This window comes from Nocardioides sp. YIM B13467 (genome assembly GCF_042788075.1).
GTDB lineage: Bacteria > Actinomycetota > Actinomycetes > Propionibacteriales > Nocardioidaceae > Nocardioides.
Genome location: NZ_JBHZPJ010000046.1, coordinates 2,040,218 through 2,492,580 on the forward strand (window position 1 = coordinate 2,040,218; position 452,363 = coordinate 2,492,580).

The 452,363-nt window shown below is 69.7% G+C and carries 419 protein-coding genes, 7 tRNA genes, 10 pseudogenes and 1 riboswitch (2 of these 437 running past the window's edge); of the genes and pseudogenes, 226 read left to right on the forward strand and 210 right to left on the reverse strand.

What is annotated here, in order from left to right; genetic code table 11:
* On the reverse strand, positions 1–932 hold the 5' portion of the coding sequence (hrpB, locus tag ACFX43_RS16840; protein ID WP_378830078.1) for an ATP-dependent helicase HrpB. Its footprint begins 1,618 nt before the window's first position; the window shows 932 of its 2,550 coding nt (coding positions 1–932); the start codon lies at positions 930–932; its stop codon lies beyond the left edge, outside the window.
* Positions 933–1,747: 815 nt separating this feature from the next.
* Positions 1,748–1,930, reverse strand: a complete 183-nt coding sequence (locus tag ACFX43_RS16845; RefSeq protein WP_378830080.1) for a hypothetical protein — start codon at positions 1,928–1,930, stop codon at positions 1,748–1,750.
* Between the two features lie 125 nt (positions 1,931–2,055).
* Here ACFX43_RS16845 and ACFX43_RS16850 point away from each other — a divergent pair, with 125 nt between their 5' ends.
* The 4 genes from ACFX43_RS16850 to ACFX43_RS16865 all read left to right on the forward strand — a co-directional run bounded on the left by ACFX43_RS16850 (position 2,056) and on the right by ACFX43_RS16865 (position 5,376).
* Entirely contained in the window at positions 2,056–2,328 is a 273-nt protein-coding gene (locus ACFX43_RS16850) for a MafI family immunity protein (protein ID WP_378830084.1), read from the forward strand.
* A 232-nt stretch (positions 2,329–2,560) separates the two neighbouring features.
* A complete protein-coding gene (locus tag ACFX43_RS16855) occupies positions 2,561–3,202 on the forward strand; it encodes a hypothetical protein (RefSeq protein ID WP_378830085.1) in 642 nt (213 codons plus the stop codon).
* Positions 3,203–3,304: 102 nt separating this feature from the next.
* Positions 3,305–4,327: a hypothetical protein gene (locus ACFX43_RS16860; RefSeq protein ID WP_378830086.1), complete on the forward strand. Its 1,023-nt coding sequence runs from the start codon at positions 3,305–3,307 to the stop codon at positions 4,325–4,327.
* A gap of 200 nt (positions 4,328–4,527) precedes the next feature.
* Entirely contained in the window at positions 4,528–5,376 is an 849-nt protein-coding gene (locus tag ACFX43_RS16865) for an HNH endonuclease (protein ID WP_378830088.1), read from the forward strand.
* 96 nt (positions 5,377–5,472) lie between these two features.
* Here the strand turns inward: ACFX43_RS16865 and ACFX43_RS16870 are convergent, their stop codons facing one another.
* The 8 genes and pseudogenes from ACFX43_RS16870 to ACFX43_RS16905 form a co-directional block, all read right to left on the reverse strand.
* Positions 5,473–6,255: a DUF6602 domain-containing protein gene (locus ACFX43_RS16870; protein WP_378830092.1), complete on the reverse strand. Its 783-nt coding sequence runs from the start codon at positions 6,253–6,255 to the stop codon at positions 5,473–5,475.
* Positions 6,252–6,710 (reverse strand): Mov34/MPN/PAD-1 family protein, encoded by a 459-nt coding sequence (locus tag ACFX43_RS16875; protein WP_378830100.1) that lies wholly within the window; start codon positions 6,708–6,710, stop codon positions 6,252–6,254. Before ACFX43_RS16875 ends, ACFX43_RS16870 begins: the two co-directional genes overlap by 4 nt.
* Positions 6,707–7,783, reverse strand: a complete 1,077-nt coding sequence (locus ACFX43_RS16880; protein WP_378830108.1) for a HesA/MoeB/ThiF family protein — start codon at positions 7,781–7,783, stop codon at positions 6,707–6,709. The genes ACFX43_RS16875 and ACFX43_RS16880 overlap by 4 nt, the downstream gene beginning before the upstream one ends.
* 224 nt (positions 7,784–8,007) lie before the next feature.
* Positions 8,008–8,544 (reverse strand): hypothetical protein, encoded by a 537-nt coding sequence (locus ACFX43_RS16885; RefSeq protein ID WP_378830110.1) that lies wholly within the window; start codon positions 8,542–8,544, stop codon positions 8,008–8,010.
* Positions 8,541–9,506 carry a nucleotidyltransferase domain-containing protein gene (locus tag ACFX43_RS16890; RefSeq protein WP_378830113.1) on the reverse strand — a complete coding sequence of 322 codons (966 nt, stop codon included), beginning with the start codon at positions 9,504–9,506 and terminating at the stop codon, positions 8,541–8,543. The genes ACFX43_RS16885 and ACFX43_RS16890 overlap by 4 nt, the downstream gene beginning before the upstream one ends.
* A 433-nt stretch (positions 9,507–9,939) precedes the next feature.
* Entirely contained in the window at positions 9,940–10,854 is a 915-nt protein-coding gene (locus tag ACFX43_RS16895) for a tyrosine-type recombinase/integrase (RefSeq protein WP_378830115.1), read from the reverse strand.
* Between the two features lie 32 nt (positions 10,855–10,886).
* Positions 10,887–11,705: pseudogene (locus ACFX43_RS16900) on the reverse strand (IS481 family transposase); the annotation flags it as partial.
* A 308-nt stretch (positions 11,706–12,013) separates the two neighbouring features.
* Positions 12,014–12,424, reverse strand: a pseudogene (locus ACFX43_RS16905) (class I SAM-dependent methyltransferase); the annotation flags it as partial.
* A gap of 74 nt (positions 12,425–12,498) precedes the next feature.
* Here ACFX43_RS16905 and ACFX43_RS16910 point away from each other — a divergent pair.
* Entirely contained in the window at positions 12,499–13,086 is a 588-nt protein-coding gene (locus tag ACFX43_RS16910; RefSeq protein WP_378830120.1) for a TetR/AcrR family transcriptional regulator, read from the forward strand.
* A 7-nt stretch (positions 13,087–13,093) separates the two neighbouring features.
* On the opposite strand, the gene ACFX43_RS16915 is transcribed toward ACFX43_RS16910, so the two are convergent.
* From ACFX43_RS16915 to ACFX43_RS16930, 4 genes are all read right to left on the reverse strand, one after another.
* Positions 13,094–13,855: an ABC transporter ATP-binding protein gene (locus ACFX43_RS16915; protein WP_378830125.1), complete on the reverse strand. Its 762-nt coding sequence runs from the start codon at positions 13,853–13,855 to the stop codon at positions 13,094–13,096.
* 79 nt (positions 13,856–13,934) lie between these two features.
* Positions 13,935–14,948 (reverse strand): FecCD family ABC transporter permease, encoded by a 1,014-nt coding sequence (locus ACFX43_RS16920; protein WP_378830130.1) that lies wholly within the window; start codon positions 14,946–14,948, stop codon positions 13,935–13,937.
* A complete protein-coding gene (locus tag ACFX43_RS16925) occupies positions 14,948–15,988 on the reverse strand; it encodes an ABC transporter substrate-binding protein (protein ID WP_378830135.1) in 1,041 nt (346 codons plus the stop codon). Before ACFX43_RS16925 ends, ACFX43_RS16920 begins: the two co-directional genes overlap by 1 nt.
* 53 nt (positions 15,989–16,041) lie before the next feature.
* A riboswitch (cobalamin riboswitch) is annotated at positions 16,042–16,229 on the reverse strand.
* Positions 16,230–16,257: 28 nt separating this feature from the next.
* Positions 16,258–16,956, reverse strand: a complete 699-nt coding sequence (locus ACFX43_RS16930; protein ID WP_378830143.1) for an NAD(P)H-dependent oxidoreductase — start codon at positions 16,954–16,956, stop codon at positions 16,258–16,260.
* 178 nt (positions 16,957–17,134) lie between these two features.
* On the opposite strand from ACFX43_RS16930, the gene ACFX43_RS16935 reads away from it, so the two are divergent.
* Genes ACFX43_RS16935 through rhaS form a run of 4 tightly spaced genes read left to right on the forward strand, consistent with a single transcriptional unit; the run spans position 17,135 to position 21,796 of the window.
* Positions 17,135–18,661 (forward strand): sugar ABC transporter ATP-binding protein, encoded by a 1,527-nt coding sequence (locus ACFX43_RS16935; RefSeq protein ID WP_378830154.1) that lies wholly within the window; start codon positions 17,135–17,137, stop codon positions 18,659–18,661.
* A complete protein-coding gene (locus ACFX43_RS16940; RefSeq protein WP_355020514.1) occupies positions 18,658–19,701 on the forward strand; it encodes an ABC transporter permease in 1,044 nt (347 codons plus the stop codon). The genes ACFX43_RS16935 and ACFX43_RS16940 overlap by 4 nt, the downstream gene beginning before the upstream one ends.
* A complete protein-coding gene (locus tag ACFX43_RS16945; RefSeq protein WP_378830162.1) occupies positions 19,698–20,759 on the forward strand; it encodes an ABC transporter permease in 1,062 nt (353 codons plus the stop codon). Before ACFX43_RS16940 ends, ACFX43_RS16945 begins: the two co-directional genes overlap by 4 nt.
* Before the next feature lie 5 nt (positions 20,760–20,764).
* Positions 20,765–21,796 (forward strand): rhamnose ABC transporter substrate-binding protein, encoded by a 1,032-nt coding sequence (gene rhaS, locus ACFX43_RS16950; RefSeq protein WP_378830167.1) that lies wholly within the window; start codon positions 20,765–20,767, stop codon positions 21,794–21,796.
* Between the two features lie 79 nt (positions 21,797–21,875).
* On the opposite strand, the gene ACFX43_RS16955 is transcribed toward rhaS, so the two are convergent.
* The 6 genes from ACFX43_RS16955 to ACFX43_RS16980 form a co-directional block, all read right to left on the reverse strand.
* On the reverse strand, positions 21,876–22,997 hold the full coding sequence (locus ACFX43_RS16955) for a glycerate kinase (RefSeq protein WP_378830171.1): 1,122 nt from the start codon (positions 22,995–22,997) through the stop codon (positions 21,876–21,878).
* Complete coding sequence (locus ACFX43_RS16960; protein ID WP_378830174.1) at positions 22,997–23,848, reverse strand: sugar phosphate isomerase/epimerase family protein; 852 nt, start codon at positions 23,846–23,848, stop codon at positions 22,997–22,999. The genes ACFX43_RS16955 and ACFX43_RS16960 overlap by 1 nt, the downstream gene beginning before the upstream one ends.
* Positions 23,845–25,029 (reverse strand): dihydrodipicolinate synthase family protein, encoded by a 1,185-nt coding sequence (locus ACFX43_RS16965; protein WP_378830176.1) that lies wholly within the window; start codon positions 25,027–25,029, stop codon positions 23,845–23,847. The genes ACFX43_RS16960 and ACFX43_RS16965 overlap by 4 nt, the downstream gene beginning before the upstream one ends.
* Positions 25,026–26,177 carry a Gfo/Idh/MocA family protein gene (locus tag ACFX43_RS16970; RefSeq protein WP_378830182.1) on the reverse strand — a complete coding sequence of 384 codons (1,152 nt, stop codon included), beginning with the start codon at positions 26,175–26,177 and terminating at the stop codon, positions 25,026–25,028. Before ACFX43_RS16970 ends, ACFX43_RS16965 begins: the two co-directional genes overlap by 4 nt.
* Before the next feature lie 113 nt (positions 26,178–26,290).
* Positions 26,291–27,313: a LacI family DNA-binding transcriptional regulator gene (locus ACFX43_RS16975; protein WP_378830184.1), complete on the reverse strand. Its 1,023-nt coding sequence runs from the start codon at positions 27,311–27,313 to the stop codon at positions 26,291–26,293.
* A gap of 61 nt (positions 27,314–27,374) precedes the next feature.
* A complete protein-coding gene (locus ACFX43_RS16980; protein ID WP_378830188.1) occupies positions 27,375–28,421 on the reverse strand; it encodes a LacI family DNA-binding transcriptional regulator in 1,047 nt (348 codons plus the stop codon).
* 137 nt (positions 28,422–28,558) lie between these two features.
* On the opposite strand from ACFX43_RS16980, the gene ACFX43_RS16985 reads away from it, so the two are divergent.
* From ACFX43_RS16985 to ACFX43_RS17005, 5 genes and pseudogenes are all read left to right on the forward strand, one after another.
* A complete protein-coding gene (locus tag ACFX43_RS16985) occupies positions 28,559–28,894 on the forward strand; it encodes an L-rhamnose mutarotase (RefSeq protein ID WP_355020523.1) in 336 nt (111 codons plus the stop codon).
* A 260-nt stretch (positions 28,895–29,154) separates the two neighbouring features.
* Positions 29,155–30,324 carry an L-rhamnose isomerase gene (rhaI, locus tag ACFX43_RS16990; protein WP_378830193.1) on the forward strand — a complete coding sequence of 390 codons (1,170 nt, stop codon included), beginning with the start codon at positions 29,155–29,157 and terminating at the stop codon, positions 30,322–30,324.
* 20 nt (positions 30,325–30,344) lie between these two features.
* Positions 30,345–32,375 (forward strand): bifunctional aldolase/short-chain dehydrogenase, encoded by a 2,031-nt coding sequence (locus tag ACFX43_RS16995; RefSeq protein ID WP_378830194.1) that lies wholly within the window; start codon positions 30,345–30,347, stop codon positions 32,373–32,375.
* 53 nt (positions 32,376–32,428) lie between these two features.
* Positions 32,429–33,673 (forward strand): annotated as a pseudogene (locus tag ACFX43_RS17000) (rhamnulokinase family protein); the annotation flags it as partial.
* Between the two features lie 203 nt (positions 33,674–33,876).
* Positions 33,877–34,902 (forward strand): glycoside hydrolase domain-containing protein, encoded by a 1,026-nt coding sequence (locus tag ACFX43_RS17005; RefSeq protein ID WP_378840954.1) that lies wholly within the window; start codon positions 33,877–33,879, stop codon positions 34,900–34,902.
* Here the strand turns inward: ACFX43_RS17005 and ACFX43_RS17010 are convergent.
* From ACFX43_RS17010 to ACFX43_RS17030, 5 genes are all read right to left on the reverse strand, one after another.
* Positions 34,885–35,496 carry a hypothetical protein gene (locus ACFX43_RS17010; protein ID WP_378830196.1) on the reverse strand — a complete coding sequence of 204 codons (612 nt, stop codon included), beginning with the start codon at positions 35,494–35,496 and terminating at the stop codon, positions 34,885–34,887. The genes ACFX43_RS17005 and ACFX43_RS17010 overlap by 18 nt on opposite strands.
* On the reverse strand, positions 35,483–37,288 hold the full coding sequence (locus tag ACFX43_RS17015) for a M91 family zinc metallopeptidase (RefSeq protein ID WP_378830200.1): 1,806 nt from the start codon (positions 37,286–37,288) through the stop codon (positions 35,483–35,485). The genes ACFX43_RS17010 and ACFX43_RS17015 overlap by 14 nt, the downstream gene beginning before the upstream one ends.
* Before the next feature lie 11 nt (positions 37,289–37,299).
* Positions 37,300–37,719 carry a hypothetical protein gene (locus ACFX43_RS17020; protein WP_355019620.1) on the reverse strand — a complete coding sequence of 140 codons (420 nt, stop codon included), beginning with the start codon at positions 37,717–37,719 and terminating at the stop codon, positions 37,300–37,302.
* A gap of 102 nt (positions 37,720–37,821) precedes the next feature.
* Positions 37,822–38,328, reverse strand: coding sequence for a general stress protein (locus tag ACFX43_RS17025; protein WP_378830204.1), 507 nt, complete (start codon positions 38,326–38,328; stop codon positions 37,822–37,824).
* A 24-nt stretch (positions 38,329–38,352) separates the two neighbouring features.
* A complete protein-coding gene (locus ACFX43_RS17030; protein WP_378830207.1) occupies positions 38,353–38,904 on the reverse strand; it encodes a TetR/AcrR family transcriptional regulator in 552 nt (183 codons plus the stop codon).
* Between the two features lie 174 nt (positions 38,905–39,078).
* Between ACFX43_RS17030 and ACFX43_RS17035 the strand changes: the two genes are divergently transcribed.
* On the forward strand, positions 39,079–40,518 hold the full coding sequence (locus ACFX43_RS17035) for an MFS transporter (protein WP_378830212.1): 1,440 nt from the start codon (positions 39,079–39,081) through the stop codon (positions 40,516–40,518).
* Positions 40,519–40,610: 92 nt separating this feature from the next.
* Complete coding sequence (locus ACFX43_RS17040; protein ID WP_378830217.1) at positions 40,611–41,966, forward strand: glycoside hydrolase domain-containing protein; 1,356 nt, start codon at positions 40,611–40,613, stop codon at positions 41,964–41,966.
* A gap of 4 nt (positions 41,967–41,970) precedes the next feature.
* Here ACFX43_RS17040 and purQ read toward each other — a convergent pair whose 3' ends face one another.
* Both purQ and purS read right to left on the reverse strand, forming a co-directional pair.
* A complete protein-coding gene (purQ, locus tag ACFX43_RS17045; RefSeq protein ID WP_355226567.1) occupies positions 41,971–42,639 on the reverse strand; it encodes a phosphoribosylformylglycinamidine synthase subunit PurQ in 669 nt (222 codons plus the stop codon).
* Positions 42,636–42,887: a phosphoribosylformylglycinamidine synthase subunit PurS gene (purS, locus tag ACFX43_RS17050; RefSeq protein ID WP_160026681.1), complete on the reverse strand. Its 252-nt coding sequence runs from the start codon at positions 42,885–42,887 to the stop codon at positions 42,636–42,638. Before purS ends, purQ begins: the two co-directional genes overlap by 4 nt.
* A gap of 80 nt (positions 42,888–42,967) precedes the next feature.
* Here purS and ACFX43_RS17055 point away from each other — a divergent pair, with 80 nt between their 5' ends.
* Complete coding sequence (locus ACFX43_RS17055) at positions 42,968–44,218, forward strand: MFS transporter (protein ID WP_378830225.1); 1,251 nt, start codon at positions 42,968–42,970, stop codon at positions 44,216–44,218.
* Between the two features lie 18 nt (positions 44,219–44,236).
* Here the strand turns inward: ACFX43_RS17055 and ACFX43_RS17060 are convergent, their stop codons facing one another.
* From ACFX43_RS17060 to ACFX43_RS17070, 3 genes are all read right to left on the reverse strand, one after another.
* Positions 44,237–45,208 (reverse strand): hypothetical protein, encoded by a 972-nt coding sequence (locus tag ACFX43_RS17060; RefSeq protein WP_378830229.1) that lies wholly within the window; start codon positions 45,206–45,208, stop codon positions 44,237–44,239.
* A 103-nt stretch (positions 45,209–45,311) separates the two neighbouring features.
* A complete protein-coding gene (locus ACFX43_RS17065; protein WP_378830232.1) occupies positions 45,312–46,874 on the reverse strand; it encodes a long-chain fatty acid--CoA ligase in 1,563 nt (520 codons plus the stop codon).
* 114 nt (positions 46,875–46,988) lie between these two features.
* The gene (locus ACFX43_RS17070; protein ID WP_378830239.1) at positions 46,989–47,897 is read right to left on the reverse strand and encodes a phosphoribosylaminoimidazolesuccinocarboxamide synthase; all 909 of its coding nucleotides are present in this window, start codon (positions 47,895–47,897) and stop codon (positions 46,989–46,991) included.
* A 134-nt stretch (positions 47,898–48,031) separates the two neighbouring features.
* On the opposite strand from ACFX43_RS17070, the gene ACFX43_RS17075 reads away from it, so the two are divergent.
* Positions 48,032–48,628, forward strand: a complete 597-nt coding sequence (locus tag ACFX43_RS17075) for a hypothetical protein (RefSeq protein WP_378830241.1) — start codon at positions 48,032–48,034, stop codon at positions 48,626–48,628.
* Positions 48,628–49,227 (forward strand): nucleoside deaminase, encoded by a 600-nt coding sequence (locus tag ACFX43_RS17080; RefSeq protein WP_378830243.1) that lies wholly within the window; start codon positions 48,628–48,630, stop codon positions 49,225–49,227. The genes ACFX43_RS17075 and ACFX43_RS17080 overlap by 1 nt, the downstream gene beginning before the upstream one ends.
* 5 nt (positions 49,228–49,232) lie before the next feature.
* Here the strand turns inward: ACFX43_RS17080 and ACFX43_RS17085 are convergent, their stop codons facing one another.
* Complete coding sequence (locus ACFX43_RS17085; RefSeq protein ID WP_378830247.1) at positions 49,233–50,441, reverse strand: MFS transporter; 1,209 nt, start codon at positions 50,439–50,441, stop codon at positions 49,233–49,235.
* Between the two features lie 85 nt (positions 50,442–50,526).
* Between ACFX43_RS17085 and ACFX43_RS17090 the strand changes: the two genes are divergently transcribed.
* The gene (locus ACFX43_RS17090; RefSeq protein WP_378830250.1) at positions 50,527–50,859 is read left to right on the forward strand and encodes an ArsR/SmtB family transcription factor; all 333 of its coding nucleotides are present in this window, start codon (positions 50,527–50,529) and stop codon (positions 50,857–50,859) included.
* Here the strand turns inward: ACFX43_RS17090 and ACFX43_RS17095 are convergent.
* The gene (locus ACFX43_RS17095; RefSeq protein ID WP_350715820.1) at positions 50,856–51,434 is read right to left on the reverse strand and encodes an antibiotic biosynthesis monooxygenase; all 579 of its coding nucleotides are present in this window, start codon (positions 51,432–51,434) and stop codon (positions 50,856–50,858) included. The genes ACFX43_RS17090 and ACFX43_RS17095 overlap by 4 nt on opposite strands.
* A 58-nt stretch (positions 51,435–51,492) precedes the next feature.
* On the opposite strand from ACFX43_RS17095, the gene ACFX43_RS17100 reads away from it, so the two are divergent.
* Positions 51,493–51,810: an antibiotic biosynthesis monooxygenase gene (locus ACFX43_RS17100; protein WP_160026672.1), complete on the forward strand. Its 318-nt coding sequence runs from the start codon at positions 51,493–51,495 to the stop codon at positions 51,808–51,810.
* Here ACFX43_RS17100 and ACFX43_RS17105 read toward each other — a convergent pair.
* Genes ACFX43_RS17105 through purB form a run of 5 tightly spaced genes read right to left on the reverse strand, consistent with a single transcriptional unit; the run spans position 51,797 to position 55,962 of the window.
* On the reverse strand, positions 51,797–52,696 hold the full coding sequence (locus ACFX43_RS17105) for an oxygenase MpaB family protein (protein WP_378830255.1): 900 nt from the start codon (positions 52,694–52,696) through the stop codon (positions 51,797–51,799). The genes ACFX43_RS17100 and ACFX43_RS17105 overlap by 14 nt on opposite strands.
* A 40-nt stretch (positions 52,697–52,736) precedes the next feature.
* Positions 52,737–53,138 carry an NUDIX domain-containing protein gene (locus ACFX43_RS17110; protein ID WP_378830259.1) on the reverse strand — a complete coding sequence of 134 codons (402 nt, stop codon included), beginning with the start codon at positions 53,136–53,138 and terminating at the stop codon, positions 52,737–52,739.
* A gap of 13 nt (positions 53,139–53,151) precedes the next feature.
* Positions 53,152–53,925, reverse strand: a complete 774-nt coding sequence (locus tag ACFX43_RS17115) for a hypothetical protein (RefSeq protein ID WP_378830261.1) — start codon at positions 53,923–53,925, stop codon at positions 53,152–53,154.
* Positions 53,922–54,488, reverse strand: coding sequence for an RNA polymerase sigma factor (locus tag ACFX43_RS17120; RefSeq protein WP_378830264.1), 567 nt, complete (start codon positions 54,486–54,488; stop codon positions 53,922–53,924). The genes ACFX43_RS17115 and ACFX43_RS17120 overlap by 4 nt, the downstream gene beginning before the upstream one ends.
* A gap of 43 nt (positions 54,489–54,531) precedes the next feature.
* Positions 54,532–55,962, reverse strand: a complete 1,431-nt coding sequence (purB, locus tag ACFX43_RS17125) for an adenylosuccinate lyase (RefSeq protein ID WP_378830267.1) — start codon at positions 55,960–55,962, stop codon at positions 54,532–54,534.
* Between the two features lie 39 nt (positions 55,963–56,001).
* Between purB and ACFX43_RS17130 the strand changes: the two genes are divergently transcribed.
* From ACFX43_RS17130 to ACFX43_RS17140, 3 genes are read left to right on the forward strand one after another with little or no spacing between them, the layout of a single operon-like run.
* Positions 56,002–57,216 (forward strand): DUF4032 domain-containing protein, encoded by a 1,215-nt coding sequence (locus tag ACFX43_RS17130; protein WP_378830269.1) that lies wholly within the window; start codon positions 56,002–56,004, stop codon positions 57,214–57,216.
* 25 nt (positions 57,217–57,241) lie between these two features.
* A complete protein-coding gene (gene purD, locus ACFX43_RS17135; RefSeq protein ID WP_378830274.1) occupies positions 57,242–58,528 on the forward strand; it encodes a phosphoribosylamine--glycine ligase in 1,287 nt (428 codons plus the stop codon).
* Between the two features lie 22 nt (positions 58,529–58,550).
* Complete coding sequence (locus ACFX43_RS17140; protein WP_378830278.1) at positions 58,551–58,829, forward strand: hypothetical protein; 279 nt, start codon at positions 58,551–58,553, stop codon at positions 58,827–58,829.
* A gap of 41 nt (positions 58,830–58,870) precedes the next feature.
* Here ACFX43_RS17140 and ACFX43_RS17145 read toward each other — a convergent pair whose 3' ends face one another.
* The 4 genes from ACFX43_RS17145 to ACFX43_RS17160 form a co-directional block, all read right to left on the reverse strand.
* Positions 58,871–60,169 (reverse strand): adenylosuccinate synthase, encoded by a 1,299-nt coding sequence (locus tag ACFX43_RS17145; RefSeq protein WP_378830282.1) that lies wholly within the window; start codon positions 60,167–60,169, stop codon positions 58,871–58,873.
* Between the two features lie 171 nt (positions 60,170–60,340).
* Positions 60,341–61,321, reverse strand: coding sequence for a helix-turn-helix domain-containing protein (locus ACFX43_RS17150; RefSeq protein ID WP_378830285.1), 981 nt, complete (start codon positions 61,319–61,321; stop codon positions 60,341–60,343).
* Positions 61,322–61,348: 27 nt separating this feature from the next.
* A complete protein-coding gene (gene lysS, locus ACFX43_RS17155) occupies positions 61,349–62,851 on the reverse strand; it encodes a lysine--tRNA ligase (RefSeq protein ID WP_378830289.1) in 1,503 nt (500 codons plus the stop codon).
* 45 nt (positions 62,852–62,896) lie between these two features.
* A complete protein-coding gene (locus tag ACFX43_RS17160) occupies positions 62,897–63,310 on the reverse strand; it encodes a DUF3151 domain-containing protein (RefSeq protein WP_350844192.1) in 414 nt (137 codons plus the stop codon).
* An 87-nt stretch (positions 63,311–63,397) separates the two neighbouring features.
* Between ACFX43_RS17160 and ACFX43_RS17165 the strand changes: the two genes are divergently transcribed.
* The gene (locus tag ACFX43_RS17165; RefSeq protein ID WP_378830297.1) at positions 63,398–64,876 is read left to right on the forward strand and encodes a DHA2 family efflux MFS transporter permease subunit; all 1,479 of its coding nucleotides are present in this window, start codon (positions 63,398–63,400) and stop codon (positions 64,874–64,876) included.
* Here ACFX43_RS17165 and ACFX43_RS17170 read toward each other — a convergent pair.
* From ACFX43_RS17170 to fbaA, 4 genes are all read right to left on the reverse strand, one after another.
* Complete coding sequence (locus ACFX43_RS17170; RefSeq protein ID WP_378830300.1) at positions 64,868–65,527, reverse strand: cache domain-containing protein; 660 nt, start codon at positions 65,525–65,527, stop codon at positions 64,868–64,870. The genes ACFX43_RS17165 and ACFX43_RS17170 overlap by 9 nt on opposite strands.
* On the reverse strand, positions 65,524–66,246 hold the full coding sequence (locus tag ACFX43_RS17175; RefSeq protein WP_350661264.1) for a GntR family transcriptional regulator: 723 nt from the start codon (positions 66,244–66,246) through the stop codon (positions 65,524–65,526). Before ACFX43_RS17175 ends, ACFX43_RS17170 begins: the two co-directional genes overlap by 4 nt.
* A gap of 367 nt (positions 66,247–66,613) precedes the next feature.
* Positions 66,614–68,317, reverse strand: a complete 1,704-nt coding sequence (locus ACFX43_RS17180; protein ID WP_378830303.1) for a fibronectin type III domain-containing protein — start codon at positions 68,315–68,317, stop codon at positions 66,614–66,616.
* Positions 68,318–68,581: 264 nt separating this feature from the next.
* Entirely contained in the window at positions 68,582–69,820 is a 1,239-nt protein-coding gene (gene fbaA, locus ACFX43_RS17185; protein WP_378830306.1) for a class II fructose-bisphosphate aldolase, read from the reverse strand.
* On the opposite strand from fbaA, the gene ACFX43_RS17190 reads away from it, so the two are divergent.
* From ACFX43_RS17190 to ACFX43_RS17205, 4 genes are all read left to right on the forward strand, one after another.
* Entirely contained in the window at positions 69,767–70,891 is a 1,125-nt protein-coding gene (locus tag ACFX43_RS17190) for a hypothetical protein (protein ID WP_378830308.1), read from the forward strand. The genes fbaA and ACFX43_RS17190 overlap by 54 nt on opposite strands.
* On the forward strand, positions 70,888–71,379 hold the full coding sequence (locus tag ACFX43_RS17195) for a SigE family RNA polymerase sigma factor (protein ID WP_378830311.1): 492 nt from the start codon (positions 70,888–70,890) through the stop codon (positions 71,377–71,379). The genes ACFX43_RS17190 and ACFX43_RS17195 overlap by 4 nt, the downstream gene beginning before the upstream one ends.
* Positions 71,380–71,447: 68 nt before the next feature.
* A complete protein-coding gene (locus ACFX43_RS17200; protein WP_378830314.1) occupies positions 71,448–72,011 on the forward strand; it encodes a dihydrofolate reductase family protein in 564 nt (187 codons plus the stop codon).
* A gap of 208 nt (positions 72,012–72,219) precedes the next feature.
* Complete coding sequence (locus ACFX43_RS17205) at positions 72,220–72,996, forward strand: septum formation family protein (protein WP_378830318.1); 777 nt, start codon at positions 72,220–72,222, stop codon at positions 72,994–72,996.
* 71 nt (positions 72,997–73,067) lie between these two features.
* Here the strand turns inward: ACFX43_RS17205 and ACFX43_RS17210 are convergent, their stop codons facing one another.
* Positions 73,068–73,757: a TrmH family RNA methyltransferase gene (locus ACFX43_RS17210; protein ID WP_378830321.1), complete on the reverse strand. Its 690-nt coding sequence runs from the start codon at positions 73,755–73,757 to the stop codon at positions 73,068–73,070.
* 104 nt (positions 73,758–73,861) lie between these two features.
* Between ACFX43_RS17210 and ACFX43_RS17215 the strand changes: the two genes are divergently transcribed.
* On the forward strand, positions 73,862–74,617 hold the full coding sequence (locus ACFX43_RS17215; protein ID WP_378830324.1) for a DedA family protein: 756 nt from the start codon (positions 73,862–73,864) through the stop codon (positions 74,615–74,617).
* Here ACFX43_RS17215 and ACFX43_RS17220 read toward each other — a convergent pair.
* On the reverse strand, positions 74,614–75,780 hold the full coding sequence (locus ACFX43_RS17220) for an aminotransferase class I/II-fold pyridoxal phosphate-dependent enzyme (protein WP_378830327.1): 1,167 nt from the start codon (positions 75,778–75,780) through the stop codon (positions 74,614–74,616). The two genes, ACFX43_RS17215 and ACFX43_RS17220, sit on opposite strands and share 4 nt — an antisense overlap.
* Before the next feature lie 99 nt (positions 75,781–75,879).
* Here ACFX43_RS17220 and pyrE point away from each other — a divergent pair, with 99 nt between their 5' ends.
* Together pyrE and ACFX43_RS17230 are read left to right on the forward strand one after the other, a co-directional pair.
* Positions 75,880–76,416, forward strand: coding sequence for an orotate phosphoribosyltransferase (gene pyrE / locus ACFX43_RS17225; protein ID WP_350715851.1), 537 nt, complete (start codon positions 75,880–75,882; stop codon positions 76,414–76,416).
* Positions 76,417–76,484: 68 nt separating this feature from the next.
* The gene (locus ACFX43_RS17230; protein ID WP_378830333.1) at positions 76,485–77,159 is read left to right on the forward strand and encodes a DedA family protein; all 675 of its coding nucleotides are present in this window, start codon (positions 76,485–76,487) and stop codon (positions 77,157–77,159) included.
* Between the two features lie 21 nt (positions 77,160–77,180).
* On the opposite strand, the gene ACFX43_RS17235 is transcribed toward ACFX43_RS17230, so the two are convergent.
* The 5 genes and pseudogenes from ACFX43_RS17235 to polA all read right to left on the reverse strand — a co-directional run.
* Positions 77,181–80,207 (reverse strand): family 16 glycoside hydrolase, encoded by a 3,027-nt coding sequence (locus ACFX43_RS17235; RefSeq protein ID WP_378830335.1) that lies wholly within the window; start codon positions 80,205–80,207, stop codon positions 77,181–77,183.
* A 129-nt stretch (positions 80,208–80,336) separates the two neighbouring features.
* Complete coding sequence (locus ACFX43_RS17240; RefSeq protein WP_378830338.1) at positions 80,337–81,002, reverse strand: hypothetical protein; 666 nt, start codon at positions 81,000–81,002, stop codon at positions 80,337–80,339.
* Positions 81,003–81,029: 27 nt separating this feature from the next.
* Positions 81,030–82,100, reverse strand: coding sequence for a hypothetical protein (locus ACFX43_RS17245; RefSeq protein WP_378830341.1), 1,071 nt, complete (start codon positions 82,098–82,100; stop codon positions 81,030–81,032).
* Between the two features lie 205 nt (positions 82,101–82,305).
* Positions 82,306–82,851 (reverse strand): chloramphenicol phosphotransferase CPT family protein, encoded by a 546-nt coding sequence (locus ACFX43_RS17250; protein ID WP_378840960.1) that lies wholly within the window; start codon positions 82,849–82,851, stop codon positions 82,306–82,308.
* Positions 82,852–82,924: 73 nt separating this feature from the next.
* Positions 82,925–84,970 (reverse strand): annotated as a pseudogene (gene polA, locus ACFX43_RS17255) (DNA polymerase I); the annotation flags it as partial.
* Between the two features lie 102 nt (positions 84,971–85,072).
* Here polA and ACFX43_RS17260 point away from each other — a divergent pair.
* Positions 85,073–85,543, forward strand: coding sequence for a hotdog fold thioesterase (locus ACFX43_RS17260; RefSeq protein WP_160024271.1), 471 nt, complete (start codon positions 85,073–85,075; stop codon positions 85,541–85,543).
* Positions 85,544–85,606: 63 nt separating this feature from the next.
* Here the strand turns inward: ACFX43_RS17260 and ACFX43_RS17265 are convergent, their stop codons facing one another.
* Positions 85,607–86,851 carry an ABC transporter substrate-binding protein gene (locus ACFX43_RS17265; RefSeq protein WP_378830356.1) on the reverse strand — a complete coding sequence of 415 codons (1,245 nt, stop codon included), beginning with the start codon at positions 86,849–86,851 and terminating at the stop codon, positions 85,607–85,609.
* Between the two features lie 327 nt (positions 86,852–87,178).
* On the opposite strand from ACFX43_RS17265, the gene ACFX43_RS17270 reads away from it, so the two are divergent.
* Positions 87,179–87,751, forward strand: a complete 573-nt coding sequence (locus ACFX43_RS17270; protein ID WP_378840964.1) for a GNAT family N-acetyltransferase — start codon at positions 87,179–87,181, stop codon at positions 87,749–87,751.
* A gap of 510 nt (positions 87,752–88,261) precedes the next feature.
* Here ACFX43_RS17270 and ACFX43_RS17275 read toward each other — a convergent pair.
* On the reverse strand, positions 88,262–89,941 hold the full coding sequence (locus ACFX43_RS17275; RefSeq protein WP_378830358.1) for a DUF885 domain-containing protein: 1,680 nt from the start codon (positions 89,939–89,941) through the stop codon (positions 88,262–88,264).
* A 111-nt stretch (positions 89,942–90,052) separates the two neighbouring features.
* Between ACFX43_RS17275 and ACFX43_RS17280 the strand changes: the two genes are divergently transcribed.
* Together ACFX43_RS17280 and ACFX43_RS17285 are read left to right on the forward strand one after the other, a co-directional pair.
* On the forward strand, positions 90,053–90,592 hold the full coding sequence (locus tag ACFX43_RS17280) for a SigE family RNA polymerase sigma factor (RefSeq protein ID WP_350659327.1): 540 nt from the start codon (positions 90,053–90,055) through the stop codon (positions 90,590–90,592).
* Complete coding sequence (locus ACFX43_RS17285) at positions 90,585–91,877, forward strand: hypothetical protein (protein ID WP_378830363.1); 1,293 nt, start codon at positions 90,585–90,587, stop codon at positions 91,875–91,877. Before ACFX43_RS17280 ends, ACFX43_RS17285 begins: the two co-directional genes overlap by 8 nt.
* Here ACFX43_RS17285 and ACFX43_RS17290 read toward each other — a convergent pair.
* The 3 genes and pseudogenes from ACFX43_RS17290 to ACFX43_RS17300 all read right to left on the reverse strand — a co-directional run.
* Positions 91,828–93,189: a glycosyltransferase 87 family protein gene (locus ACFX43_RS17290; protein WP_378830370.1), complete on the reverse strand. Its 1,362-nt coding sequence runs from the start codon at positions 93,187–93,189 to the stop codon at positions 91,828–91,830. The genes ACFX43_RS17285 and ACFX43_RS17290 overlap by 50 nt on opposite strands.
* A gap of 27 nt (positions 93,190–93,216) precedes the next feature.
* On the reverse strand, positions 93,217–93,477 hold the full coding sequence (locus ACFX43_RS17295; protein WP_378830373.1) for an acyl-CoA carboxylase epsilon subunit: 261 nt from the start codon (positions 93,475–93,477) through the stop codon (positions 93,217–93,219).
* Positions 93,474–93,644, reverse strand: a pseudogene (locus ACFX43_RS17300) (carboxyl transferase domain-containing protein); the annotation flags it as partial. The pseudogene ACFX43_RS17300 and the gene ACFX43_RS17295, both read right to left, overlap by 4 nt.
* A 35-nt stretch (positions 93,645–93,679) precedes the next feature.
* On the opposite strand from ACFX43_RS17300, the gene ACFX43_RS17305 reads away from it, so the two are divergent.
* The 4 genes from ACFX43_RS17305 to ACFX43_RS17320 all read left to right on the forward strand — a co-directional run bounded on the left by ACFX43_RS17305 (position 93,680) and on the right by ACFX43_RS17320 (position 96,897).
* Positions 93,680–94,825 (forward strand): DUF222 domain-containing protein, encoded by a 1,146-nt coding sequence (locus tag ACFX43_RS17305; RefSeq protein WP_378830377.1) that lies wholly within the window; start codon positions 93,680–93,682, stop codon positions 94,823–94,825.
* Positions 94,826–94,955: 130 nt separating this feature from the next.
* A complete protein-coding gene (locus ACFX43_RS17310) occupies positions 94,956–95,312 on the forward strand; it encodes an ArsR/SmtB family transcription factor (protein WP_378830383.1) in 357 nt (118 codons plus the stop codon).
* Positions 95,309–96,352, forward strand: coding sequence for a cation diffusion facilitator family transporter (locus ACFX43_RS17315; protein ID WP_378830389.1), 1,044 nt, complete (start codon positions 95,309–95,311; stop codon positions 96,350–96,352). Before ACFX43_RS17310 ends, ACFX43_RS17315 begins: the two co-directional genes overlap by 4 nt.
* 11 nt (positions 96,353–96,363) lie before the next feature.
* Entirely contained in the window at positions 96,364–96,897 is a 534-nt protein-coding gene (locus tag ACFX43_RS17320) for a gamma carbonic anhydrase family protein (RefSeq protein ID WP_378830397.1), read from the forward strand.
* Positions 96,898–96,912: 15 nt separating this feature from the next.
* On the opposite strand, the gene ACFX43_RS17325 is transcribed toward ACFX43_RS17320, so the two are convergent.
* Positions 96,913–97,533 carry a hypothetical protein gene (locus tag ACFX43_RS17325; protein WP_378830400.1) on the reverse strand — a complete coding sequence of 207 codons (621 nt, stop codon included), beginning with the start codon at positions 97,531–97,533 and terminating at the stop codon, positions 96,913–96,915.
* On the reverse strand, positions 97,530–97,784 hold the full coding sequence (locus tag ACFX43_RS17330; RefSeq protein ID WP_355017193.1) for a helix-turn-helix transcriptional regulator: 255 nt from the start codon (positions 97,782–97,784) through the stop codon (positions 97,530–97,532). The genes ACFX43_RS17325 and ACFX43_RS17330 overlap by 4 nt, the downstream gene beginning before the upstream one ends.
* Positions 97,785–97,891: 107 nt before the next feature.
* Here ACFX43_RS17330 and ACFX43_RS17335 point away from each other — a divergent pair, with 107 nt between their 5' ends.
* The 4 genes from ACFX43_RS17335 to ACFX43_RS17350 all read left to right on the forward strand — a co-directional run bounded on the left by ACFX43_RS17335 (position 97,892) and on the right by ACFX43_RS17350 (position 100,798).
* Entirely contained in the window at positions 97,892–98,155 is a 264-nt protein-coding gene (locus tag ACFX43_RS17335; RefSeq protein WP_008359350.1) for a phosphoribosyl-ATP diphosphatase, read from the forward strand.
* Positions 98,156–98,165: 10 nt separating this feature from the next.
* On the forward strand, positions 98,166–99,056 hold the full coding sequence (hisG, locus tag ACFX43_RS17340; RefSeq protein ID WP_378830417.1) for an ATP phosphoribosyltransferase: 891 nt from the start codon (positions 98,166–98,168) through the stop codon (positions 99,054–99,056).
* Positions 99,040–99,492 carry a PH domain-containing protein gene (locus ACFX43_RS17345; protein ID WP_378830422.1) on the forward strand — a complete coding sequence of 151 codons (453 nt, stop codon included), beginning with the start codon at positions 99,040–99,042 and terminating at the stop codon, positions 99,490–99,492. The genes hisG and ACFX43_RS17345 overlap by 17 nt, the downstream gene beginning before the upstream one ends.
* 91 nt (positions 99,493–99,583) lie before the next feature.
* Complete coding sequence (locus ACFX43_RS17350; RefSeq protein ID WP_378830427.1) at positions 99,584–100,798, forward strand: SGNH/GDSL hydrolase family protein; 1,215 nt, start codon at positions 99,584–99,586, stop codon at positions 100,796–100,798.
* Positions 100,799–100,804: 6 nt separating this feature from the next.
* Here ACFX43_RS17350 and ACFX43_RS17355 read toward each other — a convergent pair whose 3' ends face one another.
* From ACFX43_RS17355 to ACFX43_RS17375, 5 genes are all read right to left on the reverse strand, one after another.
* Entirely contained in the window at positions 100,805–102,259 is a 1,455-nt protein-coding gene (locus ACFX43_RS17355) for a DUF6297 family protein (protein WP_378830431.1), read from the reverse strand.
* Complete coding sequence (gene ccmA / locus ACFX43_RS17360; RefSeq protein WP_378830436.1) at positions 102,256–102,894, reverse strand: heme ABC exporter ATP-binding protein CcmA; 639 nt, start codon at positions 102,892–102,894, stop codon at positions 102,256–102,258. The genes ACFX43_RS17355 and ccmA overlap by 4 nt, the downstream gene beginning before the upstream one ends.
* The gene (locus ACFX43_RS17365) at positions 102,891–103,796 is read right to left on the reverse strand and encodes an aldose 1-epimerase family protein (protein WP_378830440.1); all 906 of its coding nucleotides are present in this window, start codon (positions 103,794–103,796) and stop codon (positions 102,891–102,893) included. The genes ccmA and ACFX43_RS17365 overlap by 4 nt, the downstream gene beginning before the upstream one ends.
* A 112-nt stretch (positions 103,797–103,908) precedes the next feature.
* Positions 103,909–104,478 (reverse strand): 4-amino-4-deoxy-L-arabinose transferase, encoded by a 570-nt coding sequence (locus ACFX43_RS17370; RefSeq protein ID WP_378830446.1) that lies wholly within the window; start codon positions 104,476–104,478, stop codon positions 103,909–103,911.
* Position 104,479: 1 nt separating this feature from the next.
* A complete protein-coding gene (locus tag ACFX43_RS17375; RefSeq protein WP_378830450.1) occupies positions 104,480–104,944 on the reverse strand; it encodes a hypothetical protein in 465 nt (154 codons plus the stop codon).
* 90 nt (positions 104,945–105,034) lie between these two features.
* Between ACFX43_RS17375 and ACFX43_RS17380 the strand changes: the two genes are divergently transcribed.
* The 10 genes from ACFX43_RS17380 (at position 105,035) to ACFX43_RS17425 (ending at position 112,877) form a co-directional block, all read left to right on the forward strand.
* Positions 105,035–105,529: an SseB family protein gene (locus ACFX43_RS17380; protein WP_160023843.1), complete on the forward strand. Its 495-nt coding sequence runs from the start codon at positions 105,035–105,037 to the stop codon at positions 105,527–105,529.
* A gap of 279 nt (positions 105,530–105,808) precedes the next feature.
* A complete protein-coding gene (infC, locus tag ACFX43_RS17385) occupies positions 105,809–106,552 on the forward strand; it encodes a translation initiation factor IF-3 (protein WP_378830459.1) in 744 nt (247 codons plus the stop codon).
* A gap of 93 nt (positions 106,553–106,645) precedes the next feature.
* Positions 106,646–106,858 (forward strand): 50S ribosomal protein L35, encoded by a 213-nt coding sequence (locus tag ACFX43_RS17390; protein ID WP_008359371.1) that lies wholly within the window; start codon positions 106,646–106,648, stop codon positions 106,856–106,858.
* Positions 106,859–106,907: 49 nt separating this feature from the next.
* Positions 106,908–107,291, forward strand: a complete 384-nt coding sequence (rplT, locus tag ACFX43_RS17395) for a 50S ribosomal protein L20 (protein WP_160023841.1) — start codon at positions 106,908–106,910, stop codon at positions 107,289–107,291.
* A gap of 84 nt (positions 107,292–107,375) precedes the next feature.
* Positions 107,376–108,173 carry a TrmH family RNA methyltransferase gene (locus ACFX43_RS17400; RefSeq protein WP_378830477.1) on the forward strand — a complete coding sequence of 266 codons (798 nt, stop codon included), beginning with the start codon at positions 107,376–107,378 and terminating at the stop codon, positions 108,171–108,173.
* Positions 108,174–108,225: 52 nt separating this feature from the next.
* Positions 108,226–109,209 (forward strand): MerR family transcriptional regulator, encoded by a 984-nt coding sequence (locus ACFX43_RS17405; RefSeq protein WP_378830484.1) that lies wholly within the window; start codon positions 108,226–108,228, stop codon positions 109,207–109,209.
* A gap of 39 nt (positions 109,210–109,248) precedes the next feature.
* A complete protein-coding gene (locus ACFX43_RS17410) occupies positions 109,249–111,669 on the forward strand; it encodes a beta-N-acetylglucosaminidase domain-containing protein (protein WP_378830493.1) in 2,421 nt (806 codons plus the stop codon).
* Between the two features lie 19 nt (positions 111,670–111,688).
* Positions 111,689–112,174, forward strand: coding sequence for a CinA family protein (locus ACFX43_RS17415; RefSeq protein WP_378830498.1), 486 nt, complete (start codon positions 111,689–111,691; stop codon positions 112,172–112,174).
* 60 nt (positions 112,175–112,234) lie between these two features.
* A complete protein-coding gene (locus ACFX43_RS17420) occupies positions 112,235–112,522 on the forward strand; it encodes a helix-turn-helix transcriptional regulator (protein WP_350659077.1) in 288 nt (95 codons plus the stop codon).
* Between the two features lie 112 nt (positions 112,523–112,634).
* Positions 112,635–112,877: a hypothetical protein gene (locus ACFX43_RS17425; RefSeq protein ID WP_378830508.1), complete on the forward strand. Its 243-nt coding sequence runs from the start codon at positions 112,635–112,637 to the stop codon at positions 112,875–112,877.
* Here the strand turns inward: ACFX43_RS17425 and ACFX43_RS17430 are convergent.
* Positions 112,874–113,626, reverse strand: coding sequence for a DNA-formamidopyrimidine glycosylase family protein (locus ACFX43_RS17430; protein WP_378830516.1), 753 nt, complete (start codon positions 113,624–113,626; stop codon positions 112,874–112,876). The genes ACFX43_RS17425 and ACFX43_RS17430 overlap by 4 nt on opposite strands.
* A 4-nt stretch (positions 113,627–113,630) precedes the next feature.
* Entirely contained in the window at positions 113,631–116,681 is a 3,051-nt protein-coding gene (locus ACFX43_RS17435; RefSeq protein WP_378830525.1) for a DNA glycosylase AlkZ-like family protein, read from the reverse strand.
* A gap of 222 nt (positions 116,682–116,903) precedes the next feature.
* Between ACFX43_RS17435 and ACFX43_RS17440 the strand changes: the two genes are divergently transcribed.
* Positions 116,904–117,551, forward strand: coding sequence for a DUF3159 domain-containing protein (locus ACFX43_RS17440; protein WP_378830531.1), 648 nt, complete (start codon positions 116,904–116,906; stop codon positions 117,549–117,551).
* A 4-nt stretch (positions 117,552–117,555) separates the two neighbouring features.
* Here the strand turns inward: ACFX43_RS17440 and ACFX43_RS17445 are convergent, their stop codons facing one another.
* Positions 117,556–118,425, reverse strand: a complete 870-nt coding sequence (locus ACFX43_RS17445; RefSeq protein ID WP_378830537.1) for a LysR family transcriptional regulator — start codon at positions 118,423–118,425, stop codon at positions 117,556–117,558.
* Between the two features lie 99 nt (positions 118,426–118,524).
* Between ACFX43_RS17445 and ACFX43_RS17450 the strand changes: the two genes are divergently transcribed.
* Positions 118,525–118,878 carry a nuclear transport factor 2 family protein gene (locus ACFX43_RS17450; RefSeq protein ID WP_378830540.1) on the forward strand — a complete coding sequence of 118 codons (354 nt, stop codon included), beginning with the start codon at positions 118,525–118,527 and terminating at the stop codon, positions 118,876–118,878.
* Here the strand turns inward: ACFX43_RS17450 and ACFX43_RS17455 are convergent.
* Positions 118,875–119,684: an alpha/beta fold hydrolase gene (locus tag ACFX43_RS17455; protein WP_378830546.1), complete on the reverse strand. Its 810-nt coding sequence runs from the start codon at positions 119,682–119,684 to the stop codon at positions 118,875–118,877. The two genes, ACFX43_RS17450 and ACFX43_RS17455, sit on opposite strands and share 4 nt — an antisense overlap.
* A gap of 126 nt (positions 119,685–119,810) precedes the next feature.
* Complete coding sequence (locus ACFX43_RS17460; RefSeq protein WP_378830552.1) at positions 119,811–120,458, reverse strand: NAD(P)H oxidoreductase; 648 nt, start codon at positions 120,456–120,458, stop codon at positions 119,811–119,813.
* A gap of 80 nt (positions 120,459–120,538) precedes the next feature.
* On the opposite strand from ACFX43_RS17460, the gene ACFX43_RS17465 reads away from it, so the two are divergent.
* From ACFX43_RS17465 to ACFX43_RS17475, 3 genes are all read left to right on the forward strand, one after another.
* Positions 120,539–121,483: an AraC family transcriptional regulator gene (locus ACFX43_RS17465; RefSeq protein ID WP_378830557.1), complete on the forward strand. Its 945-nt coding sequence runs from the start codon at positions 120,539–120,541 to the stop codon at positions 121,481–121,483.
* Positions 121,484–121,622: 139 nt separating this feature from the next.
* Positions 121,623–121,697, forward strand: a tRNA-Val gene (locus tag ACFX43_RS17470).
* Between the two features lie 302 nt (positions 121,698–121,999).
* On the forward strand, positions 122,000–122,500 hold the full coding sequence (locus tag ACFX43_RS17475; protein WP_378830563.1) for an ArsI/CadI family heavy metal resistance metalloenzyme: 501 nt from the start codon (positions 122,000–122,002) through the stop codon (positions 122,498–122,500).
* A 322-nt stretch (positions 122,501–122,822) separates the two neighbouring features.
* Here the strand turns inward: ACFX43_RS17475 and ACFX43_RS17480 are convergent, their stop codons facing one another.
* Both ACFX43_RS17480 and ACFX43_RS17485 read right to left on the reverse strand, forming a co-directional pair.
* Entirely contained in the window at positions 122,823–123,572 is a 750-nt protein-coding gene (locus tag ACFX43_RS17480; RefSeq protein ID WP_378830570.1) for an SDR family NAD(P)-dependent oxidoreductase, read from the reverse strand.
* Between the two features lie 25 nt (positions 123,573–123,597).
* Entirely contained in the window at positions 123,598–124,740 is a 1,143-nt protein-coding gene (locus ACFX43_RS17485) for an acyl-CoA dehydrogenase family protein (RefSeq protein ID WP_378830577.1), read from the reverse strand.
* 232 nt (positions 124,741–124,972) lie between these two features.
* Between ACFX43_RS17485 and ACFX43_RS17490 the strand changes: the two genes are divergently transcribed.
* Positions 124,973–125,620, forward strand: coding sequence for a TetR/AcrR family transcriptional regulator (locus tag ACFX43_RS17490; protein WP_378830582.1), 648 nt, complete (start codon positions 124,973–124,975; stop codon positions 125,618–125,620).
* A 49-nt stretch (positions 125,621–125,669) separates the two neighbouring features.
* Here the strand turns inward: ACFX43_RS17490 and ACFX43_RS17495 are convergent, their stop codons facing one another.
* The 6 genes from ACFX43_RS17495 to ACFX43_RS17520 form a co-directional block, all read right to left on the reverse strand.
* The gene (locus tag ACFX43_RS17495) at positions 125,670–125,960 is read right to left on the reverse strand and encodes a phosphopantetheine-binding protein (RefSeq protein WP_378830586.1); all 291 of its coding nucleotides are present in this window, start codon (positions 125,958–125,960) and stop codon (positions 125,670–125,672) included.
* On the reverse strand, positions 125,957–127,183 hold the full coding sequence (locus tag ACFX43_RS17500; protein ID WP_378830593.1) for a dihydrolipoamide acetyltransferase family protein: 1,227 nt from the start codon (positions 127,181–127,183) through the stop codon (positions 125,957–125,959). The genes ACFX43_RS17495 and ACFX43_RS17500 overlap by 4 nt, the downstream gene beginning before the upstream one ends.
* Before the next feature lie 3 nt (positions 127,184–127,186).
* Positions 127,187–128,176 carry an alpha-ketoacid dehydrogenase subunit beta gene (locus ACFX43_RS17505; RefSeq protein ID WP_378830601.1) on the reverse strand — a complete coding sequence of 330 codons (990 nt, stop codon included), beginning with the start codon at positions 128,174–128,176 and terminating at the stop codon, positions 127,187–127,189.
* Positions 128,173–129,180, reverse strand: a complete 1,008-nt coding sequence (pdhA, locus tag ACFX43_RS17510) for a pyruvate dehydrogenase (acetyl-transferring) E1 component subunit alpha (protein ID WP_378830609.1) — start codon at positions 129,178–129,180, stop codon at positions 128,173–128,175. Before pdhA ends, ACFX43_RS17505 begins: the two co-directional genes overlap by 4 nt.
* Complete coding sequence (acsA, locus tag ACFX43_RS17515) at positions 129,177–130,925, reverse strand: acetate--CoA ligase (RefSeq protein ID WP_378830614.1); 1,749 nt, start codon at positions 130,923–130,925, stop codon at positions 129,177–129,179. Before acsA ends, pdhA begins: the two co-directional genes overlap by 4 nt.
* A gap of 108 nt (positions 130,926–131,033) precedes the next feature.
* A complete protein-coding gene (locus ACFX43_RS17520; RefSeq protein WP_355018435.1) occupies positions 131,034–131,486 on the reverse strand; it encodes a hypothetical protein in 453 nt (150 codons plus the stop codon).
* Between the two features lie 181 nt (positions 131,487–131,667).
* On the opposite strand from ACFX43_RS17520, the gene putP reads away from it, so the two are divergent.
* Together putP and ACFX43_RS17530 are read left to right on the forward strand one after the other, a co-directional pair.
* Complete coding sequence (putP, locus tag ACFX43_RS17525) at positions 131,668–133,176, forward strand: sodium/proline symporter PutP (protein WP_378830622.1); 1,509 nt, start codon at positions 131,668–131,670, stop codon at positions 133,174–133,176.
* Between the two features lie 216 nt (positions 133,177–133,392).
* Positions 133,393–133,506 (forward strand): annotated as a pseudogene (locus ACFX43_RS17530) (cold-shock protein); the annotation flags it as partial.
* Here the strand turns inward: ACFX43_RS17530 and ACFX43_RS17535 are convergent.
* Complete coding sequence (locus tag ACFX43_RS17535) at positions 133,479–134,228, reverse strand: TatD family hydrolase (RefSeq protein WP_378830632.1); 750 nt, start codon at positions 134,226–134,228, stop codon at positions 133,479–133,481. The pseudogene ACFX43_RS17530 and the gene ACFX43_RS17535 overlap by 28 nt on opposite strands.
* A 207-nt stretch (positions 134,229–134,435) precedes the next feature.
* On the opposite strand from ACFX43_RS17535, the gene ACFX43_RS17540 reads away from it, so the two are divergent.
* Positions 134,436–134,813, forward strand: a complete 378-nt coding sequence (locus tag ACFX43_RS17540; RefSeq protein ID WP_378830642.1) for a hypothetical protein — start codon at positions 134,436–134,438, stop codon at positions 134,811–134,813.
* A gap of 28 nt (positions 134,814–134,841) precedes the next feature.
* Here the strand turns inward: ACFX43_RS17540 and rsmI are convergent, their stop codons facing one another.
* On the reverse strand, positions 134,842–135,693 hold the full coding sequence (gene rsmI, locus ACFX43_RS17545) for a 16S rRNA (cytidine(1402)-2'-O)-methyltransferase (protein WP_378830650.1): 852 nt from the start codon (positions 135,691–135,693) through the stop codon (positions 134,842–134,844).
* 33 nt (positions 135,694–135,726) lie between these two features.
* Here rsmI and ACFX43_RS17550 point away from each other — a divergent pair, with 33 nt between their 5' ends.
* From ACFX43_RS17550 to ACFX43_RS17560, 3 genes are read left to right on the forward strand one after another with little or no spacing between them, the layout of a single operon-like run.
* Positions 135,727–137,508: a dolichyl-phosphate-mannose--protein mannosyltransferase gene (locus ACFX43_RS17550; RefSeq protein WP_378830654.1), complete on the forward strand. Its 1,782-nt coding sequence runs from the start codon at positions 135,727–135,729 to the stop codon at positions 137,506–137,508.
* The gene (locus tag ACFX43_RS17555; protein WP_378830664.1) at positions 137,499–138,635 is read left to right on the forward strand and encodes an N-acetylglucosamine-6-phosphate deacetylase; all 1,137 of its coding nucleotides are present in this window, start codon (positions 137,499–137,501) and stop codon (positions 138,633–138,635) included. Before ACFX43_RS17550 ends, ACFX43_RS17555 begins: the two co-directional genes overlap by 10 nt.
* Before the next feature lie 30 nt (positions 138,636–138,665).
* Entirely contained in the window at positions 138,666–139,091 is a 426-nt protein-coding gene (locus ACFX43_RS17560; RefSeq protein ID WP_378830671.1) for a DUF3054 domain-containing protein, read from the forward strand.
* A gap of 5 nt (positions 139,092–139,096) precedes the next feature.
* Here ACFX43_RS17560 and ACFX43_RS17565 read toward each other — a convergent pair whose 3' ends face one another.
* The 4 genes from ACFX43_RS17565 to ACFX43_RS17580 are packed head-to-tail and all read right to left on the reverse strand — an operon-like array spanning position 139,097 to position 141,483.
* Positions 139,097–139,849: an energy-coupling factor ABC transporter ATP-binding protein gene (locus ACFX43_RS17565; RefSeq protein ID WP_378830674.1), complete on the reverse strand. Its 753-nt coding sequence runs from the start codon at positions 139,847–139,849 to the stop codon at positions 139,097–139,099.
* A complete protein-coding gene (gene cbiQ / locus ACFX43_RS17570; protein ID WP_378830684.1) occupies positions 139,846–140,457 on the reverse strand; it encodes a cobalt ECF transporter T component CbiQ in 612 nt (203 codons plus the stop codon). The genes ACFX43_RS17565 and cbiQ overlap by 4 nt, the downstream gene beginning before the upstream one ends.
* Positions 140,458–140,461: 4 nt before the next feature.
* Positions 140,462–140,794: a PDGLE domain-containing protein gene (locus ACFX43_RS17575; protein WP_378830692.1), complete on the reverse strand. Its 333-nt coding sequence runs from the start codon at positions 140,792–140,794 to the stop codon at positions 140,462–140,464.
* The gene (locus tag ACFX43_RS17580) at positions 140,791–141,483 is read right to left on the reverse strand and encodes an energy-coupling factor ABC transporter permease (RefSeq protein ID WP_160025460.1); all 693 of its coding nucleotides are present in this window, start codon (positions 141,481–141,483) and stop codon (positions 140,791–140,793) included. The genes ACFX43_RS17575 and ACFX43_RS17580 overlap by 4 nt, the downstream gene beginning before the upstream one ends.
* Before the next feature lie 185 nt (positions 141,484–141,668).
* On the opposite strand from ACFX43_RS17580, the gene ACFX43_RS17585 reads away from it, so the two are divergent.
* The 4 genes from ACFX43_RS17585 to ACFX43_RS17600 all read left to right on the forward strand — a co-directional run bounded on the left by ACFX43_RS17585 (position 141,669) and on the right by ACFX43_RS17600 (position 146,332).
* Positions 141,669–142,895: an acetyl-CoA C-acetyltransferase gene (locus tag ACFX43_RS17585; protein WP_378830698.1), complete on the forward strand. Its 1,227-nt coding sequence runs from the start codon at positions 141,669–141,671 to the stop codon at positions 142,893–142,895.
* A gap of 66 nt (positions 142,896–142,961) precedes the next feature.
* Positions 142,962–143,750, forward strand: a complete 789-nt coding sequence (locus ACFX43_RS17590) for a CoA transferase subunit A (RefSeq protein ID WP_160025462.1) — start codon at positions 142,962–142,964, stop codon at positions 143,748–143,750.
* A gap of 3 nt (positions 143,751–143,753) precedes the next feature.
* A complete protein-coding gene (locus tag ACFX43_RS17595) occupies positions 143,754–144,404 on the forward strand; it encodes a CoA transferase subunit B (protein WP_378830710.1) in 651 nt (216 codons plus the stop codon).
* A gap of 92 nt (positions 144,405–144,496) precedes the next feature.
* Positions 144,497–146,332 carry a CocE/NonD family hydrolase gene (locus ACFX43_RS17600; protein WP_378830714.1) on the forward strand — a complete coding sequence of 612 codons (1,836 nt, stop codon included), beginning with the start codon at positions 144,497–144,499 and terminating at the stop codon, positions 146,330–146,332.
* A 31-nt stretch (positions 146,333–146,363) separates the two neighbouring features.
* Here ACFX43_RS17600 and ACFX43_RS17605 read toward each other — a convergent pair whose 3' ends face one another.
* The 4 genes from ACFX43_RS17605 to ACFX43_RS17620 all read right to left on the reverse strand — a co-directional run bounded on the left by ACFX43_RS17605 (position 146,364) and on the right by ACFX43_RS17620 (position 149,067).
* Positions 146,364–147,584, reverse strand: coding sequence for an MFS transporter (locus ACFX43_RS17605; RefSeq protein ID WP_378830722.1), 1,221 nt, complete (start codon positions 147,582–147,584; stop codon positions 146,364–146,366).
* Positions 147,585–147,653: 69 nt separating this feature from the next.
* Entirely contained in the window at positions 147,654–148,127 is a 474-nt protein-coding gene (locus ACFX43_RS17610; protein WP_160025466.1) for a MarR family transcriptional regulator, read from the reverse strand.
* 118 nt (positions 148,128–148,245) lie between these two features.
* Positions 148,246–148,710, reverse strand: coding sequence for a glutathione peroxidase (locus ACFX43_RS17615; protein WP_378830731.1), 465 nt, complete (start codon positions 148,708–148,710; stop codon positions 148,246–148,248).
* Positions 148,711–148,764: 54 nt separating this feature from the next.
* A complete protein-coding gene (locus tag ACFX43_RS17620) occupies positions 148,765–149,067 on the reverse strand; it encodes a hypothetical protein (RefSeq protein ID WP_378830735.1) in 303 nt (100 codons plus the stop codon).
* A 189-nt stretch (positions 149,068–149,256) separates the two neighbouring features.
* Here ACFX43_RS17620 and ACFX43_RS17625 point away from each other — a divergent pair, with 189 nt between their 5' ends.
* Entirely contained in the window at positions 149,257–150,078 is an 822-nt protein-coding gene (locus ACFX43_RS17625; protein ID WP_378830744.1) for a metal-dependent hydrolase, read from the forward strand.
* Between the two features lie 15 nt (positions 150,079–150,093).
* Here ACFX43_RS17625 and ACFX43_RS17630 read toward each other — a convergent pair whose 3' ends face one another.
* The 3 genes from ACFX43_RS17630 to ACFX43_RS17640 all read right to left on the reverse strand — a co-directional run bounded on the left by ACFX43_RS17630 (position 150,094) and on the right by ACFX43_RS17640 (position 155,398).
* A complete protein-coding gene (locus tag ACFX43_RS17630; RefSeq protein ID WP_378830750.1) occupies positions 150,094–152,145 on the reverse strand; it encodes a protein kinase in 2,052 nt (683 codons plus the stop codon).
* Positions 152,146–152,227: 82 nt separating this feature from the next.
* Positions 152,228–153,835 (reverse strand): serine/threonine-protein kinase, encoded by a 1,608-nt coding sequence (locus ACFX43_RS17635; RefSeq protein ID WP_378830762.1) that lies wholly within the window; start codon positions 153,833–153,835, stop codon positions 152,228–152,230.
* A 90-nt stretch (positions 153,836–153,925) separates the two neighbouring features.
* Positions 153,926–155,398: a GAF domain-containing protein gene (locus tag ACFX43_RS17640; protein ID WP_378830771.1), complete on the reverse strand. Its 1,473-nt coding sequence runs from the start codon at positions 155,396–155,398 to the stop codon at positions 153,926–153,928.
* Between the two features lie 153 nt (positions 155,399–155,551).
* Here ACFX43_RS17640 and ACFX43_RS17645 point away from each other — a divergent pair, with 153 nt between their 5' ends.
* Entirely contained in the window at positions 155,552–156,595 is a 1,044-nt protein-coding gene (locus ACFX43_RS17645; protein WP_378830779.1) for an amidohydrolase family protein, read from the forward strand.
* Position 156,596: 1 nt separating this feature from the next.
* A pseudogene (locus ACFX43_RS17650) lies at positions 156,597–156,803 on the forward strand (iron-sulfur cluster assembly protein); the annotation flags it as partial.
* On the opposite strand, the gene ACFX43_RS17655 reads toward ACFX43_RS17650, so the two are convergent.
* A complete protein-coding gene (locus ACFX43_RS17655; RefSeq protein WP_378830783.1) occupies positions 156,789–158,663 on the reverse strand; it encodes a bifunctional sugar phosphate isomerase/epimerase/4-hydroxyphenylpyruvate dioxygenase family protein in 1,875 nt (624 codons plus the stop codon). The pseudogene ACFX43_RS17650 and the gene ACFX43_RS17655 sit on opposite strands and share 15 nt — an antisense overlap.
* An 83-nt stretch (positions 158,664–158,746) precedes the next feature.
* On the opposite strand from ACFX43_RS17655, the gene ACFX43_RS17660 reads away from it, so the two are divergent.
* From ACFX43_RS17660 to ACFX43_RS17670, 3 genes are all read left to right on the forward strand, one after another.
* A complete protein-coding gene (locus tag ACFX43_RS17660) occupies positions 158,747–159,415 on the forward strand; it encodes a TetR/AcrR family transcriptional regulator (RefSeq protein ID WP_378830786.1) in 669 nt (222 codons plus the stop codon).
* Positions 159,416–159,547: 132 nt separating this feature from the next.
* The gene (locus tag ACFX43_RS17665) at positions 159,548–160,408 is read left to right on the forward strand and encodes a shikimate dehydrogenase (protein WP_378830790.1); all 861 of its coding nucleotides are present in this window, start codon (positions 159,548–159,550) and stop codon (positions 160,406–160,408) included.
* 88 nt (positions 160,409–160,496) lie between these two features.
* Positions 160,497–161,828 carry an MFS transporter gene (locus tag ACFX43_RS17670; protein ID WP_378830795.1) on the forward strand — a complete coding sequence of 444 codons (1,332 nt, stop codon included), beginning with the start codon at positions 160,497–160,499 and terminating at the stop codon, positions 161,826–161,828.
* Positions 161,829–162,036: 208 nt separating this feature from the next.
* Here ACFX43_RS17670 and ACFX43_RS17675 read toward each other — a convergent pair.
* The 7 genes and pseudogenes from ACFX43_RS17675 to ACFX43_RS17705 all read right to left on the reverse strand — a co-directional run.
* A pseudogene (locus ACFX43_RS17675) lies at positions 162,037–162,309 on the reverse strand (carboxymuconolactone decarboxylase family protein); the annotation flags it as partial.
* A gap of 87 nt (positions 162,310–162,396) precedes the next feature.
* Positions 162,397–163,278, reverse strand: coding sequence for a sigma-70 family RNA polymerase sigma factor (locus ACFX43_RS17680; protein ID WP_378830814.1), 882 nt, complete (start codon positions 163,276–163,278; stop codon positions 162,397–162,399).
* A gap of 78 nt (positions 163,279–163,356) precedes the next feature.
* Positions 163,357–165,063 (reverse strand): cation:proton antiporter, encoded by a 1,707-nt coding sequence (locus ACFX43_RS17685; protein WP_378830818.1) that lies wholly within the window; start codon positions 165,061–165,063, stop codon positions 163,357–163,359.
* A 149-nt stretch (positions 165,064–165,212) separates the two neighbouring features.
* Positions 165,213–166,127 (reverse strand): hypothetical protein, encoded by a 915-nt coding sequence (locus ACFX43_RS17690; protein WP_378830822.1) that lies wholly within the window; start codon positions 166,125–166,127, stop codon positions 165,213–165,215.
* Between the two features lie 216 nt (positions 166,128–166,343).
* Positions 166,344–168,614, reverse strand: coding sequence for a heavy metal translocating P-type ATPase (locus ACFX43_RS17695; protein WP_378830828.1), 2,271 nt, complete (start codon positions 168,612–168,614; stop codon positions 166,344–166,346).
* Between the two features lie 73 nt (positions 168,615–168,687).
* Complete coding sequence (locus ACFX43_RS17700) at positions 168,688–168,894, reverse strand: heavy-metal-associated domain-containing protein (protein WP_378830835.1); 207 nt, start codon at positions 168,892–168,894, stop codon at positions 168,688–168,690.
* Between the two features lie 43 nt (positions 168,895–168,937).
* Complete coding sequence (locus tag ACFX43_RS17705; protein WP_378830837.1) at positions 168,938–169,840, reverse strand: hypothetical protein; 903 nt, start codon at positions 169,838–169,840, stop codon at positions 168,938–168,940.
* Positions 169,841–169,986: 146 nt separating this feature from the next.
* On the opposite strand from ACFX43_RS17705, the gene ACFX43_RS17710 reads away from it, so the two are divergent.
* From ACFX43_RS17710 to ACFX43_RS17720, 3 genes are all read left to right on the forward strand, one after another.
* Positions 169,987–173,052, forward strand: a complete 3,066-nt coding sequence (locus ACFX43_RS17710) for an ATP-binding protein (protein ID WP_378830840.1) — start codon at positions 169,987–169,989, stop codon at positions 173,050–173,052.
* A gap of 56 nt (positions 173,053–173,108) precedes the next feature.
* Complete coding sequence (locus ACFX43_RS17715; protein WP_378830846.1) at positions 173,109–174,551, forward strand: MFS transporter; 1,443 nt, start codon at positions 173,109–173,111, stop codon at positions 174,549–174,551.
* Positions 174,552–174,613: 62 nt separating this feature from the next.
* A complete protein-coding gene (locus tag ACFX43_RS17720) occupies positions 174,614–174,826 on the forward strand; it encodes a heavy-metal-associated domain-containing protein (RefSeq protein ID WP_378830853.1) in 213 nt (70 codons plus the stop codon).
* A gap of 301 nt (positions 174,827–175,127) precedes the next feature.
* Here the strand turns inward: ACFX43_RS17720 and acs are convergent, their stop codons facing one another.
* Genes acs through ACFX43_RS17735 form a run of 3 tightly spaced genes read right to left on the reverse strand, consistent with a single transcriptional unit; the run spans position 175,128 to position 179,060 of the window.
* A complete protein-coding gene (acs, locus tag ACFX43_RS17725) occupies positions 175,128–177,107 on the reverse strand; it encodes an acetate--CoA ligase (protein WP_378830859.1) in 1,980 nt (659 codons plus the stop codon).
* A 37-nt stretch (positions 177,108–177,144) separates the two neighbouring features.
* On the reverse strand, positions 177,145–177,537 hold the full coding sequence (locus tag ACFX43_RS17730; RefSeq protein WP_141802077.1) for a DUF779 domain-containing protein: 393 nt from the start codon (positions 177,535–177,537) through the stop codon (positions 177,145–177,147).
* Positions 177,537–179,060: an aldehyde dehydrogenase family protein gene (locus ACFX43_RS17735; protein ID WP_378830869.1), complete on the reverse strand. Its 1,524-nt coding sequence runs from the start codon at positions 179,058–179,060 to the stop codon at positions 177,537–177,539. Before ACFX43_RS17735 ends, ACFX43_RS17730 begins: the two co-directional genes overlap by 1 nt.
* A gap of 156 nt (positions 179,061–179,216) precedes the next feature.
* Here ACFX43_RS17735 and ACFX43_RS17740 point away from each other — a divergent pair, with 156 nt between their 5' ends.
* Genes ACFX43_RS17740 through ACFX43_RS17755 form a run of 4 tightly spaced genes read left to right on the forward strand, consistent with a single transcriptional unit; the run spans position 179,217 to position 183,755 of the window.
* Positions 179,217–180,428: a GAF domain-containing protein gene (locus ACFX43_RS17740; RefSeq protein WP_378830876.1), complete on the forward strand. Its 1,212-nt coding sequence runs from the start codon at positions 179,217–179,219 to the stop codon at positions 180,426–180,428.
* A 1-nt stretch (position 180,429) separates the two neighbouring features.
* Complete coding sequence (locus ACFX43_RS17745; RefSeq protein ID WP_378830881.1) at positions 180,430–181,674, forward strand: iron-containing alcohol dehydrogenase; 1,245 nt, start codon at positions 180,430–180,432, stop codon at positions 181,672–181,674.
* Between the two features lie 10 nt (positions 181,675–181,684).
* Positions 181,685–183,052, forward strand: a complete 1,368-nt coding sequence (locus ACFX43_RS17750; protein WP_378830890.1) for a sensor histidine kinase — start codon at positions 181,685–181,687, stop codon at positions 183,050–183,052.
* A gap of 19 nt (positions 183,053–183,071) precedes the next feature.
* Positions 183,072–183,755: a response regulator gene (locus ACFX43_RS17755; RefSeq protein ID WP_378830897.1), complete on the forward strand. Its 684-nt coding sequence runs from the start codon at positions 183,072–183,074 to the stop codon at positions 183,753–183,755.
* Between the two features lie 17 nt (positions 183,756–183,772).
* Here the strand turns inward: ACFX43_RS17755 and ACFX43_RS17760 are convergent, their stop codons facing one another.
* The 8 genes from ACFX43_RS17760 to mftD (ACFX43_RS17795) form a co-directional block, all read right to left on the reverse strand.
* Entirely contained in the window at positions 183,773–184,375 is a 603-nt protein-coding gene (locus tag ACFX43_RS17760; RefSeq protein ID WP_378830904.1) for an acetate uptake transporter, read from the reverse strand.
* 253 nt (positions 184,376–184,628) lie between these two features.
* Positions 184,629–185,549, reverse strand: a complete 921-nt coding sequence (gene mftM, locus ACFX43_RS17765) for a mycofactocin oligosaccharide methyltransferase MftM (RefSeq protein WP_378830910.1) — start codon at positions 185,547–185,549, stop codon at positions 184,629–184,631.
* On the reverse strand, positions 185,546–187,066 hold the full coding sequence (locus ACFX43_RS17770; protein WP_378830915.1) for a VWA domain-containing protein: 1,521 nt from the start codon (positions 187,064–187,066) through the stop codon (positions 185,546–185,548). Before ACFX43_RS17770 ends, mftM begins: the two co-directional genes overlap by 4 nt.
* A 19-nt stretch (positions 187,067–187,085) precedes the next feature.
* Complete coding sequence (locus ACFX43_RS17775) at positions 187,086–188,273, reverse strand: AAA family ATPase (protein WP_378830920.1); 1,188 nt, start codon at positions 188,271–188,273, stop codon at positions 187,086–187,088.
* 94 nt (positions 188,274–188,367) lie between these two features.
* Complete coding sequence (mdo, locus tag ACFX43_RS17780) at positions 188,368–189,660, reverse strand: NDMA-dependent methanol dehydrogenase (RefSeq protein WP_160026054.1); 1,293 nt, start codon at positions 189,658–189,660, stop codon at positions 188,368–188,370.
* Positions 189,661–189,761: 101 nt separating this feature from the next.
* Positions 189,762–191,180, reverse strand: coding sequence for a mycofactocin biosynthesis glycosyltransferase MftF (gene mftF / locus ACFX43_RS17785; protein ID WP_378830934.1), 1,419 nt, complete (start codon positions 191,178–191,180; stop codon positions 189,762–189,764).
* Entirely contained in the window at positions 191,177–191,872 is a 696-nt protein-coding gene (mftE, locus tag ACFX43_RS17790) for a mycofactocin biosynthesis peptidyl-dipeptidase MftE (RefSeq protein WP_378830943.1), read from the reverse strand. The genes mftF (ACFX43_RS17785) and mftE (ACFX43_RS17790) overlap by 4 nt, the downstream gene beginning before the upstream one ends.
* Complete coding sequence (mftD, locus tag ACFX43_RS17795; RefSeq protein WP_378830950.1) at positions 191,856–192,758, reverse strand: pre-mycofactocin synthase MftD; 903 nt, start codon at positions 192,756–192,758, stop codon at positions 191,856–191,858. The genes mftE (ACFX43_RS17790) and mftD (ACFX43_RS17795) overlap by 17 nt, the downstream gene beginning before the upstream one ends.
* Between mftD (ACFX43_RS17795) and ACFX43_RS17800 the strand changes: the two genes are divergently transcribed.
* Together ACFX43_RS17800 and ACFX43_RS17805 are read left to right on the forward strand one after the other, a co-directional pair.
* Positions 192,664–193,446 carry a hypothetical protein gene (locus ACFX43_RS17800; RefSeq protein WP_378830953.1) on the forward strand — a complete coding sequence of 261 codons (783 nt, stop codon included), beginning with the start codon at positions 192,664–192,666 and terminating at the stop codon, positions 193,444–193,446. The genes mftD (ACFX43_RS17795) and ACFX43_RS17800 overlap by 95 nt on opposite strands.
* Positions 193,447–193,460: 14 nt before the next feature.
* Positions 193,461–194,885, forward strand: coding sequence for an aldehyde dehydrogenase (locus ACFX43_RS17805; RefSeq protein ID WP_378830958.1), 1,425 nt, complete (start codon positions 193,461–193,463; stop codon positions 194,883–194,885).
* A 53-nt stretch (positions 194,886–194,938) separates the two neighbouring features.
* Here ACFX43_RS17805 and ACFX43_RS17810 read toward each other — a convergent pair whose 3' ends face one another.
* Both ACFX43_RS17810 and ACFX43_RS17815 read right to left on the reverse strand, forming a co-directional pair.
* Positions 194,939–196,072 carry an acyl-CoA dehydrogenase family protein gene (locus ACFX43_RS17810; protein WP_378830966.1) on the reverse strand — a complete coding sequence of 378 codons (1,134 nt, stop codon included), beginning with the start codon at positions 196,070–196,072 and terminating at the stop codon, positions 194,939–194,941.
* An 83-nt stretch (positions 196,073–196,155) separates the two neighbouring features.
* Positions 196,156–196,836: a TetR family transcriptional regulator gene (locus tag ACFX43_RS17815; RefSeq protein WP_378830972.1), complete on the reverse strand. Its 681-nt coding sequence runs from the start codon at positions 196,834–196,836 to the stop codon at positions 196,156–196,158.
* Positions 196,837–197,008: 172 nt separating this feature from the next.
* Here ACFX43_RS17815 and ACFX43_RS17820 point away from each other — a divergent pair, with 172 nt between their 5' ends.
* Genes ACFX43_RS17820 through ACFX43_RS17845 form a run of 6 tightly spaced genes read left to right on the forward strand, consistent with a single transcriptional unit; the run spans position 197,009 to position 203,940 of the window.
* Positions 197,009–198,184: a thiolase family protein gene (locus tag ACFX43_RS17820; RefSeq protein WP_378830977.1), complete on the forward strand. Its 1,176-nt coding sequence runs from the start codon at positions 197,009–197,011 to the stop codon at positions 198,182–198,184.
* A gap of 26 nt (positions 198,185–198,210) precedes the next feature.
* A complete protein-coding gene (locus ACFX43_RS17825; protein WP_378830981.1) occupies positions 198,211–198,978 on the forward strand; it encodes a 3-hydroxyacyl-CoA dehydrogenase in 768 nt (255 codons plus the stop codon).
* Position 198,979: 1 nt separating this feature from the next.
* Positions 198,980–199,654, forward strand: coding sequence for a PaaI family thioesterase (locus ACFX43_RS17830; RefSeq protein ID WP_378830987.1), 675 nt, complete (start codon positions 198,980–198,982; stop codon positions 199,652–199,654).
* A 43-nt stretch (positions 199,655–199,697) separates the two neighbouring features.
* Positions 199,698–200,876, forward strand: a complete 1,179-nt coding sequence (locus ACFX43_RS17835; protein WP_378830994.1) for an acyl-CoA dehydrogenase family protein — start codon at positions 199,698–199,700, stop codon at positions 200,874–200,876.
* Positions 200,873–201,958: a phosphotransferase family protein gene (locus ACFX43_RS17840; protein ID WP_378830999.1), complete on the forward strand. Its 1,086-nt coding sequence runs from the start codon at positions 200,873–200,875 to the stop codon at positions 201,956–201,958. Before ACFX43_RS17835 ends, ACFX43_RS17840 begins: the two co-directional genes overlap by 4 nt.
* Positions 201,937–203,940: an NADPH-dependent 2,4-dienoyl-CoA reductase gene (locus ACFX43_RS17845; protein WP_378831007.1), complete on the forward strand. Its 2,004-nt coding sequence runs from the start codon at positions 201,937–201,939 to the stop codon at positions 203,938–203,940. Before ACFX43_RS17840 ends, ACFX43_RS17845 begins: the two co-directional genes overlap by 22 nt.
* Positions 203,941–203,948: 8 nt before the next feature.
* On the opposite strand, the gene mftR is transcribed toward ACFX43_RS17845, so the two are convergent.
* Complete coding sequence (mftR, locus tag ACFX43_RS17850; protein WP_378831013.1) at positions 203,949–204,560, reverse strand: mycofactocin system transcriptional regulator; 612 nt, start codon at positions 204,558–204,560, stop codon at positions 203,949–203,951.
* A 141-nt stretch (positions 204,561–204,701) separates the two neighbouring features.
* Here mftR and mftA point away from each other — a divergent pair, with 141 nt between their 5' ends.
* The 9 genes from mftA (at position 204,702) to ACFX43_RS17895 (ending at position 215,206) form a co-directional block, all read left to right on the forward strand.
* Positions 204,702–204,800, forward strand: coding sequence for a mycofactocin precursor MftA (gene mftA, locus ACFX43_RS17855; RefSeq protein ID WP_378831025.1), 99 nt, complete (start codon positions 204,702–204,704; stop codon positions 204,798–204,800).
* Positions 204,800–205,069: a mycofactocin biosynthesis chaperone MftB gene (gene mftB, locus ACFX43_RS17860; protein WP_378831034.1), complete on the forward strand. Its 270-nt coding sequence runs from the start codon at positions 204,800–204,802 to the stop codon at positions 205,067–205,069. The genes mftA and mftB overlap by 1 nt, the downstream gene beginning before the upstream one ends.
* A gap of 10 nt (positions 205,070–205,079) precedes the next feature.
* Positions 205,080–206,291 (forward strand): mycofactocin radical SAM maturase, encoded by a 1,212-nt coding sequence (mftC, locus tag ACFX43_RS17865; RefSeq protein WP_378831048.1) that lies wholly within the window; start codon positions 205,080–205,082, stop codon positions 206,289–206,291.
* A gap of 28 nt (positions 206,292–206,319) precedes the next feature.
* A complete protein-coding gene (mftD, locus tag ACFX43_RS17870; RefSeq protein WP_378831056.1) occupies positions 206,320–207,585 on the forward strand; it encodes a pre-mycofactocin synthase MftD in 1,266 nt (421 codons plus the stop codon).
* Positions 207,582–208,253 carry a mycofactocin biosynthesis peptidyl-dipeptidase MftE gene (mftE, locus tag ACFX43_RS17875; RefSeq protein ID WP_378831062.1) on the forward strand — a complete coding sequence of 224 codons (672 nt, stop codon included), beginning with the start codon at positions 207,582–207,584 and terminating at the stop codon, positions 208,251–208,253. Before mftD (ACFX43_RS17870) ends, mftE (ACFX43_RS17875) begins: the two co-directional genes overlap by 4 nt.
* Positions 208,250–209,041: a mycofactocin-coupled SDR family oxidoreductase gene (locus ACFX43_RS17880; RefSeq protein WP_378831065.1), complete on the forward strand. Its 792-nt coding sequence runs from the start codon at positions 208,250–208,252 to the stop codon at positions 209,039–209,041. Before mftE (ACFX43_RS17875) ends, ACFX43_RS17880 begins: the two co-directional genes overlap by 4 nt.
* A complete protein-coding gene (gene mftF / locus ACFX43_RS17885) occupies positions 209,038–210,435 on the forward strand; it encodes a mycofactocin biosynthesis glycosyltransferase MftF (RefSeq protein ID WP_378831073.1) in 1,398 nt (465 codons plus the stop codon). The genes ACFX43_RS17880 and mftF (ACFX43_RS17885) overlap by 4 nt, the downstream gene beginning before the upstream one ends.
* Before the next feature lie 154 nt (positions 210,436–210,589).
* On the forward strand, positions 210,590–211,714 hold the full coding sequence (locus ACFX43_RS17890; protein ID WP_378831076.1) for a sugar phosphate isomerase/epimerase family protein: 1,125 nt from the start codon (positions 210,590–210,592) through the stop codon (positions 211,712–211,714).
* A 186-nt stretch (positions 211,715–211,900) separates the two neighbouring features.
* Positions 211,901–215,206, forward strand: a complete 3,306-nt coding sequence (locus tag ACFX43_RS17895; RefSeq protein WP_378831083.1) for a PQQ-dependent sugar dehydrogenase — start codon at positions 211,901–211,903, stop codon at positions 215,204–215,206.
* Here the strand turns inward: ACFX43_RS17895 and truB are convergent.
* The 5 genes from truB to ACFX43_RS17920 all read right to left on the reverse strand — a co-directional run bounded on the left by truB (position 215,137) and on the right by ACFX43_RS17920 (position 220,787).
* Positions 215,137–216,168, reverse strand: coding sequence for a tRNA pseudouridine(55) synthase TruB (gene truB, locus ACFX43_RS17900; protein ID WP_378831089.1), 1,032 nt, complete (start codon positions 216,166–216,168; stop codon positions 215,137–215,139). The genes ACFX43_RS17895 and truB overlap by 70 nt on opposite strands.
* Positions 216,165–216,620 carry a 30S ribosome-binding factor RbfA gene (gene rbfA / locus ACFX43_RS17905; RefSeq protein WP_378831094.1) on the reverse strand — a complete coding sequence of 152 codons (456 nt, stop codon included), beginning with the start codon at positions 216,618–216,620 and terminating at the stop codon, positions 216,165–216,167. The genes truB and rbfA overlap by 4 nt, the downstream gene beginning before the upstream one ends.
* A gap of 102 nt (positions 216,621–216,722) precedes the next feature.
* Entirely contained in the window at positions 216,723–219,026 is a 2,304-nt protein-coding gene (gene infB, locus ACFX43_RS17910; RefSeq protein WP_378831101.1) for a translation initiation factor IF-2, read from the reverse strand.
* Between the two features lie 70 nt (positions 219,027–219,096).
* A complete protein-coding gene (locus ACFX43_RS17915) occupies positions 219,097–220,044 on the reverse strand; it encodes an RNA polymerase sigma-70 factor (RefSeq protein WP_378831106.1) in 948 nt (315 codons plus the stop codon).
* Between the two features lie 95 nt (positions 220,045–220,139).
* Positions 220,140–220,787, reverse strand: a complete 648-nt coding sequence (locus tag ACFX43_RS17920) for a hypothetical protein (protein ID WP_378831111.1) — start codon at positions 220,785–220,787, stop codon at positions 220,140–220,142.
* Between the two features lie 269 nt (positions 220,788–221,056).
* Between ACFX43_RS17920 and ACFX43_RS17925 the strand changes: the two genes are divergently transcribed.
* The 4 genes from ACFX43_RS17925 to ACFX43_RS17940 all read left to right on the forward strand — a co-directional run bounded on the left by ACFX43_RS17925 (position 221,057) and on the right by ACFX43_RS17940 (position 225,622).
* Positions 221,057–221,407 (forward strand): S24 family peptidase, encoded by a 351-nt coding sequence (locus tag ACFX43_RS17925; protein ID WP_378831118.1) that lies wholly within the window; start codon positions 221,057–221,059, stop codon positions 221,405–221,407.
* Positions 221,408–221,595: 188 nt separating this feature from the next.
* Positions 221,596–222,789, forward strand: coding sequence for an NADP-dependent malic enzyme (locus tag ACFX43_RS17930; protein ID WP_378831123.1), 1,194 nt, complete (start codon positions 221,596–221,598; stop codon positions 222,787–222,789).
* A gap of 121 nt (positions 222,790–222,910) precedes the next feature.
* Positions 222,911–223,879: a zinc-binding dehydrogenase gene (locus ACFX43_RS17935; RefSeq protein WP_378831126.1), complete on the forward strand. Its 969-nt coding sequence runs from the start codon at positions 222,911–222,913 to the stop codon at positions 223,877–223,879.
* Positions 223,880–224,092: 213 nt separating this feature from the next.
* A complete protein-coding gene (locus tag ACFX43_RS17940) occupies positions 224,093–225,622 on the forward strand; it encodes an MDR family MFS transporter (protein ID WP_378831137.1) in 1,530 nt (509 codons plus the stop codon).
* A gap of 9 nt (positions 225,623–225,631) precedes the next feature.
* On the opposite strand, the gene ACFX43_RS17945 is transcribed toward ACFX43_RS17940, so the two are convergent.
* A complete protein-coding gene (locus tag ACFX43_RS17945; RefSeq protein WP_378831141.1) occupies positions 225,632–226,267 on the reverse strand; it encodes a TetR family transcriptional regulator in 636 nt (211 codons plus the stop codon).
* A gap of 146 nt (positions 226,268–226,413) precedes the next feature.
* Between ACFX43_RS17945 and ACFX43_RS17950 the strand changes: the two genes are divergently transcribed.
* The 3 genes from ACFX43_RS17950 to ACFX43_RS17960 are packed head-to-tail and all read left to right on the forward strand — an operon-like array spanning position 226,414 to position 228,887.
* A complete protein-coding gene (locus ACFX43_RS17950; protein ID WP_378831145.1) occupies positions 226,414–227,508 on the forward strand; it encodes a flavin reductase family protein in 1,095 nt (364 codons plus the stop codon).
* A gap of 24 nt (positions 227,509–227,532) precedes the next feature.
* Complete coding sequence (locus tag ACFX43_RS17955; RefSeq protein WP_378831150.1) at positions 227,533–228,657, forward strand: fatty acid desaturase family protein; 1,125 nt, start codon at positions 227,533–227,535, stop codon at positions 228,655–228,657.
* A gap of 26 nt (positions 228,658–228,683) precedes the next feature.
* Positions 228,684–228,887, forward strand: coding sequence for a hypothetical protein (locus ACFX43_RS17960; RefSeq protein ID WP_350659651.1), 204 nt, complete (start codon positions 228,684–228,686; stop codon positions 228,885–228,887).
* Positions 228,888–229,019: 132 nt separating this feature from the next.
* On the opposite strand, the gene ACFX43_RS17965 is transcribed toward ACFX43_RS17960, so the two are convergent.
* Together ACFX43_RS17965 and ACFX43_RS17970 are read right to left on the reverse strand one after the other, a co-directional pair.
* Entirely contained in the window at positions 229,020–229,196 is a 177-nt protein-coding gene (locus ACFX43_RS17965; protein ID WP_008362094.1) for a DUF6104 family protein, read from the reverse strand.
* Between the two features lie 12 nt (positions 229,197–229,208).
* The gene (locus tag ACFX43_RS17970; protein WP_378831160.1) at positions 229,209–229,895 is read right to left on the reverse strand and encodes a TetR/AcrR family transcriptional regulator; all 687 of its coding nucleotides are present in this window, start codon (positions 229,893–229,895) and stop codon (positions 229,209–229,211) included.
* 86 nt (positions 229,896–229,981) lie between these two features.
* Between ACFX43_RS17970 and ACFX43_RS17975 the strand changes: the two genes are divergently transcribed.
* Positions 229,982–232,153 carry an MMPL family transporter gene (locus ACFX43_RS17975; protein ID WP_378831165.1) on the forward strand — a complete coding sequence of 724 codons (2,172 nt, stop codon included), beginning with the start codon at positions 229,982–229,984 and terminating at the stop codon, positions 232,151–232,153.
* 63 nt (positions 232,154–232,216) lie between these two features.
* Here ACFX43_RS17975 and ACFX43_RS17980 read toward each other — a convergent pair whose 3' ends face one another.
* Positions 232,217–235,963, reverse strand: coding sequence for a multifunctional oxoglutarate decarboxylase/oxoglutarate dehydrogenase thiamine pyrophosphate-binding subunit/dihydrolipoyllysine-residue succinyltransferase subunit (locus ACFX43_RS17980; RefSeq protein ID WP_378831171.1), 3,747 nt, complete (start codon positions 235,961–235,963; stop codon positions 232,217–232,219).
* A 292-nt stretch (positions 235,964–236,255) separates the two neighbouring features.
* Here ACFX43_RS17980 and ACFX43_RS17985 point away from each other — a divergent pair, with 292 nt between their 5' ends.
* Together ACFX43_RS17985 and ACFX43_RS17990 are read left to right on the forward strand one after the other, a co-directional pair.
* Positions 236,256–236,849, forward strand: a complete 594-nt coding sequence (locus ACFX43_RS17985; RefSeq protein ID WP_378831176.1) for a hypothetical protein — start codon at positions 236,256–236,258, stop codon at positions 236,847–236,849.
* Entirely contained in the window at positions 236,846–237,793 is a 948-nt protein-coding gene (locus ACFX43_RS17990) for an LCP family protein (protein WP_378831180.1), read from the forward strand. Before ACFX43_RS17985 ends, ACFX43_RS17990 begins: the two co-directional genes overlap by 4 nt.
* Positions 237,794–237,818: 25 nt before the next feature.
* Here ACFX43_RS17990 and ACFX43_RS17995 read toward each other — a convergent pair whose 3' ends face one another.
* Positions 237,819–238,667 (reverse strand): alpha/beta fold hydrolase, encoded by an 849-nt coding sequence (locus tag ACFX43_RS17995; RefSeq protein ID WP_378831184.1) that lies wholly within the window; start codon positions 238,665–238,667, stop codon positions 237,819–237,821.
* Between the two features lie 51 nt (positions 238,668–238,718).
* Here ACFX43_RS17995 and ACFX43_RS18000 point away from each other — a divergent pair, with 51 nt between their 5' ends.
* Positions 238,719–239,480 carry a lysophospholipid acyltransferase family protein gene (locus tag ACFX43_RS18000; RefSeq protein WP_378831189.1) on the forward strand — a complete coding sequence of 254 codons (762 nt, stop codon included), beginning with the start codon at positions 238,719–238,721 and terminating at the stop codon, positions 239,478–239,480.
* A 7-nt stretch (positions 239,481–239,487) separates the two neighbouring features.
* Here the strand turns inward: ACFX43_RS18000 and ACFX43_RS18005 are convergent, their stop codons facing one another.
* From ACFX43_RS18005 to ACFX43_RS18015, 3 genes are all read right to left on the reverse strand, one after another.
* Positions 239,488–239,790 (reverse strand): MazG-like family protein, encoded by a 303-nt coding sequence (locus tag ACFX43_RS18005; protein WP_378831194.1) that lies wholly within the window; start codon positions 239,788–239,790, stop codon positions 239,488–239,490.
* A gap of 86 nt (positions 239,791–239,876) precedes the next feature.
* Positions 239,877–240,224 carry a VOC family protein gene (locus tag ACFX43_RS18010; protein ID WP_378831200.1) on the reverse strand — a complete coding sequence of 116 codons (348 nt, stop codon included), beginning with the start codon at positions 240,222–240,224 and terminating at the stop codon, positions 239,877–239,879.
* 37 nt (positions 240,225–240,261) lie between these two features.
* Positions 240,262–240,867: an acetoacetate decarboxylase family protein gene (locus tag ACFX43_RS18015; RefSeq protein WP_378831205.1), complete on the reverse strand. Its 606-nt coding sequence runs from the start codon at positions 240,865–240,867 to the stop codon at positions 240,262–240,264.
* Positions 240,868–240,972: 105 nt separating this feature from the next.
* Between ACFX43_RS18015 and ACFX43_RS18020 the strand changes: the two genes are divergently transcribed.
* Genes ACFX43_RS18020 through ACFX43_RS18030 form a run of 3 tightly spaced genes read left to right on the forward strand, consistent with a single transcriptional unit; the run spans position 240,973 to position 242,603 of the window.
* The gene (locus ACFX43_RS18020; RefSeq protein WP_378831208.1) at positions 240,973–241,179 is read left to right on the forward strand and encodes a DUF4287 domain-containing protein; all 207 of its coding nucleotides are present in this window, start codon (positions 240,973–240,975) and stop codon (positions 241,177–241,179) included.
* A 60-nt stretch (positions 241,180–241,239) separates the two neighbouring features.
* A complete protein-coding gene (locus ACFX43_RS18025) occupies positions 241,240–242,082 on the forward strand; it encodes a class I SAM-dependent methyltransferase (protein WP_378831214.1) in 843 nt (280 codons plus the stop codon).
* Positions 242,079–242,603, forward strand: a complete 525-nt coding sequence (locus tag ACFX43_RS18030) for a hypothetical protein (RefSeq protein ID WP_378831217.1) — start codon at positions 242,079–242,081, stop codon at positions 242,601–242,603. The genes ACFX43_RS18025 and ACFX43_RS18030 overlap by 4 nt, the downstream gene beginning before the upstream one ends.
* Here the strand turns inward: ACFX43_RS18030 and ACFX43_RS18035 are convergent.
* Positions 242,566–243,126 (reverse strand): RNA 2'-phosphotransferase, encoded by a 561-nt coding sequence (locus ACFX43_RS18035; RefSeq protein WP_378831220.1) that lies wholly within the window; start codon positions 243,124–243,126, stop codon positions 242,566–242,568. The two genes, ACFX43_RS18030 and ACFX43_RS18035, sit on opposite strands and share 38 nt — an antisense overlap.
* A gap of 93 nt (positions 243,127–243,219) precedes the next feature.
* Positions 243,220–243,292 (reverse strand) — tRNA-Arg (locus tag ACFX43_RS18040).
* An 86-nt stretch (positions 243,293–243,378) separates the two neighbouring features.
* Between ACFX43_RS18040 and argS the strand changes: the two genes are divergently transcribed.
* Together argS and lysA are read left to right on the forward strand one after the other, a co-directional pair.
* Positions 243,379–245,043, forward strand: a complete 1,665-nt coding sequence (gene argS / locus ACFX43_RS18045) for an arginine--tRNA ligase (RefSeq protein ID WP_378831225.1) — start codon at positions 243,379–243,381, stop codon at positions 245,041–245,043.
* Positions 245,043–246,428 (forward strand): diaminopimelate decarboxylase, encoded by a 1,386-nt coding sequence (gene lysA / locus ACFX43_RS18050; RefSeq protein WP_378831245.1) that lies wholly within the window; start codon positions 245,043–245,045, stop codon positions 246,426–246,428. Before argS ends, lysA begins: the two co-directional genes overlap by 1 nt.
* A 100-nt stretch (positions 246,429–246,528) precedes the next feature.
* Here the strand turns inward: lysA and ACFX43_RS18055 are convergent, their stop codons facing one another.
* Complete coding sequence (locus ACFX43_RS18055) at positions 246,529–247,101, reverse strand: hypothetical protein (protein ID WP_378831252.1); 573 nt, start codon at positions 247,099–247,101, stop codon at positions 246,529–246,531.
* A gap of 177 nt (positions 247,102–247,278) precedes the next feature.
* Here ACFX43_RS18055 and ACFX43_RS18060 point away from each other — a divergent pair, with 177 nt between their 5' ends.
* From ACFX43_RS18060 to rpmE, 7 genes are all read left to right on the forward strand, one after another.
* A complete protein-coding gene (locus tag ACFX43_RS18060; protein WP_378831257.1) occupies positions 247,279–247,845 on the forward strand; it encodes a hypothetical protein in 567 nt (188 codons plus the stop codon).
* Between the two features lie 54 nt (positions 247,846–247,899).
* Positions 247,900–248,844, forward strand: a complete 945-nt coding sequence (locus ACFX43_RS18065; protein ID WP_378831264.1) for an alcohol dehydrogenase catalytic domain-containing protein — start codon at positions 247,900–247,902, stop codon at positions 248,842–248,844.
* Positions 248,845–248,920: 76 nt separating this feature from the next.
* Entirely contained in the window at positions 248,921–250,234 is a 1,314-nt protein-coding gene (locus ACFX43_RS18070) for a homoserine dehydrogenase (RefSeq protein ID WP_378831273.1), read from the forward strand.
* A complete protein-coding gene (thrC, locus tag ACFX43_RS18075; protein WP_378831281.1) occupies positions 250,234–251,331 on the forward strand; it encodes a threonine synthase in 1,098 nt (365 codons plus the stop codon). The genes ACFX43_RS18070 and thrC overlap by 1 nt, the downstream gene beginning before the upstream one ends.
* 5 nt (positions 251,332–251,336) lie before the next feature.
* Positions 251,337–252,242 carry a homoserine kinase gene (gene thrB / locus ACFX43_RS18080; protein ID WP_378831284.1) on the forward strand — a complete coding sequence of 302 codons (906 nt, stop codon included), beginning with the start codon at positions 251,337–251,339 and terminating at the stop codon, positions 252,240–252,242.
* Between the two features lie 213 nt (positions 252,243–252,455).
* Positions 252,456–254,246 carry a transcription termination factor Rho gene (rho, locus tag ACFX43_RS18085; protein WP_378831289.1) on the forward strand — a complete coding sequence of 597 codons (1,791 nt, stop codon included), beginning with the start codon at positions 252,456–252,458 and terminating at the stop codon, positions 254,244–254,246.
* 134 nt (positions 254,247–254,380) lie between these two features.
* Entirely contained in the window at positions 254,381–254,593 is a 213-nt protein-coding gene (gene rpmE, locus ACFX43_RS18090; protein ID WP_008362128.1) for a 50S ribosomal protein L31, read from the forward strand.
* Positions 254,594–254,596: 3 nt separating this feature from the next.
* On the opposite strand, the gene ACFX43_RS18095 is transcribed toward rpmE, so the two are convergent.
* From ACFX43_RS18095 to ACFX43_RS18115, 5 genes are read right to left on the reverse strand one after another with little or no spacing between them, the layout of a single operon-like run.
* On the reverse strand, positions 254,597–255,697 hold the full coding sequence (locus ACFX43_RS18095) for an amidohydrolase (protein WP_378831298.1): 1,101 nt from the start codon (positions 255,695–255,697) through the stop codon (positions 254,597–254,599).
* Between the two features lie 12 nt (positions 255,698–255,709).
* Positions 255,710–256,708: a methylmalonyl Co-A mutase-associated GTPase MeaB gene (gene meaB / locus ACFX43_RS18100; RefSeq protein WP_378831302.1), complete on the reverse strand. Its 999-nt coding sequence runs from the start codon at positions 256,706–256,708 to the stop codon at positions 255,710–255,712.
* A gap of 12 nt (positions 256,709–256,720) precedes the next feature.
* The gene (locus ACFX43_RS18105; protein ID WP_378831314.1) at positions 256,721–258,409 is read right to left on the reverse strand and encodes a protein kinase; all 1,689 of its coding nucleotides are present in this window, start codon (positions 258,407–258,409) and stop codon (positions 256,721–256,723) included.
* Between the two features lie 53 nt (positions 258,410–258,462).
* Complete coding sequence (gene scpA / locus ACFX43_RS18110; RefSeq protein WP_378831320.1) at positions 258,463–260,655, reverse strand: methylmalonyl-CoA mutase; 2,193 nt, start codon at positions 260,653–260,655, stop codon at positions 258,463–258,465.
* Positions 260,652–262,457, reverse strand: coding sequence for a methylmalonyl-CoA mutase family protein (locus ACFX43_RS18115; protein WP_378831327.1), 1,806 nt, complete (start codon positions 262,455–262,457; stop codon positions 260,652–260,654). The genes scpA and ACFX43_RS18115 overlap by 4 nt, the downstream gene beginning before the upstream one ends.
* Positions 262,458–262,546: 89 nt before the next feature.
* Here ACFX43_RS18115 and ACFX43_RS18120 point away from each other — a divergent pair, with 89 nt between their 5' ends.
* Positions 262,547–263,002 carry a hypothetical protein gene (locus ACFX43_RS18120; protein ID WP_378831334.1) on the forward strand — a complete coding sequence of 152 codons (456 nt, stop codon included), beginning with the start codon at positions 262,547–262,549 and terminating at the stop codon, positions 263,000–263,002.
* Here ACFX43_RS18120 and ACFX43_RS18125 read toward each other — a convergent pair.
* The 4 genes from ACFX43_RS18125 to ACFX43_RS18140 all read right to left on the reverse strand — a co-directional run bounded on the left by ACFX43_RS18125 (position 262,975) and on the right by ACFX43_RS18140 (position 267,557).
* Positions 262,975–263,943, reverse strand: a complete 969-nt coding sequence (locus tag ACFX43_RS18125) for a hypothetical protein (RefSeq protein WP_378831338.1) — start codon at positions 263,941–263,943, stop codon at positions 262,975–262,977. The genes ACFX43_RS18120 and ACFX43_RS18125 overlap by 28 nt on opposite strands.
* A 125-nt stretch (positions 263,944–264,068) precedes the next feature.
* Positions 264,069–264,434, reverse strand: a complete 366-nt coding sequence (locus tag ACFX43_RS18130) for a DUF1707 domain-containing protein (RefSeq protein ID WP_378831341.1) — start codon at positions 264,432–264,434, stop codon at positions 264,069–264,071.
* Positions 264,431–265,975, reverse strand: a complete 1,545-nt coding sequence (locus tag ACFX43_RS18135; protein WP_378831345.1) for a sulfatase-like hydrolase/transferase — start codon at positions 265,973–265,975, stop codon at positions 264,431–264,433. Before ACFX43_RS18135 ends, ACFX43_RS18130 begins: the two co-directional genes overlap by 4 nt.
* Before the next feature lie 49 nt (positions 265,976–266,024).
* Positions 266,025–267,557, reverse strand: coding sequence for a sulfatase-like hydrolase/transferase (locus ACFX43_RS18140; RefSeq protein ID WP_378831350.1), 1,533 nt, complete (start codon positions 267,555–267,557; stop codon positions 266,025–266,027).
* 164 nt (positions 267,558–267,721) lie between these two features.
* On the opposite strand from ACFX43_RS18140, the gene ACFX43_RS18145 reads away from it, so the two are divergent.
* The 4 genes from ACFX43_RS18145 (at position 267,722) to ACFX43_RS18160 (ending at position 272,460) form a co-directional block, all read left to right on the forward strand.
* On the forward strand, positions 267,722–268,825 hold the full coding sequence (locus ACFX43_RS18145) for a glycosyltransferase (RefSeq protein ID WP_378831352.1): 1,104 nt from the start codon (positions 267,722–267,724) through the stop codon (positions 268,823–268,825).
* A gap of 108 nt (positions 268,826–268,933) precedes the next feature.
* Positions 268,934–269,653, forward strand: a complete 720-nt coding sequence (locus ACFX43_RS18150) for a succinate dehydrogenase cytochrome b subunit (RefSeq protein ID WP_378831355.1) — start codon at positions 268,934–268,936, stop codon at positions 269,651–269,653.
* 15 nt (positions 269,654–269,668) lie between these two features.
* Entirely contained in the window at positions 269,669–271,723 is a 2,055-nt protein-coding gene (locus ACFX43_RS18155; protein ID WP_378831361.1) for a fumarate reductase/succinate dehydrogenase flavoprotein subunit, read from the forward strand.
* Complete coding sequence (locus ACFX43_RS18160; RefSeq protein ID WP_378831365.1) at positions 271,720–272,460, forward strand: succinate dehydrogenase/fumarate reductase iron-sulfur subunit; 741 nt, start codon at positions 271,720–271,722, stop codon at positions 272,458–272,460. Before ACFX43_RS18155 ends, ACFX43_RS18160 begins: the two co-directional genes overlap by 4 nt.
* A gap of 170 nt (positions 272,461–272,630) precedes the next feature.
* Here ACFX43_RS18160 and ACFX43_RS18165 read toward each other — a convergent pair whose 3' ends face one another.
* Positions 272,631–273,047: an organic hydroperoxide resistance protein gene (locus ACFX43_RS18165; protein ID WP_378831372.1), complete on the reverse strand. Its 417-nt coding sequence runs from the start codon at positions 273,045–273,047 to the stop codon at positions 272,631–272,633.
* Positions 273,048–273,095: 48 nt separating this feature from the next.
* Between ACFX43_RS18165 and ACFX43_RS18170 the strand changes: the two genes are divergently transcribed.
* Positions 273,096–273,557 carry a MarR family winged helix-turn-helix transcriptional regulator gene (locus tag ACFX43_RS18170; protein WP_378840971.1) on the forward strand — a complete coding sequence of 154 codons (462 nt, stop codon included), beginning with the start codon at positions 273,096–273,098 and terminating at the stop codon, positions 273,555–273,557.
* A gap of 3 nt (positions 273,558–273,560) precedes the next feature.
* Here the strand turns inward: ACFX43_RS18170 and ACFX43_RS18175 are convergent, their stop codons facing one another.
* The 4 genes from ACFX43_RS18175 to trpS form a co-directional block, all read right to left on the reverse strand.
* Positions 273,561–273,785 carry an SCO4848 family membrane protein gene (locus ACFX43_RS18175; RefSeq protein ID WP_378831378.1) on the reverse strand — a complete coding sequence of 75 codons (225 nt, stop codon included), beginning with the start codon at positions 273,783–273,785 and terminating at the stop codon, positions 273,561–273,563.
* Positions 273,786–273,846: 61 nt separating this feature from the next.
* On the reverse strand, positions 273,847–274,743 hold the full coding sequence (locus ACFX43_RS18180; RefSeq protein ID WP_378831385.1) for a YihY/virulence factor BrkB family protein: 897 nt from the start codon (positions 274,741–274,743) through the stop codon (positions 273,847–273,849).
* Between the two features lie 44 nt (positions 274,744–274,787).
* The gene (locus tag ACFX43_RS18185; RefSeq protein WP_378831391.1) at positions 274,788–275,312 is read right to left on the reverse strand and encodes a 2'-5' RNA ligase family protein; all 525 of its coding nucleotides are present in this window, start codon (positions 275,310–275,312) and stop codon (positions 274,788–274,790) included.
* 12 nt (positions 275,313–275,324) lie between these two features.
* Positions 275,325–276,362 carry a tryptophan--tRNA ligase gene (gene trpS / locus ACFX43_RS18190; protein WP_355226603.1) on the reverse strand — a complete coding sequence of 346 codons (1,038 nt, stop codon included), beginning with the start codon at positions 276,360–276,362 and terminating at the stop codon, positions 275,325–275,327.
* Positions 276,363–276,802: 440 nt separating this feature from the next.
* On the opposite strand from trpS, the gene ggpS reads away from it, so the two are divergent.
* Positions 276,803–279,085 carry a glucosylglycerol-phosphate synthase gene (ggpS, locus tag ACFX43_RS18195; RefSeq protein WP_378831400.1) on the forward strand — a complete coding sequence of 761 codons (2,283 nt, stop codon included), beginning with the start codon at positions 276,803–276,805 and terminating at the stop codon, positions 279,083–279,085.
* On the opposite strand, the gene ACFX43_RS18200 is transcribed toward ggpS, so the two are convergent.
* Positions 279,082–280,284 carry an MFS transporter gene (locus ACFX43_RS18200; RefSeq protein ID WP_378831415.1) on the reverse strand — a complete coding sequence of 401 codons (1,203 nt, stop codon included), beginning with the start codon at positions 280,282–280,284 and terminating at the stop codon, positions 279,082–279,084. The genes ggpS and ACFX43_RS18200 overlap by 4 nt on opposite strands.
* A gap of 120 nt (positions 280,285–280,404) precedes the next feature.
* On the opposite strand from ACFX43_RS18200, the gene ACFX43_RS18205 reads away from it, so the two are divergent.
* Positions 280,405–280,617 carry a helix-turn-helix domain-containing protein gene (locus ACFX43_RS18205; protein WP_141802873.1) on the forward strand — a complete coding sequence of 71 codons (213 nt, stop codon included), beginning with the start codon at positions 280,405–280,407 and terminating at the stop codon, positions 280,615–280,617.
* Positions 280,617–281,156, forward strand: coding sequence for a Clp protease N-terminal domain-containing protein (locus tag ACFX43_RS18210; protein ID WP_378831424.1), 540 nt, complete (start codon positions 280,617–280,619; stop codon positions 281,154–281,156). The genes ACFX43_RS18205 and ACFX43_RS18210 overlap by 1 nt, the downstream gene beginning before the upstream one ends.
* A 32-nt stretch (positions 281,157–281,188) precedes the next feature.
* On the opposite strand, the gene ACFX43_RS18215 is transcribed toward ACFX43_RS18210, so the two are convergent.
* Together ACFX43_RS18215 and ACFX43_RS18220 are read right to left on the reverse strand one after the other, a co-directional pair.
* Entirely contained in the window at positions 281,189–284,722 is a 3,534-nt protein-coding gene (locus ACFX43_RS18215; RefSeq protein ID WP_378831431.1) for an ATP-binding cassette domain-containing protein, read from the reverse strand.
* A 225-nt stretch (positions 284,723–284,947) separates the two neighbouring features.
* Positions 284,948–287,140 carry an NADP-dependent isocitrate dehydrogenase gene (locus ACFX43_RS18220; RefSeq protein WP_378831435.1) on the reverse strand — a complete coding sequence of 731 codons (2,193 nt, stop codon included), beginning with the start codon at positions 287,138–287,140 and terminating at the stop codon, positions 284,948–284,950.
* Between the two features lie 261 nt (positions 287,141–287,401).
* Here ACFX43_RS18220 and ACFX43_RS18225 point away from each other — a divergent pair, with 261 nt between their 5' ends.
* A complete protein-coding gene (locus tag ACFX43_RS18225; protein ID WP_378831440.1) occupies positions 287,402–288,487 on the forward strand; it encodes an MIP/aquaporin family protein in 1,086 nt (361 codons plus the stop codon).
* Positions 288,488–288,541: 54 nt separating this feature from the next.
* On the opposite strand, the gene ACFX43_RS18230 is transcribed toward ACFX43_RS18225, so the two are convergent.
* Both ACFX43_RS18230 and ACFX43_RS18235 read right to left on the reverse strand, forming a co-directional pair.
* On the reverse strand, positions 288,542–288,904 hold the full coding sequence (locus tag ACFX43_RS18230) for a DUF3017 domain-containing protein (protein ID WP_378831446.1): 363 nt from the start codon (positions 288,902–288,904) through the stop codon (positions 288,542–288,544).
* Between the two features lie 4 nt (positions 288,905–288,908).
* Positions 288,909–289,760 carry a bifunctional methylenetetrahydrofolate dehydrogenase/methenyltetrahydrofolate cyclohydrolase gene (locus tag ACFX43_RS18235; RefSeq protein WP_160025248.1) on the reverse strand — a complete coding sequence of 284 codons (852 nt, stop codon included), beginning with the start codon at positions 289,758–289,760 and terminating at the stop codon, positions 288,909–288,911.
* Between the two features lie 145 nt (positions 289,761–289,905).
* Between ACFX43_RS18235 and ACFX43_RS18240 the strand changes: the two genes are divergently transcribed.
* A complete protein-coding gene (locus tag ACFX43_RS18240; RefSeq protein ID WP_378831458.1) occupies positions 289,906–291,165 on the forward strand; it encodes a DUF222 domain-containing protein in 1,260 nt (419 codons plus the stop codon).
* A 17-nt stretch (positions 291,166–291,182) separates the two neighbouring features.
* Here ACFX43_RS18240 and ACFX43_RS18245 read toward each other — a convergent pair.
* Positions 291,183–291,284 (reverse strand): annotated as a pseudogene (locus tag ACFX43_RS18245) (TetR family transcriptional regulator); the annotation flags it as partial.
* Positions 291,285–291,395: 111 nt separating this feature from the next.
* On the opposite strand from ACFX43_RS18245, the gene ACFX43_RS18250 reads away from it, so the two are divergent.
* The 7 genes and pseudogenes from ACFX43_RS18250 (at position 291,396) to ACFX43_RS18280 (ending at position 295,930) form a co-directional block, all read left to right on the forward strand.
* Positions 291,396–292,007, forward strand: coding sequence for a biotin transporter BioY (locus tag ACFX43_RS18250; RefSeq protein WP_350663818.1), 612 nt, complete (start codon positions 291,396–291,398; stop codon positions 292,005–292,007).
* Positions 292,004–292,693, forward strand: coding sequence for an energy-coupling factor ABC transporter ATP-binding protein (locus ACFX43_RS18255; protein ID WP_378831470.1), 690 nt, complete (start codon positions 292,004–292,006; stop codon positions 292,691–292,693). The genes ACFX43_RS18250 and ACFX43_RS18255 overlap by 4 nt, the downstream gene beginning before the upstream one ends.
* Positions 292,694–292,859: 166 nt before the next feature.
* Positions 292,860–293,462, forward strand: a complete 603-nt coding sequence (locus ACFX43_RS18260) for an energy-coupling factor transporter transmembrane component T family protein (RefSeq protein ID WP_378831477.1) — start codon at positions 292,860–292,862, stop codon at positions 293,460–293,462.
* An 82-nt stretch (positions 293,463–293,544) separates the two neighbouring features.
* A pseudogene (locus ACFX43_RS18265) lies at positions 293,545–294,066 on the forward strand (DUF222 domain-containing protein); the annotation flags it as partial.
* Positions 294,067–294,114: 48 nt separating this feature from the next.
* On the forward strand, positions 294,115–294,387 hold the full coding sequence (locus ACFX43_RS18270; RefSeq protein ID WP_378840975.1) for an HNH endonuclease: 273 nt from the start codon (positions 294,115–294,117) through the stop codon (positions 294,385–294,387).
* 134 nt (positions 294,388–294,521) lie between these two features.
* Positions 294,522–294,857 (forward strand): DUF1048 domain-containing protein, encoded by a 336-nt coding sequence (locus ACFX43_RS18275; protein WP_378831482.1) that lies wholly within the window; start codon positions 294,522–294,524, stop codon positions 294,855–294,857.
* A gap of 185 nt (positions 294,858–295,042) precedes the next feature.
* Complete coding sequence (locus ACFX43_RS18280) at positions 295,043–295,930, forward strand: bile acid:sodium symporter family protein (RefSeq protein WP_378831489.1); 888 nt, start codon at positions 295,043–295,045, stop codon at positions 295,928–295,930.
* A gap of 4 nt (positions 295,931–295,934) precedes the next feature.
* On the opposite strand, the gene ACFX43_RS18285 is transcribed toward ACFX43_RS18280, so the two are convergent.
* The gene (locus ACFX43_RS18285; RefSeq protein ID WP_378831494.1) at positions 295,935–296,504 is read right to left on the reverse strand and encodes a TetR/AcrR family transcriptional regulator; all 570 of its coding nucleotides are present in this window, start codon (positions 296,502–296,504) and stop codon (positions 295,935–295,937) included.
* A gap of 62 nt (positions 296,505–296,566) precedes the next feature.
* Here ACFX43_RS18285 and ACFX43_RS18290 point away from each other — a divergent pair, with 62 nt between their 5' ends.
* On the forward strand, positions 296,567–297,718 hold the full coding sequence (locus ACFX43_RS18290; RefSeq protein ID WP_378831504.1) for an alcohol dehydrogenase catalytic domain-containing protein: 1,152 nt from the start codon (positions 296,567–296,569) through the stop codon (positions 297,716–297,718).
* A gap of 266 nt (positions 297,719–297,984) precedes the next feature.
* Positions 297,985–298,506, forward strand: coding sequence for a hypothetical protein (locus ACFX43_RS18295; protein WP_378831509.1), 522 nt, complete (start codon positions 297,985–297,987; stop codon positions 298,504–298,506).
* Here ACFX43_RS18295 and ACFX43_RS18300 read toward each other — a convergent pair.
* The 3 genes from ACFX43_RS18300 to gabT all read right to left on the reverse strand — a co-directional run bounded on the left by ACFX43_RS18300 (position 298,503) and on the right by gabT (position 304,937).
* The gene (locus ACFX43_RS18300) at positions 298,503–301,955 is read right to left on the reverse strand and encodes an indolepyruvate ferredoxin oxidoreductase family protein (RefSeq protein ID WP_378831514.1); all 3,453 of its coding nucleotides are present in this window, start codon (positions 301,953–301,955) and stop codon (positions 298,503–298,505) included. The two genes, ACFX43_RS18295 and ACFX43_RS18300, sit on opposite strands and share 4 nt — an antisense overlap.
* A 163-nt stretch (positions 301,956–302,118) precedes the next feature.
* A complete protein-coding gene (locus tag ACFX43_RS18305; protein WP_378831521.1) occupies positions 302,119–303,603 on the reverse strand; it encodes an NAD-dependent succinate-semialdehyde dehydrogenase in 1,485 nt (494 codons plus the stop codon).
* A complete protein-coding gene (gene gabT / locus ACFX43_RS18310; protein WP_378831526.1) occupies positions 303,600–304,937 on the reverse strand; it encodes a 4-aminobutyrate--2-oxoglutarate transaminase in 1,338 nt (445 codons plus the stop codon). The genes ACFX43_RS18305 and gabT overlap by 4 nt, the downstream gene beginning before the upstream one ends.
* A gap of 65 nt (positions 304,938–305,002) precedes the next feature.
* On the opposite strand from gabT, the gene ACFX43_RS18315 reads away from it, so the two are divergent.
* Positions 305,003–305,899, forward strand: a complete 897-nt coding sequence (locus ACFX43_RS18315) for a LysR family transcriptional regulator (protein ID WP_378831534.1) — start codon at positions 305,003–305,005, stop codon at positions 305,897–305,899.
* On the opposite strand, the gene ACFX43_RS18320 is transcribed toward ACFX43_RS18315, so the two are convergent.
* The 4 genes from ACFX43_RS18320 to ACFX43_RS18335 all read right to left on the reverse strand — a co-directional run bounded on the left by ACFX43_RS18320 (position 305,872) and on the right by ACFX43_RS18335 (position 310,407).
* Positions 305,872–306,468, reverse strand: coding sequence for an adenylate kinase (locus ACFX43_RS18320; protein WP_378831539.1), 597 nt, complete (start codon positions 306,466–306,468; stop codon positions 305,872–305,874). The genes ACFX43_RS18315 and ACFX43_RS18320 overlap by 28 nt on opposite strands.
* An 86-nt stretch (positions 306,469–306,554) precedes the next feature.
* Positions 306,555–307,913, reverse strand: a complete 1,359-nt coding sequence (locus ACFX43_RS18325; protein WP_378831544.1) for a flavin monoamine oxidase family protein — start codon at positions 307,911–307,913, stop codon at positions 306,555–306,557.
* Entirely contained in the window at positions 307,910–308,974 is a 1,065-nt protein-coding gene (gene speB / locus ACFX43_RS18330; protein WP_378831549.1) for an agmatinase, read from the reverse strand. The genes ACFX43_RS18325 and speB overlap by 4 nt, the downstream gene beginning before the upstream one ends.
* Before the next feature lie 44 nt (positions 308,975–309,018).
* The gene (locus ACFX43_RS18335; RefSeq protein WP_378831553.1) at positions 309,019–310,407 is read right to left on the reverse strand and encodes an APC family permease; all 1,389 of its coding nucleotides are present in this window, start codon (positions 310,405–310,407) and stop codon (positions 309,019–309,021) included.
* 145 nt (positions 310,408–310,552) lie between these two features.
* Between ACFX43_RS18335 and ACFX43_RS18340 the strand changes: the two genes are divergently transcribed.
* Together ACFX43_RS18340 and ACFX43_RS18345 are read left to right on the forward strand one after the other, a co-directional pair.
* Positions 310,553–311,149 (forward strand): TetR/AcrR family transcriptional regulator, encoded by a 597-nt coding sequence (locus tag ACFX43_RS18340; RefSeq protein ID WP_378831558.1) that lies wholly within the window; start codon positions 310,553–310,555, stop codon positions 311,147–311,149.
* A gap of 5 nt (positions 311,150–311,154) precedes the next feature.
* Positions 311,155–312,420 carry an alpha-L-fucosidase gene (locus ACFX43_RS18345; protein ID WP_378831563.1) on the forward strand — a complete coding sequence of 422 codons (1,266 nt, stop codon included), beginning with the start codon at positions 311,155–311,157 and terminating at the stop codon, positions 312,418–312,420.
* Between the two features lie 123 nt (positions 312,421–312,543).
* On the opposite strand, the gene ACFX43_RS18350 is transcribed toward ACFX43_RS18345, so the two are convergent.
* A complete protein-coding gene (locus ACFX43_RS18350; RefSeq protein ID WP_378831570.1) occupies positions 312,544–313,785 on the reverse strand; it encodes a DUF222 domain-containing protein in 1,242 nt (413 codons plus the stop codon).
* A 77-nt stretch (positions 313,786–313,862) separates the two neighbouring features.
* Between ACFX43_RS18350 and ACFX43_RS18355 the strand changes: the two genes are divergently transcribed.
* Complete coding sequence (locus tag ACFX43_RS18355) at positions 313,863–314,993, forward strand: tetratricopeptide repeat protein (RefSeq protein ID WP_378831577.1); 1,131 nt, start codon at positions 313,863–313,865, stop codon at positions 314,991–314,993.
* A gap of 242 nt (positions 314,994–315,235) precedes the next feature.
* The gene (locus tag ACFX43_RS18360; protein WP_355019179.1) at positions 315,236–315,727 is read left to right on the forward strand and encodes a DUF3145 domain-containing protein; all 492 of its coding nucleotides are present in this window, start codon (positions 315,236–315,238) and stop codon (positions 315,725–315,727) included.
* A gap of 91 nt (positions 315,728–315,818) precedes the next feature.
* Here the strand turns inward: ACFX43_RS18360 and ACFX43_RS18365 are convergent, their stop codons facing one another.
* From ACFX43_RS18365 to ACFX43_RS18405, 9 genes are all read right to left on the reverse strand, one after another.
* Positions 315,819–317,261, reverse strand: a complete 1,443-nt coding sequence (locus ACFX43_RS18365) for an acyl-CoA carboxylase subunit beta (protein ID WP_378831583.1) — start codon at positions 317,259–317,261, stop codon at positions 315,819–315,821.
* The gene (locus tag ACFX43_RS18370; RefSeq protein ID WP_378831589.1) at positions 317,261–318,529 is read right to left on the reverse strand and encodes a beta-ketoacyl-[acyl-carrier-protein] synthase family protein; all 1,269 of its coding nucleotides are present in this window, start codon (positions 318,527–318,529) and stop codon (positions 317,261–317,263) included. Before ACFX43_RS18370 ends, ACFX43_RS18365 begins: the two co-directional genes overlap by 1 nt.
* A gap of 91 nt (positions 318,530–318,620) precedes the next feature.
* A complete protein-coding gene (locus tag ACFX43_RS18375) occupies positions 318,621–318,872 on the reverse strand; it encodes an acyl carrier protein (RefSeq protein ID WP_091051955.1) in 252 nt (83 codons plus the stop codon).
* A 54-nt stretch (positions 318,873–318,926) separates the two neighbouring features.
* Positions 318,927–319,913, reverse strand: coding sequence for a beta-ketoacyl-ACP synthase III (locus tag ACFX43_RS18380; RefSeq protein ID WP_378831597.1), 987 nt, complete (start codon positions 319,911–319,913; stop codon positions 318,927–318,929).
* Positions 319,910–321,100, reverse strand: coding sequence for an acyltransferase domain-containing protein (locus ACFX43_RS18385; protein WP_378831604.1), 1,191 nt, complete (start codon positions 321,098–321,100; stop codon positions 319,910–319,912). The genes ACFX43_RS18380 and ACFX43_RS18385 overlap by 4 nt, the downstream gene beginning before the upstream one ends.
* A gap of 104 nt (positions 321,101–321,204) precedes the next feature.
* On the reverse strand, positions 321,205–322,062 hold the full coding sequence (locus ACFX43_RS18390) for a PucR family transcriptional regulator (RefSeq protein ID WP_378840979.1): 858 nt from the start codon (positions 322,060–322,062) through the stop codon (positions 321,205–321,207).
* A complete protein-coding gene (locus tag ACFX43_RS18395) occupies positions 321,980–322,696 on the reverse strand; it encodes an OAM dimerization domain-containing protein (protein WP_378831610.1) in 717 nt (238 codons plus the stop codon). The genes ACFX43_RS18390 and ACFX43_RS18395 overlap by 83 nt, the downstream gene beginning before the upstream one ends.
* Positions 322,693–324,246, reverse strand: coding sequence for a lysine 5,6-aminomutase subunit alpha (locus ACFX43_RS18400; RefSeq protein WP_378831613.1), 1,554 nt, complete (start codon positions 324,244–324,246; stop codon positions 322,693–322,695). The genes ACFX43_RS18395 and ACFX43_RS18400 overlap by 4 nt, the downstream gene beginning before the upstream one ends.
* Positions 324,243–325,289 (reverse strand): L-erythro-3,5-diaminohexanoate dehydrogenase, encoded by a 1,047-nt coding sequence (locus ACFX43_RS18405; protein WP_378831619.1) that lies wholly within the window; start codon positions 325,287–325,289, stop codon positions 324,243–324,245. The genes ACFX43_RS18400 and ACFX43_RS18405 overlap by 4 nt, the downstream gene beginning before the upstream one ends.
* Positions 325,290–325,399: 110 nt before the next feature.
* On the opposite strand from ACFX43_RS18405, the gene ACFX43_RS18410 reads away from it, so the two are divergent.
* Positions 325,400–326,794 carry a KamA family radical SAM protein gene (locus ACFX43_RS18410; RefSeq protein WP_378831625.1) on the forward strand — a complete coding sequence of 465 codons (1,395 nt, stop codon included), beginning with the start codon at positions 325,400–325,402 and terminating at the stop codon, positions 326,792–326,794.
* A 38-nt stretch (positions 326,795–326,832) separates the two neighbouring features.
* Here the strand turns inward: ACFX43_RS18410 and ACFX43_RS18415 are convergent, their stop codons facing one another.
* From ACFX43_RS18415 to ACFX43_RS18425, 3 genes are all read right to left on the reverse strand, one after another.
* Positions 326,833–327,276, reverse strand: a complete 444-nt coding sequence (locus ACFX43_RS18415) for an Lrp/AsnC family transcriptional regulator (protein ID WP_355020057.1) — start codon at positions 327,274–327,276, stop codon at positions 326,833–326,835.
* 92 nt (positions 327,277–327,368) lie between these two features.
* A complete protein-coding gene (locus ACFX43_RS18420) occupies positions 327,369–328,070 on the reverse strand; it encodes a cache domain-containing protein (RefSeq protein ID WP_378831628.1) in 702 nt (233 codons plus the stop codon).
* Entirely contained in the window at positions 328,067–328,807 is a 741-nt protein-coding gene (locus ACFX43_RS18425; protein WP_378831635.1) for a FadR/GntR family transcriptional regulator, read from the reverse strand. The genes ACFX43_RS18420 and ACFX43_RS18425 overlap by 4 nt, the downstream gene beginning before the upstream one ends.
* An 87-nt stretch (positions 328,808–328,894) precedes the next feature.
* Between ACFX43_RS18425 and ACFX43_RS18430 the strand changes: the two genes are divergently transcribed.
* The 7 genes from ACFX43_RS18430 to ACFX43_RS18460 all read left to right on the forward strand — a co-directional run bounded on the left by ACFX43_RS18430 (position 328,895) and on the right by ACFX43_RS18460 (position 335,896).
* Positions 328,895–329,965, forward strand: coding sequence for an ABC transporter ATP-binding protein (locus ACFX43_RS18430; protein ID WP_378831642.1), 1,071 nt, complete (start codon positions 328,895–328,897; stop codon positions 329,963–329,965).
* A gap of 26 nt (positions 329,966–329,991) precedes the next feature.
* Complete coding sequence (locus tag ACFX43_RS18435) at positions 329,992–331,167, forward strand: extracellular solute-binding protein (RefSeq protein WP_378831645.1); 1,176 nt, start codon at positions 329,992–329,994, stop codon at positions 331,165–331,167.
* Positions 331,164–332,024, forward strand: a complete 861-nt coding sequence (locus tag ACFX43_RS18440) for an ABC transporter permease (protein WP_378831651.1) — start codon at positions 331,164–331,166, stop codon at positions 332,022–332,024. Before ACFX43_RS18435 ends, ACFX43_RS18440 begins: the two co-directional genes overlap by 4 nt.
* A complete protein-coding gene (locus ACFX43_RS18445) occupies positions 332,021–332,833 on the forward strand; it encodes an ABC transporter permease (RefSeq protein ID WP_378831659.1) in 813 nt (270 codons plus the stop codon). Before ACFX43_RS18440 ends, ACFX43_RS18445 begins: the two co-directional genes overlap by 4 nt.
* 50 nt (positions 332,834–332,883) lie before the next feature.
* Complete coding sequence (locus ACFX43_RS18450) at positions 332,884–333,792, forward strand: 5'-3' exonuclease H3TH domain-containing protein (RefSeq protein ID WP_378840988.1); 909 nt, start codon at positions 332,884–332,886, stop codon at positions 333,790–333,792.
* Between the two features lie 101 nt (positions 333,793–333,893).
* Positions 333,894–334,331, forward strand: coding sequence for an SsgA family sporulation/cell division regulator (locus ACFX43_RS18455; protein WP_378831664.1), 438 nt, complete (start codon positions 333,894–333,896; stop codon positions 334,329–334,331).
* A 161-nt stretch (positions 334,332–334,492) separates the two neighbouring features.
* The gene (locus ACFX43_RS18460) at positions 334,493–335,896 is read left to right on the forward strand and encodes an OFA family MFS transporter (protein ID WP_378831669.1); all 1,404 of its coding nucleotides are present in this window, start codon (positions 334,493–334,495) and stop codon (positions 335,894–335,896) included.
* 115 nt (positions 335,897–336,011) lie between these two features.
* Here the strand turns inward: ACFX43_RS18460 and ACFX43_RS18465 are convergent, their stop codons facing one another.
* Positions 336,012–336,833, reverse strand: a complete 822-nt coding sequence (locus tag ACFX43_RS18465; protein WP_378831676.1) for an aminotransferase class IV — start codon at positions 336,831–336,833, stop codon at positions 336,012–336,014.
* A 168-nt stretch (positions 336,834–337,001) separates the two neighbouring features.
* On the opposite strand from ACFX43_RS18465, the gene ACFX43_RS18470 reads away from it, so the two are divergent.
* The 4 genes from ACFX43_RS18470 to ACFX43_RS18485 all read left to right on the forward strand — a co-directional run bounded on the left by ACFX43_RS18470 (position 337,002) and on the right by ACFX43_RS18485 (position 337,773).
* Positions 337,002–337,074 (forward strand) — tRNA-Gly (locus tag ACFX43_RS18470).
* 35 nt (positions 337,075–337,109) lie between these two features.
* Positions 337,110–337,180 (forward strand) — tRNA-Cys (locus ACFX43_RS18475).
* A 32-nt stretch (positions 337,181–337,212) separates the two neighbouring features.
* A tRNA-Val gene (locus ACFX43_RS18480) sits at positions 337,213–337,284 on the forward strand.
* Positions 337,285–337,425: 141 nt separating this feature from the next.
* A complete protein-coding gene (locus ACFX43_RS18485; protein WP_378831681.1) occupies positions 337,426–337,773 on the forward strand; it encodes a hypothetical protein in 348 nt (115 codons plus the stop codon).
* A gap of 19 nt (positions 337,774–337,792) precedes the next feature.
* On the opposite strand, the gene ACFX43_RS18490 is transcribed toward ACFX43_RS18485, so the two are convergent.
* From ACFX43_RS18490 to ACFX43_RS18515, 6 genes are all read right to left on the reverse strand, one after another.
* Complete coding sequence (locus ACFX43_RS18490) at positions 337,793–338,350, reverse strand: hypothetical protein (RefSeq protein WP_378831684.1); 558 nt, start codon at positions 338,348–338,350, stop codon at positions 337,793–337,795.
* Positions 338,351–338,518: 168 nt separating this feature from the next.
* A complete protein-coding gene (locus ACFX43_RS18495) occupies positions 338,519–339,070 on the reverse strand; it encodes a flavoprotein (RefSeq protein ID WP_378831692.1) in 552 nt (183 codons plus the stop codon).
* A 37-nt stretch (positions 339,071–339,107) separates the two neighbouring features.
* Positions 339,108–339,587 (reverse strand): (2Fe-2S)-binding protein, encoded by a 480-nt coding sequence (locus tag ACFX43_RS18500; RefSeq protein ID WP_378831697.1) that lies wholly within the window; start codon positions 339,585–339,587, stop codon positions 339,108–339,110.
* 28 nt (positions 339,588–339,615) lie between these two features.
* Entirely contained in the window at positions 339,616–342,021 is a 2,406-nt protein-coding gene (locus ACFX43_RS18505) for a molybdopterin cofactor-binding domain-containing protein (protein WP_378831702.1), read from the reverse strand.
* A 53-nt stretch (positions 342,022–342,074) separates the two neighbouring features.
* Entirely contained in the window at positions 342,075–343,040 is a 966-nt protein-coding gene (locus tag ACFX43_RS18510) for a helix-turn-helix domain-containing protein (protein ID WP_378831708.1), read from the reverse strand.
* A 51-nt stretch (positions 343,041–343,091) separates the two neighbouring features.
* Complete coding sequence (locus tag ACFX43_RS18515; protein WP_378831715.1) at positions 343,092–343,979, reverse strand: response regulator transcription factor; 888 nt, start codon at positions 343,977–343,979, stop codon at positions 343,092–343,094.
* Positions 343,980–344,114: 135 nt separating this feature from the next.
* Here ACFX43_RS18515 and ACFX43_RS18520 point away from each other — a divergent pair, with 135 nt between their 5' ends.
* From ACFX43_RS18520 to ACFX43_RS18530, 3 genes are all read left to right on the forward strand, one after another.
* Positions 344,115–345,431 (forward strand): MFS transporter, encoded by a 1,317-nt coding sequence (locus ACFX43_RS18520; protein ID WP_378831723.1) that lies wholly within the window; start codon positions 344,115–344,117, stop codon positions 345,429–345,431.
* 64 nt (positions 345,432–345,495) lie between these two features.
* Positions 345,496–347,124, forward strand: coding sequence for an AMP-binding protein (locus ACFX43_RS18525; RefSeq protein ID WP_378831726.1), 1,629 nt, complete (start codon positions 345,496–345,498; stop codon positions 347,122–347,124).
* Between the two features lie 7 nt (positions 347,125–347,131).
* A complete protein-coding gene (locus ACFX43_RS18530; protein ID WP_378831730.1) occupies positions 347,132–347,932 on the forward strand; it encodes a thioesterase family protein in 801 nt (266 codons plus the stop codon).
* Between the two features lie 4 nt (positions 347,933–347,936).
* Here ACFX43_RS18530 and ACFX43_RS18535 read toward each other — a convergent pair whose 3' ends face one another.
* Complete coding sequence (locus ACFX43_RS18535; RefSeq protein ID WP_378831736.1) at positions 347,937–349,376, reverse strand: MFS transporter; 1,440 nt, start codon at positions 349,374–349,376, stop codon at positions 347,937–347,939.
* Between the two features lie 97 nt (positions 349,377–349,473).
* Between ACFX43_RS18535 and ACFX43_RS18540 the strand changes: the two genes are divergently transcribed.
* Positions 349,474–350,034, forward strand: a complete 561-nt coding sequence (locus ACFX43_RS18540; RefSeq protein ID WP_378831742.1) for a TetR/AcrR family transcriptional regulator — start codon at positions 349,474–349,476, stop codon at positions 350,032–350,034.
* Here ACFX43_RS18540 and ACFX43_RS18545 read toward each other — a convergent pair.
* Positions 350,025–351,743: an AMP-binding protein gene (locus tag ACFX43_RS18545; RefSeq protein WP_378831746.1), complete on the reverse strand. Its 1,719-nt coding sequence runs from the start codon at positions 351,741–351,743 to the stop codon at positions 350,025–350,027. The genes ACFX43_RS18540 and ACFX43_RS18545 overlap by 10 nt on opposite strands.
* A gap of 267 nt (positions 351,744–352,010) precedes the next feature.
* Between ACFX43_RS18545 and ACFX43_RS18550 the strand changes: the two genes are divergently transcribed.
* Positions 352,011–352,529: a potassium channel family protein gene (locus ACFX43_RS18550; protein WP_378831752.1), complete on the forward strand. Its 519-nt coding sequence runs from the start codon at positions 352,011–352,013 to the stop codon at positions 352,527–352,529.
* On the opposite strand, the gene ACFX43_RS18555 is transcribed toward ACFX43_RS18550, so the two are convergent.
* The 5 genes from ACFX43_RS18555 to ACFX43_RS18575 form a co-directional block, all read right to left on the reverse strand.
* Positions 352,526–353,005 (reverse strand): OsmC family protein, encoded by a 480-nt coding sequence (locus ACFX43_RS18555; protein WP_378831758.1) that lies wholly within the window; start codon positions 353,003–353,005, stop codon positions 352,526–352,528. The two genes, ACFX43_RS18550 and ACFX43_RS18555, sit on opposite strands and share 4 nt — an antisense overlap.
* A 37-nt stretch (positions 353,006–353,042) precedes the next feature.
* On the reverse strand, positions 353,043–354,269 hold the full coding sequence (locus tag ACFX43_RS18560) for an MFS transporter (RefSeq protein WP_378831765.1): 1,227 nt from the start codon (positions 354,267–354,269) through the stop codon (positions 353,043–353,045).
* The gene (locus ACFX43_RS18565; RefSeq protein WP_378831769.1) at positions 354,212–354,547 is read right to left on the reverse strand and encodes an MFS transporter; all 336 of its coding nucleotides are present in this window, start codon (positions 354,545–354,547) and stop codon (positions 354,212–354,214) included. Before ACFX43_RS18565 ends, ACFX43_RS18560 begins: the two co-directional genes overlap by 58 nt.
* A gap of 64 nt (positions 354,548–354,611) precedes the next feature.
* Entirely contained in the window at positions 354,612–355,781 is a 1,170-nt protein-coding gene (locus tag ACFX43_RS18570; protein WP_378831780.1) for a CaiB/BaiF CoA transferase family protein, read from the reverse strand.
* A 5-nt stretch (positions 355,782–355,786) separates the two neighbouring features.
* Positions 355,787–357,115, reverse strand: a complete 1,329-nt coding sequence (locus ACFX43_RS18575; protein ID WP_378831783.1) for an SLC13 family permease — start codon at positions 357,113–357,115, stop codon at positions 355,787–355,789.
* A 110-nt stretch (positions 357,116–357,225) separates the two neighbouring features.
* On the opposite strand from ACFX43_RS18575, the gene ACFX43_RS18580 reads away from it, so the two are divergent.
* Positions 357,226–357,927, forward strand: a complete 702-nt coding sequence (locus ACFX43_RS18580; protein ID WP_378831792.1) for a FadR/GntR family transcriptional regulator — start codon at positions 357,226–357,228, stop codon at positions 357,925–357,927.
* The gene (locus tag ACFX43_RS18585; protein ID WP_378831795.1) at positions 357,924–358,685 is read left to right on the forward strand and encodes a sulfite exporter TauE/SafE family protein; all 762 of its coding nucleotides are present in this window, start codon (positions 357,924–357,926) and stop codon (positions 358,683–358,685) included. Before ACFX43_RS18580 ends, ACFX43_RS18585 begins: the two co-directional genes overlap by 4 nt.
* A 14-nt stretch (positions 358,686–358,699) precedes the next feature.
* On the opposite strand, the gene ACFX43_RS18590 is transcribed toward ACFX43_RS18585, so the two are convergent.
* Both ACFX43_RS18590 and ACFX43_RS18595 read right to left on the reverse strand, forming a co-directional pair.
* A complete protein-coding gene (locus tag ACFX43_RS18590; RefSeq protein WP_378831801.1) occupies positions 358,700–358,975 on the reverse strand; it encodes a DUF4873 domain-containing protein in 276 nt (91 codons plus the stop codon).
* Positions 358,972–359,328, reverse strand: coding sequence for a hypothetical protein (locus tag ACFX43_RS18595; RefSeq protein ID WP_378831808.1), 357 nt, complete (start codon positions 359,326–359,328; stop codon positions 358,972–358,974). The genes ACFX43_RS18590 and ACFX43_RS18595 overlap by 4 nt, the downstream gene beginning before the upstream one ends.
* Here ACFX43_RS18595 and ACFX43_RS18600 point away from each other — a divergent pair.
* The 9 genes from ACFX43_RS18600 to ACFX43_RS18640 all read left to right on the forward strand — a co-directional run bounded on the left by ACFX43_RS18600 (position 359,305) and on the right by ACFX43_RS18640 (position 370,571).
* A complete protein-coding gene (locus tag ACFX43_RS18600) occupies positions 359,305–360,108 on the forward strand; it encodes a bifunctional riboflavin kinase/FAD synthetase (RefSeq protein WP_378831813.1) in 804 nt (267 codons plus the stop codon). The two genes, ACFX43_RS18595 and ACFX43_RS18600, sit on opposite strands and share 24 nt — an antisense overlap.
* Before the next feature lie 48 nt (positions 360,109–360,156).
* A complete protein-coding gene (locus ACFX43_RS18605) occupies positions 360,157–361,044 on the forward strand; it encodes a hypothetical protein (RefSeq protein WP_378831816.1) in 888 nt (295 codons plus the stop codon).
* 127 nt (positions 361,045–361,171) lie between these two features.
* Positions 361,172–361,498 carry a PadR family transcriptional regulator gene (locus tag ACFX43_RS18610; protein ID WP_045548854.1) on the forward strand — a complete coding sequence of 109 codons (327 nt, stop codon included), beginning with the start codon at positions 361,172–361,174 and terminating at the stop codon, positions 361,496–361,498.
* A complete protein-coding gene (locus ACFX43_RS18615) occupies positions 361,495–362,646 on the forward strand; it encodes a hypothetical protein (protein WP_378831827.1) in 1,152 nt (383 codons plus the stop codon). The genes ACFX43_RS18610 and ACFX43_RS18615 overlap by 4 nt, the downstream gene beginning before the upstream one ends.
* A 300-nt stretch (positions 362,647–362,946) precedes the next feature.
* On the forward strand, positions 362,947–363,222 hold the full coding sequence (rpsO, locus tag ACFX43_RS18620; protein WP_008363208.1) for a 30S ribosomal protein S15: 276 nt from the start codon (positions 362,947–362,949) through the stop codon (positions 363,220–363,222).
* A 128-nt stretch (positions 363,223–363,350) separates the two neighbouring features.
* Entirely contained in the window at positions 363,351–365,438 is a 2,088-nt protein-coding gene (locus ACFX43_RS18625) for an MMPL family transporter (protein ID WP_378831842.1), read from the forward strand.
* 23 nt (positions 365,439–365,461) lie between these two features.
* The gene (locus ACFX43_RS18630; RefSeq protein WP_378831849.1) at positions 365,462–366,646 is read left to right on the forward strand and encodes a molybdopterin-dependent oxidoreductase; all 1,185 of its coding nucleotides are present in this window, start codon (positions 365,462–365,464) and stop codon (positions 366,644–366,646) included.
* Positions 366,647–366,912: 266 nt separating this feature from the next.
* Positions 366,913–369,174, forward strand: a complete 2,262-nt coding sequence (locus ACFX43_RS18635) for a polyribonucleotide nucleotidyltransferase (protein WP_378831853.1) — start codon at positions 366,913–366,915, stop codon at positions 369,172–369,174.
* A gap of 5 nt (positions 369,175–369,179) precedes the next feature.
* Positions 369,180–370,571: a M16 family metallopeptidase gene (locus ACFX43_RS18640; RefSeq protein WP_378831856.1), complete on the forward strand. Its 1,392-nt coding sequence runs from the start codon at positions 369,180–369,182 to the stop codon at positions 370,569–370,571.
* 401 nt (positions 370,572–370,972) lie between these two features.
* On the opposite strand, the gene ACFX43_RS18645 is transcribed toward ACFX43_RS18640, so the two are convergent.
* Positions 370,973–371,875, reverse strand: a complete 903-nt coding sequence (locus ACFX43_RS18645; RefSeq protein WP_378831863.1) for an aminoglycoside phosphotransferase family protein — start codon at positions 371,873–371,875, stop codon at positions 370,973–370,975.
* Between the two features lie 54 nt (positions 371,876–371,929).
* Positions 371,930–372,226 carry a DUF1905 domain-containing protein gene (locus ACFX43_RS18650; RefSeq protein WP_378831868.1) on the reverse strand — a complete coding sequence of 99 codons (297 nt, stop codon included), beginning with the start codon at positions 372,224–372,226 and terminating at the stop codon, positions 371,930–371,932.
* A gap of 74 nt (positions 372,227–372,300) precedes the next feature.
* Here ACFX43_RS18650 and ACFX43_RS18655 point away from each other — a divergent pair, with 74 nt between their 5' ends.
* The 3 genes from ACFX43_RS18655 to ACFX43_RS18665 are packed head-to-tail and all read left to right on the forward strand — an operon-like array spanning position 372,301 to position 373,708.
* A complete protein-coding gene (locus ACFX43_RS18655; RefSeq protein ID WP_378831873.1) occupies positions 372,301–372,765 on the forward strand; it encodes a pyridoxamine 5'-phosphate oxidase family protein in 465 nt (154 codons plus the stop codon).
* A complete protein-coding gene (locus tag ACFX43_RS18660) occupies positions 372,755–373,408 on the forward strand; it encodes a hypothetical protein (protein ID WP_378831878.1) in 654 nt (217 codons plus the stop codon). Before ACFX43_RS18655 ends, ACFX43_RS18660 begins: the two co-directional genes overlap by 11 nt.
* A 42-nt stretch (positions 373,409–373,450) precedes the next feature.
* The gene (locus ACFX43_RS18665; RefSeq protein WP_355224344.1) at positions 373,451–373,708 is read left to right on the forward strand and encodes a hypothetical protein; all 258 of its coding nucleotides are present in this window, start codon (positions 373,451–373,453) and stop codon (positions 373,706–373,708) included.
* A gap of 3 nt (positions 373,709–373,711) precedes the next feature.
* On the opposite strand, the gene ACFX43_RS18670 is transcribed toward ACFX43_RS18665, so the two are convergent.
* The 3 genes from ACFX43_RS18670 to ACFX43_RS18680 form a co-directional block, all read right to left on the reverse strand.
* A complete protein-coding gene (locus ACFX43_RS18670; RefSeq protein WP_378831884.1) occupies positions 373,712–378,361 on the reverse strand; it encodes a family 78 glycoside hydrolase catalytic domain in 4,650 nt (1,549 codons plus the stop codon).
* A gap of 123 nt (positions 378,362–378,484) precedes the next feature.
* A complete protein-coding gene (locus tag ACFX43_RS18675; protein ID WP_378831898.1) occupies positions 378,485–380,134 on the reverse strand; it encodes a DNA repair helicase XPB in 1,650 nt (549 codons plus the stop codon).
* 9 nt (positions 380,135–380,143) lie between these two features.
* Entirely contained in the window at positions 380,144–382,168 is a 2,025-nt protein-coding gene (locus ACFX43_RS18680; RefSeq protein ID WP_378831903.1) for a helicase-associated domain-containing protein, read from the reverse strand.
* Positions 382,169–382,450: 282 nt separating this feature from the next.
* Here ACFX43_RS18680 and ACFX43_RS18685 point away from each other — a divergent pair, with 282 nt between their 5' ends.
* From ACFX43_RS18685 to ACFX43_RS18695, 3 genes are read left to right on the forward strand one after another with little or no spacing between them, the layout of a single operon-like run.
* Complete coding sequence (locus ACFX43_RS18685) at positions 382,451–383,278, forward strand: protein phosphatase 2C domain-containing protein (RefSeq protein ID WP_141795102.1); 828 nt, start codon at positions 382,451–382,453, stop codon at positions 383,276–383,278.
* Positions 383,275–385,182, forward strand: coding sequence for an FHA domain-containing protein (locus ACFX43_RS18690; RefSeq protein ID WP_378831915.1), 1,908 nt, complete (start codon positions 383,275–383,277; stop codon positions 385,180–385,182). Before ACFX43_RS18685 ends, ACFX43_RS18690 begins: the two co-directional genes overlap by 4 nt.
* A 46-nt stretch (positions 385,183–385,228) precedes the next feature.
* Positions 385,229–386,377, forward strand: coding sequence for an RDD family protein (locus ACFX43_RS18695; protein ID WP_378831919.1), 1,149 nt, complete (start codon positions 385,229–385,231; stop codon positions 386,375–386,377).
* On the opposite strand, the gene ACFX43_RS18700 is transcribed toward ACFX43_RS18695, so the two are convergent.
* Positions 386,334–387,284 carry a SulP family inorganic anion transporter gene (locus tag ACFX43_RS18700; RefSeq protein WP_378831932.1) on the reverse strand — a complete coding sequence of 317 codons (951 nt, stop codon included), beginning with the start codon at positions 387,282–387,284 and terminating at the stop codon, positions 386,334–386,336. The two genes, ACFX43_RS18695 and ACFX43_RS18700, sit on opposite strands and share 44 nt — an antisense overlap.
* 139 nt (positions 387,285–387,423) lie before the next feature.
* Between ACFX43_RS18700 and ACFX43_RS18705 the strand changes: the two genes are divergently transcribed.
* The 20 genes from ACFX43_RS18705 to ACFX43_RS18800 all read left to right on the forward strand — a co-directional run bounded on the left by ACFX43_RS18705 (position 387,424) and on the right by ACFX43_RS18800 (position 406,389).
* Positions 387,424–388,248, forward strand: a complete 825-nt coding sequence (locus ACFX43_RS18705; RefSeq protein WP_378831935.1) for an amidohydrolase family protein — start codon at positions 387,424–387,426, stop codon at positions 388,246–388,248.
* 86 nt (positions 388,249–388,334) lie between these two features.
* Positions 388,335–388,871 carry an MSMEG_0572/Sll0783 family nitrogen starvation response protein gene (locus ACFX43_RS18710; protein WP_378831944.1) on the forward strand — a complete coding sequence of 179 codons (537 nt, stop codon included), beginning with the start codon at positions 388,335–388,337 and terminating at the stop codon, positions 388,869–388,871.
* A 10-nt stretch (positions 388,872–388,881) separates the two neighbouring features.
* The gene (locus ACFX43_RS18715; RefSeq protein ID WP_378831946.1) at positions 388,882–389,961 is read left to right on the forward strand and encodes an MSMEG_0568 family radical SAM protein; all 1,080 of its coding nucleotides are present in this window, start codon (positions 388,882–388,884) and stop codon (positions 389,959–389,961) included.
* A complete protein-coding gene (locus tag ACFX43_RS18720) occupies positions 389,958–391,376 on the forward strand; it encodes an MSMEG_0567/sll0787 family protein (RefSeq protein ID WP_378831952.1) in 1,419 nt (472 codons plus the stop codon). Before ACFX43_RS18715 ends, ACFX43_RS18720 begins: the two co-directional genes overlap by 4 nt.
* Positions 391,373–392,308 carry a carbon-nitrogen hydrolase family protein gene (locus ACFX43_RS18725; RefSeq protein ID WP_378831958.1) on the forward strand — a complete coding sequence of 312 codons (936 nt, stop codon included), beginning with the start codon at positions 391,373–391,375 and terminating at the stop codon, positions 392,306–392,308. The genes ACFX43_RS18720 and ACFX43_RS18725 overlap by 4 nt, the downstream gene beginning before the upstream one ends.
* Complete coding sequence (locus ACFX43_RS18730) at positions 392,301–392,618, forward strand: MSMEG_0570 family nitrogen starvation response protein (RefSeq protein WP_378831963.1); 318 nt, start codon at positions 392,301–392,303, stop codon at positions 392,616–392,618. The genes ACFX43_RS18725 and ACFX43_RS18730 overlap by 8 nt, the downstream gene beginning before the upstream one ends.
* Positions 392,615–393,934 (forward strand): MSMEG_0569 family flavin-dependent oxidoreductase, encoded by a 1,320-nt coding sequence (locus ACFX43_RS18735; RefSeq protein WP_378831969.1) that lies wholly within the window; start codon positions 392,615–392,617, stop codon positions 393,932–393,934. Before ACFX43_RS18730 ends, ACFX43_RS18735 begins: the two co-directional genes overlap by 4 nt.
* A 42-nt stretch (positions 393,935–393,976) precedes the next feature.
* On the forward strand, positions 393,977–394,831 hold the full coding sequence (locus tag ACFX43_RS18740) for a carbon-nitrogen hydrolase family protein (RefSeq protein ID WP_378831974.1): 855 nt from the start codon (positions 393,977–393,979) through the stop codon (positions 394,829–394,831).
* Positions 394,828–395,919, forward strand: coding sequence for an MSMEG_0565 family glycosyltransferase (locus tag ACFX43_RS18745; protein ID WP_378831981.1), 1,092 nt, complete (start codon positions 394,828–394,830; stop codon positions 395,917–395,919). Before ACFX43_RS18740 ends, ACFX43_RS18745 begins: the two co-directional genes overlap by 4 nt.
* A 135-nt stretch (positions 395,920–396,054) precedes the next feature.
* The gene (locus ACFX43_RS18750) at positions 396,055–396,432 is read left to right on the forward strand and encodes an SHOCT domain-containing protein (RefSeq protein WP_378831989.1); all 378 of its coding nucleotides are present in this window, start codon (positions 396,055–396,057) and stop codon (positions 396,430–396,432) included.
* 101 nt (positions 396,433–396,533) lie between these two features.
* Positions 396,534–397,301, forward strand: coding sequence for a hypothetical protein (locus ACFX43_RS18755; protein ID WP_378831994.1), 768 nt, complete (start codon positions 396,534–396,536; stop codon positions 397,299–397,301).
* Positions 397,302–397,443: 142 nt separating this feature from the next.
* Positions 397,444–397,725 (forward strand): hypothetical protein, encoded by a 282-nt coding sequence (locus ACFX43_RS18760; protein ID WP_378831997.1) that lies wholly within the window; start codon positions 397,444–397,446, stop codon positions 397,723–397,725.
* The gene (locus ACFX43_RS18765) at positions 397,722–397,946 is read left to right on the forward strand and encodes a hypothetical protein (protein WP_378832001.1); all 225 of its coding nucleotides are present in this window, start codon (positions 397,722–397,724) and stop codon (positions 397,944–397,946) included. Before ACFX43_RS18760 ends, ACFX43_RS18765 begins: the two co-directional genes overlap by 4 nt.
* Entirely contained in the window at positions 397,943–398,434 is a 492-nt protein-coding gene (locus ACFX43_RS18770) for a hypothetical protein (RefSeq protein WP_378832005.1), read from the forward strand. The genes ACFX43_RS18765 and ACFX43_RS18770 overlap by 4 nt, the downstream gene beginning before the upstream one ends.
* A gap of 146 nt (positions 398,435–398,580) precedes the next feature.
* Positions 398,581–401,220 carry a LuxR C-terminal-related transcriptional regulator gene (locus ACFX43_RS18775; RefSeq protein WP_378832032.1) on the forward strand — a complete coding sequence of 880 codons (2,640 nt, stop codon included), beginning with the start codon at positions 398,581–398,583 and terminating at the stop codon, positions 401,218–401,220.
* 112 nt (positions 401,221–401,332) lie between these two features.
* Positions 401,333–401,881, forward strand: coding sequence for a hypothetical protein (locus ACFX43_RS18780; RefSeq protein WP_378832041.1), 549 nt, complete (start codon positions 401,333–401,335; stop codon positions 401,879–401,881).
* Between the two features lie 26 nt (positions 401,882–401,907).
* Positions 401,908–403,056, forward strand: coding sequence for a DUF4331 family protein (locus tag ACFX43_RS18785; protein WP_378832048.1), 1,149 nt, complete (start codon positions 401,908–401,910; stop codon positions 403,054–403,056).
* 1 nt (position 403,057) lies between these two features.
* Positions 403,058–404,419 carry a Dyp-type peroxidase gene (locus ACFX43_RS18790; protein ID WP_378832062.1) on the forward strand — a complete coding sequence of 454 codons (1,362 nt, stop codon included), beginning with the start codon at positions 403,058–403,060 and terminating at the stop codon, positions 404,417–404,419.
* Positions 404,416–405,276, forward strand: a complete 861-nt coding sequence (locus ACFX43_RS18795; protein ID WP_378832066.1) for an enoyl-CoA hydratase/isomerase family protein — start codon at positions 404,416–404,418, stop codon at positions 405,274–405,276. Before ACFX43_RS18790 ends, ACFX43_RS18795 begins: the two co-directional genes overlap by 4 nt.
* 30 nt (positions 405,277–405,306) lie before the next feature.
* Positions 405,307–406,389, forward strand: a complete 1,083-nt coding sequence (locus tag ACFX43_RS18800; protein WP_378832071.1) for a sulfite oxidase — start codon at positions 405,307–405,309, stop codon at positions 406,387–406,389.
* Here ACFX43_RS18800 and ACFX43_RS18805 read toward each other — a convergent pair.
* From ACFX43_RS18805 to ACFX43_RS18820, 4 genes are all read right to left on the reverse strand, one after another.
* Positions 406,386–408,128 carry an ABC transporter ATP-binding protein gene (locus tag ACFX43_RS18805; RefSeq protein WP_378832082.1) on the reverse strand — a complete coding sequence of 581 codons (1,743 nt, stop codon included), beginning with the start codon at positions 408,126–408,128 and terminating at the stop codon, positions 406,386–406,388. The two genes, ACFX43_RS18800 and ACFX43_RS18805, sit on opposite strands and share 4 nt — an antisense overlap.
* On the reverse strand, positions 408,125–409,816 hold the full coding sequence (locus ACFX43_RS18810) for an ABC transporter ATP-binding protein (RefSeq protein WP_378832093.1): 1,692 nt from the start codon (positions 409,814–409,816) through the stop codon (positions 408,125–408,127). The genes ACFX43_RS18805 and ACFX43_RS18810 overlap by 4 nt, the downstream gene beginning before the upstream one ends.
* Positions 409,817–409,919: 103 nt before the next feature.
* Positions 409,920–410,852, reverse strand: coding sequence for an arginase family protein (locus ACFX43_RS18815; RefSeq protein ID WP_378832097.1), 933 nt, complete (start codon positions 410,850–410,852; stop codon positions 409,920–409,922).
* A 97-nt stretch (positions 410,853–410,949) separates the two neighbouring features.
* Positions 410,950–411,035, reverse strand: a tRNA-Leu gene (locus ACFX43_RS18820).
* A gap of 194 nt (positions 411,036–411,229) precedes the next feature.
* Between ACFX43_RS18820 and ACFX43_RS18825 the strand changes: the two genes are divergently transcribed.
* Positions 411,230–411,514: a hypothetical protein gene (locus tag ACFX43_RS18825; protein ID WP_378832102.1), complete on the forward strand. Its 285-nt coding sequence runs from the start codon at positions 411,230–411,232 to the stop codon at positions 411,512–411,514.
* 27 nt (positions 411,515–411,541) lie between these two features.
* Here the strand turns inward: ACFX43_RS18825 and ACFX43_RS18830 are convergent, their stop codons facing one another.
* Positions 411,542–412,309, reverse strand: coding sequence for a glycerophosphodiester phosphodiesterase (locus ACFX43_RS18830; protein ID WP_378832107.1), 768 nt, complete (start codon positions 412,307–412,309; stop codon positions 411,542–411,544).
* Between the two features lie 103 nt (positions 412,310–412,412).
* On the opposite strand from ACFX43_RS18830, the gene ACFX43_RS18835 reads away from it, so the two are divergent.
* The gene (locus ACFX43_RS18835) at positions 412,413–413,705 is read left to right on the forward strand and encodes a M20/M25/M40 family metallo-hydrolase (protein WP_378832112.1); all 1,293 of its coding nucleotides are present in this window, start codon (positions 412,413–412,415) and stop codon (positions 413,703–413,705) included.
* Between the two features lie 185 nt (positions 413,706–413,890).
* Here the strand turns inward: ACFX43_RS18835 and ACFX43_RS18840 are convergent, their stop codons facing one another.
* From ACFX43_RS18840 to ACFX43_RS18855, 4 genes are all read right to left on the reverse strand, one after another.
* Complete coding sequence (locus ACFX43_RS18840) at positions 413,891–414,733, reverse strand: phosphotransferase family protein (protein WP_378832115.1); 843 nt, start codon at positions 414,731–414,733, stop codon at positions 413,891–413,893.
* A gap of 117 nt (positions 414,734–414,850) precedes the next feature.
* Entirely contained in the window at positions 414,851–415,408 is a 558-nt protein-coding gene (locus ACFX43_RS18845; RefSeq protein WP_378832118.1) for a histidine phosphatase family protein, read from the reverse strand.
* 46 nt (positions 415,409–415,454) lie between these two features.
* A complete protein-coding gene (locus ACFX43_RS18850) occupies positions 415,455–415,634 on the reverse strand; it encodes a DUF5703 family protein (protein WP_160028907.1) in 180 nt (59 codons plus the stop codon).
* Positions 415,635–415,759: 125 nt separating this feature from the next.
* A complete protein-coding gene (locus tag ACFX43_RS18855; RefSeq protein ID WP_378832122.1) occupies positions 415,760–416,710 on the reverse strand; it encodes an aldo/keto reductase in 951 nt (316 codons plus the stop codon).
* 120 nt (positions 416,711–416,830) lie between these two features.
* Here ACFX43_RS18855 and ACFX43_RS18860 point away from each other — a divergent pair, with 120 nt between their 5' ends.
* The 8 genes from ACFX43_RS18860 to ACFX43_RS18895 all read left to right on the forward strand — a co-directional run bounded on the left by ACFX43_RS18860 (position 416,831) and on the right by ACFX43_RS18895 (position 422,448).
* Positions 416,831–417,655, forward strand: coding sequence for an undecaprenyl-diphosphate phosphatase (locus ACFX43_RS18860; protein WP_378832130.1), 825 nt, complete (start codon positions 416,831–416,833; stop codon positions 417,653–417,655).
* A 19-nt stretch (positions 417,656–417,674) separates the two neighbouring features.
* A complete protein-coding gene (locus tag ACFX43_RS18865) occupies positions 417,675–419,036 on the forward strand; it encodes a pyridoxal-phosphate dependent enzyme (RefSeq protein WP_378832134.1) in 1,362 nt (453 codons plus the stop codon).
* 4 nt (positions 419,037–419,040) lie between these two features.
* Positions 419,041–419,550, forward strand: coding sequence for a DUF501 domain-containing protein (locus tag ACFX43_RS18870; protein WP_378832138.1), 510 nt, complete (start codon positions 419,041–419,043; stop codon positions 419,548–419,550).
* Positions 419,547–420,464 carry an exopolyphosphatase gene (locus ACFX43_RS18875; protein ID WP_378832144.1) on the forward strand — a complete coding sequence of 306 codons (918 nt, stop codon included), beginning with the start codon at positions 419,547–419,549 and terminating at the stop codon, positions 420,462–420,464. Before ACFX43_RS18870 ends, ACFX43_RS18875 begins: the two co-directional genes overlap by 4 nt.
* A 97-nt stretch (positions 420,465–420,561) precedes the next feature.
* A complete protein-coding gene (locus ACFX43_RS18880; RefSeq protein WP_378832149.1) occupies positions 420,562–421,209 on the forward strand; it encodes a hypothetical protein in 648 nt (215 codons plus the stop codon).
* 71 nt (positions 421,210–421,280) lie between these two features.
* Positions 421,281–421,799, forward strand: a complete 519-nt coding sequence (locus ACFX43_RS18885; protein WP_355018297.1) for an ACT domain-containing protein — start codon at positions 421,281–421,283, stop codon at positions 421,797–421,799.
* Positions 421,796–422,356, forward strand: a complete 561-nt coding sequence (gene def, locus ACFX43_RS18890; RefSeq protein WP_378832156.1) for a peptide deformylase — start codon at positions 421,796–421,798, stop codon at positions 422,354–422,356. The genes ACFX43_RS18885 and def overlap by 4 nt, the downstream gene beginning before the upstream one ends.
* Positions 422,357–422,374: 18 nt before the next feature.
* Positions 422,375–422,448, forward strand: a tRNA-Leu gene (locus tag ACFX43_RS18895).
* Positions 422,449–422,561: 113 nt separating this feature from the next.
* Here ACFX43_RS18895 and ACFX43_RS18900 read toward each other — a convergent pair.
* From ACFX43_RS18900 to ACFX43_RS18915, 4 genes are read right to left on the reverse strand one after another with little or no spacing between them, the layout of a single operon-like run.
* Positions 422,562–423,203, reverse strand: a complete 642-nt coding sequence (locus tag ACFX43_RS18900) for a TetR-like C-terminal domain-containing protein (protein WP_378832159.1) — start codon at positions 423,201–423,203, stop codon at positions 422,562–422,564.
* A 48-nt stretch (positions 423,204–423,251) separates the two neighbouring features.
* Positions 423,252–423,578, reverse strand: coding sequence for a nuclear transport factor 2 family protein (locus tag ACFX43_RS18905; protein ID WP_378832163.1), 327 nt, complete (start codon positions 423,576–423,578; stop codon positions 423,252–423,254).
* A 26-nt stretch (positions 423,579–423,604) separates the two neighbouring features.
* Positions 423,605–424,501: an SDR family oxidoreductase gene (locus ACFX43_RS18910; RefSeq protein ID WP_378832169.1), complete on the reverse strand. Its 897-nt coding sequence runs from the start codon at positions 424,499–424,501 to the stop codon at positions 423,605–423,607.
* 52 nt (positions 424,502–424,553) lie between these two features.
* Positions 424,554–425,297, reverse strand: a complete 744-nt coding sequence (locus ACFX43_RS18915; protein ID WP_378832173.1) for an SDR family oxidoreductase — start codon at positions 425,295–425,297, stop codon at positions 424,554–424,556.
* Between the two features lie 262 nt (positions 425,298–425,559).
* On the opposite strand from ACFX43_RS18915, the gene ACFX43_RS18920 reads away from it, so the two are divergent.
* The gene (locus ACFX43_RS18920; protein ID WP_378832182.1) at positions 425,560–426,408 is read left to right on the forward strand and encodes a Bax inhibitor-1/YccA family protein; all 849 of its coding nucleotides are present in this window, start codon (positions 425,560–425,562) and stop codon (positions 426,406–426,408) included.
* 58 nt (positions 426,409–426,466) lie between these two features.
* On the opposite strand, the gene ACFX43_RS18925 is transcribed toward ACFX43_RS18920, so the two are convergent.
* Entirely contained in the window at positions 426,467–427,489 is a 1,023-nt protein-coding gene (locus tag ACFX43_RS18925; protein ID WP_378832186.1) for an SGNH/GDSL hydrolase family protein, read from the reverse strand.
* Between the two features lie 87 nt (positions 427,490–427,576).
* Here ACFX43_RS18925 and ACFX43_RS18930 point away from each other — a divergent pair, with 87 nt between their 5' ends.
* Together ACFX43_RS18930 and ACFX43_RS18935 are read left to right on the forward strand one after the other, a co-directional pair.
* The gene (locus ACFX43_RS18930) at positions 427,577–428,977 is read left to right on the forward strand and encodes a cystathionine beta-synthase (RefSeq protein ID WP_378832189.1); all 1,401 of its coding nucleotides are present in this window, start codon (positions 427,577–427,579) and stop codon (positions 428,975–428,977) included.
* Between the two features lie 55 nt (positions 428,978–429,032).
* Positions 429,033–429,422 carry a hypothetical protein gene (locus ACFX43_RS18935; protein WP_378832192.1) on the forward strand — a complete coding sequence of 130 codons (390 nt, stop codon included), beginning with the start codon at positions 429,033–429,035 and terminating at the stop codon, positions 429,420–429,422.
* On the opposite strand, the gene ACFX43_RS18940 is transcribed toward ACFX43_RS18935, so the two are convergent.
* Positions 429,383–431,947, reverse strand: coding sequence for a LuxR C-terminal-related transcriptional regulator (locus tag ACFX43_RS18940; RefSeq protein ID WP_378832202.1), 2,565 nt, complete (start codon positions 431,945–431,947; stop codon positions 429,383–429,385). The two genes, ACFX43_RS18935 and ACFX43_RS18940, sit on opposite strands and share 40 nt — an antisense overlap.
* A 464-nt stretch (positions 431,948–432,411) precedes the next feature.
* On the opposite strand from ACFX43_RS18940, the gene ACFX43_RS18945 reads away from it, so the two are divergent.
* Genes ACFX43_RS18945 through ACFX43_RS18960 form a run of 4 tightly spaced genes read left to right on the forward strand, consistent with a single transcriptional unit; the run spans position 432,412 to position 438,913 of the window.
* Positions 432,412–433,881: a cytochrome ubiquinol oxidase subunit I gene (locus ACFX43_RS18945; RefSeq protein ID WP_378832205.1), complete on the forward strand. Its 1,470-nt coding sequence runs from the start codon at positions 432,412–432,414 to the stop codon at positions 433,879–433,881.
* A gap of 10 nt (positions 433,882–433,891) precedes the next feature.
* Positions 433,892–434,893, forward strand: coding sequence for a cytochrome d ubiquinol oxidase subunit II (gene cydB, locus ACFX43_RS18950; RefSeq protein WP_378832212.1), 1,002 nt, complete (start codon positions 433,892–433,894; stop codon positions 434,891–434,893).
* Position 434,894: 1 nt separating this feature from the next.
* Positions 434,895–438,257: a thiol reductant ABC exporter subunit CydD gene (gene cydD / locus ACFX43_RS18955; RefSeq protein WP_378832219.1), complete on the forward strand. Its 3,363-nt coding sequence runs from the start codon at positions 434,895–434,897 to the stop codon at positions 438,255–438,257.
* Positions 438,251–438,913 (forward strand): response regulator transcription factor, encoded by a 663-nt coding sequence (locus ACFX43_RS18960; protein WP_350662111.1) that lies wholly within the window; start codon positions 438,251–438,253, stop codon positions 438,911–438,913. Before cydD ends, ACFX43_RS18960 begins: the two co-directional genes overlap by 7 nt.
* 6 nt (positions 438,914–438,919) lie before the next feature.
* Here the strand turns inward: ACFX43_RS18960 and ACFX43_RS18965 are convergent, their stop codons facing one another.
* Entirely contained in the window at positions 438,920–440,560 is a 1,641-nt protein-coding gene (locus ACFX43_RS18965) for a GAF domain-containing sensor histidine kinase (protein WP_378832225.1), read from the reverse strand.
* A gap of 96 nt (positions 440,561–440,656) precedes the next feature.
* The gene (locus tag ACFX43_RS18970; protein ID WP_378832228.1) at positions 440,657–441,082 is read right to left on the reverse strand and encodes a YchJ family protein; all 426 of its coding nucleotides are present in this window, start codon (positions 441,080–441,082) and stop codon (positions 440,657–440,659) included.
* Between the two features lie 114 nt (positions 441,083–441,196).
* Between ACFX43_RS18970 and ACFX43_RS18975 the strand changes: the two genes are divergently transcribed.
* The 6 genes from ACFX43_RS18975 to ACFX43_RS19000 all read left to right on the forward strand — a co-directional run bounded on the left by ACFX43_RS18975 (position 441,197) and on the right by ACFX43_RS19000 (position 450,104).
* Positions 441,197–444,049 carry a BTAD domain-containing putative transcriptional regulator gene (locus tag ACFX43_RS18975; RefSeq protein WP_378832234.1) on the forward strand — a complete coding sequence of 951 codons (2,853 nt, stop codon included), beginning with the start codon at positions 441,197–441,199 and terminating at the stop codon, positions 444,047–444,049.
* On the forward strand, positions 444,046–445,449 hold the full coding sequence (locus tag ACFX43_RS18980; protein ID WP_350662119.1) for a magnesium chelatase: 1,404 nt from the start codon (positions 444,046–444,048) through the stop codon (positions 445,447–445,449). The genes ACFX43_RS18975 and ACFX43_RS18980 overlap by 4 nt, the downstream gene beginning before the upstream one ends.
* Before the next feature lie 111 nt (positions 445,450–445,560).
* On the forward strand, positions 445,561–447,579 hold the full coding sequence (locus tag ACFX43_RS18985) for a hypothetical protein (protein WP_378832239.1): 2,019 nt from the start codon (positions 445,561–445,563) through the stop codon (positions 447,577–447,579).
* A gap of 43 nt (positions 447,580–447,622) precedes the next feature.
* A complete protein-coding gene (locus tag ACFX43_RS18990) occupies positions 447,623–448,402 on the forward strand; it encodes a sulfite exporter TauE/SafE family protein (RefSeq protein ID WP_378832246.1) in 780 nt (259 codons plus the stop codon).
* A gap of 18 nt (positions 448,403–448,420) precedes the next feature.
* Positions 448,421–449,044, forward strand: a complete 624-nt coding sequence (locus tag ACFX43_RS18995) for a YigZ family protein (RefSeq protein WP_378832254.1) — start codon at positions 448,421–448,423, stop codon at positions 449,042–449,044.
* Between the two features lie 22 nt (positions 449,045–449,066).
* Entirely contained in the window at positions 449,067–450,104 is a 1,038-nt protein-coding gene (locus tag ACFX43_RS19000; protein ID WP_378832258.1) for a GNAT family N-acetyltransferase, read from the forward strand.
* A gap of 4 nt (positions 450,105–450,108) precedes the next feature.
* Here the strand turns inward: ACFX43_RS19000 and ACFX43_RS19005 are convergent, their stop codons facing one another.
* Positions 450,109–450,912 (reverse strand): SDR family oxidoreductase, encoded by an 804-nt coding sequence (locus ACFX43_RS19005; protein WP_378832265.1) that lies wholly within the window; start codon positions 450,910–450,912, stop codon positions 450,109–450,111.
* Positions 450,913–451,099: 187 nt separating this feature from the next.
* Positions 451,100–452,212, reverse strand: coding sequence for a diacylglycerol kinase (locus ACFX43_RS19010; RefSeq protein WP_378832269.1), 1,113 nt, complete (start codon positions 452,210–452,212; stop codon positions 451,100–451,102).
* A gap of 76 nt (positions 452,213–452,288) precedes the next feature.
* Between ACFX43_RS19010 and ACFX43_RS19015 the strand changes: the two genes are divergently transcribed.
* Positions 452,289–452,363: the start of a DinB family protein gene (locus ACFX43_RS19015; protein WP_378832273.1), read on the forward strand. 465 nt of this gene lie beyond the right edge of the window; the window shows 75 of its 540 coding nt (coding positions 1–75); it begins with the start codon at positions 452,289–452,291; its stop codon lies off the right edge, out of view.

Here is a 452,363-nt window from a genome sequence, read left to right on the forward strand (position 1 = left end):
CGCGAGAATCCGGCATCCACCACGACACGTACCCCAGGTACGGTCAGCGACGACTCGGCGACCGCGGTCGAGACGATCACTCGTCGACGCGCGCCTTCGCTGAGCGCACGATCCTGCTCGGCGCCGGACAGACGTCCATGCAGGGCGTGGACGGACGCGTCCACGTCGGCAAGGCGGCGTACGGTCGCCTCGACCTCCGCGACACCCGGCACGAAGACCAGGACGTCACCCTCGTGCTCGACGAGCGCACGACGTACGGTCGCTGCGACATGGTCGTGGAAGGCCGGGGTGATGCCCCGGTCGTCGGTGCGGCGCACCCCCGCAGGCAGCGGGCACCAGACCGCTTGGACCGGGTGCAGAGCACCCAGGACCCGGATCACCGGAGCGGTGTCGACCCCACCGAGCAGGGCGGCGGTCCGTTCGGCCTCGATGGTGGCCGACATCGCCACCAGGGACAGGTCCTCACGCAGGTGGGCCCGGACGTCGATGAGCAGCGCCAAGGTCAGGTCGGCGTCGAGGTGGCGCTCGTGCACTTCGTCGAGCACGACGGCCCCGACGCCGACCAGCTCGGGATCGTGCTGGATCCGCCGGAGCAGCAGGCCGGTCGTGACGATCTCGACACGTGTACGTCGACTGGTGCGTCGGTCTCCGCGCACGGAGTATCCGACCGTCTCGCCAACCGGTTCGCCCAGCAGGTGCGCCAGCCGACGGGCAGCAGCACGGGCTGCGATGCGGCTGGGCTGCGTGACGACGACCCGTCCGGCGACAACCTCGGCGACCGCGGGCGGGACCAAGGTGGTCTTGCCGGTGCCCGGCGGTGCGTGGACCACCGCGACTCCGCGGGCACGAAGCGCCTGGTCGAGAGCGGCCAAGCCGGCGGTGACCGGGAGATCGGGCGGCGCGGCGAGCAGACTGCGCAGAGGGTCGGACACTCCTGCAGTGTGCCTGACGTGCCTCGGCCGGTGTCGCGTCGGCGCCGAGGGCTGTCACCACGACGACGCCCGAGCAGACGAGTCATCGTCCGACGCATCGCATCGGAGGTGACGATCTGGGACTGGTGGATGTGGGAAGCAGTACTGAAAGGGCCATGTGTCTCAGGCTCGTCGCGTCCGCAGCCTGTCGCTATCCGGTGTCCGCAGCGCTCCAGTCGATCGGTGCAGCGTCGGCCACTCGCACTTCCGTCCACCACCGCCTCAAGCCTCGACACAGTTGGTGCGCCCCACTGGCGGCGGATAGACGCAGGTCCAGAATCGCTCGGATGGCGGGATGTGAGTGCGCTTTGGGTGAGAGGATCACGGGTCGTAACCCGAGAGCCTTCCACCCGACCTCGACGCTCGCCTGAATCGCGTGGCGGTCGCCTTCATCTGTCGCCGCGCTGAGCTGCAACAGCCCGGGCAGCGAGGCTGAGCCGCTCGTGCGGGCGATGCTCACTGAGCATCGCATCGACGTGCCGGTCACCTAGGACGAAGAGTCGGAGTACCGGGTCCTACTGCGGGCGTCCGGCTATTGGGACCTGCCGATCCACTCCTTCGAGGGACCGTTCTACGTGCGGATTCCGGCGTGGGATGACTAAGGTCCGCTAGACCGCGTCCTGGTCACCCTGCTGGATCAGCGCGATCAGCTGCTGACGCCAGCGGAGCGCGATGCCGTCGAGCAGGAGATGCGCGCTGTGGTGCGGGACCACATCGCTGCTACGTAACTCGGCCTACCGCTGATCGGCAGGTCCGTGCGCGATCAGCGGCATAGGTCATGCTGTCATCCGGTCACGAAGTCCGTCGAACGCCTCCGAAAGGCTCACGAAGATCTCTCCAGGGCCACGGAGTTCAAGGGGCAGGTTCTGCGCATGCAGGAGCAGATTGCTCAGCGCAAGCACCTCGGCCCGAGACAACTCAATCGTGGCGCTGGCGTCGGAAACTGACGAAAGGTGCATGACCGGAAGTGTGCGCCGTCTATCCGCACATCGGCATGAGAGGACGTCGGAGTTGTCGCAGACTCGCGGCGGCGTGACGTTGTCTGCTCACTCCTTCGCGACGGCGGATCTGACAGGATGCGCTGGTGGATCGCGCGTACTACGAGGAGATCGCCGGGCGGCTGCGCGGCCTCTTGATCCGGCTGGCTGACCGGCTTTCTAGCGAGGACATCACGCTGATCGCAGAGTTGGTGGACGCGAACGAACTCGGTCTCGCCCTCGAACAGTTGGCCGACGTGCTCTCGGAGGATGAACGGCCACTGACGGAGGACGAGCGCGCCGACATGGTTGCGCTTGCCGACCGCATGCATATGGGTGATCGGGTTCCTCATGCCCTCGCGTTCTGTCCGGAGAGATGACTTCGCCGGCGCGCCGGCCGAACTCGTAGTCCTCGCGCAAACGCGGCGGAAAGACGCAGTACGCGGGCCGGGCGCGCCGACGACCCGGGTGCGCGTTGAAATGGACAGAATGAAGTGCCCAACTGCTTGTTGGGCAAAGGGATCGTGATCCGCCGCGTCAGCCTGACGAGCGGTGCGAATTGCAATGCCGTGTCGCCATCCCTTGTTTCGACGAAGCCGATACCTTGCGGGTGTGCTCAAGCCGACACCGATACCAACGCCGACGCCGTCTGCCACAACTGCGACGTCGCCGGAGCCTGCCCTCGCGACCGCTACGACTGCGCCGTCGCAGCCCGCGGAGGGGGCAACAACAAACAAGGCACATGACGGATCCCTCCTGGCGACCCTGGCGCTTTTCGCAGCGGTGATCGGCGTGGCAGTCGGCTGGGCCCTAAATGAGATCACCTCCTACTTCAAGTCGAAGGCTGACGCTAAACGGCGAACGAAGGATGCAGAGCAGGAACGCGTCCTCGACTTCATTCACAGCGCCGAGGTGCTGTCGACAGCTGGCAACGGAATCGCCGTGTGTTACGCGGCCGCTGCCAGCAGCAAGGCTGTGGATCGGTCGATGCTGCTGGATCTCGCCAGGCAGTACAACGAGGCCTTCCTTCAACTGAACAGGCTGCGGCTGGAGATTTCGATTGTTGGGCCAGCGTGGGTAGGAGATGGCGCTTTGGATGTAGAGAACGCGGCGACCTCCGTGCAAGCCGCCATTCAGGAGGCGGAACGGACAGCAACGTTAGCCAAGTACGAGGAGCTGATTGGGAAGATCGATAAGTTCAAGGAGGTCCGGACGGCCCTCATCGCGAAGGCGACCGAAAATCTAAAGGACTAGCTCCTGCGGTTACATCGGTGGCAAGGATGTCGCCGTCAGTGCTCGTGGCGCCACATCGAAACCCATTAGGCGTCTGTGGAGCCAGGCGTCTACGATCTCGACGTGACGACGCCTTCGAACCTCAGTTGGCTACCCGAAACGTTGTTGCCCGTGGCGCTTCGGCTTGGCCGCGCGGACGCACTTGCCGGCGAACTAGGCGACGTGTGCTTGTCCTGGTCTCGGGGCGAGAACGGCGAGGGTCCACTTGACGTCGTGCAGGTCGAGCGGGAGCCCGGCTTTGTCGCTCTAGAGATTCGGCGGATCAGGACTGTTCCTCCGATCGCTGGGATGCTCTTCAGTGAGATCATCAATCATCTGCGCGCTGTCATCGACAACGTGGTGTATCGGCTTGCCGAGCAGGCGCACGGGCAGCCGTTCACGCCCAAGGAGGCGACGCAGGTCGCGTTCCCCATTCATTACGACGAAGCTTCGTATCTGGGGAAGGCGAGGCGCCTTCAGAAGAAGTATCCGCAGTTGGCCCCGGGCCACCCGCTCGGCGACCGGATCCAGGCGCTGCAGCCGTTCAACGATCCGCGGACCGTGTCGGCAGTTCCCAGCGGTCTTGGTGGGATGTTGCTGGGGGACGGGGCGCCGGACATGCATCCGCTGATCCTGTTGCAGCGTTACTCCAACGACGACAAGCATCGAGCTATTCGGCTTGCGAGCGGACGGACTATCACCCGGCGCGACGACGAGCCGCCGCAGCCGGTCGAAATGAAGCACGTACAAGTTGGCGATGTTGTTGACCGTGGACCTGTCGGGACGTACTTCGAGGTGGTCACGATGCCGGCGCTGTGCGTCCAGCGGCCCGATGGTGGGCCTTGGGTCAGCCCTGGACATGAGCTCAATAAGCTGTTCGGCTATGTCGCTGACGTGGCAGTACCTCGGCTCGTCACAGGCCTCGACCTCCCTGACGGGTTTCCGGCGCAGATCGACCTTTCCGACAACAATGTGACCGACGTGAACCGGCTCGAAGGGGCGTCAAACGTCCGGGCGCACGACCGGATGCGTCTGGCCGCGGCAAGGGAGTACGCGAAGATGATGGCCCAGCCTGCGAAGCTCCCCGAGATCGTGGAACCGAACTGATTCGCACGACGTGAACTCGAATCACACACGCCCAGCCACATCTCAACACCTTTGCGGTTAACGGCCGGTTCGCGGCGGAATGACACGGGTCTGAACTCACATCGGTTCACACTGGGAGATCAGGACTCGAAGACTCGCGGTTGGCCGGAGGTCGGCTAAATGCGTTCGGCCGTGAGCGATCACGACAGTAAATTCGGGGGGTGTCCAGGAAGCGCAAACCGCCGGTACGGACTGAGTTCAGTTTCGATCACCAGGGTGAGGAACTGGCGTACAGCAAGTACGTCTCCAAGGAGACCGGGCGCATCGATGTGCTGATGGTTCCGCGCTATTGCTTTCGGGCGTGTCCGATCTGCTTGGAACCGGACCCGGATGTGGCGGAGCACGTGCCTCCGGAGTCGCTTGGGGGCAGGGTGATGACCTGGACATGCCAGAAGTGCAACAACGACTTCGGCCCTGCGGAGGACAAGCTACGGAGTTTCATCGATCTCGAGACGACAGCTCACGCCGAAGCATCGGATGGGTCAGTTCCGGGCAAGCGCGCAGCCAAGGTTGCTTTCCGGTCTTCCGACGGTCGACCGAATGGGATGTTTATCCGGAGTGCCGCGACCGGGTTCGACGAGATCATGGGCTCCGGGGCGAGCAGAGTAATTGTGCAGCCCCTCGACATGGCGCTCGTCCACGCAACGCTGTTGAAGCACGCGTACCTCGCTGCTTGCCTGACGAACCGGGAGATCCCGAGGACAGCCGAGGCGGACGAGATTCGAGCCGTTCTCTTGGCGGCACGCGATCGGGATACCGATGGACTCAATCGCGCTCAGCTGGCTTTGGGCTTCGAGCCGGCTGTCGGTTGGATCGAGGCACCGGACGCTCCACCGATCCTCTTGACGCAAACCAAAGAATCCGGCGAACTGCACTGGATCTTCATGCTTGGTGGACGGTTCGTTGTGCAGTGGCCATTCCGGGACGGGGCGCCTGCTGTCGGTCGGCCCGTTGCAGACGAGAAGCATCAGTCGCTAGACGCGGGGCATGCGGATGGTGACCGGGAGTAGCCACAGCAGAGGTCATCGACCGTTATTCGCAGCTCATGATCACGGGTAGTACGCGGTGGAGTGGTCCAGCGGTGGCCGGCTCCACTGTTCGGGTGATCAGCCTTCCGGGCTGATGTGCCGTTCGTAGGCGGTCATGTCGACGGCAAGAACGGTGCCGGTCAACTGCAGCATGCGGAAGAGTCGTGCGGCGAAATGGATGAGTTGGTTGCCGTCGTGGCGGTACTCCCGAGGCGGGTTCTCGGCGGTGGACGTTTCTTCGCCTTCGACAGGGTTAGGTGTGTGGTCGAAAGAGATCGTGTCCAAAGCGATCCCAAGATCGAGGAAACCGGGGTCGCCGTAGGCGGGGAGGTAGGCATCGAGGCCCTTAATTGCTCCTTCGTGGGTAGACCAGCCGGTGGTGGTCGCGAGTAGGCCGCCGATGATCGGTCGGTCTTCGGGGTCGAGTGCCCGGAACTTGCCGCCCGCGTGGATGATCGGCGCTGAGGTGCGGTGGAGGGCCCGAACAGACCTGACCTTCTTGGCGGCGTATTCGATGTATTCCTTGTCGATGTGCGGCTTCACCTCGAAGACGCCGTAGACGGCCTCCACGGGAACGAACCGAGTCGCCGCCTGGTGCCCGAACCACAGGGGTGAGTACTGACGGTCAAAGAGTGCGACGTCGATCTGCTCACTCTGTGCGCCGTTCGAATCCACCGCGATGATCGGCCCGACCTCATATCGCTCGGGCAGGAAGTTGCGCAAGATTGCCACCCAGTCCTGCTCGCTCTGGTCACCGACGGTTGTCCCGTGGTTGGTCATCGCGCGGATGGCCTCGTGGTTGCCGAGGATGCGTGCTTGGTGGCCGAGAAGGGATTGTCGGATGTTGAAGGTGCTGGTCATGCGGGGTCGCTTTCGATGGTGAGCGGGGTGAGTGTTGCGGCGTCGCGGGTGACGACCCAGCATGCGGCTACAGGAGGCTCGTGGCCGGGGCTGACGATGATGCTGATGAGTCGGTCGAATCCGAGTTCGTCATCGGTGAGGTGGCGCAGGTAAGAGTCGAGGTCGATTGCGCTGGGCACGGGGTCCGCTCGCGGGTGGGTGTGCCATTCGCCGACCCAGACTGATTGATCGTGTTCCCAGCCTGCGGCTGCGATTCGTTGGGCGTGGTTGAGGTCGCGCAGGAACCGGGTGGGTTCGTGGACGGCGTTGGGGCCCGGATCTCCCGCGACGCCGATTGTCACTCCGTCGCTTGTGTCTTTCCCGAGGAGGATTCCGCCGGTTTCGAGACCGTCCGGTGCTGCCGCGACCTCGCTGCGGATCGCTTCCCATGCCCGACAGCCCACGGTGATCCTCATGTGCCGGGATTGCATGTTGGGCAGACGGGTCGGGGTTGCGGGATGTCATGCCATGCGACGTCGATGGTCCGGGCGAGGTCGAACGGTGCGGCGAGGTCTCCGGTGGGGCGTAGGCCGATGGTTGCAAGTTCGCCGGGGAGCCGGGCGGTGTGGTCACCGAGGTGGGTTTCTAAAAGTGTGGAGATCGCGGCCTTGGCAGCGAGCTGTCCGACGAAGTGGAGGTCGGGTCCCACGGCTGTCATGGCTCGATGGACGGAGCCGGTGCCGTAGTCGAGTTCTTGTGCCGCCTCGACGTCGATGCCTCCACCGGCGGCGAGATGGGCGCGGAGGCACATCAGGCATCCGTGCCGTGGCGCGGGTTGAAGGCGCACGATTTCGCCGACTGCACCGTCGTCGAGGACGCAGGCGAGCACGGCTGGCTTGCCTGCACGGCGAGCGAGGTGGGAGACGACTCGTCGCGGGGCAACGCCGTCTGCGGCGCACACAATGACGTCAACGTTGGAGAACAGGGAGCGCATGAGGTGTGCCTGATCGACGACGTCGTAGGTGTACGGGTGGACGTCGGTGTCCGGCCAGCGTGCGTTGAGGCGCTGTTTCATTGCGTCGACCTTCATGATGCCGACGCTCTCGGGGCCGAGTACATGGCGGATCATGTTGTGCCACAGGAACCGGTCGGGGTCGATGAGATGAAGTTCTCCGACGCCGTACCGGGCCAGTGCGTCGGCCACGACGCCGCCGATGGATCCGACACCAACGACTGCGACCTTGAAGTCGAGCACCTCGTCGACGGGCCAGTGTCCGTCGAGTTGGGCGAGACCCGTCTCGGGTTCTACGGCGACCGGCATCGGGGTTACGAAGTCTCGGGTGGTGAGCCACGCGGAGAACTCGGTGGCTCCTGCTCTGATCCAGTCTTCCGGCATGTCGGGGACGTGGGTAACGAGGAGGCCGTTGTCGGTGCCGCTGGGTTGGCGAACTTCGGGCACGAGTTCCTTGAAGTCGTCGAATCCGAAACCGACGCCGCGTCCGCGAGCGATGGTGGCCCGGTGTTGGATGTTGATGTCGCTGCCGGTCATCCGGACCCACCGCCCGGCGACCGTTCCGCCTTGATGGCGAAGCGCGGCGTACTCGGTGGGGACCGTTACCGGCAGCCAGAGATTCTTGGAGGTCTCGACCTTCTGGGCGACGTACATGTTGTTCCACTCGTTGGCATGGAACAGGAGCCGACCGCTGGACCCTTCAGCGCCCTGGATCTTCTCTACCGCTTCGCCGGGGAGCGCGACCCACGGGTATCCGGCACTCACAGATTCGCTGCCTCCGTGACGAGGTGATCACGGGAAGGGTCGCTGACGATGCCATTGGTTGTCATGGACTCAATGAGCCCGGCTTCCATGAGCGCGAACTCGATGCGCCAGCCGCACGCCTTGAGGAGCAGGGCAACGGGCGTCGTCTCCGGGGTCCAGTCGTTCTCGGTCTGCAGAAGGCAGAGGGACCCGCCAGGCGCGACGTGCCATGCGTGCTGTGTGTACTGCTGGATCGTCGGCTCCGGGTCGAGGACGTACACGCGTGGTGGCACCATCGGATAGGCCGATGGGTAATGGAGCGATACAAGCGCACCGCCGGGTACCAGCGCGTCGAGCCCTTCCGGCGCGGGACGGTCGAAGGGCCATATTGGTAGGCGTCCTGCCCACGAGCCGTGGGTGACGACCATTTCGTCGACATTGGGCGGCACGTACTGGAGGTCCGCCGCGAAGGCGGCGATGGCAGCCTTGTCACGTTCTTCGAGTTGGGGATCGGCTTCGTTCCACAACTCAATCTGAAGGACCGGCTTGCTCATCCCTGCGGAGTGTCCTTGACTGGACGCGGGAGGACGGGCGGGACGACAGCCGGGGCCGGAACAGTCGAGGGCGGCCTCGGGAATCCTTCACCGAACACGTCGCGCCATGCACGAATCGCGCCAGCGTCATCACCGACGCTCTGCTTCACCACCGCGAGCGCCGCGTTGTCGGCTGCCGCCCGGAGTCGGTCGCCGAGCGTGTCGTAATCGAGGTCGGTCTGAATGGGGCCGCAGTACCCGGCGGGGTCTTCGACCGCGTAGCCGCTCTCGATGTAGTGAGCGGCCTTGACGAAGAACTCCTTCACCGCGACCGGCTGAGTCCGGCCCAGCGGGAGGTTGTCGAGTGCGAGGACCTCCATGACGAGAGACTTGATGTTGACGTCCGTCTGGATCGATGCCCAGTCCTTGAGCATGCGGACCGTGCCCGGGTAGTTGCCCCACTGCTCGCGCCGCTTCTGGACCTCGTCAATCAGGTGCTCGGGGTCGCATGCGACCCACCTGCGGGACAGGAACTCGGGGATGAGCAGGTAGCCGTCCTTGCGGAGGGCGGGCATCGCGTCGACGGTGAACGCGTCCTCGTCGTCGGGGTCGTCGATGAAGCACTTGACGGCGTGGTTGCGCCAGCGTGCGAGGCGGACCAATCGGTCGTACGTGCCGTTCGTTGCGCCGAGGAGGGCGTTGACCTTCTCGCGGGTGTAGTTGAGGGCGTCCTCGGAGGAGTCGCCTGCGCCACCCCAGCCGGGGTGGTCGACTTCGTTGTAGATGATGACGACGTCCACGTCGTGGATCGGGTCCTTGTGCGTCTTGCGGGCCAGCGACCCAGACATGAAGACCTCGTCCACGTCGCTGAGCGTGTTGAACGCGCCCTTGAAGGAAGCCGCTCGCCCGCGCGCGTCCTTAACCTGAGCCGGGTCTGCGTCGACGTACCACTGGTACTTGGCGAAAGCGTCTGAGACGTTCACGTGCCACTCCTGCCCTTGCGGACCGTCACCGTGACGTCACCGCATCGTTCGAACCTGTGTTCGGACCCGCAATCACTATAGCGGGTACTACCGACAGATTCGGCATAGGTTTCTACGGCCCCATGGCGGCATGCCGAAGCTGAGCTAGCCTGGTGAAGTTGTTCCGACCGACGCTGTAACGCATCGCATCTAGAACGATTCGTCTGTTGCGCGTTCGGGGGCACCTTTGAAGACGACCACGTTGGTCGGGTTGGTGGCAGTCAGCGGACCAGTCGACGTCGGTGATGACGGCTGGGTTGGTTGCTTGAGGTGCCTCGGGCAGTCGTGTGACGAGGTCACTCGTGGGCTTCGGGCACTCGACGAGATAGCGAAAGCAGCACAGGAAGCTCGAGGCGCGCCATTCTGGGCGAAGTTGACGTGCCCTGCTGAGCGGTCAGACGCCGGCGACGTAGGCGGTGAGGAAGTGGACTCCGTGTCGGTCGAGGTTCCCGCGGGCGCGGTCGTAGTGCTCGGTGGTCCTGGGGTCTGCGTGACGGGCCAGGATCTGGGCGTCACGGAGCGGAACGCCGGCGTCGAGGGCGTTTGTGATCGCCGCGTGCCGTAACGAGTGCGGGCTGATGTGCCGGGGTATCCCAGCGGCCTTCGCGATCCGCGTGACCATCCGGTAAGCATCGCGTCGGTCGATCGGCTTGCCCGACAGCGGCCGCAGGATCAGTCGACCGGTCTCCCGTTCGCCTCGGCAAGCCTCCAGAACTCGGAGGACCGGGACGGTCAGCGGCATGGTCGCGGGCTTGTCGCCCTTGCCGACCAGGTGGAGCACTCGGTGGCCCCGTAGTGTCTCGGCGTAGTCCTCGATCCGGACCGCCGCTGCCTCGGAGGCACGCAGCGCGTTGATGCCCAACAGGTAGGCCAGGGCACCGTGGTGGACGGTGATGGTCTGGGCGACCTGAAGGAAGCGGATCAGCTCGAGCCGGTCGAGACCTTGGGTTCGGGATTCGTCCGCGTGCATCTTTGGTAACCGTGCGTAGACGGCGGGGTCGGCCGGGATCAGTCCGTCGATGTGGGCGAACCGGAAGAAGCCCCGGACCCCGTGCATCATCGTGTTGATCGAGGACGCCATCAGACCGGCCTCGCCCAGGTTGCGGATGTAGAGCTCGACATGGGCACGTTGGATCCCGGTCAGTGGGTCCAGCCCGTTGGTCTGGCACCACGTGAACCAGCGGCGCAGCTGGTAGGAGTAGAGCTCGTGGGTATGGCCGGAGTAGCGGGCTAGGAACGAGACCGCGGCCAGTTCGGCGGTCGTCATCGACAGGGGCTGGAACGGCAGCAGCTTCGATGTGGTGGACATGCGACACCTCACGCGACGACTCACAGCGAGGCCTAGGTGTGATGTCCAGGGACGTTGGTCAGTCGGCTGATTGGTGGGTGGCCTCCGATGGCGCTGTGGGCTCGGTGGTGATTGTAGAAGTGGAGCCAGCCGGGGAGGGCTGCTCGACGTTCTGCTTCTGAGTTGTAAAAGCGTGCGTAGGCCCATCCCTCGCCCAGGGTTCGGTGAAACCGTTCGATCTTTCCGTTGGTCTGGGGTCGGTACGGACGTGTCCGCTTGTGCTTGATGTTGAGCTCGGCGCAGGCGTCGCGCCAGGCGAAGGAGCGGTAACAGCTGCCGTTGTCGGAGAGAACTCGTTCGACGATGACGCCGTGCTCGGCGAACCAAGCCACTGCTCGTTGTAGGACCCCGACGGCGGTATCGGCCTTCTCGTTGGCGCAGATCTCGACGTAGGCCAGGCGTGAGTGGTCGTCGATCACGGTGTGCGCGAACGCCTTGCCGGTACGTGGCTGGTAGTCGGCACCTTTCGGAAGCCCTGGGGTGGCGCGTTTGTTGAGGTCGCCCTGCTGGCGGCCGACGTAGCGGTGACCGCCCCCGTCGGGGATGTTGCCGAACTTGGTGACATCGACGTGGATCAGCGATCCCGGGTGTGGGTGTTCGTAGCGGCGTATCGGTTCGCCGGTGGCCCGGTCGATGTGGGAGAGCCGGTTGATCCGGCAGCGCACCAGCACGGCGTGCACGGTCGAGGCCGGCATCGCGAGCCGGCCGGCGATCTGGACCGGGCCGAGGCGGTGGCGCCACCGCAGGCGCACGATCTGCCGGACCAGGTCCGGGCNCCGCCGAGATCGTCGATCGCATCGCCGACCGCTTCGAGGATCGGGGTGCGCTGCTCGGCGGTGAGGCGGGTGAGGAATCCCTGGGTCGGAACGAAGTCGAGCCACTCCGCGCGGGTGTAGTGGCGTTCCCACGGGAAGCGCCACTGCTCCGGCTCGCCGAACCCGCCGACCTCGCCGAAACGCTCGCCTGTCGTGACCGCACCCTTCTCGTACGCCTTGTCGGCCCGCATCAGGGCCGCAGGATCGAACGGCAGGTCGGGGACGACGTCACGTACGGCCTCGATCAGGGCGGCTCCGATCGGCTCGGGGGCGTCGAACACGTGCCAGAACGCCGCGAAGAGCCCTCCGGGCCGCAGCGCGGTCTTCACCTTCGCGGCGCCTGCCACCGGGTCGACCCAGTGCCAGGCCTGGGCGGTGATGACGGCGTCGAACGTGCGCCCTGCGGCCTCCCAGTCCTCGAAGCGCGACTCCTCCACGTCGAGGCCGCGACCACGGGCGTACGCGGCCATTCGCCTGTCCGGTTCGATGCCGAGGACGCGGGCGCCTGCGGCCTCCAGCTGTCTGGCCTGGATGCCGGTGCCGCAGCCGACGTCGAGCACGTCGGGGCCGGGCGCCATGGTCCGGATCCGGGCCATCAGTTCGTCGGGATAGGTGGGGCGCGCGCGGTCGTAACGCTCGACGTCGGAGCCGAACGACTCCGCGACCTGACGTTCGTGGTGGGCTTGCCGGGGCGAGTCCTGCGATGAAGTGGGCATGTGCCCACCATAGTGGGCGGATGCCCATTCGCATAGGATCGAGTCTCTGAGACCGCCGAGAGAGGGGCTGGCCGGTGCCGACAGGAGTGGCGCTGCAGGACGTACGCTCGCAGCTGTTCGTTGCCGCGGAGAGGGTCCTGCTGAGAGAGGGTCCGAGCGCACTCACCAGCCGCGCGGTCACCACCGAGGCCGGGGTCGCCAAGGGCGTGCTGCACCGCCACTTCGACGACTTCGACGACTTCTTGGCCGAGTTCGTCCTCGACAGGCGTGCGCGAATGGCGCCGCAGGCGGAACAGCTTCTCGGTGTCGCCGGGACGGGCGACGTGGTCGACAACATCGCCTCGGCCCTGAGCAGCGTCTTCGGGTCGGTGGCGATGGCGATCCTCCCGCTGATCACCTTTCGGGCCGTGCTGCGAGCGCGGTTGCGTGAGACCTGGCCCGCGGGCGTACCGATCCTGACCGACGCGGTCGAGATGATCGCGGACTATCTGGCCGCCGAGCAGCGCCGAGGTCGAATCGCGCCGGCCGCCGAGGTCAACAGCCTCGCCCCCATGCTCGTCGGGACCGCGCATCTGCTGTACGGCGACAGCCCGCCCACGGAGGCGACCCTGCGTACCTCCGTCTCCGCCGTGATCGCCTCGTCGTTGGTGGCCGACGCGTAGGCCATCATCAGGACGGGCCCAGGAAGCGGATGACGACGCCGTCGTCGTGGTGCACCCGGGCCCGCACGCCGTAGACCTCGGCGATGAGGGCCTCGGTGAGGACCTGCGCGGGCGGTCCGCCGGCCACGACGCGGCCCTCGGAGAGCACGAAGACCTGGTCGCAGTAGGCGGCGGCGAGGTTGAGGTCGTGCAGGGCGACGAGGCAGGTCGTGGGCATCCGGCGGACCAGCGAGAGCAGGGCCAGCTGGTGACGTACGTCGAGATGGTTCGTCGGCTCGTCCAGGAGCAGGATCTCGGGCTCCTGGGCGAGCGCCCGAGCGATCTGCGTACGTTGCCGCTCGCCGCCCGAGAGGGTCGAGAAGCGCTGGTCGAGTCGGTCGGCGATGCCGGCGTGGGTGGCGGCCTCCTCGATGACGGCGCGGTCGTGGGCGCTGTCGGGGGCCCAGGCCGGGCGGTGCGGGATCCGACCGAGCGCGACGACGTCGCGTACGCGGAGGTCCTGGCTGGTCGCCGGCTCCTGCTCGACGACCGCGAGTCGGCGCGCCAGCCGGCGCCGGGACATGCCGGCGAGCGGGCTGCCGCCGAGCAGTACGTCGCCGGAGTCCGGCGGCCGGAGACCGGCCAGGATCCGGATCAGCGAGGACTTCCCGGAACCGTTGGGACCCAGCAGCCCGACGGTGGTGCCGTCCTCGACCTGCAGGGACACCTCGTCGATGACGAGCCGGCCACGGGGAGCCCAGTGGACCCGGCCGGCCTCGAGCGCGGTCATCGGGCCGCCTCCGTAGCGCAGGCGCCAGAATACGGACGCGGCCCGATGAAGGGCTGACGGGTCGCTCGCTGAGGCTCGCTCATCGGCGGGCCCTCAGCAGCACCAGCGCGAAGGCCGGCACCCCGATCAGCGCGGTCGCCACTCCGACCGGAAGCTCCTCGGGATCGATCACGGTCCGGGCGGCGGTGTCGACCCAGATCAGGAAGATCGCGCCGAGCAGCGCGGTGGTCGGGAGCAGCAGGCGGTGCCCGACCCCGACCAGCGCACGGGCTAGGTGGGGCAGGACCAGCCCGACGAAGCCGATCGCCCCGGACGTGGAGACGATGACGGCCGTCATCAGCGCCGTGAGCACGAGGAGCACGGCCCGGATGCGCGTGACGTCGATGCCGAGCGAGGCGGCCGCGTCGTTGCCGAACGCGAACGCGTCCAGCCACCCGGCGCCCGCGATGCAGCAGAGCAGCCCGCCGAGCACGATCACCCCACAGACGAGTACGTCGGTCCAGCTCGCCGAGGAGAGCGACCCGAGCAGCCAGAAGAGCACCCCACGTGTCTGCTCGGCGTCGGCCGAGGTGAACACGATGAAGGACGTGAGTGCCGAGAAGAGCTGGGTCGCGGCGATGCCGGCCAGTACGAGCCGGTCGGTGGTGCCGCCGGCGAGCGAGGCCAGCAGCAGCACGAGTGCGAACGAGACGAGCGCACCCGCGAACGCCCCGGTGGAGAGACCGATCGCGCCCGACCCGACGCCGAGCACGACGACCGCGACCGCCCCGGTGGAGGCTCCCGAGGAGATGCCGAGCACGAACGGGTCGGCGAGCGGGTTGCGCAGCAGCGACTGCAGGATCACGCCGCAGATCGCCAGTCCGGCCCCGCAGATCCCCGCCAGCAACGTACGCGGCAGCCGCAGGTCCCACACGATGCTCTGCTGGAGCAGGGTGAGGTCGGAGAGCCCGAGCCCGGTCCGGTCGGCGACGACGCCGTAGACGTCGGCGACGCTCAGGTCGGAAGGCCCCACGGTGATGGCGCCGGCGACCGAGGCCAGCACCACCAGCGGCGCCACCAGCAGGACGCCGGCGCGGGGGAGGCGTACGGACATCAGCGGAGGTCGAGGTCGGCCAGCTGGTCCGCGACGTTCTCGACCGCGTAGACGGTGCGGATCGAGGGGTTGAGCTCGGCACCGGACAGCGTCACGAAGCGATCCTTCTGGACCGCCTCCATCCGGGCGGTGACCGGGTTGCTCTTCAGGTAGTCGATCTTGGCGCGCGCGGTCTCGGCGGTCTGGCTCTTGCGGGTCAGGTCACCGAGGACGATGACATCGGGGTTGCGCTCGGCGACGGTCTCCCAGTTGATCTGCGGCCACTCGTCGGTGGTGTCGTCGAAGACGTTCTCGATGCCGAGGGTGCGGCCGATGATCCCCGGGCCGCCGCAGCAGCCGGCCAGATAGGGCGACTCGGAGTTGGCGAACCAGTACATCGCGCTCACCTCACCGGTCGGTGCCTCGGTCCGGGCGGTCGCCAGCCTCTTCGACAGGTCGGCCACGAGCTCCTCTCCCTGCTCGGGGACGCCGAAGATCCGCGCCAGGTCGGTGATCTCCTGGAAGATCGTGTCGATCTCGAGGGGGTCGTGGCGGGTGCCGTCGTCATCGCCCTCGTTGTCCTTGAGGCACTCGGCGGGGGAGAGGTAGGAGCCGACGCCGAGCTTCTCCAGGTCCTCGGGTGTGGTCACCCCGCCCTCGCCCAGCGTGCTGATGAAGGAGGCCGTGACGAAGTCCGGCTCGGCCTCCAGGACGCGCTCGTAGGAGGGCGCGTTCTCGGCCAGCCGGGGCACCTGCTCGTTGTCCGCGGCCAGCGAGTCGAGCACCGGGTCGGTCCAGGTCGCGGTGCCGACCATCCGGTCGGCGAGACCGAGCGAGAGCAGGATCTCGGTGGAGCCCTGGTTGAGCGAGACGACGCGCTCGGGCGGTGCTTCGATGGTGATCTCGCGCCCGCAGTTGGTCAGGGTGAGCGGGTAGCCTGCGGTGTCGGCGGCTGCCTGCTGTGTGCCGGAGGGCTGGTCGGCGGCGCAGCCGGCCAGCGCGGAGCAGAGCACCAGGACGGTGCTCGCGGTGAACGTTCGGATGGTGCGGGAGGGGTGCACGTCGGTCCTCGAGCGGGTCGCGGGCTGGTGCGCGTCGCCCGTCCTGACCGGCAGCGGTCTGCTGCAGGGCCAGCAGGTCTTCGGACTCGGGATCGACCGGCGCGAGACGCCTTCCCAGGCCCGAGGGCCCAGTGGCACAGTGTCCCGTCCGTCACCCACACCGCTGCGCGTCAGTCCCGGGCTCTCACCGGGTTCCCGTGCCGGGACTACGTCCCGAGCGGCTGGCCAGAAGACCGTAGCAGGCGGCCCCGCCCGCGTGGGGGACGACCTCAGCCCTCGCGATGGGCGCTCAGCCCGTCCTCTCCGGGCGAGACCGAGTCGTGGAGCCTGATCGTGTGGTCGTAGTGCTCCTCGGCCATCGGCCGGTAGTCGATCCGCGGCTCCGTCATCACGCCCTCGAGGCGTACGCTCAGGTCGGCCTCGATCCGCGCCATGACCTGGGCGTCGATGGTGTCTGTATCGGTGATCAGGTGCGGGCGCAGCGGGTCCATCCCGGTGTACCAGAACGTGCCGTGCAGCAACGGCCACAGGACGTCCTCGATGTCGCCGCTGATCCCGCGCGGACCGAGGGTCGCGGCGCGGTCACCGGCGGTGACGATCGTCAGCGCGCGCTTGCCGACCAGGCCGCCCTTGCCGTACTTGAGCGGCTTGCCGGTCTCCGGATCCGGTACGTCGAAGGCGAACCCCGACTCGAAGACCCGGTCGATCCAGCCCTTGAGGATGGCCGGCACCGAGTACCACCACAGCGGGAACTGCACGACGAGCAGATCGGCCTCCCGCAGCCGGTCCTGGTGGCGGCGTACGTCGGCCTCGCCCCGCTCCACCAGAAGTGGATTGAAACCTTCTCGATAGAGGTCGATCTCGTCGACGCTCCAGCCGGCCGCGCCGAGCGCGTTCACGCCGACCTCGCGCAGCCGTCCGTTGAGTGATGACGCGTGCGGATGTGCCCATACCCAGAGTGCATGCATGGGGCCCTGAACGCCGTCTGACGCGGCGGGATTCCCGCCCGGATGCGGGCGGGCGCCGACGCGGTCTGATGACAAAGTCCGGATCTCGCTCAAATTAGCGGCCTCAGAGTGTTGACGTATGTGATTGCCATCACTAGCGTAAACCAGGCTTGAAACCTTTCAATTCGAGGAGCTGCCCATGCCGGACACACCCGCCGCACTGGAGCTGCGGGACGTGGCCAAGTCGTTCGGCCCCGTACGCGCCCTCCGGTCCGGAAGCCTCCGGGTCGAGGCCGGATCCATCCACGCGCTCGTGGGGGAGAACGGTGCCGGGAAGTCGACCCTGGTCAAGATCGTCGCCGGGCTCTACCGCCGCGACGCCGGCGACTACCTGCTCTCCGGGGAACAGGTCGACTTCCGCAACACCGCCGACGCCAAGCAGGCCGGGGTCGCGGTCATCTACCAGGAGCCGACCCTCTTCCCCGACCTCTCCGTCACCGAGAACATCTTCATGGGACGCCAGCCGACCAACCGCTGGGGCAAGATCGACCGCGCCGCGATGCGCACCGAGGTCGTCGAGCTCTTCGCCAGGCTGGGTGTCCCGATCGAGCCCGACCGTCCGACCGAGGGCCTCTCGATCGCCGACCAGCAGCTGATCGAGATCGCCAAGGCGCTCTCGCTCGACGCCAAGGTCCTGATCATGGACGAGCCGACCGCCGCCCTGTCGGGCAACGAGGTCGAGCGGCTGATGAGCGTGGCGCGCACGCTGCGCGACCAGGGCTGCGCCGTCGTCTTCATCTCGCACCGCTTCGACGAGGTGTTCGCGCTCTGCGACACGATCACGGTGATGCGCGACGGCGCCTACATCTCCACCGACCCCATCTCGGCGGTCACCGAGGACGAGATCGTCCAGCGGCTCGTCGGTCGCGAGGTCTCCGACCTCTACCCGAAGCTCGAGGCCACCGTCGGCAAGCCCCTGCTCGAGGTCAAGGGCCTCACCCGCACCGGCCTGTTCCAGGACATCAGTCTCACCGTCCGCGAGGGCGAGATCGTCGGCCTGGCCGGCCTCGTCGGTGCCGGGCGCAGCGAGGTCGCGCAGGCGATCTTCGGCGTCGACCCCTACGAGAGCGGCGAGGTCACCCTCGAGGGCCGGCCGGTCCCGCCGGGTGACCCGAGACGAGCGATCGAGATGGGGCTGGCGTTCGTCCCCGAGGACCGCCGCCAGCACGGTCTCGTCCTGGAGGCGCCGATCTCGCGCAACATCACCCTCCCGACGAGCGGCCGGCTCGCCCGCACCGGGCTGATCAGCACCGGCATCGAGAACCGCTCGGCCGCCGACTGGGCTGCCCGGCTCGAGGTCAAGGCCGCGACGCTCGACACCCTGGCCGGCACGCTCTCGGGCGGCAACCAGCAGAAGGTCGTCCTGGCCAAGTGGCTCTCGACGCGGCCCAAGGTGCTGATCATCGACGAGCCCACCCGAGGCATCGACGTCGGCACCAAGTCCGAGGTCCACCGCCTGCTCTCGACCCTCGCCCAGGAGGGTCTCGGGATCTTGATGATCTCCTCCGAGCTCCCCGAGGTGCTCGGTATGGCCGACCGCGTGATCGTCCTCAGCGAGGGTCACCAGACGGCCGAGCTGAGCCGCGCGGAGGCGACCCCCGAGGCCGTCATGCGCGCGGCGACGGCCCACCACTCCACCACCCTGAACGTCAGCGAGGCATCATGACCACCACGCTCGACGCGCCTGCCCCGGCCGCGCCGCAGCCACGCCACCGAGCAGCCAGCCGGCTGACCTGGCTCCTGAAGCAGCGCGAGACCGGCATCGCCGTCGCCTTCATCGCGCTGCTCGTGGTGACCACGGCGGTGAACCCCAACTTCCTGTTCAGCACGGATGGTTGGCGCGACCTCACCCTGACCCCCGCGATCCTCGTGTGCCTGGCGATCGGCCAGGCGATGGTGATCGTCACCCGCAACGTCGACCTCAGCGTCGGCTCGACCCTCGGGCTCACGGCCTACCTGGCCGGGCGGCTCTTCCTCGACACCGGGCTCCCGGTGATCCTGGTCGTCCTGATCGCGGTCGCCGCGGGCGCCGTGCTCGGCCTGATCAACGGGGCGCTGGTCGCCTTCGCCAAAGTGCCGGCGCTGGTCATCACCCTCGGCACGCTCTACGTCTACCGCGGGATCATGCTCGAGTGGGCCGGCAGCGACCGGATCAACGCCTCCGACATCCCGCCCGGACTGCTCGACTTCGGCACCGGATCGTTCCTCTTCATCCCCAACCTCGCCTGGATCTCTTTCGCGCTGCTGGCGGTCGCGATCTACCTGATGCGCTCGACCCGCGTCGGCCGCGAGTTCTACGCGATCGGCTCCGACCCCGACGCCGCCACTCTCTACGGGCTGCGTGACAAGCGCCGGGTCCTGCAGGCGTTCGCCACCTCGGGCGCGCTCGCCGGCCTCGCCGGGATCCTGTACGTCTCCCGCTACGGCACCATCAGCTCCGGTGTCGGCCAGGGCATCGAGCTCGAGGCCGTCGGCGCCGCGGTCGTGGGTGGCGTGGCCATCTTCGGTGGCAGCGGCACCGTCCTCGGAGCAGCCCTGGGGGCGTACCTCCTCACCACCATCAACCGGGCGCTCCCGGTCCTGGGCATCCCTGACTTCTGGCAGCAGGCCGTCGTCGGTGCGCTGATCATCGGCGCGATCGTCCTGGACCGCTACTTCGCCCGCCGTCAGCACGACAAGCTCCTCGCAGAGAGGGAAGATTCATGAGTCTGCTTGCCGAGAAGGGACCGACGAGGACGTACGCCGCCCACGCCAAGCCGTGGTGGCAGCGCACCCTGATGACCAGGGACTCGGCGATCATCGCCCTGCTCGTGGTCGTGTGGCTGTACGCCTCGATCGCGATCCTCAACTTCTCCGACCCGATCACGGTCTACTTCCTGGTCCTCGACATCGCGCCGATCCTGCTGATCGCGCTGCCGATGACGCTGATCATCATCACCGGCGAGATCGACCTGTCGGTCGCGAGCGTCGTCGGGCTCTCCAGCGTCCTGTTCGGGGTGCTCCATCGCGAGGGCGTCCCCCTGGCCCTCGCGATGGTGCTCGCCCTGCTCGCCTGCGCGGTCGCGGGAGCGCTCAACGGGGTGCTCGTCACCCGCTACGGGCTGCCGTCGCTGGCCGTCACGATCGGCACCATGGCGCTCTTCCGCGGCATCGCGGTCGGGGCGCTCGGCACCACTGCGATCACCGACTGGCCCGACGCCTGGGGCGACTTCGTCCAGGCCCGGATCGGCGGCTCCCAGATCCCGCTGATGACGATCCCGCTGGTCGTCCTGATCCTGATCTTCGCGGTGATCCTGCACTTCACGCCCTTCGGGCGCGGCATCTTCGCGGCCGGTCTCAGCAAGGACGCGGCCCGCTTCTCCGGCGTCAACGTCGACCGTACGAAGCTGATCCTGTTCACGCTCAGCGGGCTGGTCTCGGGGCTGGCGGGCATCTACTTCACGCTGCGCTACGGCAGCGCACGTGGTGACAACGCCACCGGCCTGGAGCTCCAGGTCGTGGCCGCGGTGCTGCTCGGCGGGGTCTCGATCTTCGGCGGTCGCGGGGCCATCCCCGGGGTCATCGCCGGCGTCGTCCTGATCGGGACGATCGGCAGCGCGCTGCGCCTGGACGGACTCAGCGCCAACATCATCCAGATCATCACCGGCGTACTTCTCATCGCAGCGGTCATCGCGGCCAGCGTTCTCGGTTGGACCGGTCGCATCGTCGGCACCTATCGCCGGCAACACAGCTCGGACGAACCATCCTCAAAGAAATCGGAGTGAGAGACATGACCAGCAAGTTCCGACGCGCAGGCAGTGCCGTCGCCATCGTTGCGGCCCTCGGCCTCGCCCTGTCCGCCTGCGGCGGCGGGAGCGACAGCGGCAGCGATGGAGAGGGTGGCGGCGACACCAGCAGCATCACCTTCATCCCGAAGAACCTCGGCAACCCCTACTTCGACGCCTCCGACACGGGCGGCAAGAAGGCCGCCGACGAGATCGGCACCACGTGGGAGCAGGTGGGCCCGACCGAGTCGACCCCCGACTCCCAGGTCAGCTTCATCAACACCGCGACCCAGCAGCGCGCCGGAGCGCTCGTCGTCTCGGCCAACGACCCGACCGCCATCGGCGACGCCCTCGACGAGGCCCGCAACGCCGGCACCAAGGTCGTCACGATGGACTCCGACACCGAGCCGCAGTTCCGCGACGTCTTCGTCAGCCAGGCCGACGCCGCCGGCATCGCCAAGAGCCAGGTCGACCTGATCGCCGAGCAGATCGGCGACGAGGGTGAGATCGCGATCCTCTCCGCGGCCGCCAACGCCACCAACCAGAACGAGTGGATCAAGCTGATGGAGGAGGAGCTGGCCGCGAACCACCCGAACATCAAGCTCGTCCAGACCGTCTACGGTGACGACGACGACCAGAAGTCGTTCGACAAGACCGCCGGCCTGCTGCAGTCCCACCCGAACCTCAAGGGCATCATCAGCCCGACCACGGTCGGCATCGCCGCGGCCGCCCGCTACCTGTCCGACTCGGAGTACAAGGGCAAGGTCGCGCTGACCGGTCTCGGCACCCCGAACCAGATGCGGGAGTACGTCAAGGACGGCACCGTCAAGGCCTTCGCGCTGTGGGACCCCGAGCAGCTCGGCTACCTGGCCGCGTACACCGCCGACGCGCTCGTCTCTGGTGACATCGAGGGCAAGGAGGGTGACACCTTCGAGGCCGGTGACCTGGGTGAATACACCGTAGGCGCCGACGGTGTGGTCGTCCTCGGTGAGCCGACGGTCTTCGACGAGTCGAACATCGACGACTTCGACTTCTGAGTCTCCCGCCCCGGGTAACACGCTGTTCGTAGGACTACTCGCCCTATGGGAACGACCGGATAGTGCTACGAACGACGTGTTACCCGAGTTCGCCGCCGAGCTGTGAGAGCAGCTCGGCGGCGTTCGTCATGCAGCGCTCGGGGTCGGGCTCGAGGTCGGTGAGCGCGCGCACCTCGGCGGCCCCCGCCTGCTCCGCCTCGATGGGGGAGAGGGTGGTGCGGCCGCAGACGACGACGGCGCGGATGCTCGCCTCGCGTGCGGCCTGGAGCACGCCCATCGGCGCCTTCCCGGACAGGGTCTGGTGGTCGAAGGAGCCTTCGCCGGTGACGACCAGGTCCGCGCCCACAATCGCCTCGGCGAAGCCCACGAGGCCGAGCAGCAGCTCGACGCCGCGCTCGACCCGCCCGCCGAGCACCGCGAGGGCGGCGAAGCCGACACCCCCGGCCGCTCCGGCGCCGGGAGCATCGACGATCTCGGCGTGATCGCGCCCGGTGGCCGCGGCGACCGTGGCTGCGTACGTCATGAGGGCTGTCTCGAGCAGTTCCCGGTCCGCGGGGCCGGCGCCCTTCTGCGCGGAGAAGGTGGCGACCGCCCCGCGGGGTCCGAGCAGTGGGTTGTCGACGTCGCAGGCGACCACGATCTCGGTCTCCTGGAGCCGAGGGTCGAGGCGCGAGAGGTCGATCTCCGCGAGGCTTCGGAGCGAGCCGCCGCCCTCGGCGATCTCTGCGCCGGAAGCGTCGAGGAGCCGCGCGCCGAGGGCGCGGAGCATTCCCGAGCCACCGTCATTGCTGGCACTACCGCCGAGGCCGATGACGACCGTGCTGGCACCACCCTCGACGGCGGCGAGCACGGCCTCACCGAGACCGCGGGAGGACGCGGTCAGCGGGGCGAGCCGGCCGGCGGGCAGCCGCAGCAGCCCGCAGGTGTCGGCGAGCTCGACGACTGCCAGGTCGCCGCGGACGGCGTAGTGCGCCGCCACCGGCTCGAGGGTCGGGCCGGCGACCTCGACCGACACCAGGTCGAAGCCGGCGCCGGCCAGGGCCGCCACGGTGCCGTCGCCGCCGTCGGCGATCGGCACGATGCGTACCTCTGTCTCGGGGTCCGCCGCGAGGATCCCGGCGGCCACCGCCTCGTCGACCTCGCGCGCCGTCAGGGAGCCCTTGAACTTGTCGCAGGCGATGACGACCCGACGAGCCGGCATCACAGGTGGGGGAGGACGAGGTCGCGGTAGCGCTGCGCCATGGTGGCGAGCACCTCGTCGGGGTCGCTGGCCCAGACCGCCTCGTTGAAGATCTCGACCTCGACATCGCCGGTGTAGCCGGTCGCGGCGACCATCCGCGTGATCGGCGCGAAGTCGATGACCCCGTCGCCCATCATCCCGCGTGCCAGCAGCGCGTCGGCGGGGATCGGCAGGTTGAAGTCGCAGACCTGGTACGCCGCGATCCGGCCCTCGGCGCCGGCCCGCTCGATCTGGGCCGCGATGTCCGGGTCCCAGAACACGTGGAAGGTGTCCACGACCACCGCGACCGCGTCGACCGGGTGCGGCGTGGCCAGATCGAGCGCCTGGCCGAGGGTAGAGATGACCGCGCGGTCGGCGACGTACATCGGGTGCAGCGGCTCCAGGACGAGCTTCACGCCGTGGTCACGTGCGTAAGGTGCCAGCTCGGCGAGCCGCTCGGCGACCCGCTCCCGGGCGCCGGCCAGATCCACATCGCCCTCGGGGAGGCCACCGACGACCATCACCAGCGCGTCGGTGCCGAGCGTCGCGGCCTCGTCGACCGCCCGCTTGTTGTCCTCGAGCGCGCAGGCGATCCCGGCCTCGTCGGATGCCGTCAGGAAGCCGCCGCGGCAGAGCGAGGAGACGCGGAGCCCGGCGTCGCGTACGAGCTTGGCGGCCTTCTCCAGCCCGGCCTCGTGCACGCGGTCGCGCCACAGCCCGAGGGCGGGGATGCCGGCGCGAGCGGCTCCGTCGACGGCCTCGGCGAGGGTCCAGGAGTTGGTGGTCTTGGTGTTGAGCGAGAGGCGTTCCAGCCCGGTGCTGCTGTCGGTCACTGGTCGACTCCTTGCACGGTGAGGAAGGCGCGCATGCGTGCGGCCGCGAGGTCCGGGCTGGTCAGCAGGCCGGCCGCATCCGCGAGCCGGAACACCTCGGCCAGATGGGGCACCGAGCGACCGGCGTGCAGGCCGCCGGCCATCGAGAAGCCGGGCTGGTGGCCGTTGAGCCAGGAGAGGAACGCGATCCCGGTCTTGTAGTAGTAGGTCGGCGCCTCGAAGATCTTGCGGCCGAGCGCCTGGGTGCTCTCCAGCAGTTGCTTGGCCGTCTCGGGATCACCCTCGTCGAGCGCCTGCAGCGCGGCCGAGGCGGCCGGGTAGATCGCGGCGAAGATGCCGAGCAGCGCGTGCGAGAACTCGCCCTCCGTGGTCCCCTCGCCGACGATCAGCTCGGGGTAGTTGAAGTCGTCCCCCGTGTAGAGCCGTACGCCGCCGGGCAGCGCCCGGCGCAGTCCGACCTCGTGCTCGGCGTCGAGGAGCGAGACCTTGACCCCGTCGACCTTGCCGGGACGGGCCCGGATGACGTCGAGGAAGGTCTCGGTCGCCTCTTCGACCGAGGAGGAGCCCCAGTAGCCCGCCAGCGCCGGGTCGAACATGTCGCCCAGCCAGTGCAGGATCACCGGGCTCTCGGCCTCGTCGAGAATGGTGGCGTAGACCTCGGCATAGTCCTCGGCGCTCCGGGCGACCCGGGCGAGCGCGCGCGAGGCCATCACGATCGTGGTCGCGCCGGTGTCGGCGACGACCTTCATCTGCTCGCGATAGGCGTCGACGACGGTGGCCAGGCCGGCCCTGCCCTCGGGGACGGCGTCGAGGGCGAGCTGGTCGGTGCCGGCGCCGCAGGCGATCGACCCACCCACGGCGGCCGCCTCGGCGGCGGAGCGGCGGATCAGCTCGGCCGCGGCGGTCCAGTCGACGCCCATGCCGCGCTGCGCGGTGTCCATCGCCTCGGCGACGCCGAGACCGTAGGACCACAGCTCGTGCCGGTAGGCCAAGGTGCGGTCCCAGTCGATGTCCGCGGGGGCGCCGGGCACGTTCTCGGCGAGCGCGCGGGGGACGACGTGGGCGGCGGCGTACGCGGTGCGGGAGGTGAACGGCGCACTCGGCTTCGTCCACTCCGTGGGGGCCGCGAGCGTGTAGAGCTCGGTGCCGCCGCCGGGCAGCGGGAGGCGTACTGAGGTCACAGCTGGATCTCTCCGAGCTCGATCCGACGGCCCTCGGTCGAGGAGGCGAGCCCGGCCTCGGCGAGCCTGACCCCGCGGACCCCCGCCATGAAGTCGTAGGGGTGGTCGCCGTCGCCCTCGACGTAGCGGATGAACTGCTCCCACTGGGCCTTGAAGCCGTTGTCGAAGGGCTGGTTGTCGGGCACCTCGGACCACTGCTCGCGGAACCGGATGCTCTCGACCAGGTCGGGGTTCCAGACCGGCTTCGGGGTCAGGTTGCGATCCTGGGCGACGCAGTGGTGCAGGCCGGCGACGGCGGAGCCGTGGGTGCCGTCGACGTGGAACTCGACCAGCTCGCCGCGGTTGACCCGGGTGGCCCACGAGGAGTTGATCTGCGCGACGATCCCGCCCTCGAGCTCGAAGATGCCATAGGCGGAGTCGTCGGCGGTGGCGGCGTAGGCGTTGCCCTTCTCGTCCCAGCGCTCGGGGATGTGGGTGACGACCTTGGCGGTGACGGCCTCGACCTTGCCGAAGAGGTTCTCCAGGACGTAGTTCCAGTGGGGGAACATGTCGGTGGTGATGCCGCCGCCGTCCTCCTTGCGGTAGTTCCAGCTCGGCCGCTGGGCGGGCTGCAGATCGCCCTCGAAGACCCAGTAGCCGAACTCGCCGCGCACGCTGAGGATGCGGCCGAAGAAGCCGGAGTCGACGAGCCGCTTCAGCTTGAGGAGGCCGGGTAGATAGAGCTTGTCGTGGACGACGCCGCTCTTCACGCCCGCGTCGGCCGCCAGACGCGCCAGGCGCAGCGAGCCCTCGACGTCGTCGGCGATCGGCTTCTCGGTGTAGACGTGCTTGCCGGCCGCGACCGCCTTGGTGATGGCGGCCTCGCGGACGTTGGTCAGCTGGGAGTCGAAGTAGACCGTGTCCTCGGCGTTGGCGAGGGCGTCGTCGAGGTCGGTGGTCCAACGGTCCAGGCCATGCTCCTTGGCGATGTCCTGGAGCTTCTCGGCATTGCGTCCTACCAGGACCGGGTCGGGCAGGATCCGGGTGCCGTCGGAGAGCTCGACACCGCCCTGCTCCTGGATCGCCAGGATGCTGCGCACCAGGTGCTGGCGGTAGCCCATGCGTCCGGTGACGCCGTTCATGATGATGCCGAGCCGTCGTGTGGCCATGTGAGGGTTCCTCGTCTGCTGGAATCGCGGGAAAGCGATGGGGGAAAGCGCTTTCCAATACGGTATGGCAAATGTGATGGCCGTCGCAAGAGGGGTGTTCCGTCAGACTGGGCTCAGGAGCGCGGGGGAGTGCTCTCCCGCAGCACGACCTCGCCGTGGACGGACCGCTTGCGTAGCTCCGCCGACGGCTTGCCGAGGACGAGCTCGAGCGCGAGCCGGCCGATGTCGGCCAGGGGGAGACGTACGGTGGTCAGCCCCGGTGTCACGTCGCGCAGCGTGGCGATGTCGTCGAAGCCGGCGACGGCCAGATCGGGCCCGACCTCGACGCCGGCCTGCCGGCAGGCGGCAAGGGCGCCGACCGCCATCAGGTCGTTGACCGCGAAGACGCAGTCCACCTTCGGGCCGTCATCGAGCAACCGGGTCATCGCCCGGCGTCCGCCGTCGCGGCTGAACTCGTCAGAGACGTACGCCGGCTCCGAGCCGGTCGCCTCCAACCACCCCTCCGCGAAGCCGGCGTGACGCTCGGCTGAGACCAGCAGGTCCTCGGGGCCGGTGAGCACCGCGGCGCGGCGGTAGCCGAGGCCGACCAGCCGCTCGGCCAGCGCCTTGGCGCCGCCGTGGTTGTCGATCACGACGGTGTCGACGGGCAGGCGCGGCTGGCTGATCGCGGCCGCCCGGCCGCCGCCGTCCAGGTAGGACGTCAGCAGGTCGGCGACCTCGCTGGTGTGGCGTACGTCGGCCGTGTCGCTTCCCGCCAGCACGATCGCCCGGCTGCGCTGGCGCCGCAGCGCGGCCAGGAACTTCTGCTCGCGCTCGGGCTGACCGCCGGTGTTGCAGAGCATCACCAGCAGGCCGTGCTTCTCGGCCTCGTCGGCGAGGCCGCCGGCGATGGTGGAGAAGTAGGGGTCGGAGATGTCCTTCACCAGGAGTCCGACAGTCTCGGTCGAGCCGCGCGCCATGGCCTGGGCGTTGGCGTTGGGCGTGTAGCCGAGCTTGTTCGCCGCGGCCAGGACCCGCTCCTGCAGCTCGGGGCGCACCACCCGGTCACTCCCGTTCAACGCGCGCGACGCGGTGGCCAGCGAGACCCCTGCCTCGCGGGCGACATCGCTCAGCGTCGCTGCGCGTTCTCCGGCCAACTGACTCTCCTTCGGCTTCCGATCCAGGAGCCTAAGGCATCAGCCGAAGACGTAGGCGCGGTCAGGAGGGGCGTCCGAGCGTGGAGGCGCGCGCGACGAGCTCGGGGGTGAAGACGACCTGCTCGTGCTGGTGGGCGGGGTCGCCGACCTCGTCGAGGAGCAGCTCGGCGGCTCGGCGGCCGAGGTCCTGGCGGGGCTGGCGTACGGAGGTGAGCGGGACGGCCGCCGCGGCGGCGAACTCGATGTCGTCGTAGCCGACGATCGCGAGGTCGCCGGGTACGGTCCGGCCGCTGGAGATCGTCTGCTGGAGCAGCCCGAGCGCGAGCAGGTCGTTGGCGCAGAACGCGGCTGTCGGGCGTCGCCGGGCGGACAGCCCGACGAGCCGCTCGCCGGCGGCGCGGCCACAGGCGACGGTCGGCGCCTCGCAGGAGAGCACCACCAGGTCCTCGGGCGGCAGCCCGGCCTCGGCCCAGGCCTGCCGGGCGCCCTCGCCACGGTCGCGGACCTGTCCGATCGACTCCGGCCCACCGACGTACGCCACCCGCTTGTGGCCGGCATCGATGAGGTGCTCGACGGCCAGCCGCCCGCCCAGGACGTCGTCGACGGCGACGGAGCAGAACGACGACCCGGCCCGGGTGCGGTCGACGATGACGACCGGGGTGCCCCGCTCGATCAGCTGGTCCAGCTGCGGATCGTCGGGGTCGACCGGGGTGATCAGGATGCCCTGGACCCGCTGCTGCTGTAGGTGGGCCAGGTGGGCGCCCTCGCGGGCCGAGCGGCCGTCGCTGTTGCACAGGAACAGCGAGAGCCCGGCAGCCTCGGCGGCCAGCTCGATGCCGCGGGCGACGTCGGTGAAGAACGGGTTGCCGGCGTCGAGCATGACGTAGGCCAGCGACTGGGTGCTGCCGGTGCGCAGCGAGCGCGCCGACTCGTTGCGTACGAAGCCGAGGTCGGCCATCGCGCGCTCGACTCGCTCGCGTGTCGTCCGGCTGACCCGGTCGGGGCGGTTGAGCACGTTGGACACCGTGCCGAGGGAGACGCCTGCGGTGGCCGCGACATCCTTGACCGAGGCGCTGCGCGGGGTACCCGCACCTGGGGTTATCGCCACCTGGGCTCCTTCCTGAAACGTTCAATCGCAGCATAGGCCGTGGGCGGCGCTGTGACGAGGAGGGACGCTACCGGGATTGACCGATGTCGGACATGCTCATTAGCGTCCGTGCGTAAATCGTTTCATCGGAGGTCGTCATGGAGCGCGTCTGCTTCCAGCTGCAGGTCAAGCCCGAGCGCATCGAGGAGTACAAGCGGCGCCACGCCGCCGTCTGGCCCGACATGCTCCAGGCACTCGCGGAGACCGGGTGGCACAACTACTCGCTGTTCCTCCGCCCCGACGGCCTCCTCATCGGCTACGTCGAGACCCCCTCCATCGAGGCTGCTCAGGCGGGGATGGCGGCCACCGAGGTCAACGCGCGCTGGCAGGCGGAGATGGCGGAGTTCTTCGAGGACCTCGACGGCGTCGCGCCCGACGAGGGCTTCCTCCGCCTCGAGGAGGTCTTCCATCTCGAGGACCAGCTCGGTCGCTGATTCACCCCGAGGAGTCAGTTCTCGACGCCGAGCGGTCAGTTTCTGACCTTGAGGCGTCGATTCCTGTACGCGGGAATGGGTCGGCGGCCAGGACTGACTTCTCGCAGCCAGGAACTGACGCCTCGCGGTCAGAAACTGACGCCTCGCGGTCGGCGCTGAAACGCAACGAAGTTCGCGCTGCTCTTGACGCACGTGACGTGCGCCACTAACGTCGGATGCGCGCTTTGAAACCTTTCAACCGCACACAGAGAGGCTCTCCGATGACGACGTTCGACCAGATCTCGGGCGACCTGGCCGCCCTTGAGATCGAGGTCCCCTCGTGGGCCTACGGAAACTCGGGGACCCGGTTCAAGGTCTTCGGCACCCCGGGCACACCGCGCACCCCCGAGGAGAAGGTCGCCGACGCGGCCACCGTCCACCGCTTCACCGGCCTGGCGCCGAGCGTCGCGCTGCACATCCCGTGGGACAGGGTCGAGGACTACGCGGCGCTGCGCAGCTACGCCGAGGACCAGGGGATCGCGCTCGGCACGATCAACTCCAACACCTTCCAGGACGACGACTACAAGCTCGGCGCGCTCACCCATGCCGATGCGAAGATCCGGCAGAAGGCGATCGACCACCACTTCGAGTGCATCGAGGTGATGAACGCGACCGGCTCGCGCGACCTGAAGATCTGGCTCGCCGAGGGGTCCAACTATCCCGGCCAGGCCGACATGCGCGGCCGCCAGGACCGGCTCGCCGAGTCGCTCGCGACCATCTACGAGCGCCTCGGTGAGGAGCAGCGCCTGGTGCTCGAGTACAAGTTCTTCGAGCCGGCGTTCTACCACACCGACGTCCCCGACTGGGGCACCTCGTTCGCCCAGGTCAGCGCCCTCGGCGACCGGGCCGTCGTGTGCCTCGACACCGGCCATCACGCGCCCGGCACCAACATCGAGTTCATCGTGATGCAGCTGCTGCGCCTGGGGAAGCTCGGCTCGTTCGACTTCAACAGCCGCTTCTACGCCGACGACGACCTGATCGTCGGTGCGGCCGACCCGTTCCAGCTCTTCCGGATCCTCGTCGAGGTGGTCCGTGGCGGCGGGTTCAAGCCCGTGGCCGAGGGCGGGGTCGCCTTCATGCTCGACCAGTGCCACAACATCGAGAAGAAGATCCCGGGCCAGATCCGGTCGGTGCTCAACGTCCAGGAGATGTCCGCACGGGCGCTCCTCCTCGACACCGATGCTCTCGCCCAGGCTCAGGAGGACGGCGACGTACTCCTGGCCAACGAGATCTTCATGGACGCCTTCTACACCGACGTACGCGCCGACCTCGGCGGGTGGCGTGAGGACCGTGGTCTGGCCGCGGACCCGATGCGCGCCTACCTCGCCAGCGGCTACCAGGAACAGATCGAAGCCGCCCGTGTCGGCGGCACCCAGGCCGGATGGCTGTGAACCAGATGGACGAGAATCAGATGACCACTGCAGAAGACCTGATCGCGCGCTCGAACCGACTCGGCGCGGATCCGAAGAACACCAACTACGCCGGCGGCAACACCTCCGCCAAGGGCACCGCGACCGACCCGGTGACGGGCCAGGACGTCGAGCTGCTCTGGGTGAAGGGCTCCGGCGGTGACCTCGGCACCCTCAAGGAGAGTGGCCTCGCCGTGCTCCGGCTCGACCGGATGCGCGCGCTCGTCGACGTCTACCCGGGCGTCGAGCGCGAGGACGAGATGGTCGCCGCGTTCGACTACTGCCTGCACGGCAAGGGCGGCGCGGCGCCGTCGATCGACACCGCGATGCACGGCCTGGTCGACGCCAAGCACGTCGACCACCTCCACCCCGACTCCGGCATCGCGATCGCGACCGCGGCCGACGGCGAGAACCTCACCGAGGAGATCTTCGGCGACCAGGTCGTCTGGGTGCCGTGGCGCCGTCCCGGCTTCCAGCTCGGTCTCGACATCGCCGAGATCAAGGCGAAGAACCCGCAGGCGGTCGGCTGCGTGCTGGGTGGTCACGGCATCACCGCGTGGGGTGACACGTCCGAGGAGGCCGAGAAGAACTCGCTGTGGATCATCGACACGGCGGCTGCCTACATCGAGGAGCACAGCAAGGCGGAGCCGTTCGGTCCCGCGCTCGAGGGCTACGCGGCCCTGCCGGAGGAGGAGCGGCGTACGAAGGCCGCTGCTCTCGCCCCCACGATCCGTGGCATCGCCTCTGCGGACCAGCCGATGGTCGGTCATTTCAACGACTCCGAGGTGGTCCTCGACTTCCTCGCCCACGAGGCTCACCCGCGCCTGGCCGAGCTCGGCACGTCCTGCCCCGACCACTTCCTGCGCACCAAGGTCAAGCCGCTGGTCCTCGACCTTCCGGCGAACGCGACCGTCGAGGAGTCGATCGCCCGCCTCAAGGAGCTCGCGGTCAGCTACCGCGCGGACTACCAGGCCTACTACGACCGGCACGCCGACCAGAACAGCCCCGCGATCCGCGGCAAGGACCCGCTCATCGTCCTCGTCCCCGGCGTCGGCATGTTCTCCTTCGGCAAGAACAAGCAGACCGCCCGGGTGGCGGGGGAGTTCTACGTCAACGCGATCAACGTGATGCGCGGTGCCGAGGGGCTCTCGACGTACGCCCCGATCGACGAGTCGGAGAAGTTCCGGATCGAGTACTGGGCGCTCGAGGAGGCCAAGCTCCAGCGGATGCCCGCCCCCAAGCCGCTCGCGACCAGGGTCGCCCTGGTCACCGGCGCCGCCTCCGGCATCGGCAAGGCCACCGCGAAGCGGCTCGCCGCCGAGGGTGCCTGCGTCGTGATCGCCGACCTCGACCTCGCCAAGGCCGAGACCGCGGCCGCCGAGATCGGTGGTCCTGACGTCGCCGTGGGCCTCGCCGCCGACGTCTCCGACGAGGCCGCGGTGCAGGCGATGTTCGACGCCGCGGTGCTCGCCTTCGGCGGTGTCGACCTGGTCGTCAACAACGCCGGCCTGTCGCTGTCGAAGTCGCTGCTGGAGACCACCGAACGCGACTGGGACCTCCAGCACGACGTGATGGCCAAGGGCTCGTTCCTGGTCTCCAAGGCTGCGGCGAAGGTGCTGATCGAGCAGGAGATGGGCGGCGACATCGTCTACATCTCCTCGAAGAACTCGCTCTTCGCCGGCCCCAACAACGTCGCGTACGGCGCGGCCAAGGCCGACCAGGCCCACCAGGTCCGGCTGCTGGCGGCCGAGCTCGGTGAGCACGGGATCAAGGTCAACGGCATCAACCCCGACGGCGTGGTCCAGGGCTCCGGCATCTTCGCCGGGGGCTGGGGCGCCAAGCGCGCCGAGGTCTACGGGGTCAAGGAGGAGGAGCTCGGCAAGTTCTACGCCCAGCGCACCCTGCTCAAGCGCGAGGTGCTCCCGGAGAACATCGCCAACGCCGTCTTCGTGCTCTGCGGCCCCGACCTGACCCACACCACCGGTCTGCACGTGCCGGTCGACGCCGGCGTCGCCGCCGCATTCTTGCGATGAGCCCTCATCTCCGGGTCGCGGCGGTCGACCTGGGCGCCACCTCCGGCCGGGTCATGTCCGGCCGGATCGGTGGCGACCGGGTCGAGATCGACCAGCTGCACCGCTTCCCGAACGGGGCGGTACGCGTCCGCGGCTCGCTCTTCTGGGACGTGCTCGGCATCCATCGCGAGGTGCTCACCGGCATCCGCGAGGTTGCCCGGACCGGACCGCTGCACGGCATCGGCATCGACTCCTGGGCCATCGACCACGGGCTGCTGGACCACGACGGCCAGCTCCTCGGGCAGGTCTTCAGCCACCGCGACGCCCGCGTCGAGGGGATCGCCGAGAAGGTGGTCGCCCAGATCGGCGGCGCCACGCTCTACCGCACCACCGGCATCCAGCAGCTCCCGTTCAACACGATCTACCAGCTGGTGGCGGCCCGCGGCACCACCGCGCTCGACGCCGCCGAGACGATGCTGCTGCTGCCGGACCTGCTCGGCTACTGGCTCACCGGTGCGATCGGCGCGGAGCGCACCAACGCCTCGACCACCCAGCTCTACGACGTACGACAGGGCGCCTGGGCGGTCGACCTGTGCCGGGAGCTCGGGATTCCCGAAGGGGTCCTCCCGCCCCTTCGGGACCCGGGCTCTCTCCTCGGCACGCTGCTGCCCGAGGTCGCTGACGAGCTGGGTGTCACCACCGACGTACCCGTGGTCGCGGTGGGGTCGCACGACACCGCCTCGGCGGTCGTCGGCGTCCCCGCGGCCACCGGCAGCAGCGGGGACTTCGCCTACATCTCCTCGGGCACCTGGTCGCTGGTCGGCCTCGAGCTCGACCAGCCGGTGCTGACCGAGGAGGCCCGGCTCGCCGACTTCACCAACGAGGTCGGCGTCGACGGCACCATCCGCTTCCTCAAGAACGTGATGGGCCTGTGGGTCCTGTCGGAGTCGCTGCGCTCGTGGAGCGAGCGGCGCTACCGGGGCGCCGAGCTTCGCTCGCTGCTCGCGGCGGCGGCGGAGCTCGAGCCGCTGCGTACGGTGGTCGACATCAACGATCCGCGGCTGCTCTTCCCGAGCACGTCGGCCGACCCGATGCCGGAGCGGATCGCCACGCTGGCCGAGGAGTCCGGCGAGGCGATCCCGCACTCGCCGGCCGCGATCACCCGCTGCATCCTCGACAGCCTCGCTGTCGCCTACCGTCGCCATGTCCGCACCGCCGCCGCCCTCGCGGGCACCTCGCCCGAGGTCGTCCACGTCGTCGGCGGCGGCTCTCAGAACGAGCTGCTCTGCCAGCTCACCGCGGACGCCTGCGGCCTGCCGGTGCTCGCCGGCCCGGTCGAGGCGGCCGCACTCGGAAACGTCCTGGTCCAGGGCAGGGCTCTCGGGGCCGACCTGCCTGACCTCCCCGCGATGCGGGACCTGGTCCGCCGCTCCTACGACGTACGCCGCTTCGAGCCGCGCGACGGCCTCGACTGGGCCGCCGCAGAGGCCCGCATCTNGGCTGGCGGCTGCTGCCGATCACGCTGGGGCCGCAGGCGTCGTGCAACCCGCACTTCCCGCGCTACCGCGACGACCCGCGGATCAGCGCCCGCTCGACCGACCAGTACGCCACGGCCAAGCGTCAGGGCATCAGCCAGGCCAACGCGACCGTGGACGCCGCCAAGCGCTACGGCATCGCCGCCGGCAGCACGATGTTCTACGACCTCGAGGGCTTCGACATAGGCAACAAGCGCTGCCGTGAGTCGGCGATGTGGTTCGTCTCGGCCTGGAGCCACCGGATCAAGGAGCTCGGCTACCGCCCGGGGATGTATTCGAGCGCGTCGTCGGGGATCAAGGCGATGTACGCCGTCTGGCACGCCCAGCCGCGCGGGTTCGTCTACCCCGCGGACCTGTGGATCGCCGACTGGGACGGTCGCGCGGGCACCTCGACCAAGTACATCCCCGACAAGCCCTGGAACCCGCACCGCCGCGTCAAGCAGTACCGCGGCCCGCACAAGGAGACCCACGGCGGAACCACCATCGAGATCGACTCCAACTTCGTCGACCTGGGCCGCGGCTCCTACGCCCGCCCGGTGACCCACTGCGGCGGCGTCCCGGTCAGCTTCACCAGCTATCCGGACCTGAAGCCACGCACCAGCTCCTACACCCCCTCGCCGATCTACACGAAGGCGCTCGAGTGCATGCTCCGCGAGCGCGGCAACTTCGGTGGCCCCATCGACGGGACGTACGACGCCGGGCTGGTGCGCTCGATCAACGCCTGGCAGCGCTCGCACGGGCTGACGGTGCGCAAGACCTGGACCCAGGGTGCCTGGAAGACGCTGTGGGCGGCCAACAGCCGCCCGCTCCTCAAGCGTGGCTCCGCCGGCGAGAGCGTCCGCGACCTCCAGCGCGCCCTCAGCGCCACCTCCGCGCCCGAGCGTCCGAAGATCACCGGCGTCATGGACTGGAACACCCACGTCGCCCTCGTCGCCTACCAGAAGCGCCTGGGCCGCACCGCGAACGGCATGGCCACCGAGGTCACCTGGTACGACCTAGCCCACGGCCGCTGAGTTGGAGCAGAAGATCTGCTGGGACTCGGCGGCCGAGTCGGAGTGGGCGAGACCGGTCACCTCGGCCGGGACGCCCTTGGGGTAGAGATCACGGAGGTCGAGGACACCGACGCAGAAGATGACCTCCTCGACCGGGTCCGGGAGGTCCGGGACCGAGTCATCGGTGAACGGGCGATACTCCTCGAGCGGCAGCGGCACACTTATGTTCCGCTTCATCTCCTCTCCCGACGCCAGCTTGGCCCAACCGACCGCCGGCATCTGGGCGAACGACTTGTCCTCCGGCAGCGCGAAGACCCGCTTGCTGACCTCGGCCCGGCTCCCGCCGCTGCCCAGGACGTAGACGGTGTCCGCCGACGCCGGCTGCAGCGCCCCGTTGGCGTACGTCGGCACCGAGTCGACCACGTAGACGTCGGTGTCCGCGTCGTTGACCACCCGGTAGCTGATCTCGAGCGCGTCCCCCGCCGTGACGATCTCCGACTCGAACCGGACTCCCTCGATCTCCTGCTCTCCTTCGGGAACCTTCGCGCAGCCGCCCATCACCAGACCTCCCGCCGTCAGCAGCGATGCCAGGAGCATCAACCTAGTAGTGGTCACGGTGCGGAGCTCCCATCTCGTCGCGGAGCCCGTTCTCGGTGTAGACGTACGGGTGGTCCGGGTCGATCTGCTCCGGCGTGCTCGGGTCGTTGTCGTGGTCGACGGGAAGACCGGCAGCCTCACGTTCACGGTTGTTCGTCCCCTGGTTCTCGGGGTCGTCGCCGTGATATTCGCCGGGCTCGAGCGTGTCGTGCATGTAGTCGTAGACGTGCGCCATCTCGTGGTAGAGCACCGCGACCGGCGGGCCGTCGACGGGCGTCTGAGGAGCACGGTTGCCGGTGTTCATCGTGTCGATGTCCGGCATGTACTCGATCTCGTTGCCGCCCATCGGTCCGTTGGACGCCGAGCTGTTCGGAGCCTCACCGGGCTCGGGGACGTACTCGCGGATGGTCAGGCTCTCCTGCCCGATCCCGAACACGCCCGAGTCGTCGTGTCTCCGGTCCAACGCGGCGAGCATCTGCTGGCCCGTCGGCGACGCGGCCAGCATCTCGAGGTCGGCGCGGGTCCGGGCGACGAACTCCGGCGAACCCTCGATCTTGATCCATTCCGGGACCTCGGTGATCTGGACCGTCACGTGCTGCTCGACGTCCTCGTCGGCGTCGCCGGACTCGCTGTGGGCCTTGTCGTCACCCGAGCCGCCGTAGGTGGTGTCGGTCCCTCGCCCGGCGTACGTCACGTCGTCGCCGGCGCCGCCGTGGATCCGGTCGTTGTCGTCTCCGCCGGAGGCGATGTCGTTGCCGTCGCCGCCGACGAGCAGGTCGTCGCCGTCGGCCCCTTCGAGGTAGTCCTGGCCACGACCACCGCTGATCCGGTCGTTTCCGGCCATGCCGTAGACGGTGTCGTCGCCGCCCGCTCCGGTGGCGAGGTCGTTGCCGCCCTGGGCGTCGATGTAGTCGCGATCGGTGCCGCCCGAGACCCGGTCGTCGCCGTCGCCGGCGAAGATGTGGTCGCGGCCCTGGCCACCGAGGATGCGGTCGCTCCCGCTGCCGCCGTTGAGCCGGTCATCACCTCGACCACCAAGCAGAGAGAGATTGACGTTGGTGCCTTGCGGGACGTTGATCTCGTCATTGCCTTCGCCGGCACGGATGACGATCTCGTTGCCGGGAGGTACGTCGTACATCTGACCGTTGACGGTGACGACCTGCCTGCCGGTCAACGGGTTGATCCCGACCGTCACCACGTCGTCGCCGCTGCCGGTGTTGATGTACGTCTTTCCGTCGACGTTGATCATGCCGACCGAGTCCACGTCGGCGGGGAGGTGGAACGGGTCCTGTCCGGACTCGGCGATCGCCGCCATGCTCGTCGACAGCCCCTGCCAGGCAGCGGTCGTCTCGACCAGCACCTGCCGGTCGGCGTTGAGATCACGGTCGAGGCCGGTCCGGATCTCGGAGGCACGCGCGATGGCGTCGGTGACCAGCTTGCTGTCCTCGGGGGTCTCGGGTTCGAACCGGATGTCGCCCGACGGACTGCCCTGGTGCGGGATGTGGGCCACCGTCGCCCAGGACTGGTCGAGATGGCCTTGCGCGATGCGTACGGTGCCGGCGATCCGAGCCGTCGCCGAGGCGGCCTTGTCGGCGAGGTCGCGTGCATTGTCGAGGTCCGTCAGGAGCGTCTTGCGATGCCCTTCGTAGGACTCGGCCGTCTGTCCCTCCCAGTCGGCGACGACGTCCTTGGAGCCGCTGATGAACGCCTCGGTGACGCCGTCGAGCGCCTTCGCGATCGAGGTCCAGCCTCGCGACGCGTCGTCGATCGATGACGCGTCGTCCCACAGCTTCCACGTGCCTTCGGACATCTCGGTGCCTCTCAGCGCGGGGTCGGGGTGGGGCCCGGCGACGGGCTCGGAGTGGGCGAGGGCGGCGGCGGCCCCGGAGTCGGCTCCGGAGGCCGCGGCGTCGGGCCCGGCTCCAGCGAGTTGCTCGACTGGGCGGCTCGGGCGACCTCCTCGTCGGTCGCGGAGATGTCGAACGCGCACAGCATGAGGGCGTCGGCGTCCGCCTCGAAGACGGCCGCGAACGACTCGAGTGCGCTGGACGCGGCCTCGACCAGCGGCCCGTGGGCAGCCGTGGTGTCGTAGCCGCCCTGGGTGTTGCCGGCGTCGCGCGAGGCGACCACGAGAGCGCCGGCGTTGTCCGTGGTCGCGCCGGTCAGGTCCATCGCCCAGTCGATGCAGCGGTCAGCGAGCTTGACGAGCTCGGCTGGACGTACGTTGATCTGAGATGACATCGGGGCCTCCTTCTCCAACGGAGTTCTTCCCCGGAACACGCGTGACTACACGCGAACGCCGCGCCTATCTCACGATCCGAGACGCCGGCGAGTGTCGGCCCGTCAGGAGAAGGGGTTGGGGAGGGCACCCGGGAGGTCGGCGAGGAGCTCGCGGGCACGGGCGGCGACCTTGTGCTCGACCAGGACCTCGTACTTGGTCGGCACGATGACCTTGACGCTCGAGAAGTCACGGGTGCCCCGGGTGGCGGCGTAGCCGATCAGCGACCAGATGAGGCCGAAGACGACGCCGAGGAGCACCGTCGACAGCAGGATGAAGAGGAAGTTCTCGTTGCCGAAGAGCGACATGATCAGGCCGACGAAGACACCGAGCCAGGCGCCGGAGAGAACGCCGGCGAGGGCGACCTTGCTCCAGGTGAGTCGACCGGTGATCCGCTCGATCTGCTTCAGCTCGGTGCCGACGATCATGCAGTTCTCGACCGGGAACTCCTTGTCGGAGAGGAAGTCGACCGTCTTCTGCGCGGCGGCGTAGTCGTCATAGGTCGCGAGCGACTGGGGAAACTCCAGCTTCAGCGGGCTCTGCGGGCCGCGGACCGGCGAGGTGAAGGACATAGCCCCAGTGTGCCCCAGGCGGGGTCAGTTCTTGAGGACGCCGTTCGCGATGACGTCGAGCATGGGACGTACGTCCTTGGCCTCGAGCGAGGAGTGGTCGGCCATGGTCGCGACGCCGCCGAGGAGGCGGCACACGTCGAGATTGTCGACACCCTCGCGCAGCGCGCCGTGCTCGGCCATCTCCGTCAGGACGCTCTCGTTGGCGTCGGCGTAGGTCTGGCACTTGGTGCGCAGCGGAGAGTCCTGGCAGCCCAGGGAGGCGGTGATCTTGGCGGCGGCACCCTGGTGGCGCGTCAGCAACGAGACGTACTCCTCGAACCAGGCGAGCAGCTTCTCCCGGCACCCGCCCTCGGTCGCCATCGCCTTCTCGACGTGGGCTGCGACTTCCTCGATCCAAGTCGCCATGATCGCCTCGTGGAGCGCCTCGCGGGTCGGGAAGTGACGGTAGAGGGTGCCCGGGCCGACGCCTGCACGTCGAGCCACCTCGTCGAGAGGCGCGTCGAGACCGCGCTCCTTGAAGACGGCATGGGCGACCTCGATCAGCCGTTCGCGGTTGCGCTGCGCGTCGGCTCTCATCCGGACCTCCTCAGTGGCTCCCGCCGCTCTGCGGGGGCCTCACGTTAACAGCAGTGACCGCTGGCACAGATAAATGCGTTGCTAACCGGAGACACCCTCCGGTAGTGTTCCATCCAAGCGGAGACTTCCTCCGCTTCACTGTACTCCTTTTCCGTCTCCAACAGGAGCTCTCGAATGACATCCACCGTGGCACCACCCAAGCCACCCGCGGCCGCCAAGGCCGCCGGCGCCGGGATCGCCCTGGTCCTGGTCGCCCAGCTGATGATCGTGCTCGACTCGGCGGTCGTGAACGTCGCGCTCCCCCGGATCGCCGACGACCTCGCCTTCACCCCGGCGGCACTCACCTGGGTGCTCAACGGCTACACCCTCGCCTTCGGCGGCCTGCTGCTGCTCGGCGGTCGCCTCGGCGACGTCTTCGGCAGGCGGCGCATGTTCGTCGTCGGCCTGTCCGTCTTCACCCTCTTCTCCTTGGCCGGCGGGCTCGCGCCGACCGACGACCTGCTCGTCATCGCTCGCGCCCTGCAGGGCTTCGGTGCCGCGATCGCCGCTCCCCAGGTGCTCGCCCTGCTGACCACGTCGGCGAAGGACGAGGCCGGCCGCGCCCGGGCGATCGCGCTCTTCGCGGCAGTCTCCTCCAGCGGCGCCTCGATCGGGCTGATCCTCGGCGGCATCCTGACCGACATCGCCTCGTGGCGCTGGACCTTGTTCATCAACGTACCGATCGGGCTCGTCGTGCTCGCTCTCGTCGGCCGCCTCGTCGCCGAGACGGCCCCGCGACCGGGGCGCTTCGACATCGTCGGCGCCGTGACCGCCACCGGCGGTGCGGCCGCGATCGTCTGGTCGCTGATCGGCGCACCGGAGCACGGCTGGACCTCCGCGCGGACCATCGGCGGGATCGCGGTCGGCCTGCTCCTGCTGGTCGCCCTCGTGCTCACCGAGCGCCGGGTCGCCCACCCGCTGCTGCAGCTCCACCTCTTCAACAGCCACCGCCGCGTCGCCGCGTTCATCGCCGCGGTCGGGCTGGTCGGGGCTCAGTTCGCGACGTTCTACCTGACCGTGATCTACCTGCAGGGCGTGCTGGGCATGGGGCCGCTCGCCTCCGGGCTGGCGTTCCTGCCGCTCACCCTGATGATCTTCGCGATGTCCCGGGTGGCGCCTCGGATCGCGGCCCGGATCGGGATGTCGCGGGTGCTGGTCCTGGGCGCCGCCGGCCTCACGGTGTCGTTCCTGTGGCTGAGCACGCTCTCGGAGACCAGCACGTACGCCGGCGCCGTCCTGGCTCCGTTCCTCCTCAACGGTGCCTTCGCCTCGCTCGTCTTCACCTCCACCACGGCTCTCGGCCTGGAGGGTGTCGACGCCGCCCACGCCGGCTCGGCCTCGGGTCTGGTGCAGACCATGCAGCAGCTCGGCGGCTCGATCGGGCTGGCCGTGATCGCCTCGGTCTACGTCGCCAACGGCACTCCCGGCGAGGTGGTCCCGGGGATGCGCGAGGCCTTCTACGCCGCGGCCGCTCTGGGCGCGCTCGGCGTCATCGCCTCGCTGAGCGTGGTGCTCCGCCGACCCTCCGGGAGACGTTCGTACGTGCCCGGGCGAGCGGCGGTCGAGATCGACTGAGATCACCGCGCACGACAGCGGGGACATAGGACCCATGGCACGAGTCGTTCGGCCCCTGACGCCCGAGGGAGCGGCCCTGCTATTGACAAGCCATGGGGGTTTTCACTCGATTCAGGGGCACCCGGCGCATCCTCGCCGCCGGTGTCATGTCAGGCATCATGGTCGTCGCGGGGCTGGCTTCGGCCGGCCCCGCGACGGCCGCCAACCCGGTCACTCCGGGCAACTTCACCGGCTTCGGATTCGACCAGTGCCAGGCACCGTCACAGACCGCGATGGACCAGTGGTGGAAGGACTCGAACTTCACCGGCGTAGGCATCTACATCTCCGGCAGGTCGCGTGCCTGCCGAACCCAGACCTACCTCTCGGCGACCTGGGTGCGCAACCAGCAGACACGTGGCTGGCGGCTGCTGCCGATCACGCTCGGCCCGCAGGCCTCGTGCAACCCGCGCTACCCGCGCTACGGCGACGACCCGCGGATCGACCCCGACCCGACCAGCCAGTACGCCGCGGCCCGGCGCCAGGCGATCAACGAGGCCAACGCGGCTGTCACCGCCGCCAAGGGATACGGGATCGCGGCCGGTAGCACGATGTTCTACGACCTCGAGGCCTTCGACATCGCCAACCGGGTCTGCCGGGAGTCGGCGATGTGGTTCATCTCGGCGTGGAGCTACCGGATCAAGGTGCTCGGCTACCGCTCGGCGATGTACTCCAGCGCGGCGTCGGGGATCAAGGCGATCTACGACGTCTGGCGCGCCCAACCGAGCGGGTTCACCTTCCCCTCGGATCTGTGGATCGCCGACTGGGACGGCCGCGCGAACACCTCGACCACCTACATCCCGGACTCGGTGTGGAGCGACCACGACCGCGTCAAGCAGTACCGCGGCGGCCACGACGAGACCCACGGTGGCGTCACGATCAACATCGACTCCGACTACCTCGACGTCGGCCGCGGCTCCTACGCCCCGCCGGTGGTCCGGTGCGGCGGCGTACGCGTCGACTTCGACTACTACCCCGACCTCAAGCCGGCGACGACGACCTACACGCCCCCGGCGGCGTACGTGAAGGCGCTCAAGTGCATGCTCAGCACCCGCGGCACCTTCGACGGTGTGATGAGCGGGTTCTACGGCTCCGCGCTACGCGCCGCGGTCCACGACTGGCAGCGTACGCACGGGCTGGCCGTCCGCGACCTGTGGACCCGGGGCGCCTGGAAGACCCTGTGGGCCGCCAACCGGCACCCGCTCCTGAAGCGCGGCTCTGCCGGCGACCAGGTCCGCGACCTCCAGCGCGCGCTCAACTCCACCACCCGCACCGAGGAGCGGGTCAAGGTCACCGGGGTCCTCGACCTGACGACCCATATCGGCCTGGCCAACTACCAGCGGCGGCTCGGGCGCACGGCCAACGGGATGGCGACGGCCGTCACCTGGTACGACCTCGCCCACGCCCGGTGAGAGATCAGGCGAAGGCCTTCTCGGCCAGCGAGGTGAAGAAGCCCAGGCCGTCGGTGCCGGAGCCGGTGAGGGTCTCCACGGCGTGCTCGGGGTGGGGCATCAGGCCGACGACGTTGCCGGCCTCGTTGGTGATGCCGGCGATGTCGTTGACCGAGCCGTTGGGGTTCACGTCGAGGTAGCGCGCGACGACGCGGCCCTCGCCCTCGAGCCGCTTGATGGTGTCGGCGTCGGCGACGTACTGCCCCTCGCCGTTCTTCAGCGGGACCACGATCTCCTGGTCCTGGGTGAAGGCGGAGGTCCAGGCGGTCGAGGTGTTCTCGATGCGCAGCTTCTGGTCGCGGCAGATGAACTTGAGGTGGTCGTTGCGCAGCAGGCCGCCGGGGAGCAGGTGGGACTCGACGAGCATCTGGAAGCCGTTGCAGATGCCGAGCACCGGAAGGCCCTTCTGGGCGCCCTCGATGACCTCGGTCATGATCGGCGCGAAGCGGGAGATGGCACCGCAGCGCAGGTAGTCGCCGTAGGAGAAGCCGCCCGGCAGGATCACCGCGTCGACGCCCTGCAGGTCGTGGTCACCGTGCCACAGCGCAACGGCCTCGTTGCCACCGACACGTACGGCGCGCTGCGCGTCGACGTCGTCGAGCGTGCCCGGGAAGGTGATGACGCCGATCTTCACTTGGCGGTCTCTTCCACGCGCACGACGTAGTTCTCGATCACCGTGTTGGCCAGGAAGGTCTCGGCCAGCTTCTCGATCTGGGCGAGCGCGTCGTCGGTGACCTCGGGGATCTCCAGCTCGAACCGCTTGCCCTGACGGACCTCGGTGACCCCGGTGAACCCGAGCCGCGGCAGGGCGCCGAGTACGGCTTTCCCCTGCGGGTCGAGAATCTCGGGCTTGGGCATGACGTCGACGACAACGCGAGGCATGGCTGCAGTCTAGGTGGGCCATACGCCGCTCACCTAAACCGTTGGCACCCCTCCCGGCCCGGTCTTTACGATCGCTCCTCGTGCGCCATCTGCTGATCGACATCACCCCGCTGCGTACGTCTCCTGCTTTCCGCCGGTTCTTCATCGGGCGGGCGGTCTCGGGGCTGGGTGGGCAGATCTCGGTGGTCGCGGTGATGTACCAGGTCTGGGAGTCGACACACAGCCCGTTCTGGTCCGGCAGCGTCGCGCTCGCGCAGCTCGTCCCGATGCTCACGATCGGGCTCTGGGGCGGCGCGGTCGCGGACCGCGCGGACCGCCGCTCGATCCTGATGGCCACGACCGTCGTCCAGCTGACGCTGGCTCTACTGCTGGTCGCTCAGGCCTTCTGGCTCGGCACCTCACCCGCATCACTCGGGCCCGTCCTCGCGCTGGTCGCGCTCATCGCCGCCACCGGCGCGGTCGCCGCCCCTGCGAGCATGGGCGTGATCCCGCGCCTGCTCCCGACCGACCAGGTCGCCGCGGGGCTCGCGCTCAACCGGCTGAGCTTCCAGGGATCGATGCTCCTGGGCCCGGCGCTGGGCGGCCTGATCATCGGCTATGCCGGCCTCGAGATCGCGTACGCCGTCGACGCGGCCTCCTTCGCCGCCGGGTTCCTCGGAGTCGCCGGCCTCCCGGCTCTCGCGCCCTCAACCCGGACGAGCGGCGGCGGAGTCCTCGAAGGCCTGCGCTTCGCGGCCACCCAGCCGGTCGTACGCGGCGTGCTCCTCGTCGATCTGGCGGCCACCGTCCTGGCAATGCCGGTGAGCCTGTTTCCGCTGGTCAACGAGGCCCGGTTCGGCGGCGACCCACGCACCCTCGGGCTGTTCCTGACCGCGATCGCGGTCGGCGGCGTGGCGGCCTCCCTCGTCTCGGGCTCGTTCACCAGACGCAGCCGGCCAGGCCTGATCACGATCGGCGCCGCGGCCGTGTGGGGTGCCAGCCTCGGCGCCGTCGGGCTGGTCACCTCACCCTGGCTGTGCCTCGCCCTGCTCGCCGTCGCCGGAGCCGCCGACTCGGTCAGCGTGGTCACCCGCGGCACCCTGATCCAGCTCGCCGTACCCGACGACCTGCGCGGCCGGACCGCCGCGATCGAGATGATCGTCGGCGCGGGCGGTCCGCAGGTCGGCAACCTTCGCGGCGGCGCCGTCGCCGAGCTGACCTCGGGGTCGTTCGCCCTGGTCAGCGGTGGCATCGCCTGCCTGCTCGCCCTCGCCGCCGTCGGCGCGACCTCCCGACCGATGCTCGCCTTCCGGACGGGGCCCACAGACTCGAAGATTCCAGCCACCGGGTGACTGCGATCTTCGAGCTAGTCACGCAGTGTCCGCCGGGCAGTCCGGGCACGAGCGAACCTGACCTTCCCAGCCCCCGAGCCGAAGCAGCTCACCGATGCGGGTGGCCGTTCGACACGGGTCCCCGAGCACCTGGCCGTAGGTGAGCCGGACGGTCCGCAGGCCCCGCACAGCCGCCGCATCCAGGTCACGAGCATGGTCAGCGTCTCGAGCCGCAGCGCTGCCGTGGAAGGCACGGCCGTCCAGCTCGACGACCAGACCGTACGCGGCGTAGGTGACGTCGCGCTCGACGGAGACTCCCGCGACCGAGTCGGCGACCTGGCGCTCTCCCGCGGGCAGGCCGTGGGCGCGCTCGACGCGGCGGAGGTACTCGCGTTCGAGCACCGAGCACGCGCCGTCGTTGAGATCTTCGAGCAGCTCGCCGAGGAGGCGCCGGTCGCGCATCCGAGGGCGACGGCGCAACGCTTCGACCAGTGCCGCGGCCCGTACGGCCTTGGCCTGGACGAGGTCGGCGAGCACTGCGAACGCCTCGTTGACACCACCCGCCTCCGAGGCCGCGTCGATCGCTGCTTCCGCGAGGAGCTGCCGGGGCGGGTAGGCGGACCAGTCGACGTATCCGTCGAATCGTGCGCGACGGCGAACGATCACGCCGTCCGGCGCGCTGATCGTCCGGCTCATCGGGATCATCACCTCGATCGGCGCACGCTCCGGCGGCTTCGGCAGCGCCGACCTCCCCGTCAGCGCGGCCGGCCAGCACACCAGCACCGCTGCCCAGGCACGTTGGCCCCAGGTCGGGTTGCCGGTGTGATTGACGTAGACCCCCGGATGAATGACCGCGAGCTCACGGTTGCGTACGAGCCGACGGATGTCGTGGTCCTGCGCATGCAGGTCACGCAACTGTCGCCGCGAGATGACACCGCCCTGGATCTCGTCACGCAGTCGCACCATGCCGTCACGGTCGAACGGCTGCTTCGCGTCCCCCGAGTGCTCCACGAAACCGTTCTACCCCAGATCGGAACTTCGTAAACTCGAAGATCGCGGCCACGAGGTGACTGCGATCTTCGAGCTACGGCTGCTGCCGGCGTACGGGAATCAGTTACTTGAGCTCGCGCTTGAGGATCTTGCCGGTGGCGGTCATCGGGAGGGCGTCGACGATCTCGACGATGCGCGGGTACTTGTAGGCCGCCATCTGCTCCTTGCTCCAGGCGACGATCTCCTCGGAGGTCGCGGAGGCGCCGGGCTTGAGCACGAGGACCGCCTTGATCTCCTCACCGTGCGAGTCGTGCGGGACGCCGATCACGGCGGCCAGCGAGACCGCCGGGTGGGTCAGCAGGACCTCTTCGATCTCGCGCGGGTAGACGTTGAAGCCGCCGCGGATGATGAGCTCCTTGGCGCGGTCGACGATGTAGTACCACCCGTCCTCGTCGCGCTTGGCGAGGTCGCCCGAACGGAACCAGCCCTCGTCCGTGAGCACCTCGGCGGTGGCCTCGGGGCGGTTGTAGTAGCCCTTGAAGATGTTGTGGCCCTTGATCGCGATCTCGCCGATCGCGTCGGGGGTCCACTCGATGTCGTCCCACGACGCCGGGTCGATCAGGCGCATCTCGACACCGGGGATCGGGACACCGATCGAGCCCGGACGCACCGGCTGGCCGTAGAGCGAGAACGACGCCACCGGCGAGGTCTCGGAGAGGCCGTAGCCCTCGAGGATGGTGACGCCGAAGCGCTTCTCGAACTCCTTGTGGATCTCGACCGGGAGGGCCGAGCCACCGGCGGCGGCGACGCGCAGGTTCTTGGCGAGGGTGGCCACGTCGGTGTCCTCGGAGAGGGCACCGAGCAGGCCCCAGTACATCGTCGGCACGCCGGCGAAGAACGTGACGCTCTCCTTGAGCATCGTCGCCAGCGCGGCAGCGGCGTCGAAGCGAGGCAGCAGCACGACGGTGCCGCCGAAGGCGATGGCGCCGTTCTGCACCACGGTCTGACCGAAGGCGTGGAAGAGGGGCAGCACGGCGAGATAGGTGTCGGGCCGCTCGGACGAGGCACCGAAGAGGTCGGCGCCGGCCAGCGCGTTGTCGCGCATGTTGCGATGCCGCAGCTCGGCGCCCTTGGGCTGCCCGGTGGTGCCGGAGGTGTAGAGGATGACCGCGGTGTCGTCCTCGTCGGTGGCCACGGTCTCGAAGGTCGGCGGCTGGGTCCCGATGCCCTGGCCGAGCGTGGTCACGCCCTCGATCGGCGACGTGGCGGTCGGGTCGGCGGTGATCAGGAAGAAGTTCTCGATCCCGGCCTCCTGCGCGCCGGCGTGCGCCTCGGCACCGATGGCGAGCTCCGGGGTGCCCTCGAAGGCGAAGAGGGCCTTCGCGTCGGAGTCCTTGAGGTGGTAGGCCACCTCGCGCCCCTTGAGCAGCACGTTGAGCGGCACGACGGTGGCGCCGGCCTTGAGGATGCCGAAGTAGACCATCGTGAAGTAGGGCAGGTTCGGGCTCATCAGAGCAACCCGGTCGCCCGCGCCGATGCCCTTGCTCGCCAGCAGGTTCGCGACCTGGTTCGCGGCACCGTTGACCTGGGCGTAGTTCAGACGGATGTCGCCAAGGACGATCGCAGTGCGCTCGGGATAGCTCGCCGCGGAGTCTTCGAGCAGCGAAGCGAGGTTGTACGTGGACACATGGCCTCCAGTGATGGTCGTGTTACGCGTCACAACTTACCCGCGCGTAGGTTCTCAGGGAACACGGTCTCGACTTTTAGTGCGACACGTGTCCCTGAAACTTTGCCTGGAGTTTCAGAAGCGGTGGCCGGTGAGCTTCTCGTACGCCTCGACGTACTTCGCCCGCGTGCGCGCGACGATCTCCTCGGGCAGCTCCGGCGGCGGACCACCAGCAGCGCGGTCCCAGCCGGACTCGGGCGAGAGCAGCCAGCGCCGGATGACGTCCTTGTCGAAGCTGGGGATCGCTGCGCCGGGGTGCCACTGGCTCGCGTCCCAGTAGCGGGAGGAGTCCGGGGTGAGCACCTCGTCGGCGAGCACGATGGTGCGGATGCCCAGGTCGTCCTGGCGTACGCCGAACTCGAACTTCGTGTCGGCCAGGATGAGGCCGCTGCCGCGGGCGATCTCGTCGGCGCGCTGGTAGACCGCCAGGGTGAGCCGGCGGACCGCGGCGGCGTCGTCCTCCCCGATCAGCTTGGAGATGTATTCGTAGGTGACGTTCTCGTCGTGGTCGCCGAGCTCCGCCTTCGTGGCCGGGGTGAAGATCGGCGGGGTGAGCCGGGAGCCGTCGACCAGGCCGGCCGGCAGCCGGATGCCGCAGACCTCGCCGGTGGCCTCGTACTCACGCAGGCCCGACCCCGTCAGGTAGCCGCGCGCGACGCACTCTACAGGCAGCATGTGGAGCTTCTGGGCGACCACCGCCCGACCGCCCACCGACTCCGGGACATCGGTCGAGAGCACGTGGGTCGGCACCAGGTCCTCGAACTGCTCGAACCACCACAGCGACAGCCGGGTGAGGATCTCGCCCTTGTCCGGGATGACCGTGTCGAAGACGTGGTCGAAGGCCGAGATGCGGTCGCTGGCGACCATCAGGAGCTGGCCGGCGTACGGACCCTCCTCCAGCTCGTAGAGGTCGCGCACCTTGCCGGAGTGGAGGTGCTTCGCGCCCGGGATCGCCGGCGCCGGCGGGATGTTGAGTTCAGCCACGGGATCAGCCTAAGAGATAGGCGGCCGCGGGCTGTAACACGTCGTTCGTAGGACTACTCGCCCTATCGGAACCGCCGGTTGGATCCTACGAACAGCGTGTTACACCTCCGCCCGCTGTGGCATGGTTTCGAGCCATGGCCGAGACAGCTGATCAGATCTACGCCCGCGTCCAGGCCGGCGGTGACCTGCCCGCACCGAGCGTGACCGAGTGGGACGTCTTCCCGTGGGTGGTACGCGACGGCGAGATCGCCCCCAAGCCGCTCGCTCCCCCGGCTCCCGAGGAGCCGCGCAGCGGTGAGGACGGGGTGGACTGCACCCTGTGCGGCACCGATCTGCCGGGCGTGATCTGGCAGGACGAGAGCTGGCGGGTCAAGCACCTGGCGCAGTCCGGGCTGCCGCTGGTGCTGATCCTCGAGCCGCTCGAGCACTACGACCTGCCCGACCTCGATGAGCACCAGGCGGCCGAGTTCGGGGTCCTCACGGTGCGGCTCGCCAGGATCGTGGAGAGCCTGCCCAACATCGCCCGCTGCCACGCGATGCGGATCGGCGACGGCGCCGAGCACCTGCACATGTGGTTCCTGGCCCGCCCGAAGGACCTGCTCTCAGTACGCGGCAGCTTCTCGCCCGACTGGGACGACATCCTCCCGCCCGGCCCCGAGGAGATCTGGCGCGCCGACCTGGCCGAGGTCGCCCGCAAGCTCGCCACCCACGGCGGCGAGGCCCTGGTCTGATGGACCTGACCGACGAGGCAGACGTACGCCGCCTGCTGGACGTGATCGAGCAGGAGATCGTCCCGCTGACCCGTGCCGGCGTGGCCGCGGGCAACAAGATCTTCGGCGCCGCGATCGTGCGCCGCGCGGACCTCTCGACGGTGGTCGCCGAGACCAACAACGAGACCGAGAACCCGCTGTGGCACGGGGAGATCCACGCCATCAAGCGCTTCTTCGAGCTGCCGGCCGAGGACCGGCCGGATCCCGCCGACTGCCTGCTGCTGGCGACCCATGAGCCGTGCTCGCTGTGCCTGTCGGGGATCGCCTGGTCAGGGTTCCCCGAGTTCGCCTATCTCTTCAGCCACCAGGACTCGGCCGACTCCTTCGCGATCCCCTACGACCTGGCGATCCTGAAGGGCGTCTACGCCGTCCCGGACCCCGACCGCGATGAGGTCGCTCCGGGGCGCGACCTCTACAACCGCACCAACGCCTACTTCGTCAGCACCGGACTCGCCCCGCTCGCCGACCCCGACCAGCTCGCCCGGATCATCCGGACCTACGACGAGCTGTCGGCGACGTACCAGGAGAGGAAGGGCGGCGGCGCGATCACGCACCCCTGACGCGGTCAGTCGCCGCTGCGCCAACGCAGCACTCCGGCCACGGCGGAGAGCACCGCGACGACGACGCCGTAGACGTAGGTCGTGGTCGTGAGACCGATCTGCGGCGTCAGCAGCCCGGCGACGACGGCCGGGATGCCGAAGGCGAGGTAGGACACGATGAAGATCACCGCGAAGACCTCCGCCCGCTCATGGGCCGGCAGGAGCGGCATGATCGAGCGCAGGATGCCGAAGAAGGCGGTCCCGAAGCCCGAGCCCGCGACGACCACTGCGACGAGGTACGCCGCCACCGAGCCGGTCGGGAGCGCGAGCAGGCTCAGCACCGTGCCGCCGGCCAGCGCGGCCGTGCCGTAGAGCGTCGTCGCCCGGGCCGAGCGGTTCCGGAAGAGGTACGCCGCCACCGCCCCGGACCCGGCGAGGGCACCGATCGCGAGCCCCTGGAGGACGTGACTGCTGGCGCCCAGCTCGGTGCGTACGATCGCGGCTCCGAGGGAGAGGAAGAGCCCACCGGTCGCCCAGCCGGCGAAGATCGCCGGGGCGCTGCGGCTGAGCAGGCCCCGGATGGCCGGCGGCACGGCGATCCGTGGACGCAGCGAGTCGAGCAGACCTTCGTGACGGGGCGCGGTCTCGGGGACAAGCCACACGCCCGCCGCGAGAAGGAGGGAGAGCATGACGAGGGCGTCGAAGACGATGAGCTGCGCGTCCGCCGCCACCTGCAGGACCACGCCGGCGACGATGGCGCCGATCGCCAGTCCGACCATCGGAGCGATGGCGTTGACCACCGCCGCGGAGCCCGGCCGCGAGGGCCGCTCGAAGTCTGCGATGGCGGCCGAGAGCGTCGAGAGCAGCAGTCCGCTCGCGACCCCCTGCAGGATCCGCGCCTCGAAGAGGACGGCGGCGGTGTCGGCTCCCTGGAAGAGCGCGAAGCTGGCCGCCAGCAGGAGGAACCCGACGGTCACCACCGGACGCCGGCCGACGTGGTCGGAGACCGAGCCGAACACGAGCAGGGTGGCGAGCAGCGCGACGGCATAGACGGCGAAGACAGCCGTCATCACCCACGGCTCGAGCCCGAGGCCAACCTGGAGGTCGGGATAGAAGGGGGAGGGCGCGCTGGCCCCGGCCATCATCAGCACCACCGCCCCGAGGGCCACCCCCGCGCCGAGTCGCCGCCCGACGACGGCGTCCGTCGTCGTACCGCTCACTACACCTGCCGACATCACCACTCCATCCATCGTTCGAATTTTTTCGAACCTTTTATGGAGAGTACGTGCCTTCCGCTGACTGTGCAACTATTATCGAACCATGAGTTCTTCCCCGGACCTCCCGCATCCCGATCGGTCGGAGCTCTCACTGACGACCGTGCTCTTCGCGCTCAGCGACCCCGAGCGCCTGGCGATCGCCCGCCAGCTGGTCGACGGACCTCTCGACATGGCGGAGTGCCACCTGAGCAGTCCGGACGTGCCGAAGTCGACCAAGTCGCACCTGATGAAGGTGCTGCGTACGTCGGGTGTGGTCCGCAACGAGGCCAACGGCCGCGCCCGGCGCCTCTCGCTGCGCCGTGAGGACCTCGACGCGCGGTTCCCCGGGCTCCTCGACGCGGTGCTCTCCGCCGAGGACGGCGGCCCGAGGGCCTAACCTCGGCGCCAGGGCGCCGGGCGGCCGTGCAGGAACCACTCCATGTTGCGGGTGATCCAGGGCAGCCCGAAGTACGTCATGAACGGCAGCGTCACGACCATCACCCCGAGCACCTTGAGCGGCAGCGCCCACTCCGCGACCAGCGGGCCGAGAAGCCAGTTGGCGAGCAGGCTGACCGGGTAGAACATCAGGAAGATCGTGATCGTCTGCTTCCACCGTGGCGGGGCCGTCGCGACCCCGGAGACCTGCTCGACGTCGTAGGTGCTCGGCGGGTCGAACCAGCCCTCGATGCCGGTACGCCGCTCGATCCGGGTCTCCTCGACGAACGGCTCGCCCGCACCCAGCCACCAGCCGCGCTGTCGGCTGTTGTCCCAGCTGCCCAGGGTCTCGTGGGAGTCGAAGCGGTAGAGCAGGTGCCACTGGTCGGAGTCCGGTGACGGCCGCACCCAGCCCGCTCCCAGGAAGCCGGGGAACTCGCTGGCCAGCCGGATCCCGGCCTGCATCCAGGCGACCATCTCGTCGCGGCGCTCCACGGAGACTCGACGGGCGATGGTCACGGTTACCGGCTCGGACATGCCGTCCATCGTCGCAGGCACGTACGCCGCCTCCCCAGCCCTCGCATAGGTTTGCGGCATGTCTGTGGTGAAGATCAATGCAATCCAGGTGCCGGCCGAGGCGGGCGCGGAGCTCGAGAAGCGGTTCGCGGCGCGGGCCGGTGCGGTCGAGAAGTCTCCGGGGTTCCTGGGCTTCCAGCTGCTGCGCCCGGTCGCCGGCGACGACCGCTACTTCGTCGTCACCCACTGGGACTCCGAGGAGTCCTTCGCGGCCTGGCGCGACGGGGATGCCCGGGCCGCGCACGCGACTCCGCCGGGTGAGGCGCCGCGCAAGCCCGTCGCCACCGGCGCCGACCTGCTGGAGTTCGAGGTCGTGCTGGACGTCAAGCCGGCGTGACATCGGAGACGCCGGGGATGCTGACGCCTCCTCGGCGCACCAACGCCTGCTCACCCTGCTGGACGACCTTGTAGAAGCGCTCGCTCCGCCCGCGCAGCAGCGGCGTGGGCCCGAGGAGCGAGAGGCGGCCGTGGGCGAGGCGGCTGGCGGTGCGTACGGCCCGCCATCTCCTCTCGGCAGCGGCCGACCACGGGATGCCGTAGTGCTCGCGGACGAGTGTCGGGAGGCTGCCCTGGACGACGGTCCGGAGCGTCTCGGAGGTCGGCGGCCCGCCAGGGAGGTGGTAGCCGGCGGTGCCGGCGATGTGGCGGCCGACCAGGCGCGCCTCGTCCACGAGATACGGCTCGTCCGAGGCGAGCCAGGCGTCGAAGCGGCGGCGGAAGTCGGGATAGGACGCCGGCGCGGCCGAGGCCGGCATGCCGAAGAGACCGGCCCAGGTCACGAACCCGTCGAAGAGCTCCTCCCGCTCGTCCGGGCGGAGCGGGCGGACCAGGGCGTCGTACATGAACTCGACCGAGTCGAGCGCGAACGCCGCCGTCCACCACATCAGCTCGGGGTCGGCGGCCGAGTAGGGCGCACCGGCCGGGTGCGCGGGGCCACCGTCGACCTCCATCGCCCCTTCGACGGGATCATGCCGCTTCGCCGTGAACGCGAGCGCCCGGTCGGCCTCCTCCTTGGTCCCGAGGAAGACCGTCTCCATCAGCCGGGCGGTCAGCGCGAGCCGCGTGTAGGGCGTAGCCCGGTGCACCGTGTGCTGCGCGGTGCCGACGAAGAGCCGTGGGTGCAGGCCGCCGATCACCAGCGCCCGCTGTCCCCAGCTCAGCCCGACGACCCGCTGACGCATGGCACGGACGACCATCGAGTCGGCGGCGAAGTACCCGGACACACCGACAGTCTGACACCGTGCCGCGGCCGGCCGGGACGGTTCAGGCGGGCTCGAGGGCGGGGACGACGTACTCCCTGGTCAGCGGGGCGAAGTCGGCTCCGTCGGTGATCTCGGCGAGCGTCGCCCAGCGCAGCTCCGCGATCTCGGCAGCGGCGTCCGGGGCGACCCCGCCGGCCCAGGTGAAGACCGTCGAGCGCACCAGGTGACCCGGCTCGTTGGCGGCGTCCGCCTCGAACTCACCGAGCAGCGCGAGGTCCTCGACCCGAAGCCGTACGCCGAGCTCCTCCGCCACCTCGCGCACGGCCGCCTCCGCGGCCGACTCCCCCGGCTCCAGTTTTCCGCCGGGGAGCATGAACTTCGCGGTGCCGTTCTTGCGGACGGTCAGCATCCGCCCGTCGCGGTCACGGAAGACGACCGCCGCGACGGTGATGACCAGACTCATGCCAGCAAGGATGTCATCGCTTCACGACGCGGTCGAACTCCGCCGCCTCGACCCACTTCAGGGTCTTCAGGACCCTGGCGAACTCGTCCGCGTTCAGGGTCGTCGACTCGATGAGGATGCTCGAGGGCCCGCCGACGGCGCTCGACTCGTCGATCGGCGGTGTCACCGCGAAGACAAACCCTTCCTCCGGAACGGCGCCGGTCAGTGCCTCCACACCGGCGATACGGGTCTCACCGGTGAAACGGGTGCAGTATTTGTCGTTTCCGCGCGGGTCCCCGCCGGTGCTGGTCACATAGACCTCGCCACCGGGACCGGTCCAGCGCTCGGCCCCTTCATGGTCCACGCCCGTCCAACCGGGGGTATCGACGATCAGCTGCTTGCCCTGGGCCACCTGTGGGACGGCGACGGTCGTGGCCTTGTACGCCGGGCACGGCTCGTTCACGGCCGTCTCGGGCTCAGCTGGACCTAGGGAGGGGGTCCCGCCCGCCAGGGTCTCACTCGACGTGGGAGCCTGGCTCGACTCGTCAGCGGCGGGCGGCGGGCCGGCCGCCGGCACAGCGGTGGTCTCCGGCGTCTGGGTGGCCGCCCAGACGCCGAGGGTGATGGCGGCAACCGCCGCGGCTGCGGCGGCGGGCACCAGCCAACCTCGCTGGCGCCTGCGGGTCGTGGTCTCGTCGGACATGATCTCCTCCAGGAGCAGTTGTCGCTCCCGAGAAGACACAGCGCGGCGAACCCGGTCTGCATCGACCGGGTTGTGGCGCCGCAGTCTTTCGATCGGGTCAGTCATCGGCCCTCCTCGGTCGCGAAGTCGTGGGGTACACCCCGCACATGTCCAGCCGCCGGCGCAGCGTCACCCAGGGCCTCGGCGAATCGCGCCCGCGCCCGCGCGAGCCGCATCCGCGCAGTCCCCGCGGCGATCCCGAGAACGGCCGCCGCCTCGCTGGGGCTCAGATCATCCCAGGCGATCAGGGTGAGCAGCTCTCGGTCGGCCTCCGACAGGACCGCCAGGGCGCGGCGTACGCGATCCTGCTCGGCCACCCCGTCGGCCAGGTCTGAGACGTCTGAACTCGCCAGGAACGTACGCAGCCGCTCCGCCAACCGCCCCCGACGCCGGGTCGAGCGGTGCTGGTTGAGGAGTACGTTGCGGGCGATCCCGAACAGCCACGGCCGGAAGTCACCGGGCGGGGCGTCCTCGAGCCGCCGCCACGCGACCAGGAAGGTCTCGCTGACCACGTCAGCGGCGTCGGCCGGCTGGTCGACGCGGCGCAACGCGTAACCGAGGACGGCCTCGAAGTTGGCGTCGTAGAGCGCCCGGAAACGCACGGCGGGCGGATCGGCGAGACGGGTCACGACCCACCATGTCCGGCTCGTCACCGGGCGTCACACACGACCTCTAGAGAATCTCACCAGGAGCGTAGGCGGCGGCCTCGGGGTGGCGGGCGGTGACGGCCTCCACGCGGCGTACGACCTCCTGGACCTGCGCGACGGCGGCACCGGTGAACTCGATCGGGTCGGCCACCAGCGACTGGATCTGGTCCTCGGTCAGACCGAGACGGGAGTCAGCTCCGAGCTTGGCGAAGACGTCGTTCTCGGCCTGGCCCTTGCGCATCGAGAGCGCGGTGCCTACGGCGGCCTCCTTGATCGCCTCGTGCGCCTCCTCGCGGCCGACGCCGTTGCGGACGGCGGCCATCAGCACCTTGGTGGTCGCCAGGAACGGCAGGTAGCGGTCGAGCTCGCGCTGGATCACGGCAGGGAAGGCACCGAACTCGTCGAGCACGGTCAGGAAGGTCTGGAAGAGGCCGTCGGCGGCGAAGAACGCGTCCGGGAGCGCGACGCGGCGCACGACGGAGTCGGAGACGTCGCCCTCGTTCCACTGGTCGCCGGCCAGCTCGGAGATCATCGAGAGGTAGCCGCGGAGCACCACCGAGAGGCCGTTGACCCGCTCGGTGGAGCGCGAGTTCATCTTGTGAGGCATCGCGGAGGAGCCGACCTGGCCCTCCTTGAAGCCCTCGGTGACCAGCTCGTTGCCGGCCATCAGGCGGATCGTGGTCGACAGGTTGGACGGGCCGGAGACCAGCTGGACCAGCGCGGAGACCGCGTCGAAGTCGAGGGAGCGCGGATAGACCTGGCCGACGCTGGTGAAGACGTTCTCGAAGCCGAGGTGCGACGCGACCCGCTCCTCGAGCGCGGCCAGCTTGTCGGCGTCACCGTCGAGCAGGTCGAGCATGTCCTGCGCCGTCCCCATCGGGCCCTTGATCCCACGCAGGGGGTAGCGGGCGATGAGCTCCTCGACCCGCTGGAGCCCGACCAGCATCTCGTCGGCGACCGTCGCGAACCGCTTGCCGAGCGTCGTCGCCTGGGCAGCGACGTTGTGCGAACGGCCGGCCATGACGGTGGTCTCGTGCTCGGCCGCAAGCCGCGCCAGGCGGGCCAGCGTCGCCACGGCACGGTCGCGGATCACCTTCAACGACGAGAGCACCTGGAGCTGCTCGACGTTCTCGGTCAGGTCCCGCGAGGTCATGCCCTTGTGGATGTGCTCGTGACCGGCCAGCGCGGCGAACTCCTCGATCCGCGCCTTCACGTCGTGGCGGGTCACCCGCTCGCGCGCCGCGATCGAGTCGAGATCGACGTCCTCGACGACCTTCTCGTACGCCTCCACGACCCCGTCGGGGACGTCGATGCCGAGATCCTTCTGGGCCTTGAGCACCGCGATCCAGAGCTGACGCTCCAGGACGATCTTGTGCTCGGGACTCCAGATCCCGGCGAGGTCGGCCGCGGCATAGCGGTTGGCAAGGACGTTGGGCACCACAGTCACGGCGGACATTCTCCCATGCTCCATGCCCACCCCCACTAACGTGGCGGTATGGCCCTGCGGATGCTCGCCAGCCGGCCCGATCCGGCCCTCTACACCCTGCCCTGGTCGCTTCCCCTGGAGGAGTGGCCAGACGACGTCGTGGTCCCCTTGGCGCGCGGTCTGAGCCGCCATGTCGTACGCATCGTGCGCGTGCGCGGCAACGTCTACGCGGTCAAGGAGACCCAGGCCGACATCGCCCGGCGCGAGTACAACATGCTGCGCGAGCTGCAGCGCCTCGGCCTGCCGACCGTCGTCGCGAAGTGCGTCGTCACCGGCCGCAAGGACCGCGACGGCAACGACCTCGGCGCCGCGCTGATGACCGACCACCTCACCTACTCGCTCCCCTATCGCGCGCTGTTCGAGCGGGGCCTGGCCGCCGACCGGCTCCCCAGCCTGATCGACGCCCTCGTCGTCCTGCTCGTACGCCTCCACCTGGCCGGCTTCTACTGGGGCGACGTGTCCTTGTCGAACGTCCTCTTCGTCCGCGACGCGGCCGGGTTCGCCGCCTACCTGGTCGATGCCGAGACCGGGGAGCTGAAGCCGGAGCTCTCCGACCGGCTGCGGGAGTACGACCTCGATGTCGCCTACCAGAACATCTACGGCGAGCTGCTCGACCTGCAGGCGAGCGAGTCCCTGCCCGAGGCCTTCCCGATCGACGCGATCGTCGAGCGGCTGCAGAGCCGCTACGACGCACTGTGGCGCGAGCTCACCGAGGAGCAGGTCTTCTCCGCCGAGGAGATGTGGCACATCGAGCAGCGCATCGAGCGCCTCCACGACCTCGGCTTCGACGTCGAGGAGCTCGACATCACCACCAGCGAGGACGGCGACACCGTCGCCCTCCGCCCGCGGGTGGTCGAGCTCGGCCACCACCGCCGCGAGCTGCGTACGCTGACCGGGCTGGACGTCCAAGACGCCCAGGCACGGCGGATCCTCAACGACATCTCCGCCTTCCGCGCCACCCGCGAGCTCGGCGACCTGCCGATCGAGGTCGCGGCGAGCCGCTGGCTGCGCGAGGTCTACGAGCCCATCGTCGCGATGCGCCCGCCCGGCGCCGCGGCCAAGCTCACCCCGGCGCAGATGTTCCACGAGATCCTCGAGCACCGCTGGGTGCTCTCCCAGTTCGCCGGCGAGTGGGTCAAGCTCATCAACGCCGCCGAGTCCTACTACGAGGACGTCATCCAGCACCGTCCCGACGAGGCCGTCACCCCGCCCGCCGAGGAGTGAGCCGGGCTCGTCATAAGGTGGCCACGTGAAGATCCTCGTCGTCGGCACCGGTGGTCGTGAGCACGCGCTCGCTCTGAAGCTCTCCCAGGAAGGTAACGAGGTGTACGCCGCGCCCGGGAACCCCGGGATCGCGGAGTTCGCCACGCTCCGGGACGTTGACATCATGTCCGGTCCCGCGATCGCCTCCCTGGCCGGCGAGCTGGGCGCCGATCTGGTCGTCGTCGGACCCGAGGCGCCGCTGGTGGCCGGGGTGGCCGACGCGGTCCGTCAGGCGGGGATCCCGGTCTTCGGACCGTCGGAGGCTGCCGCGCAGCTCGAGGGGTCGAAGGCGTTCTCCAAGGACGTGATGTCCGTGGCCGGCGTGCCGACCGCGGGCTCGCGGGTGGCGACCACCCCCGAGGAAGCCGCCGCCGCGCTTGACGAGTTCGGCGCTCCGTACGTCGTCAAGGACGATGCTCTGGCCGCGGGCAAGGGCGTCGTCGTGACGCGTGACCGCGAGGAGGCGCTGGCCCACGCGGCCGCATGCGAACGGGTCGTCATCGAGGAGTTCCTCGACGGCCCCGAGGTCTCGCTGTTCGCGATCTGCGACGGGACGAGGGCCTACGCGCTGCAGCCGGCGCAGGACTTCAAGCGGATCTTCGACGGCGGCAAGGGCGGCAACACCGGCGGGATGGGTGCCTACTCGCCGCTGCCGTGGGCGCAGCCGGACCTGGCCGACGTCGTGCTGACGACTGTCGTCCAGCCGACCCTGGTCGAGATGGAGAAGCGCGGCGCTCCGTTCGTCGGGTGTCTCTACGTCGGGCTCTCGCTGACCGCCAAGGGGCCGAAGGTGATCGAGTTCAACTGCCGGTTCGGTGACCCCGACATCCAGCCGGTCCTCGCTCTTCTGGAGTCCTCCCTCGGCGACCTGCTCCTCGCGGCGGCCACGGGCGCGCTGGACACCGTCGAGGCGCCGACCTTCTCCGACGGTGCCTCGGTGACGGTCGTGCTGGCCTCGGCCGGCTACCCGGAGTCGTCCTCGAAGGGCGACGTCATCACCGGCGCCGGCAACGCCAACTCGATCAACGACGTGGACGTGATCCACGCCGGCACAGCGATCGTCGACGCCTCCACTCCCGAGGAGCCCGACCACCGCCACCTGGTCACCGCGGGTGGGCGTGTGCTGGCGGTCCGCGCGAAGGGCTACGACATCGACGACGCGCGCTCGCGGGCGTACGCCGCTGCCGACCTCGTCAGCTTCGACGGTCTCCAGCGGCGCTCCGACATCGCCGCCGAGCCGCTCGGCGTCGTCGAGGGCGCCTCGCTGCTTTGAGCATCGGCGTAGTCTGCCGAACATGACCTGGGTCGTGTTCGGCGTCGCCGTCGTTGTCGTGCTCGGCCTGATCATCACGGCCTGCAACAAGGCCCTGCGCTCCTCGCGCCGCGGCGTCTCCTCCGGGATCGGCGACGGCCTCGGCAACTTCATCGACGTCTTCGACCCGGGCAACGCCCGCGCCGCGCGCGACCTCAAGGAGCAGGACAACATCGGTCACGTGGTCCCCTCGCCCGACGGCGACGACCCGCCACACGGGGTCGACCTGAAGGCCGGACGGGTCACCATCCGTCGTTCATGACAGGCTGAGAGTGACCGATCGGCCACTCTCAGCCCACCACGTCAGGTCAGCGAGTTGATGATGACGGTCTCGTCGCGGGCCGGGCCGACGCCGATGACCGACATCGGGGCGCCGGAGATCTCCTCGACGTACTTCACGTACGCCTGAGCGTTGGCCGGGAGGTCGTCGAACGACCGCGCGCCCGAGATGTCTTCCTTCCAGCCCGGCAGCATCTCGAAGATGGGCTTGGCGTGGTGGAAGTCGGACTGGTTGACCGGCATCTCGTCGTGGCGGACACCGTCGACGTCGTACGCCACGCACACCGGGATCTCCTCGAGCCCGTCGAGCACGTCGAGCTTGGTGAGGACGAAGTCGGTGACGCCGTTGACGCGGGCGGCGTAGCGGGCGATGACCGCGTCGTACCAACCACAGCGACGCGGGCGTCCGGTGGTGGTGCCGAACTCGTGGCCGTTGTCGCGCAGGTAGTCGCCGGACGCGTCGAAGAGCTCGGTCGGGAACGGCCCCTCGCCCACGCGGGTGGTGTAGGCCTTCACGATCGCGACGACGCGGTCGATCCGGGTCGGCGGGATCCCGGAGCCGGTGCATGCGCCGCCCGAGGTGGCGTTGGACGAGGTCACGAACGGGTAGGTGCCGTGGTCGACGTCGAGCAGGGTCGCCTGGCCGCCCTCGAGCAGCACGGTCTCGCCCCGGTCGAGCGCCTGGTTGAGCAGCAGGCCGGTGTCGCAGACCATCGGCGCGATCCGGTCCGCGTAGGACAGCAGATCCTCGACGACCGCGTCGACGGTGAAGCCACGACGGTTGTAGACCTTGGAGAGCAGCTGGTTCTTCAGCTCCAGGGCGCCCTCGACCTTGCCCCGCAGGATCGACTCGTCGAAGAGGTCCTGGACGCGGATGCCGATGCGGTTGACCTTGTCGGCGTAGGTCGGGCCGATCCCGCGGCCGGTGGTGCCGATCTTGCGCGAGCCCAGGAAGCGCTCGGTGACCTTGTCGAGCTGGCGGTTGTAGTCGGCGATGACGTGAGCGCTGGCCGACAGCTTCAGCTTGGAGATGTCGACGCCGCGCGCTTCCAGACCGGTCAGCTCCTCGAAGAGAACCGCGAGGTCGACGACCACGCCGTTGCCGATCACCGGCGTCACGCCGGCAGTCAGGATGCCGCTGGGCAGGAGGTGGAGGGCGTACTTCTCGCTCTGCCCGTCTTCTTGGCGAATCACCACCGTGTGGCCGGCGTTGTTGCCGCCGTTGAACTTGACGACGTAGTCGACGTGCTCACCGAGCAGGTCGGTCGCCTTGCCCTTGCCTTCGTCGCCCCATTGGGCACCGATGATCGTGATCGCGGGCATGTGTGTCGCTCCTTCGCTCCGGACGGAGTCCCTCCGCCGTGCGGCGGCTGCTCAACGCACCAATATCTAGTGTGTTCTGGATCCACCTACGCTGGACCCATCTAGAACGCAAAAAACCCTGGCAAGACCAGGGCTCTTGCGACCACACGCTAGCAAATTCAGGCGCGTACGTCACAGCCAGGCTCGCCGGGCGGCCTCCACACCCGCCTCGAACCGTGAGGTCGCCCCGAGCTCCTCGAGCAGTTCGGCGACCCGTCGCCGGACCGTACGCAGCGAGACCCCCAGCCTCCGGGCGATCTGCTCGTCCTGGGCACCGCTGGCCAGCTCGGCGAGCAGCAGGCGGCGCTCGGCGCTCGGCAGGTCCTCGAGCTCGGCCGCCGGGAGGGCGCGGCGCCACAGCTCCTCGAAGTAGCTGGTGACCACCTCGACGATGCCCCGCTGGCGTACGTTGATCATCGGCTGCTCCACCGGGCCGAGCGGGTCCGGGAACATCGCGTGCGTGCTGCCGACCACCATCAGGTGGGTGCCGACGCGCGGCAGGATCCGGATCTCCTCACCGATCTCGACCCGCATCCGCAGCACGTCGGGTGCCTGCTTCAGAGCCGCCACCGGATAGATGCCACGGCACCGGCGGCCCGACTTGATCGTGGACTCGATGACCGAGATGAACCGCATCTCCGAGGGGTGGACGGTCACCGCCGGGCGCAGCCACATCATGTCGCCGGAGGTGGCCGAGACCAGCCGCTCGAAGGTCTCCGGCGTGAACTCGGTCGCGATCACCTCGCCCTCGATCGGGTGCTCCTCGCCGATCTGGGCCGGGAGGCGCGCGGCGGTGCCTGCGACGTACGGGACCGACTGGGAGATCTTCAGCAGATGGTCGTGGGCGTCCTGAGCCCTGGTCGCGGCCCGCTCCAACATGTGGGCGACCACCGCTGTCGGGCTGAGCACGGTCAACGTCTCACCGCAGCTGATGACTCCGCTCTCGATCAGTGGCTCGGCCTCCTCCTTCAGCTCGCCCTCGGAGGTGGACAGCGTCGCCGCCACCACCATGCACGGCCACCCGGTGAGCGGAAGGAGGCGGCTGTAGAGCTGTGCCGCGCCCGGGTCGAACCCGAGCGCGGTCATCAACGTCTCCGACTGGCCGTTCTCCATACCTGGCACTCTAATGCCAGGTAGTTGTCAGGCCTCCGGCTTGAGCAGCGGGAAGAGGATCGTTTCGCGGATCCCGGCGCCGGTGAAGAGCATGATCGCCCGGTCCAGGCCGAGGCCGAGGCCACCCATCGGCGGGGCGCCGTACTCCAGCGCCCGCAGGAAGTCCTCGTCGAGCTGCATCGCCTCGACGTCGCCGCCGGCGGCGAGGACGGACTGGGCGGTGAGCACCTCGCGCTGCACGACCGGGTCGATCAGCTCGGTGAACCCGGTGCCGCGCTCGACACCGCCGATGATCAGGTCCCAGGCGAGCACCTTGCCCGGCTCCTCGTCGTTGATCCGAGCCAGCGGCTGGGCGATCGCAGGGAAGTCGCACAGGAAGGTCGGCTGGATCAGGTGGGGCTCCACGAGCTCGCCGCACAGCTCCATGACGATCTTGGCCGCATCCCAGGCCGGGTCGAGCTCGACGTCGTGCTTGTCGGCGAGCGCCTTCAGCGTCTCGATATCGGTGTCGGGGGTGACCTCGACACCGACCGCCTCGGAGACGCCCTCGTAGACCGGCAGCCACTTCCACTCACCGTCGAGGTCGATGACGCCGGCGTCCGTCTCCACCTGGCGCGAGCCGACCGCGTCGGCGGCGGCGAGGTACATCTGCCGCATCTCCTCGGCGATCGTGAACTGGTCGCCGTAGGCCTGGTAGGCCTCGATCATCGTGAACTCGGGGCTGTGCGTGGAGTCGACGCCCTCGTTGCGGAAGATCCGGCCGATCTCGTAGACCTTGTCGATCCCGCCGACGATCGCCTTCTTGAGGTTGAGCTCGAGCGCGATGCGCAGCGTCATCGGCTGGTCGAACGCGTTCATGTGGGTCTTGAAGGGCCGCGCGTGCGCACCACCGTGGATGAGCTGCAGGACCGGCGTCTCGACCTCGAGGTAGCCGTCGTCCTCGAGACGGCGGCGGATCGCCTGGGTGATCTTCGCGCGCGTACGCACCATGTCGCGCGCCTCCTGGCGCACGATCAGGTCGGCGTAGCGCTGCCGGACCCGGGCCTCCTCGGAGAGGTCCTTGTGGAGCACCGGCAGCGGCCGCAGCGCCTTGGACGCCATCTCCCAGCTCGAGGCCATGATGGAGAGCTCGCCGCGCCGCGAGGAGATCACCCGGCCGGTGACGGCGACGTGATCACCGAGGTCGACCAGGCTCTTCCACTCCGCGAGCGACTCCTCCCCCACCTCGGCGAGCGAGAGCATCACCTGGAGGCGGGTGCCGATGCCCTCCTGCAGCGTCGCGAACGCGAGCTTGCCGGTGTTGCGGACGAACATGACCCGACCGGCGACGGTGACCACGTCCTGGGTCTCGTCACCCGCCTCGAGCTTGTCCTCGTAGGCCTCGCGCACCTCGGCGAGCGTGTGGGTGCGGCCGACCCCGATGGCGTACGCCTTCTTGCCCTCGGCCAGCAGGCGCTCACGCTTCTCGCGCCGAACGATCATCTGCTCGTTCAGGTCAGGCTCGGGCGCGTTGGTGGTCTGCTCAGTCACAGGGCAAGGCTAGGCGAAATCGCTGGTCCTACGCGATTCGGTAGTTCACCCCAGAAGCGTGTCGTACGCCGTCGGGCTGCTGTCGCGCAGGAACTCGCTGCAGCGCTCCCACTCCTCGGTCTCGCCGATCGCCTTGGCCTGCTCGGCGAGCAGGGCGAGGCTGGTCAGGAAGCCGCGGTTGGGCTCGTGCTCCCACGGCACCGGGCCGTGGCCCTTCCAGCCGTTGCGGCGCAGCATGTCGAGCGAGCGGTGGTAGCCGACGCGGGCGTAGGCGTAGATGGTCACGTCCTCGGCGCCGGCCTCCTTGGCGGCCGTGGCGAGCGCGGCCCAGGCAGAGGGCGAGGCCGGGTGGCGGCGGACGACCTCGGCGGGGTCGGTGCCGGCGGCCAGCTCGTCGGTCGCGGGGTCGGCGGGGAGGTGGGTCGGCGGCGGTCCGGCCATCAGGTCCTGGTGGGTCATACGCACCATTGTGCCCGCAGCCACCGAGCGTCTATCCCGGGGCAGACCGATCAGGGAGATGTCGGCGCGCGGGTGTTGACTGTGGCCATGACCCAGCCCGTGACGCAGACGCCCGTAGCGCAGACGACCGAGCACCCGTGGCGGGCGCTGTTCGCGCTGTGCATCGGCTTCTTCATGCTGTTGGTCGACATGACGATCGTGACCGTCGCGACGCCGGACATCATGGCCGAGCTCGACGCGAGCGCCAACGCGGTGCTGTGGGTGACCAGCGCCTATCTGCTCGCCTACGCCGTGCCGGTCCTGATCATGGGCAGGCTCGGTGACCGCTTCGGGCCCAAGTGGGTCTACATCGCCGGCCTGGCCGTCTTCACGGCCTCGTCGCTGTGGTGCGGGCTCGCCGGAAGCATCGAGTCGCTGGTGGCCGCCCGGGCGGTGCAGGGTCTCGGCGCGGCGATGATGACGCCGCAGACGATGGCGACCATCACCCGGATCTTCCCTGCGGAGCGGCGTGGCTCGGCGATGGCGCTGTGGGGCGCGACGGCGGGCATCGCGACGCTCGTCGGCCCGCTCGCGGGCGGGGCGCTGGTCGCGGTCGGCGGCTGGGAGTGGATCTTCTTCGTCAACGTGCCGATCGGCATCATCGCGATCGTCCTCAACTGGCTGATGGTTCCCGCGCTGGAAACCCACTCGCACGTCTTCGACTGGCTCGGCGTGGCGCTCAGCGGCGTCGGCATGTTCTGCGTGGTCTTCGGCCTGCAGAACGGCGAGCAGCGCGGCTGGGACGCCGTCACCTGGGCGCTCGTCGCCGGCGGCGTCGCTATCATGGCGCTCTTCGTCTGGTGGCAGGCGCGCAACCGCAAGGAGCCGTTGGTGCCGCTGTCCATCTTCACGGACCGCAACTTCTCCGTGTCCAGCCTGGCGATCTCCTGCATGGGCTTCGCGGCCGTCGCGCAGGGCTTCCCGCTGATGCTCTACGCCCAGCTCGTCCGCGGCTACACCGCGCTCGAGGCTTCGTTGCTGATGGTCCCGATGGCGCTGGTCTCCCTCGTCGCCGCGCCGCTGGTCGGCCGACTGAGCGACCGGATGCATCCGCGGCTGCTGACCGGCGTGGCCTTCTTCCTCTGTTCCGTCTCGCTCTTCTGGCTCGCGGTGCCGATGACCGTCGACTCCCAGCTGTGGCAGCTGCTGGTGCCGATGGCCGTCTTCGGCCTCGGCTCGGCCGCCGTGTGGGCACCCCTCGCGGCGACCGCCACCCGCAACGTGCCGATGCGGCTGGCCGGCGCGGGCGCCGGGGTCTACAACGCCACCCGGCTGGTCGGGTCGGTGATCGGCTCCGCCGCGGTCGCCGTGCTCATCGACCTCCGCCTCAACGCCCACGGCCTCGGCGGATCGCTGGCGGGCGGCCACGAGACCGCGGCAGGCTCTTCGGTTCCGCCCGCAGTGGCCACGGAGTTCGCCGAGGCGATGTCAGAGGTGATGCTGCTGCCGGCGGTCGCGCTGGCGGTCGGCTTCGTGGCGGTGCTCTTCTTCACCACGCCGCGTCACATGGCGAAGCCGTCAGCCTAGAGCGACGGAGAGCGGCAGCCCGCGGCACGGGATCATGTCCCGGGCGGTGGTGAGCGGGGCGCCGGTGGCCAGCTGCGGGTCGGCGGAGACGATCGCCTTGCCGTGACCGTTGACCAGCGTCGCGCCGGCCTCGCGCAGCCCGGGCAGCAGCATCGTCTCGAGCGTCTCGACCAAGGTGTCGGCCCCGGCGACGCCGACCATGCGGCCCCCGGCGTAGACCGGCATCGTCGTGGTCATGACGTACTCGTCGGTGCAGACGAAGTCGACGTACGGCCCGACGAGGGTCAGCTCCCCCGTGCGCTCCGGGGTGCGGTACCAGGGCTGGCGGGTGTAGTCGATCGCCTCTCCGGTGCCCGGCGCATCGGCCTCACCGAGGAAGTCACGCTCCTCGCCCTGCCACCAGACGAGATAGAGCCGGCGGTCGCTGAGCACGCCCGGGGCCACGACGAAGCCGCCCCCGATGAGGTTGGGGTTGCGCAGGAACTCCAACGAGCCGGGCTCGAGCCGCTCCCGCAGGGATGCAGTGGTGACCGGGCCGACCTCGAAGAGGGCGGCCACCTCGTCGCGTACGCGCTCGAGCTCGGTCACGATCGGCCCGAAATGCTGCTCGACCTGAGCCACACAGTCGATGGGAGTCATCGTCTTCGTCATCGTCGCACCGCCTCATGGATCTCGGCCAAGCGTTCAAGGGAGTGGGCGACGTGCTCGCGTACGCTCTCCCGTGCGCGGACAGCATCTCCTGCTGCGAGGGCTTCGACAAGCTCCTGGTGGCGGGTCGCCGTGGCCTCCCGGAAGCCCGGCTCGTTGAGCGGGATCCGGAGCAGCGCGCCGAAGTCGGCCTCCTGGCGCACCACCTCGCGAGTCATCCGGGCCGACTGGGTCAACGCGGCCACCGACAGGTAGAGCTCGCTGTCGGCGCTGCGCCAGCGGGCCACGTCGCTGACGTTGAGCGGGATCAGCAGGTCGCGCAGGTCCTCGACCTCGTCAGGGTCCGTACGCTCCGCCGCGATCTCCGCACAACCGGTGAGCACCACCAGGTAGACCGTGGCCCGGTCGCGCAGCTCGACCCGCGACATCGACGCGAGCCGGTCCTCGACGAGGTCGCCGCTCTCGGGGGCACGTACGAACGAGCCACCGCCCCGCCCCCGGGTCGTCACCACCAGGCCCTTGGCGCGCAGTGCGACCAGTGCCTCGCGTGCGGTGACCGTCGCGACACCGAGCATCTGGGCGAGCTCGGGCTCGCTCGGGAGCCGCTCGCCGTGTGCGAGCACGCCGGAGCGGATCGCCTCCGCGAGCCGGTTCTCGACGCGCGCAGCCCGGCCCTCGTCGCCGATCGGGGCGAAGATGGCCGCGCGAGCTCGGGAGGTCATCACACGCACACCGAAATCGTAATGTATGGATCTAGATGATTCGGCCCCCAGATCTGTTCGAATCTGTTCGAATGCGCACAGGAACTTCATGAATTTCGTCTTAACCATCTGGATCCATGGGCGTTTCTATGCCTAACCTGAGCGCATGACTGACGCACACTGGTGTCGGTCACCCAAGATCGTCGGATGTCCAGGGCTTGTGGGGGGCGCTGGGCATCCGACTCCTTGGTTTTCGGGCGTCTGTGCGGATGAATGCAGACCGAGTTACCTCGGGTGAGCATCAAGCGGGCTCGCGACTGTCTACGCATACGAACAGGGCGGGGAGAGCCTCTCGGCTCTCCCCGCCCTGTTTCTCGGCGTGTGTCGGCTAGAACACCGCGGCCACGGCGCTGGTCAGCGCGTCACCGATGTTGTCCAGCAGGCCACCCTCGTCCTCCTCGGCGGGAGCTTCCTCGGTCGCCTCCTCAGCTGGCTCCTCGGTCGTCGGCCGCGCGGCCGGGGACTCCGACTCGCTCGGCGTCGCCTCCGGCTCGGCCGGCTCCTCAGCAGGAGCCTCAGCGGTGTCCTCGCCGCCCGGGAGGATGTCATCCAGACCCGGCAGCAGCGGCGAGTCCTCCTCGGCCGGCTGCTCCTCGGCAGGAGCGTCCTCGCCCGGAGCCTCCACGTCCGGAGCGCCGGACGGAACCGGGCTCTCGCCCGGGGCGTCGGACTTGTCCGCGCCCGGGGTGTTCGAGCGGAGCGCGCTGTTGCCCTTGAGCTCCCTCGCCTCGCTGCCGTCGGAGTTCACCGTGAGCTTACGGCTGGGGGCCGACTCATTGCCGTCACCGTCGATCGCCGTCACCGTGACCTCGGCCGTGTCCCACAACAGGACGCAGGTCGCCCGGAAGGTGGTCTCACCGGTGACCGTGCCACCGAAGCACAGTCCGCCGTTGACGCTGATCCGGTAGTCGATCTCCGCGGCCGGCGTGACGCCGTCCTCATCCTGCGACGGGTTCCACTTGAGGTCGAAACCGAGCGGACCCTCGTTGCTCGCGTCGAGACCGGTCGGGACCGTCGGCGCGATCTTCGTGGTCGTGCCCGAGACCCCGGCGGATCGCGCGGACTCGTTGCCGGCACCGTCCACAGCCTGCACGGAGTAGGTGTACTCCGTGCCAGCCTTCAGGCCGGTGTCCTCGAAGGAGGTGTTGTTGCCGGCCGCGATGAGCTCGCCGTCGCGGTAGAGGTTGTAGGAGACGTCGCCGACGCCGTTCTCGTTGTCCTCGGAGTCGGACCAGCTCACGTTGAGCGTGCTGTCGCTCGGGTCGCCCTCTTCAACGGTCAGGTCCGCAGGCACCTCGGGCGCCGTCACGTCCATGACGCAGTCGACCTCGTTGCTGTCCTCGGACTCGTTGCCCGCCTTGTCGGTCGCGGTGACCCAGAACGTGTAGGTCTCCCCGGCCCGAAGGTCGTTGAAGGTCGCCGAGGTCCGGTCGGTGTCACCCGGGTCGCCGGCGTTGGGCCGCGACGTCACCGTGTAGTGGGAGATCCCGCTCTTGTCCTGCGCCGCCGACCAGTCGATGGTCACGGCGGTGTTGCTCAAGACCTTGCAGTTGGCGACCGTCACCGGGTCGGGAGCGGTTTCGTCTTCCTCGCCCGGCTCCTCGCCGTCGTCACACTGTGGCAGCCACGGGAACAGCTCACACTCGGTGGGCTCCTCTGTCGGCGGGGTCGTCGGCGGAGTGGTCGGCGGGGTGGTCGGCGGGGTCGGCTCCTGGCACTGGGTCAGGTCAGGGCGGATCTCGCAGATGTCCACACCGGCGCCCGGCGGACGAGTGTCCTCACAGGCGCTCGGGTCGAGCTCACAGGTGGGCGTGCTGCCCGACGGGACGTTGCCCGCGGGGATGAAGGTCACACCGGTGTTCGCAGCCGGGACGATGTCGTCATCGACGACCTCCGGCTCGTCGGAGTCCTTCTCCGACGGCTTGTCGTCGGGCTCGAGAGTGTCAGGATCGCTGGGGAGCGAGGACTCCCCCGTTGTCGGATCCTTCGTCGGCGAGCTCTCCGGGTCGCTGTTTACGGTGCAAGAGAACAAGACGAGAAGCAGGATCAGAATGATCGCGCCTATGACGATCCCGCCGATTGTGCGGTTTCGCGCAGTGGTTTCCATACCGAGGATGTCCCTCCCAAGATCAACGCCGAAGGGACGGTTCGACCTTGTTACCCGAGGGTCGCCGTCCAGCTAGGGCATTGAATCGCTTTACCAATGACCGGCACAACGACATAAGCCCGAGTTTGCTATGCCGTGTGCCACAACGTTTTCCGAACCGGGACCATTGGCCCATCCCCGGCGTGTCGCTCAGCCGATGGAATTGCCCGCAGAACCGAGATGCTGGGCACCCTCGACGACCCGAGCGGCCATACCGGCCTCAGCGAGCTTGCCCCACGCGCGAGGATCGTACGCCTTCTTGTTTCCGACCTCGCCGTCGACCTTCAGAACGCCGTCGTAGTTGGCGAGCATGTGGCCGGCGACCGCGCGGGTGTAGGCGTACTGGGTGTCGGTGTCGATGTTCATCTTGACCACGCCGTAGGAGACCGCCTCGGCGATCTCCTCGGCGCTCGAGCCGGAGCCGCCGTGGAAGACGAGGTCGAACGGCTTCGAACCGGAGGGCAGGCCGAGCTTGGCGACGACAGCGTCCTGGGCGTCGCGCAGGATCGCGGGACGGAGCTTGACGTTGCCCGGCTTGTAGACACCGTGCACGTTGCCGAAGGTGAGCGCGGTCAGGTAGCCCTCGACGCCCAGCGCGTCGGCGGTCGCGATGGCGTCCTCGGGGGTCGAGTAGAGCTTGTCGTCGATCGCTCCGACGATGCCGTCCTCCTCGCCACCGACCACGCCGACCTCGATCTCGAGCACGATGTGGGCGGCCTTGGCCTTTGCCAGCAGCTCCTCGGCGATCTGCAGGTTCTCGGCCAGCGGCACCGCGGAGCCGTCCCACATGTGGCTCTGGAACAGCGGCGCCTCACCGCGCTGGACGCGCTCTGCGGAGAGCTCGAGGAGGGGACGTACGAAGCCGTCGAGCTTGTCCTTGGGGCAGTGGTCGGTGTGGAGCGCGATGTTGACGTCGTAGGACTTGGCGACCTCGGTCGCGTACGCGGCGAAGGCCACCGAGCCGGTCACCATGTTCTTGACCGTGGGGCCGGAGAGGTATTCCGCGCCGCCCGTGGAGATCTGGATGATGCCGTCCGAGCCGGCCTCCGCGAAGCCGGCCAGTGCCGCGTTGAGCGTCTGCGACGAGGAGACGTTGATCGCGGGGAAGGCGAAACCCTTCTCCTTCGCGGTCGCGAGCATCTCGGCGTACTTCTCGGGGGTGGCGATGGGCATCTGGAGGTTCTCCTTGAGATCCGTTGTCGACCGGTGCGCTGGTGGCCAGCGTAATGCGCCCCTGACCACCCGTTGCCAACGCTCGGAGTTGGATCGATCAAGCAGGACAACCGATCTGCCGCGAGATCCGTATCCACAGGTGAGACTGATCTTGGAGGCAACATGGACTGGCAGGAAACCCTGGAACGGGCGATCCCCCAACCCCCGCCCACGCACCCCGACCCGGCCGCGCTGCTGGCCGACGGGAAGAAGCTCGTACGCCGCCGGCGGCTCGCCGTGGTCGCCGGCACCGCCGCCGCGGTGGCCGCGGTGGTCGGGATCGGCACGGTCGTCATACCTTCTCGCGACACCGCCACGCCGAACCCGCCGATCGCGACACAGTCGACGGCCGAGGACTGGCCGCCCGAGGCGGACATCCCGTTGAGCGATCTCGCTCCGGTCGCGTACGACTTCGGGACCGGGGAGACAACGCTCCAGAAGGGCTGGACCGAGGTCGACCGGGTCGGTCCGTTCACGTCCGGAAACTCGCTGGCGGTTGCGGCGACCAACGGCGAGAAAACCATCTATGCCTACTTCGAGAGCCCGAGCGAGATCTCCTTCACCGATGCTTCCCGCACGTTGACGAAGGACTTCCAGACCTGGGCCGAGGACATCTCGCTCTACCCGCTGGAGGCCGAGTGGAGCACCGACGGCAAGCTCAGCCTCGGCGATGACGGCTGGAGGGTCGTCCGCGAGATCCCCAACCCGATGGGTTACGCGGCGCCCTGGGACTCGATCGGGGCTGTCGTCGAGCGTGACGGCCTCGAGCGGTGGATCCTCCTCCGCGGAACCCTCAGTGAGGACGGCGAGTCGTACGGGGACACCGAGACCTACGCCATCCCCGGTCAGACCATCGAGGAGTGGCTGACCGAGGCCGAGGAGGCTGACCGCCGGGACTACCGCCCCGGAGGCACCGGCTTCGAAGCGTCCCAGACCGAGGTGGTCGAGTTCGGATCCGACTCTGAGGTGATCCCGGCCAAGAGCGGGGTGACGATCGTCGAACAGGCCGCGGGTCCGGACATCTCGGAGTCCTTCTCGGACGGGACGTCGCGGACCGCGGCCGCTCGGATCACCGTCGGCGACGACGAGCAGTACGTCCTGGTCCGCGAGAAGGGCGGAACCACCCAGGCATTCTCCTACAGCTTTCTCCCGGCTCCGCGAGCCGCGGATCGTAGGCCGCTCACGCTCGACGAGTTCGCCGGGTTGGTCAAGGATCGCACTCCGACCGGAGCGGAGATGTGGCGATGAGCGCGCACGACGAGGCCTTCACCGCGTTCGTCGCGGCTCGGCGGTCGCACCTGGTGCGGGTGGCGTACGCGCTGTGCGGCGACTGGCACCGGGCGGACGACCTGGTGCAGACGGCGCTGCTGAAGCTCTACGCCGCCTGGCGCCGGGTGGAGCCGGGGTCGGAGGAGGCGTACGTCCGGACGATCCTGGTCCGCGCCCACATCGACCAGACCAGGAGACCGTGGTGGAAGCGGGAGCGCTCGGGTGAGCTGCCGGAACGGCCCGGCCCGGCGGAGCAGGTCGAGGAGCGGTCCGAACTGTTCGACGCACTCCAGGCGCTCCCGGAGATGCAGCGCAAGGTGGTCGTCCTGCGCCACTGGCTGCAGCTCTCGGTCGCCGAGACCGCGCGCGAGCTGCGGATCAGCGAGGGCACCGTCAAGAGCCACTCCTCGCGCGGGCTCACCGCGCTGCGTACCGGCCTGGAGTCGGGGGACGCCTCCCGGACCTGACCGACCAGCGGGAGACAGAGCAAGAACGGTCGGGCGGCCATGCCCCTGACGCGCCTAGCGTCAGGGGCATGCCCAAGGTCACCTACTTCACCGCAACGTCGCTGGACGGCTACATCGCCGACGAGAACAGCTCGCTGGACTGGCTCTTCGAGACGCCGCACGGCGACGACGAGACGTCCTGGGAGCGGCTGATGGCGGAGTCTGCGGCGCTGGTGATGGGCGGCACGACGTACCGCTGGATGATCGACCACGATCCGGAGATGCTGACCGGGCCGGAGAAGTGGCGGGAGTACTACGACGAGCGGCCGGTGTGGGTCTTCACGCACGCGACCGACCTGCCGGAGGTCCAGGGTACGCAGGTGCGCTTCGTGCAGGGCGACGTCAAGCCCGTCTACGACGAGATCGCGGCCACCGTCGACGGCGGGATCTGGCTCGTGGGCGGCGGGGACCTGGTCGGCCAGTTCGACGACGCCGGTCTGCTCGACGAGGTCGTCGCCGGGATCTGCCCGGTCACTCTCGGTGCCGGAGCACCACTGCTCCCCCGCCGCATCACCAGCAAGCGGATGAGCGTCATCGACGTCCTGCAGACCGGCGAGCAGGTGCAGATCCGCTATCGGATCGAGAGGCACTGAAAGCCCCCGCTGCCGCCCGGCCCCGAGGCCACGCACCCACGAAAGTGGGGCACATCCGGGCGACCCGGGAGTTAACTTTAGCGGATCCAGTTTTCGCCGAGGACACCGGGGCGTAACCGCTTTACAACCACCCGAATTGACTATGCCCCACCCCGCATCTCGCTGCGATGATTCAGCGGCCACATCCCACTCATTCGAAAGCACGATCATGTCTCGTCTTCGTGCCGGCGCGCTCGCGCCTGCGCAGAAGCCCATGACGGCTGCCCTCATCCTCGGGCTCGTCATCGGTGTCTTCTCCCTCATCGGACTCACCGCCACCAAGGCCGACGCGGCAGTGCCGCCCAAGCCCACGGTCGGCACCTGCTACAACTACGGCTGGACCGCCTACGGCGCCTGGTCCCAGACCGGCAAGAAGGTCTCGTGCAGCAGTGCCCACACCGCGAAGACCATCGCGCTGGGCACCCTCGTCGCCGGTACGACGCGCACCGAGGCGTCCCTCAGCCGCGAGGCCAACTTCTCTCACATGGCCAAGACGTGCATCCGCGCGCTCCGGGACAAGCTGGGCAGCACCTACTCGAAGCGGAACCAGTCGGCGTACACCACCGCGATCTTCGTGCCGAACGCCGAGCAGTTCAGGGCCGGCCAGCGCTGGTTCCGTTGCGACGTCGTGCTGCCGGGCAAGGACACCCTCAAGAACCTGCCGACCAACCGGGCGAAGTTCCTCGAGGGCGTATCGCTCACCCAGCGGACCCGTGGCTGCCTGAGCGGGACGTACGCCGGGCCGTACTCCTGCCTGAGCTCGCACACCTACAAGTCGATCTCCGCCTTCAAGAAGGCCGGTACGACCTACCCGACCACGGCCTCGTTCGAGCGGGCCGTCGGCGCCAACTGCCCGGCCCGGACCAGGGCTTACGGCAAGCCGAGCAAGTACGAGTGGCAGACCGGCGACCACTGGGTCGTCTGCTACGAGCGGAACACCAACTGATCCGCTGATCGGTCACGACGCTCGATCCCCGGGGTGCGCCCCGGGGATCGATGCGTTTTGAGCTGATCCGATCAACCGCGCCAAGCCTCGTCGGAACCCAGATCAGCGTGCTGGACGACCCAGGAGTGCATCGCGATCGCCGCGGCGGCCGAGGCGTTGATGGACCGTGTCGAGCCGAACTGGGCGATCGAGAACGTCCCGTCGACGCTCTCGCGGGCCTGCTCGGAGAGCCCGGGTCCCTCCTGTCCGAACAGGAAGCAGACCGACTTCGGCAGCTCCATGGTCTCCAGGTGGAGCGAGCCGGGCAGGTTGTCGATGCCGAGGAGGCGTACGTCTCGTTCATGGAGGTACGCCGCGAGCGCGGGCACGTCCACATGGTGATGGACGTGCTGGTAGCGGTCGGTGACCATCGCGCCGCGACGGTTCCAGCGGCGGTTGCCGACGATGTGCACCTCGGCGGCCAGGAAGGCGTTGGCGGTGCGGACGATGGTGCCGATGTTGAAGTCGTGCTGCCAGTTCTCGATGGCGACATGGAAGCCGTGGCGGCGCTGGTCGAGGTCGGCGACGATCGCCTCGAGCGTCCAGTAGCGGTAGCGGTCGACCACGTTGCGCCGGTCGCCGTTGGCCAGCAGCTCAGGATCCCAGTGCTCCCCCTCGGGCCATTCACCTGGCCAAGGGCCCAGTCCGACCTCCGGCTGCCCGTGGGGCATCGGGTCGTAGGGCGCTCTGGAATCAGCCTCGGACGGTCGTGTCTCGTTCATCGGCTGATAAGAATATTCGACAACAAGAGTTGTTACCTATGGGTACCGTAGGGGCCGTGACAGGTGCGGGGAATTTTGCGCCGATGTTGGCCGGTTTGGAGTGGATGAGTCCGGACTTTCTGCTGGCCACTTTCGGCGAGCCGCTCTTCTGGATCAGCCTGATCATCATCTTCATCGAGTGCGGCCTCTTCTTCCCGTTCCTCCCCGGTGACAGCCTGCTGATCGCGCTCGGAATCTTCATCGCGACCGGCAAGATCGACATCTTTCCCGGGCCACCCGGCATCGAGATCGTCATCGCGATGCTCTTCTTCGTCGCCGCGGCATTCGCCGGCAACGTGACCGGCTATGAGATCGGCCGAAAGATCGGTCCGCGGCTCTATGAGCGCGACGGCCGGTTCATCAAGAAGCGGCATTTCGACCAGACCCGCGAGTTCTTCGACAAGCACGGCAACAAGGCGTTGGTGATCGGCCGGTTCATCGCTTTCGTACGCACCTATGTCACCGTCGTCGCCGGAGTCACCCACATGGACCGGCGACGGTTCTACTTCTGGAGCCTCGTCGGCGGGGTGCTGTGGGTGCTCGCGGTGACGCTGTTCGGCTTCTTCGTCGGATCCCGCTGGCCCTGGCTGGCCGACAACATCGACTACCTGATCCTGCTGCTCTTCGCGCTCGCGTTCCTGCCCGCGATGGTGGAGTGGTGGCGCCGGCGGCGTACGGCCTCCCGGCTCGCCGGGGACCTCGACCACGACGGTCACGCGGACCGCGACCCTTCGACAAGCTCAGGACATCGCATCCTCGGCGTGGCCGTCCCTCCGCGTACGCCGGCGGACGACGACGCCGAGACCCGGGCCGACCGCTAGCGCGTCAGGCGCCCTCGGGCGAGTCGCTCCAGGGCTTCCTCGATCACCTCGCGCTGCTTGGTGAAGGTCCACCTGACCAGCTGCTTGCCGGCATCCGTGTCGTAGAACCCCTGCAACGGGATGGCCACGACGCCGGCCCGCTCGGGCAGCGCCCGGCAGAACTCGAGCCCGTCGTTCCAGCCGAGGTCGGTGATGTCGGAGACGGCGAAGTAGGTGCCCTCCGGGATCGTCACGTCCAGGCCGATCTGCTTCAGCCCGTCGCAGAGCAGGTCGCGCCGCCCCTGCAGGTCGAGGGCGAGCTCCTTGGGCCAGTGGTCGAGATGCTCGAGCGCGTACGCAGCAGCCGGCTGCAGCGGGGCACCAGAGGTGAACGTCAGCCACTGCTTGGCGCCCAGCAACGCCTGGACCAGGTGCTCGGGGCCGGTCGCCCAGCCGACCTTCCAACCAGTGAAGGAGTAGGACTTGCCGATGCTCGACAGGGTCAGGGTGCGCTCGCGCATCCCGGGGAGCGTGGCGATCGGGATGTGTGGCGTCCCGTCGAAGGTCAGGTGCTCGTAGACCTCGTCGGAGACCACGGTCAGGTCGTGCTCGACCGCGAAGCCGGCGACCGTCTCCAGCTCCTCGCGGGTGAGCACCGTGCCGGTCGGGTTGTGCGGGGAGTTGAGCAGCAGCACCTTGGTCTTCGGCGACACAGCGGCTTCCAGCGCCTCGCGCGGCAGTCTGCCGCCCGCCGCGGACGCGTCCAGGCTCAACGTCACCGGGCGACGTACGCCGCCTGCGAACTGCACCATGGCCGGGTAGCTGTCGTAGTAGGGCTCGACGAGGATCACCTCGTCGCCGGGGTCGACCAGGGCGAGGATCGCCGCCGCGATGCCCTCGGTGGCGCCGGTGGTCACCGCGACCTCGCGCGCCGGGTCGAAGGTGAGGCTGTAGTGGCGTTCCTGGTGGGCCGCGACCGCCTCGCGCAGCGCCGGGATGCCCGGGCCGGGGGCGTACTGGTTCCGTCCGCTCTCCAGGGCGCTGACGGCTTCCTTGATGATCTCGTCGGGGCCGTCCACGTCGGGGAAGCCCTGGCCGAGGTTGACCGCGCCGGTGGCGGCGGCCAGGGCGGACATCTCGGAGAAGATCGTCGGCGGGATGCCGTGGAGTCGTCGTGCCGTCATGCCGCCACCTCCGTAGGGCAGACCGAAGAATACGGACGCGGCGGCCTGACATCTATGGTCGTTCGCTGGCGCTCACTCATACGACTTAGGCTAGGGGCCGTGACCACGGACCAGACCCTTGCTGCCGACATCGACGCCACCTGCCGCCTGCACGGGGAGTTCACGCTCCGCTCGGGGCAGGTCAGCGACACGTACTTCGACAAGTACCTCTTCGAGGCGAACCCGGCTCTGCTGGACCGCGTCGCAGCACGGATGGTCGAGCTGCTTCCTGAAGGGACCGAGCTGCTCGGCGGCCTCGAGCTCGGCGGCATCCCGATCGTGACCATGGTGTCGGCCAAGACCGGCATCCCGGCGATCTTCATCCGGAAGAAGGCCAAGGAGTACGGCACCGCCAAGCTCGCCGAGGGCCCGTCCTTCGAGGGCAAGCGCGTGACCCTGATCGAGGACGTGATCACCTCCGGTGGTGCCGTACGCGACGCGGTCAACGCGCTCCGTCCGCTTGGTGCGGTCGTGGACACTGTGGTGTGTGCGATCGACCGGTCGCCCGAGCCCGGCGAGTCCCTGCGCGACGTCGAGCTGGAGATCCGGTCGGTGCTGACCCGGGCCGACCTGGACGCGGTCAACGCGGCCTCCTAGGGGATCCACAACTCAGGTCGCTAGGCTTCGGCCGCCCCGGCCCACCCACACACTTCGAAGAGAGCATCATGATCCTCACCGCCACCCAGCCCGAGGAGCTCACCGGCGTCGCCGGCTGGGCGGTCGACCTGATGGACAAGCTCGGCCCGGTGGGTGCGGGGCTCGGCATCGCGCTGGAGAACCTCTTCCCGCCGCTGCCCTCGGAGATCATCCTGCCGCTGGCCGGGTTCACCGCCGCGCAGGGCCGCTTCACGATCGCCGAGGCGCTGATCTGGACCACGCTCGGCTCGGTCGTCGGCGCACTCGCGCTCTACCTGATCGGTGCGGCCATCGGCCGTGAGCGGGTCTACTGGATCGGCGAGAAGCTGCCGCTGGTCAAGACCTCCGACCTGGAGAAGACCGAGGCGTTCTTCGAGAAGTACGGCGCCTGGACGGTCTTCTTCGGCCGCTTCATCCCGATCTTCCGGTCGCTGATCTCGGTGCCCGCCGGGGTCACCCGGATGCCGATCTGGAAGTTCCTGATCCTCACCACCGTCGGCTCCGCGATCTGGAACACAATCTTCGTCGTCGCCGGCTACCAGCTCGGCGACAACTGGGAGAAGGTCGAGCCGATCGTCGGCCGCTTCCAGAACATCGTCATCCTGGTCGTGGCCGTCGCCGTCGTGGCCTGGATCGGCCTGCGCATCTACAAGATCGTCCGCGGATCCGACAACGGGGCCAAGGACGACTCGCTCGTCTCCTGACCCCGTCGTCGGAGGTCTGCGTCAGTCGGTGAGCTCCTTCACCTGGACGTTGCGGTAGTTGACGGTCTCGCCACCGCCGTGGTTCTGCATGCCGACGAAGCCGGCCAGGTCACGAGCGGGATCGGTGCTGGTGAAGTCGTTCACCAGCTTCCCGTTGAGGAAGATCTTGACGTTCGATCCCTCGACCCGGATGTCGTAGGAGTTCCACGACCCGACCGGCTCGAGAGCCGCCGCGACGGCCTCCGGATCGGCTCCCTGGAACGTGTAGATGGCGCCGGTGGTGCGGTCCGGAGCGTCGCTGGCGTCGATCTGGACCTCGTAACCCTGGTTGACCGCGACCCAGGGGTCGTTGCCGGGGTTGGGGAAGCCGATGAAGACGCCACCGTTGTCATCGCGGACCAGCTTCCAGTCCAGCTTCAGGCTGTACTCGCTGAACTCCTGCTCGGCGTACCACAGCAGGCCCAGGCCGTTGGTCGTACGCAGCGAGCAGTCGTCCTGCCGGCCGAACGAGCCCGGGCCGGCCATCCGCCACGAGGCCAGTGAGCTCAGGGTGCCGTCGAAGAGCGACTTGTAGCCCCGGGCGGGTCGCTGCGGCCTACAGATGTCCTCGCCGCCACCGACCTTGAGGGAGTCGAAGTTGACGTTCCCCTCGTCACCCTGGTCATAGCTCAGGGTGATCCGGTTGACCCCCGCCTTCAGCCTCATCGACCGGGTCGCGGTGCCCCAGGTCTGCCAGTCGCCGGTGGACTCCAGCGCCCACGGCTCGACCTCGGTGCCGTTGAGGTAGACCGAGACCCGCTTGGTGCCGGGCGCCGGGTCGGGGCCGTTGGCGTAGCGCAGCCGGACCGGGTACGCCCCGGCACGAGCGACCTTCGCGTCGAAGGTGACCGAGGCGCCGACATTGCCGAAGCCGTCCACGAACCCGGAGCCGGAGTAGCCGTTGTGCTCGACCGCGACGTTGGCGCTGCCGCGCAGGGTCGCCTGCTCCGCCTCGAGATAGTTGCGGTCGGCGGGCGAGACGTACCCCGGGATCTCGTTGAGGGTGTACCAGGCCTCGGTGTTCCACAGCTGGTCACCGCCCACGCCGGTGAACGGCCGCGGCGAGCGCAGGTGCACGACCCGGCCCTCCTCCAGGCCGTCGACGGTGAGCGTCACCTTGGTGCGATCGGCGGACACCCGAGCACCGGAGACGAACAGCGGTCGCTCGTCGACCTTCGGACCGCCGTACGTCGGCCGCGGCGCGTAGCGCCAGTGGGTCATCCGGAACGCGGCGTTCGGATCCGCGGCGATCTTGTCGACGGTCTCCTGGGACAGCGCCTGGGTGTAGCGGATCTCGAAGCCGGTCCTGGTGGCGCGCATCTGGTGCATGTCGAACGCCTTGCCGTCGGCGGGGCTCATCCGCTGCAGCCCGTAGCGGAGCTTGCCCGGCTCGCTCCAGTTGCCGGCCTCGCCGATGCCGCCGACGTAGATCGATCCGTCAGGCCCGAGCAGGGTGCGGTTCACGCCCGCCTCGAGGCCGGCGGACCAGCGGAAGACCGCGCCCTGGTACTCGCCCTCGACCTTCTCCAGGAAGCCACGCTGGAGGCCGCCGTAGGTGACGTCGCCGAAGATCATCTGCCCGGCGTACGCGCCCTTCTTCAGCATCATGGGGCTGCTCGGGGAGTTGCCGATCTCGCCCTGCGGCACCCACAGGGCCGGGCCGGTGACCGGCTGGTCGTCGAATGGGCCGGACGGGTTGGTGTAGTGGTTGAAGAACCGCCCGGGCTTGACGTGCACCAGCTTGGAGCTGGGCAGCCAGGCGCCCTGGTTGTCCATCACGAACAGGTCGCCGCCGGGCCCGCGCATCATCCCGTTGGGCGTACGCAGCCCGCCGGCGAGATAGGTGATCTCACCGGTGTCACGGTCGATCTTCAGGGTGGTGCCGCGGTTGCTCGCCGGCTGAGGGTTGGTGGTCTCGCCTCCGAAGTTGATCGCGACGGAGAGGTTGACGTAGAAGCTCTCCTTGTCGTGGAGGAGGCCGAAGGCGAACTCGTGGAAGTTCTCACCGAAGGGCCACTCCGCCACCTTCCGGTGGTCGTCGTAGAAGCCGTCGCCGTCGGGGTCGGTCAGCTCGGTGAGCTGGTCGCGCTCGGAGACGAAGATCGACTCGCCGATCACGGCGACGCCCATCGGGTTGAACAGGTCGGTGGCGACCTTCTCGACCGTGACGTCCTCGGGTCCGGTGGCGGTGCGGGCGTTGCTGAGCAGGAAGATCTCGCCGGGCTCGGGGTCCTCGACCCAGCCCGACGGGCTCACCGACCCGGAGGTCACCACGGCGAGCCGGCCGTCCGCCGCCCAGTCCAGCGCGGACACCATCGGCTCGAAGCCCTCCGGCCGCAGGTCGGTCAGGTCGTACGCCGGGTGGACGCTGTCGAGCTGCATGCCGTCACCGGCGGTGTCGTTCTGCCCCTCGCAGTACTTCGTGCCCGGTGCGGTCACCCGCACCACCCCCGCCTCGGTGCTCAGGACGTCGGTCGGCACCAGCGAGAAGTCCGAAGCGCCCGGCGGGCGCCACTGCAGGCGCAGCACCTCGCCGCCGCCGTCCTCGAAGTGCTCCACGCGCAGGTCGTGGAACCCCTCGCTCAAGGTGACACTGCCGTCCTTCGGAGTCTCCCCGTGGAGGCCGTCGTGGTCGATGACCTCTTCGCCGTCGATGACCAGTCGGGAGCCGTCGTCGCTGATCAGCCGGAAGTCGTAGGACCCGGCAGTAGCGATGTTCAGGTTGGCCAGGGCGTGGGAGATGAACCGGTCGGCGAGACCGAAGTCGGCCGGCGAGTCGTAGTCGATGAGCGAGGTGAGCTTGTCGACGTTGGGCGTCTGGCCGGCGCGCAGCGTGCACAGCTGGTCGATGGGACGTGCCATGTCGTAGGTGCGCAGCGTGACGCCGGGCTCCTGCGGTGGCAGGTCGGCTGCCTCAGCGGCGGCGGGGCCGCTGCCGAGGAGCGCGGCCACGACCGACAGGCCGACGAGTGAGCCGAGCACGGCCCTGGACGGGGGGATACGGGTCATCGGGGCCTCCACGAGGGGATGTGACGAGTGCCACATCAGAAGGTAGAGGCGCCGATGAACTTCGTCAAGAAGTTTTGAAACTTTCGCAAGTCAGTTTGAAATGTCCTGGCTCGGCTGGTCTCGAGGTCGTCAGAACTGCTGGTGGGTCGGCGGTCCCGCGCCCGGCATCGGCGGCTGCCAGGGGTCGGCGGGCTTCCTCCGGGCGAACCAGTTGCCTGCCCTGCCGACGTACAGCATCAGCAGCGCGGCGATGATCAGCGCGGGATAGAGCACCACGAAGAGCGAGAGCAGCGCGGCGACCGAGCCGACCACGGTGAGCAGGATCCGGGCCACCTTGGAGCGGAACAGCACCATGATCCCGAGCGGGATGGCGATCAGGCTGAGTACGCCGCAGACGGCGAACCAGATGATCATCGCCAGCGTCACGCCCTTGTCCGAGGACGTCGGGTCGTTGTAGTCGGCGATCCCCGCAGGCACCATGAACACCGAGATCAGCAGGGCGATCACCGACCCCACGATCGTCATGATCGACGCCGCGACCACCGTCCCCGGGCGGGTGTCGGGATCGGGCTGCGGATAGTGAGGGCGAAGGTACGCCGGGGGCTGCTGACCCATCGCGTACTGGCCGTAGGCCGGGGGCGCCTGGCCCCATCCCTGGGGCTGCGGCGGCTGTGTCGGCTGCGGGGCGGCGTACGGCTGGGGTGTGGCGTACGGCGTCGGGGGCGGCGGCTCCTGCCCCTCGAACGGCGGCTTGCCGCCGTAGGGGTTGTCGAAGGAGCCGAACTGATCTGACATGCCGCGGAGCCTATCCGGCCCGCCGTGTCACCCGTTGCGGAACCACGCGGCGACCTCGGGTCGCAGCAGGAACGAGAAGGTCGCGACCGCGGCGCCGAAGATGACCACGGCCGGCGGGAAGGCGAGAGCGAAGAGGAGCAGCGAGAGCGCCGAGACGCCTGCCGAGATCATCAGCGCGACCCGGGCCCAGGAGTGGCGGCGGATCGCGAAGGCGGCGAACACTGCGGCGGCGACGCAGACGAGCGCCACCAGCACGGCCATGACCCAGACCGAGGCGACGATGATGTCGGCGGTGTAGAGCTTCGCCACCTCCCGCATGTTCGGGTCGCTCTCCGCCTGCTTGCGCACCTCGTCGAGGATCATGTCTGGGTTGGCGGTCGCCGTCACCGCCGAGGCCAGCATCATCAGCGCGGTCAACCCTGAGCCGATCCAGGTGAGCACCGCCGCCGCCATCACGGCCCCCGGGCGGCGCCTCGGCGCCGCCTTGGTGGGCTGGGCGATCGCACCGGTCCACGGCGGCGGCTGCTGCTGCGAGAGCCGAGCCGGTCCGGAGGTCGAGCCGGTCGGGGTGGTCGAAGCAGCCGAAGCTGTCGGGCTCTCCGGCGGAGCCGGCGCGACGTACGACTCCTGGTCGGGGTCGCCGCTGTCGAGCGCTTCCCGCTTGGTCGGCGAGACGCCGTCGAACCAGTCGCGGGTGGGCGACATCCACAGGAGTACGACAGCCACCGCGGACAGCGTGGACCAGAACCCTCCGCCGAACATGCCGGCGAAGAAGAGCGGCGCCGCGATGACCGTGAGCGCGAGCCGGGCCTGCTTGTTGCGCTGGAGCACGTGCCAGCCGAGGATCACCGCCGCTGCCGCCATGGCGCCGGTGACCAGCGCCATCACGTGCATCAGATCGAGGATGTTGTCGAGGCCGATCCCCGAGCCGGCCAGCGGCGGCTCGGCCAGCACCTCCTCCACCCGCTCCCGGGTGTCCAGGCTGCGCAGCCCGGAGATCTGGTCCCAGGCCGTCACCACGGTGAGCAGTGAGCCGAGCACGATGAGCCACCCGGCGAGGGTGGCCTGACCGGGGCGGGGAAGCTTCGTTTCAGACATGTCGGGAACCATTTTCTCATCCCTGCCAACCCCACCCGCCGAGAGGGCGGTCGCGTCGGCCGAGAAGTCGCCTACGTCGGCCGAGAAGTCGCCTACGTCGGCCGAGAAGTCGCTCGCGTCGGCCGAGTGCGCACGGCGATGACAGCTCGGCCGACGCACGTGACGCTTCGGCTCGCGCAAGCGACGCCTCGGCCGATGGGAGCGCCTATTCGGCGCGAAGGCGGTCGAAGGCCTTGGGCGCGGTCAGGGCGGGAAGGGCCTCGGCGATCTCCTTCGCGCACCCGGCCGGGCTCGCGGTGGTGGAGTCGACGCGGATGTCGTACGCGTGCGAGTAGACCAGGGTCTGCGACCGGGCGAGGCCGGCAGGACGGTCGCCGCGAGCGGCCTCCCGGCGTTCGAGCTCCTCCGGCGAGCACCAGACCTCGACGAGGGTCACGTCGTAGCCGTCGAGCACCTCGAGCAGATCCTCGAGCCGCCAGGTCTCGCTGAGCGGGTAGTCCATGATCACGTCGTTGCCGACCGAGGCCAGGGCCGCGACCGCGCGGTGGTAGCCCAGCCGGGTCCGTCGCAGCATCTCGGCGATCCCGGGGTCGTCGAGCTCCCGCGTATGGACCGTCGACCGCATCCCGCTGATCCCATCGACCGGCACGAAGAACCACGGGTCCTCGAGCAGCGGCAGCAGCTCCTGCCCGATGCTGCTCTTGCCCGAGCTCGACGCCCCGTTGAGCAGGATGATCCGACCGTTGCGCACGCGAGGAGACTACTGCCGAGGCGTCACGTACGTCGGCCGAGTGGGCACCTGTGTGCCCACTCGGCCGACCGGGGTGNGCCATGATCCGCATCTCGATCTGGCTGTAGTCGGCCGTCATCAGCGACTCGAAGCCGTCGCCGACGACGAAGCCCTTGCGGATCCCGCGACCCTCCTCGGTGCGCACCGGGATGTTCTGCAGGTTGGGCTCGGTCGAGGAGAGCCGCCCGGTGGCTGCGATGGTCTGGTTGAAGGTGGTGTGGATCCGGCCGTCGTCCTGCACGGTCTTCAGCAGGCCCTCGATGGTGACCCGCAACCGGGTGACGTCACGGTGGCGCAGCAGCGCGAGGAGGAACGGGTGCTCGGTCTTCACGTAGAGCTGCTGCAACGCGTCGGCGTCGGTGGTCCAGCCGGTCTTGGTGCGCTTCGTCTTCGGCATGTCGAGCTCGTCGAAGAGCACCACCTGCAGCTGCTTGGGCGAGCCGAGGTTGATCTCCTTTCCGATCACGCCGTAGGCCTCGTCGGCCGCCTGCTTCATCTGGCCGGCGAAGTGTCGCTCCAGGGCGTCGAGGTGCTCGGTGTCGACCGCGATGCCGGTCTTCTCCATCCGCGCCAGCAGATGCAGCAGCGGAAGCTCCACCTCGGAGAGGAGCCGGTGTCCGCCGGCGGCCTCGACCGCCGAGTCGAGCTCGACGGCGAGGTCGATCACCGCCCGGGCGTAGAGCATCGAGGTCCTGGCCACGCCGTCGCCACCGACCTCGTCGTCGCCGAAGAGCGACTCCTGGCCGCCGTCGTCCTCCTGCTTGAGCTCACGCTTGAGGTAGCGCAGCGTCAGGTCGGCGAGGTCGTAGGAGCGCTGGTCGGGCGCCACGATGTAGGCCGACAGCGCCGTGTCGGTCACCAGCCCGCCCAAGGACCAGCCGTGGGCGTCGATAGCCAGCTCGGGCCCCTTGGCGTCGTGCATGATCTTCGGCCTCGAGGCGTCCGCGAGCCAGCCCGCCAGCGCGGCCTCGTCCTCGGGGGTGAGCTCCTCCACCCCCACGTACGCAGCCCGCTCCTGTGTCGCGAAGCCGAACCCGTCCACGCGGCCGGTGCCGGAGCCCCAGGTGCCGCGCACATGCACCCCGACGGGCGTGGCCCCGAGCTCCTCGAGGAATGTCGCGACGGCGCCGGGAGCCAGCGTCTCGCCCTCGAGCGCGAAGCCGCTCTCGTCGACCGGGACGTCGTCCTCGGGCGCGAGCACGTCGGTGATCCGGGTGCGGATCTCGCCACGGAACTCGAGCTCGTCCAGGAGCTCCAGCGCCGCTGCCCGGTCCCACTCGACCCGCCCGAGGTCCGCCGGGCCGACCTCCAGGGTCAGGTCTCGCACCAGGGCGTTGAGCCGCCGGTTGCGCATCACGTCGCCGAGGTGGGCGCGCAGGTTGTCGCCGGCCTTGCCCTTGATCTGGTCGGCGTGGGTGATCAGGTTGTCGAGGCCGTCGTAGGTGTTGATCCACTTCGCGGCGGTCTTGGGGCCGACGCCAGGGATGCCGGGCAGGTTGTCGGAGTCCTCCCCCACCAGCGCGGCGATCTCGGGATAGCGGTGCGGCGGGACCCCGTACTTCGCCTCGACGGCCTCGGGCGTCATCCGCGCCAGGTCGGAGACACCACGCATCGGGTACAGCACGGTGGAGGACTCGGTGACCAGCTGCAGCGAGTCGCGGTCGCCGGTCAGGATGAGCACCTCCATCCCGGCCTCCAGCCCCTGGGTCACCAGGGTCGCGATGATGTCGTCGGCCTCATAGCCCGCGAGGGACAGGTGGCGGATGTGCAGCGCATCGAGCAGTCGCTGGATCAGCGGCAGCTGGGACTTGAACTCGTCGGGGGTCTTGTTGCGCTTGGCCTTGTATTCGGAGTATTCCTCCAGCCGGAACGTCTGGCGCGACAGGTCGAAGGCGACCGCGACATGGGTCGGGGCCTCGTCGCGCAGCACGTTGACCAGCATCGAGGTGAAGCCGTAGACGGCATTGGTGTTCTGCCCCGTGACGGTCGAGAAGTTCTCCACCGGCAGGGCGAAGAAGGCCCGGTAGGCCAGCGAGTGCCCATCGAGAAGGAGCAGTCGGTCACGCGTCACGTCAGCCACGGTCCGACTCTATCCACGACCACCGACAACGGCGCGACCGCGGGTCGAGACCCGCGCGTCCCCCAGGTCCCGACCCCGTGCGGCACATGCGACGATGCATCCATGACCGATGCATCGACCACCGACCAGACCGTCTCGCCGACCGACAAGACCGCGGGCGAGACGTTCTTCGCCTCGCTCCCCCACGGCATGGGCGGCCTCAACGACAAGATGGGCGTCAAGATCCTGGAGATCTCCGCCGAGAAGGTCGTCGGCACCATGCCGGTCGAGGGCAACACCCAGCCCTACGGGCTGCTGCACGGCGGCGCCTCGGTCGCGCTCGCCGAGACGCTCGGGTCCACCGGCTCCGGCATGCACGCCGCGTCCTTGGGCAAGATCGCCGTGGGCGTCGACATCAACGCCACCCACCATCGGTCCGCGACCTCCGGAATCGTCACCGGCACCGCGACCGCCATCCACCTCGGCCGCAGCTCGGCGGCCTACGAGGTCGTGATCACCGACGAGCGCGGCAAGCGGGTCTGCACCTCGCGGATCACCTGCTCGCTCATCGACGCCGATCGGATCTCGATGTAGGAACCAACGGAGAAGGGCCCCGGAGCGTGCCGCTCCGGGGCCCTTTCACTGGGTGGATCTGGCTCAGACCTCGCCAGCGATGTACTTGACGGGGGCGTAGGTCGCCTTGTCGTTGTACTGGTAGATACCGATGGACGCGGCCGTCGGGCTACCGGTCTCGCCGAGCTCGATCGGGCCGGACTTGCCGTCGTAGTCGATGTCCTTGCCGTCCTCGATGAGCTTGACGCAGTCCGCGTACGTCTCGCACTTCTCACCACCGGTGGTGATGTCGACGATCTCCTCGGCGATGGCCTCACCGGCGTCGCTGTCGGCCTTGATCGCCGCCAGCGCGGAGACGATGGTGGCGTCGTAGGACTCGGCGGCGTAGGAGTAGTCGGCCAGCTTCGGGTCGACCTTCAGCAGCTGCTCCTTGAAGTCACCAGTGGTCTCGGCGCCCGGGAGGGTGCCCTTGACACCCTTGAGCTCACCCTTGGTGAAGTCCTTGGAGTAGTCCGACAGGTTGCCGTCGACGAAGTACGTCGGCAGCTTGGCCGGACCGGCACCCGCGGCGATGAGCTGCGGGATGAGCTTCTTGGTCTCCTCGAAGGCGATCACGACGACCGCGTCGGCACCGGAGCCGGCGACATCGTTGATCTGGGCGTCGAACGAGGTGGCGTCCTCGGAGTAGAACGCCGTGGTGGCGACCTTGGAGCCGGCACCCTCGAGGTTGGCCTTGACCTCCTCGGCAAGCGTCTCGCCGTAGGCGTCCTGGCGGGCCAGGATCGCCACGTTGGTGCGCTTGTCCTCGAGCAGCAGGTTGGCCATGACGGCGCCCTGCAGGATGTCGGACGGAGCCGTGCGGAAGTAGAGGTCCGGCTTCGAGAAGTCGCCCTCGTCGAACTCGGTCGAGGTGTTCGCCGGGGAGAACATCACGGTGCCGGACGACATGATCTTGTCGATCACGGTCATCGACACGCCCGAGGACGCGGTGCCGACGATGACGTCGGACTTGGCGTCGATGAGCTTGTCGGCCTCGGTGGGGGCGATCGCGGAGGTGGTGTCACCGGAGTCTGCTACGACGGACACGACGTCCTTGCCGAGCACACCACCGGCGGCGTTGATGTCCTGGATCGCCAGGTCGGAACCGGCGAACTCGGGCGGGCCGAGGAACGCGAGGCTACCGGTCTGCGGGAGAAGCTGCCCGATGGTGAGAGTGCCGTCGCCCTTGGCGGCGGCCTTCTTCTCCGGCTCCTCGGAAGCGGTCTCGCCACCGCAGGCGGCGAGGGTGAAGCTGAGCGCCAAGGCGCCGGCGCCTGCGGTCAGCTTCATCCAGGTAGAGGATGATGAGTTCACTGCTTAGTCCCTCTTTCGTATGGGCTGGCCCGGCTCACGCCGGACCTTGCGGAGACACATTAGAGACGCTCGGAGGGTGAATCACCCGAGGGACCTGTCTTTTCACCAATCCGTTACATCTCCCCCATGGCATCATTGCCTGGGTTGCCGCCATCATCGGCTCCGTAATATCGGCGCCGTGGTGACCCATAATCACTCGGGAAACCCGATTCCGCCCAGGAACAGCCACGATCGTGGAGGAATTGTGATCATCTGTACGCACGGCACTCTCGGAGGACGGACTCGATGAGGGTGCCGGTGACGATGCGAGAGGCACGAGCCGATGACGCGCTCTTCCTTCTCGGCATCTGGCAGGACTCGTTGCGGATGGCGGACGCCCAGGAGCAGCTGAGCGACCTGGAGACGATCATCCGTGCAGCCGACGCCTCCCCCGACCAGCGTCTCCTGGTCGCCGAGTGCGGCAGCGAGCCCGTCGGAGCGGTCTACGTGCGTGCGACCACCTTCGGTCCGCTCAACCTGGAGCCGACGGTGCAGATCTTCGCGCCTCACGTCGTTCCCAGCTTCCGCCGCCGTGGCGTGGGCCGGATGCTGATGGAGTCGGCCGTCTCCTTCGCCGAGGAGCGCGGGGTCAGGACCATCGCGGCCGCGGCCTCCGCCGGTGGCCGTGACGGCAACCGGTTCCTCGCCCGGATCGGCCTCGGCGCCCAGGCCGTGATGCGGGTGGCCCCGACCGCGGTCGTACGCTCCCGGCTCACCGTCCTGGGCCGGGCCCTGCCCCACCACGCCCGCCTGCAGCGCGGCCCGAAGCAGTCCAGCGCCGTCGGCGAGCTGCTCGCCGCCCGGCGCTCCCAGCGACGCTCACACACCGTCGCCTGAGCACGAACGGCCGGGCCCCGGAGCAGCATGCTGCTCCAGGGCCCNTGGTCAGCCGGGCTGGGTGGGAGGCGAACGAATTTTCGTTCGTCCGGAACTTGCCCCAGGATTCGCGCGAGTAGGGGCCTCGTGGGGAGGTGAACGAATTTTCGTTCGCCTCAGAGATGGCTCGGCCGGGGGTGGGGTTGGTGGGGTGAAAGAAACCTTTCTTTCACCCGGAGACCCCATGCCTGGCGTAGGTGTGGAGCGGTCACCTTCCGTGGGTGAGTGTGCCGTGGCCACACCCGGGCCGCCGCCCCGATAGCCAGCCAAATCTTTTCTCGACATGGTCCGGTGTCAAGGATCGCCGCAGGCGACCGGCGTAGCCGGCGGCCGCAGGCCGTCCTTTACTCCGGGGCAGGTCGAGAAGACCCTCGAAGAACGGGTCGGCGGCCCAGCCCAACCCCGTCGAACAGAGCGCAGACGAAGCAGCACCCGGCGTACGACCAAAATCTTCTGACCAACCCCGCAGCGCTACAGCCGTCCGAGCGCCGCCCGAAGAGGATCGAGGCCGAGCGAGCCGAGGTCGAGCGCCGCGCGGTGGAAGGCCTTCATGTCGAAGGCGGCGCCGGCACGAGCCCGCGCGTCCTCGCGAGCCTGGAGCCAGATCCGCTCACCCACCTTGTAGGACGGGGCCTGGCCCGGCCAGCCTAGGTAGCGGGCGACCTCGAAGTCGAGGAAGGCATCCTCCATCAGGCAGTGCTGTCCGATGAACTCTCGGCCGAGCTCGGGCGTCCACACCTCGCCGGGGTGGAAGCCGAACGGGTTGTCCTCCGGGATCGTCAGCTCCAGGTGCATGCCGATGTCGATGATCACCCGCGCGGCCCGGAAGGACTGGCCGTCGAGCATGCCGAGGCGGTCACCGGGGTCGTCCAGGTAGCCGAGATCGTCCATGAGGCGCTCGGCATAGAGCGCCCAGCCCTCGCCGTGGCCCGAGACCCAGCACATCAGCCGCTGCCAGCGGTTGAGCAGCTCGGCGCGGTAGGCGGTCTGGGCGACTTGGAGGTGATGGCCCGGCACACCCTCGTGGTAGACCGTGGTCAGCTCGCGCCAGGTGCCGAACGAAGTGACTGACTCGGGCACCGACCACCACATCCGGCCGGGCCGGGAGAAGTCCTCGGAGGGGCCGGTGTAGTAGATCCCGCCGTCGGTGGTCGGCGCGATCATGCACTCGATCCGCCGGACCGGCTCGGGGATGTCGAAGTGCACGTCGGCCAGCTCCGCGATGGCGCGGTCGGCGGCGGTCTGCATCCACTCCTTGAGTGCGGCGGTCGAGGTCAGCTGCCGCGCGGGATCCTTGTCGAGATGGGCCGCCGCCTCGACGACGCTCGAACCTGGCAAGATCCGGTCGGCGGTGGCCTCCATGTCGTCGGAGAGTCGCTTGAGCTCCTCCCAACCCCAGGCGTACGTCTCCTCGAGGTCGATCTCGGCGCCGAGGTAGCGCCGGGAGGAGAGCTGGTAGTGGTCGCGCCCGACGGCCTCCTTCGGAAGCCCGTTGGGCACCAGGTCGGCGGCCATGAAGCGCCCGAACTCGGCGAACGCCTCGTTGGCCTTCGTGGCCGAGGCCTCGAGCTCGGCGCGCAGGGAGGCAGGAACGGCGTCGGGGGCACGTGAGACCAGACCGGTGAAGAAGTCGCCGGCGCCCTTCCGCCCGGTCCAGCTCAGGATCTGGTCGGCGACCTTCTCGTACTGAGCCGTCGCCGAGACCCGTCCGGCCGCGGCCTCCTCCCGGAGGGTCGCGGTGTAGCCCGCGACCGCGTCCGGCATCCCGGCCAGCCGGGCGCCGATCGCGGCCCAGTCGTCCTCGGTGCCGGTCGGCATCAGGTCGAAGACCTCGCGCAGGTTGTGGATGCCGCTGGTGATGACGGAGACGAACTTCCGGTCCAGCTGCGCGTCGGCGAACTCGATGTCGAGCCCGACCCGCTCCAGGAACGCGTCCTTGGCGACCTGCTCACGCTCGTCGACCGGCTTGATCGCGGCCACGTCGGCGTAGGCCGCCCGGTTGAGCTCCTCCATCGCCTGCATCCCGTCGGGGGAGAGGTCGGGGAGCTCCGCGTCGTGGCCGGCGACACCGACGTACGTCGCGGTCAGCGGGTCGAGGGCGCAGAGCTCCTCGACATAGCGGTCGGTGCGGGCGTCTACTTCACGGGTCACCCGGCCAACCTTAGGACCGGGACGACTTCGGGCAACTCAATTCCCCGCTACACGCAACGAACGCGCCAGACTTCGCGTAGGAGGTGTGTGAACGTGCCAGAGGAGGTGTCCGTGGATGCCGAAGAGCAGGAGAGGGATCCGGACTTCGGGGCCTGGGTGGCCTCGAGGGGGCCCGCGCTACAGCGGTTCGCCTATCTGGTGACCGGCAACAACTCCGACGCTCCTGACCTGGTGCAGGACGCCCTCGCCCGTGCGCTGCCGCGGTGGGAGTCGCTGGCGGCGTCCGGGACGGCGGAGGCGTACGTGAAGAGGAGCATCGTCAACGGGTCGATCAGCGGCTGGCGCAAGCGGCGCCGGCTGGTGCTGGTCGAGGACGTCGAGCCGATGGCGACCAGCCATGAGCCCGGCCCCGAGGAGCGGGACGCGGACGAGGCGTGGGAGCTGGTGCAGACGCTCCCGTCCAACCAGCGAGCGGCGGTGGTCCTCCGGTTCTACGAGGACCTGTCGTTCGCGCAGATAGCAACGGTGCTGGACTGCGCCGAGGCGACGGCCCGCTCACATGTGCACCGGGCGCTGGCCAAGCTGAGGCAGCGGTTGAACGAGCAAGGCTCTGTTGATCAGAGAGGGAACGAGGGGGTTGACAATGAGTGACTTCGAGCGCGAGGAGCGGGCCTTCCGGGCCGCCCTGGCCCGTGCGGCCGACGGTTTCGAGCCGCGGGAGCTCGCGATCCCCGGGGCCTCTGAAGAGCCTGGACCGGCTGACCTGTCCGACGAGACCGAGAAGGCCGAGGAGAAGGCATCCGTACGCCGGAAGGCGCCCTGGATCCTGGCCGCTGCCGCCGCGGTGCTGGCCGTCGTCGGCCTGGGTGGCGTGGTGGCCAACCTGCAGCCCACCGGCAGTGGTGGCGAGAGCACCGCCGCGAGCGACGCCTCCGGCGACGAGGACCGTTCCGACAGCGCGCCCAAGGCGCTCGGTGCCGATGAGGCGGCCCCCGAAGGCACCTACATCGAGCGCGGCCGCACCGACCTGCCCCCGCCCGCGGACGGCAACCGCTGGGCGGTCCGCTACGACATCGCCTTCCAGGTGCCCGAGGAGTGGGCCGACGCCACGGCGCCGGCGCTGCCGGAGTGCATCGCGAAGCCCGGCGACCAGTGGGACACCGTGCCGCGGACTCCCTACGTCGCGAACATCACCAACCAGCCGGTGCCGAGTATCGCCTGCAACGAGACCGAGGACCGTGACTTCCCGCCGCAGTTCGGCAAGGTGCCGTTCGCGCTGTGGCAGCCCTACGTCCTGATCGAGAAGCCGGGCAAGGGCGCCACCCTCCAGACCGGTTCCTGGGAGCACGAGGGCTGGCTGCTGACCCGGGTCCAGGTCGGGGATGACGCGTACGCCACGATCCTCACCGGGCCGGGCGACGAGCGGGTCAACCAGGAGATCAAGGGATCCATGAGGACCGTGGCGAAGGATCCCTACGGCTGCGAGACCGCCTCGCCGCTTGCCGAGGGCGACCCGGTGCGGCCGAAGACCGACCCCGCGACCTCGCCGCTGGAGGGCGACGACCCGGAGTCGATCGCGATCTGCCGGTACGAGCCGTCCTCGGCATCGCTGACCGGGTCGCGAGAGATCACCGGCTCCGACGCCGCCGGCCTCGTCGAGGCGATCCGCAGCGCGCCGGCCCGATCCGGTCCCAACACGCCGCAGAACTGTGCCGCCGGGCAGCCGGTCACGGCGTACGTCATCCTGCGGATCTTCCGCGACGGAGGCGAGCCCGGGGAGGTCTTCGTGAACTACGAGAACTGCGACGACCACGGGTTCTACGACGGCGTCACCGTGCACGAGCTCACCGCGGCGGCCTGCCGGCCGGTGTTCGCCGAGGAGCCGGTCACGATCTACTCGGCTCAGGGCGACGTCGCCCGGGTCTGCCTGTCGTGACCTCGGCTGCTGGCTCGTCGTCGCTCGACGATGTGGCCAGCAGCCGGGTCGTGCGCCACGCGGCGTAGAGGAAGAGAAGCACCAGCAGGCCGTTGCGCCAGGCCAGCACCTCGGTGATCCACGGCGAGCCGATGTCGTTGAAGGTGAGCATGTAGCCGTACATCCGCGGGAAGATCTCGTGGGTCAGCAGCGTCACCACGACCAGCACGACCGACCAGATCCCGAGCTGACGGCGAGCCCGGCCGCGGAGCAGGACCAGCCCGGCGGCGGCGGCGGGGAGCAGCCAGAGCATGTACTGTGGGCTGAGCACCTTGTTGGTCACCAGGAACGCGGCCACCGTCGCGAGCACCAGCCACACGATCGTCTCCTCGGTCCTCTCGCCGAGGGGGAGCCGACGCCAGGCGAGCATCCACCAGACGATGACGAGCGCCCCGGCGACCACGGAGGCGACCGTCGCCGCGAGGAGCAGCGACTCGACCAGCGGCCCGCTGATGTCGTACGCCTTCCACTCGGTGTAGTCGATGGCGTAGCCGCTCTCCGGACCGCCGTGGCCCCACTCGTACATCGCCGGGGTCGCGAAGACCGACTCGATCTGCAGACCGCGCTCGCTCTGGTAGTTCAGCGGTGTCCAGAGCCGCTCCCAGCCACCGAGGACAAAGCTCAGCCCGGCCAGGGCGATGCCGGTGCCGGCGACAGTCAGGATGACCCCGCGGCGGGTGGCGCGGTTCGCCGCGAGGGCCGGGATGACCAGGATCGGCCAGTACTTCGCGCCGGTCGCGAAGGCCGCGAACGCGGCGGCCACCTTCGGTCTCCTGGCCGCGTAGAGCACCGCCAGGCCGACCATGATCCCGGGGAAGAGGTCGAAGCGGGCGTACGCCGTCGCCCCCAGCGCCGGGACGGCGACCAGCCACAACGCCTCCGCGGCGGAGATCCCGAACCTCGGGTGCGTCCCGCGGCGGTTGCGGACGAGCAGCACCATGAAGAGCAGGTCGGTCAGCGCCGCCATCGCCAGCACAGCCACGATGTACGCCTCCCCACCCAGCTGGAGCAGGCCGATCGCGGCGTACGGGATCCAGAGCAGCAGCAGCGCCGGCACCGGATACTCGACCAGCGTCCCCGCGACCCCGTCCGTAGCCAGTGCGTCGAGGCTGTCGCGGTAGTAGTTCACGTCGCCCACCACGCCCCACTCCGCGCCCCACCAGGAGAACGAGCCCTCCGCCGCGGCCGGGAAGCCGTAGAGGATCACCACCCACCCCCGGGTCACCAGCCATGCCAGGGTGACCAGGAGATATCGCCGAGAGAACGTGATCACGGAGCGATCATGACATTGCGGTCCTCGTCAGTGAGGCAGGCCGCTGGCGCGCCAGGCGCCGGGGCCGGGGTGGAGCGGGGTACGCAGCTGGGGGGTGGCCCACAGGGAGCGGGGCTTCTTCTTGGGGGGCTCGGCTGTGCCGAGGGCTGCGAAGACGGCCACGATCGCGGCGATGTCTTCGGGGGTGGCGTGTTGGTCGATGACCTTGAGCAGGGGCTTCTGCTCGGCCTTCTGCTCGGTTGTCGGCTCGGCCTTCTGCTCGGGTGTCGGGTTTTCGGGGGTGGTCACAGCGGGATGTTCCCGTGCTTCTTGGCGGGCAGGGTCTCGCGTTTGGTGCGCAGTAGCCGGAGGGCGCGGGTGACTTCGGTGCGGGTTTCGTGGGGTGGGATGACGGCGTCGATGTAGCCGCGTTCGGCGGCGATGTAGGGGTTGGCCAGGGTGGTCTCGTACNGCCTCCCTTGGTCTGGTCTCTGAGGCGAATCCGGCGTTCATGGCCACCGATCAGAAGGCCGCCACCCTGGTGGAGATCGCCCGGGCCAAGGCGCAGCTGGCTGAGCTCGAACTCCGGGTGATCGCGGCCGCTGACGACGTCGCCGCGGACAGTGCCGCTCGGGATGTGGCGGCGTGGTTGCATCACCACACCCATCAACGCCCCGAGACCCTGCGCGCCGACCTCCGGCTCGCTGAGGCCCTGGACCGTTCCTACGGGCTGGTCGCGGCCGCGATGCGCCGTGGCGACTGCAACCCTGCCCAGGCCCACGTCATCGTCGATGCCCTCGACGACCTCCCGGCCGATCTCGACCCTGAGATCAAGGTGAAGGCCGAAGAGGCCCTGGTCGCCTACGCGACCCGGTTCGACCCCACCCAACTGCGCCGCCTGGGCCGCCGGATCCTGGACGTCATCGCCCCCGAGATCGCCGAGGCCGAGGAAGCCCGACGCCTCGCCGCCGAGGAGGCCCACGCGCGGAAGAAGACCCGGCTGACCATGCGGCGCCTCGGGGACGGCACCACCCGCATCACCGCGGTCATCCCGGATGCGGCCGCGGACAGGCTCGCGACCAACCTCGAAGCGTTCGCCTCACCCCGCCGCGACGACGGCACCCGCACCGACACCGGCGACTACCTCCCCTACCACCGCCGCCTGGGCCGGGCGTTCTGCCACATGCTCGAAACCCTCGACCCCACCCGGCTCCCGATCCACGGCGGGGACGCCACCACCGTGATCGTCACCATCGACCTCGACCAGCTCCGCAACGAGGCCGGCATCGCCCACATCCTCGGCGGCACCCCGATCACCTCCGCTGAGGCCCGGCGGCTGGCCTGCACCGCAGGCATCATCCCCGCCGTCCTCGGCGGCGATTCCGAGGTCCTCGACCTCGGGCGCAAGGAACGCTTCTTCACCGCCGCCCAACGCCGCGCCCTCCTACTCCGATCGGCGACCTGTGAGGCCGAGGGCTGCGACATCCCCGGCACCTGGGCCGAAGCCCACCACTGGATCGAATGGGCCCAAGGCGGTCCAACTGACCTCGACAACGCCGCCCTCCTCTGCTCCCATCACCACCACCGCGCCCACGACACCGCATACCTCTATGAGCGCCTCCCCAACGGCGACATCCGCTTCACCAGACGCACATAAGCCGACCGATCGCAGCGATTCACCGCACCGCCGAGCGGACGACCTCCGCTTGGCCAGGCCGAGTCGGCGCATCTGCCTCACATCCGCGGTAGCGGGTGCATACGTGCGACGATACGCCTATAATTTGCGCATGCATGCAAATACGCAACCTCCGGTGTGGGAGGACGACGTCGTCACTCTTGCCGTCGAGGTGCTGCGGATGCTGGCTGATCCGACGCGCCTCCAGATGGCGGGGCTGTTGCTGGATGAGGAGCGGTCCGTCTCCGAGCTGGCCTCGATGCTGGACAAGCCGGTGCCGGGGGTCTCGCAGCATCTGGCGAAGATGCGGATGGCTCGGCTGGTGACGACGCGGAAGGAGGGGACCTCGGTGCTCTACCGGGTCGAGAACGGGCATGTGCGCCAATTGGTCCTCGACACGATCGGGCATGTGGAGCATCTCCTGGACCAGGTCCCGGCGCATCACCGGTCGGGGGAGGAGTCGGTATGACGCATACGCTGCGCGATCACCCACGCGACCATGCCCACGACAGCCACGGCCACGGTCATGGTCATGACCACAGCCACGCGCACGACGGGCGGTGGGCCCGGGTCCGGCATGCGGCCTCGGACGTCTTCGGGGCTCACTCCCACGACGCGGCGGATCAGGTCGACGAGGCGTTGGAGGCTGACGTACGCGGCCGGCGGGCGCTGTGGATCAGTCTCGGTGTCCTCGCGCTGACGGCGGGACTGCAGGCAGTCGTCGTGAGCCTGACCGGGTCGGTGGCGCTGCTGGGGGACACGCTCCACAATGTTGCCGACGCGCTGACGGCGGTGCCGTTGCTGGTGGCGTTCTGGCTCGCTCGGCGTCCGGCCAACGACCGGTTCACCTACGGGTACGGCCGGGCGGAGGACCTCGCGGGTCTCTTCGTTGTCGCCATGATCGCCCTCTCCAGCATCCTCGCCGGCTGGGAGGCCATCGACCGGCTCTTCCATCCGCGCGAGGTCGAGCACGTCTGGGCGGTCGCGGCGGCGGGGGTGGTCGGGTTCCTGGGCAACGAGATCGTCGCGCGCTACCGGATTCGGGTGGGCCGCCAGATCGGCTCGGCCGCTCTGGTCGCGGACGGGCTCCACGCGCGTACGGACGGCTTCACCTCGCTGGCGGTGGTGTTCGGTGCTGCCGGGGTCGCGGTCGGGATGCCGTGGGCCGACCCGGTGATCGGGCTGCTCATCGCCATCGCGATCCTCGGCGTGCTGCGCTCGGCGCTCAAGCAGGTCGGCGCGCGGCTGATGGACGCGGTCACTCCTGATGACGTACGCAGGGCGAGGGAGGCGCTCGGCACGGTCGAAGGTGTGCTCGAGGTCCGCAGCCTGAGGCTGCGGTGGATCGGGCACACCCTCCACGCCGACGGCGACATCACCGTCCCAGCCGAGCTGCCCGTCTCCGCCGGGCACGACATCGCCCACCACGCCGAGGAGCATCTCCTGGAGGCACTGCCGCGGCTGACCAGCGTGGTCCTCCACGTCAGCCCCGACGGCGCGCACGCCTAGGATCTGCGTCGATGAACATCTTCGAATTCGACGGCAAGAGTCCGCAGATCCATCCCGACGCCTGGGTGGCGCCGACAGCGACGCTGATCGGTGACGTACGCCTCGGGCCGAACGCCAGTGTCTGGTACGGCGCCGTGCTGCGTGCCGACGTCGGGCCGATCATCATCGGCGAAGGTTCCAACGTGCAGGACAACTCGGTGCTGCACGTACGCCCCGGCTCCTCGCTGGAGATGGGCCCGCACAGCACGGTCGCGCACGGCTGCGTGGTGCACGGCGACCGGATCGGGACCGGGTCGCTGATCGGCAACGGGGCAGTGGTCTCCGACGCCGTGGTCATCGGCGACGGCTGCCTGATCGCCGCTGGCGCGATGGTGGTCGAGGGGACCGAGGTGCCCGACCACAGCCTGGTGATGGGCGTGCCGGCGAAGATCCGCGGCACGATCGAGCCCGACACCAACCCCGCGGCGATCCTCGAGCTCAACGCGCCCGGCTACGTCGAGTTCATGAAGCTGCACCGTGCGACCGTACGCCCGGTCATACCCTGACCCTGAGGTTGAGGGTTACTCCGCCCCGCAGGCCACACAGTGGATGGAGCCGACCCGACGGTCTGCCTCGCAGGTCGCGCACGGGGCGATGGTCTCGCGACCGCAGCCCTCGCAGTGCTTGCCGCGAACCGGATAGCCGCAGTACGGGCAGTCGCCCTTGCGTACGCGCATGGCCGGGATCCGCTTGGCCAGGAGCCGCTGGACGGCGACGAACACACCGACGGTGGCCGCGGCGCCGAACAGCGACAGGATGAGCGGGCCGAAGTCGGCGTACTCGAAGGTGTAGTGGAAGGCGAAGACCAGGGCCATGATCACCCCGGTCGCGGCGAGCGCGAAGCCGAGCGGGAGGAAGCGGGAGCCGCTGCGGCGCAGCCGGTAGAGGACCCAGAATCCGACCAGGCAGAGCAGGATGATGAAGCCGAGGCGGATCCCGATCTGGATCGCCTCGTGGCCGGGGATCTCGCACGCCGTCTGGCCGTTGTTGCACTGGTCCCAGTCCATGTAGAGCGGCCACCAGTCGGCGACCTTGACGTAGAACCAGACGGTGCCGACGAGCAGGAAGGCGGTCAGTGCGACCGCCAGGAACCGCTCGCTGCGGGTCGACTCGACCTCATCGGCGGAGATGGGGGTCTTCATGGCGTGCTCCTGTGGGCTCGGGTGCGGGCGTGGAAGCCGACCTCGAGGCGGCAGTCGAGGGCGGCTGCTACCCGGAGAAGGGTGTCGATCTTGGGCGGGCGAGACCCGGACTCCAGCCGAGCGATCGCCGACTGGGTCGTGCCGCAGAGCTCGGCGAGCTCGCGCTGGGAGAGGCCCCGTGCGACCCGGTGCTCGGTGACCTGCGCGGCGATCCCGACGTAGAACGCGGTGTCCTCGTCGTCGGTGCTCATGAAATCGAAGATATCGCAGTTCTGCTATGACTGTCCATAGCAGGACTGCTATCGGCTCGGTGAGACGATTCGGGGGCCGGGTCGCGTACGGCCTAGGCTTGACGCTCGTGAAGACGTTCGACGAGCTCTGGGCCGAGCTGAGTGAGAAGGCCCGGACCCGACCTGAAGGATCCGGCACCGTGGCACAGCTCGACGCCGGGGTCCATGCGATCGGGAAGAAGCTGGTCGAGGAGGCCGCCGAGTCCTGGATGGCGGCCGAGTACGAGGGCAAGGAAGCGACCGCGGAGGAGATCTCCCAGCTGCTCTACCACGCCCAGGTGCTCATGCTCGCCAGCGGGATCTCGATCGACGACGTCTACTCACACCTGTAGGGGAACCCTCATGACAACCGATGAAAAGCTTCTCCGGATCGCCGTGCCCAACAAGGGCTCGCTCTCCGTCGCGGCCTCCGAGCTGCTGCGCGAGGCGGGCTACCGCCAGCGCGACGACTCCAAGCGCCTGACCCTCATCGACGAGGAGAACGGCGTCGAGTTCTTCTACCTGCGCCCGCGCGACATCGCGCTCTACGTCGGCGAAGGCACCCTCGACATCGGCATCACCGGCCGCGACCTGCTCCTCGACTCCGGCGCCAAGGCCGACGAGGTCATCGGGCTCGGCTTCGGCCGAAGCCGGTTCCACTTCGCCGGCCGCGCCGGCGCCTTCACCTCGGCCGAGGAGCTGCGCGGCAAGCGGATCGCGACCTCCTACGTCGGGGTCGTCTCCGCCTACCTGGAGCGCGAGGGGATCGACGCGAGCGTCACCCGGCTCGACGGCGCCGTCGAGACGTCGATCCAGCTCGGTGTCGCCGACGCGATCGCCGACGTGGTCGAGACCGGCTCCACGATGCGACAGGCCGGCCTGGAGATCTTCGGCGAGCCGATCATGCGCTCCGAGGCCGTGGTGATCACCCGATCCGGCGGCCTGGATGTCTCGGGCTCCGCTTCGACGCAGCTGCCGGAGGCGTACGAGACGTTCAAGCGCCGTCTGGACGGCGTCCTGATCGCGCGCAGCTACGTCATGATGGACTACGACATTCGCGCCGAGGACCTCTCCGAGGCCTCCGCGATGACGCCCGGCCTCGAGGGGCCGACGGTCAGCCCGCTGCACCGCGAGGGCTGGGTCGCCGTCCGCGCGATGGTGCCGCGTGCCGGTTCGCAGAAGCTGATGGACGACCTGTACGCCGTGGGCGCCCGCGCGATCTTGCTGACGGAGATCAATGCCTGCCGGATCTGACCTGCCGGTGAAGCTGCCGCACACCTGGCGCCCGCTCGGGGCGCGCGTCATGGGCTGGTTCCTCGTGGCCGCTCTGGCGATCATGTGCACGATGGTCTGGGTCGGGTTCACGCCCGAGATCAAGGCGCAGGTGACCATGTTCGAACGGCTCACCTTCGGCTTCGTCGGCCTGCTGATCCTGACCTGCGTGCACGCGGTGACTCGGTCGCGGGTGGTCGCCCGTGAGGACGGTCTGACCGTGGTCAACGGCTACAAGCGCCGTGACCTGGAGTGGGCCGAGGTCCTCGCGATCAACTTCCCGCGTGGCGCGCCCTGGCCCAACATCGACCTGGCATCGGGCCACAACATCTCCGTCCTCGGCATCCAGGCCTCCGACGGGGGCTCGTCGAAGAAGGCCGTACGCACGCTGCGCACGCTGGCCGAAGAGCTGTCCTAGCAGCGACCCGCCGGCGAACCACTTACTACGCTTCGGGGAAGACTCGCCCGAACCTCTGATCGCGGCGTCCGTGGCGGCTTAACGTGTCTGCGTGATCTCATGGACTCGTGCTCTCGCGGCGCTGGCGGCTGTCCTCACTCTGGTCTCGACCGTGCCGGCCCAGGCCGCGCCGGTGCATCCGGTCGGCACCTGGGGTGCCTCGGCCGACGAGGTGGGTGGTGCGACCGGCGCCGCCGGCCTGGCGGACCGGTCGGTGCGCAACCTGGTGCACACCTCGCTGGGTGGCTCCGGCGTACGCATCACCCTCTCCAACGTGTTCGGCGACCGTCCGGTGACCTTCGCCTCGGCACACCTCGGTCTGGCCGGGGACGGAGCCTCGGTGGTGTCCGGCACGAACCGCCCGCTGACCTTCGACGGGGCCGATGAGGTCACCGTCGCCCCCGGCACCGAGGTGCTCAGCGACCCGGTCGACGCGACGGTGCCGGCCGATACGACCCTCGCGGTGAGCTTCCATGTCGTCGGCGAGAGCGGCCCGATCACCGGGCACGACGTGGCCACGCAGACCTCCTACGTCTCCGGGACAGCGGGCGCGGACGTGGCCGGCGAGGAGTCGGGAGCGGCGTTCACGACGGAGATCTCCAGCTGGTACTGGGTCGAGAGCGTCGTGGTCGAGAAGCCGCGCCGGGTCAAGACCGTGGTGCTCTTCGGTGACTCGATCACCGACGGCAACGGCTCCACCGTCGGAGCCAACCGGCGCTACCCCGACGTGCTGGCCGACCGGGTGGCGGCGAGCACGTACGCCGACCGGTTCGGGGTGATGAACGAAGGCATCTCCGCCAACCGCGTGCTCGTCGACAGCACCGGTGGCCAGCGCGGTCTGGACCGCTTCCGGCGAGACGTCCTGGACCAGCCCGGCGTCTCCACGGTCGTGCTCCTGGAGGGGATCAACGACATCCGGTGGGACGACGCCGACGAGGCCTCCGACCTGATCGTGGCCTACCGCGATCTGATCGCGCAGGCGCACGCCGAGGACGTGTGCGTCGTCGGTGCCACCCTGACCCCGTACGAGGGCGGCAGCCGCTACACCCCCGCGCGCGACCGGGTGCGGGTCGCGGTCAACGAGTGGATCCGGACCTCCGGCGAGTTCGACGGCATCGTCGACTTCGACGCGGCCACGCGTGACCCCGAGCGACCGGCGCGGTTCCTGCCGGCGTACGACTCCGGGGACCACCTCCACCCCGGCGACGCCGGCTATGCGGCGATGGCCGAGGAGTTCGATCTGGGGCTACTGGAATGTGACCGCTGAGCCGGCTCAGCGGCGGCCGACGAGCACCCCGAGCGTCACGACCGAGATCGCCATCGAGACGGTGGCGCCGAGGGCGTCGGGGGCGAACAGCGCCGGGATGCTCACCAGCCCGGCGATGTCGAAGCCGCGCACCGCGTTGCCGAACAGCGAGACCGGCATCGCCCCCATCGGCGTCGAGACCATCGCGGAGGCATAGTCGGGTGGGGGAGCGACCAGCCACCGAGTGAGCGTGGCCAGTGCGCCGAGCCCGATCGCTGGCGCCAGCAGTGGGTGTGGCAGCGCCCACAGACAGCCCAGCCCGTACGACATCAGCAGCACCGCCGGCACCACCAGCGTGCCGAGCCGCAGCTGCCAGGAGGAGGCGCCCAGCAGCCGTGCGAGACTGCTCGAGCGCGACAGCACCCGCAGCCCGGCGCCGAGCGGGATGGCCGCCCCGAAGCCGAGCACCACCATCACCGGCACGACCAGCGCACCCGCGCCCGCCTGCGCCAGGGCGTACGCAGGCACCACCGCGACGGCGGGCGCCAGGACGCGCAGCGGCGCCCGCCGCAGTCGGACCAGGTCGGCGGTGACGAGCGCGAGCGGCCCGCGAGGACCCCGGAGGCGCCGCGCCCGGACGACGGCACGCTGGCTGCTGGTGTGCTGGAGTACGACGTCGTAGGCGAGGGCGGTGTCCATCCCGGCGAGGGCGCCGGAGAGGCCGTTGGCCAATCCATGCCCGCGAGTCAGGTCACGACGGTGCAGGCCACCGAGGCGACGGCGTGCGAGCACCGCGGCCCCGGCGGTCATCGGCGCGAGCACAGCGGGCACCAGCCACCACCGCACGTCCGCGGGCGGGGCCAGATGGGCCGTGACGCCGGCGGCCACGGCCGCCACCGCGGCCAGGGCGACGAGTGCGGTCATCGGCCCGACCATCCGCCATGCCGACCCCGGTCGTGCCTGGGCGACGGTCCCGGCGGCGTACGTCGCCGGCGCCAGCAGCGCTGAGGCGAGCGCCAGCGCGCCTCCGGTGAGCAGTGGCCACCCCGCGGTCACGGCGGCGAGGAGGGCCGGGACGGCAGCGGCGAGGGCTCCTAGCGTCAGGACCGTCGCGTACTGCCGTCCCAGCCAGCGGCCGCGATCCACCGGCGTGGAGAGCACCAGCGCCGAGGTCGCGGGCGAGACCATGAGCGGTCCCAGGAGCCGGAGCGTCGCGGCGCCCAGGGCCAGCCAGATCAGCACGAGAAGGACCGGTCCGGCGGCGCGGGTGCCGACGCAGGGCCCGGTGGTGCATCCCTCCACCGCCTGCCCGGCATTGACCACCGCGCTGACCAGCCCGGAGCCGTAGATCAGGACCGTCAGGAGAGCGAGGTAGGCCTGGTAGAGCACCTCACCCCAGGGTGCGGTGACGTGACCGCGACGCCACTCACGGATCAGGCCGCGGATCTCACCCGGCGTCGGCGCCGGTGTCTCCGTGCTCATGCTTCGTCGGAGGAGGAGCCCAGGCGTACGACGTCGTCGGCCACGGCATCGACAAGAGCCGGGTGGTGGCTGGCGAAGAGGATGCCGACCCCGGCCTCCTTCTCCCGTTGGAGCAGGTCGGCGAGCCAGATGGCGCCCTCGGCGTCGAGCCGCTGTTCGGGCTCGTCGAGGAGCAGCAGCCGGCGGGGCCGGACCAGGAGGAGCGCGAGCGCGAGCCGCTGACGCTGACCCGAGGAGAGCGACCCGGGCAGCTGGTCGGCCTGGTCGTTGAGGCCGACCTCGTCCAGCACTCCGTCGACGGTGCCCTCGGGATCCTCGACCCGATGGGCGTGCGCGACCAGGTCGAGATGCTCGATCACGGCGAGGTCTGGGAAGAGGTCCAGGTCGTCGAGCAGAGCGGCGACGTCGCGGCGCATCTGCGCAGAGCGCTCGTCGTAGGGCCTGCCGTCCAGCAGCACCTCGCCGGTGGTCGGCTCGTCGGCCCCGGCCACGCAACGCAGCAGTGTCGACTTCCCCGACCCGTTCGTTCCGGTCAGAGCGATCGCCCGGCCGGCCGCGAGGGTGAGGTCGAGCCCGTCGAGGACGGCGCGGTCGCCGTAGGTCCTGCTGAGTCCGGAGACGGTCAGCAGCGTCATGGCAGCGCGGTGATGCCCCAGGTGACCTCGAGGCGCTCGTCGGGGGCGAGCGAGACCAGATCGGTGCCGGAGTTGAACGCGTCCGGGGGAGCGGTCATCGGCTCGACGGCGAGACCGCCGCGGGCCGGCGACTGGTCGTCGGCGCTGTAGACCATCAGCCACGGGTGGTGCTCGTCGACCCAGAGCGCGACGCCGCCGTCGGGGCCCTGGATCGTGACCGTCGCCCGCCCGTCCTCGCCACGGTCGAGATCGGTGAAGGCGTGGTCGAGGACCACGTCGCCGATGGGCTTGGCGGAGGTGAAGTCGTAGTCCGTTCCCGCCGTCGCCTCGCTCGCGGTGGGCAGCTTGCGCTCGGGGTCGGAGAGCAGTCGCGTCCGCGCCGGAAGGGTGAGCGCCCACTCGTCGACCGGACCGGCCCCGACGGTGAGATAGGGGTGCGCGCCGGCGGCGTAGGGCGCGGGGGAGTCGGCGTGGTTGGTCGCCGACTGGGTCACGGTGAGCCCGTCGGGCCCGATGGCGTACGTCACCTCGAGGTCGAGCGTCCACGGATAGCCGCTCTGCGCCATCAACCGGGTGGCCAGGGTGATCGAGTCCTTGGCCTCGTCGATGGGCAGCCACTGCGACCAGCGCACCAGCCCGTGGGAGGCGTTGTTGCGCGCGACCTCGGTGAGCCCGAGCTGGTAGGTCTTCCCGCCGAACTCGTAGCGGCCGTCGCGGATCCGGTTGGGCCACGGCGCCAGCAGCTGACCCTTGCCGCCGCTGGACTGCTCGTCGTCGCCGAACCCGGCGATCAGGTCCCGCCCCTCGTAGGACAGCAGCCGCAGCGCGCCGCCACTCTCCGTCACCGTCGCGGAGTAGCCCCCGCCGTCGATCGTGAACTGCTCTCCACTCGGTCTCAGCACGGTCACAGGCTATCGAGGTGGCTGGTCGGTCCCGGTGGCCGGTCGGGTCAGCTTCGGCCTCCAGCCGCCTGGACGAGTTGATCTCCTGACCCCGTCGGCTCGACCGATGGGATCAGGTCGTCACGATGATGTCGGCGCGGGCGGCGGTCAGGTCGCGGGCGAAGTGCTCGGTCTCGGCCGCTGCCCAGGCGTCCCAGTGGGGTGCGAAGGTCTCGCCGTCGCGGTCGATGCCGCGTCGCCGGCGCTCCTCCTCGGGTGCGTCGACCCAGGCTAGGGAGGTGCGGAAGCCGTCGTACGCGGCGGCGCCGCTGCCGACGCCCTCGATGACGAGCAGCGGGCTCGGTGGGACCAGCACGGTCTCCCCGAACTCGCCTGCGTGCCAGTCGTAGCGGCGGTAGGAACCGGGGGCTCCCTCGACGAGGGGAAGCAGGATCGTCTCGAGCTGGGCGATGCCGTCGGTGAGGCCGTCCCAGCCGGCGTACAAGTCGTCCATGTGGACCACCGGCGCCTGCGTCATGTCGGCCAGGGCAGCGGCCAGCGTCGTCTTCCCGGAGCCGGCGGGCCCGTCGACGCAGATCAGACGTCCGGGGCCGAGGGTGGCCGGACGGCTCATCGCGATCGCGAGGAGGTCGGTAGCTGCCTCGCCGAAGCGGAGCCCGAGGCCATCAGCGGAGTCGGTCAACTCAGGAGATGCCGTACTTCTTCAAGATGTCGTTGACGTCGGCCATGTCGTCGTCATCGTCGTCGACCACCGGACCCTTCGCAGTCTTCGGAGCCGCGACCGAGGCCGGGCCGGCCGAGCCGGCGGGCGCGGCACCGGCGGCGGCCTTGCGGGCTGCTCGGCTCGGCTTCTCCTTGGTGGGCAGGAGGCGGGCGACGAAGATCAGCACGATCGCGAGCGCGGCGATGCCGAACCCGATCCAGACGGTCGGGCTGAAGACCAGGCGCGCGGCCCAGTCGGCGACCGCGTCGACGATCCGGCCGCCTGCGCGCAGCAGACCGGTCAGGTAAGCCGCAGGGGCGAGCAACGTCCACCCCGCGGCCTTCACACCGGCTCCGAGGCCGCGCCGTCGGAACGCGACCCAGGTCCAGATCGCGCCCAGAACGGTGAGCGCGGCGGCTAGTGCGAGGTAGGCGCCTTGGTCCATACCTGCAGTCTTCCACCGTCGTGGTCGTATGGCACCCGGACTGTCCCCGATATCGGCCCTGATGTTGCTCTGTTGTTGAATGGGGAGGCGATGAACGACAAACGACTCCTCGGCACGGCATTTCCCGGCGACACCGGCGAGACCAGCCCTGAGGTCGCGACCGTGATGAGGTCGTACGCCGCGGGACAGGCCACGCACGCCGATGTGCTCACCACCCTGGCCGCTGCCCGGGTGCTCGTCCCGGTCGTCGCGGTCCTCGGGGAGGTCGAGGTCGACGAAGCCGGTCTGGCCCACGACAAGACCTCCGACATGGCCACCGTGCTGCTCACCGGTGCCGACGGGCGGCAGGCGCTGCTCGGGTTCACCGGCACCGCGCCGCTGCAGGCGTGGCAGGCCGACGCCCGCCCGGTTCCGGTCTCGCTGCGGGACGCAGCCCAGGCCGCCGTCCACGACGGCGCCGACGCGCTCGTGCTCGATCTCGCCGGCCCGGTCCCGTTCGCGATCGAGGGCGATGACCTGCAGAAGGTGGCCGAGGGCTGGCAGCTGGCGACCGTCGGGCCGCGTACCGCCTGGGTGCGACCCTGACGATTGGGACAGCGGGGAATGTTGCAGTAGTGTTCCGTGTTGACCGATCAGCCGACGTACGCCGTCGGTTTGATCCAACAAGCGGAGATCACGACAGCGTTCTCCCACCCGCATCGACCGCCTGGCAACAAAGGTCGTCGGGTCCGGTCCCGAAGACATTGCCCCAGAATTCCAGGGGTCAATGGATTAGGTGGTGCGAGCCCGTTCGCGGGTGAGCGTCTTGACTGGCTTCCGCTTGTGACAATCCAGCGGGAGCCTTTTTCGATTTCCGGACCGCCCGTGCACGCGGCCCGGAAGCCGAGATCCAGAGCCTCCGCAGCCACAACAACTGGAGGACACATCAGCACTGAGCTTCGTATCAACGACCGGATCCGGGTTCCCGAGGTCCGCCTCGTTGGTCCCAACGGAGAGACGGTCGGCATCGTGCCGACCCCTGACGCGCTGCGCCTGGCCCAGGAGGCCGACCTCGACCTCGTCGAGATCGCCCCGCAGGGCAAGCCGCCGGTCTGCAAGCTCATGGACTACGGGAAGTTCAAGTACGAGAACGCCCAGAAGGCCCGTGAAGCCCGTCGAAACCAGACGAACGTGATCATCAAGGAGATGAAGCTTCGTCCGAAGATCGACAAGCACGACTACGAGACCAAGAAGGGTCACGTCGTGCGGTTCCTCAACGCTGGGGACAAGGTGAAGATCACGATCATGTTCCGCGGTCGTGAGCAGCACCGTCCCGAGCTCGGCTTCCGCCTGCTGCAGCAGCTGGCCGACGACGTCCAGGAGCTGGGCTTCGTCGAGTCCTCGCCGAAGCAGGACGGCCGCAACATGATCATGGTGCTCGGCCCCCACAAGAAGAAGGCCGACGCCAAGGTCGAGGCCAAGGAGGCCAAGGAGGAGAAGGCCGCCGAGCGCGCTGCCGACGAGGCCGCCGAGAAGGCGGAGCGTACGGCTGCGAACGCTGCCCGTCCCGCCTCCACTCCGAAGGTCAAGCGCCGCTCGGAGAACCTCGACCCGGACATCGACCTGTAGCCACCACCCGGTGGTCGAGCCTGTCGAGACCCCAACTGACTTCCGCCGCCGCGGCGCCCCGTGACCGGCCGGACGACGAGAGAAGGAAGAACTATGCCGAAGAACAAGACCCACTCCGGTTCCAAGAAGCGCTTCAAGGTGACCGGTTCCGGGAAGATCCAGCGCTTGCAGGCCGGCCGTAAGTCCGGCGCTGCGTTCGCCTCCGCGCCGACGACCGGCTCGCGCAAGAAGCACCGTCGCAACGCCGGTCTGGTGGAGCTCGCCCCCGCCGACGTGAAGCGCGCGAAGAAGCTGCTCGGTCGCTGAGACCGTTTGATCACCCGAACTTTCCCCAGAGCATTCAAGGAGCACTGAAATGGCACGCGTCAAGCGCGCAGTGAACGCTGCGAAGAAGCGTCGCACCACCCTCGAGCGGGCCTCCGGTTACCGGGGCCAGCGCTCGCGCCTCTACCGCAAGGCGAAGGAGCAGGTCACCCACTCGCTGGTCTACTCCTACAACGACCGCCGCAAGAACAAGGGCAACTTCCGCAAGCTGTGGATCCAGCGGATCAACGCCGCGGCGCGTGCCGAGGGCATGACCTACAACCGCTTCATCCAGGGTCTCAACCTGGCCGGCATCGAGGTCGACCGCAAGATCCTCGCCGAGCTCGCCGTGAACGACGTGGCCGCGTTCAACGCGATCGTCGCCCAGGCGAAGGCTGCTCTGCCGGAGGACGTCAACGCCCCGGCGAACGCCTGAGCTTGCGTTTGAAACGACGCCCCCACCGGCCGCTGTGCCGGGCTGGGGGCGTCGTTCTCTGTTGGGACGTGGGAGTCTTCGTCAGTGAATGAGTCGGGGGAGAACGTGAAGCTGTCCGCGGGGAACTCGCGCCTCAAGGAGATCCGCAAGCTCGCGCGACGTGCGGTTCGCTCGGAGCGGCGAGTCTTCTTGGCCGACGGTCCGAAGGCGGTCGAGGGTGCGCTCGGGGTCCCTGGTTGCGTGCAGGAGATCTTCGCGACCGAGGCCGGAGCCGAGACGTACGCCTCGGTGCTGGCCGACCAACCGGTCACGCTGGTCGAGGACCGAGCGATGGCCGGCCTCTCCGACTCGGTGACTCCCGCCGGGGTGGTGGCACTGTGCCGGTTCCTCGATGTGCCGCTCGGCGAGATCGCGGGCCCGCTCGTGGTGATCTGTGCCGACGTACGCGATCCCGGCAACGCCGGCACCGTCATCCGCTGCGCCGACGCCGCCGGTGCTTCCGGGGTGATCCTGGCCGGCGACTCGGTCGACCTCTACAACGCCAAGACCATCCGGGCCTCGGTCGGCTCCGCCTTCCACCTGCCGATCGCGATCGAGCGGGACCCGCTGGTCGCGGTCAAGGCAGCCAAGGCCGCCGGCCTGACCGTCCTGGCCGCCGACATGCACGGCACCGCCGACCTGTTCAGTGCTGACGCGCTCCTCGCTCGGCCCACCGCCTGGCTGATGGGCAACGAGGCCTGGGGTCTCCCGCCCGAGCTCGCCGCCGAGGCCGACGAGATCGTGAGCATCCCGATCTTCGGCAAGGCCGAGTCGCTCAACCTCTCCACCGCCGCCGCGCTGTGTGTGTACGCCTCGGCGCGGGCGCAGCGCCGACCGGAGTGACGCTTCGGCGGGGGCTTGACCTTCAACTCGCGTGAAGGACGATGGTTGCGGCATGGACGAGCCACTGTTGACGATCGGGGCGTTCGCGCGGGCGGTGGGCCTGACCGCGAGCGCGCTGCGGCATTACGACGAGTGCGGGTTGCTGGTGCCGGCGGAGGTCGACTCCGGGACGGGCTATCGCTACTACACGCCCGAGCTCGCCGACCGGGCCCGGCTGATCGTGGGCATGCGGGAGGCCGGGGTACCGATCGAGACGATGCGGGTGGTGCTCGACTCGCCGGCCGGCGAGGCCAGGGCCGCGCTGGCGGAGTTTCTCCAGGACCAGAGCGCGCGCACGGCGCGAGCCGAGGAGGCCGTACGCGGCGTGCTGGCCGCCGTCGACGCCGGGCCTGCCGCGAGGCCGGCGCTCGTCGAGCTGCCCGGTCCCGTGCTGGCCGCAGCGATCCGGCAGGTGCGGCACGCGGCCGAGTCCGACCCGGCCTCCGAGCTCGCTTCTGTCCTGATCGACGTCGGCGGCGGTAGCGGTGGATCGGGCGTGGACGTGGCGGCGACCAACCGCTACTGGATGGCGGTGCGGGAGCTGCCGGCGGCCGCCGAGGGCGATGGCGGCCGGGCGGTCCTGTCACTGCCCGACGCCGCCGCGTTGGCCGACCGCCTGGACGCGATCGCCACCGCCGAGCTGCGCATCGCCGACGGCACCCTCACCCTCGCCGGGCAGGAGCTGGGCCGCGACACCACCTACCCGGCGCACCGGCTCGTGCTGGCCGGCCTGGAGCCGGCTGTCACCCGAGCGGTCCTCGCCAAGGCCGATCTGCTCGCGGGTCTCGACGCGGCCGCCTACGCCGAGGTCGACCTCTTCCTCGGCGACCAGACACGGCTCCGCTCGCCGCACACCGCCGAGCAGAGCGACGTACGCGGCGTCGTGACCGGCCCGCCGAGCCGGCTCCGGCTCGGCACGGCCCTGTTCGGCCGCGCGCTGGCAGCGTGCCTGGGTGACGAGATCCAGCTGTCGGTGACCGCGCCGGNAATCGGTTAAGGTCCTTCGCGAACCCCATTCTCGCGAGGGAGACGTGCCATGCGTAAGCGTTCGAGAACAACCGTCACGATCACGGCCTGGCTCACGGCGCTGGCGGCCACGGCCGCGATATCGCCCCTGGGGCCGGCCTCGGCCGGCGCCGACACGGCGCCGACGAGCGCAGCGGCACACCCGCTCCCGACGATCTCACCGACGCCGCGGTCGGTGGCCCGGGCAGGTTCGGACGTGCCGGTTCCCGAGCGGGTCGAGCTCGTCGTCGGCGACGACACCGACGCCCCGGCTCAGGAGCTGACCAGCCGGTTGTTGCGTGAGCACGGAGCGACGCGTCTGGACGTGGTCACCGACGCCACCGGCACGGCGCCGCTGACGGTGCTGCTCGGGTCGGCGGAGCGCAGCGACGTACGTCAAGGGCTCGGTGACGTGGTGGTCCCAGCCGATGCCGAGGGCTACGCGGTCCTGGCCGACGCCTCCTCGGGCGGCGTCGGCACGGTGACACTGGCCGGGCGCGACCGGGCGGGCCAGTTCTACGCCGCCCAGACGCTGCGCCAGCTCTTCGTGGCGGCCGCCGACGACTGGAAGGTCGCCGGCGCTGAGGTGAGCGACGCCCCGAGGATGCCGCTGCGCGGGAGCATCGAGGGCTTCTACGGCAAGCCGTGGAGCCACGCCGAGCGTCTCGACCAGCTGGGCTTCTACGGGCGGGTCAAGGCCAACACCTACATCTACGCCCCCAAGGACGACCCCTACCACCGCGAGCGCTGGCGCGAGCCGTACCCGGCCGAAAAGCTGGCTGAGCTGCGCGAGCTCGTGGCGGCGGCCACTGCGAACCACGTCCGGTTCACCTTCGCGCTCTCGCCCGGCAACACCGTCTGCTACACCGGCACGAGCGATCGGGCGGCGCTGACGGAGAAGTTCCAGGCGATGTACGACATCGGGGTACGAGCCTTCTCGCTGCCGCTGGACGACATCGCGCTCTCGTTCAACTGTGCGGAGGACACCGCGGCGTACGGGGAGGCGACCCAGGCCAGCGTCGGTCGTGCCCAGGCCGAGCTGCTGAGCTGGCTGCAGGAGTCGTTCGTCGCGACCCACGACGGGGTCCAGCCGCTGCAGACGGTGCCGACGCAGTACGGCGACCTGACCGAGACGCCCTACAAGCAGGCCTGGCGCGAGCATCTCGCCCCTGAGGTCGAGGTGATGTGGACCGGCACGGACGTGGTGCCCCCGGCGATCACCGTCGACCAGGCCTCGGCCGCCCGCGAGCTCTTCGGCCGCAAGGTGTTCGTCTGGGACAACTACCCGGTCAACGACTTCGGGCAGACCGCCGGCCGGCTGCTCCTCGGCCCATACGCCCATCGCGAACCGGGTCTCTCCGGGCATCTTGCGGGCATCGTGTCGAACCCGATGAACCAGGCGTACGCCAGCAAGCCGGTCGTCTTCACGATGATGGACTTCGCCTGGAACGACCTCGGCTGGGACCGGGCGACCTCCGCACGCCAGGCCGCACGCGACCTCGCCGGTGGCGATCCGCGGGTGACCGAGGCGGTGGAGATGTTCGTCGACCTCAATCATGCGGCTCCGACCTTCGGGCCGGACCTGTGGCTTCCGCAGTCACCCGAGCTCGCCGCGCGCATCGATGCGTTCTGGGAGAAGTGGACGGCCCGCCCGCAGAGCGCGATCAAGGACCTGCGACCCACGGCGCGGCTGATGGCCTCCACCCCCGCGACCATCAGGGCCGGGGTCGAGGACGGGTTCGTCGCCGATGCCGACCGGCATCTGCGGGCCACCGACCTGTGGGCGAAGGCGATGGGTGAGGCGCTCGCGGTGCTCGACGCCGTACGCCGCGACGACAAGGACGCCGCCGCGGCCGCGCGGTCGCGGATGGAGGCGTTGGCCGAGGAGGCCTCGCAGATTCGCTCCGAGCCCGGCAAGAACCGGGTCGAGGGTCTGGTCATGATCGGTGACGGCGTGCTGGACGCCTTCATCGAGGACGTCGCCGCCGAACACGACTCCTGGCTGGGGCTGCCGCCGCTGCGCAACATCTCCGAGGGCAAGGCAGCCACCCAGATCTCCGACTGGTCCTCGGCCTACGGCGCGGAGAAGGCGATCAACGGCAGCACCTCCGACTTCAGCACCACATCCGGTAGCGAGGCGCAGCCATGGTGGCAGGTCGACCTCGGTGCGTCCTTCTCGCTCGAGACGGTCAAGATCTACAACCGGCTGGACTGCTGCGCCGAACGCCTTCGCGACTACCACGTCCTGGTCTCGGACTCGCCGTTTCCTGCCACTTTGGCCCAGGCGCTGGCCGATCCTGCGGTGACCTCACACCACGAGACGGCCCAGGCCGGGCGACCGACGAATATCGAGCTGCCCGCGCAGGGGAGGTACGTCAGGGTCTGGCTGTCCTCGCCGACCCCGACCGAGCTCAACATGGCCGAGGTCCAGGTCCTCGGCCGCGCTCGATGATGTCGATACTGTCTGAGGCATGAATCGGGTCGAGGAGCTCAATGCCGCTCTGCTGGAGGCCGGCGCCACCGTGGCGACGGCCGAGTCGCTGACCGCCGGCCGCCTGGCCGCGCTGCTCACCGAACCTCCGGGGGCGTCGAAGACGTTTCGCGGGGGCTTCGTGACGTACGCGACTGAGCTGAAGCACACCGTGCTGGGTGTCCCTGTCTCGGTGATCGAGACCGTCGGGGTGATCTCCGCGGAGTGCGCCGCGGCGATGGCCGCGGGAGCGCGGGAGCGGTCCGGGGCGACGTACGGGCTCGCGACCACGGGTGTGGCCGGGCCTGACGAGCAGGAGGGAAAGCCCGTCGGGACGGTCTATGTGGGCGTTTCCGGTCCGCACGGTGAAACAACGGCGTTTCTCGGGCTGTCGGGCTCGCGCGCGGAGATCCAGCGTGATACGTGTTTGTTCGCTGTTGATGAACTACTCGGACTACTTCGGCGGGAACATCGAAGGGTCAGGTAGCGTTGGAGCCAGACGTCACCCAGATGTCGGTGACTTGTGAACTGTAGGAGGCTGACCGCAATGGTGCTCTTCCGTCGACTTCTCGGCGAGGTGCTTCGTGCCCAGCGGCTGGAGCGTGGGATGACCCTGCGCGAGGTCTCCGCGCAGGCGCGAGTCAGTCTCGGCTACATCTCCGAGGTCGAGCGTGGCCAGAAGGAGGCCTCCTCCGAGCTCCTCGCCTCGCTCTGCAGCGCCCTCGACGTCGCCCTCTCCGACGTCCTTCGCGACGTCTCCAACGCGGTCGCCGTCGAAGAGGCCACCATCCTCCGGATGCCGGTCCGCGCCGCGGCCGACGCCGCCGCCGCTTGATCTTTCCCCAATCTGGGGGAGTTTTCGTCACCCGTGTCTCAACGCGGACCGTTCCGTCTCCTTGCCGATGTGAGCCCACCACGGGCTCGCGCATTCATGGGGAGATGGTGCGATGACCATGGCAGTCGAGAACGAGCTTCCAGACCATACGGTGCCGTCACCGTGTCTCGAGGGCGACGTGCATTCCCCCGACCTGCTCGAGGCCGAGCTCTTCGGGCTGGAGGAGACCCTGAACATCCTTCGCGACGAGTTCACCTCGGTCGCTCCGGGCGAGCGGACGCATGTCGCCCGCCACATGCGTGACACCCGCGTCCGGATCGCCCAGATCCGGTTGCGCCTGCTGCACGGGCGCTAGGCCTGGCAGCTCGCGCAGTAGTAGGCCGGGCGCTCCTTGCCCGGAGGGCCGACCCGGGCGACGGTCACCGTGCCGCCGCAGCGTCGGCATGCCCGTCGGCCATAGACCCACATCTGCCGGGAGAGTGACCAGTCGGCCTGCATCAGGTCGCGGGTGCGTTGGAGGATGCGGGGGAGTCTGTCGCCGGCATCCGCGACCGTACGCAGCGGGTTGATCCCGGCGATGAAGCAGGTCTCGGCGGCGTAGATCGTGCCGATCCCGGCCAGGTTGGTCTGGTCGCGCAGCGCGTCGAAGAGTGGCCGTTCGGGTTGCCGGGCGAGGCGTTCGACGGCTGCGTCGGGGTCCCAGTCGTCGGCAAGGATGTCCGGGCCGAGGTGGGCGACCAGTTGCTCCTCCTGGTCGCGGGGGACGAGCTCGACGATGCCGAGCAGGAAGCCGACCGCCTCGGTCTTCTCGGTGCGGAGGACCACGCGTGCCTGGAAGCCGGGCTTCGGCCAGCGGCGGCCCGCCTCGAGGACCCGCCAGGATCCCTCCATCTTCAGATGGGTGTGCAGCGTCCATTCGCCGGTGCGGTGGTCGATCCGGGTCAGCAGGTGCTTGCCGTGGGTCAGCGTCCCGCGCACGGTGCCGCCGGACAGGTCCGCCGTGGCCAGCTGTGGCACCCGGAAGTCCGTACGCGTGAGCACCTGCCCCGCCAGTCCCTTGTCGAGCCTGCGGGCGGTCCGGAGCACCGCGTCACCCTCGGGCACGACCTCACCTGCTCGGCGAGGTCAGGCGCAGGCCGCGCGGGGTGGCGACGAAGCCGGCGTACTGGAGCGCCTGGCGCAGCGGGGTGTCTCCCGAGCCGAGCAGCGGGGCGCCGTCCGCCTTCTCGACGGTGAGCCGTCCCAACGCCCCCCTCCGAACCGCTTCGGCGAGCGCCTCGGCGCCGGGTTCGAGAAGGTTGGGGTCCTCCGACCAGGTCAGCAGGGTGCGGCCGCCGCGCTCGACGTACATCGCCAGCTCTCCGTCGACCAGCACCACGATCGCGCCCGCCTTGCGGCCGGGCCGGTGGCCCTCCTCCGCGACCGGCCACGGGAGGGCCGCGCCGTAGGGATTGGCAGGGTCGGTCGCGGCGAGCGCGAGGGCGACCGGCTTGTCGGCCGGCTCGACCCGCGAGAACGTGCGCAGCCGGTCGACCGAGCCCGCGGTGCCGAACTGGGCCGCGCCCAGGCCCTCGACGAAGTAGCCCCGGCGGGCCCGGCCGGAGTCCTCGAACGCGCTGAGCACCTTGTAGACGGCGGCGAACCCTCCGGGGGTGCGCTCGGACTGGACCGCCCCACGGGTGACCACTCCGTGGCGGTCCAGGAGTCGCTCGGCGGCCGCGTGGGCGCGCTTGGTCGGGTCGGAATCGGGCTCGGGCAGGATCGTCCATCGCCCGGCCGTCTCCGGTAGACCGGCCCGGGCCGGCATCCGCGCACCGCCGGTGTAGCGCCCGCCGCGGGCGCGCGGCGGTGGTCGGCGGGAGCGGTGCGACGGCGTGCCGGAACGGGTCAGCGCCCGCAATGGCAGCAGGGTGTCGTTGCTGACCCTCCCTGACCAGACCAGCTCCCACAGCGCCGCGCTCAGGTCGGCGTCGCTCGGAGTCGCCTCGCTGTCGGCCGCGATCGTCCGGGCGAGCTGGTGGAAGAACCAGGCCCCGCCTGGCGCCAGGGCTTCGAGGAGCCGCTCGGCGAGCGGTCCTGGCGGCATCTCAGCGGGCGTCGGCAGCGTCAGCTCGGCGGTGTCAGCCGGGTGCAGCGAGACCCAGCCGTCGGTGCCGGGCAGGGTGCCGTGGCCGGCCCAGAGCACCTCGCCGCCGGAGGTCAGCTCGTCGAGGAACGCCGGCTCGTAGTCGACCACCCGGGCCGGCAGGATCAGGCTCTCCAGCGCGCTGGCCGGGACCGGGCAGCCAGCGAGCTGGTCGACCACGCTCAGCACCCCGTCGACCCCGCGCAGCGCGCCCTTGCGTACGGATGTCTTCTGCCACGCCGGCAGGAACCTGCCCAGCGCTGTCGGCTCGACGGGCTCGACCTCCTTGCGCAGCCGGGCCAGCGAGCGTCGGCGCAGCATCCGGAGAACGTCGGCGTCACACCACTCCAGCCCGCTTCCACCGGGCCGGAACTCCCCGTCGAGCACCCGCCCACGCGCCGAGAGCCGCGCGAGGGCGTGCCGGACGACCGCCTCGCCCAGTCCCAGCCGCGAGGCCACGTCGGCGGCCGTGAACGGACCGTGCGAGCGCGCATACCGCGAGACCAGGTCGCCGACCGGGTCCTCGACGGGCTCGGTGAACGCCGACGGTACGCCGGGAGGGACCGCCACCCCCANGACCGTCCCGCGGATCACGTCCACGCGGTTGAGCTGCGGGATGAACTGCGACCAGTTCGGGACGTCTTGGGCAGCGATCGTGACCACCAGCTCGACGCGGCTGCCGCGTGGCGCCTGCAGCGTGCCGCCGAGGGTTTCGGAGACCGTTCCGCGGCGGCTGGTGGCGACCACCCGTACGTCGAGACTCTTGACCAGGCTGCCGTGGTCGACCCAGACCCGGCCGTCGCGCATGCCGCGCATCACCGCGCCGTAGTCACGGGTGCTGGTGCCTACATGGGTGCGGCTGTAGAAGCCCGGCCAGAAGTCGGCCAGATCGAGCTGGATCCCGCTGCCGTAGACCGGGTCGTCGTAACGGCCGTTGGCGTTGAAGTCGCCGCCGCCGCGGACGGCGGTGTCGCTCCAGTTGCGGTGCGAGTCGGAGTTCGCGGTGATCGACCACGGCTTCCCCTCGGCGAGCAGGGAGTCCCACAGGCCGCCGACGGTCGAGGTGTAGAAGTCGAATCCGCCCCAGGAGCGGTAGCTCTCCGGAGGGTAGCCCGGGAACGAGTCGGCGCCGGCGGAGTTGCCGTAGCCACCGCGCGCGCTGCCTGGACCGTAGCCGGTCGGCAGCCCGCCGGCCTGGTGTCCGGGGGCGCCTTCCCATCCGATCGCGATCCGGGGATCGGCGTCGCGCCATGCCCGCACTTCGTGGGGGCTGTCGATGCCGTTGCGGGCGGGATGGTTGGCGAGGAACAGCGCGTCCTCGATTCGGCGCTTGGCCTTCTGGGTGCCGAGCCACTGGATCGCGGCGACGGCGAGGGCCTCGTTCTCCGGGGTGTTGGCGCGAGCGTTCTTGACGCTGCCGTCGTAGTCGTTCTCGAACTGCTTGAGCACCGCGACCTCGTTGCGTCCCGGTGCGACGAAGACGGTGCCGTGCTCGGCGGCCGGGATGTTCCACTCCAGCCCCTGGAAGATCAGGGTCTCCGGAAGAATCTTGCGCGCGGCCACGATGTCTGGGTTGACCAGGTCGACGCCGAGCTTCGCGTGCGTCGCGCCGCCGTGGTCGGTGATGACCAGCCAGTCCAGGCCGTACGCGGCGCCGTGCTGCGCCTGGTCGATGACCCGGTACATCCCGTCCGAGCTGTGCTGGGTGTGGATGTGGTGGTCGCCGGCGAGCCAGTGCCGGATCGTGGCCCGGTTGCCGCTCTTCGCGGTGGCGGTCGTGGCGGTCTCGGCCATCGCCGGGGTCACACCGGTCATGCCGGCCATCCCGGCGGTCACAGCGCCGGCGATGCCGGCGGCGCGGAGCAGGTTGCGCCGGGTGACCTCGGCGGGACGCAGGTCGCTGTCGGATGCGTCCGAGGAGGCGGCGAGGGTGATCTCGTCGACCTCGTGGGAGTGAGTGTGGTCGTGGCCGTGCGCGTGGGCGTGGTGGTGCCCGTCAGGCCCGTGCGAGTGGGGGTGGTGCTCGTGTGACACGTTGAATCCTCCGCTTGGATAGGGCGTCTCCCGCGTGCCCGAGCAGCGGCGCTCAGAGCAAAGCGGCGCCGGATGGCCGCCGTACGTCCGCCGGTTGCCCTCCCGGTGAAATTTTGCCGAGGCGTCACCCCCGTCGGCCGAGGCGTCAGTCCGGTCGGCCGAGAAGTCGCTTACGCGGACCGAGACGTCACGCGCCTTGCAAGTAAGGCTAGCCTTACTCGTGTGACGACCACCGACCGCCGCAACGAAGACGCCGAGACCCTCGCCGACCTCCTCGGAGGCGCGCGCGGCGCGATCGACGCCACCGTCCCGCCGGTCGCGTTCGTGGCCGGCTGGCTGGTCAGCGGTGAGCTGTGGATCGCGACCGTGGTGGCGCTCGGGCTGGCCGCGATCGTGGCGGTCTGGCAGTGGCGCAAGGGCCGCAAGCCGCGCGCCGTGCTGCTGGGTGTGGCGGGGGTCGCGGTCGCGGCGATGGTCGCGCTGCGTACGGGGCGGGCGGAGGACTTCTTCGTGGTCCAGCTCGCGGCCAACATGGCCAGCGCCCTGGTGTGGACGGTCAGCATCGCGTTCCGCTGGCCGCTGCTCGGCGTGGTCGTCGGGCTGATCCTGCGCCAGCGCGGCGCCTGGCGGCGCGATCCCGTCCTGCTGCGCGGCTATGCGCTGGCGAGCTGGGTCTGGGTCTGCCAGTACGTCATCCGGGTCGCCATCTTCGGCCCGCTGTGGTGGTCGGGCGACGTGGTCGCCCTGGCGATCGCCAGGGTCGCGCTCAGCTGGCCGCTTGTTGCGCTGTGCCTGCTGGTGAGCTGGGTCGTCCTGAGGCGCTCGTTGCCCGAGGACCATCCCGGGCTGCGCCACCCGCAGGCCGCCTGAGCCCTCAGGTCAGGGCCGCGCGGAGCAGGTCGTAGAGCCGCCGGGTGGCGCGCTGCTGGTCGCCGTCGCGAACCACGAGCGCCAGCCCGGCGCGCACCGCCGCGTCGACGATCGGCGTCGCGACCAGATCGGTCCCCGCGGCCATCGACTCGGCCAGCACGCAGACGCCCAGCCCGCGGGCGGTCAGCCCGAGCAGCGTCTCCGGGTTGGACCCGGACAGGTCGACCTTGGGCTCCACGCCCGCCCGCGCGCACGACTGCTCCAGGGCCGTGCGGATGCCCGTGCCCGGCGGGATGCAGAGCACCGTCTCCTCGTGGAGGTCGGCGAGCCTCGGCCGGGCGCCGGCGAGGCGATGGCCGACCGGCGTGATCACGGCGAGCCGCTCGTCGCTGACGGACTCCGTGGCCAGGCCGTCGACGACCGGACCAGCGTGGGAGATCAGCGCCAAGTCGAGCTCGCCGGCCAGCGTACGTCGCTGGAGACGGTCGGAGGTGTCCTCGACGAGCTCCACGCTGACCCCGGGATGCTCCCGGTGGAAGGTCGCGACGGCGTCGAGGAAGCCGGGGATCGTGCAGCCGGCGATCATCCCGAGGCGTACCTGGCCGTGGATCAGGTCGCTCAGCTCGTCGGCGCTCTGCCGCACGCCCTCGATCGCCCGGATCGCGTCGCGGGCGCGGGGGAGGAGCGTCTCGCCGGCGTGGGTGAGGCGTACGTTGCGGGGTCCCCGGACGAGCAGGTCGTGGCCGAGCTCGCGCTCGAGCTTGGCCAGCTGGGCGCTGATGCCCGACTGGCTGACGTGGAGACGCTGCGCCGCAGCCGTGAACGAGCCGTGGTCGACGACGGCGACGAAGTAGCGGAGCTGTCCGATTTCCATCACCGTTGATGCTAGCAAGCAGCAGAACTATCTGTTTGAGTGTTCGCTGGAGGCGAGTCAGGCTGGGTGGTGAAAGCCGATCCGACCTGAGGAGATCCGATGACCGCATCCGCTGCCGAGCTCGCCGAGGCGTACTTCACCGCCTGGCAGGAGCGTGACTTCACCCGCCTGCGCGCGCTGCTGGCCGACGAGGTCAGCTTCGCCGGCCCGCTCGCCACGATCGAGGGCGCCGACGAATGCGTCGCCGGACTCGAGGGCATGGCCCAGGTGCTCGACAAGATCGAGGTAAAAGAACGGCTCGCCGACGGGCCGAGCGTGATCACCTGGTTCGACCTGCACACCACCGTCGCCGAGCCCGCCCCCACCGCCAACTGGATGCGCGTCGAGGACGGGCTGATCACCGAGGTCCGGGTCGCCTTCGACCCACGCGGGATCCTCGCCGCTCGGGGCTAGGCGACCTGCTGGTCGCGCGGCTGCGTTCGTGCGGTCTCGCGGATGACCTCGGCCACCAGGTCGGGGTCATCGTTCATCGGTACGTGACCGCAGCCCGCCAGCCATCGGTGGGTCGCGTGCGGAAGACGCCGCGCGGCCACCTTCGCCTGGTAGGGGAGGAGCGTGAGGTCGCGCGAGGCCCAGGCGACGGTGGTGGGGACTTCGGTCTGCGTCGGCCCTGGATAGCTGTAGCGGTAGACGCCGCTGAAGAACGTCCTGATCCCCTCGCGCGAGGCGACCATGTTGGCCGTGTCGGCGGCCGCGACGGCTGGGTCGAGCCGGTCGGGGTGGGCGAAGAAGCAGCCCATCGTGACCGTACGCGCCACCCGCGACTGCAGCAGCGTCCCCGCCACCGGCGCCAGCGGCCGCGCGACCGCCTGGATCCCGGCGAACAGGCCCCTTACGTAGAGGTAGTCGACGCCGTTCATCCAGAACCCGGCGGGGGAGAGCGCCGTCACCGATCGCGCGTGCCCGGCATCGGCCATCTCCAGCGCGAGCAGCCCGCCGAGGCTGTTGCCGGCGACGTGCGGCCGTTCGATCCCGAGCTCTTCTCGCAGCTCGTTCAACTCGTGGGTCACCGCCTCCCGCACCGTACGCCCCGCCAGATCGAACGCCGGCGACTCACCGTGCCCCGGCAGATCGATCGTGATCACCTCGAACTCGTCGGCCAGCCGCTCCACCACCCCGCCCCACGCCTGCCTGCGGTGCGCGATGCCATGGATCAGGAGCAGCGGCTCCCCGCTGCCGGTCCGTTCGTACGCGAGCATCCTCGCTCCTTCGGTTGCGTCTGGGCGTTGTGCCGAGGACTGAGAGCGTACGTCCGGCGTGTCCCGAATTGCGGGTCTGGCGGGATCAAAGAGCGTGTGCCACTCCGACGCGGCAGGCAGCCACGCTCATGCGGCGAACTCGTCGACCGCGGCCAGCACGCGGCGGTCAAAAGCGCGGTGCTGGCTGGCAAGCTCCTCTCCAGCCGGCGCTTCACCGACGATGAGGTTCCCCAGCTCATCGACCGACTGAGGCTGGTCCTCGGCATCCGGAAGCACTGCGACGGCAGACTTCGCGAAACCGCAGTAGTAGGCGATGCCCTCACTCAACTGAGCCTCCAGCAGGTCGGCCATGGGCGCGACGATCGGGTCCTCGGCGGTAGCACCGGCGAGCCCGACCCACAAGACGCGCTTCCCCGCCAACCGCGGATCGCTGCGGCCGTACGCGAACCCGTAGTTCCACACGCGGTCGATCCACCCCTTGAGGAGCGCCGGCGTGCTCTGCCAGTAGATCGGGAAGACCACGACCAGTAGGTCGGCGGCGAGGATTCGTTCCATGTGCTGCTGCACCTGCACCGAGTACGCCTTGTCCCGGTCGGTCCAGTCAGGCTCGTCCTCGACCGTCATCCTGGGGTCGAAACCCTCGGAGCGAAGGTCGAGGACATCAATGTCGTGCTCGGCTGCACGGAGACGTTCGGCGACCAGCTCGGCGACGTGCGCGGTTCGTGAGTCGGGTCGGTGATGCGAGACGACGACAAGCGTTCGTGTAGTTGTCATGAGACGAGTACAGCGCGATGTGTTTAGACGATCCATGGTTTCCTGGCTCTGATTGATAGGAGATCGTCTACGCTTTGAGCATGGATCCGCTGAGCTCACTTCTGTCAGGCATCCGTGCCGAAGGCTCCGTCGTGACCTCGGCCGTGCTGAGCACACCGTGGTCCATCCATTTTGCGGACCAGGCGGCTTTGACGATGGTCACGGTGCTGCGCGGTGGCGGCGTGCTTCATCTCTCCGACGGAGACAGCCGGAGGGTGAGGCCGGGGGAGACCGCACTCGTTCGCGGTCCTGCTCCGTTCCTGCTCGCCGATCGCGCCGATCGTGCCGACCGTGCCGACGTCGTCGACGACCCCGCGACGCGCTACGAGGTCGCCTGCTTCCTGTGTGACGACGAGGACCAGTACGTGACGCCATCACCCGATGTGGACGCGACGACCCTCGTAGTCGGGGTCTACCGGACGGCTGGCCTTCGTTCGGACAGAGTGCTCGACACGCTGCCGCCAGTGTTGATCGTCGAGGAGGAGCCTGGCGTTTGCGACTGGATGGAGACGGTCGCCTGCGACGCTGCGAACCTTCAACCGGGGTCGCAAGCACTCATGGATCGGATGCTCGACTGGGCCATGGTGTGCACACTGCGCACCTGGTTCGAACGAAGCGGCGCCGACGCGCCGGCGTGGTATCGCGGACTGGCAGACCCTATCGTCGGACCAGCCCTCGAGGCGGTCCATCGCCGACCGACCGAGCGATGGACGGTGGCTGGGATGGCGGCGGAGGCTGGCGTGTCCCGGGCGCTGTTCGCCCGCCGATTCCGCGAGGTCGTCGGCAGTCCTCCCCTGACGTACGTCACCGAACACCGTCTCGACGAGGCCTCCGACCTGCTGACGAGCACGGACCTCGGCGTCGCGCAGATCGCCAAAGCGGTCGGGTACGCCGACTCGTTCGGGTTCAGTGCGGCATTCAAGCGGGCCCGTGGCAGCAGCCCGACTGCCTTCAGGCACGCATTGTCATACGCTTCCCGCCCATGAGCGGACCGTGGGCGGCCCCAGGCGTCGAGGCGTCCTCGCGTGAGGGTCCGCTCCGGTGCCCGTGGCTTGGCGAATGTGATCCGATGGACGGGTTGCGGTAGGGTTTCGACAGCAGCGAGCCGCTCGGCGGCAAGCGATTGCGTGATTGGCGCAGTGGTAGCGCACTTCGTTCACACCGAAGGGGTCACTGGTTCGAACCCAGTATCACGCACCACCTTGAAAAGGCCGTCTGACCTGCTGAGAAGCAGATCAGACGGCCTTTCTGGTCGTCGGCTCACCGTGGTTCCGTGGCATCCGCCAAAGTGGGCGAGCAGAGCGATGTCCGGTGCGATGCCCTCGACCGTCGCGTCGCGAATAACGGCCCCGCATTCGTCGCCGGAGGCCGGTTCTTCTGGCAGCCCTTCTGACGCCGGCGCGCCTGTGTCTGCCGGCGGCTGCCGTAAAGCATTGACAGTTGTCGATATGAGGCGCAAGATCTCATATCGACAACCATCAATATCTCCCTCAGGAGGAGCCATGTCTCGCATCCAGCTCGCGCTCAACGTCGACGATCTCGAGGAGTCGGTCGCGTTCTACTCGACGCTGTTCGGCGTCGAGCCGGCCAAGACCAAGCCCGGCTATGCCAACTTCGCGGTCGCCGAGCCGCCCCTCAAGCTGGTGCTCGTCGAGAACCCTGGCCGAGGCGGCACCGTCAACCACCTCGGCGTCGAGGTGGCCGACACCGACACGGTCGACGCCGAGCAGAACCGCCTGCACGCCGCCGGGTTCGCCTCGGTCGACGAGCGCGCCACCACCTGCTGCTACGCCAAGCAGGACAAGTTCTGGGTCGAGAACGCCCCGAACGGTGAGCGCTGGGAGGTCTACACGGTGCTCGCCGACAGCGACACCTTCAACGCATCACAGGCCGTTGGTGGCGACGAGGCCGGCGGGTCGACCTGCTGCGGTTCGTCCGCGGAGTCGGTCCCTGAGTCGGTCTCTGGGCCGGCCTCTGAGCCGGCCGCCGCCGGATGCTGCTGACTGTCGGCCGGTCAGAACCACCATCATCAGAAAAGGAGGAGATCCCGTGAGACCAGTGGACCTCACCAGTGCGGTTGCCGAACAGCAGATCGGCGACCGGATCGAGCAGGCACGCAAGGCACGCCTCATCGCGATCGCTCGTTGCTGCCACCCGAGCACATGGAGGCAGGCACTCGCCCGAGCGGTTGCCTTGGCTCGATCTGCTGCTCAACGCTCACCGTTGCAGCAGCCCGGCGTCTGCTGCAGCTGAACGACAGGACCGCGACGATGGTCGCACCGGTGGGGCCATCGTCGCGGTCCTGCAGCAGGTCGATGGGACGGTTCAGCGGGGTGCCATACGCAGCGCGCCGTCCATGCGGACGGTCTCGCCGTTGATGTAGTCGTGCTCGACCAGCTGCGTGACGAGCTGGGCGAAGTCGGCCGGCTGGGCCAGTCGCTTCGGGAACGGCACGCCCTCGGCCAGCCCGGCGCGGAACTCTTCGCTGATGGTGGCGAGCATCGGGGTCTCGACGATGCCGGGGGCGATGGTGTTGACCCGGATGCCGTGCTGCGCGAGGTCGCGAGCGGCGGGCAGCGTGAGGCCGACGACACCGCCCTTGGACGAGGAGTAGGCGACCTGGCCGACCTGGCCCTCGAAGGCGGCGACAGAGGCGGTGTTGATCACGACTCCCCGCTGTCCGTGCTCGAGCTGCTCGGTGGCTGCGATCGCCTCCGAGGCGAGCGCGAGCACGGTGAAGGTCCCGATCAGGTTCACCTCGACCACCTTGCGATACAGGCCGAGGTCGTGGACGCCGCCGCGTCCGAGCACCCTGGCCGAGGGCCCGATCCCGGCGCAGTTCACGACGACCCGCAGCGGCCCTGCCTCCGCGGCGAGGGCGACGGCCTGCCGGACCTCCGCCTCGCTGGTCACGTCTGCCTTCACGTACGTGACGTTCTCCAGCGTCGGCGCGTCGGTGGTGTCGAGGTCGATGCCGAACACGCGTGCTCCGCGTGCGGCGAGCGCCGCGGCGGTGGCATTGCCCAGCCCCGACGCTGCGCCGGTGACGATGGCCGAGATGTTGTCGATCTGCATGGGAGGTCTCCGATCTGGTGGATGGTCAGCGGTTGAGCGCGCGGCTGATGACGAGGCGCTGGATCTGGTTGGTTCCCTCGAAGATCTGCATGACCTTCGCCTCGCGCATGTAGCGCTCCACCGGGAAGTCGCGGGTGTAGCCGGCACCGCCGAGGACCTGGACGGCGTCGGTGGTGACCTTCATGGCGTTGTCGGTGCACACGAGCTTTGCGATGGAGGCCTGGCGGCTGAACGGCCGACCTGCGTCCCGCAGCCGGGCCGCGTGGAGGTACGTCGCTCGTGCCGACTCGGTCGCGGCGGCCATGTCGGCGATGAGGAAGCCGAGGCCCTGGTGCTCGATGATCGGCTTGCCGAACGCCTCCCGCTCCTGCGCGTACGCCAGGGCGGCATCGAGCGCGGCCTGGGCGACGCCGGTCGCCACCGCGGCGATACCGAGGCGCCCGGAGTCCAGCCCGGCCAGTGCGATCGGGAGTCCCTGCCCCTCCGCGCCGAGGCGTCGCTCGGCCGATACCCGCACGCCGTCGAAGAGCATCGTCGCGGTCGTCGAGCTCATCAGGCCCATCTTCTGCTCCGGGGTGTCGACGGTCAGGCCCTCGGCGTCGGCAGGGACCAGGAAGCACGAGATCCCTCGGCCGCCGTCGTCGGACGTCCGAGCCATGACCTTGTAGAAGTCGGCCTTGCCGCCGTGCGTGGTCCAGGCCTTGGCTCCGGTGATCACGTAGTCGTCGCCGTCGCGGACGGCCCGGGTGCGCATCGCAGCGGGGTCGGAGCCGGCGTGAGCCTCGGACAGGCAGTACGCCCCGAGCAGGTCCCCGGAGAGCATCTCGGGCAGCCACCTCTCCTTCTGCTCCGTGCTGCCGGCGTGGAAGAGACCGAAGCAGCTCAGCGCGTGCACGCTGGTGCCGACCCCGACGGCCGCCCATGCCGAGGCGATCTCCTCGACGACCTGGAGGTAGACCTCGTAGGGCTGGCCGCCACCGCCGTACTCCTCGGGGTAGGGGAGTCCCAGCAGGCCTGCTCGGCCCAGGGTGCGGAAGACGTCTCGTGGGAACGTCGCGGTGCGCTCGGCCTCGTCGACCGAGCTTCGGAGCTCCTTGTCGACGATGGTCCTTGTCAGGTCGATCAGGTCGGCCGACTCCTCGGTCGGCATCAGCCGCTCTGCGGGCATGGGTGAGTTCCTCTCGGGGCGGGGATGGGTGGTGGCTGAGGCGTACGGAAGTCAGGACAGGTGCGCCGGAGCCGGTCGACGGTGGCGGGGGAATGGGCTACAGTCAACACTGACTGTAGTCAGCGCTGACTGCAGCTGGCAAGCGCCATCGGGAGAATCACGTGCGCGGGCGGTCTCGCTTGCGGCGCGCCCCGCACATGCGCTCGGCCAGGCCCGTAGGCTTGGCCGAGCGGTGAGTCGAGCAGGAGGTCAGGAATTGGTCGGCGGCAAGGCTGCGGACGCACCCAGGTACGGGGACTACGAGGCGCGCAGCCGGATGACCCAGCAGCACATCCTCGACAGTGCGATGGAGGTGCTGATCGAGTTCGGCTACAGCGGCGCGTCGACCTTGAAGATCCAGGAGCGCGCAGGTGTCAGCCGCGGCCGCCTGCTGCACCAGTACCCCCACCGTGACGCCCTCCTGGTGGCAGCGGTGCAGCACATTGCCGAGGCACGGGTCGGGAGCGCCGGTGAGCGGAGCGTGTGGCCGAGTGACCCGGGCGAGCGCATCGATGCGGCGGTCGACACGCTCTGGTCGATGTACCAGCAGGGCTACTTCTGGGCGTCCACCGAGCTGTGGCTGGCGGCGCGGTCCAATCCGCACCTGGCCGAGGCGCTCGCGCCGAAGGAGCAGGCGCTCGGTGCCACGATCCGTGCCGTGATCGACGAGATGTTCGGCCCCGAGCTGACCGCACGCCCGGCCTACCCCGACGTCCGCGACATCCTCAACACGAGCATGCGCGGGGTCGCCCTGACGTACGCCTTCGATCAGCGCGACCCCGTCTCCGACCCCCATCTGGCCAGCTGGAAGCGGATCGCTCGCAGCCAGCTCATCGCCTGATCGCGGTCTCCTCTCCGCCACCACGCGACAGCGGTTCCAGGGCGGCCCGCTACCTTCCGCTCAGACCATCGCCGCTGGTTTCGCGGCTGGTCAGGAACGCGATGGCGCGTGCCATCGTCGTGAGGTCGGGGTAGTCGGACTCGTCGATGCGGATGCCGGTCGCTCCGCTGAGCAGTTCGACGAAGGAGAGGAAGTCGAGCGAGTCGAGCTCCAGCTCGTCGCGGATCCGCGCGTCGTCGGCCAGGGTGTCGAGGTCGGCATCGGGCACGATCCGCCTGACCGCGGCGGCGATCGCGGCCCGGGCGGCATCGGGAGACATGGTGGTGGCGTCGTGGGTCATAGCTCCTCCGGGTGCTGCAGCCGTTGTTCGATGTCGGCGAGGAAGCGGGCACCGGTGAAGCCGTCGGTGGCGCGGTGGTCGCCCGCGAGAGTGAGGGTCGTGACCGGACGTACGCCGATCAGGCCGTCCACCGCCCACGGGCGTTCCACGACGCGGCCGAAGCCGACCAGCGCCACCTGCGGCGGGTAGATGACCCCGTACACCGTCTCCACGCCCTGGTCGCCGAGGTTCGTGACGGTGATGGTCGAGTCGCTCAGCTCGCTGCCGCGCAGGCGGCCCGTGCGGGCACGAGCCACGAGGTCACGCATCCCCGCCATCAGCTCCTCGATCGGGAGGTCGGCCGCGTTGTGCAGCGCGGGCGCGATCAGACCACCGCCGCGGAGGGAGATCGCGATGCCCAGGTGCACCGACCCTCCGGGGCTGAAAGCGTTGTCGACCCAGAAGCCGTTCATCGCCGGCGTCGCCTGCGCGGCGAGGGCGGTCGCCTTCAACATCAGCGCCGCCGGCACCAACCGGTGGCTCACGTCGAGGGCACGGTTGCGCTCGTGCAGCCAGTCCAGTGCACGCCCCAGATCGACCGTGGTCGAGAGGTAGTAATGGGGGATCTCCCGTTTCGAGCGGCTCATCAGGTGGGCGATCGCCGTGCGCATCGCCTCGGCCTTGGACGGCTGTTGCGCCGGGCGGGCCTCCTCGTGAACCGGCTCCGGCAGAGCAGGCGAGGGTGCTGCGGGCGAGGGCGCTGCCGCGGCACGTACGTCCTTGGCGCGGATCGGCGCGCCGTCCGCAGTCGTCAAGGTACGGAGGTCGACGCCCAGCTCCGCGGCCAGGCGTCGTGCCAACGGTGTGACGCGGACGGACTCAGGTCGCTCGGAGGCTTTGGTGGCATCGGCCTTCGTGGCGTCGACCTCCGCGACCGCTGGTGCGGCAGGTGGTGCTTCGGCCGCGACCGGCGGCGCGACGGATGCCTCGGGAGATGGCGCTGCGGCGACGCCGTCTCCCAGGACTGCCAGGACCTGCCCGACGGGGACCGTCGTCCCCGGCTCGACGAGCAGCTGCTGGACGACGCCCTCGACGAAGGACTCCACCTCGATGTTGGCCTTGGACGTGTCGACCACGGCGACGACGTCGCCCTTGTGGACGGTGTCACCGGGCTTGACCAGCCACTCCTGGAGCGTGCCCTCGTCCATGTCGGCGCCCAGCGAAGGCATCGTGAAGTCGGCCATGGCTCACCTCAGGACCTTGCGAGCGGCGGCGACTATGTCCTCGGTCTGCGGGAGGGCCGCGTCCTCGAGGTGCTTGGCGTAGGGGAGCGGCACCTCGGCGGTGCAGACCCGTTCCACCGGGGCGTCGAGGTCATAGAAGGCATGCTCCATGATCCGGGCGGTGACCTCGGCGGAGAGGCTGCCGCTCCGCCAGCCTTCGTCCACGATGACCGCACTATGGGTACGGCGTACCGAGTCGATGATCGTCGCGTCGTCGAGCGGGCGCAGGGTGCGCAGGTCGACGACCTCGGCGGAGATCTGGTCCTCGGCCAACATGTCGGCGGCTTCGAGCGCCTTGTGCAGGGTGCCGCCGTAGGCGATCAGCGAGAGGTCGGTGCCTGGCCGACGGACGACGGCGTGGTCGATGTCGACCGGGCCGGCATCCGCGGCGACCGTTCCCTTCAACGCGTACAACGAGCCGTGCTCGAAGATCAGCACGGGGTCGGGGTCGGCGAGGGCGGGGGCGAGCATGCCGCGGGCGTCCTCGAGCGTGGCCGGCGCGAGCACCCGAAGGCCGGGGATGTGGGCGTACCAGCCTTCGAGGCTGTGTGAGTGCTGGGCGGCGAGCTGCCGTCCGGCGCCGGTGGTCATCCGGATCACCAGCGGTACGTTGTACTGGCCGCCGGACATGTAGAGGATCGACGCGGCCGTGTTCATGATCTGGTCGAGCGCGAGCAGGCTGAAGTTGACGGTCATCACCTCGACGATCGGTCGCATCCCGCCGATCGCCGCTCCGATGCCGGCGCCCACGAAGGCCGACTCGGACAGCGGGGTGTCCCGGATCCGCTCGGTGCCGAACTCCTCGATCAGGCCGAGACTCACCGCGAAGCAACCCCCGTAGTCACCGACGTCCTCGCCCAGCAGGAACACCCGGTCGTCCTCGTGGAGCGCCTCGCGCAGCGCCTCCCGGAGCATGTCGCGGTAGGTGGTCTCCACCGCGGTCGTCGTGGTCATGATGCTTCCTTGTCCGAGGTCACGAATCGGGTCAGGTCCTCGACCGGCTCCAGTGGGCCCTCCTCGGCGGTCGCGACGGCCAGGTCGATCTCGGCGGCGATCTCGGCCTCCATCGCGGTCAGCGCCTGGTCGGTGAGCTGGGCGTCGGCTCGCATCACCTTCTGAAGCGCGTCGATCGGGTCGCGCTTCTTCCAGGCCTCGATCTCCGCCTTGTCCCGGTAGCGGTCCGGGTCGTACATGGAGTGCGCCCGGAACCGGTACGTCGCCAGCTCGAGGAAATGCGGCCCACCGCCAGATCGGATCCCGTCGACCGCCAGGCGCGTCGCGCGCTCGACGGCGAGCACGTCCATGCCGTCGACAGGTGCCGCGACGAGGCCGTAGGACGAGGCGCGCAGCGCGAGGTCGGTCCGGCCGTGTTCCTTGGCGAGAGCGGTGCCCATCGCGTACCGGTTGTTCTCGCAGCAGAAGAGCACCGGGAGCCGCCACAGGCTGGCCAGGTTGAGCGACTCGTGGAACTCGCCCTCCGCCGCGGCGCCCTCGCCGAAGAAGCACACCGTTACTCGGTCCCGTCCCTGCAGCTTGTCGGCCAGAGCCAGGCCGACCGCCAGCGGGATCCCGCCACCGACGATCGCGTTGCCTCCGACGAACGCGCTGGGCTTGTGGAACAGATGCATCGACCCGCCGCGGCCGCGGCTGCAGCCGGTCTGCCGGCCGAACAGCTCCGCCATGATCGCGTCCATCGGTACGCCGCGGGCCAGCGCATGGCCGTGCTCTCGGTACGTCGACACGATCGCGTCGTCCGGGGCCAGCGCGGAGACGACGCCGGTGGCGATCGCCTCCTCCCCGACGTACAGATGCAGGAACCCGCGGATCTTGGTGGAGCTGTACAGCTCGGCGCACCGCTCCTCGAAGCGGCGGATGGCCAGCATCGTGCGGAGCAGGTCGGCCCGGTGCTTGGCCACGGGGGTGTCCTTCGTCTGCGGAGAGCGGCGCCGGGTGGTCATGACGGGCGCTCCAGGGTGGACAGGTCGCCCTCGGGCAGGCCGAGCTCACGCGCCTTCAGCAGCCGGCGCATCACCTTGCCGCTGCTGGTGTGCGGGAGGTGCTGATCGAACGCGATCTCCTTCGGCGCGAGACCGCCGAGCCGCCGCCGACAGAAGGCGAGCAGCTCCAGGGAGAGATCGTCGGATGCCTCGAACCCGGGTTTGAGCGTGACGAACGCCTTGACGAGCTCACCCGCCACCGGATCGGGCTTGCCGATGACTCCGGCCTCGAGCACGGCGGGGTGCTCCATCAGCGCGGTCTCGACCTCGAACGGTCCGATCAGATGTCCGGCGGACTTGATCACGTCGTCGGCTCGGCCGACGAACCAGAAGTAGCCGTCGGAGTCGACCCGTGCCAGGTCGCCGGTGAGGTACCAGCCGCCGGCGAAGCACGACTCATAACGCTCTCGTTCGTTCAGGTAGCCGCGGAACATCGAGGGCCATCCCGGCCGCAGGGCGATCTCGCCGACCTCGTCGGTGCCTGCCTCTTGGGCGGATCCGTCGGTGATCGCGGCCCGGCCATCGTCCCCACGGGTCAGCACCGCGGCCCGGATGCCCGGCATCGGCCGGCCCATCGAGCCGGGACGTACCTCCGTGCCCGGGTAGTTGCTGATCATGATCGCGCCGGTCTCGGTCTGCCACCAGTTGTCGTGCACCGTCAGGGCGTAGGCCTCGCGGCCCCAGAGCACCACCTCGCGGTTGAGCGCCTCGCCGACGCTCGCGATGTGCCGCAGCGCGGAGAGGTCGTGCTGCCGGGGGAGGTCGGTGCCGTACTTGACGAGCATGCGCAGTGCGGTGGGCGCGGTGTACCAGACATCGACCCGCTGCTGCTCGAGCAACCGGTACCACGCGCCGGCGTCGAACTCGCCGGCATAGCTGATCAGGGTGGCGCCGTGGGTGAGCGGCGCGATGATGCCGTACGACGTGCCGGTCACCCAGCCCGGGTCGGCCGTGCACCAGAACACGTCCCCGCGGCGCAGGTCCAGCGCGAAGGAGGAGGTGGCGTGGTGCGCCACGACGGCCTCGTGCACGTGCACGGCTCCCTTGGGCTTGCCGGTCGTGCCGCTGGTGAAGTGGAGGAGGGCCATGTCCTCGGGGTCGGTCTGGGGGATCGAGTAGTCGGGCGACGCCGCGGCCAGCGCCGGGTCGAGCGCGATCGTCCCCTCGACGGCGGCGTCGCCCACGACCAGCACGTGTTCGAGTTGCGGCAGGTCGGCGCGGATCGGCGCGACCTTGCGCCGGTAGAACTGCGGGGTGGTGACCAGCACGCGGGCACCGCTGAGCAGCGCCCGGTCGCGGATCGGCCCGGGGCCGAACGAGGAGAACAACGGCGAGAAGACCGCGGTGTGCTTGAGCGTCCCGAGCGCGACGACGTACTGCTCGGGCTGCCGGCCGAGCAGGCTCATCACCCGATCACCCTTCTCCACGCCGAGTCCGGCCAAGAGGTTCGCGAAGCGGCTGGTACGTGCCGCCAGCTCGGCGTAGGTCAGGTCCTCGAACGTGCCGTCCTCGGCCACGCACCTGATCGCCACGACGTCGCCGCGGCCCTCGGTCAGGTGCCGGTCGACGGCGACATGGGCGATGTTCAGCCCGCGGCCGCCGGGAACGTCGGGGAGGCCGGCGCGCACCGACTCCCAGGTGAAGTCGCGGCACGCATCCTCGTAGTCGGTGAAGGCCCGGAGCTCTCCGTCGATGACTGCCTGCATGCCAAACCCCCTCGCGACGCTCTGTCGGTACGACTCTCGCTCGTGGGGGAGGCGGGCCGGCAGGGCCCAAAGTGGGACCAGCGAAGGGCTTTGGTCACCGCGGGGGGACTAGCGCGCGAGGTCGGCGCGCGCCTGCTCCAGGACGCGGTCGAGCTCCACGTAGATCTCGTCGTGCCGCTCCCGGAGTTCGTCGAGACCAGGTGCGTCGTTGAGGTCGCCGATCGCCTGGCGGAGGGCTTCGAATCCCTTGGGGATCTTCCCGCCCGCGCTGAGGATGCTCAGCTGGCCGATGGCTGCGCGAGCGGCTGAGTTGTTGCGGTACGCCTCCTGACGCAACGACTCCCGCTCTGCCGCCGGGAGGTCGGCGAGGCGAGCCTTGACGCGGCTGTAGGTGACGCGTTCGAACTCGTACAGGCTCGCAGCGCACTCGCCGTACACGCGCACCCTGGCGTCCAGCAGCTGAAGGTCGCGGGAGTTCCGGTGCTGCCAGTACGCGCCCCACCAGGCCCCGAGGAGGGTGGCGAGGATGCCCATCGCGGTCACAACGACAGTCGTAGTCACGTCGGAAGACCGTAGGGCATGCGACGAGGCCGCGCATCGGAAACCGTGCCTGGCTGCCGTCCGAGCCGGTGCCAAGCGGCCTCAGCCGTGGCGTAGCGCAGTCGTGGGGTGCCGATCACAGTCAAACGCGGTCTACGGGTTAGGTTCTGCGGCGGCATTCCCCCGATCTTGGAGTTTCTCGATGTCAGACCTGACCTATCAAATGCTGGCGTTGGTGGCCTATATGGTCGCCATGCTCGGCATCGGCGCCTGGGCGTACCGGCGCACCTCGAACCTCGACGACTACATGCTGGGCGGGCGCGATCTCGGCCCGATGGTGAGTGCGTTGAGTGCGGGTGCCTCGGACATGTCGGGGTGGTTGCTCATGGGCCTGCCTGGTGCGATCTACGCGACCGGGCTGATGGAGGGCTGGATCGCTGTCGGTCTGACCGTCGGCGCCTGGCTCAACTGGAAGGTCGTGGCGCCGCGGCTGCGGACGTACACCGAGGTCTCGGGTGACTCGATCACCGTGCCCAGCTTCCTGGAGAACCGGCTCAAGGACTCCTCGCGGCTGCTGCGGATGGCCTCCGGGGCCGTGATCCTGGTGTTCTTCACCTTCTACGTGTCCTCGGGCATGGTCGCCGGCGGCGTCTTCTTCGAGAGCTCCTTCGGCACGGACTTCCACACCGGCATGCTGGTGGTGGCCGGGGTCGTGGTGGCGTACACGCTCTTCGGTGGGTTCCTCGCGGTCTCCTACACCGACTTCGTGCAGGGCGCGATCATGCTGCTCGCGCTGGTGCTGGTGCCCGTCGTCGGTGTCTTCGTGACCGGCGGGCCCGCCGAGACCGTGGACAGCATCCGCGCCGTCGACCCGTCGCGGCTGAGCATGCTCGAGGGTGCCACCGCGCTCGGTGTCATCTCGGCGGTGGCGTGGGGGCTGGGCTACTTCGGCCAGCCGCACATCATCGTCCGGTTCATGGCCCTGCGTACGGCGGGGGAGGCCGCCTCCGCGCGGCGGATCGGCATCGGCTGGATGCTGCTGAGCCTCTTCGGCGCTGTCGGCACCGCCCTCGTCGGCATCGCCTACTACCAGCAGAACCCCGACGCGAAGCTCGACGACCCGGAGGCGGTCTTCATCGTGCTCGGGCAGATCTTCTTCCACCCGCTGGTCGCGGGCATCATGCTCGCCGCCGTGCTCGCCGCGATCATGAGCACGATCTCCTCCCAGCTCCTGGTGACCTCCTCGGCGCTGGTGGAGGACCTCTACAAGGCGGTCTTCAAGAACGACGCCTCCGACCGCCAGCTTGTCCTGTTCGGCCGGCTCGCCGTGCTCGGCATCGCCGTCGTGGCTGCCGTCCTGGCCTGGCCCAAGAGCGGGACCGTGCTCGACCTGGTCGCGTACGCCTGGGCGGGCTTCGGTGCCTCCTTCGGCCCGATCATCCTGCTGGCGCTGTGGTGGCGGAAGCTCACCGCGGCCGGCGCGCTGGCCGGCTTGGTGGTCGGTGCCGTGACCGTCGTGGTGTGGGGCAACATCGACGCGCTCAGCTCGCAGATGTACGAGATCGTGCCGGGCTTCGCTCTCAACGCGATCGTCGCGGTCGTGGTCAGCCTCGCGACCTACCGGGAGAACCCGGACATCGAGGCCGAGTTCGACGAGGCGATCCGGTTGCTGGACGCTGCCGATTCGCGCGAGGAAGCGGCGCGGGTCTGACGCAACAGGCCCGGGATCTCGTGGAAACCACGATCCCGGGCCTGATGGCGTACTGTTGATCTTGTTGAAGGGATGGCTCTGTAAGCCATCCTGGCCGCACACCACGTCGCGGCTTGTATCTTTTATCTGGTTTTCGGTTCGCTGGACATCAGCACAGATGGATGTCTTCAGCGGCTTGGGGCACAGTGTCCCTTGCACCGAACAGAGGAAAAGATCATGGCTCAGGGAACCGTCAAGTGGTTCAACGCTGACAAGGGCTTCGGCTTCATCGCGCAGGACGGCGGCGGTGAGGACGTGTTCGTTCACTTCTCCGCCATCCAGACCAGCGGTTNAGGGATCATGTAGCTGGAGTTGATCGCGCCGCGGTGCGGGTGGGGCGTGAGGAACGGGGCATCGGTCTCGACCAGGATGCGGTCCTGGGGAGTGATCGCGAGGGCGTCGCGGAGGTACTGCGCGTTCTTGAACGTCACCGTGCCGGCGAAGGAGAGGTAGGCACCCCGGTCGAGGCACTGGCGGGCGAACTCGGGATCACCGGAGAAGCAGTGCATCACCCAGCGCTCGGGCGGTCCGACGCTGTCGATCACCTCGAGAACCGCCTCGTGGGCGTCGCGGTCGTGGATCATCAGGGTCTTGTCGAGGCGCTTGGCGATGTCGATGTGGCGCCGGAAGGAGTAGGCCTGGGTCTCGCGACCCTCCTCGTCGGTGCGGAAGAAGTCCATCCCGGTCTCCCCCACCACACGCACCTTGTCGTGCGCCCCGGCGAGCTTCTCGATCTCGTCCAGTGCGGCCTCCAGGTCGGGCTGGCGAGGCGCGTCGTTGGGGTGCAGCGCGACCCCGGCGACCATGTTGTCGTACGTCTGGGCCGCCTCGACCGCCCAGCGCGCACCGGGCAGGTCGCAGCCGATCTGGACCACCCTGGTCACCCCCACCGCCGCCGCCTGGGCGAGCGCCTCCTCGACCAGGAGAGCCTCGTCCCCCCTGACGATGTCGAGATGGGTGTGGTTGTCGACGACGGGCGCGGGCAATGACTCGGGAAGCGGCGGAAAACTCACGCCCCGATCCTAGTTCGCCCCGAGAAGTCAGTTTCTGACGCCGAGGCGTCGATCTTTGACGTCGAGGCGTCAGTTTCTGACCGCGAGAGGTCAGTCGAGCGACTTCGCGTGGTCAAGAACCGACTTCTCGGGGTCACGAACTGACTTCTCGGCGTCAGAAACTGACTTCTCGCGGTGAGGGGTCGGGCTCGCCGACATACTTCGCGCATGGATGTTGCCCTGCCTTGGTGGCGAGTGCCGCGGATGTTGGTCGCTGTCGGAGCGGTCGTTGCGGTGGGCGCTGGCGCCGGAGCGTACGCGGGGCTGCGCTCGCCCTGGGGCGCAAAGCACGCGCAGGTGGCGATTGGCGTCGCCATGCGGGCGAACCCGGACGACGATCTGGTGATGTTCGACGCCGACGATGGCGAGCAGCTCGACTTCCGCGCAGATGGGGTGCGGTGGGAGTCGGACGGCGTGGAAGGCGAGGGGGATCCGCCGTGTGTTCGTCGACCGCTCGCGAAGGCCAGGGTCGAGGTCGGGCACATATGGGTCGTCGGACCAAAAGGCGGACGTTCACCGCAGGTGGTGTGGGTGAAGTGCCTATGAGAACCGACTTTTCGGCGTCAGATTTCGCCTACTCGGCGGGTTTGTGGACTAGGTCGTAGACCTCGCGCTTCGGGACGCCGGCTCGTTTGGCTGCTTCGGCGATGGCTTCCTTCTTGGTGAGGCCGTCCTCTTGGAGGTCGGCCACGGCGGCGCGGAGGCTCTCGGGATCGTTGCCGATCTCGGCGGATGGGTCGGCACCGGTGACGACGATGGTGACCTCACCGCGTACTCCCTCAGCGGCCCAGTCGACGAGCTCGGCCAGTCCGCCGCGGCGTACTTCTTCGTGGGTCTTCGTCAGCTCGCGGCAGACGGCCGCAGCGCGGGCGTCGCCGAAGGCGTCGCGCATGGCTTCCAAGGCTGCCTGGGTGCGGTGGGGGGCTTCGAAGAAGACCATGGTGCGCTCCTCCTTGGCCAGCGAAGCGAGGCGGCGCGAGCGCTCACCGGCCTTGCGGGGCAGGAAGCCCTCGAAACAGAACCGGTCGACGGGGAGGCCGCTGACGGCCAGGGCGGTCAGGACGGCCGAGGGGCCGGGCACCGCGGTGACGCGTACGTCCTTCTCGACCGCGGCGGCGACCAGGCGATAGCCGGGGTCGGAGACCGATGGCATCCCGGCGTCGGTCACCAGCAGCACGCGGTTGCCGTCGAGGAGGTCGGCGAGCAGCGTCGGCGTACGCGCGGTCTCGTTGCCCTCGAAGTAGGAGACGATGCGGCCCTTGATCTCGACGCCGAGATCCGTCGTCAGCCGACGCAGGCGGCGGGTGTCCTCGGCGGCGATGACGTCCGCGGTGGCGAGCTCGGAGGCCAAACGGGGTGGGGCATCCTCGACCCGTCCGATCGGGGTTGCCGCAAGTACGAGCACGCCGTCCTCTGGAACTACCACCCCGATATTGTTGCAGGCTTATAAGGTTCCCTCGTGACGACGACGGTGACCGAGGAGCCGGAGCCCATGGAGGGCCTGGCCAGCACCCCCTCCGGTCACCTCCTTCCGACCGCCTGGGAACGCGCCCGGCGCCGCATCAACGGCTCGCCGCGGGCCGGCTGGGCGGCGACGATCGGGATCACCGCGCTCGCGTTCCTGCTGCGGCTGTGGCACCTGGGCACCCCGAAGGTCTTCGCCTTCGACGAGACCTACTACGCCAAGGACGCCTGGGCGCTGCTCGAGTACGGCTACGCGCGCAACTTCATCGAGGGCGCCGACGAGAACATCCTGGCCGGGCAGCTCGAGGGGCAGTTCGCCGACGGGCCGTCGATGATCGTCCATCCCGACGTCGGCAAGTGGCTCATCGCGATCGGCATCAAGCTCTTCGGGATGGACCCGTTCGGCTGGCGGATCGCGTCGGTCGTGGTCGGGTCACTGCTGGTGCTGCTGACGATCCGGTTCGTACGCCGCGTCTCCGGCTCCATGCTGCTCGGCCTCGTCGGCGGCATCCTGATCACCTTCGACGGGCTCGCGTTCGTGCTCTCGCGCCTGGCCCTGCTCGATCTCTTCGTCGCCTTCTTCCTGCTGCTCGCGGTGCACCTGATGGTGATGGACCGCGACTGGTACCGGCGGCGGTTCTCCGCCCTCGCGCCCACCCAGCTCGCCGCGCCGGGCGCGTGGGGACCCGTCCGCCAGATGCTGTTCCGTCCGTGGCTGCTCTGCTCTGGAGTCGCGTGGGGCCTGGCCATCGGCTCCAAGTGGGAGGCGCTCTACCCGCTGGCCGCCTTCGGTCTCCTCTACGTGGCCTGGTGCGCCGGGATGCGGCGCTCCTTCGGCGTACGGCTTTCCTGGCTTCGTGCCTGTGTGGCTGACGGGCCGACCGCTTTCGCGCACCTGGTCGGCGTCGCGCTGGCCGTCTACGTGATGACGTGGATCCCGTGGATGACCCACGCGGACGTCTACGAGGAGTCGCTCTCGGCGACGCAGTACACGCGCTACACCGGCGAGGGCCACTGCGAGAACAAGTCGTACGTCCCGGAGAACCTCAACGACAAGCGCTGGCCGACCGCCAACGAGCCGGACGCTTCCGGCCTCGGCGAGGTCAGTCAGTCGCTGCGGTCGCTGTGGTACTACCACCGCGACGTCTTCACCTTCCACACCCACTTCCTGGAGTGTGCCGAGCACACCTACGGGTCCCATCCGATCGGCTGGCTGGTCCTGAACCGGCCGGTCGGGGTCGCCGCCGACACCGGGATCCTGTCCGGCGCGAAGTCCCGCGGCGAGATGTGCGACGCCTCCCCCTCCACCGATCCCGACGGCGACGGTCCGGAGGAGGCGGGGACGTGCCTGCGACAGGTGCTGCTCCTGGGCACCCCGGTGCTGTGGTGGGGAGCGTTCGTCGCGCTGATCGTCTCGGCGTTCATGTGGGTCGCCGCGCGGGACTGGAGGTTCGGGGTCGCCGTGGTCGGAGTGCTGTCGACGTGGCTGCCCTGGCTGCAGTACGCCGGGCGGCCGATCTTCTCCTTCTACATGATCATCGCGCTGCCGTTCCTGGTGCTCGGCCTGTGCCTGTGTCTGGGCAAGCTGCTCGACCGGCCACCACCTCACGCCGGCGGCACGCCCGCCGCTCGGCGTCGCGTCGGGGGTGCCGTCGCCGCTGGCATCTTCGTCGTGCTGGTGATCTGCAACTTCGCCTGGTTCTGGCCGATCTACACCGATGAGCTGCTCACCCGGCAGGAATGGCTGACGAGGATCTGGTTCAAGCGATGGATCTAGAGCATGTGGTGCGCGGCCGAGTGCCGCGGCCGGGCGGCTTCGACGACGTCGTCGTGACGGTGTCCGCAGGGCTCGTCTCCGACGTGCGGGCGGCCGTCTCCGGCGACCCCTCGTCCTCGGGGATCCTGCTCCCGGGGCTGGTGGACATCCACAACCACGGCGGTGGCGGTGCCTCGTTCCACACCACGTCGCCGGACGAGATCGCCACCGCTGCCGGCGTTCACCACGCTGCCGGCACGACCACACTGCTGGCCTCGACCGTGACCGACTCGCCTTCCCGGTTGCTGTCGGTCGTCGCGGCGCTGGCCACGGCTGCCGAGGCCGGGCTGATCGCCGGCATTCACATGGAGGGGCCGTTCCTGGAGCACTCCTGCCGCGGCGCGCACGATCCGGCGCTGCTGCTCGCGCCGGACGTCGGGCTCGCCCGTGAGTTCGTCGCCGCCGCCCGGGGGCACCTGCGGGTGATGACGCTGGCCGCGGAGCTCCCCGGGGCCGACGAGGTGGCCTCGGTGCTCACCGAGGCCGGGGTCGTGGTGGCGCTGGGACACACCGCCGCGTCGGCGGAGCGGGCTCGCTCGTTCCTCTCCGGACCGGGGAGCCTGGTCACCCACCTCTTCAACGGGATGCCGCCCGCGCACCATCGTGACCCCGGCCCCGTGCTCGGATCCCTGGGCGCCGCCGGTGTCGGCGATGCCTGTGTGGAGCTGATCGCTGACGGCGTACACCTCGACGACGAGACGGTCCGGGCCGTGATGTCGATGGTGCCCGGCTCGGTCGTACTCGTCACCGACGCGATGGCCGCGGCCGGGATGGCCGACGGCGACTACCAGCTCGGACCTCTGTCCGTGGAGGTACGCTCCGGGGTCGCCCGCGTGGCCGACGGGACCGGCAACGGGTCGATCGCCGGAGGCACGTCGCGACTCATGGACCAGGTACGCCGCCATGCGGCCGCCGGTATCGACCTGGCCATGCTGATGAAGGCCGCGAGCCTGCGGCCGGCATCGGTGGTGGGCCTCGACGCGGGCCGCCTCGAGCCCGGCGCTCGCGCCGACCTGGTGCTCACCGACGAGTCGCTGCAGCCGACCCGGGTGATGCGCGGCGGGGCCTGGCTGACCACGCTCGCCTGATTCGCCGGCCAGGCTCGTATCCTGGGCACCATGTCCTCCACGAAGCCCGACGCCTCCTCCCCACTCATCGCCGGCCTCGTGCCCAGGTGGGCGGTCGCGGCCTTCGCCGTCGATGTCTTCTTCGTGCTCCTCTTCGCCTTCGCCGGGCGCCAGTCGCACGACTCCGGCCCGGCGCTCGTCGTGCTCCGCATCGCCTGGCCCTTCCTGATCGGGCTCGCCGTGGCCTGGGCCGTGCTGATCTGGCGCCGCTGGCCCGCCGCTCGCGCCTGGCCTGCGGGCGTGGTCGTCTGGCTCGGGACGTACGTCATCGGGATGGTGCTGCGCGGCCTTTCCGGCGAGGGCCTGGCGCCGGCCTTCCTGGTCGTCTCGCTCCTCTTCCTCGGCATCACCCTGGTCGGCTGGCGCGGCTACGTCAGCGCCAAGCTCCACTACCGCTCCCGCCGCCTGGCCGAGTAGCCCGGCTAGAGGGTGGCGGCAGCCGCCACCGGGTCGAAGCCGAAGGGGAGCTCGAGGCGGTGGGCGCGCATCAGGTCGGCGTTGGAGAGTACGTCGACCGTGCGGCCCTCGGCGGCCACGATGCCGCCGTCGAGGATGACGGAGCGCTCGCAGAGCTCGAGGGCGTACGGCAGGTCGTGGGTGACCATCAAGACGGTGACGTCGAGATCGCGGAGGATGTCGGCGAGCTCGCGACGGGATGCCGGGTCGAGGTTGGAGGAGGGCTCGTCGAGGACCAGGATCTCGGGGTCCATCGCCAGCACGGTGGCCACCGCGACCCGGCGGCGCTGACCGAAGGAGAGGTGGTGGGGCGGGCGGTCGGCGAAGTCCTCCATGCCGACCTTCGCGAGCGCCTCGGTCACCTTCGTGTCCAGGGCCTCGCCGCGCAGGCCGAGGTTGGCGGGACCGAAGGCGACGTCCTCGCGGACGGTGCCCATGAAGAGCTGGTCGTCGGGGTCCTGGAAGACGATGCCGACGCGGCGGCGGATCTCCTTGATGTTGGCCTTGGTGACCGGCAGCCCGGAGACCGCGACCGTTCCGGCGCCAGCGAGGTGGATGCCGTTCAGGTGCAGGACCAGCGTCGTCTTGCCGGCCCCGTTGGGACCCAGCAGCGCGACCCGCTCACCACGGTGGACGTGCAGGTCGACGCCGAAGAGCGCCTGATGGCCGTCGGGATAGGCGAAAGCCAAGCCGCGTACGTCCAGGACTGGAGTGGTCACCGGGGCATCCTCCCTGTGTAGCCGCGCGAGACCATGGCCAGGTGCACTCGCTCGCCGCGCTCGAAGGAGCGGATGAACAGCGCACCGACCGAGCGCGCGAGCACGGGCCAGTGGAGCGGGTTGCGGGCCTCGAAGCCTCGTGAGGCGCGCGCGACCGCCATCCGGCGCATCTCGTCGGTCACCACCTCGAGGTAGCGCACCATGAACGCCATGATCTGCACCAGCTGCTGAGGCAACCGCAGCCGCTCCAGGCCATGGACGAGCTCCTGGGGCGTCGTGGTCGCGGCCAGCATCAGCCCGGCGATCACGCCGAGCGTGCCCTTGGCGAGCAGCCCCCACGCCGAGAGGAGACCCGACTCGCTGAGGCTGAGTCCGAGCACCTCGACCCGCGGCCCGTGCGCGATGAACGGCATCAGCACCGCGAAGACCACGAACGGCGTCTCCACCACCATCCGCTTCAGCACCCACCCCGGGCGCACCCGCGCCACCGCGCCGACCGTCACCAGGACCGCGAGAAAGAAGGCGTACGCAGCGAACCACTCCCGCGGCGTCGCCACCACGACGAGCATGAAGCCGATCAGGGCGAGCACCTTCAGATGGGCGGGCACCGGCTCAGGCCTCGTCGGAGTTGGCGGATCGGCGACGTACGACCACGGCGAGGCCGCCGGCGAGGACGAGCACCACCACGGTGCCGATCACGCCGGCGAGGCCGCCGGAGAGCCGCTCGTCGTCGACGCCCTTGGTGCCGTAGTCGGCCAGCGGGCCGTCGGCCGCGCCGTGCTCCGAGGCGCTGTCAAGGAAGCCGGTCTTGCCGGCGACGTACTCGAGGCCGTCGGGGTTGGCGGATGCGTAGTAGGAGACCACCCCGGCCAGGAGCAGCGCGACGACGGCGATGCCGACGGCGACCCACCGGAACGGCACGGTCCGCTTCGATGCCGTGCTCATGCCACCGACTCCTTCGGCTTGATCACCAGGTCGCGCTCGGCGATCACGCCTCGCGCGGCGTAGACGAGGTCGGGGCGTACGGACAGGATCGCGCCGACCGCGAGGAACGTGATCGCACCCTCGCCCAGACCGATCACCGTGTGCCAGCCGAGCATCGCGGTGGCCAGCGTGGTCAGCGAGATGTCGGCGGTGCCACCGACCGCGTAGAGCGCGGTGAAGACGGCCGCTGCGGCGGGGACGGAGAGGAAGGCGCCGATCGCCGCCGCGGGGGCGACCAGGCCGACCCGCTTCGGCAGCACCTTGATCAGCACCCGGCTCACGAACCAGCCGACGAGCACCGTGGTGACGGCCATGAGCAGGATGTTGGTGCCGAGCGCGGTGATGCCGCCGTCGGCGAAGAGCAGGGACTGCACGATCAGCACGACCGAGACGCACAGCACCCCGGTCCACGGCCCCACCAGCACCGCCGCCAGCGCGCCGCCCATCAGGTGACCGCTCGTGCCCGCCCCCACCGGGAAGTTGAGCATCTGGGTCGCGAAGACGAACGCGGCCACGAGGCCGGCCAGCGGGGCGGTCTTGTCGTCGAGCTCACGGCGCGCGCCGCGCAGCGCGACGCCGACCGCGACGACAGCGACTGCACCGGTGGCGATCGACGTCGGAGCGTCGAGGAAGCCGTCGGGGACGTGCATGGTCACCTCATTGATCTACGTGGGGTGGTCGAAGTGGAACCCGAGAGGAAACTGCTAACGCGAACTTATCGCAATAGCCTCACCCGCGCACTGTCCGGTCGGACAGTTGATCAAGACTTCGGGAGTGTCAATCGTGCCCAAATGAATACTTCTCAAGTCATGACTGCGCGCGTACCGTCGATGGCATGAGCAGCTCCGCCAACGACATCGTCATCTGCGAGCCCCTCCGCACCCCGGTCGGCCGGTTCCTCGGTGCCCTGGCGCCGTTGACCGCGACCGACCTCGCCACGACGGTCCTGCGTGAGCTGGTCGAGCGCACCGGCCTTCAGGAGGGCGACGTCGACGACGTCATCCTCGGCAACGGCTACGCGAGCGGCGAGAACCCCGCGATCGGCCGCATCGCGGCCCTCGACGCCGGGCTCGGCAACGGCGTCCCCGGCCTCCAGATCGACCGTCGCTGCGGTTCTGGCCTCCAGGCGATCCTGTACGCCGCGGGCTCGGTCGCCACCGGTGCCGCGAACCTCGTCGTGGCCGGCGGTGCGGAGTCGATGTCCAACGTCGAGCACTACGCGCTCGGGCTGCGCGGCGGGGTGAAGCAGGGCGGCATCGAGCTGCTCGACCGCCTCGACCGGGCTCGCGAGACCGCAGGCGGCAAGGACCACCCACTCCCGGGCGGCATGATCGAGACAGCCGAGAACCTGCGTCGTGAGTACGGCATCGGGCGCGAGGAGCAGGACGAGCTCGCGCTGCGCTCCAACCAGCGTGCCGTCGCCGCCCACGAGGCCGGCAAGTTCGCCGACGAGCTCGTTCCGGTGACCGTCCCCGGCGGCCGCCGCAAGCCCGATGTCGTCGTCGACCGCGACGAGCACCCGCGTGCCGACATCTCCCTGGAGAAGCTCGCCTCCCTGCGCCCGATCCGCCTGAAGGTCGACGAGGAGTCGACCGTCACCGCCGGCAACGCGTCCGGCCAGAACGACGGCGCCGCGATGTGCATCGTGACCACGCGCGCCGAGGCCGAGAGGCGCGGGCTGACTCCCCTGCTGGCGCTCAAGTCGTGGGCCGTCACCGGCTGCGAACCCGAGCGGATGGGCATCGGCCCCGTCCTCTCCAGCAAGGCGGCGCTGTCCCGGGCCGGGCTCACCCTCGACGAGATCGACCTGATCGAGCTCAACGAGGCCTTCGCGGCCCAGGTCCTCGCCGTCCTGCGCGAGTGGAAGATCGACGCCACCGACGAGCGGCTCAACCCCAACGGCTCGGGCATCTCGCTCGGCCACCCGATCGGTGCGACCGGCGCCCGCATCCTCGCCACCGCCGCCCGCGAGGCGCAGCGGCGCGAGGCCCGGTACGTCCTGGAGACGATGTGCATCGGCGGCGGTCAGGGGCTCGCCGCGGTGTTCGAGTCGGTCCGCTGAGGCAGCCAGCGAAGCGACGTACGGAATTTCTTTCATCAGTAGAGCCTTCGAGAGAGCAGAGAAGACATGGGTCTGGACAAGGTGGTCGGGTCGGCCGCGGAGGCGGTTGCCGACATCCACAGCGGGGCCAGCCTGGCCGTGGGCGGCTTCGGGCTGGTGGGAATCCCGTGGTTCCTGATCGAGGCGCTGCGCGAGCAGGGTGCGGACGACCTGATGGTGGTCTCCAACAACTGCGGCGTCGACGGCGCCGGGCTCGGGCTGCTGCTCGACGACCACCGCATCTCCCGGGTGATCGCGAGCTACATCGGCGAGAACAAGGAGTTCGGCCGCCAGTACCTGGCCGGCGAGATCACGCTCGAGCTCACTCCGCAGGGCACGCTCGCGGAGCGGATGCGCGCGGGCGGCAGCGGGATCGGCGCCTTCTACACCCCGACCGGCGTCGGCACGATGGTCTCCGACGGCGGCCTCCCCTACCGCTACAACCCCGACGGAACGATCGCCGAGGCCTCCGAGCCGAAGGAGGTCAGGGAGTTCCACGGCAAGCAGATGGTGCTCGAGGAGGGCATCATCACCGACTTCGCACTGGTCCGCGCGACCCGCGTCGACCGGGCCGGCAACGCCCAGTTCAACGCCTCCACGCGCAACTTCAACGTGCCGGCGGCGATGGCCGGCCGGGTGACCGTCGTCGAGGCCGAGGAGGTCGTCGAGGTCGGTGAGATCGCTCCGGCCGACGTCCACCTTCCGGGGATCTTCGTGAAGCGAATCGTCGCGCTGACGCCCGAGCAGGCAGCGCGCAAGGACATCGAGAAGCGTACGACGCGCGGCGAGCGCCCGACCACGAACCAGGAGGCCTGAGTCATGGCTTGGGACCGCAACCAGATGGCCGCGCGCGCCGCGCTGGAGCTGCAGGACGGCGACTACGTCAACCTCGGGATCGGCCTGCCGACGCTGATCCCCGACTACATCCCGGAGACCTCGACGGTCGTGCTGCACGCCGAGAACGGCATCCTCGGCGTCGGCCCGTTCCCCTACGAGGACGAGGTCGACCCCGACCTGATCAACGCCGGCAAGCAGACCGTGACGGTGCTCGCGGGTGCTTCCTACTTCGACTCCGCGACCTCGTTCGCGATGATCCGCGGCGGCCACATCGACGTCGCCGTCCTGGGCGCTATGCAGGTCTCGACCAACGGCGACATCGCCAACTGGATGGTGCCCGGCCAGATGGTCAAGGGCATGGGCGGCGCGATGGACCTCGTCTCCGGCGCCGGGCGGGTGATCGTGCTGATGGAGCACGTCACCAAGAAGGGTGCGCCCAAGCTGCTCTCGGCCTGCGACCTGCCGCTGACCGGTCGCGGGATCGTGAAGCGGGTCATCACCGACCTGGGTGTTCTGGACGTCGCTGGTTCGTCGTTCGAGCTCGTCGAGCTCGCTCCCGGGGTGACGTACGACGAGGTCGTGGCGGCCACGGGCGCGCCGGTCGTCGACAAGACCGTCGCCGTGACTGCTTAGTCTCACTATTCAAAACCCGGGACCGGCTACGTAACTCGCGTTTGCACTCCGTCGTTCGAGGTGTGATATCCAACACACCCCTGGAGTGAGTCGTGAAACTCGGCAGACTGGCATTCCTCGTATCGTTCCTGGCTCTGGTCACGACCTTCCTGCCACCGGCGCACTCCGCGACCGCCGCCCCTGCGGCGGCGTCTGTCGGAACCGCCGCGGCGCAGGCTCCCCAGGCGAGGGCCGGGGCGTGGAAGCCTCGCCCGGCGACGTACGGCGTAGTGGTCGAGAAGGACATCCAGCTCACGATGTCCGACGGGGTGGTGCTGCGCGCCGACGTCCACCGTCCCGCGAAGGCGGACGGGACCGCGGCGCCGGGCCGGTTCCCGGTGATCCTGACCCAGAACCCCTACAACAAGAACGTCTCCGGCGGGAGCGGCGGGGACTACTTCGTGCAGCGGGGCTACGTCTTCGTCCAGACCGACGTACGCGGCACCGGCTCCTCCGCGGGCCAGTGGGACGCGTTCGGCGACCGTGAGCAGAAGGACGGCCTCGAGGTCGCCAACTGGGCGACCTCGAAGAAGCGCCCGTGGAGCAACGGCGAGCTCGGGCTGTGGGGTCCGTCCTACATGGCGATCAACCAGTTCTTCACCGCCGCTCAGCACCCGCGCGGGCTCAAGGCGATGTTCCCGATCGTGCCCGCCGGCGATGTCTACCGCGACGTCGTCGCCTCCGGCGGACAGATCGACGCCGGGTTCGTCCCGCTGTGGTTCGGGCTGGTCACGGGCGCCGGGCTGGTGCCGCCGGCCGTCAACAAGACCCGCCCCGACGCCACCTTGACCACGCTGCTGCAGCACGTCGGCGGTGCGCTCGGGTTCCAGGTGCCGATGCTCGTCAGCGCGGTGATGGGCAGCGACGCCGGCTACGACGGCCCGTTCTACCGGAAGCGGTCACCGTTGAGCGTGGTCGACGAGATCGACGTACCGACGTTCGTGACGGCCGGGCAGTACGACATCTTCCAGCGCGGCACGCCGATGCTCTTCGACCGGATGCAGAAGAACGGCGTGGACACCAAGCTGCTCATCGGTCCGTGGACGCACGCCGAGGCGGCCACGGGCGCCGGCCTGGAGGGCAGCGGGATCAACAGCATGGGCGAGATGGCCCTGCGGTGGTTCGACACGCACCTCAAAGGTCTGCCCGACGCCACCCTCGACCGCGACGTCGCGCCGGTGACCTACCACGAGATCGGGTCCGGGAAGTGGCGGACGATGCAGTCGTGGCTCGGGAGCGAGGTCCGCGCGAAGACGTACGCCCTCGGGTCGGCCCTGAAGCCCGTCGGCGGCGACACCATCGTGCCGCTGCCGGTGCAGGGGCTGTGCTCGCGCAGCACCGCGCAGTGGACCGCCGACGCCCTCGCGATCCCCGGCTGCGAGACCGACAACCGGATCAACGACGCGCTCGGGGTCTCCTACGAGACCGCGCCGGCGACCTCGGACCTGGCCTTCTCCGGCCCGCTCAACGCCGACCTGTCCGTCTCCACGACCGGCACCGACGGCCTGATCTCGGTCTCGGTCGAGGACGTCGCGCCCGACGGCTCCGTCGACCGCATCACCGGCGGCTGGCAGACCATGCGTCACCGTGCCGTCACCGTGTCGAAGTCGCGGACGCTGAACGGTCAGGTCGTACAGCCCTGGCATCCGTTCACCCGTGAGGCCGAACAGCCCGTCAAGCCGGGTCAGGTCTATCGCGTGCAGGTGGAGGTCTTCCCGACCGGCGCGGTGATCGAGAAGGGGCACCGCCTCCGGGTCACCGTCCACTCCTACGACGTCCCCCACCTGCTGCCCAACGTGAAGCAGCTGGTCCGCGGCATCGCCGGCGTGGTCACGGTGCACCACACGAAGACGAACCCCTCGACGCTGGTCCTCCCGGTCCGGAGGTAGCGCCGAGGGGTCAGATTCTGACGTCGAGACGTCAGAATCTGGCGGCTTCGTCCGGCACGCGCTCGGAGATCCTCGGGTCCCGGGCGCGTGCCGCGTCCACGAGCAGGTACGCCGCGACGGCGGCTCCGGTGCCCAATGCGATCGCGGCCGAGGCGTACGCCGCGCCATAGCCGACGGTCGTGACCAGGCCGGCGGCGATCAGGGTGCCGAGGAACCCGCCGAGCTGCTGGGTGGTCGTGGTCAGGCCGGAACCGATCCCGGCGTGCTCCGGCGCCAGCGCGCCCATCGCCAACGCCGTCACCTGCGGCATCGCGAGGCCGAAGCCGAGGCCCATCACGACCGCGCCGGGGAGAACGTCGAGAGGGAAGCCGCCGGCTCCGGGGAGGCGGACCAGGTAGAGCATGCCGGCGACGAAGGCGAGCACACCGACGAGCAGGACGCGCTCGGACCCGAACCTTTCGGCCAGCGTGGCGCTGAAGCCGAGGCTGGCGATGGCGATCACCACGCTGACCGGAAGGAACGCCAGGCCGGTCGAGAGCGCTCCGAAGCCGAGGACGTCCTGCAGGTAGAGCGTCGTGACGAACTGGAAGGTGAACCCTCCGAAGGTCAGGGTCAGCAGGATCAGGTTTCCGAGCACGAACCTTCGCTGGGCGAACAGGCCGCGCGGGAGCAGGCCACCCTGGACGCCGGTCGGCGGCGTACCCTCCACCGCGCGGAGCGCGACGATCAGAGCGATGATCCCGAATGGCACGTTGATCAGGAAGGCCCAACGCCAGGAGGCGACGTCGGTGAGTACGCCGCCCAGGACCGTCCCCACCGACGCACCGATCGAGCCTACGAAGGCGAGCACCGCGAAGGCGCGGAGGCGCTCGCGGGGCTCGGCGTAGAGGCCGGCGATCATGCCGAGCACCACGGCCGAGGCGATGCCGCCGCCGAGGCCTTGGACGAATCGCGCGAGGACCAGGGAGATCGGGTCCCAGGCGATGCCGCACCATGCCGAGGCGAGCGTGAAGATGCTCAGCCCGGTGAGGAAGACCGGGCGGGTGCCGAACGCGTCACCGGCCCGGCCCGCGGGGAGCAGGACGAGCGCGAAGGCGAGCAGGAAGCCGTTGACGACCCAGGACAGCGAGGTGTCGCCGAAGCCCAGGTCGTCACGGATTGCGGGAAGGGCGACGGTCACGACCGTGCCGTCGAGGATCACCATCAGCTGAGTGGCTGCGAGGGTCGCGAGCGCGACTGTCTTGGTCGTCATAGATACGACCATAGAAGATTGTTTGTTATGAAACAATCTATTTCGGGATATTCAGTTGTGAACCCATCCCTAGCGGGACGAGGCAGGCGCGCGACGCCGCAGCGTCATCGTGTGCGACGGCGTCGCCCACGGCCCTTCGACGAGGTGCTGCAGCGCCTCGATGAACGCCTCGCCCTCGCTCGGCGCCAGACCCTCGAGCGCCTTGGCGACGGTCGCGTTGTAGGCCTTCGAGGCCTCCTCGAGCGCCTTCACGCCGGCCGGCGTGAGCGCGACGATGCGGGCACGGCGGTCGGTGGTCGAGACCCGCCGCTCGGCCAGGCCGCGGCGCTCGAGGTTGTCGAGAGTGGTGACCATCGTGGTCTTGTCCAGCATCGCCATCTCGGCCACGGCGTTCTGGGTGTACTCCCCCTCGGCGGCCTTCATCAGCACGCAGTACTCCCGTACCGAGAGCTCCAGGTCGGCCAGCGCCTCACCGACCTGGGCCGCAAAGGCGTGCGCGGACTGGTTGAGCAGGAACAGCAGGTCGATACGCGGTCCGGTCATGAACTAGATCTTAACGAACCATCTGATACCGAACTATCTTCTGACCAACTATCTAACCCAAACGGCGCCCGCCCCCGCAGATATCAGGATCGAGCGCCGTCCGGCATCGCCTCGGAGATCAGAGATACTGCGCGAGGTCCGCCTGGATCTCTTCGGGCGTCACCTGCGGCTCGTAGCGCTTGACGACCTCTCCCTCGCGACCGATGAGGAACTTGGTGAAGTTCCACTGGATGTCGCCCGGCGCCTCGGCACGCAGGAACTCGTAGAGCGGAGCAGAGTTCTCCCCGTTGACATCGACCTTGGAGAGGACCGGGAAGGTCACGTCGTAGGTCGTCTTGCAGAACTCCTGGATCTCGTCGTCGGTGCCGGGCTCCTGACCCATGAACTGGTTGCACGGGAACCCGATGACCTCGACGCCGGAGTCGCTGGTGGCGCGATAGAGCGCCTCGAGGCCCTCGTACTGCGGCGTCAGACCGCACTTGCTGGCTACGTTGACGATCAGCAGCAGCTTGCCCTTGTAGTCGCTGAGCGAGACGGTGCTGCCATCAGCGGCGGTCACTTTGAAGTCGTACGTGGTGGTCACGGGTCTCTCCTCGATCGAGTTGCGGTGCTGGGGACAACCTTGCTGCGCCCGAGGTTATGCCCCGCGCTGGTGCGGAACAGCCGAGGCCTCCTCGGCCAGGCGCCGGTCGCGGGCGACCGTCATGATCGCGGCCGACATCCATTCCAGCGCCTCGGGCATCTCGAAGGCGATCTCCTCGAGCAGCGTCGGCATGTCGTGCCGGCCCACCGAGAGGAGCATCTCGCTGAGCGAGCCGTCGGGCGCGGTGACCATGAACCGGAACTCGATCGCCTCAGGGGTCACCGTCGCGGCGCACCGACTGGTCTCGAACGTCCACGGCGCACGGCGGGCACTGCCGTGGGTGCCGGGTGTCGTCATGACCGCGCATCCTATTCAGGTTGCTGCCCCGACCGCACCCCTTTCACGCCTCGGATCAGCCCTCGAACAGTGATTCGAATCTCGTCACCAGACACACCACCCCGACGCACGCGAAGCGCCCCGAGGACCGGTACGTTCGTCCGCGGTCATTCAGCGGGGGAACACTGGAGAGGGACACAACTTCACATGATGGGCGGGCATCACGCGGCCTCTGGAGCTGCCGCGTGGATCGCAGTGACATCGTCGGCACCGATCGCGTTCGGGTGGTACCCGGGCGTCTCGGACATAGGCGTGATGACCGGCACTCTGGTGTGCGCCGGCGCCGCGCTGCTTCCGGACGCGGACCACCACAACGGCACGATCGCCCACTCGCTACCACCGGTCTCCGAAGGCCTGACCAAGATCGTCGGACAGGTCTCCGGCGGCCACCGCAACGGCACCCACTCGATCCTCGGCGTACTCGCCTTCACCGGACTCGCCTGGGGCGCGGGGAAGCTCTCGGTCGAGACCGAACGTTTCGGCAGTGTCCTGATCGGCCCGGGCATCATGTGCGTCCTTCTGGTCGCCTTCGCCATGGACGCGCTGAAGCTCACCCGCAAGGGCGTCCACTGGCCATGGATCCCGGCGGTGGCTCTGGCGGCGGTGATCGCCATCTTCGCGCCCGAGGAGTGGTGGTGGATGCCCTTCTCCGTTGGCCTCGGCTGCGTCGTGCACCTGCTCGGCGACTTCGTGACCACGATGGGGATCCCGCTGTTCTGGCCGATCGCGCCGAAGCCGCCGAGGTGGGTCCGGCGCAACAAGTGGCTGCCGTTCGACAACATGTGGACCCGGGGCGGCCACTTCGCCCTCCCGATCCTCGGCGACGCCGGCTCCATCCGGGAGTGGGTCGTGATGACCCCGATCAGCCTCTACGCCGTCCTCGGCTTCGGCTGGGCGCTGCTGAGCCAGATGGGATTCGACGTCGACAGCCGCTGGGAAGCCCTGGTCTCGAGCCTCAGCACCCTCGTCTGACCGACGGCTCGCCGCTCAGCTCTCCACGGACCGCCGGCGCCCGCGGAGCGGGCGGACGAGGAACATCCCGGCCAGCAGCGCGAGCGCGGCGAGGAGCGCGGCGACGGTGAGCACCCCGCTCAGGACGACCTTCGTCTGGATGCCGCGGTGCTCCTCGCCGACGTCGTCGGAGACGATCAGCGTCATCGACACGATGGTGTCCTTGAGGAGCTGGATGAAGCGGGTCATGTCCTCGGACCAGACCTGCGCGGCCGGCCGCCCCGGGGCGTGGGACTCCAGGTCCCGGACCGCGCCCGCGAGGGAGCCGTCGTTGATGACCTGGACGACCGCGTTCTGCGACACCAGGCCACGGGATCCGTCGGCGAAGGTGCCGTCCGAGATCTTGTCCAGAGCCTTCTGGGTGGCCTTCGGGGCGTCGCCGTAGAACGAGCGCGAGGTGAGCTGCCAGGACGTACGCGCCTCGCTCATCGCCTCCATCGACTCCTCGTCGATCTTCCCGGTCATGAGCGCGGGCACCATCACCGTGCGTTCGATTCCCAGGGACTCGGACGCCGACCTGACGTACTTGAGGTTGGTGACCTGCTTGTAGATGTTCTCGTTGCGGATGTTGGGCATCTCGGTCGCGAAGTCGAGCAGCTCGTAGGCGGTGTCGGTGTAGGCGGCGATCGCCGCCTCCGTGCTCGCCTTGTCGCCGTCCTCGAGGTCGGTGCGGTAGGCGTCGATGCTCTTGAGAACCGTGTAGGTGCGCTCGACGCGCTCCCGCAGGCTCGGGGTGTCGGCGAGGTCGACCTTGGTGATGTCGTCGTGCCACGCCTCGATCGAGTCGTCGGTCACCTGGCGATAGGCCTGCCGGACCGCGTCCGGGACCTGGTCGGAGCCGAGCGCGTCCCGCTCGAAGATGAGGTCCATCCCGAGCTCGTAGCTCTCCGGGAGCGCTCCGGCGATCGTCACCGCGCGACTGGAGACGGCACGCTCATCGAGCGCATCGGCGAAGGTCAGCCCGCCGAGGACGAGGGCGATCAGCACCGGGACCAGCAGCACGCCGAGCACCCGGGTGCGTAGGAACCGCGGCTTCGGGGCGGCATGGGACCGGGGCGTACGCTGCACCGACTCGACCACGCCGGCGACCGCCGTCACCGACGAGACGGACGGGGCCGAGGAAGCCGAGGACGACGCGGACGACGGGAGCGCCAGGGGCTTGAGCCCGGCGGAGAGCTCGCGGCTGCCGACCGGAACGGCGGGCACGACCTCGGGCCGGCGCGCGAAGGCGACGACCTCGCCCGCGGTGGGCCGCCGGGAGGGGTCCTTGTCCATCATCGACGCCACGAACTCGTCGACATGGGACGGCACGGTGACCACGTCGTTGACGTGCGGGACCGGCGCGGTCACGTGCTGGTAGATCATCGAGACCGGCTCGGAGCCGGCGTACGGAGCGCGTCCGGTGAGCAGCTCGAAGTACACGCAGCCGAGCGCGTAGATGTCGCTCGGTGGGCCGACCACGTTGTCGGCGGCCTGCTCGGGCGAGATGTAGGGCAGGCTCCCCATCACGTGGCGGGTCGAGGTGAGCCGCTCGGCCTGGTGGTTGGCCAGCTGGGCGATGCCGAAGTCGAGCACCCGGATCCGGCCGTCACCGTCGTAGACGAGGTTGGACGGCTTGATGTCGCGATGGATGATCCCGGAGGAGTGGACCGCGGTGAGCGTACGCGCGACCTGGACCATCGCCTCGCTCGCCTCCTCGACGGTGAACCGCCCCTGCTTCTCGAGACGGTCGGCCAGCGTAGGGCCGGGAAGCAGCTCCATGACCAGGTAGACGATGCTGCCGTACTCGGTCTGCTCGACCCCGACGTCGTGCACCTGCACCGTGCCCGGGTGGCTGGCCGCCGTCGTCGAGAGCGCCTCACGCCGGAAGCGCTCGGTCACCTTGGGGTCGGCAGAGGTCTCCACGACCTTCACGGCGACCCAGCGTTCGAGCCTGATGTCGGCCGCCTGCCAGACCTCGCCCATCCCGCCGCGGCCAAGCAGTCGGTGCAGGCGGTACCGGCCTGCGATCGGGGGGCGCGTTCGCATGCGCATATGTTGTCGGACTCACACCCCGTGCGTCTCGTGTACGCACCGATGAAATCCGCCGATCTTTGCTATTGTTGCCGGTTTACGCATCAACTGACCGCCTTCGCGCGCGGAGCAGCGCGACCCCGAGCCCGGCGAGCACCGCCAGCACGATGCCGGTGAGGACTCCCCAGGCGATCGTCCGGTTCTGAGCGTCCCGGTGCTCGCGCTCGACGTCGTCGGCGAGCCGGCTGGCGGCGTCGACGACCACCTCCTTGAGGTCCTGGACGTAGCTGGCGGCATCGGCCAGCCAGAGCTGTTCCACGGACCTGCCGTCGGCGCTGTCCTCCAGCTGCCTGACGACGTCCTCGACGTCACGGGCGTTGAGCACCCGGATGACGGCACGCTGGGACGAGACCGCGTAGGACCCGAACTCGAACGACCGGCCCGAGATCCTGTCGAGCCGCTGCCGCGTCGCCGGGTCGGCGCGCGTATAGATCGACTCCGAGTGGGTTGCCCAGGAGTCCTGGGCCGCGCTCAGGTCGGCGATGCCCTGGTCGCTGATCCGCTCGTTCCGCAAGGCGTTCGCCATGATCCTCCGCTCGAATCCGAGCACCTCCGAGACGGATCCGATCAGCTCCAGGTTCCGGGCCTGCTTGGCCAGCTCGTCGTCCCGAAACGTTGGCAGCTCGGCGGCGAGGTCGAAGAGCCCGTTGACCGCGTTCGTGTACAGCTCGACGGCCACCAGCTTGCCGCCCCTGTTCCCCGCCCGGGCGGCCGCGCGGATGTCCGAGAGCCGCTCGAGGGCGGCCGCCGACCTCTCCGTACGCCGCCGCAGACCCGGATCGCCGGCGGTGTCCAGCTTCTCGACCTCGGCGGTCCAGGCCTCGATGGACCGGTCGGTGATCTGGAGGAAGTCCTCGGTCAGCGCCGCATCGGTCCGGAGCGCGTCGCGCTCGATCGAGAGGTCGAAGGCGAGCTGGAAGCTGGTCGGCAAGATGTTGGCCAGCGGTGCGGCGCTGCCGACGTTCGACATCGTGTCGCCGGCGCGGAGCGTGCCCCAGCCACCGAGGACCAACCCAGGCAGGACCAGGACCATCAGCACACCCAGCAGCGTGGGCGAGAGCCGCGGGCCCCTGATGTCGGGCGGACGTACGATCCGCTTCGGCGGCGGAGCGACGCCGCTCGCGAGCACCGTAGCCACCTCGTCGGCTCGGGGCCGCTTGGCAGGGTCCGGGTCGAGCATTGCGGTCGTGATGCCGTCGAGGTGGCCGGGCACGGTCACCAGCGTGCCGACCCGCTCAGGTTCGAGCCCGGCGTACGGCGGGCGGCCGGCGAGCAGCTCGAAGAAGACGGCGCCGAGAGAGTAGATGTCGCTCGCCGGGCCGATCCGCTGGCGGTCGATATGTTCGGGGGACATGTACGGCAGGCCCTCCCCGCCACGGGGCGCGGGCGCGCCGAGCAGTGCGATCCGGCCGTCGGGGGCGTACCCGATGGTGGCCGGTCTGATGTCTCCGTGCACCTGCCCTGCGGCGTGGCCCGAGGCGAGGAGGCGCGCGACCTGCGCGACGATGCTCGAGGCCTCATCAGGGGAGAACGGGTGCTGCTCGACAAGCCGGCCGGCAAGATTCTGACCGCTCAGAGCGGGTCCGCCCTGTCCGGTCAGATGGTTCAAATGCTGGCGACCGGCGCGTGGGGGACGGATACGCATGGGTCCATAGTCCCTGGTGAGCACCCCTGACGCCCCGGCCTCATCCGAGAGTTTTCCTGGACTTGGCCAAGAGTTCGACTCCCCCGCGGACTAGCCCGGCCGAAGCCGGATCCCGTACTGCTGCACCTTCCGGTAGACGGTGGCGCGCGACATCCCGAGCTCCGCGGCCGCTTCCTGCATGGTGATCCCCGGCCGGGTCAGGACGCGGACGATCTCGCCCCGTTCGAAGGCGTCGATGCGGGACAACGGCCGCCTGGTGTCGGAGAGTACGTCGGCGGGAAGGTGACGCAGGTCGATCAGGTCACCCGCGCTCACGGCCCGCTGGACGACATGGACGAGCTCGGCGACGTTGCCCGGCCAGCCGTGGTCGTGCAGCGCGCGCTCCGCGGCCGGTGTCAGCGCGATCTCCCGGCCCCGCACCCGCAGCCCCACCTGATGCGCCAGCGGAAGTACGTCCTCGGGCCGCTCCCGCAGCGGCGGCACCTCGACCACGGTGTCGACGAGGTCGGCCAGGGCCGCCGGGATGCCGTCGAAGGTCTCGGCGGTCATCGCGAACGGCACTCCGGCGACCGCCCCGGGCGCCGCCTCGACGAGAAGGGCGTGCAACCGCTCGGCCACCCAGGCCGGAAGCATGTTCACGTCGCGTACGACCACCGCGGTGTCCTGCTTGGCGAGCTCCGGAGTCCACAGCGACAGCCACGCCTCGGCGTCGGCCGGCTCCGGGGCGGAAGCCGCCAGGATCCGGTCGCGGGGCCGCAGGTCGCGGAACGCCTGGGCGACCAGGGTCGTACGCCCCACCCCGGGCTCCCCGACCACGGCGACCCGCCGGCCGACCCTGAGCGCGTCGCGGACGCTCCCCAGCGCCTCGCACCAGGCGGAGGAGAGGTCACGGAGGCTGCCGGCCCCCGGCTCCAGCCGGGGCGCCTCGACCCGGAACACCTCGCCGCGGGGAGCCGGCCGCGGAGAGCGGCCGTGGGCGCGGGCGAGCATGAGGGATGCGGTGTTGCTGGCCGCCGACTGGGCCAGGGCGAGCAGCAGGTCGTGGGACGACTCCGACCATGTGGTCAGGTTGACGCTGCCCTCCAGGCGTCCGCTGATCGGGTCGATCACCGGCGCGGCGGCACAGGTGTAGCTGCACAGCGAGAGCGAGTAGTGCTCCTCGGCCCGGACCACGGTCGGTGTCCGGTCGGCCAGCGCGAGGCCGAGCCCGTTGGTGCCCGCCGCGCGCTCGGCGTAGCTGAACCCGGGTGCGAGGTGGACGGCGTCGAGGTCCCGGAGCAGCTGCTGGTCGCCGCTGAGCCGGTTGAGCACCAGGCCGACGGGGTCGGTGAGCATCAGGCTGACCGGCTCGCCGACGAGCGTCCGGTGGAGGTCGTCGAGCACCTCCTGGCCGCACTGGAAGAAGAGCGACTCCTGGTCGTAGGCGCCGGAGAAGACCGGGTCGACCTCCTCGACGGAAACCCCGTACTCCTGGCTCCGCTGCCAGGAGGCACGTACGCGCGGCGCCAGTGCCGACGCGTCGACGGCCGCGGTTCGCTGCGCGATCGGATGACGCCCTGTCATGTGATCGACGTTACATCTGCCGGCCGACGGAGACAGCCGGGCAGCGTCTCAGATTGAGACGGTCGAGGTCTCACATTGAGACGCCGCACCCCTGATCCGCGCGTCGCGGCCGCCCTAGCGTCCTGTGACGAAAGCCACAGACCGGAGGAACCGATGTACACCAAGAACAACGAGTCGTACTTCATCGTCGACGCCCACGTCGCGCTCTGGGACGCCCGTCCGGAGAACCAGCGCAACATCCACGGCAAGCAGTTCATCGACTGCTTCTACGACTACCACCGCAACCTCTCCCCCGAGTCGGAGCAATGGTCCTACGAGGACTACCTCTACCAGGGCGGCGAGCGGCTCATGCACGACCTGTTCGAGGTCGGCTACGTCGACCACGCGATCTTCCAGCCGGCCCACCTCGGCGAGTTCTACACGAACGGTTTCGGGCAGACCGAGGAGGCGTCGCAGCTGGCCGCGAAGCACCCCGACAAGCTGACGTACAACCACAACTTCGACCCCCGCAACGGCGAGGCCGGACTCGAACAGCTCCACGCCGACGCCGAGCGGTTCGGGCTCAAGGGCGTGAAGCTCTACACGGCCGAGTGGCACGGGGAGTCGCGCGGCTGGAAGCTGACCGACCCGTGGGCGTACCGCTACTTCGAGGCCTGCCGCGAGCTCGGGATCACCAACATCCACATCCACAAGGGCCCGACGATCCGGCCGCTGGACCGCGACGCGTTCGACGTCGCCGACATCGACCACGTCGCCAGCGACTTCACCGACCTCAACTTCATCGTCGAGCACGTCGGCCTGCCGCGGCTGGAGGACTTCTGCTGGATCGCCACCCAGGAGCCCAATGTCCACGGCGGGCTGGCGGTGGCAATGCCGTTCATCCACACCCGGCCGCGCTACTTCGCGCAGATCCTCGGCGAGCTCGTCTACTGGATCGGCGAGGACCGGATCCAGTTCTCCTCCGACTACGCGATCTGGACGCCGAAGTGGCTGATCGAGCGGTTCGTCGACTTCCAGATCCCGGAGGACATGACCGAGTACGCCCCGCTCACCGTCGCGCAGAAGAAGAAGATCCTGGGCCTCAACGCCGCGAAGATGTACGACCTGGAGGTGCCCGCCGAGCTGCGGCTGCCCGAGGCGGACGAGACCGCGACAGGTCCCCGTGAGCCCGAGCGGGCCGACCTCGCGGCGGTGTGACATGTCGCTGCTGACCCAGGAGAGCACCCGCGCCGCCGAGGCGTACGCCGCGCTCCACGCCGTCGTCGACCCCGAGCTCGACGAGCCCATCACCGACCTCGGCTTCGTCCGGTCGCTGACCGTCTCCCCGACCGCACCGGACGGCGAGAGGGTCAGGGTCGAGGTCCACCTGCGGCTGCCGACGTCGTTCTGCTCACCCAACTTCGCCTACCTGATGGCCAGCGACGCCAAGGACGCGCTGACCGCGTTGCCGTGGACCGGCCAGGTGGTCGTGGAGCTCGACGANGAGGCGTACCGGGGCGTTGCCGGCGCCGTAGCCGTCGTAGCGCTCGCGGCGCTCGACGAGCTCGAAGAAGACCTCGCCGACGGTCTCGGTGTAGCAGTGCAGGTATTCACCGTCGGCGTCGCGGTCGTAGAGCAGGTCGAGCTCGCGCAGGGTGGCGACGAGGTCGTCGGCGAGGCCGAAACGGGCGACCAGGTCGTCGTAGTAGTTGCCCGGGACCTCGAGCGGGCGCAGGCCGCGCTCCCGGGCGGCCGTGACGACCCCGATGATGTCGTGGCAGGCGAGCGCGATGTGCTGGGCGTGGCCCTGCTGGTCGTTGGGGAGCTGCCCGGTCGGGAGCAGGTTGAGCGGTAGGCGTACGCCGCCGGCCGGCGAGCTCATCACCTGGCTGCGTACGAGACCGGACGGGCCGGCGACCTCCTGGGTCGGCTGCGGGGTCAGCGACAGCACGCTGGTGTAGAAGAGGACCGCCTCGTCGAAGCTGTGCCAGGGCTGGACCAGGTTGACGTGGTCGATCCGGGCGCCACGTCCGGTGCTCGACACCCCGCCGTCGAACTCGCCGATCCAGTCCTCCGCGTGCGAGAGGAAGACCTCGGTGCCGTCGGGGGAGGTGAAGGCGCGCAGGGCCTGCTCGCCGGCGTACGTCCGGCGGTGGACCGGCGGCGCCATCAGCCGGGCGGCACGCTCGGCGGCCGGGTCCGAGTCGGCGACGTCGAAGCCGACGGCCGCGATGCGCGGCTCGGGGGAGGCGCTGGGCACGTCGTTGCACACGACGCGCGCCGCACCCCAGGTCCACAGGCGCACCTGCTTGCTGCGGTGGCGGCCGCCGAAGTCGAAGCCGAGCTGCTCGAGCAGCACCTCGACGCCGGAGGTGTCCGGTGCCTTGATCTCGACGAAGTCGAACGCCTCGGGCGCGGCCACCTGGGGCAGGCGGGGGAGCGGACCCCCGTCTCGGCCGGCCTCCTCGCCGAGCAGGTCGGCGGTGCGGTCGGCGAGCCAGCGCAGCGAGCGCTGGGCCTGACGGGCGGTGCGGACCGGGTCGGTCTGACGGAAGGTGTCGTTGAAGACCTCCAGCGACAGCGGGCCGTCATAGCCCGCGCGCAGGACGTGACCGAGGAAGGCCGGCAGGTCGAAGCTGCCCTCGCCGGGGAAGAGCCGGTGGTGACGGCTCCAGGAGAGCACGTCCATGCTGAGTGCCGGAGCGTCGGCGAGCTGCAGGAAGAAGATCTTCTCGGCCGGGATCTCCTCGATCTGCTTGGGGTCGTGGCCGCGGGAGAGGATGTGGAAGCTGTCCAGGCAGATCCCGACGTTGGGGTGGTCGGCGAGCTCGACGATGCGCCACGAGCGCCGGTAGTCATCGACGAACCGTCCCCAGGCGAGCGCCTCGTAGGCGAGCCGGATGTCGTACGTCGCAGCCAGATCACCCAGCCGCCGCAGCTGTCCCGCGGAGACCTCGTCGTCGTCGACGGTCGCGGTGCCGACGTTGCTGCAGACCAGCATCAGGTCGATGCCGAGCCGGTTCATCAGCCGGAACTTCGCCTCGGCGCGGTGAAGCACGTCGCCGAAGGCGGTCTCGTCGACGCCCTCGGCGTCGCGGAAGGGCTGGTAGAGGTCGAGGGTGAGCCCGAGCCGGTCGGCGAGCGCCCGGATCTCCTCGGGAGACTGAGGTGCGGCGATGAGGTCTGGCTCGAAGATCTCGATCGCGTCGAAGCCGGCTTCGGCCGCGGCGTACATCTTCTGGACCAGGCCGCCGCTGAGGCAGACCGTGGCGATCGAGGTGCGCATGGTTCTCCGTTCGTCGCTAATGTACGAAACGGTACATACATTGTTGTGAGTTGGGAAGCCGGTCGTGCTCTAGGCTCGGGGACATGGTCGACACCCAACCGTCCGCCCAGAAGTCGGTCCAGAAGTCGGCAGAGCGGCTGCGAGACGCCGAACGTACGCAGGCCGATCTGCTCGAGATCGCGACCCAGATCTTCTCCGAGCAGGGCTACTCCGGTGCGCGGGTCGACGAGATCGCCGAGCGCACCCGCACCACGAAGCGGATGATCTACTACTACTTCGGCGGCAAGGAGGGGCTCTACCTCGCCGTCCTCGAGGCCGCCTATCGGCGCATCCGCGAGACGGAGCAAAGCCTGCATGCCGACCACCTGAGTCCCGTCGAGGCGGTGCGACGGATCGCCGAGCTGACCTTCGATCACCACCACGACCACCCGGCCTTCATCCGTCTCGTCTCGGTCGAGAACATCCATCACGGCCAGCACCTGGGGAAGGTCGAGTCGCTGCGCGACCTCGGCACGCCGGCCGCCTCCCTCCTCGATGAGGTCCTCGCCCGCGGTCGCGCCTCCGGTGAGCTGCGCGACGACGTCGACGCGGTCGACGTGCACATGATGATCAGCTCCTACTGCGTCTTCCAGGTCGCCAACAGCGCCACTTTCGGCTTCCTGTTCGGCCGCGACATGCTCGCGCCCGACGTACGCGAGCGCCATCGCCGCATCCTCGGTGACATCGTCGTCGGCTGGCTCACCGCTCGCTGACGCAAACCCCCGAAGAGCCCGTCCTCGCGCTGCGGGGACGGGCTCTTTGCTGTGCGGGGTTGACGACGCGGGGCCGGATGTGATCCCCTTCACTTTCGTAACGTACTAGTTCGTACATTAAGGATCGTCTGGATGAAGTCTTCGTTTCTTGTCGGCCTGATCGGCGCGGGCGTCGGACCCTCGCTGAGTCCGGCGCTGCACATGCGCGAAGGGTTCGAGCACGGGTTGTCGTACGTCTACAAGACGCTCGACATCACCGAGCTGGGGATCCCGGCCGAGGGTGTGGGCGACCTGATGAGGGAGGCGCGGCGACTCGGCTTCGACGCGCTCAACATCACCCACCCGTGCAAGGAGCTCGTGATCGGCCACCTCGACCGGCTCGACGAGACCGCGGCCCGGCTCGGTGCGGTCAACACCGTCGTCTTCACCGACGAGGGTGCGGTCGGCTACAACACCGACACGACCGGGTTCGGTCACGCGCTGCGTACCGGGATGCCGGGTGCCCCGCTCGGCACCGTCGTGCAGCTCGGCGCGGGAGGGGCGGGCTCGGCCGTCGCTCACGCACTCGTGAGCCAGGGCGTCGACAACCTGGTCATCGCCGACATGGACCTCGACCGCGCCCAGGCGCGGGTCGAGGAGATCCGGCGTCACCACCCGGAGAGCACCGTCGAGGCGAGTCACGTCGACAAGCTGCCGGCGCTCCTTCCTGTCGCCGACGGACTGGTCAACTGCACCCCGGTCGGCATGGCCGACCACCCCGGTACGCCGCTGGAGACGAGCCTCCTCCGCCCTGAGCTGTGGGTGGCGGACATCGTCTACCGGCCTCTGGACACCGCGCTGCTGCAGGCGGCGCGTGAGGCCGGCTGCCGGACGCTCCACGGAGGCCACATGGCGGTCTACCAGGCCGTCGACGCCTTCCGGCTGATCACCGGCATCGACCCCGATGCCGAGCGGATGCTCGCCCACCTGCGCGAGCTGGCCGCGGCCGGCTGACCTCCCCCAAGAATTCGAAGAGCCAGAAAACTCCACCCCCCCCACCCGTCCGCGGTCAGGAACCGCGGGCCTACCCGAGGAGGACCCGATGGCGGGACCTGACACCGAGAACCAAGAAGGCAAGACCCCGGTACGGGCCGCGCTGGCCAGCTTCATGGGCAGTGCCGTCGAGTACTACGACTTCTTCGTCTTCGGCTCTGCCGCGGCGCTGATCTTTCCGCACGTCTTCTTCCCCAGCACCGGCGACGCCGCGCTGGTGATGTCGTTCGCGACGTTCGCCTTCGCGTACGTCGCCCGCCCGGTCGGCGCGGTCTTCGTCGGCCACTTCGGTGACCGGATCGGCCGCCGGAAGGTGCTGCTGTTCACCCTCCTGCTGATGGGTGGCGGCACGTTCCTGATCGGCTGTCTGCCGACGTACGACCAGGCCGGCTGGATCGCGCCAGCACTGCTGGTCTTCTGCCGGCTGCTCCAGGGCCTCTCGGCCGCGGGCGAGCAGGCCGGCGCCAGCTCGCTCACGCTCGAGCACGCCCCCGACGACAAGCGCTCCTTCTACACGTCCTGGACGCTCACCGGCACCCAGGGCGGCCAGATCCTGGCCGCGCTCGTCTTCATCCCGGTCGTCGCGCTGCCCGACGACATCAAGTACGGCATCGGCTGGCGGATCCCGTTCTGGCTCTCCGCGATCGTGGTCGTGGTGGCGTTCTTCATCCGCAGCCGCCTCAACGAGACCCCGGAGTTCGAGGAGGCCAAGGCCAACAACGAGGTCGCCAAGCTGCCCCTCGCGGTGCTGCTGCGTGACCACTGGGTCGACGTGCTGCGGGTCATCTGCTGCGCCTTCATCGCGGCCGTCTCCACGGTCTTCGGCAACCTGGCGATCGCCTACGGTGTCGCGGTCGGCATGGTCGACTCGATCACGCTGTGGCTGGTCGTCGCGGCCAACGTCGTCGCGCTGTTCACCCAGCCGATGTTCGGCCGGCTCGCGGACCGGATCGGGCGCAAGCCCGTCTTCATCTACGGCGCCGTGGCCAGCGCGGTGATGATGCCGTTCTACCTGCTCTCGATGAGCCAGGGCAACGAGCTGCTCGTCTTCGCGCTCGCGATCGTCACCTTCTCCTTCGGCTACGCGGCAGCGAATGCGACCTGGCCGTCGTTCTACGGCGAGATGTTCTCGACCCCGGTGCGCTTCTCCGGCGTCGCGATCGGCACCCAGATCGGCTTCATGCTGGCCGGGTTCACGCCGTCGATCGTCACCGCTCTGGGTGGCGTGCAGGAGGGTGGCTGGGTCGTCACCGCCGGCTACACCGCGGTCGTCTGCCTCGTCGCGTCGATCGCTGCCCTGACCGCCCGCGAGACCAAGGACGTACGCACCGCCGACCTCGGTATGCGGCCGGCTCCGACCCCACAGGGCGCGGCGGCCTGACCCCGATCCGCCGAGTCGGCGCATCCTGCCACTGATCCCCGCCGAGTCGGCGCGTCATGACGCGCCGACNGTTGAAGGCGTTGATCAGGCAGATCAGGCCGACCAGGGCCATCAGCTGGTCTTCATCGAAGTGCTTCGCCGCGTTCGCCCACGCCTCATCGGTGACACCGCTGGAGTCGGCGAGGCGAGTGCCCTGATCGGTGAGCTCCAGCGCCGCCCGCTCCGCATCGGTGTAGACGGTCGTCTCCCGCCATGCCCCGACCAGGTTGATCCGCATCGCGCTCTCACCGGCGGCCGCGGCGTCCTTGGTGTGCATGTCGAGGCAGCCGCCACAGCCGTTGATCTGGCTGGCACGGATCTTCACCAGCTCCTGTACAGCCTTCGGCAGTGTCGAGCCGGCGATGATCTTGTTCGACGAGATGATGTGCTTCGCCCACGCGGCCCCGATCTCGTTGCCCATGGGGTTGATCCGGCTTTCCATCTTGGGTCTCCTTCGTCTTCGGATGCTTGCACCACTACGACGAAGGCGTTCTCCAAGAAGTAACCACCCGGGGCTACGACGGGCGCGCTACTCGGGTCGCGGGGGCAGATCCATGGCGTCGAGGCGCTTGCGGTCGCTCACGGTCAGCAGCTCCACGATCCGGCCCTCGACCACGGTGCACGCCACCAGGCCGAGCACCTTGCCGTTGGCGCCCCAGGCCACGAACCCGGGCTCGCCGTTGACGCGGACCGGGAGCGCCGAGGTCATCGAGCGGGCACCGCGCAGGACCGGTTCGGCCACCTCGGCCGCGCCGACCGTGGTCAGCACGCCCTTCGGGTGGTACGTCCGCCAGGTCACGTTGGGATCGAGCAGGGTGACGAGCCCTTCGAAGTCCCCGTTCCGCGCTGCGGCAAGAAATGCGTCGACCACTGCGCGCTGGCGCCGCGGCTCCTCTTGCGGCTGCGGGGTGCCCTGCACCTTCCGGCGGGCCCGGCTGGCGAGCATCTTGGTCGCGTCGGTGGACCGGCCGATGATCTCGCCGATCTCGCCGAAGGGCACCGCGAACATGTCGTGCAGGACGAACGCCAACCGCTCTGTGGGCGTGAGGGAGTCGAGCACCACGAGCAGCGCCATCCCGACCGACTCAGCGAGCATCGCGTCGTCCTCGGGCGCTGCACCGCCGTCGACGGCCACCACGAGCTCGGGCAGCCGATCCTCGTACGACAGCTCCGGCCGGGTCTTGCGCGAGCGGAGCACGTCGATGCAGACCCGCCCCACCACGGTGGTCAGCCAGCCGGCCAGGTTGTCGATCGAGGCCTCGTCCTGCCGCGCCAGCCGGATCCACGCCTCCTGCACCGCGTCCTCGGCGTCCGCCCTCGACCCGAGCATCCGGTAGGCGACCGCCACCAGGCGCTCGCGCTGCTGCTCGAAGGCCTCCGCCGTTGCTTCGTGTGCACCTGATCCGGTCATGTCGTTACCTTCCTCGCGCGAGCTCCGTCATGGTGATGACGGCCCAGCACGCGTCAAGGTAACCGTCCGTCCACGGGCTCAGCTCGCGTCGAGCCGCTTCTCCATGTCATCGAGGATCGACTCGACCCTCCGATAGGTGTGCGAGCTGTAGGCACCGATGCTGCGCTCGGCGGCGAGCGCGTCGCGCATCGCATCGAGGTAGCGCATCTGCAGGATCATCGTCTGCTCCATCACCGCGGGCCTGAGTCTCGGCGTATCGCGCACACCCGCGAGCACCCGCGGGAGGATGCTGTCCTTGAGCTTGGTCACCAGCTTCGGGTCGATCGGCTCGCCGTCGATGGTCTGCGACTCCAGCGGTCCGAGGGTGTCGATCGCATCCTCACCGACCTGCCGCAGCAGGGCCCGGAACGCGTCGTGCCGATCCTTCGAGGACTCACCGGGGAACCGCATCCGGCGGATCATCGCCGGGAGCGTGAGACCGAAGAGCACGAGCGTGATGAGCGCGACCAGGAAGGCCGCGAGCACCACGGTCGCCCGGTGGGAGGTGCCGGCCGGGATGGTCTGGGCGGCGGCGACCGTGACGACGCCGCGCATCCCGGCCCAGCCGATGATCAGGAAGCCACGCCTGGTGATCGGCTCGCGCTCCTCGAAGTCGATGTCAGCGCGGCCCCGCGCCAGCCGCCTCCGCGCCGAGGTGATCCGGGCGTCCTCCCGGTCGTCGGCGGGGGTCAGCGAGTCGAGCTTCTCCTCGAACTGGTCCAGGCGGGTGCGTACCTCTTCCTGGTTGTCCTCCCGGTCCCGGAGCGCCGGCACGGCGAGCCCGGCGAACCGGAGCGCGACCAGAAGGCCGACCACGATCGCGACCAGCCCGGCCATCTCGCCCAGCGTGGTCTCGCCCTGCGCGGCGTCGACGAAGTCGGGCAGCTGGTAGCCCATCGCCAGGAAGACGCCGCTCTCGAGGATGAAGCTGAACGTCGTCCACGTGATGGCCTGGGTCTGCCGGTCGCGAGCGCTGAACCGGCGGCTGCCGAGCGCGCCGGTGACCAGCCCGGCCACGACGACCGCGAGCACCCCGGACGCGTTCAGCTCCTCGGCAGGGAAGTAGGCGATGAACGGCACCGCGAACGAGATCGTCGTGTTGAGCACCGGATCGTCCAAGCGCTGGCGGAGCAGCGCGGTGAGCCAGCCGACGACGGCGCCGATCACGAGCGCGCCCAGCACCGCCCACCCGAACTCGAGCGCCGTACGTCCCAGCGAGAACGAGCTGGCCGCCGCGATCCCCGCGACGGCCGTCCGGAGGACGACGAGGGCGGAGGCGTCGTTGACCAGGCTCTCGCCCTCCAGCACGGTCATCACCCGCGGCGGCAGCCCGACCCGGCGCCCGATCGCCGTCGCCGCCACCGCGTCGGTGGGACTGACGACCGCGCCGAGCGCGACCGCGAGCGGGAACGAGATCTCCGGGAACAGCCAGTGGACGACCGCCCCGATCACCAGCGCCGAGACGATCACCATCACGACCGAGAGCCAGGTGATCAGCCGGAGGTTCCGCCGGAAGTCGATCACCGGCAGGTTGACGGCGGAGGAGTAGAGCAACGGCGGCAGTACGCCGGCCAGGATCCATTCCGGATCGAGCTCGATCTCCGGCGCTCCCGGCAGATAGCTCGCCCCGATCCCGAGCCCCACGAGCAGCAGCGGCGCCGCCACCCCCGTACGCCGCGCGAACACCGACGCCGCGATCATGATCGTCAGCGCCGCCCCGGCGATCAGCAACACGTGTTGGTCCACGATCGGGAGTCTAGGTTCGCGGGCGACGACTCAACCGGAGGTCGCGACGGCGTTCATCGATGAAGTTGCTCTGCGAGGTCGCGGCTGGTGCGGTCCGAGATCGGCAGGCCCCCGAGCCGGTGGCGTCACCAGCGACCTACCGCCGATAGTCACGGGCGAATCTGCACCACGTCGAACTCGGTGCCGGGAGGTGCTCCAGGACCGAACGGCGGTGGGAAGCCGAGGTCGAACCGGCCGTTGACCAGGGCGAGCGTGCTGCCGTGGAGGTCGACCGTGGTCGGCACCCGGAACAGGTCGGACTCGATCACCTCGACGACCTCGCCGCTGGTGAGGTCCGGCGAGAGCTCCACGCGGGCCACGGAGTTGGCGAAGTTCTGCACCACCCAGGCGGTGCGGCCCTCGAGCTGCAGCCCGTCGAGCGTGCCCGGCACCAGAGGAGGGCCGGACAACGGGATCTCCTGGCTCTCGCCGGTCTCCGGGTCGACCAACGCGAGGATGCCGAGCGCGGTGTGGTTGACGATCAACCACCCTCGGTGGGTCGAGTCGATGCCGTTGAGCCCGAAGCCGCCGGTCTGAGCTGCAACGCCGGTCACCTCGATCGGTTCCGTCGCGCCGAACGATCCGTCCGGAAGGATCGGGACCCGGTAGATCAGGGCCGCGAACGTGTCGGTGAAGTACAGCGCGTCCCTGGTGATCGCGACGTCGTTGCTGAAGGTGGTCGCGGCCGGGCCGAGCTCGAGCTCGTCGACGGTCGACCCGTCCCGGGTGTCGTAGACCCATGCACGGCCGGTCGCACCGCCGGCCGCGACGAGCCAGTGGCGTGCCGTGTCGACCCGCATGCCGACCGCCACCCGGCCGTCCTCGGGTTCGAGGTCGATGAAGGTCGAGCCCTCACCGCTGCGGAGGTCGCCGCGGTAGATGTCGCCGTCCAGCAGCGAGCCGACGTAGAAGGTGTTGCCCCCGCCGATCGCGATGCCCTCGGGCTGGAAGTCGTCGGGAAGGGGGATCGAGGACGGACGTGGCACGGCCACGGCGGGCGCGACGAGAAGTGGGACGAGTGCCACTGACAGCAGTGGGGCGAGGAGACGCATCGTTGAGCTCCGATCGCAGGAAGACCTCTCCTTCACGATGCGCCCCCGCGAGCGGTGATGTGAATCCCCTATTCAGGGCACCCGCGCTTCCGACGGGGTAGCGCGCTGCTCGATCGTCTTGAGCACGAGATGCTGAACCGGGAAGGTGCTCCTCAGGCGCAGTCACGCCCGAGGAGCACGGCCCCGCGATCAGCGGAAGCGGCGCAGTCGGAGGCTGTTGCTCACCACGAACACCGACGAGAAGGCCATCGCGGCACCGGCGAGCATCGGGTTGAGCAGTCCGGCGACCGCCAGCGGGATCGCGGCGACGTTGTAGGCGAACGCCCAGAACAGGTTGCCCTTGATCGTCGCCAGCGTCCGCCGGGACAGCCGGATCGCGTCGGCCGCGACCCGCAGGTCACCACGGACCAGGGTCAGGTCGCTGGCCTGGATGGCGACGTCGGTGCCGGTGCCCATCGAGAGACCGAGGTCGGCCTGGGCGAGCGCCGGCGCGTCGTTGACGCCGTCACCGACCATCGCCACGACGCGACCCTCCTCCTGCAGCCGGCGGACCACCGCGACCTTGTCCTCGGGGAGCACCTCGGCGATGACGGTGTCCGCGGAGACCGGGATGCCGACCTCGGCGGCGACCGAGCGGGCCACCGTCTCGTTGTCGCCGGTGAGCAGGACCGGGGTCAGACCCAGGCGCTGGAACTCCGCGATCGCGGCGGCCGAGGTCGGCTTGATCACGTCGTTGACGACCAGCACGCCGCGCGCCTGTCCGTCCCAGCCGACGGCGACGGCGGTGCGGCCCTCGCTCTCGGCGACCGCCATCGCGGACGCGAGGTCCTCGGGGAGGTACTGGCTCCATTCCTCGAGCAGGCGGACCCGGCCGACGAGGACGGCGTGGCCGTCGACGATGCCCTGCACACCCAGGCCCGGAACGTTGACGAAGTCCTCGGCCACCGGCAGGGTGCCGACGCGGGCCTCGGCCCCTGCGGCGATCGCGCGGGCGATCGGGTGCTCCGAGGCGTACTCGAGGGCGCCGGCCAGCCGCGCGATCTCGTCCGCGTTCTCGCCGGGTGCGGCGATCACGTCGGTCAGGGTCATGCTGCCGGTGGTGACCGTGCCCGTCTTGTCGAGCACGATGGTGTCGATCGCGCGGGTGCTCTCGAGCACCTCGGGTCCCTTGATCAGGATGCCCAGCTGGGCGCCACGTCCGGTCCCGACCATCAGTGCCGTGGGCGTGGCCAGACCGAGCGCGCACGGGCAGGCGATGATCAGCACCGCGACCGCCGCGGTGAAGGCGGTGGCTGTCCCCGCGCCGGCGCCGAGCCAGAACCCGAGGGTGATGGCCGAGAGGGCGATCACGATGGGTACGAAGATCCCCGAGATGCGGTCGGCGAGCCGCTGAGCCGCGGCCTTGCCGGTCTGCGCCTCCTCGACCAGGCGCGCCATCTGGGCGAGCTGGGTGTCGGCGCCGACCCGGGTCGCCCGGACGACGATGCGACCGCCGGCGTTCACGGTGGCCCCGGTGACGGCGTCACCGGGTGCGACCTCGACCGGCACGGACTCGCCGGTGAGCATCGCCGCGTCGATCGCGGAGGACCCGTCCTCGACGATGCCGTCGGTGGCGACCTTCTCCCCGGGACGTACGACGAACAGGTCGCCGACGGCGAGCTCGTCGATCGGGATCCGGATCTCGGATCCGTCGCGGAGGACGGCGACCTCCTTCGCGCCGAGCTCGAGGAGCGCGGTCAGGGCGGCACCGGCGCGGCGCTTCGACCTGGCCTCGAAGTAGCGGCCGGCGAGGATGAACGTCGTGACGCCGGCTGCCGCCTCGAGGTAGATGTTGCCGAGCCCGTCGGTGCGCTCGATGGCGAAGCTGAACGCGTGGGTCATGCCTGGCTCGCCGGCGGTGCCGAGGAAGAGGGCGTATAGGGACCAGCCGAAGGCTGCCAGGGTGCCGATCGAGACCAGCGTGTCCATGGTCGCGGCGCCGTGGCGCGCGTTGGTCCAGGCCGCCCGGTGGAACGGCGCCGCGCCCCAGACGACGACCGGTGCGGCGAGCGTGAGCGAGAGCCACTGCCAGCTCTCGAACTGCAGGGCCGGCACCATCGCCAGGAGCACCACCGGGACGGTGAGCAGAGCCGAGATCAGCAGCCGCCGCCTGAGGAGGGCGACCGGGTCGACGGTGTCTCCATCAGTGGCAGGGGTGCTGGACGACGGGGTCTCGCGGCGAGGCTCCTTCGCGCCGTACCCGGCGCTCTCGACGGTCGCGATCAGCACGCTCGCGTCGATGTCGGTGCTGCCCGCGGCGACGGAGATCTTCGCCTTCTCGGTCGCGTAGTTGACGGTGGCGGCGACACCGTCGAGCTTGTTGAGCTTGCGCTCGATGCGGTTCGCGCACGACGCGCAGGTCATGCCGTTGATCTCGAGCTCGAAGTCGGTCGTGGGGGCAGAGGTTCCGGAGACGGTCATCACTGGTGTCCTTCGGGTGGGTGGATCGTGGTGCGCGTCGGCTCCCCGCTCACAGGGAGCCGACGCGGGTGGCTCAGCCGGCCAGCTGGTAGCCGGCCTCCTCGACCGCGCGCTGAACCTGCACGCGGTCGAGCTCGCTCTCGGAGGTGACGGTCACCTGGCCGGTGGCCAGGTCGACGTCGACCGAGGAGACGCCCGCGATCTGGGCGACCTCCTCCGTGACGGAGCTGACGCAGTGGCCGCAGGTCATTCCGGAAACGGTGTAGGTGGTGCTGCACATGGCGCTTTCCTTTCTCTGTGGTGGACCCTGCTCAGGCAGGGAGTCAGTGGGCCTCGGCGACCGCGGTGAAGGCCGCGGTGCGCACCTCACCGGCGTGCTTGAAGTCGAGGAACAGCCGGTACGTCCCGGCCGAGGGCACCTCGGCGGAGAAGGTGATCTCCGGGCCGGGGTCGGTGCGCCCGTCGCCGGGCGCCCCTTCGGGGTGGACGTGGAGGTAGGCGAGGTCGCCGTCGCGGAGCGCGACCAGGTGTCCATACGCCTCGAGGTAGGGCTCGAGGTCGGTGACTGGCTCGCCGCCCCGGGTCACGGTCAGGGTGAGGCGCGAGGTCTGGCCGGCCACCAGATGACCGTCCAGCTCCACCTCGTAGGGGCTGACCGTGCTGGTGGTCGCGGCCGGCGGCAGGGTCGCGGGCTCGTAGGGCCCGCCGACGAAGAGGTCCTGACCCAGGGTCAGTCCCTCGGTCTCGGTCGCCGGCCGGAAGTCGGCGAAGACGCGGTAGGTCCCGGCCGCGGCCAGGTCGGCGGTGACCGACCAGGTGCCGTCGGCGGCCATCACCGGGTGCAGGTGCTCGTAGGACGCGAGGTCGCGGCGTACGACGATCAGGTGCAGCAGCTTGCCGTGGGCGGTCTCGAACCGGGTGACGGGCTCGTGGTCGGCGCCGAGGATCCGGAACCGCAGCGTGGCGGATGCCGAGCGCTGGTGGCGGTCCTCGACGAGGTCGAGCGTGTAGCCGGCCTGGCTGACGTCGAGCCCGGTGGCCTCGGGCGCCTTCTCGGCGCCGTGGCCGGCGTGGCCGCCGTGGCTGCTGCTCCCGGCCGCGTGCTTCTGGTGGGTCGGTCGCTCCGGCTCGCCGAGGGGGCCGACGGAGGCACCCACGGCGGAACCCAGGCCGCCGAGGGCAACGACGGCTCCGGCGAACGCACCGACCTTGGCAATGGCGTTCATGTGATCTCTCCTGGCTCGAATCTCGATGACTCTCGTTGACGTGCCAGAGGTTGCTCGGCCGATCTGTCCGCGTACTGTCCCGGGGTTGTCGGGGCCAGGACAGATATCTGTTCGGCGCCCGAGCCGGGTCTGACTACGCTTTCGACGTGCTGCCGACTCCGACGACTGACATCCGATTCGGGCTGCTCGGCCCCTTCGAGACGACGGTCGACGGCGACACCGTCAAGGTCCCCGGGTCGGCGGAGCGGGCCCTGCTCGCGGTGCTGCTCCTGGCGCGCGGCCGGATCGTGCCCGCCTCGGCGCTGATCGACCGGCTGTGGGCCGACTCGTCGTTGCCGGCCGACCCGTTGAACGCCCTCCAGCTGCGGGTGTCCAAGCTGCGGCGGGTGTTCAAGAACGCCGGTCTCGACCTGGTGCAGCGCGACGGCGGCGGCTACCGCGCCGCGGTCGACCCGGCGACGATCGATGCCGAGGACTTCGAGCGCCGGATCCGACGGGTCCGGGCGTCGGTCGCGGGCGGCGACAGACCGACCGAGACGGACCTCGATGCCTACGACGCGGCGCTCGGGCTCTGGCGCGGCGATGCGCTCGCCGACTTCGCCACCGAGCCGTGGGCGGTGCCCGAGTCCGTACGGCTGGAGGACCTCCGCCGGACGGCGTACGCCGAGCGTGCCCAGATCGCGCTGTCGCTGGGCCGGCACGCGGAGGTCGTCACCGATCTCGAGCCGCTGCTGCGGACCGACCCGACCCATGAGGCCATGGCCGGCCTGCTGATGGTCGCGCTCTATCGCGCCGGCAGGCAGGCCGACGCCCTCGAGGTCTTCACCCGCACCCGGACGACCCTGGATGCCGACCTCGGTCTGGAGCCGTCGGCGTCCCTCCGCTCGCTCCACGAGCGGGTGCTCCGGCAGGACCCGTCGCTCGGCTCCTCCGGCGAGGTCACCCTGTCGACCCCCGCGACCGGGCCCCACCGCCCGAGGTCCGGACTCTCCAACCTGCCGACCGACCTGACACCACTCGTCGGGCGCGAGGAGCTGCTCGCGTCCCTGAGCGAGCGGGTCGGCACATCCAGGCTCATCACCCTCGTCGGACCGGGCGGGTCCGGGAAGACCGTCCTCGGCCTGCAGACCGCCCAGCGGGTCGCCGACCGGTTCCCGGACGGCACCTTCCTCGTCCGTCTCGCGGCGATCCGCAGCCGGGAGCACATCGTGCCGGCCGTCGCCGCGGCCGTGGCGATGCCGCAGGACGGCTCGGCGATCGACCTCCAGGAACGGCTGGCCGACTTCCTCGCCGACAAGCACCTGCTCCTGGTCATCGACAACTGCGAGCATCTCGTCGACCCCGTCGCGACCCTGGTCGAACAGCTTCTGGCGCGCTGCCCCCGGCTCACCGTCATCGCCACCAGCCGCGAACCCCTCGCGCTGCCGAGCGAGGTCCAGACCCTCGTCGGGCCGCTCCCGACGCCGCTGGAAGACGATGATCCCGAGGCGATCGCGGCGACCGCCTCCGTACAGCTGCTGATCCGCCGGATCGCGACGGTCCTGCCCGGGATCGAGACAGACCAGGAGGCGTACGCCCCGCTCGGCCGCATCGCCCGCGCGCTCGACGGCATGCCGCTGGCGTTGGAGCTGGCTGCCGCCCGGGCTGCCACGCTGTCCCCGAGCGACCTCGCCGACCGGCTCGACCAGCGGTTCACGCTCCTCACCTCGGGGGCCCGGACGGCGGAGGACCGCCAGCGCACGCTCCGTGCGACCGTGGACTGGAGCTACGACCTGCTCGACGACCTCGAGAAGCGCGTCTTCGAAGGGCTCGCCGTGTTCCACGGCGGCTGGACCCTGACCGCCGCCGAGCAGATCCTCGCCGACGACGAGACCGACTCGAACCAGATCATCCACGCCGTCGGCAGGCTGGTCGAGCAGTCTCTGATCGTCGCCGAGCGGGGGCCGGTCACCCGCTATCGCATGCTCGAGACGCTGCGTGAGTACGCCGCCGACCGGCTGGCGCGGACCGGCCGGAACGACGCCCTGGCCGCCCGTCACGCGCACTACTTCGCCCAGGTCGCCGAGCGGTCCGCGCAGGCGATGCGCGGGCAGGGGGACGCCCGAGCGAGACACCTCCTCGTCGACGAGCAGGCCAACGTACGCACGGCCATCGCCTGGCTGGAGGGCCCGGCCGGCGACATCGACGCCGCGCTACGCCTGGCCGGTCATCTGGGCCTCTTCTGGCATCAGGGCCGTCACCTCGAGGGCCGCCGGATCCTGCGTCGGCTCCTCGAGCAGGACCGCGGCTCGGCCGCCGCGCGAGCGGCTGCCCTCCAGGCAGTCGCGCTGGTCGAGCGTCCCCGGGCCTGCGTCGTCCACCCCCATCCGCGCTGCGCCGAAGCGGCCCGCGAGAGCCTCGCGATCTTCCTCGCGGACGGTGACGCCGACGGGGCCGCGGTCTCGCGGGTGCTGCTCGCCGTCGAAGGGGTCAACGGGGCGGACCCGGAGGCCGCCGCGCTGCTCGACGACGCCGAGACATGGTTCCGCGCGCAGGGGGACCGATGGGGACTCGCCGTCGCCGGCTTCGTCCGGCTCGAGACCGCACTGAAGGCCAGGGACGAGCCGGCTGCCATACGCCTCGGGCGGGCCACCGCGGCCGAGTTCGGTCACCTCGACGACCCCTGGGGTCAGAGCGCGGTCCTGTACCACCTCGGCTACGGCCTGCGGCACTTCGGACGCCTGCGGGAGTCGGCACGGACGCTCGAGCAGGCGATCGACGTCGCCGCCTCCGCGGGCATCCACAACACCGTGCAATGGGCTCTCGCCGACCTCGGCATCACCCATCTCGAGCTCGGGGACGAGGAGTCGGCCCGGGACGCCTTTCGTCGCGCCGAGCTGGCGTCTCGTCACGTCGGCGACCGCGCCGGGTCGGTCCTCGCGGCGTACGGACGTGGCCGGCTCGCCGAGCGTGCGCAGGACTGGTCGAGCGCCATCTCGCTGCTGTCGAGCGCCATCGCGGGCTTCGAGACACTGGAGACGCCCGCGATGACGGCGAAGGCGACGCTCGCGCTGGCCCGGTGCCACGAGCAGGTCTCCGAGACGGAGGCGGCCGCGGAGCGCTACGACGAGGCCCGCGCGCTCGGTCTCGCCGCCGGTGAGACCGCCGTTGCCGCCCGGGCGGAGGAGGCGCTGGCTCGGCTGAACAACGGCCGGACAGTCCAGGGACAGTGACCCGGGACAGGTTCTCTTCACGCGGTCGGAAGGCCGCCCTGACGAAAGAGAGAACCATGTCTTCCACAGCATCCCCGGCGGCGGGTGCCAACAACCGCCGCTGGCTCGCCCTCGGCCTCATCGCCGCCGCCCAGTTCATGGTCATCATGGACACCTCCATCATCGGAGTCGCACTCCCCGAGATACAGCGCGATCTCGGATTCGCCCCGCAGGACCTCAGCTGGGTGTTCAACGCCTACGTCGTGGCCTTCGGCGGGCTCCTCCTGCTGGGCGGGCGGCTCTCCGACCTGCTCGGCGCCCGACGGATCTTCGCCATCGGGTGGCTGGTCCTCGGAGTCGGCTCCCTCGTCGCCGGCCTAGCTGACGGCGTCGCCGTCGAGATCGCCGGCCGTGCCATCCAGGGCGCCGGATCCGCACTCATCGCACCGTCGGCACTGACGCTCCTGTTCATGACCTTCGGGGCGAACCCGAAGGAGCTGACCAAGGCCCTCGCGCTCTACGGCGCGGCCGCCCCGGCCGGCGGAACGGCCGGCGTGTTCCTCGGTGGTGTGCTCACTGAATACCTGTCCTGGCCGTGGGTCTTCTTCATCAACGTGCCGATCGCCATCGGCGTACTCCTCCTGACGCCCGGTGTGATGCCGGCGGGCCAGGCGCAGCGCGGCCGCATCGACGTTCTCGGCGCGCTCACCGTCACCCTGGGCCTCGCCGCGGTGGTGTTCGCCGTCGTACGCGTCCCCGAGCAGGGTTGGGGATCGCCCAGCACGCTCATCGCCGGTCTCGTCGGCATCGCCCTGCTCGTCGCCTTCGTGGTCCTGCAGGCCGGCTCGGCGGCTCCGCTGATGCGTCTGGGCATCTTCCGGGCGCCGAACCTGGCCGCCGCCAACATCGCCCAGCTCCTGCTCGGCGCGGCCTGGATCCCGATGTTCTTCTTCATCAACCTCTACCTCCAGCAGGTGCTCGGGCTCGGTGCCTTCGAGTCCGGCGCCGCCCTGCTGCCGATGACGGTGACGATCATGCTCGGCATGGTCGCCGTCGCCCCGCGACTGACCGCCGCGTTCGGGCCCAAGGCGATGACCGTCGGCGGCCTCGTCGTCCTCGGGATCGGCCTGGTCTGGCTCTCCCGGATCGACGCCGATGGCAGCTTCGCCGTGGACGTGCTCCTGGCCACGCTGGTCACCGCGGCGGGCATGGCGCTGGCGTTCATCCCGTCGCTGAGCACGGCGCTCGGCGCGGCCGCACCCGAGGAGGGCGGTCTCGCCGCCGGGATCGTCAACACCAGCTACCAGGTCGGCTCCGCACTCGGTCTGGCCGCGATGACCGTCGTCGCCGCTGCGTACGGCTCCGACCAGGTCGGCGACCTGGCCGCCATGACCGACGGCTTCTCGGCCGGCTTCCTCGGCGCGGCCGGCATCGCCCTCGCCGGTGCCGTCGTCACCGGGATCGGCTGGAAGTCGGCGCGCGCCGCGACCGCCCCCGAGTCGGTTCCCGCCGGCCGCTAGCAGTCCACCCTCTTCGTGGCCCCGGAGCGTTCCCGGGGCCACGACGGCATCAGGAGACCGCCATGCAGACCATTCAGCTGTACGTCGAGGGCATGCGTTGCCCTCGATGCGTCCGTCAGGCCACCGCTCGGCTCCGGGACCTCCCCGGAGTCGCCACCCTCACCGCCGACCGCGGCACCGGCCAGATCACCGTCACCGGAGACGTCGCCGCCACCGACCTGCTCGAGGCACTGGCCGGCAGCAGCTTCACGGCGAGCGTGCGTCCGCGGCCGTGAACCCTCCTCGTCGTGGTGGGATCACGTGGTCCTCAGGGATCCCGACACGGTGCGGGTCGGGCGTGCTGCAGCGGAACAGTCAGCGCACCACCGGGAGATGTCCTCGGACCGCAGATGCCAGAACGCGTGCCACCCCAGGGCCGGCGCACCGCAGAGGGTCATCTGGGTGCCGATCCGCTTGAGATGCGCTTCGCCCCATGGCGCAGGATCCCTTGTCCCCGCAGGCTGTCGGTGCCTGGCCACGACGATCCAGCTGCGCCCGATCGTCCTGGGGTCGACGCCTGTGGCGGGCACAGCCATCTCATGCCTCCGCGGCTGCAGCGTGTTCGACGTCTTCGGCGTCGCGGTTCGCGATCAGGGCCATGACGCTCGGGTCGCTGAGCGTGGTGGTGTCGCCGACGTCTCGGCCCTCGGCGACATCGCGCAGCAGGCGGCGCATGATCTTCCCGGACCGGGTCTTGGGCAGCTCCGGGACGATCGTGATCTGCCGCGGCTTGGCGATGGCCCCGATCTCCTTGGCCACATGGTTGCGCAGCTCCTGGATCAGGGCCTCGCCGGTGTTGCCGTCTCCGGAGCGCAGGATCACGTAGGCGACGACCGCCTGGCCGGTGGTCTCGTCGGCGGCGCCGACGACGGCTGCTTCGGCGATCCGTGGGTGGGAGACCAGGGCGGACTCGATCTCGCTCGTGGAGAGGCGGTGACCGGACACGTTCATCACGTCGTCGACGCGGCCCAGGATCCAGATGTCGCCGTCCTCGTCCTTCTTGGCCCCATCGCCGGCGAAGTAGTAGCCGAGGTCCGCGAAGCGGGTCCAGTACGTCTCGACGAAGCGGTCGTCGTCCTGCCACAACGTGCGCAGCATGGCGGGCCACGGCTTGGTGAGGACCAGGTAGCCGCTCGACCCGTTCGGCACCGAGCGACCCTCCTCGTCGACCACGTCGGCGCTGATGCCAGGCAGCGGCCGCATCGCCGAGCCGGGCTTGCCGGCGGTGACCCCGGGGAGGGGACTGATCATCATCTGACCGGTCTCGGTCTGCCACCAGGTGTCGACGACGGGGCAGCGGTCGCCGCCGATGACGCTGCGGTACCAGAGGTACGCCTCGGGGTTGATCGGCTCGCCGACCGATCCGAGGAGCCGCAGCGAGGTGAGGTCGTACCCGTCCGGGATCTCGCGTCCCCACTTCATGAAAGTCCGGACCGCCGTCGGGGCGGTGTAGAAGAGCGTCACGCCGTACCGCTCGATGATCTCCCACCAGCGACCCCGGTGCGGGCTGTCAGGAGTGCCCTCGTAGAGCACCTGGGTGACGCCGTTGGCGAGCGGGCCGTAGACGATGTAACTGTGTCCGGTGACCCAGCCGATGTCGGCGGTGCACCAGTAGACGTCCGTCTCCGGCTTGAGGTCGAACACCGCATGGTGCGTGTAGGCCGCGCCGGTCAGGTAGCCGCCAGTGGTGTGCAGGATGCCCTTGGGCTTGCCGGTCGTGCCCGAGGAGTACATGACGTACAGCGGGTGCTCGGCATCGAACGCCTCGGGCGTGTGTTCAGGGGAAGCGCTGTCGACGACGTCGTGCCACCACAGATCGGTGGCGTCGTCGAACGGCACGTACTCCCCGGTGCGGCGTACGACGAGGACGTGGTCGACCGGGCTCTCGCTGCCCAGTCGTGAAAGGGCGGCGTCGACGGCCGGCTTCAGCGGCGACGGAGCCCCGCGACGGTAGCCGCCGTCGGAGGTGATGACCAGCTTGGCTCGGCAGTCCTCGATCCTCGAGGCGAGAGCCTCGGCCGAGAACCCGCCGAAGACCACGGTGTGGGTGGCCCCGATGCGGGCGCAGGCCAGCATCGCGACGATGGCCTCGGGGATCATCGGCAGGTAGATCGCGACCAGATCGCCACTGACAACTCCGAGGTCGGTCAGCGCGTTGGCAGCTCGGGAGACCTCGTCCTTGAGATCGGCATAGGTGAGGTCTCGGGTGTCACCGGGCTCGCCGACGAAGTGGAAGGCCACCTTGTCGCCGCGCCCGGCCTCGACGTGACGGTCGACGCAGTTGTACGCCGCATTGAGCTTGCCGTCCGCGAACCACCGCGCGTTGGGTGCGTCGGACCAGTCCAGCACCTCGGTGAACGGCACGGCCCAGGTCAGACGCTCCGCCTGCTCGGCCCAGAAGCCCTCGACGTCGGACTCGGCCCGGGCGTACGCCTCTTCGGTGACGTTGGCGGCAGCGGCCAGGTCGGCCGGAGGATCGAAGCGGATCGGTTTGCTGGGGATCGTCAGGTCGGTCATTGCGTCGTGCTTTCTCGGGAGGGCGGGAGGGGAGGCGCTAGCCGAGCAGGGCGGCCTCGTCGTCGGTGAACAGTCGCGACCGGATCAGGAACCGCACGCCCTCGGGCGCCTCCAGGGAGAAGCCGGCGCCGCGTCCGGGGACGACGTCGATGGTGAGGTGGGTGTGCGACCAGTACTCGAACTGCGAGCGCGACATCCAGACCGGCACCTGCTGGTCCAGCCCGATGTCCAGGTCACCCAGGTGGATGTCGGCGTCGCCGAGCATGAAGTCGCCGCTCGGGTAGCACATCGGGGCGGAGCCGTCGCAGCATCCACCGGACTGGTGGAACATGACCGGCCCGTGGATACCGACGAGGCGGCGGAGAAGGTCCGCCGCCCCGTCGGTCACGGCGACCCGCGCCGGAAGGGAGGAGGCGTGGGTCGCGCTCATCAGAAGAACCCGAGTGCGTCGGGGCTGTAGCTGACGAGCAGGTTCTTGGTCTGCTGGTAGTGGTCCAGCATCATCTTGTGGGTCTCGCGACCGATGCCGGACTGCTTGTAGCCGCCGAAGGCCGCGTGGGCCGGGTAGGCGTGGTAGCAGTTCGTCCAGACCCGGCCGGCCTTGATCTCCTTGCCGGCCCGGAAGGCCTGCGACCCGTCACGCGACCAGACGCCGGCGCCGAGGCCGTACAGGGTGTCGTTGGCGACCTTGAGGGCGTCAGCCTCGTCGTCGAAGCCGGTCAGCGACACGACCGGACCGAAGATCTCCTCCTGGAAGATCCGCATCGAGTTGTCGCCCTCGAAGACGGTCGGCTGCACGTAGTAGCCCTCGGCGAGGTCGCCCTCGAGGATGCTCCGCTCGCCACCGGCGAGGACCTTGGCGCCCTCGTCCTTGCCGATCTCGATGTAGGACAGGATCTTCTCGAGCTGGTCGTTGCTGGCCTGGGCGCCGATCATCGTGGTGTCGTCGAGCGGGTTGCCCTGCTTGATCTTCTCGACCCGGGCGATGGCGTCGCCGACGAAGTCGGAGTACATCGAACGCTGGACGAGCGCACGCGACGGGCAGGTGCAGACCTCGCCCTGGTTGAGGGCGAACATCGTGAAGCCCTCGAGCGCCTTGTCGTAGAAGGCGTCCTTCTCCGCGGCGACGGAGTCGAAGAAGATGTTCGGGCTCTTGCCGCCGAGCTCCAGGGTCACCGGGATGATGTTCTGGCTCGCGTACTGCATGATCAGGCGGCCGGTGGTGGTCTCGCCGGTGAAGGCGACCTTGGCGACGCGCGGCGAGGAGGCCAGCGGCTTGCCGGCCTCGACGCCGAAACCGTTGACGACGTTGAGCACTCCGGCGGGCAGCAGGTCACCGACCAGCTCGACGAGCTTGAGGATCGACCAGGGCGTCTGCTCGGCCGGCTTCAGGACCACGCAGTTGCCCGCGGCGAGCGCCGGGGCGAGCTTCCAGACTGCCATCAGGATCGGGAAGTTCCACGGGATGATCTGGCCCACGACGCCCAGCGGCTCGTGGAAGTGGTACGCCACGGTGTTCTCGTCGATCTCACCGATGGTGCCCTCCTGGGCACGCAGCACGCCGGCGAAGTAGCGGAAGTGGTCGATGGCGAGCGGGATGTCGGCGGCCAGCGTCTCGCGGACCGGCTTGCCGTTCTCCCAGGTCTCGGCGACGGCGATCGCGGTGAGGTTCTCCTCCATCACGTCGGCGATCTTGAGCAGGATGTTGGACCGCTCCGTCGTCGAGGTCTTCCCCCACGACGGAGCGGCGGCATGTGCGGCGTCCAGGGCGGCCTCGATGTCCTCGGCCGTGCCCCGGGCGATCTCGGTGAACGGCTTGCCGTTCACCGGCGAGATGTTCTCGAAGTAGGCACCCTTGACCGGGTCGACCCAGGCGCCACCGATGTAGTGGCCGTAGCGGCCTTGGACGGTGACCAGCGAGTCGGGCTGGCCGGGAGCTGTGTATACGGTCATCGGGATTTCTCCTCAGGCAGTTCAGGCATTGGGGCGTGATCGTGGTCACAGACGCTAGGAACGACGAGGTTGCAGCAACGTTGCGGTGACCGCAGGAGACCGATGCAACGTGAATGCAACCTTCAAATGTGACCCTCATCACTTGAGGAGGTCCGGATGAACGATACGAAGCAGAGCCCTTCCATGCGTGCAGCCGTGGCGGACTCGTGGCACCGGTCCGCTGCCGCCGGGGTGACCGCGGACGACACGTGCGCGCCGATCACCCTGCCCGAGGACCAGCTTCGGGACGTACGCGCGGCCCACCCGCTGGCTCGCGTGTTCCCGCTCCTCGACGACGTGCTCGGACAGGCGGCGCGCGACTGCGACGCGATCATGGCCGTCTCGGACGAGGCCGGTCAGCTGCTCTGGGTGTGCGGCTCTCCGGCGACGCTCCGGCGCGCGGAGCGGATCGGTTTCGTCGAGGGGAGCAACTGGGACGAGCGCCTCGCCGGCACGAACGCACCGGGGCTCGCGCTCCGGCTCGATCGGCCGACCAGCGTCGTCGCCGCCGAGCACTTCCGGCGCGCCGTGCAGCAGTGGAGCTGCGCCGCCACCCCGATCCACGACCCGGGCGACTCGCGCCTGCTCGGCGTTCTCGACATCACCGGAGGGGACTCCATCGTCGTGCCCCAGACGATGGCGATGGTGCGCGCCGCCGCGAGGCTCGCGGAGTCCGAGCTCGCCCGCGAGCAGCTGCTGCCGAGGCAGCCCGAGACCCGGCCCGGCTGGGCACGCATCGCCGTGGAGACCTTGGGCCGTCAGGACCTGCTGCTCTCGATCGACGACGGCCGCGGTCACCGCGCGCAGCTGCGGCTCTCACCACGCCACAGCGAGATCTTCCTGCTCCTCGCCAGCGCCCCGCGCGGCCTCTCCGGCGACGAGCTCGCGGTCCTCCTCTACGAGGACGACGGCGGCTCCTCGACGCTCCGCGCCGAGCTGAACCGGCTGCGCAACCTGCTCGGGGAGGAGTTCCTCGCCTCCCGGCCCTACCGGCTCACGACCGAGGTGACCGGGGACTGGCTGGGCGTGGAGGCACGGCTCGCGGTAGGCGACGTCGCGGGCGCGCTCCGCTGCTATCGCGGTCCGATCCTGCCGCGCTCGGTCGCACCGGGCGTGGTCAGGCTCCGCGAGACGCTGGCGCAGCAGTTGCGCGCGGCGGTGCTGCAGTCGGGTCAGCCGGACCTGGTCTCGACCTGGACCCGGTCGGCGTGGGGCGCCGACGACTACGAGATGTGGCTCCGGCTCCGGACCCTGCTGCCGTCCGGCTCCCCGTTGCTGGCCCTCGCCGACGGCCAGATCGCCCGGCTGGACCGCGAGGTCGGTCTCTGAGATGAGCGCTCGAGTGGCGCCGACGACGGCGGTGATGGCACGCAGCTGGGAGATGGCTCCTCGGCAGGAGCAGGTCCCGGCGACCGCTGCCCCGCTGGACCAGGTGGTGAAGTTCCAGGCTCCCGAGGTCGTCTTCGGGCACAACTCGCTCGAAGAGGCGGGCTACTCCGCCGCCCGGCTCGGGGCTCGGCGGCCGTTCGTCGTCACCGATCCCGGCATCGTCGAGGCCGGCTGGGTCGACGTGCTGCTCAGGCTGCTCCGGGCCGAGGGGCTCACCCCGGTGCTGTGGACGGACGTCACGCCGAACCCCAAGGACCACGAGGTACGCCGCGCCTACGAGAGGTACGTCGAGGCCGAGGCCGACGTCATCGTGGCCATCGGCGGCGGCTCCTGCATGGATGCGGCGAAGGGCGTCGCGGTGCTCTCGGGCAACGGCGGCGACATCCTCGACTACGCCGGGATCGACCAGATCGCCCGGCCGATCCCGCCGATGCTGATGATCCCCAGCACCTCCGGAACCGGAGCCGACGTCTCCCAGTTCTGCATCGTCACCGACACCGACCGTCGGGTGAAGATCACGATCATGGGACGCGCCCTGGTGCCGGACGTCTCGATCACCGATCCCCGGCTGCTGACCACGATGCCCGAGGCGCTCAACGCCGCGACCGGCCTGGACGCGCTGACCCACGGCATCGAGTCGTACGTCTCGCTGGCGCACAACCCGCTGGCCGACGGGCACGCGATGAGCTCGGTCGCGCTCGTCTGCCGGCACCTGCGCTCGACCGTCACCGACCCGACCGCGATGGAGCACCGCGCGATGATGGCGCAGGCGAGCCTGCAGGCGGGCCTGGCCTTCACCAACGCGATCCTCGGTGCGACCCACGCGATGAGCCACCAGGTCGGTGGGCTGCTCGACGCCCCGCACGGCGTGGTGAACGGCGTCCTGCTCCCGCACGTCATCCGCTACAACGCGCGCTCCGTCCCCGAGCGGTTCGTCGGGCTGGCCAGAGCCGCCGGACTGCCGGTCGACGGCGTCCCCGGGGACGTCGCGGCCGAGATGCTGGCCGACCACGTCAGGCGCCTGGCCGACGATGTCGGCGTACCCCGGCGGCTGCGGGACCTCGGGGTGACCGACACCGATCTCGACACCCTGTCGGTGACGACCCTCGACGACGCGTGCCTGACGACGAACCCGCGACCGGCGAGCCGCGCCGAGATCCACGCGCTCTTCCGAGAAGCCCTGTGAAGGCGATCCAGTGAGCGCACCCGATCTGGCAGCACTGACCGGCGTACGTTCCGGCAAGCGGTCCTACTACCGCGCCTTCCTGCGCTCCGACGAGCGCATGCAGCAGGCCGTACGCGCCATGGACTCGATCTCGCGTGCGCTGGTGCGCACGGTCGAGGGCCCGCGAGCACTCCTGGAGGAGGTCGCCCGCGCAGCCGCGGTTCACCTCGCCGCGGAGTGGACCATCCTGGCGCTGGCCGACGGCCACCTGACCGGTGCCAGACCGAGGTTCATCGTCGTCGGTCACGACGGCCGGGTGGTCGGTGACGAGGAGGAGCTCCCCGGAGTCGTACGTCGCGAGCTCGGCGCCATCCGGGCCGGGCACGCGACCGGAGCGCCCGGGCCGGCTCGCTGGGTGCGGGTGCCGATGACGCTGGAGAGCGTCATGATCGGCAGCCTGGTCGGTCTCCACGGGCTCGCCGACGACCCGGAGCCCGGGGACCTGTCGGTGCTGCGGATCCTGGCCAACGAGGCCGCCGTGGCGCTGCACACCTCCGAGCAGTACCAGGCCGGGCTCGCCCAGCACCGCCGCGCCCAGCGGCTCTACGACGAGGTCGGCGCCCGGGAGCGGGACCTCGAGCAGCGGACCCGCGAGCTGCGCCAGGCCGAGGAACGGCTGCTGGTGGCACGCCAGCGCGAGCTGGTCGACCACGAGCGCCATCGCATCGCGCGGGAGCTCCACGACAGCGTCACCCAGTTCGTGCTCTCGGCGGGGATGTCGGTCGAGATCGCCCGGGGCGAGACGGAGGACCTGGGGCCGGCCGGTGAGCGGATCGCCGAGCTCCTCGGCACCGCCAAGCAGCTCACCCAGGACGCCGTCGAACAGCTCCGCCGGGCGATCTACGCCCTGCACCAGCCGCACCGCGACACGGTCTCCTCCCTTCCCGAGCTGCTGCACGAGGTCGCCGAGCACCACCGTCCCCACCTGGACGTGTCGGTGCGGGTCGAGGGCGAGGTGTGCCCGATGCCCGCGGAGGCCAAGCACGACATCGCCCGCGCGGTCGGAGAGGCGCTCTTCAACGTGGCGATCCATGCCGAGGCCACCCAGGCGGTGCTCCGGCTCCGCTACCGCAAGCACGAGCTCTACGTCGGGGTCGCCGACGACGGCCGTGGGGATCCGGGCCTGCTCGCCCGGAAGCTGCGGCTCGAGCGCGGCGCCTCGATCGACGGCCGACACCGGGGCCTGGCGAACATCGAGACCCGGATCAGCGAGCTCGGTGGCACCGTCGCGTTCCGGCGCTCGCACCTCGGCGGGGTCCGGGTCGAGCTCCGGGTGCCGCTGCCGGTCGTGGACCGCGGCCGAGGAACGATCTGCGGGCTCATCGAGGACCCGCAGTAGCCGCTTCGAGGAGGAACCGATGAACACGCTCAGCCCACCCCAGCCGGCCCCGGTCCAGACCGCTGCCGGCATCGACGTACTGCTGGTCGATGATCACGCGATCGTCCGTCAGGGCCTGCGCTCGATCCTCGAGCGCGAGCCCGGCCTCCGGGTCGTCGCGGAGGCGGCGACGGCGGCCGAGGCGCTGGCCCGGGTCAACAGCGCTCGTCCGGACATCGTGCTGCTCGACCTGAAGCTCTCCTCGTCCTCCGACGCCGAGGGGCTCGAGCTGTGCGCCGCGCTGACCCAGCGGCACCCGGAGGCGCTGATCCTCGTGCTGACCACCTTCCTCGACGAGCAGCTGGTGATGCAGGCGATCCGCGCCGGCGCCCGTGGCTACGTCGTCAAGGACGTCGACACCACCGGGCTGGTCCGCGCGATCCGGGACGTCGCGAGCGGCGGGAGCGCCTTCGACGCGCGCTCCGCGGCGGCGATGATCCGTGGCGTGAACATGCCGGTGACCAGCGACGACTCCGAGCTCACCGCCCGCGAGCTCGAGGTGCTGGAGCTGCTCGCGCACGGGCTGTCGAACCGTGCCATCGGCCACCGGCTCTACATCTCCGACACCACCGCAAAGTTCCACGTGGGCAACATCCTCCGGAAGCTGGGCGTCAGCCGCCGGGCCGAGGCGGTGTACGAGGCGTCCAAGCTCGGCCTCCTCTGACCCGGCGGCCGCAGACGTCACGGCACCGGCAGGACGGTGCGGTCCCAGGTCGTGTTCACGATGATCGCGGCGGAAGCGTAGAGCGCCACCAGGGCGTCGAGGATCAGCACGTAGCCGGCGGTCTGACCGAGAGCGGCGCTGCCGAGGAAGGACCCGAAGGCCGCGAGGTAGAAGACCCCGGCCAAGAGCACGAAGATCACGATCGTGGTGGTGTTGGTGCGCAGCGCGGCCAGCAGCATGTACGTGGTGAACACCGCCCAGGCCAGCAGGAACATCCCCGTGATCTCGGCCCCACCCGAGGTCACCATCGGGCCGTAGAACTGCACGAGCAACGCGTAGGAGAGCCAGAACCCGGCGTACGCGGTGAAGACCAGGGCCGGGAACGTCTCGCCCCGCCGAAAGTGGACCAGGCCGGCCACGAGCTCGGTCGCGAAGCCCAGCGCCAGCGCGAGGGGAAGGACTGCCGGCAGGGCGGCCGCGTCCACGATCCCCGACATCACGGTGGCCAGGACGAGCGCCGAGATCCCGAAGCTGGCCAGTCCGAGCGCGAACGGGTCGCCCCACGTCGTCGGTGCGGTGCCTTGCGTGGTGTCCAGTGCATCGATGGATGTGTTCGTCATCGGTTCCTCCAAGGGTTCAACCGTCGTCCGGCTGGGCCACGGTTCTCACAAAGTAGTGACGTACGACACACCGACGGACCCGCCGAGTGGGCGGTAGCGCACCTGTCCTCGGGTAGCCCTCCAGCACGGTTGCGTGCGGCCGACGGACAGGTCGGACCGGGCGTTGACCAGGCCTGACGCGGTGCCGGGAGGACGACTGCCCGTCCGCGTCGCCGACGGACAGGTCGGCACCGGACCGGCCGGGGAGGCGCGATCAGCGGTCGGTGTCGACGACGAGCCAGCCGCCGTGGTGGTCGACGACCCGGTGCGGGTGACCCGAGGCCGCGCCCCAGGCGGCGAGGTCGTCGAGCGAGACCGTCCGGACGTGCCCCCAGGTCTCGTCGGGCTCGTCCTCGAGGGGTACGGCGATCACCACCCGGCGTCGCGCCACCCGGATCGCCTCGGCGACCGCCCGGTCGCCGAGGCTCGGCTCGATGTGCTCGAGGAGGTGGATCAGCAGCACGTTGTCGGCGGCCCCGTCCGTCCACGGCAACCGGGTGGCGTCGGCGGCTCGCGTGGCCAGCGGCACCTCCAGCCGGGCCGCCGCGGCGCTGAGCAGCGTGACGGTGCCGGCGGAGAGGTCGGAGGCGGTCACGTCGCGTCCCGCGGAGGCCAGCCGCAGCGAGAGGAACCCGAAGCAGCAGCCGACCTCGAGGACCGAGCCGGGTGCCAGCTGCTGCTCGACGTAGCGGTAGACGGGGGCGTACTCGGCGACGGTTCCGTGAGCAGGAGCGGCGGGACCGGGCCGGTGCAGCGCCTGCTCCACGCGGCGCAGCGTGTTGCGGTAGAACGCCGCCCACGCCTGCTCCGGGTCCGGAGCGCTGCTGACCACGACACCGGTGAAGAGCCGCTCGAAGAGGTCGGGGCCTCGCAGCCAACCGGGCTGGAACAGCTCCTCGGCCAGCAGACCGGAGAGGTCGTCGTCGATCTGGTCCGTACGCAGGCAGTGGATCAGATGGACCTGGTGGCCCTCGCGGTGCACGTCGAAGTGGCGGGTGCGGATCGTGCCGAGATGCCGCCGCGGGCGCGGGCCGTGCCAGGCCCGGACGCTGACGAGCTCGTCGCGGTAGACCCCGGCCTCGGGACCGGGTCGAAGCGCGTCGATCACGTCCAGCTCGCCGGGCGGCGTGGTCATCGGCCGACCGACATCGTCTGGGTGACGTTGTCCAGCCCGCGCAGGTTGCGTACGACCTGGACCTTGTCGCACCACTCCGCGTACTCCGGCAGGTCACAGCCACCGAGCGCCCACGAGTAGCGCGGCTCGGGGGTGAGCCAGATCGTCGACCGGGCGCGCCGGGTGAGCTCCTCGAAGGCGGTGAAGCCGGGATCCTTGCCGTTGCCACGGCCGTCGCCGAGGATCACCAGCGTGGTCCGCCGGTTCACGGCCGAACCGAACTGCTCGAGGAACTGCTCGAAGCAGGCGCCGTAGTTCGAGTCCGCGTCCACGTCGAGCACCCCGCCGGCCGGCAGGCCCGCCAGCACCAGCGACAGCGCGTCCTCGATCCGGTGCTCGGCGAAGAGATCGGTGATCTCCACCAGGTCCTTCACGAACGCGAACGACCGGACGGACGTGGCGACCGACTGCAGGCTGTGCAGCAGGTGCAGCGTGAAGCGGGCGGTGGAGCGTACGGACAGGGAGACGTCGCAGAGGACGAGCAGTCGGGGCCGGTCGTGCGCCTTGGCGACGGTCACCGGCCGGAACGGCACCCCGTCGTACTTCATGTTGGTGCGCATCGTCCGCCGGCCGTCGACGATGCCGCGGGCGGCGACCGTACGCCGCGGGCGCGGGGCTCCGTGGAGCTTCCTCAGCAGTCGTCGCAACGATTCCTCCAGCGCGGCGCGGTCGTGCTCGGCCACGGTCTCGGCCTGCGCCGCCTGGATCTCGCGCGACTCGATCTCGCGCTCCATGCTCATCAGCCGCTCGAGGTGGTCCCGGATCCGCTCGGGAAGCGTCGCCAGCCACGGGGCCAGCGCCTTGCGCAGCTCGGCGAGGTCATCGTCGTCGTCGATGCCGCCGTCGGGCTCACGCTCCTCGAGCCAGCTCAGCAGCGCGATCTCCTCCTGCACGGACAGCTCGGTGTCGAGCTGCATCCCGACGTCCCGGATCAGCTCGCCCGGGTTGCCGGGGTTGTGCATCCGGCTGGTCGAGAGCTGGACCCGCGCGGCCTCCCCGGGGCTGGACTTGGGGTCGTTGGAGAGGACGATCTCGTCGGTGAGCGCGGCGATGTCGATCTTGTTGGCCTCCTGGTGGAGGTTGTAGCGCTGCGCCATGTCCTCGGGCTTGAAGTACTCCTTGATGTCGTCCGGCTTGCCGTGGCTGTGCCCGTCCTCCGGCACCTCGCCCGGCTCCTCGGAGAGCGTGAAGTCGGTCAGCCGCCCGTCGTCGGAGAGGTCGTCGTGGGTGTGCCCGTGCTCGTCCTCCTCCTCGACGACCGGGCGCAGCCCGAAGAACCGGTCGAAGACCAGGTCGAACGTGTCCAGGTCGCGACGGTCCTTGACCAGGCTCGCGGTCAGCGCGGCGTGGAGCAGGTGGCGCTGCTCGAGCACCCCGGGCTGGGCGACCGCGTGCATCGCGTCGATCACCTCGGCGGTGCTCACGCGTACGCCGTAGAGCCGGAGCAGCCGGATGAAGCGGTGCAGTGCGGTCTCCATGTCGGGCCTCGCTCCCGCCTCAGACCGGACGCTTGCGGGTCGACGGGAACGCCCGGGTCCCCTGACTCGTGGACACCGCAGGTGCCGTACGCGGCCCGGTGCCGCCGGCCCCGCCGTAGTAGCCCGCGTTGTGCCGACCGGGCTGGTCCTTCGCCTTGCGCTCGGCGCGGCCGTCGACGTCGTCGTGATCCTCGGTGGACGGAGCGTGGGAGTGGCCGTGACCGTGGCCATGCCCGTGTCCATGGCCGTGCAGGTGGTCGGGCACCTCCGCGTTCGGGTCGACCAGCCGCGGCAGGGCCTCCATCACCCGCTTCAGGTCGCGCTCGTACTTCACCACGACGTTGAGGGTCGTCGAGAGCACGTCGGCGGTGAGCTCCTCGACGCCGAGCACCGCCAGCGTCCGGGCCCAGTCGACGGTCTCGGAGATGCTGGGTGCCTTGCGCAGCTCCAGCTCGCGGATGCCCCGGACGATGTCGACCAGTCGCGCGGCGAGGGAGTCGGCGAGCCCGGTCTCCTTGGACCGGATGATCTCCAGCTCACGGGGTGCGTCGGGGTAGTCGAGGAAGAGGTGCAGGCACCGGCGCTTGAGCGCGGCGGAGAGGTCGCGGGTGTTGTTCGAGGTCAGGACGACGTACGGCATCGTCCTGGCGGTCACGGTGCCGATCTCGGGGATGGAGATCTGAAACTCGGCGAGCAGCTCGAGCAGCACCGCCTCCAGGGCCTCGTCGGCCCGGTCGACCTCGTCGATGAGCAGGACCACCGGGGTGTCGGAGTCGATCGCCTCGAGCAGCGGCCGCGCGGCCAGGAACCGCTGCGAGAAGAACACCGAGTCCTGCTTGGCGATCCTCTCGACGGCCTCGTTCAGGTCGGCGGCGTCCTCGACGACCTGGCCGATCTTCTCGCGCAGGATCTGGGTGTAGAGGAGCTGCTTGCCGTAGTCCCACTCGTAGAGCGCCTTGGTCTCGTCCTGGCCCTCGTAGCACTGCAGCCGGATCAGGCGCCGTCCGGTCGCGGCGGCCAGGCTCTCGGCCAGCTGGGTCTTGCCGACTCCCGCCGGGCCCTCGAGCAGGACCGGCTTCTCCAGCCGCGTCTGCAGGAACACCGTGGTGGCGAGCCGGTCGTCGGCGAGGTAGCCGCACGTCGCCAATTGGGCGCGGGTGTTCTCGACGTCGGTGAAGCCCTGGATCGGTTCGGTGGTGGTCGACACGTGCACTCCTCGAGGTGGTGGATGGGGCGAGGTGGCTGGTCCGGCTGGTGTTCTCAGCGGGCCGGACCCGCCACGGATCGATCGGCAGGGACGATCAGCCGAGCAGGTCGTCCAGGTCGCCGTTGAGGCAGTGGTCGACCACCGGACGTACGGTCTCGAACGTGCACTCCTTGGCGTTGCCCGGCGTGCAGGCGTCACCCAGGACGTGGTTGGTGATCCGGTCGACGTCCGTGTCGTCGCCGACGATCTCCTTGGCGTTCTCGTAGTACGCGGTCGGCCCCTGGCCGAGCCGGTTCTTCGAGTACGTGTCCTGCTTGACGTCGACGAACCGCTCGGTGATGCCGACGTCGCGCAGCAGCCGGATGGCCGCGGCGAGCGCCGCGTCGGCGGCCTGCACGTCGGTCATGCCGTGGGTGTCGACACCCATCGCGCGGGCGATGTCGGCGAACCGCTTGTAGTGCGTGGGCATGTTGAACGCCCACACCCGCGGCAGCGCGATCGCGTTGTTGAGGCCGTGGTGGGTGTCGTAGAACGCACTGATGGCGTGGCTGATCGAGTGGATGATGCCGAGGCCGCCGGAGTTGAACGCCTGAGCGGCGATGTACTGGGCGTACATCATCCCCTCGCGGCCGCCGAGGTCCTGACCGTTCCAGACCGCCTGCCGCAGGTTCTCCGAGGTCAGCTTGATCGCGTGCAGCGCGTTGCCGAGCGAGGGCTGGAAGTTGATCCGGGAGACGTACGGCTCGCTGGCGTGCGCCAGGACGTCGAAGCCGCACTGCGCGGTGTAGTCGACCGGGCAGTCGAAGTAGAGCACCGGGTCGTCGATCGCCAGGCTGGCCACCGAGGCGTCGTCGAAGGCGACGTACTTGTGCGGGTTGTCCGGGTCCGTGGTGGTGTCGGTGATGACGTACGCCCAGGACGTCTCGGAACCGGTGCCGGCCGTCGTCGAGACGGCGATGTGCGGCGGGTTCTTCGGGTTCTCGGACATGTTGAAGCCCTCGAACTCGTTGACGTTACGGCCGTCGTGGGCGACCGAGATGCGCGCGCCCTTGCAGGCGTCGTGCGACGAGCCGCCGCCGATGGAGACGAACGAGTCGCACTCGTTCTCCTGGTAGAGCTTCACCGAGTCCATGACGTTGTAGTCCTTGGGGTTGGACTCGACCTTGTCGTACACGACGACCTCGAGGCCGTGGTACTTCATCGACTCGACGATCTTGGTGACGATGTCCGTGCCGCGGAGGCCGGACGTCATCACGAGGGTCTTGCGGAAGCCCATCTTCAGAGCCTCGGGCCCGATCATCTCGTGAGCGCCGGGCCCCATGAGGGCTCGAGGGAACGGGTGGAACTCCTTGATGGGGAAGGGCTTGAGTAGTTCGTCGACCTGCATGGCAAACCTCCGTTGGTGTGTGACGCTCAGCACATTAGGTACGCCGAGCGAGCCGCGAACAGGCGAGGAACGGGAAACAGGCCACCCCGGGAGGGGCCTACCTACCCGTTGGGAGAGGTGCCTCCCTGGCCGGTCTTCTGGCCGGTCTTCTGGCCGGGTCGACGCGGCAGCAGACAGGTGATCGAACGTGCTCTGATCGCACCCGCCCACAGCCCCGCGCCGTACGCCATGTCGTCGAGGCGCCGGGCCAGCGGCCGGTATCTCGTGCCGGGGTTGTCGACCTGGGCGACGACCACGTCGACGAGCAGCGAGGCGGCGAGAGCACGCCGCAGGAGCCTGCTGTGCGGGGCGAGGAGCACGGTCAGCGGCCACCAGTGGCGCAACAGCAGCGCGGCCTCCTGCCGGACGGTCCAGCCGAGGCCCTGGGCGCAGAGCTGGACCGCGAGCCGGTCCCGTCCGGGGGTCTCCGGCAGCCGTCGTCGCAGCGAGAGGACCCCGTAGGCGATCCCGGCGGCGGCGACCGGGAGGGACCACCGGCGGTGCACCATCAGCGCGGCCGCGGTGGCCGCCATGCTCGCGGTCATCACCGCCGGCGCGCCCTTGCGGCCGTGGCGTGCGGCGAGGTCGGCCCCGCCGGTCCCGTAGAGGTACTTGCGGCCCAGCCAGCCGCGGATCGTGGTGCGGGTGTCGTGCCAGGCCACCTGGTCGGGGTCGTAGCGGACGACCTCGCCGGCCTCGACCAGCCGCCACACCAGGTCGACGTCCTCGCCCACCCGCATCGACTCCTCGAAGCCCGCCCCGAGGCGGGACGTACGTCCGACCAGGCAGGCGCTGGGCAGCCAGCCCACGGCGGCGCCGGGGCGTACGACGCAGGCACGGGTGCCGAGCGCGAGCGAGGAGTCGTCCTCGTCGAAGCGCTCGAACCAGCGTGGCGCCCGGCTGCGGGCACGGCTGCGGACCAGCGGCGCCACCAGCGCGACTCGGCTGTCGGCGAAGTGGCGGGAGAGTGCCAGGAGGGTGCTCGCCTCGACGGTGACGTCGGAGTCGACGAAGGCGACGTACGGGGTGCGGACGGCCCGCAGGCCGGCGTTGCGAGCGCCGGCGGGGCCGAGGTTATGCGGGAGCCGGATGACGTGCGCCCCATGGCGGCGCGCGACCTTCTCGACCGCGTCGGGATCATGGGAGTCGTCGTCGACGACGATGCGGCCGAGACCGGCCAGCGGGCGCAGGGCACGGTCGAGCTGGTCGGGTCTGTCGCGTACGGGGATGACGACGGTGACCTCGGCCGGGTCCACCCCGAGGCCGCTGAGCACGGGATCGGCCAGGTTGCCGCCGACGAGCCTGGCCGCGAGCGCCTCGGTGGCCGCGTCGACCACCGTGATCTCGCCGTCGTCGAGACGGGCCAGCGCGGCGTCGGTGAGCCGGACGGCACGCAGCGGCGAGCCACCGACCAGCAGCCGCCGGTCGATGCGGCGTACGTCCTCCCGGACTCGGACCCGGAAGCCGATCGGGAATCTCACCCCACTGCCACGCCGCCGGGAGCCAGCACGTCCATCGTGGTCTGCTCGATCATCGTGGTGAGCGCATCCGCTCCCTGCGCCGCGGTGGCCCCGGTCGGGTCGCCGAGGACGCCGTTGGCGGAGACCGCCGCGACCCCGCCCGCCCGCATGGCCGGGAGGATCTCCGCGAGCGGCCGGGTGTCGCCGGGCTCGGCCAGGTCCATGCGTACGGCCTCGGGCCGCAGGTGCAGCATCAGGGACGTCTCCGTGCGGCCCGCGTGCAGGTCGAACTCCTCGGTGCGGCACGGCAGCCAGCACGCCGACTGCCGCTCGAAGGCGAGCTGGTTGACCGCGCTGGTCAGCGCCGCGGCGTTGCCGCCGTGGCCGTTGACGAGCACGACCCGTTCGGCCCAGGTGCGGGCCGAACGGACGAGCTCGACGATGACCAGATGGAGCGCATCGCTCCCGATCGACACCGTTCCGGGGAAGGACTGGCGCTCGCCGCTGGAGCCGATCGCTATCGGCGGCGCCGTCCAGCTCTGGACGCCCTGCTCCGCGAGCCGTTCGGCCACCCCCTGCGTGACCGCCGTCGCGATGGTGGTGTCGGTGTCGAAGGGCAGATGCGGTCCGTGCTGCTCCAGCGAGCCGACGGGCACCAGCAGGACGGTGCCCCTACCCGCCTGCGGCCAGGTGGCGTCACCGAGTGCTGACATGGAAGCCGTCCGGGACGATCAGGTGTTCCGGGCTCAGCTCGGTGACCGACCCGACCGCGAGCCCCCGCAGCGCCGAGTCGATGCCACCGCTGAGCACGTCGAGGACGTTCTCGACCCCGGCCTGGCCGTTGGCGGCCAGACCCCACAGATAGGCCCGGCCGATCAGCACCGCCTTCGCCCCGAGCGCGAGCGCCTTGACGACGTCGGAGCCGCGGCGTACGCCTCCGTCCATCACCACGTCGACCTGGTCGCCGACGCGGTCGGCGATCGGCTTGACCATCCGGATGGCTGCCGGGGTGCCGTCGAGGTTGTTCCCGCCGTGGTTGGACACCGAGATGCCAGCAACCCCGGCATCGACCGCGCGGAGCGCGTCGTCGACCCGGCACACGCCCTTCAGCACGAACGGGGTGCCGCTGATCTGGTGCCACTGCTCACGCATCCAGGCGACGTCCTCCCAGGTCGGCGGCGGAGTGGTCATCCACTCGTAGTAGGCACCAAAGAACGTCGGCGCGCTGCCGCCCGGCGGGGCGAGGTTCGGGGCGGTGAGGTCGGGGAAGGAGCCGGTACGCCCGAACTGCCACGCCCACCGGGGCCGGGCCGCCACCTGCGGCGCCAGCCGCATCATCGTGCGCAGGTCGACCTTCTCCGGGATCTCGGGACTGCCCCAGTCGCGGCCGATCGAGAAGGACCAGTCGAGCGTGGCGATCAGGCCCTGGGCGCCGGCGGCGTGCGCCCGCTGCATGCGCTGGACGATCGTGTCGCGGTCGCCGGTCCAGTACATCTGGAAGAACGTGGTCGCGCCGGTCGCCGTCACCTCCTCCACCGACCTCGAGGCGAAGTTGGACAGCCCGATGATGGTGCCGCGGGCCGCGGCGGCNATGCGCAACCTCGTCCTGGCCGCCTACCACCACGCCCAGCGCAACCCCGGCGCCGCCGGATATGGCAAACCCCTGGACGAGGCCGGCTACGACGCCTCGCCCTTCATCGTCGAGCCCTTCCACCTCTTCGACTGCTCGCGTGAGAACGACGGCGCGGTCGCCCTGATCGTGGTCTCGGCAGAGCGCGCCCGCGCGATGGGGCGTCCAGCGGCGTACGTCCTCGGTACCGCCCAGGGGGCACCAGGCGGATACTCCGCGCTGAACGAGAACGACGAGCCGTACACCTCGGCGGGCTTCGCCGACTCAGCCTCCGGTTCGGGAGTCGCCTCGCGACTGTGGGCAGAGGCTCGGGTGAAGCCGGCCGAGGTTGACGTCGTCCAGGTCTACGAGAACTTCAGCGGCCCCGCGGTCGCCTCCCTCATCGACCACGGACTCTGCCCGCCCGGCCCGGCGGCTGCCGAGGTGATGACCGTCGAGAACCTCACCGCCCCGGGCGGCCGGCTGCCGGTGAACACCTCGGGCGGCAACATCGCCGACTCGTTCGTCAACGGCATGGGCCTGGCCGTGGAGGCAGTCCGCCAGATCCGCGGCACCTCGACCAATCAGGTCGATCGAGCCGACACCTCGCTGTTCATCGGCGGACCGATGGCGCCCTTGGTCAGCTCGGTCCTCCTCGGCAGCGAACAGACCCTCTGAGAAGGAGCCCAATGATGTATGACCGCACCCGACTCTTCGTCGACGGAGAGTGGATCGATCCGGCGAAGGGGACGACCTACGAGGTGATCGAGGCCGCGACGGGCGAACCCTTCGCGACCACGGCGCTCGCCACCGCGGAGGACGTCGACGCCGCCGTCGCCGCGGCTCGGGCCGCGCTGGCCGGTCCCTGGAGCAGGATGACGCAGGCCGAGCGCGCCCAGATGCTCGGCGCCTTCGCCGCCGCTCTCGGTGCCCGCCGCAAGGAGACCGCCGGCCTGGTCAGCCGGGAGAACGGCATGCCGATCGCCCTCTCTCACGTCGTCAACGGCATCGCCCCGGGATTCATCACCGGCTACTACGCCGAGCTGGCAGCGTCGCTGAGCCTCGAGGAGAGCCGCCGGAGCCCGACCGGCGGCGACACCCTGGTGGTGCGCGAGCCGGTCGGCGTGGTCGCCGCGGTGACTCCGTGGAACTATCCGCAACCGCTCGCGGTGATGAAGATCGCCCCAGCGCTCGCGGCCGGATGCACGGTGGTGCTCAAGCCGGCGCCCGAGACCGCCCTGGACGCTTTCGTCTTCGCAGACGTCGCGGAGGAGGTCGGGCTGCCGCCCGGCGTGCTCAACGTTATCCCGGGCGACCGCGATGCCGGCGCCCACCTGGTCGAGCATCCCGGCGTCGACAAGGTCGCCTTCACCGGCTCGACCGGTGCCGGGCGGGTGATCGGCGCGACCGCCGGTCGGCTGCTGCGCCCGGCCACGCTCGAGCTCGGCGGCAAGTCGGTCTCGCTCGTCGCCGAGGACGCCGACCTCGGGCTGGTGACCTCGAAGCTGTTGGAGGTCTCGCTCCCGAACAACGGCCAGACCTGCCACGCCGCGACTCGGGTGCTCGCCCCGCGCAACAGATACGCCGAGGTGGTCGATGCGATCACCGAGACGGTGCGCGCGCTGAAGATCGGCGACCCGCTGGACCGGGCGACCCAGATCGGCCCGCTGGTGTCACGGGCCCAGCAGCAACGGGTGACCGGATACATCCAGCAGGGCCGTGACCTCGGGCGCCTCACCGTCGGTGGGGGCGTCCCCGACCGTCCGGGCTGGTTCGTCGAGCCGACGGTCTTCGCCGACGTCGACAACGACTGCGCCATCGCCCAGGAGGAGATCTTCGGGCCCGTGCTGGTGATCACGCCGTACACGGACGAGGACGAGGCCGTCGCGCTGGCCAACGCCTCCGACTACGGGCTCGGCGGAGTCGTGTGGAGCGCGGACGACGAGCACGGCCTGGCCCTGGCTCGACGGATCAGCAGCGGCACCGTCGGTGTGAACCACTACGAGCTCCACATCAACGCGCCGTTCGGCGGTGTCCGCTCCAGCGGCCTGGGCCGCGAGCTCGGCCCCGAGGGCCTCGAGCCCTACCTGGTCGCGAAGTCCATCTACCGCCGCTGACCGACTCTGCTGGTCGAGCCCCGGAGATCCGGCGGCTCGACCAGCAGCGGTTTTCAGCGCAGCAGGTCCTTGGCGACGATGTCGGTCATGATCTCGTTCGCGCCCCCGTAGATCCGCTGCACGCGTGCATCGATGTACGCCCTCGCGACCGGGTACTCCAGCATGTAGCCGTAGCCGCCGTGCAGCTGCACGCCGACGTCGATGACCTCGTGCTGCAGGTCCGTGGCCCATGCCTTGGCCTTCGCGGCATCGACCGGCGACAGCGTGCCGGCGTTCCACTCGCGTACGCATCGATCGATGTAGGCCCGGGAGACCTCGACCGCGGTGCGCAGGTGTGCCAGCTTGTGCGCGGGTACCTGGAAGTCGGCGATCCGACGGCCGAAGGCGGTCCGCTCCTTGACGTAGTCCACCGTCCAGCCCAGCACGGCCTCGGCCGAGGCCTGCCCGGCGATGGCGATGCCGAGACGCTCCAACGGCAGGCTCTGCTTCAGGTACGCCAGTCCCTGACCCACCTCGCCGAGCAGGTTGTCCGCGGGCACGTGCACCTGGTCGAAGGAGAGCTCGGCGGTGTCCTGGGCACGCAGCCCGACCTTGTCGAGCTTGCGACCACGAGTGAAGCCGGGCGTGCCGTCCTCGACTACGAAGAGGCTGAACGAGTCGCCGGTGCGGGCGAAGACGATGACCAGGTCGGCCAGGATGCCGGAGGTGATGAACGTCTTCGAGCCGTTGATCAGCCAGCCATCGCCGTCGGGTACGGCGCTGGTCGTGATCCCGCGCAGATCACTGCCCGCCCCCGGTTCCGTCATGGCGATCGCACCGATGGTCTCGCCGGTCACGAACCCCGGCAGCCAGCGCTTGGCCTGCTCCGGCGTCGCGTGCCGCAGCAGATAGTTGAGCACGATGTCGTCGTTGGTCGAGAAGCCCGACTGCAGCGAGCTGGCACCCACTCGGGCGATCTCGAGCTGCAGGATCATCCGGTAGCGGTAGTCCGTCTCGGCCGGACCGCCGAACTCCTCGGGCACGGCCAGACCGAGGAGGCCCTGACGGCCGGCAGCCAGCCACGTGTCCCGGTCGATCTCCCGCTGCTCGTCCCACCGCTCGAGGTTCGGCTCGACCTCCCGGGAGACGAACTCCCGGACGACCTCCCGGAACTCTTCGTGGTCCGTTTCGAACAGGTCGCTCTCCATGTCCATCCCCTTCCAGTAAACCTATCGTCAGTAGGTTATTGGAAGACGCACGTCTCCGCCAGGGGGTGGGCCGTGGTGCTGGGTCAGGCGGTCCTGGCGAGGTCGGCGTCCGATGCGGGGGCATCGGTTCCGGTGCCGGCGTCGATCGAGCCGAAGTGGGCGACGCCGAGGAGGTAGCTGCGTACGGTGTGCTCGAAGATCTGCTTGGTGTTGAGCTGGTTCGCTGCGCCGGCGGCTGTCAGGGCCGGGAAGCGCTCGGGGTCGGCGTGCTCGAACCGGACGCGAGCGCGCGACGGCGGCCGCATCGCCTCCGCGATCGCGGCGCCGAGCGAGACCTTCTCCAGGCCGTCGAGGATCTGCACGTGGAGCTCGACCGGCACCCCGCACTCGCTCAGATAGATGGCTGCCTGCTCGTACATCTCGGTGAGCAGGTCGCGCGGCATGAACCGGAGCAGGATCGGGGCGGCGTTGCGGTGGCGCAGCACCGACGACCTGAAGTTCAGGGCGAGCTGTGTGAACCACTCCGCCCAGTCGTTCTGTGACGGCTTTCGGGGGAGGGGGGTCTTGGCGACGATCGCGTGGGCCACTGCCGCGAGGATCTCGTCCTTGTCGCTGAAGTGGTGATAGAGCGACGGCGCCTTGACGTTGAGCTCGCGGGCCAGCCGCGGCAGGCTCAGGGCATCGATGCCGTCTCCGTCGATGATCTCCAAGGCGGCCTTGATGGTCGCTCCTCGGCTGATCAGCGGTGTGCTCGGTCGTGCCATGGTGCCCTCCTCTGTCCTGCGGCGTCCGATAACCGCATCGCTTTAGATTCTCGCACGTCTTGGCCGACTCGGCGGCGACGCCTGCGCGTTTTGCTGGTTACACTCTTGTAAACCTAATGACGAAAGGTTTAGTGTGATCGCGACCCCATAGTCGTGAACGTCAGGAGCCCCTATGACCAACGCCGTGATCGTCGACATCGCCAGGACAGCCTCGGGCAAGGGGAAGCCGGGGGGCGCGCTCTCCGGCGTCCACCCCGCCGATCTCTTCGCTACGGTCATCCGTGCCCTGGTCGAGCGCAACGACCTCGACCCGGCGCTGATCGAGGACGTCATCGGTGGCTGCGTGGTCCAGTACGGCGACCAGGCCCTCAACATCACCCGTACGGCCCTGCTCGCTGCGGGACTGCCGGTGGAGGTCCCGGGGACGACGATCGACAGGCAGTGCGGCTCGTCCCAGCAGGCCGCGCACTTCGCCGCCCAGGGCGTGATCGCCGGCGCGTACGACATCGTCATCGCCGGCGGGGTGGAGTCGATGAGCCGGGCGCCGATGGGCAGCTCGGTCGGCACGGGCGACCCCTTCGGGCCCCTCGCCGCCCGCTTCCCGAGCCTGCCGAACCAGGGCATCGGTGCCGAGCTGGTGGCCGCGCGCTGGAAGCTCGACCGCGACCGGATCGATGCCTACTCCGCCGAGTCGCATCGCCGTGCCGCCACGACCGCCCTCTCCGGCAGCTTCGGCCCCGAGATCGTCCCCGTGACCCTGCCCGATGGCAGCAGCCACGTCGTCGACGAGACCGTCCGGCCCGCTACGACCGCGGAAGGGCTCGGCGGGCTCAAGCCGTCGTTCTACACCGAGGAGATGGCGTCCCGCTATCCCGAGATCGGCTGGCACATCACGCCGGGCAACTCCTCGCCGCTGACCGACGGCGCCTCGGCGGCGCTGATCATGAGCGAGGAGAAGGCCGCCGAGCTCGGCCTGACCCCGAGAGCCCGCTTCCACACCTTCGCGGTCACCGGGTCCGACCCCGAGATCATGCTCACCGGCCCCATCCCGGCCACCCACAAGGCGCTGAAGAAGTCGGGCCTGAGCATCGACGACATCGACGCGTACGAGGTGAACGAGGCCTTCGCGCCGGTCCCGATGGCGTGGGCACAGGAGTTCAACGCCGATCCGGTGCGACTCAACCCGAGGGGCGGTGCCATCGCCCTCGGCCATCCGCTGGGCGGTTCGGGCACTCGCCTGATGACCACCCTCATCAACCACCTCGAGGAGACCGGCGGGCGGTACGGCCTGCAGACCATGTGCGAGGGCGGCGGGATGGCCAACGCGACCATCATCGAGCGTCTCTGACCACCCACATCCCCGGAAGGACCAGCATGAACATCACCGGCAAGTCTGCCCTCGTCACGGGCGGAGCCTCCGGCCTCGGCCTCGCCACCGTACTGCGGCTCCACTCCGCAGGGGCACGAGTCGTGATCCTCGACCTACCCGGCAGCGAGGGCAAGCAGGTCGCCGCCGATCTCGGTGAGCACGCCGTCTTCGTGGCGGCCGACGTCACCGACGAGGAGCAGGTGCAGGCTGCCGTCGACACGGCCGTCGCGCAGGCACCGTTGGCGGTGACCGTGAACTGCGCGGGCATCGGCAACGCGATCAGAGTCGTGGGGAAGGACGGTTCGGCGTTCCCGCTGCCCGACTTCGCCAAGGTGATCGGCGTCAACCTGATCGGCACCTTCAACGTCCTCCGGCTCGCGGCGGCCGCGATGGTGGCCAACACGGAGATCGACGGCGAGGAGCGCGGGGTGATCGTCAACACCGCCTCGGTCGCTGCCTTCGACGGTCAGATCGGCCAGACGGCGTACTCGGCCTCCAAGGGTGGCATCGTCGGGATGACCCTGCCGATCGCCCGCGACCTGGCCAGCCACCGGATCCGGGTCAACACCATCGCGCCGGGCCTGTTCCGCACACCGCTGTTCAACGCGCTGCCGGAGGAGGCCATCGACTCCCTGGGAGCCCAGGTGCCTCACCCCAGCAGGCTCGGCAAACCCGAGGAGTACGCCGGCCTGGTCGCGCACATCGTCGAGAACCCGATGCTCAACGGCGAGGTGATCCGGTTGGACGGAGCGATCCGGATGGCGCCTCGCTGAGGTGGACGGTCACGCTGACGGCACGGCGACCGGTCACGCCGAAGCCTGGGAGACTCGCATCGGTGTACCGGAGTCGTTCACCGCGGCCGAGCTCGAGACAGAGCCGGACGAGCTGCCGGGCGGCGCTGCGTGGGGACCACTCATCGAGGCGCTGCGCGAACTCCTGGACGAGGTCGCAGGATCGCTGCCGGAGCAGGAACGTGCCATCGCGCTCACCCGGCAGGTCGAGCACTGGTCGGCACAGTTGAGACAGGACCAGGTGCCTGAGGTGCTACAGGCGTTCGGCCACCGCGTAGACCTGCACGGCCGCGGCCAGGTGATGGCCCCCGCCTTCGTGCTCACCGCTCGCGGCCCGGACAGCGTCGAGGGAACCGTCACCTTCGGACGCTACTTCCTCGGCGGCAACGGAGCGGTCCACGGAGGAGCGATCGCGCTCCTCTTCGACGAGGTGCTCGGGCGTCTCTCCGACACGTCCTCGCGACCACCGGGCCGCACCGCCAGCCTGACGGTGAACTACCGGGCGGTCACGCAGATCGGCAAGCCGCTCACCGTACGGGCCCGCTTCGAGGAGGAGTCCGGTCGCAAGCGATACCTGGTCGGGGAGATCTGGGACGACGGGATCCTCTGCGCCGACGCCCGCGCCCTCTTTCTCGGCCTGCGTGCGGACCAGGACTGAGACGCCTTGCGCCAGACAGACGGATTCAGACAAGGAGCATGCGATGACTGATGTTGCCGCGATCGCGGAGGCGACCCGGAGGCTGGTCGAGACCCATGTCCTCCCGGTGGAGGACGAGTACGACGGTGACGTCGAGGCCGCGGGCGGGGAGGCGTTGCGTGTCCGGTTGCAGGCCGAAGCCCGCGCGGCAGGGGTCTTCGCCCCGCATGCGCCGGTCGGCCACGACGGCCTCGGTCTGGGGATGGTCGACCGCGCGCCGGTCTTCGAGGCTGCGGGGAGGGGGCTGTTCGGTCCGATGGCTCTCAACATCAACGCGCCCGACGAGGGCAACATCCATCTGCTCGCCCACGTCGCTGACGCGAGGCAGCGGGAGCGGTTCCTGGCGCCCCTGGCACGTGGCGAGGTGCGTTCTGCGTTCGCGATGACCGAGCCGTCTCCGGGGGCTGGGGCGGATCCGTCGGCGTTGGTGAGCCGGGCGGAGCCGACCTCGTCGGGATGGTTGCTCAACGGTCACAAGTGGTTCATCACCGGTGCCGACGGCGCTGCGTTCCACATCGTCATGGCGCGTACGTCCGGCGAGCCCGGTGGTGCGGGTGGAGCGACGATGTTCCTGGTGCCCGCGGACGCTCCCGGCGTCGAACTGGTACGTCATGTCGGCACGCAGGACCGCTCGATGCTGGGCGGGCACTGCGAGATCACCTACACCGATGTCGAGGTGGGCGAGGACGCGGTCCTGGGCGAGGTCGACGAAGGGTTCCGCTACGCGCAGGTACGCCTCGGCCCGGCTCGGATGACCCATGTGATGCGCTGGACCGGCGCCGCCGCCCGTTCCCATGAGACAGCCGTACGCCACGTCGCCGGGCGCCGGGCGTTCGGATCCCGGCTCGCCGAGCAGGGGATGGTGCAGCAGATGGTCGCCGACAACGAGATCGACCTGGCCGCGACGAGGGCGCTGCTCCTGGCCGCCTGCCGCGAGCTCGACGACGGCGGCCGAGCGTCGGAGTCGACCTCGATCGCCAAGACCTTCGCTGCCGAGGCGCTCTGCCGGGTCGCGGACCGCGCGGTGCAGATGTGCGGCGGCCTGGGAGTCTCCCGTGACCTGCCGGTGGCCCGGATCGCCCGTGAGCTTCGCCCGTTCCGGATCTATGACGGGCCCTCCGAGGTGCACCGCTGGTCGATCGCCCGCCGCGCCGTGCGCCGGATCGCGGGAGACGCCTCATGAGAGGGGTGCTCGCCGAGATCGAGCTGGCCGCGGTGCGCGAGCGGATGCTGGCCGCCGGCGCCGAGGTCGGTCCTGGGCTGGATGGCAGCCTGATCTCCGGTGGCCGCTCCAACCTCACGGTGCTCCTCCACGACGGCGTACGCCGCTGGGTGCTGCGCACGCCTCCCCGGCACGGCCGCACCCCGTCGGCGCACGATGTGGGGCGTGAGTTCCGTGTCACCGACGGGTTGGCAGCCACCGACGTACCGGTCGCGGCGCCGGTGGTCTTCTGTGAGGACGAGACGATCCTGGGCGGACCCTTCTCGGTGTGGGAGTTCGTCGACGGCGTGACCGTCCAGTCCCGTGACCAGCTCGACGCTCTGGATCAGGGCGTCATCGACGGCATCTCCGGTGCCCTGGTCGAGACGCTGGCGGCGCTGCACCGGGTCGACCATGTCGCGGTCGGGCTGGAGCGTTTTGGCCGGCCCGATGCGTACGTGCGTCGTCAGATCACCCGGTGGTCGGGCCAGTGGGAGCTGGTCGCGCCGAGCGACGCCCACGTGCGCGATGACGCGACTGCGGCGCGCAGGCTTCTCGAGGAGCAGATTCCCGAGCAGCGGCACACCTCGATCGTCCACGGCGACTACCGCATCGACAACGCCCTGCTGGACCTCACCGGAAGCGCGCCACGAGTCGCGGCGGTCGTGGACTGGGAGCTCTCCACGATCGGCGACCCGATCGCCGACGTGGCCACCATGTGCGCCTACCGACACGCCGCCTTCGACCGGGTCCTGGGCTTCCGGACCGCGTGGACCAGTCCGCGACTCGATGACCCGGCTGCCCTTGCCCGGCGCTATGAGCGAGCCGGCGGGGTCGAGCTCGAGAACTGGCCTGTCCATCTGGGGCTGGCCTACTACAAGATCGCCGTCATCGCCGCCGGCATCGACTACCGCTGGCGGGCCGAGGGTGCACCGGAAGGCGGCAACGACACCGCGGGATCCGCGGTCGTGCCCTTCCTGGAGGCGGCCCTGACCACCCTGACCGCTGACCGTCCCGCCGGCCGGCCGACCCGAGGAGCGAGATGTCGTTCGACAACCTGCTGAGTCCGTTGCGGCTCGGCACCCTGGAGCTGCCCAACCGCGTCGTGATGGGCTCGATGCACACCGGACTGGAGGACACCGACGACGACATCCCGCGGCTGGCCGGTTACTTCGCCGAGCGTGCCCGCGGGGGCGCCGGGTTGATCATCACCGGCGCCTACGCCGTCAACGCCGAGGGCCGCCTCGAAGAGGGCGCCGGCGACATGGCGACCGACGACCGGATCGACGCCCATCGCCAGGTCACCGACGCGGTGCACGCCGAGGGCGGTCGGATCGCGCTGCAGCTCATCCATGCCGGCCGCTACGGTCGCCACGCCGCCAGTGTCGGTGCATCCTCGATCAAGAGCCCGATCAACCCGTTCCAGCCGCGCGCGCTGACCACCGAGCAGGTCTGGCAGGTCGTGGAGGACTTCGCCGCGGCGGCTGCGCGTGCGCGGGCCGCCGGTTATGACGGGGTCGAGATCATGGCCTCGGAGGGCTACCTGATCAACCAGTTCCTCGCGCCGCGGACCAACGACCGCACCGATGAGTGGGGTGGTTCGGCGTACGCCCGGACGCGTCTGCCGGTGGAGATCGTGCGCCGTATCCGCAACGAGCTGGGACCGGACTTCCCGGTCCTCTACCGGATCTCCCTGCTCGACCTGGTCGACGGTGGCCAAACCTGGCAGGAGACCATCGAGCTGGCACAGGCGCTGGAGGCCGATGGCGTGACCGCGTTCAACACCGGCATCGGCTGGCACGAGGCTCGCATCCCGACGATCATCACCCAGGTGCCGCGCGGTGCCTGGCTGCGCTACACGCGGTTGCTGAAGGCCGCGGTGGACGTGCCGGTGTGTGCTTCCAACCGGATCAACACACCGCAGCTCGCCGAGGACATCGTCGCCGACGGCGACGCCGACCTCGTCGCGATGGCCCGGCCGTTGCTGGCCGACCCGGACTTCGTGGCCAAGGCGGCTGCCGGCCGCGCCGACGAGATCAACACCTGCATCGCGTGCAACCAGGCCTGCCTGGATCACGGGTTCTCGGGTCTGGAGGCGACCTGCCTGGTGAATCCGCGCGCCTGCAAGGAGACGGTGTGGACGATCGAGCCCGCGCCACGGCGCCGCCGGGTCGCGGTCGTCGGGGCCGGTCCTGCCGGGCTCGCCGCCGCGGTGACCGCGGCGGAGCGCGGGCTCACGGTCACTCTCTTCGAACGTGAGCAGGAGGTCGGCGGGCAGTTCCGGCTGGCGATGGAGGTGCCCGGCAAGGAGGACTTCGCCGACACGCTGCGCTACTTCCGCCGTCGTCTGGAGGTGCTCGGGGTCGATGTACGTCTCGGGGCCGAGGCGACGCCGGCCGACGTCGAGAGCTTCGACGAAGTCGTCATCGCCACCGGGGTCAGGCCCCGGATCCCACAGATCCCCGGAATCGACCACGCCAAGGTGGCGAGCTATGCCGACGTACTCGCCGGGCGAGTGACACCGGGCGAGCGCGTCGCGGTGGTCGGCGCCGGGGGGATCGGCGTCGACGTGTCCCACTGGCTCACCCACGACCCGAAGGAGGACCTCGACGGGTGGCTGGCGCGCTGGGGCGTCGACCCCACTCTGACCCAGCCCGGAGGGCTCGCCGAGCCGCGGCCGTACGAGCCGTCCCGGAAGGTCACCCTCCTGCAGCGCAAGGCGACCGCGATCGGCAAGGACCTCGGGAAGACCTCGGGCTGGGCTCATCGAGCGGTGCTCGGCCAGGCGGGGGTCAGGCTGGTCCCGGCGGCCTCCTACGAGCGCATCGACGACCGCGGCCTGCATGTCGTGGTCGACGGGGTCTCGCGCACCATCGAGGCGGACACCGTCGTGGTCTGCGCCGGCCAGGAGTCGGTGCGCGACCTCTACGACGCCCTGGTCACTGCCGGTCTCACGCCGCACCTGATCGGTGGTGCTGAGCTGGCCGCGGAGCTCGACGCCAAGCGCGCGATCGCCCAGGGAACCTCCGTCGCAGCGGCGCTGTAGCGGCAGTCTCAGCTCGAGAGGTAGTCGCGCAGGTGAGTCATGGTGGCGTCGAGCAGGTCGGGGAGCGAGGCGTCCTCGTCGGCGAGCCATGCCTGGTAGGAGGTCAGGGCGAGGGCGAGCGAGACCTGGCCGACGGTCTGGGGGAGCAGATCGTCGGGGCGCCCGTCGACGCGCTCGGCGACGTACTCGGCGATGACCTCGCGCCAGCTGGCGTAGCGGAGCACCGAGTGGGCCTGGAGCGCCGGAGTGGTCAGGATCAGGCGCATCCGGTCGCGGTGGCTGGGGCTGGCGTCGGCGGGGAAGTCGTTGAAGGCGAGTACGCCGCGGTGGACCGCCTCGTGCAGCGGGAGGTCGGCGGGCATGGAGCGCAGGATCTCGCGGAAGCCGTCGAGCGTGCGGTCGAACTGACCCCAGGGGATGTCGTTCTTGGAGGGGTAGTAGCGGGTGATGGTGCGCCGGCCGACCCCGATCGCCGCGCCGATGTCGTCGAGGGTGGTGGCCTCGAAGCCCCTGGTCACGAAGAGCTGGAAGGCGGCCTGCTCGATCTCCGCGTGCGTGGTGGCAGCTGGGCGTCCGCGGAGCGAGCCGCGCGGCTTCGCGGAGGCGGGGCTGGTCGGCATCCGACGCAATCTATCAGCACGGCTTCGGCAAAAGAACAGCTTGTTTCGGTGAACCTCTTTATTTTTGACCCTCGGTGTCATTAATGTGTCGTGTGTCACGTAATCGCGTCGTCAGGCGCATCGAGGATGAAGGAGATTGTCATGAGCCCAGAGGAGACCACCCAGGTCGTGGACGAGGCCCTGACCGAGGAGTCGCTGATCGAGGAGGTCTCGATCGACGGCATGTGCGGCGTGTACTGATGCTCGTCACGCTGGAGAGCGCATGGGCGCTGTCGCCGTCGGTGGCGCTGCGGCCGGAGCCTTTCGGAGCGCTGGCCTACCACTTCGGGAACCGGAAGCTGACCTTCCTCAAGCGTCCCGAGCTGGTGGCGGTGGTGCGTGCCCTGGGGTCGCACCCGGACGTGCGCGGTGCGCTTGTGGCATCCGGAGTCCCGGAGGGCCAGCACGCTGCGTACGTCGCTGCGCTCTCCGGCCTCGCCAAGACCGACATGATCCGCCCCGTGGTGTGAGGAGCCTGTGATGAAGCTGGTGGAGAACTTCGAGCTCGGCCTGGATGCGCCGATCTGCCTGACCTGGGAGCTGACCTACGCGTGCAACCTGGAGTGTGCGCACTGCCTGTCGAGCAGTGGCCGGCGCGACCCGCGTGAGCTGAGCACGGAGCAGTGCGAGGCGGTGATCGACGAGCTGCAGCGGATGCAGGTCTTCTACGTGAACATCGGCGGCGGTGAGCCGACCGTACGTCCCGACTTCTGGCACCTGGTCGAATATGCCGTCGCCCACGACGTCGGGGTGAAGTTCTCGACCAACGGCGTCCGGCTGACCCCGGAGCGGGCGCGCTGGCTGGCCGCGAGCGACTACGTGGACGTCCAGATCTCCCTCGACGGCGCCACCGCCGAGGTCAACGACCGGGTGCGGGGGACGGGGTCGTACGACACCGCGATCACCGCGCTGCGCAACCTGCACGAGGCGGGGTTCCGCGACGCCAAGCTGAGCGTGGTCTGCACCCGGGAGAACATCGGGCAGCTCGACGAGTTCAAGGCGATCGCCGACCGGTTCGGTGCGACCCTGCGGCTGACCCGGCTGCGTCCCTCGGGCCGCGGTGCGGATGTGTGGGACGAGCTCCATCCGCTGCCCGAGCAGCAGCGGGAGCTCTACGAGTGGCTGGTGGCCAACGGTGACAATGTGCTGACCGGCGACTCTTTCTTCCACCTGGCCGCCTTCGGGCCCGAGGACGGCAGCGGCGCTCTGCCAGGGCTGAACCTGTGCGGCGCCGGCCGGGTGGTGTGCCTGATCGACCCCGTCGGCGACGTCTATGCCTGTCCGTTCGCGATCCACGACCAGTTCCTGGCCGGCAACCTGCTCACCGACGGCGGCTTCGACTCGGTGTGGAAGACCTCGGCGCTCTTCCAGGAGCTCCGCAGCCCGCAGACCGGTGGCGCCTGCTCGGGCTGTGCCCACTACGACTCCTGCCGCGGCGGTTGCATGGCCGCGAAGTTCTTCACCGGTCTGCCGCTGGACGGTCCGGACCCGGAGTGTGTCCAGGGGTACGGCGAGACCGCGCTGGCCGGTGCCCGGACCATTCCCGCGGTCGGCCAGGACCACTCCCGCAGCGCCCCCAGCCGTAACGCGCCGGTGCTGCTGACGCTCTCCCGTCGGCGTCCGGACGCCGATCTTGCCCCGCCGGTGAGTGCGTGCGCCGAGTCCCCGCTGGCCGGCTTCGCACCCAACTGACCCTGAGAACAGAAGCGAGAGAACAGACATGGCCTGGAAGAACCCCTGGAAGCAGAACCCGTGGTTCGAGTCCGTCGCGGTGGCGCAGGAGCGTGCCCGCAAGCGGCTGCCGAAGCCGGTGTACGCCGCGCTGCTGGCCGGCTCGGAGCGCGGCCAGACGATCGCGGACAACCAGCAGGCGTTCGCCGACCTCGGGCTGGCCCCGCATGTGGCCGGCCATCACGACAAGCGCGAGCTGGCGACCACGGTGCTGGGCCAGGAGATCGGGTTCCCGGTGATCATCTCGCCCACCGGCGTACAGGCCGTCCACCCCGACGGTGAGGTCGCGGTCGCGCGGGCGGCGGCGGCTCGGGGCACGGTGATGGGGCTGTCCAACTTCGCCTCGAAGTCGGTCGAGGAGGTCGTGGCGGCCAACTCGGCGACGTTCTTCCAGATGTACTGGACCGGTGACCGTGAGGTGATGATCCGCCGGATGCGCCGTGCCCATGCCGCCGGGGCTAAGGCGCTGATCGCGACCCTGGACTGGTCCTTCTCGATGGGCCGTGACTGGGGCAGCCCGGAGATCCCGGAGAAGGTCGACCTGTCCGCGATGCTCAGGTTCGCGCCGCAGGTGATGAGCCGGGGGAGATGGCTGGCGGCGTACGCCCGCAGCGGCGGCATCCCGGACCTGACCGCCCCCAACCTGGCGCCGATCGCCGACGACGGCAGCCTGGGGGAGCCGCCCACGTTCTTCGGCGCCTACTACGAGTGGATGACCACGCCGCCGCCGTCGTGGGACGACGTGGCCTGGATGGTCAGCACGTGGAAGGACCTGACTGCCTACAATTCTGGTCAGGGCAAGCCGTTCATGCTCAAGGGCGTGTGCCGAGTCGACGACGCGCTGCGCGCGGTCGACGCGGGCGTGGACGCGATCTCGGTCTCCAACCACGGCGGCAACAACCTCGACGGCACCCCGGCCACCATCCGGGTGCTGCCCCCGATCGCCACCGCGGTGGGCGACCAGATCGAGGTGCTCCTCGACGGTGGCGTACGCCGCGGCTCCGACGTCGCCAAGGCGCTCGCCCTGGGAGCGCGTGCGGTGATGATCGGCCGTGCCTACCTGTGGGGTCTGGGTGCCAACGGCCAGGCCGGTGTCGAGAACGTCCTCGACATCCTCCGCAACGGCCTCGACTCCGCGGTCCTCGGCATGGGCAAGGCCTCCGTCCACGACCTCACGCCGGAGGACCTGGTGATCCCCGACGGCTTCGAGCTCGCCCTGGGCCGACCACTGGGCCGACCACTGGACCGGCCGTGAGCCTGGTCGACCGTCCCTGGCCGGAGATCGTGCCGGGCGGCACGGTCCTGGTGCCGGTGGGCTCCACCGAGCAGCACGGCCCCCACCTGCCCCTCGACGTCGACACGGTGATCGCGACCGCGGTGGCCGACGAGCTCGCCCCGCTCATCGGGGCCTCCGTCGCTCCGGCGGTGCCGATCGGGGCCAGCGGGGAGCACCAGTCGTTTCCCGGGACCATCTCGATCGGGACCGCGGTGCTGACCTCGGTCCTGGTCGAGCTCGGCCGCTCGCTGACCACCTGGGCCTCCCGGGTCGTCCTGGTCAACGGTCACGGCGGGAACCTGGACGCGGTCACGGCCGCTGTCACGGTCCTTCGTGCCGAGGGGAGGGAGGTGTCCTGGGTGCCCTGTCAGGTCCCGGACGCGGATCCGCACGCCGGCCACACCGAGACCTCGCTCATGCTGCATCTCGCCCCCGAACGGGTACGCCTGCGGCAGGCCGTCCCCGGCAACACCCACCCGATCGCCACGCTGCTGCCGGTGATGCGGGCGGGCGGCGTCGAAGCCGTCTCGGCCAACGGGATCCTCGGCGACCCGACCGGAGCGAGCGCCGAGCAGGGCAAGCGCATCCTGGAGGCGATGGTCGTCGGTGCCTATGACCGGCTCCGGATGGGAGCGGCGGCACGATGAGTGACGAGACGACACGGGTCGCGCTGGTGACCGGTGCCGCGCGCGGGATCGGTGCGGCCACCGTGCGCGGCCTGGTGGGCGAGGGCGTACGCGTCGTCGCGCTCGACTGGTGCGCGGGGGAGGACTCTCCGGCCGGCTATCCCCAGGCCACGAAGGCCGACCTGGACACCCTGGTCGCCTCGCTCCCGACCGGCTGGGTCGAAACGGTTGTCGGTGACGTACGGGACCCGGCGGCGCTGACCGCCGCGGTCGATGCCGCGAAACAGAGGTGGGGCCGGCTCGACGTCGCCGTCGCAGGTGCGGCGGTGATCGCCGGTGGACGCCCGCTGTGGGAGGACACCTCGCTCGACCTGCAGTGGCAGATCGACGTCGCCGGGGTCTGGAACACCGCCGCGGCCGCCGTCCCCGCGATGATCGCCGGGCCCGATCCCAGCGGCTGCCGGTTCGTAGCGCTCGCCTCCGCAGCGGGCTCGCGAGGGCTGTTCCACCTCGCCGCCTACAACGCCGCGAAGCATGCCGTGGTCGGTCTGGTGAGGGGCCTGGCGGCCGACCTGGCCGGCACGGGCGTGACCGCGTGCGCCGTCTCGCCGGGCTCCACCGACACCGCGATGCTCGCGGCTACAGCCGACCTCTACGGCGTCGGCCCGGACGACCTCGCAGCACACCAGCTCCTGCGCCGCCCGCTCGCGCCCGACGAGGTCGCGGCCACCGTCGTGCACGCCTGCTCGCGTGCCGGGGCGGTGCTCAACGGCTCGGTCGTCTCCGCCGACGGAGGCTTCGGCGGATGACGCTGCCGCCTGGGTTCACGGTGCGGGTGCGCGATGACGTACGTCTCCTGCCCACGGCAGATGGTGGGTTGTCGCTGGTCGGCGGCTCGCCGTTGCGGTCGATGCGCCTGGCGCCCACGGCTGCCGACCGGGTGGCCGGCAGACAGGTGCAGGTGCACGATGCCACGTCCGACCTCATCGCTCGCCGCCTGCTCGACGGCAACCTCGCCGATCCCGCGGGCCTGGCACCCATCGACCCGGCCGAGCTCACCGTCATCGTCCCGGCCCACGACCGACCCGAGCTCCTCGACGGCTGCCTCGCCGCCCTGAGCGAGCTCGGCGTCATCGTCGTCGACGACGCCTCCCATGACCCGGAGGCGGTCGCGGAGGTCGTACGCCGCCACGGCGCCACCCTCCTCGCGCTGACCGACAACCTGGGGCCCGCCGGCGCCCGCAACGCCGGGCTGGCCCGGGTCGCCACGACCTACGTCGCCTTCGTCGACTCCGACGTCGCCGCCGCCCCGGAGATGCTCGCGCAGCTGGCCGGTCATCTTGTGGACCCTCGGGTCGCGCTGGTGGGGCCGCTGGTGCGGGGGCACAGCGACAAGGCCCGGCCGGCGTGGTTCGAACGGCACGACATGGCCGCCTCCTCGCTCTCCCTGGGCACCAGAGCGTGCTCGGTGCGCCCCGGCGCGGCCGTCGGCTGGCTGCCGTCGGCCTGCCTGGTCGCCCGCACCTCGACCCTGCGAGAGGCCGGCGGCTTCGCGAGCGACCTGCGCGTCGGTGAGGACGTCGACCTGGTCTGGCGACTGGTCGAGGCCGGGCACGTGGTCCGCTATGCACCCGACCTCGAGGCCCTGCACGAGGTCCGCGGCACCGTACGCGGCTGGCTCGGCCGCAAGGTCGTCTACGGCACCGGCGGTGCCGAGCTCGGCCGCCGTCACGGCTCCGCGGTCGCCCCAGCCGTACTGTCCCCGGCCATGGCCGCCGCCGGAGCCGCGATCCTCGCCTGCCGCTGGTGGTCGGCACCGGCGGCGCTCGCCTCGCTGGCCTGGGGCAGCCGCGTCGTCTCGGAGGCTCTCCCCGACGTACCCGGCCGCCGTGGCCTCGCCTCGCGCCTCGCCGTGAGAGGACTCGGCTGGTCATTGCGCCAGGAGTCGGCGCTCCTGCTGCGCCACTGGTGGCCACTCACGCTGGTCGCCTGCCTGTTCAGCCACACCGCACGCCGCATGGTGCTCGCCGCGCTCGTCGTCGACACCGCCGTCGCCTTCCACGAGACCGACGTCCGGCCCATGACCCTCCTCGGCCGCCGCCTCGACGACCTCGCCTACGGTGCCGGACTCTGGCTCGGCGCCGCGAGATCTCGGTCCCTGCAATGCCTCACCCCGCGCCTCGTGCGCCGGGCAGCCCGATAGGCCGTATGGACTTTCGAAAGAAACTTTCTTACTTTCGCATAATGAATTTGGACTATTGACGAGTGCTTCGCTGGAACCGTAAGTTGACGATCGCACAACGTGACGCAGGTCACAGTTGCGGCTCACTTGGCTTCACCCTCCCGAAGGAGCACTGATGCGCAACCGTCCCACCCCTGCCGCGAACCACGAGGTTCCGGCTATCGCACGCAAGCTCGGGCTCAACCGTCGGCAGCTGCTGGCGGCCACAACAGGCATGGCCGCGGCGGGAATCGCCCTCGGCGGTGTCCCTCTCGCCGGATCCGCCGCAGCCGACGCGCTGCTGATCCCGCGGCCGCGGCGCGGAATCATCCTCTACACGGTGCGCGACGCGATCAGTCGCGACCCGGCCACCAGCCCGTACGCCTCGGGGTTCAAGGCGGTCTTCGAGGAGCTGTCGAAGATCGGCTACCGGCAGATCGAGTTCGCGGGCTACAACCAGAACGCCAACGCGCCCGGCGGCAACGTCAACAACGTCGAGGGCGCACACCTGCTGCGGATGTGGCTCGATGACAACGGTCTCGAGGCCGAGGGGAACCACGGGTCGGTTCCCTCCACGATCACCGATGCGTCACTGGCTGCGTTCGACGCGGCGTGCGAGGTCGCGAACATCTTGGGGATGCGGCACATCGGGACCGGAAGCGATCCCACGGGGTCGGCCTACCTTGCCGACTGGCAGGCCGCAGCCGATCGCTGGAACATCCTCGGTGAGCGCGCTGCCCGACACGGGCTCAAGCTCTACACGCACAACCACGACGTCGCGTACAGCTTCCTCCTGGACAGCGGGCCCAACGATGCGCTGGGCCGCCCCACCCGGTCTTCCGGCGTGCGCCGGCTGGAGTGGTTCCTGGCGAACACGGACCCTGCTCACGTGTGGCTGGAGATGGACATCTACTGGGCACATGTCGCCCAGCACAAGCACCGCGCCTACACCGCCCCCGACGGCAGTCTCGTCGAGGACCGCTTCGACCCGCTCGAGGTCGTCAAGTCCGCACCGATGCGCTTCCCGCTGTTCCACGCCAAGGACGGCAAGAAGGACGAGACGCAGGCCAACGGCTATGTGATGGCACCGTTCGGGGAGGGCGACATCGACTACCAGGCCTTCTTCGGTGACATGCCGGCGCGTGGCTACCACAACCCGATGTGGGAGCAGGACACCGCGCCCGGCGGTGCGATGAACCCGGGCCAGTCCCTGGCCCTGGCCAAGCTGAGCTACCAGAACATGGACGAGCTCCGCGGCTGACCGGCCGCCACGCCTCTCTTCGCGAACAGCCGGAGCGCGCCCTCACCGGGTCGCGCTCCGGCCACGGGCGTGCTCGCACGCCCTCCTCCGGCTTCTTTCGCCCTCGCTCTCCAAGGAACCGTCATGCCCAAACACAGCTCAGTCGGTGGGGTACCCCGCCGTCGTGCCCGGCGATCACTCTTCGTGGTGACCTCCGGGCTCGCACTCGCTCTCACCTCCGGGCTCGCACTCGCGACGCCCGCGGCCGCCCACGACGGTGTCGACCATGGCACCGAGCCCGGGGCCGGCCTCGCCCTGGACTGGTCCAACTACGAGAAGGTCACTCTCACCAAGGACACCGGCGAGCCGATCGACATGGCCGTTCTGCCGGACCGGCGCGTGCTCACCACAGCGCGCAACGGCGACATCCGGCTCGTCGACCCCGACGCCGGTACGACCCGCGTGGTCAACACGATCGCGACGTACAACAACTCTGAGGACGGCCTGCAGACGGTCACCCTCGCGCCGGACTTCGAGGAGTCGGGCTGGGTCTACCTCTACTACGCGCCGCGCACCATGACCGGCCCCTACCCGACGACCACGCCGTCCGGCTCGGCGCCCAACGCGCTGCCCGCCGGTCAGACCGAGGCGTACTGGGACCAGTGGAAGGGCTACAACCAGCTCACCCGCGTGAAGTGGGACGAGGCCGCCGACAGGTTGGACCTCGCGACCGAGCAGGTGATCATCAAGGTCGAGGTGCAGCGCGGTCAGTGCTGCCACGTCGCCGGCGACGTCGACTTCGACGACCAGGGCAACCTCTACCTGGCCACGGGTGACAACACCCCGGCAGGAACCCCGGGTGCGAACGGGTTCGCGCCCAACAACGACGCCCCCGGGTTCAACCCCGGCTTCGACTCCCGCCGCGGCGCGGGCAACACGAACGACCTGCGTGGCAAGATCCTGCGGATCGCGGTCCAGGAGGACGGCTCGTACACCATCCCGGAGGGCAACCTCTTCGCCCCCGGCACGGACGGGACGAGACCGGAGATCTTCGCGATGGGTCTGCGCAACCCGTTCCGGATCGATGTCGACGCCGCCACAGGCGCGGTGAGCTGGGGCGACTACGGCCCGGACGCCGGGGCGCCGAACCCGGAGCGTGGCCCGATGGGGTACGTCGAGTGGCAGACGACCGCGATCGACGAGCCGATCAACGGCGGCTGGCCGTACTGCACCGGCGACCAGTTCAACTACAACGAATGGGACTTCGAGACGGCGACACCGGGGGACTTCTTCGACTGCGCCGCTGGTGCGGAGAACAACTCGCGGTGGAACACGGGGCTCTCGACCGTGCCGCCGGCCAAGGCTGCGACCCTCTACTACGGCGACAACAACACCCACCAGCCGTGGCCGGAGCTGACCGACTTCAGCCCTGCCGGCGGCCAAGGGCCCATGGGCGGTCCGGTGTACCACTACGACGCGGACAACCCCTCGCCGACGAAGTTCCCCGAGTACTGGGACGGCAAGGCGTTCTTCGCCGAGTTCTCCCAGGACTACCTGGCGGCGTTCACCGTCGACTGGCCCAGTGGCCCGGTCTCGCACATCGAGCAGTTCCTGCCCAACACCGATCTCGAGACGAACCGGCAGCCGATCACCGACAGCCCGATCGACATCGAGTTCGGGCCGGACGGGTCGCTCTACGTCCTCGACTACGGTGATGGCTTCTTCCGCGCCAACCCGGATGCCGGGCTCTATCGGATCGACTACAGCGTCGGCAACAAGGCACCGCGCGCGGACATCGTCGCCGACCCCATCTCCAGCAGCTCGGCACCGCTGACCGTCGAGTTCGACGGTTCGGGCTCGGTGGACCCGGAAGGCGGTGCGCTCACCTACGAGTGGGACCTGGACGGCGACGGCACCTTCGACGCGACCGGGGCGACCACGTCGCACACCTACGACGAGCTCGGCCGCTACACCGCCCGGCTGCGGGTCACCGACGCCGAGGGGCGTCGCGGCATCACCTCGACCTCGATCAGCGTGGGCAACGTCGCGCCGACGATCGAGGTGGCCACGCCGGCGGAGGGCGGCTTCTTCGACTGGGGTCAGGCGGTGCCGTTCCAGGTGACGACCGACGACGCCGAGGACGGGGACGCGACGGTGTGCTCCCGGGTGACCTGGACGTTCGGCCTCGGGCACGACGTCCACGCCCACCCGCTCAGTCAGGGGACCGGCTGCCAGTTCGCGATCCCGACGCCCGCCGACGCCACCGAGCACGGCGAGACGGAGAACATCTACGGAGTCGTCGTCATCGGCTACACCGACAACGGCGCCAACGGTGTGCCGGCGGCCCGTTCCGAGGTGTCGATGATCCTCAACCCGAAGTCACAGGAGGCCGAGTGGGCCGATGCCTCCGAGGGCGTCGCGATCGCTCCGGACGACACGGCGAGCGGCCTGCGGAAGGTCACCTCGCTCGATGCGGGCGACTGGCTCTCCTGGAAGCCTGTGAACCTCGCCGGCATCACCTCGGCGAAGCTGCGTGCCAGCGGCACCGGCAGCGTGGAGCTGCGATGGGGTTCGGCCGACGCGACGCCGTTCGCCTCGTTCGACGTCGCCAGCGAGGACTGGTCCGAGACGACGTCCGACCTGACCGGAGCACCGTCGGGCAGCGGCGAGCTGTTCGTGACCTCCACCGGCGGCGTCACCCTGGATCGGATCAGGTTCGTCGGTGACGGCTTCGCCGACGTCACGCCTCCGACGGTCTCCGCGACGCTCAACCCGGCACAGCCGACCGGCCAGAACGGCTGGTGGACGGGGAACGTGTCCGTGGCGGTGGCGGCGACCGACAACGGCACCGTCGCCTCACGGCAGCGCTCGACCAACGGCGGTCAGACCTGGGAGAACGCGAACAACCCGCTCACGGTCTCCGCGGAAGGTGTCACGACCGTGCAGTACCGCGCGACCGACAACGGCGGCAACGTCTCCGAGGTCGGGCAGGTCGTGGTGCGGATCGACAAGACCGCTCCGCAGGTCGCGGTCGACGGTGTCACCGACGGCGCCACGGTCGGCAACTCCGGTGATGCATCATGGTCGGCCACCGACGCCACCTCCGGTGTCGGGTCCGTGACCGCGACCCTGGACGGTGCCGCGGTCGCCGGTGACGAGCTCGCCCTGTGGCGACTCTCGCTCGGGTCACACTCCCTCGAGGTCACCGCGACCGACAAGGCGGGACACGCGACGACGAGAACGGTGACGTTCACGACCACCACGTCGCTGACCGAGCTCACCGCCCTGACCGAACGACTCGCCCGCTCCGGCGAAGTCACCCCTGCCGGGGAGAGCGTCCTCGAGAAGCGGCTCAGGCAGGCCGCCAAGCACGCCGAAGCCGGTCGCCTCGCCGCTGCGCGGTCGCAGCTGCAGGAGTACGCCGACCTGGCGGCCAGCTCGCTCTACGTCACCGATGCCGACGCTCGTGCCGCGCTCCAGCGGGACGCCCGGGCGGTGATCAGCCAACTCTGAGGTGACTCTTCCGTGCGGGTCCAAGGGGCATGCCCCTTGGACCCGCACGTCCGCACCGGTGCGGAGGCCAGTCGGTGAGGAAGTCGGCGGNCGGGGCCGACCGGCTCGTAGAGCGCGAGGAACTCGCCGTCGGGGGCGAAGACCGCGGTGAGCCCGTCGACGGCGATCTTCAGCTTCCGGCCGAAGCGGACGTCCTGCGCCTGCTCCTCGGAGAGGTCGTAGGGAGTGAACGCGGCACGGGCGGCTTCTGCCAGCGGCAGCGCGGCGTACTCGTCGCTGAGCTCGTCGAGCGTCTTGGCGACGTCGAGGCCATAGGGTCCGACCGCGGTGCGGCGCAGCATCGTCAGGTGGCCACCGACCCCGAGCTCCGCACCGACGTCGCGGGCGATCGCCCGGATGTAGGTGCCCGAGGAGCAGCGCACGGAGATGTCGACGTCGACCACGTCGCCCTCGCTGCGGACCTCGCCGACGGTGAGCTCGTGCACCGTGACCGGCCGGGCCTTCAGCTCGACCTGCTCCCCGTCGCGTACGCGCTGGTAGGCGCGCTTCCCGTCGACCTTGATCGCCGAGACCGCGGTCGGCACCTGGAGGATGTCGCCGACCTGGGCGGCGAAGGCGCTGCGTACGCGCGCCTCGTCGATGCCCGCGGCCGAGCGCGTCTCGACGACTTCGCCCTCGGCGTCATCCGTGGCCGTCGAGACGCCCAGCCGCACCGTCGCCGAGTAGGACTTCTCGGTCAGCATCAGGTGGCCGAGGAGCCGGGTGGCACGCTCCACCCCCAGAACGAGTACGCCGGTGGCCATCGGATCCAGGGTGCCGGCATGCCCGACCTTGCGGGTGCCGGCCAGCCGCCGAACGCGCGCGACGACGTCGTGGGAGGTGACCCCGGCAGGCTTGTCGACGATGACCAGCCCACCAGCCGAAGCGGAGCCCGAGGAGGTTCGCGGAGCGGGGGCGCTCACTCCTCGTCGTCCTCGTCCCACTCGTCCTCGGCGTCGCGGGGCTTCTTGTAGGGGTCCGGCTCGCCCGCGTAGGTCTCCCCGCGCGCAGCGGCGACCGCGTCGTCCTGTGCCTTGGCGCGCGCGAGCACGTCGTCGAGGTGGCGGGCGGTCTCCGGCAGCGCGTCGTGGATGAACTCCAGCGTCGGCGCGGTGCGGGTGCCGAGCTGCTTGGCGACCTCGGAGCGGATCAGCCCCTTGGCCGACTCCAGTGCGGCGGCCGTGCCGGCCAGCTCGGCCTCCGAGTCGGCGCCCAGCACCGTGTAGAAGATCGTGGCCTGCTGACTGTCGCCGGTGACGCGCACGTCGGTGACGGTGACGAACCCGATCCGCGGATCCTTGATCCGTCGCTCCAGCATCTGCGCCACGATGACCTTGATCCGGTCAGCGATCCGGCGAACCCGTGGGCTACTCATGTTCACACTCTCTCAAATAATCGAAGTAAATCGAGACGTTGGCCGGGCCGCGACTGCGACCCGGCCAACGTCAGAGGCTCATCTTCAGCAGTGCTAACCGCTTCAGCCTCGGGGAATCTCCACCATCTCGAAGGCTTCGATGATGTCGCCTTCCTTGATGTCCTGGAAGTTCTTCAGGACCAGACCGCACTCGAAGCCCTCGCGGACCTCGGAGGCGTCGTCCTTCTCGCGGCGCAGCGAGGCCAGGTCGAGGTTGTCGGCCGCCACGGCGCCGTCGCGCAGGACGCGAACCTTGGCGTTGCGGCGGATGAGGCCCTCGGTGACCATACAACCGGCGATGTTTCCGGCCTTCGACGAGCGGAAGATCGCACGGATCTCCGCCTTGCCGAGGACCTTCTCCTCGTACTCCGGCTTGAGCATGCCCTTGAGGGCCGCCTCGATCTCCTCGATCGCCTGGTAGATGACCGAGTAGTAGCGGATCTCGACACCCTCGCGATCGGCCAGCTCGGTCGCCTTGCCCTGCGGGCGGACGTTGAAGCCGATGATGATCGCGTCGGAGGCAGCAGCCAGGTCGACGTTGGTCTCGGTGATCGCACCGACACCGCGGTCGATGACCCGGATGGAGACCTCGTCGCCACCCACGTCGATCTTGGCCAGTGCGTCCTCGAGCGCCTCGACCGAACCGGACACGTCGCCCTTGAGGATGAGGTTGAGCTCCTGGCTCTCGCCCTTCTCCATGGAGGCCATGAAGTCCTCCAGCGTGCGGCGTACGCGGCGCTTGGCCTGCTGCGCGGCACGCTCGCGTGCCTCGCGCTTCTCGGCGATCTGGCGAGCCATCCGGTCGTCCTCGACGACCAGGAAGCTCTGACCGGCACCCGGCACCGCCGAGAGACCCAGGACCATCGCCGGACGCGACGGGGTCGCCTCGGTGATCTCGTGGCCGTACTCGTCGATCATCGCGCGGACACGGCCGTGGGCCGGGCCGGCGACGATGGACTCACCCACGCGCAGCGTGCCGCGCTGGACCAGGATGGTCGCGACGGGGCCGCGACCGCGGTCGAGGTGGGCCTCGATCACGATGCCCTGCGCGTCCTGGCTGGCGTTGGCCTGCAGGTCGAGCGAGGCGTCGGCGGTCAGCACGACGGCCTCGAGAAGGCCCTCGATGTTGATCCTCGACTTCGCCGAGATCTCGACGAACATCGTGTCGCCGCCGTACTCCTCGGGGATGAGGCCGTACTCGGTCAGCTGGCCACGGACCTTGGTCGGGTCCGCCTCCGGCTTGTCGATCTTGTTGATCGCGACCACGATCGGGACACCGGCCGCCTTGGCGTGGTTGAGCGCCTCGATGGTCTGCGGCATCACACCGTCATCGGCCGCGACCACGAGGATCGCGAGGTCCGAGGACTGCGAACCACGGGCACGCATGGCGGTGAACGCCTCGTGACCCGGGGTGTCGATGAAGGTGATCTTGCGCTCGTTGCCGTCAACCTCGGTCGAGACCTGGTAGGCACCGATGTGCTGGGTGATGCCACCGGCCTCGCCCTCGATGACGTTGGCGTCACGGATGGCGTCGAGCAGCTTGGTCTTACCGTGGTCGACGTGACCCATGACGGTGACGACCGGCGGTCGGACCGTCCAGTCGGACTCGTCGCCCTCGTCGCCGAGCTCGATGTCGAAGGACTCCAGCAGCTCGCGGTCCTCGTCCTCGGGGGAGACGACCTGGACGATGTAGTTGAGCTCCTCACCGAGCAGCTCGAGGGTCTCGTCGTTGACGGACTCGGTCGCGGTGACCATCTCACCGAGGCCGAACAGCATCTGCACCAGCTGAGCCGGGTCGACGTTGATCTTCTCGGCGAAGTCGGTCAGCGAGGCGCCACGGGCGAGACGCACGGTCTCGCCGTTGCCCTTGCGTACGCGGATGCCGCCGATGGTCGGGGCCTCCATGGCCTCGAACTCCTGGCGACGCGCCCGCTTCGACTTCCGGCCACGGCGCGAGGGACCACCCGGGCGACCGAAGGCACCCTGGGTCGTTCCGCGGCCACCGGGACGACCGGCACCGGGGCGACCGCCACCGGGACCGCCGCCGAAGCCGCCGCCACCGGGACGACCGGCACCGCCGCCGCCACCGGGACGACCCGGAGCACCAGCACGACCACCGCCGCCACCGGGACGACCCGGAGCACCAGCACGACCACCGGGACCGCCACCAGGACGGGCACCGAACGCGGCCGGGGACTTCGGCATCATCGCCGGGTTGGGACGCGGCATGCCGGGACGGCCACCTGCCTGGCCACCCTCACGGGCAGCAGCAGGACGCGGCGGACGCTGGTCGCCGCCGGCCGGGGCACCGCCCTGGCCACCTTGACCCTGGCCTCCACCCTGGCCGCCGGGACGCGGACGCCCCATGCCCTGGTTGGAGGAGAACGGGTTGTTGCCCGGGCGCGGAGCGCCGGGCTTGCCGACNGGCGGGGCGGGGTCACCGCCCGCGGCGGTGGCGGTTGCGGCGGCGTACGACGTCCTTCAGGTCGGCGACCGGGCCCAGGTGGCCCAGCTTCTCGGGGTTGGTGACCGAGCGGATCCGCTGGATCTGGCCGTCGAGGATGTCGAGGGTCCAGGTGCCGAGAATGGCGCCGTCGGCGTCGCGCAGGATGGCGCCCGGCTCGCCGTTGAGCTCACGCTGCTCCAGGCGAGCGCCGATGGCGAGCAGCGGCGGCACCGCCGCGATCAGGATGCGCGCGGCCTTCTCCGCACCGAACCGGCCGCCGATGCCACCGGCCACACCACCACCGTCGTTGACGGTCTCCACATCGGCCGCCAGCAGAGCCTGGAGCTGGTCCAGGTCACCGTCGCGCAGCGCCTCGAAGAACCGGCTGGACAGCTCGACGCGCTTGCGCCGGTCGGCCTCGAACCGCGGCTTGCCCTCGTCCATGTGCCGCCGCGCCCGGGAGGCGAGCTGACGGCAGGCGGCCTCCGATCGGTCGACCGCCGCAGCGATGTCGGCGAAGCCGAAGTGGAAGACCTCGCGCAGCACGAAGACCGCCCGCTCCAGCGGGCTGAGCCGCTCGAGCAGCAGCAGCGCTGCCATGGACACCGAGTCGGCCAGCTCCGTCGCGCGCTCCGGGCTGGCGTAGAGGCCCGCATGATCATCGACGTGGGTGTCGGTCGGCAGCGGCTCGGGGAACCATGGACCGACGTACGTCTCCCGCCGCACCCGCGCGGAGCGCAGCACGTCGAGGGAGATCCGGGTGACCACGGTCGACAGGTAGGCCTTGAGCGAGTCGGGTTGCGTCGCGGTCCCCTCCAACCGGATCCAGGTCTCCTGCACGGCGTCCTCCGCCTCGGTCACGCTGCCGAGGATCCGGTAGGCGATCGAGAACAGCAGCGGTCGCAGCTCCTCGAACTCGATCTCGGTCTCAGGTGTCACGGTCGTCCTCCCTCGGGTCAACATCTTCCACCCTTGGGACGAGACGGCGCCCGGGACTGTGACATGTGCCTGTGACATGTGCCTAGGACACGTGCCTACCCGTTGGCGGTCAGGAAGGCGTCCAGGTCCTCGAGGTCGTCGGTGTTGATGTGGTCGACGCCCGCTGCGAGCAGCTCGGACCAGACCGCCTCGCGCGCGGCGCCGTCGGCGTCCGGCGTCGCCCAGAAGCGCACCCGGTAGCCCTGGGCGTGAGCGTGGTCGACGATCTCGTGAAGCTTGCGGCGCTCGGTCTCGGGCATCGGGCCGATGCCCTGCCAGACGAAGACCTTGGTCCAGTTGTCGCTGACCAGCGGCATCAGCGAGGCCGGCATGCCGGAGCGGAGGTCGCCCATCCGGCCGTCGTAGAAGCCGAACCGCTCGGTCGCGCTCCGCATCGTCTCCAGCGGCCGGTCACCGCTGATGACCGCCTCGACCGGACCGTCCTTGACCCTGCCGTTCTCGTAGCGGGTGAAGAGCTCCTCGTAGCCGCCGAGCTCCTTCTCGATCGCCGCGTAGGTCGCCTCGCCGGTGTTCTTGATGTCGATCAGGAGCTGGAAGGTGCCGTCGTAGCCCGGGTAGACGTCGCGCCCCTTGCCGTTGACCAGCTTCTTGAGCGGGGCGAGGTAGAGACCCTCCAGCGTCCGGGCGGGGTCGAGGTCCTCCGCGTCGTGCGCCACCAGGAGCTCGCCGTCGACCAGCCACACGTCGGCCTCGACGCTCGTGAAGCCGTGCTCGAGTGCGTCGAGCAGCGGACGCTCGTGCTCGTAGTCGTTGTGGGCATGCGCCTGCGCGTGCGGCGTACCGAGGTCGGCGGAGGGCCGCGCGGATTCGGTCGTGCTCGCCGTGGCGGCGGTGGGGGAGAGGAATGCCGCCGCGGCGAGCNGACCTCGATGGTGGGAGCGAAAAGTCGCGCGAACATGCGGGTCCTCTCAAAGAGTGTTCATGTGTCCTACGGATTGCGACACTACTCCGCATGGAAGACATCGCGGCCAGGGCACCCCGACACAGCTGGGGGATGGCGAAGGTCGTAGGGGTCTCGATGGAACCGACGCTGCGGGCGGGAGACCGGTTGTGGGTCTCCTACGGACGTACGCCGGAGCCCGGGTGCATGGTCGTCGCTCGGCTCGCCGACGGGGCGGTCGTGGTGAAGCGGGCGGTGGAGCGGCGTACGACCGTCTCCGAGCGCCCGGGGTGGTGGTTGCTCTCGGACAACCCGGCCGCTCCCGGGGTGATCGACTCCCGTCACCGGGGGCCTGTCGCGGACGCCGACGTGATCGGCGTCGTCGTGGCCCGGCTCTGGCCACGCCCACGCATCCTGGGGTGAGTCTCTGGATGAGGGCTCCAGATGAGGGCTTCGTCACCTGTAGGAAACATCAACCGCTTCCTCCGGTAGCCTGTGGGAAACTGCCATCCGGGCATCACATCCCTGTAGATGGCGCCTGGCGCGGCTCCACCCTTCGGCTCGCGTTCGACCGCCCGACGTCCGAGTCCGTAGTTTTCTGGAGGCCCCCAATGACCGAGTCCACCCTGTCCACCGAGACCACCGCCTATGACGGCGACCCGGTGTTCGAGCTTCACCGCGGCGGCAAGATGGCGATCGCGGCGACCGCTTCGGTCTCCGACAAGGCATCGCTGTCGATGGCCTACACCCCCGGTGTCGCCCGGGTCTGCACCGCGATCGCCGAGAACCCGGAGCTGGCCCACACCTACACCTGGGTGCCCAACACCGTCGCGGTCGTCACCGACGGCACCGCGGTGCTCGGTCTCGGTGACATCGGCCCGGCCGCCGCGATGCCGGTGATGGAGGGCAAGGCGGTCCTGTTCAAGGAGTTCGGCGGCGTCGACTCGATCCCGATCTGCCTGGACACCACCGACGTGGACGAGATCGTCGAGACCGTCATCCGGATGGCGCCCAGCTTCGGCGGGATCAACCTCGAGGACATCTCCGCGCCGCGCTGCTTCGAGATCGAGGACCGCCTCAAGGAGGCGCTCGACATCCCGGTCTTCCACGATGACCAGCACGGCACCGCCGTGGTCACGCTGGCCGCGCTGATGAACGCGCTGAAGCTGACCGGCCGCAACCCGGAGTCGACCCGCGTGGTCATCTCGGGTGCCGGCGCCGCCGGCGTCGCGGTCGCCAAGATCCTGCTCGAGTTCGGCATCAAGGATCTCGCCCTGCTCGACCGCAAGGGCGTCATCTCCTCCACCCGATCGGACCTGACCGAGTCGAAGAAGGCGATCGCCGAGGTGACCGCGGACGTCACCGGCCGCTCGGGCTCGCTGGCCGACGCGCTGGCCGGCGCCGACGTCTACGTCGGCGTCTCCGGCGGCACCGTCCCGGAGGAGCTCGTCGCGACCATGGCCCCGCAGGCCATCGTCTTCGCGATGGCCAACCCGAACCCCGAGATCCACCCCGACGTGGCGCACAAGTACGCCAGCATCGTCGCCACCGGGCGCTCGGACTTCCCCAACCAGATCAACAACGTTCTCGCCTTCCCCGGCATCTTCCGGGGTGCGATCGACGTGCACGCCTCCTCGATCACCGAGGGGATGAAGCTCGCCGCCGCGCAGGCGCTGGCCGCTCTGGTCACTGACGAGCTCTCCGCGGACAAGATCATCCCCGAGCCGTTCGACCCCCGCGTCGGCCCCGCCGTCTCCGCTGCGGTCGCCGAGGCCGCTCGGATCGACGGCGTCGCTCGCGCCTGAGCGTTCCTTCAGGAAGGGATGCAGGCGAAGGCACACATCCCCGGCGGAGCTCCGCTGGGGATGTGTCCCGCGATCTGCACACCTTGATCGAGGAACCGCCCAGGTCGGTAGGGTCGGACGCATGTTCGCTGCGTACGCCGAGAAGTTCTCATCCGACGATCCGATCTCCGGCCTCGTGCTGGGGGAGCGGCCCGACCCTGTCGCTCCGGACGGGTGGACGACGGTCACCGTCAAGGCGGCCTCGCTCAACCACCACGACCTGTGGTCGCTGCAGGGCGTCGGCCTCAAGGCCGAGGCGCTGCCGATGATCCTGGGCTGCGACGCGGCCGGCCTCGACGAGGACGGCAACGAGGTCGTGGTGCACTCGGTGATCTCCTCGCCCGACTGGACCGGCGACGAGACCCTCGACCCGAAGCGGTCGCTGCTCTCCGAGCGTCACCAGGGCACCTTCGCCGAGAAGGTCATCGTTCCGCGGCGCAACGTCGTGGCGAAGCCCGCCGGGATGTCGTTCGAGGAGGCGGCCTGCCTGCCCACGGCATGGCTGACGGCCTACCGGATGCTGTTCACCCAGGGCGGGCTCAAGGCCGGCGACTCGGTGCTGGTGCAGGGCGCCGGCGGGGGAGTGGCGACCGCGGCGATCACGCTCGCGCGGGCGGCCGGCCTCAAGGTCTACGCGACCTCGCGTGACGAGGCGAAGCGGAAGCGTGCCCTCGAGCTCGGTGCCCACGCGGCCCTGCCGTCCGGGGAGAGGCTGCCGGTCAAGGTCGACGCGGTGATCGAGACCGTCGGACGCGCGACCTGGAAGCACTCGGTGCGCTCGCTGCGTCCGGGCGGGGCGATCATCATCAGCGGCACCACGTCGGGGGCGAACCTCGACGACGTGCTGCTGACCAACATCTTCTTCCTGCAGCTGAAGGTGATCGGCTCGACGATGGGCACCCGCAACGAGCTGGCCAGCCTGGTCTCGCTGCTCGAGGCCACCGGCACCCGCCCGCTGATCGACCGCACCATGCCGCTGACCGAGGCCAAGGCCGGCTTCGAAGCGATGCAGGCCGGTGATCTCTTCGGGAAGGTCGTCTTCACTCTGTGACACAGCACTCTGTGATGCCGGCAGCGTGACGTAGGTGATGTGACCTACGGAATATCGTTCGACTCTCCCCGGTTCAACAAGGGACCATTGAGTGTCACTGCCGGGGGGCTCGAAAAGTTTCTCGTGGCGTGATGTCGAAATCGGCCCCGCCCGTTCGATCTATGTATAGAGCGGGCGGCAACGGGCCCCTGCGTACGACCCGAGGAACTCGTCATGACTGCTGCCGTCACAACATCGCACCGTCCCGCGGACGGTGAGAAGCGGCGTACGCCTGCCGTCATCACCCTGCTCGTGCTGGCCACCTTCGTGGTGATCCTCAACGAGACGATCATGCTCAACGCGATCCCGAACCTGATGGACAGCTTCGGGGTCACCGAGCATGCCGCTCAGTGGGTCTCGACCGCGTTCATGCTGACCATGGCGTCGGTGATCCCGGTGACCGGCTGGTTCCTGCAGCGGGTGACAACCAGGACGGCGTACGCGACGGCCATGTCTGTCTTCATCGCCGGCACCCTGATCTCGGCGATCGCGCCGGTATTCGGGGTCCTGCTCGCCGGCCGGGTCATCCAGGCCGCCGGCACCGCGGTGATGATGCCGCTGCTGATGACCACGCTGATGACGGTGGTCGACGAGAACGACCGGGGCCGGGTGATGGGCAACGTCACCATGGCGATCTCGGTCGCGCCGGCGCTGGGCCCGACGATCTCCGGGCTGATCCTCGGCTTCGGCTCGTGGCGACTGCTCTTCCTGCTGGTCCTGCCGATCGCCATCGGCGTCGCCTGGTCCGGGCTGCGCCGGCTGGAGAACGTCAACGAGCCCGCGGAGTCGAGCGTCGACTGGGCCTCCGTGGTCATCGCCGCGCTCGGGTTCGGCTCGCTCGTCTACGGGCTGAGCCGGTTCGCCGAGGGTGAGGTCGGGCGTCCGGTCATCATCGCGGCCTTCGGTGCCCTGCTGATCCTCGCGTTCGTGCTCCGTCAGCTCCGGCTGCAGCGGGTCGGATCGCCGCTGCTCGATCTGCGAGCGTTCCTGCACCCCACCTTCACCAAGTCGCTGGTCCTGATGGCGATCGCGTTCCTGGCGATGATGGGCTCGATGATCCTGCTGCCGCTCTACCTGCAGACCGTACGCGGTCTGTCCCCGCTGATGACCGGTCTGCTGGTCATGCCCGGTGGCTTGGCCATGGGTCTGCTCGGCCCGACCGTGGGGCGGATCTTCGACACCTACGGTGGCCGGGTGCTCGTCATCCCGGGCTCCGTCGGCATCGTGGTCGCTCTCGCCGGGCTCTCGCAGATCTCGCTGACCACGCCCTACCTGCTCGTGCTGGTGTTCCACCTGGTCCTGATGGTCAGCCTGGCGGCTGCCTTCACCCCGGTCTTCACACTGGGTCTGGGGTCGCTGCCGTCGCACCTCTACTCCCACGGCTCCTCGATCCTGGGCACGCTCCAGCAGGTCGCGGCCGCGTTCGGCACCGCCCTGGCGGTCACCGTGATGTCCGTACGCAGCGACCAGGTCATCGACGAGGTCGGTGCCGTCGCGGCCCAGGTGAGTGGCCTGCAGGCTGCGTTCATGGTCAGCGCCGCGCTGGCTCTGATCGTGGTCGTGATGGCCGTCCTGCTGCCGGCTCGGGCCGAGGGGTACGGCGAGTCCGACGAGGAGTCTGCTGGGGAGCCGGGTGCCGATATCGATGCCGAGCTCGCCGAGCTGTGCGAGCACGGGCGCGAGCCTGCTGTGTGCGGCTGCTGAGCCGTACTCCTACGACTCCGAGCGCCACTGATAGACGCCGATCAGCAGCATCCTCAGCTGGGTGCGCACGGTGGCGACGATCTGCTCCTCCTGCTCGGGGCGGGTGGTGGAGAGGATCTGCTCGGCGGTCGCGACGAGGACGGTCACGAACAGCGACGAGAGCACGTGCAGGTCCTTGGCCGTCCAGGTGTCGGTGCCGGTCATCAGCGCCAGATCGGTGGCGAGCTCGCGCTCGCAGAGCTCGATCTCACGTCGAATGGCATCGCGCACCGAACGCGGCCCGGCGACACGCTCGCGGGCGATGAAGCCGAAGTGGTCGCGGCGCCGGTGGACGTGGTCGACGAGGGCGTCGATGGAGCCGTCGACAACATCTTTGTCGGCCCGGGCGTTGCGGCGTACGTCTCGGAAGAGGTCGCGCAGCGAGTCGAAGGACTCCTCGACCAGCGCCAGCCCGAGCGACTCGATCGAGTCGAAGTGGCGGTAGAACGCGGTCGGCACGATGCCGACCTGCTTGGCGACCTGGCGTAGCGAGAGAGCCGTCAGCGAGCTGTCGGTGCACAGCTCCAGCGTCGCGTCCAGGATCGCTCGCCGGGTCCGGAGCTTGCGCTCCGCACGGCTCTCCGGCTCCGCACCCGTATCGATCACCAGACCATCCTAGGGGCAGCGGCCGATGGATCGTCAGGTGCACACCTGTACACCGTGATCTGGACCACGTCCGTGGCGTCTTGACGCGTGCTGTGATGACCCGCCATGGTTGTCGGTGTACAGATGTTCACTGAAAGGCGAAACACATGGCACTCGACCTCGGCGGCCGGATCCTCCGCTCCCGCACGGTTGCGGCGCTCGCCTCACCGCACGGCATCGACCGCTACCTGACCCAGATCAACCCGATGCTGGCCGCGCACGAGGTGCGCGCCCGCATCACCGACATCCACCCGGAGGTGAGCGCGCCCGGCGCGCCCCGGGTGGCGACCGTGACGCTCCAGCCAACCTCGACCTGGCGCGGCCACCGCGCCGGCCAGCATGTCAGCGTCGGCATCGACACGGGGGAGGGGCGGCGCACCACTCGCGTCTTCACCGTCTCCAACACCGAGGGGAAGCCGGGTGAGCCGCTCACCATCACGGTGCGTGCCCACGACGACGAGCACGCGACCCCCTACAGCATCTCCAAGTACCTGACCGAGCGGGCCACCGTCGGCACCCTGGTCCACCTGTCCCAGGCCGAGGGCGACTTCGTCCTCCCCGACCGCGTGCCCGAGCACATCCTTCTCATCTCCGGGGGCTCCGGCATCACCCCGGTGATGTCGATGCTGCGCTCCCTGCAGCGGCGTACGCACCGGGGCAAGGTCACCTTCCTGCACTGGGCGCCCAGCGCCGACCGCCAGATCTTCGCCGACGAGCTCGAAGAGATCCGTCACCAGGGCCACGGCGTCGACCTGCACATCCTCCACACCGCCGACGGGGCGCCCTACCTCTCCCCGGCGCTGCTGGAGAAGCTCGTCCCGGGCTACCGCGAGGTGCCGGCCTGGGCCTGTGGGCCGGCGTCGCTCATCGAGGCGGCTCAGGCGGCGTACGAAGGGACCGAGTCGCTCCGGGTCGAGTACTTCAAGCCGCCCAAGAACGCCGGCGTGGCCGGTGGCGAGATGGAGTTCGCGCGCACCGGCAAGACCGTCGCCAACGACGGCGCCACGATCCTCGACCAGGCAGAGGCCGCGGGGCTGACCCCCGAGTCCGGCTGCCGGATGGGGATCTGCTTCTCCTGCACGACCAACAAGAGCTCCGGACGGGTCCGCAACGTCCTGACCGGCGAGACCTCCGAGCTCCCCGACGAACAGATCCGGATCTGCGTGAGCACGCCCGAGGGCGACTGCTCCGTGGACCTCTGACGATTCCTTCAAGGAGACACCCCCATGACCACTGTTGAGAAGACCGGTAACCGCCGGCTGAGCCCCGAGGAGCTGGAGGCGTTCGGCGCCGAGATGGACGCCATCCGCCAGCGGATCGTCGCCGACCTGGGCGAGAAGGACTCGGCGTACATCTACGACATCGTCAAGAAGCAGCGCGCCTTCGAGCTCGCCGGCCGCGCGCTCTTCTACCTGCCCGTCATCGGGTGGGTCCCGGCCGTCGCCTGTCTGTCGATCTCCAAGATCCTCGACAACATGGAGATCGGGCACAACGTCATGCACGGCCAGTACGACTGGATGGGCGACCCCGACCTCAACTCGCGCATGTTCGACTGGGACACCATGGCGCCGGCCGACAACTGGAAGTACGGCCACAACTACATGCACCACACGTTCACGAACATCCTGGGCAAGGACCGCGACGTGGGCTACGGCATCCTCCGGATGGACGAGGACCAGGAGTGGCACCCGTACTACCTCGGCAACCCGCTCTACGCGTTCCTGCTGATGACGTTCTTCGAGTGGGGCGTGGCGCTGCACGACCTCGAGGTCGACGAGCTCGTCGCCGGTCGCCGGACCTGGGCCGAGAACAAGGAGATCGGCGCCCGGATCTGGCGCAAGGTGAAGAAGCAGACGCTCAAGGACTACGTCCTCTTCCCGCTGCTCACCGGTCCGTTGGCACCGCTCACCTTCGCGGGGAACTTCACCGCCAACATCATCCGCAACGTGTGGACGTTCAACATCATCTTCTGCGGCCACTTCCCGGCCGGCGTCGCCTCCTTCTCGCAGGAGGAGTGCGAGGACGAGACCCAGGGTCACTGGTACTACCGCCAGCTCCTCGGCTCCGCGAACATCACCGGCGGGCGCACCTTCCACATCATGTCCGGGAACCTGTCCCACCAGATCGAGCACCACCTCTTCCCCGACCTCCCGGCGCGTCGCTACCCGGAGATCGCCGAAGAGGTCCGTGAGATCTGCGAGCGCTACGGCCTCGCCTACAACACCGGCCCGCTGCACCAGCAGCTGTGGGGCGTCTTCAAGAAGATCTGCAAGTACGCCCTCCCCGACCGTAGGAAGCCGGCTTCTGCCCCGGTCGAGAGCGTTCCCGCCTTGGAGGGGGTCGCGGCATGACGCCTGACCAGCCACAATGGGTTGTCATGGAGCCCGAGCTGAGCAAGAACGAGATCCGCAAGGATGTCGCGCAGAGCGCCGTCGAGGTCACCGCGACCACCGTCGGCCAGGTCACCATGATCATCACAGGGGCCGTACGCGACGTGGCCGGTGCCATCGGTGGCCTCGCCACCGAGCTCTTCGAGCTCCGTGCCGCCGCCAAGCGTGCCGAGAAAGACCTCGCCGAATAGGTAGTTCTGCCGGCCGAGACGTCACTTAGGCAGGCCGAGACGTCAATTACGCAGATCGAGTCGTCACTCAGGTGACGACTCGATCTGCATTTGTGACCTCTCGGCCGACCGGAGTGACGCCTCGGCTGGGGGTCAGTCCTCGGGGTCGTCGAGGCGGGCCAGCCAGGTGGCGAGGCGCTCGATGGCGGTCTCGTGCTCGGGGTGTACGTCGACGAAGGCCTGGAGCTGCTCGGCCAGCCAGGCGAGGGTGACCTCCTCGTCGCCCCGACGGGTGACGAGCTCCTCGATGCCGCGGTCGGTGAAGTACATGGCGTCAGTCTTTCATTCTGCGTTCAGCGGTGCGTCGGAGGCCGGGCCTCCGGAGAGGCCGCGTACGACCATGCCGAGGGTGGCGTTGATGAGCCGATCGCGCTCGGGGTCGGGGCAGGTGCGGTAGGGCCCGTCGATGAGCAGGACCGCGAGGCCGTGGACGGCGGACCAGGCAGCCGTCTCGGCGTCGGGGCGCAGTTCCGGAGCCAGCCAGCCAGCCGCGACGAGGTCGTCGAGGGCCGTGGTGAGGAAGGCGTAGGGCGGGGCTTCGGCGAGGATCGCGGACATCTCCCCGGGCGGGTGTGGGTCGCCGTCGTGGGGGCGGAGGAAGGCGGTGCGGAAGAGGCCGGGCTGAGCGAGTGCGAAGCGGATGTAGCCGCGCCCGGCCGCCGCGAGGCGTTGCACCGCAGCCTCGGCGGGATGCGGAGTCGGCTTCTCGGCGGCCAGGAGGTCGAGGATCGTCGCGGCCAGACGGTCCATCGCCTCGTGCTTGGCCGCGTGAAGCAGGTCCGACTGGTTGGCGAAGTGGCGGTAGGTGGCGGTCGGGGTGACCCCCACCGCGCGGGCCGCCGCGCGGATCGTCACCGCGTCCGGGCCGCCCTGCTCGGCAAGCGTCGCTGCCGCATCGACCAGCGCGTTCCGGAGGTCGCCGTGGTGGTAAGGCCGGGCGCCCTCGCCCGAGATCTCTGAAGAGTTCACGGAATTCATGTTGACACCTGCCCACATCAAAGGGAAAGTTAACACCTGCAAAGTTTACGCCTGCCCACATTCATTCTGGAGGAATCGTGTTCCACCGACTCGGCACCCTCGTGGTGCGAAATCCGCGCCGGGTCCTGGTGATCGGCCTGGTCGCCCTCCTCGGCGCGATCTATCTGGCCACCTCGGCCTTCGGCAAGCTCGACGACGCCGGCTTCGACGACCCCGCCTCGGAGAGCAGCCGCGCGGCCACCGCGCTGGAGGAGGGCTTCGGCAACGGGGCCGGCTTCCTCCTGACCGTCAGCGCCGCCGACGGCGCGGTGACCGAGGGCACCGCCGCGAAGGACGCTCAGGCGCTCGTCGACCGCCTCCGAGCCGACGACGTCCTGACCGACGTCGTCTCCTACCTCGACGCCCCCGGTCCCGGCATGATCTCGGACGACGGCACCCACGGACTGATCTCCGTCGGCGCGAAGAACCCGGACACGGTCGACGCCGCCGCGGTGATCGACCGCTACACCGACGAGACCGCGGCCGACGGTGCCACGACGGTCCACGTCGGCGGCCAGCTCGCGACCTTCGAGGAGGTCGGCAGCCAGATCGGCGCCGACCTCGCCCTTGCCGAGGCGATCGCGATCCCGCTGATGATCGCGCTGCTGGTCCTCGCCTTCGGCAACGTCGTCGCCGCTGTCGTCACGATCGGAGTCGGCGGGTTCGCCATCGCCGGCACCTTCGCCGAGCTCTCGGTGCTCGGCAACTTCACCGACGTCTCCATCTACGCCCTCAACCTGACGACCGGCCTCGGGCTCGGCCTCGCCGTGGACTACGGCCTGCTGATGGTCGCGAGGGTCCGCGAGGAGCGGGCCGCCGGAGCGGAGCACGCCGACGCCGTCGTGCGCGCCGTGGAGACCGCCGGTCGGACGATCGTCTTCAGCGCCACCACCGTCGCGGTCTCACTGGCCTCGCTGCTCGTCTTCCCGCTCTACTTCCTGCGCTCCTCGGCGTACGCCGGCATCGGGGTCATGGTGATCACCGCGGTGGTCGCGGTGGTGCTGCTCCCCGCCACGATCACCCTCCTGGGCGACCGGATCGACGCCCTCCGTGTCCCGGGCGTACGCGGTCTCCGCGGTGGCGCCGCCCCGTTCTGGACCCGGCTGGCCGGCTTCGTCACCAGGCGGCCGTGGGTCGCGCTCCCCGTCGTGGCGGTCCTGCTCGCGATGGCCGCGCCGCTGGCCGGCATCGAGTTCGGCACCCCCGACGACCGCGTCCTCCCAGCATCGGCGGGGAGCCGCCAGGCCGGCGACCTGCTGCGCGAGGAGTTCGACGGCGACGGCACCAGCCCGATCCGCGTCGTGACCACCTCGACCGTCGAAGACGAGAGCCTGGCGACGTACGCCGCGGACCTCTCCCGGGTCGACGACGTCGACCGCGTCGACACCCGCGTCGGGACGTACGTCGACGGCACCCTTGTCTCGAAGACACCGGTACTCCCGCCCGGCGACGGCGCGGACGAGCTCGCCGTCGTCAACCAGCTCGACCGCCAGTCCGAGGAGGCGCGTGACCTGGTCCGTGACGTTCGCGCCGTTCCGTCACCAGCCGGGACCGACGCGCTCGTCGGTGGCGGCGCCGCGGAGCTGCTGGACTCCCTCGACGCGATCGGCGCCAAGCTCCCGTACGCCGTCGGCGGGCTCGCGATCGCGATGGTGGTGATCCTGTTCCTGTTCACCGGCAGCCTGGTGCAGCCGCTCCGGGCGCTGGTGCTCAACGTCATCGGTCTCGGCGCGACGGTCGGGACGACCGTGTTGATCTTCCAGGAGGGATTCGGTGCCGATCTGCTCGGCTTCACCGCGATGCCGTTGAACGTCTCGATGGTCGTCCTGCTGCTGGTGATCGCGTTCGGGCTGTCGATGGACTACGAGGTCTTCGTGCTCGGCCGGATCACCGAGATGCGCCGGCGCGGTCTCGGCAACGTCGAGGCGGTCGTGCAGGGGCTGGCCCACACCGGCCGGATCGTCACCACGGCCGCCGCCCTGATCGCGACCAGCTTCTTCGCGTTCATGGTCAGCGACATCAGCTTCATGAAGTTCTTCGGCCTCGGGGTCGGGCTGGCGATCCTCATCGACGCGGTCCTGATCCGCGGCATCCTCCTCCCGGCAGCCATGCGGATGCTCGGGGAGGCGGCCTGGTGGGCGCCGCGACCGCTGCGGCGCCTGCACCGCAAGGTCGGGCTCAGCGAGGAGCCGGTCCCGGTCCCCGTCTGACCAAAACCACGCCGAGTCGGCGCGTTAGAACGCGCCGACTCGGCATTGGGTTCGATCCGGAGATCAGGAGAAGGCGCGCTCGATGAGCTCCTTCTGCTCGACCGTGTGCCGCTTGATGGTGCCGACGGCGGTGGTGGAGGAGGCCGGGCGGGTGATCGGCTCGACCTCGCGGCCCAGCTCGGGAACCACGTTGAGGTAGTAGCTCGGCCACGGGCCCTGGTTGAACGGCTCGTCCTGGACCCACTTGACCTTCGCGTTGGGGTACTTCGCGAGCTCGGTGGCGAGCTCCTCGGTCGGCCACGGGTAGAGCTGCTCGACGCGGACGATCGCGACGTCCTCGCGGCTCCGCTTCTTACGCTCGACCGTGAGGTCCCAGGTCAGACGGCCGGAGACCAGCAGGACGGTGCTGACCTTCGAGGCGTCCGTCTCGGTGTCGGCGATGACCGGCTGGAACGAACCCGAGGTGAAGTCGGCCGGCTGGGAAGCGGCCTCCTTGCGGCGCAGCATCGACTTCGGGGTGAAGACGATCAGCGGCCGGTGCTCGGCGCCGAGGGTGTGCGTACGCAGCAGGTGGAAGTACGACGCCGGCGAGGACGGCTGCGCCACGACCATGGCCTCGTCGGCGCACAGCGTGAGGAACCGCTCGATGCGCGCCGAGGAGTGGTCGGCGCCCTGGCCCTCGTAGCCGTGCGGCAGCAGCAGCACGACACCGGAGTCCTGGCCCCACTTGGTCTTGCCGGCGGAGATGTACTCGTCGATCACCGACTGGGCGCCGTTGACGAAGTCACCGAACTGCGCCTCCCACAGGACCAGCGAGTCCGGCCGGGCGACGGAGTAGCCGTACTCGAAGCCGAGGGCGGCGTACTCGGAGAGCAGCGAGTCGTAGACGTAGAACTTCGCCTGGTCCTCGGTGAGGTTGTTGAGCGGCGTCCACTCGTCGGCGTTCTTGCGGTCGATCATGGTCGCGAAGCGCTGCACGAAGGTGCCGCGACGCGAGTCCTGGCCGGCCAGGCGCACCGGGCGCCCGTCCATCAGGAGCGACCCGAACGCCAGCGTCTCGCCCGTGCCCCAGTCGATGCCGCCGTCGGTGATCTGGGTCGCGCGACGCTGCAGCTGCGGCATCACCTTCGGGTGGACCGTGAAGCCCTCCGGCGGGGTGACGTACGCATCCGCGATCCGCTTCAGCACATCGTTGGTGATCGCGGTGACGGTCTCGCCGGCAGGCTTCTCGGGGTAGTCCGGGACGGTCTCCCAGGCCTGCGGCATCTTGTCGGCCTCGCGCACCTCGGTGAAGACCTGCTCCAGGCGAGCCTGGTAGGCGGCCAGCACCTGCTCGGCCTCCTCGATCGTGATGTCACCACGACCGATCAGCGACTCGGTGTAGAGCTTGCGGACCGAGCGCTTCTGCTCGATCAGGTCGTACATCATCGGCTGGGTGAACGACGGGTCGTCGCCCTCGTTGTGACCGCGGCGGCGGTAGCAGATGAGGTCGATGACGACGTCCTTGTTGAACGCCTGGCGGTACTCGAAGGCGAGCCGCGCGACGCGCACGCAGGCCTCCGGGTCGTCGCCGTTCACGTGGAAGATCGGCGCCTGCACCATCCGCGCGACATCGGTGGCGTAGAGCGAGGAGCGGGAGGAGCCCGGCGAGGTGGTGAACCCGACCTGGTTGTTGATGACCAGGTGGACGGTGCCACCGGTGCGGTAGCCACGCAGCTGGGACAGGTTGAGCGTCTCCGCGACCACACCCTGGCCGGCGAAGGCTGCGTCACCGTGGACCAGCAGCGGCAGGACCGGGAAGACCGCGCCCTGGTCGAGCACGTCCTGCTTGGCGCGGGCGATGCCCTCCAGGACCGGGTCGACGGTCTCGAGGTGGGACGGGTTGGCGGCGACGGAGACCTTGATCGTGTCGCCCAGGTCGGAGAGGAACTCGCCCTCGGCACCGAGGTGGTACTTCACGTCGCCGGAGCCCTGGACCGTGCGCGGGTCGATGTTGCCCTCGAACTCGCGGAAGATCTGGTTGTAGGACTTGCCGACGATGTTGGCGAGCACGTTGAGACGGCCGCGGTGGGCCATACCGATCGTGACCTCGTCCAGACCGGCCTCGGCAGCGGCCTCGCAGACCTCGTCGATGACCGGGATCGCGGTCTCGCCACCCTCGAGGGAGAACCGCTTCTGGCCGACGAACTTCGTCTGAAGGAAGGTCTCGAAGGCCTCGGCCTCGTTGAGCTTCGACAGGATCCGGAGCTGCTCCTGGCGCGGGGTCTTGTCGTAGGGCCGCTCGACGCGGTCCTGGATCCATCGGCGCTGCTCGGGGTCCTGGATGTGCATGTACTCGATGCCGGTGGTGCGGACGTAGGAGTCACGCAGGACACCGAGGATCTCGCGCAGCTTCATGAACGGCTTGCGGCCGCCGGCGAAGGAGCCGACCGGGAACTCGCGGTCGAGGTCCCACAGGGTCAGCCCGTGCGACTCGATCTGCAGGTCGGGGTGCGAACGCTGCTTGTACTCCAGCGGGTCGGTGTCGGCCATCATGTGACCACGCACGCGGTGGGCGTGGATGATCTCGCCGACCTTGACCTGCTTGGAGATCTGGTCGTCGTGGGTGGTGTCGATGTCCTGGTTCCAGCGGATCGGCTCGTAGGGGATCCGCAGCGACGCGAAGATCTCGTCGTAGAAGTCGTTCTCACCGAGCAGGAGCCGGTGGACGGTGGCCAGGAACTCGCCGGACTGGGCGCCCTGGATGACCCGGTGGTCGTACGTCGAGGTCATCGTCATGATCCGCGAGACCGCGTTCTGGGCGAGCTTCGAGGGGGAGGCACCCTGGAACTCGGGCGGGTAGTCCATCGAGCCGACGCCGATGATCGCGGCCTGGCCCTGCATCAGCCGCGGCACCGAGTTGTTGGTGCCGATGCCGCCGACGTTGGTCAGGCTGACCGTGGTGCCGGAGTAGTCGGCCATGGACAGCTTGTTGTCCTTGGCCTTGCGGACGATGTCCTCGTACGCGGTCCAGAAGCCGGCGAAGTCCATCAGCTCGCAGCCCTTGATGGACGGCGCGACGAGCTGGCGGGTGCCGTCCTTCTTCTGCTGGTCGATGGCCAGACCGAGGTTGATGTGCGGCGGAGTCACCTGGGTCGGCTTGCCGTCGACCTCGGCGTAGGTGTTGTTCATCGCCGGCATCGCCTTGATCGCCTTGATGATGGCGTAGCCGATGAGGTGGGTGAAGGAGACCTTGCCACCGCGAGCGCGCTTGAGGTGGTTGTTGATGACGGTGCGGTTGTCCCACAGCAGCTTGACCGGCATGTTGCGCACGGAGGTCGCGGTCGGCACCGCGAGCGACACGTCCATGTTCTTGGCCGTGGCGGCGGGGATGCCGCGCAGCGTGGTGTAGGTCGGCTCGTCGGTGACGGCGACCGCGGTCGGCTTCGGGGCGTCCTTGGGGGTGGGCGTCGCAGTGCCCTTGGCCGGCTCGGCGGCCTGCGCGGCCGGGCGCGGCTTCGCCTTGGGGGCCGGAGCCGCCTTGGCGGCCGGCGCCTCAGCGGAGGCGGGGGTGGTCGGCGCGGGCGCGGTGGCCGGCGCGGGGGAGACCGGAGCCTTGGCTGCGGGGGCGGCGGCGGGCGTCGCCGGGGCAGCGGCGCCGTTCGGCGACGCGCCAGGCTGTCCGTTGGTCTCGAAGAACTTCACCCACACGGGGTCAACACTGCTGGGATCCTTCGTGTACTGGTCGTACATCTCCTCGACCAGCCACTCGTTGGCGCCGAATTCCGCTGGGATGTCGGCAGTGTTGGGGGACGGGGTGCCTGAGGACACGGCTTGATTCGCCTCTTCCGAATTTTCGCACTGTAAGAAATGGGTTGCCCACTGGCAAGGCTATCCCCACGAACACGCAAATGCCCGATGCAGGTTCTCCCTGTGGACAGGATGTAATCCGTCCCACATCTTGCGTTACCGACCGGGTGTACGCGCAACCCGGGTCGGTGTGCGTACAGTGGCCCGGTCCCGGAGCAGGTCTATGAGGCGGATTCCCCACATGACGAGCAGCAGTACGAGGCGCCTTTCGCGCGTCGCAACGGCACTCACGGCGGCGGCCCTGAGCAGCACCTTGGCACTTACCGGATGCGGTGGCGAGCCCGACAAGAAGGCCGCCTCGCCGTCCCCGTCGCCGACCCCGGCGGCCACGGTGAAGTCGGCCGCGAAGCTCGTCCACGTGCAGGGCAAGTTCCCCAGAAGCCGGCACCAGGCGGTCTCCACCAACGTGGCCAAGGTCGTCGACCGGTGGCTGCAGGCGGCGTACGTCGGGGGTGACTACCCGCGCGAGACCTCCACCTTCACCGCGAAGTCCTTTCCCGGCTTCTCCAAGGGCGCGATCGCCCAGGCCGGCAAGCAGATGAGCCTGATGAGCAACGCCACGATCGCCCCTCACATCGACGGGGTCGATGTGGTCGCCAGCGACGTCCACGTCGATCTGCTGGCCAACAACAACTACCCGGTCGGCGCGGTCGCACGAGTGCGGCTGGTCTACGACACCACGGGTGACCGGGCCTCACGCCAGACCGTCCGCGGCACCCTGGACATGGTGCCGACCAAGACCTCCTGGGCCGTCTTCGGCTTCAACATCACCCGCGAGGAGAAGCTGGCGCTGGACCCGTCCTCGGCGCCCTCCGCCTCGCCGAGCCCCTCGGGAGACAAGTCATGAACCGCATGACGACGCTCGTACGCCGCCGCCTCCTGACCACGCTGGCCCTGGGCGTGGTGCTCGCGCTGACCGCGGTCCTCGTGCCCGACGCCGAGGTCGCCGAGCCGCGCGCGGAGCTGATCGCGACCAAGTGGGCCAAGGGTCTCGACGTCGCCAAGTACACCCGCAAGGGCGGCACGATCTGGGTCCTCGCCGTCGGCTCGGACGCCCGCCCCGGCCAGAAGGTCACCCGCACCCGCGGCGACGCGCTGCACCTGATCGGCTTCAACCCGTCCTCCGGCTATGCGACCGACATCAGCATCCCGCGCGACTCCTACGTCAACATCCCCGGCCACGGGCGCGACAAGATCAACTCGGCGCTGCTCTACGGCGGCCCGAAGCTGATGGGCCGCGCCGTCGGCAACCTGGTCGGCGTGCAGCCGCAGTACGTCTTCGTCACCTCCTTCTCCGGCATGAGCGACATGGTGATCGGGATCGGCGGCGTCGACGTCGACAACCCGCGTGCCTTCAGCGATCCGTACGTCGCGCGCTACGGCTTCAAGAAGGGCCGGATCCACATCAACGGCCCGCACTCGGTCGACTTCGCGCGGGCCCGCAAGACGCTGCCCGGCGGCGACTTCGACCGCTCGGCCAACCAGTCCCGGGTAATCCGCGGCATCCACCGCAAGATCGTCGCCCGGCAGTACGACATCGGCTTCAAGGCCAAGGGCGTCTCGCTGGTGATGAAGAAGATGCACACCACCGGCCTCTCCGGCCGCGACCTCTACCAGCTCGCCAATGCCGTCGCCGCGATCAACCCGGGCAAGATCCGCACCTGCGTCGTCCCCGGCGGGATCGGCAACGCCGGCGCCGCCAGCGTTGTCTTCCCCAACGTCGGTGCGGCCCGGGCGATGGGCAACGATGCGCGCAACGACGGCCGGCTCAACCGCGGCTGCCGCGGCTGAGCGATCGGCTGAGTCACCGGCTGAGTCACCGGTGCGCGGCCACGAAGTCGCGCACCAGCGGAGCGATCCGCTCGGGATGATCGGCGACCACCCAGTGTGAGCCGGCGACCTCGCGGACCGTCAGGTCCGCGACGTACGGCTGCGGGGCCTCGGTCGCCAGCGCCCGGCTGACGTAGACGTCACCGGTCGGGGCGATGACCTGTACCGGGACGGTGACCGGCCGCGGCTGAGGGTGTCCCATCCGGGCGATCGCGTTGGCGCGGTAGAGCTCGAGGCCGTTGATCCGGTCGGCCTGGGTGCGGTCCACGGCCGAGCCGCCGACGATCCGGTCGAGGAACCCGGAGCGCCAGGCGAGCTCGGGGAGCAGTGGGGCCAAGAAGATCCCGATGTAGGTCGACTCGGCACCCTGCTTGAGACGTTCGAGGACGCCGCGCGCGGTCCGTGCCGGCGTACGCAGCCAGGCCCCGGTCTGGTCGAGGCTCGGTCCCGAGATCGAGGTGAACGACGCGATCCGCTCGGACGGCACGTTGCCCGCGACCGCCTCCCAGGTCTGGGTCGAGCCCCAGTCGTGGGCGAGCAGGTGCACCGGCGCCGACGGGCTGACCGCGTCGATGACGGCCTGCAGATCCGCGTTGAGCTGCTCGATCAGATAGCCCTCGCGCTTGGCAGGTGCCTGTGAGCTGCCGTGGCCGCGTACGTCGTAGGTCACGATCCGCAGCTCGCTGCCGAGGATCCTCACCAACGGGAGCCAGACGCTGGCGTTGTCGGGGTAGCCGTGGACGCAGACCAGCGTCGGGCGGGTGTCGTCGGGAGACCCGAAGTCGGTGACGGCCAGCCGGAGCCCGTCGGTGGTCGTCACGTAAAGGGTGCTCACGTGGGCGAGGCTAGTCCGGCGGAGTTGAGACCGACGTGACACGATTCGGCCATGGACATCAGCTATCCGGTCACGATCGCCGCGGCTCGCACCTGGTTCAAGCTCGGCGACATCAAGATCAACATGACCGGCGTGGAGCACATCCCCGAGAAGGGCGGTGCCCTGCTGGCGGTCAACCACCTCTCCTTCGTCGACTACATCATGGCCGGTTTCCCCGGGGCCGAGCGCGGCCGGCTGACCCGCTTCATCGCCAAGAAGGAGGTCTTCGACCACCCCGTCGGCGGCCCGGTGATGCGCTCGTTCCACCACATCCCGATCGACCGCAGCTACGGCGCGGCCGGGATGAAGAAGGCCGTCGAGTACCTCCAGAACGGTGAGATCGTCGGGATCTTCCCCGAGGCCACGATCTCCCGCTCGTTCCTGATCAAGGACCTCAAGACCGGCACCGTACGCATCGCCGCCGACGCCGGGGTCCCGCTGATCCCCGTCGTGCTGTGGGGCACCCAACGGATCATGACCAAGGGCCAGAAGGTCGACCTGTCGCGTCACAAGACGATCGGGATCGAGATCGGCCCGCCGCTTCCGGTGACCGGGGAGGACCCGGCCGCCGAGACCGCTGCGCTCAAGGCGCAGATGGAGGCCATGCTCGACCGGCTGATCAAGGCGCACCCCGCCGAGGAGCAGCCTCCGGGCTCGTGGTGGCTGCCGAAGGCGTACGGCGGCTCGGCCCCCACGCTCGAGGAGGCCGAGGCGATGTACGCCGAGGAGCGCAGGCTGCGCGCTCAGCGGAAGGCCGCGAAGCGGAAGTCCTGAGCTCGCCCTAGGTCGGTGCGCCGGCGCGCTCGGCGACGGCGCCGGTCATGTGCTCGGCCGCGGTCATCGCGGTGATCGCAACATCGAGGAGCTCGTCGACGACGGCGTCGTAGCTGTGGGCGATTCCCAAGAAAGGACTGCGTCGGGGATTCTGGCCGGTGGTATCGACGAGTGCGGCGATGGCTTCGCCTGCCTCTTCGCTCACCTTCGCGACTCTCCCCCAGAGAACGGCTTCCGCGTCGCGATCGCCCTGGGACTCATCGAGCCACCGGGACAGATACGCGAGCAGAGCCGGCGTAGCGTCGGTCATGCGGTCGGAGTCTAGGGCGGTCCCGGTAATTCGGTCGAGCCTTAGGTTTCCGCGAAGCGGGTCGAGACCTAGCCTCCAAGCCTCAGTTACTCGGCAGGCTGGTAGACCCCGAGCCGATTTCCGGACGGGTCGGTGAAGATGAACCGACGCCCGCCGGGGTAGTCGTAGGGCGCTTCGGTGATCGTGCCGCCGGCCTTCTCGACGGCCGCCACCGCGGCCTCCAGGTCGGTCGTGCGGATCAACGGAAGCGGAGCGACGGGGGTCTCAGAGGCGTACATCCCGCCGTTCTCGTCCTTGCCGTCGGGCCCGACGATCCCGGCGTACATCCCGCCGTAGTCGTTGAAGGACCAGCCGAAGGCGGATTCGTAGAAGGTGCGGGAGCTCGGGAGGTCGGTGACCGCGAGCTCGAGGTAGTCGATGTGGAGTGCATTCATGCCCATCGACGCTACTCGCGACCACCGACACTCCTGGTCAGCCGAAGTCGATCTCGAAGCCCTTGCCGCGGAAGGAGCCGAGCTTGGTGGCGTCGCCGAGGTAGGCGAGCGGGCCGTCGGGGTCGAAGGCCCAGGTGCCGCGCGCGGGCAGGAGCTTGGCGCGGCCCTTCATGGTGAGCCAGGCGGTGTCGGGGTGCTCCTCGATGCCCGGCTGCTCGACGTTGCCCTGCATCGGCACGCGCGGGGCGAGCTGGGTGACATCGTTGAACTTCGCCGTCGCGATCGGACCCTCGTCGGAGCTCGCCTCCCAGGTGTGGGTCGCCAGCGGCCCCTTGGTGGACGAACCTCCGCTGAACTTGGCCAGCCCCTTCGGGATCGCCCACAACGTACGCCCGCCGGCCACGGAGTCGGGGGAGTCCACCCAGATGTCGACGACGCTCACCGCCTTCTTCCCGTTGGACGCGGTGATCACCCGGGCGGAGAGGAGCTCGTGGTAGGTCAGCGGGCTCGGGTCGGTGTAGTCGACCAGGGCGACGGCGTAGATGCCCTTCGGGTGCTGCTCGTCGACGTCGTGGGCGAGCCGGTAGACCGAGAGCCACATCGATCCGTGCATGTGCCAAGGGGCTGGGGGATAGCTGGTCACGTGGTCTCCCGAATTTCTGTTGTGGTCCGTGTCGAAGCGGTCATGCTCGGTTCGACGCGTAGGCGTGTGGCGATCGTCGCCACGCTTTACCCAAGGAGACCAGAGATGACCGACCAGGTGAAGGGCCCCGCCGCCTACTTCCCGTCCATCGAGAAGAAGTACGGCCGCCCGATCGCGGAGTGGCAGCAGATCATCCGCGACAGCGGGATCACCAAGCACATGGAGCTCGTCGGCATGCTGAAGACCGAGTACGCCCTCGGGCACGGTCACGCCAACGCCCTCGTCGCCCACACGCTCGCCGAAGGGCTGTGACCCGGCGGCGAACTGGTTCCGGACCCTGGAGTTGAGGCGTGCTGCTGGTTGACTTCGCCCATGCGCGACGGACCGTTGGAGATCACCGACCTGCTCTGGTCAGGCTCGGGCGAGCCGGTGGTGCGGGCGGAGGCGGTCGCGCTGCTGCGGTCGCGTGGGCAGGTGCGGGCGGCCCGGATCATGGAGCGACTGCCGGCTCGGGACGGACTGCTCGACGTCGCCGGCGTGGATGCGCTCGGGCTACGGATCCATCGGGAGCTGCAGCGGCTGGGGGAGGAGCTGCAGCTTGGCCGCCGGGTGGCGTCGGTGGTGCGCACGTTGCTTCCTGCCGGTGACGAACCGGTACGGGTGGTCGACGTCGGCTGTGGACTCGGGCATGTGCTGCGGTCGATCGCGGCTCGCGGGGAACTCCCGCCGTGCGTCGAGCTGGTCGGGGTCGACCTCAATACCGTGCTCGTCTCCGAAGCCGCGCGACTGGCCGCAAGCGAGGGATTGGACTGCCGGTTCGTATCTGGTGACGCGTTCGAGCCGGGCGTCGCCATCGATGACGGAGCCCGGACCGTGGTCGTGTCCAGCGGACTCATGCACCACCTCGCACCGGAGGAGCTGGACGGGTTCTTCGCCGCCCAGGCGCGGCTGGGGGTCGCAGCGTTCGCGCACTGGGACATCGCGCCGTGCCTGTGGTCGACGATGGGTGCCTGGATATTCCATCAGGCGCGGATGCGTGAGGCCGTCTCCCGCCACGACGGGGTGATGTCGGCACGCCGGGCCCATCCGGCCGAGACGCTGCTGGCGGCTGCAGGCCGTGGTGCGCCCGACTACGCCATCGAGGTGCGCGAAGGTTCGCGCTGGCATCCAAAGGCGCTCGACGTACTCCGTCCGGTCGTCGGGGTGCGCCGATGAGCCTGGTGATCCTATTTCTGCTCGGCCTCCTCGATGCCGCCTCCTGCGGGTTTCGATCGGCCCAGGGCCGCAGCGGCTTGGTCAATCACTCGGCCGAGGACCGCGCCGGCATGCTCCGCGGCGCCGTCGTCTTCGTTCTTCTGGCGTTCCCGGCTCTCGTCGTTCTCGGGCTCGATCTCCGCGTCCGCGGTCAGGGTGTCGACGCGTACGCCACGGCAGCTGGCGTGTTCTTGCTGGTCATCGCCCCGTTTGCGGCTGTGGTGCTGCTCGCGCTGGCGGCGTACGGAATATTGCGCTGGGAGCTGAGATACCTCGCTTCCGCGATGATCCTCGGCCCCTGCATCTTCCTGCGCCCGTACGTCGTGGCCGCAGCTGCCGTCGTCGCCGTCGCCCGAGCCGGCGAGGCCGGAATGACGATCGCTGCCGTGTTTGCTGTCGCTGCCGTCCTCGCTGTCGAACCGATCCTCGACGTACGAAGTCGGATCAGAGGCGAACTCCATGAGCGTCCAGCTGCGCGATGAGGGCGGCGTGCCCCGTGTGCTCGGCCGGCGCCGCGTATCCGGATGTCGCGAACTGGTCGCCGACGTCGGACTCGACGTTCTTGGCTCGCAGGCGGTGCACGACATCGGCCGTGGCACCGACGCGCTCGGCGGTCTCGCGGTCGGGAGAGAGGTGGACGTGATGGCGCCGGCGCCGGTCGAGGCCGGAGGCGAGGATCGACTCGATGTTGGTGCGTGGTGTGCCGTGGAAGAGCACCGCCGGCGGTTCGGAGGGAGTGAGGTCCAGGTCCACCTCGACGGTGTGCCCTTGCCTCGCCCGGATCCGGTCGAGGGTTGCGTCGACCTCGAAGCGCTGTTTTTCGTTGCCGCGTACGACTCGATCGATGTCATCGCGAGTCATCGGGGAGCCGTGGGCGGCGAGAGCGTCGAGGAGGGAGGGCAGATCGACCCAGCCGCGTGGGTCCAGCTCGATGCCCACCGACTCGGGGCGGTGCCGCAGCACCTGTGAGAGCCGCTTGGAGCGGCGTACGTCTGTCTTGTCCATGCTGGCCACAGACTGGCATGCCGTCGGCCTCGTCCGCTGCCGGTTATCGGTCGAAAATGAGAGAAACCGCTGGTCACCCAGCGGTCTCATCTGTGCCCCCGGCAGGAATCGAACCTGCGGCCTACGGTACCGGAAACCGGCGCTCTATCCCCTGAGCTACGGAGGCGATGCACTGCTCGAGCAGCGCAGATGGAACCCTACAGGCTGGGACGGATAACGGTGAAACCGACTGGCGCTTATACGCTGGACCTCGTGACTCCTGAGCAGCTTTCCACCGCGGTCGTCGATGTCCTCACCGCGCTCGTCGATGAGGGTGCGATCACCCTTCCCGACGGCGTTCCGAGCACTGTCACGGTGGAGCGACCCCGGCAGAAGGGGCACGGCGACTACGCCACCAACGTGGCGCTGCAGCTGGCCAAGAAGGCGGGGATGAACCCGCGTGCGCTGGGCGAGCAGGTCGCGGAGAAGCTGAAGGCGACCGACGGGATCGCGGACGTCGAGATCGCCGGTCCGGGCTTCCTGAACATCTCCGTCGAGGCCGGTGCCCAGGGCAAGCTGGCGGGCGAGATCGTCGCCGCCGGAGCTGCGTACGGCAACAACGAGGCCTTCGCCGGCCACAACATCAACCTGGAGTTCGTCTCCGCCAACCCGACCGGTCCGCTGCACCTCGGTGGTGTCCGCTGGGCCGCGGTCGGGGACGCGCTCGGTCGGGTGCTGGAGGCGTCCGGCGCCGAGGTCACCCGGGAGTACTACTTCAACGACCACGGCGGCCAGATCGACCGCTTCGCGCGCTCGCTCCTGGCGTGGGCCCAGGGCCAGCCGGTCCCGGAGGACGGCTACGGTGGGGCGTACATCGAGGAGATCGCCAAGCAGGTCCTCGCCAAGGAGCCGAACGCGCTCGAGAGCGACGACCCGCAGGAGGTCTTCCGGTCGATCGGTGTGGAGCTGATGTTCGCCGAGATCAAGCAGAGCCTGCACGACTTCAACGTCGACTTCGACGTCTACTTCCACGAAGACAACCTCCACAAGTCCGGAGCCGTGGAGCGCGCCATCGAGAAGCTCCGCGAGCTCGGCAACGTCTACGAGAAGGACGGCGCGATCTGGCTGGCGACCGAGAAGTTCGGTGATGACAAGGACCGCGTCGTCATCAAGGCCGACGGCAACGGGGCCTACTTCTCCGGCGACCTCGCTTACTACCTCGACAAGCGTGAGCGCGGCTTCGACCGGTGCTTCATCATGCTGGGCGCCGACCACCACGGCTACGTCGGCCGGATGATGGCGATGTGCGCCGCCTTCGGCGACACGCCCCACGAGAACCTCGAGATCCTGATCGGCCAGATGGTCAACCTCCTCAAGGACGGCCAGCCGATGCGGATGTCGAAGCGTGCCGGCACCGTGGTCACCATCGACGACATCGTCGAGGCGATCGGGGTGGACGCGGCCCGCTACGCGCTGGCGCGCTACTCCAGCGACTCCAACATCGACATCGACCTCGACCTGTGGGCCAAGGCCGACAGCGCCAACCCGGTCTACTACGTGCAGTACGTCCACGCGCGCACCTGCCGGATGATGGCCAACGCGGCCGACTTGGGCATGCAGATCGACCTCGACACCTTCGAGCCGGGTCTGCTCACCCATGAGCGCGAGGGCGAGCTGCTGCGTGCGCTGGCCGAGCTGCCTCGGGTGGTCGCGACCGCCGCCGAGCTGCGCGAGCCGCACCGCGTCGCCCGCTACCTGGAGGACACCGCCGGAATCTTCCACCGCTGGTACGACGATGACGACTGCCGCATGCTGCCCAAGGGCGACGAGCCGGTCGCGCCCGTCAACCTGGCCCGGCTGGCGCTCGTCTCCGCCGCCCGCACCGTCTTCGCCAACGGCCTCGGTCTGCTCGGCGTCTCGGCCCCGGAGCGTATGTGATGACGTCCCACGCATCGCCGGGCTCGTTCACCGGCACCTCTCCGGTATGGCTCAAGACCCCCGACGACGTCAACGCCCTCGTGCCCGCGCTGTGGTCGGCGACGGCCGAGAAGACCGACGGTGTCCTCACCGTCGGGGGTGTCGCGGTGCCCGACCTGGTCGCGAACATCAACACACCTGCGTACGTCCTGGACGAGGCCGACTTCCGCGAGCGCGCCCGCGCGTTCCGTGACGCGTTCACGGGCTACGACGTCTACTACGCCGGCAAGGCGTTCCTGTGCACCGAGGTGGCGCGCTGGGTGGCGCAGGAGGGGCTCTGCCTCGACGTGTGCTCCAACGGTGAGCTCTCGGTCGCGCTGCGCGCCGAGGTCGACCCGGCGAAGATCGGCTACCACGGCAACAACAAGACCCCGATGGAGCTGCGCCGGGCGATCGTCGCGGGCGTCGGACGGATCATCGTCGACTCCTTCCACGAGGTCGAGCGGGTCGCCGCGATCGCCGCCGAGACCGGCATCACCGCCCGGGTGATGGTGCGGGTGACCGCCGGCGTCGAGGCCCACACCCACGAATACATCGCCACCGCCCACGAGGACCAGAAGTTCGGCTTCTCGATCTCGTCCGGCGACGCCTTCGAGGCCGTACGCCGGCTGCTGGATGCCCCGAACGTCGAGATGCGCGGCCTCCACTCCCACATCGGTTCCCAGATCTTCGACTCCTCCGGCTTCGAGGTCGCCACCCGGCGGGTGCTGGCGCTGCAGGCGCGGATCCGGGACGAGCTCGGCACGGAGCTTCCCGAGATGGATCTCGGCGGCGGCTTCGGCATCGCCTACACCACCCAGGACGACCCCTCGACGCCCAAGGCGCTCGCCGAGGAGCTCACCGCGATCGTCGAGCACGAGTGCCGCGGCTTCGGTCTCGCGGTGCCGCACCTCTCGATCGAGCCGGGCCGCGCCATCGTCGGCCCCTCGATGTGCACCGTCTACACGGTCGGCACGGTCAAGGAGGTAGCCCTCGACGGCGGCGTCACCCGCACGTATGTGAGCGTCGACGGCGGAATGAGCGACAACATCCGCACGGCTCTCTACGACGCCGACTACTCCGCCACCCTCGCCGGCCGGTTCTCGTCCGCCGGGCCCGTGCTCGGCCGCGTCGTCGGCAAGCACTGCGAGGCCGGCGACATCGTGGTCAAGCACGAGTTCCTCCCTGCCGACATCGCTCCCGGCGACCTGATCGCGGTCCCGGGCACCGGTGCCTACGGCCGCTCGATGGCCTCCAACTACAACCACGCCCTGCGGCCGCCGGTCGTCGCCGTCCGCGACGGCGAGGCCCGGGTCATCGTCCGGCGCGAGACCGAGGACGATCTGTTCGCCACCGACATGGGCTGAGCGGGCGCGTTCCTCCAGCAAGGTATGCAGACGAAGGCACACATCCCCGGCTGAGCTCCGCTGGGGATGTGGTCTTTTTCATGCATACCTTGATCGAGGGTCACGACCGCAACGCCCGAAGCACCGCCCGCCCACGCGGTGAGAGCCGGTAGCCGACCGGGAGGGACTCGGTGAGGCCGAGCTCCTTGAGTCGGCGGATGTCGGCCTTGAACGGTTTCTTCTCCCGTCCGATCGAGGCCGCGATGGTTTCGGCCAGCTCACCGGGCCGGGCCTCGATGAGCTCCAGGTGCTCGCGCGTCCACGGGCCGCGGCGGCTGCGCCGGTCCATGTCGGCCAGCTTCGCGACCAGCGCGGCGGTCTCGGTCCTTCCCGGGCGCTTGGTGCGCAGCGCGACCCGCTCGTCCTCGCCGGCGTAGCGCATTTCGATCCGGTAGACCTCGCCGTCCTTGCGGGACAGGAAGGCGAGCAGGTCCTCCAGCGTCGTGCCGGCCCGGCGGGCGTCCTCGTCGGTCAGCGTGTCGCAGGACACCGGTGAGACGGAGACGAACTCGACCACGCCCATCCGGGTGCGCTGGCGGCCGCCGGCGACATGCATCGGACGTTTCCAGCGGCGGAAGGCGAGGTCGACCTCGCCGGTGCGGATGCGTTCGAGGTCGGCGTTGGGAAACAGCACCCGCCCATCAAACCGCGTGGCGTACGAAATTCGGTTTCGCCTTCCCGAAATCCCGGGGTCCGTGAGCCTACGATGGGGCGCATGCCGAGGGGGGTCTACTCAGAGAGACCGCTCGCGACGCCGTCCCAGGCGCCGCGAGCGTCTGTCGCCCGGCTGACGAAGGAGCGGCGGGACAGCGTGTCCCGAGCGGCCCAGACCTTCGGCTGGACGGTGGTGACCGGCAAGGCCGCCGCGCAGCGGCCGGTGCGGTGGGAGGTGCTCGGGCCGGACGTACGCGCCGAGCGCTGCGACCTCGTCGTCGACGGCACCTGCGACGGGATCCTGGTCGAGTACTGGCATGGCAAGGCGTCCCCCGGGAAGGGTCCCTGGCGGCCGGCGCGCTGGGTGGTGGTGCGGGTCCCCGCGCACCTGCCGAAGACGGCGGCGATGATCGGGCTCTCGCCGGGCTCGGGCAACACCGGCACCGGCCGGGTGCCCACGCCGGTCTTCTTCCCGCCGGAGTTCCGCGCCAAGACCAACGTGACCACGCCCGACGGTGCCGTCATCGCCGCCGACGAGGAACATGCGCGGTCGCTGTCGCGGTTCGCCAGCCACGTCGTCGACGAGCGGCTGTGGGTGGTGGCTCGCGACGACGCCATCACCGTCACCACCGACGTGGAGCCGGACGCGGAGGAGCTGCTCCGTCGCGTACGTCTGGCGCGTGATGTCGCCGCGGTGCTGCGGCCGATCCCCGAGCTCGCCTGAGGTCTTCGGCAATCCCCTTGACCTCAAGTGAACTTGAGGATGTTGACTCGAGACATGCGAGCGATCAGACAGCACGAGTTCGGCGGCCCGGAGGTCCTGCGACTCGAGGAGGTGCCCGACCCGACACCAGGTCCGGGCCAGGTACGCATCAGGGTGGAGGCCGCGGGCGTCCACCGTCTCGACACCTCGATCCGAGCGGGCGACCTGCCGCCGACGATGCCGCGACCGGAGCTTCCGATGACTCCCGGCCGCGAGGTCGCCGGCGTGGTCGACGAGCTCGGTGAGGGTGTGGACGAGGCCTGGCGGAGCGCGAAGGTCGTCGCGCATCTCGGTCCGGGAAGCAGCGGCGGCTACGCCGAGCTCGCGGTCGCCGACGAGACCCAGCTCTACCGACGTCCCGACGGGCTGGAGTCGGCCGAGGCCGTGGCTGCGATCGGCACCGGCCGCACCTCGGCAGCGGTGCTCGAGGCCGCCCAGATCACTCCCGACGACGTCGTCGTGGTCACTTCGGCCGCCGGTGGCATGGGCGCGATCCTGCTCCAGGGCATCCGCAACGCGGGCGGCCGCGCGGTCGGGCTCGCAGGCTCCGACGCCAAGCTCGAGATCGCCCGCGGCTTCGGCGCGCAGACGGCGATCGACTACCGCACGGACGGCTGGCTGGAGCGGCTCCACGCCGAGGAGCCCCGGATCACGGTCCTTCTCGACGGGCTCGGCGGTGACGTACCCAGGCAGGTCTACGCCCACCTCGAGCCGGAAGGACGGATGGTCCGGTTCTCCGGCGACCAGGACGGCTACGAGGGCGCCGCGAAGATCATCGACATCCTCGGCCCGTGGGTCCAGGGCCGGATCAAGGAGTTCGAGCAGGCCTCGCTCGAGGCTGCCGCGGACGGCTCCCGCACGCCGTACGTCGGCTCCGCCTTCTCGCTCGCCGAGGCGGCAGCCGCCCATCGTGCGCTCGAGGCCCGGGAGACCACCGGCAAGGTCGTGCTGCTGACCTGAGCCGAAACGTGGCGGAGGTGTCCGCGCCTAGAGCGGAAGTCGGACCCTGGAGCCTGTCCCGGATACCCTTGGGCGCGTGAGCAGCAACAAGACGACCGCGCACGCCGTCGATCCCCTGGGCGTCGCCGTCCTCGGCTGCGGTGTGGTGGGGTCCCAGGTGGTCCGACTCCTGCTCGAGGGCGATGCGGATCTCGCCGCCAGAGTGGGTGCGCCGCTGGAGATCAGGGGCGTGGCCGTACGCCGCCTCGACGCCCCTCGCGATGTCGAGGTGCCCGCCGAGCTGCTCACCACGGATGCCCAGGCTCTCGTCGCCCGCGACGACGTCGACCTCGTGGTCGAGGTGATCGGCGGCATCGAGCCGGCCCGCGGCCTCATCCTCACGGCGCTGGAGAGCGGCGCCAGCGTGGTCACCGCCAACAAGGCGCTGCTCGCCGAGGACGGCCCGACGCTCTACGAGGCCGCCGAGAAGGCCGGCACCGACCTCTACTACGAGGCCGCGGTCGCCGGCGCGATCCCGATCCTGCGCCCGCTGCGCGACTCGCTCGTCGGCGACCACGTCACCAAGGTGATGGGCATCGTCAACGGCACCACCAACTTCATCCTCGACAAGATGGACACCTACGGTGCCGGCTTCGAGGAGGCCCTCGCCGAGGCCCAGGAGCTGGGCTACGCCGAGGCCGACCCGACCGCCGACGTCGAGGGCTTCGACGCCGCCGCCAAGGCCGCCATCCTGGCCAGCCTCGCTTTCCACACCCGGGTGACCGCCAGCGACGTCTACCGCGAGGGCATCACCGAGGTGACCGCCGGCGACGTCGCCTCGGCCAAGGCCATGGGCAGCGTCGTCAAGCTGCTCGCGATCGCCGAGCTCGATGATGACGACGTCTCGGTCCGGGTCCACCCGGTGATGATCCCGCGCACCCACGCGCTGGCGACCGTACGCGGCGCCTACAACGCCGTCTTCGTCGAGTCCGCCTCGGCCGGCGACCTGATGTTCTACGGCCAGGGCGCGGGCGGCGATCCCACTGCGAGCGCCGTCTTGGGCGACCTGGTCACGATCGCCCGCAACAAGGTCCTCGGCACCCGCGGCTTCGGCGAGTCCGCCTACGCCGACCGCGCGGTGCGCCCGATGGGCGAGACCGTCACCCGCTACCACGTCAGCCTCGACGTGGCCGACAAGGCCGGCGTGCTCGCCGCCGTCGCGACCGCCTTCTCCGAGCACGGCGTCTCGATCAAGGCCGTACGCCAAGAAGGCAGGGGAGAGGACGCCCAGCTCGTCGTCGTCTCCCACGAGGCCCCCGATGCCGCGCTCGCGGCAACCGTGCAGCACCTGCGCGAGATGGAGTTCGTCCGCGACGTCGCCTCGGTGATGCGCGTAGAAGGAGCAGTCTGATGGCCGAAGCGAAGCCCGAGGCAATGAATACCGTCAACGGCCAGTGGCGCGGCGTGATCGAGGAGTATCGCACGCTCCTCGACATCCCTCAGGACACCAAGGCGGTCACCCTCGGCGAGGGTGGCACCCCGCTGGTCCACTCCGAGTGGCTCTCCGGCGCCACCAAGGGTGAGGTGTGGCTGAAGGTCGAGGGCCAGAACCCGACCGGCTCGTTCAAGGACCGCGGCATGACCGCGGCCATCTCCGTCGCCGTCCACGAGGGCGCCAAGGCCGTGGTCTGCGCCTCGACCGGCAACACGTCGGCCTCGATGGCAGCGTACGCAGCCAAGGCCGGGATCACCCCGGTCGTACTCGTCCCCAACGGCAAGATCAGCGCCGCCAAGATGGCCCAGGCGCTGGTCCACGGCGCCGAGGTGGTCAAGGTACGCGGCAACTTCGACGACTGCCTCAAGCTCTCCCGGGCCCTCGCCGACAGCTACCCGGTCGCGCTGGTCAACTCCGTCAACCCGGTCCGTCTCGAGGGCCAGAAGACGGCCGCCTTCGAGGTCGTCGACCGCCTGGGCGACGCCCCCGACTACCACCTCATGCCCATCGGCAACGCCGGCAACCTCTCCGCCTACTGGCTCGGCTACGAGCAGTACGCCGCGGCCGGCCACGCCACCAAGACCCCGGTCATGCGGGCCTTCCAGGCCGAGGGTGCGGCGCCGCTGGTGCTCGGCCACCCCGTCGAGCACCCGGAGACCAAGGCGACCGCGATCCGCATCGGCAACCCGGCCTCGTGGCAGCTCGCCGAGGCCGCGGCCGCCAAGTCCGGTGGCCGCTTCCGCGCCCTCTCCGACGAGCAGATCCTCTCCGCCCAGTCGCTGCTCGCCCGCAACGACGGCGTCTTCGTCGAGCCCGCCTCCGCAGCCGGTGTCGCCGGGCTCCTCGCCGACCTCGAGGCGGGGGAGACCTACGCCGGAGCCACCACGGTCATCACCGTCACCGGCCACGGGCTCAAGGACACCGCCACCGCGCTGGAGTTCTTCGGTGAGCTTCCCGAGATCATCATCGACGCCGACCTCGAGGCCGCGGCCGCCGCAGCAGGACTCGCGTAGCACTCATGACGTTCGTAGAAGGCCCCGTCACCGTCACCGTTCCGGCCACCTCCGCCAACCTCGGTCCCGGCTACGACTCGCTCGGGCTGGCGCTCGACCTACGTGACGAGCTCACCGGCGAAGTGGTGCCGGGCGAGACCTTGGAGGTCACCGTCGAGGGTGCGGGTGAGGGCACGGTCCCGCTCGATGAGTCCCACCTCGTCGTACGCTCCATGCGGGCCGCCTTCGAGATCATCGGCAAGCAGCCGGCCGGTCTGCGGCTGCACTGCCACAACCGGATCCCGCACGCGCGTGGCCTGGGCTCGTCCTCGGCCGCGATCATCGGCGGCCTCGTGCTCGCTCGTGCCCTGGTCGCCGGGGGCGAGCTGATCCTCGACGACGACACCCTGTTCCAGAAGGCCGCCGAGATCGAGGGCCACCCCGACAACGTGGCTCCGGCCTTCCACGGCGGATTCACGATCGCGGGCGACGACGACGGCTTCTTCGCCGTCCGCACCGCCGTCGACCCGAGGGTCAGCGTCGTGGTCTTCGTCCCCGCGACCGGCGTCGAGACCAAGGCCGCCCGCGGGCTGCTGCCCGACACCGTCCCGCACTCCGACGCGGCGGCCGACGCCGGACGTACGGCTCTCCTGGTCGCGGCGCTGAGCGATGCGCCCGAGCACCTGCACCGCGCCACCCGCGACTTCCTTCACCAGGAGTACCGCCGACCCGCCATGCCGGAGTCGCTCGCCCTGGTCGACGAGCTGCGCGCCGATGGCGTTGCCGCGATCGTCTCCGGTGCCGGGCCTACGGTTCTGGCGTTCAGCAGCGGGGTCGAGTCCGCCGAGACCACCAAGCTCATCGGGCGCTGTCCCGAGGGCTGGGCCTGCCATGCGCTGAGCGTCGACATGGACGGCGTACGCATCCTCTGACCCGCGTTCCGGGCCCCTGCTGTGAGGGGTGCCATGCGTGTTAGCCTGGGCATACATCCGTTGGGCCGTTCAGGCCTGCGAATGTGCTATCCCCCTTTCGTGCCGTGCCACTTCGTTTGGCGCGCATCGGCGCGTCAGGGGTTCTGACAAACGAGCCGTCGGCGTCGTACGCCGATCGGCGATACGTGGGAAAGGACTCACGTGACTGAAACCATGGAATCCACTGCGCCGGAGCCGAACGCAGCCCCGAAGAAGCGCGGTGGCCTTGGCGGAATGCTCCTCGCCGACCTCAAGGCGATGGCGAACGGTATGGGTATCACCGGGGCCAACTCGATGAAGAAGGCCCAGCTGATCGACGCGATCAAGGCTGCGCAGAGCAGCCGTGCGCAGTCGGCGCCGGCGGAGAGGGCCGAGAAGCCTGCCGCCGCCGAGAAGCCTGCTGCCGAGAAGCCCGCCGCTGAGAAGCCTGCGGAGAAGACCGCAGAGAAGCCGGCCGAGAAGGCCGAGAAGCCCGCGGAGAAGTCCGCCGAGGCTGCTGACGCCGGCAACGAGGGCGCCCAGCGCCCGCGTCGCCAGCGCAACCAGAACCAGAACAAGACCGGCGGCCAGGGCCAGGGCCAGGGCGGTCAGGGTGGCCAGGGCGGCCAGTCTGGTCAGTCTGGTCAGCCCGCCGGTGGTGGCCAGAGCAAGGGTCCGGCCAAGACCGGCCAGCCTGCCGCCGAGAAGAAGAACGAGGACGCCCAGAAGGAGCGGCCGGCCGAGTCGGCCGACGACGCGGGCGATGACGACGGCGAGGGCGGCAGCCGCCGCAACCGCCGCCGCCGTGGCCGCGACCGCGACCGCAACCGCCCGGGCCGCGGCGAGCCGGACACGACCGTCCTCGAGGACGACGTGCTCGTGCCCGCGGCAGGCATCCTGGACGTACTCGACAACTACGCCTTCGTCCGCACCTCCGGCTACCTGCCCGGACCGGACGACGTCTACCTCTCCCTGTCGCTGGTCAAGCGTCTCGGCCTGCGCCGTGGCGACGCGATCGTCGGCCAGGTGCGCCAGCCCCGCGAGGGCGAGCGCAAGGAGAAGTACAACCCGATGGTGCGCATCGACTCGGTCAACGGTGCCGACCCCGAGGTCGCCAGGCACCGCGTCGAGTTCGACAAGCTCGCCCCGATCCACCCCGACCAGCGGCTTCGCCTCGAGGGCGGCTCCGACCCGGTCACCGGCCGGGTCATCGACCTGGTCGCGCCGATCGGCAAGGGCCAGCGCGGCCTGATCGCCTCGCCGTCGAAGGCCGGCAAGACGACCGTCCTGCAGGCGATCGCCGGAGCGATCACCGCCAACAACCCCGAGTGCCACCTGATGGTGGTGCTCGTCGACGAGCGCCCGGAGGAGGTCACCGACTTCGAGCGCAGCGTCAAGGGCGAGGTCATCGCCTCCACCTTCGACCGCCAGCCTGCCGACCACACCGTGGTCGCGGAGCTGGCGATCGAGCGGGCCAAGCGCCTGGTCGAGCTCGGCCACGACGTGGTCGTCCTGCTCGACGGGCTGACCCGCCTGGGCAAGGCGTACAACCTCTCCGTCCCGGCGTCGGGCCGGATCCTCGGTGGCGGCGTCGACTCCGCGGCGCTCTACCCGACCAAGCGGTTCTTCGGTGCGGCCCGCAACGTCGAGGACGGCGGCTCGCTGACCATCCTCGCCACGGCTGCGGTCGAGACCGGTTCGAAGACCGACGAGATCATCTTCGAGGCGTTCAAGGACACCGCCAACTCCGAGCTGCGACTGAGCGAGGAGTACGCGGAGGCCGGGATCTTCCCCGCCGTCGACGTCAACGCCTCCGGCACCCGCCGCGACGACCTGCTCTTCACCGGCGGCGAGGGCGACGCGGTGCGCAAGCTGCGCGCTTCGCTGGCGACGCTCGACGGTGCCAAGGCCGCCTCGGTCCTGGTCGACAAGGTCACCGGGTCCGCCACCAACATGGTGCTGCTCAACGAGGTCGCCAAGAGCTGAGTGCGATGTGCGTCCTGGGGCCGCCGGGAATTATTGGCGGCCCCAGGCGTTCACATACACTGAATCCTCGGTGCCGGTTCACGTCCCGCAACCTGCGGTGGCGACCCGGAACCCAATGTCTTGAGAGGAACCTCATGAAGTCCGACATCCACCCGACTTACGTCGAGACCCAGGTCACCTGCACCTGCGGAAACTCGTTCACCACCCGCAGCACCGTGGCCGAGGGCGCCATCCGCGCCGACGTGTGCTCCAACTGCCACCCGTTCTACACGGGCAAGCAGAAGATCCTCGACACCGGCGGTCGCGTGGCTCGCTTCGAGGCTCGCTTCGGCAAGCGCAACAAGTAGCTCTCAACGCGCCGGCCCCCACGTGTCCTGTGGGGGCCGGCGCGGCGCACTNATCGAGCCGGCGACCTGCTCCTGGTACCAGCCGAAGTCCTCGCCGCCGAGGCTCTGCGCGGAGACGACGGCACCCCGCTCGCCCAGAACCTCGCGGACGCTCTCGACGAGGATCTGGTGGGACTCCTCGTCGTTGCTCACCGGAGGTACACCGCGGGTGTAGTCGACGGCGGCGGTCACGCCGTAGGGGGCGATGATCTCGGCGACGACCTCGCGCACGACGTGCTCGACCTCGCTCCAGGCGTCGCTGTCGAGGATCCGCACGGTGCCTCCGACGGAGCCGTGGGCGGGGATCACGTTGTGGATCTGACCGGCGGTGACCTTGCCCCAGACCACGCTCACGCCGGCCCGGGGGTCCATGCGCCGGCTCAGGATCACCGGCAGCTCGGTGGTCACCTTGGCGAGCGCGAAGACCAGGTCGCCGGTCAGGTGCGGGCGCGAGGTGTGACCGCCGGTGCCGCTGAGGTGCACGTCGATCATGTCGGCGGCGCTGGTCAGCGCGCCGGAGCGGATCCCGACCCGGCCGACGTCCACGGTCGGGTCGCAGTGCAGCGCGAAGATCCGCTCCACGTCGTCGAGCGCGCCCAGGCTCATCAGGTGCAGCGCCCCTCCGGGCATGACCTCCTCGGCGGGCTGGAACAGCAGGCGTACGCCACCGGACAGCGGTGACTCGCGATGCAGGTCGGCCAGCGCGAGGCCGGCACCGAGCAGTGCCGCGGTGTGCACGTCGTGGCCGCAGGCGTGCGCGACCCCGGGGACGGTGCTCGTCCAGACGTCGGTGGTGACGTCGTCGACGGGCAGGGCGTCCATGTCGCCGCGCAGCGCGACGACCCTCGAGTTCTTCCCGTCGCCGCCGAGGTCGGCGATCAGACCGGTCGCGGACGGCCGGTCGACATGCCAGCCCGCCTTCTCCAGTCGCTCGGCGATCAGCTCGGTGGTGCGATGCTCCTGCCAGGAGAGCTCCGGGTGCGCGTGGATGTCCCGGCGCAGGTCGGTCAGCTCGGCGTCGTAGGCATCGACTCGCTCGGCGAGGAAGGCAGCAGGTTCCAGCATGGTCCCGTCAGACTAATCCTTGTCGTAGGCGGCCAGGATCCTGTCCGCGGCGACGGTCGCCGGAAGCTCCCCGGAGAGCACCTCGTCACGGATCTCGTCGCGGATCGCCTTGACGCCCGCGGAGTGCTTGAGCCGCTGGTCGAGCTCGTCGCGGACGAGGGCCCAGGTGAAGTCGAGCTGCTGCTCGGCGCGCTTGGTGCGCAGCCCCTCCTTACCGAGGTGGGCGCGGTGGGCCATCACCTGCTCCCAGACGGAGTCGACCCCGTCGTCGTGGAGCGCCGAGGCGGTGACCACCGGCGGGGCCCACTCCTCGCGGGAGCGCACCAGCCGGAGTGCGCCGGCGAGCTCGCGCGCGGCCGCGCGCGCCTCCTGGGCGCGGTGGGGGTCGTTGGGGTCGGCCTTGTTGACCGCGATCACGTCGGAGATCTCCAGGATGCCCTTCTTGATCCCCTGGAGCTGGTCACCGGTGCGCGCGATGGTGAGGAACAGGAACGTGTCCACCATCCCCGCCACGGTCACCTCGGACTGCCCGACGCCGACCGTCTCGACCAGCACCACGTCGTAGCCGGCCGCCTCGAGCACCGCCATCGCCTGCACGGTCGCCCTGGCGACCCCGCCGAGCGTGCCGGCGGACGGGGAGGGCCGGATGAAGGCGTTCGGGTCCACGGAGAGCCGCTGCATGCGCGTCTTGTCGCCCAGGACGGACCCGCCGGTGCGTACCGACGACGGGTCGACGGCCAGCACCCCCACCTTGAGGCCGTTGGCGGTCAGCCGGCTGCCGAGCGCCTCGATGAAGGTCGACTTGCCGACCCCCGGCACCCCGGAGATCCCGACCCGCACGGTGTCGCCCGCCGGGAGCTTGGTGAGCAGCTCGCGGGCGATGTCGCGGTGCTGGGGCTTGGTCGACTCCACCAAGGTGATCGCTCGTGACACCGCCGCCCGCTTGCCGTCGCTGATGCCGTCGAGAAGGTCTTGTACGTCGGGCCCTGGCATGGCCAGCACCTTAGCCAATCGCGAACCGGGTCAGCGAGCGCGCCGCAGGACGTCGCGCACGACGCCGGGCAGCTGACCCGAACGTACGTCGTCCAGCGGCACCCACGAGACACCCATCTGCACCGCGTACCAGCCGGCCGCGGCGGCGATGATCGCCAGGCCGACGACGGCGACGACCCATCGCTGCGACGGCGAGGAGGCAGCGCGGGCAACCGGTCCGACGGTGTCACGGATCCGTTGCGAGGCGAGCCAGGCCGCGGACATGAAGACCATCGCGGCGACGTAGAGCACCACGGTCAGCGGCAGCCCGAGCGCCATGCAGCCGACCGCGACGGCGGCCGCGATCACACCCGTCAGCGCGGTCAGCGCCGCCGTGCCGGGGACGGCGCGCACCAGGTCCCACGGCGAGCGGACGAGCGCCCACAGGCCGTCGTACCACTTCCGTCCTCGCGCCTCGCGACGCTTCGACAGATGGTCGGCGGCCAGCGAGACCGCCCGCAGCAGCCAGACGCCGAGGCCGAGCAGGGTGGCGCCCAGGAACGGGTACGCAGCCACTACCCCGGCGAGGATGGCGGCGAGCGCGACCAGGATCAGGAAGTGCATCGGCCCCGGCCAGCGCTTGAGGTTGGCGTGCTTGCTGGGTGGGCTCCAGCCGGGCTCGGGCGACGGGGCCGGTGGCGGAGCCTGCGGGTCGAACCGGCGCACCACCACGGGCTCGGCCGGCGCGTCGGCGACGGTCACCGCGGTCGGCGGCACCTCCTCCACCTCCGTCACGGCATCGCCGGCGGCGTCCGGGTCCACCAGCGTCGGCTTCAGCTTCGCGTCCACCGGTGCGGCGGCCAGCGGCATCGTCACCGGCAGCACCTTGGTGACCGTCGAATCGGCTCCGGACCACGGCACCTCGGGCTCCATCAGCCACTCCCGCAGCTCCTCGAGACCCGGCCGGTCCGCGGGATCCGTCGCCAGCGCCGCCGTCAGCACCTCCCGCATCGACCCCTCGATGCCGTCGAGGTCGTGCTGGCCGCGGCGTACCCGATCCAGGACGGCCATCGACGGACCGGTCCCGAACGGAGGTCGGCCCAGCAGCGCATAGGCGGTGGTTGCGGCCCAGGAGTGCACGTCGCTGGCCGGCGACGAGGGCGTCCCCTCCAGGATCTCCGGGGCCAGGTAACCCGGGGTGCCGACGAGCCATCCGGTGAGGGTGATCTTGGGGTCGTCGGCGACCCGGGCGAGCCCGAAGTCGATGAGCACCGGCGTACGCCCCTCCATCACCACGTTGGAGGGCTTCACGTCACGGTGCAGCACGCCGGCGTCGTGGCAGGCGGCGACACCGCCGGCCAGGCAGCGCGCCAGCCAGAACCGGTCCTCGCCGACGACGGGTCCGTCGTCCTTGATCCGGTCGTGCAGCGTCGGCCCCGGCACGTAGCGGGTCGCGACGTAGGGAAGGTCGGCATAGGGGTCGGCGTCGACGATCTCGGCGATCCAGGGGCTGCGCACCTGCCGCAGCGACCGCACCTCGCGCTCCAGCCGGGCGCGGGTCTCCTCGTCCCCGACGACATGCGTACGCAGCACCTTCAGCGCCACCCGCTCGCCTGTCTCTTCGTGGCGGGCCAGATGGACGACGCCCATACCGCCCTCACCGAGCTTGCTGAGGATCTCGTAGGCGCCGACCCTCATCAGCCCGTCCCCGGATGCCCGCCCGGGGCGTAGGTCCGTCACAGCTCTGAGGCTAGACGAGCCCGACGCCCCCGGCGAGGACATACTCGGGACGGTCAGTGATCGAGTTGCTCCCGCAGACGACCGAGCAGGTCGATGGCGGAGTCCGCGATGACGGTGCCGGGCAGGAAGACCGCAGCGGCACCCATCTGCTCGAGTGTGGCCACGTCGTCGGGCGGGATGACCCCACCGATGACGATCATGATGTCCGGGCGCCCCTGCTCCTCCAGCGCCGCCTTCAGCGCGGGGAGCAGCGCGAGGTGACCGGCAGCCAGCGACGAGACCCCGACGATGTGCACGTCGGCGTCGACCGCCTGCTGCGCGACCTCCTCGGGCGTGGAGAACAGCGGGCCTACGTCGACGTCGAAGCCGAGGTCGGCGAAGGCCGAGACCACGACCTTCTGGCCACGGTCGTGGCCGTCCTGGCCCATCTTCGCGACCAGGATCCGCGGGCGGCGGCCCTCGGCCTCCTCGAACTCCTTGGTCGCCTTCAGCACCTCGGTGACCTTCGAGTCACCCGACGTCGTCGCCTCGTCCCGATACACACCGGAGATGGTACGGATGACGGCCTGGTGCCGTCCCCATGCCTTCTCCATCGCGTCGGAGATCTCCCCGACGGTCGCCTTCGCCCGGGCCGCGTCGACGGCCAGCTTGAGCAGGTTGCCGTCCAGGTTGCCGGTGCCGCTGGGCTTGCTCGTCGAACCGGCCGCGTTGGTGATGGCCTCCAGGGCCCGGCGTACGTCCTCGTTGTCGCGCTCCGCGCGCAGACGCTCGAGCTTGGCGAGCTGCTGCTTGTAGACCTGGTCGTTGTCGACCTTGAGCACGTCGAGCGGGTCCTCGGAGGGGAGCCGGAAGGTGTTGACGCCGATCAGCTTCTGGGCACAGGAGTCGAGGCGCGCCTGGGTGCGGGCGGCCGCCTCCTCGATACGCATCTTCGGGATGCCCTGCTCGATCGCCTTGGCCATCCCACCGGCCGCCTCGGCCTCCTGGATGTGTGCCCAGGCGCGCTCGGCCAGATCATGCGTCAAACGCTCGACGTAGTAGGAGCCGCCCCACGGGTCGATGATCTCGGTCGTGCCGGACTCCTGCTGCAGGAGCAGCTGGGTGTTGCGGGCGATGCGGGCCGAGAAGTCGGTCGGCAGCGCGATCGCCTCGTCCAGCGCATTCGTGTGCAGCGACTGGGTGTGGCCCTGGGTCGCGGCCATCGCCTCGATCGCGGTGCGGCCGACGTTGTTGAAGACGTCCTGAGCGGTCAGCGACCAGCCGGAGGTCTGCGAGTGGGTCCGCAACGAGAGCGACTTGGGGTTCGTCGGGTCGAACTGCGAGACCAGACGCGACCACAGCGCGCGGGCCGCGCGCATCTTGGCGACCTCCATGAAGAAGTTCATCCCGATCGCCCAGAAGAAGCTGAGCCGCGGCGCGAACGCGTCTACGTCGAGGCCTGCGGCCAGACCGGTCCGCAGGTATTCGACCCCGTCTGCCAGCGTGTAGGCGAGCTCGAGATCGGCCGTCGCCCCGGCCTCCTGCATGTGGTACCCGGAGATCGAGATCGAGTTGAACCGGGGCATCTTCGCGGCGGTGTAGGAGAAGATGTCGCCGATGATCCGCATCGACGCCGCCGGCGGGTAGATGTAGGTGTTGCGGACCATGAACTCCTTGAGGATGTCGTTCTGGATGGTCCCGGCCAGCTTCTCCGGAGGCACCCCCTGCTCCTCGGCGGCCACGATGTAGAGCGCCAGCACCGGCAGCACCGCACCGTTCATGGTCATCGAGACCGACATCTGATCCAGCGGGATGCCGTCGAACAGCGTCCTGGTGTCGTAGATGGAGTCGATCGCGACGCCCGCCATGCCGACATCGCCGCGTACGCGCGGGTGGTCGGAGTCGTAGCCACGGTGGGTGGCCAGGTCGAAGGCGACCGAGAGGCCCTTCTGACCGGCTGCCAGGTTGCGGCGGTAGAACGCGTTGGACTCCTCTGCGGTCGAGAACCCGGCGTACTGCCGGATCGTCCACGGCTGGGTCGTGTACATCGTCGGGTAGGGCCCGCGCAGGAACGGGCTCAGGCCCGGGAAGGTGTCGAGCGCGTCGAGACCCTCGAGATCCGCAGGCCCGTACGCAGGCTGGATCTCGATGCCCTCGGGGCTCAGCCACGGCGCTCCGTCGGTTGAGCCGCGAGCGCCAGCGAGCGTTTCGAAACCAACAGGGTCGCCCAGGAGCGGGATCCCCTTGAAAGAGCCGGGAATCGTCATGAGAGCTTCTCCCTCGTAGCGGTCAGGAAGGCGAGCGCGTCGACACCCATCGAGGCGGCGTCGTCCACCTCGGCGTCGACGGCGTCGGGCTTCCCGGCGATGATCACGTGTGTGGCGCCGGCCTCGCGGAGGGCCGCGATCGCGGCCGCACCCCACTCGGCGTACGTCTTGTCCGACCCGGCCAGGCAGACGACCTGCGGTGCGCCGGCATGCGCCCGAGAAAGTGCACGGTACTTACCGGCAAGCTCCTCGGCGTCGCTGGTCGGGCCCGCGACCTCGACGCCGATGCCACCGGCGGCGAGGAGGTTGGTCGCGAAGGTCGCCCGGGCGGTGTGCTGGGCGACCGTGCCGATGGTGGCGAGGAAGACCTTGGCCGTGGCGGGAGCGTCGCGCAGGGCCTCGAAGGAGGCGCCGTAGCGCACCACCCGTTCGTTCAGCGGGTCGACCGGCCGCTCCGGGAGCGTCTCGGCGAGGTTGGGGAACTCGGTGAGCCCGGTGATCGGGCGCCTGCGCCGGGCGATCGCCTTCTCCCGCTCGGCGGAGACCGCCGCGATCCGGTCACGGAAGGGAGAGAAGTCGTGACCTCCGACGGCGTTCGCCCCGGTCCACTCCTCCTCGAGCTGGATGAACGCCTCCCAGCCGGCGGCGGCCATGTCGGCGGTCAGCTGCTCGACGGCGAAGGAACCACCGGCGGGGTCGGCGACGGCCGCGACGTGGGACTCGTCGATCAGCAGGTGGGACACGTTGCGGGCGATCCGTCGCCCGAACCCGTCGGGTACGCCGTTGGCGGAGTCGAAGGGCAGCACGGTCACCGCGTCCGCGCCACCGACACCGGCGGCGAAGGCGGCGACGGTGCCCCGCAGCATGTTCACGTAGGGGTCGTACTTCGACAGCATCGGCCGCGAGCTCACCGCGTGGACGCGCATCTCCACGCCCTCGGCCCCGGAGAGCTCGAGGACTCGTGCCCACAGCTGACGGGCGGCCCGTAGCTTGGCGATCGTCGGGAACTGCTCGTCGGTGGCCGCGAACCGGAACTCGATGAGGCTCGCCGCGACGGCGGGCGAGAATCCTGCCTCGGTCAGCGCTCGCAGGTAGGCGACGCCGACCGCGATCGACCAGCCGAGCTCCTGCACGTCGGACGCGCCCAGATCGTGCGCAGCCGTGGCATCGACAACGATCGCGCGCACCCCGATCCCCTGCGCGAGACGAGCCAGATCGACCAGCTCGGCGAACGCCTCGTCGGGCGCAAGCGGCAGGTCGCGCAGCAGCGCGCCCATCGGGTCGGCGCCCAGGTTGGTCGCGGCGTGCAGCCCGGTGCCACGCTCGGCGATCAGCGCGAGCAGGTTCTGGGCGACCTTGACCGCACCGATCGGTGCGTCGAGCACGATCGGCGCCAGGTCGAGGAGCACCTTGTCGAGGAGCACCGCGAGGTCGGTGGTCTCGTCGGCGGCCACCCACAGCGAGGAGACCCCGCCGTCCAGGTCGACCAGAGCGGCCTCGTTGGCCGCCTTGGCGTCCACGCCGGAGAGACCGGAGACGAGCGAGCGGATGTCCCAGGCGCCGGCGCGCGTGGGACGGGCCGCGTCGGCGAAGGATTCCCCAGGCAGGCCGAGCGGGGCGATCCGGAGTCCGTCGAGGGAGGTGCGCGTCAGCTTGTCCCAGACGAGCGAGTCGGCGTCGTCAGCGGTCAGCCGACCACTCTTGCGGAGGACGGCAGCAGTCGCCGCCTCCCACTCTGCCTGGGAATGGGCATCCGCCGGCTGGGCAAGGCGCAACGAGTCGTCGCGAGCGGCGTCGTTCATGGGTCGAACCTTAGGCCGATGAAGTGGCGGTGACCACAAAGTGTGAGGTTTACAACCGCTAACTGAGACACGCCGCTAGGTTGACCGCCGTGAAGGTACGCACTCCGGGCGGACAGGTCTATCGAGTCACCCGACGCTGGGTCCCGTGGCAGCGGAAGTCGCGCCGCCTGAGTCTCGACGGACTCGAGGTCCCCCTCGGCGCGCCTTCCGGCGACGATCCGATCAGCATGATCCTCATGGTGCTCTGGCTCATCATCGCGCTGCCGATCCTGGTCGTGGTCGTCGCGGTCATGCTGCTCACCGGCATCGAGCTCCTCCTCCTGCTCGCGATCCTCCCCTTCGCCATCGGCGCCCGGGTCGTCTTCGGCCGTCACTGGACCGTCGAGGTCCGCCGCAGCTTCACCCCCATCCACGAGGAGCGCGCCGGCAACTGGACCGCCAGCGGCGTACGCATCAAGGAGCTCGCACGGGAGATCGAGTCGGGCAACGTCCCCGCCGACACCCTCGCCAAGCAACCTCAGGAGCGCCAGTCACCCATGGCGTGACCTTCGCTCCTAGGGTCGGCGCGAATCGGGCAGTCGCTCGAGCAAGCAGCTGGGCTCCCGGCCCAGCCACGGGATCTCAGGATCCGCGCCACGGCCTGGGCCGTGCGACACGGAGTGTCGAACACCTGGTGCCAGCGCAGCCGAGCCGTGACCGTTCCCGACGCGGCGAGGTCGTCCAGGGCACGATCGGCGTCCCGCGCCTGATCGCGCCACGCGCCGTGACCAAGTGCGCCATCGAGCTCGACCACGAGTCCGTACGCCGCATACTCGACATCGCGGAACTGGCTGCCGCTTGACGTCGTGCGCGGCGCCTGCCGCTCGGCCGGCGGGAGACCGTGCGCGCGCTCGACCTTGGTGAGGTAGCCGTGCTCGAGAACCGAGTGGCTCCCAGACTCAAGGTCGTCAACAATCGTGGCGATCCACGCGCGCCGCCGTAGCGAAGGGAATCGACCAAGCGCCGCCCGCATTGACGCCGGCGTGACGTACGACCGCCCAACAACCTGCGCAAGACACGCTATGGCGTCGATCTCCGAACGCGCTTCGTGCGCCATCGCCAACGCATTGTCCTCGAGCTTCAGCCGCGGCGGGGTGCCACCAAAGGCATGGCTCTCGAGATTGGTGAGCCGGTGGATCACAATGCCGGGCTGCGCCCTGACCCTGCGAATCTGGTCGATCGCGACGTGGATCGGATCGGGGACGAAGCCCGGCCGCGCCAGCTGCTCGGTCCTCGGAGGCTCCGCGCTCGGACCGTACAGATAGGCGGGCGCGGCATAGAGGACCGCTGCCCACGCCCGCTGATGCCAGTTGAGCGGACCGGTGTGGTCGACGTAGATCCGGGGATGCACCCGGCGAAACTCCTTGCGACGCTGCATCCTCGCCAGTTCAGCACGCGTCACACCACCAGCCACCAACTGAGAATGGGTGAGCACCCCGTCCTGCATCCGTCGCTGACTCTCCAACCGCAGGCGGACCCGCTCCTGCTCCCACTCGTCGTCGTCCGCACGAGACCCACCCGAGACCCCCATGATCCAGTTATCCCACGAAGGCTGGCTGATCCCTAGGAGCGCTAGGCACGTCGGGCGTGACTGGCGCTCCTAGGGATCAGGGAACGCAGCAGCGGCAGGCCCGTGTAGACCAGCACCCACACCGGCCAGAAGAACCCCCTGCCGGTGAGGTGCCAGACCAGGACGGCGATCGCGCCGCAGATCAGGAACACCAGAAGATCGCGTACGAGACGGGGACCCGCCCCGCCAGGCGGAGCGGGATCCTCACCCAGGTCGTCGACGACCGTGGCGAGGTCGGCGGACAGGGCGGCACGCCACACCGCCTCGGCACGCGATTCCAGCTCGGGCGCGTCGATCCTCCCCGCGGCGTACGCCTCGACGAGCCGCGCCCGCGCAGCCTCGCGCTCCAGGTCACCGACCCTCGTCACAGCGCCTCCAGATCGAGCGCCCGGCCGGAGGCGTACAGGTCCTTCGGGCAGGTCGAGGCGGCACAGTCCTGGTAGCGGTCGGCTAGCCTGGCGAGCGCCTTGACCGTCTCCGCGACCGACGGGTCCGCGGCGAGGTTGTGCTGCTCATAGGGGTCCGAGGAGCGGTCGTAGACCTCGACCTGGCCGGTGTGCAGGCGGGCGTAGGTCCAGGAGCCGACTCGGATGCCGGACCACAGCTGTCTGCTCCCGTCAGTCACCCGCCAGCCGCTGATCGGGATGGCGCGGACCTGCTCGGGCGCGCTCAGCCACGGCATGATGTCGATCCCGTCCGGCGCCCGAGGTGGCCGAGCCCCGGCCGCCGCCAGCAGGGTGGCGGCGAGATCCGGGTTGGTGACCGGGGTCCGCACCGTGCGGCCGCGCGGCACCCCGGGACCGCTCATCAGCACCGGGATCCGCAGCGACTCGTCGTAGTGCCACAGCTTGCCGTTGAGGTTGTGGTAGCCGTTCGAGAAGCCGTTGTCGGAGGTGAACACGACCAGCGTCCGCTTCAGCTCACCGCTCTTCTTCAGCGCGCCCAGAAGCGAGGCGATGTTGCGATCCAGGCTGCGGATGGCCTCGAGACGGCGCTGGTAGGCGATCCGGAGCGCGTCCTTCTTCCGCGGGTTGAACCTCCCCCGCCCGGGCGAGCCCTTCGCATAGCCGGAGGTGTCTTCGGGAAAGAGGTTGGGCCGCGCCGGGATCTGGACGTTGTCGTAGAACCCGCGGTCCTGGGTGTCGGGCACGGTCACCGACAGGGCGGCGTCGGTGCCCGGGTAGATCTTCTTCGGATCGTCGGGCCCGGACGGCCCGCCGTGGTGCGGCGCCACGTAGTTGACCCAGGTGAACCAGGGCTTCCCGCTCGCGCGTTCGGCCCCGATCCCGGCCTTCGCGTGCTCGGTGATGACGGTCGAGGAGTAGCCCTTGGACTTGATGATCTCGCCGTTGACGTTGAACTTGGGCGAGCGGAAGTTGTAGGTCGACGGGTCGACGGTCGCGCGCCACTGGTCCCACCCGGGCGGCACGTCGCCGCGGGTCGCACCCTCGCCGTAGCCGTTGAGGTACTTCCCCGCCAGGATCGTCGAGTAGCCCGCGTCCTGCAACGACGTGGCGACCGTCGCTGAGTCGTCAAAGGCGTGATACCCGCCGTACGGCCCCTCGATCGTGCGCGCACCGTGGTTGTGGGCGTACTGCCCGGTCAGCAGCGAGGCCCGCGCCGGCACGCAGATCGGCGTCGGCGCTATCCCCTCGGCGAAGGAGACCCCGGTCCGCTCGACCAGCTTCCGCACGCGCGGCAGGTAGTCCATGTCGAGGGCGGAGAGGTCGTCGACGGTCACCAGCAGCAGGTTCGGCCTCTCCGCGGGCCGCTCCAGGGCAGGCGTACGCGTCGGGCCAGCCGCCACGGCGGCGGGCTCGTGCACCAGGCCGGTCACCGCGACGGCGCTCATCGCCACCGTCGCCACAGCAGCGCGCTTGCGACGCGTGAACAGGTTGACGACCGGCATGACCAAACACTCCCAAAGTAATAAGAGTTATTTAGTCTACTTTAACCCGTCAGAGTCCTGCCAGGTCGAGAGGGCGGTCGGCGGCGTACATCTTCTTGGGACAGCTGTCGCCGGCGCAGTCGCGGTACTTGTCGGTCAGATCGGCGAGGCGCGAGACCGTCTTGGCATGGGCCGGGTCGTCGGCGAGGTTCTTCATCTCGTACGGATCGTTGGTGCGGTCGTAGAGCTCGACCTCACCGGTCGTCAGCTCGACGTAGGTCCACCGCCCCACGCGCACTCCGGACCAGAGCCGGGAGGTGCCGTCGGAGGTCGGCCATGCCTCGATCGGGACGACACGGGTCTGCTCGGGCGCACGCAGCCACGGCAGGATGTCGATGCCGTCGGGCTCGTGCGGGTCGCCGGCTCCGGCCGCCGCGAGCAGCGTCGTGGCGATGTCCGGGTTGGTCAGCGTGGTCCCGACCTCGCGCCCCTTCGGTACGCCGGGACCGCTCATCAGCACGGGGATCCGCAGCGACTCCTCGTAGTACCAGAGCTTGCCGTTGAAGTTGTGGTAGCCGCTCGAGAAGCCGTTGTCGGAGGTGAACACGACCAGGGTGCGTGCCAGGTCGCCGCTCTTCTTCAGCCCAGCGAGCAGGGAGGCGATGTTGCGGTCCAGGCTGCGCGCCGACTCGATCCGCCGCTGATAGGAGAGCCGGTAGGCGTCCTTCTCTATCTGCGAGGGGTTCTTCCGCGACGGGGACCCCTTCGGGAACTTCTTGCGCGCCTCCGGGAACAGGTTGGGCTGTGGCGGGATCGGCTTGTCGGCGTACTTGTCGCGGTCCTGCTTGTCCGGCACCGGCACGCCGATCGCGCCCTTGGTGCCCGGGAAGCGCTGCTTGGGGTCACCCTTCTCGGTCGGCCCGCCGATGTGCGGTGCCACGTAGTTGACCCACTGGAACCACGGCTTCTCCTCGGCCCCCGCCTTCTTCCCATCCTTCTGCACAGCCGTCAGCGCCGCCTTCGCCTGCTGGGTGATGACGGTGCTCGAGTAGCCCTTCGGCTTCACCATGCGCCCATTGACGTTGAACTTCGCGCCCAGATAGTTGTAGGTCGAGGGGTCGACGGTCGCGCGCCACTCGTCCCAGCCCGGAGGCAGGTCGCGTTCGGTCCCCGCCTCGCCGTACTCGTTGAGGTACTTCCCGGTGAACACCGTCGAGTAGCCCGCCTCCTGCAACGAGGTGGCCAGGGTCGCGGAGTCGTCGAAGGAGGGATAGCCACCCTCGGGGCCGTGGATGGTGTGGGCACCGTGGTTGTGGGCGTACTGCCCCGAGAGCAGCGAGGCGCGGGCCGGCACGCAGATCGGCGTCGGCGCGACCGCGTCGGTGAAGGTGACGCCGCTGTCCCCCACGAGCTTCTTCACGCTCGGCAGGTAGTCCATGTCGAGGGAGGAGAGGTCGTCGACCGTGATCATCAGCAGGTTGGGCTTCTCGACCGGCATCTCGAAGGCCGGCGTGGCGGTCGAGGGCTGTTCAGAGACGCGCTCGTCCGACGGCTGCTGAGTCGGCGCCCGACCACAGCCCGCCAGCCCCATGACTCCGCCCATGACCCCAGCCACCGCGACTGCTGCTGCCGAAAGCGTCCAGACCCGTCTGGGTACCGCCACTGATTGTCCTCATCACGCTGGTCGTCTACTGGTCGTGCCGATGGTTCATCCCAGGTCAACGCACACGTCGCGCTCTCGCCATCCCCGGGCAGGACGCTGGTCCTATGAAGATGGCGCTGGTCACCGAGAGCTTCTTTCCTACCATCGATGGTGTCACAACCACGGTGAAGGCCATCGCCGACCGCATGATCGAGTCGGGCCACGAGGTGCGCTTCATCGCGCCCGGCCCCGGACTCTCGGTCTACCGCAACAGCCGGGTCGTCCGCGTCTCGCCTATCGCCAAGACCGGTCGCCAGGTACGCAGCGCCCTGGAGTCCTTCGAGCCGGACGTCGTGGTCACCTTCGACCCCGGTCGCCTGGGCCGCAAGGCGCTGTCCTCGCCGACGGCGGCTGCCGCGACCACGCTGGTCGTCCAGCAGTCCCCTCTCTCGCCCAAGGCGGCGCTCACCTGGAGCACCTCGATCGCCGCGTACGCGGATGAGATCTTTGTCACAAGCGAGTACCTGCGCCGCATGCTCGCGGCGATCGACGTCGCCGCCGAGGTGTGGGAGCCGGGGGTCGACACGGCCGCCTTCTCGCCCAGTCTGCGCGACGGCTGGCTCCACCGGCGCTGGTCCAAGGCGAAGTCGCGACCCACACCGCTGGTCGTGGTCGGCTACGCGGGCAACCTGGCCAAGAGCCATGGCGTACGCCGTCTCGCCGAGCTCACCGTGGTGCCGGGGATCCGCCTCGTCATCATCGGCGACGGGCCCCAGCGCGGCTGGCTCAAGCAGCGGGTCCCGCAGGCGAAGCTGACCGGTCCGCTGGGCACCGGCGACCTGGCCATCGCCCTGGCCTCGCTCGACGTTCTCGTCCACCCCGGCGAGGAGGAGGGATGTGGCCACATCCTGCGTGAGGCCGCGGCCAGCGCCCTCCCGGTGGTCGCCCCGCGCGCCGGCGCGGCGGCTGAGATCGTCCAGCACATGGAGACCGGCCTGCTCTACAACCCGGCCCGCGCCCGCGAGCTCGCGGACGCGGTCGCGTCGGTGGTCTCCGATCCCCGTCGGCACCTGCTCGGCGACCGCGGTCGGGAGCTGGTCGCGACGCGGCCGTGGACCGATGCGGTCGACGAGCTGCTGGCCCGTCTGGTCGCGCTGAGCGAGGCCCGGTCCTCACAATCTCACGCCATCGCCGCGGAGAATACACACCCTGCTGTTAGGCTTGCCTAACCCGTTACCAAGATACTCGCCAGTAACCCCACCCGCCCACGCAGCGCCGAAAATGTCACATACTCCCTGCGTACAAGTTCGGGTATGAGGGGTAGTAGCGTGCGTGCCGTGGCAACCACGACTCTGATCAAAGGCGCGCGGTCGACGCGCTCGACGATCGCCCTGAAGCTCCTTATGGCGGCCAGCGGCATCGTCTTCATCCTGTTTGTGCTGGCGCACATGTACGGCAACCTCAAAGCCTTCAGCGGCGAGCTGGCCTACAACGAGTACGCCGAGCACCTGCGCACGTTCGGGGAGCCGATGCTGCCGTACGGCGGGCTCCTCTGGATCCTGCGGGTAGTGCTGCTGGGCTCACTGATCGCGCACGTCGGCTCGGCGGTGGCGCTCTCCATCCGTGCCCACGCGCAGCGCCCGGTGAAGTACGCGGTGAAGAAGAACAAGGCTTCGTCGCTCTCCTCGCGCACCATGCGCTGGGGCGGCGTGGCCCTGCTCCTCTTCGTCGTCTGGCACCTGCTCCAGTTCACCATCGTGAAGATCAACGTGGGTGCGGGCGGACAGGCTCCTGACGTCACCGAGAACCCGTACCGGCTGCTGATCGCAGCGTTCCAGCCGGAGCAGTGGTGGATGGTCATCATCTACCTGCTCGCGATGCTCGCGCTCGCGTTCCACCTCCACCACGGCACCTTCAGCGCCATCCAGACGCTCGGGTTCACCAACACCGCTGAGTCGCGTGCCAGGGCCCGCGTCGCCGGCTGGGTCGTCGCGATCGTCGTCGCCGGCGGCTTCTCGCTGGTCCCCCTGTTCACCGTCTTCGGCGTCATCTCGTAAGGACATCTGACACACATGGCTGCTGGAACCCACTACCTGCCCGGCCTCACCCCGACCAACGAGGCACCCGTCCAGAAATCCGACGACGCCGCGGGCTACTACGTGCTCGGCGACAAGCTCGTCGACCCCAAGGCTCCGACCGGTCCGATCGCGGAGCGCTGGACGACCCGCCAGTTCGAGAACCGCCTGGTCAACCCGGCCAACCGCCGCAAGCTGTCGATCATCATCGTCGGCACCGGCCTGGCCGGCGGCGCCGCTGCCGCCACGCTCGGCGAGGCCGGTTACAACGTGAAGTCGTTCTGCTACCAGGACTCCCCGCGTCGCGCCCACTCGATCGCCGCCCAGGGCGGCATCAACGCCGCCAAGAACTACAAGGGCGACGGCGACTCGGCCTACCGGCTCTTCTACGACACGGTCAAGGGCGGCGACTACCGCGCCCGCGAGTCCAACGTCTACCGCCTCGCCGAGGAGTCGGTGAACATCATCGACCAGTGCGTGGCCCAGGGCGTGCCCTTCGCCCGCGAGTACGGCGGTCTGCTCGACAACCGCTCCTTCGGTGGCGTGCAGGTGTCGCGTACGTTCTACGCCCGCGGCCAGACGGGGCAGCAGCTCCTCATCGGCGCCTACCAGGCCATGGAGCGCCAGGTCGCCGCCGGCACCGTGGAGCAGTTCACGCGCCACGAGATGCTCGAGCTGATCGTCGCCGACGGCAAGGCCCGCGGCATCATCGCCCGCGACATGGTCACCGGCGAGATCGAGACCCACCTGGCCGACGTGGTCGTGCTCGCGACCGGCGGCTACGGCAACGTCTTCTACCTCTCGACCAACGCGATGGGGTCCAACGTCACCGCCACGTGGCGTGCGCACCGCAAGGGCGCCTACATGGCCAATCCCTGTTACACGCAGATCCACCCGACCTGCATCCCGGTGACCGGCGCCCACCAGTCGAAGCTGACCCTGATGTCGGAGTCGCTGCGTAACGACGGCCGCATCTGGGTGCCCAAGAACGCCGAGGACTGCGCCAAGGACCCGCGTGAGATCCCCGAGGAGGACCGCGACTACTTCCTGGAGCGGATCTACCCCTCCTTCGGAAACCTGGTCCCCCGCGACATCGCCTCGCGCGCCGCGAAGTACATGTGCGACGAGGGCCGCGGCGTCGGTCCGGAGGTCGACGAGACCCAGCCCGACGGCACGGTGAAGAAGTTCCGCCGCGGCGTCTACCTCGACCTGGGTGCCGCGATCGAGCGCCTCGGCAAGGCCGCGATCGAGGAGAAGTACGACAACCTCCTCGACATGTACGAGCGGATCACGGGTGAGAACCCCTACGAGCTGCCGATGCGCATCTACCCCGCCGTCCACTACGTCATGGGCGGCCTCTGGGTCGACTACGAGCTCTCGACCAACATCGAGGGTCTCTACTGCACCGGTGAGGCCAACTTCTCCGACCACGGCGCGAACCGCCTCGGCGCCTCGGCGCTGATGCAGGGTCTGGCCGACGGCTACTTCGTGCTCCCGAACACCATCCGCGAGTACCTCGCCGACGGGCCGTTCGAGCCCATCTCCGAGGACCACCCGGCGGTCGTCGAGGCGAAGCAGTCGGTCCAGGAGCGGATCGACAAGTTCATGTCGATCAACGGCTCCCGCTCGGTCGAGTCGATCCACAAGGAGCTCGGCCTGATCATGTGGGAGTACTGCGGCATGGAGCGGACCGAGGAGGGCCTCAAGAAGGCCATCGGCCTGATCCGCGAGCTCAAGAAGGAGTTCTGGACCAACGTCAAGGTCCTCGGCTCGGCCGACTCCCTCAACCAGGACCTCGAGAAGGCCGGCCGTGTCGCCGACTTCATCGAGCTCGGTGAGCTCATGTGCATCGACGCGCTCAACCGGCGCGAGTCCTGCGGCGGCCACTTCCGAGGCGAGTCGCAGACCGAGGACGGCGAGGCGATGCGTCACGACGACGAGTTCGCCTACGTCGCGGCCTGGGAGTTCGGTGGCGAGGACGGCGCCCCGATCCTCCACAAGGAGGACCTGATCTACACCGCCATCGAGATGAAGCAGAGGTCGTACAAGTGAAGCTCACCCTCAAGATCTGGCGGCAGGCCAACGCGTCCGAGAAGGGTGCGCTCAAGACGTACGAGCTGGACGGGGTGTCCTCGGACATGTCGTTCCTCGAGATGCTCGACCTGCTCAACGAGCAGCTCCTGCACAACGACGAGGAGCCGGTCGCGTTCGACTCCGACTGTCGCGAGGGCATCTGCGGCATGTGTTCGCTGATGATCAACGGCGAGGCACACGGCCCGGAGGTCACCACGACCTGCCAGCTGCACATGCGCTCGTTCAAGGACGGCGACACGATCACCATCGAGCCGTGGCGCGCATCGTCGTTCCCGATCGTCAAGGACCTGATCGTCGACCGCTCCGCGTTCGACCGGATCATCCAGAACGGCGGTTACATCTCGGCCAACACCGGCTCGGCCCCCGAGGCCAACTCGGTGCCGGCCCCGCGCGACAAGGCCATGCGGGCGTTCAACACCGCCACCTGCATCGGCTGCGGCGCCTGCGTCGCCGCCTGCCCCAACGGCTCCGCCTCGCTGTTCCTCGGCGCGAAGATCACCCACCTCGGTGAGCTGCCGCAGGGCCAGCCGGAGCGCTACTCCCGCGTGCAGTCCATGGTCGGCCAGCACGACGCCGAGGGCTTCGGTGGCTGCACCAACATCGGTGAGTGCGCCTCCGCCTGCCCCAAGGAGATCCCGCTCGACGTGATCTCCCAGCTCAACAAGGACCTGCGCAAGTCGCTCATCCTCGGCTGACTCTCCGGTCCTCTCGACGCGGGGTCGTCCCTTCGGGGGCGGCCCCGCGTTCGTTCGTCAAGGCGGTGTCCTGAGCCTGTCGAAGGGTATGCAGCAAAAGGAACACATCCCGTGCGGAGCTCCGCACGGGATGTGTCCCTTCGCCTGCATACCCTTCTGGAGGAACCAGCTCAGACGACCGTGAGCTTGACCTCGATGTTGCCGCGGGTGGCGTTGGAGTAGGGGCAGACCTGGTGGGCCTGCTCGGCGAGCTGCTGGGCGGTCGCGGCGTCGGCGCCGGGGATGGTCACCTCGAGCTGCACGGCGAGACCGAAGCCGCCCTGGCCGTTCTCGCCGATGCTCACGTCGGCGACGACCTCGGAGTCGGTCATGTCGACCTTGGCCTTGCCGGCGACGAGCTTGAGCGCCGAGTGGAAGCAGGCGGCATAGCCGGCGGCGAAGAGCTGCTCGGGGTTGGTGGCGCCGCCGGCGCCACCCATCTCCTTGGGGACGCGGACGTCGGCGTCGATGAGACCGTCGGAGGACTGGACGTGGCCGTTGCGGGCGTCGCCGGTGCTGACTGCGGTGGCTGTGTAGATCGGTGTCATGTGCACAACTATATTGCGCACAACTTAATAGCGCAAGGGGGTAGACTGATTGATGTGTCCGGACGTACCTATCCGCAGCTCTCGCTCGACCTTCAGCTCTGCTTCCCGCTGTACGCAGCGACCAGAGCCGTGACGAAGCGCTATGTGACGCTGCTCAAGGGGACCGGGCTGACCTATCCGCAATACCTGGTGATGCTGGTGCTCTGGGAGAGCGAGGAGCCGCTCTCGGTGACCTCCCTCGGGCAGCGGCTGCGGCTCGACTCCGGCACCCTGACGCCGCTGCTCAAGCGGCTCGAGGCCGCCGGGCTGGTGCGGCGCGACCGCGACCCCGGCGACGAGCGCCGGGTGCTGGTCAGCCTGACCGAGGACGGCCAGGCCCTGGAGGAACAGGTCTCCGGCGTGCCGCAGGAGCTCGGCGCATCGATGGGGATCACCCGTGACGAGGCGCTCGCGCTGCGCGACCAGCTCACCGAGCTGGTCGACCACCTCGACACGGCCGAGTCCTCCTGAGGACTATCCCCTGGTCAGCAGCCGCTGCACGCCGAGCTTGACCAGCAGGCCGCCGAGGAGAACATCGACGACCACGAGCACCGCATGGGCGATGTAGTAGGGCTTCGGACGGGTCTGCTCCGGGTCCTTGGCGGTCTTGACGAGGTTGCGGCCGAAGTTGGTCCAGATCGCGATCGTCCAGACCCCGATGACCAGGAGGAGTGCGCCGTCAGTCTTCTCGAGCTTCATGGGTACGACTCTCTCATCCGCCGGCCAAGCCCCGGCGGTCAGCAGCCCGTATAGCGGGCGATCACGTCGATGCGGCGTCGGAACTGGGTTCAGCCGGGGTCGCCCGCACGTGGGCGTAGCAGGCGGCGTACAGGATCACCATCGAGGTGTAGTGGATCCAGACGACCAGGATGAGGGAGATGCCGAAGGCCTGGAAGGCCGGCTGCCCCTGGGTGGCCTTGAGCAGCAGGGTCGAGGCCTGCTTGAGGATCTCGAAGCCGATCGCGCCGAGCACGGCGCCGGCCCACAGGGGGCCCTTCGGGGTGTCGTTCTGGGGAGCCAGGTGGAACATCGCGAAGAAGAGCACCGTGTTGGCCGCGAGGCCGAGCACCAGGGTGAGGAGGACGATCAGCCAGCCGAAGCCTTCGTCGAGGCCGATCCAGTCCAGGACGTTGACCGAGAAGGTGCGTACGAGGCCGGTGAACGCCACCGCGACCAGCAGGATCAGGCCGAGCCCGATGAGTGCGACCAGGTCGCGGCCCTTGGCCGCCAGGAATCCTGGCTTGTGCTCGTCGGGCACCAGGAAGACCGCCTCGAGGGCCTTGCGAAGTCCGTCGATGAATCCGAGGCCGGCGTAGAGCAGACCGATGACACCGATGATCCCGACCGTGGCGGCCGCACTCTCGATGTCGGCGATCTTCAGCTGTCCGGCACCGTCGCCGACCAGCCCGGGCAGGACCTGGTCGATCGCCTCGACGAGGTCGCTCTCGGCTCCGGAGTAGACCTTGGCGATCTGGCCGACGGCGAAGAACGCGAGCGCGAGGATCGGGAACGTCGACAGGAAGCCGAAGTAGGTGATCGCGCCGGCCTGTTGGGCGGCCCCGACGTCGCCGTAGTGCTCCTGCGTGCGGATCACCCGGTCCAGCGCCGGGAAGCGCGCACGCAGCTCGGCGATCTTTGCCTTGACCTTGTCCTTCATCCCGAGGTCCCCATCCGTCGTTCGTGGGCGGACCCGAGCCCGCCTCAACCGGTCAGTGCTGCTCTCAGCGCGAACTCCCGCGTCGGGCGCCAGCCATCCGTGTCGTCGTGGACATAGAGGTGGAACTCCTCGACCGACCATTCGCACTCGAAGTCGGCCAGCTCACCGAAAGCCTTGTCGAGGCTAGCGTCGGGAAGGTCGTGAGCGATCGTGACATGCGGGTGATAGGGAAACGTGAGCTTCTGGTCGAGCGGACCCTGCCGGACCGCGTTGGCCAGCTGTTCGCAGCCCGATATGCCCTGCACCACTGCCACGAACACAACCGGTGAGACCGGCCGGAAGGTGCCGGTGCCGCGCAGGTGCACGCTGAAGGGGTCGACCCGCGAGGCCGCGGACTCGAGATGGCTCTCGACGTCGGGCAGCAGGTCGTCGTGGATCTCCGTCGGGGGCACAAGAGTGATGTGCGTCGGGATCATGGTCGCCGTCGCGTCCCCGAGAGACGTCCGGTAGTCCTGGAGCTGACTTGCCCATGGCTCCGGGATCGCGATGGCAACACCGATGGTGCGCATGCGCCGACCTTACTAGCCGAGCGGCGACGCGGGGGCCACAAAGCCGACCCGCTCGTAGACGTCGGCCAGAGTCTTGCGAGCGACCACGCCCGCCTTCTCCGCACCCTGCTGCAAGATGCCGTCGAGGTACGCCCGGTCCTCGAGAACCTCGAAGGTCTTCTCGCGGAACGGGGTGACGTAGTCGACGACGACCTCGGCGAGATCCTTCTTCAGATCGCCGTAGCCCTTGCCGGCGTACTTGCCGACCAGGGTGTCGATCTCGGAGCCGGTCAGCGCGGAGTAGATCCGGAGCAGGTTGGAGACGCCCGGCTTGGCCTCCTCGTCGAAACGGATCTCCATCTCCGAGTCGGTGACCGCGGAGCGGATCTTCTTCGCGGAGATCTTCGGGTCGTCGAGCATGTCGATCAGGCCGGTCGGGCTCGAGGCCGACTTGGACATCTTGATCGTCGGGTCCTGGAGGTCGTAGATCTTCGCGACCTCCTTGAGGATGTAGGGCTCGGGCAGACGGAACGTCTTCTTGTAGCGGCTGTTGAACCGCTGCGCGAGGTCGCGGGTCAGCTCGAGGTGCTGTCGCTGGTCCTCGCCGACCGGGACGTACGCCGGGCGGTAGAGCAGGATGTCGGCGGCCATCAGCATCGGGTAGGAGAAGAGGCCGACCGAGGCCGCGCCCTCACCGCCCTTGGCGGACTTGTCCTTGAACTGGGTCATCCGCCGGGCCTCACCGAACGAGGTGATGCACTGCATCACCCAGCCGAGCTGAGCGTGCTCGGGCAGGTGGGACTGGACGAAGATCGCGGACCGCTCCGGGTCGACACCGGCGGCCAGCAGCTGGGCGGCGGCCCGCCGCGTACGCTCGCGGAGCACCTTCGGGTCCTGCTCGACCGTGATCGCGTGCAGGTCGGCGATGAAGAAGAACGGCTCGTGCTCCTCCTGCAGGCTCACCCACTGCCGGACCGCGCCGAGATAGTTGCCGAGGTGGTAGGAGTCCGCCGTCGGCTGGATGCCGGAGAGGACCCTGGGCCTAGTCGTAGGAGCAGTGCTGCCGGTCATGTGCGCATTGTGTCAGCCACCCGCTGAAAGGCTCGAAATGGTGGGAGGAAGAGGATCGGGAACCGATCCGTACGAGCTGTGGACCCTGCCCGCGGCACCGACCTGCGTGCCGGCCATGGGCCTCGGCGCCCCCCGTGATCAACGTCGAGGACCGTGGTCGCCCGCGGTCTTCGTGAAGGCCGCGGGCAGGATCCGCATGACCCATCAACGACAGATTCTCGACGGAGTTATCGAACAGGTGCATCCAATTTCTTACGAGTTTGTGGACCTCCTGAGAGGCTCTACTCAGCGGGGATTCGATAGCCCGTCAAATGCCCGTTTCCGGCCTGACACATGCCCCTGTTAGCCTGTTTGGTCGACCCGCGGATCCTCCAAGGGGTCCGCAGCCTCGGGCCAGCTGCCGAATCGGCCTCGAGGCCAGGCGACCCTCGAGGAGACTTGTGAACGACACGTCCGCTGCCAACGCACGCATGCTGCTTGCGACCGACCTGGACGGAACCTTCCTAGCCGGCGACCCCGAGGCGAAGGTCAAGCTGTACCAGACGCTGAGCCGCCGCGAGGACGTACTTCTGTCCTTCGTCACCGGCCGTGGGCTGGAGTCGGTGCTGCCGCTGCTCGCCGACCCGACCATCCCGACGCCCGACTTCATCATCTGCGACGTCGGCGCCACCATCGTGACCGGACACGACCTGCTCGCCGTCGAGCCCATCCAGCAGGAGATCGCCGCCAAGTGGCCGGGCGAGCTCACCGTGCTCGAGAAGATCGGCGACCGCCCCGGACTGGTCCGGCAGAACGTGCCCCAGGACCGCCGCGTCTCCTACTTCTGCGACCCCGAGGCGGTCACCGACGACCTCGCCCCGCTGGTCGCGCAGATCGGCTGCGACCTGCTCTACTCCGCCAGCCACTACCTCGACGTGCTGCCCGGCGGGATCAACAAGGGCCACACCGTGACGAAGCTCGTCGAGCATCTCGGCATCCCCAAGGACCGCGTGCTGGTCGCCGGTGACACCCTCAACGACCTGTCGATGTACGACATCGGGTTCCCGGGCGTCTGCGTCGGCGAGGCCGAGGACCTGCTGCTGGACGCGACCCGCGACAAGGGGCGTACGTTCCACGCCACCTCCCCCGGCACCGGCGGGATCCTGCAGGCGATCAGGCACTTCAACCTGCTCGACGACGAGCACATCTACGACCCGGAGAACGACGCCGACGACCCCGGGAAGTCCGACCTCGTCATGGTCTACCACCGGCTCCCCTATGACGAGGTGATCGAGGACGGAGAGGTCAAGCGTCGGCGTCCGAAGTCGCCCAACGGCATCATCCCGACTCTGCTGTCGTTCTTCACCGAGCGCACCGGATCCTGGGTCGCCTGGTCCATCGACGACCCCAAGCGCGGCAAGTTCGCCACCCATACGGTCGTCGACCCGAAGCTCTACCCGGGCCTGGTGGCCTCCCGGCTGCCGCTGTCGAAGAAGGACGTCGACGTCTTCTACAAACGCTTCTCCAAGGAGGCGTTCTGGCCGCTGCTGCACACCTTCTGGGAACGGGCGAAGTTCAAGGAGGATGACTGGAAGGTCTACTGCCGGGTCAACCGGGCCTTCGCCGAGCAGGCGGCGGCCGAGGCGGCGTACGGGGGCATCGTCTGGATCCACGACTACAACCTGTGGATGGTGCCGGCCTACCTGCGGGAGATGCGGCCGGACGTGAAGATCGCGTTCCTGCACCACACCCACTTCCCCGGCGCGGACGTGTTCAACGTGGTGCCGTGGCGCCGCGAGATCATCGGCTCGCTGCTGCAGTGCGACTACATCTCGTTCCACATCCCCCGCCAGGTCGAGAACTTCGTCGACGTGGCCCGCGGCGTGGCACCGGTCGAGGTCGTTGAGACGGAGGACTGTGCTCCCCGCTTCCGGACGTACGGCTTCGCGCTGGGTCTCGATGTCATGCCTTCGGTGATCGACGTCGGCGGACGCCGGGTGCACCTGGGCGCCAACCCGGTCAGCGTCGACACGAAGCGGATCGAGCAGACCCTGGCCTCCCCTGCGGTGCAGAGCTCGATCGCTCGGGTGAAGGACGAGTTCGAGGGTCAGCGGATCGCGCTGGCCGTCTCCCGGCTCGACTACACCAAGGGCGTGCTGCAGCAGCTCGAGGCCTTCGAACGGGCACTGCTGGAGGACCCGTCGTTGCTGGGCGAGCTGTCCCTGGTGCTGGTGTGCGTGCCCGCGGCCGGCGAGATGACCGTCTACAAGACGCTGCAGAACCAGATCGAGCAGGCGGTCGGGCGGATCAACGGCCGGTTCTCGCGGATGGGCTGGATGCCGGTCCACTTCTACTTCCGCCCGATCCCGTTCGAGGAGCTGCTGGCCTACTACGCCAACGCCGATGTCATGTGGATCACCCCGCTGCGCGACGGCCTCAACCTGGTCGCGAAGGAGTACGCCGCGGTCCACGGTCTCCGCGGCACGAGCGGCACGCTGGTGCTCTCCGAGTTCGCCGGGGCGGCCGCCGAGCTGCGCGGGGCGGTGCTGACCAATCCCCATGACGTCTCCGACATGGTCCGGGTCTTCCTGCAGGCCGTCGACATGGACGAGGCCGAGGCCAAGGACCGGATGCGCGGACTGTGGGACACCATCCGCCACCACGACTCCAAGGCCTGGGCCGACGGGTTCCTGGCGGCGGTCGAGGCGGCCACCGCCACGGACGGCAACGAGGAGGCCCTCTAGGCCCGGCGCCGGTGGATGCTGGTGCTCCACAGCAGCACCAGCATCCCGGCGGCGGCCAGGCCGGCGCCGACCAGCGGCGCCTCGCGGACGCTCCAGACGTCGAGGGCCAGGCCACCGGCGAAGGCGCCGAGGGCGTTGGCGATGTTGAGGCTCGCGTGGTTCATCGCGGCGCCGAGGGTCACCGCGTCATCGGCGACGTCCATCAGGCGCACCTGCAGGTTGATCACCAGCACCGAGGCGATCGCGGTGGTCAGGAAGGCGACCGGCGCGAGCCACCACCCGGCCGGGGCGACCAGCCAGAAGAGCGTCAGCACCGCCACCATGCCGAGACTGCTGGCGAGCAGTGAGCCCATCACCGACCAGCGGGCCAGCTCCCCCGCGACCCAGGTGCCGACGACCATCCCGGTGCCGAACGCGAAGACGAACCACGGCACAGCCCCCTCGGCCAGACCGGCGGTGTCGGTGACGATCGGGGAGATGTAGGAATAGGCCGCGAACATGCCGCCGAAGCCGATCGCGCCCGCGAGCATCGTCAGCCAGACCTGCTTGTTGGTGAAGAAACGGCCGGCCTCGCTGCGGCCGGTCGCGTTCGGGTCGCCCGGGAAGTGGGGCACCGAGAGCTGCACCAGGACCGCGGTCAGCAGGGCGAGGCCTGCTGCAGCTGCGTACGGTGCCCGCCAGCCGGCGGTCTGACCGAGCCAGGTCGCGAACGGGACGCCGATCACGTTGGCGACCGAGAGCCCGAGCATCACCAGGGCGACCGCTCGCCCGCGGTGCTTGGGCGCGGCCATCGACGTCGCGACGATGCTCGCCACGCCGAAGTAGGCGCCGTGCGGGAGACCGTCGAGGAACCTCGCGACCAGCAGCATCTTGTAGTCGACGGCGACGGCGCTGAGCAGGTTGAACAGCGCGTACGCCGCCATCAGCGACAGCAGCAGCCCCTTGCGCGGAAGATGGGCGACGAAGAACGAGAGGATCGGTACGCCGACCACCACTCCGACCGCGTAGGCGCTGATCAGGTGGCCTGCCGTGGAGGTTCCGACGCCGACGCCCTCGGCGATCTCGGGCAGCACGCCCATGGTGACGAACTCGGTCGTACCGATCGCGAACCCGCCCGTCGCGAGGGCGAGCATGGCGATCACGAACTGGACGGTGGTGACCGGCCTGACGGCGGTCTCGGTGCTGGCGGTGTCGGTCACTACTGCCTAACCTTCGGCGATTTGTGGGCTATTCCGTGAATCGGTGTGACGCGGGTCCCGACGCCCACGGTCTCGTCAACCTTGGTTGACACGAGGTGAATGTCAACCTATATTGACAGCATGACGGATGCGAAGGACCTTGCCGAGTCGGCCGCGAGCGCCGACCCGAGCACCGGGTTGCGAGCCGCGCTCGCACTGCGTCGCCTCGCCGACTCGCTGGAGCGGCTGCAGGTGGCGAACGCCCGCCGACAGGGATGGGCGTGGCAGGAGATCGCCGACGCGCTGGAGGTCAGCCGGCAGGCGGTCCACAAGAAGTACGCGAAGGAGATGTGATGTTCGAGAGGTTCACCAAGCCGGCCCGCGATGCGGTGACCGCTGCCCAGACGTACGCCGCCGAGCTCGGTCACGAGCGCATCGGCGACGACCACCTGCTGCTGGCGATCGGCTCCAGCGCCGGCTCGTCCGCCGCCCGGGCGCTCGCCGAGGCCGGGGTCGATGCCGCCGCGCTGCGGGCGGAGATCGAGCGCGCCCACGGGCGCCTCGGCAACGACGACGCCGACGCGCTGTCCACGCTCGGGATCGACCTGGACGCGGTGCGCTCCAAGGTGGAGGAGGTGTTCGGCGCCGGTGCCCTGGACAGTGGGAAGCCGCGCCGCCGTCTCGGCGGGCACATCCCCTTCACCAAGGACGCGAAGAAGGTCCTCGAGCTCTCGCTGCGCGAGGCGATCCGGCTCAAGGACCGCTCGATTGGCACCGAGCACATCCTGCTCGGCATCCTTCGCGCGGAGGGGGAAGGACATGCTGCACTACAGGCCCTCGGCGTGGATGCTGCTGCGCTGCGCCGCACACTCGAGCACGGCGAGGCCGCCTGAGGTCTCACCCCCGCCTCCCGATGAGGCGGGCGTCAGCCGGCCAGGTGGGACCAGGCGGGAGCCAGCTCGGTCCATGGACCCACAGCCGCGATCTCGCCGTCGACCATGACGACGACCCGGTCGGCCTGGGCGAGAGCGGCTCGCTTCGAGGTGGCGCCGATGACCGTCGTGTGCCGGTCACGCAGCGCCCGCCAGAGCTCGATCTCGGTGGCCGCGTCGAGCGCACTGGAGACGTCGTCGGCCAGGAGCAGCTCGGTGTCGGCGGCCAGCGCTCGCGCCAGGGCCAGACGCTGGACCTGTCCCCCGGAGAGGCGTACGCCACGGTGACCGACGATCGCGTCCGCGCCGCCCGCCTCCTTGACGTCGAGCTCGAGCCGCGCGTCGGCGACCGGACTGTCGAAGGGTCGGTCGTGGCCCAGCCGGATGTTGTCGGCAAACGTGCCGGAGAGCACCCGCGGCACCTGGGCGACGTACGCCACCTGCCCCGGCCTCAGGAAGGACTGCGGGTCCTGGACCAGCTCGTCGTTCCACCGGATCGTGCCGGTGTGCTCGATCAGGCCGGCGAGCGACGCCAGCAGGGACGACTTGCCTGAGCCGACCTGCCCCACGAGCAGGACCAGCTCGCCGCGCGAGATCGTGAGCGAGACGTCGGAGACGCCGATCGTGCCGTCGTCGTGGACCGCCGACAGGGCCGAGAGCTCGAGGGACTCGAGCGGCACCTGGTCGACCGGACCCGGATCCGGCGCCTCGCCGGTGACCAGGTCGACGCCCGGCGGCAGATCCATCAGGTCGCGACCGCCGGCGAACCGGCTGGTCTCCTTCTGCCACGCACGCGTGCCCGGAGCCTCGGTGACGACCATGCCGGCCACCCGGCCGAACCAGTCGAAACCCGAGACCGCGTTGGCCACCAGCAGCGCGGTGGCCAGACCCCAGCCGCCGCCGAAGTAGATCCCCCAGGCAGCCACGACGCCGCACTGGACCATGAGCGCGGGAACCCCGTCGAGGAACGCCTGCACCCGGTGTTCCTTCACCGCCGCCTCGACCCGTCCCGAGTCGACGTGCTGCAGATGGGCGTGGACCTGCGGGGTGGCCGCGGCCAGCTTCACGGTGCGTACGGACTCCAGCGCGGAGACCACGGCGCGGCCGAACCGCGCGCGAGCGGCGGATGAGGCCGCGGCCGAGCGGCCGGCGATCGGCCGACCGACCGCGGAGGCCAGCGCCGAGGCGATCATGACGACCAGGAGCACGGCGCCCGCGAGCGCGGTGCCTGCGAGCAGGGCGGTGATCGTCGCGATGACGAGGCCGTTGACGAAGTCGACCCAGCGGTCGGCATAGCGGGCGTAACGGTCCGCGTCCATCGAGCGGGCGACGACCTCGCCCGGCGGTGTACGCGTCAGGCGGTGCTGGCGGGTCTGGCCGTAGAGCACGGCCATCCGGGCCCGCAGCATGACCTCGATCCACCAGCGCGGGTAGCGGTAGAAGGCGTCGGCGAGCATCAGCGGCGCGGCCAGCAGGCTGAGCACGAGCAGCCCCGACATCACCGTCGGCCTGCCGCCGTCCTGCAGCGACTCGACGATCCGGCCCCACAGGAGCCCGGTGAAGGCACCCTGCGCACCGGTCATCGAGGCGAACAGGAACAGCAGCGCACCCGCGACGCCCCACTCGGGGCGCAGGAACAGGACGTGCAGCATCCCGCGGGCGAGCGACGGCCCGGTGCCTACCTCGGGGACGTCCGGCGGAGCACCCGAGCGGCGCTTGCCGCCCACGTTGCCCTCCGCGACATGGTCGAGGGTGGAGTGGTCGGCAGGCTTGGCGATCGGTGAGGGCGAGTCGTGGTGATCGGTGCGGCTGGCCTCGAGCAGGTCGTGGAACGGTCCCGGCGTGGTCGCCAGCGAGGCCCGCAGGCCGTGCTGGATCACCCGGCCGTGGTCGAGCACGGCCACGTGCGGCGCCCGCTCGATCGTGGAGAGCCGGTGGGCGATCAGGATCCCGGTGCGCCCGGTCAGCAGCCGGTCGGCGGCCGCGACCACCCGGCGCTCGGTGAGCGGGTCCATCCGCGCGGTCGCCTCGTCGAGGACGACCACTCGTACGTCACGGACCAGCAGCCGGGCGAAGGCGACCAACTGCTCCTCCCCCGCCGACAGCGAGGTGCCGCCGGGGCCGAGCAGGGTGTCGAGCCCGTCGGGCAGGCCGGCGACCCACTCCGAGAGCCCCAGCCGGGCGACCGCCCGCTCGATGTCCTCGCGCGGACGCAGGTCGTCGAAGAGCGCGATGTTCTCCGCGAGCGTGCCGGCCAGGATCTCGGTGCGCTGAGTCACCACGCCCACGGAGGCGCGTAGCTGCTGCAGGTCGAGGTCGCGTACGTCCACGCCACCCAGGAACACCGAGCCGCGCGGCGGCTCGACGGCCCGGGAGAGCAGCGAGGCGAGCGTCGACTTGCCGGAGCCGGTGCGGCCGACAAGGGCGATGGTGTCGCCGGCCGGCACCGTGAGCGAGATGCCCTGGAGGGCGAAGGTGCCCTCGGCGTAGGAGAAGGTCAGGTCGCGCAGGTCGACCTCGAGGGCTCCCCCGTCGGGCACGGGCGCGCCGCCTTCGGGCTCCGGCTCGGAGCCCATCATCTGGCGCAGCCGGATGACCGCGCCCAAGCCGGCCTGGATGTCGGGCAGGTGGTTGGCGAGCATCGCGATCTGGCCCACGAACGTGCTCGTGACCAGGAACAGCGTCACCAGAGCGCTGATCCCGAGGCGGTCGTTCGCGGCGAGCGCCACGCCGGCCAGACCGATGCCGGCGAGCAGGGAGTGCAGGAGCACGCCGGCGCGGCGGCCGACCTTCGCCTCGACCGTGACGACCGCACGGAACTTCTCGTGGACCGTCGCCGACAGCCGCGCCACCCGGGCGACCACGTGGTCCTGGCCCAGGCTCGTACGCAGGTCGTCACGCCCCGCGATGCCTTCCTCGAGCACGGCGGCGTGGTCGGTCCAGGAGGCCTCCTCGATGACCTTGAGCTCGGAGATCTTGCCCAGCAGGCGGCGGATGGCGAACCAGGTCACCGCGGCGAGCAGCGGGAACAGGATCGCCGCCGGCCACCAGGTGAAGCTGGCCACGATCCACATCGGCAGTGCCGCGAAGACCGAGCGGAACAGCATCCACAGCTGCCAGCGCAGCAGGTTGCCGACCTCGTGGGAGTCGTCGTCGACCCGGTCGAGGATCTCGCCGACGGCCTGCTCGCTCAGCTCGGAGAGCGGCTGCCGCATGGCGGCCTGGAGCACGTCCTCGCGCAGCTTGCCCTCTGCCCGGTCGGAGACCCCGACCCAGGCGATCTTGGCCGTCGAGTCGATCAGCGAGGCACCGATGACGCACAGCGCCAGCCAGCCGACCAGGCTCGCGGTCGGGTTCTCGGCGAGCCGTCCGGCCACGACGGTGCCGATCGACTGGGCCACCATGGCCACAGCCAGCGCGATCAGCGCGGCGGCCGTCACCGGCCCCTTCAGGCGTCGCCAGTCGACCTGCCGGCTCGGGTCGGCAGGGTCGGTGGGGACTCCAAGAGCCTTGCCTGAGGTGGGCACGGGCGGAGTCGAGAGCGTCGCAGTCATCAGAAGATCACGGTAAGTGCGACCACCGACACTCGCCTAAAGGTTTTCCGCCTTCACGCGCCAGCAAACACCACGCTGACCTGCATCTATAGGAATCAGAAGAAAGATCTGGAGAGCAAAGTCACGTACGCCCGGAAGGTGTCCCGAAATGGGACGACGGCCCGGCACGGAGTCCGTGCCGGGCCGTCGTGAGGTGCATCAGAAAGAGTCGATCGCCTCGTTGAGCGTCGCGGAGGGACGCATCACGGCGGTGACCTTCTCGGGGTCGGGCAGGTAGTAGCCGCCGATGTCGGCGGGCTTGCCCTGGACCGCGAGGAGCTCCTCGACGATCTTGGCCTCGTTGGCAGCCAGGGTCTCGGCGAGACCCTTGAACGCGGCGGCGAGCTCGGTGTCCTCGGTCTGCGCGGCGAGCTCCTGGGCCCAGTAGAGACCCAGGTAGAAGTGCGAGCCGCGGTTGTCGGTGGTGCCGAGCTTGCGACCCGGGGAGCGGTCGTTCTCGAGGAAGGTCGCGGTCGCCCGGTCGAGCGCACCGGCGAGCACCTTCGCGGCCGGAGCGGAGGCCTGCTCGGCGTACTTCTCGAACGAGGGCACCAGCGCGAAGAACTCGCCCAGCGAGTCCCAGCGGAGGTAGTCCTGCTCGACCAGCTGCTGCACGTGCTTCGGCGCCGAGCCGCCCGCACCGGTCTCGAACAGACCGCCACCGGCGATCAGCGGGACGATGGAGAGCATCTTCGCCGACGTACCGACCTCGAGGATCGGGAACAGGTCGGTGTTGTAGTCACGCAGCACGTTGCCGGTGACCGAGATGGTGTCCTCACCGTTGCGCAGGCGCTCGAGGGAGTACGCAGTGGCGAGCTCGGGCGAGAGGATCTTGATCTCGAGACCCTCCGTGTCGTGCTCCGTCAGGTAGGTCGTGACCTTCTTGATCAGCTCGGCGTCGTGGGCGCGCGACTCGTCGAGCCAGAAGATGGCCGGGGTCTTGGAGTCGCGGGCGCGGCTGACGGCCAGCTTGACCCAGTCGCGGACCGGGATGTCCTTGGTCTGGCAGGCGCGCCAGATGTCGCCGGCCTCGACGTCGTGCTCGATCAGCACGTCGCCGGCCAAGTTCTGCACCCGGACGGTGCCGGCGGCCTCGATCTGGAAGGTCTTGTCGTGGGAGCCGTACTCCTCGGCCTTCTGCGCCATCAGACCGACGTTGGGGACGGTGCCGATCGTGGCCGGGTCGAGCGGGCCGTTCTTCTTCACGTCGTCGATGACGGTCTGGTAGACGCCGGCGTAGGAGGAGTCCGGGATCACCGCGAGGGTGTCGTCCTCGCCACCGTCGACACCCCAGAGCTTGCCGCCGTTGCGGACCAGAGCCGGGATCGAGGCGTCGATGATGACGTCGGAGGGGACGTGCAGGTTGGTGATGCCCTTGTCGGAGTTGACGTAGGACAGGCGCGGGCCGGCCTCGATCGCAGCCTTGAAGGCGGCCTCGATCTCGGCGCCCTTCTCCAGGCCGGGGAGGCCGGACAGGATCGCGCCCAGGCCGTCGTTGGCGGACAGGCCGGCGGCCTCGAGGTCAGCGCCGTACTTCTCGAAGACGTCGGTGAAGTAGGCCTTCACGACGTGGCCGAAGATGATCGGGTCGGAGACCTTCATCATCGTGGCCTTCAGGTGCAGCGAGAAGAGCACGTCGTCGGCCTTGGCCTTGGCGAGCGCGTTCTCGAGGAAGGCGTGCAGGTTGGCCACCGACATGTACGTCGCGTCGACGATCTCGCCCTCGAGCACCGGCAGCTCGGCGAGCAGCGTCACCGTCTCGCCGTCGGCCTTCTCGAGCACGATGGAGAGCGTGTCGTCGGCCGGGAGGGTCACGGACTTCTCGTTGGACTTGAAGTCGTGCGAACCCATCGTGGCGACGGTCGTCTTGGAGTCGTCGGAGAACGGCTTGTTGGTGTGCGGGTGAGCCTTGGCGTACGCCTTGACCGAGCCCGGCGCACGACGGTCGGAGTTGCCCTCGCGCAGGACCGGGTTCACCGCGGAGCCCTTGACCTTGTCGTACTTCGACCGGATCTCCTCCTCCTCGGGCGTGCTGGGCGCCTCGGGGTAGTCGGGGATCTGGTAGCCCTGGGTCTGCAGCTCCTTGATCGCGGCCTTCAGCTGCGGGATGGAGGCGGAGATGTTGGGCAGCTTGACGATGTTGGCTTCCGGCGTCTTCGCCAGGTCACCGAGCTCGCCGAGCGCGTCGTCGGCCAGGCCGAACTGGGCCAGGATCCGCGAGGCCACGGAGATGTCACGCGTCTCGACCTCGACCCCCGCCTTGGCCGCGTAGGCCGAGACGATCGGAAGGAAGGAGTACGTCGCCAGCAGCGGCGCCTCGTCGGTGTGGGTGTAGATGATTCGTGCGGCCATTGCTGTGGCTACTCCTGACAAGTTGCGATCTGCGTATGACTGAGGCCGGGGTCCCGGACGAAAGAAAGTGTCTTGACATCAAGATATCAGAAAGGGTGATGAGACACCGCCCCGCCCCACCTAAGCACCACGATGTGCCGTCGCAAAAGAGTTACTGTGTGTAAACACCTCATGTTGTTCAGGTGACTGCTGATACCTGAGTGCTTCTCGGGTGTCGATGGGTCTGACCGACGTCAACAGACATTGAAGGGTTAAGGGGACATGACTGAGGAATCACTGTCGGCGGCTGAGCCGACCTTCATCCAGAAACTCGCAGCCGAGGTCATCGGGACATTCATCCTGGTGTTCATCGGGTGCGGCTCGGTCGTCGCAATCGTCGCCGGCGCCACCCACGCTGGACCCGAGAACGCGATCTGGGGCCTCGAGGTCGCCGCTGTCGGCCTGGCGTTCGGTATCGCCGTCGTGATCGGCGCCTACACCTTCGGTCGCATCTCCGGCGGCCACTTCAACCCGGCGGTGACGCTTGGTGTGGCCACCGCCGGCCGGATCAGCTGGAAGGACGCCGGCGCCTACATTGGCGCGCAGTTCGTCGGCGCGACCCTCGGTGCGATCGTGCTCTTCCTCGTCGCGCTCTCCTCGGACTACAACTCGTGGAACGACGGCGGCCTCGGCGCCAACCGCTTCGGCGACGGAGCCGGCACCGGCCTCATCGGCGCGATCCTGGTCGAGCTGGTCCTCACCTTCATCTTCGTCTTCATCATTCTCGGCGTCACCGACGTCCGGGCCGGGACCAACGCCACCGCTGCGCCGCTCGCCATCGGCCTTTCGCTGGCCGCGATCCACTTCGTCGGCATCCCCCTGACCGGCACCTCGGTCAACCCCGCCCGTTCGTTCGGCCCCGCTCTCTTCTCGGGCACCGACGCACTGGCCAACCTCCCGGTCTTCCTGATCGTCCCGGCTCTCGGCGGCGCCGTCGCCGGTTTCGTCTACCCGCTGCTCTTCGACAAGGACGGCTCCGAGATCGCGGGCGCCGGCCTCGCCTTCGGCGGCGACAACCTGACCCCGGCCCAGAACATCCCGTCCTGGGACTCCCAGGCTGCCACCCCGGCGGCGCCCGCGGCCCCGGCGGCTCCCGCGGCTGCTGCTCCGGCGGCACCCGCCGCGCCCGCCGCCAACCCGACGCCTCCGGCTCCGGACACCGGCGACCGCACGGTCGTCTCCGGCGGCGGCGGTCAGCCGGCCTGGCAGCAGCCGACCCCGGCCGCCGAGGGCGACCTCCCGGTCTACGAGCAGGACGGCTGGCGCTGGGACTACGCCAAGCAGGAATGGGTCCCGATCGAGCAGTAGTCTCGAGAAGCACGAAGGCCGCCCCTCGGGGCGGCCTTCGTCAATTTGTACGTCTCACTCGCCTGGAACGGTCACCGCGAGGATCCACAGCGCGCCCGCGGTCAGCGCCAGCAGGGCCACGTCGAACCAGCGGTTGCGCACCGCCAGCATCCCGGCATCCTTCGTACGCAGCACCGCACGCCCCAGCGACGCGGCACCCACCCCGGCGGCGAGGACGATGATCCCCACCCGCCAGTGGCCGAAGCCGACCAGCCCGAGACCGACGATCGCCGCGGTCAGCACCCCGAGGTAGACGAACCCGCCGATGGTCGAGGGAAAGCCGCGTACGTCCTGGAGGTCCGTCTTCTCGTGCTCAGGCGCCGCCGCCACCGGTGCGGGAGCTGCCGGTGTGGGACTGAGCGGGGGGTGGACGGACACGGTGTCAGAGCCTTTCGAGAGCCTTCTCGGCGCTGAGGACGATATTGGAGAGCAGCATGGCGCGTGTCATCGGACCCACCCCACCCGGGTTCGGCGACACCCAGCCAGCCACGTCCCACACGTCCTCGGCCAGGTCTCCTGCGATCTTACCGTCGACCCGGGAGACGCCGACGTCGAGCAGGGCCGCGCCGGGCTTGACCATGTCCTTGGTGATGATCCCGGGCACGCCCGCGGCAGCGACCACGATGTCGGCGTTGCGGGTGTGGGCGGCCAGGTCGCGGGTGCCGGTGTGGCACAGGGTGACCGTGGCGTTCTCGCTACGGCGGGTGAGCAGCAGGCCCAGCGGACGCCCGACGGTCAGCCCTCGGCCGACCACGACGACCTCGGCGCCGTTGATCTCGACCCCGTGACGCCGCAGCAGCTCGATGCAGCCCACCGGGGTGCACGGCAGCGGCCCGTCCTCACCGAGGACCAGCTTGCCGAGGTTGTAGGGGTGCAGCCCGTCGACGTCCTTCTCCGGAGCGACCCGGGAGAGCAGCGCGAACTCGTCCAGACCGGTCGGCTGCTGGATGAGGTAGCCGGTGACGGCAGGATCCGCGTTGAGCTCGTCGATGACCTTCTCGACCTCCGCCTGGGTCGCGGTGGCGGGCAGGTCGACACGGGTCGAGGCGACACCGATCTCGGCGGCGTCCTTGTGCTTGGCGTTGACGTACCAGTGCGAGCCCGGGTCATCACCGACCAGCACGGTCCCGATCCCCGGGGTGATCCCCTGGGCCTTCAACTTCTCGACCCGCTCTGCGAGCTCGGCCTTGATCGCCTTCAGCGTCGCGGTGCCGTCCAGCTTCTGTGCGGTCACGTCTTCATCCTGTCACTCGAGTCTGTGTGTTTCTTGTACGCGACGCCGAGCCGGCTCATCTTGACCAAATCCCAGGCCGAGTCGGCTCGCTCTGACACGATTTCCCGCCGAGGTGGCTCGTCNCGTATGTCGGGAGGTGACCGTGATGACCACGCTGCAACAACCCCAACACCCCGTGTTGGGGGCCGTGGTCGCGGTCACCACCTCGCTTGGTCTGGTCTCTGAGGCGAACCCGGCGTTCATGGCCACCGAGCAGAAGGCCGCCACGCTACTCGAGATCGCCCGCGCCAAGGCACAGTTGGCCGAGCTCGAGCTCCGGGTGATCGCGGCCGCTGACGATGTGGCCGCCGAGAGCGCGGCGCGGGATGTGGCGGCGTGGTTGCATCACCACACCCATCAACGCCCCGAGACCCTGCGCGCCGACCTCCGGCTCGCCGAGGCACTGGACCGGACCTATCACCAGGTCGCGGCCGCGATGCGCCGTGGCGACTGCAACCCTGCCCAGGCCCACGTCATCGTCGATGCCCTCGACGACCTTCCCTCCGATCTCGACCCCGAGATCAAGACCAAGGCCGAAGAAGCCCTGGTCGCCTACGCGACCCGGTTCGACCCCACCCAGCTGCGCCGCCTGGGGCGACGGATCCTCGATGTCATCGCCCCCGAGATCGCCGAGGCCGAGGAAGCCCGACGCCTCGCCGCCGAGGAGGCCCACGCCCGGAAGAAGACCCGCCTGGCCATGCGGCGGCTCGGGGATGGCACCACCCGGATCACCGCGGTCATCCCAGACGCGGCCGCGGACCGGCTCGCGACCAACCTCGAAGCGTTCGCCTCACCCCGCCGCGACGACGGCACCCGCACCGAGACCGGCGAGTACCTGCCCTACCACCGGCGCCTCGGACGGGCGTTCTGCCAGCTCCTCGAGACCCTCGACCCCGCCCGGATGCCCATCCACGGCGGGGACGCCACCACGGTGATCGTCACGATCGATATCGACCAGCTCCGCAACGAGGCCGGCATCGCCCAGATCCTTGGCGGCACCCCGATCACCGCAGCTGAGGCCCGGCGGCTGGCCTGCACCGCAAACATCATCCCCGCCGTCCTCGGCGGCGCCTCAGAGGTCCTCGACCTGGGCCGTAAGGAACGCTTCTTCACCGCCGCCCAACGCCGCGCCCTCCTGCTCCGATCGGCGACCTGTGAGGCCGAGGGCTGCGACATCCCCGGCACCTGGGCCGAAGCCCACCACTGGATCGAATGGGCCCAAGGCGGTCCAACTGATCTCNGCAGGTCGGTGCAGATGGCGGTGACGCGTACGTCCCAGGCCCCCGACGGCTCGTGCCGGCCGCGGAGCAGGATCTCGTCGGCCACCGCGGCCAGCAGGGACTGCTTGTTGGCGAAGTGGTGGTAGAGCGCGCTGGGGCGTACGCCGAGCTCGGTGCCGAGACGGCGCATCGTCAGGTCGGCGAGACCGTAGTCGTCAAGGACCTGCAGCGCGCGGGCGACGACGTCCTCACGGCGGTATCGCATGTTGCTCCCAGGGGCCGGGTGGTGGGACGAAGTGGACGAAGACGTACGTCGACCTTAACCTGAACACCGTTCACCTGACCAAGGTTCAGGTCTGAGTACGCAGGAGCGAGTATGACCGAGTCCCCCACCAGTGCGACGTCGACCCCGGAGGCCGACGAGTCGAAGCCGGCCCGTTTCACGACCACCGACATCGCCCTGATCGCCGCGTTCACCGGGCTGATCTGCGCCTCCACCCTGGTCGGCGACATCCCGACCGGCACCGCAGTGCCGATCACCCTGCAGACCTTCGCGGTCGCGCTCTCGGGCGCGCTGCTCGGTCCCGTACGCGGGTTCCTGGCCGTCGCCCTCTACCTGCTGCTCGGCGGCATCGGGCTGCCCGTCTACGCCGACCACACCTCCGGCTTCGCGAAGTTCGCCGGGATCTCGGGCGGCTACCTGATCTCGTTCCCGCTGATGGCGGCGCTGGTCGGCTTCCTGGTGAAGTACGTCGCCGGGCCCGCCCGCACCCGGGCCGTCGTGGTGTTCCTGTGCTCGATCGCCGGCTCGATCCTGATCGTCCACCCCCTCGGCATCGCGGGGATGATGATCTACTCCGGCGAGCCGCTGAGCACCGTGTGGAAGTGGGACCTGCCGTTCTGGTTCGGCGACCTGGTCAAGACCGGGCTGGTGGCGATCGTCGCGGCTGAGGTGCACCGAGCCTTCCCGAACCTGCTGCGCCGATGATCGAGCTCGATGCCGCGGGGGTCGCGCTTCCGGAGGACGAGGGCGGCCGGGTGCTGCTCTCCCCCACCTCGCTGACGCTCACCGAGGGCCGGATCGCGATCATCGGCGGCAACGGCTCCGGGAAGTCGACGCTCGCCCGGCTGCTGAACGGCCTGGTGTCCACGACCTCGGGGCGTGTTGTCGTTGACGGGCTCGACGTCGCCCGCAAGGGCAAGGAGGTACGTCGCCGGGTCGGCTTCTGCTTCACCGACCCATCCGCTCAGCTGGTCATGCCGACCTGCGTCGAGGACGTCGAGCTGTCGCTGCGGCGGCTGGTGCGCTCCTCGTCGGAGCGGCGGACTCGGGCCCTCGAGGTCCTGGCACGGTTCGGGCTGGAGGGCCTGGCCACGCAGTCGGTGCACACGTTGTCGGGCGGGCAGCGGCAGCTGCTCGCGCTGGCCGGGGTGCTGGCCGCGGAGCCGTCGATCGTCGTCGCCGACGAGCCCACCACCCTCCTCGACCTGGCCAACACCCGACTGGTCGCCGACGCACTCTTCGGGCTCTCCCAGCAGCTCGTCCTGGTCACCCACGACCTCGACCTGGCCGCGCGGTGCGACCGCGCGCTGGTCGTCGCCGACGGGGCGGTGACCTTCGACGGACCGGCCCACGAGGCCGTCGCCTACTACACGCAGTCGGTGGGGGTGTGATGTTCGCGGGCGCCGGGCAAATTCCCGCCATGGCGGGGTTGTGGGGGCGGGTGGCGGCTCGGCGGGCGGCAGTTTCCCGCCATGGCGGGAAACGGCGGGCAGCCGACGACCGCAGCCGCGGCATTTGCCCGCCATGGCGGGAAAGTGCCGCAGACCGGGGATGGCGATGAGCTACCTCCTCGGCGCCTATCTGCCCGGCGACAGCCTCCTGCACCGCACTCCGGCGGGTGCGAAGCTGCTCGGGCTGCTGGTGTTCAGCACGCTACTCGTGGTGCTCCACGGCCTTGTCGCCACCGGGGTTCTCTTCGGGATCGCGGTGGTGGTCACGCTCATCGCCCGGCTGCCGATGCGGCAGGTGGGGCGGGCGGCCCGCGGCGTACTCCTCGTCGCGCTCGTCCTCTCCGCGCTCCAGGGCTACGCCCACGGATGGCCACGCGCGGTCGAGGCCGGCGTCGACCTGCTCTCCCTCGCGCTCGGCGGCCTCATCCTCACCGCCACCACCGAGGTCAACGCGATGCTCGACCTGTTCACCCGGCTCATCACGCCGCTGAAGCCGATCGGCGTCAACCCGGACGGGGTCGCGCTCGTGATCGGCCTGGCCATCACCAGCATCCCGGCGAGCATCGCCCTCCTCCTCGAGACCCGCGACGCGGCTCGCGCTCGCGGCATCCGGCACCCCAGGGCGTACCTATCCCCCTTCGTCATCCGCGTCGTCGCCCGCGCCCACGAGACCGGCGACGCCCTCAAGGCCCGCGGCCTCGGCGACTGACCCCCGCCGAATCGGTAGTTCTGCCGGCCGAGTCGGTAGTTGTGGGTGACGAGAGTCGACTCTCGTCACCCACAACTACCGNCTACGCCAACTCGAGAACGCCGCCAAGAAACTCGCCATCACCCTCGACCAAGCATCCGTCGTCGCCAGGGCCGCCAACGCAGAGAAGGACCGCCGCGTCAGCCTCCGCCCGGCACCCGACACGATGACCTGGCTCGGTGCCCTGCTCCCGGTCAAGGACGGCGTCGCGGTCTTCGCGGCACTGGACCAGGCGGCGAAGGCTGCCCACGCAGCAGGCGATGAGCGGACCCGGGGCCAGGTCATGGCCGACACCCTGGTCGATCGGATCACCGGGCGCGGCGCCACCGACGGTGCGAAGCCTCGGGTCGAGGTCAAGATCGTGATGACCGCCGACGCCCTCACCGGCGACGCGGATCAGCCAGCCCTGGTCGAGGGCTACGGCCCCGTCCCCGCGGCCTGGGCCCGTGAAGCATTGGCCGATGCCGAGGTCTTCGTCCGCCGGTTGTTCACCGACCCAGCCGGGCGACTGGTCGCGATGGAATCACGCGCCCGGAAGGCACCCGACGGACTCGCCGAGTTCATCACCACCCGCGACGGTGGGATCTGCCGGACCAATGGCTGCGATGCCCCGATCCGCAACATCGACCACATCGAACGCCACGCAGACGGCGGCACTACCAGTGCCGACAACCTCCAAGGGCTGTGCGAACGGTGCAATCAGGCCAAGGAGGCCCTTGGCTGGCGGGCCAGACCGGGGCCCGACGGCAGCATCATCACGATCACCCCCACCGGGCACACCTACATCAGCCCGCCGCCCGGCACCTGGCCGCCGGATCCACGATCCTTGTCGCCGGCAGAACGCAGGCTGCGCCGCGTACTCCACACTCACCGCCTCGCGGCCTGAGATCCCAGGGCTTGCGGGAACTTTCTTCGGATCGGTGCTTGACCTTGACGCTACGTCAGGGCTGCACGCTTCTTTCACGGCCCCAAACACCGGAGCCAGGAAACAAACACCAACCGATCCAAAGGAGCACCACCATGAACAACCTCCTCAGCCGCCTCGTAGGCGACAAGAAGGACTGGAAGCGCATGGAAGCCCGCGCCGCCGAACTACCCGCCGACTACCGCACCGTCTACACAGAGATGAAGAGCTACATGTGGCGCTTCACCGCCGGCGACGGCATGGACATCGTCGAGATCCTCCGCGACGTCTTGGACCTGTTCGAGACCGAGGCCGCCAACGGCCGCAAGGTCATCGAGGTCACCGGCACCGACCTGGCCGCCTTCTGCGACGCACGCCTGCCCGAACAGCACGACGCCTACCGCACCAAGCTCCGCGCCAACCTCAACGAGGTCGCCCAGAAACTCGCGTGAGCCCGGCGATGCTCCCCGCACCTCCCCTGTCGCGAGCCGAGAAGGCCGCTCGCGGCAGGGGATGCGTTCTACCCGGGGCGAAAATGTCGGGATAAGACTGTGGTTGACCTCTTCCACATGGTCCACTGTGACGCACGTCTCTTCGGGCCGTCCGTGGCGGCGGCCCCGCATGTTGGAGGAACACAGTGAACGACTCGGCCCTACTCTCGGTCGGCCTCCCCATCGCCCTGGCCATCATCATGTTCGGTCTGGGCCTGAGCCTGACCCCGGGAGACTTCCGCCGGGTCGTACGCACCCCGCGAGCCGTCTTCGTCGCGCTCACGCTCCAGATCGTGGTTCTGCCGATGATCGCGTTCGGACTCGTCGTGGTCGCGGACGTGGATCCGCTGATCGCCGTGGGCGTCATGCTGCTGGCCGCCTCGCCGGGCGGGACGACGGCGAATCTGTTCAGCCATCTGTTCCGTGGCGACGTCGCGCTCAACGTGACGCTGACGGCGGTCAACTCGGTGCTCGCTGCGGTCTCGATCCCATTGATCACCAACGCCGCGATCAGCTACTTCGACGCCGGCGACACCCTGGGCCTGCAGTTCGGCAAGGTCCTCCAGGTCATCGCGATCGTGCTGGTTCCGGTCGGCATCGGGATGCTGGTGCGGAGCCGGTCAGCGACGTTCGCCGCACGGGCGGATCGTCCGGTGCGGATCTTCTCGATCGTCGTACTGGTCATGGTCTCGGTCGGCGCGATCCTCGGTGAGCGGGAGAACATCGCCGACTACCTCCGCGAGATCGGCGTGGTCGTGACGCTGTTCTGCTGCGCGAGCCTCTGCCTCGGCTACCTCGGCGCTCGGGTGTTCAAGCTCGGCCAGCCGCAGGCGATCGCCACCTCGATGGAGGTCGGGATCCACAACACCACCGTGGCTCTCACCATCGCGCTCAGCGTGCTCGACAACACCACCGTCGCGATCCCGGCCGCGGTCTACAGCATCGTGATGTACGTCCTCGCCACCGCCTTCGGCTTCCTCATCACCCGGTCCCGAGTGGCAAGGCCGGCCGAGCCGCACGACGTCACCACCTGAGCGGCTACTCGCTCGCGAGGAGCGGGGCGATCCGGTCGACGACCACGTCGATCGGCGCCGTCGACCTGGTGACGCGAGCCATCATGATCGCGCCCTCGAGGGAGCTGATGGCCAGCACCGCGAGGTCGTCGGCCTCGCTCCTGGTACGCCCCGACCCGGCAAGCAGGTCAGCGAGCGCGCCCTGCCAGTCGGCGACGATGCCGTTGACGACAGGCCCCAGATCGGCGTCGTGATGGGCCTCCTGCATGGCCGCCCCGATGGGGCACCCGGCCGCGAAGTCGGTGTCGAGGAGCTGTGCCCGGTAGTGCTGGCAGATGGCGACAAAGACCCTCGAAGGGTCGACTCCCGCGCCTGCCGCCTCGCGCAGACTGCCGGTGACGCTCTCCCCCGCCCACGTGAGCGCATCGGTGATCAGCTCACGACGCCCTCCCGGGAAGTGGAACCCCACCGACCCGCGAGGGCCGTTGCTGTGCGCCAGGACCTTGGCCACCGACGTACCGGCGACGCCGTGCTCGCGCAGCAGGAGCGCCGCGCTGGTGACCATGCGCTGCCTGGTGTCGGTGCGCAACCCCATGTATCCGTTCCTCCGATCCCGCCACTATGCTGTGTTGCATAGCATAGCAAAAGGAGAAGGGCATGCGTGAGCTCAACCTGATCAAGCCCGGCCACCTCGGCTGGGTGGAGAAGCCCGACCCGGTGCTGGCCGATCCCGGCGATGCGCTGGTGCGGCCGTTCGTCGCGAGCCGCTGTGACGGCGATGCGCTCCCACTGCACCTCCACGGGCTCAAGCACCGGGCGATGCAGGCCGCGATGAGGTCGGGGGCGATCGACCCGGCAGTCGCCGACATCATCGGCAAGGAGCCGTTCGCCGGCCCGTTCGGCATCGGTCACGAGGCCATCGCCCAGGTCACCGCGGTCGGCGATGCGGTGAGCGACATGCGGGTGGGCGACATCGTGGTCGTACCCTGGGCGGTGTCGTGCGGCAACTGCTACGAGTGCCGACTCGGCCTGACCGCGAAGTGCTCGACCTTCGTGCCCACCAGTCCGGGCGGAACGCTGTCGTGCTTCGGGTTCGGGCCCACGTCCGGGGCCTGGGGCGGCGTCATCTCCGACACCCTCCGCATCCCGTTCGCCGACCACATGCTGGTGCGGGTCCCCGAGGGTGTCGACCCGCTACGGGTCGCCTCGGCCGGCGACAACCTCACCGACGCCTGGCGCGGCGTCGCCCCGACCCTCGCGCAGCGACCGGGCGGTCGCGTCCTCGTCATCGGCGGCGGCGCGCAGAGCATCGGCCTCTACTCCGCCGGTCTCGCCGTGCTGCTCGGCGCCGAGCGCGTCGACTACTTCGACGATCGCGACAGCCGTCTGGAGATCGCCGAGAGCTTCGGCGCGACCGTCCACAGGATCGACCGGTCACGCCGCAGGTCACTGATGCCACGGATCGCGCAGCGCTACGACATCGCCGTCGAGGCCTCCTCGACCGGACAGGGCCTGCGTGACGCCCTGCGCGCGCTGCGCCCTGGTGGCATCTGCACCGGCAACGGCTACTACCTGGGCGCCAACACCCTGCTCCCGGTGATGGACATGTACGCCACCAGCGCAACCCTCCAGGTCGGCGTCTCCCACGTCCGGCCACACCTGCCGGAGATGCTCGACTTCATCGCCCGCACCGGGTTCGAGGCCGAGCGCGTCACCAGCCTGCTCGCCGACTGGGACGACGCCATCGAGGCCTACCCGGCTCACACCACCAAGGTCGTTCTCCACCGCGACCCGCTCGACCTCGCCTGACGACCTCCACCGATGGGCCCGCTCGGGCGGGCGCCAGGATCGGCGCGATCGCCGTGGCTCTCGGCGACGAGCTCGAGTCGCTCGAGGTCAACCCGCTGCTGGTCTCCGGGGACGGATCGAGGCGCTCGACGCGCTGATCACCTGGCGGAGCTGAGCCGCCCACGATGCCCGGGGTGCGAACAGCGCCTCGGGCCGGTGCGGCCTCGCGACGACCGGTCCCGGCGTCGGCTAGATTGCCGTGACCGCAAGCCCGAGGAGGAGCTCAGATGACCGCACCACTGGCACGTACGGCACAGATGATGGCGCTCACGTTCATGACCATGGTCGTGGGTCTGGGCGTCATCGTCGCGCTCAGCATCCCCGACGCCGACCTGCAGCTGCCCTCGGCGTACGTCATCGGCGGGCAGGTCGCGGCCGGCGTGGTCATGGCCGCGCTGTGCTCGGCGATCGGCTTCCGCGCCGCTCCGATCACGCCCGGGACCCCGCCGGAGAAGGCGACCAGCGAGGGCCTGCAGAAGCACCAGACGTCGATGATCCTGCGGCTCGTCCTCAGTGAGGTGATCGCGCTCGTCTCTCTCGCCCTGGCCTTCGTCCTCACCGAGGGACAGCTGATGACGTACCTCATCGGCGGGGCCATCTCGCTGGTGCTGATGGCCTACTTCGCCTACCCGTCGGCACGCAACATCCGCAAGGTAGAGGCCAGCCTCGACGGCGCGGGTGCGCAGTCGAGGCTGGCTGAGGCGTTCGGCGTGGGTGACGGTCCGTCCAGCACCCACAAGGTGCTCTAGACCGTCAGGTCGATCCCCTCGGCGGCGAGCGCCTCGCGGTAGGCCTCGACGTTGCGCATCTTCACGTTCTCGTAGCCCCGCACCATGTCCGGGAGCTCCGCGAGGCGGACGGCCCGGGCGTAGGACTCCTCGGTGAGGTCGGCGGCGAGGCCGGTGACCAGCGCGGAGTAGTGCGCGAGCAGGGCACGCTCGGTGCGGCGCACGTGGGCCTGACCGAACGGGTCGAGGAACGTGCCGCGGAGGAACTTCATGGTCGCCAGCAGGCGGAGCATGAAGTGGGTGCGCGGACCGAAGGTCATCTTGCGACCCTTCAGGAACGCCCCGAACACCGGCGGGGAGAGCTTGAAGCTGATCCTGCCCTGCACCTCGGCACGGACACCGTCCAGGGCGGCCGGCGCGGTGAGCAGCCGGGCGACCTCGTACTCGTCCTTGTAGGCGGTGAGCTTGAACAGGTAGCGGGCGACGGCCTCGGAGAAGCGGGTGTCCTCGGTCACCGCGCGCTCGGCGTTCCAGATCCGGTCGACGGTCTCGACGTAGTCACGGGCGGTCGCCTGGTTCTGGAAGGCGACGAGCTTCGGGGCACGGACCTCGGCGAGGCGACGCACCTCGCCGTCGAACGTCGCGGCGTCCAGAGCCGGCACGGCGATCTCCTCGACAGGAGCGGTAGCGGTGCCGGTGACCTTGGCGAACTCCTCCGGCGCGGCGACCGAGGCGCGGCCCCAGCGGAAGGCGGCGACGTTGGCGCTGACCGCGACACCGTTGATGCCGATGGCCTCCTCGATCGCCTCGGCGGGGATCGGAAGGGCGCCGGTCTGGTAGGCGGCGCCGACCAGCAGGAAGTTGGCCGCGGCGGTGTTGCCGAAGAGGGTCTCCGCCGCTGCCAGCGCGTCGAAGGCACGCAGCGAGGACGTCGCGCTGTTGACCCGGGTGAGCAGCTCGTCGTCGGCCGGGTAGGCGATGTCCTTGTCGTAGACCATCGGTCCGGTCGGCGTCTTGCTGGTCGACACGACCGCACGGGTCCGCGCCGGGTCACCGTAGGCGAGGTTCTTACCCTCGGCCAGGGTGAGCAGGTCGAAGCCGAGCAGCGCGTCGGCCGACCCCGGGGTGACCCGGTTGGACGGATCGATCGAGCCCGGGCCGAACCGCAGGTGAGCCGTCACCGGGCCCGCCTTCTGGCTCATCCCGACCTGGTCGAGCGACTCCACGCCGAAGCCGGCGCGCAGCGCGGCGGTCGCGAGCACCTGGTTGACCGTGACGATTCCGGTGCCGCCGATGCCGGCCATGAAGACGCCGTACGTCCGCTCCAGCTCGCCGTAGCCCGGGTCGGCCACCGTCGGCGGCTCCGGGGTCGACTTCTTCGCCTTCTTGGCGGTCGGGTCGGTCTCGACGGCCATGAAGGAGGGGCACTCCCCCTCGACGCAGGTGTAGTCGGTGTTGCACGAGGTCTGGTCGATGCGGGTCTTGCGGCCCAGCTCGGTCTCGACCGGCTGCACGGAGAGGCAGTTGGACTTCACGCCGCAGTCGCCGCAGCCCTCGCACACGGCCTCGTTGATCACGATCCGGGTGTTGCGGGCCTCGATCGTGCCCCGCTTGCGCTGACGCCGCGCGTCGGCGGCACAGTGCTGGTCGTAGATCAGGACGGTCACGCCCTCGACCTCACGCAGCTCCCGCTGGGCGTCGTCGAGGCGGTCGCGGTGCCACAGACGTACGCCTGCGGGGAAGTGGGCGCGGCGGTAGCGCTTCGGCTCGTCGGCGACGACGATGATCGCCTTGACGCCCTCGTTCATCAGCTTGTGGGTCAGCTGCGCCATCGCGACCTCGCCCTGCCGCTTCTGGGCACCGGTCATCGCGACGACGTCGTTGTGCAGCAGCTTGTAGGTGATGTTGACCCCGGCCGCGACGCACGCCTGGATGGCCAGCTGCGCGGAGTGGAAGAAGGTGCCGTCACCGACGTTCTGGAAGGTGTGGCCGGCGTGGCTGTAGGGCGCCTGCCCGATCCACTGCGAGCCCTCGCCGCCCATCTGGGTGATGCCGACGACCGCGCTGTCCTCACGCTGGGATGCGGTCACCAGGGTGTGGCAGCCGATGCCGCCGCCGCCCAGCGAGCCGTCGGGCAGCGCGGTTGAGCGGTTGTGCGGGCAGCCGCTGCAGAAGTAGGGGGTGCGCGAGGTCGAGAGCAGCGGCAGGTCGATCCGGGCGGGCCCGGCGGCCTTCAGCTGGGCGTGGCCCTTCAGCGCACGACGCAGCGGCGCGAGCAGGCGACCGGCGGTCAGCTCGCCGTCGAGCGGGACCAGCGGGACACCGTTGCGGTCCTTCTTGCCGATGATGACGGGAGCGGAGGGCGCGCCGTAGAGGATCTCGCGGATGCCCTGCTCGATGAAGGAGGTCTTGTCCTCGACGACGACGATCTCCTCGAGACCGTCGGCGAACTCCGAGACGATGGTCGGCTCGACCGGCCACATCATGCCCAGGCGCAGCACTCGGATCCCGGCAGCCATCAGGTCGTCGTGGTCGAGGCCGAGGTCCTTCAGACCCTGGCGCATCGAGTCGTAGCACGAGCCGGAGGCGACGATGCCGACCTTGGCGTTCGGCGCCTTGACCTCGATCCGGTTGAGCCGGTTCTCCGCGGCGTACGCCTTCACGACGTTCATCCGGGGGCCGTAGAGCTTCGCCTCGGCACCGACGATCCGGTCGGGAAAGAGCTCGATCTTGGTCGGCTCGTAGGTGTAGGGGACGCCCTCCCACTCGGTCTTCGGCGTGACCGGGTCGAGGACGCCGATCTCCGGGTTGACCACCCAGGCGCCGTCGGCGACGTCGGCGACGATCTTGAGCGCGACGACGCAGCCGGAGGCGCGGGAGAGGGCGATGCCCTCCATGCCGTACTCGACGATCTCGGAGGCGTTGCGCGGGAACAGCACCGGGATGCCGAGCGAGGCCAGGGTGCGCTCGCTGACCGCGGGCACGGTGGACGACTTGGCGGCCGGGTCGTCGCCGACCAGCATCAGCATGCCGCCGGTGGGGTGGGCGCCGTACATGTTGGCGTGACGCATCGCGTCGAGCGCGCGGTCGACACCGGGACCCTTGCCGTACCAGACCCCGGTCACGCCGTCGTAGCGCTCGGTGTCGAGTGTGACCGCGGACTGCGAGCCCCACACAGCGGTGGCGGCGAGCTCCTCGTTGAGGCCGGGGACCACGGTGATGTCGGCGTCGGCCATCTCCTTCGGCAGACCCAGCAGCAGCTGGTCGAGACCGCCCAGCGGGCTGCCCGGGTAGCCGGAGATGAAGGTGCCGGTCCGCAGGCCGCGGCGCTGGTCGAGGGCGCGCTGCTCGACGAGCATCCGCGCGATCGCCTGGATCCCGGTGAGCAACACCGGGCCGGCTCCGACTCGATAGCGATCTGCCAGGTCGTAGGCCTCGAACGAGGTCCCGGGCTCGAACACTGCGGTCATATGGGTGACTCCTCAATCTGCCGGGCGGCGCTGGTGGTCCGTCTGGAGCGTTTTGCCGGGACTGCCGGGTGAGGCTGTCCCGAGGAACCACCCGCAGGGTGTGCGGGTGGCCTGAGTCACATCATCGGGGATGGAGCCAGCGTGATGCCAATCACCAGACGACTCACCAGGCGACGCTGAGGTACTGGGTCTCCAGGTACTCCTCCAGCCCGGCCCGAGCGCCCTCGCGCCCGATGCCGCTCTGCTTCACCCCGCCGAACGGCGCCGACGGGTCGGAGACGAGGCCACGGTTGACCCCCACCATCCCGGCGTCGATCCGCTCGGCGACGTGCAGCGCCTCGCCCATCTCGCCGAAGACGTACGCCGCCAGGCCGAACTCGGTGTCGTTGACGGAGGCCAGCAGCTCCTCGGTGTCGTTCCAGACCACGATCGGGGCCACCGGCCCGAAGATCTCCTCGCGCAGCAGCGGCGAGTCTGCCGGTACGCCCGTCAGGACCGTGGGCGCGTAGAAGTAGCCCTCCGAGGTGGGGACCTCGGCGCGGTGGGCGATCACGGCTCCAGCGGCCACGGCGGCGTCGACGAGGCCGGTGACGGTGGCGTACGCCTTCGCGGAGATGAGCGGGCCGATGTCGCTGCCCTGCTCTGCGGGGCCGACTCGGAGCGCCTCCACGGCCGCACCGAGACGGGCCGTGAACTCCTCGGCGACATCGGCGTGGACGTAGAGCCGGTTGGCCGCGGTGCAGGCCTGTCCCCCGTTGCGGAACTTGGCGACCATCGCCCCCTCGACCGCGGCGGCGACGTCGGCGCTCGAGGTCACCACGAACGGCGCGTTGCCGCCGAGCTCCATCGAGGTGTTCACGACCCGGTCGGCGGCCTGGCGGAGCAGGATGCGGCCGACGCCGGTCGAGCCGGTGAAGGAGATCTTGCGGACCCGTGCGTCGGCGAGCCAGGTGCTGACGATGCCGGGGGCGTCCAGGCCCGGCACCACGTTGACGACGCCGTCCGGCACGCCCGCCTCGGAGATCAGCCGGGCGACCGCGAGGGCCGTCAGAGGAGTCTCGGCGGCGGGCTTGAGCACGACGGTGCAGCCGGCCGCGAGGGCCGGGGCGATCTTTCGGGTGGCCATCGCCGCCGGGAAGTTCCACGGCGTCACGAGGGCGGCCACGCCCACCGGCTTGTGGGTGACGATGGTGCGGGTGCCACCGGCCGGCGAGGACCCGAAGTCGCCGTGCGGGCGCACGGCCTCCTCGGCGTACCAGCGGAAGAACTCGGCGGCGTAGACGACCTCGCCGCGGGCGTCGGCGAGGGACTTGCCGTTCTCGAGCGCGATCAGGGCGGCGAGCTCGTCGGCGTCGCGCAGCATCAGGTCGCGTACGCGGCTGAGCAGGTCGCTGCGGGTCCGCGGCGGCAGCGCCGACCATGCGGGCAGCGCCTCGGCGGCCGCGTCGACGGCGGCGGTCGCGTCCTCGGTGGTGCCGTCGGCGACGTCGGCGACGAGCTCACGGGTGGCGGGGTTCTCGACCGCGAAGACGCCGGCGGTGCCCGGACGCCACCGGCCGCCGACGAGGACGCCGCTGCCGGGCTCGAGGGCGTCGAGGTAGCTGGTCTCGAGGCCGGTCTTGGGACTGGTCTTGGGGCTCGCGGTCACTTGGTCTCCTCCAGTGCGGTCGTGAGTACGTCCAGGGCCTCGTCGAGCAGCTCGTCGGAGATGCTCAGCGGGGGCAGGAAGCGGATGACGTTGCCCCAGGTGCCACAGGTCAGGGTGATGACGCCCTGGCTGTGAGCGTAGGCGGCGACGGCTTTGGCCACCGCGCCGTCCGGGTCGCCGGTGGCCGGGTCGACGAACTCGGCGGCGATCATCGCCCCCCGGCCGCGTACGTCACCGATGCGCGGGTCGCTCGCCTGCAGGTCACGGAGCCGACCGAGGAGACGCTCCTCGATCGCGCGGGCCCGGGTGAGCAGGTCCTCGGCCTCGATGGTCTCGATCACGGCCAGCGCGGCGGCGCAGGCGAGCGGGTTGCCGCCGTAGGTGCCGCCCAGACCGCCGGGGTGGACGGCGTCCATGACGTCGGCGCGGCCGGTCACCGCGGAGAGCGGCAGGCCGCCGGCGATGCCCTTGGCGCTGACCACCAGGTCCGGCACGACGTCGTCGTGCTCGACGGCGAACCAGGTGCCGGTGCGGCCGAAGCCGGACTGCACCTCGTCGGCCACGAAGATCACGTCGTTGGCCCGGCACCACTCCGCCAGCGCGGAGAGGAAGCCCGGTGCCGGGACGATGAAGCCGCCCTCGCCCTGCACCGGCTCGATCACGACTGCGGCGAGGTTGTCGGCACCGACCTGCGTCTCGATCAGGGAGGTCGCCCGGGCCGCCGCCAGCTTCCCGTCGATCTCGGAGGCGTCGCGGAACGGGTAGGACATCGGCGCCCGGTAGACCTCGCCGGCGAACGGCCCGAAGCCGTGCTTGTAGGGCATGTTCTTCGCGGTCATCGCCATGGTGAGGTTGGTGCGCCCGTGGTAGGCGTGGTCGAAGACCACGACCGCGTCCTTGCCGGTGAACGAGCGGGCGATCTTGACCGCGTTCTCGACGGCCTCGGAACCGGAGTTGAACAGCGCGGTGCGCTTCTCGTGGTCGCCGGGGGTGAGCCGGGCGAGCTGCTCGGCGACGGCCACGTAGCCCTCGTAGGGCGTGACCATGAAGCAGGTGTGGGTGAAGGCCGCCACCTGGTCGGCGACCGCCTCGACCACCTTGGCGGCGCTGGAGCCGACGGTGGTCACCGCGATGCCGGAGCCGAGGTCGATGAAGCGGTTGCCGTCGACGTCCTCGACGATGCCGCCGGCCGCGCGCGCGGCGAAGACGGGCATGGTCGTGGCCACGCCCTGGCTCACGGCCGCGACCTTGCGGGCCATGAGCTCCTGGGAGCGCGGACCGGGGAGCGGCGTACGCAGGAGACGGGACTGTTCGAGGGTCGAGGGCTCGGTCATGGGTTCAGCATGAGCCTCGGCGACACATGTCGTCCAAGACCTTTTGACTACTACAATCATGCCTCATGAGCATGGATCTGCGGCTGCTGCGCTACTTCGTCGCCACCGCCGACGCGGGCTCGGCGACGCGCGCCGCCGAGGTGCTGCACGTGACCCAGCCGGTGCTGTCGCGGCAGCTGCGCCAGCTCGAGGCGAACCTGGGTGTTCCGCTGTTCGCGAGGGAGGGACGGCGGCTGCGTCTCACCCGGACTGCCGAGGATCTCCTCCCCCGCGCCCGGGACCTGCTCGCGCACGCCGACGACCTAGAGCGCGCGGTCGGTGTCCTCGCCTCCGGCCGGCTCGACGAGCTCCATCTCGCCGTGCCCTCCACGACGCTCACCGACGTGCTCGCACCGTTCCTGGCGACGCTCGGGCCCGACGACCCGGTCGCGATGGTCCGCGAGCTCGACCCGCGCGGCGCTGCCGCGGCCGTCCGTGCCGGCGCCGACCTGGCGATCGTCACCCGGCCGCCGGCCCGGTCCCTGGCCTCGCGTGCGCTCGCCGTGCTGCCGGTGTGGGCCTACGTCCGGCCGGACGACCCGTGGGCGGGGCGGGGGTCAGTGGACGTACGCGATCTGGTGGCGCGGCCGCTCGTGCTCCTCACCGAGGACCTGCGGCCGCGGCCGCTCCTGGACGCAGCGGTCGAGGACGCCGCCGTGGGCTACGGCGACGTCCTCGAGGTGTCCAACGCCCAGGTCGCGCAGGCGCTCGCGGCCTCGGGCCGCGGGATCGCGGTCGTCTCCGACGACCCGCGCTTCGGCCTGGTGCCCCTGCACATCGAGGCACCGGCCGGAAGGGTCCGGATCAGGCTGTACGCAGCCTGGGACCCGCAGCACCACGCCGCCGAGGCCCTCGCGGCCCTGGCGGAGCGGCTCTCGGCGTTCTGCGTCGAGCGCTACGGCGCCGAGGTCGCCGTCCGCTGAGCCGACACCGACGTCAGGGCGGCCAGGATCCGCTCGGTGACCTCGTCGACCTGGCCGAGCCCGTCGACGGTGGTGAGCAGGTCGCGCTCGGCGTAGATGTCGGCGAGCGGGCCGGTCTCCGCGGCGTACACCTCCAGCCGCCGGCGGATGACCGGCTCGGTGTCGTCGGCTCGGCCCTGCTCCGCGGACCGGCCCACGAGCCGGCTCACCAGCTCGTCGGGGTCCGCCTCGAGCAGCACCACCGCGTCGAGCCCGACGCCGGCGATCGCCAGGATCTCGTCGAGCTCGACGACCTGCTGCGGGGTGCGCGGATAGCCGTCGAGGAGGAACCCGTCGGCACAGTCATGCTCGGCGAGGCGGTCGGCGACCATGGCGTTGGTGATCTCGTCCGGGACGTACTCGCCCGCGTCCATGTACGTCTGTGCCGCAACGCCCAGCGCGGTCTGCTGGGCGACGTTCGTCCGGAAGATGTCGCCGGTCGAGATCGCCGGCACGGCGAAACGCTCGGCGATGACGGTGGCCTGGGTGCCCTTGCCGGCACCGGGCGGGCCCATGAGGAGGAGGCGCATACGAACGGTGGACCTTTCTCGAGGGTGGCGCGCTCACCCCCACGATGAGCGCGCCCGGTCGGAGGCTAGGTGCCGCTTCGCTGCGATCACGTTGCATCCGTGAGGATCCGGCGAGCGATCTCCTCGCCCACACGTACGGCCCCGTCGACGTGCTGGAAGCCGTGACCGGCGACGTCGCTGCTGCCGAACTCGATCGGCCCGAGCGGCTCGCGCAGCACCGCGCCCCAGCGGGTCAGCCCACCCAGGTCGAAGCTCGTCCCGTACGCACCGCCGGTGAGCTCCTGGTGCTGCCAGTCGCTCTCGACGAAGGTGAGCGGCTCGAGCGCCGCCTCCCCGAAGTACGCCGCCAGCGACTCGAGCACCTGGCGCCGGCGCTCGGCGTCGGAGAGCCGGCCGACCGCGTCCGCGCGCTCGTCGGAGACGAACCCGACCAGCGTGCCGCGCTGCTCGCCCTCGGGGGTGTTGTCGTAGACCTCGTGGACCAGCTGCCAGGGCGCGAAGCCGGTGCCGCTGAGGCCGTCGGCACGCCAGAACGGCGTCTCGTACTGCGCCTGCACCTTGATGACCAGCCCGAACGACTGGTGCTCGCGGGCGATCCGGTGCTCGGCCGGAAGCTCGGGGCTGAACCGGATCCGTTTCACCAGGGTCGGCGGGACCGCGAGGATCAGCCGGCGGGCCGCGTGGATCTCGGTGCCGACATGGATGACGGCACCGTCCTCGTCCCACTCCACCAGCGTGACGTCCTGGCCGAGGCGGACCCGGTCCCCCAGCCGCTCGGCCAGCGTCAGCGGCACCCGTTGCAGGCCTCCGACGACGCGGCGGTCGAGGATCACGTCGGCGTCGACGAGGTTGCTGAACGACCCCGCGCTGGCGGCCATCTGCACGGCCTGGAGCGCGGAGAACGAGTGGGCGGGCTTCGTCAGCATCGCCGGCCCGATGTAGAGCGCGACGTTGTCGACCGCGACGGGATCGTCGCACTGCTGCTCGAGCCAGGCACGGAACGAGACGCTGTCGAGGTGGTCGGCGTCGTCGAGCTCCCACGGCCGGGCCGGGTCCATCGCCGCGGCCAGCCCGTCGAGCGTCTTGGTCAGCTGCGCGATGGCCGCCGAGGTGGCCTCGCCGACCGGCAGGTCGCCACCGAAGCGGTGCGCCACTCCCGCCTGGTCGACGTAGAGCGACTCGCCCTCGCGGAAGCGCGGGTACGTCGGCAGGCCGAGCTCGTCGAGGATCCCGATCAGGGCGTCCTGGTCCGGCGAGACCCACTGGCCGCCGATCTCGAAGTCGGCCTCTTCCCCGGGCGCACCGTGCGCCTCGGTGCGCAGCCGGCCGCCGACGCGGTCGCGCGCCTCCAGGACGAGCACGTCTTGGCCCGCCTGGGCCAGTCGCCAGGCCGCGGTCAGGCCGGTCACGCCGGCGCCGACCACGATCACGTCGTGGGTGGTCATGTCAGTTCTCCTGTTTTGTCGGTGGGCCGCTGGTCGGGCCGCTGGTCGGGGCGCTGGGCGAGTAGCGGAAGGGTCGGGTCCCAGCGGGTCCCGTCGGCCTCGTCGCGCTTGCGGCGGGCGATGCCGGAGAGCGCCTCGAGGACGACCCGGTTGGCGAGGAACGAGGTGATGTCGGCGTGGTCGTAGGGCGGGGAGACCTCGACGACGTCGATGCCGACCACCGGGAGCTCGTAGGCGATCCGGCGGACCGAGTCGAGCAGCTGGCGGGCGGTCAGGCCGCCCGGCTCCGGGGTGCCGGTGCCGGGGGCGTGCCCGGGGTCGCAGACGTCGATGTCGACCGAGAGGAAGACCCCGTCGCACTCGTCCGTGGCGATGGTGAAGGCCTCGGTGAGGCACTCCTCCAGGCCGCGGTGCACGATCTCGGTCATCTCGTAGGACCGCATGCCCTGCTCGGCCATCCAGTCCAGCGTCTCGGGCTCGGGCCAGTAGCCGCGCAGCCCCATCTGCAGGAACCGGTCGCCGCGCAGCGCGCCGGACTCGATGAGCCGGCGCATCGGCTGGCCGTGCCCGATCAGCGAGCCGAACTCGATGTCTCCGGTGTCGGCATGGGCGTCGAAGTGGATCATCGAGACGCGTCCCTGACCGAGGTGCTGGGCGACGCCGGCGGCGTCGGGCCAGGCGATCGTGTGGTCGCCGCCCAGCACCAGCGGGATGGCGCCGTTGCTCGTCACGGCGTGCACGGCCTCCTGCAGGTCGCGCACCGACCGCTCGGCGTCGCCGGAGTACATCTCCACGTCACCCGCGTCCAGCACGCGAAGGTCCCGCAGCGCGTCGACGCGCATCGCGAGCGAGGGCCGCGACCCGTCGTGGGGCAGGTAGCAGGTCTGCCGGATGAACTGCGGGCCGAACCGGGTGCCCGACCGGTGCGACGTACCTCCGTCGAAAGGGGCACCGAGGATGACCACATCGGCCCCCTCGTACGTCGCGGGATCGGCCCAGTCACACCGGTCGACACCCAGGAAGGTGATGTCGGGGCCGAACTGGGTTCCGTAGCGAGCCATGGCGTTCTTCTCTCTCGTTCGATTCTCGTGATGGGTGGAGGTTTCTATTCCTCGGTCGGGTCGACGACGAGGAACCGCTCGCCGGGACGACGGGCGAGGTAGAGGTAGTAGTAGGCGAGGGCAGCGACCACGACGCCGGCCGTGATCAGGATGTCCATCCGCGCGGAGCCGGCCAGCGCGTAGCCGATCGCCCCGATGACGACCAGCGGCGGCAGCGGCCACAGCGGCATCCGCCAGCCCTGGGCGGCGGGCGCCTGACGGCGGGCGCGGAGCGCAGCGATCGCCACGACGACGTACATCGTGGAGATCACCACCGAGGTCACGCCGAGCAGCGCCTCGATCTCGACGGCGCCGGCGAGGATCGCGCCGGGGATGCCGATGACGAGGGTGGCCAGCCACGGGGTGGCGTAGCGGGGGTGCAGCTTGGTGAGGACGCCGTTGACCGCTGCCGGCCAGGAGCGGTCGCGGGCGGAGGCGTAGACGACCCGGGCGTTCTGCAGCACCATCACGATGACGGCGTTGAGGATCGCGATGGCGATGGCGACGTTCACGGCGACCGCGACGCGCTCGCCGCCCCAGGCGGCGACCCACTGGGAGAAGTTGCCGGAGGCGAGGTCGCTGAGGTCGTCGACCGCCAGGACCGTGGTCACGGTCGGGACGAGGATGACGAGGCCGCCCAGGCCGAGGGTCCAGAAGATGACGCGGGCGACGTTGCGGCGCGGGTCGACGATCTCCTCGGAGAGGTACACGGTGGTGCCGAAGCCGCTGACCAGGAACGTGCTGACAGCGAGACCGGAGATGAGGATCGCCAGGGTGAACGGCTCCAGGCCGTTCTCACCGATGACGTGCGGCGAGACCAGCTCGCCGGGGCCGCGCTGGACGTGGCCGAGCCCGAGAACGACGACGACGGCGGCGGCGATCATCTCGAGAGCGAGGAAGGTGCCGGTGACGACGGCGTTGGCCTTGATGTTGAGGATCGCCGTGGCGGTCGAGAGGAGCATGACGATCGCGCCGGTCGCGGCCCGCGGCAGCTCCACCAGGTCGGCCAGGTAGTCGGCGGTGCCGAGGGCGAAGATCGGCGGGATGAGCCAGAGCAGCACGCCCGCCAGGGAGAACGTCAGCCAGCCCATCGACTTGCCGAGGGTCTGGGTGACCATCGCGTACTCACCGCCGGAGCTGGCGGTGCGGGTGCCGAGCTCGGCGTAGCACGCGGCGATCGCGATCGAGACCGCGAAGCCGGCGACGACGGCGAGCACCGCGCCGCTCCCCTGCGTCGCGAACAGCTCCGGGACGATGATGAACAGGCTCGAGGCCGGCGTGATGCACGACAGCACCAGCAGGACCGCGGCGCCGGGTCCGAGCACCCGCGCGAGCCGCCGCCGTTCCTGCGCCGGCTTCACCCCGTCGGGGCTCACCTGCATGGATTCGATCATCGCGGGTCTCCTTGTGATGAGGGTACAGCGTGTTTTGAACGCTGTACAAAACTTTGAACGGCATTCAAAGTGACCCAGATCACCGCTAGAGTCAAGGGGTGGGACCGAAGATTTCACCCCGCGAGCACAAGGAGACACTGTCGAGGTGACGCGCACACGCTCCAACAGACGCCTGGAACGACCGCGCGAGCAGGTGCTCGCGACCACCCTGGAGATGGTGGCCGAGCAGGGGCTCGCCAAGGTGACGATGGCCTCGCTCGCCGCCCGGCTCGGCACCAGCGGCGGCCACCTCCTCTACTACTTCGGCACCCGCAACGGCCTGCTTCTCGAGACCCTGCGATGGAGCGAGAACGAGTACGCAGCACAGCGGGCGCCCATCTTGGAGAAGGCCGAGAAGGACGGCTCCGGAGGCGTCGACGCGTTGGTGTCATTCACCGACGTCTACCTCGCCCTCGACGAGCGCGACCCGCGCTGGCTCCTCTGGCTCGAGCTGTGGGCACGGGCGCCGTACGACTCCGAGCTCGCCGCCGCACAGCGCGCGATGGACGACGAGTGGCACGCCGACCTGGTCCGCCTGTTCGCCGCAGCACTCCCCGAGGTGTCCGATCGTGAAGCCGTCTCCGAGCGGCTGCGGGCGATGTGGGACGGCTTCAGCATCGGTATCGTCACCGGCGGCGGCACCACCCTGCGCGAGCACGCTCTCGCGCACACCCGCGCCGTCGTCACCGGACACGAGGGGTAGCGGGCATGCCGATCGCGTCCTGGTTCCCCGAGGCCCAGCTGGGCATCTTCGTCCACTGGGGCATCTACAGCGTCGACGGCGTCGCCGAGTCCTGGTCGTTCTACGACGGCCGGGTCCCCTACGCCGACTACATGGCCCAGCTCGACGGCTTCACCGCCTCCAGGTTCGACGCCGACGCCTGGGCCGAGCTCTTCGAGCGGGCGGGGGCGACGTACGTCGTGCTCACCGCCAAGCACCACGACGGGGTCGCGCTCTACGACACCGCCGCCAACGACCTCTCCGTGGTCAGCAGAACCCCGGCGGGCCGCGACCTCGTCGCCGAGTTCGTCGAGGCCGTACGCCGCCGGAGACTCAAGGTCGGCCTCTACTTCTCACACCTCGACTGGTCCCACCCCGACTACGCGACGGTGCGGCCGGTCGTCCAGCATCCCGTGGTCCAGGACAACCCGTACGCCGTCCCGCGCCCGGGCGACGAGGAGCCCGAGCGCTGGGAACGCTACCTGGAGTTCCACCGCGCCCAGATCCGGGAGCTGGTGACCCGCTACCAACCGGATCTGCTCTGGTTCGACGGCGAGTGGGAGCGCGACGAGCGGCAGTGGCGGATGCGGGAGCTGCGTGCGGAGCTGCGCGAGCTCGCGCCCGAGATGGTCGTCAACGGCCGGATGCTCGGCCACGGCGACTACGTGACCCCGGAACAGGGCGTTCCGATCGTGCCGCCCGACGGTCCGTGGGAGCTCTGCCTGACCATCAACGACTCCTGGGGCTGGCAGCCGCAGGACGACAACCACAAGTCACCGCGCCAGCTCGTGCGTACGTTCGTGGAGACCATCGGCGGTGGCGGCAACCTGCTGCTCGACGTCGGGCCGCGCGAGGACGGCACCATCACGCCCGAGCAGACCGAGCGGCTCGAGGCGCTCGGCGACTGGGTCGCGCGCCACTCCCCCGCCGTCCGCGGCATCCGCCGCGGTCTTCCCCACGGTCACTTCTACGGCCCCACTGCGGTCTCGGCCGACGGCCGGACCCTGTTCCTCTACGTCCTCGACCGGCCCAACGACTACGTCGTGGTCCGCGGCCTGCGCAACCAGGTCCTCAAGGCGTACGTCCTCGGGACCGGCACCGAGCTCGACCATCAGCGCATCGGCGGGCTCCACGAGGTCCCCGGCTGGGAGTACGTCTTCACCACCGACGACGACCTCGACCCGCTGTGCACCGTGATCGTCCTCGAGCTCGACGGCGAGGCCTCGGTCCACCGCGAGCACGCGGCCCACTAGACGTGATGTCCGGGGACCTCCTTCATCAGCACTCGCCCTGACAGGTGCGCTGCCGACAATCCCGACGGCGAACACGGAGGACAGCAGTCCTGCCCTACAGAAGGAAGGCATCACGATCTCGGCTCATGTGCGTCGGGTGAAGCGGATGTCGCCGTTGGGGAGGCGTTCGTGGAGGTATGCGGTGTCGTGGGCGCGGTGGTGGTGATGGGAGCAGAGGAGGGCGGCGTTGTCGAGGTCGGTCGTTCCGCCTTGGGCCCAGGCGATCCAGTGGTGGGCTTCGGCCCAGGTGCCGGGGATGTCGCAGCCCTCGGCCTCACAGGTCGCCGACCGCAGGAGGAGGGCGCGGCGTTGGGCGGCGGTGAAGAAGCGTTCCTTGCGACCGAGGTCGAGGACCTCGGAATCGCCGCCGAGGACGGCGGGGATGATGCCTGCGGTGCAGGCCAGCCGCCGGGCCTCAGCTGCGGTGATCGGGGTGCCGCCAAGGATCTGGGCGATGCCGGCCTCCTTGCGGAGCTGATCGATGTCGATGGTGACGATCACCGTGGTGGCGTCCCCGCCATGGATCGGGAGCCGGGCGGGGTCGAGGGTCTCGAGCATGTGGCAGAACGCCCGGCCCAGGCGCCGGTCGTAGGGCAGGTACTCGCCGGTCTCGGTGCGGGTGCCGTCGTCGCGGCGGGGTGAGGCGAAGGCCTCCAGGTTGGTGGCGAGCCGGTCCGCGGCCGCGTCTGGGATGACCGCGGAGATGCGGGTGGTGCCATCGCCGAGGCGTCGCATGGACAGGCGGGTCTTCTTGCGGGCGTGGGCCTCCTCCGCAGCGAGCCGTTTGGCTTCCTCGGCCTCGGCGATCTCGGGGGCGATGACGTCCAGGATCCGGCGCCCCAGGCGGCGCAGCTGGGTGGGATCGAACCGGGTCGCGTAGGCCACCAGCGTCTCCTCGGCCTTGGTCTTGATCTCGGGGTCGAGGTCGGCGGGCAGGTCGTCGAGGGCATTCACGATGACGTGGGCCTGGGCAGGGTTGCAGTCGCCACGGCGCATCGCGGCCGCGACCCGTCCGTAGGAACGGTCCAGGGCGTCTGCCAGCCGGAGGTCGGCACGCAGGGTCTCGGGGCGCTGGTGGGTGTGGTGATGCAACCACGCCGCCATATCCCGTGCCGCGCTCTCGGCGGCCACATCGTCGGCGGCCGCGATCACGCGGAGTTCGAGCTCAGCCAACTGCGCTTTCGCGCGGGCGATCTCGAGTAGCGTGGCCGCTTTCTGCTCGGTGACCATGAACGACGGATTCGCCGCCGCGACTCCCTCGAGGGAGGTGGTGATCGCGACCACGGCCCCGAGCACGGGGTGTTGGGGTTGTTGCAGCGTGGTCATCGAACCGGTCACCTCCCGACGTACGAACTCTCCACACCCGCGCACGCGGATGTGTGTTGGTTCGCTGGTCTCGNGCTATGGCTGACGAGCGCCGTAGCAACAGAGGCGGTAAGCCCGCTGGACGCCCTGGGCGTCCGAAGAGCTCGGGTTCATCCACCGGTGGCCGTGGCGGCCGATCGGGTGACGGCAAGCCGGGCGCTGGTCGACCGAGCGGTGGTCGGCCCGGTGCTGGTCGGAGCAGTGACCGCCGTGATGGCGCCGCTGGCGGCGGAGGTCGCGGAGGCGACCAGCGTCGTGACAGTGGCCGCGGAGGCGACGAGCGTCGCGACGGCAAGCCGTCGACCGGACGCAGTGGCCCCCGCGCCGGCGGCCGCCCTGACGGCCCGAAGCGCTCTGACGCCCCGAAGCGTGGTGGCAGCAGCGACCGCAAGGGTGGCTACTCCAAGGACCGTGGCGGCAAGCCCGGTGGCAGGCCGCAGCGTCGCTTCGACGAGCCGCGCGAGGAGCGTACGGCCGATCAGCGGATCTACGACGGTCCGGAGCTGCCGGAAGAGGTGACCGGCAAGGAGCTGGACCGTGCGATCTCGGCTCAGCTGCGAGGCCTGCCCGAGAAGCTGGCGGCGCGGATCGCCCGCCACCTGGTCGCTGCCGACATGTTCATCGACTCCGACCCCGAGCTCGCCTACCAGCACGCCAAGGCGGCGAAGTCGCGTACGCAGCGGATCGCTGTGATTCGCGAGGCGCTGGGTGAGGCCGCGTACGCTGCCGGCCACTACTCCGAGGCGCTCGCCGAGCTGCGTGCGGCCAAGCGGATGAACGGCGCGACGGCGTACCTGCCGATCATGGCGGACTGCCACCGCGCGCTCGGCCAGCCCGAGCAGGCGATCAAGCTCGCACACAGCCCGTCGGTGGCGAACTTCGAGGCACCGGCGAAGGCCGAGATGACGATCGTCGAGGCCGGCGCTCGTCGGGACATGGGTCAGTTCGACGCGGCCCTGCGGATCCTCGAGCAGTCGCCGCTCAACAACAAGAGCCGTGAGGCCTGGGTCGTGCGGCTGCGCTACGCGTACGCCGACACGCTCCAGGACGCCGGCCGGGACAAGGACGCGCTGACCTGGTTCCACCGCACCTACGCGATCGACTCCGAGGAGATCACCGACGCCGCGGCGCGGGCCGAGACCCTCGAGAAGACGGTCGAGAGGGACTGAGGTCCACCTCAAACGCGCAATCAGTGGCGATCGGCAGCAATGCCGGTCGCCACTGGCCGTTTTGCTCCGATACTGGAGATCCTGGGCGCGGTAGGTAAGAATAGACGCACAACTACATCCGTGTGATCACCGAAATGTTCCTTCACGCATGATCGAGCCCGCTGGGGAAGGCGTAGCTCGCGCCGCAACGAAGGAGATATTCGGTGACCACTCAGATCAAGGACCCGAGCGCCTCGCGTGGCATCGCACGAGGCGTTGTGTTCGTGCATTCGGCTCCCTCCGCGCTCTGCCCTCACATCGAATGGGCCGTCGCGGGGGTGCTAGGTGTGCCGGTGAACTTCGACTGGACGGCGCAGCCCGCCCAGGCCGGCACCTACCGAGCCGAGCTCTTCTGGTCCGGTGCGGTCGGTTCCGCAGCGGCGATCGCGTCGGCGCTGAAGGGATGGACGCACCTGCGCTTCGAGGTCACCGAGGACGGTACGTCGACCTCTGAGGGTGCGCGCTACTCCTTCACCCCCGACCTCGGCGTCTTCCATGCCGTCACCGGGATGCACGGCGACATCATGATCCCGGAGGACCGGCTCAAGGCCGCGGTCGTCAAGGCCGCCCTCGGTGACACCACGCTCGAGCTCGAGGTCGACAAGCTCCTCGGCAAGCCGTGGGACGACGAGCTGGAGACGTTCCGTCACGCGGGGGAGGGCGCCCCCGTACGCTGGCTGCACCAGGTCGTCTGAGCGACCCCGTCGGCCGCAGAGCACGGCCGACGACGACTGAGGCCCCGGAGCGTGAGCTCCGGGGCCTCAGTCTGTCTCTGAACGGTGTCGGTCAGAGTGGGATGTTGCCGTGAGCACCACGGCGTACGCCGACGGTCTGGATCGCGTCCTCGAAGGCGGCCGCGATCGCGCCGCGGGTCGCCGACGGCTCGATGACTTCGTCCACGACACCGATCTCGACAGCCTTGTCGACACCGCCGGCGAGACGCTCGTGCTCGGCGGCGAGCTCCGCCTCGACCTGAGGACGGAGGTCGGGCGCGACCTCGGCGAGCTTGCGGCGGTGCAGGATGCGGATCGCGGCGACCGGGCCCATGACCGCGACCTCCGCGCCCGGCCAGGCGAAGACCTTGGTCGCGCCGAGGGAACGGGCGTTCATGGCGATGTAGGCGCCGCCATAGGTCTTGCGGGTCACCAGGGTGACCCGGGGGACCACGCACTCCCCGAAGGCGTGCAGGAGCTTGGCGCCACGGCGGACGACCCCGTCCCACTCCTGGCCGACGCCCGGCAGGTAGCCGGGGACGTCGACGACGACGATCAGCGGGACGCCGAGGGCGTCACAGAGGCGTACGAACCGGGAGGCCTTCTCCGCGGAGAGGGAGTCGAGGCAGCCGCCGAGCCGCAGCGGGTTGTTGGCGACGACGCCGACGGTGCGGCCACCGAAGCGACCGAGAGCGGTGACGATGTTGGGCGCCCAGCGAGCGTGCAGCTCCTGTGCGGTGCCCTCGTCGAGGATGTTCTCGACCAGCGGGTGCACGTCGTAGGCGCGCTTCTTCGACTCGGGCAGCTGCTCGGCGAGGTCCTTGTCCTCGACCGCGGCGACGTCGAGGCCACCCTGGGAGCCGAGGAGAGAGGCGACCGTGCGGGCCTTGTCGAGCGCCTCGCGCTCGGACTCGGTGAGGATGTGCACGACGCCGGAGCGGCGGCCGTGCGGCTCGGGGCCACCGAGGCGCAGCATGTCGACGTCCTCACCGGTGACGGAGCGTACGACGTCGGGACCGGTCACGAAGATGCGGCCCTCGGGGCCGAGGATGACGACGTCGGTGAGGGCAGGACCGTAGGCAGCGCCGCCGGCGGCCGGGCCGAGGACGACCGAGATCTGCGGGATCTTGCCGCTGGCCTGCGTCATCGCGTGGAAGATGCGACCGACCGCGTGCAGGGAGAGGACGCCCTCGGCCAGCCGGGCGCCGCCGGAGTGCCACAGGCCGATGATCGGGATGCCGTCGGTCATCGCGCGGTGGTAGGCGTCGACGACCACACGGCAGCCGAGGTCGCCCATCGCGCCGCCCATGACGGTGGCGTCCGAGCAGAAGGCGACCGCCCGGGTGCCGTCCACCTCGCCGACGGCGGCCAGCATGCCGGACTCGTCGTCGGGGGAGATGAGCTGAACGGTGCCTTCGTCGAAGAGCGCCCTGAGGCGGGTCAGCGGGTTCCGCGGGTCCTGGTCGCGAGGAAGCTTCTGCTGTTTCCTCGCGGGAGCAGGCGCCGTGATGGTCATCAGATGCTTCCGTAGACGACCGCTACGTTCGCGCCACCGAAACCGAAGGAGTTGTTGAGGGCCGCGATGTCGCCGACCGGCAGGTCGCGTGCCTTGGTGGCGATGTCGAGCTCGACCGCGGGGTCGAGGTTGTCGAGGTTGATCGTCGGCGGCGACTGACGGTGGTGGATCGCCAGGACGGTCGCGACGGTCTCGAGGGCTCCGGCACCGCCGAGCAGGTGGCCGGTCATCGACTTGGTCGAGGTGACCACGACGTTCTCGACCTGCTTGCCGAGGGTGGCGTGGAGCATCAGGCCCTCGGCGATGTCGCCCTGAGGGGTCGAGGTCGCGTGAGCGTTGACGTGGACGATGGTGTTCGGATCGATGTCGCCGTCCTCGAGCGCGCGCTTGATAGCGCGGCTGCCACCACGACCCTCGGGGTCGGGCTGGGCGATGTCGTGGGCGTCGGCGGTCACGCCGGCGCCGAGGACCTCGGCGTAGATCCGGGCGCCGCGGGCCTGGGCGTGCTCGAGCGTCTCGAGCACGACGATGCCGGCACCCTCACCGAGTACGAAGCCGTCGCGGCCGGTGTCCCAGGGGCGGCTGACCGCGGTCGGGTCGCCACCATCGGGGCCGGACGCGGTCTTGGACAGGGCCATCATGTTGGCGAACGCGGCCATCGGCAGCGGGTGGATCGCTGCCTCGGTGCCACCGGCGAGGACGACGTCTGCGCGGCCCAGACGGATCTGGTCGGCGGCCAGGGCGATCGCCTCGGAGCCGGAGGCACAGGCAGAGATCGGGGTCTGAGCCGCGGCGCGGGCGCCGTAGATCAACGAGATGTTGGCTGCCGAGGCGTTGGCCATCAGCATCGGGACGGCCAGCGGGCTGACCCGGCGCGGCCCCTTGGCCAGAAGCGTGTCGTAGTTGTCGAGCAGGGTGGTGACCCCGCCGATGCCGGTGGCGACAGCGACACCGAGGCGCTCGCCGTCGAGGCCGGCCTCGGTGGCCGTTCCCTCGAAGCCGGCGTCCTTCCAGGCCTCGGCCGCGGCGACCACGGCGAACTGCGCGGAACGGTCCAGGCGTCGCGCCTTGACCCTCTCCAGGACCTCGGACGGCTCGACGGCGACACGGCCGGCGATGCGTACGGGAAGGTCCTGGGCCCACTCCTCGGTGAGCTCGCGGATGCCGGAGCGGCCGGCGATCAAGGCATCCCAGGTGGTGGCTACATCTCCGCCTACCGGGTTGGTGGTGCCCAATCCGGTGACGACGACTCGGGTGCGGCTGCTCATGTGGTCTCCGTGTGAGGTGTTGGCGCGTTGGGTCAGGTGAAGCAGATCCGGCGGCTCGGCCTGGGAGGGTTGGCCGAGCCGCCGGGGCGCGTCAGGCGTTCGCGGAAGCCTTCTCGATGAAGCTCACCGCGTCGCCAACGGTCTTGAGGTTCTTGACCTGCTCGTCGGGGATGGAAACGCCGAACTTCTCCTCGGCAGCGACGACGACCTCGACCATGGACAGCGAGTCGACGTCGAGGTCATCGACGAAGGACTTGTCGAGCTGAACGTCGGCGACATCGATGCCGGCGACCTCGTTGACGATCTCGGCGAGGTCGGAGCGGATCTCTTCGGTGGTGGCCATATGTGGTGCTTCCTCTCGGATTTCTGTGTGGTGAAACTCTGAAGTGGTGCGAGACTACGGAACGACGACGACCTGGGCTGCGTAGACCAGTCCGGCGCCGAACGCGATGAGCAGGGCGGTGTCGCCCGACTCAGCCTGACCCTCCTCGATCATCCGCTCAAGAGCAAGCGGGACCGAGGCGGCCGACGTGTTGCCCATGGTGGCGATGTCGCGGGCGATCTTGACCGACTCCGGAAGCTTCATGGAGCGGGCCAGGGCGTCGACGATGCGCATGTTGGCCTGGTGCGGGACGAAGCAGTCGAGCTCGTCGGCCGTGATGCCGGCCTTGTCGAGCGCCTCCTGGCCGACCTTTGCCATCGCGTAGGAGGCCCAGCGGAAGACGGGGTTGCCCTCCATCGTCAGCCAGGGAGTCTCCTTGGCCTCGATCGCGTCGAACCAGTCGGGGGTCTGGATGTGGTCGGCCTTGTCGCCCGAGGAGCCCCAGACGACCGGGCCGATCCCGGGCTCATCGCTCGGGCCGACGACCGCGGCGCCGGCGCCGTCGGCGAAGATGAAGGCGGTGCCACGATCGTGCGGGTTGGTGATGTCGGAGAGGCGCTCGACACCGATCACGAGTACGTTGCGGGCGCTGCCGCCGCGGACGAGGTCGCTCGCCATCGCGATGCCGTGACAGAACCCGGCACAGGCCGCGGAGATGTCGAAGGCGGCCGGGTGGTCGGCGCCGAGCTCGTCGGCGATCAGCGCGGCGACTGCGGGCGTCTGACGCATGTGGCTGACGGTGGCGACGATGACGCAGTCGATCTGGTCGATGCCGATCTTGGCGTGCTCGAGCGCCTTGCGGGAGGCGGTGACCGACATCATCTGTACGGTCTCCTCCTCGCCCGCCCAGCGACGCTCGGTGATGCCGGAACGGGTGCGGATCCACTCGTCGGAGGAGTCGATCAGATCGACGATCTCGCTGTTGGGGACCACCCGGGTCGGGCGATAGCCGCCTACGCCGAGGATGCGGGCGTGCGGGGAACCTGTCGGGGCTGAGATCACGAGTGCTGGACTCCTGTCGGGTGCAGACGCAGCAGCGGCTGACCGGGGGATACGAGGTCGCCGTCCTCGACGAGCCATTCGATGACCTCGCCGCCGTGGGCGGACGTGATCGCGATCGTGTCGCGGAGACTGGCGATGGCGCCGATCTCAGCGCCTGCCGGAATCACGTCGACCCCGGACACGGTCTCGGAGAGCTTGAAGGTGCCCTTGGACGGGGAGACGACCATGCGCCAGGTCGGCGTGGTCTCGATCGGGTTGGCCTCGCCGTGCTTCTCGACGAACGCACGGGCGTCGTCGAGCTGGTCGGGAGTCTTCAGGGCGAAGGTCTCGACGCCCTTGAGGGCGCGCTTGGCGATCCCGGTCAGTGTGCCGGCCGGCGGCATCTCCAGGATGCCGGTCACGCCGATGTCGGACATGGTGTCGAGGCAGAGGTCCCAGCGCACCGGGTTGGCGATCTGGCCGACGATCCGGTCCAGCGCCTTGGCACCGTCGTGGACGATCTGGCCGTCCTTGTTGCTGATCAGGCGCGTACGCGGGTCGTGGGTCGAGACGCTCTGGGCCAGCCGGGCGAGGTGGCCGACGGCGGGCTCCATGTGCTTGGTGTGGAAGGCGCCGGCGACGCTGAGCGGCATCAGCCTGGCCTTGGCGGGCGGATCGGCGGCGAAGGCCGCGAGCTGCTCGATGGTGCCCGCGGCGACGATCTGGCCGGGGCCGTTGTCGTTGGCGGGGGTGAGGCCGTGCTTCTCGATCGCGGCCAGCACCTCCTCGCGGACGCCGCCGAGGACCGCGGTCATGCCGGTCGGCGTCTTCGCGGCGGCCTCGGCCATGGCCTTGCCGCGCTCGCGGACGAGCACCATCGCCTGCTCGGCGCTGATCGCGCGTGCGCCCGCGGCGGCGGTGATCTCACCGACGCTGTGGCCGGCGACGGCCCCGATCTTGCCGAACGCGTCCGCGGGCTGCGGGAAGAGCTCGAGCGCCGCGACCAGGCCGGTGGCGACCAGCAGCGGCTGGGCGATCTCGGTGGCGCGGATGGTCTCTGCGTCGGCATTGGTGCCGTAGTCGATCAGGTCGATGCCTGCGACGGTCGAGAGCCACTCCATCCGAGCGGCGAAAGCGGGGTCCTCCAACCACGGGGTGAGGAATCCTGGTGTCTGAGCACCTTGTCCTGGGGCGACAATGACGAGCACGGAACGATGGTCCCTTCTGGAGGGGGGTCGGATCACCTTTAGCGGCAACGAATATCTGTCACGCAATCTTGTAGGGGTCCTACAAGATTGCGTCCATGCCAGGGTCAGTGGTCCTGTTGCCGACCGAGGATCAGGGCAACCTGCAGGGCGAGAGCGTCGCGGGAGTCGGTCGGAAGGAAGCCGGTGAGCTCTGCGACCTGCTTGAGACGGTAGCGCACGGTGTTGGGGTGCACGAACAACGTGCGACCGGTGGCCTCGAGGCCACCTCCGGCGGCGAAGTACGCAGCCAGCGTCTCGATCAGGGTGCTGCGGGCCTCCACCAGCGGTCGGTAGAGATGCTCGATCAGGTAGCGGTGGGCCCACGCGTCGCCGGCGAGGGCACGTTCGGGCAGGAACGACTGGCTCCGTGCCGGGCGGGGCGCGTCAGGCCAGCCCGGCGCGGCCCGATAGGCCGAGAGCGCGGCCCGGGCGGACTCGGCGGCGGTGGCGAGCCCGGCCGCCATCGGCCCGACCACGACGGGCCCGTCGGCGAACAGGTCGGCGATGCTCTCGGCGGCCTCCAACGGGTCCTCGATGCCGCCGAGCAGGGCGACGAGGCGGTCACCCTGGACCGCGCACAGGGTGTGCAGGTCGTGGGCGCGCCCGCGGCGGCGTACCTCCTCCATGGCGGCGTCGAGGCGGACGCCGTCGGGGGCGTGGCCCAGCACCGCGCACAGCGGCAGGTCGGCGTCCCAGCCGAGCGCGCTGGCTCGGGAGAGGACGACCTCGTCGGTCTCGGCACGCAGGACCGCGTCGACCACGAGCGCCTCGAGCCGGGCGTCCCAGGCGCCGCGCTGCTCGGCGGCGCGGGCGTAGACCTCGGCCGTGGCGAAGGCGACCTCACGGGCGTAGCGGCCGATCGCCTCGTGGACGTCGGCGGCGTCCTCGGGCCCGAGGAGGTGGTCGATGTTGGCCTCGACCACCTCGATGGAGAGGCGTACGAGGTCGACGGTCTGCTGGAGCGTGATGATGCCGGTCAGCGCGCGAGGCGCCACGCCGAACATCGACGCGGCCAGGTCGGGCTTGGCGGTGTCGGCGGAGGCGCCACCGCCGTACCAGNACGGCGTCGGCGCGCCGGGTGACGGCAGCCTCGACCAGGGAGGGCACGGAGACCTGGGCGCCGAGGTTCACGACCTCGATCTCCTTGTAGTACTCCAGCCCCTTCTCCCCCGCGAACCCCTTGATGTTGAGGATCGCGTCGATCCCGACGGTGTGGGCGTCGGTGCCGATGCAGGCACCGACGACGACCATCGGGCGCCGCAGCGTCTCCTTGATCACCGCGTTGGCCTCCTTCGGCGTCAGCAGCGGGAAGTCACGCTCGACGACCTGCACCTTGTCGGTGTCGACGAGATGGTTCACCTGCCCGTAGACGACGAAGAAGGTGAAGTCGTCGCCCATCGGCTTGGAGTGGACGACCATCGCCGGCTCCATGCCCATCTTGTTGGCCAGCTGCAGCGCGGCGCCGTCGGCGACCTTCGAGTGCTTGATCGGCAACGTGAAGGAGACCTGCACCATCCCGTCACCGGTGGTGTCGCCGTACGGCCGGATGATGCTCACTTGCCCTCCAGGATGTCGCTAGCGGGGTTGTAGTACGCCTCGGACTTCAGGGCCACGCCCTCGAGGCCCTTGCCGGCGTCGGCGGGGCGCTTCATCAGGCCGAAGGTGCCGTCCGCGATCGCGTCGAGGAGCCCGTTGGGCTCGTCGATGATCTTCCCGAGCAGGTCGATCGACTCCCCAAGGACCTCGCGCGCCCGATTGGCGATGAACCCGTCGGGCGCCGGGTGGAAGTCCTCGCCGAGGCGTCCGGCCGCGTCCATGACGTACCGGACGTTCTGCAGGGCCAGGTCACGGTCGGAGATCCACGGCGTCACCACCGCCTCGGTCATCATTCCGACCAGCAGGATGCCCTGGTCGGTCATCGCGCCGGCCAGGTTGAAGAACCCGTCGAGCAGGTAGCCCTTGAAGATGTCGCCGGTCATGTGCCGGGTCGGGGGCATCCACTTCAGCGGGGCGTCGGGGAAGATCGTCTTCGCCAGCAGCGCATGCGCGAGCTCGAGACGGAACGAGTCCGGGACATCGGGGTTGATCTCGAAGGCGTGGCCCAGACCCAGCTGCCAGTCCTCGAGCCCGGCCTCCTTGGCGAAGTACTCGTTGAGCAGCTGCGAGGTGGTCACCGTGTGCGCCGCCTCGACCGCGTCGGCCGTGGTGAGGTAGTTGTCCTCGCCGGTGTTGATGATGATCCCCGCCCGGGCGTGGATCTGGCGCGAGAGCCGCTGGTCGACGAACGTACGCACCGGGTTGATGTCGCGGAACAGGATCCCGTACATCGAGTCGTTGAGCATCATGTCGAGACGCTCCATGCCCGCCAGCGCGGCGATCTCGGGCATGCAGAGCCCGCTCGCGTAGTTGGTGAGCCGCACGTAGCGCCCGAGCTCACGGCTCGTCTCGTCGAGCGCGGCCCGCATCAGCCGGAAGTTCTCCTGGGTCGCGTACGTCCCGGCGAACCCCTCCCGGGTCGCGCCCTCGGGCACGTAGTCGAGGAGCGACTGGCCGGTCGAGCGGATCACCGCGATGATGTCGGCGCCCTCACGCGCGGCCGCCTGCGCCTGCGGGATGTCCTCGTAGATGTCACCGGTGGCGACGATCAGGTAGATCCACGGCTTGCGGGGTGCATCGCCGATCTCGGCGATCATCCGCTCGCGCGCCACCCGGCTGGCGTCGAGGCGGGCGATGCCGACCCCGACCGCCTCGCGGGCGTGCTTCGCGGCCAGCTCGGCCTCGGCGCCCTCGGGCAGGTGGAAGGTCACCTGCCCGGCGGCGGCCTCCTCGGCGAGCCGCGAGAGATCGTTGTCGTGGGCGGCCAGCGCCTGCCACACCGGCAGCGTGACGCCGTGCTCCAGCCCGATGTCGGCGCGCACCGCGTCGACCAGGTGGTTCACCCACGGGGTGCCGTCCGGGTCGGCGCCAGCGAGCCCGGCCAGGCGCAGCGTCGCTCGCTCGACGGCGACCGTGGTGTGCTTCTTGGCCATCTCGACGATCGGGTCGCCGACCTTCGCGGCCAGCGCGCGGGCCTGGGCGATCGTTCGTGGGTCCAGTTCGAGTCTCACAGTTCCAGTCTTCCTTCGAACAGTGCCCGGACCCCGGCATTGGCGCGGAGAAGATCCAGGGCGTAGGCGGCGTGACCGGGGACGTAGCCGTTGCCGACGAGCATCGTGACATCGGCGGCAAGGCCCTCGGCGCCGAGCGCGGCGGCGGAGAAGGAGGTGGCCATCGAGAAGAAGATGACGGTGCCGCGGTCGGCGGTGGCGAGGATGGCGCCGCCCTCGCAGCCGGGTACGTCGACGCAGACCACTGTGACGTCGGCGGGGCCTCCGGCCTTGGCGACCGCGTCGCGCAGGGCCACCGGGTTGCGGGCGTCGGTGACCACGACCTCGTCGGCCAGGCGGGCCTCGCGGAGCCGCTCGGCCTCGGACTCGGTCGGGACGATGCCGATCAGGTGGCCGGCTCCCGCGTCGCGGGCCGCGGCCAGCGACAGCGATCCGGACTTGCCGCCGCCACCGATCACTGCGACGACGCCACCTGCGTAGCGTTCCGAGACGACCCGCCGGGTCAGTGCCGGGGCACCGCACACGTCCATCACCGACAGCGCGAGCTCGGGGGCGAGGTCGTCGGGCAGGACGGCTGCGATCGAGCGGCCGAAGAGGATGGCGTAGCCGTCGCACGGAACCTGCTCGGAGTCACCGCCCCAGCCGGCGAGCCCGTCCTCGATCACCAACGGGGTCAGGGTCAGCGAGACCAGCGTCGCGACCCGGTCCCCGACCTTCAGCCCCAGAGGCGAGTCGGGTCCGACCTCCTCGACGACACCGACGAGCATGCCGCCCGACCCGGTCACCGGGTTCTGCATCTTGCCGCGCTCGGCGACGATGTCGAGCACCTCGCGGCGTACGGCCTCTCCGTCGCCGTCGTGTGCGGACTCGAGCTGCCGGAACGAGGCGGCGTCCAGGTTCAGACGCTCCACCCGGATCCGCACCTCGTCGGGCCACAAGGTCTTGCGGGTGTCGAGTCTCCGGGCCGCCTGGGGCAGCGGCAACGAGCCGCCCACCGGCTCATCGAGCACCCGGTGCAGGCCTGTCGGGTCAGAAGTGGTCATCGTCGTACGCCTCCTTGCGTCCATCTCACGGCGGACCCTACCAGCGGTTGCGGGAAGAATTGCGGCCGATGGTTGCAGATGCCGCAGGATCTCCCGCTATGGTGGAGGACATGACGGCAACCATCGAGCCTACGACCCGAGACGGACAGCCCTACGCCTACCAGCGCGTAGAGCTGGTCGAACCTGACTGGACCCGGTTCCCAGGCTGGGCCGACATCACCGACGAGCAGTGGCGCGACGTGCAGTGGCAGCGCGTCAACTGCATCAAGAACATCCGCCAGCTCCGCGCGCTGATGGGCGATCTTCTCGACGAGCGGTTCTACGCCGACCTCGAGCGCGACATGGCCGAGCGGGCGACGATGTCGATGCTGGTGCCGCCGCAGATGATCAACACGATGGTCCCGGCTGCCGCCGGGGAGACCGGCGAGGAATTCACCGCCACCTTCACTGAGCGCTTTTATGGCGACCCGATCCGGCACTACATGATCCCGGTCTTCTCCGACCGCCGCACCGACTGGCCGTCACACCCGCAGGCGAGCCGCGACTCGCTGCACGAGCACGACATGTGGGTCGCCGAGGGGCTGACCCACCGCTACCCGACCAAGGTGCTCGCCGAGCTGCTCTCCACCTGCCCGCAGTACTGCGGCCACTGCACCCGGATGGACCTGGTCGGCAACTCGACCCCGGTCATCGACAAGCTCAAGCTCACCGGCAAGCCGGTCGACCGCCACGAGGCGATGCTCGAATACCTCCGCAACACCCCGCAGGTACGCGACGTGGTGGTCTCCGGCGGCGACGTCGCCAACCTGCCCTGGCCGCGGCTGGAGGACTTCCTCACCAAGCTGATGGCGATCGACAACATCCGCGACATCCGGCTGGCCACCAAGGGCCTGATCGGCCTCCCCCAGCACTGGCTCCAGGAGCCGCTCCTGGAGGGGATGAACCGGGTGACCACGATCGCCCGTGAGCGCGGCGTCTCGCTGGCGATCCACACCCACGCCAACCACGCCAACTCGGTCACTCCGCTGGTCGCCGAGGCATCCAAGGCGCTGCTGGCGGCCGGGGTTCGCGACGTACGCAACCAGGGGGTGCTGCTGGCCGGAGTCAACGCCGACAGCCACAGCCTGCTCGACCTGAGCTTCCGCCTGCTCGACGGCGCGCAGATCATGCCCTATTACTTCTACATGTGCGACATGATCCCGTTCAGTGAGCACTGGCGGGTCTCGGTCGCCGACGCGCAGCGGCTGCAGCACGACATCATGGGCTACCTGCCCGGGTTCGCCACCCCGCGCATCGTGTGCGACGTACCTTTCGTCGGCAAGCGCTGGGTCCACCAGATCGCCGACTACGACACCGAGCGCGGCATCTCCTACTGGACCAAGAACTACCGCACCTCGATCGAGGCGTCGGACGCCGAGGCGCTGACCAGGACCTACGAGTACTACGACCCGATCCACACCCTGCCCGAGTCGGGCCAGGAGTGGTGGCGTACGCACGGGGAGTGACCCGAGCGTGACTGGGACCCGGCGCTGGGCGCCGGGTCTCAGTGCGTCATGGTGGGGCGGTTCTCGTAGTAGGTGTACATCGCGATCGTGGTGCGCGTGGACACGTTGGCGACCGAGCGGATCCGGCCGAGCAGCTCCTCGAGCGCCTCGGGCGTGGCGACGCGCACCTTGAGCATGTAGGACTCGACGCCGGCGATCGACCAGCAGGCCTCGACCTCGTGGAGGTCCGCCACCCGCTCGGGGGTGTCGTCGGGCTGGGAGGGATCCATGGGCTGCACCGCGACGAACGCGGTCAGCGGCACGCCGATGGCGGCGTAGTTGACGGTGGCGCCGTAGCCGGTGATGAGGCCACGCTGCTCGAGCCGCTTGACGCGCTGGTGCACCGCCGAGGTCGACAGGCCGGTCGCCTTGCCCAGGTCCGTGTAGGACATCCGACCGTCCTCCGCAAGAAGCTGGAGGATTTTACGGTCGGTGGCCTCGATCTCAGGTGCAGTCACGGCGACAGCGTACCCACAACAGCAATATCTCCGCCGCAACGTCCAAAAAAGTAGTTGATGTCGAAAGATTTCCGGCCTCAGGAGGGCCAGCCGGCGAGCGTCTTCAGCTCGCCGCGACCGTCCGCAGAGGGCTGGACCACCGACAGCGGCCGCGCGCCACGAGCTTTGTCGGGGACGGCGTTCATGACCTCGCCGGTGGCCAGGTGCGGGTCCGCGGATACGACGACCCGGCCGTGCGAGTTGACCAGCGTCGCACCGATCTCGCGCAGGCCGGGCAGCAGCATCCGCTCCAGCGTCTCGACCGAGGTGTCGGCGCCGGCGACACCGACCATCCGGCCGCCCGCGTAGACCGGCAGCGTCATGGTCATGACGTACTCGTCGGTGCAGACGAAGTCGACGTAGGGCCCGGCGAGGTGCAGCGCTCCGGTGCGCGCCGGGATCCGGAACCACGGCTGGCGGGTGTAGTCGAGAACCTCGCCCGTCGCCGGCACCACTGCGTCACCGAGGAAGTCGCGGCCGGCGCCCTGCCACCAGGCCAGGTAGAGCCGCCGGTCGACGAGCGCGGCCGGTGCGACGACGAACCCGCCGCCCAGGAGGCTCGGGTCCTGGAGGAACGCGAGCGTCCCGGTCTCGACCTGCGCGATCAGCTCGTCCGAGGTGACCGGTCCCGCGGCGAAGAGCGCGCCGACCTGGGCGCGCACTCGCTCGAGCTCGGTGAGGATGGCACCGAAGTGCTGCTCGATCCGGACGGCACAGTCGGCCGACACATCGATGTTCATGGTCGTACCACCTCATGGATCTCGGTCAGACGTTCAACGGCGTGGGTCACGTGGTCGCGTACGCTCCCCCGCGCCGCGGCGACATCGCCCGTCTCCAGCGCGGCGACGAGCGCCCGATGCCGCGCGGCGGATGCCTGACGGAAGTCCGACTCGCTCAGCGGCACTCGCAGCAACGTACCGAAGTCGGCCTCCTGTCGCACCACCTCCCGGGTGAGCCGCGCCGACTGGGTCAGCGCCGCCACAGAGAGGTAGAGCTCGCTCTCCGCATCGCGCCACCGGCCGACGTCGTCCTCGCCGAGCGGGATCAGCAGGTCCCGGAGGTCCTCGACCTCGTCAGGAGCCGCTCGTTCGGCCGCGAGCTCCGCACAGCCGGTCAGTACGACCTGATAGAGGCTCGCCCGGTCGCGCAGCTCCACCCGCGACATGGTCGCGAGTCGCCCCTTCACGATGTCGCCGGGGTCCGGTGCGCGCACGAAAGAGCCACCGCCGCGGCCTCGTGTCGTCACCACCAGGCCCTGTGCCCGCAGCGACACCAGCGCCTCCCGGGCGGTCACCGTCGCCACTCCCAGCATCTGGGCGAGCTCCTGCTCGCTGGGGAGCCGATCGCCGTCGGCGAGCACGCCGGAGCGGATCGCCTCGGCCAGACGGTTCTCGACACGTACGGCTCTGCCTTCGTCGCCGATCGGCGCGAAGATCGCCGACCTGGCGCGCGAGGTCATCGCACGGGCGTTGGCCACGATCCGGGTCCCTCCTTCGAGTGGGTTTACAAAGAACTTACGCAGATACCCTTTAAAATCTAAGATCTGGTTCCATATGATTCAGCAATGGGACCGACCGAATCTCCGCAGATCCAGCTCGAAGCCGTGACCAAGGCGTACGGCGACGTGATGGCTGTCGACGCTCTCGACCTGACCATCGGCGACGGTGAGTTCTTCTCGATGCTCGGGCCCTCCGGCTCCGGGAAGACGACCGTGCTGCGCCTGATCGCGGGCTTCGAGCACGCCGACTCCGGCACCATCCGCCTCGGCAGCGAGGACGTCACCGCCCTGGCGCCCTTCGACCGCGACGTCACCACCGTGTTCCAGGACTACGCCCTCTTCCCGCACTTCAACGTGCTCGAGAACGTCGCGTACGGACTGCGCGTACGCGGCGTCCCGAAGGCCGAGCGCAGCGCCCGGGCACGCGAGGCGCTGGAGATGGTCCGCCTCGGCCACGTCGCTGCCCGCAAGCCGACCGAGCTCTCCGGCGGGCAGCGGCAGCGGGTGGCACTGGCTCGCGCCATCGTCGTACGTCCTCGGGTGCTCCTCCTCGACGAGCCGCTCGGCGCGCTCGACCTCAAGCTCCGCGAGCAGATGCAGGTCGAGCTCAAGCAGATCCAGCGCGAGCTGGGGATCACCTTCGTCTTCGTCACCCACGACCAGGAGGAGGCGCTCACCCTCAGCGACCGGATCGCGGTCTTCGACAGCGGCCGGATCGTGCAGCTGGGCACGCCGAAGGAGATCTACGAGCGTCCGACCTCGCAGTACGTCGCGGACTTCGTCGGCACCTCCAACGTCTTCGACGAGCAGGCGTCGAAGCGGATGCTGAAGATGGACGGCGCCTTCGCGCTGCGGCCCGAGAAGATCCTGCTCTCCCCGGAGACCGCGAGCGCCCCTGTCGGCGCGATGACCGCCGCCGGCGTGATCACCGAGTCCATCTACATCGGCACCGGGCACCGAGTCCACATCGAGCTCGAGGACGGCACCAGGCTGGTCGCCCTCGAGCAGAGCCGTGGCTCGCTGCACCCCGATGCCGCCGAACCAGAGTCTCGGGGCGACCGCGTGGTCGCCTCCTGGTCGCCGGGCGACCTGGTCCCCCTGGGCACCGATTCGTCCCGTGCCGTGCAACACCGATGAGCCAGAGAACACCAGAGAGGTTGACCATGCGAAACATCCGAACCAGACACACCATCGGGGGCGTCCTAGCGGCCCTGTCCCTGATCACGCTGAGCGCCTGTGGCGGGGACGACGGCGACTCCTCGACCGGAGCGGTCGAGAAGCTCGGCGAGAACGAGGGCGAGGTCTCGATCCTGGCCTGGCCCGGGTACGTCGAGGACGGCTCGACCGACCCCGAGGTCGACTGGGTCTCCAGCTTCGAGAAGGAGACCGGCTGTCAGGTCACCGCGAAGGTCTACGGCACCTCCGACGAGGCCTTCAACCTGGCCAAGTCGGGCGAATACGACGTCGTCGCCGCCTCCGGCGACCTCACCCTGCGCATGATCGCGGCGGGCGAGGCGGCCGAGGTCAACACCGACCTGATCCCCAACTACGAGGGCATCTACGACTTCCTCAAGGACCGCGAGTGGAACACCGTGGACGAGAAGAACTACGGCATCCCGCACGGCTACGGCGCGAACCTGCTGATGTACAACACCAAGGACGTCACCCCCGCCCCGACCTCGTGGAAGGCGGTCTTCGAGGACGCGCCGAAGCACAAGGGCCAGGTCACCGCGTACGACTCGCCGATCTACATCGCCGACGCCGCGGTCTACCTGATGGCGCACCAGCCCGACCTGGGCATCGAGAACCCCTACTCGCTCGACGAGAAGCAGCTCGCGGCAGCCGTCGACCTGCTCAAGTCGCAGCGGGCCTCCGTCGGTGAGTACTGGTCCGACTACACCAAGACGCAGGCCTCCTTCGAGACCGGCGACACCGTGGTCGGCACCACCTGGCAGGTGATCGCCAACCTGATCGACCCGAAGAAGGCCTCGGTCGAGGCGATCCTCCCCTCGGAGGGAGCGACCGGGTGGAACGACACCTGGATGATCTCCTCGAACGCGAAGTCCCCCAACTGCGCCTACGCCTGGCTCAACCACATCTCCGACCCGGAGATCAACGCCCAGGCGACGGAGTACTTCGGCGAGGCGCCCAACTCGGACAAGGCCTGCGAGTTCGCCTCCGAGGGCCACTGCGAGACCTTCCACGCCGGCGATGAGGAGTACGCCGAGAAGATCTGGTTCTGGAACACGCCGATCGAGAAGTGCCTGGACGGCCGGACCGACGTGAAGTGCACCGACTACCAGGACTGGACCAAGGCCTGGGCAGAGATCAAGGGGTGACCTTGAGCTCTGTCAGCAGCACGCTCAGCAGGAGGCCGGGGTTCCGCCTCGGCCTCCTGCTGGCCGCACCCCTCACCTGGCTGGTGCTCGTCTACGTCGTCGCCCTCGCCGCGCTGCTGGTGACGGCCTTCTGGACGATCGACTCCTTCACCAACGAGCTCGAGCGCACCTTCACCCTCGACAACATCCGTGAGATCACCGGTCAGGCGCTCTACCGGACCGTCACGCTGCGCACCATCGGCGTCGCGCTCCTGGTGACGCTCATCGACTGCCTGATCGCGCTGCCGGTCGGCTTCTACATGGCCAAGGTCGCCTCGCGGCGCTCACGCCACCTGCTGGTGATCGCGTTCCTGACGCCGCTGTGGGCGTCCTACCTCGTCAAGGCGCTCGCCTGGCGCTCGCTGCTGTCCAACGGCGGACTGCTGGACTGGGCCGGTGGCCTGGTCGGTCTCGGCTCGCCGGGATTCGGCTTCACCGCGATCGTGCTCACCCAGGCGTACATCTGGCTTCCGTATGTCATCCTGCCCGTCTACGCCGCCTATGAACGTGTCCCGGACTCGCTGCTCGACGCCGCCGGCGATCTCGGTGCCCGGCCGGCGCTGACGTTCCGCACGGTGGTGCTGCCGCTGGTCGTCCCAGGGCTGGTGGCAGGCTCGATCTTCTCGTTCTCGCTGACCATGGGCGACTACATCACGGTCAACATCGTCGGCGGCGCGAACCAGATGCTCGGCAACCTCGTCTTCATCAACTCGGGGTCCAACCTGCCGCTGGCGGCCGCGATCGCGCTGATCCCGATCGTCGTGATCATGATCTACCTGGCGTTGGTACGCCGCACCGGAGCTCTGGAGAACCTATGACCATCTCGAGATCGACCCGGCGCCTGCTCGCCGTGATCACCGGCCTCGTGCTCGCCATGCTGTACGCGCCGCTCGCCCTGGTCGTGGTGAACTCGTTCAACACCTCCCAGGCGCTGACCTGGCCGCCCAGCGGCTTCACCACCCAGTGGTGGCAGCGGGCGGCGGTGAACCCGGGAGCCCACGACGCGATCCTCACCTCACTGACGGTGGCCGCGTGCGCGACCGCGATGGCGCTCCTCCTCGGCACCCTGCTCGGCCTCGCGATGCAGCGCTACTCCTTCTTCGGGAAGGACACCGTCAACCTGCTGGTGGTGCTCCCGATCGCCCTGCCCGGCATCGTCACCGGGATCGCGCTGTCCAACGCGTTCTCCTCGATCCTCGGCGTACGCCTGGGGTTCTTCACCCTCGTGGTGGCCCACGCGACCTTCTGCATCGTGACCGTCTTCAACAACGTGCAGGCGCGGCTGCGGCGGATGGGCGGCAACCTCGAGGAGGCCTCGGCCGACCTGGGAGCGGGGATGTGGACCACGTTCCGGCTGGTCACGCTCCCCCAGCTGCGCTCGGCGCTGCTGGCCGGCGGGCTGCTGGCGTTCGCACTCAGCTTCGACGAGATCATCGTGACGACGTTCGCCGCCGGCCCCGGTGTGACCACGCTTCCGGTCTGGATCCTGACCAACCTGTTCCGGCCAGGTCAGGCGCCGATCGTCAATGTCGTGGCGGTCGTCATGATCGTCGTCTCGGTCGCGCCGATCTGGCTCGCCCAGCGACTCTCGTCCGACCCGAGCGATACCACGAGGGCGATTCACTAGGCCTGCCCTCCGCGTCAGCGGATAATGTGCACAGCGTGGCTGAACCTCGAATGCTCCTGCTGGACACCGCCTCGCTCTACTTCCGCGCCTACTTCGGCGTGCCCGACATCCGAGCCGAGGACGGCACCCCGGTAAACGCCGTCCGCGGCCTGCTGGAGTTCATCTCCCGGCTGGTCAACGACTACTCCCCCACCGACCTGGTGTGCTGCTGGGACAACGACTGGCGACCGCAGTGGCGGGTCGACCTGATCCCGTCCTACAAGGCGCACCGGGTGGTGGAGGAGGTCGAGACGGCGCCCGACGTCGAGGAGGTGCCCGACCCGCTGCAGGTGCAGGTGCCGATCATCCGCGAGGTGCTCGCCGCGGCCGGGATCTGCGTCATCGGCGCCGACGGCTACGAGGCCGACGACGTGATCGGCACCCTCGCGACCGGCGCGGGGATGCCGGTCGACGTCGTCACCGGCGACCGTGACCTGTTCCAGCTGGTCGATGACGCTGCAGGCGTACGCATCCTCTACCCGACCCGAGGCGTGAGCGACCCGGATCTGGTCGACGAGAAGTGGGTGCTCGCCAAGTACGGCATCAGCGCCGCGCAGTACGCCGACTTCGCCACGATGCGTGGCGACACCTCCGACGGTCTGCCGGGGGTGAAGGGCGTCGGCGAGAAGACCGCCGCCAAGCTGCTCGAGCAGTACGGGGACCTGGAGGGGATCATCGCCGCCGTCGCCGATCCGACCACCCCGATCACCAAGGCGCAGCGGCAGAAGTTCATCGACGCCGTCGAGTATCTGGCGGTCGCGCCGAAGGTCGTGGCGGTCGCTCGCGACATCGCGCTGAACCGCACTGGCACCGCTCTGCCGAGCTCTCCGGCCGACCCGGAACGCCTGCACGAGCTGGCCGCGACGTACAACCTCGCCTCCCCGGTCGCCCGCCTGGAAGCCGCGCTCGCGCGGGTGTGACACAGGTCTCCACAACTCGATTCAGAAAGTTCGTAGAAACGGCATCATCAGCCGCGTACCGCTCCGTCTCCTTGGCAAGACCACCAAGAAGGAGCGGACGAATGAGCGACATCAAGCACCCGGCAGTGCAGCAGGACATCAAGATCTCGTGCCTCGACCCCTGGGGCCGGACCGTGGAGGTGCCGACGACCCTCGGCTACCGCGAGAACGACCCGTACGCAGTGAGCCTGACCTTCCACTCCGGCGCCGGTGACGTCGAGTGGGTCGTGTCCCGCACACTCATGCTGCAGGGTCTGGCCGCCCCCGCCGGTGAGGGCGACGTGAAGATCTACCCCAGCATCGACGAGGACGCGAAGGCCGTCGCCGTCTTCGACTTCAGCTCCCCCGACGGTCGCCTGATCGCGACCGCCGACTCGCGCGAGGTGCAGATGTTCCTTGGCAAGTCCTTCTCGGCCGTCCCGGTCGGCTCCGAGAGCCAGCACCTGGATCTCGACGCGCTGATCGCAGACCTGCTGGGCAGCTCGTTCGACGCTGAGTAGGCACTCCGCCCGCCTGCTCATTCGTTCACGAACCCTCCCGTCCCGGATTCCCCGGGGCTGGAGGGTTCGTACTTTTCGCTGGCCGGAAGCGATCGCTCGCCGTTGCCACGTCAACTGTGGTAGTGATGTGCGTCACCCGCACCACCACCTCGGAGGTCACAGTGCTGCCAGCTTTCCTTTCTCGCGAGCGAACGGTGGCCGGTCCCGGCTTCAGTCGCTGGCTCATCCCGCCCGCCGCCCTCGCCGTACACCTCTGCATCGGCCAGGTGTACGCCACCAGCGTCTACAAGACCGCCCTGGTCGAGCACTTCGACACGAGCCAGACCGCGATCGGGGTGATCTTCTCGATCGCGATCGTGATGCTCGGCCTCTCGGCCGCGGTGATGGGCACCTGGGTCGACCGCAACGGACCGCGTGCGGCGATGACCGCGGCCGCGATCTTCTGGTCCTCAGGCTTCTTGATCGGCGCCCTCGGCATCGGCACCGGCCAGCTGTGGCTGGTCTATCTCGGCTACGGCGTCATCGGCGGCATCGGACTCGGGATCGGCTACATCTCGCCCGTCTCCACGTTGATCAAGTGGTTCCCGGACCGGCCGGGCCTGGCGACGGGCATGGCGATCATGGGCTTCGGCGGCGGCGCCATGATCGCCAGCCCGCTGAGCGGCCGGCTGCTGGCGCTCTACGATCCGTCCTACACCGGTGACGCCAGCACCGTCCCCGACGGCCACGCGGTGATGATGCTGTTCCTCACCCTGGGTGTGGTCTACCTGGTCTTCATGTCCTTCGGCGCGGCCACCGTCCGCGTACCGCCGGAGGGCTGGACGCCGGCGGGCTGGGACCCGGCCAGCGTGAAGGAGAAGAAGCTCGTCACCACGGCGAGCGTCTCGGCGAACAACGCGATCAGGACCCGGTCGTTCTGGCTGGTGTGGATCGTCCTCTTCTGCAACGTCACCGCCGGCATCGGCATCCTCGAGCAGGCGGCTCCGATGATCCAGGACTTCTTCCGCACCGACGGGGTCTCCTCCGTCAGCGCGGTCGCGGCCGGTGGCTTCGTCGGGCTGCTCTCGATCGCCAACATGAGCGGCCGGTTCATCTGGTCCTCGACCTCCGACGTCATTGGTCGCAAGCCGATCTACATGATGTATCTCGGGGTCGGTCTGGTGCTCTATCTCCTGCTGGCGACCATCGGGGACACCTCGATGGCCCTGTTCGTGCTGCTCGCCGTCGTGATCCTGTCCTTCTACGGCGGCGGCTTCGCCACGGTCCCGGCCTACCTACGCGACCTCTTCGGCACCTTCCAGGTCGGCGCCATCCACGGCCGGCTGCTGACCGCCTGGTCGGCTGCCGGCATCGCCGGACCGCTCATCATCAACGCCTTCCTCGACGCGCAGGGTGAACCCGGCACGCTCACCGCGGCCGCCTACCGGCCGGCACTGCTGACCATGGTCGGCGTCCTCGCGATCGGCTTCATCGCCAACCTGCTGGTGCACCAGGTCCCCGACCGGTTCCACGAGCCGAAGTCCGCCGACTCCACCGAGACCGAGACCGAGAGGAGCGCAGCATGAACGCCAAGATCGCAGGTGCCTGGGCCCTGGTCGGGATCCCGCTGGCCTACGGAGTCATCGAGACGCTGCGCCGTGCGGCGCAGCTCTTCACGGGCTGAGCTCGGCTTCAGTCAGGTCAGAGGCCGAGCAGGCTCGGCTCGTTCGTACGCCACGCCTCCTGCGCCGCCCGGGTCACCGGGCCGTGCGGGAGGGTGCGCGTGCCCCACTCGGTCACAGCCTGGACGTCGCGCAGGCTGGAGGTGAGGAAGACCTCCGTGGCGTACTCCTCGACCTCGGCCAGCGGCTCGTCGGTCTCCTCGGCGCCGAACCACTCCAGCACCAGGGCGCGGGTGATCCCGGCCAGTGGGCCGCTGGAGAGCGTCGGAGTCTTGAGTGCGCCGTCGAGCACGTAGAAGATGTTGCTCCCGGTGCCCTCGCACAGGTCCCCCACGGTGTTGGCGAAGATCGCCTCGGTGGCCCCGTGCTTGCGGGCCTCGGCGAGGGCGATGACGTTCTCGGCGTACGACGTCGTCTTCAGGCCGCTCGTCGCGCCGTGCTCGTTGCGGCGCCACGGCACGCTGACGACCTTGGTCTCGGTCGGGTTGGGGTCCGCGTCCTCGAGGCCGATGATGATCGTGGGCGCCACCTCCGCGCGGCCGGACCCGAACGGCGCCGGCCCGCCCGTGACGGTGATCCGCAGACGTCCGTACGCCGTCGGGGCCGCGCCCAGCACCGCCTCCACACCCTTGGTGATGAGCGAGCGGTCGGGCGTCGGCAGGCCGAGGCCGCTCGCGGAGCGCTCGAGGCGGTCGAGGTGAAGGGCGAGCGCGAACGGCTGGTCCTTGATCACCTTGAGCGTCTCGAAGACGCCGTCGCCGACCACCAGACCGTGGTCTCTGATGGAGACCGCCGGGGCGGCCGGGTTGTCGAGAAGCTGACCATCGATCCACGCGCGCATGCGGCAACTCTAAGACGTCCCAGGTCAGAGCCGGGAAAGCGCGCCGGTGTGGTGGTCGAGATGACGGGCGAATGACACGCAGGTGACCCCGGATTTGGCCTCGGGCAGCGGCTCCGATAATGTTCTTCTCGTCGCCAAGGGCACGGGAAACCGGGCCTGAAGCAGCAAGCGGACGTAGCTCAGTTGGTAGAGCGCAACCTTGCCAAGGTTGAGGTCGCGAGTTCGAGCCTCGTCGTCCGCTCGGAGTAGGTCTCCACCGGAGGCATTGCCTCCAGCGGTGGGTTGGCCGAGAGGCGAGGCAACGGACTGCAAATCCGTGTACACGGGTTCAAATCCCGTACCCACCTCGAAGCACCACCCTGATAAATTGAATAAGCACGGACGATTGGCGCAGCGGTAGCGCGCTTCCTTGACACGGAAGAGGTCACTGGTTCAAACCCAGTATCGTCCACAGAAATCAGGCCCTGAACTGCAGAGATGAAGTTCAGGGCCTGATTCGTTTTGTCGCTCCGGTCGGACGTTGCCGAAAGACCCTTGTATCGCGGACGTCGTACCCTCGGCGCAGGTCCTCGGATCTCCTTAGCGTCTGGGTATGAGCACCGTTCGACAGCACCGCCACCCGACGCGAAGGGCTTGGATCGCGGCCGCCTTCATCCCGGTGGGGTTTGTCGTCTCGATGGTGGTCGGCGAGGGACTGCTGACGCTGCAGGGCTATGAGTCCAAAGACGAGGATTTGCCGGCCGGCGTCGTTGCACTGGCGAGTGGTCCGGCCATCATCGCGTTCGCGCTACCTTGCATCCTCACCTGGATCCTGGGCCGCCGTGCCGTGGCCGCGGGCGACCCGCAGGGGAACGTCCCCGCGATCGTGGCGGCGTCCGTCGGTGCCGGCTTCGTGCTGCTGAACCTCGTCGGCGTCGTCGGCCGGATGCTCGGGCTCTGAGGCGCTGGCGGACAACGAGTCATCGCTGCGGGGTCTCGAGACGTACGTTCGACGCGGACTGGGTGACATGCCAGTACGCCGAGATCGCGGCCGCCGCGGTGACCGAGCCGAGCCACCCGAGCGTCAGGTCGCCGATGGTGTCACGGTAAGCCCAGCGGAGCTCCGACGACCTGGTGACGAACGAGAAGTACTCGAACAGCTCCCAGCCGACCGAACTGGTCATTCCCACCGCTACGGCGCGTTCGAGCACCTGTCCGAGGGTGCCGTGGCGCATGGTGAGCAGGACGGCGGCCGCGCTGAACAGCCCGGTGGCCGCGAAGTGACTGGCATCGTCGAACCAGACGACCGCGTCATAGAGGTCCAGGCGGTTGCCGAGAATGTCGCTGAAGCACGCCGCCGTGACGAGCAGATCCGCGCCCCACGGGTATGCGGCGTCTCGGCGGCGAACCACCCAGACGAGCGGGATGGCGAAAGCCAGCATCGGGTAGAGGACCGCTCTGGCGAACGGAGCCTTGCCCTCCAAATTGCCCCACGTCGGTTCCAGGGTGACCCGGATGATGAACAGCAGGAGCAGCATCTTGACAGCAAGGTCCAGGAGAACGATCGCGTCGCTCCCCGACCGGCTTGACCGGTGAATGCCAGCTTCTCCGTATGTCACATGTCGATCGTTTCGCCCGCACACCCGGCCCTGGCAAGGTCGCTGGTCCCGGACCGAAGTGCCGTCGGGCCCTGACCGTTGGCCGGTCTAGAGGCGATCTGTGGCCCGTTGCGCGGCGTCGACGATCGCTCCCCAGGGTAAGGCCTGGTCCGGGGGCATCTGACGTGGCGGGTAGAGCGGCCAGAGGTCGGGGCCCTCGATGAGGTCGACGCCGGCGCTGCGTAGGGCTGCCATATGGGAGGGCCAGGCGGGGTGCTCCGCGTGCGCGGCGTTGATGAGTGGGAAGAGCACGACGGGAACGGTGGTGAGGCTCTCGGTGACGACGGTGAGGGCCTGGTTGTCGGCGAGGCCCAGGGCAATCTTGGCGGTGGTGTTGAAGGTCGCGGGGGCTACGACGATGGCGTCTAGCTGTGCCGGGTGGGTGCGCGGTTCCCACGGGAGGCGGCTCGGCCCGCGTACCGGGAAGCCGGTGGCGGCCTCGATCCGCTCGGCCTCGCCGTTCGCGCTCAGCCAGCTGAACGCCGTCGGTGTCAGCGTCACCGGAACCTGGTGGCCGGCGTCCAGCAGCGGGGTGACCAGTTCGTCGCAGAGTTGCTCCACACCGCCTGCAGCGCAGGCGATGACTCCGACGATGGCCACCCCGCGAGCGTACGGGACGAGGATCGGGGCCGAGGGGTCAGCCCATCTTGCCGGCGCCGGCCTTGATCGCCTCCCGGATCCGGAAGTAGGTGCCGCAGCGGCAGATGTTGCGGATCTGGTCGATGTCGGCGTCGGTGACCGAACGGCCCTCGGCGTGAGCCTTGTTGACGGTCGCGACGGCGGCCATGATCTGCCCGGGCTGGCAGTATCCGCACTGGGCGACGTCGGCGTCGAGCCAGGCCTCCTGCATGGGGTGCAGGTCCTTGCCGACGGAGGCGGCGAGGCCCTCGATCGTGGTGATCTCGTCGTCCTCGTCGAGGGCGCTGACCGGGGTGGCGCAGGGGTTGAAGGCCTTGCCGTTGATGTGGGACGTACAGGCCTTGCAGACGTTGATGCCGCAGCCGTACTTGGGGCCACGCACGCCGAGTACGTCGCGCAGCACCCACAGCAGGCGCTCGCTGTCCTCGACGTCGACCGTGACCTTCTCCCCGTTGAGCTTGAAGGTGTAGTTGGGCATTGGCCAATCCCTTTCGATCAGTCTCTGTTCAGTAGGTGTAGCTGAGGCCGTCGGTCGGCGAGGCGGGCACGGGCGGGACGAAGGACTTCACCTCGAAGGAGATCGGGTCGTGGTGGTTGATCGGGAACGAGGTCGGGGTGGTGCCCGTCGCGCGGGCGTAGGCGCAGGCCACCGCCGCGAACGAGGCGGCGACGCCGGCCTCCCCCGCGCCGCCGGGGATGTCGGTGACCGGGTCCATCACGAAGACGCGTACGTCGGGTGGGGTGTTCCACTGGCGGGTGTAGAAGTAGTTGTCCCAGCTGGCCTCGAGGTAGTGACCGTCCTCCAGGTGAGTGCTCGCCGTCAGGGCGAGCGCGATGCCGTCCATGATCCCGCCCTGCATCTGCGCCTCGACGCCCTTGGGGTTGATCACCTCGCCGCAGTCGATCGCGAAGGTCACCTTGGTGACCCGGGGGCCCGTGACGCCGTTGTAGACCTTGCGGTTGACGGTCTCGGGACGGCAGTCGATCTCGACGAGGCAGGCCGAGTAGCCCTTGTACTCCTGGTGGACCGCGATCCCCTGGGCCGTGCCGGCGGGCATCGACCTGCCCCAGTTGCCGGCAGCGGCCACCTGCTTGATGACGCGCCGCAGGCGGTCCTCCTTGGCGTACTTCAGCCGGAACTCGACCGGGCTCAGCCGCATCTTCTTGGCGACCTGGTCGATCGTGAGCTCGAGCGCCGTGCGTACGTCGGGCGAGTAGACGTTGCGCACCGCCCCGGAGTTGATCGCGCGGCTGGTGGTCTCCATGAGGCCCTGGGTGGTGACGCCGAAGTCGTACGGCACCTGCTGGGAGGTCACGAAGATGGTCTCCGAGACACCCAGGTTGCTCACCCCGGCCGGGAGCGAGATGGCCGACGAGGTCAGGATCTCGCCGAAGCCGTGGCGGTAGTCGGTGGCGGTGCAGGTGTGCTGCTGCTCGACGGAGAGGATGTTGTCCCCCGCCCAGACCGTACGCACCCGGGACGTCGCCATCGGATGGTTGCGGCCCTGGCGGGGCTCGTCCGCACGGTGCCACATCAGCCGGACCGGCGCCTGGCACTTCTGCGAGATCAGAGCGGCTTCCAGCGCCGCGTCCCAGAACAGCTTGCGGCCGAACGAGCCGCCGGACTCCACGACGTTGAACGTCACCGCGGTCGGCGGCAGGCCGAGCTTGAGCGCGATGTCCTCGGCAGCCACGATCGGCGTCTTGGAGCCGGCCCAGATCGTTGCCTTGTCGGCGCGGACATCGGCGACGGCGCAGTTGGTCTCCAGCGGTGATCCGCTGCGGGTGTAGAAGACGAAGTCGGTGTCGAGCGTCTTCACGTCCGCCGCGCCGAGCCCACCGGTGAGGCCACCCACCGCGTCGGTCACCGTGCCGAGGAGCTCGTCCACGTCCGGCACCAGCATCGGGCGCTGGATCCCGCGGAGCTCCTCGAGGACATCGGCGTCGGACCTGCCGCTCACCGAACCCGGGTTCCACTCGACATCGAGGGCACGGATGGCGTTGATGCACTGACCGAACGTCCCGGCGCGTACGGCGACCCCGGTCGGGATGGTGACGACATGCGTCACGCCAGGCATCGCCTCGACGGCCTTCTGGTTGCGCACCGATCGCACCGTGCCGTTGTGCTCGGAGGCGCGGCAGACCATCGCGGGCAGAGCATCGGGGACGTCTAGGTCCATGGCGAACTGCTTCGTGCCGGTGACCGCGTCCACGGCGTCCTTGCGGCGCTGCGGGGTGCCGATGACCGCGAAGTCGGACTTCGGCTTGAGGTCGACGTCGACGACCTTCGTGACCAGAGCCGCGGCGGAGGTGGCGAGATCGCCATAGGAGATCGAGGCACCGCCGGGTGCGGTGATCACCCCTTCGTAGACAGACAGGGTGTCGTGCGGCTGCGCGAGCGCGATCGCCGCGGCGTCCAGCAGCGCGCCACGAGCGATGGCGGCGGCCACACGTACGGGCGTGTACATGGCGTGGATCGTGTTGGAGCCGCCGGTCATCTGGTTCCAGATCAGCTCGGGACGTGCCTTCGACAAGGTCACGTTCACCTTGCTGAGGGGCAGGTCGAGCTCCTCGGCGATCAGCATCGCGATCGAGGTGGTGATGCCCTGCCCGACCTCTGCGCGGGGCAGCTCGAACGACGCGGTGCCGTCCTTGTCGACAACGACCTGGATCAGGTTCGCGGTCGGGCGGGCGGCATCGGTCAGCAGGTCGTTGAGGTCGTAGAGGTCGGCCGGCTGCGGGACTCCCGGGACGACTGCCGCGGCCGGGCTGCCGAGGCCGATCCCGAGCTGGGCCGCGCCGGTGACGGTGGCAGCGGCCACGAGGTAGCCGACGAAGCGACGGCGTCCGATCTCGTGCTCGGCCAGGCCAGATACCGACAGGCCTGATGACGTCTCGGGATGTGTTGACAAGGCGGTTACCTCCGTTGGTCCGGTCGGGTCCTGGTCACGTTATGTGCGGCCCGTCACACCTGTGTCGCCATGGAACGCCAACTTCGTTGACTTTCCGCGCCACCGTCGCGCCGGAGTGCGCCTGGTGTGACTCCGAAGCGTGACCGGAAGGTTCGGGCGAAGTGCGATGGGTCGGGGAAGCCCCAGCGCGAGGCGATCGCCGCCGTCGAATGGGAGGCGTAAGCCGGGTCGAGCAGAGCGTCCCGGATCGCCAGCAGCCGGAACTCCCGCAGATGGGCCATCGCGGAGCGCGGCTGGTCCTCGAAGAGCCGGTGCAGGCTACGCGGCGAGAGCCCGTGGGCGGCCGCCACCGCATCGTGGCCGAGGTACGGGTCGGAGGCGTGCGCCTCGACGTAGGCGATGATCCGGGCCCTGAGCGTCTCCCCCGGATCCGCCTGCTCCACACCCACCAGGCTTGACAGCAGCTGGATGGCGGCCTCGCCCAAGTGCGCCGCTCCCCCGGCCTGCGGCGCCTCGCGGACGGCGCTCCGCAGCAGGTGCCCGAGTACGCCGGTCCGGCCGTCGAGCGACGTCCAGCCGCGCGCCATCGACCGCTCGATCACGGCGTCCGACGCCGCCAGTGCGCGGCGCGGAAGCGTCATCGCGAGACACTCCCACCCCTCGTCGAAGCGCAGCTCGTAGGGGCGGCTGGTGTCGTAGATCGCGATGTCTCCGGGCGCCAGGACGAGCTCGATGTCGCCCTGCCGGACGACCGACTGCCCGCGGCGCTGGATGCACACCTTGAACGGATCGTCCGGTACGTCCGCGAGGGAGCGGCGGGTGCGGCGTACGACCTGCGGGGTGCCGCCGACCCGGAACGCGTCGACGCGTCCCAGGCTCGCGTGCTCGATCGCCCCGGCCAACGGCCCGGCCACCGCGTGCAAGCCGGGCGGCAACCGCTCCGACTGCAAGCCCGCGAAGGCGTCCGCCAGCGCGGTCCGCCACCTCTCCGACACGTCGCCCGAGTCCCCATGCGTCATGCCGTGATACTGCGTACGCCGCGGGCCGGGCGGTACCCCCGTACGAGGGCGTCAGTCGATCAGGCCGGCCTCGCGCGCCATCCGGACGGCGTGGACGCGGTTGTTGGCGTTGAGCTTGCGGGTGGCGCTCTTGAGGTAGGACTTCACCGTGCTCTCCACGATCCCGAGGGCCTCGGCGGCTTGCCGGTTGCTGCTCCCGAGCGCCACCTGGCGCAGGACGTCGAGCTCGCGGGCGGCCAGACGTACGGCCGGAGCGAGCTGTGCCGGCTGCTTCTCCCCCGGTGCGGCGGTGAGCCGGAGGACCATGGCCTCGAGGCGGCTGCGGACCTCGGGGTCGACCACCTGGCAGGCCAGATCGGTGAGCTCGGCTGCCATCTCCCGGCGTTCGGCGAGATCGCGCTTCGCAGCCGTCTCGTCCGGGCGAGGAGCCCGGCTCGGCGCGGGCGCCAGCCGGGAGAGCCGGTTGCGGACCTCGTCATCGATCAGGATCTCGCGCTCGAGGGTGCGGATCAGCGGACGCAGCGAGTCGAACCAGACGCCGCCGAGACCGAGCCGCGAGCGGGAGGCGAGGTAGATGAGCATCCGCGGGGCCCGGTCGACCATGATCGGCAGGGCGGCGACGGTCTGGATCTGCTCCTGAGCGACGGCGGTGTCGTAGAGGTGGGTGATCCCGCGAGCGGTGTAGTAGTGGTCGACGGAGCCGGGTTGCCGGGTCTGCAAGGTCTTGCCGCCCAAGCCCTCCCCGTTGACCACCCGCAGGCCGCGCAGCGAGGCGCCCTTCGCGCCACAGGTCGCGGTGATGTCGATGGCCGTGCCGTCACCGCGCACCGGGCCACCGAAGGCGAGGTCCAGCCCCGACGCGGTCCGGAAGGAGGCCAGCGTCTGGGCGATCCGGGACCCGTCGTACGGCGCCTCCGGGGCGATGGCGGTAGTGCTCATGGCGTTGAGCGTAAGTGACGACCATCACAGGCAACAAGAGGGACACCCCCTCTTTCGAGGGCACTCTTCCGGGGGTATCGGCCAGGTGGTGACAGTCCCACACTCGGTTCACCAATCCGAGTAGGAGGCACGATCATGGCCCAAATCGCGGCTGACCGAGCCGAGGTCGACGGGCGCACCATGCGCCGCGTCGCGACGGCGTCACTGACCGGCACCACCATCGAGTTCTACGACTTCCTCATCTACGGGCTCGCGGCAGCCCTCGTCTTCAATGCCGTCTTCTTCCCGTCCATGGGCGGACCCGAGGGCACCTTGGCCTCGATCGCGACCTTCGGCGTCGCGTTCGTCTTCCGACCTCTGGGGGCGATCCTCTTCGGCCACTACGGCGACCGGATCGGTCGCAAGGCCACGCTGATCACCACCTTGATGATCATGGGCACCTCGACCTTCGCGATCGGTCTGCTCCCGAGCGTGGAGTCGATCGGCAAGGGCGCCGTGGTGATCCTCGTTCTGCTGCGCGCACTGCAGGGCATCGCGCTCGGCGGTGAGTGGGCGGGCGCCGCACTCCTCACCACCGAGTACGCCGCGCGCGGCCAGCGCGGGCGCTACAGCATGTTCCCGCAGCTCGGTCCCAGCCTGGGGCTGATCCTCGCCGCCGCGGCCATGCTCACCACCTTCCGCCTGATGGAGCCCGCCGCGTTCGCCGCCTGGGGCTGGCGGATCCCGTTCCTGGCCAGCGCCGTCCTCATCGCGGTCGGCCTCTGGGTCCGGCTGAAGATCGCCGAGACGCCGTCGTTCAAGAAGGTCCAGTCGGCAGGCACCCGCAGCACGCTGCCGTTCGTCGGCTGCATCCGTGACCAGTGGCGCCAGGTGCTGCTCGGCGGCGGCATCATGGCGGTCGTCTTCGGCGCCTTCTACACCGGCGCCAGCTTCATGGTCGCCCACGCGGTCGGCACCCTCGGCCTGAGCATGAGCCAGGCCCTGCTCGGCGTCATCGTCGCGGCATTCGCGATGAGCGTGACGGTGATCGCCTCCGCGTGGCTCTCCGACGTCCTCGGTCGCCGTGTGGTCCTGCTCATCGGCGCCGCCTTCGGCCTCGTCGCCGGCCCGCTGTCCTTCGCCATCATGGAGCCCGGCAGCTTCGCGAGCTTCGCCCTCGGCAACAGCCTGATGCTGTGCGTACTCGGTCTCAACTATGGTCCGATCGCGGCGTTCCTGCCCGAGATGTTCCAGGCGAAGTACCGCTACACGGGAGCCGGTCTGGGCTACAACATCGCGGGCATCCTCGGCGGCGCCGTCCCGCTGGTCATCGCCGAGGACCTGCTGGCCCGGTGGGGCACCGACGGAATCGCGTACTTCCTCAGCGCCCTGGCCGTGCTGAGCATCGGCTGCCTGCTGGTGGCCAAGGAGACCAGCCGCGTGGAGCTCGACGCGGAGCCCGCACTCGCCTGATCCGGCACCGCTCACCCTCCTTCGGGGGTGTGGCTGCCACCGAGGTCTCGGTCATGCTCGCGGCATGACCGAGACCTCATCCATCACCGCTTCGTCGGCTCGTGGCGACATCGACGTTCCGCTGCTCGAGGAGACGATCGGAGCCAACTTCGAGCGCACCGTCGCCCGCCACGGAGACCGTGAGGCGCTCGTCGAGATCGCCACCGGACGACGCTGGACCTACGCCGAGCTGGATGCCGACGTCGACGCCCTCGCGGTCGGCCTGCGCAAGGCCGGCATCGGCAAGGGTGACCGCGTCGGCATCTGGGCTCCGAACTGCGCCGAGTGGACGATGGTCCAGTTCGCCACGGCCAAGATCGGCGCGATCCTGGTCAACATCAACCCCGCCTACCGGACCCACGAGCTCGCGTACGCGCTCAACCAATCCGGCGTGAAGCTGCTGATCAGCGCGACGGAGTTCAAGACCAGCGACTACGTCTCGCTCGTCGACGAGGTGGCCGGCGACTGCGGCGCGCTCGAGCAGACCATCTTCCTGGGTACGCCGCAGTGGGATGCGCTGCTGGCCGCCGGCCGGGGCGAGCGGCTGGCCGACCACGTCGACTACACGCTCGACCCGAACGACGCGATCAACATCCAGTACACCTCCGGGACCACGGGATTCCCGAAGGGCGCAACGCTGTCGCACCGAAACATCTTGAACAACGGCTTCTTCGTCACCGAGACGATCCACTTCACCGAGCAGGACCGGCTCTGCATCCCGGTGCCCTTCTACCACTGCTTCGGCATGGTGATGGCGAACCTCGGCTGCACCACCCACGGCGCGACCATGGTCATCCCGGGCCCGGGTTTCGACCCGGCCACGACGCTGCAGACGGTCCAGAACGAGAGGTGCACGGCGCTGTACGGCGTGCCGACGATGTTCATCGCGATGCAGAACGACCCGGGTTTCGCCTCCTACGACCTCTCGACGCTGCGCACCGGGATCATGGCCGGCGCGCTGTGCCCGATCGAGGTCATGAAGCGGTGCGTCAGCGAGATGCACATGAGCGAGGTCGCGATCGCGTACGGGATGACCGAGACCTCGCCGGTCTCCTGCCAGACCCGCACCGACGACGACCTCGAGCGGCGTACCGAGACGATCGGCCGGGCCGCCCCGCACGTCGAGATCAAGATCGTCGACCCGGCCACCGGTGAGGTGGTCCCGCGCGGTACGGCGGGTGAGTTCTGCACCCGCGGCTACTCGGTGATGCTTGGCTACTGGGACGATGAGACGAAGACCGCCGACGCGATCGACGCCGACGGCTGGATGCACACCGGCGACCTGGCCGTGATGCGTGAGGACGGCTACTGCGTGGTCGTGGGAAGGATCAAGGACATGGTCATCCGTGGTGGCGAGAACATCTACCCGCGCGAGATCGAGGAGTTCCTCTTCACCCATCCCGACATCGCCGAGGCCCAGGTCGTGGGCGTCCCGGACGAGAGGTACGGCGAGGAGCTCTGCGCCTGGATCCGGATGCGACCCGGCGCCGAGCCGCTGGACGCCGAGGCCGTACGCGCCTTCGCCAGCGGCAAGCTCGCCCACTACAAGGCACCGCGCTACGTGCTGCTCGTCGACGAGTTCCCGATGACCGTGACCGGCAAGGTCCGCAAGATCGACATGCGCGAGCAGAGCGTCGCCCTGCTCGGGCTCTGAGCCGCCGATGAGCGAGCGTCAGCGAGCGACCATCGGCCCGATGAGCTACTGGCACCGGACCGGTCCTTGCACCTTCACGCCGACCCGGCACGTCGGCGGTGCCTGGGACCTGGACACACAGCACATCGCCACCCTGCTCGGCGTGCTCGCGCACGAGGTCGAACGGGACCGCGACGCCCGCCGCGACGACGGGCTCCAGATCACCCGGATCGGCTACGACATCCTCGGCACCGTCCCGCTCGAGCCGGTCGACATCGAGGTGACCGTGCTCCGCGCCGGGCGCACCATCGAGCTCGTCGAGGCCCGAGCCTGCCATGGCGGCCGGCCCGTGGTGCTCTTGCGTGCGTGGCTGACCGCCGGCTACCCGACCGCGGAGCTCGAGGGCACCCGGCACGGGCCGATGCCCGCGCCGGACGAGGTGCCGGCTTGGGACATGACCGCACTGTGGGACGGGGGCTTCATCGCCTCGGTGGAGGTACGCCGCCACGACCTCGGCCCGGGGCGGGCGCGGTCCTGGGTGCGTACGGCTCATCCCCTCGTCGCCGACGAGGAGGTGAGCCGGCTGGCGCAGGTCGCCGGGCTGCTCGACATCACCAACGGTGTCGCCGTCCGGGTCGACCCGAAGGTCGTCAGCTTCCCCAATCTCGACCTGACCGCGCACCTGTTCCGTGCTCCGGCTCCTGGCTGGTTGGGGCTCGACACGACCGTCTCGTTCGGCCCGGAGGGCGCCGGCGTGACCACATCCGTGCTCCATGACGAGCAGGGCGCCTTCGGCGTCAGTACGCAGTGCCTGACGGTCCGTCCCTGACGGCTCAGCTGGCGGCCGCGACCGTGACCGGCGCGGTCCACCTGCTGGCACGCCGGTGGGCGGTGAGCATGACCACGGCGACGATCACGGCAAGGGCGTAGAAGCCGGTCGCCACCTCGAAGACGGTCGAGTAGCCATGGGCCTGGGCGACGGCGCCCGGCGCGGCGTCGTGGTGCACCGCGCTGCCGTACACGACGGTGAGGAGCGCGAGTCCGATCGAGCCACCGATCTGGTGGGCGGTGTTGACCAGACCGGAGCCGGCGCCGGCGTCGCCCGGGTCGACCTCGGCCATCCCGAAGTCGGTGAGGAGGATGATCGCGATGCCTTGGCCGATGCCCAGCACGAGCAGCGGCGGCAGGATCGACGCCACCGGGGTCGTCGCGTCGATGCGACTCAGCCAGGCCATGCCGATTCCCGCCGTGACCAGGGAGGTCAGCAGCAGCACGGGCTTGCTGATCCTCGGCCCGGCCCAGCGCACGGCGTACACCATGGCGAAGAACATGCCGGTCATCGGGATGTAGACGAGTCCGGTGGCGAGCGGGCTGAGGCCACGTACGTTCTGGAGATACTGCGAGAGGAAGTAGAACGTCGAGAACATCGCGCCGACGATCAGGACCCTGCCGATGTACGCCCCCGAGCGCTGCACGCTGAAGAAGAGCCGGATCGGCACGATCGGCTGGGTGGCCCGCAGCTCGATGAGCACGAAGGCGACGAGCAGGATCACCGACGCAGTCAGCGGGACCAGCGTCTGGGCGCTCCCCCAGCCGATCTCAGCTGCCTCGACGAGGCCATAGACGAGCGCCGACATGCCGACTGTGACGCTCAGCGCGCCCAGGATGTCGACCCGGCCGGGCCGGGGCTCGGTCTCGGGGAGGTAGCGCGGTGAGAGGGCGAGGATCAGGATCCCGAGCGGGACGTTGACCAGGAGACCCCAGCGCCAGGAGAGGTACTCGGTGAAGACGCCGCCGACGATGATCCCGACGCTGGCTCCGGCACCGATCACCGCGCTGTAGATCGCGATGGCCCGGGTGCGCTCCTCGGGCTCGGGGAAGCTCGTGATCAGCAGCGCCAGCGTGGACGGGATCGCGAAGGCCGACGCCAGTCCCTGCAGCGTGCGCGCGGCGATGAGGAGTTCGGCCGACGGCGCGAGCCCGGCCAGGAGCGAGGCTGCGGTGAAGAGCGCCGTCCCAGCGATGAACACGCGGCGTCGGCCGAGCAGGTCACCGGCTCGTGCGCCGAGCAGCAGGAGGCCGCCGAAGGCGAGCACGTAGGCGTTCTGGATCCACGACAAGGACGAGTCGGTGAAGCCGAGCTCCGCCTTGATGTGGGTGAGCGCGGTGGTCACGATCGAGGCGTCGAGGGTCATCATCAGCTGGCAGCCGAGGATCACCATCAGGACCACCGCCCGGTGACGGGCACCGGCGCGCGGGGGTGTCGGAGACATGTGTGCACTTCCTAAGTAACTAACGAGTTGGTTATTTCAGTGAAGCACTGAACGCCACGAGATGCAACTAACTAGTTACTTGCTTTAGGGTGGACGCATGGCCAGAGACTCCGAGGCGACCCGCACACGCATCCTCGACGCCGCCGAGGCCGAGTTCGCGGCGTACGGCATCGCCGGCTCGCGCGTCGACCGGATCGCCGAGACGGCGCTGGCGAACAAGGCGCTGATCTACAAGTACTTCGGCACGAAGGACGAGCTCTTCGACGCCGTCTTCGCCCACCGGGTGCTCGCGTTCGTCGACGAGGTCGAGTTCGACGCCACCGATCTTCCCGCCTACGCCGGACGGTCCTTCGACCTCTACGAGCGCTTCCCCACGACGCTACGGCTGACGACCTGGTACCAGCTCGAGCGCCCGACCGGGAAGCTCCCGGCGATCGTCGCCTCCAACGACGCCAAGCTGGCCAAGATCGAGGAGGCCCAGCAGGCAGGGAAGCTGACGACCGCCTACTCGCCGCTCGAGCTGCTCACCGAGGTCCGCGCGCTCGCGATGAGCTGGCATCTGCACACGCCCGAGCTCGCCCTGGTGAGCCGACCGAGCCGCGCTCGGTGCCGGGAGATCGTCGTCGAGAGCGTCCGGCGCCTGGTGGCTCAGGACTGACGGGAGAAGAAGTCCTCGTAGCGGTGCTCCCCCGGCGGCCGCTGGTCGACCACCTCCTGCTCGCGGGTCCGGAGCTCGACGCGCCGGATCTTCCCCGAGATGGTCTTGGGCAGGTCGAAGAACTCCAGGCGGCGTACGCGGAGATAGGGCGGCAGGTGGTCGCGGGCGAACTCGAGGATGGCCCTCGCGGTCTCGGCGGTGGGCTCGTGGCCGGCGGTGAGGGAGACGTACGCCTTGGGGACGGCGAGCCGCACCGGGTCCGGGGCCGGCACGACCGCCGCCTCGGCCACCGCGGGGTGCTCGATCAGGACGGACTCCAGCTCGAAGGGCGAGACCTTGTAGTCGGAGGCCTTGAAGACGTCGTCGGTGCGGCCGACGTAGGTGATGTAGCCCTCCTCGTCGCGGCTGGCGACGTCGCCGGTGTGGAAGAAGCCGCCGCGCATCGCGTCGGCGGTGCGCTTCTCGTCGTCGCGGTAGGCCGTCATCAGCGTGGCGGGTCGCGCTGAAAGGTCCAGGCAGAGCTCGCCCTCACCCGGCCCCTCGATCACGGTCCCCTCGATCGGGTCGACCAGCACCACCGGGACACCGGGCAGCGGCCGGCCCATCGAGCCCGGACGTACCGGCTGGCCCGGGCTGTTGGCGACCGTCGCGGTCATCTCGGTCTGCCCGAAACCGTCGCGGATGGTCAGGCCCCACGCCTGGTGGACCTGGCTGATCACCTCGGGGTTGAGCGGCTCACCGGCACTGATCGCCTCGCGCAGCGAGCCGCAGCCGCCGGAGAGGTCGGCCTGGATGAGCATCCGCCACACGGTCGGAGGAGCGCACATGCTGGTGACGTGCTCCTCACGGATCCGCTGCAGCAGCGTGGCCGCCTCGAAGCGCGCGTAGTTGAGCACGAACACGGTCGCGCCGGCGAGCCACGGCGCGAAGAAGTTCGACCAGGCATGCTTGGCCCACCCAGGGCTGGAGATGTTCATGTGGACGTCGCCGGGGCGCAGGCCGAGCCAGTACATCGTCGACAGGTGCCCGACCGGGTAGGTGTAGTGAGTGTGCTCGACCAGCTTCGGACGGCTCGTGGTGCCGCTGGTGAAGTAGAGGAGCAGCGCGTCGGTGGTGGCGTTGCCGGGGTGCTCGAGCCGCTCCTGGCTCTCGGCGGCGGCCGCGGCGTAGTCGTTCCAGCCCTCCCGCTCCCCCGCGCTGACCCCCACGCCGATCCGTACGTAGTCGCCAGGGACGCCATCGAACTTGTCCGTGTCCTCGGCGTTGCAGACCACGGCCTTGGCCCGGCCCCTGGCGAGCCGGTCGATCAGCTCGGCGGTGCCGACAGCGGTCGTCGTCGGCATCAGCACCGCACCGACCTTCATCGCCGCCAGCATCGTCTCCCACAGCTCGACCTGGTTGCCGAGCATCACGACCACGCTGTCCCCCGAGCCGACGCCGAGGCGGCGAAGGTAGCGGGCCACCGCGTCCGAGCGACGGGCCAGCTCGTCGAAGGAGTACTCAGCCCGCGACCCGTCCGATTCGGCGATGACCAGCGCCGGGGCGTCGTTGTCCCGAGCCATCGGGTCGAACCAGTCGTGGGCGAAGTTGAAGGTCGCCCCGACATCGGGCCAGCGGAAGGTGTCGAGCGCCTCGGCGTAGTCGAGGCGCTGGGCGATCAGCGCGTCCCGGGCGGCGAGCAGGGCGTCGGTCGAGGTCGATCCAGTCATGGCGCTCATCATCGTCGCGAGGCCGACACCGCCCTACCCCCGGAAGAGGGGGCAAGGTGCACTGGTGCGGTGTCACCCGAGACGGGTGACGCGGCGGCCCCGCCCGTGACCGCATCCTGAGGGTTCAGCTCGTACGACGAATCGAGAGTTCCATGGGGAAAGCCGCCTACGAGATCCGCGCCACCGAGGAGCCTGCTCTTCCGGGCGATCTTGGCCGAAGCCACCCCGGGGTCGGATGGCGACTGCCTCTAACCAGCGGAGAGCCCGGTGGCGAGCCGTCGATCATATGAGAAGAGTCCGCGGTCCAAGGCGTGGTTGCGTCCGATCTGGACCTTCAGCGGCCTACTGGTCGCCTACTACGCCTTCCCGTTGAGGTGGACCGCAGACTCGGTGGTGGCCGTCGGCGCGAGCTTGCTGGTGACAGTGGGGGCACTCTCACTCGTCGGGACGGTGATGATCAGGGAGCTTGGCTCCGTCCGCAGAGGCGCGCCTGGACGCAGCACGCGCGTGCTGGCCATGTTGCTGATCCTGCTGGTGATGGCAGCGTCGCTGACCTTCTTCCTGCTCAACCAGATTCGCCCTGACGAAGTCATCGGCCTGGATACACGGACCGATGCTCTCTACTTCACCTTGAGCACCATGACGACGGTCGGGTACGGCGATGTCCACGCCGAGGGTCAGATCGCGCGGGCGTTGGTGTGCGTGATGATCGTCTTCAACATCGTCGTGGTGGCGTCGCTCGTCCGGGCCCAGACCAGTTCCCCGACTCGCCCTCGGACCGACTAGAGCGTCAGCCCACCGACGATCACGGTCGGCTCGACGTCGACAGGGAAGTTCACGCTGCTCGCGATGAAGCAGTCCAGGTGGGCCTGGTGGTGGGCGGACGTCGCGGCCTCGATCATCGCCGCGTCGGTGACGGTGACGACCGGGTGCAGCACGGCGCGGGTGAACCGGCCGCCGGTCCCCTGCGTCTCCATGGTGGCGGTCGCGGCGTCGTGGTAGTCGAGGACGACCACGCCAACCGTCACCGCCTGGTGCAGGTAGGAGAGCATGTGGCACTGCGCCAGCGAGGCCAACAACAGCTGCTCGGGGTTGTGTCGGCTCGCGTCGCCGCGGAAGGTCGGATCGGAGGAGCCGAGGATGTCGGGCAGGCCCTCGATGCGTACGACGTGGTCCCGGGCGTAGTCGCGGTAGCCGCTCGTCCCGGTGCCACGGTTGCCCGTCCACTCCACCGAGACCGTGTAGTCGTGGGTCAGTGCCATGCCAGCACACTAGTGCGGCTCGCTGCCCGACCCGAGCTCAGTGATCGTGGTCGGCCGGGTGCAGCTGAGTGCCGGTCACGCCGCAGTGCGCGCAGGTCTCGATGTGCACCCGGTGCTCCTCGAGCTCGGATCCGGCGGCGAGCGGGCGGCGTACGAACACCACGGAGAGTGCCGCGCCGAGGATCAGGAGAGCGGCGTTGATGATCATCGCCATGCCGTAGCCCTCGTCGAAGGTCTGCGGGTCGGTGTAGTCGTCGCCGGCGACCCCGACCACCGCCGGGATGACCGCGACTGCCAGTAGCCCGGCGGTCCGGGCCACCGCGTTGTTGACGCCCGAGGCGATCCCGGCATGCCGGTCGTCAGCGGCGTCGAGCACGGTGGCGGTCAGCGGCGCGACCAGCAGCGTCAGCCCGATGGCGAAGAGCAGGACAGGCGCCAGCACGTCGCCGACGTACGACGCCTCCGGGCCGATCTGCCCCATCCAGAGGGCGCCGCCGGATGCGAGCAGCGGCCCGAGGGTCATCGGCAGGCGCGGACCGATGCGCTGTGCCAGCGCGCCCGCACGCGACGAGAAGAGCAACATCACCACGGTCACCGGCAGCAGCGCCGATCCCGCCGCGATGGGCGACCAGCCGCTGACGATCTGGAGCTGCAGGACGAGGAATACGAAGATCACGCCGAGTGCCGCATACACGAGCAGGGTGACGGCGTTGGCCGCGCTGAACTGGGGATTGCGGAACAGCTCGAGCGGGACCAACGGGTGGGTGGAGCGGGACTCGACGACGACGAAGGCGACCAGGCACGCGACTCCGGCTGCCGCGGTCACCGCCACCGAGCCGTTGAACCCCACGTCGCCCGCCCGGGTCAGCCCGAAGGTGAGTACGCCGAGCCCAGCCGCGGCGAGCACGGTGCCGGTCAGATCGAGCCGGCCGGCGGCGTCCGGGTCTCGGCTCTCCGGGACGTGGCGCAGGGCGACGATGACGATGAGCACCGCGACCGGCACGTTGATGAGGAAGACCAGCCGCCAGTCGATCTCGACCAGCCAGCCGCCGACGAGCGGTCCGACCGCGGCCGCGATGCCGCTGAGACCCGACCAGGCACCCACGGCCGCGGACCGGTCGTCGACATGGAACGACGCGGCGATGATCGCCAGGCTCCCCGGTGTGAGCAGCGCGCCGCCGACGCCCTGCAGCGCCCGCGCGGCGATCAGCAGCTCGATGTCGGGAGCGAGCCCGCAGAGCAGCGAAGCGACGGCGAACCACACACCACGCCGACGAGGAACACCCGGCGCCGTCCGAAGCGGTCACCGAGGGAGCCGCCGAGGAGGATCAGGGACGCGAGGCTCAGCGTGTAGGCGTTGACCGTCCACTGCAGACCGGAGAAGCCCGCGTCGAGGTCCTCCCCGATCCGGCCGAGGGCGACGTTGACGACGGTCGAGTCGAGCATCGCCAGGCCAGAGCCCAGCACGGTCGTCGCCAGCACCCAGCGTCCGCGGGCGGTACCCAGCCGGAGAGGAGCCCGATCACTCGTGGATTCCTTCATGATCGGGCTCCTTCCCTCGGCGACAGAGACGCGGTGCGAGCAGTATCCCAGTCAAGGGCCGGGCTCAGGGCTGGTCCGCCACCCACGTACGCAGCCCGGGCCCGTGCTGGTCGAGGGTGGGCGGCGCGGCGTGGTCGGTGGGAGTCACCTCCGACCCGTCGGAGAAGAACCGCAGCGGCGGCCCAGGGAGGGTCAGGTGGCCGAGGGTGGAGTGGTCTACGTCGATCAGCAGACCCTGGCTGGCGGTCTGCTCCCAGGCGTAGACCTCGTCCAGGGAGCGCACCTTGCCGGCCGGGACGCCGGCCTCGGCGAGCTTGGCGAGCAGTTCCTCTGCCGGCCAGGGCGCGAAGAGCGTCTCGACCAGCTCGACGACCTTCTCGCGGTTGGCCGCCCGCTCGGGGTTGGTGGCCATCCCCTCGAGGTCCGGCGAGATGTCGAAGGCGGTGCAGAACCTCCGCCACAGCCCCTCGCTCCCGACCGCGATCTGCACGGTCCCGTCGGCGCAGCGGAACAGGCCGTACGGAGAGATGCTCGGGTGATGGTTGCCCTGGGCACGCCCGACCTCGCCTGCCACCGTCCAGCGGGTGCCCTGGAAACCGTGGACGCCGACTACCGCGGAGAGCAGCGAGGTGCGTACGACCGTGCCGTGGCCGGTGCGGTCCCGCTCGTGGAGAGCGGCGAGCACGCCGTAGGCGCCGTACATCCCGGCCAGGAGATCGGCGATCGGGGTGCCGACCCGTTGAGGGTCCTCGGGACTCGATCCGGTGAGCGACATCAGCCCGGCCTCGCCCTGTGCGATCTGGTCGTAGCCGGACCGGCCGCCCTCGGGGCCGTCGTGGCCGAACCCGGTGATCGAGAGCACGACGAGGCGTGGGTTGCGGGCCTGGAGCTCGTCGATGCCGAGTCCGAGCCGGTCCAGGACGCCGGTGCGGAAGTTCTCGATGAGCACGTCGGCCCGGTCGACCAGGCGCAGCAGCACGTCCTTGTCGTCGGTGTCCTTGAGGTCGAGGGTGATCGACTCCTTGTTGCGGTTGGCGGAGAGGAAGTAGGTCGCCTCCCGCTGCCCCTCCTCCCCGACGAACGGCGGGCCCCAGCCCCGGGTGTCGTCGCCGTGCCCGGGCGCCTCCACCTTGATCACGCGGGCGCCGAGGTCGCCCATCATCATCGCGGCGTGCGGCCCTGCCAGAGCGCGGGAGAGGTCGAGGACGACGACGTCGTCGAGCGGTCCACGCATACCCGTCACCAGCCCGGGAGGACCATGGTGGCCCAGACCAGGAGGGGACCGACGAGCACCACGATGACGCTGTAGCCGAGGATCTGCTTGTAGTAGCGCTCCTCGGTGATGGTGTCTGGCCGGTTGGCGAGCATCAGCGCGCCGTTGGTGGAGAACGGGCTCACGTCGACGATGGTCGAGGAGATCGCCAGCGCGGCCACGAACATGGCGGCGGAGATTCCGCCCTCGGCGATCAGCGGCACCGAGATCGGGATGATGATCGGAAGCAGAGCCGTCGAGGAGGCGAACGCGGAGACGACCGCGCCTACGTAGCAGAGGATGAGCGCGCCGATGGCCGCGACACCCAGGCTCGCTGCCCAGCCACCCACGAACTCAGGCGATCCGGCGGTGTTGAGGATCGTGGCGTACGTCGAGACGCCGGCGACCAGGAGGACCGTCGGCCAGGCGATCTGGCGGATGGCGTCCTTGTGCTGGCTCGGCGAGAGCGCCGCCAGGACGGTCGCCGCGGTGATCGAGGCGAAGCCGATGTTCTTGTCGAAGAACAGGGCGACGGCGGCGACGATCACGAAGGCGGCCAGGGTGAGGACCTGCTCGGTGCGGATGCCGGGCTTGGTCCCGGTCGGGGCGACGGTGCCGTAGCCGCGGGCCGGGACGGTCACGCCGCCCTCGTTCAGCTCGCCCGGTACGCCGGCGGCGGCGTTGGCCGCCTTGGCCGGGTCGAGCCGCATGCTCATCAACGATCGCCCGCCGAGGGCGAAGAACAGGATGGTCGCCATGATCAGGTTGACCACCAGGCTGGCCACGAAGATCGTCATCTCGCTGGCGGGCAGGCCGTTGTCGACCATGACCGAGTTGGTGATCGTGCCGTAGATGCTGATCGGCGAGAAGCCACCGCCCTGGGCACCGTGCACGACGAACATGCCCATCATCAGCGGGTTGATCTTGTAGCGGCCCGCGAACCCGAGCGCCACCGGCCCGATGATCGCGCAGGCCGCCGGACTGGCGGCACCCATGGCGGTCAACAGCGCGGTCACGCCGAACATCACCCACGGGATCAGGGCGACCCTGCCGCCCACCGCGCGTACGGCACTGCTGACGATCAGGTCGACCGTGCCGTTGTTCCTCGCGATCGCGAACAGATAGGTCACACCTATCAGCGTCAGGATCAGGTCGGCACTGACTCCGGCCAGGATCTCCTTCTCATCGAGGTTCAGCGCGAACATCCCGACAAGCCACGCTGCGACGTACGCGAGCGCTCCCATGTTGATCGGCAGCAACGTGCCTGCCACGAACAAGGCGACCAGCGCGATGATCGCCACCCATTCCGGTCCCATCGGACTTCCCTTCTGTTTGGCCCCCGTCTGGCACCGGTGTGACTCGCATCACCATCGGCTCAGTGGCCTAGCCAATAGGACAATCGGCCGAACGTCAATACCCTGTAGCCATGAGTGAGTCCGCGCGCTTTCCACGTCCACTGCAGCGAACCCGCCTGTACGAGCAGGTCGCGGAGCAGATCACGGCCTGGATCTCGGAGAACGATCTGAAGTCCGGAGACCGGCTGCCGCCGGAGAGACAGCTCGCCACCAGTCTCGGCGTGAGCCGAGCGACCCTCAGCCAGGCCCTGGTCGCTCTCGAGGTCATCGGCGTCGTCGCGGTACGCCACGGCGACGGCACGGTGCTGATCGACAAGCCTCGGGTCGAGCGCATCACGGATGCGATCCGGGCGCACGCGGAGCGGATCCCCGACGTCATCGAGGCACGTGACGCGCTGGAGACCAAGCTCGCCGCGCTGGCGGCACAGCGGCGTACGCAGGAGGACCTGGACCGCATCGATGCGGCGCTGAAGGCGATGGACGAGGACATCGCTGGCGGCGGGCGCGGCGTCCACGGCGACGAGCTGTTCCACCGGGCGGTGACCCAGGCGGCCCACTCCCCTCTGCTCGAGCAGATGATGTCCGAGATCAGCGAGCTGATCCGCGAGACCCGCATCGAGTCGCTCTCCCAGCCCGACCGCCCCAAGACGTCGCTCGCCGGCCACCAGAAGATCGCCGACGCTATCGCTGCCGGCGACGCCGAACGTGCCGCCGCCGCCATGCACGGCCACGTCATGATGGTCAGCGACGTCGCGCTGCTCCGCGACGCATGACGTGGGTCGACCAGCTCGTGGTGCTCGCCGCGGGCCTGGGCGCGGGCATCCTCACCTCCACCGTCGGCGTCGCCTCGCTGCTCAGCTTTCCCGTCCTGGTCGCGGTCGGTCTCCCGCCGGTCGTGGCCAACACGTCCAACACGGTCGGGATGACGCCGGCCGGACTCAGCGGCTCCTTCGGCTACCGGCGCGAGCTGGCCGAGCATCCGGGAGTGACCGCCGCGGTGCTGATCACCGCGGGCGCCGGCAGCATCGCCGGAGCGTTGCTGCTGCTGTGGTTGCCGGGATCGGTCTTCGAGGCGGTCGTGCCGTGGCTGATCCTGGGCACCTGCGTCCTCGTGGGCGTGCAGCCGCGGCTGAGCCGCTTCCTGCGCCAGCACGCCACCGATGACGAGCCGCGGGTGCGGATCTCCGGGTTCACCTCGGTCTTCGCGACGCTGACCGGCGCCTACGGCGGCTACTTCGGTGCCGGGTCCGGGGTGATGATGATGGCCGTGCTCGGGCTCGGGACCGACCTGGAGTTCCGTACGGTCAACGCGCTCAAGACGCTCGCGGTGATGGCCTCGAACGTGGTCGCGACGGTCATCTTCCTGGCCATCGCCGACCTCGACTGGCGGGCCGTCGGCCTGCTCGCCGCTGGATCGGTCGTGGGCGGGTACGTGGGGGCGCACATCGGCCGCCGGCTGCCGGCCACGGTCCTGCGGTCACTGATCGTGGTCGTCGGGATCGGCGCCGCGACGCTCATGCTCGTGCGCTGAGGTTCATGTCGGCGTCAGAACGGCGGCTTTCCCGTCCCGGAGACACGGAACCGTCCCCAGGGGTCGATGTCGGAGAGCCGCCCCTCGGCCTCGCCATGGTCGGTGCGGACGGTGACGCTCTGGCCGTTGCGTACGCCGTCGAGGGCCGTGCCGACGCGGCCGTACCAGTGGAAGTGGCCATCGATCGGCTGGAAGACGCCGCGCAGCGCGACATCGACCTCCCAGGTGCCTTGCTCGGACTCGAGGCGCGCGGGGCCGTCGTAGAGGTGCTGGGGTTCGTGGTCGCTCATCGGGGGCTCTTTCGCAACGGGGTGACGATCTCGGGACGGTCCAGAGCACTCAGGTCCACGCCGTATTCGGCGGTGGTGCCCTCCAGTGCGTGCCAGACGAACACGCTCAGATAGCGGGTGAACGCGGCGCGGGACATGGTGCGCCGGTCGAGCCACCACTGGCCCGCGGACTCGCCGATCCCGACGAGGCTGTGTGCCCACGGCTCGGCACCGGCGGCGTCGACACCGAGCCGGCCGAAGGTGTCGCCGAGCAGCCGCGCGAAGGTCGCCGCGATGAGCTGCTTGCCGTCNGGGGGCGCGAGGTGGCGGACGCCAAGGACCTCACCCTGGTGGCGGTCACGTTCGACCCGCACCCGATGGCGGTGCTGCGGCCCGAGCACGCCCCCGGTGTGCTCACCACGATGGAGGAGCGCGCCGAGCTCCTGCTCGCGGCCGGTGCCGACGCCGTACTCGCGCTGCCGTTCGACATGGAGATGGCCAACTGGTCACCCGACGACTTCGCCCAGCGCGTGCTCGTCGACGCGCTGCACGCCGAGGCGTGCGTGGTCGGCGCCAACTTCCGCTACGGCTGCAAGGCCGCCGGCGATGTGGCCGACCTGGTCGCCTACGGCAAGATCCACGACTTCTCCGCCGAGGGGATCCCGCTCGACGGCGGGCCCCAGGTGTGGTCCTCGACCTACATCCGTACGTGTCTGGCGACCGGTGACGTCACCGGCGCCGCCGAGGCACTCGGCCGCCCCTACTCGGTGCGCGGCGTCGTCGTGAAGGGCGACCAGCGTGGCCGCGAGCTCGGCTTCCCGACGGCCAACGTGCCCACCGACTCGCTGACCGCGGTGCCGCCCGACGGCATCTACGCGGGCTGGCTGACGCGGCGCGACACCGGCGAGCGGTTCCCCGCGGCCATCTCGGTCGGCACGAACCCCACCTTCGAGGGCGTGGTCGGGCGCCGGGTCGAGTCCTACGTGCTCGACCGCGACGACCTGGAGCTCTACGGCGTCGAGGTCGAGGTCGCCTTCGTGGAGCGGCTGCGCGGCATGGTCGCCTTCGAGGGGATCGACGCGCTCGTCGAGGAGATGCGCGCCGACGTGGTGCGGGCTCGCGCCATCCTTCAGCAGGGTCTTACCGAGCCGTAGACCCCGCGGCCTGTTCAGCAGGGTCCAGGTGCGGTTGAATTGTTGGCTATGGATCCCCACCCCACCCCAACGTCCGCCTACGAGACCGAGGTCGAGGCCGAGCGCCCGCGCGGCGGCATCCCGGCCTTCCTCAACGCGGTCCTGGTCACCGGTGGCCTCTGGGTCCTGCAGTTCCTCTCCGGCTCCGCGCCGTTCTCGACCTGGATGGAGGAGAACGGCACCGACTCGGCCGGCTGGGTGGCCGCGCTGCTCGGCGACCGGCTCACCTACTTCGGCGACGGCTCCTTCAGTGGCCTCTTCTCCGGCGACGACCTGGTGAACTCCGCCGTCCTCACCGGCACCGTCTTCGTGCTCACCTGGCTGCTGACCTGGCTCGGCACCATCGGCATCTGGCCGCGGGCGTTCTGGCCGGTGTTCCTCGGCTGCTGGTTCGCCGCGATCGTGGCCACCGCCGCCGGACAGGTCGCCGGGAGCCTCTACTCCTACCTCGCCGGCAACTCCGCGTCGTTCGTGGCCACGCTCGGCGAAGCGCTCGAGTCGGGTGCTGCGTACGGACTGACCTACGGCTGGGCGACCGGGTTCCTGATCGCGCTGATCTGGCTCGCGGTGCCGGGCAAGAGCGACGAGGTGGAGGAGTACACGCCGATGTCCTCGCTCATCTCCGGCGGATCCGGCGGCCCTGGCGGTCCCGGGGGTCCCGCGGGTCCCGGCGGTCCCGGTGGCCCTGGGGGAGCGCCGGGTGGCTACGGCCAGCAGCTGCGCTCCAGCGTCGCGGTGCCGACCGCCCAGACCCGCCTCGCGCCCGCCTCGCCGTCGGGGCGGCCCGTTCAGCCTGTCCAGGTGCGCACCTTCACCGGCCCCACCCGGGCCTCCGGGCCGGCCGGCGACACGGCCGCCTGGAAGGACTTCGTACGCGACGTACGCGGCCGGTCCTAGCCGAGGCCGTTCCAGGGCCGGGTCCAGGGCCGGGTTCAGGCCGGCTCGTCGACGTCGCTGAGCTCTTCGGCGGCGCGCGGTGCAATGCTCTGGCAAGTAGTGCGCACTGCGTAGTAGTGTGCCAAGCATGGATACCACCCAGCTGCTCAAAGGGGTGCTCGACCTGACCGTCCTGGCCGTCGTCGACGGCGAGGACGCGTACGGCTACGACATCGTCCGCAAGCTCCGCGACAGCGGGCTCACGGACGTCGGCGACGCGTCGGTCTACGGCACCCTGCGGCGGCTGTACGCCGCCGGCGCCCTGACCTCCTACGTCGTCCCGTCGGAGTCCGGTCCGCACCGCAAGTACTACGGCATCACACCTGCCGGGCAAGGCCAGCTCAAGCAGCAGAGCGAGGACTGGTCCCACTTCTCCACCACCGTCACCGAGATCCTCCGAGGGGCAAGCGCATGACGACCACAGATGCCGAGCCGAACGTCGCGCCGGAGGTGCGGCTCTTCCTGGCTCGCGTACGCCGCGAGCTCGACGACCTCGACCCGGAGGTGCTCAGCGACATCACCGACGGGCTCGAGGCCGACTTCACCGAGCTGGTCGAGGAGCGCGGTCCCGACGCGCTCGGCGACCCGGTCGAGTACGCCAAGGAGCTGCGGGCCGCGGCGGGCATCCCAGTAGGCGTGAAGGCGCCCCGGGGCTTCGCGGAGCGGGTCGACGGGCTCCTGGACGCCGGCCACGACCGCTTCGACGCTGCGGTCGCCAAGGGCGGCGAGCTGCTGCGTACGGACCTGGGGCCCGGGGTCGCCTGGCTGCGGCCGCTGTGGTGGATCGTGCGCGCCTGGGCCGCGGCCTGGCTGGTCTCGGCGATCTTCGGGTGGAGCATGTCGAGCGCCCCGGCCGTGCTGCTCCTCATCGTCGCGGTGGCGGTCAGCATGTTCATCGGCGCCGGTCGCATCTGGCCCGGAGGTGAGCGGGGGACCGCCGCACGGGTCGTGCTCCTGGGTCTGAACGCGTTCGCCGCGTTCGTGCTCTTCATGACCTGGGCGAGCGGGGGTGGTGGCAGCACCGACTACGACCGTGGCTGGAGCGACGGCTTCAACGAGGCCGGTGCCGGCAGCGGGTACGCCGCGCCGATCGACGAGCAGGCCGGGATCTACTCCAACGGGAAGTGGGTCAGCAACATCTACCCGTACGACGCCTCGGGCAAGCCGCTGACCGGCGTCCAGCTCTTCGACCAGGAGGGGAAGCCGATCGACGTCGTCACCCAGCCCGACTGCACCTCGACGGCCGCAGCTCCGCTCCCGCCGGTCACCGGCGACGAGCTCGACATGGCCGAGGTCGTCTGCACCGACGAGATGACCGGTGAGCCGCTGCAGCCGCGGATCTTCTACCCGTGGTCCAACGGTGCCGCGCAGCTCTACAACGTCTTCCCGCTGCCCAGCCGGGTCCAGCCGGACACCGCGCTCGACCCGAACGCGTTCGCTGAGGGGAGCGAGGACGCACCGGCGATCCAGGAGCCGCCGCTGGCGACCGTACCGAAGGCGTCGCTTCCCGGGATCACGGCGAGCTCGCCCAGTGCCTCGCCGAGCGCCGCTGAGAAACCATGAGCTGATCGATGCAACCGAACCCGGCTCCACAGCGTCGAACCCATTGGCGGGAGAGACGAGGGGGAGAGTGATGAAGTTCTGGTGGAGGTTGCGCCGGCTGGTGGCGCGTCTCGTGCTCGTGGCCTGATCCGGCGGCGATTCGGGGCGTACGCCGGCTCGCTGTTAATCTTCTCGGGTTGTCGACCCATGGGGGTCGGCGGCTCAAGCCGTGAAATCGGCCGCGGACCAAGAGTGCCCCGGTGAACAGGCCCGGGCGCGCCGCGCAACGAGTAGGCCTACGGGCCGGAAGGGAGCCTTCGCATGGCAGTTGGAACTGACGCGGAGACCAAGAAGAAGATCATCGCCGAGTACGCTACGACCGAGGGTGACACCGGCTCGCCGGAGGTGCAGATCGCGCTGCTGTCGCACCGCATCTCCCACCTGACCGACCACCTCAAGGAGCACAAGCACGACCACCACAGCCGGCGTGGTCTGCTGCTGCTCGTCGGCCAGCGCCGCCGCCTTCTCAACTACCTTCAGAAGAAGGACATCGAGCGCTACCGTTCGATCATCGAGAAGCTCGGCCTTCGTCGTTGATCTCCTGATCTTCGCAGCAGCGGGCCGCCCCCACATCGGGGGCGGCCCGTTCGCCTGTTTTAGGGAAGGTTGCGCCCGAGTGGGCATTCCTGCCCGTTCTCGGGTGAATCAGGCGCAGTGTTGAGACCGTGCATCGACAGATTGCGGGCAAACTGACCGGGCCGAAGACCAAGTACGTCGTGGTGGTGTTCTGGCTGCTCGCTGTGGTCGCCCTCGGCGGGTTCGCAGGGAAGCTGACCGAGGTGCAGAACAACGAGGCCAGCTCCTGGCTGCCGGAGTCGGCGGAGTCGACCCGCGGGTTCGACAAGATGAGCCCCTTCCAGAACCCCAACGCGATCCCCACCACGCTCGTCTACACCTCGACCACCACCACCGGAGCCGACCTCGCTGCGGTCGCCTCGGGTGACATCGCCGAGCTCGGCGGTCTCGACGGGGTCGAGGGCGAGATCGAGCCGCCGCTGCTGTCCGAGGACGGCGAGGTCGCCCAGCTCACCGTGACCTTCGACCTCGGCTCCGACGGCTGGAACAAGATGCCCGACCTCGTCGACGAGGTCCGCGGGATCGCCGACCACGACGGCGTACGGCTGCACGTCACCGGCCAGGGTGGCTCCGCGGCCGATGCGGCGGAGGCGTTCGGCGGCATCGACACGACGCTCCTGCTGGCCGCGCTCGCGGTGGTCGTGGTCATCTTGCTGTTCGTCTATCGCAGCCCCGTGCTCTGGCTCTTCCCGATCGTCTCGGTGGTGGTCGGCCTGGGTGTGACGATGGGCCTGGTCTACTTCCTGGCGAAGGAGGCAGGGCTGACCGTCAACGGCCAGAGCCAGGCCATCTTGAGCATCCTGGCGATCGGTGCCGGCACCGACTACGCCCTGCTGCTGGTCTCCCGCTACCGCGAGGAGCTGCGCAACTTCGAGGACCGTCACGACGCGATGGCGCATGCCCTGCACCGTGCCGCTCCGGCGATCCTCGCCAGCGCCGTGACCGTGGCCCTGGCCATGCTCTGCCTGACCTTCGCGGAGATGAACTCGACCGCCGGCATGGGGCCGGTCGTGGCCGTCGGGATCGGGGTGACCTATCTGGTGATGGTCACCCTCCTGCCCGCTCTGCTGGTCATCTGCGGCCGGTGGGTCTTCTGGCCGAAGCGGCCGGCGTACGGATCCGTGGACCCGACCGGTACCGGGCTGTGGGCGAGGGTCGGCCGGATGGTCTCGGTCCGGCCGCGCAGGGTCTGGGTCGTGACGACCGGCATTCTGCTCCTCGCCTGCCTCGGCCTGTTCCGGCTCGACGCCAACGGACTGGCGTCGGACGAGACCTACACCAAGGAGTTCGACTCGATCACCGGCCAGCAGGTGCTGGTCGACCACGAGATGGCCGACCAGTCCAACCAGCTGCTCGTGGTCGCGGACGCGGCGGCGCAGGAGCAGGTGCAGCAGGAGCTCGACGGCGTCGACGGGCTGGTGCCCACCGAGACCCCGGCGGGGGAGATGGTGAGCTTCCCGCTCGGCCCGCCACAGGACGGCGTCGTCGCGATCGCGGCGGTGGTGGACGCCGACGTGACCTCGCCCGAGGCGTACGACATCGTGGCCGCCGCACGCTCCGCGGTGCAGGAGGTGGACGGCTCGGCCGCGCTGGTCACCGGAACCTCGGCGATGATGCTCGACACCCTCGATGCCAGTCAGCGCGACAACCTGGTGATCATCCCGATCGTCCTGCTGGTCGTGCTGCTTGTGTTGATGGTGCTCCTGCGGGCGCTGGTCGCCCCGTTGATCCTGCTCGGCACGGTGATCCTGTCGTTCGGGGCAGCACTGGGCATATCGGTGCTGCTCTTCGAGTTCGTCTTCGGCTTCGCCGGCACGGACCCGGGGTTCCCACTGTTCGCCTTCGTGTTCCTGGTCGCGCTGGGCATCGACTACAACATCTTCCTGATGACCAGGGTGCGTGAGGAGGCGCAGGTCCTCGGCACCCGGGCAGGGTCGCTCGTCGGCCTGACCTCGACCGGTGGCGTGATCACCTCGGCGGGCGTCGTCCTCGCCGCGACGTTCCTGGTGCTCGGCTCGCTGCCGATGGTCTTCCTGGCCGAGATCGGGGTGACCGTCGCGCTGGGGGTCATGCTCGACACGATGATCGTCCGGTCGATCCTGGTCACCGCCATCAACCTCGATGCCGGCGATCGGATCTGGTGGCCGAGCCGACTGGCGAAACCTAAACAAGAGTAAGTTGGTCATGTTAATATCCCGGCATGACGTCCCCAGGTCTGAACCGACGCACCTTCCTCACCACCGCGGCACTGGGGGTGGCAGCGGTGGGCACCACCCAGGTCACTGACTCAGCGACGGCCGGCGCTGCCGCTGGTGCTCCGGCGATCCTCAAGCCGCTGCCCGTCGAGCGGTTCATCGACTACGGCACCAACGCCGAGACCCGCTGGGACTCGGTCGACCCGCGCCGCTACCTGACCCCGCAGGCCGACCTCTTCGTGCGCAACCACACCGCGACCCCGCAGATCGACCCGGAGACGTATGAGCTGGAGATCTTCGGTGACGGGCTGCGCGACCCGGCCGGCGTCAAGCTCACCCTCGACGACCTCAAGGCCTTCCGGCACGTCGAGACGACCTCGGTGCACGAGTGCACCGGCAACGGCCGCAGCTTCTTCACCACCCAGCAGGGCCAGGAGGTCAGCGGCACCAGGTGGACGCTCGGTGCGGTGGGCGCGGTCCGCTGGAAGGGCGTACGCCTCGGGGACGTCCTGACCGCCGTCGGCATCCGTCAGGACGCGGTCTCGGTGCAGGCGAGCGGGCTCGACGCCAGCTATGTGGACAAGGGTGTCGACTACGGCCGGGTGCGGCGCCCGTTCCCGATCGAGAAGGCGTTCGACGACGCCCTGCTCGTCTGGGGTGCCAACGGTGAGGACCTGCTGCCCGACCACGGCTTCCCGCTACGGCTGCTGCTGCCCGGCTGGATCGGCATCGCGAGCATCAAGTGGCTCGGCTCGCTGGAGGTGTCCACGAGCGTGCTGACCTCGCCGTGGGACACGAAGTGGTACAACGTCGACGGGCCGCTCACCGTCAACCCGGTCCGCTCCGCCCTCGAGCTCGAGTGGAACGCCGAGATCCCGGCCGGCGACCGGATCGTGCTGAGCGGCCGCTCCTGGTCCGGTGCCGCGCCGATCGCGCGCGTCGAGATCAGTACTGACGGGGGAGAGACCTGGGCGCGGGCGGTTCCGCACGCCCCGGGCCGCCCCACCGGCGGCCACGGCCTCGGTTGGGCGCAGTGGGACCACACCTGGCGCAACCCCGAGCCGGGGGCGTACGAGATCCTCGTCCGGGCCACCGACCGGGCCGGCCGCACCCAGCCCGACGTCGCCGCCCACAATCCCGGTGGCTACCTCTTCGACGCCGTCGTACGTCACCCCGTCACCGTCGTGTGATGTCGTCGCGGAGGCACGCACGTGCCTCCGTTCCGCATTTCGGGCAGGGGACGGATAGGCTGAGCGATGAGTGCTAGCGCCAGCCGCGCAGGCACTCGGAAAATGGAACACATCACCAGGAGCGGCCCGCCCGTCCGGCTCGGTCCTCGGTAGTGATTCCCAGGTCCGTCGCGGACCTGAGGGTCTCGATCGAAGACCGGCCCCGTGCACAACGAGTGCACACGCCCGGCGCGGGGGCGCTCCGAGACCTAGACAAGGACGAATCCTTGACTGAACCAGTCATCACCGCCGTCGAGACGACCATCGACAACGGCAAGTTCGGCACCCGCACCGTCAAGTTCGAGACCGGGCTGCTTGCCCGGCAGGCCGCGGGTTCCGTGACCGCCTACCTCGACGACGAGACGATGCTGCTCTCGGCGACCACCGCCTCCAAGCAGCCGAAGGACCACTTCGACTTCTTCCCGCTCACCATCGACGTCGAGGAGCGGATGTACGCCGCGGGCAAGATCCCCGGCTCCTTCTTCCGCTCCGAGGGTCGCCCGGGCGAGGACGCGATCCTCACCTGCCGCCTGATCGACCGCCCGCTGCGCCCGACCTTCAAGAAGGGTCTGCGCAACGAGGTCCAGGTCGTCATCACCGTCATGGCGCTCGACCCCGACCAGCCCTACGACGTGCTCGCGATCAACGCCGCGTCGATGTCGACCCAGCTCTCCGGCCTGCCGTTCTCCGGCCCGGTCGGCGGCGTGCGCGTCGCCCTGATCGAGGGCCAGTGGGTCGCCTTCCCGACCCACAGCCAGCTCGAGAACGCCGTCTTCGACATGGTCGTCGCCGGCCGCGTCACCGACACCGGCGACGTCGCCATCATGATGGTCGAGGCCGAGTCCACCGAGCAGACCTGGGACCTGGTCCAGTCCGGCGCCCAGGCGCCGACCGAGCCGATCGTGGCCGGTGGTCTGGACGCCGCCAAGCCGTTCATCAAGCAGCTGGTCGAGGCTCAGGCCGAGCTGGCCAAGCAGGCCGCCAAGCCGGTGCAGGACTACCCGGTCTTCCTGGACTACCAGGACGACGTCTACGAGGCCGTCGAGGCCACCGTCGGCGCCGACGTCACCGACCTCTACAGCGTCAAGGGCTCGCGCGAGCGCGTCCTGACCAAGCTGGAGCGCGAGGAGGAGGGCGATCGGATCAAGGTCGCCCTGCTCGAGAAGATCGGCGCCCAGTTCGAGGGTCGCGAGGGCGAGATCGGTGCGGCGTACAAGGCCATCACCAAGAAGGCCATCCGCACCCAGGTCCTGCGCGACAAGGTCCGCATCGACGGTCGCGGCCTGGCCGACATCCGTCCGTTGCACTCCGAGGTCGGCGTGATCCCGCGGGTCCACGGCTCGGCGCTCTTCGAGCGCGGCGAGACCCAGATCCTGGGTGTCACCACCCTCGACATGCTCAAGATGGAGCAGCAGCTCGACACGCTCTCCCCGGAGAAGCACCGTCGCTACATGCACAAGTACATCTTCCCGCCGTTCTCCACCGGTGAGACCGGCCGCGTGGGCTCGCCCAAGCGTCGCGAGGTCGGCCATGGTGCGCTCGCCCGCCGCGCGCTCCTGCCGGTGCTCCCGAGCCGCGAGGAGTTCCCCTACGCGATCCGCCAGCTCTCCGAGGCGATGGGCTCCAACGGCTCCACCTCGATGGGCTCGGTCTGCGCCTCGACGATGTCGCTGCTCAACGCCGGTGTCCCGCTCAAGGCTCCGGTCGCCGGCATCGCGATGGGTCTGATCTCCGGTGAGATCGACGGCGAGACGAAGTACGTCGCGCTGACCGACATCCTCGGTGCCGAGGACGCCTTCGGCGACATGGACTTCAAGGTCGCCGGCACCGCGGAGTTCGTGACCGCGCTGCAGCTCGACACCAAGCTCGACGGCATCCCGGCCGAGGTCCTCGCCCAGGCCCTCAACCAGGCCAAGGACGCGCGTACGACCATCCTGGACGTCATGCACGAGGCCATCGGCGGCGTCGAGGAGATGGCTCCGACCGCTCCGCGGATCATCACCGTGAAGGTCCCCGTCGACAAGATCGGCGAGCTGATCGGGCCCAAGGGCAAGGTCATCAACCAGATCCAGGACGACACCGGCGCCCAGATCTCCATCGAGGACGACGGCACGGTGCTCATCGGCGCGACCGACGGCGGCGCCGCCGAGGCCGCCCGTGCGGCGGTCAACGCGATCGCCAACCCGACCATGCCCGAGGTCGGCGAGCGCTACCTCGGCACGGTCGTGAAGACGACCAACTTCGGCGCGTTCGTCGCCCTGCTCCCGGGCAAGGACGGCCTGCTCCACATCACCAAGCTGCGCGCCCTCAACGGCGGCAAGCGGGTCGAGTCGGTGGAGGACGTCGTCGAGGTCGGCCAGAAGATCCAGGTCGAGATCGCCGAGATCGACGACCGCGGCAAGCTCTCGCTGGCCCCGGTGCTCGAGGAGGAGGCTCCTTCCGAGGAGACTCCTGCGGAGACCGCCACCGAGGCCGCAGACGAGGAGTGACCTTGGTGTCACGCACCACGGAGCGGATTGCCTCTGGCTCCGCTTCGGCACGGGGGACCGGTCGACACGCAGGTGTCGGCCGGTCCTCCGGCTATAACCAGGAGCCCGGCACCACCGTCACCCTCGAGCAGACCGAGGTCAACGGCGCGGTGACGTCGCTCGTACGCCGCACGGTCCATCCCTCGGGCCTGCGGATCGTGACCGAGCAGATGGCCGGGGTCCGTTCGGCAGCCATCGGCGTATTCATCGGCGTCGGGTCCCGCGACGAGACCGCGCGTCAGCACGGCTGCTCGCACTTCCTCGAGCACCTGCTGTTCAAGGGCACCCCGTCGCGTACGGCCTTGGAGATCTCCTCCTCGATGGACCGCGTCGGCGGGGAGTTCAACGCCTACACCGCCAAGGAGTACACGTGCTTCCACGCGCGGGTGCTCGACGTCGACCTGCCGCTGGCGATCGACGTCGTGGGCGACATGCTGACCTCCTCGCTGATCACGGAGGAGGACGTGGAGGCCGAGCGTGACGTGATCCTCGACGAGATCGCGATGCACGACGACGACCCCGACGACGTGATCCACAACCTCGTCTCAGCGCAGGCGTGGGGGGCCGAGACACCGCTCGGGCGGGGCATCGCCGGCACGGAGGCCTCGATCGCCGCGCTGACCCGCGAGGAGATCAACGACTTCTACCAGGCGCACTACGTCGCGCCCAGGATGGTCGTCTCGGTCGCCGGCAACGTCGACCACGACGAGGTCGTGGCGATGGTGGAGAAGGCGTTCTCCGGCTCGGGCTTCCTGCGGGGATCGACCGCGCCGGTGCCTCCGCGTGAGGGGTCACCGCTCGAGGTCGCTCCCGGTGAGGTCAGCGCCCAGCGTCCGCTGGAGCAGGTCAACGTCATCCTGGCCCGTGAGGGGCTGCAGCGTGGCGACGACCGCCGCTTCGCCTTCGAGGTGGTCAACACCGCCGTCGGCGGCGCCACCTCCTCACGGCTCTTCCAGGAGGTCCGCGAACACCGGGGCCTGGCCTACTCGGTCTACTCCTACGCCTACAGCCACGCCGAGACGGGTCTCTTCGGGGTCCAGGTCGGCTGCCTGCCGGCCAAGCTCGACGAGGTCCTCGATGTCGTACGCTCCGAGTTGGCCGCCGTCGCCCGCGACGGCATCACCGCCGAGGAGCTCGAGCTCGGCAAGGGCCAGCTGCGTGGCGGCCTCGTGCTGGGTCTGGAGGACTCGGCCTCCCGGATGTCCCGCATCGGCCGCGCCGAGCTGGTCCACCGCGAGCTCTACTCGATCGACGAGGTGCTGGCGCGGATCGACGCGGTCACTCTGGAGGAGTGCCGTGAGGTCGCTGCCGAGATCCTCACCCGTCCCGAGATCCTGGCGGTAGTGGGACCGGCCTGACGCCGAGTCGGCGCGTCCTGACCGGACTTTCGGTCGAGTCGGCTCGTCATGACGAGCCGACTCCGCGCTTCGCGCGGTTACTCNAGTACGGGCTATTACTTACCCTCGCAGCTCAGCGTTCACGCCCCTGGTTCCCCTGGATTACCCCACCCCCGTTGTCTCCCGGGCAGAAAGAGCACGCCTCTTTCGAGGTGGTCGGCCTTCACGTTTACGCCTGCGCCGAGCCTACCACACAACGCAAAACATTCGAACCCAATCAGGGACAGGTATCCCCAACAAAACCCAGACCGCTGCTGGAAGCCCGCAAGACAGCCAAATGGCACCCCACCCAGACACCCTGCTTCTAAATCTCCCAACCCAAACACCGTATTGGCCCCACCCACGCTGGGACTCAAGCCCGCTCAGCCCGCCAAAACCGCCCGGGCCATGACGAGACGGTCGGCGCAGCGTACGGGCATGGTCTGCCAGTAGTAGGGGAAGGTCATGAGGGAGATGAAGAGAGCCCAGCCGCGGCTGCGGAGCCAGGTGGCGTCGTCGATGTCCAAGATCCTGCGGAACTCGTCGCGGCCGGCGGCGTCGAGGAGCTCCCAGGCGCAGATCAGATCGACGGTGGGGTCGCCGACGGAGAGAGCGCCGAAGTCGAGTACGGCGGTGAGGCGACCGTCGCGGGCGAGGAGGTTCTCGGCGAGCAGGTCGCCATGGAGCCAGTGCGGCCCGGCCTCCGCCGGGGGCAGGGCCATCACCTCGTCCCAGACGGTCTCGACCGCGTCCAGGTCCAGCTCGAGATCGGCGAGCTCGCGACACTCACGCAGCTTCGACCGGACGTCGGCGTCGAAGCCGGCGATCGGCTCGCCGCGATACCAGCGCAGCTCGGGGTCATCGAGTGCCTCCTGGGGCACCTCGGTCCGGCGGAGCCCGGTCACGACCGAGGCCAGGTCCGCGGCGGTGACGTCACCCGCGCCGGGGGCAGGCTTCTCGCCGTCGAGCCAGCGCACCACGCTCCAGCGCTCGGGGTAGCCGAAGCCTGGCTCGCCGACCGTCACCACCTCGGGCGTCGCCACCGCGAGGTTGGTCGCGAAGCCGGGCAGCCAGCGCGCCTCCTGCGTGATCGTGGCGGATCCGCGGGGCTGGCGGGGGAGGCGTACGAGATGCTCCTCGCCCAGCCGGAAGAGCCGGTTGGTCGACCCGGTCGAGTCCAGGGGGCGGAGGGGAAGCTCTGCGTACGCGGTGAGGTCCCGCCTCAGCAGGGACCGCACCAGGTCCGCGTCGATCATCAGCTCGTCGTCGTGCATCCGGGCGCTCATCGTGGCCGAGCCAACCATGCCGGTGCCCGGCTCCGCGCGGGATTTTCGCGAAGGTCAGACGAGGGTGATCGAGACGAGCGCACGGTCGCCGACCTGGAGGTCCTCGCGCCGGCGTACGTCCTTCTTGATCGGCAGCGCATAGCCCTCCTGGCCTGGGAAGACCGACGTCCTCCAGGTGGTCGTGCCGATCCGCGCCTCTACCCTCACCGACCCGAAGCCGCGGGGCGGACCGGTCGCGATCGACGCCTCGCGGATGTCCTCGGTGACCTCGGGTGGCGCGGTCACGAAGATCCAGGCATCGGTCGTGTCCTTCCACGGCCACAGGTCGGCCTCGAACTCCCAGGTCTCCATGTGCCCATCTTCCCCCCAAAGCCTCATCCGGAAACCGCTACGCCGCCGGGGCGACCGCGGCTTAGGGTGCGGCCATGGCCGCCGACCCTCGCTCCCTCGCCCAGAGACTCTCCGACACCCGCGCCCGTCTGGAGAACGACATCGACCTGTGGATCGCGTCCGCGCACGACGACCAGCCGTGGCTGGTGCCGATCTCGTTCGTGTGGTGGGAGGGCGAGATCTGGATCGCGAGCATGGGCGGGGCGCGCACCCAGCGCAACCTCACCGCCTCCCCGGTCGTACGCCTGGCGCTCGGCGAGCTGCGCGACGTCGTGATCATCGACGGTCGTGCCGAGGTCGAGCCGATGGAGCGTACGCCGAAGCGGGTCCTGGAGATCTACGCCGAGAAGCAGGGCGGTGACCCGAGCAGCTGGGCGGACAGTCTGATCCGCGTCCGGCCGACGAAGATCCAGGCGTGGCGCGAGTCGAACGAGCTCGAGGGACGCCACCTGATGCGGAACGGCCGCTGGCTGGACGAGGGTGGGTCCGATGGAAGCTGAGATCCCGCTGACCGAGGACACCTTCCGGGCGCTCGCCCGATCGTCGCCGTGGCGCTTCTCCGCTCTGCGCTTCACCTGGCGGACGCTGGACGACGGCGACATCGAGTGCTGGTTGCGCAGACCTGGCTGGCTCCGCGTGCACGATGCCACCGGTGATCGCGTGATCAGGGGTGAGGCTCCGGTGTTCGATCCGGAGCCGGTCCTGCGCGCCGACGGTCTCGTGGAGAGCCGGTCGCGGGCCTACACCCACGACATCGACGACCCGATGTGGAACAACTACTTCTTCGTGTCGATGCTCGATCCCGAGGAGCTCTCCGCCGACGTCGTGCTGAGCGACCTGCGTTCGGAGGAGCGAGCGGGTCGGGAGACCTGGTGGGCGAGAGCGGTGCCCGGGGACGGGTACGAGCCGCGGTGCGGTTGCTGTCCGCTGCTGTGGTCCTGGGTCTCCGACCGCTACGAGTACGGCGACGGCGACCCGGGTTGGGAGCCGTCCGCGGGGACGGTCTACCCCGAGGCGTACGACGTCGCGCTGGACGTCGCGACCGGGGTCGTCGTGCAGCTGACCCCGGTCGGCGGCTCACGGCCCGATCTCGGCTTCGAGACCACGATCCATGAGGCAGAACTGTCGGTGGTCTCTGTTTAGGTGGTGGTGAGGACGACATCCGATCCAGACGGAGGAGATGTCATGACCATCAGCACGACCATCGATGAGGAGATCGAGCGGCTCGAGGAGGAGCTCGGCGAGCGGCCTGCCTGCGAGTGCAGCTGTGGCAGCCCGGACAGCGACGCAGAGCCTTGTGGCGAGGTGGCGGCGTACGCGGTGACCGTGCTCTGTCCCGACGACCGGTGCACCCACACCTACCTGTTGTGCCGGGAGTGCCGGGATCAATGGGTGCAGAACTGTCCACCACCTCACCAGCTGCGCGTCGTTGCGCTCGGGTGAGGCTCATGCCACCGGCACCACCCAGACGTCGGCGACCGACGGGTCGTAGTCGGCGCCGGTGTCCCGGAACCGGATCCGCACCGAGCCGTCCGCGGCCTGCGCCGACGGCTCCACCAGGAACTGGTGGGTCATCGTGCCCTGCCCGCCACTGGCGCGGGTCAGGTCGACGCTGTGTGCGACCTGACCGTCGAGCTCGACGTCGTAGGTCTTGCGTCGTGCGCCGTCGAACGTCTCGACGATGCGGACCACGAACGATCGGTCCGTCGGCACCGCGGCGTCGAACTCGAACCAGCCACCTGGGTAGGAGGAGTGCGTGTAGCGGCGGGTCAGTCCGGCCTCCTGATTGGTCCCCGATCGCTCGGAGGCGGTCAGTCCGTGCGCCGTCTCCGAGGTGGCCTCGCCGAGGTCGATGTGGTCGGTCGACTCCGACGGTGGTGCCGCGAGTCCGACGGTCACGGTGGCCGCCGCCTGCTCCGCCGGCGTCGCTCCGGTCGCCAAGGTCAGGGACACCGGGCCGGCGACGACCGTCTGCGGCACCACGACCTCGACGTCCACATCGGCGTCCTGACCGGTCGGGATCTCGTAGCCCACCGGCTCCGCCGACCAGCCGGCGGGACCGGTCAGTGACAGCTCGCCGCTCTGGGTGACGTCGCTGCGGTTGTGCAGCGTGGCGGTGATGGTCGCGGTCTGTCCGCCGTCGACCGATGCCGGGGCGCTCGACGTCGCGGTGATCTGCACTCCGGGTCCGACCATCAGGGTGCCTCCCACCGGGAGCCTGGCGGTGCCACCCGAGCGGCTGTAGGACAGCTCACCGCTGAGCTCCGTGGGACCCACGGCGGCATCTTCCGGCACCGTGACCTCATAGTCGTGCTCGACCTGTCCGCCGGCGGGCACGGTGCCGGCGGGCGCACCGACCGGCTCGGCGGTCCATCCGTCCGGCACCTCGAGCGACGAGGTCACCTCCTGCAGTGACTGCTTGCCCGAGTTGTCGACCCGCACAGACACCTCGACCACATCGCCGGGGAGGACCTCCTCGTCGGGCACCTGCAGGACGGCGACGGCCCCGACCAGCCGGGCCGAAGTGCGCGAGAGACTCTTCTCGATCGCCGTCAGCCGATCGCGCAGACCCGCCGCGGTCGCTTCGGTGAGCATGCCGTTCTCGGCGTACATCTGTACGGCGCGATCCAGGTTCGCGGCCGCCGCGAGGGCACGATGGACCGCCTCGGCGACCCGCTCCTCCTCGGCGTCACCAGCGGCGAGGTCCCATGCCCTGTCGATCTGGTCGCGCAGGAGGGCGGTCCGCTTCGAGAGGTCGCGCTTGGCGGCCCTGCCGGCCGGGCCGGCGAGGCTCAGGGAGGAGACCTGCGCAGCTGTCGCGGAAGCCTCCGCCCGAGCGGCGCCGAGGTCCCCGAGGGCGGGGGCGACCGCGAAGCTGTAGTCGCCGGATCCGACCTCGAGAACGACCACGTCCTCGTCCTCACGCACGAACTCGACGTGCTCCGAGTCCTCGATCGGCGAGCCGCCCTCGGTCACCGCCCACCGGTTGGCAGCGGGGATCCGCACCTCGGCGGTCGTGTTGGCCGGGACGGTCACGTCGAGGGTCATCGGCCCGTCGCCGGTCGCCCACGCGCTGCGTACGGTGCCGTAAGGGGTCTGCAGGCTGTAGTCGACGTCGTCGACGCCGTCTCCGGGCTCGGGCGCGATCGTGATCTTGCGGTAGCCGGGCTCGGCGGCCGAGACGCCGGCCATGGTGCGATACATCCACTCGCCGACGGCGCCGTAGGCGTAGTGGTTGAAGGAGTTCATGCCCACGTCGTTGAACGTGCCGTCCGGGTTGATCGAGTTCCAGCGCTCCCAGATCGTGGTGGCGCCCTTGCCGATCTCGTAGCCCCACGACGGGTAGTCCTCGTGCTGCAGCAGCCGGTAGGCGATGTCGGTGCGCCCGGCCTTGGTCAGTGCCGGCAGCAGCCCGTCGACGCCGAGGAACCCGGTCGAGAGGTGGTAGTCACGCCGCTCGAGCGTCTGCACGAACTGGTCGTAGACCGCGTCGCGCCGGTCCTCGGGCTCGAGGTCGTTGGTCAGGGTGAGGATGTACGCCGTCTGGCTGTCGCCCTTGACGGAGCCGTCGGCCGCGATGAACGCCTGCTGGTACGCAGCCCGGATGGCCTCGTAGCGCGCCTGGTAGGCAGCGGCGTCGGCGTCCCTGCCGATGGCCTTCGCCATCTGCGCGAACTCCCGGGTGCTCTTCGCGACGAAGGCGGTGTCCAGGACGTCCGCGGGTGTCGGGTCGTCGAGGTTGAGCCAGTCCAGGTAGCCGCCGGCGGAGCGGATGTGTCCGTTCGAGTCGGCGTCGAGGAAGTCGACGTAGCGCTTCATCATGTCGTAGTTCTCGGTGATGACGCCGGTGTCGCCGTAGGCCTGCCACAGCGTCCAGGGCACGTGCACGCCCGCGTCCATCCAGCCGGCCGACTCGTAGCCGCCGTCGAAGCGGCCCGGGACGACCGGGGCTACGCCGGGCAGCGATCCGTTGGGCCGTTGGGTGTCGCGCAGGTCCTGCAGCCACTTGGTCAGGAACGACTCGGAGTCCATGTTGTAGACCGCCGTCCGGGCGAACACGTTGATGTCGCCGGTCCACCCCATCCGCTCGTCGCGAGCCGGAGTGTCGGTCGGGATGGAGAGGAAGTTGCCGCGCATGCCCCACACGATGTTGCTCTGCAGTTGGTCGACCAGGGCCGAGCTGGTGTCCAGCGTGCTGGCCAGGTCGCCGTCGGTGCCGACCACGACGCCCACGATGTCGGAGGCATCGGGCGCCTCGTCCAGCCCGGAGATCTCGACGTAGCGGAAGCCGTGGAAGGTGAAGGACGGCTCGTACGTCTCCGGCTCGTCCGACCCGAAGGTGTAGGTGTCGGTGGCCTTCGCGCTGCGGAGGTTGGCGGTGTAGAGGGTGCCGTCCGGGTTGAGCACCTCGCCGTGGCGGATGGTCGCCGTCTGACCCTTCTCGCCCTGCAGGGTGAGACGGACGTGGCCGACCATGTTCTGGCCGAGGTCGTAGAGGTAGACACCATCGGTGGGCGAGTCGATCCGCTTGGCTGTCTCGAGCTCCTCGGTGACGCGTACGTCGACGGCCGTCTGCGGCTCGAGCACGTCGGTCGGCTCGTCCCTGACTGCGACGGCGGCCCAGTCCTGGTCGTCGTACCCGGCCCGGTCCCAGCCTTCGACCTCTGCCGCGCGGCGGGCGTCGTACCACTCGCCGTCGAGGAGATCGGCCTCGCGGGTCGGTCCGCCGGTGGTGCGCCAGGTGTCGTCGGTGCGTACGACCTCGCTGGTGCCGTCGGAGTAGTCGACGACGAGCTCGGCGATCACGGAGTTGTCGGTGCCATAGACGTCGGTGCCGAACATCGCGACCTTGCCGGAGTACCAGCCGGGCGCGACCTCGGCCCCGAAGACGTTCGATCCCGAGCGCACCAGCTCGGTCACGTCGTAGGTCTGGTAGTCGATGCGCTTGTCGTACGCCGTCCACCCGGGCGCCAGCTCGGCGTCGCCGACGCGCTTGCCGTTGAGGCGGAGCTCGTAGACGCCGCGCGCCGAGGCGTAGACGCGGGCACGGGTGACTCTCTTCTCGCCCAGGTCGACCTCCTTGCGCAGCAGCGGCACCGCGTCGTCGCCGCGCAGCCATGCCTCGCCGCCGGCGTTGTCGACCCGGAGCCCGTCGGCGGTGACGGTGCCGGCGGTGAAGGTGCGGTCGCCGGTCGGGAAGTCGGTGTCCACGAGGGCGGTGCCGCCGGCGCTGGTGACGGTCACGTCGTGGACCAGCCCGTGCTCGGCTCCGTTGGTGCGGAAGCCCATGACCCCGGGCCCGGCGAAGGTGGCATCGGTGCGCTGGTCGAGCTGCTGGCCGTCGATCGTGGTCGTGATCGTGTCGCCCGCGACGGTGATCGCGTAGTCGTGCTCCGCGGCGAAGTCGAAGCCGCTCGGGACCGGCTTCGCGGGCAGCACGGAGTAGCCGCCGTTGCGCTTGACGTGCGGACGAAGCGCGTCGTCGGACTCGCTGAACTGCCACATGTAGGCGTTCTCGGTGCTCTCGCCGCGGAAGTAGACGCCGAGGGCTCCGCCGATGTCGGAGGCGGTGAACTCGATCGTGTAGTCGGTCCACTCCGCGCCCAGCTCGGGAGTCTCCGCGCCGATCCAGTCCGCGGTCCACGCCTCCTTGCCGAGGCCGGTGGCGAAGGTCGCCGGCTTGCTCCAAGCGGAGGCGACGCCGTCGTCGTCCCAGACCCGAACCGACCACACGTAGTCCGTGCGAGGCTTCAGCGCGGGCCCGGCGTACCGGACGTCGACGGACTGTCCGGACCTCACCTTCCGGCTGTCCCACACGTCGGGCGAGGTGAGCCGCCGCTCCGAGGACGCGACCCGGATCTGGTACGCCTTCTGGGTCACCCCGCGGCGCTCGGAGTCGAGCTGCCACCCCAGGGTGGGGGCGGTCGTCGCGATGCCGAGCGGGTCGACCAGCGCATTCGTACGCAGCTCGCTGACGACGGGGACGGAGCCCACGCTCTCGGTCGATGGGACGGCGCTGGCGGCTAGTGGGGGTAGCGCGGGGGAGAGGACGACGGCGAGGGTGGCCGTGACCAGCCCGGCGATGTGTCGGCGCACGCGGACTCCTGAGGTCGAGGAATTGAAACGCTTCACCGAGTATGGCGTGCGTCACATTCCGCGTGCAGCGACTTGGCCGCATCCGGCCACGGAGAACGATTCAACCGCGGTCCGGTCGCGAGGTCAGGAGGTGAGGTCGTCCAGCGAGTCGGCGTCGACGATCCGGTACGCATAGCCCTGCTCGGCCAGGAAGCGCTGGCGGTTCTGGGCGAAGTCGGCGTCGACGGTGTCGCGGGAGACGATCGTGTAGAAGTGCGCGGTCTTGTTGCCGTCGCCGGGACGCAGCAGCCGGCCGAGCCGCTGGGCCTCCTCCTGACGCGAGCCGTAGGCCCCGGAGACCTGGATCGCAACCTCGGCCGAGGGCAGGTCGATGGAGAAGTTGGCGACCTTGGAGACGACCAGCAGGTCGATCTCGCCGGACCGGAAGGCGTTGAAGAGCCGCTGTCGCTCCTTGACCGACGTCTTGCCCTCGATCACCGGGGCGTCGAGCGAGGCGGCGATCTCGTCGAGCTGCTCGAGATACTGCCCGATCACGAGCGTCGGCTTGCCGGCGTGGGAGGCGACGATCTCCTTCACCACATCGATCTTGTGGTGGGTGCACGAGGCGATCCGGTAGCGCTCGTCGGGCTCCGCGGTGGCGTAGACGAGCCGCTCGTCGGCTGGCAGCGTCACCCGCACCTCGACGCAGTCGGCCGGCGCGATCCAGCCCTGCGCCTCGATGTCCTTCCACGGAGCGTCGTAGCGCTTGGGACCGATCAGGGAGAACACGTCGCCCTCGCGCCCGTCCTCGCGCACCAGCGTGGCGGTCAGGCCGAGCCGGCGGCGGGCCTGCAGGTCGGCGGTCATCCGGAAGATCGGCGCGGGAAGAAGATGCACCTCGTCGTAGACGACCAGCCCCCAGTCGCGGGCGTCGAGCAGCTCCAGGTGGGGGTAGGCGCCCTTCCGGCGCATGGTCAGCACCTGGTAGGTGGCGATCGTGACCGGCCGGATCTCCTTGACCGACCCCGAGTATTCGCCGATCTCGTCCGGGGTCAGCGAGGTGCGGCGTACGAGCTCGTCCTTCCACTGCCGCGCGGAGACGGTGTTGGTGACGAGGATCAGCGTGGTCGCCTGGGCGTGCGCCATGGCGGCGGCGCCGACCAGCGTCTTGCCGGCGCCGCACGGGAGCACGACGACCCCGGAGCCGCCGTGCCAGAACGACTCGGCCGCCTCCGACTGGTAGGGGCGCAGCGTCCAGTCGGTGTTGTCCAGCGCGATCGAGTGCGCCTCACCGTCGACGTAGCCCGCGTAGTCCTCGGCCGGCCAGCCGAGCTTGAGCAGCGCCTGCTTGAGGTTGCCGCGCTCGGAGGGGTGGACGACGACGGTGTCCTCGTCGAGCCGTTCGCCCAGCATCCCGGCGACCTTCTTCGCCCGGATGACCTCCTCCAGAACCGCCCGGTCGGAGGAGACCAGCACCAGCCCGTTGACCGGGTTCTTCTCGAGACGGAGCCGGCCGTAGCGGGCCATCGTCTCGGCGACATCGACTAGCAGGGAGTGCGGTACGGGATAGCGGGAGAACTCGAGCAGGGTGTCCACCACCTGCTCGGCGTCGTGCCCGGCCGCGCGCGCGTTCCACAGCCCCAACGGAGTCAGCCGGTAGGTGTGGATGTGCTCCGGTGACCGCTCCAGCTCGGCGAACGGCGCGATCGCCTTGCGGCACTCACCTGCCCGGGCATGGTCGACCTCGAGCAGCAGCGTCTTGTCCGACTGGACGATCAGGGGGCCGTCGTTCACCGGACCAGCCTACGGCGGGGTCGGGCGCACGCTCCTGATCCGGGACAGCGCGAAGGAACGTACGTCGTCCTCGACCCGGGCCGCGAGAGAGCCGCCGTCGATCCCCAGCGGCTCGACGCGCGCCTCGCCGCCGACGCCCCGGCCGTCGACGTAGGAGATCACGACCTGTTCCCCGGCATCAATGGCCTCGTGGAGGATTGCCATGGTGGAGGCCGGCTCGGCCGGAGCCGGGCGGGAGGCGGCGGTCTCGTCGCCCGCCTTGATCCTGGCCGCCACCGCGGTCGCACGCGCGGCGAGGTGGGCCTCCTGGGCGCCGGCCGGGCGCGCGCCGTTGCGGGCCTTGGCGCGCTTGGCGTCGGGGCGCGCGACGTGGATGGACCCGTCGGGTGCCTCGACGACCGGGGCCAGACCCAGCTCGCGCAGCCGGGGGAGGAGCGAGTCGAGCGCGACGGTGCTGACGACCACCGTCGGCGCCAGCCGCCGTAGCCCCAGGGACTCGGCCGCCGGGTGGGCCAGCAGCTCGGCCAGCGCCGCCTCGTCGTCGCTGCGCAGGTAGGCGGCGGCGAACCCGACCCGGACCGTCCCGAACGTACGCGCCGTGTCGTCGACCAGGTAGGTCAGCGCCTGCGGGACGGGGGTGCGGGAGGCGGCGGTGAGGAACGCGTGGATCTCGGTGGCGGTCCAGCCGCGGTCCATGGCCCGGCGCACCGACTCCTTGGTGAACCGGTAGACCGTCGCCCCGCCGTGCGACTCCACCGTGGCCACGACGGCCAGGGTGCGCGCCAGCGCGGGCTCCAGCGGACCCGGCGCGACCGCGGTCAGGTCGCCCTGGAGCAGCACGTGGTCGACGGGCTCCGGCAGCAGCCCGGCCAGGGTCGGGACCGGGTCCTCGCCCGCCACCAGCAGCCGACCGTACGCAGCCAGCCCCCCGAACGCGGCGAGCCCGAGGGTCTCCGCCTCGGTGAGCGTCCAGTCCACCAGGGCCTCGCGGGACTCGGTGCGGGTGCGCGGCCGGCGCGGCCGCTCCCAGGCGAGGCGGGTGACGATCGCGGCCGGTCCGGCCGAAGCGGAGCCCGAGGCAGTTGGTGCGGTTCCGGCGGCGAGGACCTCACCGTCCGGCAGGGCGGCGAGCAGGCCCAGGGTCTGCCGCCTGGTCGCCACGGCCGAGGCCCCGGCCAGGTCGGGTGCCAGCGCGTTCCAGGTCTTCCCTGCGGGGTCGCGCTGGCCGACGAGCCCGGGTAGGCGCGGCGAGGCCAGCCAGGCGCCGGCGACGTGCGACCAGCGGGCCGCCAGGGGTTGCTGGAGCCACTGGTCGAAGAGCTCGGTCGGCATCCAGGACGGATCGCCCTCCTCGTCGGTGCCCAGCGCGAGCAGCCCCGAGGCCCAGGCGACCTCGATCAGCAACGCCGCGGCCGGTTCGGCGACATGGAGCCGCTCGGCGGTCGTCTTCAGGTCCCGGACCGTCAGCCCCGCCCCGCCGCGCAGCGACCGGGGTGGCGCGGCGCTCCAGGCGTCGAGGAGCAGCTCGAGGTTGCGTACGAGCTCGAAGGCGGCGCCCGCGGCCGCCCGGTCGACCAGCGTGGACGCCCGTGAGGAGGACGGCAGGGGTGGCGGGACATCCACGGGGGCGACCGTCGTCCGCCCGCCCCGCAGCGCGAGCCCGACCTCGCCGGGCAGGGTCAGCATGCCGTCGCCCGAGGACACCAGCAGCCCGTGGGCGATGAGCTCCTCGGCCGGTCCGGCCGCCTCGGCCACGGATATGCCCGGGCGCGCGCGTGAGGAGGAGGCCTGCCCGCCGCCGGCGTCGACGGCCTCCAACATCGCGCGTGCCTCGGCGGACACATTCGGCAGGCTGCGTACGACTTCTTCCTGGTCAGCGGCGAACGGCTGCAACCCGGAGGTGCCGGGCGAGCCCCGCAGCAGGGCCGCGACACCGGTCACCGCGCGAAGGCCGTCGAGGGAGTGCCACACCAGGCAGGTGTCCTCCAGATGAGAAAGTGCCCGTGTCGCGGCGTCCACATCAGCGTTCACCATGGAAGATAAGTGGGCTTTGGTGGTTTGATTCGCGAGGACAACGGCATCAAGCACGATCAGCTCGAGATGGTTAAGGTCATCCATCGCGTAGTGCAAGGATGTGCGAGTGGCTGCTCGGGCGGCGAGTTGGCCGGAGTCATGAGGGGACGGCGTGGCGAGATCAGGACGAGCAAGAAGCAGGCGTGAGATGCGCTCTGTGGGCCAAGAGCGCAACTGGTCTGCGAGAGAGCGGAAGCCTGTGTCCATCGGCATCACGCTATCCCGGCAGGCCTAGGGGGCGAGATGTCCAGGAAAGTAGTGATCGCGCACGGGGCCGCGACAGATGTCGGTCAGGTGCGGAAGGTCAACGAGGACTCCCATGTGGCCGAGCCACCGGTCTTCGTCGTCGCGGACGGTATGGGCGGCCACGACGGTGGTGACATCGCCAGCGAGATGGTGATCCAGGAGTTCGCCAAGCTCGGCGGCACCCATTACGTGTCCGAGTCCGGCAGCCAGGCGATGGTCGAGGCCCTCCAAGCGGCACAGGACCGGATCGTGGCCTTCGCGCTCGAGCAGCGCTCGCGCGGGGCCTCGGACTACCAGTCCGGCACGACCTGCGCCGCAGCTCTGATCGCCGACGGCGGAAGCAGCCCGTTGTGGATCCTGCTCAACGTCGGCGACTCGCGCATCTACCGATACTTCGACGGCACGCTGAGCCAGCTCAGCCGCGACCACAGCCTGGTCCAGGAGCTGGTCGACTCGGGGCAGATCACGCGCGAGCAGGCCGAGCACCACCCGGAGCGCAACGTGGTGACCAGGGCGCTGGGCGGGATGGCCCCGGCGGTCCCGGACATCTTCCAGGTGACTCTGCCAGTGGGCGCCCGGCTGATGCTGTGCTCCGACGGCGTGAGCGGGATGATCTCGGATGCTGAGATCGCCGACATCCTCGCGGCGGAGGACACCGATGCCCGCGACACGGCCGAGAAGCTCGTCGCCGCCGCGGTCGAGGCGGGTGGCCGGGACAACGCCACCGCGATCGTGGTCGATGTGATGGGATTGACCGAGGAGAACCCGTATGACTCGGAGCAACAAAGGGTGAGTATGGAGCAGAAGCTAGGAGTGCTGCCATGAGTGAGCCAGCAACCATCGCAAGCACGTCCTACATGCCGGGCACGTGGTTCGGCATCATCGGTGAGAGCGCCACGGTGCTGCTCCCGCCCTCGGAGAAGAGCCGCGCGGGCGCGCTGTGGGCGCTCGTCGACGACGGCGCCGGGTTCGACGAGGTGCTCGACGCGCTCGTCGCGACCGGGCTGAGCTCGTTGCCGGGCTTCGTCCTCATCTCCGGGGACGTGACGCCTGACGGCGGCAGCGTACGCACGGTCGTGCGCGGCCCGTCCGTGGTCTCGTTCGAGGCCGGCGAGGGCACCGTCGAGGTCGACGGCTCGTCGTCGAAGACGTGGGTCGAGCGGACCCTCGAGGGTGTCACCAGGATGTCCGTCTCGCTCGGCGAGGAGGGCGCGACCGGAGAGCCGATGACGGCGCTCGGTGGCCTGCTGCGGGTCTCGGGTCTCGAGGTTCCGCCGCCGGTTCCGGAGTCCGCCCAGGACGACTCGCCGGAGAGCCGCGCCGGTTTCGTCGCTGCCCCGGTGGCCGTCGAGGAGGGCCCCGACGAGAGCGTCGACGAGCCGGCCCCGGGTGACCCGCTCACCGATCCTCTTCCCGAGGACAGCTACGCCGACTCCGCCGACGACCTGGACTCCGCCGAGGAGCAGGGTCTCGACGAGGACGAGCCGGTAGCGGCTCCGCCCTCCCTCTCGGTCGTGCCGCCGATCCCGGTCTCGGGTGACCTGCCCGGTCTCGGGGCGGACGCTGAGTCGGATTCCGGCTCGGAGGCAGACCTCGGCCCGGAGCCCGACTTCGACGCGGACTCCGAGGCGGACGAGCCGATCTCGGTCAACCGTGGCGATGAGTCCGGCGAGGCGTCGGCGCCGCGTCACGACAACCTGACCGAGCCGACCGAGGCGTTCGAGATGCCGGCCGCCTCCCAGGACGCCGACGACCAGGACTTCCCGGAGCCCGCTACCGGCGGCTACGAGGACGACTACGCCAGCGACGAGCACGCCGCTGCCGTAGCGTCCTCCTTCGGTCCCTCCGCTGTCTCCCCGGAGCCCGTGTCCGACGTGGACGTCGCCCCCGACGCCGAGACCGAGGTCCTTCCGGCCGTCGACGATCAGCCCTACGACGGGCCCGAGTCCTACGACGAGCCCGAGTCCGCCCCGGCGCCCGGCTTCGGCCCGCCGTCGATGCCGCCTCCGCCGCCGCTGACGACGCCTCCGCCGCCTCCGGTCGCTCCCTACGAGGAGGCGCCGGCAGAGGGTCTGATCGACTCCGTGCCGAGCGAGGCACCGATCGAGGCACCGGCCTTCGACGGCCCGCCTGTCGACGCTCCGGTGACCGACATCCCTCCGGCACCCCCGGCCCCTCCGGCGTTCCCGGCCCCGCCCGCGCCGCCGGCTCCGCCCGTGGCGCCGATCCCCGAGACCCACGACGAGCCGGTCTGGGAGGAGCCCAACCCCGATGAGGACGACCACGACGGTCTGACCCGCATCGGCGTCGGCGAGGACCTCAACGCCGGTCTCGCCGGGATCCCCGGCCAGCCCGAGGCCCCGAAGGTGACCGCCTACCCGGTCGCACGCCTGGAGTTCTCCAGCGGCGACCGCGTCGAGGTCGACCGGGTCGTCCTGGTCGGCCGCGCCCCCGAGGCGAGCCGGTTCACGCCCACCGAGCAGCCGATGCTGGTGACCGTGCCGAGCCCGCACCAGGAGATCTCCTCGACCCACTGCGAGATCCGTCCCGGTGCCGGGGTCGACCACGGCGCAGCGGTGGTCACCGACCTCGGCTCGACCAACGGCACCGTGCTGGTCCAGCCCGGTCTCGGCCCGGAGGACCTGCGTCCCGGCGTACCCGTCCAGCTCATGCCGGGTGCTGTCATCGACCTCGGTGACAGTCTGACCATCCGGGTGACCAACCCATGATCGAGCGGCTCTCGCTCATGTCGCCGGCCCCCTTGGAGGCGGCGGCATGAGCGTGGCCGGCTTCCAGGCTCCGGCTGCAGAGGCAGCGATCGCGGAGCCGGACCGTCGGTTCTACGCCTTCGCCATCGACCGGGTGATCGCCTGGGCGATCTTCGCCGCGGCCGGGTTCGCCGCCTGGCTGATCTTCTTCCGCAACGACAACCCGCTCCCCGGCGTCGGCCTGATCGCCAGTGTGGTGCTGGGGGTCTGGCTGGTCGGCACCGTACTCACCGGCTCCGGGGGCAAGACCCCCGGGAAGATGGCCCTCGGGCTCCGCGTGGTCAGCGACGACTCCGGAGCCGCGGGCCGTCCCATCGGCGTCGGCAAGGCGTTCGTACGCCAGGCCCTGCTCGGTCTCTGCACCATCCCGACGCTCGGCATCGGCACCGCCACCTTCGCCTGGGTCGCCGCGATGGACGACCGTGGCCGGCGCCAGGGATGGCATGACCGCCGTGCGGGCTCGGTCGTGGTCGACGTACGTCCTCCGGCGGTCGTCGAGACCGAGGAAGAGGCCCCGGCGCCTCGCCGCATCGTCAACCTGACCACCATGCGCCTGAAGCAGGCCGAGGCGACCCCGGAGCCGGCCGAGCGGCCGCAGACTCCCGCCGCCCCGACCCAGAGCGCGGCTCAGGCCGCGGCCGAGGCTCAGGCGGCCCCGACTCTGGTCCCGGCACCGATCGCCCGTCAGGCGCCGCCGGCCCCCGTGCCACCGACGCCCACGCCGCCTGCTCCGCCCGCCCCGCCGGTCCCTTCGGCACCGCAAGCGGCGGCTCAGCCTGCCCCTCCGCCGCCTCCCGTGCCTGCTCCGCAGCCCGCGGCGACGGCTCGCTGGCGGGTCACCTTCGACACCGGCCAGAGCTTCGTGGTCGAGGGTCTCGCCATCGTCGGCCGCGGCCCTGAGCCGCGTCCGGGCGAGGAGGTCGCCCACCGGGTGGCCCTCTCCTCGAGCGACATGTCCCTGTCCAAGACCCACGCCCAGTTCCAGATCGCGGCCGACGGCACCCTCGTGGTCATGGACCGCGGCTCCACCAACGGCACCACCCTGATCCGCCAGGGTGCCGCGCGAGCCCTCGGCGCCCGCCGCCCCGCGGCTCTCGTAGACGGCGACAAGGTCAAGTTCGGCGACCGCACCATGGATGTGGTTCGCGAGGCCTGACCGCCGAAAGGTCACCCGCGCCGGCCGAGACGTCNGCTCCCTGGCCGATGAAGTCGCGTGAGGGACGGGTGGTGCCGTCCGGGTTCGGGAAGCCCGCCGAGACCCCGGCGCCCTGGACCAGTCCGACGAAGGCGAGCGCGGCGGCGGGGAGGAGGAGGTCGAGCGTGGCCGACAGGTCGGGGAACACCGGAAGGGGCAGCGAGCCGGGGACCTCGGCGACGTCGGCGACGAGCGCCACGGTGTCGCTTCCCAGCGTGTTGAGCAGGGCAGCCAGCGCGGAGCCCGCGGCGACGGCCACCACCAGTCCGGTGGCGCCCAGGCGCGTGCGCTGCAGGACGAGGATGCCGGCGACGGTGGTCAGGCCGACCACCAGGGACGCGAGGTCGATCCCGCGAAGGTGGAGGAGCAGGTCCAGCGCTGCGGTGACGCGGTTGCTTCCCTGGGAGTCGTAGCCGGTGAAGTTGTCGAGCTGGCCGAGCACGATGCTGATCCCGACCGCGGAGATGAACCCGGTCATCACCGACTTGGACACGAACCGCAGCAGCCGGCCCAGGCCGAGCGCGCCGGCGACGATCATGACGACGCCGGTGAGGATCGACAGGGTGGCCAGCGCTCGCACCGGATCGTCGTAGGCGTCGAGGTCGACGTCGGCGACGATGATGGCCATCGCGCCCGTGCCCTGGATCGCCATCGCGGCGGTCCCGGTGAACAGCGCCCCGCCGGCGAGCCCGAACAGGTAGCCGTAGAGCCCCGCCACCGGGTTCACCCCCGCGAGGAGACCGCTGGCGAGCCCGTCCGGGACCGACTCGATGCCGAGCACGGCACCGGCAGCGGCATCGCGTCGGACCGTACGCCGATCGAAGAGATGGCGAGGAAGCGGTATCCGCTCGCGCAGCCAGGTCAGCACCGCACCATCGCAACGTCGCCGGCCCGGGGCCGCCTCACCTGACTCGGGTGAGGCGAGTTACCTCGAACTTACGAACCGAAACGGGCTTCGTATTCCAGGCGTAACCAGTCCGAAACGACAGGGTCGAAGGCTTGATGCCATGAACAAGCCCCTCCACGACGCCCACCGCCACATCGGCCGGCTGCCGGCGTACCCGTTCTACGGCGGCCCGGCGATCACCGCCGACGTCACCGCGCGCGGCACCGTGAAGGAGCTCGTCGCCGACCTCGACGCCGATCGGATCGAGCGGGCGCTGGTGCTGCCGAACTACGGCGTGCCCGACCCCGACGCCGCCTTCGCCCTCAACTCCCTGGCGATCGAGGCCGCCCAGAGCGACGACCGGATCCGGTGCGGCCTGTGGGTCTCGCCCAAGGCCACCGACTCGGCCCGCAACGACAGGGCCCTCGCCCTCGCCGGCGAGGAGGGCGTGGCCGCGCTCAAGACCAGCTTCCTGCTCGGTGGCCATCCCACCGACCCGGAGTGCCTCGAGCAGCTCGACAAGGTCTTCGCCGCCGCCCGTGAGCACGATCTGACCGTGCACGTGCACACCTCGCCCGGCGCCGCCTCCGACGTCGACCAGATCGGCGCGCTCGTGGAGCGCTATGCCCTGGACGTACGCCTCCATCTCGTGCACCTCGGCGGCGGGATGAGCGGCCACATGAAGCTCATCGGTGGCCGGCTCTTCGACTGGATCGAGGCCGGGATGCAGGTCTACACCGACACCAGCTGGGCGATCGGCTTCGCGCCGGCCTGGCTGGTCCAGGAGATCGAGCGCCGCGGCGTCGGCCACGACCGCATCCTCTTCGCCACCGACGCGCCCTGGGGCGACTTCGCCGGCGAGCATGCCCGGCTGGCCGCCGCGGCCGGTGACGGCGAGCTCGCCGACGCCTTCTTCCACCACAACTTCTCAGCCCTCTACGGCTGAGACCGGCAGCTCGACTGCCGGCCACTCGTCAAGGACGACGAGCTCGCCCCTCCCGCATCGCCTCTTCCACCCCTTTGGAGAACCCAGTGACCACTGACACCGCTGACATCGACGCCCAGATCGCCGAGAACATGGCCAAGTCGCTCGGCGAGATCCCGCACCCCTCGCAGCAGCCGGGCACCAACATCTACGGCTCGACCAAGATCTTCCCCGACTACCAGGCCGAGGCCGGGGAGACGTACTTCACCCTCGTGCACGGCATCCCGCACGAGTCCTCCGTCAGCTTCGTCGCCGTCCTGCAGGCGACTCGAGCGCTGCGCAAGGGCTTCGAGTCCGCCATCTACTTCTACGGTCCGGGGACGCTGGCGTGCATGGCCTCCCGTGGCTTCCCGACGATGGGCGACGCCGGGTTCCCCGGAGAGCTCAACACCAACGGTGCCATCGAGACGTTCATCAAGGAGGGCGGCACCGTCTTCTGCTGCCGCTTCGGGATGGGACTCCACGGCCTGCGCGAAGAGGATCTGATCGAGGGTGTCGTGCCCTCGCACCCGCTCGACGTCCAGGACGCGCTGATCCACTACGCCCGCAAGGGCGCCATCATCAACTCGACCTACAACCTCTGAGGGCCGGGCCATGACCTCGCCGATCTCGTCCAGCACCCGCGTCGACGTCGCCATCCAGGGGATCCGCCTGCTCGACGCTCCCGTCGCCCGCCGTTCGGGTGCCGGGCCGAGCGATGACGGCCACGTCCTCCTGGACGGGGTCGGCGCGGCCATCCCGCTGAACCCCCGCAGCCCCTATTCCGTACGCGGCGGCAAGCTGCTCCTCGACGGCGCCGACACCGGTCTCGGGGTCGAGGCCGTCGCCCGGCCCCGCTTCTACGACCTGGTGACCGCCGACGGCGTCGGCTACGACAAGATCGCCCGGCTGCACTCGGCCAACGTGCTCGCCACCACCGTCGTGCAGACCTGTGCGCGCTACGCGGTGGATGACCGCTGCCGGTTCTGCGCGATCGAGGAGTCGCTGCGCCAGGGCTCCACGATCGCGGTCAAGCAGCCCGCCCAGCTCGCCGAGGTCGCCAAGGCCGCGGTCGAGCTCGACGGGGTCACCCAGATGGTCATGACCACCGGGACCTCCCGGGGCCGTGACCGTGGGGCGACCCATCTGGCCCGCTGCGTGCGCGCGGTGCGCGAGGCGGTGCCCGACCTCCCCATCCAGGTGCAGTGCGAGCCGCCTGGAGACCTCGCCTCGATCCAGGAGCTGTACGACGCCGGTGCCCGCTCGATCGGCATCCATGTCGAGTCGCTCGACGAGTCGGCCCGGCTTCGCTGGATGCCGGGCAAGGGCGCGGTGCCGATGAGTGAATACCGGGCGGCCTGGGCCGAGGCGGTCCGGGTGTTCGGCTGGAACCAGGTCTCGACCTACCTCCTGGTCGGTCTCGGCGAGGATCCCGACGAGCTGGTCGCCGGCTGCGAGGAGCTCATCGCCATGGGGGTCTATCCCTTCGTCGTGCCCTACCGCCCGCTGGCCGGCACCCTCGCCAAGGACGTCGACGGCATCGAGGCGCCGCCGCACGCCGACGTCTACCGGGTCACCTCCCGGGTCGCCGCGCTCCTGCGCCGGGCCGGAATGGCCGGCGCGGACCAGGCCGCCGGCTGCGCGTCGTGCGGCGCCTGCTCCGCGCTCGGAGCCTGTGGCGAGGAGTCGGCATGACCGAGCTCCTCGACGACATCATCCTCGCTGGTGCCGTACGCCGCTCGCCGAGCCTCGAGGGCTACACCGTGGTCCGGGCCGAGACCGCGGCCGACCTGGAGGCGTACCTCCGGCTGCGCCGGGAGGTCTTCGTCACCGAGCAGGGTCTCTTCGCGGGCTCCGACGTCGATGACGTCGATGACGACCCTCGGCGGATCGTGCTGCTCGCCCGCTCGGACGATGGCGAGGTCCTGGGCGGCGTACGTCTCCACCCGGCGCAGCCGGATGGCCGCGATGTGGGCTGGTGGCGGGGGAGCCGGCTGGCGGTCAAGCAGGACGCGCGCCAGCTTCTCGGTGTCGGTGCGGCGCTCGTGCGGGCGGCCTGCGCCGCCGCGGAGCAGGCCGGTGCGCTCCGTTTCGACGCCACCGTCCAGTCCCGGAACGAGGGGCTGTTCCGCAGGCTCGGCTGGATCCCGCGCGAGCGGGTCCACCTCCACGACATGACCCATGTCGTGATGGAGTGGCCGGTCCGACGCATCCGGCAGCTGTCCGAGGCGACCAAGGCGCCGCTGGGCGACCTGGTCGGTGCCCTGGTGGGGCAGTCGACCCCTGGATTCCGGGGTGACGACGGGGCTCCGGTCCCGGGAAGCGACCTGGTCGCGGCCTGCGACGCGATCCTTCCCTCGATGGTCGAGCGCGACCCGGAGTGGGCCGGGTGGTGCGCGGTCCTCGTCAACGTCAACGACCTCTCCGCGATGGGCGCGGCGCCGGTCGGGCTGCTCGATGCCATCGGAGCCCGCGACGCCTCCTTCGCCCGCCGGATCGTGCGTGGTCTGGCCGAGGCCGCGCGGGCGTGGGGTGTACCGGTCCTCGGTGGGCACACCCAGCTCGGCGTCCCGGCCGCGCTCTCGGTGACCGCTCTGGGACGCACCGAGCGGCCGGTCCCGGGCGGTGGGGGAGCACCGGGCGATCTCCTCCGGCTGAGCGCGGACCTGGGCGGAGGGTGGCGCCCCGGCTACCGCGGCCGTCAGTGGGACTCGTCCTCACACCGCACCTCGGCCGAGCTGCGGGCGCTGTCCGGTGTCGTGCCCTCGCTCGCGCCGACGGCGGCCAAGGACGTCAGCATGGCCGGAACGGTCGGCACCGCGGGGATGCTGGCCGAGGCCAGCGGCTGCCGCGCGATCATCGACGTCGGCGCCGTCCCCACCCCGCCCGCCGCCTCGACCGCGGACTGGCTCACCTGCTTCCCGGGCTTCGCGATGCTCACCGCGGAGGCGCCCGGCCGCACCGAGGTGCGGCCCGAGCTGCCCGGCTTCGTCTCCTCCGTCGTCTGCGGCGAGCTCGTCCCCGGCACAGGCGTCGGCCTGCGCTGGCCGGACGGCACCGTCACCGACGCCATCGACCACACCGTCACCGGACTAGGACCAGCGACATGACCACCAGCACCCAGCCCAACACCCAGCCCAACACCCGGCGCGGCACCGCCGTGGCCGCCGTCTGCGCCGGCTTCGGCCGGGACGTGGACCAGAACCTCGCCCAGATCGGCGGCCTCATCGAGGACGCCCGACAGGCCGGCGTCGGTCTGCTCGCCCTTCCCGAGGCCTGCCTCGGCGGCTACCTCTCCGTGCTCGGGGCGGGTCGCGACGGCAGCCACGACGAGACGCCCGAGGACCTCCCGCCCGTGATGGACATCGACGGCCCCGAGCTCCGGCGGGTCGCCGAGCTGGCTGGGGACATGACCGTGGTCGTGGGTCTGTGCGAGTCCGACGGTGCGGACCGCTACAACACCGCCGCCGTCGTCACCGGCGACGGAGTGCTGGGCGCCCACCGCAAGGTGCACCAGCCGCTCGGCGAGAACCTCTACTACGCGGCCGGGGACGGGTTCGGCTGCGTGGACACGCCGGCCGGCCGGATCGGCACCATGATCTGCTACGACAAGGCGTTCCCCGAGGGAGCGCGGGCGCTGGCCGTCGACGGCGCCGAGGTCATCGCCTGCATCTCCGCCTGGCCGGCCTCACGCACCGCCACCAGCGCCTCGATCGAGGACGACCGGTGGACGAAGCGGTTCAACCTCTTCGACGCCGCCCGGGCGCTCGAGAACCAGGTGGTCTGGCTGGCCTCCAACCAGCACGGGACCTTCGGCAAGCTCCGTTTCGTCGCCAACGCGAAGGTGGTCGGGCCGGGAGGCGACGTCTTGGCGACCACCGGCGTCGCGGCCGGAATGGCGGTGGCCGAGCTCGACGTGCCCAGCGCTCTGGCGACGGCGCGCCGGGCGATGTTCCATCTCCGTGACCGCCGGCCCGAGGCGTACCCCTCGGCGCTGGCGACCGCCGAGCCGCTCTCCTCGGTGGGTGAGGGTCATGCCTGAGATGACCTTCACCGTTCGCTGGCCCGACGGCAGGGTCGAGGACTGCTACTCACCCTCGCTGGTGGTGCACGACCATCTGGTGACCGGCCGGACGTACGCCGTCGAGGACTTCCTCGACCGCAGCCTCACCGCCCTGGCCACCGCCTCGGAGCGGGTGCGGGCGAAGTTCGGCTTCGCCTGCACCAGCGCGATGGCGACCTCCGAGCAGCTGCGGGCCTCCGCCGCGACGTACGCATCCGACCAGCGGGTCACCGTCCTCGCCATGCATCCGCCCCTCCCCGTCACCTCGAACCCGCAGGAGTTCCGATGACCACCCACCGCACCACCGTCGCGATCGTCGGCGGCGGGCAGGCCGGCCTGGCCGCGAGCTGGTTCCTCGTCCGTGACGGCGTGGACCATGTGGTCCTCGAGGCGGGCACCGCCGGCCACGAGTGGGCCGACACCCGCTGGGACAACTTCACCCTCGTGACGCCCAACTGGCACTGCCGCCTGCCCGGCTACGAGTACGCCGGGCCAGACCCGGACGGCTTCATGACCCGCGACGAGGTGGTGGACTGGCTCGCCGGCTACGCGCCGACCTTCGGTCCGCCGCTGCGCGAACACACCCGGGTGACGTCCCTGACTCAGCGCGCGGGAGGCGGGTTCCTGGTCGAGGCCGAGGGCCCCGACGGCGCCGAGTCCTGGGAGGTCGAGCACGTCGTGGTCGCCACCGGCGGCTACCACGTACCGGTCGTCCCGGCCTGGGCGCCCGCGCTCGACCCCGCCATCGACCAGCTGCACTCGGCCGACTACAAGAGCGCCTCGCGGCTTCGCCCGGGCGCGGTGCTGGTGGTCGGCTCGGGCCAGTCCGGGGCACAGATCGCCGAAGACCTGCACCTGGAAGGACGCCAGGTGCATCTCGCGATCGGCGACGCGCCACGGGTCGCCCGGTTCCACCGCGGCCGCGACTGCATGACCTGGCTGGCCGAGATGGGCCTCTACGACACCCCGGTCACGAGCTATCCCGGCGGCCTGGCCGCACGGGAGAAGACCAACCACTACGTCACCGGCCGCGACGGCGGACGCGACATCGACCTGCGTCAGTTCGCGGCCGAGGGCATGCGGCTCTACGGCCGGCTCGCCTCCGGGGCAGGCGCCGATCTCGTGCTCGAGCCGACGCTGCGAGATGCGCTCGGCTCGGCCGACGACGTCTACCGCTCGATCTGCCGCGACATCGACGCCCACGTCGCCTCGCGCGGCCTCGACGTCCCACCGGCGGAGCCCTATCGCCCGGTCTGGGAGCCGGAGTCGGATCCCACCGCTCTCGACCTCGCCGCGGCTGGAGTCTCGACGGTGATCTGGGCGATCGGCTACCGGCCCGACTACCGCTGGGTCCGGGTCGGCGTCTTCGACGGCACGGGACGACCGACCCACACCCGTGGGGTCACCGCGGTCCCCGGGCTCTCCTTCCTCGGCCTGCCCTGGCTGCACACCTGGGGCTCGGGGCGCTACCTCGGCATCGCCGCCGACGCGGAACACATCGCGGGCACCATCACGGGCAACGGCCTCCGGACCGTCGAGCCCGCCGCCGAGCTGGCCCGGCGCCGATCACCCGGCCCGCTGAACACCTCGGCGGCGGTCGCCTGAGGCATCGCCCACCCAGCATCGAGGACGGATAGGTTGAGGAGCATGTCGAAGGTACGCATCGGGGCGGTCGCGGCCCACTTCGGACGCGATCTGCCGCGCGCGGTCGCCAAGCTCGAGGGGATCGTCGAGGACGCCCGGCGCAACGACGTACGCCTTCTGGTGCTGCCCGACGCGACCCTCGGTGGCTACCTCTCCGACCTGCGTCACCCCGACCCGCACGCGTTGCCGCCGGCCCTGCACGAGGACTCCTTCGAGATCGGCCGGATGATCGCGATGGCCGGTGAGATGGTGATCTGCCTCGGCTACGCCGAGGAGGTCGTCGTCGAGGGTCAGGCGCGGCTCTACAACTCCGCCGTCTGTCTCAGCGGGGACGGCGTGCTCGGGCGGCACCGCAAGGTGCATCAGCCCGCCGGCGAGTCGCTGGTCTACGCGGCGGGGGAGGGGTTCGCGGCCTTCGACACCCCGGTCGGGCGGCTCGGGATGCTCATCGACTACGACAAGACCTTCCCGGAGGCGGCTCGCACCCTCGCGCTCGACGGCGCCTCGGTGATCGCCTGTCTTTCCGCGTGGCCGGCATCGGTGACCGACCGCGCCTCGCGGCTCCCGCAGGACCGCCAGTCACGGCTCTTCGACCTCTACGACCAGGCCCGGGCCGCCGAGAACCAGGTCGTGTGGGTCTCGTCCAACCAGACCGGGGTCATGGGCGGGCTGCGGTTCCTGGGACAGGCCAAGGTGGTCGGCCCCGGCGGCGAGATCCTGGCCCGCACGACCTCCAAGGGCGGCCTCGCCGTCGCGGAGATCGACGTCGAGGCGGAGATCGCCCGGTCCCGGCGGGTCCTCCACCACCTCAAGGAGCTGACCCCGACGGCCTACACGTTCCCGGGGACCTCGCGATGAGGATCGCGCTGCTGACGTACTCCACGCGGCCCCGCGGCGGGGTCGTGCACACGCTGGCGCTGGCCGAGGCGCTGGCTGCGCTCGGCGAGGACGTCCATGTCTGGACCCTGGGCCGCCACGGCGACACCGCGTTCTTCCGGCCGGTCGACCCCGCCGTCACGGTCCACGCGGTGCCGTTCGAGGCCGACGACGAGGAGTCGGTGGGGGAGCGGATCGTACGCTCCATCGACGTGCTGCGTACCGCCTTCGCGCAGCAGCGGGACGGCTACGACATCGTGCACGCCCAGGACTGCATCAGCGCCAACGCCGCCCTGCCCTGCGTCCGCACCATCCACCACCTCGACCACTTCACCACCCCGCAGCTCGCCGCCTGCCACGAGAAGGCCGTCGTCGAGCCGTACGCCCGGGTCTGCGTCTCGCAGTCGGTCGCGGACGAGGTCGCGGCCGGATGGGGGTTCACGCCCACGGTCATCCCCAACGGCGTCGACGCTGCCCGGTTCGCGGCCGGAGCCGCCGACGTTGCCGGGCGGGCGGCCTGGCGGGCGCGGCTCGGCCGCTACGTCCTCGCTCTCGGTGGGATCGAGCCACGCAAGGGATCGCTCGACCTGCTCGAGGCGTACGCCGCGCTGTGCGCCTCCGATCCCGACCGGGCCGACCTGACGTTGGTCTTCGGCGGTGGGGAGACCCTCTTCGACTACCGCGACTACCGGGCGGAGTTCGACGCCCGGGCTCGCGAGCTGGACGTGCCCGTCGTCGTCACCGGAGTGCTGGAGGAGGACGAGCTCCCGTCCCTGGTCGCCGAGGCCGGCGCCCTCGCGATGGTGTCGACCAAGGAAGGGTTCGGGCTCGCTGCCCTGGAAGCCCTGGCTGCGGGCGTACCCGTCGTCGCCCGCGACCTGCCCGTCCTGCGCGAGGTCTTCGGCGAGACCGTCGCCTACGCCACGACGGCGGCAGAGATCTCCCTCGCGCTGGGCAAGATCCTGGACACTCCACCTGATCCGACCGCGGGGCGTGCCCTCGCGGCCCGGTACACCTGGGTGCGCGCTGCCCGCGCTCACCAGACCTTCTATAGGCGCGTCCGCGGTTGAGCGGTCCTGGCAATCACCCGTTGCGGGTGAAGGGAACTCCTGCCGGAGCGCCAACCATGGGGCCATGCTGCTGAGCTGACCTCGGGTGCTGGCCAGCATTCTCTGCCTCATCCCGAATGAAGGAGAACTTCTCACATGAGCTTCTGGGACATCATCTGGTTCATCATCGTGTCCTTCGCCTTCGTGGCGTACCTGATGATCCTGTTCAATATCGTCACCGACCTCTTCCGGGACAAGTCGGTCTCCGGTGGTATGAAGGCCGTCTGGATGATCGGTCTCGTCTTCTTGCCGTTCCTCATCGCCGTGATCTACCTGATCGTCCGGGGTAAGGGGATGGCGGAGCGGCAGAACGAGGCAGTCGAACACGTCCGGGCGGCACAGGACGACTACATTCGCTCGGTCGCCGGCGCGTCTCCCGCCGAGGAGATCGCCAAGGCCCAGCGGCTGCTCGATGCCGGGACCATCACCCAGGACGAGTTCGCCGCCCTCAAGGCGAAGGCCATGGCCCCCTGACCGGCCCCCGCGTCAGCGAGATCGTCATCGCGCTGTTCCTGGACCCAGTCGTCCGGCCGGGGTGATGCCCCGGCCTTCTCGGGGTGGAAACGTGATCGACCATGTCCACAAGCACTCAGCCACCGGGACTGCTCTCCGCCGAGCAGCTCGGTGAGCTGCTCGAGCTGACCAAGCAGGCCGACAGCGTCGAGCTCAAGATGACGGTACCGAACGCTGAACGGCCTCTGGCGGTGACCGCCCTGGAGCTGGATCCGCTGGATGCCCAGATCCGGCAGGTGTTCTTCTTCGACACTGCTGACCTGGCACTCAACCAACGCGGGGTCGTCGTCCGCGCCCGTCGGATCCAAGGACGGAACGACGACTCCGTCATCAAGGTGCGGCCGGTTGTCCCGGCAGAGCTCTCGACGGCGCGAAAGTCCAAGAGCCTCACCGTGGAGGTCGATGCGATGCCAGGCGGCTTCGTCTGCTCGGCCTCGATGAAGGCGACCCTTGGCCGGACCGACGTCAAGGAGGTCGCCGCGGGCACGCGCGCGATCCACAAGCTCTACACGAAGCAGCAGCAGAGCTTCTTCCGGGCCAACGCCCCGGACTTCGAGCTCGATGATCTGGTGCGCCTTGGCCCGATCACCGTCCTGAAGCAGAAGCTGAGACCAGAGGAGTACGCCGGCCGGCTGGTCGCCGAGCTGTGGTTCTACCCGGATGGCACGCGAATCCTCGAGCTCTCCTCCAGATGCGCACCCGTGAACGCCTTCCAGGTCGCCGCGGAGCTCAAGGCATTCCTGGTCGGGCGCGGACTGGAGATCTCGGGTGACCAGCAGACCAAGACCGCAACAGCGCTCAAGTACTTCGCAAGCGAGCTGACCGCGTGAGCCGCATGGCGAGGCCGTGGTCTTCATCCACCACGGACGACGCCGAGTCGCTGGTTCCGCACCAGGCTTGCTTCAGCTGTGGTCGACGATGATGCGATCAGCAGCCGAGGACGCACCGAGCGCGAGAAGTCGAGTTGAGATCATGGATCAGAACCCGCGGGAGCCGGGAACCGCCGGTGCCGCCGATGCTCAGGCCTTCGAGATACGGGTCGCCGGACTGGTCCCGCAGCAGGTCCTGCTGCAGCTCGCCGACGTCGAAACCTCCTCACGCGAGATGAGAACCGTGTTGATCTGCCGGTGTCGAGACCAAGCCGAGCTCCACGGGCTCCTCGCGAGACTTCGGACCTTCGGCCTCGACGTCGTGGAGGTCCGACGGCTCATCACCGGGACGGCGGACGAGGAGGCGACCGGGGGTGACGCATGAGTGAGGCTGGGCCCGACGCAGAGGTCGTGTTCGAGCTGACCGTCGAAGGCGAGCTGGGTCCGGTGCTCCGCTGTGCGCTGCAACCGGATGCCGTTGAGCGGCAGCCGTGCACCACCTTTCGAGCCACGGCCGGCGCGGGTCTCGGCGTCGCCGACCTCGTGGGCATGCTGGATGCGGAGGGGCTGACGGTGGAGAGCATCCGTGTGGCCGGCCTTCGATGAACAGCGAGGATCCGCGGTTCGGTCGCGGGCCCCGCGCGGTCGCCGGCGCCGTCTACGGCCTCGTCTCGGTGATCGCCGTCATCGCCGGAGCCTCACACTTCGACGACTCTGCCGGCCGAGTCCTCGCCTTCGCCGTGGTCTCCAGCGTGGTGATCTGGACGGTGCACGTCTACGCGACGATATTGGCTGACTCGGGGTCGGAGGTCGCGCCGTGGCGCAGCGTCCTCATCGCGGGCGTGCGTCACGAGATCGGAATCGTGGAGGGCGTTTTCGTCCCGCTGCTCATCCTGCTCCTCGGGGCGATCGGGTGGGTCGAAGACGGACGTGCCATCGCCTGGTCGATGTGGTCCGGCGTCGTGCTCCTGGTCCTCATTCCGCTGTTTTGGCTTCGTCGGACGGGCCGCTCGTGGGTTGGGTCCTTGGTCGCGTCCGGGGCGTGTGGGCTTCTCGGCCTGGGTCTGACCTGGATGAAGGTCCTTCTCCACTGACCCACACGAGCTGACGCATACGAGCTATGTACGGCATCAGGACGTCGTACTAACGTGATGAGTTCCTCGGGACTGACGTTCCCCCTGCTCTATCAGTTGGGCGCTGCTCTTGCGCACTGGTTCGATCTAGGAGGCACGTCGACGCGATGGGACCTCACCCCGGCGATGGCTGGCTCGGCATCCCTTCGGTTCCCTCGGGATATGTGCCGCGACCCCGCCTCTTTCAGATGCTCGATCGCAGTGACGCCTGCCCGCTCGTGCTGGTCAGCGCGCCTGCTGGAACCGGGAAGACGGCTCTGGTGGCGGATTGGGTCGCGGCAGGCCGGGAGCAGGATCGCACGGCGTGGATCACCTTCGAGGGGACGGATGTCGCGTTCTGGCCCGGTCTCTTCGGGTGCCTCGAGAGCCTGGGCGTAGCGGTTTCACCCGATACGGTCCGCAGGGACGACGGCCCGATCGACCGCCAGGTTCGCCGGGCGGTTGCGGAGGCGGTCTGCGACCACCCGGCACGACTGACGGTCGTGGTGGACGGGTACGACCTGCTCTCTGCGGACGTGGCGGAAGATCTGGACTTCCTGTTGCGCCACACCGGCCACCGTCTCCGGCTGGTGATGGCGACGCGGGCCGATCCGGTGCTTCCGTTGTACCGGTACCGGCTCGATGACACGGTCGTCGAGGTGCGGATGTCGGACCTGGCCTTCACCGATGAGGAAGCCGGTGAGCTGACCCTGCGGGCGGGACTGACCCTGACGCCGGATTCCGTGCACGCGCTCAACCTTCGGACGAAGGGGTGGGCGGCCGGGCTGCGGTTCGGCGCACAGCTACTGAGGCTGCGACAGGACCCGGATCACGCCGTCGCGGAGATCGTCGGCGACACCGGGAACATCGCGGAGTACCTCGTGGGCGAAGTGCTGGCGGCCCAGAGTCCAGACGTACGAGCCCTGCTCCTGGCGACGAGCGTTCCCGACGCGATCCAACCGGGACTGGCCGAGGCGCTCGCCGGTCCCACGGCCGAACGTACGCTGAACTTTCTGACCCGGGACAACGTGCTCATCGAGCCCGTATCCGGTCGTCCCGGGTGCTACCGCTACAACCCGCTCTTCCGGGATCTCCTTCGCGCTGTGCTCGCCTACGAATCGCCTGATGAGATGAGACGCCTGCAGCGAACGGCGGCTGAGTGGTACGCCCGCGACGGCCAGGTCACTGCGTCCGTAGGTCACTTCGTGGCGATCGAGGCCTGGGAAGAGGCGGCCGCAGAGGTGGTCGACGACCTGGCAGTCGGCCAGCTGTTACTCGAAGACAGCACGAGCGCCTTGACCCGATCGTTGCGGTCGATCCCGTCCGAGCTGGAGGACCCCGCATCCACTGTCGTGAGAGCGACCCTCGCGTTGGGAGCCGGCGACACGACCGGTTTCACGAACGAACTGGCCCAGGTGCGGACCGAGCCGGATGAGTCATCAGGTTCTCGTCTCTGGGCCACGAACGTCGCGGTCCGGGTGCTGGAAGCCGTGGGAGCGCAGACGTCGGAGGACCCGGGTGAAGCGATGTGCCTCGCGACGGCGGCCGAACAGGCATTGGAAGGGCCAGACCTCGGGCCGACGGGGAACCCCCGCCCCGAGCTGTTTGCTCTCGTCCTTCTCAGCAAGGGCATCGCGGCCCTGCGCCAGGGGAGGCTGGCGACGGCTGATGCGATGTTCAAGTCTGGTGTCGCAGCGGCCGTGGGAGCCGGGTCCGAGGCCGTACTGGTGGAGTGCCTGGGCTACCAGGCCGTCATCGCCTGTTGCCGGGGCAAGCTCACCAGGGCCACGAAGCTCGGGGATCGAGCGATCGGTGCGGCCGAGCGCGTCGGTGTCAACGCAGCAGACCGGTCGGCCGCCGCGCGGATTGCGCTTGGCTGGGTGGAGATGGAGCGGTACGACCTGCGCGCGGCAGCCGATCACGTTCAGTCGGTCGAGCGACTGGACCTGCCGCTGCGTGATCCGATTCCACATGCCTTCCTGGCCCTGATCAGGGCGCGCCTCCAGGTGGCGCACGGTGACCGGCTGGGCGCAGCCAGCAGGCTCGAGCAGGCAGCCGCCGGATTCGTGGACGAGCGTGGCTGGCTTGGTGAGCAGCTGCGCATCGAGCTCGCCCACGTCCGAGTCGCCGCTGGTGAGCCGGCGGCGGCGGCTGAGGTCGAGAGTCTCGACGGCGAGCCGGAGGCGGCCCTTGTGGTCGGGCTTGCGCAGCTGCAGCTGGGGGATCAGGACGCGGCCGACACCGCGATGTCGAGGGTCCTGTCCAAGCGGGCTGCCGCGACGATCCAGGTCTCCGGATGGCTGGTGGAGTGCGCGCGCCGGCTCCGCGACGGAGCGTCGGTGCGGGCACGCGCGGCGCTCGACCGGGCACTCACGCTGGCCTCGCAGGAACGAGTGCGACGCCCGTTCCACGAGGCGCCCGCTGTGGTGCGACAGCTGCTCCTGCGGGACAAGCAGCTGAGCGCTGAGCACGAATGGCTCTTCGAGATCTCGACGGCGCCCTCACGGAGGTTGTCCGTCCAGAAGGGTGCGCTGACTTCCGCCCCGGAGCGCCCTCCCGCCCCCGTTTTCGAAGAGCTTACGGAGAAGGAGCTGGAGGTCTTGGGTCACCTGGCGAACCTCCTCAACACCGAGGAGATCGCAGGCGTCATGTACATCTCCGTCAACACGATTCGCACCCACGTGCGCAACATCCTTCGGAAGCTGGGTGTCAGCCGCCGTAACGCCGCTGTCAGGCGTGCGCGCGAACTGGGGCTCCTACCGCAGTGAACTGTGGCCCCGAACCGCGTCGGTTCATCCGCCGGGGGTGAAGTCATCGGCGCGGACATGGTCCTACGGTCAGACGGCTGGAGTCCCACCGGCCGGAGACCTGGAGGAAGCTGTGACCACATCAGACGTGAACGCCCCGAAGCCTGGGCTGAGCGTCGGGCCGACGAGCGAGTTCAGCCTGTTCTTCCGGGTCAAGCCCGGTGAGGCGGCGTCCCTGCGCAATGCATTGCGGGCGCTCCAGGACACTCCCGGCTACCGGCCGGGCGACTACGGGATGGCGATCCAGACCATCCACGAGGCGCGATTCGTGCTGTTCGACGACGACACCCGGCTGGCGTTCATCACCAGCTTCGACGGTCCGTGGGACGCCTACATGGAGGACTTCTTCACCTCGGGTCCGACGCTGGCCCTCTTCGACGTGATCTTCAGACACGTCGAGGGGTACGACGGACTGCCGGACGTCGCGGCCGTGCGCTCGTTCGTCCTGGGAGCCGAGCAGAGCGCAGCTGCGTACGCCCGCAACTACGGTGGCACGGTCAAGGAGATCCGCAAGGCGCAACGTGTCAACAGCGCCTTCCAGCAGGTCCTCGACCACCCGCAAGCCGGCGAGGTCCTCGAGCACCCGGCGATGCAGCCCTTGCTCGACGAGGCTGGCGACTAGCCGCGCGAGCGGGGCGAGGAGCAGCAGTGTCCGATCACATCTCTGGGCCGCGCGCCCTGGCCGATCCGATCGCGGACATCACCGACTTCTACGCGTTCCCGAGCCCCGACTCCCCGGGTCGCCTCGTTCTGGTGATGAACACCCTGCCCATGGCGAAACCCACCGATCTGTTCTCGGCGGGGTTGCTCTACCGCTTCCGGCTCCGGCCGCTCAGCGCTCCTGCCGCCGGCTCTGCCAGCGGGGTGTTCGTCCCGGGTGGCGACGAAGTGGTCATCGACTGCGTCTTCGACTCGCCGGAGCATGTGACGGACCCGGCCACCGGTCGGCCGGACCACGAGCAGCACGGCAGCTGCGTGGCTCCGGGCGGCGAGATGGTCGCCTTCCGCGTCAACGACGAGTCCGGAGGTGCCAACGGGGGAGTACGTGTCTTCGCCGGAGCGCGGTGGGACCCGTTCATCATGGATGCCCGCGCCGCGCTGGCCACGATCGCGACGCGGAAGCTCGCGTTCACGGAGAACGGGTCGATCTTCCTGGACGGCAAGAACGTGCTGAGCGTCGTGGTCGAGATCGACTCGGGTCTCCTGCCAGGCGGGATGCTCGTGGGTGTTGTCGCCGAGACCCTGACCCGGGGCGAGTTCAACGTCCGCATCGAACGGGTCGGCCGGCCCGAGGTGAAGAACATGATGCTGGCCCCGAAGGACTTCGACCAGGTCAACCGGGACCTGGAGATCCGCGACCTCTACAACATGGAGGACGCCTTCCACCTCGGCGAGTCGTACTACGGGGCATTCCGGGCACGCCTGGATGCCAACCTCGCGTTCTGGGACTGCCTCGACGGCAAGCAGGACTGGCCTCTCGGAGAGGACGGGAGCCACCCGCTCACCGACCTCGTCCTCGCCGACTATCTGGTCGTCGACCCCACCTTCCCGTACGCCGAGCAGGGGTCCTTCCTCGAGATCGAGCTCGCCGCCCGACGTGGCGAGCCGCATCAGACCTGCGGAGGCCGGGCCCTGAACGACGACGTGATGGACGCGCTCTTCACCCAGCTCGTCAACGCAGGTCACGGCCCCACGATCCGTGACGGCGTCGACTCCGCCAGCCGCCCGGCCACCAGCACGTTCCCGTATCTGGTCGCGGCGAACCCGGACCCACCTGAACCTCCGGAGCATCACTGACATGGACGACGTGACCCTCGAGCTCGACGACATCCAGTCGGGTGCGCTGTTCGAGCGCCCGTCGCCGTACGTGGGTGTCTACCTGCTGCTCAGCATCCACGATCGCAGGGACGGCCGTGAGCTGGTCCGGCGGCTGCACCGGCTCCTCACCGCCGCCGGTGAGGCCAGCGAGACGGGCGATACGTCGCTGACGGTCGCTTTCACCTACCAGGGGCTGAAGGCGCTCGGCGTGCCGCAGGCGTCCCTCGACAGCTTCGTCCCCGAGTTTCGGGAGGGCATGGCGGCACGGGCCGAGATCCTGGGTGACGTCGGTGAGAGTGGTCCCGACCACTGGGAGAAACCCTTGGGCAGCACCGACGTCCACGTCGCCATCTCTGTGCTCGCCCCGGACGAGGGCCGGCTCCGGGCTGTCGCCGACCAAGCCCGCCGAGCCCATGCCGAGCTGCCCGGGATCGAGCTCATCTGGCGCCAGGACTGCTACCAGCTCGCGACGGGACGGACGTCGTTCGGCTTCAAGGACGGCATCGGCCAACCGGCTGTCGAAGGAAGCGGCCGACCTGCCACCGACTCGCGCGAGCCCCCGCTCAAAGCCGGAGAGATCATCCTCGGCTATCCCGACGAGACGGGCGAGCTCGCTCCGATGCCGTCCCCTGAGGTGTTGGGACGAAACGGCACCTACGTCGTGTTCCGCAAGCTGCACACCAAGGTGGCGGCGTACCGGTCCTATCTGCGTGCGAAGGCGCAGTCGCGCGCCGAGGAGGACCTGCTCGGGGCGAAGATGGTCGGCCGCTGGCCGAGCGGCGCCCCGCTTGCGCTCGCGCCTGAACGCGACGACCCGGAGCTCGGGAGCGACCCGGTCCGCAACAACGACTTCGCCTACGGCGACGACCCGCGCGGCTTCAAGTGCCCGGCCGGTGCGCATGCGCGCCGTGCGAACCCTCGCGACGCCTTGGACCAGGAGGGCAGCGTCGACGTGCGGCTGCACCGGATGATCCGACGCGGCACCAGCTACGGCCCGGCACTGCCCGACGACGTGCTCGAGGACGACGGGGCCGAGCGCGGCATCATGTTCGTATTCGCCGGTGCGCACCTGAAGCGACAGTTCGAGTTCGTGAAGACGCAGTGGCTCAACGACGGGATCTTCATCGGCGCCCCGCACGAGGCGGACCCTCTCGTCGGCCCTCACAGCGAGGCCGCCACGTTCACGATCCCGCAGCGACCGATCCGGCGCCGGCTCCAGGAGCTTCCGCCGTTCGTGGTCACGCGCGGCGGCGAGTACTGCTTCGCCCCGAGCCTGAGCGCGCTGCGCTGGCTCGCAGACCTGGAACCCGACGACCCCGCCACCCAGAGAGGAAGCAGATGAGCACCTCGAGCACCGACCGCTGGGCCGCACTCGACTTCGCCCCACCGGCCGCCGACGTCGAGGAGACCGAGCCGCCGGTCCTCCTCGACTACCTGTCCGACGGCAGCGTCGCCCGAGTCACGCTCAACCGCCCCCATGCCGACAATGCGATCACGACCGAGATGGGCGCTCTGCTGACCGAGGTCATCGAGGGCATCGCGGTGCGAACCGGCGTACGGGTCGTCATCCTGACGGGTGCCGGGGAGCGGGCGTTCTCGGTCGGTAGCGACCTGCGACAGCGCAAGGCGATGACCAAGGAGGACTGGCTGCGCCAGCGTCAGGCCTTCGACCGCACCCTGTACACGGTGCGCCAGCTGCGCAAGCCGATCTTCGCCGCCGTCAACGGCATCGCGTACGGCGGCGGTTGCGAGCTGGCTCAGAGCACCGATTTCATCGTGGCCTCGACCACCGCGACGTTCGGTCAGCCCGAGGCGATGCTCGGCCTGGCTGCTGGGGGCGGCTCGCCTGCGCTGCTGCCCCGCCTGCTGCCTCGTGGCAAGGCGCTGCAGATGCTGATGACCGGCGACCCGGTCCCTTCGGCGGAGGCATACCGGCTGGGCATGGTCAACGAGCTGCACGAACCCGATGACCTCGCCTCAGCGGCGCTGAGGATCGCGGACAAGATCGCCAGCAACTCGCCGACGGCGGTCCAGGCGGTGAAGCGGGCCGTGCACCTGGGGGAGGGGCAGCCGATCGAGGAGGCCATCGCGATCATGATGGACGCCCACTGGCGCTCCGCGGTCCACCCCGACCGCGTCGAGGGCATCGGCGCCTTCAACGACGGCCGCGAACCCACCTTCGCCGACTCCGACTTCTGACCACACCCGCCCCGAGGAGGCTGAACCAACATGACCGTTGCCGATGAACTCGAGGCAGCCCGCGCCGCCCTGGTGATGATCAACCCCGCGCCGTACAACGCCGAGGCACCACCGGCCGCCCTGGCCGCCGACCTCACCCCGACCGAGCTCCACTACGTACGCAGCAACTTCGCGGTGCCCGACCACGACGGCACTCTGGAGATCGGTGGCGCGGTCGGCAAGCCCACGACCCTGACGCTCGACGACCTGCGCGCGATGCCCGCGCACGACCGCACGGTCACCCTCGAGTGCGCCGGAAACGGCCGCCTGGAGATGAGGCCGCTACCGACCGGGGAACCCTGGGGAGACTTCGCCGTCTCCACGGCACGGTGGACCGGAGCCCTGCTCCACGACGTCCTCGCGAAGGTCGAGCCGGCGACCGACGGGGTCGAGCTCCTCGCCACCGGCGCCGACCACGGGCCGTACCACCTGCAGGCGATCCTCCCGGAGACCGACCAGGACGACCTCACCTTCACCCGCGCGCTGCCACTGTCGCAGGCCACCGACCCGGAGTCAGGGATCCTCATCGCCTACGAGATGAACGGCCAGCCCCTCGGGCGCGACCACGGCGCCCCGTTCCGGCTGATCGTCCCGCACTGGTACGCCGTCGCGTCCGTGAAGTGGCTCGAACGCCTCGACGTCCTCACCGAGCCGTACACCGGCGAGTTCCAGACCGGTCACTACATCTACGAGTGGCCCGACCAGCCCCACGAGCCCGTCACCCTCATGCGCGTCCGGGCCCGCATCACCGAGCCCAGACCTGGCTCGGTCCTCACCCGTGACGTCTGCACCGTCCGCGGGAAGGCCTGGTCAGGCACCGGTCCGGTCACTAAGGTCGAGGTCAGCCTCACGGGAGAGGGCGACTGGCGGTCGGCTCAGCTGGAGCCTGCCGCCCCGGGCGACTTCGGGTGGCAGGACTGGAGGTTCACCTGGGACGGCATCGGCGTCGGCCGGCACACCCTTCGAGCCAGAGCGACCGACGCTGCCGGGAACGTGCAGCCCGACGTACCGCCGTGGAACCGCCTGGGCTACGGCAACAACGCCATCGAAGTCATCTACGTCGACCGCCGTTAGAGCCCGCGCCAGGCCGACCACAGCTGGGAGTAGCGGCCATCGCCCGCGACGAGCTCGGCGTGGGTGCCGGTCTCGACGATCCGGCCGTGCTCCATGACGACGATCCGGTCGGCGGACTCGGCCTGGGTGAGGCGGTGGGCGATCACCAGCGATGTACGCCCGGAGGTGACCGCCAGGGCGGCCCGCTCGAGGTCGCGCGCGCCGCTCGAGCCGGCCTCGGCGGTGGCCTCGTCGAGGACGACGGCGACCGGGTCGGCGAGGAGGACGCGCGCCAGGGCGAGCTTCTGCACGAGCGCTGGGGTCAGCTGGTGGGCGCCGTCACCGACGAGGGTCTCGAGCCCGTCCGGGAGCGCGGCGAACTCGGCCCAGGCCTCGACCTCGCGCAGCGCCTTCTCCAGCACCGCATCGTTCGCGTCGGGTGCGGCCAGAGTGAGGTTGTCGCGGATGCTGCCGGTGAAGGTGTGTACCTCCTGGGTGACCAGGGCGGCCCGACTCCGGCCGTCGCGGACCGGGAGCCCGCCCACCACTACGTCGCCTGCGCTCGGGGTCAGCTGGCCGGCCACGGCTGCGCCGAGCGTCGACTTGCCCGCACCAGAGGCGCCGACCACCGCGATCAGCTCCCCGTCGGCAAGAGTGAGGTCGACGCGGTCGAGAGCCGGCCGGCCCGGCACGTACTCGTGATGCAGGCCGGTGACCACGATGCCGGAGCCGTCCGGCTCGCCGGCGGCCGCGGGGGCCGGCCGCTCGAGGAGGGCGAGCCCGGCGAGGCGTACGAGCGAGGCGCCGACCGACTGCACGTCGTCGAAGAGAGCGATGACCGCGCCGATCGGGTTGAACAGCCGGTGGAAGTAGAGGGCGGCGGCGGTGACGGCGCCGACGCTGGCGGCATCCGCGCGGACGAGGAAGAAGCCGGTGCCGAGGATGGCCAGCAGGCCCATCAGCTCGGCGCGGTTGTTGCGGCCCAGGAAGCGCATCAGCATGGCGAAGACCTCGACCGAGATCGACGCCGAGGTCCATGAGGCGGCGCGGACCTTCTCCTGATGCTGCTCGGCGATGCCGTACGCCCGCAGAGTCCGGTTGCCGTGGACGCCGGTCAGGAACGCCTCGGCGCGCACGCCGTTGGCCTCGCGCTCGCGGCGGTAGTAGGGACCCGAGCGCGGGAGGTACCAGCGCAGCGCCATCACGTAGAACGGTGCGGCGAACAGGCCGGCGAGCCCGAGGCGCCAGTCGAGAGCCATGAGGCCGGCCGTCGTGAATACGATCGCGATCACCGAGTTGAGCATGAGCGGGACGACGTCGGCCATGGAGCCGCCGATGAGGCGTACGTCGTCGCCGACTCGGGACACCAGGTCGCCGCTGCCGCTCTCCTCGAGCCGCTGGGTGTCCAGGTGCAGGGCCCGGTCGAGAACCTCCTCGCGGAGCTCCGCCAGCGCAGGCTCGGCCACCCGGGCGAGCAGGTGGATCGAGACCGCCCCGGCCGCGCCGGCGACGAGCGCGGCACCGAGGATCCAGACGCCGGCGGTGATGATGTCGGACTCCGGTGAGCCGGCGCGGACCAGGTCGACCATGCGGCCGAGCATCCAAGGAGCCACCAGGCCGGCCAGCCCCTCGAGGGCGAAGACGGCCAGGCATGCCGCCAAGAGGAGCGGACGGCGGGTGAGCAGACGCCGCGCAAGGCCGGCTGCCTCTCGAGGGGTGGAGACGGGGAGCTGTGTCATGGTCGGGGCCCGGGTGGTCATCGCAGCACCGCCGCGCAGTAGTCGGTGTGGGCGGCCAGCTCGTCGTGGGCGCCCCGGGCCTCCACCCGGCCGGCTCGGACCCAGACCACCTCGTCCGCGGCGGCCAGGAGCAGCGGGCTGCTCGTGAACAGCAAGGTGGCGCGGTCGGAGCCAGGGCTGTGCCGGCGGCGGCGTAGCTCTTCTGCGACGTACTGCTCGGTCACGGCGTCGATCGCCGTCGTGGGGTCGTGCAGGACGAGCACCGGCGCCTCTGCGGCGAGAGCCCGAGCGAGACCCAGCCGCTGGCGTTGGCCACCGGAGAGGCTCTGCCCGTCTACTGCCACGTGCGTGGCCAGGCCGTCGGCCGCGACTGCCACCAGCTCGGTGGCCGAAGCGGCCGCCAGAACGGCCGTGACCTGGTCGTCGTCGAGACGGTCGAGCGGGTCGACGTTGTTCCGCAGGGTGCCTTCGAAGAGGTCGACGTGGTGGTCGGTGACGAGCAGCCGGTCGCGTACGTCGGAGAGCGCGAGGTCGGTGAGGGGCTCGCCGCCGAGCCGGACGGTCCCGCGCTCGGGCAGCGACTCGCCGTGGAGCAGGGAGAGGAGGGTGGCCGGCACCGCCGGATCGTCGGCGACGACCGCCACCAGCCGCCCCGGCGGCACCGCGAGCGACAGCTCGGCGACCGGTCCGGCAGCGACGTGGTCGAGCTCCAGGTCGTGGCCGTGCGCGCGCCGCTCGCCGTCGACGACCAGCGCAGGCGTCGAGAGGAACCCCACGATCCTCGCCGCCGAGGCGCGAGACTGCGCTACCCGGGCGACCAGGGCGCTGAGCATTCGCATGGGCTCGGCCACGAACTGTGCCAGCCCGACGACCGCCACGAGCTCACCGATGCTCAGGTCGCCGGAGAGGGTCCGCAGACCGGCGACGATCGCGATCACCGCCAGGAAGACACCGCTCCCGGCGGACGTGATGCCGGTCAGCAGGCCGGCCCAGCCGGCCGCGGCGACGCTGGTGTGGGCGGCCGTACGACTCTCGCGGCGATAGCGCTCGAGCGCCACCTCCACCCCGCCGATGCCCTTGAGCGGCCGGATCCCGCGGATCAGGTCGCTGGCGATCCCAGTCGTACGTCCCAGCGCCTCCTGCCGTCGCGCGCTGCGGTGGGCCAGGCCCGGCGCGACCAGGTGGGTGGCGCCGAGGACGAGGGGGACCCCGACCAGGACGATCAGGGCGAGCCACGGGTCGATGACGGCGAGCACCACGCCGCTCACCACCAGCCCGATCGTGCCGGCGGTGGACAGAGCCACCTGGCGGATGACCTCGCCGACGAGGTCCGCGTCGCCGGTGGCCAGCGCCAGCAGGTCCCCGGAGAGCCGGTCGGTCCGCGCGCCGCGCGGGTCGAGCACGTGCCCCGAGACCTCGGTGCGCAACCGGTGGCTCTCGACGTGGACGGCACGGTTACCGATCCGGGCGCCGAAGCGGTAGGACAGACTCAGCACCAGGAAGTGCAGGCACAGGACCACCGCCCACAGCACCAGCTCGCGCAGGTCGCCGGTCGTCACCGCCCGGTCGATCATCACGCCGATCAGCACCGTGACCATCGCCTCGCACAGCTGCCACAGCGTGATCAAGGCCGACGAGGCGAGCACGGCGCGCCGCTGACGGCGCAACGACCGCCGCATCAGCGCACCCGGCGTACGGGGTGTGGACACCGGGCCCTCCAGAAGTCCGAAGCGGTTGGGTTAGGTCAGCCTAACTTGGGCCTGTCTGGACGGGAGCCTCGGCTCCGGCTCCTCGGGCGGCTCTCGCGGGTCATCAGCGTCTCGCCGCGGCGGCGTGGCGGAGGAAGAGGCACTCCATCGCCACCTGCGCGGCGAGGCTCGCCGTGATGCCCAGGTGGTCGTGGGGCGGGCTGACCGTGTTGATGTCGAAGGCTGCGAACTCGAGCCCGCGCAGGCCGCGCAGGATCGCCAGACCCTCCCGCACCGTGATGCCGCCCCAGGACGGCGTGACGACGCCCGGCGAGACCGAGGGATCGAAGACGTCCATGTCCCAGCAGAGGTAGATCGGCACGCCGACGAGCCGCTCCTGGAGGCGAGCGACGAGTGCGGGAATGCCCATTTCGACGATCCGGTCCATCGTGATCACCTCGTAGCCGAGGCCGGTCGCCACGCCGACGATGCCGGGCCGCCCGTCGTACGCGGTGTCGCGCATCCCCACGTGCAGAGACCCTGCCGGATCGATGAGCCCCTCGCGGACGGCGTGCACGAACGTATTGGCGTTGTTGTACTCGTAGGGGTAGATGCCCTCGTAGGCGTCGGTGTGGGCGTCGAAGTGCAGCACCGCGAACTCGCGCCCGAGCGTCTTCTTGAGTGCGCGCAGCTGTGGCAGGGTCACGGCGCCGTCGCCGCCGAAGGTCAGCGGGGTCGCGCCGGCAGCGAGGATCGCCGCGACCCCGGCCTCGACCGCGTCGAAGCTCTGCTCGACGTTGCCTGGCAGCACCTTCGCGTCGCCCGTGTCAACGACGCCGAGATCGCCCAGCAAGTCGACGTCGAAGCCGTCCAGATGCTCGGCGACGAGGGCCGAGTGGGTGCGTACGTGGGCCGGGCCCGAGCGCGCGCCGACCCGGGTCGGGTGGTAGCCCATGTCGAAGGGAACGCCCATGACGGCGACCGAGCTGGTTGCGTCCGCCGGGCGGGCGGGAACCCCGAAGAGAGTGCCGACAGGGGTGAGCGAGGCGTTCTCCATGTGTTCAGCATGTCAGAGCCAAGTCGCGAGCCGGCTGGACGATCGTGCGGCCCCGTGAAATGTGAGAAACCCCAGGTCTCCCTGGGGTTTCTCTCTGTGCGCGAGGGGGGACTTGAACCCCCACCCACTAATACGTGGACTAGCACCTCAAGCTAGCGCGTCTGCCTATTCCGCCACCCGCGCGCAACAGGAAGAACATTATCAGGACGGCGCTCCGGCACCGAATCGGGGTAGCCCTCCACACGGGGTGCTGCCCGGGGACGAGAGAAACCCGTGGTGAGCGCGGGATCCACCTCTATGAGGTGGACCCACGTGGATGCGTGGGGCACGCTGGAGGCGGGGGAAACAAGCCCTCGAGACTGGTGGAGGTGGGTTTCATGCTCTCTCTGATCGTGATGATCGGGTTCCTCGCCATCGTCGTGGCGCTCGGGGCCGGTGTCGTACTTGCGGTGCGCCAGGGAAGCGGTGACGGTGCGACGGATCTCGACGGTGACGGGGTGCCTTATGACGGCGTCGGTGCGGTCGGGCGTACGAAGGCCGAGGAGGAACGAGCCCAGGCGGGGAGTCTGGACTCGCTGGGAGATGCGGGTGGACCGAGTCCGAGCACGGCCGAGGTGGAGGCGGCGCGTCGGCTCGACGAGGAGTCGCGCCGACGGCGCTGAGCCTGCGCTCGACCTGCCAGGTGAGGATCAGGCCGGGAGAAGGGCGCGGGCGGGGTGGTTGCTGGTGACCATCCAGACGCGCTTGTCGTGCACGAAACGGCGCAGGCGGCCGGGGTTGTCGACGGTCCAGACGAGGACCTTGATGTTGCGGCGGTGGGCCCAGCGCAGCAGCCAGACGTCGGCGAGGCGGTGCTCGACGACGACCAGGTTGGAGCGGCAGCGGCGGATGCGGCCCTCGGGGAAGAACTCCGAGAGCTTGAGGCGGACGAGCTTGAGCGGGTGGTGGCGGAAGTCGACGCCACCGAGGGAGAGGCCGACGAGGGTCTCGGGGGCGCGGAGGTCGGCCCAGTCGCGGAGGACGCGTACGGACTCGTCGACCATCGTGGTCACGATGAAGCTCTCGTTCATCACCTCGAGGGCGACCTCGGCGGCGTCGACCTCGTGTGGGAGGCCGAGGTGGTTCGACGGCGAGGCGAACTTGAGGTCGATGTGGGCGTGCTTGCCGTGGGAGGCGAGCAGCTCGAGCGCCTCCCGGTAGCGCACCAGGCGGAACGGCGCGAGCCTCGAGAGCGCTGCGTACGTCCTGTCCTCGATCTTCACCCTGCGGCCGATGCGGTCGCGGATGTGGCCGTCGTGGTGGAGGACGAACTCGCCGTCGCGGGTGCGGTGCACGTCGAACTCGACGTAGTCGACCTCCATCCGCACGGCCTCCAGAAGCGACTCCCAGGAGTTGTCACGGTGCCCCGACTGACGCGCCGCGGCGCGGTGAGCGGAGAGGAGGGCACGCTTCTGCATGCGCCAATGGAAACCCACGCATCCAACCGCACTGAAATCCTCAGGTTGCGCATAGGTGGACGTCAGGGGGCGGTTTGTCGCATGCGGTCGATACGGTGGCGGTATGACCAGCGCCGAGACCGAGGTCGTCGACCTCTGCCGTGACCTGATCCGCATCGACACCAGCAACTACGGAAACGACCCGGGCCCGGGGGAGCGGAAGGCGGCCGAGTACGTCGCGGCGCAGCTCGACGAGGTCGGCATCTCCTCCGAGATCTACGAGTCGGAGCACGGGCGGGCCTCGGTCGTGGCGCAGTGGGGTGGGTCCTCCGGTGACGGGTTGCTCCTGCACGGTCACCTCGACGTCGTGCCCGCTGCCGCCGAGGACTGGCGGATCGACCCGTTCTCCGGCGAGATCCAAGACGGGTACGTGTGGGGGCGGGGCGCCGTCGACATGAAGGACTTCGACGCGATGCTGCTCGCGGTCGTCCGTGAGCGCCAGCGCACCGGGCGGATTCCGGAGCGCCCGATCACGCTCGCCTTCACCGCCGATGAGGAGGCCGGCGGGATGAAGGGCGCCCACGTGCTCGTCGAGGACCACCCCGACCTGCTCGCCCACTGCACCGAGGCGGTCGGTGAGGTCGGTGGCTTCTCGACGACGGTGAAGGGACGCCGCCTCTATCTCATCGAGGCAGCCGAGAAGGGCATGGCCTGGATGAAGCTGACCGCCCGCGGAACCGCCGGGCACGGCTCGATGATCAACCGCGACAACCCGATCACCAGGCTCTCCGGCGCGATCGCCCGCATCGGCGCCCACGAGTGGCCCGTGCAGCTGACCCCGACGATGCAGACGCTGCTGGCCGCGGTCGGCGAGATCGCGGGGGAGGAGCCCACCCCGGAGAACGCCGAGCGGCTCGTAGAGGAGTTCGGCCCGGCAGCGCGGATGATCGGCGCCACTCTGCGCAACGTCACCAACCCGACCATGACCAGCGCCGGTTACAAGGTCAACGTCATCCCCACCGAGGCCACCGCTCACGTCGACGGCCGCTTCCTGCCCGGCTTCGAGGACGACTTCTTCGAGACGCTGCGCAAGCTGTGCGGCGAGGGGATCGACATCGAGTTCGATCAGAACCAGATGCCCTGGGAGACCCCCTACGACGGCGCTCTCGTCGCCGCCATGGAGCGCTCGCTGATCGCCGAGGACCCCGACGCCCTGGTCGCCCCCTATCTCATGTCCGCAGGCACGGACGCCAAGCACTTCAAGCGGCTCGGGATGAGGACGTACGGCTTCGCGCCGCTGCGGCTGCCCGAGGAGCTCGACTTCACCGCGCTCTTCCATGGCGTGGACGAGCGGGTGCCCGTCGACGCGCTCCAGTTCGGCGCGCGGGTCATGGACCGCTTCCTCGACCAGGTGTGACCGTCGCGAGCACCCGATCACGTCGAGTCGGCTCGAACTGACGAGAAACTGCCCCGAGTCGGCTCGTACTGACGAGAATCTGCCCCGAGTCGTCTCGTACTGACGAGAAACAACGTCGAGTCGGCGCGTTATGACGAGCCGACTCGGCGGGGATTTCGGTCAGGACGAGCCGACTCGGCGTCGGTTCAGGGGACTAGGCCGGTGAGGGTCTCGGTGCTCAGGGCGGCTACCTCGGCGTGGCCGGTGCGGTGGGCCCAGGCCGCGACGGAGATGGCGTCGCGGACCTGGAGGCGGTGCCAGGCGTCGGGCTCGCGGGGGTCGGAGCCGTAGCCCTCGAGGAAGGCCTTCTCGAAGGTGTCGTTGCGGGGGAAGTCCTGCGCGGAGAGCCGGGAGAGGTCGTAGAGGGCGGGGCGGAAGCCGAAGCGGCCGGAGTCGATCACGCGCAGGGTGCCCTCGTCGACGACCCAGCTGGTCGGCTGCCAGTCGCCGTGGGTGGAGACGAGGACCGTCGTCGGCGTCGGCCACGAGGTGATCTCGGTGCGAAGACGCTCGGTGAGGTCGGCCTCGAGACCCGCGCCGTCGAGCGAGGCGAGGGCGCGCTCGTCGAGCTCCGGCTCGTAGTCCTCGTCCTCGACGCTGGCCTGGCCGTGGAACGTCGCCAGCAGCTCGCCAGCCTGGCGGTAGATCTCGGGGTCGTGGATGGCGGCCGAGGTGCTCGCCGGCTCGCCGTCGAGGTGGGTCATCACGATGATGCGGGCGTCGAGGTCGGCCTCGACGAGGCTCGGCGCGCGGCCGGCGTCGGTCCAGGGGCCCAGCCAGCTGCGGTGGGCCGCGAGCTCGCGGTCGATGTGGCGTACGCCTTCGGCCGTGGTCTTCACCAGGAAGCGGTCGTCGCCGGTGGAGAGTACGAGGGCGGTGGTGCCGGCGCGGTGCAGTGCGCTGCGGTCGGCGACCACCTCGGCTCCGGGGAGCCACTGGTCGAGGAGGTCGCGCTGGGCGGGGGTCAGGGTGTCGAGTGCCGAGATCACGGGCGGATCCTGCCAGCGCTGGGCAGGACATGACGGCCGTGTCGCGGCGACATGTCCATGTTGTTGGCGCCTTGTGGGCGCCGGTTATCCAGATCGGCCCAGATGAGCCCGGATAGGTCAGATCGGGAGGATGACCTCGGCGTTGAACGTCTCGACGACGGGCTCACCGGCGAGGTTGGGTCCGATGCTGGTCAGGCTCGCGTTGCCGATCGGACCGATGCGCATCCAGGTCGCCGGCGGGGCGTTGAGCACCTCGCGTACGAACCAGGCGACCACGAACGCATGGGTGACCAGCACGACCTCCTCGTCGTGGTGCTCGAACCAGAGCTTGTGCCACGCGGCGGTGAGCTCGGCACCGTCGAGATCGCGCTCGGCCTCCGGGACGTCGTGGAACCACTCCCAGCGGTGGGTCGGGTAGTCGCCGCTACGCGCGGGCGACGGCACCGGGGTGCGGTCGGCGAGGAGGTCGGAGGCGGCAGCGCCGGCGCCGAGGTTCTCGGTGAGGACGCTGGCCGTCTCGGACGTACGCCGGCTCGGGCCGTGCAGGACCTGGCGAACAGGACGGAACGCGAGACGGTTGGCGAGCGCCTGGACCTGGCGTCGGCCGAAGTCGGAGAGGCCGGGGTCGACAGTGTCCCCGCCGGCGGCTTCGCCGTGGCGTACGAGATGGATCACCCGCAGGACCCTATTATCTGGACGCGCGAGGAGCGCGGAGACGCGCTCAGACCGTCAGCCGCTGCCGGATGATCTTGCGCCGAAGCGTCACCCGGCGGGTGCCGTCGGCGGTGATCCGGACGCGGTCGAGCTCCCAGCCGCCGTGCTCGGCGCGCTCGACGAGGAGCTTGGTGACGATGTTGCGGGAGAACTCACGCGAGAAGATCACCTTGTCGTACTCCCACATCACTCCCGGGCGGGGCGGACGGCGTTCGGCTCGAGCCAAGGCAGCACTCCTTCTGATGGACTACTCAGGAGAACCAGTGTGCCTGAAGAGATGTTCCCTCGGGGTGGTGTTTTCAGTCCCCAGAATCAGACGGCGGAGACGTCGTCGAGAGCGAGCGCGATCTCGGGCGGGAGAGTGAGGTCGGCGACCTGCAGCGCCTCTTTGAGCTGAGCCGCGGTGCGCGCCCCGAGGATCGGCGCGGTGACGCCGGGCCGGTCGCGCACCCAGGCCAGCGAGACCTGCAGCGGCGTCCACTCCAAGCCCTCGGCGGCCTTGGCGACGGCGGTGACGATGCCGCGGGAGCGCTCGTCGTCGAAGGCGTCCACCCGGGCGGAGAAGTTCGGGTCGGCACCCCGGGAGTGCGACGGGATGCCGGTGCGGTACTTCCCGGTGAGCACGCCACCCGCCAGCGGGGACCAGGCCAGCAGGCCCATCCCCAGTGCCTCGGCGGCCGGCAGCACCTCGTACTCGATGTCGCGGGCCAGCAGCGAGTACTCCACCTGCGTCGAGGCCAGCGTCGCCCGCCCCGGGACGGCCCGCTGCCAGGTCGCGGCCTGGGCGGTCTGCCACCCGCTGTAGTTGGAGACACCGACGTAGGCGGCCCGGCCGCTGCTCAGCGCCATGTCGAGCGCCGTGAGCGTCTCCTCGAGCGGCACCTCGGAGGACCAGACGTGCACCTGCCACAGGTCGACATGGTCGACGCCGAGCCGCTTCAACGAGGCGTCGAGGCCGGTCAGCAGGCCACCGCGAGAGGTGTCCACGCCCCGGTTTCCGCCGCGCCAGGTGATGCCGCCCTTGGTGGCCAGGACGACGTCGTCACGACCCACGACACGCTCCTCGAGGAGCGAGCCGAGCAGCGCCTCCGAGGCGCCGTCGCCATAGCCCGCGGCGGTGTCGACCAGCGTGCCGCCGGCCTCGGTGAAACCGGCCAGCTGCTCACGGGCCTCGTGCTCGTCGGTCACGCTGCCCCAGGTCATGGTGCCCAGGGCGAGAGACGAGACTCGCAGCCCAGTGGCTCCGAGGAGTCGGCTCTGCATGAGAACAATCTATCCGTGCCCTGCTTGAGGCCCCGGCCGGACACGCTGGAGTGACGGCGGACACACCGACGGGGAGGCAGCGGTCGGGTGTGGCGTACATGCCCCTTAGAGTTTCCGCCCGTGGATTATCTGCAGGCGATCGCACTGGGCATTCTTCAGGCACTCACCGAGTTCCTGCCCATCTCATCCAGCGCGCACCTGCGCATCTTCCCCGAGCTGCTCGGCTGGGGAGACCCCGGCGCGGCCTTCACCGCCGTGATCCAGATCGGCACCGAGCTGGCCGTGGTCTTCTACATGTGGCGCAACATCCGCGACATCATCGTGACCTGGTTCCGCAGCCTCTTCAACGCCGAGCTGCGCAGCCACACCGACGCCCGGATGGGCTGGTTCATCATCGTCGGGTCGATCCCGATCGTGGTGATCGGATTCGTGATGAAGGACATCATCGAGCACGACCTGCGCAGCCTGTACGTCGTCGGCACCATGCTCGTGGTGATGGGCATCGTCCTCGGCGTTGCCGACCGGATCGGGGCGAACCGCAAGCAGTTCGACGACCTGTCCTGGCGCGACGCGATCCTGATGGGCTGCGCCCAGGCCTGTGCGCTGATCCCCGGCGTCTCGCGCTCGGGGGCGACGATCTCGATGGGCCGCGCGCTCGGTTACGAGCGGGCCACCGTGACCCGCTACGCCTTCCTGCTGGCGCTGCCGGCGGTCTTCGGGGCCGGTCTGTTCGAGATGGGCGAGATCGCCCACGGCGCGAACCTCTACGGCTGGGGCCCGACGATCGTCGCCACGATCGTCTCGTTCGTCCTCGGCTACGCCGTGATCGCGTGGCTGCTGAAGTACCTCTCGCACAACACCTACACCCCGTTCGTGATCTACCGGGTCGTCCTCGGTCTCGTGGTTCTGGGGCTCCTCGGCGCGGGTGTGCTCACCGAGTGGTGATCGTGACAAACTCAGGCATGTGTCTGAGTCTGGCAAGAAGCCTGCCGTAACACCCGCTGCCATCGAGGAGGCCGCCGCGCGCACGATCGCCACGCGCACGGCGGTCGAACGCTCGGTCAGACTCTCGGAGAGGTACGCCGCCGAGGTCCTGCTCAAGCGGGAGGACCTGCAGCTGGGGCGCTCCTACAAGGTCCGGGGCGCCTACAACCTGATGAGCTCGCTGACGCCCGAGGAGCTCGAGCGCGGCGTCGTGTGCGCCAGCGCCGGCAACCACGCCCAGGGCGTCGCGATCTCCTGCGCCCGCCTCGGGGTGCCCGGCCACATCGTGGTGCCGACCAACACGCCCAAGCAGAAGCGGGACCGGATCACCGCCCTCGGCGGCTCGCACGTGACGCTCACCCTGCACGGCTCGACCTACGACGAGGCCTCGGCCTATGCCTACGAGCTCGGGCGGGGGCTCGGCGCCACCTATGTCTCCGCCTTCGACGACCCGCGCACGATCGCCGGGCAGGGCACCGTCGGCTACGAGCTGACCTCCCAGATCGGCGAGCCGCTGGACGTGCTGCTGCTCCCGGTCGGTGGCGGTGGGCTCGCCTCGGGCGTGGCGACCTGGGTGCGCGAGGTCTGGCCGCAGACCCGGATCATCGGGGTCGAGCCCGCGGGCGCCGCGTCGATGGCGGCTGCGATCGAGGCCGGTGAGCCGGTCCGGCTGGACACGCTCGACACGTTCGTGGACGGCGCCGGGGGGGGGGGGGGGGGGGGGGGGGGGGGGGGGGGNGACGTGGCAACGCAGGGACCGGGACAGCAGAGTCAGAGCAAGCGCGTACGCGGTCCTCGGGCCCCGCAGGGGCCGGGGCGACGCCCGCGTGCCCCCATCCCGGCGCGCCCGGCGTCGACCGGCGGCATCGATGCACTGCGAAAGCGGCTGCGCCGGCCCAAGCTGACCGGCCGGGCGATGATGATCATCGTCGTGGCCGCCGTGATGGTGATCTCATACGCCTCCTCGCTGCGCGCCTACATCCAGCAGCGCCATGACATCAACGCCCTCCAGACCGAGATCGCCGAGCGCAAGGAACACATCAAGCAGCTCGAGGAGCAGACCCGTCGCTGGGAGGACCCCGCCTACGTCCAGCAGCAGGCCCGGGAGCGGTTCGGGTTCGTGATGCCGGGCGAGACGGCGTACGTCGCCCTCGACGAGAACGGCGAGCGCATCCAGACCGAACCGGAGCTCACCGACCCCGGCAAGGTGGGCAGTGCGGAGCAGCCGAAGGCTTGGTGGGACGATGCGTGGGGTTCCGTGCTGCTGGCCGGTGACCCGCCGGAGCAGACAGGAGACGGGCCGGAGTCGGAGATCGACCCGCCCAAGCAGAAGAAAGACTGAAGACATGGCGATCGATCCCAAGGACGTGTCCGCGATCACGGCACAGCTGGGACGCGAGCCACGGGGGATCCACGAGGTCGGGCACCGCTGCCCGTGCTCGCTGCCCGATGTGGTGACCACCGAGCCGCGGCTGCCCAACGGCACCCCGTTCCCGACGACCTTCTACCTCACCTGCCCGCGTGCCGCTTCGAAGATCGGCACCCTCGAGGGCACCCACGTGATGAAGGACATGGAGGCGCGGCTGGCGTCCGACGAGGAGCTGGCCGCCGCCTACGCCAGGGCTCATGAGGCCTATCTCGAGGCGCGTTACGAGCTCGGTGACCCGCCCGAGATCCACGGCATCTCCGCAGGTGGGATGCCCAACCGGGTCAAGTGCCTGCACGTCCTCGCCGGCCAGGCGCTCGCCCAGGGCCCCGGCGTCAACCCGTTCGGCGACGAGGTGCTCGAGCGCCTCGGCGAGTGGTGGAAGTCCGGCCCCTGCGTCGATCTGGAGTTGGAGGACGAGGAGCAGTGAAGGTCGCTGCCATCGACTGCGGCACCAACACCATCAAGCTCCTGATCGCGACGGTCACCGCCGACGGCCTGAACGAGGACGTACGCGAGGCCCGCATGGTCCGCCTCGGCCAGGGTGTCGACCGCACCGGTGTGTTCGCCGAGGAGGCCCTGCAGCGCGCCTTCGGGGCCATCGACGAGTACGCGACGCTGATCCGCGAGCACGGTGTCGAGAAGGTGCGCTTCGTGGCCACCTCGGCCACCCGGGACGCCGCCAACGCGGCGACCTTCATCGACGGCGTACGCGCTCGGCTCGGGGTCACGCCCGAGGTCGTCACCGGGGCCGAGGAGGCGGCGCTCTCCTTCGGCGGCGCGGTCCGCAACCTGCGCGGCACCCCGGAGCCACCAGTGCTCGTGATCGACATCGGCGGCGGGTCGACCGAGCTGATCCTCGGCGCCGGCCCGGCGCTGAGCGTCGGCGAGGCGGACAGCATGGACATCGGCTCGGTGCGTCTGCATGAGCGTCACCTGCGCTCCGACCCGCCCACGCGGGAGGAGATCGAGGCCTGCGTACGCGACATCGACGCCCACCTCGACGACTGCCCCGTCGACCCGGCCAAGGCCAACACCGTGGTCGCCGTCGGCGGCACCATGATCCAGCTGACCATGGGACTGCTCGAGCTGGCTGCGTACGACCGCACCGCCACCGATCACGCCGAGGTCGCACCCGACGACGTCTACCGGCTTGTCGACCGCCTGCTGGCGATGACCGTCGAGGAGCGCCTGGCGCTGCCCTGGATGCACCCCGGCCGGGCCGACGTGATCGCCGCCGGTGGGGTGATCCTCAGCCGGATCCTGAGGCGCTCGCGGGTCGAGTCTCTGCTGGTCTCCGAGTCCGACATCCTCGACGGAATCGCCTGGTCCGTTAGAGACTAGGCATGTCGGGGGACTTGATCTGTGTTTGACGCTTAGGTTTGGTTCACCGGCGTACACATCAAACCGAACCAAATGCTGTCTCTCGGAAGGTCAAGAAGTGAAAAAGCTCATCCTGCTTGCCATCGCTGCCGTTGGTGTCGGCGTGCTGGTCAAGAACAAGTCTGAGCAGCTGAAGGCCGGCGCGAACAAGGTCACCCATGACCCGCGCGTCCAGTCGGCCCTCGCGACCGCCTCGGAGAAGGCGGCGCCCATCAAGGAGAAGGCTGCTCCCTATGCCGAGGCCGCCAAGGCCAAGGCCGGTCCCTACGCCGCCACGGTGAAGGAGAAGGCCGGTCCCTACGCGGAGCAGGCCAAGGAGAAGGTCTCGGCTGCTGCCGGGGTCGCCTCCGAGAAGCTGCACCGCAACGGCTCCGTCCCGGAGTCCACCCCGGAGTCCACCCCGGAGGCCCCGGAGTCGACCACCGACTCATCCTCGAGCAGCGAGTACGGCGGCTACCCGCCGGCTCCGCCGTCTGCTCCGCAGGCCGAGGTCACCGGTGACCCGCTCACCGACCCGATCGCCCCGGCCGACCCGTACGCCACCGAGGTTCCGCCGCCCCCGCCGGCCGACCCCGACAAGGCGTCCTACGACGACCTGGGCGGTGGCGACACCGCGGTCAAGCCCACCTCGGAGGGCACGCCCGAGTTCGCTCCCGAGCCGGTCGACTCTCCCGAGGAGGAGAAGGACAAGTGGTTCCGCGGCTGAGCTGCGGCTAGAGACGTCCATCTGAGTCACCCGCGGTCCGCCATCGGCGGGCCGCGGGTGACAATGGTTTGGTGACCATCCACGCCATCACCGTCCTGGGACACGACCGCCCGGGGATCATCGCCGACACCACCGCCCGCCTGGCCGGACTCGGACTCAACCTCGAGGACTCGACGATGACCCGGCTCCGCGGACACTTCGCGATGACGCTGCTCTGCGCGGGCGAGGCGACCACGGAGGCCATCCAGGCCGATCTCGAGCCGATCGCGGCCGACGGCACCCTGACGGTCACGGTCTACGAGCTCCCCGAGGAGCAGGCGCCGGCCGGCGCCGGTCAGCTCTTCGTACTCTCCGTCCACGGCGGTGACCGCCCGGGCATCGTCTCCACGGTTACCGCCGAGATCGCCGCCGTCGGCGGCAACATCACCGACCTGACCACCCGTCTCTCCGGGGACCTCTATGTCGTCGTCGCCGAGCTCGAGCTGCCGGCGGACGTCGACGTCTCCGTGCTCGAGGCGTCGATCAAGCGGGTCACCCAGGAGCTCGGCGTCGATGCCACCCTGCGGCCGATCGAGGCCGACGACCTGTGAGCAGCGTCAATGAGCGGGTGCTGGCCTGGACCGAGGCCGAGCTGGGTGTCGAGGGCAAGGTCCTCGACGTCGTACGCGCTCCGGCGCAGGTCCTCTCCGTGCCAGGCAAGGACGTCGACCCCACCGCCCCCGAGATCGTCCAGCTCGCCGCCGACCTGATCGCCACCATGCGGGTCTCACCCGGCTGCGTCGGCCTGGCCGCCGACCAGGTCGGGGTCTCGGCCCGGATCTTCTGCGTCGACGTCTCCACCCACGCCAAGACGAAGACCCACCACGGGACGTACGTCCTGTGCAACGCCGAGGTCATCGAGGCCAGCCGCAACGAGAAGGCGCGCGAGGGCTGCATGTCCGTCCCCGATCTGACCGGTGACGTGAAGCGGGCCTCCCGGCTGACCGTACGCGGCCAGCTCCCGGTCACCGGCGAGACCGTCGAGATCGTCACCGACGCCTTCGAGGCCCGCTGCCTGCAGCACGAGATCGATCACACCAACGGCTTGCTCTTCATCGACCGCGTCGCCGGCGCCCACGCGCTGCACCAGCGGCAGACGTACTTATGACGCTAAGGTCTGGCTGTCGCCCCGGTGTCCCAACTGGCAGAGGATGACGACTTAAACTCGTCCAGATGTGGGTTCGAGTCCCACCCGGGGCACCTACACACAAGGATCGAGCCTTGGCCGACCAATCGTGGGCCGAGGTCAAAGCCTTGTCTGTCAGCTGCTCAGGTGAACGCAGGCGTCGAGGCGGCGGACCACCTGCTCACGCTCAATGTCCGGGTGTGACGATGCCGTCGAGGAGGTTGTCCAGGAGCGCGTCGATGAACGCCGGCGTGATCGGCTCGTCGGGGATCAGCAGGCGATGGTAGACGGCGCCCCATAGCTGGTCGACGACGACCTGGGGGTCGACGTCGGCGCGCAGCTGTCCGGATGCCTGGGCGCGCTCCATGCGCGCGACCGCGAGGTGGCGTCGTTCTGAGGAGTAGAGCGCACGGTAGGCGACGGCGAGCTCGGCATCCGTCTGCGACGCCCCGATCAGTTCGGCGAGCAGCCGGCCGGCGGGTGTTTCTCCCACGAGGTGCCCGAAGGCGTGGAGCTGTGAGGAGAGGTCGGCGCGGATGTCGCCGGTGTCGGAGAAGGCGAGCGTGGGCTCGACGGCGTGGAAGTAGCCGTCGAGCGCGAGCGCTCCCCGGGAGGGCCACCATTTGTAGATCGTGGTCTTGCTGACCCCGGACAGGCGTGCGGCCCGTTCGATCGTGAAGTCCGCGAGCCCTTCGGCCAGCAACAGCTCACCGACGGTGCGCAGCACGTCGGCGCGGACCTCGTCGGCTGGGCGTCGGCCACGCCCACGGCGCGGCGGCGCTGGCGAAGGGGTCTCGATCGCGGTCGCGGGCTTGGGTGTGCTGGGCACGGCGGGACTCCTGTCGACTTCTGGGTCAGTCTAGGTGGGGTGGTGGGCTCAGCTGATGAGCAGCCGGGCGATGAGCCCGTCGCGCAACTCGAAACGCATGGGGCCGGTGCCGTTGTAGCCGTCGCCGCTCACCTCGAGGGTGACGATGTAGGTGTCGGGGGTCTCGCCGAGGCTGACGTCGACGAGGCCGAAGCGGGAGCGCTTGCCGATGTTGTCGGTGCGGTCCCAGGACCGGATGCCGGCATGGCCGTCGAAGCCGCGGCCCCAGTCGTCGAGGTGGGCATCGGTGGTGAACGCTGCCACGAAGGCGTCGGAGTCGCCACGGTTGGTTGCGTCGACGAACGTGCGGATTGCGGCGGGTAGTTCGATGGTCATTGATGGCTCTCTTCGTGACGGTTGTTTTACTCGGCGACGTCGAGGAGGTCCCCGAGGTCGACACGGGTGAGGAACTCCCGGCGGATCTGGTCGGCCACATCCGAGACCTCCTCCGAGCCGTCGCCGGCCGGGTCGACGTGCACCCGGTACGGACGCTCGCCGGCGGGCAGCGCCACGATCCGGGCGATCTCATCGGAGACCAAGGAAGCGTCCGCGCCCTCCGGGGCCAGTGCGGCGAGCTTGCCCGCCACCTGCTCCATCAGCCCGGCGTACTTCGTCTCGTACTCCGCCTCGACCGCCGTGTCCTGCGGACGGCCGGAGTGCGCGAAGTGGTTGGTGCCAGAGGTGAAGGAGCCGGGGACCACGATCGTGGTCTCCACACCCCACCGGGCCAGCTCGGCGGCGTAGGAGACCGCAAGGGAGTCCATACCCGCCTTCGCGGCGAAGTACGGCGACAGGTACGGCGGGGTGCCACCCTTCACCGAGGAGCTGGAGACCCACAGCACCAAGCCGGCGCCGCGGTGGCGCATGCCCGGCAGAGCTGCACGGTTCACCCGTTGGGTGGAGAGCACGTTCACGTTGTACAGCTCGGCGAGCTGCTCGGGTGTGAAAGCCTCCGCTGGGCCGACGACCATGTGGCCGGCGTTGTGGATCAGCACATCGATGCGGCCGTGCTCGGCCTCGACCTGCTTGATCGCGGCGTCGACCGACTCCTGGCTGTTGACGTCCATCTCGATCGCGCGCAGGTCGACACCGTTCTCCTTCGAGAAGTCCGCGGCGGCTTGGGCCTGTGGGGCGTTGCGGCCGGTGGTCTCGCGCATGCCGGCGTAGACGGTGTTGCCGGACCTCGCGACGGCACGGGCGCTGAGGGCGCCGAAACCGCTGGAGGCTCCGGTGATGACGACGATCTGGTTGCTGTTCATGATGACGCTCCTTCAGGTGGGGTCGAGTTCGGGTCGAGGTGGGTCGGCGTGCTCAGGCGAGTCCGCCGTTGGCGTAGATGACCTGGCCGTTGACCCAGCGGGCCGGGCCCGCTAGGAAGGCGACGGTCTCGGCGATGTCCTCGGGCTGCCCCAGGCGCTCCAGTGGGGCGGCCTTGGAGAGGTTCGCGATGGTTGTCTTGTCCTTGCCGTCCAGGAACAGCGGGGTGGCGGTCGGGCCGGGGGCCACCGCGTTGACGGTGATGTCCTTGCCCCGCAGCTCCCGGGCCAGGATCAGCGTGATGGCCTCGACCGCCGCCTTCGACGCGACATAGGCGCCGTAGGTCGGGAAGGAGGTCTTGGTGACGGTTGTGGAGAAGTTGATGATCGCCCCACCCGCTCGCAGATTGTTCGCGGCGAGCTGGGACACGACGAAGGTGCCGCGGATGTTGGTGCGGTGCATCCGGTCCAGATCGGCCAGGTCGAGAGTCGCGATCGGGCTCAGTAGCATGATGCCGGCGGTGTTGACGACGACGTCGATGCCACCGAACGCGGCGGTGGTGGCCTCGAAGGCCGCCTTCATCGCGACCTCGTCGGCCACATCGCCGCCCACGGCGATGGCTTGACCGCCCTTGGCGGTGACCTCGGAGACGATCGCCTCAGCCTTGGCTGCGTTGCCGGCGTAGTGGACCGCGACGGCGAAGCCGTCCGCGACGAGCTTCTCGACGACGGCGCGGCCGATCCCGCCCGAGCCGCCGGTGACCAGTGCGACGCGGTTGGTGCTGGAAGTGCTGTTCATGGTGGATGTCCTCTCGCTGGCCGCCGCTCTAATGGACGGTACGTACATATAATCACAAAATGAACGTTGCGTCCATATCTTGTTCTGTCCTCTGCGATCACCGCTCTTCGGGGAACTCGAGCTCGTTACGAAGGTGCGCTCTTCCGCCCCGGAACATCAGGGTTGTCCCGGACGTTGAGTGAGACACAGGGCCGGTACGCTGGCCGCAGGAGCCGCCACCGTGGCGGGACCTTTCCAGTCGCTTTCGAGGAGTGACCCCCAAATGCAGAGCAACAACCCGGTGTTCCGTAGGGCAGAGGGCTTCGGGCAGCCGTCGCAGAACGCCTACGGCAACGCGACCTACGGTGGCAACGGCGGTTCGTACGCCGGCTACGGGCAGGACCCGAGCCAGTGGTCGACCGGCGGCCCGCAGGCTCCCACCACGAGTGCCCCCATGACGATCGACTCGGTGGTCCAGAAGGGTGCGATCACGCTCGGCGTGGTCTTCCTCGCCGCCATCGCGACGTGGGTCGTGACCCCCGACATCAACTCCACCGCCAGCCTCGGTCCGCTCTACATGGCCGCGACCCTCGGTGCCGGTGCCGCCTTCATCCTGTCTCTGGTCAACTCGTTCAAGCGAGTGGTCAGCCCGGCGCTGGTCCTGGCCTTCGCCCTTGCCGAGGGCATCGCCCTGGGCGCGCTGAGCAAGGTCTTCGACGCCATGATCGGCGGCGGGATCGTCGTCCAGGCCGTGATCGGCACCTTCGCCGCGTTCGCGGGCACCCTGGCTGCGTACAAGTTCTTCAACATCAAGGTCGGCAACAAGTTCCGCACCTTCGTGATCGCCGCCATGTTCGGCATGGTGGGTCTGAGCCTGATGGAGCTCGTGCTCAGCATGTTCGGCGCCAGCTTCGGCCTCTTCGGCCTCGGCACGCTCGGCATGATCACCGCCATCGCCGGCCTCGCGCTCGGTGTGTTCATGCTGATCCTCGACTTCGACCAGATCGAGTACGGCATCCGTGCCCAGCTCCCTGAGCGTGAGTCGTGGCGCGCCGTCTTCGGCCTGACCGTCAGCCTCGTCTGGATCTACACCAACCTGCTCCGCCTGCTGGCGATCTTCCAGCAGGATTGATCAGTCGTACAAACAGAACCGCCCCGTGCCTATCAAGGCGCGGGGCGGTTTGCTGTCGTCAGCGCTGCGCCGTGTGGCGCTCGGCGACCGGGGGAGTCTCGGCGGGGCGCTCGCCCCGACGAGGCTCGCGCTGCTCGTTCTCGAAGGAACGGGCACGGGCCCAGTTGCGGCCGAAGCGGCCACGGGGGCGCGGGGCCGGGTCGATCTCGGTTCCTGGCCGGATGACGGCGCGGAGCGAGGCTGCCGCCAGCGGCATCACCTGCTTGCCGTTGTAGGTCTCCAGGATGGCGTTCTCGTCGCCGACGAGGCCGAGCACAGAGAGCGTCGGCGGCACCAGCACCTCGCCGAGGGCGTGGTAGCCGGCGGCGGAGGGGTGGAACTGGTCGGCGCCGAACCAGAACGCCGGGGTCGCCTTGAAGGCCGGACCGAGGACGTCACCCAGCGACACCGTGTGGCCGCCGGCGCGGATGACGTGGAAGATCTGGCCGGCGGCGATACGGATCGACCAGGCCCGCATGATCGACCGCAGCGGCGGCAGGATCGGGGTGGCGGTGCTGAGGTCGGGGACGGTGCCGACGAGCACCGTCACCCCGGCCTCCTGGAGCCGGATGACGGCTTGGGCCAGGTGGCTCACGGCGACCCGCGGGCGCACCCGGCGGATCACGTCGTTGGAGCCGACCAGGATGACCGCGATGTCGGCGTCGGCGGCGATCGCCTTCTCGACCTGCGGGTGCAGGTCGGAGGACTTGGCCCCGATCTCGGAGAGGTCGTGCAGGCGTACCGGCCGGTGTGCCTTCTCGGAGACGCCGGAGGCGAGGACGGCGCCCGGCGTGTCCTCGACCTCGGTCATCCCGTAGCCCGCGGCGCTCGAGTCGCCGAGCAGCGCGATGCTGATCGGTCGCCCCGGTTGCCGTGCTCCGTACCACCCGGTCGGGGAGGGTGCCACCGGCATCTTGACCTGGTGCGTCGCCCTGACGGCAAGCGCCGCTTCCGCGACGAGGACCCCGGCGAACGCGGCCGTCGCGGCCAGAACACCCCCGCCGGCGTACGCGGTCTTGCGTGCCAGACTCTTCTTCGCCACGGGGACCACTCTAAAGTCTTCGGCCCATTACCGGGCACTCAGTATCGGGATATAGGGGATCTCACCTAGTGGACATACGCTGTCGGCATGGAGTACGTGGACTCGCTTCTCGACCTTATTGGCAACACTCCGCTCGTGCGGCTGGGGCGTGCGCTGGACGGCGCTGGGGCGTCCGAACCCGGTGCGGGACCGCTGGTTCTGGCCAAGGTGGAATACCTCAACCCGGGCGGTTCGGTGAAGGACCGCATCGCCACCCGGATGATCGAGGCGGCCGAGGCGTCCGGTGAGCTGAAGCCGGGCGGGACGATCGTCGAGCCCACCTCCGGCAACACCGGTGTGGGCCTGGCGATGGTCGCCCAGCAGAAGGGCTACAAGTGCATCTTCGTCTGCCCCGACAAGGTCAGCGAGGACAAGCGCAACGTGCTGAAGGCCTACGGCGCCGAGGTCGTCGTCGCGCCCACGGCCGTACCGCCGGAGCACCCCGACTCCTACTACAACGTCAGTGACCGGCTCGCCTCGCAGCCCGGGGCCTGGAAGCCGAACCAGTACGCCAACCCCAACAACCCGCGCTCCCACTACGAGGAGACCGGCCCCGAGATCTGGCGCCAGACGGAGGGGAAGATCACCCACTTCGTGGCCGGTGTCGGCACCGGCGGCACGATCTCCGGGATCGGCCGCTACCTCAAGGAGCAGAACCCTGACGTCCAGGTGATCGGTGCCGACCCCGCCGGGAGCGTCTACTCCGGCGGCAGCGGGCGGCCCTACCTGGTCGAGGGCGTCGGCGAGGACTTCTGGCCGGAGACGTACGACCGCGACATCGCCGACCGGATCATCGAGGTCTCCGACGCCGACTCCTTCGCCTACACCCGCAGGCTCGCCCGCGAGGAGCAGCTGCTCGTCGGCGGTAGCGCCGGCATGGCTGCGTACGCCGCCAAGCAGCTCGCCACGGAGCTGGCCGGCACGCCGGAGGGCGAGAACGCCGTGATCGTCGTGCTGCTGCCCGACTCCGGGCGCGGCTACCTGACCAAGGTGTTCAACGACGAGTGGCTGGCGCAGTACGGCTTCGCGACTGGCGAGGCCGGCAAGCAGACCGTCGGCGACGTGCTGCGCGGCAAGTCCGGCCGGCTGCCCGACCTGGTCCACACTCACCCCGGCGAGACGATCGCCGAAGCGGTGCACATCCTGCAGGAGTACGGCGTCTCGCAGATGCCTGTCGTCCGCGCCGAGCCGCCGATCGTGGCTGCCGAGGTCGCGGGCTCGGTCTCGGAGCGGACCCTGCTGGAGGCGCTGTTCACCGGCAAGGCCAAGCTCACCGACTCCGTCGAGGAGCACATGTCCCCGCCGCTGCCCTCGATCGGCTCCGGCGCCGACGCGCACGACGCGGCCCACACCCTGGGCTCCTCCGACGCGCTGCTGGTGCACGAGGACGGCAAGCCCGTCGGCGTCCTCACCCGCCAGGATCTGCTCTTCTTCCTGACCAGCTCCTGAGGCAGCCGACCCTCCCCCTGGCGGGGGAGGGTCGCGTACGCCATGATGCGTGCTCATGATCGCGTACCCCCACACCCGCCGAGTCGGAACCCGAGGCAGTCGGCATCGCCGGTCCGCGTTGGCGGCGGCCTCTCTGCTCACGTTGTTCGCGCTGACCGCATGTGGTGGCGGCGAGGGCAGCGGCGGTGGCGGGGGCGATCGGCCCAGCGTCGAGGACATCGAGGGCCAGATCACCCAGAGCAGCGGCGACCAGGTGACCGAGAAGCAGGCCGCATGCCTGGCGAAGACCTACTACGAGTCGGGCCTCTCCGACGAGGCGGTACGCCTTCTCGTCGAGGCCGAGGACGTCTCCAAGATCAGCCCGGAGGATCTCTCGGAGGCGGACCAGAAGGCCAGCAAGGAGCTCTACGAGCCGCTGGTGAAGTGCCTGTCGCCGGCTGAGTAGTCGCCGTTCGGCGCCGGCCGGAGCCAGGTGTCGGCCACCCGGGCGAGGTCTTCGCGACCCGAGACCCCGGTCTTGCGGCTGATGTTGTGCAGGTGGGTCTCGACGGTGCGGGTGCTCATCTCCAGGTCCGCGGCCAGCGAGGCGGTCGTGGGTCCCTCGGGGAGCAGCCGAAGCACCTCGCTCTCCCGTCCGGAGAGCCCGATGTGGGTGGCCGCGCGACGGAACATCCCGGCTCGGCTGCCGGAGATCTCGGAGCGCTCCCAGGCGGTGTCGAGGGTCTCGGCGGCGCCGGCCAGGTCGCCTGCCTCGCGCTGGAGGATCGCCAGCGAGATCGCGGCTCTGGTCACGAACACGAGGGCGCCGGCGTCGGCGAGCTTCACGATCGCCTCGCGGAGGCCGTCGACGTCGCCGGCGGCCATGGTCGCGGCGTACGCTCCCATGCCCTGCAGCAGCGGGCTCTCGGTGCCGGCCGCCAGGCTGGCGGCCCGGGTGATGTGCTTGTTCTCGTTGGCGCCGCGCTCGACCGCCTCGACGGCGAGGAAGATGCCGCCGGTGATGTAGCCGGCGTCCAGTCGCTGGCCGACGAGCTCGCACAGCTCCTTGAGGCTCGGCATCCGGCCGCTGGCCGGCGCCATGATGCTGGCCACCATCCCGGGCCAGGGGCCGAAGGCGACCTTCGCGCCGCCGATCTGGGAGGCGAGGCTGCGGGCGTACTCCGGGCGGCCCTGCGCCATCGCGATCTCGGCGCCGAGGGTCAGGATGCCGGTGTGGGCGACGTCGCGGTAGGCCGCGACGCTCGAGGAGGAGAGACTCTGGAAGGCCGCCTGGCTCGCCTCGGTCAGCCGGCCGGCGATGCTCAGACCGAGCACGCAGAGATAGGCGTGGGCCTGGATGAGCATGGCGCTCGAGCTCTGGTTGGCCGCCTCGAGCTGCTCGCGGGCGAAGTCGATGCCGCGTTCCAGGTCGCCGCCGAGCATGTCGGCGAGCCCGATGAGGAAGGCGTGCAGACCGGCGGGCAGCGGGTTCTCGGGGTGCTGGCTCTCGAGCAGGTTGCGCGCCTGCTCGACCATCCCGGCGGCGAGGAGGCGTTCGGCGGCGACGACTCCGAGCATCTCGGGGCCGACCGTGTCGCGGGGGTCGGGCTCGACCGTGGGCACCTCGGGGACGTACTCCGTCTGGAACTGCAGGTGGGCGCGAGAGGCCTCGAGCGTCGCGGCGAAGGTGGGCAGCCGCTTCAGGCCGTCGTCGAGCACCGCCTTGGCGGCGTTCAGGTCGCCCAGCTCGACCGCCTTCCAGGTGGCGAACCAAGCCAGCATCCAGGCCGACTCCTGGGTGTCGGTCAGCGGCGTACGCCGTTCGACCTCCTCGATCTGGTCGCTGGGCGCCGCCGTGTTGCGGAGCGCCACGAGCAGCGGCAGCGCCGTCTCGGGCGAGGGCATCTCGGTCCAGGAGCGGCGCGCGCGGGTGACCTCGTCGGCCATCTGGCGCAGCGAGCGCTGGTGGAGCAGGGCGGCGTCGGCGCCGCGGGGCCGGTGGTTGGCGTAGTCGAGGAGCGGTTGTTCGGCGGCCAGGTGGTTGCGTGCGATCACCAGCCCGAACGCCGACCCCTCGGTGATCAGGTAGTCGCCGATGAGCGGCGGGTAGAGGCCGACGACGCCGCTGCCCGGGCCGTCCTCGCTGTGGCGCGCCAGGCCGTGGGCGAAGAGCGCGTCGAGCACGTTGCGCTCGATCATCTTCTCGGCCTCGTCCAGCGGCACCGGACCCGTCACCGCGAGCGCTGTCGCGCCGTCCCAGGCCTCCTGGTCGAGCCCGGCGACCAGCGGCTCGACGGCAGAGGCCAGCTCAGGAGCCCAGCCCGTACGCCGCGGCAGCCGCCACAGTCCGTCGAGCTGCTCCAGCACCCCTGCCCGCGGCCCCACGGTGGCGATCGCCCGGACCAGGCCGAGCAGGCCGCCGGTCGCCATCGCGATCCGGGCCAGGGACCCGGCCTCGACCGGGCCGCCGAGGATGCCGCGGCACACCTCGTGCACCTCGTCGACCTCGAGCGCGGGGGAGCGCACCTGGACCGACGGCGCGATGCCGAGCATCAGCGTGTTCTCGGCGACGGGGTGCTGGTGGCGGCTGCTGGTCACGGCCAGGAGCCGTCGCTGGCGGTGGATGTTGCGCAGGGCGCCGACCGAGTAGGTGTCGAGCGCGTCGGCGTCGTCGATCACCAGCACGGTGCCGTTGCCGAGCTGCTTGCTCAGCGCCGTGGTCATCTCGCCGATGGTGCGACGGGGGCCGGTGGGCGTCGCGCTGCCGATGCCGGCGGCGGTCAGCGCGGCGAACGGCTCGTTCTGCCAGGCGCGGTGGCCGCTGATCTGCAGCACCGAGCGGCCTTCGTCCTCGAGCCGGGTGGCGACCAGGGAGCAGAGCTCACTTCGCCCGGATCCGCGGGGCCCCACCAGGTGGACGCTCAGGCCCGCGCCGACGTAGTCGATGACCTCGTCGACCACCCGCGCGAGGACACCTTCGCGATCCGACATGCTCACCCCCTACCTCAAGGTACATCCAAATGCATACCGGATTTCCTGTGGGGACGCTGTATCGCCCGCGTATTAGGTCTACTGATACGCAGGTTACCTGTTTACAGTACGTAAACAGTCCGTCCGAGACCGCAACGTCTGACCCCAGATGATGAGATAGTGATCTCACGGGCTGAGGTTCTCCTCGGCCTGAACACTGAGTGACACCAGGTTGCCGCATCGGCTCCCCCATCTGTATGCGGCCCTGGTGGCACGAAGGCCTGAAGAGCCCGGCCGTCCCGGACTCGAGGTCGCGATCATCCCCCCGCGGTCGTGACCTCGAGCCCAGGGCGGCCGGGCTTCTTTGTGCTCGCGAGCGTGGTCGGCGGCGTGATCGGCAAGGGACGTAAGCCACGACACACGGGACGTAGGCCTAGCAGAGGGGGTGCTGTGGCCGATGTGGCGGCAGTGACATAGTGGCTGCCGTGGACAGCGTCCTGGAGTTAGCCAGGTGGCAGTTCGGCATCGTGACCGTCTACCACTTCCTGTTCGTCCCACTCACGGTGGGACTCACCATGCTCGTCGCCGTGCTGGAGACGATCTGGCTGCGTACGAAGAACCCTGAGTGGCTTCGGCTGACCAAGTTCTTCGCGAAGCTCTTCCTGATCAACTTCGCGCTCGGTGTGGTCACCGGGATCGTGCAGGAGTTCCAGTTCGGGATGACCTGGTCGGACTACTCCCGCTTCGTCGGGGACGTCTTCGGGGCTCCGCTGGCGATCGAGGCGCTGCTCGCCTTCTTCCTGGAGTCGACGTTCCTCGGCCTGTGGATCTTCGGCTGGGACAAGCTGCCGCGAGCCTTGCACAACGCGTGCATGTGGATCGTCCACCTCGGCACCCTGGCGTCGTCGTGGTTCATCCTGGCGGCCAACTCCTGGATGCAGCACCCGGTCGGCTACAAGTTCAACGAGGTCACCGGCCGCGCCGAGCTCACCGACTTCTGGGCGGTGATGTTCAACAAGGTGCAGCTGGGTACGTTCCCGCACGTCATCCTCGCCGCCTACCTGACCTCGGCCGCCTTCATGCTCGGCATCCTGGGCTGGCTCTACCTGCGCCGGCCGGGCGAGAACAACGCTGATCGTCCGATGCACCGGCGCGGGATGGTGCTGGCGGCCTGGATCATGGTCTTCTCCGGCATCGGCGTGGCTGTCTCGGGCGACATCCAGGGCAAGATCATGACCGAGGTGCAGCCGATGAAGATGGCGGCCGCGGAGGCGCTGTGGGAGACCTCCGACTCGTGCGCGCCGTTCTCCATTCTGACCATCGGCACCCGCGACGGGAAGCACGAGAAGTGGGCGCTCGAGGTGCCCTGCGTGCTCTCCTTCCTCGGCACCGGCACCTTCGACGGCAAGGTCGAGGGCATCTACGACCTGCAGGAGCAGTACCGGGAGAAGTACGGGTCGACGCCGGGCGCGACCTACTACTCACCCGGCGACTACACCCCCAACATCCCGGTCACCTACTGGACCTTCCGCTGGATGATGGGCCTGGGCGTCGTCGGCGGCCTCATCGGGCTGGCGGTCCTCTGGCTGACCCGCCGAGGGCGTACGCCGACCGGGCTGGTCGGGCGCTTCCTGCCCGCGCTGGCGATCTCGGCTCCGGTGATGGTGCTGCTGGGCAACTCGATGGGTTGGATCTTCACCGAGATGGGGCGTCAGCCCTGGGTGGTCTTCGGGGTACTGACGACCGCCAACGGCGTCTCGCCGGGCGTCGAGCCCTGGGAGGTGTGGATGTCGCTGATCGGTTTCACGTTGCTCTACGCCGTGCTCGCGGTGGTCGAGGTCGGCCTTCTCATCAAGTACGTGAAGAAGGCTCCGGACCCGTTCGTCGAGCCACCCGACCCCTCCCTGCGCGGCTCCGACTCGGATGCCGACGAGCCGATGAACTTCGCGTACTGAGGAGCAACTGATGGAACTCACGACTGTCTGGTTCTGCCTCATCGCCGTGCTGTGGATCGGCTACTTCGTCCTGGAGGGCTTCGACTTCGGCGTCGGGATGCTGCTCCCGGTGCTGGCCCGCGACGACCGCGAGCGGCGCGTCATGATCAACACGATCGGCCCGGTCTGGGACGGCAACGAGGTCTGGCTGCTGACCGCAGGTGGGGCGACGTTCGCGGCGTTCCCGGAGTGGTACGCCACCCTGTTCTCCGGCTTCTACCTGCCGCTGTTCCTCATCCTGATCGCGCTGATCGTGCGTGGCGTCGCCTTCGAGTACCGCCACCAGCGGCCCTCGGTCACCTGGGCCGGCTGGTGGGACCGCGCGGTGATCTTCGGGTCCTACGTCCCGGCGTTCCTGTGGGGTGTGGCCTTCGCCAACATCGTGCGCGGGGTGCCGATCGACGCCGACTTCGAGTTCACGGGGACGGTGCTGACGCTGCTGAACCCGTACGGGCTCCTCGGCGGACTCGTCACGCTGTCGCTCTTCGTGACCCACGGTGCGCTGTTCATCGCCCTCAAGACCGACGGCGAGATCCGCGGCCGGGCTCGTGCGCTGGCGCTCAAGGTCGGGGTCGTCGCCGCCGTGCTCGCCGTGGTGTTCCTGGTCTGGACGCAGGTTCTGACCGGCAACCTCGGTACCGCCGTGATCTTCGTGGTGGCGGCGCTCGCGCTCGTGGGCGGGCTGGCGGCTGCGTACGTCGGTCGTGAGGGGTTCGCCTTCGCGGGCACCTTCCTCGCCATCGGGCTGTCCGTGGCGGGGCTCTTCGTGGGGCTCTTCCCAGACGTGATGCCCTCGAGCACCGATGTCGCGAACTCGCTGACGACGACCAACGCTGCGGCGACGCCCTACACGCTGAAGCTGATGACCATCGTGGCGGCGGTGTTCACGCCGATCGTGGTGGGCTACCAGGCCTGGACGTACTGGATCTTCCGCAAGCGGATCTCGATCCATCACATCCCCGCCGCCCATTGAGATGCGCCCGAACGACCCGCGACTGCGCGCCCAGCTGTCGGTAGCCCGGCGGCCGCTGGCCGTCGTGGTGGCGGCCGGGGTGCTGGGTGCGGTGCTGCTGATCGCCCAGACGTACGCCGTCACCGGACTGCTCATCTCCGCGATCCGCGACACGGGGTCGGTGAGCGGCTGGGCCCTGGCGGTCGTGGCCGTCTTCGCCGGGCGCGCCGTCTTCGGAGCGGTCTCCGACGTGGCCGGTGCCCGGGCAGCCGGTGTCGTCGGGGCGGACCTGCGGCGCCGGGTGGTCGGGGCGATCCTGCGCGGCCGGTCGGAGAGCTCGGGCTCGCTCTCGGCGCTGGCCACGCGCGGGGTCTCGGCCGCCGAGCCGTACCTGACGCGCTATGTGCCGGCGCTGGTGCTGGCGTGCGTGCTGCCGGTCATGGTGCTCGCGGTGATCGTCTGGACCGACCCGCTCAGCGGTCTCATCGTGGGGCTCACGCTGCCACTGATCCCGATCTTCGGGGTGCTGGTCGGGCTGGCCACGCGTGACCAGGCGGCCAGCCAGTGGCGGGCGATGTCGGCCCTGGCCGGTCACTTCCTCGACGTGATGAAGGGCTTGCCGACCCTGGTCGCCTTCGGTCGCGCCACGGCCCAGTCGCGCGTCATCGCCACGATCACCGACCGCTACCGCCGCCGCACCCTCGAGACCCTGAAGATCGCGTTCGCATCCTCGGCGGTGCTCGAGCTCGTCGCCACCATCTCGGTCGCCCTGGTGGCGGTGATCATCGGGGTCCGGCTCGCTGCCGGCTCGGTCGACCTGCAGACGGCTCTCGTCGTCCTGCTGCTCGCCCCCGAGGCCTACTGGCCGCTGCGCCGCGTCGGCACCGAGTTCCACGCAGCCGCCGAGGGTACGGCGACTCTCGAGGCCACCGCGGACTGTGTTGGCCTCGACACGCCTTCGCCCAGCGGCTCCGGCGGCTCGACCGACGCGCGCGGGCTCCAGGTCGGCGACGTGTCCGTCACCTACCCGGGGCGTGAGCGGCCGGCGCTGGCTCCGGTTTCCGCGACGGTCCCCGGCCGGGGGATCACCGCGATCGTCGGGCCGAGCGGTTGCGGGAAGTCCACGCTGCTGGCGACGATCGCGGGCCTCCACGAGACGTACGCAGGCACGGTCGAGCTCGACGGACGAACTCCGGCCGCGGGCGACGAGTGGCGGCGGCGGTTCGCCTACCTGCCCCAGCGTCCGGTGTTCGTCAGCGGGACGATCGCCGACAACCTGCGGCTGGGGTCGCCGGAGGCGACCGAGAGCGACCTGTGGCGCGTACTCAAGCGGGTAGCCCTCGCCGACCGGATCGCCGACCTCCCCGGCGGTCTCGGCGCCGACCTGGCCGAGGACGGCCGCTCCCTCTCGGCGGGCGAAAGGGCCCGGCTGGCGCTGGCCCGCGTCGTACTCTCCGATCGCTCCTGGGTCCTCCTCGACGAGCCGACCGCCCACCTCGACCCCGACACCGAGCGGATCATCGCCGACACCGTCACCGACCTCGCCCGCGACCGCGCCGTCGTCCTCGTCGCCCACCGCCAGGCCCTCATCGACATCGCCGACCAGGTCATCACCCTCTCCGCCGAAACCCCGCCCGCCGAGGCGTCGCCCGCGTCGGCCGAGACGTCGCTCTCGTCGGCCGAGACGGCAACCGCTGACGCCTCGACCGACGTACCTGACGCTTCGGCCGACGTATCTGACGGGTCGGCGCGGGTGGCGCTGTGGGGGTCGGCAGTGGTCGGTGGTCTGAGCTGGGCGTCGGGGGTGGCGCTGACGGCGCTGGCGGGATGGCTGATCATCAAGGCCTCCTACCACCCGGTGATCCTGACGCTGGTGGCGGCGATGGTGGGGGTGCGTACGTTCGGGATCGCTCGGCCGGTGCTGCGCTACCTGGAACGGTTGTGGTCGCACGACAGTGCGCTGCGGCTGCTGGCCAGGCGGCGGGTGCAGATCTACGACGCGCTGGTGCCGTTGGTGCCCGGCGCGCTGCCCGGCCGCAGGGGAGACGTGCTGGCCAGCGTCGTCGACGATGTCGACGCGGTGCTCGACGAGGAGCTGCGGGTGCGGCTGCCGATCCGGGAGTACGCCGTCGTGGCGGCCCTCGCGGTCCTGGCGACCGCGCTCATCGACCCGGTCGCTGGGGCTTTCACCATGGCCACGGTGCTGGCGGCGGGAGCGGCCTTCGGGATCGCGTACGCCGGAGCAGCACGCGCCGAGAACATCTCGGTCACGGTGCGGGCGAAGGTGTCCGAGCAGGTGGTCGAGGCGACCCAGACGGCGACCGAGCGCCGGATGTGGCAGGCCGGCGAGCCGGTACTGCAGACCCTTGACGACCTGGCCGACGCAGCCACCAGGGCCACCACGACAGCGGCGTCGGCCTCCTCGCTGGCCAAGGCCATCGTGCTGGTCAGCGCCGGCGCGGCGGTCGCCGCGACCGCCGCCTACGCGACCGTCGGCGACGGCCCGATGCTCGCACTGCTCACCCTGGTCCCGTTGGCGCTGGCCGAGCCCGCAGCGACGCTCGCCGACGCCGGCGCCGCCCGGGCCCGCACCCGTGCCGCGCAGCGCCGCCTCGACGATCTCACCAGCCGCCCGCCGGCGGTCAGAGCCCCGGAGCATCCCGAGCGGCCCACCGACGACACCACGATCACGATCACCGGCGTCACCGCCCACCCTGGCGACCAGACGGTCGGCCACGGCGTCGAGATCCCCGACCTGCACGTCGAGCCGGGCGCGCGGATCGGCATCGTCGGCCCCTCCGGCTCCGGCAAGAGCACCCTGGCCGCGCTGCTGCTGCGCTTCCTCGACCCGGACACCGGCACGATCACGCTCGGCGGCCGGTCGACCCGCGACATGGATCCACAGGACGTACGGAAGATCGTGGGTCTCGTCGACGACGACCCGCACGTCTTCGCCTCCAGCCTCGTCGAGAACGTCCGCCTGGCCAGGCCCGGAGCCACCGACGAGGAGGTCGAGCAGGCGATCCGGCGCGCCCGCCTCGGCGACTGGCTCGATGCCCTCCCCGCAGGGATGCAGACCAGGCTCGGCGACGGCGCCGCCGAGGTCTCCGGCGGCGAACGGGCCAGACTGGCGGTGGCGAGGTCGCTGCTGGCAGGGCACAAGGTCCTGGTTCTGGATGAACCTTTGGCTCATCTGGACACCGCGACCGCCGCGTCGCTGGCGCGTGAGGTGCTCGCGCGGGAGGATGGCTCGACAGCTGGCGCAGAGCCTGGTCCGCATGGCGGCACGAAAACCGTATTGTGGATGACTCACACATCGACCGGACTGGGGCTGACCGATACCGTGGTCTCCCTTCAACGAATGGGGGAAGTGAGACGGTGTTGACCGAGACAAGGACGATCCGGGTCTACCTGCTCGACGACCACGAGGTCGTGCGCCAAGGGTTGACGACACTGCTCGACAGTCATGACGACATCGCCGTCGTCGGCCAGGGTGGCACCACCGCCCAGGCACGCGAGGACATCGACCGCCTCCAGCCGGACGTGTGCGTCCTCGACGCCCGCCTGCCCGACGGCTCGGGGATCGAGGTGTGCCGTGAGGTCCGTGCGGCCTACCCCGAGATGCTCGCGCTCATCCTGACCTCCTATGACGACGACGAGGCGCTCTTCTCGGCGATCATGGCCGGGGCCAAGGGCTACGTCCTCAAGGACATCCGCGGCAACGACCTGGTCGAGGCGATCCGCACCGTCTCTGGTGGCGGCTCGCTGCTCGACCCGCTGATGACCGCGAAGGTCATGGAGAAGATGCGCAACCCCGATGGTGAGTCGCCGCAGATGCAGGCGCTCACGCCCCAGGAGAAGCGCCTGCTCGCGCTCATCGGCGAGGGCCTGACCAACCGCGAGATCGCGGGCCGGATGTTCCTGGCCGAGAAGACGGTCAAGAACTACGTCTCCAGCATCCTGGCCAAGCTCGGTGTGCAGCGACGCACCCAGGCAGCGCTGATGGCCAAGGAGCTGCTCCACCCCCGCCGGGGTCAGTAGTAGGAATCAGACCCCAGCGCCGAGCGGCACCTGCCAGACGAGCTCGGTGCCGCTGGGGGAGCGCGGGCCGATCTCGAGCTGCCCGCCGAGCTGGACCGCGCGACAGCGGGCGTTCTTCAGCCCGCTCTCCTCGGCCTCGTCGGGGACGCCGCCGCCGTCGTCGCGTACGACCAGCTTGATCTCGTCGTCCTGAAGGCTCAGCTCGATCTGGGCGCTGTGGGCCTGGGCGTGCCGGGCGAGGTTGGAGACCGCCTCGCGCAGCACCGGCAGCAGGTGGTTGCGGACCGAGTCGGGCACCGCGGTGTCGACCGGCCCGGTGATCTTGATCTCCGGGGTGAAGTCCATGACGCCCGCGTACTCCCGGACGACCTCGCGCACCTGCGCGCGCAGCGAGGAGGCGTCGTGGTTGCTGAGGTCGAAGATGGAGCCGCGTACGTCCTTGATGGTCTGGTCCAACGCGTCGACCTGCTCCGAGAGGCGCTTGGGCAGGTCCTCGACCCGCTGCGGGTTGCGGCCGAGGGTCTCGAGCTGGAGCCCGATCGCGAAGAGGCGCTGGATGACCACGTCGTGCAGGTCGCGGGCGATCCGGTCACGGTCGGTGATGACGGCGAGGTCGGCCCGGTCCTCGACCGCGCGGAGGCGGTCCAGAGCGAGGGCGGCCTGGCCGGCGAAGCCGAAGAAGAGCTCGCGCTCGTGCTCGTCGTGGGCGGAGCTGGCCTTGTCGTAGATCGCCAGCAGCGCGCCGCGGCCGGCGAGCGAGGAGCGCACCGGAGCGACCACGACATAGAGCCCGTCGACCTCGAGGTCGAGCGGCTCGACGATGCGACGGTCGATCAGGAGCGGGACCTTCTCGGTCACCGCCCGGACCCGCTCCTCCTGGCCGGGCGCGGCAGCGACACCGGAGACGAGACCGTGCTCGATGCGGGTGCCGGCACCGACCCCGATCGCGCGCATCAGCGGGAGCGCGGTCTCGCACATCCGCTCGAGGGCGACCAGGTGGTCCAGGGGCGGGCTCAGGGCCCGGCTGAGCTCGGCGCTCGCCTCGAGCCACTTGCGGCGCTGCTCGCTGAGCTCGAGCTCGCGCACCTTGTCGATCTGGGCGCCGGCGGCCCGGGCGAGGGCGACGACGAGCTGCTCGTCGTGGCTGGTGAACTCGGCGCCGCCGACCTTCTCCGACAGCAGCAGGTGGCCGAAGTCGCGGTTGTCGATGCGCAGCGGCACCTCGATGAATCTGCGCTTGCCGGGGTCGCCCGTACGCAGCGCGTGGCTGCCGCCGCCATCGGAGGTGCGGGGTGAGACCAGCAGGAGAGGCTCGGGAGCGGTGATTCCTCTGGGCCGGGTCGTCGATGCCGGCTCGTCGTCATCGCCATCATCATCGACACGAGCCCGGCGGCCCCGGCTCTTGCCGACGACCTGCAGCGTCGGCTCCTGCTGGTGACCGTAGGTGATCAGGTCCTGCAGGTCACCGTCGGGGCTGAGGACGCCGAGGGCGCCGTAGCTCGCACCGGTCAGCTCGCAGGCGGAGCGGGTGATTCTCTCCAGCATGGCGCTCAGGTCGAGCTCGCTCGACATCGCGATGACCGCGTCCAAGAGCGAGCGCGCCGATGGCTCCAGACCGGTCAGGTCCTCGGTCGCGTCAGTGGTCACTTGTCAGAGTCTGTCGTGCTGGACCCGGTCGCGTCCACATATCGGCAACAGTTTCTCCACTGTCTGCCTCAAAATCACGCGAATGCTTGCGTTTGGTCATTGGCTCGCGATCTCGCCGTCGACGTAGAGCCACCGTCCGGCACGCACCTCGAACCGGCTGTGCTCGGCGAGCACCCCGTCGCCCGACGGTGCCTGGTAGGACGCCCGGAACGCGACCCAGCCGTGGGTGTCGTCATCGAGCCCGGAGCCTTCGATCTCCAGCCCCGTCCACCTCAGCCGCGAGTCGGGTGCGGCCACGCTCAGGTCGTCGGGGCGGGTCCCCGGATGCCAGGTGCGGAAGATGTAGTCCCAGTCCCCGAGGGCGTACGCCGCGTAGCGGCTGCGCATCAGCTCCTCCGGCGTCTCGGCCAGGGCGCCGCCACGGTGCAGCCGGTGGCAGCACATCGCGTAGCGCCGCCCGCTGCCGCACGGGCACTCCTCGGGCAGGGGCGAACCGGTGGCGGTGCGGCCGAAGGGAGACATGCGCCCCATTGTGTACTGGAATGGGCGCATTCTCGTCGTGGGCCCGGAGCGCCCCGTCTATTGTGTGGGGGTGGCTCTCAGGCGCAATCGGCTCGGGACGGCGGGGGTGCATCGGTGACGGATGTGAACATCTGTCTGCTGGGCCCCCTGATCGTCACGCGCGCAGGCGAGCCCGTGGAGGTCCCGGGACGACGCCCGCGCACCTTGCTGTCGTTGCTGGCCCTGGAGGCCGGCACCCCGGTCTCCGCCGACCTGCTCGCCGACCGGATCTGGGGCGAGGAGCTCCCCGACAATCCGCGCGGCAGCCTGCACACCTACATCGGGCGGCTGCGTCGGGTGCTCGGCAAGGAGGTCGTACGCCGCGCCGCCGGCGGCTACATCCTCGACCTGCCGCGCTCCTCGGTGGACGCGCTCACCTTCATCGACCTTCTCGACGCGGCTGAGGGCCCGGAGGCCTACGACCGGCTCGAGGAGGCCATCGCGCTGTGGCGTGCAGAGCCGTTCGACGAGCCTTCCGGGGACTCGCTGGCCGAGCGCACCCGTCCATGGCTGGTCGACCGCTACCTGGCCGCGCTGGAGCATCGCGCCGAGCTCGACATCGCCGCCGGCCGAGCCGCGAAGGCGGTCGCCGACGTGCGCCTCGTGGTGGGCGACCATCCGTTGCGGGAGTCACTGTGGGTGGTGCTCCTGGATGCGCTGGACGCGGCGGGGCGTACGGCCGAGGCGTTGGAGGCCTATGAGGAGGTCCGGGCGCGACTGGCCGACGAGCTCGGCGCCGACCCCGGCGCGGAGCTGCGGTCCACGTTCACCCGGCTGCTGACCGGCTCCTCGCCCGCCCTGGAGGTCGAGGCATCCCAGGGTCAGGCGACCGTGCCCGCGCAGCGCGTCTCGGAGGAGGACATGGTCCCGAGACAGCTCCCGGCCGACATCCCCAGCTTCTCCGGGCGAGAGGCCGAGCTCCGGCTGCTCGACGCGGTGACCATCTCCCACGACGCCGGCTGGCCGAGCGTGGTCGCCGTGCACGGCATCGGGGCGGTGGGCAAGACCGCGTTCGCGGTGCACTGGGCCCGTGCCCGGACCGAGTACTTCCCGGACGGTCAGCTCTTCATCGACCTGCGCGGCTTCGGGCCGGGCGAGCCGCTCTCGCACGCCCAGGCGCTCACGACCCTGCTGATCGGGCTCGGCGTCGACGCCGCCTCGGTGCCGGCCGAGGTGGATGCGGCGTCGGCCCTGCTGCGTACGACGCTCGCGCAGCGGCGCATGCTGCTGGTGCTCGACAACGCTCGCGACTCCACCCAGGTGCGACCCCTGCTGCCGGGTGGTGACTCGCTGGTGCTGGTGACCAGCCGGAGCCAGCTGCGTGGCCTGGCGACCCGCGAGGGCGCTCGCCGGCTTGCGCTGGACACCCTCGCACCGGCGGAGTCGGCGGTCTTCCTGAGGCAGCGGCTCACCGACCGGACGGCCGACGAGGCGGACGTACGCGCCCTCGCGGACAGGTGTGGACACCTGCCGCTGGCTCTCGCCGTCGCGGCGGAGCGCTGCAGTCGCTACCCCGACCTCACGCTGACCGCCCTGGTCGCCGAGCTCGACGGCGAGACCAGCCGGCTGGCGGCGCTGGAGGCACCGCTCGACCCCATCTCCGACCTGCGCGCGGTCTTCTCCTGGTCCTACGACTCCCTCGACGAGGAGTCGCGGCGTGCCTTCCGCCTCCTCGGTCTCCGCCCGGGTCATGAGATCGGGATGCCCGCGATGGCGGCGCTCTTCGCCGTCGACATCGCCGCCGCCCGGCGCCTGGTCGACAAGCTGGTCGACGCCAACCTCGTGCGCGAGCACCGCCCCGGACGCTTCGTGCTCCACGACCTGATCCGCGACTACGCCCTGGAGATGGGCTCGGAGAAGGAGTCCGGCGAGGCGCTGCTGCGGCTGGTGAGCTGGTACACCCACTCCCTGGTCGCCGCTTCGGAGGCCGACGGACGGTCCTTCCGGCTGATGAGCCTCGACCCCGTGGTCGAAGGGGTGACGCCGCTGAGCTTCGCCACCTCGCAGCAGGCCCGCGCCTGGGGCGACCGGGAGTGGCTGACCATGGGCAGCGCCGTACGTCTCGCCGTGCGCGCGGGGCTGCTGGGCCCTGCGTACCAGCTGGTCAACAAGATGTTCAGTCTCTCGATGCGGCACCCACCCGCGGAGACCATCCCGCTCCAGGAGCTCGGCCTCGACGCCGCCCTCCGCGCCGGTCAGCACGTCGACGCGGCCTACATCCGCAACCAGTTCGGGATCAGCCGGGCGCGGGTCGGCGACCTGCCCCGGGCGATCGTGGAGTTCCGTGGCGCCGCCGAGGTGTTCCGCGAGGCCGGGACCGCCGCCGGCCTGGAGATGGCGCTGTCCAACTGTGGCCAGGCGCTCAGCATGACCGGCTCCCTCGACGAGGCCGTCGCGGTCCTCGAGGAGGCGTACGCCGTCGCGGATTCGGCCGGGATGGACGACCGTGCCCGCGCCAGCCTGATCGGGCTGGCCGAGGTCTACGTCCGGATGGAGCGCTACGAGGACGCCGTGCGGCTGGTCGAGGAGGAGATCGGCTACGCATCGGTCGACGTCGACTCCTCCGCCTCGCCGCGGATGACCCTGGTCGATGCCCTGATCGGCCTGCGGCGCTACGCCGAGGCCGAGACCCATCTGCGGCTGGAGCTGGCCCACCGCCTCGAGGAGCGCAACCGGTGGGGTGAGGCCAACGTCCTCGTACGCCGCGCCGTGGTCGAGCGCGAGACCGAGCGTGTCGCGCAGGCCCGGGCGACGCTCCACGAGGTCGTCGCGATCCTGGACGAGGTGGGGGAGCTCGACCGCACCGCGCTGACCCGGGAGCGGGTCGAGGAGCTGCTCGCCAGCGTCGGTTCCTCGGCATCCGCGGATCGGGACGTCGACGCCGAGGCCGCCCAGGGGTTGGGCGGCGGCGTAGCGTTGCGTCCGTGACTGCCGCACCCACGATCAGCACCCTCGGCCAGCTTCGCGCGAGTGGCCATGTGTTCAAGTCGCTCCGTGAGGAGATCCGCGACAACCTGCTGGCGAAGCTGGCAGCCGGAGAGGACCCCTGGCCCGGGCTGCATGGCCTGGAGGACACCGTCATCCCGCAGCTCGAGCGTGCCCTGATCGCCGGGCACGACGTCGTCCTGCTGGGCGAGCGTGGTCAGGGAAAGACCAGGCTGCTGCGTACGTTGGTGGGGCTGCTCGACGAGTGGACACCGGTCATCGAGGGATCCGAGCTCGGCGAGCACCCCTACGAGCCCGTCAGCGTGGGGTCCCAGCGGTTGGCGGCGACCGCCGGTGAGGCGCTGCCGATCGCGTGGAAGCATCGCTCCGAGCGCTACTCGGAGAAGCTGGCCACCCCCGACACCTCCGTGGCCGACCTGATCGGCGACGTCGACCCGATGAAGGTCGCCGAGGGACGCTCGCTGGGTGACCCGGAGACGATCCACTTCGGCCTGATCCCGCGCTCCCACCGCGGCATCGTCGCGATCAACGAGCTGCCCGACCTCGCCGAGCGGATCCAGGTCGCGATGCTCAACGTGATGGAGGAGCGCGACATCCAGATCCGCGGCTACGTGCTGCGGCTGCCGCTCGACCTGCTCGTGGTCGCCTCCGCAAACCCGGAGGACTACACCAACCGCGGCCGGATCATCACGCCGCTGAAGGACCGTTTCGGCGCCGAGATCCGCACCCACTACCCGCGCGAGCTCGCCGCGGAGATGGCGGTCATCCGGCAGGAGGCCGCCCTGGTCGCCGACGTACCCGACCACCTCCTCGAGATCCTCGCCGTCTTCACCCGTCACCTGCGCAGCTCCTCCGCGGTCGACCAGCGCTCCGGGGTCTCCGCCCGCTTCTCGATCGCGGGCGCCGAGACCGTCGCCGCCGCGGCGCTGCACCGTGCCACCGTCCAGGGCGAGGCCGACGCGGTCGCCCGCATCGTCGACCTGGAGACGGCCGTCGAGGTGCTCTCCGGCAAGATCGAGTTCGAGTCCGGCGAGGAGGGCCGCGAGGCCGAGATCCTCACCCACCTGCTGCGTACGGCCGTCGCCGAGACCGTCCGCAAGTCCTTCCGCGGCCTCGACTTCGCGCTGCTCATCGACGCCATCGAGGACGGCCGCATGGTCACCACCGGCACCAAGGTCGCTGCCGGCGACTTCCTGGCCGGCCTCCCCGTCCTGGGCGAGTCCGACCTCTACGACCAGATCGGCGACCGCGTCTACGAGTCCACCGGCGGCCCCAAGAACGACGGCCAGCTGGCCAGCGCCATCGAGCTAGCGCTCGAGGGCCTGTTCCTGGCCAGAAAGATCGGCAAAGACACAGCCGACGGGGAAACGATCTATGGCTGAGCCGGGAGGCATCGGCCGGGGGTAACACGTCGTTCGTAGGACTACTCGCCCTATCAGAACGACCGGATAGACCTACGAACAGCGTGTTACATGCGTGAAGGAGCACCAACCATGAGCCGCTACAAGAAGTACGCCGGGGGTGACCCGCTCGCGCCGCCGGTCGACATCGCCGAGGCGCTGGACGCGATCGGTGAGGACGTGATGTCCGGCTACTCGCCCGAGCGGGCGATGCGGGAGTTCCTGCGGCGCGGGGGACAGGACCAGCGCGGGCTCGACGACATCGCCCGGCAGGTCGCCGAACGGCGCCGTGAGCTGCTGCAGCGGCACAACCTCGATGGCACGCTCGAGCAGGTGCGTGAGCTGCTGGACAAGGCGGTCCTGGAGGAGCGCAAGCAGCTGGCCCGCGACGTCACCATGGACGACGGCGACCGTGCGTTCCGGGAGATGCAGATCGACAACCTCTCGCCGAACACCGCCGCCGCGGTCAGCGAGCTCGCCTCCTACGACTGGACCTCACGCGAGGCCCGAGAGGCCTACGAGGAGATCAAGGACCTGCTCGGCCGCGAGCTCCTCGACCAGCGGTTCAAGGGCATGAAGCAGGCGCTCGAGGGGGCGACCGACGAGGACCGCGAGGCGATCGCGGAGATGCTGCGCGATCTCAACGAGCTCCTCGACAAGCATAACCGCGGGGAGGACACCCCCGAGGACTTCGACGAGTTCATGGCCAAGCACGGCCAGTACTTCCCCGAGAACCCGCAGAACATCGACGAGCTGCTCGACACCCTCGCGCAGCGTTCGGCGGCCGCCCAGCGGATGCTCAACTCGATGTCGGCCGAGCAGCGGCGCGAGCTGATGGAGCTCTCCCAGCAGGCCTTCGGGTCGCCCGCACTGATGGAGCAGATGGCACAGCTCGACGCCAACCTGCAGGCGGCGCGGCCCGGCGAGGACTGGTACGGCTCCGAGGAGTTCGGCGGCGGCGAGGGCCTGGGTCTCGGTGACGGCACCGGCGTGCTGCAGGACATCGCCGAGCTCGACCAGCTCTCCGAGCAGCTCCAGCAGTCCTACGCCGGTTCGCGGCTCGACGACATCGACCTCGACGCCCTCTCCCGTCAGCTCGGTGACCAGGCCGCGGTCGACGCGCGCACCCTGCAAGAGCTGGAGCAGGCGCTGCGTGACTCCGGTCAGCTCGAGCGGGGCTCCGACGGCGACCTCCGGCTGACCCCGAAGGCGATGCGCCAGCTCGGCAAGGCCCTGCTCCGCGACGTCGCGCAGCGGCTCTCCGGACGGCAGGGCGAACGCGACCTGCAGCGCGCCGGCGCGGCGGGCGACCTCTCCGGCTCCTCGCGGCCCTGGGCCTTCGGCGACACCGAGCCCTGGGACGTACCTCGCACGATCACGAACGCCGTCATCCGGGAGGTCGGCGAGGGCCGACGCGGCCCCGGAGTGCGGCTGAGCGTCGACGACATCGAGGTGCAGGAGACAGAGGCCCGTACGCAGGCAGCGGTCGCCCTCCTGGTCGACACCAGCTTCTCGATGGCGATGGACGGCCGTTGGGTGCCGATGAAGCGCACCGCGCTGGCCCTGCACACCCTGATCAAGAGCCGCTTCCGCAACGACGACCTGCAGCTGATCTCGTTCGGCCGCTACGCCCAGACGATGGAGATCGAGAAGCTGACCGCGCTCGACGCGATCTGGGACAAGGGCACCAACCTGCACCACGCGCTGCTGCTCGCCAACCGGCACTTCCGCAAGCACCCCGGCGCCCAGCCGGTGCTCCTGATCGTGACCGACGGCGAGCCCACCGCCCACCTGGAGGCGGGCGGCGACGTCTGGTTCTCCTACCCGCCCCACCCGGTGACGATCGCTCGGTCCGTCGAGGAGCTGGAGAACTCCCGCCGCCTCGGCGCCCAGACGACCTTCTTCCGCCTCGGCGACGATCCCGGCCTGGCCCGCTTCATCGACTCCATGGCGCGCCGCGTCGAGGGCCGCGTCGTCGCCCCCGAGCTGGACGACCTCGGCGCGGCCGTGGTCGGGTCCTATCTCGGCGACAGGACGGCGCGGCGTACGTCGAACTCCTACGGCGGCGGCTATCCCGACGCGTTCGGTGGCCGCGGCTGGTGGGCCGGCTGAACCGAGTTAACTCGGCGAGCATCAGGCCGCGTAACCTGCGCTCGTGCCCGAGGAGACGCTGAACGTACTTGCCCTTCTCGCCCTCGCGGCCCTGGCCGCCGGTTACGTGGACGCGGTGGTCGGCGGAGGCGGGCTGATCCAGCTCCCCGCGCTGCTGCTTTTCCTTCCCGGCGCCGCGCCGGTGCAGATCCTGGCGACCAACAAGCTGGCCTCGATCTTCGGCACCTCGATCAGCGCGGCGACCTACTACCGGCGGGTGGGGCCGGACCCGAAGACCTTCATCCCGCTCATGATCCTCGCGTTCGCGGGCTCTGCGCTGGGGGCGGGGGTGGCGTCGTACCTTCCCGAGTCCGTCTTCGAGCCCATCGTCCTGATCGCGCTGATCCTGGTCGGCGCGTGGGTGCTCTTCAAGCCGTCCCTGGGCGAGGCGACCGAGCTGAGGTACGACGGTCACCGGCATCTGATCGGCGCGATGGCGGTCGGGTTCGCGGTCGGCTTCTACGACGGTGCCCTGGGCCCCGGGACCGGCAGCTTCCTGGTGATCGGGCTCGTCGGCCTCCTGGGATACTCCTTCCTGGAGGCGAGCGCGAAGGCGAAGATGGCCAATGTCGCCACCAACCTCGCTGCCCTGGTCGTCTTCATCCCGCAGGGCGCGGTGCTGTGGAAGACCGGCCTGGTGATGGGGGTGTGCAACCTGATCGGCGGCTACCTCGGGGCGCGGACGGCGGTGGCGAAGGGCGCCGGGTTCGTACGCGTCTTCTTCATCGTCGTCGTCGCCGGGTTCATCATCCGTCTCGGCGGTAGCGTGCTGGGACTGTGGTGACATGGGCTCTGGGGTGAGATGCACTATCTGACCATCGGCCGCGACGGCGCCGCCGAGATCGAGGTGAAGCGGTCCCGGTTCCTGTGCACCCTCGCCCGGGTCGAGGACGAGGCCGATGCGCGAGCGGTCGTCGAGCGTCTCCGCAAGCAGCACTGGGACGCTCGCCACACCTGTTCCGCCTTCATCATCGGCCCACCACCGCAGCCGGTCGAGCGCTCCAACGACGACGGCGAGCCGGCCGGCACCGCCGGGGCGCCGATGCTCGAGGTGCTCCGCGGCGCCGGAGTCTCCGACACGGTCGCCGTCGTGACCCGCTGGTTCGGGGGAACGCTGCTCGGCGCGGGTGGCCTCGTCCGGGCCTACTCCGACGCCGTCCGGAACGGGCTCGACGAGGTCGGCACGCTGCGGCGAGAGCTGGTCCGGGAGTATCGGATCGAGGTTCCGTACGATGCCGCCGGCCGCCTCGAGACCGACCTGCGATCCGCCGGTGTGACCGTGCTCGACACTGCCTATGGGACCGCCGTGACCCTGCGGGTCGGGGCTCCTCCGGAGGACGAGAACCGACTGGAATCGTTGCTCGCCGAGCTGACCGCCGGAGCATCGTCGCTGGTCCCAGGCACGGACCGCTGGGTCGACCGCTGACTCTCTTTGGGAGAATGGACGGGTGAGCGACCATAGCGAGACGCCCGTGGAACTCCCTGCCGGATGGACGGCGAAGGTCCCAGACCTCGACGATCTGCCCGCCCTGCTGAGGCTGCGGGCGGCCGACAAGACGCCGTTCGAGGGCTCCGGAAAGGTCGATGCCGACGCCATCACCGGTCAGATCGCCGGGCCTGCTTCCTGGACCCGCCAGCAGCTCGTCGCGATCGACCCCGACGGCGACATCCGCGCCTGGGCCATCGCCCACGACCGCGCCGCCGGGCGCACGCTCGTCTACCTCTACGTCGACCGCACCATCGCCCAGGCCGCCGAGGTCGCCGCCGGGCTCTACGCCTGGCTCGAGGACCAGGCCCGGTCGATGGCCGAGCTGCGCGGCATCACCGAGTCTCACCTCGACGCCAGCCCGTTCGCCGACGACACCGTGCAGCGCGAGTGGCTGGCCGCGGCGGAGTTCACCAACAAGCGCACCTGGCTGCACATGAGCCGGCCGGTGCTGCCCGACGAGAAGGTGCCCCCGCTCCGCGAAGGGGTGACGATCCGCCCGGTCGAGACCCACGAGAACGGCATGCCCGTCGCGGCCGACCTGCAGACGGTCCACCAGACCCTGGAGGAGTCCTTCCAGGACCACTTCAACTCCTACCGGGAGAGCTTCCCGGAGTTCGTACAGCGCCTCCGTGAGGACCCGGGTCACCGCTGGGACCACTGGTGGCTGGCTTACGTGGACGATGCCGAAGCGGACCCCGAGGCAAACGGCTCAGTGTTGCCGGCGGGCTCGCTGGTCGCCTCGGTGCTGCCCGCCAACGCGGCCGGGGTCGAGGGGACGTACGTCGAATACATCGGCGTCAACCGCAACGCCCGCGGCCGCGGGGTGGCGAAGGGACTGCTCTACGCCGTCATCGGCGACGCCATCGAGCGCGGCCGTGACCGGGTCTCGCTCGAGGTCGACGCCGACAGCCCCACCGGGGCCGACGGGCTCTACAAGTCGATGGGCTGGGTGACCGACTACGTCACCGAGTCCTGGCACAAGGACGTCACGGTCTAGACCTCTAGGCGCCGACGTCGGGGAGCTTGAGGTCGAGCGTCGGCGCCTCGGTGCCGCCGTCGACCTCGAGCATCTTCCCGGTGACGAACTTGCCGGCCCGGGAGGTCAGGTAGACCACCGCGGCGGCGATGTCCTCCGCCTCCCCGATGCGTCCGAGCGGGGTCTTCGACTCGATCTCGCCACGCATGGTGTCGTCGCCCGCCACGAACTCGAGGGCACTGGTACGCACCGAGCCGACGAAGATGCCGTTGACCCGGATCCGCGGTGCCAGGTCGGTCGCGGCCAGCCGCGTCCAGTGCGCCAGCGCGGCCTTCGCGGTGCCGTAGGCGAGATAGCCGCGCCCTGCCGTACGTCCCATCATCGAGCTGATCGACACCACCGACTGCTGCCCGTCCGGGCTCTTCACCAGATACGGCACCGCCGCCCGCGTCAGCGCGTGCGCCGTGGTCACGTTGAAGTGGAAGGCCTCCTCGAGATAGCCCTCGTCGGTGTCGAGGAACGTGTTCGGGATCGTCCCGCCGACATTGTTGACCACGATGTCGAGACGCCCGAACGCCTCGTACGCCTGCTCCGCGAGCCCCGCGGTCGCGGCTGTGTCGGCCAGGTCCGCCGGCACCACCAGCGCCCGCCGTCCCACCGCCTCGATCCTCTCGGCAACCGCCCGGAGCTGGCGCTCCGTCCGAGACGCGATCACCACGTCCGCCCCGGCCTCCGCCAGCGCCACCGCGGCCGCAGCCCCGATCCCGCGCCCCGCCCCCGTCACCACCGCCACATGGTCTGTCAGTCTGAATCGTTCGAGAATGCTCATCTGTTTCCTCCATGTCGAGACGTCAGGGCGGTCGGCCGAGACGTCGCTTGCGTCGGCCGAGAAGTCAGTGGGGTCGGCCGAGGCGTCGCCTGCGTCGGCCGAGATGACATACGTGACGTGTCGGCCGACGTCGGTGACGCCTCGACCGTCGTACGTGACGTCTCGGCCGACCGGAGCGACTTCTCGCTCATCGGGTGACGAGGCCGCGGCCGGTGATCAGGGGGAGGTCGAGAGGGGAGACGAGGCCGGGTTCGGCGGCGACGACGGCGGGGATGGCGTTGACCAGGCGCTGGGCCGTGACGATCATCCCGGAGACGTTGTGGTCGCCGTGCTCGCCGTGATGGCTGAACTCGACGGTCATCGACGGCTCGCCGGTGACCTCGATGCGGTAGCAGCCGTCGCCCTTCGCCGGGACCGGCCAGTCGGGGTCGGAGGTCGCGTCGGTCCGGGTGACGTGCTCCAGCGTGATCCGGGGGATCCCGTCGACGGTGCCGGTGACGGTGAAACGTACGGAGCCCTGGGTGCCTTCCGCGATGTCCACCGACACGGTCCTGGTGTCCTTGACCGCCGCCCGTCGCTCGACCGACTCCACCAGCGGCTCGTCGAGGGTCACCCCGAGACCGGCGGCCAAGAGCCGGACGACGGGGCCCCACGCGGTGCTCAGCACGCCCGGCTCCCACAGGAACGGCTTGTCCTCCAGCGAGCCACCGAAGCCGAAGAGATCCTTCATCACGACCGGCTGGAAGTACGTCGAGTAGTCGGCGATCTCGCTGACCCGGAGGTGGTCGATCCGCTGTGAGAGCGAGGTCAGAACCAGCGGCAGGACGTCGTTGGCGAAGCCCGGATCGATGCCGTTGACGTGCAGCGACACACCGCCCTCCCGCCCGGCCTCGTCGATGCCCGAGATCATCTCGTCCGGCAGCGTCCCCTGCGGGTGCACCAGGATCACCGGGCCGGAGGAGACGACGTTGACCCCGTCGCGGATCAGCCCGATCAGATCCTCGATCGCCTCGAAGACCCGGTCGTCGGTCATCGCCGCGTGGACGACGCAGTCAGGCGCGAGCGCGAGGAGCTCGTCCCGCGACGTCGTCGCCGCCACCCCGAGCGTACGTCCGAGCCCGGCCAGCTCCCCGGCGTCCTGACCTGCCTTCGCCGGCGTCGAGGTCCAGACCCCGACCAGCTCCAGGTCGGGATGCGCATCGACTCCCGCGATCGCGTGACGGCCCACCGTCCCGGTGGACCAGACGACGACTCGGAGGGGCTTCTCGGGACTCTGTGGACCTCTGGGTGCGTGGGGCATGACGCCAATCTAGAACGTGTTTCAGTTTGGCGAAAGTGATTCGCCGCGGAAACTCCCCACCGCTACGTTGGCGCCCATGACCGAGGCACTCTTCGAGGACACCCGACATCCGACCGGTGCCCCCTATGTCGCGGACGAGTCCACGACCCTG

What these genes read in the sequence shown, in the direction of transcription:
- ACFX43_RS16845 (WP_378830080.1), bottom strand. Translation starts at nt 1,930, where the DNA reads ATGCACCTTTCGTCAGTTTCCGACGCCAGCGCCACGATTGAGTTGTCT.
- ACFX43_RS16870 (WP_378830092.1), bottom strand. Translation starts at nt 6,255, where the DNA reads ATGACCAGCACCTTCAACATCCGACAATCCCTTCTCGGCCACCAAGCA.
- ACFX43_RS16875 (WP_378830100.1), bottom strand. Translation starts at nt 6,710, where the DNA reads ATGAGGATCACCGTGGGCTGTCGGGCATGGGAAGCGATCCGCAGCGAG.
- ACFX43_RS16880 (WP_378830108.1), bottom strand. Translation starts at nt 7,783, where the DNA reads ATGACCGGCAGCGACATCAACATCCAACACCGGGCCACCATCGCTCGC.
- ACFX43_RS16885 (WP_378830110.1), bottom strand. Translation starts at nt 8,544, where the DNA reads ATGAGCAAGCCGGTCCTTCAGATTGAGTTGTGGAACGAAGCCGATCCC.
- ACFX43_RS16895 (WP_378830115.1), bottom strand. Translation starts at nt 10,854, where the DNA reads ATGTCCACCACATCGAAGCTGCTGCCGTTCCAGCCCCTGTCGATGACG.
- ACFX43_RS16915 (WP_378830125.1), bottom strand. Translation starts at nt 13,855, where the DNA reads ATGACCGCGCTCGAGGCCGGCCGGGTCCACTGGGCTCCCCGTGGCCGG.
- ACFX43_RS16920 (WP_378830130.1), bottom strand. Translation starts at nt 14,948, where the DNA reads ATGTCCGTACGCCTCCCCCGCGCCGGCGTCCTGCTGGTGGCGCCGCTG.
- ACFX43_RS16930 (WP_378830143.1), bottom strand. Translation starts at nt 16,956, where the DNA reads ATGCATGCACTCTGGGTATGGGCACATCCGCACGCGTCATCACTCAAC.
- ACFX43_RS16935 (WP_378830154.1), top strand. Translation starts at nt 17,135, where the DNA reads ATGCCGGACACACCCGCCGCACTGGAGCTGCGGGACGTGGCCAAGTCG.
- ACFX43_RS16940 (WP_355020514.1), top strand. Translation starts at nt 18,658, where the DNA reads ATGACCACCACGCTCGACGCGCCTGCCCCGGCCGCGCCGCAGCCACGC.
- ACFX43_RS16945 (WP_378830162.1), top strand. Translation starts at nt 19,698, where the DNA reads ATGAGTCTGCTTGCCGAGAAGGGACCGACGAGGACGTACGCCGCCCAC.
- rhaS (WP_378830167.1), top strand. Translation starts at nt 20,765, where the DNA reads ATGACCAGCAAGTTCCGACGCGCAGGCAGTGCCGTCGCCATCGTTGCG.
- ACFX43_RS16955 (WP_378830171.1), bottom strand. Translation starts at nt 22,997, where the DNA reads ATGCCGGCTCGTCGGGTCGTCATCGCCTGCGACAAGTTCAAGGGCTCC.
- ACFX43_RS16970 (WP_378830182.1), bottom strand. Translation starts at nt 26,177, where the DNA reads ATGGCCACACGACGGCTCGGCATCATCATGAACGGCGTCACCGGACGC.
- ACFX43_RS16985 (WP_355020523.1), top strand. Translation starts at nt 28,559, where the DNA reads ATGGAGCGCGTCTGCTTCCAGCTGCAGGTCAAGCCCGAGCGCATCGAG.
- rhaI (WP_378830193.1), top strand. Translation starts at nt 29,155, where the DNA reads ATGACGACGTTCGACCAGATCTCGGGCGACCTGGCCGCCCTTGAGATC.
- ACFX43_RS16995 (WP_378830194.1), top strand. Translation starts at nt 30,345, where the DNA reads ATGACCACTGCAGAAGACCTGATCGCGCGCTCGAACCGACTCGGCGCG.
- ACFX43_RS17015 (WP_378830200.1), bottom strand. Translation starts at nt 37,288, where the DNA reads ATGTCCGAAGGCACGTGGAAGCTGTGGGACGACGCGTCATCGATCGAC.
- ACFX43_RS17020 (WP_355019620.1), bottom strand. Translation starts at nt 37,719, where the DNA reads ATGTCATCTCAGATCAACGTACGTCCAGCCGAGCTCGTCAAGCTCGCT.
- ACFX43_RS17025 (WP_378830204.1), bottom strand. Translation starts at nt 38,328, where the DNA reads ATGTCCTTCACCTCGCCGGTCCGCGGCCCGCAGAGCCCGCTGAAGCTG.
- ACFX43_RS17030 (WP_378830207.1), bottom strand. Translation starts at nt 38,904, where the DNA reads ATGAGAGCCGACGCGCAGCGCAACCGCGAACGGCTGATCGAGGTCGCC.
- ACFX43_RS17035 (WP_378830212.1), top strand. Translation starts at nt 39,079, where the DNA reads ATGACATCCACCGTGGCACCACCCAAGCCACCCGCGGCCGCCAAGGCC.
- ACFX43_RS17040 (WP_378830217.1), top strand. Translation starts at nt 40,611, where the DNA reads ATGGGGGTTTTCACTCGATTCAGGGGCACCCGGCGCATCCTCGCCGCC.
- purS (WP_160026681.1), bottom strand. Translation starts at nt 42,887, where the DNA reads ATGCCTCGCGTTGTCGTCGACGTCATGCCCAAGCCCGAGATTCTCGAC.
- ACFX43_RS17075 (WP_378830241.1), top strand. Translation starts at nt 48,032, where the DNA reads ATGGCCGAGACAGCTGATCAGATCTACGCCCGCGTCCAGGCCGGCGGT.
- ACFX43_RS17080 (WP_378830243.1), top strand. Translation starts at nt 48,628, where the DNA reads ATGGACCTGACCGACGAGGCAGACGTACGCCGCCTGCTGGACGTGATC.
- ACFX43_RS17085 (WP_378830247.1), bottom strand. Translation starts at nt 50,441, where the DNA reads ATGTCGGCAGGTGTAGTGAGCGGTACGACGACGGACGCCGTCGTCGGG.
- ACFX43_RS17090 (WP_378830250.1), top strand. Translation starts at nt 50,527, where the DNA reads ATGAGTTCTTCCCCGGACCTCCCGCATCCCGATCGGTCGGAGCTCTCA.
- ACFX43_RS17095 (WP_350715820.1), bottom strand. Translation starts at nt 51,434, where the DNA reads ATGTCCGAGCCGGTAACCGTGACCATCGCCCGTCGAGTCTCCGTGGAG.
- ACFX43_RS17100 (WP_160026672.1), top strand. Translation starts at nt 51,493, where the DNA reads ATGTCTGTGGTGAAGATCAATGCAATCCAGGTGCCGGCCGAGGCGGGC.
- ACFX43_RS17110 (WP_378830259.1), bottom strand. Translation starts at nt 53,138, where the DNA reads ATGAGTCTGGTCATCACCGTCGCGGCGGTCGTCTTCCGTGACCGCGAC.
- ACFX43_RS17115 (WP_378830261.1), bottom strand. Translation starts at nt 53,925, where the DNA reads ATGACTGACCCGATCGAAAGACTGCGGCGCCACAACCCGGTCGATGCA.
- purB (WP_378830267.1), bottom strand. Translation starts at nt 55,962, where the DNA reads ATGTCCGCCGTGACTGTGGTGCCCAACGTCCTTGCCAACCGCTATGCC.
- ACFX43_RS17130 (WP_378830269.1), top strand. Translation starts at nt 56,002, where the DNA reads ATGGCCCTGCGGATGCTCGCCAGCCGGCCCGATCCGGCCCTCTACACC.
- ACFX43_RS17140 (WP_378830278.1), top strand. Translation starts at nt 58,551, where the DNA reads ATGACCTGGGTCGTGTTCGGCGTCGCCGTCGTTGTCGTGCTCGGCCTG.
- ACFX43_RS17145 (WP_378830282.1), bottom strand. Translation starts at nt 60,169, where the DNA reads ATGCCCGCGATCACGATCATCGGTGCCCAATGGGGCGACGAAGGCAAG.
- ACFX43_RS17150 (WP_378830285.1), bottom strand. Translation starts at nt 61,321, where the DNA reads ATGGAGAACGGCCAGTCGGAGACGTTGATGACCGCGCTCGGGTTCGAC.
- ACFX43_RS17160 (WP_350844192.1), bottom strand. Translation starts at nt 63,310, where the DNA reads ATGACCCACCAGGACCTGATGGCCGGACCGCCGCCGACCCACCTCCCC.
- ACFX43_RS17165 (WP_378830297.1), top strand. Translation starts at nt 63,398, where the DNA reads ATGACCCAGCCCGTGACGCAGACGCCCGTAGCGCAGACGACCGAGCAC.
- ACFX43_RS17170 (WP_378830300.1), bottom strand. Translation starts at nt 65,527, where the DNA reads ATGACGAAGACGATGACTCCCATCGACTGTGTGGCTCAGGTCGAGCAG.
- ACFX43_RS17175 (WP_350661264.1), bottom strand. Translation starts at nt 66,246, where the DNA reads ATGACCTCCCGAGCTCGCGCGGCCATCTTCGCCCCGATCGGCGACGAG.
- ACFX43_RS17190 (WP_378830308.1), top strand. Translation starts at nt 69,767, where the DNA reads ATGGACTGGCAGGAAACCCTGGAACGGGCGATCCCCCAACCCCCGCCC.
- ACFX43_RS17195 (WP_378830311.1), top strand. Translation starts at nt 70,888, where the DNA reads ATGAGCGCGCACGACGAGGCCTTCACCGCGTTCGTCGCGGCTCGGCGG.
- ACFX43_RS17200 (WP_378830314.1), top strand. Translation starts at nt 71,448, where the DNA reads ATGCCCAAGGTCACCTACTTCACCGCAACGTCGCTGGACGGCTACATC.
- ACFX43_RS17205 (WP_378830318.1), top strand. Translation starts at nt 72,220, where the DNA reads ATGTCTCGTCTTCGTGCCGGCGCGCTCGCGCCTGCGCAGAAGCCCATG.
- ACFX43_RS17210 (WP_378830321.1), bottom strand. Translation starts at nt 73,757, where the DNA reads ATGAACGAGACACGACCGTCCGAGGCTGATTCCAGAGCGCCCTACGAC.
- ACFX43_RS17215 (WP_378830324.1), top strand. Translation starts at nt 73,862, where the DNA reads ATGAGTCCGGACTTTCTGCTGGCCACTTTCGGCGAGCCGCTCTTCTGG.
- ACFX43_RS17220 (WP_378830327.1), bottom strand. Translation starts at nt 75,780, where the DNA reads ATGACGGCACGACGACTCCACGGCATCCCGCCGACGATCTTCTCCGAG.
- ACFX43_RS17230 (WP_378830333.1), top strand. Translation starts at nt 76,485, where the DNA reads ATGATCCTCACCGCCACCCAGCCCGAGGAGCTCACCGGCGTCGCCGGC.
- ACFX43_RS17235 (WP_378830335.1), bottom strand. Translation starts at nt 80,207, where the DNA reads ATGACCCGTATCCCCCCGTCCAGGGCCGTGCTCGGCTCACTCGTCGGC.
- ACFX43_RS17240 (WP_378830338.1), bottom strand. Translation starts at nt 81,002, where the DNA reads ATGTCAGATCAGTTCGGCTCCTTCGACAACCCCTACGGCGGCAAGCCG.
- ACFX43_RS17245 (WP_378830341.1), bottom strand. Translation starts at nt 82,100, where the DNA reads ATGTCTGAAACGAAGCTTCCCCGCCCCGGTCAGGCCACCCTCGCCGGG.
- ACFX43_RS17260 (WP_160024271.1), top strand. Translation starts at nt 85,073, where the DNA reads ATGACCGATGCATCGACCACCGACCAGACCGTCTCGCCGACCGACAAG.
- ACFX43_RS17265 (WP_378830356.1), bottom strand. Translation starts at nt 86,851, where the DNA reads ATGAAGCTGACCGCAGGCGCCGGCGCCTTGGCGCTCAGCTTCACCCTC.
- ACFX43_RS17270 (WP_378840964.1), top strand. Translation starts at nt 87,179, where the DNA reads ATGCGAGAGGCACGAGCCGATGACGCGCTCTTCCTTCTCGGCATCTGG.
- ACFX43_RS17285 (WP_378830363.1), top strand. Translation starts at nt 90,585, where the DNA reads ATGAGTGACTTCGAGCGCGAGGAGCGGGCCTTCCGGGCCGCCCTGGCC.
- ACFX43_RS17305 (WP_378830377.1), top strand. Translation starts at nt 93,680, where the DNA reads ATGGCCACCGATCAGAAGGCCGCCACCCTGGTGGAGATCGCCCGGGCC.
- ACFX43_RS17310 (WP_378830383.1), top strand. Translation starts at nt 94,956, where the DNA reads ATGCATGCAAATACGCAACCTCCGGTGTGGGAGGACGACGTCGTCACT.
- ACFX43_RS17315 (WP_378830389.1), top strand. Translation starts at nt 95,309, where the DNA reads ATGACGCATACGCTGCGCGATCACCCACGCGACCATGCCCACGACAGC.
- ACFX43_RS17320 (WP_378830397.1), top strand. Translation starts at nt 96,364, where the DNA reads ATGAACATCTTCGAATTCGACGGCAAGAGTCCGCAGATCCATCCCGAC.
- ACFX43_RS17325 (WP_378830400.1), bottom strand. Translation starts at nt 97,533, where the DNA reads ATGAAGACCCCCATCTCCGCCGATGAGGTCGAGTCGACCCGCAGCGAG.
- ACFX43_RS17330 (WP_355017193.1), bottom strand. Translation starts at nt 97,784, where the DNA reads ATGAGCACCGACGACGAGGACACCGCGTTCTACGTCGGGATCGCCGCG.
- hisG (WP_378830417.1), top strand. Translation starts at nt 98,166, where the DNA reads ATGACAACCGATGAAAAGCTTCTCCGGATCGCCGTGCCCAACAAGGGC.
- ACFX43_RS17345 (WP_378830422.1), top strand. Translation starts at nt 99,040, where the DNA reads ATGCCTGCCGGATCTGACCTGCCGGTGAAGCTGCCGCACACCTGGCGC.
- ACFX43_RS17355 (WP_378830431.1), bottom strand. Translation starts at nt 102,259, where the DNA reads ATGAGCACGGAGACACCGGCGCCGACGCCGGGTGAGATCCGCGGCCTG.
- ccmA (WP_378830436.1), bottom strand. Translation starts at nt 102,894, where the DNA reads ATGACGCTGCTGACCGTCTCCGGACTCAGCAGGACCTACGGCGACCGC.
- ACFX43_RS17375 (WP_378830450.1), bottom strand. Translation starts at nt 104,944, where the DNA reads ATGGACCAAGGCGCCTACCTCGCACTAGCCGCCGCGCTCACCGTTCTG.
- ACFX43_RS17380 (WP_160023843.1), top strand. Translation starts at nt 105,035, where the DNA reads ATGAACGACAAACGACTCCTCGGCACGGCATTTCCCGGCGACACCGGC.
- ACFX43_RS17390 (WP_008359371.1), top strand. Translation starts at nt 106,646, where the DNA reads ATGCCGAAGAACAAGACCCACTCCGGTTCCAAGAAGCGCTTCAAGGTG.
- rplT (WP_160023841.1), top strand. Translation starts at nt 106,908, where the DNA reads ATGGCACGCGTCAAGCGCGCAGTGAACGCTGCGAAGAAGCGTCGCACC.
- ACFX43_RS17410 (WP_378830493.1), top strand. Translation starts at nt 109,249, where the DNA reads ATGCGTAAGCGTTCGAGAACAACCGTCACGATCACGGCCTGGCTCACG.
- ACFX43_RS17415 (WP_378830498.1), top strand. Translation starts at nt 111,689, where the DNA reads ATGAATCGGGTCGAGGAGCTCAATGCCGCTCTGCTGGAGGCCGGCGCC.
- ACFX43_RS17420 (WP_350659077.1), top strand. Translation starts at nt 112,235, where the DNA reads ATGGTGCTCTTCCGTCGACTTCTCGGCGAGGTGCTTCGTGCCCAGCGG.
- ACFX43_RS17425 (WP_378830508.1), top strand. Translation starts at nt 112,635, where the DNA reads ATGACCATGGCAGTCGAGAACGAGCTTCCAGACCATACGGTGCCGTCA.
- ACFX43_RS17445 (WP_378830537.1), bottom strand. Translation starts at nt 118,425, where the DNA reads ATGGAAATCGGACAGCTCCGCTACTTCGTCGCCGTCGTCGACCACGGC.
- ACFX43_RS17450 (WP_378830540.1), top strand. Translation starts at nt 118,525, where the DNA reads ATGACCGCATCCGCTGCCGAGCTCGCCGAGGCGTACTTCACCGCCTGG.
- ACFX43_RS17455 (WP_378830546.1), bottom strand. Translation starts at nt 119,684, where the DNA reads ATGCTCGCGTACGAACGGACCGGCAGCGGGGAGCCGCTGCTCCTGATC.
- ACFX43_RS17460 (WP_378830552.1), bottom strand. Translation starts at nt 120,458, where the DNA reads ATGACAACTACACGAACGCTTGTCGTCGTCTCGCATCACCGACCCGAC.
- ACFX43_RS17465 (WP_378830557.1), top strand. Translation starts at nt 120,539, where the DNA reads ATGGATCCGCTGAGCTCACTTCTGTCAGGCATCCGTGCCGAAGGCTCC.
- ACFX43_RS17475 (WP_378830563.1), top strand. Translation starts at nt 122,000, where the DNA reads ATGTCTCGCATCCAGCTCGCGCTCAACGTCGACGATCTCGAGGAGTCG.
- ACFX43_RS17480 (WP_378830570.1), bottom strand. Translation starts at nt 123,572, where the DNA reads ATGCAGATCGACAACATCTCGGCCATCGTCACCGGCGCAGCGTCGGGG.
- ACFX43_RS17485 (WP_378830577.1), bottom strand. Translation starts at nt 124,740, where the DNA reads ATGCCCGCAGAGCGGCTGATGCCGACCGAGGAGTCGGCCGACCTGATC.
- ACFX43_RS17495 (WP_378830586.1), bottom strand. Translation starts at nt 125,960, where the DNA reads ATGACCCACGACGCCACCACCATGTCTCCCGATGCCGCCCGGGCCGCG.
- ACFX43_RS17500 (WP_378830593.1), bottom strand. Translation starts at nt 127,183, where the DNA reads ATGGCCGACTTCACGATGCCTTCGCTGGGCGCCGACATGGACGAGGGC.
- ACFX43_RS17505 (WP_378830601.1), bottom strand. Translation starts at nt 128,176, where the DNA reads ATGACCACGACGACCGCGGTGGAGACCACCTACCGCGACATGCTCCGG.
- pdhA (WP_378830609.1), bottom strand. Translation starts at nt 129,180, where the DNA reads ATGACCACCCGGCGCCGCTCTCCGCAGACGAAGGACACCCCCGTGGCC.
- acsA (WP_378830614.1), bottom strand. Translation starts at nt 130,925, where the DNA reads ATGCAGGCAGTCATCGACGGAGAGCTCCGGGCCTTCACCGACTACGAG.
- putP (WP_378830622.1), top strand. Translation starts at nt 131,668, where the DNA reads ATGTCAGACCTGACCTATCAAATGCTGGCGTTGGTGGCCTATATGGTC.
- ACFX43_RS17540 (WP_378830642.1), top strand. Translation starts at nt 134,436, where the DNA reads ATGGATGTTGCCCTGCCTTGGTGGCGAGTGCCGCGGATGTTGGTCGCT.
- ACFX43_RS17555 (WP_378830664.1), top strand. Translation starts at nt 137,499, where the DNA reads ATGGATCTAGAGCATGTGGTGCGCGGCCGAGTGCCGCGGCCGGGCGGC.
- ACFX43_RS17560 (WP_378830671.1), top strand. Translation starts at nt 138,666, where the DNA reads ATGTCCTCCACGAAGCCCGACGCCTCCTCCCCACTCATCGCCGGCCTC.
- ACFX43_RS17575 (WP_378830692.1), bottom strand. Translation starts at nt 140,794, where the DNA reads ATGAGCACGGCATCGAAGCGGACCGTGCCGTTCCGGTGGGTCGCCGTC.
- ACFX43_RS17580 (WP_160025460.1), bottom strand. Translation starts at nt 141,483, where the DNA reads ATGCACGTCCCCGACGGCTTCCTCGACGCTCCGACGTCGATCGCCACC.
- ACFX43_RS17585 (WP_378830698.1), top strand. Translation starts at nt 141,669, where the DNA reads ATGAGCAGCTCCGCCAACGACATCGTCATCTGCGAGCCCCTCCGCACC.
- ACFX43_RS17590 (WP_160025462.1), top strand. Translation starts at nt 142,962, where the DNA reads ATGGGTCTGGACAAGGTGGTCGGGTCGGCCGCGGAGGCGGTTGCCGAC.
- ACFX43_RS17595 (WP_378830710.1), top strand. Translation starts at nt 143,754, where the DNA reads ATGGCTTGGGACCGCAACCAGATGGCCGCGCGCGCCGCGCTGGAGCTG.
- ACFX43_RS17605 (WP_378830722.1), bottom strand. Translation starts at nt 147,584, where the DNA reads ATGACGACCAAGACAGTCGCGCTCGCGACCCTCGCAGCCACTCAGCTG.
- ACFX43_RS17610 (WP_160025466.1), bottom strand. Translation starts at nt 148,127, where the DNA reads ATGACCGGACCGCGTATCGACCTGCTGTTCCTGCTCAACCAGTCCGCG.
- ACFX43_RS17620 (WP_378830735.1), bottom strand. Translation starts at nt 149,067, where the DNA reads ATGACGACACCCGGCACCCACGGCAGTGCCCGCCGTGCGCCGTGGACG.
- ACFX43_RS17625 (WP_378830744.1), top strand. Translation starts at nt 149,257, where the DNA reads ATGGGCGGGCATCACGCGGCCTCTGGAGCTGCCGCGTGGATCGCAGTG.
- ACFX43_RS17630 (WP_378830750.1), bottom strand. Translation starts at nt 152,145, where the DNA reads ATGCGAACGCGCCCCCCGATCGCAGGCCGGTACCGCCTGCACCGACTG.
- ACFX43_RS17635 (WP_378830762.1), bottom strand. Translation starts at nt 153,835, where the DNA reads ATGCGTATCCGTCCCCCACGCGCCGGTCGCCAGCATTTGAACCATCTG.
- ACFX43_RS17640 (WP_378830771.1), bottom strand. Translation starts at nt 155,398, where the DNA reads ATGACAGGGCGTCATCCGATCGCGCAGCGAACCGCGGCCGTCGACGCG.
- ACFX43_RS17645 (WP_378830779.1), top strand. Translation starts at nt 155,552, where the DNA reads ATGTACACCAAGAACAACGAGTCGTACTTCATCGTCGACGCCCACGTC.
- ACFX43_RS17660 (WP_378830786.1), top strand. Translation starts at nt 158,747, where the DNA reads ATGGTCGACACCCAACCGTCCGCCCAGAAGTCGGTCCAGAAGTCGGCA.
- ACFX43_RS17665 (WP_378830790.1), top strand. Translation starts at nt 159,548, where the DNA reads ATGAAGTCTTCGTTTCTTGTCGGCCTGATCGGCGCGGGCGTCGGACCC.
- ACFX43_RS17670 (WP_378830795.1), top strand. Translation starts at nt 160,497, where the DNA reads ATGGCGGGACCTGACACCGAGAACCAAGAAGGCAAGACCCCGGTACGG.
- ACFX43_RS17680 (WP_378830814.1), bottom strand. Translation starts at nt 163,278, where the DNA reads ATGACCGGATCAGGTGCACACGAAGCAACGGCGGAGGCCTTCGAGCAG.
- ACFX43_RS17695 (WP_378830828.1), bottom strand. Translation starts at nt 168,614, where the DNA reads ATGACCGTCTCCGGAACCTCTGCCCCCACGACCGACTTCGAGCTCGAG.
- ACFX43_RS17700 (WP_378830835.1), bottom strand. Translation starts at nt 168,894, where the DNA reads ATGTGCAGCACCACCTACACCGTTTCCGGAATGACCTGCGGCCACTGC.
- ACFX43_RS17705 (WP_378830837.1), bottom strand. Translation starts at nt 169,840, where the DNA reads ATGAACGCCATTGCCAAGGTCGGTGCGTTCGCCGGAGCCGTCGTTGCC.
- ACFX43_RS17715 (WP_378830846.1), top strand. Translation starts at nt 173,109, where the DNA reads ATGTCTTCCACAGCATCCCCGGCGGCGGGTGCCAACAACCGCCGCTGG.
- ACFX43_RS17720 (WP_378830853.1), top strand. Translation starts at nt 174,614, where the DNA reads ATGCAGACCATTCAGCTGTACGTCGAGGGCATGCGTTGCCCTCGATGC.
- acs (WP_378830859.1), bottom strand. Translation starts at nt 177,107, where the DNA reads ATGACCGACCTGACGATCCCCAGCAAACCGATCCGCTTCGATCCTCCG.
- ACFX43_RS17730 (WP_141802077.1), bottom strand. Translation starts at nt 177,537, where the DNA reads ATGAGCGCGACCCACGCCTCCTCCCTTCCGGCGCGGGTCGCCGTGACC.
- ACFX43_RS17735 (WP_378830869.1), bottom strand. Translation starts at nt 179,060, where the DNA reads ATGACCGTATACACAGCTCCCGGCCAGCCCGACTCGCTGGTCACCGTC.
- ACFX43_RS17740 (WP_378830876.1), top strand. Translation starts at nt 179,217, where the DNA reads ATGAACGATACGAAGCAGAGCCCTTCCATGCGTGCAGCCGTGGCGGAC.
- ACFX43_RS17745 (WP_378830881.1), top strand. Translation starts at nt 180,430, where the DNA reads ATGAGCGCTCGAGTGGCGCCGACGACGGCGGTGATGGCACGCAGCTGG.
- ACFX43_RS17755 (WP_378830897.1), top strand. Translation starts at nt 183,072, where the DNA reads ATGAACACGCTCAGCCCACCCCAGCCGGCCCCGGTCCAGACCGCTGCC.
- ACFX43_RS17760 (WP_378830904.1), bottom strand. Translation starts at nt 184,375, where the DNA reads ATGACGAACACATCCATCGATGCACTGGACACCACGCAAGGCACCGCA.
- mftM (WP_378830910.1), bottom strand. Translation starts at nt 185,549, where the DNA reads ATGACCACGCCGCCCGGCGAGCTGGACGTGATCGACGCGCTTCGACCC.
- ACFX43_RS17770 (WP_378830915.1), bottom strand. Translation starts at nt 187,066, where the DNA reads ATGGAGACCGCACTGCACCGCTTCATCCGGCTGCTCCGGCTCTACGGC.
- mdo (WP_160026054.1), bottom strand. Translation starts at nt 189,660, where the DNA reads ATGCAGGTCGACGAACTACTCAAGCCCTTCCCCATCAAGGAGTTCCAC.
- mftE (WP_378830943.1), bottom strand. Translation starts at nt 191,872, where the DNA reads ATGTCAGCACTCGGTGACGCCACCTGGCCGCAGGCGGGTAGGGGCACC.
- ACFX43_RS17805 (WP_378830958.1), top strand. Translation starts at nt 193,461, where the DNA reads ATGTATGACCGCACCCGACTCTTCGTCGACGGAGAGTGGATCGATCCG.
- ACFX43_RS17810 (WP_378830966.1), bottom strand. Translation starts at nt 196,072, where the DNA reads ATGGAGAGCGACCTGTTCGAAACGGACCACGAAGAGTTCCGGGAGGTC.
- ACFX43_RS17815 (WP_378830972.1), bottom strand. Translation starts at nt 196,836, where the DNA reads ATGGCACGACCGAGCACACCGCTGATCAGCCGAGGAGCGACCATCAAG.
- ACFX43_RS17820 (WP_378830977.1), top strand. Translation starts at nt 197,009, where the DNA reads ATGACCAACGCCGTGATCGTCGACATCGCCAGGACAGCCTCGGGCAAG.
- ACFX43_RS17825 (WP_378830981.1), top strand. Translation starts at nt 198,211, where the DNA reads ATGAACATCACCGGCAAGTCTGCCCTCGTCACGGGCGGAGCCTCCGGC.
- ACFX43_RS17835 (WP_378830994.1), top strand. Translation starts at nt 199,698, where the DNA reads ATGACTGATGTTGCCGCGATCGCGGAGGCGACCCGGAGGCTGGTCGAG.
- ACFX43_RS17840 (WP_378830999.1), top strand. Translation starts at nt 200,873, where the DNA reads ATGAGAGGGGTGCTCGCCGAGATCGAGCTGGCCGCGGTGCGCGAGCGG.
- ACFX43_RS17845 (WP_378831007.1), top strand. Translation starts at nt 201,937, where the DNA reads ATGTCGTTCGACAACCTGCTGAGTCCGTTGCGGCTCGGCACCCTGGAG.
- mftR (WP_378831013.1), bottom strand. Translation starts at nt 204,560, where the DNA reads ATGCCGACCAGCCCCGCCTCCGCGAAGCCGCGCGGCTCGCTCCGCGGA.
- mftA (WP_378831025.1), top strand. Translation starts at nt 204,702, where the DNA reads ATGAGCCCAGAGGAGACCACCCAGGTCGTGGACGAGGCCCTGACCGAG.
- mftB (WP_378831034.1), top strand. Translation starts at nt 204,800, where the DNA reads ATGCTCGTCACGCTGGAGAGCGCATGGGCGCTGTCGCCGTCGGTGGCG.
- mftC (WP_378831048.1), top strand. Translation starts at nt 205,080, where the DNA reads ATGAAGCTGGTGGAGAACTTCGAGCTCGGCCTGGATGCGCCGATCTGC.
- mftD (WP_378831056.1), top strand. Translation starts at nt 206,320, where the DNA reads ATGGCCTGGAAGAACCCCTGGAAGCAGAACCCGTGGTTCGAGTCCGTC.
- ACFX43_RS17880 (WP_378831065.1), top strand. Translation starts at nt 208,250, where the DNA reads ATGAGTGACGAGACGACACGGGTCGCGCTGGTGACCGGTGCCGCGCGC.
- mftF (WP_378831073.1), top strand. Translation starts at nt 209,038, where the DNA reads ATGACGCTGCCGCCTGGGTTCACGGTGCGGGTGCGCGATGACGTACGT.
- ACFX43_RS17890 (WP_378831076.1), top strand. Translation starts at nt 210,590, where the DNA reads ATGCGCAACCGTCCCACCCCTGCCGCGAACCACGAGGTTCCGGCTATC.
- rbfA (WP_378831094.1), bottom strand. Translation starts at nt 216,620, where the DNA reads ATGAGTAGCCCACGGGTTCGCCGGATCGCTGACCGGATCAAGGTCATC.
- infB (WP_378831101.1), bottom strand. Translation starts at nt 219,026, where the DNA reads ATGGGGCGTCCGCGTCCCGGCGGCCAGGGTGGAGGCCAGGGTCAAGGT.
- ACFX43_RS17925 (WP_378831118.1), top strand. Translation starts at nt 221,057, where the DNA reads ATGGAAGACATCGCGGCCAGGGCACCCCGACACAGCTGGGGGATGGCG.
- ACFX43_RS17930 (WP_378831123.1), top strand. Translation starts at nt 221,596, where the DNA reads ATGACCGAGTCCACCCTGTCCACCGAGACCACCGCCTATGACGGCGAC.
- ACFX43_RS17935 (WP_378831126.1), top strand. Translation starts at nt 222,911, where the DNA reads ATGTTCGCTGCGTACGCCGAGAAGTTCTCATCCGACGATCCGATCTCC.
- ACFX43_RS17940 (WP_378831137.1), top strand. Translation starts at nt 224,093, where the DNA reads ATGACTGCTGCCGTCACAACATCGCACCGTCCCGCGGACGGTGAGAAG.
- ACFX43_RS17950 (WP_378831145.1), top strand. Translation starts at nt 226,414, where the DNA reads ATGGCACTCGACCTCGGCGGCCGGATCCTCCGCTCCCGCACGGTTGCG.
- ACFX43_RS17955 (WP_378831150.1), top strand. Translation starts at nt 227,533, where the DNA reads ATGACCACTGTTGAGAAGACCGGTAACCGCCGGCTGAGCCCCGAGGAG.
- ACFX43_RS17960 (WP_350659651.1), top strand. Translation starts at nt 228,684, where the DNA reads ATGGAGCCCGAGCTGAGCAAGAACGAGATCCGCAAGGATGTCGCGCAG.
- ACFX43_RS17965 (WP_008362094.1), bottom strand. Translation starts at nt 229,196, where the DNA reads ATGTACTTCACCGACCGCGGCATCGAGGAGCTCGTCACCCGTCGGGGC.
- ACFX43_RS17990 (WP_378831180.1), top strand. Translation starts at nt 236,846, where the DNA reads ATGAACCGCATGACGACGCTCGTACGCCGCCGCCTCCTGACCACGCTG.
- ACFX43_RS18000 (WP_378831189.1), top strand. Translation starts at nt 238,719, where the DNA reads ATGGACATCAGCTATCCGGTCACGATCGCCGCGGCTCGCACCTGGTTC.
- ACFX43_RS18005 (WP_378831194.1), bottom strand. Translation starts at nt 239,790, where the DNA reads ATGACCGACGCTACGCCGGCTCTGCTCGCGTATCTGTCCCGGTGGCTC.
- ACFX43_RS18010 (WP_378831200.1), bottom strand. Translation starts at nt 240,224, where the DNA reads ATGAATGCACTCCACATCGACTACCTCGAGCTCGCGGTCACCGACCTC.
- ACFX43_RS18020 (WP_378831208.1), top strand. Translation starts at nt 240,973, where the DNA reads ATGACCGACCAGGTGAAGGGCCCCGCCGCCTACTTCCCGTCCATCGAG.
- ACFX43_RS18025 (WP_378831214.1), top strand. Translation starts at nt 241,240, where the DNA reads ATGCGCGACGGACCGTTGGAGATCACCGACCTGCTCTGGTCAGGCTCG.
- ACFX43_RS18030 (WP_378831217.1), top strand. Translation starts at nt 242,079, where the DNA reads ATGAGCCTGGTGATCCTATTTCTGCTCGGCCTCCTCGATGCCGCCTCC.
- ACFX43_RS18035 (WP_378831220.1), bottom strand. Translation starts at nt 243,126, where the DNA reads ATGGACAAGACAGACGTACGCCGCTCCAAGCGGCTCTCACAGGTGCTG.
- lysA (WP_378831245.1), top strand. Translation starts at nt 245,043, where the DNA reads ATGACGTCCCACGCATCGCCGGGCTCGTTCACCGGCACCTCTCCGGTA.
- ACFX43_RS18065 (WP_378831264.1), top strand. Translation starts at nt 247,900, where the DNA reads ATGCGAGCGATCAGACAGCACGAGTTCGGCGGCCCGGAGGTCCTGCGA.
- thrC (WP_378831281.1), top strand. Translation starts at nt 250,234, where the DNA reads ATGGCCGAAGCGAAGCCCGAGGCAATGAATACCGTCAACGGCCAGTGG.
- thrB (WP_378831284.1), top strand. Translation starts at nt 251,337, where the DNA reads ATGACGTTCGTAGAAGGCCCCGTCACCGTCACCGTTCCGGCCACCTCC.
- rho (WP_378831289.1), top strand. Translation starts at nt 252,456, where the DNA reads ATGGAATCCACTGCGCCGGAGCCGAACGCAGCCCCGAAGAAGCGCGGT.
- rpmE (WP_008362128.1), top strand. Translation starts at nt 254,381, where the DNA reads ATGAAGTCCGACATCCACCCGACTTACGTCGAGACCCAGGTCACCTGC.
- scpA (WP_378831320.1), bottom strand. Translation starts at nt 260,655, where the DNA reads ATGACGATTCCCGGCTCTTTCAAGGGGATCCCGCTCCTGGGCGACCCT.
- ACFX43_RS18115 (WP_378831327.1), bottom strand. Translation starts at nt 262,457, where the DNA reads ATGAACGACGCCGCTCGCGACGACTCGTTGCGCCTTGCCCAGCCGGCG.
- ACFX43_RS18125 (WP_378831338.1), bottom strand. Translation starts at nt 263,943, where the DNA reads ATGCAGGACGGGGTGCTCACCCATTCTCAGTTGGTGGCTGGTGGTGTG.
- ACFX43_RS18135 (WP_378831345.1), bottom strand. Translation starts at nt 265,975, where the DNA reads ATGCCGGTCGTCAACCTGTTCACGCGTCGCAAGCGCGCTGCTGTGGCG.
- ACFX43_RS18140 (WP_378831350.1), bottom strand. Translation starts at nt 267,557, where the DNA reads ATGGGCGGAGTCATGGGGCTGGCGGGCTGTGGTCGGGCGCCGACTCAG.
- ACFX43_RS18145 (WP_378831352.1), top strand. Translation starts at nt 267,722, where the DNA reads ATGAAGATGGCGCTGGTCACCGAGAGCTTCTTTCCTACCATCGATGGT.
- ACFX43_RS18155 (WP_378831361.1), top strand. Translation starts at nt 269,669, where the DNA reads ATGGCTGCTGGAACCCACTACCTGCCCGGCCTCACCCCGACCAACGAG.
- ACFX43_RS18165 (WP_378831372.1), bottom strand. Translation starts at nt 273,047, where the DNA reads ATGACACCGATCTACACAGCCACCGCAGTCAGCACCGGCGACGCCCGC.
- ACFX43_RS18175 (WP_378831378.1), bottom strand. Translation starts at nt 273,785, where the DNA reads ATGAAGCTCGAGAAGACTGACGGCGCACTCCTCCTGGTCATCGGGGTC.
- ACFX43_RS18180 (WP_378831385.1), bottom strand. Translation starts at nt 274,743, where the DNA reads ATGAAGGACAAGGTCAAGGCAAAGATCGCCGAGCTGCGTGCGCGCTTC.
- ACFX43_RS18185 (WP_378831391.1), bottom strand. Translation starts at nt 275,312, where the DNA reads ATGCGCACCATCGGTGTTGCCATCGCGATCCCGGAGCCATGGGCAAGT.
- trpS (WP_355226603.1), bottom strand. Translation starts at nt 276,362, where the DNA reads ATGACCGGCAGCACTGCTCCTACGACTAGGCCCAGGGTCCTCTCCGGC.
- ACFX43_RS18205 (WP_141802873.1), top strand. Translation starts at nt 280,405, where the DNA reads ATGACGGATGCGAAGGACCTTGCCGAGTCGGCCGCGAGCGCCGACCCG.
- ACFX43_RS18210 (WP_378831424.1), top strand. Translation starts at nt 280,617, where the DNA reads ATGTTCGAGAGGTTCACCAAGCCGGCCCGCGATGCGGTGACCGCTGCC.
- ACFX43_RS18220 (WP_378831435.1), bottom strand. Translation starts at nt 287,140, where the DNA reads ATGGCCGCACGAATCATCTACACCCACACCGACGAGGCGCCGCTGCTG.
- ACFX43_RS18225 (WP_378831440.1), top strand. Translation starts at nt 287,402, where the DNA reads ATGACTGAGGAATCACTGTCGGCGGCTGAGCCGACCTTCATCCAGAAA.
- ACFX43_RS18250 (WP_350663818.1), top strand. Translation starts at nt 291,396, where the DNA reads ATGACCGAGTCCCCCACCAGTGCGACGTCGACCCCGGAGGCCGACGAG.
- ACFX43_RS18255 (WP_378831470.1), top strand. Translation starts at nt 292,004, where the DNA reads ATGATCGAGCTCGATGCCGCGGGGGTCGCGCTTCCGGAGGACGAGGGC.
- ACFX43_RS18260 (WP_378831477.1), top strand. Translation starts at nt 292,860, where the DNA reads ATGAGCTACCTCCTCGGCGCCTATCTGCCCGGCGACAGCCTCCTGCAC.
- ACFX43_RS18275 (WP_378831482.1), top strand. Translation starts at nt 294,522, where the DNA reads ATGAACAACCTCCTCAGCCGCCTCGTAGGCGACAAGAAGGACTGGAAG.
- ACFX43_RS18285 (WP_378831494.1), bottom strand. Translation starts at nt 296,504, where the DNA reads ATGGGGTTGCGCACCGACACCAGGCAGCGCATGGTCACCAGCGCGGCG.
- ACFX43_RS18290 (WP_378831504.1), top strand. Translation starts at nt 296,567, where the DNA reads ATGCGTGAGCTCAACCTGATCAAGCCCGGCCACCTCGGCTGGGTGGAG.
- ACFX43_RS18295 (WP_378831509.1), top strand. Translation starts at nt 297,985, where the DNA reads ATGACCGCACCACTGGCACGTACGGCACAGATGATGGCGCTCACGTTC.
- ACFX43_RS18300 (WP_378831514.1), bottom strand. Translation starts at nt 301,955, where the DNA reads ATGACCGCAGTGTTCGAGCCCGGGACCTCGTTCGAGGCCTACGACCTG.
- gabT (WP_378831526.1), bottom strand. Translation starts at nt 304,937, where the DNA reads ATGACCGAGCCCTCGACCCTCGAACAGTCCCGTCTCCTGCGTACGCCG.
- ACFX43_RS18315 (WP_378831534.1), top strand. Translation starts at nt 305,003, where the DNA reads ATGAGCATGGATCTGCGGCTGCTGCGCTACTTCGTCGCCACCGCCGAC.
- ACFX43_RS18320 (WP_378831539.1), bottom strand. Translation starts at nt 306,468, where the DNA reads ATGCGCCTCCTCCTCATGGGCCCGCCCGGTGCCGGCAAGGGCACCCAG.
- ACFX43_RS18325 (WP_378831544.1), bottom strand. Translation starts at nt 307,913, where the DNA reads ATGACCACCCACGACGTGATCGTGGTCGGCGCCGGCGTGACCGGCCTG.
- speB (WP_378831549.1), bottom strand. Translation starts at nt 308,974, where the DNA reads ATGGCTCGCTACGGAACCCAGTTCGGCCCCGACATCACCTTCCTGGGT.
- ACFX43_RS18335 (WP_378831553.1), bottom strand. Translation starts at nt 310,407, where the DNA reads ATGATCGAATCCATGCAGGTGAGCCCCGACGGGGTGAAGCCGGCGCAG.
- ACFX43_RS18345 (WP_378831563.1), top strand. Translation starts at nt 311,155, where the DNA reads ATGCCGATCGCGTCCTGGTTCCCCGAGGCCCAGCTGGGCATCTTCGTC.
- ACFX43_RS18350 (WP_378831570.1), bottom strand. Translation starts at nt 313,785, where the DNA reads ATGACCACGCTGCAACAACCCCAACACCCCGTGCTCGGGGCCGTGGTC.
- ACFX43_RS18355 (WP_378831577.1), top strand. Translation starts at nt 313,863, where the DNA reads ATGGCTGACGAGCGCCGTAGCAACAGAGGCGGTAAGCCCGCTGGACGC.
- ACFX43_RS18365 (WP_378831583.1), bottom strand. Translation starts at nt 317,261, where the DNA reads ATGACCATCACGGCGCCTGCTCCCGCGAGGAAACAGCAGAAGCTTCCT.
- ACFX43_RS18370 (WP_378831589.1), bottom strand. Translation starts at nt 318,529, where the DNA reads ATGAGCAGCCGCACCCGAGTCGTCGTCACCGGATTGGGCACCACCAAC.
- ACFX43_RS18375 (WP_091051955.1), bottom strand. Translation starts at nt 318,872, where the DNA reads ATGGCCACCACCGAAGAGATCCGCTCCGACCTCGCCGAGATCGTCAAC.
- ACFX43_RS18405 (WP_378831619.1), bottom strand. Translation starts at nt 325,289, where the DNA reads ATGACCACTTCTGACCCGACAGGCCTGCACCGGGTGCTCGATGAGCCG.
- ACFX43_RS18410 (WP_378831625.1), top strand. Translation starts at nt 325,400, where the DNA reads ATGACGGCAACCATCGAGCCTACGACCCGAGACGGACAGCCCTACGCC.
- ACFX43_RS18420 (WP_378831628.1), bottom strand. Translation starts at nt 328,070, where the DNA reads ATGAACATCGATGTGTCGGCCGACTGTGCCGTCCGGATCGAGCAGCAC.
- ACFX43_RS18430 (WP_378831642.1), top strand. Translation starts at nt 328,895, where the DNA reads ATGGGACCGACCGAATCTCCGCAGATCCAGCTCGAAGCCGTGACCAAG.
- ACFX43_RS18435 (WP_378831645.1), top strand. Translation starts at nt 329,992, where the DNA reads ATGCGAAACATCCGAACCAGACACACCATCGGGGGCGTCCTAGCGGCC.
- ACFX43_RS18445 (WP_378831659.1), top strand. Translation starts at nt 332,021, where the DNA reads ATGACCATCTCGAGATCGACCCGGCGCCTGCTCGCCGTGATCACCGGC.
- ACFX43_RS18450 (WP_378840988.1), top strand. Translation starts at nt 332,884, where the DNA reads ATGCTCCTGCTGGACACCGCCTCGCTCTACTTCCGCGCCTACTTCGGC.
- ACFX43_RS18455 (WP_378831664.1), top strand. Translation starts at nt 333,894, where the DNA reads ATGAGCGACATCAAGCACCCGGCAGTGCAGCAGGACATCAAGATCTCG.
- ACFX43_RS18465 (WP_378831676.1), bottom strand. Translation starts at nt 336,833, where the DNA reads ATGCGCGCGTGGATCGATGGTCAGCTTCTCGACAACCCGGCCGCCCCG.
- ACFX43_RS18485 (WP_378831681.1), top strand. Translation starts at nt 337,426, where the DNA reads ATGAGCACCGTTCGACAGCACCGCCACCCGACGCGAAGGGCTTGGATC.
- ACFX43_RS18490 (WP_378831684.1), bottom strand. Translation starts at nt 338,350, where the DNA reads ATGCTGCTCCTGCTGTTCATCATCCGGGTCACCCTGGAACCGACGTGG.
- ACFX43_RS18500 (WP_378831697.1), bottom strand. Translation starts at nt 339,587, where the DNA reads ATGCCCAACTACACCTTCAAGCTCAACGGGGAGAAGGTCACGGTCGAC.
- ACFX43_RS18510 (WP_378831708.1), bottom strand. Translation starts at nt 343,040, where the DNA reads ATGACGCATGGGGACTCGGGCGACGTGTCGGAGAGGTGGCGGACCGCG.
- ACFX43_RS18515 (WP_378831715.1), bottom strand. Translation starts at nt 343,979, where the DNA reads ATGAGCACTACCGCCATCGCCCCGGAGGCGCCGTACGACGGGTCCCGG.
- ACFX43_RS18520 (WP_378831723.1), top strand. Translation starts at nt 344,115, where the DNA reads ATGGCCCAAATCGCGGCTGACCGAGCCGAGGTCGACGGGCGCACCATG.
- ACFX43_RS18525 (WP_378831726.1), top strand. Translation starts at nt 345,496, where the DNA reads ATGACCGAGACCTCATCCATCACCGCTTCGTCGGCTCGTGGCGACATC.
- ACFX43_RS18530 (WP_378831730.1), top strand. Translation starts at nt 347,132, where the DNA reads ATGAGCGAGCGTCAGCGAGCGACCATCGGCCCGATGAGCTACTGGCAC.
- ACFX43_RS18535 (WP_378831736.1), bottom strand. Translation starts at nt 349,376, where the DNA reads ATGTCTCCGACACCCCCGCGCGCCGGTGCCCGTCACCGGGCGGTGGTC.
- ACFX43_RS18540 (WP_378831742.1), top strand. Translation starts at nt 349,474, where the DNA reads ATGGCCAGAGACTCCGAGGCGACCCGCACACGCATCCTCGACGCCGCC.
- ACFX43_RS18545 (WP_378831746.1), bottom strand. Translation starts at nt 351,743, where the DNA reads ATGACTGGATCGACCTCGACCGACGCCCTGCTCGCCGCCCGGGACGCG.
- ACFX43_RS18555 (WP_378831758.1), bottom strand. Translation starts at nt 353,005, where the DNA reads ATGGCACTGACCCACGACTACACGGTCTCGGTGGAGTGGACGGGCAAC.
- ACFX43_RS18565 (WP_378831769.1), bottom strand. Translation starts at nt 354,547, where the DNA reads ATGAAGGAATCCACGAGTGATCGGGCTCCTCTCCGGCTGGGTACCGCC.
- ACFX43_RS18570 (WP_378831780.1), bottom strand. Translation starts at nt 355,781, where the DNA reads ATGCGTGGACCGCTCGACGACGTCGTCGTCCTCGACCTCTCCCGCGCT.
- ACFX43_RS18575 (WP_378831783.1), bottom strand. Translation starts at nt 357,115, where the DNA reads ATGGGACCGGAATGGGTGGCGATCATCGCGCTGGTCGCCTTGTTCGTG.
- ACFX43_RS18580 (WP_378831792.1), top strand. Translation starts at nt 357,226, where the DNA reads ATGAGTGAGTCCGCGCGCTTTCCACGTCCACTGCAGCGAACCCGCCTG.
- ACFX43_RS18585 (WP_378831795.1), top strand. Translation starts at nt 357,924, where the DNA reads ATGACGTGGGTCGACCAGCTCGTGGTGCTCGCCGCGGGCCTGGGCGCG.
- ACFX43_RS18590 (WP_378831801.1), bottom strand. Translation starts at nt 358,975, where the DNA reads ATGAGCGACCACGAACCCCAGCACCTCTACGACGGCCCCGCGCGCCTC.
- ACFX43_RS18605 (WP_378831816.1), top strand. Translation starts at nt 360,157, where the DNA reads ATGGATCCCCACCCCACCCCAACGTCCGCCTACGAGACCGAGGTCGAG.
- ACFX43_RS18610 (WP_045548854.1), top strand. Translation starts at nt 361,172, where the DNA reads ATGGATACCACCCAGCTGCTCAAAGGGGTGCTCGACCTGACCGTCCTG.
- ACFX43_RS18615 (WP_378831827.1), top strand. Translation starts at nt 361,495, where the DNA reads ATGACGACCACAGATGCCGAGCCGAACGTCGCGCCGGAGGTGCGGCTC.
- rpsO (WP_008363208.1), top strand. Translation starts at nt 362,947, where the DNA reads ATGGCAGTTGGAACTGACGCGGAGACCAAGAAGAAGATCATCGCCGAG.
- ACFX43_RS18630 (WP_378831849.1), top strand. Translation starts at nt 365,462, where the DNA reads ATGACGTCCCCAGGTCTGAACCGACGCACCTTCCTCACCACCGCGGCA.
- ACFX43_RS18645 (WP_378831863.1), bottom strand. Translation starts at nt 371,875, where the DNA reads ATGAGCGCCCGGATGCACGACGACGAGCTGATGATCGACGCGGACCTG.
- ACFX43_RS18650 (WP_378831868.1), bottom strand. Translation starts at nt 372,226, where the DNA reads ATGGAGACCTGGGAGTTCGAGGCCGACCTGTGGCCGTGGAAGGACACG.
- ACFX43_RS18655 (WP_378831873.1), top strand. Translation starts at nt 372,301, where the DNA reads ATGGCCGCCGACCCTCGCTCCCTCGCCCAGAGACTCTCCGACACCCGC.
- ACFX43_RS18660 (WP_378831878.1), top strand. Translation starts at nt 372,755, where the DNA reads ATGGAAGCTGAGATCCCGCTGACCGAGGACACCTTCCGGGCGCTCGCC.
- ACFX43_RS18665 (WP_355224344.1), top strand. Translation starts at nt 373,451, where the DNA reads ATGACCATCAGCACGACCATCGATGAGGAGATCGAGCGGCTCGAGGAG.
- ACFX43_RS18680 (WP_378831903.1), bottom strand. Translation starts at nt 382,168, where the DNA reads ATGGTGAACGCTGATGTGGACGCCGCGACACGGGCACTTTCTCATCTG.
- ACFX43_RS18685 (WP_141795102.1), top strand. Translation starts at nt 382,451, where the DNA reads ATGTCCAGGAAAGTAGTGATCGCGCACGGGGCCGCGACAGATGTCGGT.
- ACFX43_RS18690 (WP_378831915.1), top strand. Translation starts at nt 383,275, where the DNA reads ATGAGTGAGCCAGCAACCATCGCAAGCACGTCCTACATGCCGGGCACG.
- ACFX43_RS18695 (WP_378831919.1), top strand. Translation starts at nt 385,229, where the DNA reads ATGAGCGTGGCCGGCTTCCAGGCTCCGGCTGCAGAGGCAGCGATCGCG.
- ACFX43_RS18705 (WP_378831935.1), top strand. Translation starts at nt 387,424, where the DNA reads ATGAACAAGCCCCTCCACGACGCCCACCGCCACATCGGCCGGCTGCCG.
- ACFX43_RS18715 (WP_378831946.1), top strand. Translation starts at nt 388,882, where the DNA reads ATGACCTCGCCGATCTCGTCCAGCACCCGCGTCGACGTCGCCATCCAG.
- ACFX43_RS18720 (WP_378831952.1), top strand. Translation starts at nt 389,958, where the DNA reads ATGACCGAGCTCCTCGACGACATCATCCTCGCTGGTGCCGTACGCCGC.
- ACFX43_RS18725 (WP_378831958.1), top strand. Translation starts at nt 391,373, where the DNA reads ATGACCACCAGCACCCAGCCCAACACCCAGCCCAACACCCGGCGCGGC.
- ACFX43_RS18730 (WP_378831963.1), top strand. Translation starts at nt 392,301, where the DNA reads ATGCCTGAGATGACCTTCACCGTTCGCTGGCCCGACGGCAGGGTCGAG.
- ACFX43_RS18735 (WP_378831969.1), top strand. Translation starts at nt 392,615, where the DNA reads ATGACCACCCACCGCACCACCGTCGCGATCGTCGGCGGCGGGCAGGCC.
- ACFX43_RS18740 (WP_378831974.1), top strand. Translation starts at nt 393,977, where the DNA reads ATGTCGAAGGTACGCATCGGGGCGGTCGCGGCCCACTTCGGACGCGAT.
- ACFX43_RS18745 (WP_378831981.1), top strand. Translation starts at nt 394,828, where the DNA reads ATGAGGATCGCGCTGCTGACGTACTCCACGCGGCCCCGCGGCGGGGTC.
- ACFX43_RS18750 (WP_378831989.1), top strand. Translation starts at nt 396,055, where the DNA reads ATGAGCTTCTGGGACATCATCTGGTTCATCATCGTGTCCTTCGCCTTC.
- ACFX43_RS18755 (WP_378831994.1), top strand. Translation starts at nt 396,534, where the DNA reads ATGTCCACAAGCACTCAGCCACCGGGACTGCTCTCCGCCGAGCAGCTC.
- ACFX43_RS18760 (WP_378831997.1), top strand. Translation starts at nt 397,444, where the DNA reads ATGGATCAGAACCCGCGGGAGCCGGGAACCGCCGGTGCCGCCGATGCT.
- ACFX43_RS18765 (WP_378832001.1), top strand. Translation starts at nt 397,722, where the DNA reads ATGAGTGAGGCTGGGCCCGACGCAGAGGTCGTGTTCGAGCTGACCGTC.
- ACFX43_RS18770 (WP_378832005.1), top strand. Translation starts at nt 397,943, where the DNA reads ATGAACAGCGAGGATCCGCGGTTCGGTCGCGGGCCCCGCGCGGTCGCC.
- ACFX43_RS18775 (WP_378832032.1), top strand. Translation starts at nt 398,581, where the DNA reads ATGGGACCTCACCCCGGCGATGGCTGGCTCGGCATCCCTTCGGTTCCC.
- ACFX43_RS18790 (WP_378832062.1), top strand. Translation starts at nt 403,058, where the DNA reads ATGGACGACGTGACCCTCGAGCTCGACGACATCCAGTCGGGTGCGCTG.
- ACFX43_RS18795 (WP_378832066.1), top strand. Translation starts at nt 404,416, where the DNA reads ATGAGCACCTCGAGCACCGACCGCTGGGCCGCACTCGACTTCGCCCCA.
- ACFX43_RS18800 (WP_378832071.1), top strand. Translation starts at nt 405,307, where the DNA reads ATGACCGTTGCCGATGAACTCGAGGCAGCCCGCGCCGCCCTGGTGATG.
- ACFX43_RS18805 (WP_378832082.1), bottom strand. Translation starts at nt 408,128, where the DNA reads ATGACCACCCGGGCCCCGACCATGACACAGCTCCCCGTCTCCACCCCT.
- ACFX43_RS18815 (WP_378832097.1), bottom strand. Translation starts at nt 410,852, where the DNA reads ATGGAGAACGCCTCGCTCACCCCTGTCGGCACTCTCTTCGGGGTTCCC.
- ACFX43_RS18825 (WP_378832102.1), top strand. Translation starts at nt 411,230, where the DNA reads ATGCTCTCTCTGATCGTGATGATCGGGTTCCTCGCCATCGTCGTGGCG.
- ACFX43_RS18830 (WP_378832107.1), bottom strand. Translation starts at nt 412,309, where the DNA reads ATGCAGAAGCGTGCCCTCCTCTCCGCTCACCGCGCCGCGGCGCGTCAG.
- ACFX43_RS18835 (WP_378832112.1), top strand. Translation starts at nt 412,413, where the DNA reads ATGACCAGCGCCGAGACCGAGGTCGTCGACCTCTGCCGTGACCTGATC.
- ACFX43_RS18850 (WP_160028907.1), bottom strand. Translation starts at nt 415,634, where the DNA reads ATGTGGGAGTACGACAAGGTGATCTTCTCGCGTGAGTTCTCCCGCAAC.
- ACFX43_RS18855 (WP_378832122.1), bottom strand. Translation starts at nt 416,710, where the DNA reads ATGCAGAGCCGACTCCTCGGAGCCACTGGGCTGCGAGTCTCGTCTCTC.
- ACFX43_RS18870 (WP_378832138.1), top strand. Translation starts at nt 419,041, where the DNA reads ATGGCGATCGATCCCAAGGACGTGTCCGCGATCACGGCACAGCTGGGA.
- ACFX43_RS18905 (WP_378832163.1), bottom strand. Translation starts at nt 423,578, where the DNA reads ATGACCATCGAACTACCCGCCGCAATCCGCACGTTCGTCGACGCAACC.
- ACFX43_RS18910 (WP_378832169.1), bottom strand. Translation starts at nt 424,501, where the DNA reads ATGAACAGCAACCAGATCGTCGTCATCACCGGAGCCTCCAGCGGTTTC.
- ACFX43_RS18915 (WP_378832173.1), bottom strand. Translation starts at nt 425,297, where the DNA reads ATGAACAGCACTTCCAGCACCAACCGCGTCGCACTGGTCACCGGCGGC.
- ACFX43_RS18920 (WP_378832182.1), top strand. Translation starts at nt 425,560, where the DNA reads ATGCAGAGCAACAACCCGGTGTTCCGTAGGGCAGAGGGCTTCGGGCAG.
- ACFX43_RS18930 (WP_378832189.1), top strand. Translation starts at nt 427,577, where the DNA reads ATGGAGTACGTGGACTCGCTTCTCGACCTTATTGGCAACACTCCGCTC.
- ACFX43_RS18935 (WP_378832192.1), top strand. Translation starts at nt 429,033, where the DNA reads ATGATCGCGTACCCCCACACCCGCCGAGTCGGAACCCGAGGCAGTCGG.
- ACFX43_RS18940 (WP_378832202.1), bottom strand. Translation starts at nt 431,947, where the DNA reads ATGTCGGATCGCGAAGGTGTCCTCGCGCGGGTGGTCGACGAGGTCATC.
- cydB (WP_378832212.1), top strand. Translation starts at nt 433,892, where the DNA reads ATGGAACTCACGACTGTCTGGTTCTGCCTCATCGCCGTGCTGTGGATC.
- cydD (WP_378832219.1), top strand. Translation starts at nt 434,895, where the DNA reads ATGCGCCCGAACGACCCGCGACTGCGCGCCCAGCTGTCGGTAGCCCGG.
- ACFX43_RS18970 (WP_378832228.1), bottom strand. Translation starts at nt 441,082, where the DNA reads ATGTCTCCCTTCGGCCGCACCGCCACCGGTTCGCCCCTGCCCGAGGAG.
- ACFX43_RS18985 (WP_378832239.1), top strand. Translation starts at nt 445,561, where the DNA reads ATGAGCCGCTACAAGAAGTACGCCGGGGGTGACCCGCTCGCGCCGCCG.
- ACFX43_RS18995 (WP_378832254.1), top strand. Translation starts at nt 448,421, where the DNA reads ATGCACTATCTGACCATCGGCCGCGACGGCGCCGCCGAGATCGAGGTG.
- ACFX43_RS19005 (WP_378832265.1), bottom strand. Translation starts at nt 450,912, where the DNA reads ATGAGCATTCTCGAACGATTCAGACTGACAGACCATGTGGCGGTGGTG.
- ACFX43_RS19010 (WP_378832269.1), bottom strand. Translation starts at nt 452,212, where the DNA reads ATGCCCCACGCACCCAGAGGTCCACAGAGTCCCGAGAAGCCCCTCCGA.